Source organism: Streptomyces sp. SLBN-118 (assembly GCF_006715635.1).
Lineage (GTDB): Bacteria > Actinomycetota > Actinomycetes > Streptomycetales > Streptomycetaceae > Streptomyces.
In genome coordinates this window covers 2,524,810-2,980,791 of record NZ_VFNP01000001.1, presented here as the reverse complement: position 1 = coordinate 2,980,791, position 455,982 = coordinate 2,524,810, and the positions used below count along the sequence as shown (strand labels likewise).

The window sequence follows — 455,982 nt, the reverse complement described above, 5'->3', positions numbered from 1 at the left end:
AGTCGGCGGACTTGTAACGGGCGTCGTACCCGATGACGACGAGGCCGTCGCCCTGGCCCCTCGCCCTGAGATAGGCGGCCAGCCCGGCGGCCGCGCGGATCACGACGGCGCGGTTCATCCGCATGGGCCCGGCCCCGAGCTCGCCGCGCAGCCCGGCCGTCCCGAACTCCAGCGTGCCGCTGAAGCGGGCGGCGAGCTCGTCGAGATCGTTCGTCTCGATGAGCTTGCCGAGCTCGTCCCGGGTCTCACTGTCCGGGTCCTCCGCCAGCCACGCGCTGGCCCGCGCGATGAGGTCCTGCTGCACGGTTGGTCCGCCTCTCGTGTGGTTTGGTCGCCCGACCATTCTGGACGGGCGTACGCGTGAGCGGGGTGAGGTGGCGGGGGCGCATGGCTTGTTCCCCCACCCCGCCCCTTCCCCGGCTGTGCGGCGGCTGCGCGCCGCAGCCCGGTGCGTCAGCGGCTTCGCCGCAGAACATCCGGCGTACACCGGGGAGATGTGGGCCCCGCATCCCCCTGACACCGCGGAGCGTTCGCGTTCCTGTGCGTGGGGGGCGAACCGCCCCGCATCCGGCCCTCGACGTGCGCCGGGGTGCCCGTGAGCGGCGCGAGGCTGCCGCCGGCCGGGTGCTGAGGCGGTACGGACAGGGGGTACCTCCTGCGGCCTCGGGCCGCGCGTCCCCCCGCGGGTGGGGAGGGGCCGTGCAGGGTCGTCCCCACGTTTCCAGCGTCCGTGGTGAGCGTAGGCCAGGGGGCGTTGGTGGTTGATGCCCGGTGGGTGGTTTCGCGTTTCCAGGGTTCGTGGGTGCCGTGGGCCGGGGGGCGTTGGGGGTTGCTGTCCGGTGGGTGGTTTCGGGGGCGAACCCGGGCGTCCCGCTGCCTTGCCGTTCCGGTGGGGAGGGGCCGTGCAGGGTCGTCCCCGCAGGCGATCGGCGGCCAACACCGGGTGCCCTTGCGAACCCCTCATTGCCGCCGACGCCGAGGAGTCGAGCCCGGAGGGGACCCGGAACCCGAACGACACGGCACCGGGCGCCCCGAACCGCCCAGACCCGCACCCTGCGGCGGCCCGGCAGCCCGAACCGGCTACGCCCCGCCCGCACGCGCGTACGGTCGCCGCGCACCGGCCCCACGCGCCAGCTACCGCCGCCCGCACCGCGGGAACGTCAGATCCGGTCCAGCACCCGCGTCAGCAGCTCACCCATCCGCGCCGCCGAATCCCGCCCCGCCTGGAGCACTTCCTCGTGGTTCAGCGGCTCGCCCGAAAGCCCCGCCGCCAGGTTCGTGACCAGGGAGATGCCCAGGACCTCCGCGCCCGCCTCCCGCGCCGCGATCGCCTCGAGGACCGTGGACATGCCGACCAGGTCGCCGCCCATCACGCGGACCATGCCGATCTCCGCGGGCGTCTCGTAGTGCGGGCCGGGGAACTGGACGTACACGCCCTCCTCCAGCGACGCGTCGATCTCCTTGCACAGCGCCCGCAGCCGCGGCGAGTACAGGTCCGTCAGGTCCACGAAGTTCGCGCCGATGATCGGCGACGCCGCCGTCAGGTTGATGTGGTCGCTGATCAGCACCGGCTGTCCGGGGCGCATGCCCTCGCGCAGACCGCCGCAGCCGTTCGTCAGGACCACCGTCTTGCAGCCCGCGGCCACCGCCGTGCGCACCCCGTGAGAGACCGCGGCCACGCCGAGGCCCTCGTAGAAGTGCGTACGGCCCAGGAAGACCAGCGCCCGCTTCGCGCCGATGCGGTAGGAGCGGACCCTGCCGCCGTGGCCCTCGACCGCGGGCGGCGGGAAGCCGGGCAGCTCGGTGACCGGGAACTCGGCCTCTGGCATACCGAGCGCGTCGGCGGCCGGCGCCCAGCCGGAGCCCATGACCAGGGCTACGTCATGCGTCTCGGAGCCGGTCAGCTCGCGCAGGCGCGCGGCGGCGGCGTCGGCTGCGGCGTGGGGGTCGGCGCTAACGCCGTTGAGGTCCGGATTCACAGATGCGTTCACGCCGACGAGGGTAGCCGGTCATTTCCTACGCGCGTAGATGACGCAGCACACGGTCTTCGGATCGTTGCCTTGTCGTTTCCCACGAACGCGACGGTAAACGCATCAGCAAGGCCGCTTCCGCAGCTCCATCACATAGTCGTGGGGAGCGCCCGCCGAGTCCGCCGCGTCGGCCAGCTCGCCCAGATACCGCGCGGAGGGCAGCCCGCCCTCGTACCCGTTCAGCACATACACCCAGGCCGGCTCCTCGCCGTCCAGGGTGTCCACCCGGACCCGCATGCGCCGGTAGATGTCCAGGCCGACGCCCTCCCAGCGGTCCATCGAGTCCTCGTCCATCGGGGCGATGTCGTACAGCGCGACGAAGACCTGGGAGCGCGGCGCCTCCACGATCGTGGCCAGTGCCCCTTCCCAGCCCATCTGCTCGCCGCCGAAGGTCAGCCGCCAGCCGTTGAGCCAGCCGGTGCCGCGCAGCGGTGAGTGCGGGGCGCGGCGGGACATCAGCCGCGCGTCGAGGTTGCCGGCGTACGCGGCGTAGAGCGACATGGGATCGAGGGTACGGGAGGGGCACCCGTGGTTGCGGTGCACCGCTGGAGGGACCCGGGGCGAAGGCACGTGAACCGTGCGGGACAATGGAGGACGTACTGCAGTCCAAAGGGGCCGACCCCCGAACCCCGGCAGAACGAACGAGAGCGCGAGGCGTAACCCCAGTGACCCGGATCGTGATCATCGGCGGCGGACCCGGCGGATACGAGGCGGCCCTGGTGGGCGCCCAGCTCGGCGCGGAGGTGACCGTCGTCGACTGCGACGGCCTCGGCGGGGCGTCCGTGCTGACCGACTGCGTACCTTCCAAGACCCTGATCGCCACGGCCGAGGTGATGACCACCTTCGACTCCTCGCACGAGGAGCTGGGCATCATCGTGGCCGACGACACCCCGCCGATGGAGCAGGCCGCCCGGATCGTCGGCGTCGACCTCGGCAAGGTCAACCGACGGGTGAAGCGGCTCGCGCTCGCCCAGTCCCACGACATCACCGCCTCCGTCACCCGGGCCGGCGCCCGGGTGATGCGCGGCCGCGGCCGGCTAATGGGCCGGCAGGCGATGGACGGCTCACGCACGGTGGTCGTGACCGCCGCGGACGGCACCGAGGAGACGCTGACCGCGGACGCCGTGCTGATCGCGACCGGCGGCCACCCGCGCGAGATCCCGGACGCCCTCCCCGACGGAGAGCGGATCCTGAACTGGACCCAGGTGTACGACCTGAACGAGCTCCCCGAGGAGCTCATCGTGGTCGGCTCCGGCGTCACCGGCGCCGAGTTCGCCGGCGCTTACCAGGCTCTCGGCTCCCGGGTCACCCTCGTCTCCTCCCGCGACCGCGTGCTGCCGGGCGAGGACCCGGACGCCGCCGCGGTCCTGGAGGACGTCTTCCGCCGCCGCGGCATGAACGTCATGGCCCGCTCCCGCGCCGAGTCCGCCAAGCGCGTCGGCGACCGGGTCGAGGTCACGCTCTCCGACGGCCGCGTCATCTCCGGCTCGCACTGTCTGATGGCGGTCGGCGCGATCCCGAACTCCGCGGGCATGGGCCTGGAGGAGGCCGGCGTCCGCCTCAGGGACTCGGGCCACATCTGGACCGACAAGGTCTCGCGTACGAGCGCTCCCGGCGTGTACGCGGCCGGCGACGTCACCGGGGTCTTCGCGCTCGCCTCCGTCGCGGCCATGCAGGGCCGTATCGCGATGTACCACTTCCTGGGCGACGCGGTGCAGCCGCTGAACCTCAAGACCGTCTCGTCCAATGTCTTCACCGACCCGGAGATCGCCACCGTCGGATACAGCCAGGCGGACGTCGACGGCGGCATCATCGACGCCCGTGTCGTGAAGCTGCCGCTGCTGCGCAACCCGCGCGCGAAGATGCAGGGCATCCGGGACGGCTTCGTCAAGATCTTCTGCCGTCCGGGCACGGGCATCGTGGTCGGCGGCGTGGTCGTCTCGCCGCGCGCCAGCGAACTGATCCATCCCATCTCGATCGCGGTCGACAACAATCTGACGGTGGAACAGATCGCAAACGCCTTCACCGTGTACCCGTCTCTGTCGGGGTCGATCGCCGAGGTGGCACGGCAGTTGCACACTCGCAAGGCGGCCGGCGAAGCGTGATGCGGGAGTAAACCCGAAGAACCCCGGGCACTCCACGCGGCGAACGATCAACTTCCGGGCCGCCCATACCACTTGGCGACCCTGTCTGTGTGCAACTTCTGTTATTCGGCGCATAGTGCTGAAAAGTATCGGTCGGTCAGGTTACTGTCAGTTCCGTGTTCGCTGCAGAACGTCGCCAATTGATCCTTGAAATGGTGCGCGCCAACGGGGCCGTGTCGCTCCGTGAGCTCGCCCGCGTCGTCCAGACCTCCGAAGTGACCGTACGACGCGACGTGCGTGCGCTGGAGGCAGAAGGACTCCTCGACCGCCGTCACGGCGGTGCGGTACTGCCGGGCGGCTTTACGCGGGAGTCCGGCTTTCCGCAGAAATCCCTGTCCGCGACCGCGGAGAAGACGGCCATCGCCGATCTCGCCGCGGGCCTCGTCGAAGAAGGCGAGGCGATCGTGGTCGGAGCCGGGACGACGACGCAGGAGCTGGCCCGCCGGCTCGCGCGCGTCCCCGGACTGACCGTCGTCACCAACTCCCTGCTTGTTGCCCAGGCACTGGCCCACGCCAACCGGGTCGAGGTCGTCATGACCGGCGGGACGCTGCGTGGCTCCAACTATGCGCTGGTGGGCAGCGGGGCGGAGCAGTCCCTGCAGGGCCTGAGGGTGTCCCGTGCGTTCCTCTCGGGGAGCGGGCTGACGGCCGAGCGGGGCCTGTCCACGTCCAACATGCTCTCGGCGAGCGTCGACCGGGCCCTGGTCCAGGCCGCGGCGGAGGTCGTGGTCCTCGCGGACCACACCAAGCTCGGCACCGACACGATGTTCCAGACGGTGCCGACGGATGTGATCACGCGGCTGGTCACGGACGAGCCGACGACGCACGACGACCGGGCGGCGACGGAACTCCAGGCGCTGGCGGACCAGGGCGTCCAGATCACCGTGGCGGGCGCGGGCGCCCCGCCGGACACGGCCGCCCCGGGCGGCCGCCAGTCCCGCCGAGACGTCCCCCTCCCAACCCAACGCCGCACCCGCGGCGGCGCCGGGCCGGGCCCTCAGCTGCGCAGCGCCCTGACGTCGGAGCCGCCGGGGGAGAGAGCGGCGAGGGTGGCGGACCTCCGCCGCCGATAGCTGTAGGCACCGGGTTCGTGGGTGCCGTGGGCCGGGGGGCGTTGGTGGTTGCTGTCCGGTGGTTGTTTTCGCGGGCGAGCCGCTGTTGGGCACCGGGTTCGTGGGTGCCGTGGGCCGGGGGGCGTTGGTGCTTGATGCCCGGTGGGTGGTTCCCGGGGCGAACCCGGGCGTCCCGCTGCCTTGCCGTTCCGGTGGGGAGGGGCCGTGCAGGGTCGTCCCCGCAGGCGGGGGCGAACCCGGGCGTCCCGCTGCCTTGCCGTTCCGGTGGGGAGGGGCCGTGCAGGGTCGTCCCCGCAGGCGATTGGCGGCCAACACCGGGTGCCCTTGCGAACCCCTCATTGCCGCCGACGCCGAGGAGTCGAGCCCGGAGGGGACCCGGAACCCGAACAACACGGCACCGGGCGCCCCGAACCGCCCAGACCCGCACCCTGCGGCGGCCCGGCAGCCCGAACCGGCTACGCCCCGCCCTCCGCCTTCAGGCCCCGCAGTGTCAGCGTCAGTAGTCTGTCCGCCAACTCCGTGTCCCCCGGCTCCTCTTCCGCCGCCAGCGCGATCGCGTTCGTCAGTTGCATCAGGTCGCCGATCGAGACATCCGGCCGCACCGCACCGCTCTCCTGCGCCCGGAGCAGCAGCCGTTCGCCCGCCTCGCGGAGCGGCACGCTGCAGGCCGACAGTGCCGAAGTCTCGTCGTGCGAGGCCGACATGAGGGCTCGGGCCAGCCCGCGGTACTCACCCGCATGAGTGATGAGCGCGCGCAGCCAGTCCACCAGCGCCCCGCACGGCCGCTCCGCCGAGGCCAGTTCGCCCGAGCGCTGCACCAGTGAGGCCAGCGCCTCCTGGAAGACCGCGCTCATCATCGCGTGGCGGTTGGGGAAGTGCCGGTACAGCGTGCCGATGCCCACGCCCGACCGCCGGGCGATCTCTTCGAGCGAGGCGTCGGTGCCGTACTCGGCGAACACGGCGCGCGCTTCGGTCAGCAGCCGTTCGTAGTTGCGGCGCGCGTCGGCCCGCATCGGCCGCGCCGAGCCCACTGATGTACCGGTTGCCATCGCTCTCCTCCCTGCGCCCCCGGCGTTCAGTGTCCAGGATGCAGGCGTGGGGCCTGCCCCTCGTCGTACCGGGCAGGCCCCACGCTCGTACACACTCAGCCGGACGTCAGTCCTTGATCTCGCAGATCGTCGCACCGGACGAGACCGACGCGCCGACCTCGGCCGACAGGCCCTTGATCGTGCCGGAGCGGTGCGCGTTCAGCGGCTGCTCCATCTTCATCGCCTCCAGGACGACGACGAGGTCGCCCTCCTGGACCTCCTGGCCCTCCTCGACCGCGATCTTGACGATCGTGCCCTGCATCGGGGAGGCGAGGGTGTCACCGGACGCCGCCGACGCGGACTTCTTCGCGGCGCGGCGCTTGGGCTTGGCGCCCGCGGCCAGGCCGGTGCGGGCCAGCGTCATGCCCAGCGAGGAGGGCAGCGAGACCTCCAGGCGCTTGCCGCCGACCTCGACGATGACCGTCTCACGGCCCGGCTCGTCCTCGGTCTCCGAGTCGGCGGGCGCCGCGAAGGGCTTGATCTCGTTGACGAACTCCGTCTCGATCCACCGGGTGTGGACCCGGAAGGGGTCCGCGGTGAACGCCGGGTCAGCGACGACCGCGCGGTGGAAGGGGATGGCGGTGGCCATGCCTTCGACGTTGAACTCCGCCAGCGCACGCGCGGCACGTTGCAGCGCTTGCTGACGGGTCGCGCCGGTGACGATCAGCTTGGCCAGCAGGGAGTCCCAGGCCGGGCCGATCACCGAACCGGTCTCGACGCCCGCGTCGAGGCGCACACCCGGGCCGGACGGCGGCGCGAAGGCGGTCACCGTGCCGGGGGCCGGGAGGAAGCCTCGGCCCGGGTCCTCGCCGTTGATGCGGAACTCGAAGGAATGACCGCGCACCGCCGGGTCGCCGTAGCCGAGCTCCTCGCCGTCGGCGATACGGAACATCTCGCGGACCAGGTCGATGCCGGTGACCTCTTCGGTGACCGGGTGCTCCACCTGGAGACGGGTGTTGACCTCCAGGAAGGAGATCGTGCCGTCGACACCGACGAGGAACTCGACGGTGCCCGCGCCGACGTAACCGGCCTCCTTGAGGATGGCCTTGGACGCGGCGTACAGCTCGGCGTTCTGCGCCTCGGACAGGAAGGGGGCGGGCGCCTCCTCGACCAGCTTCTGGTGGCGGCGCTGCAGCGAGCAGTCACGCGTGGAGACGACGACGACATTGCCGTGGGTGTCGGCCAGGCACTGGGTCTCGACGTGCCGCGGCTTGTCCAGGTAGCGCTCGACGAAGCACTCGCCGCGCCCGAAGGCGGCGACGGCCTCGCGCACCGCGGAGTCGTACAGCTCCGGCACCTCTTCGAGGGTGCGGGCGACCTTCAGACCGCGGCCGCCACCGCCGAACGCCGCCTTGATCGCGATCGGCAGCCCGTGCTCCCGCGCGAAGGCGACGACCTCGTCGGCGCCGGAGACCGGGTCGGGCGTACCGGCGACCAGCGGCGCTCCGGCGCGCTGGGCGATATGACGGGCGGCGACCTTGTCACCGAGATCACGGATCGCCTGCGGCGGCGGGCCGATCCACGTCAGACCGGCGTCCAGCACGGCCTGCGCGAAGTCCGCGTTCTCCGAGAGGAAGCCGTATCCGGGGTGGATGGCGTCCGCTCCCGAGTCCTTCGCGGCCTGGAGCACCTTGGCCATGTCCAGATAGCTGGCGGCCGGGGTGTCACCGCCCAGAGCGAACGCCTCGTCGGCCGCGCGGACATGCAGAGCGTCCCGGTCCGGATCGGCGTAGACGGCTACGCTCGCGATCCCGGCGTCCCGGCAGGCACGGGCAACGCGGACAGCGATTTCGCCACGGTTGGCGATGAGCACCTTGCGCACGATGGCTCCCTCCTTGAAACAAGCTGAGTTTAGGGAAGCCGCACACCGTCCTTCGACCCGTCCCCAATGGTGAGCTTTCCCACACGGAGCGTGATTCGAGGCTCGCGCAAGTCGCGAAATCCCTTGTCGCACCAAGGTACGACGGGTTCCTTCCTCGCACAGTAACCCTGTGGTGTGGCACAGGTCTCTGTTCTGGGCGCCAGCGGCCGGGCGCGTTTCTTTGTGGAGTCCCTACGAATGGCCCAACGGTCCTTTGCTGTAAGACCGAGCGTGCCGCGCCTCTTGTCCCGCCCTTTACCCGTTAGTAGCGTTCGCGATGTCGTACGTACTTCCGGTAACAGAGGGTTGGGGGCGCCGTGGCGCGCAGACCGGTGGCCGTGGTGGCCGCGCTTGTTCTGCTGGTGGAGGCCATCGGCATCGTGGTGATCAACGGGATCCTCGCCACGTTCGTCGAGAAGCAGAGCATGTCGCTCGCCGACATGGACCCGGACGCGATGGTCACGGGCACATGGGTGATGGGCGGCGTCTTCGGCCTCTACCTCGCCGCATGCGGTGTGACCATGCTGCTGACCGGCCTGCGCGACCGGGCCCCGGGGCGGGTCGCCCGGATCCTGCTGATCTCGTGCGCGATCACGCACGGGGTGCTCGGCGCTCTCACGGTGGGTCTCGTCGGCTGGGAGGCGTTCGCGTTCATGATGGTGGTGCTCGGACTGATCGTCCTGGTGCTGGTCGCGTATGGAAATGGCGGGAAGCCACAGAAGGAAGAAGCCCACAAGGAGCCCGCTCCGACGCACGGCACCGCACCCGCCTAGTGGCATCCGAGCCGGTCGTGAGGCGGGCACGAGTCCGCCCTCGCCTGGCCCCGAGCCGGTGTCGAGTCTGACGTGATTCTGACGGTCGACTGACGTCCAGGGCGTGGGGCGGGGGTGCTTCAGTCCGTCCACAGATCCGTGATCGAGAAGCCGAGTTCCGCCAGCAGCGTGCGCAGCAGCGGCAACGAGAGCCCGATGACGTTGCCGTAGTCGCCGTCGATGGAGTCGATGAACGCCGCCGAGCGGCCGTCCAGCGTGAACGCGCCCGCCACGTGCAGCGGTTCACCGCTCGCGACGTACGCGGCGATCTCGGCGTCCGTCGGCTCGCCGAAGCGCACGGTCGTCGACGCGGTCGCCGACACGCTGCGGCCGGTCGCCGTGTCCGTCACGCAGTGGCCGGTCTGCAGGATGCCGGAGCGGCCCCGCATGCTCTTCCAGCGGGCGATGGCCTCCTCCTCGTCGGCCGGCTTGCCGAGGGCCTCGCCGTCGAGTTCGAGGACCGAGTCGCAGCCGACGACCAGCGCGCCGGAGGCCTCGGGACGCGCGGCCACGACGGCGGCCTTGGCCTCGGCGAGCACCAGGGCCAGCTCGGCCGCGGTCGGTGCGCTCAGCCCGTCCTCGTCGACGCCGCTGACGATCACTTCGGGGGCGAGTCCGGCCTGGCGCAGCAGATTGAGGCGCGCGGGGGAGGCGGAGCCGAGGACGAGGCGGGGGCGGTGAGCGGTCATGGGGTCATCGTAGGCGGCGGTTCGCAGCCCGACATCGATGGTCAGCGCAGCCCGACCACGAACATCAGCACCACCATGGCGAAGGCCAGCAGGAGGCCCGCGCGGCGCATCATCGCCTGCGTCTCGCGCAGCTCTTTCGGAGGCTCGTTCTCCGGGTCGGACCACAGCATGCCGTCGATCCTGCTGCGGGGAGCCGGGCCGCGCCTGAGTACGGGTACTCAACCGGCGGGGTGACAACGGGCCACATTCTCGGTGTGTCGAGGGCTACGAGGATCACAGGGGTCTGCTGTTCCTCGAGGAGTCCGGGTCCTCAGTCGTCGGTGGGGCTGACATGCCAGCCCCACCGACGGGGGTTTGGCCCCGGTTGCTCACACGGGCCAGCAGCTGCGGGCCCACGCCCGCGGGCCGGGCACCGGCCTTCGCGTGCGGGCGATCCGCGCCGGGTCCGACCACTGCTGCGGCGGGAGCGGCGCGCCGCCCTCCGCCGCCGCGGCCGTCGCCGCGGCGCGTGCCTGGACCACCGCGAGTGCGGCGGCCAGCTCCTCCGGGGTGGGATTTCCCCGTACGACCTTGATCATCGTCAGGTCCCTTCCTAGAGGGGGATGTTGCCGTGCTTCTTGGGCGGCAGGCTTTCCCGCTTCGTACGCAGCTGACGCAGGCCCTTGACGACCTGTGCCCGGGTGTCCGACGGCATGATCACCGCGTCCACGTAGCCGCGCTCCGCCGCGATGTACGGGTTGAGGAGCGTGTCCTCGTAGTCCTGGATCAGCTCCGCGCGGGTCGCCTCGACGTCCTCCGCGGCCGCGATGGTGCGGCGGTGCAGGATGTTCACCGCGCCCTGTGCGCCCATGACCGCGATCTGCGCGGTCGGCCAGGCCAGGTTGAGGTCGGCGCCCAGGTGCTTGGAGCCCATGACGTCGTACGCGCCGCCGAAGGCCTTGCGCGTGATCACCGTGATCAGCGGGACCGTCGCCTCCGCGTAGGCGTAGATCAGCTTCGCGCCGCGGCGGATGATGCCGCCGTACTCCTGGTCGACGCCCGGCAGGAAGCCGGGCACGTCGACGAAGGTGAGAACGGGGACGTTGAAGGCGTCGCAGGTGCGCACGAAGCGCGCGGCCTTCTCGGAGGCGTTGATGTCGAGACAGCCCGCGTACTGCATCGGCTGGTTGGCGACGATGCCGACCGGGTAACCCTCGACCCGGCCGAAGCCCGTGATGATGTTCGGCGCGAACAGCGACTGCGTCTCCAGGAATTCGCCGTCGTCCAGCACATGCTCGATGGCCGTGTGCATGTCGTAGGGCTGGTTCGCGGAGTCGGGGATGAGGGTGTCGAGCTCGCGGTCCTCGTCCGTGGTCTCCAGGTCGGCCTCCTCGGGGAAGGCCGGTGCCTCGGACAGGTTGTTGGACGGCAGGTACGACAGCAGCGACTTGACGTAGTCGACGGCGTCCTTCTCGTCGCCCGCCATGTGGTGCGCGACACCGGAGGTGGAGTTGTGCGTACGGGCTCCGCCCAGCTCCTCGAAGCCGACGTCCTCGCCGGTGACCGTCTTGATGACATCGGGTCCGGTGATGAACATGTGCGAGGTCTGGTCGACCATCACCGTGAAGTCGGTGATCGCGGGCGAGTAGACGGCGCCGCCCGCGCACGGTCCGACGATCAGTGAGATCTGCGGGATCACGCCGGAGGCATGGGTGTTGCGGCGGAAGATCTCGCCGTACATGCCGAGGGCCATGACGCCCTCCTGGATACGGGCGCCGCCGGAGTCGTTGATGCCGACGACGGGGCAGCCCGTCTTCAGCGCGAAGTCCATCACCTTCATGATCTTCTGGCCGAAGACCTCGCCCAGGGACCCGCCGAGGACCGTGAAGTCCTGGGAGAACACCGCCACCGGGCGGCCGTCGACCGTGCCGTAGCCGGTGACCACACCGTCGCCGTAGGGGCGGTTCTGCTCCATGCCGAAGTCCGTGGAGCGGTGCCGGGCGAACTCGTCCAGCTCTACGAACGAGCCCTCGTCCAACAGCAGATCGACGCGCTCACGGGCGGTCAACTTGCCCTTGGCGTGCTGCTTCTCCACCGCGCGCGCGGAACCGGCATGCGTCGCCTGGTCAACACGGCGCTGCAGATCCGCCAGCTTTCCTGCGGTGGTGTGAATGTCGATCTGTTCCGGCTCGGACATCGGGATGCGGCTCCCTGGCTGGTCACGGGGTCGGTGGCTACTGACTCGTAGCGTATCGGCGCGCCTACGGTTCGGCAGTGCGTCGTTTGCCACACCTAACCTGGCTTGCATGACGCCTGAGAATGCGCCCCGGAGCCGCTGGTCCGACCTCGACCGGCCGCCGCTGAACGAAGCCTCGCTGCGCCACTCGCTGCTGCAGCCGGGCGGGCTGTGGACCTCTCTCGACATCGTGCCCGAGACCGGGTCCACCAATTCCGATCTGGCGGCCCGGGCCGGGTCCCTCGAGGAGGGGGCGGTGCTCGTCGCCGAGGTGCAGACGGCCGGGCGCGGACGCCTGGACCGCACCTGGACGGCGCCACCGCGCTCCGGGCTGTTCTTCTCCGTACTGCTGAAGCCCGGAGCGGACATCCCGGTCGAGCGCTGGGGCTGGCTGCCGCTGCTCGCCGGTGTGGCCTCCGCGACGGGTCTCGCCCGTGCCGCCGGAGTGGACATGTACCTCAAATGGCCCAATGACCTGCTGGTAAAGATCGACGGCGAGGAGCGCAAGACCGGCGGAATCCTCGCCGAGCGGGCGGGCGACGACGCCGTGGTCGTCGGTATCGGCCTCAATGTCACGCTGCGTACCGAGGAACTGCCGGTGCCGGAGGCGGGCTCCCTCGCGCTCGCCGACGCGATCTCCACCGACCGTGACCCGCTGCTGCGGGCCGTGCTGCGCTCGCTGGAGCAGTGGTACGGCGACTGGCGCGCGGCGGGCGGGGACCCGGGACTCTCGGGGCTCCAGGAGGCGTACGCGGCGGGCTGCGCGACGCTGGGACGGAGCGTACGGGCCGAGCTGCCCGGCGAACGCTCGGTGATCGGCGAGGCGGTGGCGATCGACGGCGACGGGCGGCTGGTGCTGTCCACGGAGGGCGGGGGCCGGCAGGCGGTCAGCGCGGGCGACATCGTGCACCTGCGGCCGGCCGGATGAACTGTGCGGCCGGGACGTGAGCTAGGGCACACCTGCCGTATCGTTGAGGCGATCGAGCGACAGATCGGCAGGGCAGTGCGCAGGGAACGGGCAGGAGGCGGCTGGTGACCGTCGACGACACCACTTCCGGCGCGGGCGCGTTGCCGCCGGAGGGCTCCTCCTCCGGCGCGTCCTCCCCGTCGAATTCGTCATCGTCGCCGTCCGGCGCCTCCTCGCCCCCGGGTTCGTCCGCCGGGTCGGCCGCGGGCACGGCTTCCGGGTCGGTGGCGGGCCCGCCGGCCGGGGCGGCCGCGGTGCATCCGCCGCACCACGAGGTCGATCACACCGTGGAGCCGACCGACGACCCCCTTGCGATCCGGCTGGAGCAGCTGATCCTTGGCGCGGACCGGCGCTACACACCGTTTCAGGCCGCCCGCACGGCGGGAGTCTCCATGGAGCTCGCCTCCCGCTTCTGGCGGGCCATGGGCTTCGCCGACATCGGCCAGGCCAAGGCCCTGACCGAGGCGGACGTACTGGCCCTGCGACGGCTCGCCGGTCTGGTCGAGGCGGGCCTGCTCAGCGAGCCGATGGCGGTGCAGGTGGCGCGCTCGACCGGCCAGACCACCGCCCGGCTGGCGGAATGGCAGATCGACTCCTTCCTGGAGGGCCTGACCGAGCCGCCCGAGCCCGGAATGACGCGTACGGAAGTCACCTACCCCCTGGTCGAGCTGCTCCTGCCCGAGCTGGAGGAGTTCCTGGTCTACGTCTGGCGCCGCCAGCTCGCGGCGGCGACCGGGCGCGTGGTCCAGGCGGCGGACGACGAGGAGATGGTGGACCGCCGTCTGGCGGTCGGCTTCGCGGACCTGGTGGGCTTCACCCGCCTGACCCGGCGCCTCGAAGAGGAGGAACTCGGGGAACTCGTCGAGGCGTTCGAGACCACCTCCGCGGACCTGGTCGCCGCGCACGGCGGCCGGCTGATCAAGACGCTCGGCGACGAAGTCCTGTACGCGGCGGACGACGCGGGCACGGCGGCGGAGATCGCGCTGCGGTTGATAGAGACGATGACGAACGACGAGTCGATGCCCGCGCTGCGGGTCGGCATCGCCTTCGGGACGGTGACGACGCGGATGGGCGACGTCTTCGGCACGACGGTGAACCTGGCGAGCCGGCTGACATCGATAGCGCCGAGGAACGCGGTGCTGGTGGACGGTGCGTTCGCGGAAGAACTCTGCCGCACGGGGGACGCGCCGGCGTCCGAGGCGGAGGCGGCGGAGGAAGCTGCCGCGGCGGAGAAGGAGGGCGAGGAGCCCCCCTCGTACCGCTTCGCGCTGCAGCCGATGTGGCAGCGGCCGGTGCGTGGTCTTGGCGTGGTGGAGCCCTGGCTGATGTCGCGTCGCAGCGGCTGAAGCGCCCGGGGCGGGCCGCAGGAGCCCGCCCCGCCCTATGATCCGGTTAACCATCGTTCACCGGGAGGGTGCCCTCATGTCCGAGTCCGCCGAGCAGCGCTTCGGGGAATTCGTCGTCGTCCGCAGGCACGAGCACGTCGCCGAGCTCGTACTCGACCGGCCGGGGGCCATGAACGCCGTCTCCACCGAGATGGCCCGTTCCATTGCCGCCGCGTGCGACGCCCTCGGAGCCGACCGCGACGTACGGGTCACCGTGCTCAGCTCCACCCACGAGCGGGCCTTCTGCGTCGGAGCCGATCTGAAGGAGCGGAACTCCTTCTCCGACGCCGAGTTGGTCAGGCAGCGGCCGACCGCGCGGGCCGCCTACACCGGGGTGCTGGAGCTGCCCATGCCCACCGTCGCCGCCGTGCACGGGTTCGCGCTCGGAGGCGGGTTCGAGCTCGCGCTTGCCTGCGATCTGATCGTCGCCGACGAGACCGCCGTCGTGGGGCTGCCCGAGGTGTCCGTCGGTGTCATTCCCGGCGGCGGCGGGACGCAGCTGCTGCCGCGCCGTGTGGGGGCGGCGCGGGCCGCCGAGCTGGTCTACACGGCCCGCCGCGTGGAGGCCGCGGAGGCCCGGGCGTTGGGACTCGTCGACCAGCTCGTGGACGAGGCCAGGGCCGGCGCGCTGGAGCTCGCCGCGCGGATCGCCGCGAACTCCCCGGTCGGGCTGCGCGCGGCGAAGCGCGCGATGCGGCTCGGGCAGGGTCTCGATCTGCGGGCCGGTCTCGAGGTCGAGGACGCGGCCTGGCGCTCGGTGGCCTTCTCCGGGGACCGGGCCGAGGGGGTTGCCGCCTTCAACGAGAAGCGGAAGCCGCAGTGGCCCGGCGAGTGAACCGCGGCACGGCTCTGAAGGCCCCGGGTTACGTCAACTGATCAAATGGGCCAAACCTCCCTAAGCTGGGATGATGGCAGAGGATCGGCGGCTGCGAGCCGTAGTGGAGCTGGCGCAGGCAATGGCTGCCGCGCGCACCCCGCGTGAGTTCTGGCGGGCCGGCGCGCTCGGTGCGTGCGACGCGCTCTCCGGCTCGTTCGCGGCCCTGTCGATGTGGGAGCGGGAGCTCGGGCAGCTCAAGGTGCTCGTGAACGCCGGCGAACGTGCCGCCGGGGAGGAGGAGTTCCCCGAGTCCGAGACGTATCCGGTCAACCGCTTCCCGGAGATCACGGAGTTTCTGCACGAGCAGTGGGCCGGCGGCGGTGAGCCGGACGCCTGGGTGGAGACCGTCGACGGTCCGGCCTCCGGCAATGCGGGCTACTCCCATCAGCGCGTGGACGCACTGCGGCGGCGCGGGCGCGGCTGCTGCGTGGTCGCGCCCATCGTGCTGCACGGGCGGGCATGGGGGGAGCTGTATGTGGCACGCGCGGCCGGCCGGCCCGTCTTCGACCGGGACGACGCGGACTTCGCGGCCGTGCTCGCCTCGGTCGTCGCTTCGGGGATCGCCCAGTCCGAGCGGCTGGAAGAGGTCCGAAAGCTGGCGTTCACGGACCCCCTGACCGGCCTCGCCAACCGCCGGGCCGTCGACATAAGGCTCGACGAGGCGCTGGAGCGCCACCGGGTGGACGGTTCGGTCGTGAGCCTGGTGGTCTGCGACCTCAACGGCCTCAAGCAGGTGAACGACACCCACGGCCACGCCGTGGGCGACCGGCTGCTCGAACGTTTCGGCTCCGTTCTCTCCCTGTGCGGGGCCATGCTCCCGGGTGCCCTGTCGGCCCGTCTCGGCGGCGACGAGTTCTGTCTGCTCTCGGTCGGCCCGCCCGCGGACGAGGTGGTCCGCGTCGCCGACGAACTCTGCGTACGCGCGGGCGAGTTGGAGATGGGGGAGGGGGTGGCCTGCGGGGTCGCGTCCACCGGTGACCCGATCGGGCAGGTCCGTTCGGCCCGTCGGCTGTTCCGGCTCGCGGACGCGGCCCAGTACCGGGCGAAGGCGGCCCGCTCCCTGAAGCCCGTGGTCGCGGGGCGCGACGGCACGGTGCTGCGGCTCGCGGACTCCCCGCCCCGCTCCGCGCACGAGCGCCGGACGTTCCGGGCGGCCCGGCCGGAGGAGGCGCAGGAGCCCTGGAGCGAGCCCTGAGCCCGCTGCGCCGTGCCGCGGCTGCCCACCGGTGCGTTAGGGCCTGTCGTTCGGATCTTGCCGGGTTCGCGTGCCCTGGCACGCACGCTCGCCGCGTTGTCGTCAGTCGCCGACGCTCCGCGTCGGCTCTTTCCTCCGCCTTGCGATCGCACGCACCAGACCCCGCTCACTGATCCGGCCTGATCCAAACGACAGACCCTAAGGGCCGACCGGGCCACCACTAGTGACAGGTTGGGATTCAGTCCGTACGCTCCTGAATATGGATATGCACACAGTCGTGGTGGGGACGTCCGGTACCACCGCCGCAGACGTCATCGCCGTGGCCCGCGAGGGCGCCCGTATCGAACTCTCCGAGGAGGCCGTTGCCGCCCTCGCCGCCGCCCGCGGAATCGTGGACGCCCTCGCCGCCAAGCCCGAGCCCGTCTACGGGGTCTCCACCGGTTTCGGCGCGCTCGCCAGCCGGCACATCAGCCCCGAGCTCCGCGCCCAGCTCCAGCGCAACATCGTCCGCTCGCACGCCGCGGGCATGGGCCCGCGCGTCGAGCGCGAGGTCGTCCGCGCGCTGATGTTCCTGCGCCTGAAGACCGTGGCCTCCGGCCACACCGGTGTACGCCCCGAGGTCGCCCAGACCATGGCCGACGTACTGAACGCCGGGATCACGCCCGTCGTGCACGAGTACGGCTCCCTCGGATGCTCCGGCGACCTCGCGCCGCTGTCCCACTGCGCGCTGACCCTCATGGGCGAGGGCGACGCCGAGGGCCCCGACGGCACCGTCCGGCCCGCCGGCGAGCTGCTCGCCGAGCACGGCATCGCGCCCGTCGTACTTCGCGAGAAGGAGGGTCTCGCCCTCCTCAACGGCACCGACGGCATGCTCGGCATGCTGGTCATGGCCCTCGCCGACCTCCAGCGCCTCTACACCACGGCCGACATCACCGCCGCGCTGTCGCTGGAGGCGCTTCTCGGCACCGACAAGGTCCTCGCCCCCGAGCTGCACGCCATCCGCCCGCACCCGGGCCAGGGCGTCGCCGCGGCCAACATGAGCGCCGTACTCAAGGGCTCCGGGCTCGTCGGCCACTTCCAGGAGGAAGAGGCCCCCCGTGTCCAGGACGCGTACTCGGTGCGCTGCGCCCCGCAGGTCGCGGGCGCCGGACGCGACACGCTCGCCCACGCCCGGCTGGTCGCCGACCGCGAGCTCGCATCCGCCGTCGACAACCCGGTCGTCCTGCCCGACGGCCGTGTGGAGTCCAACGGCAACTTCCACGGCGCTCCCGTGGCGTACGTCCTGGACTTCCTGGCCATCGCCGCCGCGGATCTCGGATCGATCGCGGAGCGGCGTACGGACCGGCTGCTCGACAAGAACCGTTCGCACGGCCTGCCGCCGTTCCTCGCCGACGACGCGGGTGTCGACTCGGGCCTGATGATCGCCCAGTACACCCAGGCCGCCCTGGTCAGCGAGATGAAGCGGCTCGCCGTACCGGCCTCCGCCGACTCGATCCCGTCGTCGGCGATGCAGGAGGACCATGTCTCGATGGGCTGGTCCGCCGCGCGCAAGCTCCGTACGGCAGTTGGCAATCTGAACCGGATCCTCGCGGTGGAGCTCTACGCCGCGACCCGCGCCATCGAGCTGCGCCGCCATCTGACCCCCGCGCCCGCCTCGCAGGCCGCTATCGGGGCGCTGCGTGCCGCGGGCGTCGAGGGCCCGGGCCCGGACCGTTTCCTCGCGCCCGACCTGGATGCGGCGGACGCGTTCGTACGGGACGGAAAGCTCATCGCGGCCGTTGAGCCCGTGACCGGTCCGCTCGCCTGACCCGCAGGGACTCCGCCGGCCCGCCCGCATGCCGGGCCGGGCGGCGGAGTCCGGTCAGGGAAGTACCGTCCCGCCGCGGCGCACCGAGTACGTCACGAAGCCCGCGCCGATGCCCAGGAACGCCGTGCCGCCGATCAGATACGGCGTGGTGTCCACCGTGCCGGTGTCGGCGAGAGCCAGCCCCTGCGCCGACGCCTCCGCGCCGGTCCGCGCCTTGGGCACCGCTTCCGTCTCGGCCGTGGCATTCGCCGAGGGAACGAACCACAGCGCGCACAGCAGAGTCCCTGCGGCAGTGGCGGTAAGAAGCGGTCGACGTGCGACGGACACGGACTCGATCCCCCCTTGAGGCATCCAAGAATTGGCCGGGTGCGCTGATGCTAAATGAAAGCAGCGGGTCGCGGGAAAGCCGGGTGACCGGGCGCTCTACCCTCCGTCGTATGACCTCTTCTGAGACATCACGTTATGTGCGGCTGCGGGTGGAATTGGTGGTGGAGATCGCCGAGCCCGATGCGCTGACCGGCGCGGCCCTCGAGCGCATCGCGGCCGACGAGTTCATGCCTGACGAGGAGCGTGCGCACGCGGCCTCGGCGGTGCGCGAGGACGAGGCCGAGGCCATCGCGTATCTCGTGGATCCCTTCGACCTGGTCAGTGAGGTTCCGGGCGTGGACCTCGCACAGGCCTCCTGGAGCAGTGAGCAGATCGAGTACGACCCCGATGCACGGGAGTGGGACCTCGACGAGGAAGATGGGGACTACGACGAGGACGAGAGCGACGAGCATCCTGACGGCGCGCGGCCATAATCCCCGCTGCCGACGGATCACGGCCCGGATCGCCGGGTAGGTGAACCGGAGCCCGGGCGCTCTCGTGCCGTACTGCAACCGGTGGGGGTCACCGCTGCGTCGGTGAGTGTCGGTGAGTGGTGTATCCCACATCCCCGCGGGTTGTGGAACCGGGCGGCCCGGAATGAGTGTTTCAGCAGTTGGTCAGGGAACCGGCGACGATGGAGAAGCGTGTGATGACGGACAGCAAGCGGCGCAGGGCCCTCATGGCCGCGTCCGCGGTGCTCGGCGGCGTGCTGTTGATATCCGCCTGCAGCGGCGACGGGGACAAGGACGGCAGCGCCGACGGCTCGAAGAAATCGCAGGCTCAGGTCGACGAGGCCGCCGCGAAGGACGCTTCGAAGGCCCGAATAGCCATCTCGCCCAAGAACGGCGCGACCAACGCGAGCATCAACAACGCCGCCAAGGTCACCGTCAGCGAGGGCACCCTCACCCAGGTCACGATGACCACCGCCGACGGCAAGAGCGTCAAGGGCACGATGGCTCCCGACAGCAAGAGCTGGAAGCCGGACGAGCAGCTCGACCGCTCCACCACGTACAAGATCTCCGCCTCGGCCAAGGACGCAGCGGGGCTTGAGGCCCACGAGAACTCCTCCTTCACCACGGTCTCGCCCGCCAACAGCTTCATCGGCAACTTCACGCCCGAGGGCGGTTCCACCGTCGGCGTCGGTATGCCGGTGTCCATCACCTTCAACAAGGCGATCACCGACCGCAAGGCCGTCCAGTCCGGGATCAGCGTGACGTCGAGCAGCGGCCAGGAGGTCGTCGGCCACTGGTTCAACGGGCAGCGTCTCGACTTCCGCCCCGACCAGTACTGGCAGGAGGGCTCGACCGTCACCCTCAAGCTGAACCTGGACGGCGTCGAGGGCGCGGACGGCGTCTTCGGTGTTCAGCAGAAGACCGTCACCTTCAAGATCGGCCGCAACCAGGTCTCCACCGTCGACGCCTCGTCCAAGACGATGACGGTCACCCAGGACGGCAAGACGATCAAGACGATCCCGATCTCTGCCGGTGCCCCCGACAACCCGACCTACAACGGTCAGATGGTGATCTCCGAGAAGTTCAAGGAGACCCGGATGGACGGCTCGACGGTCGGCTTCAAGAAGAAGGACGGCAAGGGCGAGTACGACATCAAGGACGTCCCGCACGCGATGCGGCTGTCCACGTCGGGCACGTTCATCCACGGCAACTACTGGGGCGCCGACTCGATCTTCGGCAGCGCCAACACCAGCCACGGCTGTGTCGGCCTGAACGACGTCAAGGGCGCCGGTGACCCGAACCAGCCCGCCGCCTGGCTGTTCAACAACTCGATCGTCGGCGACGTCGTCATCGTGAAGAACTCCAAGGACAAGACCATCGCGCCCGACAACGGCCTCAACGGCTGGAACATGAGCTGGAGCGCGTGGAAGGCCGGCTCCGCCGTCTGACCCTTTACGCATACGAAGGCGGCGGTACCCCAAAGGGTGCCGCCGCCTTCGTATGCCGCGCAGGCCCTCGAAATTGGCCTGCGCGCGCTCGAATCTGCCCGTAGCGTCCCGGCCATGACGATCACCTCTCTCGCGGTCCCGCCGCCCGTGACCGCCGTCGACGCCTGGCACGGCGTGGTCACGGCGGCCCACGCCCACGATCTTCCGGCCGCGGTGCCCGCGCCCGGGCGGGTCGAGACCGAGGGGAAGCTGAACCGGTCCTCGGTCAGCGGGCGTACCGTCCGTCTCGCGGCGACCGCGCCGGACGGCTCGTACGACGGTGTGGCCTCGCTGCTGCTGTTCACCGACGAGGGCAACCGGCACACGGCCTTCCTCGACGTGCTCGCCGTCCACCCGCGGGCCAGGCGCCGCGGCACCGGCGCCGCGCTCTGGCGGGCCGTGCACGCCGAACTCACGGCAAACGGGCGGACCTCTCTCTCCACGATGCTCGAACTCGGGGGCACGGGCCAGGAGTTCGCGACCGGGCTCGGCTTCGAGAAGGTGCTGGACCTCGGGTGGTACGTACAGAATGTGCGCGAAGCTCTCGCAGCGCACCCGCAGCCGCCGGAGCTCCCCGAGGGGTATGCGTACGCCCAGTGGGCGGGCGTCGTGCCCGACGCCCACGCGGACGCGTTCGCCGAGGCGCACAACGCCATGGAGGACGCCCCGAGCGGCGACATGGACGAACAGGTGACCCCCTGGGACGCCGACAGGGTACGGGCCGCCGCTCAGGTGATCCTGGACCGGGGCGGGGTGATCCTGTCCTCGGCGGTGCTCCACGCGGCGAGCGGTGACCGCGTCGCCGCCTACACCGAACTGGTGCTGCGCGACCCCTCGGACGCGCGGGCCCTCCAGTACGACACGGTCGTCACCCCGGACCACCGCGGTCGCGGGCTCGGCCGGGCGGTCAAGCGGCACATGCTGGGGGCGGTGAGGCTCGCGCAGCCCGGCATACGCGAGATCGCGACCTCGGTCGCCGACGACAACGGTCCGATGCTGGCGGTCAACGAGCGGCTCGGCTACCGGCGCGAGCGGACCGCCGCTGTCTTCCAGCTCAGGCTCTGACCGTAAGCCCGTCAGCCCGGGCAGCGCGTCAAGCCGGCCCGTCAGCCTGCCTGGTCGACGTCCGTCAGCTCGTCGACCCCCCAGCCCGCCAGCAGCCGCAGGGAATCAGCCGACCGGCTGCCCGGCTCGGCGTGGTAGGTCACCACCGAGAGGTCGTGGTCGTCCGGCAGGCTCAGCGTCTCGTACGACAGGGTCATCTCGCCCACCAGCGGATGGTGCAGCCGCTTTGCGCCGTGCCCCTTCTCCTGCACGGTGTGGGCAGCCCACAGCCTGCGGAACTCCTCGCTCTTGACCGACAGTTCGCCGATCAGCCCGGGCAGCTGCGGGTCGTCGGCCGAGCAGCCCGCGTACATGCGCAGCACGCTGACCATCTCCACCGCCTTGCACTCCCAGTCGATGTACAGATCACGGGCGTTGGGGTCGAGGAAGACGAGCTTCGCCATGTTCCGCTCCGGCGCCTTGAGCGCGGCGAAGTCGCCGAGCAGCGCGCGGGCCATGCGGTTCCAGCCCAGGATGTCCAGACGCCGCCCGAAGATCAGGGCGGGCACCGTGTCCATCGCGTCGATCAGCTGCTGGACCGAAGGCCGCACCTGCTGCGGCCGCCCCATCCGCCGGTGCTTCTTCTGCTTCGGCTTGGCGAGATGGGTGAGATGGTCGCGCTCGACGTCCGAAAGCCGCAGCGCCCGCGCGATCGCGTCCAGAACCTCGGTGGACACATTGCGGCCGTTGCCCTGCTCGAGACGCGTGTAGTACGCGACGGAGACCCCGGCGAGCTGGGCCAGCTCCTCACGGCGCAGCCCCGGCACACGGCGGTGTCGGCCCAGGAGCGGCAGGCCCACGTCCTCCGGCTGGAGCCGCGCACGGCGTGAGCGGAGGAATTCGCTGAGTTCGGCGCGCTGGTCCATGCAGCCAGTATTCCGCCGGTCGAGGCTGCCCAGCCTGTCCCTGCCAGTAGTACGCACGCCGGACGTACACACAACAGAGGACTGGGTAGGTGCCGTGCGCTGTCCCAGGCTCGGAGTCATGACCACCTCCGTTTCCGCATACGCCGCATACGCCGCTCCCGCCGCCAACGCGCCGCTGGAGCGGACCATCGTTCCGCGCCGTCCGGTGGGCGAGCACGACGTCCTCATCGAGATCAAGTACTCGGGTATCTGCCACTCCGACATCCACCAGGCCCGGAACGGATGGGGCGAGGGCATCTTCCCGATGGTGCCCGGCCACGAGATCGCGGGCATCGTCACCGAGGCCGGTCCGGGCGTGACGAAGTTCGCCGTGGGCGACCGGGTGGGCGTCGGCTGCATGGTCGACTCCTGCCGTGTGTGCGACAACTGCAAGGCCGGCCTGGAGCAGTACTGCACGGGCGGCAACGTCGGCACGTACAACGCCCTGGACAAGAACGGCGAGCCGACCTACGGCGGCTACTCCACCCATATCGTCGTGGACGAGGCCTTCACGGTCCGCATCCCCGACTCCCTCCCGCTCGACGTCGCAGCCCCGCTGCTGTGCGCCGGGATCACCCTGTACTCGCCGCTCGCCCACTGGCAGGCGGGCCCCGGCAAGAAGGTCGCCATCGTCGGCCTGGGCGGCCTCGGCCACATGGGCGTCAAGATCGCCCACGCGCTGGGTGCCGAGGTGACCGTGCTGAGCCAGTCGCTCCGAAAGAAGGACGACGGACTGAAGCTGGGCGCCGACCACTACTACGCGACCAGTGACGAGGCGACCTTCGAGCAGCTCGCGGGCACCTTCGACCTGATCGTCTCCACGGTGTCGGCGCCGTTGCCGCTCGACGCGTATCTGCGGCTGCTGAGGACCGACGGCGTCATGGTGAACGTCGGCGCCCCCGAGGAATCGGTCTCGCTCAACGTCTTCTCCCTGCTGGGCGGGCGCAAGACCCTCGCGGGCTCGGGGATCGGCGGCATCCGCGAGACCCAGGAGATGCTCGACTTCTGCGCCGAGCACGGGCTGGGCGCCGAGATCGAGCTGATCGGCGCGGATCAGATCAACGACGCGTACGAGCGGGTGCTGACGAGCGATGTCCGCTACCGCTTCGTGATCGACACCGCGACCATCTGAACCATGCCCGCTCCGGCCGCACCGGATGCGGTGCGGCCGGAGCGGGCATTACCTCAGGCGTCATCGACGCTGTTCCTCTCCCCCGGCAGGATCGGGGACATCCGACATCAGCACCCACCCGGAGGACGTCATGAGCGCCTACGCCATCGGTCATCTGCTTCCCCCCGCCCGCCTCGACGACGAGATCTTCCTCTACATGGAGCGGATCCAGTCCACGCTCGACCCCTTCGGCGGCCGCTTCCTGGTCCACGGCGCAACCGTCGAAGTCCGTGAGGGGGAGTGGCCGGGCGCGCTCGTCATCATCGGCTTCCCGGGGTTGGAGGAGGCGCGCGACTGGTACGAATCCGAGGCGTATCAGGAGCTTGTGCCGCTGCGCACCCGGCACATGGCCGGCGATGTGGTCCTGGTCGAGGGGGTGGCTCCGGGGTACGACGCGTCGCTCACCGCGGACCGGCTGCGGCAGGAGCAGGAGCAGGACCAGGAGCAGGAGCAGGAGCAGGCCCCGGTGTCCTGACCACCGCGCTCAGCAGCCCGAGTTGCCCGATCCGGGCGAGCGCGACAGGCGGTAGGGCGAGTCCAGCCGGTACTCGCCGGCCCTTGGCACCGTCAGCCGCGTCCACTCGCCCTCCTGCTGCAGACACGCTCCCCGCGCCCGCAGCCAGGGCGAGTACGCCACCCGCACCGTCGCCGACCCGGCCGCAGGCATCCGTACCACCAGCTCCGCGTCGTCGCCGCGCACCACCGTCGCAGGCGAGGACACGAGCGGAACCGCGTCCCGCACCCGGTAGACCGTCCAGCCCTCGTCCTGCCACACCCGCTCCAGCCAGTTGGGCCCGCTCCTGACGATCGCCGCCTCGGCCTCCGCGGGACCGTCGGGACGCCCGTGGTGCAGCACCACCAGGCCGACCGCCCACCGGTCGAGCCACTGACGGTACGTCACCGGGGTCAGCGACCCGTCGTAGAACAGCCGCCCGCGCTCCACGTCGAGCTGGCGGTTCCAGCCGCGCGCCATATTGATGTGCGGGGCGAGGAGGGACGCCTCGCGGTGATTGCGGGCGGGGACGACCTCGACCCGGGTCCGGTCGGCGCCCAGTCTGTGAAGTTCACGTACGACACCATCGGTGTGCGAGGCCCACGTGGGCACGTCGTTGGAGACCACCAGGTCGTCGTTGGTCTTGTCGATCAGCCAGTACGTGTTGACGGCGAGGGCTGCCGCGAGGACGGCGCGCAGGAAACTGCCGAGCCCCGCGGTGAGCACGGCCGCCAGCAGCACCGGCGGGCCGACGAGACCGACGAGCCGCTCGACGTTGGTGCCGATCGGCGAGGCGATGAGATACGTCAGGACGACGCCGAGGCCGTACACGGCGGCTCCGTACCGCACCACCCGCCATTCACGCCCGCGCGGCGCGGCAACGGCGACCGCGGCCGACGCGGCCAGCGGCATCCACAGCTTGCCGGTCGCCATGGGCTGTTCGCCGTGGAAGGGGAAGAGCAGCGTCACCACCCCCACCACGACGAACGGCGGCAGCACGAGCGCGGCGGCCGGGCGCCACTGCCGATCCAGGAAGTACGCCGCCCCGGCCACCACCAGGAACAGCCCCGCGACCGGACTGGCCATCGCCGCCAGCGCCGTGCACAGCGTGGCGACGACGGTCCCGCGTACGTACAGCAGGGCGAGCATCCCGATCGCGACGCCCAGCGCGAAGGTCGTACGACCGGAGGCGACGTTGCACCAGAGCGCCACCGCCCCGAGAACGGCGGGCCAGACGGACCGCGGCACCCCGCTGCGTTCGAACAGCCGGGCCAGCACCCAGGTCCCGGCGAGCCCGGCGGCCACGGACACGGCGCGTACGCCGAAGACGGCCATCAACGGGGGAGCGAGGAGGCTGTAGTTGGCCGTGTGGGTGCCGCCGTACCAGGAGAGGTTGTACGCGGAGGCCGGATGGCGCTCCATGAAGCCGGCCCAAGCGAACTGTGCGGCCAGATCGCCACCGCCGGTGGCCAGCCAGAAGGCCCACAGGGCGTAGAGCGGAACGACGACGGCGACCGCGACGACCGGGACGCGCACAACGAGCGGGACGTGCCGCAGGAGTCGTACGTCCCGCTCGCCTGCGTCACTCAGGACGCTCTCTGCCTGTTCGCTGATCCCCACGGCGCAAACCCTAATGGCGCCGTCGCCCCCTGCACCGATCACCCCGCCGAGCCGTACCTCGGCACGGGCCGGTATCGCCGTCTGAGGACGTGTGTCCGGCCCGCCGACCGCAAACCGACCCGGAGGATGCCGCTGGGAGTGGCAGCTTGAACGCGGGGATCTCGGGGCCGCGACGCGCGGCGCAGCGAGCCGGTGCTCAGGCCGAACCGCTGACGCCGGGCGCCACGAAGCGCCGGTGGAGCGGCGTGAACCCGGTCTCGGGCTGCCCGGCGATGCCGGCCTTCTGGACACCTGGCGCGAGCCGCTCGGCGTAGAAGCGCTCGAAGGCCTCTTGGCTGTTCCAGATGTCGGTCACGTGCAGCCCGTCCCTCTCGAACCAGGCCACATGCAGCACGGCCCCGTCCGGCGCCTCCTCCTCCCAGCGAACCTCGTCCCGAACCGTGTTGTACTGCTCAGGCGTGACACCGGCCCAGCGCACGCACAGAACGCTGACATTCTGGCTGCGTCCTGCGTTCGCGTTACGAGTCGTCAACCGGTTCCAGAAGATTATTGGTTTCGACCGCTCGATGGCCCTGGCGTCCAGTGCCCTCACCGCACTGGTTCCGCTCGCGATCCTCGGCAGCGCCGTTCTCAGCGACCTCGTCCACTACGACGCCGCGGAGTGGATCATCAAGCGCTACAGCCTCACCGGAGCGGGCGCCGAGGCAGTCAACTCCCTCTTCTCTCCTGCCGAGCCACCAAGCGTGAGGATCCACCACAGGCGTTTCGTGTATTGCGCACGCTGAGGGGCTTGAGTTCCCATGTCTGTTCGAAGAGCCGCTGCCGGCGAGGCATCGGTAACCGCCGTGTTCCTTGTCTGGAGCGGCTGGATCCTGTCGGCGAAGCGGATCACCTGGGCCGACCTGATCCCTTTCGGAGTCACCGCAGGCACTCTGACAGCGGTCTATTCCGTGGGCGCAACGCTCTACCTGCCGCGCCTCTTCAACTCCTCCGTCTCACGCTACGGGGTGGTCGGCGCCGTGTTCGCGATGATCTCGGCCCTCTTCGCAGCCATGCTCGTCCTCGTCGCATCGGCTGCACTGGGACGAGAAGTGCGAGACGAGCTCAGTCGGATCCGACACGGCCGGCGCCCTTCGGACCGTGAGGTCCGCCAGCAGTGGGACAGGGTGGTCGAGCAGACACGGTCACGTTGGCGCACGGCACGGGGACAGGTTTCTCATCGCCGGACCAAGGGCGCCTAGCGCCGTCGGCGCGGTCAACCAGTGGGTTTCGCCACGGCCGTTGGGGCTTCCGACCGTTCGCCGGAACTCGACAGATCTTCGATCTGGACAACCGAAGGATCGCTGCTCGGGCCGACGAAACGGTGCCTTGGGAGACCCGGGCGTTCACCGTGGTGCAAGATCACGGCTCGTTCGAACTACCAGGACGACACAGATGTAATGGGGTCATTGCGGATCTTCGTAGGCGAGCGCGGAGACCGGCCGGGCGGAGCCTCCTCGGGTATGGGCAGACACACATCTCGAGTCCGTGCGAACGTCAGGCGGCCTCTTCGTTATCTGCGGCGCTCAGGCCGGCGCGTCGCATCGTTCTCACCCCCACACAAGCAGCCGCCCGTCCAGCCGGGTTCGACGAACACCGCTCCGTTCGTTAGGTTCTCGAAAGTAAATCGTCTGCTTGTCACGGGGGAGGGCGCATGGCGCTCAACGAGAAATGGGGAGCGCTGTTCGGCGACGACAGCTCCGGCTCCGGCGCTGCAATGAGACTGGCCTCGGCGGACGCGCACGGCGGTGGGGGCGACAGCGGCGCTCCCGATCTCAAGGCGAGTGGTGGCCCGTGGACCACCGCGTCCGGGGTCGCAAACGCCCTGCACACGTCCTCCGCCTCGGCGCTGACCGAGCTGGAGACCGCCGCCAAGGTGGAGGCGAAGAGCACCGCGGGCCTGGACTGCACAACGGCGATGGGCGAGGTCCTCGGTTCCTGGAAGGTGCGCCTCACCGCCGTACGCGACGAGTGCCAGCGCCTCGAGGGCTCCCTCAAGAGCGCGGGCAAGGAGTTCGGCGAACGCGAGGTCGTGACCCGGAAGAAGTTCGAGGGCAGGGCCGGGGGGCCGAAGTGATCACCTGGCAGCAGCTGGAGAAGCTCGATCTCAAGGAATATCAGGACGCGGCGGACGGCTGGGGCAAGGTCTCCAGCCGCGCCAATTCCGCCAAGGACCGTGTCGACAACGAGATGCTCGGCAAGCTCCGCGAGACCCAGAAAGGAAAGACCGCTGACGCCGCCATCGGCGATCTGACCCGGCTCAGCCGCAACTACCAGTACATCCACACCGAGTGCGGACTCATCCGCACCGCCCTCAACGGGCTCGCCTCCGAACTCGCCGCCCCACAGCGGAAGCTCAAGAACGCGCTGGCAGATGCGCCCAAGACCTTCACAGTGAAGCCGGACGGCTCCGTCGAGTACCCGGTTGCCCCGGCGCTGATCAAAACGCCCGACTCCGGCAGCGGAACCGCCGCCCCTGGAGCCCCCGTCCCCCTCCTCCCCGGCAAGGCCGAGGGCGGCGGTGACGCCAACAAGGCCCTGGCCGAGCAGATTGCCGAGGACATCGCTGCCGCGGTGCGGGAAGCCAACGAGATCGACGGCCGGTACGCGGGCGTCCTGCGCAAACTCAAGATCCCGGACGGGGTCAAGGGCCTCGACATCACCGACGAGATGTTCGCCGACGCCGCCAGCGACACCAGGGACCTGCAGAAGGCGTCCAAGTACCGCGAGGAATCGGAGATCCCGAAGGGCAAGTCCCCTGCCGACAACGCCAAGTGGTGGAACGACCTGCCACAGGAGAAGCGAGACGAGTACGCCACTATGTACCCGGCCTCCATAGGCGCCCTTGACGGCATTCCCTCCGCCGTCCGGGATGACGCCAACCGCATGGTCCTGGCCGAGACCCGCGCGCAGACCCAACTGGACCTCAATGCGATTGGCCCGGAACCGGAAAAGTACATCAAGCACCCCGGCCACGGTCGCACCTACAGAAACCCGGCCTGGACCGAATGGTCCGAAAAGCGCGCCCCGTACGTCGCAAAATTGGCGGGCATGGACGCGATCCAGAAGCGATTCGACGCGCCGCCCTCCGAGGGGCTCCCCCAGGCGTTCCTTCTCGGCTTCGACGACAAGGGAACTGGCCGTGCGATCATCGCCAACGGTAACCCGGACACGGCCACCAACACCGCCGTGTACGTACCGGGCACGACCTCCAGGCTGGAAGGCATCGGCGGGGACATCAACCGCATGACCGAAATGTGGAGGGAGGCAAACTCCCAGGCCCCCGGCGAGACCACGTCGACCATCACCTGGCTCGGGTACGACCCCCCGCAGAGCATCGTCCCCGAGGCCATGGAGAAGGACTGGGCGTACAACGGCTCACCGAAGCTCAACAACTTCATGGACGGCCTGGAGACAGCCCAGGGCGGCGCCGACAAGAGCCACACCACCGTCATCGGCCACAGCTACGGCTCCACCGTTGTCGGCGACGCCTCCAACAGTGGCGACCTCTCCGCCGACGACATCGTGGTAGCGGGCAGCCCCGGCATGATGGTCGGCGACGCGGACGACCTCGACGCGCCCAAGGGTCACGTATGGTCCGAGGCCGCCTGGAACGACCCGGTACCGGCAGGAGGCAAGCTTGCCGGGCTCGGCGGCTACAAGTGGGGCGTTGAGACCTGGAACGGCATACCTTTCAACGCGGGGTACGTCCAGACGGTGCCCTCCGACGAGGCGTTCGGCGCACACCGCATGGACGTCGATACCAGCGGGCACAGCGACTATTGGAAGCGCGATTCAATAAGCCTGAAGAACCAAGCTTTCGTTGTCGTCGGCAACTACGGCGACGTGGAAGAGGACTGATGACCCGCACCGCTGCCAGGCTCTTTGTCTCCGCCCTGGCTCTGACTTCCATCACGATGGGATGCTCGAAGGACATGGACGATCTCGGCTACACCCCCACCACGCTCGGTGTCGAGGAGGCCCGGGCGAGGACCAAGGATGTCTCCAGCCAGGTCTTCGACATGATCGGCATCAAGGCAGGCAAGACGACCGAACCCGGTCCCGGCATCTCCACCTGCGAGGAGGACCCAAAACACCTCTTCCTCTCCCGCCACCCCTGGTCACTCTACGGAGTCTCGCCCGACGAGCTGAAGCAAGGCTTCGCGCGCCTCAAGGAGAGCCTGCCGAAGAATGGCTGGAAGATCGTCGAGTACGGGCCTAACAAGAGTGCCAACAAGAACCTGGAACTCACCGCAGACGCCGAGGAGGAGCACTTCTCCATCAATGCAGAACTGCATGTCACCGGAGAGTCGGGCAAGAAGCAGCCCCTGATCCTGGTGAACGTGGTCTCCGGCTGCTACAAGGCACCCGAGGGAACGGATCTCAACGGGGTCTACTGAGTCAATCGCTGAACTTCAGCGCGCCGATGCGTCCGTGGAGCCGCCGTGTGGTGCCGCGCGTGCGGCGTTAGCGGCAACGCCGACAGGCCGCTGAAGCTGAACGTGTAGCCGGAGGGGGCAATCGGCCATTCGGCCACGAGGACGATGGGATCTCGATCCGAGCAAGCGTAGCCAGTGCCATCCGTGACGGCGTACGGCGCGTTCTCAGCCAACGAGAGCCTGGCGAGCACTGGCCGTGACTGGCAGAAAGTCGTAGGTGCGGAATCCTTTCGCTCCGATCCCGCAGGCGCGCCGCGAGAAGTCCCCCGGTCGCAGGTGTGATGCCAGGTTGTCCAACCGGGTCGGGGTGTCGGGGTTGGTGGTGATGCCCGCGGTGTTCACGTCGGTGGATTTCGGGACAGCCATGCAGTAGGCAATGCCCTCTGCTTCCAGGTACCTGCGCAGGATCCTGTTCTGGCCGAACTCCTCGTCCGCGACGAACCACGAAAACGGCACCCCGGCCGCCACCGCACGGTCGATCATGGCCTGGACCTGCTGCGGACGGGTGCGGAAGGCCACCTCGTCCGGGATCCCGGCCTCCCGACGGCGTTCGAAGTCGACAGCCCAGGAATCCTTGGGCAGGTAGAGCTCCCGATCGATCAGTACACGGTCGCCACGGCGGTTGGCGTAGGCCAGGAACGTCCCGATCTGACAATTATCGACACGCCCGAGGGTGCCGGAATACTGCCGCTGGACTCCGGCGGATTTGATGCCCTTCTTCTCGAACCCGGTGGGGTCGGCGATCAGCACGCCCCGGGGATCCGCGAAGCGTTCCATGGCGTAGTCGCGGACCAGGTCCCGCTCCGAGCGTGGCGGACCGGCGCATGCCTTCGTCGATCCATGACCTGAGCTAGGGAATCACCGAAGCTGCCGGGTCGGCTAGGGGAGCTGACCTGCCTGAATGACCACATGAACGGCGGTCGTGGGCGGTGGGAAGCGACCGCCATTTGACCGCAGTTCTCTCACTGTTCTGGCACGGGCACCGGTAGCGATGTGCTCTGGAACCATGGGCTTCGTGGATATCGAGACGGAGCTGCAGAGACTGGTGGGATCGCTGGCCGATGGCGAGAGCGTCTACGGGCGAGTTACCCCCGCAGGGGTCGGCGCCGTTGCTGAGGAGGTCCACAGCCTTGCCGTGGAGGCGCAGCAGGCATGGGCGCGCTATGCCGTGCACGGTGCCCAGGGACCGGACTCACCGGCGGAGATCGCTGACGCACTCACTGAGACGACCGGACAGCGCGCAGTGGAGCTCATGACCTACCTGTCGGTCGACGACCTGGTGTTCCCTGGGCAGCTTCGGCGCGACCGTGCCCATGCGCTTCGAGCCACTGAGCGCTTGGTGAAGCTCCTGGGCTATGAGTCGCGGTGGTGGACGAACATCGACGACCTCTCCACCGGCGTCCGAGCATGGACCCCCGTGACCCGACAGACCTTCGACGGTGTCGTTGCGGGTGCTGGGAATGGGCTTGTCGTCACGCTGCTGCAGGTGGGCGAGGACTGAAGGCAATGCACCAGGTGACCACCGCTTTAGGAGTTCGATCGGTTTCAGTCTCAGCCGAGGAGGCTCGCAGCGGTGTCGGTCGTGCGAGGGAGCTGAAGGCTGCCGAAGTCCGCCGCCGTTGATGTCAGACGTGGATGTCAGCCGCCGAACAGGTCGGGGTGCGGGCAGGGCTCCAGTCCTGTGCAGGCGTGAGGACGACGACAAGCGCACCTGCCGTTCTGTCTGGGGCTGTTCCAATCAGCACATCTGGTGGAAGTGGGCCGATCGTCAAACCCGCCGGCCCTCAAGTGAGGACAGGTGGGCGCAGGTTCGGTTGGCATCCTCGTCCTCAGTGGCGCCGGAAAGAAACACCCCATCTTGCCCGACGTCCACCCTCGGGTGGTAACCCATATGGTCGGGGGCTGTGAGCTGGGGGTTCGTGGCTGGCGGCGGTGGCTCGACTGTCACTGCCGGTCGTCGTTGGGTGACCTCGGGCGCCCTCGTACGGCCCAGGGACGGCCCAGGGAACGATCACTCGGCAGACGTCCGCCACGCCTGCAGCCGGACCCTCACCTGGTGGTTGTGCTCGGCGTGCCCGATGACATCACCGACAACGCGATCCCTGAGCACGGGCAGGTCCATCCCCTGTGGCATAGCCGTGATCTCGGCCAGCGCCACGGCGTCCGGAACGCCGTCGACACGAATGAAGACCCCGAAGCGCTGGCGTCCGATCATCTCTTCCGGCCATGGAGGCCCCCAGCGGCAGAGCCGCGACGGTCGCCGCCCAGACTTCCTGATACGACTCCGCCGGCACCTTGGGGCGCGTCGGCCACGTGTACTCATCCACCGATAGATCATGACGCAGCAAGCGACTGGTGGCTTAGAAGACGCTTTGCGGGTTGAACCCCATAATCCCCTTGACCTGCGTCTATTCCTCAACTGGGTGCTCAGGTAAGCGGTCGTCGACACGGATTCGACAGGCATGCGGTTCTGCACAGACGACCAGTCTTCTGCGATGCCTGAGCCGACAGATTTACAGACCGCGCAGGAGCCGCCTCGGACCTGCGGTTCGGTCAGCAACAGCGATCGCTGCCCCACGTCTGCCCCGGGCCAAAGTGCCCAGGGCCGGTGTGATCGTCTGTTCGCCCCAGGTCGGGAGCCGTTCCGACCTGGGCTGGGAGGGGAGCGGCGGTCGCGAGCGCTCGCGACCGAGAGTGGATGAGACCAGAACTGGGACCAACGGCAGCAACGATCGGCGCTCGCCACCGGGCGTACTACTCGGGGTGACCCCAGGCGCAGGGAGCACACAGCCGTGACCGCATAATGCGCGGGTGACGATGAGTTCAGTGCCGTACGCGGAGGTCCCCGCTTGCCCCTGGGTGTCCGCCGATGCCAGGCGGTGGGCGGACGCCCGGGTGCCCTTGTGGGCGCGGCCGGTGGGGCCGGCTGTGGTACTGCTGGTGGCCGTGGTCATGGCGGTGATGTTCTCGCCCGACCCGATGTGCACGGTGGCAGCGCCCTGTGGGGCGGACTGGCTCGATGCGGCCGGATCGATGCTCTTCCTGCCGCACCTGGTGTGGCTGTTTGTGCTACCGGAACTCGCGCTCGTGTCCGCTCCGTTGCTGCTGATCTGGATGAGCAATCCCGATACTTGGCTGGGTGGGCCGGCCGAGAAGATCGCGGATGCCGTCGTTGTGGCGGCGCTGTGCTGGGGCTGGGCGGCCGTCGTGGCGCGGCTGCGGGCGCGCGGCCGCCAACGCTTGCTCGTGCTCGACGCGGCCGGCGGCATCACGGCGCCTTCCCCTGCGACGGACGACGTCCGCCCTTGGCGCCGGGGCCTGGTCCGCGGCATTGCGGGGGCGATCCTGTGCGCGGTGGCCGGTGCCCTGATCGCGACCATCGTCGTGGACGACCGGACAGACGACCGCCTGGCCCGTACGGCCACGTCGGAGAAAGCCCGAGTCGTGGCCTACAACACTTACGACTACACCGTCACCGTCCGCCTCTCCGATAACACACGACACAAGTTCGACGCGCAGGGCAGCTATCGGGTCGGCAGTAGCGTGCCGGTGCTGATGCACGGCGATTGGACGCGGCTCGCCACTGAGCCCTACGGCGACCGCACCGGCCGCCAGGCGCTGGCACTCGTCCTCGCCGGGCTCGGCGTCACCGTGCTCGGCTCGGGCCTGCTCTCCCGCCGCCGGGCGGTGGCGCTGCACCGCGCCCCGGTCCCGGTGCTGCGCGTCCTGACCCGTCACCATCAGAAGCGTACGGAGATATTCGCCGCCGACGACACCGCCACCCTGCGCCCGGTGCTGAGCTACGAGCCCCACACCCGCACCCGCACGGCACTGCGCCAAGCCCTGCTCTACGGTGCACCTCACGAGGGCGGTGAGTTGATTCTGGCGAGTGCAACGGAGTCCGGGCAGTGGCTCGTCGAGGGGACCGCGTCCCCGATACGGCACGGTTCTCCCGACGGCACGGGCAAGCCCGGGGTACACCGTCCCGGCACAGCACGCACGGCCGCACACCGCCGGGCCGCTGAGGCCCGCGTCCAAGACGCCCTCGCCGCGATGACCCCGGCCACCGGACCGGTTCGGTGGCAGGCAGGTCCGGTGGCGCGCTCCGTCGGAGCGGCGCTCCTCGTCGTGGCCATCATGCTGCTGTGGACGTCCTTCACGGATTCCCCTACGTGGTGGCAGCTGCCCATCTGGTCGCTAGGTGGTTTGTACTGGGTGAGCGTCTGCCTCCGGATGATGATCTGGCGGATCACCGCCGACTCCAATGGACTGCACGTTCGCGGCCTGTGGCGTACTGCCCACCTCCCGTGGGCGGATGTCATCCGCGCTGTCTACACCCCCGAAGGTGAGCTGATCGTCCGTTGCCGCACCGATGTCGACGACGCCCCCGTCGGCAGTGTCGGCTTCCCGCCGCTGGAACGACGGCTGCGCCGCCCAGGCCGTGCTGAGCGTGCCGCCGCCGAGACCACCGCGATGGTCCGCGAGCCGGGTCTGCGGCCGAAAAACGACGCCAGATGCACATGAGCCACCTCCGCTCCGCCCCTGGCACGCTCAGCAGTCCGTCATATCGGCCGCTCGCGGGCTGACGCCAAGCAACTGAAGCTCGCGTGCCGTTGCGGTGGTTGCCGTACTTCGCTGCTGTGGCGCAACGGCTCCGGAGGGCCTTTCGGTCCCAGGCGTATGCGCAGGTCACGGGCTTCTGGCCGGTCGGCTAGCGATCACTTGTCCACGGATAGTCCACGGACTGCCATCTGATCCGTAGCTCTAGCCGGATCGGTCAACAACGGTCGTACCGGTCGCTTTACGACTCCGGATGAGCCCTACCAGACGAGGGTGGCTGCTGAGGTTGCGGTACGGAGCTGCTGTACCAGCTGACCCATAGCTAGCGCCCTGCCCAGCGCCTCAGCTGCGTGGTGGCGCGGTCCTTGTGGAGTCGGGCTGCCGAGATCTCGCCCGAACTCGTCATGAACGCCGTGATGGGGGTCCACCGCTTACCCCCGGTGTGAGCCGTCCATCTGACCGCCGGGAAGTCCGTGATCTCCGTGATGCGCTCTCGGCTGATCACGCGCGTGCGCAGGTAGCCGCGGATAACCATCCTCGAGTGCTCACACGTCACGCCGAGTCGATATCCACGCAGGGCAAGGACGGCGAACCCGATCACGGCGAAGCAAGCCGTGAGTCGTGCCGCGCTGGTAGCTGCTTGCGCCGCATAAGCAACGCCAACGATCGCCGGGACGACTCCGAGGCTGCTGTTAGCAAGTCGGTTCGAGGCCGATGGCGTTAGCTCCATGACGCTCCTCGTCTGAACCGGTGCCTGTTGGCGAGCGTACAGGCGACGGTCCCACCGCACGGCGAGAGAACCAGTTTGGAAGGTCCCGTATCCGGATGCCTACCGAACTGCGGCGGCGCTGACCTGCGGGGGGAGCGGCGGAACCGCCCCATTCCCCGTGGGTCCCCGCTCGTCTCCGACTGAACGGGCACGCAGGGGGCACACTGCGCGGGGGATCTAGACAGAGCGGCTCTGCTCCGACATGCTGCGTCGGCGATCATGCGCAGCGGCGGCTGCACGGTGCAGTGGGGTGGGGTTTGGTGAAGCGAGCACAGGCAGAGGCTTCGCCGCCGGAGCGCATCCGCTACCGGTTGACCCCTTTCCAGCGCGCGCTGCCCTTTCTGCCCGTTGCTGTCCTCGGTGTTGTCATCGAGATCACCGAGATCTTGGACTGGATGAGAGGGGATCCGTTGAGCCTTGGGGCTGCCAACCCGTTTTGGCTGTGGATCGCCATGCCGTTGTTGGGAGTGATCGTTTTCCCGGGCCACGGGATCACCCTCACGCCGTCGGCGGCCGTCGTGCACAATCTGCGCCGCCGGATCATCCCGTGGTCCGACGTGCAAGGCATCCACACCGAGTCTTCCCTGGGGCAGCGGACCGTCGTGATCTATGAGGCCACCGGTCGCCGCACCCGCCTGCGGGCGCCCATTACCGGGGTCCTCAGCTGGGATCGCAGGTTCGAGGAGAAATTCCACGCCATCGGACGATGGTGGCTGGCCCACCGCGGACCGGATTGGACTCCCGTCCCGCCACCGCGGACGTGGGGAGACGGTCAATCAACGTCCAACGGGAACCCTTTCGCGCCTCCCGCGTAGCCGGCGGCTGACGCCCACGCGGTCGGTGGAGTCTTCATGGTCGGGTCAAGGGCTTGGCGATCTTCAGAGCGGGGAGGGGCCCGACGCTACTGCTGACGCTCCTCAGCCCACCACTCACTCCAGCTGCCATCCCGTCCGCCTTCGGCCCACACACTGTGGAGCGGGCGTGGTTCAGGGCGTCAAGGTGGAGCGCGCCACTGTACGAACCACCTTGACGCCCTGGGCCGCGACTGCTCGGCTCTGCCTGGGGCGAAGGCGGACGGGATGGGAGCTCCACGACGCTCACCACGAATCCGCCGGCACTCGCGAACGACGCCCCGACCATCCCGGAGTCTGAGCGCCCCCGCCGGAGGCATGTCTTGGCCCTGCCGTATCCCCTCGGTCAGGATCTCTAGCTCTAGTTGCGCGACCGGCGTAGCCGGGGCCCGGAGCGGGGCGGAGGCAGGAGCGTCGGGCCCCGGCGGTGAGCCGGGGAGCGCGCGACGAGCGGAGCGAGGAGCCTTGAGTAAGAAGCCGTATCTCTACCGATCTTGGAACCTGCAAGTCGAACGGAGTTCCTGGTTGGGTGATCTTCCGCCCGTACGCGCATGAAGGCAGGGCCCCTTGGTAGCTCGGAGGTGCGAACCGAACCGAGCAGTACCAGGAGGCTCTGTTGTCGCAGTGGTACGCGCCCGAGCCCGTTCACTTCAACTCGCCCGCCGTGTCGTGCGATTGCCTCGCGCACGTGTACGGCAACGCGGCCGATCATCCCGATCGGGTGCGCCGGTATCCGTCGGACATGACGGACGCGGCACGCTTCGGCGGTCAGGTCGATGGCGATACCCCATGGGGCTCGCCGCAACCGATATGACGTCGTCCTCCTCTGTCGCATCAGTCCCCCGCTGTGTTCGCGACGCCGATCGGCACGAAACGCCTGTCCCGGCGAGCCCGTACTGCCGCGTGACCCGTTGGATCAGGCCCGCAGCCCCGTGAGCCCGTCGTAGGCGGCCATCACAAGCTCCAGTCCCCGGTTGTCGTCCGCGGGTTCGCGCATCTGATTGGTCACGTATGCCACCGTCATACGGTTCTCGGGATCGATCATGACGAGTGAGCCGCCCCAACCGCCCCACCCGAAGGTGTTGCCGAACAGCCCGTAGCCCAGCCCCCAGCGGACCGGCATGCCCAGTCTGCGGTCCTCGCCGCTGAACTGCTCCTGCCTCGCACGGTCGCAGCCCGCCTGCGACAGCAGTCACCCCACGCACTGCTCCTCCGCAGGCCAACACCGACTGTACGAGGGCGACCGAGCGGGCGTTGCCGAAGCCGCTCGCCGCGGGGATCTGCGCGCGACGCCAGGCCACGCTGTTCCCGTCACGGACCCGTACGGCGGTGCCGGGGGCGGGGAGCGCGCTGCTGCCGGGCGCGCTCGCGGCATAGTCCTCGTCCTGGGACGACGGTGGGACAGATGGCGTACCAGCACGTTCTCTTTGCCCGCCGCGGCGAACTCCGGCCAGTACTGGGCGACCGGCGCTGCCAGGTCGAGTTCGCCACGGTCGGCCAGGACCAGCGCGCACAGTGCCGTCATCGTCTTGGTGACGGACCAGACATTGATGATCGTGTCCCGCTGCCACGGGATCGTGCGGTCCGCGTCGGCGAACCCACCCCAGACGTCCACCACCGGCCAGCCGTCCACGAAGACGGCCACCGAGCCACCGGCGTCTCCCTCGTCCAGCAATCCGGCCAGCGCATTCGGCACTGCGGCGAACAGGTCATCGTATGAGCCCTGAAGATCGGCCATGCGCCGTATTAGCGCGCATCAGCACGTCAGGGGCCAGTTCAGCCAGACCTCCCTCGCGTACCGCGAGACCGGGAATCTGCTCACGGACCCGAACGCGCGGCGGTTCGCCACGATCTCTGAGGGTGTCCACACCGAGGCGTCCGCCATGACCGAAGTGGCCGCGCCCGAACGCTGGTTGGGCGTCGGGCTCATCTGGTTCCATAAGCTGGGCCGCAGCTTCGTCGCCGCCCTCACCTGGGTACTGACCGTCGCCGCCGGGCTCGGCCTTCTGCGCCTGTTCTTTCTGGTCCTGTTCGCCCGCGCGCACGTCAAACGCCTGGAGCGGTTCCGTCCTGGCGCGCCCTGGCTGCGCGAGATCCGCGACCCGGTGACCGTGCTCGTCCCCGCGTACAACGAGGAGGCCGGGATCGGAGGCACCCTGCGCTCGCTGCTCGCCTCTACCCACCAGCGGCTGCAGATCATCGTGATCGACGACGGATCGTCGGACCGCACCGTGGAGATCGCGAACGAGTACGCCCAGCGCGACCCGCGCGTGCAGGTGGTGTGCCAGTCCAACGCGGGCAAGGCCGCAGCCCTCAACCACGGCCTGAAGTGCACCCGTTGCCCGTACGTCGTGATGGTCGACTCGGACACCGTCTTCGAGGCAGACGCCATTCAGCGCCTCATCCAGCCGCTCGCCCATCCGGCAGTCGGCGCGGTCAGCGGCAACACCAAGGTGGGCAACCGCAAGCGCCTCCTGGGGCGTTGGCAGCACCTGGAGTACGTCTTCGGGTTCAACCTGGACCGCCGGATGTTCGAGGTCCTGGAGTGCATGACGACCGTGCCGGGTGCCATCGGCGCCTTCCGGCTCGACGCGCTCATGGGCGTGGGTGGCCTCAGCGAGGACACCCTCGCCGAGGACACAGACCTCACGATGGCGCTGTGGCGGGCCGGCTGGCGGGTCGTGTACGAGGAGACCGCCATCGCCTGGACCGAAGTCCCCACTTCCCTGCGGCAGTTGTGGCGCCAGCGCTACCGCTGGTGCTACGGCACCCTGCAGGCGATGTGGAAGCACCGCAGGGCCGTCCTGGAGGTCGGGCCCGCCGGACGGTTCGGGCGGCGCGGCCTGGCGTACCTCTTCCTCTTCCAGGTGGTGCTGCCGCTGCTCGCGCCGGTCATCGACGTCTTCATGCTCTACAGCGCCCTGTTCACCAGCTCGCCGGTGAAGTCGATGGCGACGTGGATCGGTTATCTGGCCGTGCAGATGGCCGTGGCGGCGTATGCTCTGCGACTTGACAGAGAGCGTCGGCGCACTCTGTGGGCACTGCCCTTCCAACTGCTGGTCTACCGGCAGTTGATGTATCTCGTGGTCATCCAGTCGGTGGTCGCCTTCGTGGGCGGCAGCCGGTTGAAGTGGCAGCGCATGCACCGTTCCGGTACCGCCGCCGCGGCGGCCCAGCACATCGGCAAGGCGGCCGACGGCCGCGGCCTGCCGGTTACGAGGTGACGACCCTGAATTCCAGCCCGCTTACCCCGATGCCCCTCGGTCGCGAGGACCCGTACGACGCGTACGCGCCGACGCCCTACAAGCGGTACGAGCCGACGTCGTACGACCCGTACGAGCCGACACCGGACGGGCCGCCGGCCGGCGGCGGATACAAGCGCAGCGATCGCCGGCCGAGGCTGCGCTCGCGCTTCCGTCGCGTTCTGCGCGTGCTGGTCCTGCTGGTCCTGCTGGGCGTGCTCGGCGGCGCGAGCACCTACGTGTGGGCGGACTCCCGCCTCGACAGCGATGTCGACCTGTCCGCGCTGCCGGACCGGCCCGCCCCCGGCAAGGGCACCAACTACCTGATCGTGGGCTCCGACAGCCGCGACGGTCTGAGCGAGCAGCAATCCAAGGACCTGCACACCGGCTCGTCGATCGGCTCCGAGGGCCGTCGCACCGACTCGATGATGGTGCTGCACACCGGCGCCCACGGCGCTACCCTGACCAGCCTGCCGCGCGACTCCTGGGTCACCCTCCCCGCCTACGTCGACCCGAATACCGGCATTCACCACAAACGGGAGAAGAACAAACTCAACGCGGCGTTCTCCCTCGGCGGCTCCGAACTCCTCGTCCGCACCGTCGAGTCGAACACCGGCCTGCGCATAGACCACTACACGGAGATCGGTTTCGCCGGCTTCGTCGGCATCGTGGACGCGGTCGGCGGCGTGCGCATGTGCGTGGACCGGCGCATCGTCGACGAGAAGTCCGGGCTCGACCTCACCAAGGGCTGTCACACCCTGGAGGGCCGCGATGCGCTGGCCTTCGTACGCCAGCGCCACCAGGAGAAGGAGGGCGACCTCGGCCGCTCCCGGAACCAGCGGAAGTTCCTGGCCGCCCTGGCCACGAAGGCCGCGTCCCGGGACGTCCTGTTCAGCCCGTCCGCCGTGTTCGGCACGGCCGACGCGGGCCTGGGCACCCTCATCGTGGACAAGTCCACCGGACTGCCCCAGCTGACCCATCTGTTCAAGGCGATGCGCACGGTGTCCGCGGGCAATGGGAAACAGCTCAACGTCCCCGTCGCAACCACCGGCCTGGCAACATCCAAGGGCAGCGCCATCGTCTGGGACAAGGAGAAGTCGGCCCGGCTCTTCGCCGAACTGCGCGCGGACCTTCCGGTGACGGTCCACGGCTGAAGGGGTGGGCGCCGCGTGGACGTCGATACCGGCGGCCACAGTGACTGTTGGAAGCGCGATGCGCCGCAGAGCCGGTCGTCGCCCGACGCGGTGCGCCGTGACGTGATCAATCGGCATGCCGTCGAGAGCCGACGTGACCGATGGCGGTGCTCTCGACAGCGCCGCCCGGCCGACCGTTGTCTGTCCGCCGGGCGGCGCCACATGCGGGTCCCGCGGCCGCCGGCCACCCACAGGCGCGTGTATCGGGCCCGTGCAGTCCGAGCAGAAACACGGCTGCTCTGACGTTGCCGCGCCGGTGGCAACCCGAGCGGATCCGGTCGTGGACCCTTACCCTTGACCTGGGGCACAGGCCAACCTCGCCGGGGTGATGGAGATGCTCGACCTTTCCTCCGCACTGTCCGACAACCCGCCCCTGCGGGGCCGGGCGCCATGGCCCGATCACGAATACGTCAAGGGCTGGGGTGTCTTCGGACTGCCCTTCGATTCCGGTCACGTCCTCGCTCTGCGCGTCTTTCCGGAGAACTGCTTCAGTCCCTACCGCACGTTGTGGCATCGCGACCCGAACGGCAGCTGGTCGATTCATGTCGACGGGTCCCGATTGGACACCGCATGCCCCAGGTACTACGGCGCTGCCTGCGACCACACCGGTTATGCCCGGATCGAGCTCACGTGGACGGGCCCTGCCACCTTGCGGGTGACGATGGATTCCCCGTCCCTGGACTGGACCCTCACCGCCTCCGCGACACGTCTCATCGATCTCCTCAATAGCATCAGTGGGGCGCTGCCGCTCGCCACCTGGCGCCCGCAACTCCTTGTGCGGGCTCGCGAGCGCCTGGCCCGTGCGCTGGGAATGGGGGATCTCCAGCTGTCCGGCACGATGCCAAGCGGTCACACCGGAACGCTCATGCCACAGCGGATGTACTTCGTCGACGACTCGCAGGCCACATTCGACGGCGTCGACCTCGGGCGCCCGGTCCAGCTGAGGGAGAACCCGCGCATCGGTGACGTGCCCCTGCCGGCCCGCGGGGTTCTGGCCATCGGCCAGGCCGCATGGGAGATTCTCGACCCGGCGGAATACGAACGCACTCGTACCGAGACTGCCCGGGATCGCGCCATCCCGGGAGAGGACGGTCCTTGAGATTGCGAGGGCTTCACCGCCACGGATTCCGTGGTGGCCCCCAGTTCGTCTCGAACGGGTACTGAGCTCGACTCCCGTCCTGGCGATCCCGCAGTGCCCGTTCGGGTTCTGGGTGTCCGAAAGGTACTGCTGGTGTCACAGCCCCGCTGTGTTGCCGGGGAGCCAGTCGGTGTGTCGGCCGCGCACCGGTCTCGCTCTGCGGTTGTCGTGAGGACGACGTCTGCGCCGCCGTCATACGGGTGGTGGATGAACTGCTGGTGCCTCGACCACCAGGTGTAGACCTATCGATTGGCGCGGTGATCGAACGCTGCTTCCACCGGGTAGGAAGTCAGGCCGAACTCCTTCTCGGTCCATTCAAATACCGCTGCGGCGAAGCCTTCCGGTTGAAAGTCCGCGAGGGGAAACTTGACTCGTTTCGACAGTGGAGTCGGATCGCGGCCACCATGTCAGTGAGTGGGCGGCGCGGGCTATGGGCGGTCCAGAAGGCGTCGCCGAGTCGGGCGACGCACACTTGAGGCAGCGCGTAATCCGCCTCCCCGAGGTGATGCCATGAGCCGTACTCTCTCCGCGGGATTCGCCTTTCTCCTGGCAGGGACAGTGGCGGTGGGAGGGGTCAGTGGCTGTGGTTCCTCGGGTGGGGAGGGTCCGGATAAACCGGGTCCGACGGTCACCAGCACCCGGACCGTCACTGTGCAGCCGCCCTCTCCCGCGTCGCCGAAGCCGACCGTAACTCTCTCGCCCACGTCGCGGAAGCGGACCGTAAGTCCCACTCGTGACGCCGCTTCCACCGTCGAGGACTACTTCGCGGCCATCAACGCGCGCGACTACCGACGTGCGTGGGACCTCGGGGGAAGGAGTCTCGGCGGCTCCTACTCGGCCTTTCGGTCAGGGTTTGCCGAGACCAGCTGGGACACCGTTCACATCGTCGGTGTCCGCGGCGGCACCGTGACGGTCACGCTCGATGCCCTGCAGACGGACGGGACCGTAAGGTCCTTCGCAGGCACTTATACGGTCAGAGACGGGGTCATTGTCGACGCAGACATAAGTCCGGTGGCCGGCCCGACGTCAGAGTCTTATCCCCCCGGACCTCCCGCAGGCATTCCGGACGTCGACTGCTCTGACCTTCCCGGACCCGTTTGGGTCGGCCCCGACGACCCCCACGACCTCGATCGCGACGGTGATGGCATTGGCTGCGATGCCAACTAAAAGGGCTTCAACTTCTACGCCTATCAGGCGCGGCGGAGATCGGAGACGCTGGGCGCGGCCACCCCCCGGTAACGTCAGCCTTAGGCCTTCGCGACACCGATCGGACACGAAACCCCCGTCCCGCCGATCCCGCAGTACCCCGCCGGGTTCTTGTCCAAGTACTGCTGGTGATATGCCTCAGCCGGGTAGAACGGGCGTCCCTCCGCCGGCAGCAGTTCCGTCGTGATCGTGCCGTATCCCGAGCCCGTCAGGACTCGCTGGTACGCCTCGCGCGACGACGCCGCAGCCTCTGCCTGGGCGGCCGAGTGGGTGTAGATCGCCGAGCGGTACTGCGTGCCCCGGTCATTGCCCTGGCGGAAGCCCTGCGTCGGGTCGTGGGACTCCCAGAACAGTTTCAGCAGCGACTCGTACGAGACGACCTTCGGGTCGAAGACGACCCGCACCGCTTCGGTGTGGCCCGTCAGGCCCGTGCAGGTCTCGTCGTAGGTGGGGTTCGGGGTGTGGCCGCCCTGGTAGCCGACCAGCGTCGTCCAGACGCCCTCCGTCTGCCAGAACTTGCGCTCCGCGCCCCAGAAACAGCCCATGCCGAAGTCCGCGACCTCAAGGCCCTCGGGGTACGGGCCCAGGAGCGGGTTGCCCAGGACCGTGTGGCGGGCGGGGACGGTGAATTCGGGCTCGGGGCGGCCGCGGAGGGCCTGGTCGGGGGTGGGGAGCTCGGGGGTGCGGCGGGACAGGAACATGCGGGCTCTCCTTGAGGCGGCGACACCAGTGAGAACGACCGGCGGGGCGCCGGAATTCCCAGCGCCGCGCGCCCAACGGGCACGCGCACACCCACCCGATCAGTGCGGCAGCGTCGCCGGACTCCCGCCGTTCGCCTCGTAACCCGCCACCGCCAGGTTCCGGTACACCGTGTAGTCCGCCGCCGGGTCCCCGCCGAGCGTCCACGGCAGCGCGCCGACGTGGCCGTCGACGTGCACCAGCTGGTTCATCGCCTCCGCCCACCTCTCCGACCGTACGAGGAAGAGGACCAGCAGATGCCGTACGTGCGCGAGCATCGGGTCGTCGGGACGGGCCGCGTGCACCGCGAACAGCGCGCCCTCGATCGCCTTGGTGACAACCTCGCTCCGGTAGAAGCTCTGCACGAGATTGACCTCGGGCAGGTGCTCGTACACCGCGAACAGCGGCAGTGCTGCCAGCAGCGAGCCCTGCGGGGCGCGGGCCGCTGCCGTCGTCGCGAAGTGGTCCGCCTCTTCGCGGGAGCCGTGCCACTTCTCGCACCAGTAGTGCAGCGCGGCCAGATGCGCTCCCATGTGCTCGGGCGCGCGGTCGATGACCTTCGCCCACACCTGGTCGAACTGCTCGTGGGAGTAGCCCAGTCCACGGCCTACGGCGAGTTCGACGATGCAGGGAATGGGGTCGCCGGGCGAGAGCAGGGCCGCCTCGCCGCAGACCGTGCGGGCCTCCTCCAGGATGATCCGGAACTCGTCGGTCCCCGCGGTCGACGTCCGCCACGCCTGCTGCACCAGGAACTCCGCGTGCACCTGTGCGCCGCCCGCGTCCTTGGGGGAGTCCAGCCGCCAGGCGCGCAGCCACGCGCCACCCACGCCCGGCTGCTGCTGAAGCTCCACCGACGCGGCTCCGGCGAAGGCCTGCACGCGCTGCCAGCGCACCTCGCCCTCCTTCGGGGTGCCGGCGAGCAGCTGGGAGGCGGCCCGCCAGTCCTGGGTGCGCTGGACGACGTCGAGTACGTCCAGGAGGTCCTGGTCCGGTCCCGGCAGGCGGATGTCCAGCTCCTCCTGGCGTACGAATCCGTACGTGTCGGGGTCGGCGGCGTCGGGCGAGCCGGGCGCGACCTGCCGGATGCCGGAGCGCCGGCGCAGCACGAAGGGGCCGATGACCGCGGTCAGCATGCACAGCGCGATCAGGAACCAGAGAATCTCCATGGGCCCATTGTCCCGGACGGCACCTCGGCGCCGTCGGGCCGGTCGGGCTGGTCCGGGCCCCGCTGACGGGTCCGTACCGGACAGCGTTCGGAGCCGGGCCGCGCCGTCGCTCCGGCGCTCCGGCGCGACTACGCTCGGGCCTCATGAGCGACCAGCACAGCTTGCACAGCTTCGAGACCCGCGCCATCCATGCGGGCAACACGGCAGACCCGCTGACGGGCGCGGTCGTCCCGCCCATCTACCAGGTGTCCACCTACAAGCAGGACGGTGTGGGCGGACTGCGCGGCGGCTACGAGTACAGCCGCAGCGCCAACCCGACGCGTACGGCGCTGGAGGAGAACCTCGCGGCGCTGGAGGGAGGCCGGCGCGGGCTCGCCTTCGCCTCAGGACTCGCGGCGGAGGACTGCCTGCTGCGTACGCTGCTGGAGCCGGGAGACCATGTGGTGATCCCGAACGACGCCTACGGCGGCACCTTCCGGCTCTTCGCCAAGGTCGTCTCCCGGTGGGGCGTCGAGTGGTCGGTGGCCAACACCTCCGACCCGGCGTCGGTACGGGCGGCACTCACCCCCAAGACCAAGGTGATCTGGGTCGAGACCCCGTCCAACCCGCTCCTCGGCATCACCGACATCGCTGCGGTCGCCGAGATCGCGCGGGGCGCGGGCGCTCGGCTCGTCGTGGACAACACATTCGCGAGCCCCTATCTCCAGCAGCCGATCGCGCTCGGCGCGGACATCGTCGTGCACTCGCTGACCAAGTACATGGGTGGGCACTCGGACGTCGTCGGCGGTGCGCTGATCGCGGCGGACGCGGCCGTCGGCGAGGAACTGGCGTACCACCAGAACGCGATGGGCGCCGTGGCGGGCCCGTTCGACGCGTGGCTGGTGCTGCGCGGCATCAAGACGCTGCCCGTCCGGATGGACCGGCACAGCGAGAACGCCGCCCAGGTCGCCGAGATGCTCACCCGCCACCCCAAGGTCACCCAGGTCCTCTACCCGGGCCTGGTGGACCACCCGGGGCACGAGATCGCAGCCAAGCAGATGAAGCACTTCGGCGGCATGGTCTCCTTCCGCGTCCAGGGCGGCGAGGAGGCGGCGGTGGAGGTCTGCAACCGGGCGAAGCTGTTCACGCTGGGCGAGTCGCTGGGCGGTGTCGAGTCGCTGATCGAGCACCCGGGGCGGATGACGCACGCCTCGGTGGCGGGTTCCGCGCTGGAGGTGCCGGCGGACCTGGTGCGCGTTTCGGTGGGAATCGAGTCGGCCGACGATCTGCTGGCGGATCTTCAGCAGGCGCTGGGCTGAATCGAGCGGTCGCCGGCCGGACCGACGGTAACCGGCCGGACCGACGGTAACCGGCCGGACCGACGGCCGCAATCGCCGGACGGGCTTCGTATCAGCCCGTCCGGCCAGGACATCATGCGTCAGGCGGCAGGCGTCACGCGGTGACCTTCTCGTCCTCGAGCGCTTCACGGATCTCCGCGCGCAGCTCCAGGCTGTCCACGTGCCCGTGGACGGAGACGGCGTGCTCGGCGGTGGTCCGTACGACTTCTTCTTCCTCACCCGAGATGGTGAGCGAGCAGTCCATGACGCTCGGGAACTTGCGGCAATCGGCGACTTTCCTGGTCATGGCGACCTCCTGGGATCGGTCTGTACGCCGCTTTTCCCAGGATAAGTCCGGCTGCTCTGGTCGGTCGGGCCGGTAAAGAGGCCAGCATTCAAGGCCGGCAAAGAAGCAGGCAAAGAGGGCGGCCTACCAGCCCTCCAGCGGGGGCGTCGTGTCCGAAGGCGCCACCACCCACGGCTGCGCCACCATTGCCCAGACCGCGAACGCGATCACCGCGGCCACCAGCATCAGCCACACCGCGCGGCGCAGCGCCTGATGGCGGCGCAGCAGCCGGGCGCCGTGCTCCGCGGCACGAGCGGCGAGATCGGTCGGGACCGGCGGATGGGGGGTCTCCAGCATCCTGCGGACCTCGGCCTCCTTGCGCTCCCGGCTGCTCATGACGCCGCCTGGACCTGGGTGCGGGGCGGCGGTGCGGGTGGAGGCGTACGCATCGTCCTCACCGCGCGCGTGCAGATCGCGCGGACGCGTTCCACGGGGAGCCCGATCAGCGCGGCCGTCTGTTCCTCCGCGACACCCTCGTACAGGCGCAGCACCAGAATCAGGCGCTCCTGCGGGGTGAGACGTTCCAGCACGCCGCCGCGCACCCGGTGGTGGCGCCAGGCGTTGCGGGCGAAGCGGGCGGCGAGTTCCTGGCGGGTGCGGTCGTACGGATCCTCGCCGCGCAGCCGGTCCCATTCCGCGTACGTATGGGCGAGCGCTGCGGTCAGCAGCTGCTCCGCGTGCGGATTGGCGTCCGGGGGCTCGGCGGTGAGCAGGGTCGCGGCATGCAGCAGCCGTGGAGCCGCGCCCGCGACGAACGCCTCGAACTCCCGGGCGCGGCGACGCCTTTGTGTCGTCTGCCGCTCGCTCACGTCCTCATATAGGAGCAGATCAGTGCTGGGGTCAAGAGGTCTGCGACGACTCCGTCTCCACGGGCGGCAGACCGGCCTGACGGGCGGAGAGGGCGGTGTTGAAACGGCTGAGCAGAGTGCAGAATGACTCGCGCTCCGTCTCCGTCCAGCCGTCCGTCACCTGTGCCATCAGCTCGCGCCGCGAGGAGCGGACCTCTTCGAGCCTGGCCTGGCCCCGCGGGGACAGCTGGAGTACGACGGCGCGGCCGTCCTCGGGGTGCGAGGTGCGCTTGACCAGCCCGGTGTCGACGAGCGGCGCGACCTGGCGCGTGACGGTCGAGGAGTCGATGCCCATGCCCGCCGCAAGCGCCTTGACGCCCATCGGGCCTTCCTTGTCGAGCCGGTTGAGCAGCAGATACGCGGCACGGTCCATGGAGTTGCGGACCTGGCCGACTCCGCCGAGCCGGGTCTGTTCCGCGCGGCGTGCGAAGACGGCGACCTGGTGCTGGAGGGCATCGAGGAGGCCGGGGTCGAGATGGGTCGTCATGTCCTGAGAAGTGGGCATGGCTCGAGGGGCTCTCTTGTGCGGTGGTCGGTTGGTGGGGGACAGAGTACGCGGCAAAAACCCGGTGTGTACCAGGGCTGCGCAAACCAGTGGGGAAGCGGGAATCCGGGCAGCCGTCGCGTCGGTGAGCTGCGAGACTTGACGTCATGAGCTTCAGTACGCCTGGCACCTTTCGCCCCGTCATTCTCGACGACATCCGGGGGGCGCAGAAGATGCTCTCGGGGGTCGCCCGGATGACCGCGATGGAGGGCAGCAGGCATCTGTCGCAGCTGGTGGGCGCGCCCGTTCACCTCAAGTGCGAGAACCTCCAGCGGACCGGGTCGTTCAAGCTGCGCGGCGCCTATGTACGGATCTCCGGGCTTTCGCCGGTGGAGCGGGCCGCGGGCGTCGTCGCGGCGTCCGCCGGCAACCACGCTCAGGGCGTGGCCCTGGCATCCTCGCTGCTCGGAGTGCGCTCCACCGTGTTCATGCCGATGGGAGCGCCGCTACCGAAGGTCGCGGCGACCACGGAGTACGGCGCCGACGTGCGGCTGCACGGCCAGGTGATCGACGAGACCCTGGCCGCCGCGCAGGAGTACGCGCACCAGACGGGTGCGGTCTTCATCCATCCCTTCGACCACCCCGACATCATCGCCGGGCAGGGCACGGTCGGCCTCGAAATCCTGGAGCAGTGCCCCGAGGTGCGGACGATCGTCGTCGCTGTCGGCGGCGGCGGGCTCGCGGCCGGTATCGCGGTCGCGGTGAAGGCGGTGCGGCCCGATGTGAGGCTGATCGGCGTGCAGGCGGAGGGCGCGGCGGCCTATCCGCCCTCGCTCAGCGCCGGGCACCCGGTCTCGATCGACGAGCCGACGACCATGGCCGACGGGATCAAGGTGGGCTGCCCCGGCGACGTTCCGTTCAAAATCATTGGCGATCTCGTGGACGAGGTCCGTACGGTCTCCGAGGACGAGCTCTCCAGCGCCGTGCTGCTCTGCCTGGAGCGGGCGAAGCTGGTGGTCGAGCCCGCCGGGGCGAGTCCGGTGGCGGCGCTGCTGAGCGATCCGCGGTCGTTCAAGGGTCCGGTCGTCGCCCTGCTGTCGGGCGGCAATGTGGACCCGTTGCTGCTGCAGCGCATCCTGCGGCACGGCATGGCGGCAGCGGGCCGCTACCTGTCGCTGAGGCTGCGGCTGACGGACCGGCCCGGTGCGCTCGCCGCGCTGCTGGGCTCATTGTCAGTGGTGGACGCTAACGTCCTTGATGTGAGTCACGTAAGGACCGATCCGCGGCTCGGGCTCACGGAGGCGGAGGTGGAGTTGCAGCTGGAGACGAAGGGCCCTGAGCACTGCGAACTGGTGGCGGCGACGCTGCGCGACGCGGGTTACACGGTCATGAGCTGAGTCCGTGAGCGCGCTCTCGTGGCCATCGGCGTCGGTGGCCGGTGCAAGCTGACACAGCCTGACGCGGCGCTGACAGGCCCTGTGCACTTTCTCGATAGGTCCACTCGCGACAGTCTTGAGTGTCGCGATGTATCGCGTTACGGTGAGGGCCTGCCATGCTCCCGCCGGCCGCGGGACGTCCCACACACGCCCCTCTCTTCGCATTTCTTCTTCACGAAGTGACCCACCCACCTGCCACCTTGGAGAACCCATATGCCAGGCGCCATCTACGCCGAAGGTCTGGTCAAGACCTTCGGCGATGTAAGGGCTCTGGACGGCGTCGACCTCGACGTCCCGGAGGGCACGGTTCTGGGTCTTCTCGGCCCCAACGGAGCCGGGAAGACCACCGCCGTGCGCGTACTGACCACCTTGCTGCAGCCCGACAGCGGCACGGCGGTCGTCGCCGGTACAGACGTCCTGAAACATCCGAACGAAGTCCGCCGCTGCATAGGCCTCTCCGGCCAGTTCGCCGCGGTCGACGAGTACTTGACCGGCCGCGAGAACCTGCAGATGGTGGGCCAGCTCTACCAGATGAGTTCGCGCGACGCGAAGGTCCGGGCGGGCGAACTGCTCGACCGCTTCAACCTCGCGGACGCCGCCGACCGTCCCGCCAAGACCTACTCCGGCGGTATGCGCCGACGCCTCGACCTCGCCGCCGCGCTGGTCGTCTCCCCGCCCGTGATGTTCATGGACGAGCCCACCACCGGACTCGACCCGCGCAACCGGATGCAGCTGTGGGAGGTCATCGAGGAGCTGGTCAGCGGCGGTACGACCCTGCTGCTCACCACCCAGTACCTCGAAGAGGCCGACCACCTCGCCCACGACATCTGCGTCATCGACCACGGCAAGGTCATCGCCCGCGGCACCGCCGACCAGCTCAAGGCCCAGACGGGCGGCGAACGCGTCGAGGTCGTCGTGCAGCACCCGGACCAGATCACCCCGGCCCGCGAGGTGCTGCTGGGCCTCGGCAGGGGCGAGGTCGCCATCGCCGAACACACCCGCAAGCTCACCGTCCCGGTCACCGGCGGCGCCAAGCTGCTCGCCGAGGTCATCCGCGAACTGGACACCCGGGGCGTCGAGATCGACGACATCGGTCTGCGCCGCCCGACCCTCGACGATGTCTTCATATCCCTGACCGGCCATGCCGCCGAGCTCCAGGACGAGGAGAGCGGGAAGCCGCAGGACGTCAGTGCCGCCAAGGACGCGAAGGCCGGCAAGTCCCGGAAGGAGTCCGTGAAGTGACCACCGCAACGGATGCCGTGAAGCTCGCGGCACCCAAGCCGCGCGGCGGCGTCGTCCAGTCGATCAACGACTCGCTCGTCGTCGCCAAGCGCAATCTGATCCGGATGACTCGGATCCCGGAGATGATCATCTTCGGGATGATCCAGCCCGTCATGTTCGTGGTGCTGTTCAGCTATGTCTTCGGCGGCTCCATGGACATCGGCGGCACCACGGACCCCGTCGTCTACCGCGAGTTCCTGATGGCGGGCATCTTCGCCCAGACCGTCACCTTCGCCACCGCGGGCGCAGGCGCGGGCATCGCCGACGACATGCACAAGGGACTGATCGACCGCTTCCGCTCCCTGCCCATGGCCCGGGGCGCGGTCCTCACCGGGCGTACGCTGGCGGACCTCGTCCAGACCACGCTGACCGTCGTCGTCCTGACGATCGTCGCGCTGCTGGTCGGCTGGCGTATCCACGAGGGCATCCCCAAGGCGCTCGGCGCGTTCGCGCTGCTGCTCCTGCTGGGGTACGCCTTCTCCTGGATCGGCGCGCTCATCGGCCTCTCGGTCAGCACGCCCGAGGCGGCCACGTCCGGGGGACTGATCTGGCTCTTCCCGGTCACGTTCATCTCGAACGCCTTCGTGCAGTCCAGCAATCTGCCGGGCTGGCTGCAGCCGATCGCCGAGTGGAACCCCTTCAGCGCCACGGTCCAGGCCTGCCGGGAGCTCTTCGGCAACCCCGGAGCATCGCCGTCGGACGCCTGGCCGATGGCGCACCCGGTGTGGGCCTCGCTGATCTGGTCGGTTCTGATCATCGTGGTCTTCCGGACGCTGGCGGTTCGCAAGTACCGCTCGGCGACCGCCTGAACGGCACAACGACCGCGTACGACAGAGGGGCCGGACCGCGTCATGCGTCATGCGCGATCCGGCCCCTCCGGCGTGTTGTGTCCGGTCAGGCGCTGTACGGCCTGGCTGCCAGGACCTTGACCGAGGCGGTCTTGCCGTTCGGCAGCTCGTACTCGGCGAACTCGCCGACCTTCTTGCCGTTCACGCCGCTGCCCAGCGGCGACTGCGGGGAGTACGTCGCGATGGCATCGGAGGCGTACTCGCGCGAAGCCAGCAGGAAGGTCTCGGTGTCATCCTCGTCGCCGTCGAAGGCGATCGTCACGACCATGCCGGGCGCGACGACGCCCTCGGCGGTCGGAGCCTCGCCGACCTTCGCGTTCTCCAGGAGCTGGGTCAGCTGGCGCACACGGAGTTCCTGCTTGCCCTGCTCCTCCTTGGCCGCGTGGTACCCGCCGTTCTCCCGCAGGTCGCCCTCCTCACGCGCAGCCGCGATCTTGGCGGCGATCTCCGTGCGCGCGGGACCAGACAGGTACTCCAGCTCGGCCCTGAGCTGGTTGTACGCCTCCTGGGTGAGCCAGGTGACGTTCTCGCTGGTCTGGGTCACAGGTGCTCCTCGTAGGTACTGGGAATACAAAGCATCGCCCTACCCAGAAGGATGTGCCTCCATGGATGGGCGAAACCACGAGCCTAACAATTCCGAGGCGGAAGGGGGAGGACGAAAGCCATCAGAATTACATCAACGCAGGTCAGCGCCCAGACCCGCCGTGTGATCCTCGATGAGATCCGCTGTCAGCGGGCGGTGCACTGCACCAGCTCGGCGCTGGTCCCGCGCGCCGTCGTGCGCACCGTGACGACCTCGTCGATGCGCGAGGTGCCCCGGCGGCCGACGGCGACGTCGAGCCGTCCCACTTCGGCGCCGTCCGCGGAGCGGGAGCGCAGCGTGCAGGTGCCGGTGGCGTCGGCGTCCTTGCGTACTTCCAGGTGTACCTGCACCTCGGTGTCGGAAGTGACACTGAACTTGATCACTTCGGCGCTGATCTGCTGCCCTGCGATGTAGTCGTAGCCGAACCAGCCGACCACGCCGAGGAGTGCGACGCCGAGGCCCGCGCCCACGATCTTGAGCCGGCGGTCGGCGCGTTCGTCCGCAGAGCGGCCGTAACGGCCTTCCGGGAGCTGATCGCGCACCGCGGCCATGACAATTCCTCTCGGGATGGGGCTGCCGGAATTTTCCGTCCCCCGATTCGGTCACTATAGAAGCTGGCCGACGTGACGAATCATTGAGGATCGAGTCTTGACTGAGCAGCTGCGACTGATGGCCGTTCACGCCCACCCCGACGACGAGTCGAGCAAGGGCGCGGCCACGATGGCCAAGTATGTGTCCGAGGGGGTGGACGTGCTGGTCGTGACCTGCACGGGAGGCGAGCGCGGCTCCATCCTCAATCCCAAGCTCCAGGGGGACCCGTACATCGAGGAGCACATCCACGAAGTGCGCAAGAAGGAGATGGACGAGGCGCGCGAGATCCTCGGGGTGAGCCAGGAGTGGCTCGGCTTCGTCGACTCCGGCCTGCCCGAGGGTGACCCGCTGCCGCCCCTTCCCGAGGGCTGCTTCGCCCTCGAGGACGTCGAGGTGGCCGCCGGGCGACTGGTGAAGTCCATCCGCTCCTTCCGTCCGCAGGTCGTCACGACCTACGACGAGAACGGCGGGTACCCGCACCCCGACCACATCATGACCCACAAGATCTCGATGGTCGCCTTCGACGGCGCGGGGGACGCGGAGAAGTTCCCCGAGTCCGAGTTCGGGCCCGTCTGGCAGCCGCAGAAGCTCTACTACAACCAGGGCTTCAACCGGCCGCGTACGGTCGCGCTGCACGAGGCGCTGCTGGAGCGCGGCATGGAGTCCCCGTACGGGGAGTGGCTCGAGCGCTGGAAGGAGTTCCAGCGCGCCGAACGCACGCTGACCACGTACGTACCGTGCGCGGACTTCTTCGAGATCCGCGACAAGGCGCTCATCGCGCACGCGACGCAGATCGACCCCGACGGCGGCTGGTTCCGCGTTCCGATGGACATCCAGAGGAAGGTCTGGCCGACCGAGGAGTACGAGCTGGCGAAGTCTCTGGTCGATACCTCCCTCCCCGAGGACGACCTCTTCGCGGGCATCGGCGAGAATGCCTGACATGAGCGCAAGCGCAAACGTCGCACTGACACACCTCGTCCCTCTCGCCAAAGGGGTCGACGACAACAAGGTCACGCCCGGTGTCCTGGGCTTTCTTGTCTTCGCGGCGCTGGCCGTGGGGGTGTGGCTGCTGATGAAGTCGATGAACCGGCACATGGGGAGGGTGAACTTCGAGGAGGCCCCGGATCCCAAGGCGGACGGGGCGTCCAAGGAGTCCCGGGGCACGTCGGGGCACGCCGCGGCATAGGCCGTTACGGGCGGGCCACAGGGCCTTCGGCCGTGTCCTCGGACGCCGGGAAGGCCGTACTGCCTTCGGCCGTGTCCTCGGACGCCGGGCGGGCCGAACTCGGCCCGCCCGGCGCCTCAGGACTACGTCGGCGCCGTGACAGGGACGCCCATCACCTCGCGTGCGTGGCGGTTCGGGACCATCCCCAGGTGCCAGGCCTGCCAGCCGTCCTCCAGGTGGACGCCGCGCTCCAGCATCACCGCCAGAGCCTCCGCGCAGTCCTCCAGCTTGCCGTCGCGCGCGGAGTGCGACGTACCGATCAGCTGTGCCAGCTCCTCCTGGGCCACCACCGTGCCGACCTCTATGCCGCCGGGCGACGCGAACGGCAGCAGCGTGCAGCGCAGGAAGCGTGCCCAGTCCGCGCCGCGGTCGTCCTGGTACGAAGCGAACAGGTCCGTCGCCTCGTCGCACAGCGCCAGCGCCTGCGCCGCGCGGTTGTTGCCCCCGTCGATCAGGGCCAGCTCCAGGCAGGTCCAGGCCTCGCCGTGAGCCACGCCGATGCGGTGGAAGTCGGCGCGGGCGTCCACCAGGAGCTGGCGGGCGAAGCCGGAGTTGCGGAGGTTGCCGGTCTGGGCGGCGCGCTGGTCGCGGGTGACGCGGCCCGAGTGGTGGCGGGCGCAGGCCAGACCGTAGACGTCGCGCATCCGCGAGAACATCGTCCGGGCCCGCTCCAGCTCCCGTACCGCCTGGTCGCGGTCGCCGCTCTCCTCCAGCGCCTGGCCGAGGTAGTACAGCGTCCACGCCTCGCCGCGCGCGTCCTCGTTGTCCCGGTGCCGGGACAGCGCCTGGCGCAGCTGGTCCACCGCGGGGGCCGGGTCGCCGTCCACCAGACGCGCCCTGGCCAGCTGGGTCAGCGCCCACGCCTCACCGCGGCCGTCACGGGTGCGGCCGTACAGATCCAGCGCCGTACGCAGCTCCGACTCGGCGCGCGGGACGTCGCCGATGCGCAGGCACACCTGCCCCAGCTGGAAATGCGTCCAGGCCTCGCCGTGGAGTGACTCGCCCTCCCGGTGCAGGGTCAGCGCCGTCGCCAGCAGGGTCAGCGCCTCCGCGAGATTGGCCCGGTCGCGTTCGACCGCGGCCAGCGCGTGCAGCGACCACGCCCGGTCCTCGGCCTGCTCGTCGGAGGACTGCAGCTCGATCGCCTCGTGCAGCTTCGCCGCGGCCTCGGTGAGATTGCCCTGGTGATGCAGGGTGATGCCCAGTGAGCAGAGCGCGAGGGCAGTGCCCGAGTCGTTCTGGGCCTCGCGGTAGAGGCCGACGACGGACGAGAGGGTCGTGCGGGCCTTGTCGAGCTCACCGAGCTGGCGGGCCGCGATGCCGGTGCGCCAGCGTACGGAGCGCTCCAGCAGCCCCTGGTCCACCGCCTGCGACAGCTCACTGATCTCGCCGAGGCGGTACAGGTCGCCGCGCAGCAGGCAGTAGTCGCACAGCGCGCCCAGCAGATTGAGCACCGCCTGCTGGTTCACGCCCTCCGCGTGCCGCAGCGCCGAGGTGATGAAGCTCGACTCGTCGTCCAGCCAGCGCAGCGCCGCATCAAGAGAGGAGAAGCCGTGCGCCCCGAACTGGCCCGCCCGCGTGGACATCTTGCCGTCGACCATGCGGATCACGGCTCCGGCCAGGTCCGCGTAGTTCTGGATCAGCCGCTCCTGCGCGGCCGCGCGCTCCTTGGGCTCCTCCTCGTCGACGAGCCTGGCCTCGGCGAAGGACCGTACGGCATCGTGCAGCCGGTAGCGGCTGGCCCGCACATGGTCGATCAGGCCCGCGGCCGCCAGGCCCGACAGCAGCCGCTGCGCCTCCTGCTCGTCCGTGGCCAGCAGCGCTGCCGCCGCTGCCGCGCCGAGCGAGGCCCGTCCCGCCAGCGCGAGCCGGCGCAGCAGCCGCCGTGCCTGCTCGGACTGGTCGGTGTAGCGCAGCCGCAGCGCCCGCTCCACCGGGTCCACGGGACCGTACGCGCCGAGGTCGGCCGCGAGCTGTTGCGCGGTCCGCTGCCCGAGCGAGGAACCCGCGATACGCAGCGCCAGCGGCAGCCCGCCGCACAACTCCCGGACCGCGTCAGCCGATTGAGCGTCGTACGGACCCGACGAGGGCTCCTCGGCCGATGCCCGCAGCAGCTCCTCCGCGCCCGCCGGATCCAGCGCCTCGACCGGCAGCTGGTGCACCCACGCCGGAATGCCGTCCGGCAGCTCGAGCGGCCTGCGCGCGGTCACCAGCACCAGGCTGTCCGAACGCTCCGGCACCAGCGTGCACACCTGCGCCGGATCGCTCGCGTCGTCCAGCACCACCGTCACCGGCAGGCCCGTCAGATGCTGGTGATACAGCTCGCTCAGCCGCCGCACCTGCTGCTCGGGCGAGGACCGCTCACGGAACAGCAGCTGCTCGCGCGGCGCGCCAAGACGGTTCAGCAGATGCAGCAGCGCATCCCGCGTGGACAGCGGATCGGCGCTGTCGCCCCGCAGATCGACGACACAGGCGCCCCGGAACTGGTCCTTGAGATGGTGCGAGGCCCGCACCGCCAGTGTCGTACGCCCCGAACCGGCATCGCCGTGGAGCACCACGACGGTCGGCTTCGTCTCCGTCGACGCGCGGGCCGCGTGCACCCACTGCGCGATCTGTGTCATCTCCTCCCGGCGGCCCGCGAACGGCAGCCCTGCCCCAGAGCCTCCGGCCCGGGAGGTACCCCCACCGAACTCCGGGAGGTGCCCGAAGGACTGCTCCAGTACGGACCGCGTGCGCGCCGCCGCGCTGCGGTCCGCGCCCCGCAGCTGGGGCGCCACAGCGGTTTTCTTCGTCGCCGTACGGGTGGAGGAGGCCAGCATCCGCTGCTGGTCCAGGAACGGGCGGATGCCGCGTACCTCCAGCGCCGTCAGCCACTGCAGCCGCATTTGCTCGGCCCCGCCCGGCTGCCCGAGCGCCCCGGCCCTGCGGTGCGCGGCCGGCCAGTGCGACGCGGTCACCTTGGCGACGGTCGTCGCGGCCCCCGCGACGGCGACGGCGGCGCCGGCCCCGAGCGCGGTACCCGTGGCCGTACCCAGCGCGACATCCGCGCCGATCGCCGCGATCGCGGCAACGGCCGTCACCAGCAAGGGAGTCGACACATTACGCCGGCTGAACTGCTCGGCCAGCGGCTGCTGCCCGGCCTCCGCCGCAGCGATTGCCTGCTCGTACGCGGCATACTCCTCGCCGGCGTTCGCCGCCATGCTGTCCAGGGCGGACCGCGCGCGTGCCAGCAGGACGGCGGAGTCCGCCCGCCCTCCCGAACGCCGTACCTCTTCCTCGACGGCGCGTACCAACAGCCGCTCGGCTTCCGCCCGATGGCTGTCCCGCATGTGCGTCCCCCTCCGAGAGCTCCGGTTCCGTTCCGGTTCCGGCCCCCTCTCGGGTTCCGGTTCCGTTCCGGCGACAAGTGTCCTGCGTGCGGCGCGTCAGCGCGAGAGACTCTGACGATCATCCTCACCTGAGAGAGGATGAGTACATGCCGAACCGCCTTGCCCATGAGACTTCCCCCTACCTCCTGCAGCACGCCGACAACCCGGTCGACTGGTGGCCGTGGTCGGGCGAAGCCTTCGAGGAGGCGCGCAAGCGCGGGGTGCCGGTGCTGCTGAGCGTCGGCTACTCGAGCTGCCACTGGTGTCATGTCATGGCTCACGAGTCCTTCGAGGACGACGCGACCGCGGCGTACATGAACGAGCATTTCGTCAACGTCAAGGTCGACCGCGAGGAGCGTCCCGACGTGGACGCCGTCTACATGGAGGCCGTGCAGGCCGCCACCGGGCAGGGCGGCTGGCCCATGACCGTCTTCCTCACCGCGGACGGCGAGCCCTTCTACTTCGGTACGTACTTCCCGCCCGAGCCCCGGCACGGCATGGCCTCCTTCCTGCAGATCCTCGAAGGGGTGGCCGGTGCCTGGGCCGAGCGGCGCGAGGAGGTCGGTGAGGTCGCGGGGAAGATTGTCCGGGATCTGGCGGGGCGTTCGCTCGCGTACGGCGGGGAGGGTGTGCCCGGTGAGGAGGAGCTGGCGCAGGCGCTGCTCGGGCTGACCCGCGAGTACGACGAGCGCAACGGCGGCTTCGGTGGCGCGCCCAAGTTTCCGCCGTCGATGGCCCTCGAGTTCCTGCTGCGGCACTACGCCCGGACGGGGTCCGACGGGGCCCTGCAGATGGCCGCGGAGACCTGCGCGTCGATGGCCCGTGGGGGGATCTACGACCAGCTCGGCGGCGGTTTCGCGCGGTATTCGGTGGACCGTGAGTGGGTGGTGCCGCACTTCGAGAAGATGCTCTACGACAACGCCCTGCTGTGCCGGGTGTACGCGCATCTGTGGCGGGCGACCGGTTCGGACCTGGCCCGGCGGGTGGCGCTGGAGACCGCGGACTTCATGGTGCGGGAGCTGCGTACGGCCGAAGGCGGGTTCGCCTCGGCGCTCGACGCGGACAGTGCCGTCGAAGACGGATGGGGGCACCCCCGGGCCGAAGGCTCTGGGGGAGGAAAGGGGAGGCATGTCGAGGGCGCGTTCTACGTGTGGACGCCCCGGCAACTGCGTGAGGTGCTGGGCGAGGAGGACGGGCAGCGGGCCGTCGAACTGTTCGGGGTGACCGAGGAGGGGACCTTCGAGGAGGGTGCCTCCGTGCTGCAGCTCCCGGACGGCGAGGTTGAACCGTCGGTCAAGGAGCGGCTCCTTGCCGCGCGGGCGCTGCGGGCGCGTCCCGGGCGGGACGACAAGGTGGTCGCCGCGTGGAACGGTCTGGCGATCGCGGCCCTCGCCGAGGTGGGCGCCTATTTCGAGCGTCCGGATCTCGTCGAGCGGGCCACCGAGGCCGCCGATCTGCTGGTGCGGCTGCACATGGACGAGGGCGCGCGGCTGGCCCGTACGTCCAAGGACGGCAGGCCCGGAGCGCATGCCGGGGTTCTTGAGGACTACGCGGATGTCGCGGAGGGCTTCCTGGCGCTGGCGGGTGTGACAGGCGAGGGAGTGTGGCTGGAGTTCGCGGGTTTTCTGCTGGACATCGTCATCGACCAGTTCGTGGCCGAGGGCGGTGCGCTGTACGACACGGCGCATGACGCCGAGCCGTTGATCCGCCGTCCGCAGGACCCGACGGACAGCGCGACCCCGTCGGGCTGGACGGCCGCGGCCGGTGCCTTGCTCTCGTATGCGGCGCACACCGGTTCTGAGGCCCATCGCACCGCCGCGGAAGGCGCGTTGGGTGTGGTGAGGGCGCTCGGCCCGCGGGCGCCACGCTTCACCGGCTGGGGGCTGGCGGTCGCGGAGGCGCTGCTCGACGGGCCGCGCGAGGTGGCCGTGGTCGGGCCCCAAGGCGAGGCGGCGACGCGGGAGTTGCACCGTGGGGCGCTCCTGGCGCAGGCTCCCGGCGCGGTGGTCGCGGTGGGCGAACCGGACAGCGAGGAGTTCCCGTTGCTGCGGGACCGCCATCTGGTGGAGGGCAGCCCGGCGGCGTACGTCTGCCGGAATTTCGTCTGCCGGGTGCCCACGACGGACCCGGCCGAGCTCGCCGGGCAGCTGGGCGGCAGCTAGGTCGTGTCGTCAGAGCCCCGTTTGCCCCGACCTTCGGGCGGACGACGCCACTTTGACGACACTCCCTGGGGGCGGAGCCCCCGGTCAGAGTCTCAGCCCGCCCTGGATCGTCGTCAGCGCCCGGTCCAGCAGCGCGATCAAGTCGTCCTTGTGGTCCCGTGCCGCCCAGTACAGCATCACCTCGCGCACCGCCCCCAGCACCGCCGCCGTGAAGACCCGTACCTCCAGGTCGTCTCGGGACCGGCCCGTGCGGTCCGCCACTGCGTGGACCAGGAGTTCCGACGTCGCCGCCATCGTCTCCGTCATCCGCGCTCGGATCGCCGGGACCTCCACCATCAGCCGGGTCCGCTGGATGACTTCGGCCCGCTCCTCCTCGACGAACGTCCCCAGGCCCTGCGTGATCACCGCTCGGATGGAGTCCAGCGGATCCTCGTCCGCCGGCCTGGCCCGCAGCTCCGCCACCATGATCGGGTCGTACTCGTCGGTGAGGACGATGTCTTCCTTGGTCGGGAAGTAACGGAACACCGTCGACGGCGACACCTCCGCCGCCTCGGCGATCTGCTCGATCGTGGTCGCCTCGTACCCCTGCTCGGCGATGAGCCGGTACGTCGCCCGGCGGATCGCGATCCGTGTCCTGAGCTTCTTGCGCTCGCGCAGGCCGAGCTGCGGCTGCGCTTCGGCGAGGGATGCACCGGAGGGCGTACGTGTGGTGGCGGCCATGTACGTCATTGTCCTGCATCGACCGGGGCGGGAGCCACGTCCGCCTCATCCTTCATGACCGGCCGCGCGTTCGGCAGGAGGGCGGCGACGAACAGCGCGGACACCAGCGCCGCCACCGCGCAGACGAGCAGGACGGTGGTCATGCCGTGCACATACGCGGCGTCGGCGGACCGGGCGAGGCGTCCGCCCGGGACGCCGCCGAGCTGCTGGGCGACCAGGTGCGCGGCGACGACGGAGTCCTGGGTCCGTTCGGCGGCCGCGGCAGGCAGTCCGGTGACGTCGAGGTCGTCGACGTACGAAGAGGCGAGCAGCGAGCCGAGGAGTGCGATCCCGATCGCGCTGCCGACCTGGCGGACGGTCATCAGCAGCCCCGACCCGCTGCCCGCGCGGTCTGTGGGCAGGGCGCCGAGTGCCGCGTCCATGGCGGGCACCATCGCGATGCCGAAGCCGAGGCCCATGACGGACAACCAGAGCGCTGTGAAGCCGTAGCCGTTGCCGACGGTGGTGCGGCTGCCCAGGAGCGCGGAGAAGGAGAGGACGACCAGTCCCGCGGTGATGACCCCGCGCGGGCCGAAGCGCTGGACGAGGCCGGCGCTGGATTTGGCGGCGATCATCAGGCCGCCCATCATCGGCAGCATCCGTACACCGGTCTCCAGCGCGTTGTAGCCGAGGACGGCCTGGAGATGGACGGGCAGGGTGAACAGCAGACCCGCCATCACGAACATCACCAGGGTCGCCGTGAGGGTGTTGAGCAGGAAGCCGCGGTCGCGCAGCAGTGACATGTCGAGCATGGGCCTGGTTGCCCGGCGTTCGCGCAGGACGAGCGCGCCGATGAGTACGACGCCGGCGGCGAGCGTACCGAGGACGTTGGGGTCTCCCCACCGAAGGTAGGGGAAGGGTCCCCCGTCGCGGTCCGGGGCCTCGATGATCGCGTAGATCAGGGCGCCGAGTCCGGTCGCGGTGAGGGCGGTGGAGACGGCGTCGACCTTGGGGGAGGCAGGGTCGCTTGTCTCGGGCAGGAGCAGGAGGCAGGCCGTGATTCCGATGGCGACCATCGGGATGTTGATCACGAAGATCGAGCCCCACCAGAAGTGTTCGAGGAGCCAGCCGCCGAGGATCGGGCCGAGCGGCAGGCCGAGCGCGGACGCGGCGGAGACGATGCCGACGGCCTTGGTGCGGTCCTGGGGCGCGCCGAAGAGCGAGGGCAGTACGGCGAGGGCGAGCGGCATGATCAGCGCGCCGCCGATGCCCATCACGGCGCGGGCGGCGATGACGGTGGTGACGTCACCGGCCAGCGCGCCGACGAGCGAGCCCGCGAGGAAGACACCGAGGCCGGTGACGAGCATCCGTCGGCGGCCGAAGCGGTCGCCGAGGAGGCCCGCGGGGAGCATCAGTGCGGCGAAGACGACGACGTAGGCGTCGGCCATCCACTGCTGTTCGCCGGTGGTGGCACCGAGCCGGGCGGCCATGGTCGGCAGGGCGACATTGAGGATCGTGAGGTCGAAACCGAGCACGAGCATGCTCGCGACCAGGGCGCCGAGCGCCCACCAGCGGCGGGACATGGACACCTCTTTCAAGAGTTGATGTCAAGTGACAGTAACTCTCAAAAGAGAGGGGGTGTCAATGGGTCGGGCGAGTGCGCAGGCGGTGGGTGTGAAGACGGCGGGTGCGAGAACGCCGAACGGCCCGTGGCGGGTGCCACGGGCCGTTCGGTCGGGGAGGGGGCCGAGCCCCCCGGGTGCCTCAGGAATGCTGGTAGGCCACCAGTGAGATGCCCACGTAGTGCACGACGAACGCCGCCAGCGTGAAGGCGTGGAAGACCTCGTGGAAGCCGAACCAGCGGGGGGAGGGGTTGGGCCGCTTCATTCCGTAGATCACGCCGCCGGCGCTGTAGAGCACTCCGCCGACGATCACCAGGACGAGCACGGCGATCCCGCCGGCGCGCATGAAGTCGGGCAGGAAGAAGATCGCCGCCCAGCCCATCGCGATGTAGCAGGGGGTGTAGAGCCAGCGCGGGGCGCCGACCCAGAAGACCCGGAAGGCGATGCCCGCCACGGCCGCCGCCCAGACCGCCCACAGCAGCGTCCGGCCGGTGGAAGCGGGAAGGAGAAGCGTGGTCAGCGGCGTGTACGTGCCCGCGATGATCAGGAAGATATTGGCGTGGTCGAGGCGGCGCAGTACGGCCTCGCTGCGCGGGCCCCAGTTTCCGCGGTGGTAGAGCGCGCTCACCCCGAAGAGCAGGCAGGCGGTGAAGACGTAGATCGCGCAGGCGATCCGGGCCTTGGTGGTGTCGGCCAGCGCTGTGAGGACGAGCCCGGCGACCAGGACGGCCGGAAACATCCCGGCGTGCAGCCAGCCACGGAGCCGCGGTTTGAGGCGTGTGGGCTCTATGTCGATCACTTCGGACGCGGCAGAGGTCATGACACGGCATGGTACCTACGCAACCGTAGGTAACGACCCTGTCTGTGGGCCTCGTTGCAAGCCTCACACTGCCTCGGCGTAACCGCCTCGCAGGGTTGGCGCGTTTCCGAGTGGTAATGCTCACGTGAGAGGTCCTCTGGACATATGCGCATAGGGCACCGATGATCAGATGAGTGCGGTCGGCACCGGATGAGCGCCAGATGAGCAAGGGACCGAAGCATCCGGGTCGCAGCCCCCACGGGGCACCAACCTTCATACCCTCACTTAGGAGCGAATCGTGGCGCGCGACATCGCGGCTCCCAGCACCGTCCCCAGCAACCACCAGGAGCTCGTCTCCTGGGTCGACGAGATCGCAGCAATCACGCAGCCGGACAGCGTCGTCTGGTGTGACGGATCCGAGGCCGAGTACGAGCGCCTGTGCGAGGAGCTCGTTGCCAAGGGCACCTTCAAGAAGCTGGACCCGATCAAGCGCCCGAACTCCTACTACGCCGCGTCCGACCCGACCGATGTCGCGCGGGTCGAGGACCGCACCTTCATATGCTCCGAGAAGGAGGAGGACGCGGGCCCGACGAACCACTGGAAGGCTCCCGCGGAGATGAAGGAGATCTTCGCCGGTGAAAAGGGCATCTTCCGCGGCTCGATGCGTGGCCGGACGATGTACGTCGTGCCGTTCTGCATGGGCCCGCTCGGCTCCGAGCTCTCCGCGATCGGCGTCGAGATCACCGACTCCGCGTATGTCGCCGTCTCCATGCGCACGATGACCCGTATGGGACAGCCCGTCCTCGACGAGCTCGGCTCCGACGGCTTCTTCGTCAAGGCCGTGCACACGCTGGGCGCGCCCCTCGCCGAGGGCGAGCAGGACGTCCCGTGGCCCTGCAACTCCACCAAGTACATCTCGCACTTCCCCGAGACCCGCGAGATCTGGTCGTACGGCTCGGGCTACGGCGGCAACGCCCTGCTCGGCAAGAAGTGCTACGCGCTGCGCATCGCCTCCGTCATGGCGCGCGACGAGGGCTGGCTCGCCGAGCACATGCTGGTCCTCAAGCTCACCCCGCCGCACGGCGAGCCCAAGTACGTCACCGCGGCCTTCCCGAGCGCCTGCGGCAAGACCAACCTCGCCATGCTGGAGCCGACGATCTCCGGCTGGACCGTGGAGACCATAGGCGACGACATCGCCTGGATGCGCTTCGGCGAGGACGGCCGGCTGTACGCGATCAACCCCGAGGCGGGCTTCTTCGGTGTCGCGCCCGGCACCGGTGAGCACACCAACGCCAACGCCATGAAGACCATGTGGGGCAACTCCGTCTTCACCAACGTCGCCCTGACCGACGACGGCGACGTGTGGTGGGAGGGCATGACCGAAGAGCTGCCCGCGCACCTCACCGACTGGAAGGGCAACGACTGGACGCCCGAGTCCGGGACTCCGGCCGCCCACCCCAACGCCCGCTTCACCGTCCCGGCCGGGCAGTGCCCGATCATCGCGCCCGAGTGGGAGGACCCGAAGGGTGTGCCGATCTCGGCGATCCTCTTCGGCGGTCGTCGCGCCAGCGCCGTCCCGCTGGTGACCGAGTCCTTCGACTGGCAGCACGGTGTCTTCCTCGGTGCGAACGTCGCCTCCGAGAAGACCGCCGCCGCCGAGGGCAAGGTCGGCGAGCTGCGCCGCGACCCGTTCGCGATGCTGCCGTTCTGCGGCTACAACATGGGCGACTACATGGGCCACTGGCTCAAGGTCGGCAAGAACGCCGACGCGTCCAAGCTGCCGAAGATCTACTACGTGAACTGGTTCCGCAAGAACGACGCGGGCAAGTTCGTCTGGCCCGGCTTCGGCGAGAACGGCCGTGTCCTGAAGTGGATCGTGGAGCGCCTCGAGGGCAAGGCCGAGGGCGTCGAGACGCCGATCGGCATCCTGCCGACGCGTGAGGCGCTCGACACGGACGGCCTCGAACTGCCCGAGGCGGACCTGGACTTCCTGCTCAAGGTCGACAAGGACGTCTGGCGCGAGGAGGCGGCGCTGATCCCCGACCACCTCAACACCTTCGGTGACCACGCGCCGAAGGAGCTGTGGGACGAGTACCGCGCACTGGTCGCGCGTCTCGGCTGAACGCTCGCCTTCGCACCGAATTGAAGAAACGTCGCGGCGGGCCTCCCGACTTCCGCCCTGACCTGGGGGTCAACCCAGGTCCGCCGCGCCCCCGGCCCCCGGAGCCCCCTCACGGCTCCGGGGGCCGGACCGTTGTGTGCCGAGGACACAGACCCCGTGCGGGAGGGGTGGCGCAACTGGTTCTCGTGCGTGTCTGGTTCTCGTACGCGTCGGGCTGCCCGGTCCGCCGATCAGGTGGCACCCGGTCCGCGCGCCTCCTCGGCACGCGGACCGGGGCCGTCAGTGGGCGCCGGCCGGTGCGAGGGCGGCGGAGTGCACGTCCATCCGCTCGGCCGCGAGAATCGCGGCGGCGGTGTCGGCGCGGGATGCCGCGACGACGAGGGCGCGGCCCGCGATGTCGTGGGCGCGGCGGTGCAGGACTCCGCTGTCGGCCGCGCTGAGGCCGGCGTGCCGGGCGGGCGGCGCGCCGCGCAGCCGGGCGACCTCCCCGGCGATGCGCTCGGCGGCCTCGTCGAGGCCCAGTTCGTCGGTGACGGCGAGAAGCGCGGACAGGTGGCCGGCGAGCTGGATGTCCAGCTCTTCCTCGCGGCTGCGGTGCGGGTAGTCGGCCTGCGCGTCGGCCGGCATGCGTCGGGCCGACTTGGTGCGGATCGGCTCGTACATGAGATGGCCTCCTGCGTGGGTCGTCAGGAGACCATCCTAGCTTGGATTCCGTCTAAAGTTGAGCTGAATCCGGTAATCCGGCGAGATGAGTCACGGCTGGCTGTAGCCGTCGAGGAACGTCCCGATCCGCGTCACCGCGTCCGCCAGCTCCTTCGCCGCGGGCAGCGTCACGATCCGGAAGTGATCGGGCTCCGGCCAGTTGAAGCCCGTACCGTGCACGACCATGATCTTCTCGGCGCGCAGCAGGTCGAGCACCATCTGCCGGTCGTCCTTGACCTTGTAGACCTTGGGGTCGAGCCGGGGGAACAGATACAGCGCGCCCTTCGGCTTGACGCAGGTCACGCCCGGGATCTGGGTGAGCAGGTCGTACGCGACGTCCCGCTGCTCCAGGATCCGGCCGCCCGGCAGGACGAGGTCCTCGATCGACTGCCGGCCGCCGAGCGCGGTGGCGACCGCGTGCTGCGAGGGCATGTTCGCGCACAGGCGCATATTGGCGAGGATGGTCAGGCCCTCGATGTACGAGGCCGCATGCGCCTTCGGGCCGCAGACGGCCATCCAGCCGGAGCGGTACCCGGCCACCCGGTAGTTCTTCGACAGCCCGTTGAAGGTCAGGACCATCAGGTCCGGCGCGACCGCGGCGGTCGGCGTGTGCGTGGCGCCGTCGTAGAGGATCTTGTCGTAGATCTCGTCGGAGCAGACGATCAGATTGTGCCGGCGGGCGATCTCGGTGAGGCCGCGCAGCATCTCCTCGCTGTACACCGCACCCGTGGGGTTGTTCGGGTTGATGATCACGATCGCCTTGGTGCGGTCGGTGATCTTCCGCTCAATGTCCGCGAGGTCGGGCATCCAGTCGGCCTGCTCGTCGCAGCGGTAGTGCACGGCGGTGCCGCCCGCGAGCGACACACACGCGGTCCACAGCGGATAGTCCGGGGCCGGTACGAGCACCTCGTCGCCGTCGTCGAGCAGCGCCTGCATCGACATCTGGATCAGTTCGGAGGCGCCGTTGCCGAGGTAGATGTCCTCGACGTCCAGGTCGATGCCCTTGGTCTGGTAGTGCTGCATCACCGCGCGGCGCGCGGACAGCAGGCCCTTCGCGTCGCCGTAGCCGTGCGCGTCGCCGAGGTTGCGGAGCATGTCCTCCAGGATCTCGGGCGGGCACTCGAAGCCGAAGGCGGCGGGGTTGCCGGTGTTGAGCTTGAGGATGCGATGACCTGCTGCCTCAAGCCGCATTGCCTCCTCGAGGACCGGACCCCGGATTTCGTAACAGACGTTGGCGAGCTTCGTCGACTGGATCACCTGCATGCCCGTGAGCTTACGGGCGCGTAAAGCTGATCGCTTGCTGTTTTCGGCCACCGGGACGTGGCGCGAATGTCCGGTTTGTTGCATCGGGCCGGTGAGCGTGCCCGCTTCCCTTCGAAACGGCCACCGGTACGGTCCCTGCGCCTGCGGTTTGCGCTACGAGAGCCGAAAGCGGACGGGCCGATGTTGTCCTCGTCACCTTGCCCGTGGAGAGTCCTCAATGCCTGCCTCAACATCGCCACCGCCCTGGCCGAGGCCGGCGGCTCCTTCGACGCGTGGCGAAGCTGACCGTCTGCGTCGTCGACCGGACCACCGACAAGATGCCCCTGCTCTTCGAGGGGATCACCCGGGCGACCGGGAAACTGGGGGTCACCCCGGTACCGTCGGCCTCGCTGCTGGGCGTCGCGGCACTGGACGTACCGGAGCACCTGATTGAGATCGATGCCGTCGCGGTCCTCGACTGAACGGAAGAGTCCGGGTCCGCAGCAACGGGACGGTCGACAGCGCCCCGGCCACCGCAAAGGGGCGGCCGGGGCAGTGGGACGTCTCAGGACTCCTCGCATTCCTTCCATGCGAGCCGGTAGATGGTGTTGATGGAGCCGTCCGTCGAGTCCATCGTCATGAAACTCGTCGTTTTCTTGGGGTCCGATGTCCCTGCGTTCACACGCACTTCGGTGTTGATGTTGAAGTTACGCTTCACTCCGCACGGTGCCCATACCAACTGGCCCCATTCCGTGGAGTCCGACGCCTGCCAGTTGTCGTCGAGTGGGCCCTTGAAGGGGTGATTTCTGGCCGCCGTATCCGGCGATCCCTGGAAGTAGTACGAGGCTTTCTGTATCGCCGTGGCGCCGGACTGGAGGCTCGCGAAGCCGCGGTAGTCGGCCCGGGCTATCGCGTACGTGAAGCCCTGCGGAACATGGACGATCAGGTTGAGCTGGCAGTTCTTGCGGAAGTCGGTCGGGCCCGCGCCCACGCCCACTTTGGCGAGGTACTCGCTGTACGTCACGGTGAAGGCTGTGTTGTCCTCGGACACGGCCACCGCGGCGGTTCCCGGGCGACAGCCCGATCCATTGACCGTTGCGATGTCGATCGTGATTTTGTCAGGGGGTGTGGCGCTGACCGCGGATGCGTCCTGAGCGGCCAGCAGCGAAGCGAGAATTGCCGCTGTCGCGCCGCCTGCGAAAAGTGCACGGGACATGATTCTCCCATCGGGGGAATGTGAGGGGTTCATCCGGAACAAGCCATGTGGCCATGGACATGTCAACTCTTCAAACACTTCCTGGCACTTCTCGAAGAGCCGGATCGACCTGAATGGTAGGTACCAACAGAACGGCTGACTAGGGTCGTTATTGGCCAGCCGCCCTCCATGGCCGGATGCACGCAAAGGCGGCCCCGAGGCGAGCTCTCGCGCTCCTCGGGGCCGCTCGGTGCTGAAAGTCAGTCGGTGGCGCAGGCGTTGCCGAAGGTCGGGTTCAGCATGGCGATCAGGTTGAGCGAGTTGCCGCAGGCGATCAGCGGAAGGTCGAGCGGAACCTGAATGACGTTGCCGGACAGGACGCCGGGAGAACCGACGGCGGCGCCCTCGGCGCCCGCGTCCGCCATGGCGGGGGCGGCGCCGCCCACGGCCATGATGACGCCCGCTACGACGGCAGCAGCCTTCTTGTACTTCATCTTTGTGATCCTTTCAGCAGTGGTGCCCGTACGCAGGCGCGACCGTCGCGGGCTGCGCTGCCAGTTTCCTGTTCATGGACACCGCTGTATGGACTAGTAACGACTGGATTCCCGCAAAGAAACCTCAATATGGCCGCCCGTTCGAGAAGTCACTCGGATGCCCCGCGAGCATTTTTATTTAACTGCCGAGTAGTTTCTTGGCGATAACGCCCTTCTTGCTTCGCGGGGCGTCATTTTCTCATTCGCCGGAACAGTTGGCGCCCTGAAAAGAGTGCACCCCCGAACGCTCGGCGCTCGGGGGTGCACGCTGCCGCTGTATGTGTCAGCTGTCGGCGGAGCCGTTGCCGGACAGGGCCGAGATGTAGTCGAGGATGTGGGACAGCGCCTCGTCGCCCTTGGCCTGGGTCGAGTTCTCGGTGCACTGCTGGGTCTGCGGGCTCGACAGGACCGGGATGTCCTGAGCGGAGACGGGGACGACGCCGAGGAGCGAGCCGACATCGGCCTTGGCCGGCAGGCCGACGCAGGGCTTGTTGAGCGAGCCCTGGGCGATGCCCATCTGCGGGCTCATGTCGCCGTGGGTGGCGGAGGTGCCGTACTCCTGCGAGGCGCCCTCGCCGCTGGTCGACATGGTGCCCCCGTCGTTGCCGATAGCCAGGGCCTGAGGGGCCATCGAAGCACCGACGCCCACCATCGAAGCAGTGACGGCCGCAGTCGCCAGAATCTTCTTGATCACTTTGTGTCCCTTTTCGCTTTGATCGATCGATCGTGGAGCAGACTGATCAACTGGATCCCGCGGGTTTGGTTCCGCGTATTCACCCGAATGCCGCAACGATTTGATATAAGGCCCGGAATGAAATATCGGCGGAGGGCTGTCAGAAGGCCCTCCGCCGACGGGAGCAGATCGTCGCGGGTACCCGGATGCGCCATGCCAACAGGAAGCACGACTGCCCCACGACGCAATGCGCCGCCGGCTGGAGGCCTGCAACCGGAGCAGATCCCATGCACGGTCTGCATGGCCATTCCATCACCTCCGCAGGGCCGTCCGGCTCCGTATTCACCCGTTTGCCGAATGAATTCGCGGCGATCGGAGCAATCCTGAATTGGGGCACAATGAGGGTGTCCAGCACGCAATCGAAGCGGTGAAAACTACATGACAATGACAGCAGAGGGACCGGTGTCCGTCGGGCAGCGGAGAAGCCGAAGGGCTCGGGGGGAAGGCATCGGCGGCAGTCGTGCTTTCTCGTGGCTTCTGGTGATCACGGGTGCGGCGGGTCTGCTGGCGTCGTGGGTGATCACGATCGACAAGTTCAAACTGCTGGAGGACCCGGGGTTCACGCCGGGGTGCAGTCTGAATCCGGTGGTGTCGTGCGGGAACATCATGAAGAGCGGGCAGGCGTCGGCGTTCGGGTTCCCGAATCCGATGCTGGGGCTGGTGGCCTACTCGGTGGTGATCGCGATCGGTGCGGCGCTGCTGGCGGGGGCGCGGTTCAGGCGCTGGTACTGGCTGGGGCTCAATGCCGGGTGCCTGTTCGGGGTGGGCTTCTGCAGCTGGCTGCAGTACCAGTCGCTGTACGAGATCAACGCGCTGTGCCTGTGGTGCTCGCTGGCCTGGATCGCCACCATCGTGATGTTCTGCTACGTCACGCTGCACAACATCGAGTACCGGATCATCAAGGTGCCCCAGGGGCTGCGCAAGGGGCTGCTGGAGTTCCACTGGATGCCGCCGGTGCTGTGGATCGGCATCATCGGGATGCTCGTCCTCACCCGCTGGTGGGACTTCTGGACCGGCTGAGCGGTACCCGTACTGACAGCGAAGCACGGACCAGCGAAGCACGGACAGCGAAGACCCCGGCGGCCTGCGAGAGGCGCCGGGGTCTTGCTGGCTCACGCCCCGAGGGGCGGGGTTCAGATGCCGGACGAGCCGTTGCCGGACAGGGCCGAGATGTCGTCGAGGATGTGGGACAGCGCCTCGTCGCCCTTGGCCTGGGTCGAGTTCTCGGTGCACTGCTGGGTCTGCGGGCTCGACAGGACCGGGATGTCCTGCACGGAGACGGGGACGACGCCGAGGAGCGAGCCGACATCGGCCTTGGCCGGCAGGCCGACGCAGGGCTTGTTGAGCGAGCCCTGGACGAGGCCCATCTGCGGGCTCATGTCGCCCCAGGTCTCGGCGTTGCCGTAAACCTGCGAGGAGTTGGTGCCGCTTTCCGAGGTCGTGCCGGTGTCGTTCCCGATGGCCATAGCCTGCGGAGCCATCGCCGCGCCCGCGGCCGCCACGGAGAGGGTGACCGCCGCAGTCGCCATAACCTTCTTGAGCATGTTCCGTCCTTAGGTTTCGTGGATGCCCGCCGATGGAGCTCCCTGGACAACTGGAACCCCTGAGCATTGGTTCTCCCGGTTCACTCAATCGGCCCCAAATTGCCGTGCTCGTAGGGATATTGGGCCGAACAGGGGGCATCGGTGGTGTCGGCCGTGTCATCTCTATGGGTAATCCGTTTCGATCTGTGTGAGCCCTAATGTTGGGCAGAACATCGAACAGAAGGTGCTATTTCCCATGAAGACTGCCAAGAAGGCCGCCCTGGTCCTGGCCACCGCAGGTCTCGCCGCTGGTTCCGCGGCGGGCGCCGCGTTCGCCGACTCCGGTGCGCAGGGTGCAGCCACGGGCTCGCCGGGCGTGCTGTCGGGCAATGCCGCCCAGGTCCCGGTGCACGTGCCGGTCGCCCTCTGCGGGAACACGGTCGACGCGATCGCCCTGCTGAACCCGACCTTCGGCAACATCTGCGCGGCCGACTGATCTCGTTCCACGCAAGGGTGGCGCCACCGGTACGGACCGGTTGCGCCACCCTTGTGCGGTTCCGAGCCGGCGGAACGGCGAGTACGGAGGAAGGGGGTGCGGCCACGGAGGTCGCACCCTCTCCTGAACACATAGCCGCAGACGGGCGGTTCAGCCGCCGAGTTCGACGCCGCCCAGCATCGGAGTGAGTGCGCCGGCCGACTTCTGGACCTGCTGCGGGGCGTCGCCCTCGAAGGTGTTCACCCCGCTCGCGGTGTCGGCGACATCGCTCACCACGGACCCCTGGCCGTCCAGGAGCGGTGCCTGGCTGATGGCCTGGGCGAGACCGCCATTGAGGCTCATGGGCGGCATGGACGTCGTGGTGGCGGCCATTGCGGGAGACGCAGCCCCCATCGCCGCTACGGAGCCCGCAATAATCGCAGCAACCCTCGAGTACTTCATCTCTTCGAATCCCTTTCTCCGGCGGCGATTCTCGCCGTCGTCGACATGGGTAACGAGACCCGGCCGGGCGAGAAACCCTGGCTCCGGCGCCTGGCTCGATGCCGTACCCACGCGACGCGGGCAGCGATTCTCGTATCAGCTGCTATTGGGCCGAACCGCCTTTTGCCGAAAAGCTGTTGGAAACCGGGGGCAGGTCGTGGAGCCAGCCCCTGCGCGGCGGCGGGGGGCCAGGGAGAATGTCGGCTTCTCCCGTCGGTTGCGGCGGGTAACGGGTAAGGCGGGTCCACTCCGCGTCGGGCCTGCCCGGCACCGTGCGGCCGGCCGCTGCCCACTCCCGGGCGAGCTGTTCGTAGAGGGGACTGGACCCGGCGGGCGGACTCGCCGGGTTCGGGGCTGAGAGCGTCTGGACGCGCTGCCATCGGGCAGTGGCGTTGGTCCTTCCCATAAGATCGCCAACGCGCGCCCGCGGGCGAAGTCACTGCCGGGGCAGGGCATCGGGGGACGGGAGGAACGGCTTTTCGACCCCGTCGCACGTATCGGTGACATCCCCTTCCGCCACTCGATGCAGCACCTGCCATTTCTGACTCCGCCATCCAGGTGAACGGTTGACTTCACCTGGTCAGCAGGGCATTAGGGTGCCGAGCCATGACCACTGCTTCCCCTTCCCAGAACACCGTCCAGCGCAGCCATTTGGGCACCCTTTCGGTGCTCGCGTGGACCGGGGACCCCGAAGAGGGCCATGACATGCCCTATCTGATCGCCTACTCCCTCGGCGACGGCGCAGCAGGCGCCGAGGCGGGCGAGGCGGCACTCCTCGCTGTGATCGACGAGCTGGGGCTCACGCCGGGCGGTGGCCTGTACGACGCCACCGTCGCAAACAACTCCCCGATCCGGCTGCTCGTCGAGGGCGGGCACGCCGTCCTCAACATGCCGTACCTGAGCGTGCAGTGCCGTGCCCCGCAGGAGTGGCTCACTGCCGCCGAACAGCGCGGCCACGCGCACTTCATGGTGGCCAGCCGCCCGTGGCCGGAGGCGGTCCCGGGCCGGCCCGTCACCGAGGAGATGCTCCAGGCCTTCCTCGGCGACCAGGACACCCTCACCAGCGCGGCGCACATCCTGCTGCCGGTGAGCCGGCTGCGCCGCTGACCGGACCGTCCGGCGGCGACATACGACTGCGGCCTGACACGACTGCGGCCTCCCCCTTTCGACAAGGGGGAGGCCGCAGTGCTCGGGGAAGGAGTCAGCCGCCGAGCACGCACTGGCCGCCGAAGGCCGGGTTGAGCAGCCCGACGACGTCCGCGGTGTTGCCGCAGACGGCGAGCGGGACGTGGACGGGCGCCTGGACGGCGTTGCCCGAGAGGACACCGGGGGAGTCGGTGGCGGCGCCGAGCGCGCCGGCGTCGGCGGCGGCCATACCGGCACCGCCGGCCAGGATCGCACCCGTGCCGACGACAACAGCGGCTGCCTTCGTGATACGCGACATCAGTTCTCCTTGCAAGATCAAGAGCTCGGCCGCAAGACCTGCGGCCGTCACGTTTTCAACGCCGCAACGCATGCCCGGTAACGGATGAATATCCAAAGTCGTCGCTATGGACGGCACCTGACTGGAATCCATCCCTTGTCGGCCGACCCGGATCCCCTAACAATGCGCATGACAAACCGAAGACCCCTTCGGTCACATCAGTCGCAAGAGGGGACCCCCACATGAACAAGCCTCTCGCCGGCACGTTCCTCGCCCTGGCGCTTCTCGGGGCGGGCGCGGCGCCCGCGATCGCGGTCACCGCCGCGGACGCGGCGCCTGCCGGCACGACCACCGCGGCAGCCCGGCCTACGGCCCAAGTCACCGCCAAGGCAGTCGACTTCGCCGGGACGGTGGCGCTCAGCAACTGCTCCGGATCGGTGGTGCGGATGCCGGGATCGGAGCCCGACGACCCCGCCCTCGTGCTCTCCAACGGGCACTGCATAGAGAGCGGCTTCCCGGCCGCGGGTGAGGTCATCGTCGACCAGCCCTCCAGCCGCAGCTTCTCACTGCTCAACTCCGCGGGCAGCAGAGTCGCCACGCTGCGGGCGAGCAAGATCGCGTACGCGACGATGACGGACACCGACATCTCGCTGTACCAACTCACCAGCACCTACCAGCAGATACAGAGCCGCTACGGCATCAGGGCGCTCGAACTGAACGCCGCGCACCCGGTGCAGGGCACGGCCATCAAGGTCGTCTCCGGGTACTGGAAGCGGATCTACAGCTGCGCGGTCGACGGCTTCGCCTACCGCCTGAAAGAGGGTGAGTGGACCTGGAAGGACTCGGTCCGCTACACCTCCAGCTGCAATACGATCGGCGGTACCTCGGGCTCGCCGGTCGTCGACAACGCCACCGGCAAGGTCGTCGCCGTCAACAACACCGGCAACGAGGACGGCCGGCGCTGCACCGACAACAACCCCTGCGAGGTCGACGAGAACGGCCAGGTCACGGTGCGCAAGGGGATCAACTACGCCCAGGAGACGTACGGGATAGTCCCCTGCGTCGGGCTCGACAGCAAGATCGACCTCGGCCGGGCGGGCTGCGTGCTGCCCAAGCCGTAGGCCGCGGGACGCCGTCCGCGGCCGTCGTCCGTGCCGTCGTGGTGGTGCCTGCCGTGGGCAGTGCACTTCGCGGTGGCCGACGGCGGCCGCGGACGGTCCGGCGAGATCGGCACGAACCTCATAGGCTCGTTCGTGTGTTCGAATGAGGAGGTACTCTGGAGGCATGGCAGCGCATCTCCAGGGTTCGCTCTTCGACCAGACCGACGAGATACGTCTCGGTCCACTGAAAGACGTCCGGCGGACCGTGCTCGGTGACGGGGCATGGATCGATCTGCTGCCCGGCTGGCTCGGCGGGGCGGACGCACTCTTCGAGGAGCTGGTCTCCTCGGTGCCGTGGCGGGCCGAGCGGCGGCAGATGTACGAGCACGTGGTGGCCGTGCCGCGGCTGCTCGCCCACTACGGCGACCGGCTCCCGCACCCCGTGCTGGACGAGGCCCGCGCCGCGCTCTCCGCGTACTACGGACCGGAGCTCGGCGAACCGTTCACCACCGCCGGGCTCTGCTACTACCGCGACGGCCGCGACAGCGTCGCCTGGCACGGTGACACCCACGGGCGCGGCTCCCGCGAGGACACCATGGTCGCCATCCTGTCCGTCGGCGCCCCGCGTGATCTGGTGCTGCGACCGCGCAGCGGTGACCGGCTCCCCCTGCGCAGGCCGCTCGGGCACGGCGACCTGATCGTGATGGGCGGGTCCTGCCAGCGGACCTGGGAGCATGCCGTGCCGAAGACGGCGCGCTCGGTGGGGCCGCGCATCAGCATCCAGTTCCGCCCGCACGGGGTGAGCTGACGCTCAGGCGGGCGTCCTGCGCACCGACCGGCCCGCCAGTACGTCCGTACGCGAACCGTCCTCGATCACGAACCGGCCGTCGATCAGCACATAGGGGATGCCGGCCGGCAGCGTACGAGGTGCTTCGAAGGTCGAGCCCGCGGCGACCGTCTCCGGGTCGAACAGCACCAGGTCGGCCCGGTAGCCCTCGCGGACAAGGCCACGGTCCGGCAGGCGCAGCCGGGCGGCCGGACGGGAAGTGAGGTGGGCGACGGCCTCCTCCAGGGAGAGGATGCCCAACTCCCGTGCGTACCGGCCGAGATACTGCGGGAAGGTTCCGTACGCCCGCGGGTGCGGCTTGTGGCCCTGCAGGATGCCGTCGCTGCCGCCGGTGTGGACGCGGTGGCGCATGATCTGCCGGACGTTCTCCTCGTGGCCGACGTGCTGGAGGATCATCGATCCGAGCCGGTCGTCGATCAGGAGGCGGCGGGCGGTCGCCCAGGGGGCCTCGCCGCGGGCCTCGGCCAACTCCTGGACCGTCGTGCCGACACAGCTCCCGAGCCCGCGGTCGCTCACACCGGAGACCTCGACGGTGTCCCACTCGATGGGAACACCGTGGCAGCCGTCCGAGCCGATCTCCTCCAGGTGGTGGCGGATCTTTTCGGCGCACTCCTCGTCCTGGAGGCGGGCCAGGACCGCCTCGGGTCCGCCCTCGCTCGCCCAGCTCGGCAGCATCGCCACGAGCGTGGTGCAGCCGGGGGTGTAGGGGTAGGTGTCGAGGCTGATGTCGGCTCCGGCGTCCAGAGCCGTGTCGAGCAGGGCAAGCAGATCGGGGGCCTTGCCCTTGTTCACGCCGAAGTTCATGGTGGCGTGCGCGAGATGGAGGGCGCAGCCGGCCTCGCGCGCGAGGCCGACCATCTCCTCGTAGGCCTTCAGCGCCCCGGCGCCGTACGAGCGGTGATGGGGGCAGTAGTAGCCGCCGTAGCGCGCCACCACCCGGCACAGCTCGGTCAGTTCGGCGTCGCCCGCGTACATGCCGGGCGTGTAGGTCAGGCCGGAGGACATGCCGACCGCGCCCTGTTCGAGGCCCTCGGCGACGAGCTGCCGCATACGGGCCAGCTCGGCGGGGGTCGCCGGGCGGTCGTCCCAGCCCACCGCGTACATGCGGACGGTGCCCTGCGGGACGAGATACGCGGCGTTGACCGCGATGCCCCGGTCCAGGCGGTCGAGATACTCGCCGACCGTACGCCAGTCGAAGTCGACGGAGGTGTCCCCGGGCTCACCGCCGTTCCAGCCGGTGATGGCCTGGCGGACCTCGGTGAGCGTCGCATCGTCGACGGGGGCGTACGACAGTCCGTCCTGGCCGAGGACTTCGAGCGTGACGCCCTGAGCGGCCTTCGCCTCGTGCGCCGGGTCGCGCAGCAGGGCGAGGTCGCTGTGCGCGTGCATGTCGATGAAGCCGGGGGACAGGGCCAGTCCCTGCGCGTCGACGGTGCGCGCGGCGGACAGGGCGGGTTCGCCCTCGCGGCGGATGGCACTGATACGGCCGCCGTCCAGGCCGACGTCGGCGCGGTACGAGGGGCCGCCGGAGCCGTCGATGACGCGCACGCCGCGGATGGCGAGGTCCATGGCCCGGCCTCTCAGAAGAAGGTGCGGATGAAGTCGGTGACCGTGCCGTCCGCCTCGACCAGCGGGATCAGCTGCCACTTGTCGAAGCTCGTGCACGGGTGGGACAGGCCCATGCCGACCCAGTCGCCGACCTCCAGGTCTGCCTCCGGGGTGGTGCGCAGCCAGCCGTGCTGGTCGGACAGGCCGCTGACGCTGATACCGGCGGCCGGGCGGATCTCGCCGGTGCGGGCGTCGCGGACGACCTGGGCCTCGGGCAGGTCGAGGTCGTGCGCGGCGTCCCGCTTGCCCCCGTTGACGAAGGCCTGCTCGGGCGACGGGCGGGAGACGACCTGGGCCCAGAGACGGAAGGCGGGCTGGAGGGCGCCCTCCTCGGGGACCCGGTTGAAGGGGGTGAGGTGGCGGTAGTGGCCGTCGTCGTGCGAGACGTACGCGCCCGAGCGGAGCAACTTCAGTACGGGACGCGAGAGTTCGGGGATCTGGCCGAAGACGTCGGCGACCGCGTCGAACCAGGCGCTGCCGCCCGCGCTGACGACGATCTCGTCGGCTCCCTCGTAGCGGCCGTCCTTGTCGAAGTCGGCGGCGAGCGCGGTGAGGCGGCGCAGCCAGGCGTGGACGCGGTCGTCATCGGCCTGGGGGACCTCGGCCTCGTAGCCCGCGACCCCGACGAGACGCAGGGTGGGCGCGGCGGCGACGGCATCGGCGACGGCGGCGCAGTCGGCCTCCGTACGCGCTCCGGTGCGGGCGCCCTCGCCGGCGCCGAGTTCGACGACGACGTCAAGGGGGCGGGAGGCTCCCTTGAGCGCTTCGTCCATCAGCTCCACGCCGCGTACGGAGTCCACGTAACAAATGCAGCGGAAGCCGGAGTCGGCGTCCAGCTCTTGCGCGAGCCAGCGCAGGGCGGCCGGGTCGACGATCTCGTTGGCCAGGAAGATCCGCTGGATGCCGTAGGCGCGGTAGACGCGGGCCTGGTGGGGGACGGCGGCGGTGATGCCCCAGGCGCCGTGCGCGAGCTGGCGGTCGAAGATCTGGGGGGACATGGACGTCTTGCCGTGCGGGGCGAAGGCGAGGCCGTGGCGCTTGGAGTAGGTCTCCAGGAGGGCGAGGTTGTGCTCGACGGACTCGGCGGAGAGTGCGAGGACGGGGGTGGTGAAGCCGCCGGTGAAGAGGTTGCGGCGCTGGGCGGCGAGAGCGCCGACGGTGAGACGGGCGGTCTCGGCGTCCGGGGGGAGTGCCTTGAAACGGTGGTCGACGGGTTCGTCGGCGAGTTGTCCGACGGTGGTGTCGCCTGCCATGGGTCCTCCTCGGTCAGGGCGTTGCATTATATGCAACGACCATTGCGCATCTCGCTGACGGCTGTCTAACATCCGAGCCAACGCCCGGTCAATGATGTGCCCGGCGTCCGACGCATGAGGAGGCCTGAGGGATCGTGACCCCCGACGTGCCCGGACCCGACCCCGGCCCCGTGGACATCGTCTGCCTCGGCGAGTCCATGGTCACGTTTGTGCCCACGGCGCCGGGCCGCCTCGCCGATGTGCCGTCCTTCGTACGCGGTATCGGCGGAGCCGAGTCCAACGTGGCCTGCTCTCTCGCGGCTTCCGGCCACAGCGCGAGGTGGATCGGCCGGGTGGGCGCGGACGGCTTCGGCGAGCACCTGGTCGCGGCGATGGCGTCGTTCGGCGTCGACACGTCGGCGGTGCAGCGCGATCCGCTGCGGCCGACGGGGATCTACTTCCGTACGGCGGGCGACCGCGCGTCGGACGCGCACGAGGTCCGCTACTACCGGGCGGGGTCCGCGGCATCCGCGATGTCGCCGTCGACGGTGCGGTACGAGGATGTGTGGGCGGGGCGAATTCTGCATCTGTCGGGGATCACGGCGGCGCTGTCGGCGGACTGCCTGGCCCTGATGCGCGAACTCACGGCGCGGCGTCCGGGGCGTCCGCCGGTCTCCTTCGACGTCAACCACCGTCCTGGCCTGTGGGACACCGACGCCGGCGCGCACGTACTGCTCGACCTGGCCCGCGGCGCGGACATCGTCTTCGTCGGGGAGGACGAGGCGGGGGAGGCGTGGGGGCTGCGGGGCGCTGCGGCGATCCGCGAGGCGCTGGCGGAGCCGGAGGTGGTTGTGGTGAAGCGGGGAGCAGAGGGGGCGGTGGCGTACGCCAGTAACGGCGGCGGCCCCGACACCGTCACCCACGCGCCCGCGCCCCGCGTCGACGTGGTCGCGCACGTCGGCGCCGGGGACGCCTTCGCCGCCGGTTTCCTCTCCGCCACCCTCCGGGGGCTCCCCGTTCACCACCGGCTGCGGCACGGGCATCTCATGGCCGCCGCCACCCTCACCGTCGCCGGCGACCTGGCCACTCCGCCTCCGCGGGCGTGTGCCGACCGGCTTGTCGCACTCGACAACCGTGACTGGGGGAGACTGCGACTCGGCCCCGGCTGGACCGCGGCCCCGGAGCACGGCTCGCAGGACCCGCAGGAGGTACGTATCCCATGAGCCAGACCGTCGACCGTGCGCTGAGCATCCTTCCCCTGCTCGCCCAGGGACCCGCCGACCTCGGGCAGGTCGCCGAACGCCTCGGCGTGCACAAGTCCACCGCGCTGCGGCTGCTGCGTACGCTCCACGAGCACGGACTCGTCTACCGCCAGCAGGACCAGCGCTACCGCCTCGGCGCCCGCCTCTTCGCCCTCGCCCAGGAAGCCGTCGAGAACCTCGACGTACGCGAGATCGCCCACCCCCATCTCGTCGCCCTCAACGAGCAGATCGGTCACACCGTCCACCTCGCCGTGTACGAGGAGAGCGAGGTTCTCTACATCGACAAGGTCGAGAGCCGCTATCCCGTCCGGATGTACTCGCGGATCGGCAAGCCCGTCGCGATCACCGTCGCCGCGGTGGCGAAACTGCTCCTCGCCGACCTGCCCGAGCCCGAGCGCCGCGCCCTCGCGGAGAAGCTCGACTACCCCATGTACACATCCCGTTCGATCCCGGACTCCGCCGCGTTCCTCAAGGAACTCGCCGGCGTACGCGACCAGGGTTGGGCCACCGACCTCGGCGGCCACGAGGAGTCCATCAACTGCATCGCGGCCGCCGTCCGCGGCGCCGACGGCCGCGTCGTCGCCGCCATGTCGGTCTCGGCGCCGAATGTCGTCGTCACCGCCGAGGAACTCCTCACCCTCCTTCCGCTGGTGCGCCGCACCGCCGACGCCATCAGCCGCGAGTACTCAGGAAGCAACGGCAACCTCCCTGCGAAGGAAGCTCCATGAGCGAGAAGATCGCGATCACCCCCGCCACCCACACCGCACCGCCCGCGAAGTTCTCCCACGGCGTCAAGAAGGGCAACATCCTCCAGGTCGCCGGCCAGGTCGGCTTCCTGCCGGCCGTCGAGGGGCAGGCCCCCACCCCCGCGGGTCCCACCCTGCGTGAGCAGACTCTCCAGACCCTGGCCAACGTCAAGGCGGTCCTCGAAGAGGGCGGCGCGAGCTGGGACGACGTGATGATGATGCGCGTCTACCTCACGGACACGGCCCACTTCGCCGAGATGAACGCGATCTACAACTCCTACTTCGACGAGCAGGGCCTGGGGGCCCCCGCCTCCGCCCGTACGACCGTGTACGTCGGCCTCCCCGCGGGCCTCCTCATCGAGATCGACGCTCTGGCAGTCCTCGGCTGACCTTCGTCTGACCTTGTTCGGTCCCCCGTCGCACGGGGCGGCGCTCTTTCACGAAGCGCCGTCCCGCGGTCCCCCGTGCCCCCCTTGTCGCATCGCGGCTTCACGTGGTCGTCCGGCTTTCCCGGGCTCGCCCTGCGACTTACGTTCCCCGCAATGTCGCATCGCGGCTTCACGTGGTCGTCCGGCTTTCCCGGGCTCGCCCTGCGACTTACGTTCCCCGCAATGTCGCATCGCGGCTTCACGTGGTCGTCCGGCTTTCCCGGGCGGCCGCCAAGCGCTCCGGCCGGTCCGTCCTGCTGTACGCGATGCCCCTGCTGGCGGGCCTGTCGATGACCCACGCCTTCCTGCCGCCGCACCCCGGCCCGGTCGCCGCCGCCGGTCTGCTCCATGTCTCGCTCGGCTGGGTCGTCCTCATGGGTGTCCTCGTCGGCCTCCCGGCGGTCCTCGCCGCCTGGGGGTACGCCGCCTGGATCGGCAACCGCCTCTTCGTCGCGGTCCCGCAGGACATGGTGGAGGCCGCGGCGGACGCGAAGGCCGCCGTCCTTGCCGAGCGGAGCGCCGCGGGCCGAACTGCGCAGGAGCGCCCGGTCTCCCTCGGCACCGTCCTCACCATCATCGGTACGCCGCTGGTCCTGATCCTCGCCGCCACGTTCTCGTCCATCGCACTGGACCCCTCGACCCCGCGCTCGGTCATCGAGTTCTTCGGCAGCCCCTTCGTCGCCCTGACGATCGCACTCCTGATGGCGTACTACCTGCTGGGCCTGCGCGCCGCGGCTGGTCCCGCAAGTCCCTGGACACCGTGTCGACATCCTCGCTGAAGCCGGTCGGCAACATCCTGCTCGTGGTCGGCGCGGGCGGCATCTTCGGTGCCGTGCTGAAGGCAAGTGGCGTCGCCCAGGCGCTGTCCGACGCCTTCAACGGCATCGGCCTGCCCGTCATCGTGCTCGCCTCTCTCATCGCGCTGGTGCTGCGTGTCGCGCTGGGGTCGGCGACGGTCGCGATCGTCACCACGGCAGGCATCGTGCTGCCGCTTGTCGAGAACGGCGACCACTCCCAGGCCTTCCTTGCACTGGTCATCATGGCGATCTCGGCCGGCTCGATCTTCGCCTCGCACGTCAACGACGGGGGCTTCTGGATCGTGGCGAAGTACTTCGGGATCTCGGAGCGGGACACGCTGAAGTCCTGGACGGTCGTGGAGCCGGTCCTGTCGGTCTCGGGCTTCGCGGTGGCGGCGGCGCTCAGTCTGGCGCTCCAGTGGGCACGGACACGAAAAGGCGCCCCGGGCTCCCCGGGGCGCCCCCTTCCGTATCAACTCGTGCAGTACTGCTGCTCCTTGCCGATCGAGCGGTACATGCAGTCGGAGTTCTCCAGAAGCTGGAGCACAGCGTCCCGGTTGCGGCTCGTCTCGCGTTCGATTACCTCGTCGGGCGGGTAGAAGCCGCCGCCGCCCGAGGACGGGTACATCTCGAACGTGTAGCTGAAGATCTTCTGGTTGCCCCACAGCCAGTCGTCGATCGTGCCGTCCGTGATGTACAGATCGCTGGACTGCTCGGGCGTGTAGCCGTTGCTAGCGGCCATCTTCTTGCCGACGGCGGCGTACGCGTCCCGGTCGTCCTTGGTGAGCCCGGGCCCGGTGTCGCTGTAGGTGTAGCCGTACGGCCAGAGCACCAGCTCGCTGTACGTGTGGAAGTCGATGCCGGTCTTGATCTGCTGCTTGCCGCCGACGACGCGGCTGCGTACGAAGTCGGCGACGACCTTCACCTCGGGCGCCGACTCGCCGGCCGAACCTCGGTAGATGTCGGACGACTTGCTGCCTGAGGAGCCGCCGCAGCATCCCCACTTGTAGGCCCAGTTGCGGTTGAGGTCGGTACCGACGTACGAGGAACCGGAGTTGGGCTGGCGGTTCTTGCGCCAGCTGCGGTACGAGCCGGTGGCGATGTCGTACTCGCCGCCGTCGGGGTTGAGGTCGGGCACGATCCAGATCTCGCGGCCGTTGACGGCGTTGGTGATCCGCGAGTCGCTGCCGTAGCCCGCGCCGAGCTCGCGCACCAGATAGAGCGCCATCTCGACGGTGAGGTGCTCGCGGGCGTGCTGATGGTGCGTGAAGAGCACTTCGGGCTCGGCCTCGTCGGTGCCCACATGGTCGCTGACCTTGATGGCGACGATGTCCCTGCCCTGGTACGACTTGCCGATGACGCGCTTGCTCATGATCGACGGATACTGCGCGACGCGATGGTTGAGTTCGGCGGTCATCTCGGCGTAGTTGTGGTACTTGGAGTCGGCCGAGGGGAAGTCCATCGGCCGCACGGCCGTCCCGTCACGGCGGTCGGGGACCTTGCCCACCGCCCGCAGCTTGTAGCCGAGTGACCTGAGCCTGGCGGCCTCCGTCGGGTCGGCGGAGACGATGACCACATGGCCGTCGGAGTCGTCGATGGTCACGCCCGTCCTGGCGAGCGCCGTGCGGGTGACCTTGTCGGCGTGGATGTCGATTTCGTACTGGCGGATGTCTTCGTCCGTCGAGACGGGGGGCGGCGCCGATGCGGTGGCGGTGCCGTTCGCGGTGATTGGCGCGGCCAGTGCCATGGCCAGCAGTGCCGCGAGGGCAGCGGCCCTTCTGCCGCGGATGCGAAGTCGCATGCTGTCTCCTGGGTGTGGAGTGTGGGGGGTTGATCAGTTGCGGCGCATGTCGTGCGGGTGTGTGCGCACATGGTGAGTCCCTGGCATGACCCGGTCAAGAGGTCAACTTCGGCCATACGAGTGGGGTGGCGGGCCGGCCGGGGCAGCGTGGGCACCGTTCATCTTGCACGCCGCCGCCGCTGGTTCGCGGTAGCGGCACGGGGCACCAGAGGGACGTCGGTTGTACGCGCGGCAGGACCAAGGCCGTACAGCAGCGCCACCGGGGAAGAGGCGGCGCTGCTGTCTCAGCGGGTGGGGCAGGGCTACGGGAGGCCGTGCACGTGCGGGCCGACCGCGTTCGACCAGGCGTTGCCGGACTTGGCGTCCCAGTTGGTGGACCAGGTCATCGCACCGCGCAGCGACGGGTAGGTCTTCGACGGCTTGAACGATCCGCAGTTCGTGCCCCGGGCGAGGCAGTCCAGCGCGTTGTTCACGATCGTCGGCGACACATAGCCGCTGCCCGCGCCGCTGGTCGATGCGGGCAGACCGAGCCCGACCTGGGCCGGGGAGAGGCCGCCCTCCAACTGGATGCAGGCGAGCGCGGTGAGGAAGTCGACCGAGCCCTGTGAGTAGACCTTGCCGTCGCAGCCGAGCATCGAACCGCTGTTGTAGTACTGCATGTTGACGACGGTCAGGATGTCCTTGATGTTGAGCGCCGTCCTGAAGTACTCGTTCGACGTCGACTGCATGTCGATGGTCTGCGGCGCCATCGTGATGACGAGCCCCGCCCCCGCCTTCGACGAGAGCGACCTGAGGGCCTGGGTCATGTACGTGGAGTTGAGGCCGTTCTCCAGGTCGATGTCGACGCCGTCGAAGCCGTACGTCTGCATCATCGAGTAGACGGAGTTGGCGAAGTTCGTCGCCGAGGCCGAGTCATTGATGCCGACGGTACCGTTCTGGCCGCCGATCGAGATGATCACGGACTTGCCCGCCGCCTGCTTGGCCTTGATGTCCGCCTTGAACTGGTCGACGGTGTAGCCGCCGAGCCCTGCCGAGTCGAGGTTGAAGGTGACGCCGCCGGGTGTGCCGGTCGCGTCGGCGAAGGAGACGGCGATGATGTCGTAGGCGCTGGGCACGTCGCTGATCTTCTGGACGGTGGCGCCGTTGTTGAAGTTCTGCCAGTAGCCGGTCACCGCGTGCTTGGGCACGGTGCCCCCGCCCCCGCTGCCGCCCGATGCGGAGGTGGTGCCGGTCACCGCGGCGGACTTCGCAGACTCACCGGCCGCGTTGGTCGCGGTCACCTGGAACTGGTACGCAGTGGAGGCGGCAAGCCCCGTCGCGGTCGCCGAGGCGCCGCTGACCGACTGCACCTTGGTCCCGTTCTGGTAGAGGTTGTAACCCGTGGCGCCGCTCACCGCGTTCCAGGAAAGCGCCACGGAGGACGAGGTCACCGAGCCCGCCGCGAGCCCGGCCGGGGTGGCCGGCACGGTCGGCGAGGGGTCGCCGCCACCTCCGCCGTCCGGGCCGAAGACGTTGACATCGTCGGCGTAGTAGGGGGCCTGCCCGTACCAGCCGTGGGTGTAGACCGTCACCGAGGTCGTGCTCGCGCCGGTCGTGAAGGTGGTGGACAGCTGTTTCCAGCCGGCCGAGTCCGGCGTCCAGGTGGACACGTCCGTGGTCCCGGTCCCGCTCGCACCGAGATAGGTGTAGCCGCCCTGCACCCACGCGCTGAGGGTGTACGTCGAGTTGGGCTTCACCGCCACGGTCTGGGTGCACTTGGCGTTGTCCTGCCCGGCTGGAGTTCCCTTGAGCGCGGAGGCGCCGCCGTGGACGGGCGAGGAGACATTGCTCCCGCTGCCCGCGGAGCAGGTCCAGTTGGCGAGCCCGGACTCGAAGCCGGCGTTCTTGGTGACATTGACGTCGGCGGCCTGCGCGGTCCCCGTGATGCCCATGAGGGTGAGACCGGTCCCGACAGCGAGTGCGAGCACGCCGCCGAGCCATGTTCGGGAGGGGCGTCTCCGTGAGGGTGAGGTGCGGTCCACTTGCTGCCTCCGGTGGGGGAGTTGGGGGGTGTGGAGGGGTTACGGAACGGTGGCCACCGCTGGGCGTACAAGCTGGTCCAGACCAATCGGGTTGTCAAGACCTCTGGCACCGATTCGTATACACACGCCGGACGCCGGACGGCCGTGCGCTCAGGCCTCGTCCTGCAGCCGGTCCGCGGCGTACCCCGCAACACACCCCACCACCAGCACCGCGTTGGACAGCAGTACTCCCTCCGCCGCCAACTCCTGTCGGCGAACAGCCATGTTGAGCGCCAGTGCCACGACCGGCACGGCGAACGCCGCCGTCAGATGCCCCGGCACCGAATCCCGGAACGGCTCCCGGTGAATCCGCGCCGCCGCCCAGACGGCCGTCGCGATGCACACCGCGTTCGGTACATGGGCCAGCAGCAGCCGGCCGCCGAAGGTCTCCATGCGCGGCCCCGTCGCCGGAACGTCACGGACGAGCGTGGCCCACAGATACTCGCTGAAGACGAGGACGACGACACCGGCCGCCCAGGCCCGTACGAGCGCGAGCAGCGCCGCACCCCGCCGCTCCTCGTGCGCCCCCTGGTGGCCGTACCGCGTCATCGCTCCGCCCTCCCCTCGGTCGACGTGCCTCTCGTACAAGGAACCGGAAGTGGAGCGTACAAAGGGGGGCACCGGACTGGCGTGGGTCCGGAGGCCCAACGCGGGCCCCAAAGGCGGACGCGGGCCCAGGTGAACTCACTCCCCTGAAATGGGAGTTGACTTGTGACCCCTTCGCCCGTTTTCGCATGTGCGGAGCGTGTGCGAGTTGTGGCCCAGAGATCCGAAAGTGTTCTCTGCCTCGTACGGCGCCGATAAAGTGCGGGGCAGAAGCACGGAGCAGTAGGTATCTGCGGTCGCCGGGCCCCCGGCGTCCGGGGCTGAACGGGGAAACAGCGTGCCCACCGCGATAGCTGTCACCAGCGCCGATCTGGTGCTGCCGCCCACCGACCACCAGACGCCCACCGCGGCACTGCTCCACTCGCCCGACGCCCAGCCCCTGGACGCCGCGCTCGCCGACATGAGCGTCCTTCTGGAGCAGCACGGCTATGTGATCGCGATGTATCCCGCGACCATCGCGAGGGCCCACGAGCGCCGGCTGCACACGGTCCGGTCGGTCCTGGAGAGCGACCGGATCGCCTTTCTGAAGCTGGACCTGCCACCCCTGGGCGTGGCTGTGCTCGTGCGCCAGTTACGGCAGTTGTCGATCTGCGACTTCAGTGCCGGCGTGGTGGCCTCCGCCGCCCGGCTGCTGTCCCACTACATCTATGCGGGGGCTCTGCTCAACTCCGTGACCAGGCTGGACCGCGTACCGGTGAGCCTGAAGTCCCACGCAAAGTCCTGGGTCCCCGGCTCCCAGTTCGGTGTGCTGGCGAACCCGAATCCCCAACTGGTCAAGATTGGCTCCGGAGAGATCTCCGGCCCCGATTTCGGCACGCAACTGCTGGTTGCAAGGGGACAGTTGCAAAGCGAGTGGGTGAACTCGACTCTCGCTCCCGCCTGGCAGGTGCAGGGCATGACGGAAACGGCGCTTCCCGCTGATTCCCCCCGCTGGTGGGGGACGTCCAGACTGATCGAATTCGCTGCCTGTCTGCCTGATATCTCCGTGCTCTACCAACTGGTTTCGTCCGTACGGCGAGAGGTGTGCACCTGGTGCGGAAGAGAACTCATCGGTGATCGCTGCGGTTTCTGCTCCGCACCGATCGCCCCGGCCGAGAACCGAACGCCCACAACGGGTGTCCTGAACCAAGGGGCTCCGATGCCTCAGGGTTCGTAACCGGTTCGGCCGCTCCCCGGAGGTTCCACCTCGCCGGCTCGGCCGCAGCAGCTCAGGCACGTGCACAGTTCCGACTCTGTCCGCTCCTCAACGCTCCTGAACGAGGTTCTCCCGCCCATGAATTCACGTCAGCGCCGTGGCGTCATACTTCTGCTCCTGTCGGTTCTCTGCGCCTTCGGTGTGTTCGCCGGTGTCCTGTCCGTCATCAGTGACGTGAATTCCAAGGTGGGGCCCGAGGTCGCGGCATACCGGATCAAGACCGATGTGGCGCCCTACACGTCTTTGGAACCGGGGCAGTTCGAGAAGATCTCGATGCCCAAGCGCTGGCTGTCGCAGAATGCTGTTACTGATCTGTCCGTGGTCAAGGGAAAGATCGCCGTCACGCAGCTCAAGAAAGGCTCGCTGCTCCAGGACGACATGATGGTGAGGAAGCCCGCGGTCGGCAATGGCGAGCAGGAGATCGCCATCATGATCGACGCGGCCACCGGTGTGGCAGGAAAGATCACGCCGGGTTCTCTGGTCAATATCTTCGCCACGTTCGCCGGCAAGAAGGAAGGCGAGGCGGACCAGTCGCGCATCATCGTGCCCAACGCCAAGGTCATCGACGTCGGCCGTATCACCGCACTCCAGCCGGACAAGAACGACCGGGGCAGCGGACTCACCCAGGCCGTGCCCATCACCTTCGCCCTCAACACCACGGACGCACAGCGGCTTGCCTACGCGGAGTCCTTCGCCGAGCACGTCCGGCTGGCCCTCCTCGGTAACTCCAGCCCGGCCACGCTGCGCCCGGGGGACAGCACCTACACCCTCGACGAAGACAAGAACAAGTGAGGGCTGTATGACCACGCGAATCATCCCGGCAGTCGGCGACGCCGACGCCGCCCGGTCCATCACCACCCTGCTCAGCCAGCTCCCCGACGCGGAGCCGGCCGGTCCGGTGGGCGACTCGACCACGCTCCTGGACACCCTGGCCCGGCTGGCCGGAGAGTCGATCGACGAGCTGCCCGAAGTCGTCCTGGTGCACGAGCGGATCGGGCCGGTTCCGGCGCTGGAGCTGATCCGGGAAGTGGCCCTGCGTTTCCCGGCGGTCGGGGTCGTGCTCATTACGTCCGACGCCAGCCCCGGGCTCTTCTCGGCCGCCATGGACTCGGGTGCGCGGGGTCTGATCGGGTTGCCGCTGAGTTACGAGGAGCTGGTCACCCGGGTCCAGGCGGCGGCCGGCTGGTCCGTGGGAGTGCGCCGTCACCTCGGCCAGGGCACCGAGGTCTTCTCCGGTCCCGGCGGCACGGTCGTGGCCGTCGCGGGCGGCAAGGGTGGCGTGGGCACCACGCTGACCGCGGTCCAACTGGCCCTCGCCGCACAGGCCTCCGGCCGGACCACGGCGCTGGTGGACATGGATCTGCAGGCCGGCGACATCGCCTCGTACCTGGATGTGCAGTTCCGACGCTCGATCGTCGATCTCGCGGGTATCCAGGACATCTCGCCCCGGGTGCTCCAGGACGTGGTCTTCCACCACGAGAGCGGCCTCGGCCTGCTGCTCGCCCCGGGCGAGGGAGAGCGCGGCGAGGAGGTCACCGACCGGGTGGCGCGGCAGGTCGTCAGCGCACTGCGCCAGCGCTACCAGGTCGTGGTCGTCGACTGCGGTTCGCAGATGAGCAGCGCCAACGCCACCGCCGTCGAAATGGCGGAGAAGGCGGTCCTGGTGACCACCCCGGACGTGGTCGCGGTGCGCGGGGCCAAACGCATGGTCCGGCTCTGGGACCGGCTGCAGATCCGCAAGGCGGAAGAGACGGTCATGGTGGTCAACCGCCATATGCGCAATACGGAAATCCAGCCGCCGCTGATCGAGCGGATCACCGGCACCCGGGTGGCGAGGATCGCCGTCCCGTCGAACTTCAAGGAGCTCCAAGGCGCTGTCGACGCCGGGCGGATGCAGGACCTGGACGCCAGGAGCACCGTCAAGCAGGCGCTGTGGGGCCTGGCCGGAGAGCTCGGCCTGGTGACAACGGCGCAGAACGAGGGCAGGACAAGGACCAAGGGCGGACGCGCCGCCAACGACCGGGGGTCGTTCGCCTTCGGACGCCGCGCACGTGGCGAAGCATCGAGGGACGGGAACCGGGGGGCAGGGGGATGAGACACAGGTGGACCGTCCGGTGCCGTCCGGACGGGCAACGCGACAGGGGCCAGATAGCGGTCGAGTTCGTCGGCATGCTGCCGGTCATTCTCCTCACGTGTGTGCTGCTCTGGCAGGCCGTGCTGTTCGGTTACGCCTACACCCTGGCGGGCAATGGCGCCGACCGGGCCGCGCACGACGCGGCCGTGAGCTATCTGCGGCCGGAGCAGGACGCGCGCTGCCAGGAGGGCGCCCGCCTGGGAGTGGCCGATCCGGACTTCGACTTCGGCGCGGACTGCATTCCCGACCTCGGGCACAACTCGATGCGGGCGAGCGTCGGAGTGAAGGTGCCCGTCCTCATACCCGGCCTGACCGACTACTCGTTCGGCACGGTGACCGGCAAAGCCAGTTCGCCTCTGGAGGAGGACTGAACCGATGACCAGGCGCAGAGACGACAGGGGCGCGACCGCGGTCGAGTACATCGGATTCCTGCCGATCCTGATTCTCATCGGGATCTGCCTGGTCCAGTTCGGCCTGGCCGCGTACGCCATGCAGCAGGCGGGGACGGCCGCCCGTACCGCGGCACGCATCGGTTCGCAGAGCAACGACGATGCCGCTGCCAAGGCGGCGGGTGAGGCGGCCGTCAGTGAACTCATCAAGCCCGGCACCCGGATTGACATGAGTGGTTCGGCCGATGACGCCAGGGCGACGGCCACCGTCGACATCCCCTCGGTCATCCCCGGGTTCAGCTTCGACCCGGTGCGGCGTACGTCCACCATGCCGCGTACCGACGAATAGACCGGCCGGAGAGGAGAGGTGGAGAAACCGATGAGCCTTCTGGAGCGCCGAGGCGCCCCCGAGGAGAACGGCGGGAACCGTGAAGACGGTCGTCTCGTCGCGGTCTACCGGGCGAAGCTGCTTCAGGAGATCGACCTCGCGGAGATGTCGGCGCTGGCCGCGGTGGAGCGCCGCGTCCGCCTGGAGCGGGTACTGGGCCACATCATCAGCCGGGAAGGTCCGGTCCTCTCCACTGTGGAGCGTGCCCAGCTGATCCGGCGCGTGGTCGACGAAGCCCTGGGGCTCGGCATCCTCGAACCTCTGCTCGAGGACGCTTCCGTCTCCGAGATCATGGTCAACGGCCCGGACCAGATCTTCGTGGAGCGCGGTGGCCGGGTCGAGCAACTGTCGATGCGCTTTGCCTCCAACGACCAGCTGATGCAGACGATCGAGCGCATCGTCTCCACGGTCAACCGCCGGGTGGACGAGTCGAATCCGATGGTCGACGCGCGGCTCCCCAGCGGCGAGCGCGTCAACGTGATCATTCCTCCGCTGTCGCTGACCGGCGCCATCCTCACCATCCGCCGCTTCCCCAGGGCCTTCACGCTGCACGAGCTGATCGGCCTGGAATCGCTCGACGAGCCCATGCTCTACCTGCTCTCGGCGCTGGTGCGGTCCAAGACGAACATCATCGTGTCCGGCGCCACCGGCACGGGGAAGACCACCCTGCTCAACGCCCTGTCCGGACTGATCCCGGAAGGCGAGCGCGTGATCACCATCGAGGACTCTGCCGAGCTGCAGCTCCAGCAGTCGCACGTGATCCGGCTGGAGTCCCGCCCTCCGAACGTCGAGGGCAAGGGACGTATCACCATTCGCGACCTGGTACGCAACTCCCTGCGCATGCGCCCGGACCGCATCATCGTCGGTGAGGTCCGTGGTGGCGAAACGCTTGACATGCTCCAGGCAATGTCAACCGGTCACGACGGGTCACTCGCCACCGTCCACGCCAACAGCGCCGAGGACGCGCTGATGCGCCTGCAGACCCTGGCCTCGATGTCCGAGGTGGAGGTCCCCTTCGCGGCCCTGCAGGACCAGATCAACTCCGCCGTCGATGTCATCGTCCAGCTGACCCGCCATGCCGACGGCTCCCGGAAGATCACCGAGATCGCCGTCCTCGACTCGCACGGGCGCGAGCCATTCAAGATCGTCTCTGTCTGCCGCTTCCTGTCACGCCCGATGGGAGCCGACGGCAAGATCTACGGGCACTTCGAGTACTACCCGCTGCCCCGCCGCGTGGCCGACCGCTTCCACATGACCGGCCAGCCCCTCCCACAAGCCTTCGGTATCGCACAGTCCGACGAACAACTCGCCTCCAGAGAAGCCAAGTAGCGAGCAGGTGCCAGGAAATGAATCGACTGGATCAGCTGACGATCGGCGCCACCCTGCTCTTCAGCGCGCTCCTGATCGCGGGCGCCCATACGTACGCCTCCGGCAGGGCCCAGCGCGCGGCGCTCGAACATCGCCTGTCATCGACGCAGCAGATCACCACTCCCGGGCGGCGACGGCGCTTCAGGGGCATCGACCGAAGACTCAAACAGACCTCCTTCGGCAAGAAGATCGAGCGTCGTCTCGCTGCCACCGGTCTCGATCTCACCCCCGGTGAGTTCTTCGTCTACATGGTCGCCGCCGTGGCCGGCTTCTGGCTCCTCGCCAGCTCGTTACTCGCCTCCTTCTTCGGCCCGATCGCGGGACTGATCGCGCTCTGGTCCGCCTTCGCCTTCCTCAACTGGCAGCGTCAGAAGCGCATCGAGAAGTTCATCAACCAGCTGCCCGAACTCTCCCGCATCATCGCCAATGCCACCCAGGCCGGACTCGCCCTGCGGATGGCGATCAGCCTGGCCGCCGAGGAACTGGACGAGCCGGCGGGAGACGAACTGGCCAAGGTCGCGAGCGCCCTGGCCCTCGGGCATTCCATCGACGACGCTCTCGGTGAGCTGGCGGACCGGCTGCCCTCCCGCGAACTGGTCGTCCTGGTCACCACTCTCGTCCTGTCGAACCGCTCGGGCGGCGCCATCGTCAGCTCCCTGCGCAACCTCACGGAGACGCTGGAAGAGCGCAAGGAGACCCGCCGCGAGGTCCGAACCCAGCTGTCGCAGGTGACGCTGACCGCGTACATCGTCCCCGGGATGGGCCTCGCGATGCTGATGCTCATGGACAGCGTGTGGGACGGCGCACTGGACAAGATCACCGGAAACACCCTGGGGCAGGCGGTTGTCCTGATCGCCCTCGGGCTCTACCTCGTCGGCTTCTTCCTCGTCCGCCGACTTGCCAAGATCGAAGTCTGAGGGGGCGTCATGGAACTGCTGCTCGCACTCGCCGCCGGACTGTCCGTCACCGGCATGCTCTACGGGATCAGGCTCTACCGCGCCGAGGCCAGACTGCCCTCGGATCTGGCACTCGCCCTCGAAGTGGGCTCCACCCGCACCAGCGCCGTGGGCAGCGGAATCGACCGCCTCGGCATGCGCTACGCGCCCGCGGTGCTGCGCATGATGGGCCCCAAACGAGTCAACAAGCTGCGCATACGGCTCGACATGGCGGGCAACCCCGGCGGCCTGACCGTGGACCGTTACGCCGCCCGCCGCGCCGTCTATGGATTCATCGGCGCGCTCGGAGCGTTCGCCCTGCTCATCAACGCGCACCCCTTCCTCGCCCTGCTGTTCGTGGCGTTCGGCGTCTGGTGGGCCGAGGTGGGGATCTGGGCGGCCACCCGCGCACGCAAGGCCGCCATCGAACGAACGCTGCCGGACTTCCTCGACGTACTCGCGGTCGTCGTCTCCGCGGGCCTCGGATTCCGCCAGGCCCTCGACCGGGTCGCGGAGCGCTACCGGGGCCCCTGGGCCGACGAGCTTAAGATCACGCTCCGTCAGATGGACATGGGGATGAGCCGCCGCGACGCCTTCGAGCAGCTCCGCAAGCGCAACGCGTCCGAGCAGGTGGCCCAGTTCGTCACCGCGCTCCAGCAGGGTGAGGAACTCGGTGCGCCCATCGTCGACACCCTGATCGCCATCGCCAACGACATGCGTCGTACGGACGCCCAGAACGCCCGTCGCCGGGCGTCCAAAGCGGTGCCACAGGCGACGGGCATCGTCACCATGCTCATGGTCCCGGCCACCATCCTGCTCATCGGGGCAGGCATGTTCCTCGGCTCGGGCATGAGCATCGGCGGATGAGCGGGGGATCCCGAGGAAGGGGGAAAGCTCCATGGCACTGCACCACGTGCCGACCGGACCGGCCGGCACTCTGAGGGCGGACGGCCTGCTCGGCGTCGCCTCCGAGGTTGCCGTTCCCGCCGAGCCCGCGCTCAAGATTCAACTGAGCGCGCTCCAGGCCATGTGCCGCCAGGTCTTCGGATTCCGGCTGGCGATGATCGCACTGGCCACCCCCTTCGCCGTCGTGGGCGCGGCATCCGGCTGGCCCACCCTCCTCGTCGGCATCGCGATCCTGGCCACCTTCATGGGCTCGTACGTACTCTTCCGCGACTGGGAGCGCTTCGGCCCGCTGCTGCTGCGGCATCCCTGGCTGCTCGGCATCGACGCCTTCTTCGGCGCGCTGCTGCTGATCACCGCCACCCCGGCCAGCCCCCTGAGCTATGTCACCATCTGTACGCCACTGCTGGCCGGCCTGGTCTACGGATGGCGAGGCGCCGGCGTCTTCGCCGCACTGACCATCCTGATCATCTTCGCCGCATACGCCGCCAACAGCGAACTCCACGTCTCGATCGCCGGCTCCACGCTTCTGCCCGGCCTGTGCGCCGTACTGGGTGCCGTCGGAGTCAGCCTGCGCCAGTTGATGCTCGGCTTCGGCACAGCGACGCAGGCCCTCAGCGACGTACGCTCGCGGCTCGCGGTGACCGAAGCCGTCCAAGGCGAACGTGCCCGTCTGGCACGCGAGATGCACGACTCCGTCGCCAAGACCCTGCACGGTGTGGCGATGGCCGCAGACGGTCTGGCATCCTCGGCCGACCGCATGGACCCACTCACCGTCAAACACCAGTCGGAAGTGGTCGCCAGATCCGCCCGCCGTGCAGCCGCCGAATCCCGTGAACTGCTCTCCGACCTGCGCCGCCAGAGCGACATCGAAGCGGCAGGCGTCGACGTGGCCGCCGAACTCTCCGCCCGTACCGACGACTTCGCCCGGCGGACCGGGATGCGCACCACCTGGCGCACGCTGGGCGACCTGCCCGTACCCGAAGTCCCGCACGCCGTCGCGCGGCACTTATTGACCATCGCCTCCGAGGCGATGGAGAACGCCCACCGTCATGCCCGCCCCACCTGCATCGATGTGTCCGTGGGTGTCGTCGACAGAGCGCTGCGCATCAGCATCTACGACGACGGGTGCGGCCTGCCGCCGGGCACATCGCTCGACGACCTCAGAAAGGCGAGCCACTTCGGACTCGTCGGCATGGTCGAGCGCGCAGCCGGAATCGGCGCCCGTATCCGCATCGGACGCGGGCGGGCGACGAAGGGAACCGAAGTCCGCCTCGAAATCCCGGTCAACGCACTGTCGCCCAGTGGCCTACCCGCGGCCGTACACCCGCCGCTCACGCACCAGCCAGTCCCCACCGACCTCAGTCCCTCCACGCACTGAAAGGAGGCCGCACCATGCCGGACGACTCGGCGTACACATCAGGACAGCAACTGCCGTCGTCGCACGTGTCCCAGCACACGTCCTCGCACAGCACACCCATCCGCTCCGAGCACACACCCGCACAGGTACCACTTCCCCCGCCGGCCGCGGCATCCGGAGGGCTCCCCGCCCTCCCCCCACCGGTGACCCCGACACCGCTGAGGGTCGTGGTCGCCGATGACAACCCCGTCGTACGGGCCGGGCTCCACGTGCTGCTCTCCGGCCGCGAGGACATCGCGGTGGTCGCCGAGGCAGCCGACGGGCGCGAGGCCTGTGAGGCCGCGCAGCGACACCGTCCCGACGTCGTTCTGCTGGACGTGAGGATGCCGGGCGTCGACGGCATCTCGGCGTTGCCGCATCTGGTGCGGATCGCCCCGGTGATGATGCTCACGTACAGCCGCGAGAGTGAGATCGTGCGGGAGGCGCTGCGCCTGGGGGCGGGCGGCTACCTGGTCCACGGAGAGTTCACCGCGGAGCAACTCGTCGACGCGGTACGGGGCATCAGGCAGGGCAGGGCCCCCTTCACGGCCACCGCGGCCAACGCACTGCTCGCCCATGTGCGGGGCGGGCCCGCGCCGGCCGGGCACCGACCGCTTCCGGACGGGCTGGGACAGGTGTTCACCAACGGCGCGGCCCCTCAAGGTGCGACTGCACATGGTCCCGTGCCGCAAACCGATCCACGCCAGACGTCCAACTTCGGGCATCAGGACGACTCTTATGTATCGAACTCGTTGCAGCCGCAGCACGACACTTCGCGTATGCAACCGAATGTGGGACAGTCGTCCAAGACGGAGTTCGGGCTGAGTTCGAGGGAGGTGGAGGTGATGGATCTGATCGCGTCCGGCATGACCAATCAGCAGATCGCCGCCACCTGCTTCATCAGTGAGAAGACGGTCAAGAACCACATCAACCGCATCTTCGCCAAACTGCACAGCACCAGCCGCAGTGAGGCCATCGCGATATGGCTCGGCACCGCGCATGGCCACGCCGGGGGCCGTACGCCGAGGGGGGCGGCGGGTCATGGCTGACGGTACGGCGATGCGCGCTGCGGACTGCTCGGCCCATCTTCCGAACGGGCAGGCCCATCACTCCCTTTGGGCCTCGGATTGGGCCCTGGGACCCTCTGCGGAGACCACCGGAACGTCGTACGTTCTTCGTGTCGAAAGCGGCACCGGCCAGGAGGAAGCCGGTTGCGCGGAAGGCACACAGGCGACTTGCGAACCGGCCGGTGTGCGGCCGGCCGGACCGGGAGGGGAACACCATGTCGAAGGACATCGCGCTCAAGGCGGCGGTTGCGACGCAGCTTCGTGTGAGCGGCTGGAGGAACACCGCGATCGAGCGGATGAGCCGCAGGGCCGACAGGGGTCAGACCTCGGTCGAGTACATCGGCATGCTGGTGGCGGTCATCGCGATCATCGCGATCGTGGTGACCATGAAGGGGGACATCGGCAAGGAGATCGGCAACAAGATCAAGGACGTGATCGGCACCTCCGGCAAGGCGGGCTGATCGTCCGATCGCACAGCGGGCAACGCGAGGCAGGGCAGGCTTTCCCCATCTACATCACGGTGGTGGCGGGCCTGCTCTTCCTCGCATTCGCGTATTTCGTGGTCGGCGAGTACGACGACCAGCGAAATGGCGCCCAGGGTGCTGCCGACGCCGCCGCGCTGGCCGCAGCCCGGGATGCGCGGAATCAGATCGTCGACGAACTGCTCGGACCGAAGCTGCCGGACAACTGGGCGGACCTCATTCTCGGAAGAGGGTTCGATTCCGTCACGGCATGCCAGGCCGCTGGTGAATACGCGCAGAAGAATGACTCGGACAGGTCCAGTTGCCGTACCTACTACGGGGAGTACTGGGGTTTCACGGTCAGAGTCGAAACCAAGAAAACTATCGGTGATTCGGTGATCCCGGGTACTGCGGACAAGAAGGGCGAGGCAGAGGCCAGGGGTGTCGTCGTGCCGAAATGTTCGCTCATCGGAGCGAAGCTGGATTGCGACGGCCTGGGCTCGTTGATCGACCCGGACGACCTCGGTAGCGTGCCCGACCTGGCTGATCTCTTCACCGTCCGTCTGATCGACGCGAACTGACCGAGTGACAACTAGCAGAGGAATCGCAGTGATGAGCATGCGGCAGATCTCAGGGGCGCGCAGGGCGGCGGCGGCCGTCAGCGCGGCGGTTGCGCTGACCTTCACGCTCACCGCGTGCGGCAGCGACGGCGATAAACCCGACAAGCCTTCCAACGCCGATCAGTCGTCCGCTCCTGACAACGGGGGCGCTGTCGATCAGGGGAACAAGGGGAATCCCGGAAGCGCGAATCCAGGACCGGGCAAGGTCCTGACGACGCTCAAGGGGGAAGACGGGATGGAGCTGGACATCACCGCTGCCGTCCGGGACTCCGGCGGGTTTGTGACGGTCCAGGGGAACATGCGGAACACCACGGACAACGACTTCAACCACACATCCGACTGGTCCGGTTCCGAGCTTGAGGTCAATTCGGCGGTCGGCGGTGGCTCATTGGCCGGAGCTACCCTGGTGGATGCCAAGGAGAAGAAGCGCTACTACGTCCTGCGTGACACCGAGAACCGGCCGCTGGTCACCACAGTCAGCAGCGTCAAGGCAAAGTCGTCGACTCCGATCTTCATGCAGTTCCCGGCGCCCCCTGAGACCGTGAACCAGATGACGTTCTCGCTGCCGACCTTCCAGTCCGTGACGCTTCGGCTCGGAAGCGAGTGACGCATGCGAGTCAGTACAGGATTCGTGCGCGGCCGGGCCGTGTTCATCGGCTCCATTGCCCTCGCTCTCACCGTTGTTGCCGTTCCGTCGGCAGGAGCTGACGACGGACCGCGTCCCAAAGCGAAGTCCGTGTACGAGGGGAAGATCGACGTCAGCGACCCCGACCTCAAGATGGTCGACGGTGCGACGCTCGCCGCTGCGAAGGTTCTGGAAATCAAGCAGGTCGTCGGCGACGAGGCGGGCAGTGAGCAGCGCGAGGACTCGAATTCCGAGGTCAGGTTCAGCCTGCAGGCCGAGGTCCTGTTCGGCAAGGACAGCGCAACGCTGAGCAGCGAAGCCAATTCCCGTATCAAGGCGATTGCCGAGGAGATCAAGAAGCAGAGCGCCAAGAAAGTGCGGGTGTTCGGCTTCACGGACGACCTGGGTTCGGCCGAGCACGGTGATGTGCTGTCCAAGCAGCGCGCCGCCGCGGTGCACGGCGTGCTCTCTCAGGAACTCGCCGCCCTGGGCATCAGCTACGAGATCCGGGGATACGGCGAACAGTTCCCGATCGCCGAGAACAACTCCGAGGAGAACCGACGGAAGAACCGGCGTGTGGAGGTCTCCTTCCCGCGGGGCACTGCGTCCTAGGCCGGCCAGGAAAAACCTTAAGTCCGGGGGCGATCCCCCGTATCAAGCCCAGTGGGCTCTGCCGCAATCACCGTGCAGCAGGGCCCACTTCGCGCCCCGGGCCGAGCTGAGCCCGACATTGGGTCCCGGGGCCCACGACTGCGCGGGCATGGCGCATTAGCGTCGTGTGCATGTCGCGTATGGGGGTAGTGCGTCAGCTTCGCCGGCGGATGCGTGCGCTGTTGCCGCGCACCGATGCCAGGGCGCTCGGGCTGAGGAAGTCGCAGTCGGGGCAGACCGCGGTGGAGTACATCGGTCTGGTCGTGGTGGTGATCGCCATCATCGGCGCGCTGGTGGCTACGGGTGGTGTGCCCGAGGTGGGCAAGGCCATCGGGAACAGGATCTGCCAGGCGGTCGGCGGCAGTTGTGGCGTTGATGGCGGGGGAGACCCGCAGGCCGCCGACGACGGAACCGGCGACCCCGACGACGGAACCGGCGACCCCGACACCCCCGGCACCGGCCAGAAGACCCAGACCCAGATCGACTACGAGAAGGCCCTCAAAGAGCTCCAGGACGCCCAGACCGCCGAGAATTCCGATCAGGACAAGGCCATCGAGGCCGCCAAGGAGCTCGCGAAGATCCTCGCCGACGAACTCGGTATCACCGATGCGCTCGACTGCATCACCGAGGGCGACATGGGCGCCTGCACCGAGACCCTGGTCAATGTGCTGCTCAGCCTGATCGGCGGGGCGGTCGGGAAGCTTGCCGCGAAGTACGGCGCGCCCTGGAAGTGGAAGAAGGCCGTCGAGCTCGTCAGAAGGCTCAAGAAGCACGGCGGGGATCTGTACGACGCGCTCAAGGGGCTCATCAAGAACCGCAAGCGGGTGAAGGAGGCGGAGAAGGAGCTCGCCGACGCCAGGAAGAAGCTCGACGCGGAGAAGAAGGGCAAACCGAAGGACAAGGACAAGCCGCCCTCGTGTCCCGTCCACAGTTTCCCGCCCGGCACTCCCGTCCTGTTGGCCGACGGGCGGCGGATTCCGATCGAGACCGTGTCCGTCGGCACGAAGGTCACCGTCACCGACCCCGTCAGCGGGCTGACCACGGTACGCCGGGTGACGGGCACCATCACGACGTACGACGACAAGGACTTCACCCGCCTCAAGGTGCGGACGAGCGGCGGTCCCGCCGTGCTGACGGCGACGGACACCCATCCCTTCTGGCTGACCGGCCATGGCCGCTGGGCGGACGCCGGAGAGATCGTTCCGGGCGACGGGCTGAGAATGCCGTCCGGCCGGACTCTGAAGGTGGCCGCGGTCTCCCGCTACACCCAGCGTCAGACCACGCACGACCTGACGATCGAGGGCATCCACACCTACTACGTCGGCGTCGGCGCCGAGAGTGCCCTCGTGCACAACAACGACGGCGACTGCCTGTCGGCGGACGAGATCACCGCCGCCCGCAATCCCACGGTGGGCGAAGGCGATCCGAGCAAGTTCAGGAGCCACTTCCAGCGCCACAAGAAGCTCATCGAGGACGCCCTGGGCACCACGTACAAGAAGCTGAAGGAGGACGGTCCGCGGTTCCGCCAGGACATCCAGAACGCCATCAAGGACGGCACCTTCGAACTGGTCGGAAAGGGCACGTTGAAGAAGGGCGAGCCCGAGGGAATGATCTACCGTGGCAAGGGTGTGACCATCATCCTCAGGGAGAACGGCGACTTCTGGACGGCGCTCGAGAGCGGAACCGGGCTCGACACGGCGATCCAGATCACCAAGAAGGTGCCGCCGAAGGCAGGTTAGGGCGGTCCTGGGCGGTCGGGACGTGGGCGACCTGTGCGAACTGGGGCGAGCGGGCTTCACCGGAGCGAAAGGCGTGTGGGCAATGGGCGGCTGGGGCACGGTCGAGGAAGCGCTCAGGGACCGCCAGGTGTATGACGTCCTCGTCCCGGGCTGGATCGACCGGGACGGTGACGTCCCCGAGTTCCGGCCGCAGCCCCTGGTCGTCTGGCTGAGGCTCGACAGCGGACTGCTGAGGTTCCGGTCGGCTGGGCAGTACGACCGGCTGGCCGTCGCGCGCGTGCCTCAGGTCGGTTGGGACGATGTCGAGTTGCTGGCGGTGGCCGAGGACGAGATCGTCGTGGCCTCGTACGGCGAACAGCTCTTCGGCGACGGCAGAGACACTCTGCGCTGCGTGGAGCTGCGGGCGTATCAGGCCGCGGAGAACCTGAAATGTCTCGCCCTCGACTTCGAGGGACGTCACACGCTTTTCCTGGACCCGACCTGGACGTTCGGCATCAGGATTGGCAATGTGGCCGACGAGCAGCGCTGGCGGGAGCTGTACGCGGGCGAAGAGGCGGGCATCGAGACCGTGGAAGTGTCCCTCGGAGGAAGCAGCCGTGGTGAATGATCCGTTGCGGCGGCGATGACTCGGAAGCCGCGGTTCGCGAACAGTCCAGGGGCCGTGGGGAAAGCCAGGAAAATCTACGACGGGACGGGCGCGGAGAAGGAAGCCGCAACGGGGGAGCAGACGTGAGAGTGCCTTTCGGCGCCAGGCTTCGTGACGAACTGGGCGTGCCGCGGAGCGCCCGGCTGCTGGAGAGCAGCCCGCGGTCCGCGGTGTGGCGCGTCACGCTCGACGGGCGCACGGCCGTCGTCAAGCAGCTCGTCGCCGGCCCGGGCGCCGATGAGTGCTATGCGCGCGAGGTGGCCGCGCTTCGGCTCGCCGCACCGGCTCAACCGTCCGTTGTGCCCGGGCTGTTGGGCACGGACGCCGACGAGCGCGTACTGGTGCTGGAGTACGTGGAGCACAGCAAGCCACGCGCAGGATGGGAGGTCCGGTACGCGACAGCGCTCGCCCGGCTGCATGCGGCGGGCGTCGACGCGGGCGGCGCGGAGCTCCCGCCGTGGGCCGGGCCCGACGCGAAGGACACCGTGTCGTTTCTGGGATTCGCCGACACGCTCGGGGTCCCGGCCCCGGACGGGGTCGAGGACGAGCTGAGCCGACTCCTGGACAGGCTGGCCGTATTGGACGGGCCGCGTGCCCTGCTGCACGGCGACCCGTGCCCTGGCAACGACCTGCACACCGAGGACGGCATTCGCTTCGTCGACTTCGAGCAGGCATGCCTCGGAAATGCGCTGATGGAACTGGCGTATCTGCGGATCGGCTTCCCCACCTGCTGGTGCGTGACCGCCGCCCCAGAACCACTGCTCGCGCAGGCCGAGGCGGCATATCGCACGACCTGGCGGGAGGCGACGGGCACGGATGTCGAGGGTGATCTCGCCGACGCCTGTGCGGGCTGGCTGATCCGGGGCGACGCGCTGGTTCAGCGCGCGGAGCGCGGGACCGTCGACCAGTTGGCCCGGGTCATGGACGAGGACTGGAAGTGGGGGACGGTGAGCGCTCGGGAGCGGCTGGTGCACCGGCTGGGGGTGGTGGCCCGGATGAGCGGCGGCAGCGAAGCGCTCGGCGGCCTCGGGAGGCTCGGCGCGGGCATGCGGCGGGCCATGCTCGACCGCTGGCCCGGACTCCGGGCTGCGCCGAGCCGCAGGCCTTAGCCGGGCGGCCATTTGGGTCCGCGGGCCCATGCGGGGGCGTGAACACCGCTGTTAGCGTGCGGCGACCGGACCCTGACAGCGGACGGGACAACGGACGGGACAGCGGACGGGGTGGGCACGAATGAGGCAGCGGCGCACGGCAGTGGCGGCAGCAGCGCTTGCGCTTGCCGTGGGGCTCACGGCCGGCTGCGGCGGCGAGGACGACACTGCGGCACAGCAGCAGCCGAAGAAGGAGAACGCGCCCGCAACGCCCACCACCCGGGCACCGACTCCGCACGCACCCGCCCCGCCGTCCGCCACCACTTCCCAAAAGGACCTCTCCGGGGCCGAGTTGGAACAGGCCATCCTCGCCAGGGGCGACGCTCCCGGCTTCAACGTCGGCCCGTTGGGCACCCCACCGTCCCCGGGCGAGAGTGCCGACAAGCCCGAGTGCGCCCCGCTCACCGCCGTCATCAACGGCAAGCCCGAGCCGCTCGCCCATGCCTCCGCCTACCGCCTGCTCACCGGGGCCAAGGACGGCCGGCCCTCCGTCTCCGAGTTCCTCACCGCCCACGGGGCACAGGGCGCGGCGACCGTGCTCAGCCGGTTGCGTACCGCGGTCGAGGCGTGCAAGGGCGGCTTCGCTGCGAGCGGCGGGGAGGGTCCTTCGACGTACAGGAGCGTGAAGGCGCTGCCCGTCGCCAAGGTCGGCGACGACGCGTTCGCCTATCAGGTCACCGGTGACTTCGAGGGCGATCCCGTGCCTCTGGTCTTCGCGGTCGTACGCTCCGGCGGCACGCTCGCGACGTACTACACCGCGAACTTGGAGGGTCCCACGACCCCGCGGATCCCGCCCGTCCTGCTCACCGCCCAGCTGGCGAAGCTCAGGTGATCGTCACCACTGCGCCCGGGACCAGTCCCCATCCCGCCATCGCCCCGGCCTCCGCCTCCAGCACATGCCGGGCCCGAAGCCGCGGGAGGCCGAGCCGTCCCCGCTTCATGGTGTGGACGCCGACGACTCTCAACTCCTTGTCCAGGTACGCCACGTCGATCGTGAAGCGCATTCGGAAGGTGTGCACGCTGTTGCACGGTGTCAGCAGGATCGCGCCGTCGATACCGTCCCGCCCCAGCAGCCCGCGCCGCCGCGGTCCGTAGGTGGCCGCGATTTCCACCGGGACACCGCTTTCGTGCCCGCTCACGGTCAACGTCCCTGTGCCGTTGTGCCATTGACGCCGTCCACTCATGGTCGTAGACCGTAGCGCCGGGCGCGCCCACTGGGCCCCGAACCGGCAGCAGTGGGCCCCTGGGCCCATGACCGGCCCGCCCATCCCGGCCTACGCTCGCTGCTGTGTACGCCACGCTGATCGCTGTCGCCGCCCTGTGGGGCGCGGGCGCCGGGCTGTTCCTGCCGCGCGCCGCGTACCGGCTCTCCGTCGAGCCGGAGGAGGCGTGGCGCGTCGCCTGCGCCGCGGGGCACCCGTTCACCGGGCCCGGGCGGGGTTGGATCGGCCGGTCGCGATGCGGGGCCTGTGCCACGGCCGTGCCGGCCCGCACGGCACCGGGCACAGCGGAAGCCGAGGGCGCGCCCGCCTCCCGCCCGCAGCCGCTGGTCCCGCTCACCACCGCCCTCGTGTGCGCCGCCCTCGCCGCCGCCACCGGGGCCCGCCCCGAGCTGGCCGTCTGGCTCCTGCTCACGCCCTTCGCCGTACTGCTGGCCCTCGTCGACCGAGCCGTCCACCGCCTGCCCGACCAGCTGACCCTGCCGCTCGCCGCGGCGGCCGGGGCGCTTCTCGGACTCGCAGAGCTGCTCCCGGGCGAGGGCGGCTCCTGGCCCGGCGCGCTGCTCGGCGGGCTCGTCCTCGGCGCCGCCTACTTCGTGCTGTTCCTGATCCACCCGAACGGCATGGGCTTCGGCGACGTCAAGCTCGCCCTCTCGCTCGGCGTCGTTCTGGGCTGGTACGGCTGGGCGGTCCTCTTCGCGGGAGCTTTCGCGGGCTTTGTGCTGGGTTCCCTGTACGGGCTGGTCCTCATGGCCGTGCGCCGCGCGAGCCGCAAGACCGCGATCCCCTTCGGGCCGTTCATGATTGTGGGCGCGCTGGCGGGAGTACTGCTCGGAGCCCTGGCGGCAATGCCGTAGAACCGGCCCCGCACATGGCGCAGTATCGACCGTATGGACTTCAAGCCGGTCAACCTCACCGAAGCTCTCGCCTCATTCGACGAGGTCTACAGCCCCCGCGTCGTCGCCCGTATGAACGACTACGACGTACGGATCGCCCACACTGCCGGAGAGCACGTCTGGCACGTCCACGAGGACACCGACGAGTTCTTCCTCGTACTCGACGGGCGTTTCGACATCGCCCTGCGTGCCGCCGACGGTACCGAGTCCACCGTCGAGCTCCACAAGGGCGACACCTTCGTCGTCCCGAAGGGGACCGAGCACAAGCCCTCGTCGCCCGGCGGCTCGATCCTGATGTTCGAGCCGTCCGGTACGAGGACGACGGGCGACCGGCACGAGGGCGAGATCCCCGAGCATGTCGACAGCACCACGGGACACGCCCTGTCATGACGGCCGCCCTCCTGGGCCTCAGGCATGAGGGCCGACCGTGACCCGGCCCACTGCGACACCTTTATGGGCGAGATCCTCGCCAACAAAGCCAAGGAACACGCTGTCTGACGGGCCGTAGGGCCGATGGCGTCAACGCCGCGCCCGTCACAGGGTCCCCATTGGGGGGTACAGCCGCGGGCGGCCCGGAGCCTGCCGGCGGCCGTGTTCCGGGCCCTGGCCGCGGGCGCCCCACCGTGCCCGCGAAATCAGCGGCGTGGCGAGGGCATGGCGTGGCACTCGGCACCGCTCACGAAGGGTTATGGTGGAAACCCCCCCTCGGGCCGGTCCGTATCCCCCCCACGGACCGGCCCGTTTTATGTTCCTCCGCCTCCCGGGCGTTCCCTCAGCTCCGTCCGGCCCAGATATTGGTGCCCGCGGTGTCCACGGCGAAGGTGTCGATCTCCTTCAACTCCTCGGCGCTCAGCGGCTGTCCGGCCAGCGCCGCGATGTTCTCCTCCAGCTGCCGCACGCTGGAGGCGCCGATCAGGGCCGACGTCATCCGCGGGTCCCGCAGGACCCAGGACAGCGCCAGCTGGGCGAGCGTCTGACCGCGCGAGGCGGCGATGTCGTTCAGGCCGCGCAGCCGCCGGGTGACCTCGTCGGAGAGCAGGTTCGGGTCCAGGGACTTGCCCTGCGTGGCCCGCGAGCCCTCCGGGATTCCTTTCAGGTACTTGCCGGTGAGCAGCCCCTGCGCGAGAGGCGCGAAGGAGATGCAGCCCATGCCCGCGTCCTCCAGCGTGTCGAGCAGGCCGTCGTCCTCGGTCCAGCGGTTGATCATGGAGTACGAGGGCTGGTGGATGAGGGCCGGGATGCCCATGTCCTTCAGCAGTCCGGCCGCCTCGGCGGTCTGTTCCGCGTTGTACGAGGACACGCCCGCGTACAGCGCCTTGCCCTGCCGCACGGCGGAGGCCAGCGCGCCCATCGTCTCCTCGAGCGGAGTGTCCGGGTCGAAGCGGTGGGAGTAGAAGATGTCGACGTAGTCCAGACCCATCCGCTTCAGGGAGGCGTCGAGGGAGGACAGCAGATACTTGCGCGAACCCCACTCGCCATAGGGTCCCGGGTGCATCAGATAGCCAGCTTTGGTCGAGATGACCAATTCATCGCGGTATGCGGCGAAGTCCTGTGCGAAGATCTTGCCGAAGTTCAGCTCGGCCGAACCGGGCGGCGGCCCGTAATTGTTCGCCAGGTCGACATGTGTCACACCCAGATCGAAGGCGCGGCGCAGAATCGCGCGCTGAGAGTCAAGGGAGCGGTCGTCGCCGAAGTTGTGCCAGAGACCGAGGGAGATCGCGGGCAGTTTGAGCCCGGAGCGGCCACTGCGCCGGTACTCCATCGACTCGTAGCGGTCCGCCGAGGCGCGGTAGGAAGGGGAATCAGTCACGCATCCCTCCTTATCACGGACTTGTGACAGACCGGGTTGGGCCGCCGTGGCCCGTGCGCAGTACTGTGGCGGCTCCGGGGCTGCCGCACACGGGGGTCAGGGACTGTGCAGCATCTCCCGGGGACTGAGACTTCCGCGGCCGGCGCCGCGAAGCCCCCGGACCCCGCAAAGGGCTGGTGCGCCCGACAGAACCGAGAGGTGAACTCAGTGAACTTGCGCGACCTGGTGTACGGGCTCTACGCACGCCGGGTGGAAGGCCGCCTCGACCACGCCCAGGTGCCCAAGCACATCGGCGTCATCCTCGACGGCAACCGCCGCTGGGCCAAGGCGTCGGGCGGCACCGCCGCGCAGGGCCACAAGGCCGGGGCCGACAAGATCTCCGAGTTCCTCGGCTGGTGCCACGAGACCGATGTCGAGGTCGTCACGCTGTGGATGCTGTCCACGGACAACTTCGACCGGCCCGAGGACGAGTTGATCCCGCTGCTCGGCATCATCGAGGACACAGTCCGCGACCTGGCCGCCGACGGCCGCTGGCGCGTCCACCACGTGGGCACGCTCGATCTGTTGCCCGCCCGCACCCAGTCCGTACTGAAGGAAGCCGAGCAGGCGACCACGGGCATCGACGGCATACTGGTGAACGTCGCCGTCGGCTACGGCGGCCGCCAGGAGATCGCGGACGCCGTCCGCTCCCTGCTGCTGGAGCACGCCGACAAGGGCACGAGCTTCGAGGAACTCGCCGAGATCGTCGACGTCGAGCACATCTCCGAGCACCTCTACACCCGTGGCCAGCCCGATCCCGACCTGGTCATCCGCACCAGCGGCGAGCAGCGTCTGTCCGGATTCATGCTCTGGCAGAGCGCCCATTCGGAGTACTACTTCTGCGAGGTCTTCTGGCCGGCCTTCCGTAAGGTCGACTTCCTGCGCGCGTTGCGCGACTACGCGGCGCGTCACCGCCGCTACGGCTCCTGACGGGGTTCCCACGGCTCCCGTACACCCGGGTGGGTGCTGTTTTACCCCCTGTTCATCCATGCGCCGTCATATGCCATGGCATGGCTGCGCGTGTTCGAGGGAATATCCCTTCCAGAGTGAGTGGCATGGAGTCCGCTCACCCGGGAGGCCCTTTGCACCAGGACGACCGTGCAGCACCTGTACGGACGACGGCGAGGGCCGGTGTTCGGCCCGCGCATTGGCGCCCGAGCCCGGCCCCATCCCCCCGCGACGCCGTCGCAGTCGCACCCCGACCTGATCCGAGGGGGTACGTCCTTCCGTGGTGACCAGCACAAAGCGCCGCATGCCCGACAGGCGCACCTACGTTCTCGACACCAGCGTTCTGCTGGCCGACCCGAAAGCTCTGACCCGCTTCGACGAGCATGAAGTCGTGCTCCCGATCGTGGTCATCGCAGAGCTGGAGGCCAAGAGACACCATCCGGAACTCGGATACTTCGCCCGCCAGGCGCTGCGCCTGCTGGACGACGTGCGAATCCGATACGGACGTCTCGACGCCCCCATTCCCTTGGGCGACCTCGGTGGCACGCTCCGTGTCGAGCTCAACCACTCCGATCCCGGCGTCCTTCCGGCCGGCTTCCGATTGGGGGACAACGACTCACGGATCCTGGCGGTGGCGCGCAACCTCCAGGCCGAGGGGTACGACGTCACGGTCGTCTCCAAGGATCTGCCCCTGCGTATCAAGGCCTCGTCCGTCGGCCTGCTGGCCGAGGAGTACCGCGCCGAACTGGCCATCACCGACTCCGGCTGGACCGGTATGGAGGAACTGCCGCTCTCCGCCGAACAGGTGGACCTGCTGTACGGAGAGGAGACGCTGTACGTCCCCGAGGCGGCCGAACTGCCCGTCCACACGGGCCTCGTCCTGCAGTCCGAGCGGGGCAAGGCGCTGGGCCGGGTATCGGCCGAGGGCAGTGTGCGGCTGGTGCGCGGTGACCGGGAGGCCTTCGGCATCCACGGCCGCAGCGCCGAGCAGCGCATCGCGCTCGATCTGCTCCTCGACCCGGACGTCGGCATCGTCTCGCTGGGCGGCCGGGCCGGCACCGGAAAGTCGGCGCTCGCGCTGTGCGCAGGTCTCGAGGCGGTCCTGGAGCGCAGGCAGCATCAGAAGGTGATGGTCTTCCGGCCGTTGTACGCCGTGGGCGGGCAGGAGCTCGGCTATCTGCCCGGCACCGAGGCCGAGAAGATGAGCCCCTGGGCGCAGGCCGTCTTTGACACGCTCTCGGCAGTGGCGGGCCGTGAAGTGATCGAGGAGGTGCTGGGGCGCGGCATGCTCGAGGTCCTGCCGCTCACCCATATCCGGGGCCGCTCGCTGCACGACGCGTTCGTCATCGTCGACGAGGCGCAGTCCCTGGAACGGAACGTCCTGCTGACTGTTCTGTCCCGTATCGGGGCCAATTCCCGGGTTGTTCTCACGCATGACGTGGCGCAACGGGACAATCTGCGCGTAGGCCGATATGACGGAGTAGTCGCCGTCGTCGAGAAGTTGAAGGGCCATCCGCTCTTTGCGCATGTCACCCTCACCCGCTCCGAGCGCAGCCAGATTGCGGCGCTTGTGACCGAAATGCTGGAGGACGGTCACATTTAGTACCGAATGCAAGTGGTTGGGCCAGTACGGCAGTTGACGCCGCCCGGCAAAGCGCATGAGCTTAGCCGGGCGGCGTCGTGCTGTCCGCCGGTTTCTGCAAAGCCCCTGGCCCAAACGGCATGTGACCTTTCACACGTAACGAAGAATTGCCTTGCGGCGTCGGCTTCCGGCAGAGTCTTGCTTCCGTCAGGCCCCGCATACGGCACACCAGCACCACCAGGTGCACCGCACCACACAACTCAAGATCTGTCGTCGTATGCCGCCCGCGAGCATCATGGGCTTCTCCCGCAAGGGAGTTGCCCACCGGGCCCGCGCCTCCCGTGACCCAAGCAAGGGGAGGCCAGCGCCAGGGGCACGATTGCGCTCGCGAGGTCACCTATGCGGGCGATGCTGGAAGGACACCGTGTGAGCCGGATCTCGGTCCGGGGATTCGCCGTGGCATCCGCCACTGCGGTCACCACCGTCGGCGCCGTCGTGGGCGTTGCATCGGGCAATGCCCAGCCCTCGAGCGACAACCTCGAGGCAACGGCAGCCGATGCGACTCTCCTCGCAGACATACCCGTGGGCCAGCAGGCCCAGATTCAGGTCTCGTCCCTGACGCAGCAGGCCGACGCACAGGCCGCTGCCGCCGACGCGGCCGCGAAGAGGTCTGCCGAGGAAGCCGCCCGCATCCAGGCCGCCAAGACCGCCAAGGCGAAGAAGGAAGCCGCCGAGGAGCAGGCTGAGCGCGAGGCCGAGGAGAAGGCCGCACGAGCCAGCCGCAGCGCCGTGCGCGACGCGTCGAGCTTCTCCGCGAAGAGCTCCTACTCGGTCTCCGAGGTCCAGGCGATCGCACGACAGATGGTCCCCGGTGACCAGTTCCAGTGCTTCAGCAACATCGTGGACCACGAGTCCAGCTGGAACTACCAGGCGCAGAACGCCTCTTCCGGCGCCTACGGTCTCGTCCAGGCACTGCCCGGCTCGAAGATGTCCTCGGCCGGCGCCGACTGGCAGACCAACCCGGCCACCCAGATCAAGTGGGGCCTGAACTACATGAACGACCGTTACGGCAGCCCCTGCGGCGCCTGGTCGTTCTGGCAGGCCAACAACTGGTACTAGTACCGGCCGCCGCTCAACTTCGCGGAGCCCCTCACCGTCATACGGTGGGGGGCTTCGTGCGTGTACCGTCGGTCGGAACAGCTCCGGGGGGAGTGGTGGGGGGAAGAGAGAAGATCATGTCACGACTGCCAGGATGGCTTGCCGGTATGGGCGCCTCTCTGACCCGGATCGGCGAGCACCTGGAGGAGCGGCGCACCGAGGCGGCCATGGACGGCATGCCCGACCTCGTCGTGCCTGATGTCGTCGTGCCCGAGGCAGTGCCGTCCGCTCGGGGAAACGTCCCGCCACCGCCCTCGTACGCCCCCGCCATAGCCGCGAGGCCCGATCCCGTCGCGGCCATTCCGTGGGGCATCCGTGTCGCCGCCGAGGCCGGCTGGCGGCTGCTCGTACTGGCAGGCACGCTCTGGGTGCTGATCCGCGTCATCAGCGCCGTGCAACTGGTCGTCCTCGCCTTCGTCGCCGCGCTGCTCGTCACTGCGCTGCTCCAGCCCACCGTGGCCAGGCTGAAGAGACTGGGGCTGCCGCGCGGACTGGCCACCGCCGTCACCGCGGTCGCCGGCTTCGTCGTCATGGGCCTGGTCGGCTGGTTCGTGGTCTGGCAGGTCATGGACAACCTCGACGATCTCTCCGACCGGGTCAGGGACGGTATCGAGGAGCTCAAGCGCTGGCTGCTCGACAGCCCCTTCCATGTCACCGAGCAGCAGATCAACGACATAGCCAAGAACCTCAGCGACACCATCGGGACCAACACCGAGGAGATCACCTCGGCCGGTCTGCAGGGTGTGACCGTGATGGTCGAGATCCTCACCGGAATGCTGCTGGCGATGTTCTCCACGCTCTTCCTGCTGTACGACGGCAAGCGCATCTGGCAATGGGTGCTCAAGCTGGTCCCGGCCCAGGCCCGCGAGGGTGTCGCCGGAGCCGGCCCGCGGGCCTGGCGCACGCTGACCGCCTATGTGCGCGGCACGGTGATAGTGGCGCTGATCGACGCGATCTTCATCGGCCTCGGCATCTACTTCCTCGATGTCCCGATGGCCGTCCCGCTGGCCGTGTTCATCTTCCTTTTCGCCTTCATCCCGCTCGTCGGCGCGGTCGTCTCGGGAGCACTGGCAGTCGTCGTCGCACTGGTCACCCAGGGCGTGTTCACCGCGCTGATGGTGCTGATCGTCGTGCTGGCCGTGCAGCAGATCGAGGGCCATGTACTGCAGCCGTTCATCCTGGGCCGGGCGGTGCGGGTCCATCCCCTCGCCGTCGTCCTCGCGGTCGCGGCGGGCGGCATGACCGCGGGCATCGGCGGCGCGGTGGTGGCGGTGCCGCTGGTGGCGGTGACCAACACGGTCGTCGGCTACCTGCGCGCGTACAGCAAGGAGCAGACGCTGCGGGCCGCGCAGCCGCAGCACAGTGTCGTGGCGACCGAACTCGCCCCTGCTCCGGTGCCGGTGACTCCTGGGGCGCAGGAGGAGTAGCGCACGGGCACAGCCATCACTTCCCCGACGCCCCTTCGCTGCTCACCTGGCGAGGTCTGGTCCTCCTCGGCGCCGGCGGCGGGCCAACTCCTCACTCCACAAGGCCCGAACGACAGACGCCCCTGCCGACTCCAAGCCGGCAGGGGCGCCCCTCGTACACGGTCCTACTCGGCCATGACGGCTTCCGCGTCAAGCGTCGTACCGACCGCCTGGATCACCGAGGCGATCTTGAAGGCCTCCTGGATCGTCTCGCGGTCCACACCGGCCTTACGGAGCACCTGCTCGTGCGAGTCGAGGCACTGGCCGCAGCCGTTGATCGCGGAGACGGCGAGCGACCAGAGCTCGAAGTCGATCTTCTCCACACCCGGGTTGCCGATGACATTCATCCGCAGCCCGGCGCGCAGCGTGCCGTACTCCGGGTCCGACAGCAGGTGCCGGGTCCGGTAGAAGACGTTGTTCATCGCCATGACGGCAGCGGCCGACTTGGCGGCGGTGTATGCCTCTGGGGAGAGGCTTGCCTTGGCCTCCGGCTCCAGTTCGCGCAGCACCTTCGGCGAGCGCGAGGCGATCGCGCAGGCCAGGACGGTGCCCCAGAGCTGCTGCTGAGGGAGCGCACTGTTGCCGATGACCGAACCGAGGTTCAGCTTCAGGTCCTTGGCGTAGTCCGGCAGCGCGGACTTGAGGTCGTCGAGGGACATCCCGGTCACTCGCCCGACAGGAGCGCGACCGGGTCGAGGGTGTTCTCGCCCTTGGTCCAGTTGCACGGGCACAGCTCGTCGGTCTGCAGGGCGTCCAGCACCCGCAGGACCTCCTTGGGGTTACGGCCGACGGAACCGGCGGTGACCATCGTGAACTGGATCTCGTTGTTCGGGTCGACGATGAAGACGGCGCGCTGCGCGAAGCCGTCCTCGCCCTCGATGCCGAGGTCGCGCATCAGCTCGTGCTTGGAGTCGGCCATCATCGGGAAGGGCAGGTCACGCAGGTCGGCGTGGTCCTTGCGCCAGGCGTGGTGGACGAACTCGGAGTCGCCGGAGAAGCCGAGGATCTGGGCGTCGCGGTCGGCGAACTCCTCGTTAAGCTTGCCGAAGGCGGCGATCTCGGTGGGGCAGACGAAGGTGAAGTCCTTGGGCCACGCGAACACGACCTTCCACTTGCCCTCGTAGGACTTGTGGTTGATCTCCTCGAACTCCTTGCCGCTCTCCAGCGAGACGCAGGCGGTCAGTTCGAACGTGGGGAACTGGTCACCGACAGTGAGCACGCGCTCTCCTTGCGAAGGTGGATTTCCCTTGTGGGGTCTTCCAGGGGTTGGACGGAGCTCGATCCTGGCACAGGGTGCATTGATCATAAAAATAGCTAGACTCGGTCGCCGCGATCGGAGACAGCTATCAGTGGGCGGAGCAAACGGGATGAAACAACCGAGCCTCGCGCAACTGCGTGCCTTCGCGGCCGTGGCCGAGCATCTGCACTTCCGGGACGCAGCGGCAGCAATCGGGATGAGTCAGCCCGCGCTCTCCGGAGCGGTGTCCGCACTTGAGGTGGCACTGGGTGTCCAGCTGCTGGAGCGTACGACCCGTAAGGTGCTGCTCTCCCCGGCCGGGGAGAGGCTCGCGGCCCGGGCCCGGGCGGTGCTGGACGCGGTCGGTGAGCTGATGGAGGAGGCCGAGGCGGTACGCGCCCCCTTCACCGGAGTCCTCAGGCTCGGAGTGATCCCGACCGTCGCTCCCTATCTGCTGCCGAACGTGCTGCGGCTCGTCCACGACCGTTATCCCGACCTCGATCTCCAGGTCCACGAGGAGCAGACCTCCTCACTGCTGGACGGCCTCGGGGCCGGGCGGCTCGATCTGCTGCTGCTCGCCGTGCCCCTGGGGGTGCCGGGGGTGATGGAACTTCCGCTGTTCGACGAGGACTTTGTTCTTGTGACGCCCGAGGACCACTGGCTGGGCGGCCGGCAGGACATCCCGCGCGAGGCACTGCGCGAGCTGCATCTGCTGCTGCTCGACGAAGGTCACTGCCTGCGCGACCAGGCCCTCGACATCTGCCGCGAGGCGGGACGCACCGAGGGTGCCCCGGTGACCACCACGGCCGCGGGTCTGTCGACGCTTGTGCAACTGGTCGCGGGCGGGCTCGGCGTGACGCTGTTGCCGCGTACGGCGATCGACGTCGAGACCGGCCGCGGCGGGCGGCTGCAGACGGGGTACTTCGCGGAGCCGGCTCCCGCGCGCCGGATCGCCCTGGCGATGCGTGCGGGCGCGGCACGCCAGGGCGAGTTCGTCGAGTTCGCGCAGGCGCTGCGGAAGGCGATGGCCGTGCTCCCGGTCCGGGTGCTGTCCGCCGGAGCTGACTCTTAAGTAGCCGGTCGGTTTTCTGATCGTCGACGGTCTCCGACCGGCGGGACATTGCAGCTTCGGTCATATTGCATGACTGGCGGAAGAGTCGGCTCCGCGGCTGATACACATACCCCCTCGGTGTCAGATGTCAGGCACCAGTGCGAAATTCATGCGCCCCGACATTCGTGTGCGCTGCAATTCATGTGCCCCGAATCGAAGGGCGCGGCTGCCAAGGGGGAAGTGATGCCGGACATCCGCGAATCCCTTCACCGTGCCGGACACGGAGTGCTCTCACTGGCGTTGGCCCAGTGCCGCGCGGCCGGATCCACCATGGTCCTGCGGGTGTGCGGCAGACCCGGCGGAGTGTTCCATCTCCGGCAGGGCAGCGTGGTGGCGGTCGAGAGCCCGGGCGCCCCCGGAATCCAGACGCTGCTGCTGCGCTCCGGCCGGATCAGCGAGGCGGACTGGGCCGATCTGGTCCCGGCGGGCATGGACGCGCGCAGGCCCGGCGCCGAACTGGTCGCGCGCGGGCAGATCGGCGCCGCCGAACTTCAGGTCGTATCCGCGATGGCCCTGCAGGACGCGGTCTTCGCCGTCATCGCGGGAGACATGGGCGAGTGCATCGCCGATCCCGAGAGCGGTCCGCTCGTCCCGGTCGGCCCAGGCGAGGACCCGCTGCGGCTGCTCGACAACGCGGTCCGGAAACTCGCCGCTCTTGCCGCGCTGCCCCACCCCGTCCTGCCCGACCGCGAGCGGGTCGTCGCCGGCCGCGGCGTCGACGGACCGGCCGAGGACCTGGCGCCCCACCGGAAGGAGATCCTCTTTCTCGCCGACGGCAGGCGCACCCCACGGGACATCGCCTTCATGATCGGCCGGGGCGTCTACCACGTGACCGTCGAGATCTCACGGATGCTCGGCGAGGGGCTGCTGGAGCGAGCCACGCGCAGCGCGCCGACCGGCGTCCCTCGCGTGCTCGCGGCGCAGGCTCCGGTTCCGAGGCGTCCGGCCACCGCCCCGGACGGAGCGGACGCGACCGGCGATCTGCCCCGCCGTACTCCCGGGGCCAGCGGGATTACGGAGAAGACTCTCGCCGCGGACGTTTCCGCGACGAGCTGGAAAGGGCTCTTCCGATTTCGAAGCCGTACCCGGGCAGCGAATTCCGGGGTCACGGACTCCTGAAGGGGCCGGGAAAAACATGCACATGTGCGAGGGGGTTCAGTGAATGGATCATAAGGCTCTGGCCGGGGAAATGAAGGGACTTCGCGACCAGATACCAGGAATTACCGATACGGCGGTGGTGGCCGTCGACGGGCTGCTCATCGCCGCCGACACCGAGGACGCCATCGAACCGAACGGGCTCGCCGCGCTCGCCGCGGCCGGCCTCGGCCTTGCCCGGCGTACGACAACGGCCACGGGCCGCGGATCGCTGCGGCGCACGGTCGTCTACGGAAACCAGGGCTGTGCGGCCGTGTACGCGGTGGGCGACACGGCACTGATGGTGGTGCTCGGTGACGAGGGCCTCGACGTCGAACGACTCCACCTGGATTCCCAGCCGATGCTGAAGCGCATCGGAGCCATCCTGTCCGAAGGGAAGTAACGCGCATGGCGACGAAACGCATGACACAGGGGTTCTCGGAACACGTCATGGCTTTGGTGAAGGCCATGAGAGCCGAGACACCGGACTGTCTCGCGGCCGGTGTCGTCGACATGGCGACCGGCATGCTCCTGTCCTACGAGACCGTCGACAGCCACCCGCCGGAGGTCCTGGACCTGCTCGCGGGAGCGACGCTGGACCTGTTCCAGGGGCGCACGGTGGTGATGATCGAGGACGTCTTCAAGGAGCGCAGGGGTGTCACCAGCGATCAGCACTACTTCCAGGAAATCCTGGTGAACAGCGACAACTTGACGCATCTGTTCATCCGGATGAACGAGAGCCAGGACGTCGTCGTGGTCGCGGTCTGCCGCAAGTCGGTGAACGTGGGCATGCTCTTCGCCCAGGCCAGGCGGGTGATGAAGGAGTACGGAGGGATCTGATCGGGCGGAAGCGGAGCGGACCCGCGCCGACAAGGCGCGGGTCCGTCCCCGGCGGGCCCGGCTACTCCTTCTCGTCCCGCGGCGCGGGCGTCGGCGGGCGGCCACGCCGCGGGAGCGGGCCGACGCCCCCCGGCAGACGGCCCGCGTCCGACAAGGCGCGGCGCAGCACGAACTCGATCTGCGCGTTCGCGCTGCGCAGCTCGTCCGACGCCCACCGCGCCAGCGCCTCGTACACCGCCGGGTCGAGCCGCAGCAGCACCTGCTTACGCTCGGGCGGCGGCGTCACTGGTAGAGCGTGCCCGTGTTGAGGACCGGCTGGGCCGCGCGGTCGCCGCACAGCACCACCATCAGATTCGACACCATCGCCGCCTTCCGTTCCGCGTCGAGCTCCACGATGTCCTGTTCCTGGATCCTGGCCAGCGCCGCCTCGACCATGCCGACCGCGCCGTCCACGATCTGCCGCCGTGCCGCGACCACCGCTCCGGCCTGCTGGCGCTGCAGCATCGCGGACGCGATCTCCGGTGCGTACGCGAGGTGCGTGAAGCGGGACTCGATGATGTGGACGCCCGCCGCCTCTACGCGCGCGTGCAGCTCCACCGCCAGCTTCTCCGTGATCTCTTCCGCGTTGCCGCGCAGCGACAGGCCGTCCTCGTCGTGCGCGTCGTAGGGGTACTCGATCGCGATGTGCCGCACAGCCGCTTCGGTCTGCGTCGAGACGAACTCCAGGAAGTCGTCGACCTCGAACAGCGCCTGCGCGGTGTCCTCGACCTTCCACACCACGACGGCGGCGAGTTCGATCGGGTTGCCGTACGCGTCGTTGACCTTCAGTACCGCGGTCTCGTGGTTCCGTACCCGCGTCGAGATCTTGGTCCGCGAGGTGAGCGGGTTGACCCAGCGCAGTCCGTCCGTACGGATCGTGCCCCGGTAGCGCCCGAAGAGCTGGACCACCCGCGCCTCGCCGGGCGCGACCGTGTTCAGCCCGCACATCGCGAAGAAGGCCGTGACCGCGATCACGATGCCGAGGACTATCAGTGCCGCCTTCGTGCCGGCCGCGCCGGCGGACGCACCGGTCACGACGAGTGCCACTCCGCCTCCGAGGCCGAGCAGCCCCAGCAGCAGCGCGAGTCCCCCGCCGATGCTGTGTGCCGGAATCTCACGGACCTGTGGCGTCGGCATCTGAGGCAGGTCGTCCACGGTCGACGTACTGGTGACAGGCATGTTTGCTCCCCGTTCGTGCCGTCGGCGACCCCCGCCGACGTTCTAGCATAGTGATATCACTTTAATCGTCTTCGCAACCCTGCGCACCTCTCATGAGTCGGTTCCATGAGACGGGGTGCTGATTCTCACGTCAGGAAAAGACCGGATCGGTTGCCCTTTGTCTGGACGGGCGGTGTTAGCTTTCTGAGCTGATTCCGGGCCGATTCCGGCCAAGCGACCACAGAAGACGACGAGCGGAGCAACGAAGCGATGGGCCGAGCGGACGAGCGGCAGGCCCGGCAGCGCGGCGCGCGCCGGGCGAAGAAAGCCAAGCCAACCGGCATACGGCGCTTCTTCACCTGGAGGAAGCTGCTGGGCACCTTCTTCGGCCTCTGCCTGCTGGCGATGGGCGCGTTCTTCGTGATCTATCTGATCGTGCCCGTGCCCACGGCCAACGCCCAGGCCGAGATGCAGAGCAACGTCTACAAGTACAGCAACGGCAAGATCCTCGCCCGCTCCGGCAAAATCAACCGCGAGATCGTCGGGCTCGAGAAAATCCCCAGGGACGTGCAGTTCACCTTCGTCGCGGCCGAGAACAAGACCTTCTTCAAGGACTCCGGAGTCGACTTCAAGGGCACCGCCCGCGGCCTGATGAACACCCTCACGGGCAAGGGCAAGCAGGGCGGCTCCACCATCACCCAGCAGTACGTCAAGAACTACTACCTGAACCAAGACCAGACGGTCACCCGCAAGCTCAAGGAGCTGGTGATCTCGCTCAAGGTGGACCAGAAGAAGGAGAAGAGCGAGATCCTGGCCGGGTACATCAACACGGCCTACTACGGGCGCAGTGCGTACGGAATCCAGGCCGCGGCCCAGGCGTACTACCGCAAGGACGCCAAGGACCTGGACGTCGCCCAGGGCGCCTATCTCGCCGCCCTGCTCCAGGCCCCCAGCCAGTACGACTGGGCCGTCGCCTCGGGCGCCGGCAAGAAGCTGGTCAAGGAGCGTTGGAACTACGTACTCGACAACATGGTCGAGGAGAACTGGCTCGACCCCGGCACGCGCGCGGGTCTGAAGTTCCCCGTGCCGAAGGAGCCCAAGGCCGCCCCGGGCATGGAGGGTCAGACCGGCTACCTCGTCGACGCGGCCAACGCCGAGCTGGAGCGCGCAGGCATCAGCGAGGAGAAGATCAAGGCCGGCGGCTGGACGATCACCCTCAACATCGACGAGAAGCGCCAGAAGCAACTGGTCAAGTCGGTGAACAAGCAGCTCGAGGAGAGGCTCGACCGCAAGAAGGACAAGGCCGACGCGACCGTCCAGGCGGGCGCGACGTCCGTCGACCCGAAGACGGGGCATGTCGTCGCCCTCTACGGCGGCATCGGTGCCACCGAGCACTGGCTGTCCAACGCGACCCGCCGCGACTACCAGCCCGCGTCGACCTTCAAGCCCATCGTCCTCGCCTCGGCCCTGGAGAACGGCGCCGAGACCCAGGACGGACTCAGGATCGGCCTGAACACGAAGTACGACGGCACCAGCAAGCGGCCGGTCGTGGGCAGCGACACCCCCTTCGCGCCGGAGAACGAGGACGACCAGGATTACGGGCCGGTCAGCGTCCAGCGGGCGACGAACAGCTCCATCAACTCCGTCTTCGCACAGATGATCGTGGACGTCACCCCGCAGAAGGCGAAGAAGACCGCGCTCGACCTCGGCATGAAGGACGGCAAGGACTTTCCGGAGCGGCCGGCGATGTCGCTCGGCACGATGGGCGCCTCCACCTGGGACATGGCCGGGGTGTACGCGACCTTCGACAACCATGGCAAGAAGGTCACGCCGACGATTCTGAAGTCCGCCGAGCACAAGTCGTTCAAGCCCGATCTGCCCGAGCCGGTGGGCGACCAGGCCATCAGCCGCGAGGCGGCGGACACCACGACCGCAGCCATGACGGGCGTCGTGAAGTCCGGCTCGGGCACCAACGCGGCCGGTGACTACCAGGCGGCGGGCAAGACCGGTACCTCGGAGAACAACCGCTCGGCCTGGTTCGTGGGCTACACCCCCGAACTGGTCACCGCTGTCGCCCTGTTCGGCGAGGACCCCAAGGGCGGACAGGTCACGCTGACCAATACAGTCAACGAGGGCCGCGCCAACGGTGGTGGTGTCCCGGCGAAGATCTGGAAGCAGTACACGACGGGCGCGCTCAGCGACGAGGCCGCCGCGGCCGAGTTCGACCTGGAGGTCGAGGAGGGCGCGACCGCGGACCCGGACCCGACGCCGACCCAGTCCCCGTCCGAGACGCCTTCGCAGACCCCGTCCAAGGGACCGAAGAACACTCCGACGAAGAAGCCCACCAAGACGCCGACGGGCAAGCCCACCAAGACGCCGACGGGCGAACCGACCCAGTCGCCCACTCAGTCGCCGACGATCGCGCCGTCAACCGATCCCGCCGACGGCACTTCCGGCGGGCCGGACGGCAATCCCGTCATCAAGCCGTAGCCCGCCCGGCAGCCGTACGACAGTGCCCGCAGATCGTTCGATCTGCGGGCACTGTCGTACACATGGACAAGGTCCGGATGTGGGTCAGCTACGGGTGGGAAGCTCGAACCAGACAACCTTGCCGGTCGACAGGCGTGTGGCCCCCCACCGCCTGGCCAGCCGGTTCACCAGGAAGAGTCCGCGTCCGCCCTCGTCGGTGTCCCGTGCCCGCCGCTGTCTGGGCAGCTGCGGGGAGTCGTCGCCGACCTCGCAGCGCAGTACGTCCGTACGCAGCAGCCGCAGCGTCACAGGCCGCTCCGCATACCTCACGGCATTGGTCACCACCTCGCTGACCAGCAGCTCCACCGAATCGCTCAGCTCCTCCAAACCCCAGCGGGCCAGGGCCCTGCGGGCGAGGCGGCGGGCACGGCTCGGGGCGGAATCCTCCGGGTCCAGGAACCAGTACGCGACATCGCTCGGCGCGATCCCGTCGAAGCGGGCCGCGAGCAGCGCGATGTCGTCGTCCCGGTCGCCCGGGCCGAGCATGTCGAGCACGTCGTCGCACAGGGCCTCCAGCGGCGGCGAGTGGTCGGGCCCGGTCAGCTGGGCGGTGGCGGCAAGGCGCTCCCGAAGCTGCTCGATCCCCGTCCACACGTCGCGCAGCCGGGACTCGACCAAGCCGTCGGTGTACAGCAGCAGGGTCGCGCCGGCCGGGGCGTCCAGCTCCACGGCCTCGAAGTCCACCCCGCCCACGCCGATGGGCGCTCCCGGCGGTACGCGCAGCACCTCGGCCCGCCCTCCCAGGTGCAGCAGGATCGGCGGCGGGTGGCCGGCGTTGGCGATGGTGATGCGGTGGGCGACCGGGTCGTAGACGGCGTACAGGCATGTCGCCATCCGGTCGGTGCCCAGCCGCTGGGCCTGCTCGTCGAGGTGGTGCAGGACCTCCTGCGGCGGCAGGTCGAGCCCGGCGAGCGTCTGAGCGGTGGTCCGTAGCTGGCCCATGATCGCGGCCGATGTCATGGAGTGGCCCATGACATCGCCGACGACCAGCGCCACCCGGCTGCCGGGCAGCGGGATCGCGTCGTACCAGTCGCCGCCGACGCGGGCCGTCTCGGCCGCCGGCAGATAGCGCGAGGCGAGCCGGACACCGGTCGGCTGGGGCAGCGAGTCCGGCAGCATCGTGCGCTGGAGTTCGTCGGCGATGTACGCCTCGCGTCCGTACAGCACGGCCTTGTCGATGCCGAGCGCGGTGTGGGTCGCCAACTGGGCCGCGACCAGAAGGTCGTTGGGCTCGAAGGCGGGCCGGTCGGGTCGGCGCAGGAAGACGGCGGCGCCGATCACCCGGCGCCTGCCGCGGAGCGGGGCGAGTATCGCGCGGTGGCCGCTGGGCACCGTACGGCCGTCGCCCAGCAGCTCGGGCAGCGCGGCCCGGGCGGCCGCGGAGTCGCCGAAGACCGGCCGCACCCCGCGCAGCACTTCGGAGAGCGCACCTCCGGACCGCACCTCGCACAGCTCTGCCGTCGGTGAGAGGTCGGTCTGCGGGTCCAGGACCGGGATGGGGACAGCGGGGCCGAGCTCGGCGTCCTCACCGGCTAAACGCAGCCTGTCGGTACGGCGCAGGCGCAGGACGAACGGCGAAACGGGCCGTTCGTCGCCCACCGGCAGCGGGTCGCGGAGATAGACGAGGATCGCGTCGGAGAAGGTCGGCACGGTCGCCCTGCACAGCCCGAGCACGATCTCGTCCAGATCTATCCCGCGTGCGATGCGCCGCGTCGCCGCCCCCACGAAACGCAGCCGGTCGCCTTCGCGGCGCGCCGTCCCCGCCAGGTCCTGCGGGGGACCGGCGGGCGAGGGCACGGCAGAGGGGCCGGGTACCTCCGAGCGAGGCCGGGTGCGTTCGTGCGGCCGCGCAGCCAGGGGCTGCCGGCCTTCGTGGGAGGTGGGCTGCTCCGTCACTCGTGGGATTCCGTCCGTCCGGGCCGGTTGTGCGATGCGATCACCTCGTGGAGCGGTGCGGTACTACCTCGGGGGATAACCCCCGAGCCCCCGGGCGAAACAACCGTTCTGCGGGCGGCGTCGACAGGATGGCGGGCATTCGGCACAGCTCCACCCCCTCTGCATTGCCTCGTGATGACTTACGGTCAGGTCGTGTGCTGCGCTCAATGGTTGCCGAAGCGGCGCAGCCTTGCGGACGACGATCCTACGTTTGCCCCTGGGGGGCGCATCAAGAGTCTCACGAGGTCGTATGTGCAGGAGCGAGTTCCCGTACCGGAACCAGCCACATCGCTCATCGTCCCTGTCGCGGACTCAGGACATGAGCTGCGAGGGCTGTCTGTCCCAGTCCACGGGCAGCTCGGGAACCGGCCAAGAAGGGTCGGGCCGCCAGTGCTCCCAGCCGTCCGAGAACGGTGCTCCCCAGGCCTTGATGACCTTCACGGCCGCCTCGCCCGCCTCCCGTACCCGCGCCGCCTTCTCCTCGTCCATCAGGCCGACGAGCCGGGCCTGGTCGAACTCGTCCTCGTCGTGCCAGCGCCAGCTGCGGTCCGGATGGACCGACACGTCCAGGAAGTGGTCCTCGGAGTCGACACCGCCCGCCCAACGGGTGTGTGGCTCCTCGAGGTTGACGTACCAATTGCGAAAGCGCCAGCCGCGCTCCCAGAACAGCCACACCGACCACGGTTCCCCGGGCCGCGCCAGCTTCAGCACACCCGCGCCGGACCAGCGGGCGCGGGCGACGGTGCGCGGAGCGGTGTAGCGGGTGGCGAGAGGTTCCTGGTGGACGGGTGTGCCGTCGGCGAGCACCGGCTTCACGCACTGGGTGCCCGGCGCCATCCACACGGCGAGACGCTCCTCGCTGTCCTCCACGACGGTCACGGGGCGGCAGATGGGGAAGCCGGCTCCCGACAGGTCCGGGGCATGGCCGCGATAGCGCCAGAGGATGTGGTCCCCGGGCGTCCAGCGTGCGATGCGTTCGATGCCTGTCATGAGCAGATCTTAGGAGGACGGCCGGGGCCCCGCTGCGACTCAGGTCACGGCACCGGCGGGCGGATACGTCAGGATGGGTCCGGGACGTCAGGGATGCGTGTCAGGAAGGGTCCGGGACGTCAGGAACGCGTCAGGGGCGTGTCATACGCAGTACGTCGAGGGCCGCGTCGAGCTGTTCGACGGTCAGGGCTCCACGCTCCACATAGCCGGACTCCAGGACGACCTCGCGGATCGTCTTGCGCTCGGCCAGCGACTTCTTGGCGACCTTGGCCGCCTCCTCGTAGCCGAGGTACTTGTTCAGCGGCGTGACGACCGACGGCGAGGACTCGGCGTACTCCCGGGCCCGCTCGACATTGGCCGTGATGCCGTCGACGGTACGGTCCGCCAGCAGCCGCGAGGCGTTGGTGAGCAGCCTGACCGACTCCAGCAGATTCTTGGCGATCACCGGGAGCATCACGTTCAGCTCGAAGTTCCCGGCGGCGCCGGCCGTGGCGACGGTCGTGTCATTGCCGGTCACCTGCGCCGCGACCATCAGCACGGCCTCCGGGATCACCGGGTTGACCTTGCCGGGCATGATCGAGGAGCCGGGCTGCAGGTCGGGGAGGTTGATCTCGGCGAGTCCGGTGCGCGGGCCGCTCGACATCCACCGCAGATCGTTGGAGATCTTGGTGAGCGAGACGGCGACGGTACGCAGCTGGCCCGAGGTCTCGACGAGAGCGTCACGCGCGCCCTGTGCCTCGAAATGGTCGCGGGCCTCGGTCAGCGGCAGCCCGGTGGCGCGGGCGACCTCGGCGATCACCTCGGCCGGGAAGCCGGGCGGGGTGTTGATGCCGGTGCCCACCGCCGTACCGCCCAGGGGGAGTTCGGCGAGGCGGGGCAGCGACGACTCCAGTCGTTCCACGCCGTGGCGGATCTGCGCGGCATAGCCGCCGAACTCCTGGCCCAGCGTGACCGGGGTGGCGTCCATCAGGTGCGTACGGCCCGACTTGACGACGTCCGAGAACTCGGCGGACTTGCGCTCCAGACAGGCCGCCAGATGATCCAGCGCGGGGATCAGATCCCGCGTCACGGCCGCCGTGGCGGCGATGTGGATGGAGGAGGGGAAGACGTCGTTGGACGACTGGGACGCGTTCACATGGTCATTCGGGTGGACCTCGCGGCCGAGGCGCTCGGTGGCCAGTGTCGCGATGACCTCGTTGGCGTTCATGTTCGAGGACGTGCCGGATCCGGTCTGGAAAACGTCCACCGGGAAGTGTTCGTCCCAGCGGCCGGCAGCGACCTCGGCGGCAGCTTCCGCGATCGCGCCCGCGATGTCCTTGTCCAACACGCCCAGTTCGGCGTTGACCAGGGCGGCGGCCGCCTTGATCCGCGCCAGGGCCTCGATATGGGCCCGCTCAAGACGCTGGCCGGAGATGGGGAAGTTCTCCACGGCCCGCTGGGTCTGGGCCCGCCACTTGGCGTGTGCGGGGACGCGCACCTCACCCATGGAGTCGTGCTCGATCCGGTACTGGTTCGCGTCAGTCATCTCTGTCGTACCTCCCGAAAAGATGAGCACGTGTCGTGTTCCGTCTATTCCCATCTGCGCTACCGGCCAGTAAATACCCCAGTCAACGACAAACCGGGGAGGCGCAATGAGGCGCACGGGACGAAGACTTCGCTGCACGGTCGCGGTCGCGGTCGCCATGGCGGCCGGACTTGGCGCAATGACCACAGCCGCCACCACCGCCCGGGCCGAGGAGACCCGGACCGCCGCCACCGCGGCCTTACCGCTCCCGCCGGAGCTGGAGTCCATCCGCGCCGCCGAGGCCGTCACGCTCTACGGCAGCCCCGCGGAACGCCCGCTCGCCGAGCGCAAGACCGGCCTGATCTCGCTCGGCGACAGTGAGATCTCCGGCGAGGGCGTCGGCACATACGAACCCGGCACCAATGGCCCGGACAACTGGTGCCACCGTTCCCCCGACGCCGCCATCCACCGCACGGGTATCGCGGCCGACGTCACGTACAACGTCTCCTGCTCCGGTGCGTACACCGGGAACATCAGGATCGGCGGCTCGAAGCAGTACGCCGACGAGCTGGTCCAGAGCGACAACCTCGCCATCAAGGCGCGCAACACCCGTATCAAGATGGTGCTGTTGGTGGCCGGAGCCAACGACGACCTCCAGTTCGGCCCGGTGATGACCGACTGTGTGACGCGCTATGTGCTGATCCAGGGCCCCTGCGAGCCGAAGTACGCCCCCGGCTGGCAGTCCCGCGTCGACGGCCTCGTCCCCAAGGTCGAGCAGACGGTACGCGACCTGCGCACCGTGATGCACGACGCCGGCTACGCCGACATCGACTACAAACTGGTTGTCATGGGCTACCCGAGCCCCATCGGCCCGGACTTCCGCGACAACCCCCACTTCCCCGGCAAGCTGATCTGCGGCGGCATGGGCTACGACTCCGACACGGTCTGGGGGCGCAACACGGCCGTCCCCGCCTTCGAACGCGGCATGCGCAGGGTGGCGCAGTCCACCGGGGCGGTCTATCTGGACAACTCCCGGCTCTTCCACGGCCACGAGGTCTGCATGGAGGACACCTGGGCGCGCGGTCTGTACATCGACCTGTCCAACCCCTTCCCGCCGGACTCCAATTCGGTCCGCCAGTCCTTCCACCCCAATGTGCGCGGGCACGCGGCCTTCGCCTCCTGCCTGACCCAGCTCTACAACTCGGGGCTGAGCGAGGCGAGTTGCGCGGACGTCGCATCCGGCGGAAAGCCCGCGCTGTACGCGGGGGCGTGGGACGAGGCATACAAGCCGCTGAGGAACGAGGCGACGGGGTCGTGCATGGACGTCGCGGGCGCGGTGAGCCGCAACGGGACGGGCGTTGTGGGCTGGGACTGCCACGGCGGGCGTAACCAGGGCTGGTGGTACGACGAGGGGCGCAGATCGCTGCATACGGAGCTGACGCAGGACCGGTGCCTGGACGTGCCGGGCGGCAGATATACGGCCGGTACGGCGCTGATCCTGTGGAACTGCCACGGCGGTGCGAACCAGCAGTTCGTCCGCACGGGCGGGACGGTACGGCCGGCGTCGGCGACGGGGCTGTGCCTGACGCTGTCGGCCGCGCGGGACGCGGTGCGGTTGCACCCGTGCACGGGCGGGCCGGACCAGCGCTTCGGCTAGTTCTGCAGCCGGGTTCCCACGCCGGACGGGCTGAATGTCAGCCCGTCCGGCGTTCAGGCCCTCCCCAGGTGCTACGCCAGGCCCGGCCCCCGCACGGGGATCGACGTGAACGTCGGAGCCGGGGCCGGCTCGGTGAAGAAGTCGTTCCCCTTGTCGTCGACCACGATGAACGCCGGGAAGTCCTCCACCTCGATCCGCCAGACCGCCTCCATCCCCAGCTCCTCGTACTCCACGACCTCGACCTTCTTGATGCAGTCCTGTGCCAGCCGCGCCGCGGGCCCCCCGATCGAGCCGAGGTAGAAGCCGCCGTGCGCCCCGCACGCGTCCGTGACCTGCTTCGAGCGGTTTCCCTTGGCGAGCATGACCTTGGAGCCGCCCGCAGCCTGGAACTGCTCGACGTAGGAGTCCATACGGCCCGCCGTCGTCGGCCCGAAGGAGCCGGAGGCGTAGCCCTCGGGCGTCTTCGCGGGACCGGCGTAGTAGACGGGGTGGTCCTTGAGGTACTGCGGCATCTCCTCGCCCGCGTCGAGCCGTTCCTTGATCTTGGCGTGCGCGATGTCGCGCGCCACGACCAGCGGGCCGGTCAGCGAGAGCCGGGTCTTGACCGGGTACTTGGTGAGCTCGGCGAGCACCTCGTCCATCGGCCGGTTGAGGTCGATGCGTACGACGTCCCCCGCCTCGTCCAGGCCCGCGGCGGAGCCGCCATTGAGCTCAGTGTCCGTCGTGTCCGGCAGGAAGCGCGCCGGGTCGGTCTCCAGCTGCTCCAGGAACACGCCCTCCGCGGTGATCTTCGCGGTGGCCTGGCGGTCGGCCGAACAGGAGACGGCGATCGCGACGGGCAGCGAGGCGCCGTGCCGCGGAAGCCGGACCACGCGCACGTCGTGGCAGAAGTACTTGCCGCCGAACTGCGCGCCGATGCCGATCTTCTGGGTGAGCTCGAAGACCTTCTCCTCCAGCTCCTTGTCGCGGAAGCCGTGGCCGGTGGGGGAGCCCTCGGCGGGCAGCTCGTCGAGGTAGTGCGCGGAGGCGTACTTCGCGGTCTTCAGGGCGAATTCGGCGCTCGTGCCGCCGACGACGATGGCCAGGTGGTACGGCGGGCACGCGGCGGTGCCCAGCGAGCGGATCTTCTCCTCCAGGAACTTCATCATGGAGGCCTCGTTCAGGACCGCCTTGGTCTCCTGGTAGAGGAAGGACTTGTTGGCGGAGCCGCCGCCCTTCGCCATGAAGAGGAACTTGTACGCGCCGCCGTCGGTGGCGTACAGCTCGATCTGGGCGGGGAGGTTGGAGCCGGTGTTCTTCTCCTCCCACATGGTGAGCGGAGCCATCTGGGAGTAGCGCAGGTTGAGCTTGGTGTACGCGTCGTAGATGCCGCGGGAGAGGGCTTCCTCGTCGCCGCCCTGCGTCAGCACGTTCTGCCCGCGCTTGCCCATCACGATCGCCGTGCCGGTGTCCTGGCACATCGGGAGGACGCCCGCGGCGGCGATGTTCGCGTTCTTGAGCAGGTCGAGTGCGACGAACTTGTCGTTGGAGGAGGCCTCCGGGTCGTCGATGATGCGCCGCAGCTGCGCGAGGTGGGCGGGCCGAAGATAGTGCGAGATGTCGTGCATGGCCTCGGCGGCGAGCTTGCGCAGCGCCTCCGGCTCGACCTTGAGGAACGTACGGCCGTCGGCCTCGAAGGTGGAGACTCCCTCGGCGGTCACCAGCCGGAAGGGCGTGGTGTCCTCTCCCAGAGGGAGCAGATCGGAGTACGCAAACTCTGGCATTACGCCCATTCCTCACTCGGCAGACAGCGACGCGGCCTCCATTGGCAGCGCGCCCTCAAGCGTAGAACGCGGTTCGCTGCCGCGGTCTGTGAGGTAGGGCTCACCCGGCGCCTGCCACGCGCCGGACGCGCGGGCCTGTCCTCGGCGGAGCCCCGGCGGTCCGGCGGCGCGCGCCCGATCCCGGACAGGACTCGGAGGTCCTGCCCGGCCGATCTTGCCGGGCTCGCGTGCCCTGGCGCGCTCCCCCACAGCCTTCGGCGTGGGAGGGGCCCCCACCCCCGCAGCCCTTCGGGCACGGGCGGTGCCCCCACGCTGCGTTGTCGTCAGTCGCCTACGCTCCGCGTGGGCTCTCCCCCTGCCTTCGGCGGGGGGACCCCCATCCTCCGCCTTGCAGCTGCACGCACCGCGGTGACATCAGCCGCTCCGCGGCGGGCCGCTCACTGATCCGGCCTGATCGACCGGACAGGACCTAGTCGCGATCTATCGCGTTTCGCTACGCTGAATCCGTGGACCTCGACAAGCACTCCCAGAAGCCCGTCGCCCCCGCCGAGCCCGGCGACGCCATCCGTGCCTCCGATGCCGACCGTGATCGGGTCGCGGACATCCTCAGGGATGCCCTGGCCGAGGGCCGGCTGGACGCCGAGGAGCACTCCGAGCGGATCGACGCCGTCTACCGGGCCAAGACTCTCGGCGAACTGGAGCCGATCGTCCGGGACTTGCCCGCGACCCGCAAGCGCCCCGATTCGCCCGCGTACGCCTACGGGCCCGACGAGCCCGCCGGACCGGCCGAGAATCTGGTCGCCGTCTTCTCCAGCTCCACCCGCAAGGGCCGTTGGCGCGTGAGCCGCCGCACCAACGCCTTCTCGCTCTTCGGCAATATCGAGATCGACCTCACCGAGGCGCTGTTCGGGCAGCGGCTGACCGTGATCAACGCGACCTCCATTTTCGGCAATGTCGAGATCCGCGTACCCGAGAACATCTCGCTGCGCGGAAGCGGCACCGGCTTCTTCGGCAACTTCGACGTCCTCACACTGGAGGCCGCCGATCCCGAGGCCCCGGTCGTCGTCGTCAACGGGTATTCGGTTTTCGGCAATGTCGAAGCCAAGCCGAAGCGGGGCCGGTTCATCGCCGATCTCCATGACCGCCTGCGCAAACGCCTCGGCTGACGGCTCCGCCCCGGAGTGCTTTCCGGCCGCGAGCGCCCATCCCGCAATTCCGTACCCCGCAACTCAGTGCCACTCAGTGAATAGGAGTGCGCACAGCGGGTAGGGAGTGCTGCATCGTCTCTCGCTCGCGAAGCCGTCGTCAGGAGTAGACCGTGCTGCAACTGCCGCATCAGTCCTTGCAGGTGGCCGCCGTTCCGCCCCAGCGAATTCCTGCTCGGGAAGATCAGGCCGGACCCTGGCACGCGGAGGCGGTGTGCCGCCGGGACGAGGCCGTACTGTTCTTCGCCCCGTCGAAGGAGCCGACGGCCGCCCGGCTGTCGCGCGAGGAGGCTGCGAAGCGGGTCTGCGCCCGCTGTCCGGTGATGGTCGAGTGCCGGGAGCACGCGCTGCTCCAGCCCGAGCCGTACGGAGTGTGGGGCGGGCTGACGGCCGCCGAGCGGCGCGTGGTGCTGGCCCGGCGCAGGCGGCGCGAGGTCGAGCTCAAGAAGCCGGCGTCGGCGGCCTGATCCAGGCGAGACCCCGGAGACGCGCACCTACGGGAAGGGGCGCCCCACCGCACATGGGGCGCCCCTTCCCGTGTCTGCCGCTCTGCGCGTACTACTTCGCGCGGTCGAAGTCGATCGCGCTGTACGCACGCAGCTTGGACAGCCGGTGCGTCGAGTCGATCTTCCGGATCGTGCCGGACTTGGAGCGCATCACGAGCGAGGACGTCGTGGCGGTCTCCGCGCGGTAGTGCACGCCGCGCAGCAGCTCGCCGTCCGTGATGCCGGTGGCGACGAAGAACACGTTCTCGCCGCTGACCAGGTCGTTCGTGTGCAGGACGCGGTCCAGGTCGTGCCCGGCGTCGAGCGCGCGCTGCCGCTCGGCCTCGTCCTTGGGCCAGAGCTTGCCCTGGATCGTGCCGCCGAGACACTTGATGGCGCAGGCGGAGATGATGCCCTCGGGCGTGCCGCCGATGCCCATCAGCATGTCGACGCCCGTGCCTTCACGTACGGCCATGATCGAGCCGGCGACATCACCGTCCGAGATGAACTTGATGCGTGCGCCGGTCTCGCGGATCTCCTTGACGATGCCCTCGTGGCGGGGGCGGTCCAGGATGACGACGGTGACGTCCTCGGGGGACATGCCCTTGGCCTTGGCGACCCGGCGGATGTTGACCGACGGCGGGGCGGTGATGTCGACGAAGTCGGCCGCTTCCGGGCCGACGACGAGCTTGTCCATGTAGAAGACCGCGGACGGGTCGAACATGGTGCCGCGGTCGGCGGCGGCCAGGACGGCGATGGCGTTGGGCATGCCCTTGGCATTCAGGGTGGTGCCGTCGATCGGGTCCACGGCGATGTCGACCTCGGCGCCGGTGCCGTCGCCGATCCGCTCGCCGTTGAAGAGCATCGGGGCTTCGTCCTTCTCGCCCTCGCCGATGACGACGACGCCGTTCATCGAAACGGTGGAGACCAGGGTCCGCATGGCCCTGACGGCCGCGCCGTCCGCGCCGTTCTTGTCCCCACGCCCGACCCAGCGCCCGGCGGCCATGGCGGCGGCCTCGGTGACGCGGACGAGCTCCAGGGCGAGGTTGCGGTCGGGGGCTTCGGGCGAGACCTCGAGTTGGGGCGGCAGATTGTGCTCGGTCATCGGAGCGCACCTTTCTGTACGACGACGGCCGGAGATGAGAGTGATGCGACTCTATCGGCACGTCGACAAATTGAGCAGAGGGGGCCACGTTTGAGCAGGCATCCTTGATGCGACGATGGGGGCGTGGCAGGTATGCGAGGCAGACAGACGGTGCGCGACATGGTGCTGTCGATGGCGGTGATCGGCGCCGTCGTCGCAGTGATCTATGTATTCATTCCGCACGACGAGAAGGCGGACCCGGTCAAGGCGGTCGACTACCGCGTCGAGCTGCTGACGGCACGGCGCGCGGCGCCGTATCCGGTGGCAGCTCCGGAGGGCCTGGCCAAGGAGTGGAAGCCGACCTCGGTCTCGTACAAGGGGGCCGACGGCGACGCCTGGCACCTCGGCTTCCTGGACCCGGACGGCGAGTACGTCGCCGTGGAGCAGTCCACGACCCCCGCCGGGAAGTACATCCCGCAGGTCAGCCAGCAGGCCACGAAGACGGGCCGCACCCAGCAGATCGCGGGCGTGACGTGGCAGCGCTGGGAGGGCCCGAAGTACGACGCGCTGGTTCGCGAGGACAAGGGCTCGACGACGGTCGTGACGGGCACGGCGTCCTATGAGCGGCTGGCGCAGCTCGCCGGCGCGCTGGAGTCCAAGAAGTCCTGACAGTACAGGCCTGTTTGGCAGACGACAGGGCCGCCGCACCCGGAGCGGGTGCGGCGGGCCTTGTCCGTGAGGCGTCCGTGACGGCTCAGGCGGTGGCGACGGCTCAGACGGTGGTGACGACCTCGTCGTACGCGAGGCGCGGGGAGCGCGGGGACCAGGCGTCGTCGCCCGGCTTGCCGATGTTGACGATCATCAGCGGGGTGTGGTCACCGTCCAGGAACTCCTTCTGGACGCCCGCGAAGTCGAAGCCGGTCATCGGGCCCCCTGCCAGACCCGCGGCACGGACGCCGACGATGAAGTACGCGGCCTGCAGCGCGGCGTTGAAGCCGGCGGCCTGCTCACGGACCGGGCGCTCGGCGAAGAACACGTCCTTGGCCTGCGGGAAGCGCGGGAACAGGTCCGGGAGCTCCTCGTGGAACTCGTTGTCGGCGGCCAGGATCGCGACCAGCGGGGCGGACGCGGTCTTCGCCCGGTTGCCCTCGGACATGTGCTGGACGAGACGCTCGCGGGCGTCCTCGGAGCGGACGAGGACCACGCGCAGCGGGGTCTGGTTGAACGCGGTCGGGCCGTACTTGACGAGGTCGTAGATCGCCTGGACCTGCTCCTCGGTCACCGGCTCGTCGGTGAACGTGTTGGCGGTGCGTGCCTCCCGGAACAGGAGGTCCTGGGCGGCGGAGTCAAGGGCGAGCGTCATTTCTGGCGTACCTTCCGGGGCGAGCAGATGCTTACGGCGGGTGTAACCGCCGCCCGGTAGATTAAATTTCAACTACTGCCCCACGGTGACCCGACTCACAGCCAGGACCCGCCCGGGCGGCCTGCGACCCTGTTCAGCCCTCTGCGTCACCGGCAGCCGGGCCCTGGCCCTCACCCTCGGACAATGCCGCGTCGAGCCGCGCACGGGCGCCCTCCAGCCAGTGGCGGCAGACCTTCGCCAGCTCCTCGCCGCGCTCCCACAGCGCCAGCGACTCCTCCAGCGTCGTGCCGCCCGCCTCCAGGCGCCGTACGACCTCGATCAGCTCGTCCCTCGCCTGCTCGTAGCCGAGCGTGCTCTCTTCCGTCCTGGCTGCCATGCCGCCCACCCTATTCGCCCCGTTCGTACTCACTCGGACACCCGTACCGCGAACTCGCCCTCGGCGACCCGCGCCCTCAGCTCGTCTCCCGCCGAGACCTCCTCCGGCGAACGGACCACTACGCCGTCCGCGCGCTGCAGCACCGCGTACCCCCGCTCCAGCGTCGCCGCCGGGGACAGCGAGACCACCCGCGCGCGGGTGTGTGCCAGCTCCGAGTCCGCGCGGTCCAGGAGATGCCCCAGCACCCGCCGGCTACGGGCCACCAGCGCGTCGACCTCCGCCTCGCGCTCGTCCACCATCCGGTGCGGATGCTCCATCGACGGGCGGGCCAGCGCATGGGCCAGACCGCGCTCCTCGCGGTCGATCAGCCCCTGAACGGTGCGCAGTGCACGGTCCCGCAGCTGCCGCACCCGGTCCATCTCCTCGCCCACGTCCGGGACGACCTTCTTCGCCGCGTCGGTCGGTGTCGAGGCCCGCAGGTCCGCCACCAGATCGAGCAGCGGCGAGTCCGGCTCGTGCCCGATCGCCGACACCACCGGCGTGCCGCACTCGGACACCGCCCGCACCAACTGCTCGTCGGAGAACGGCAGCAGATCCTCCACACTGCCGCCGCCCCGCGCCACGATGATCACGTCCACGTCCCGGAGCTCGTCCAGCTCCTTGACGGCCTGCACGACCTGCGCGACCGCGTGCACCCCCTGCACCGCGACGTTGCGTACCTCGAAGCGGACAGCGGGCCATCGGCGCCGCGCCACCTCCAGCACGTCGCGCTCGGCCGCGGACGCCCGCCCGCACACAAGCCCCACCCGGTGCGGCAGGAACGGCAGCGCCTTCTTGCGATCGAGGGCGAACAGCCCCTCGGCGCCCAGAGTCCGCTTCAACTGCTCCAGGCGCGCCAGCAGCTCTCCGATCCCGACCGGCCTTATCTCCACGGCCTTCAGCGACAGCTGCCCCCGCGGCGCGTACCACTCCGGCTTGGCGTACACCACGACGCGGGCACCCTCCGACACCACGTCGGCAACCGCGTCGAAGACCTGCCGGAAGCAGGTGACGCCCACCGAGATGTCGTACGAGGGATCGCGCAGCGTCATGAAGACGACGCCGGCCCCCGGCCGCCGCGACAGCTGGGTGATCTGCCCCTCCACCCAGACCGCGCCGAGCCGGTCGATCCACCCGCCGATGAGCCGTGACACCTCGCCGACCGGCAGAGGAGCTTCCGCGGACGTGTTGAGAGCCATACGGGCGAGCGTATCGGCCGCATACGACAACGCCGCCGCCACAGGCTCGGTGTTCCGCCGGTGGGTGATCTCTCCGCTCCGAGGAGCGGCCTTACGATGGTGGGCATGACTGCTACGACTCCCGCCCGACGCGTCCTGCTCGCCGCTCCCCGTGGCTACTGCGCGGGCGTGGACCGTGCCGTGATCGCCGTCGAGAAGGCCCTTGAGCAGTACGGGGCGCCGATCTACGTCCGCCACGAGATCGTCCACAACAAGTACGTCGTACAGACCCTGGAGAAGAAGGGCGCGATCTTCGTCGACGAGACGGCGGAGGTCCCCGAGGGGTCGATCGTCATGTTCTCCGCCCACGGCGTGGCGCCGGTCGTCCACGAGGAGGCGGCGCAGCGCAGGCTCGCGACCATCGACGCGACCTGCCCGCTGGTGACCAAGGTCCACAAGGAAGCCGTCCGCTTCGCCAACGAGGACTACGACATCCTCCTGATCGGCCACGACGGCCACGAGGAAGTCATCGGCACGTCCGGCGAGGCGCCCGAACACATCACGCTCGTGGACGGCCCCGAGGACGTCGCGAACGTCTCCGTACGGGACGAGTCGAAGGTCGTCTGGCTCTCCCAGACCACGCTCTCGGTCGACGAGACGATGGAGACGGTCGATGCCCTCAAGACGAAGTTCCCCCAGCTGATCTCGCCGCCGAGCGACGACATCTGCTACGCCACGCAGAACCGCCAGATCGCCGTCAAGCAGATGGGCGCCGAGGCGGACCTGGTCATCGTGGTGGGCTCCAAGAACTCCTCGAACTCCGTCCGGCTGGTCGAGGTGGCGCTGGGCGCGGGCGCGCAGGCCGCCCATCTGGTGGACTTCGCCGAGGAGATCGACGAGGCCTGGCTTCAGGGCGTCTCCACGGTCGGCCTCACCTCCGGTGCCTCGGTGCCCGAGGTGCTGGTCGAGGGAGTCCTGGAGTGGCTGTCGCAGCGCGGCTTCGAGGATGTCGAGATCGTCAAGGCGGCGGAGGAGTCGATCACGTTCTCGCTGCCGAAGGAGCTGCGCCGGGACCTGCGCGCGGAGGCGGCGGAGCTGTCGGGCAAGCCGGGGGAGTGACTGTCAGCGGCTGCCCGTAACGTTGTGTCCATGAACGTGTTCGGAGTGGACATCGGCGGTTCCGGCATCAAGGGCGCACCCGTGGACCTTGAGCGCGGCGACCTGGCGCATGAGCGCCACAAAGTTCTGACTCCACGCCCGGCGACACCCGACGCCGTGGCGGACGGCGTCGCCGAGGTCGTTGGCCATTTCGGCTGGTCGGGCCCCGTCGGCATCACCTTCCCGGGTGTCGTCACGAGCGGCATCACCCGCACCGCGGCCAACGTCGACAAGGGCTGGATCGATGTGGACGCCTCCAGGCTGCTGGGCGACCGCCTCGGCGGCCTGTCGGTGACGATCCTGAACGACGCGGACGCGGCGGGCGTTGCGGAGATGGCCTTCGGCGCGGGCCGCGGCCGCAAGGGCACGGTGATGCTGCTGACGTTCGGCACCGGAATCGGCAGCGCGGTCTTCATCGACGGCCGCCTGGTCCCCAACACCGAGCTGGGCCATCTGGAACTGCACGGCCATGACGCGGAGAAGAACGCGTCGACGAAGGTCAAGGACGACGAGGGGTTGAGCTGGCACCACTGGGCGCACCGGGTGCAGAAGTATCTGCAGCATGTGGAGATGCTGTTCTCGCCCGAGCTGTTCATCATCGGCGGCGGGGTGAGCCGCAAGGCGGACAAGTTCGTGCCGCTGATCAAGGGGATCAGGGCGCAGATCGTCCCGGCGGAACTGAAGAACAACGCGGGCATCGTGGGCGCGGCGATGGCGGCGGCGGGAGGGTAGCGGGGCTGCCCGGCGCCGCCCGGCCCGCGGTCCTGCGCCAGGGACGCTGGAAATGGCGGGAGTCCGCGGGGCCTGCCCAGCGGAAACTCAACGGCGGCGGGGCGTGCCCCCCGAGCGGCGACGTCGGCGGGTCATACTCCGCACCTTCCGCACGCACGTGATGACGCCGGCGATCAGCGTGCCGCCGTACAGCCACCCGGCGTGCACCGCGAGCGACGTGACCACGGCCATCGTCTGCCCCCCGAAGCCGCCGGTCCCGCCGGAGATCGGCACGATCCCTACCGCGAAGGCGATCGGGACGCTGATCGGCGCCGTGACCACGTCGGCCTCCCGCACCCACAGCGCGGTCAGCGCGCTGACGGGCAGGAACAGCAGCCCGTACACCACCGGGGCACCGTCGAGGAGCAGCCAGTCCAGACAGCCGAGTACAAGCATCGCCGCGGCCCCGAAGAGCCCGCCGCCGATGCCCGTCAGCCGGGGATTGGGCAGTCTGCGCAGGGCAAGCACGACGGGGGGCGCGGTGCGCGCAGGCCGCGTGGCGACCCGGTACACGGCGGCGCCCTCGGCGAGCGCGCCCTGCGGGGCGAGGGGGGGCTGCGCGGAAAGAGGGGGCTGCGGCCGCTGTCGGCGCCGAGGTTGACTTGTCCTGTGCTGCTCCACCCGAACAACGTAGGTCGCAACCAGGGAGGAACAAGGCCTCAGACACGCCCTTTGGTTGACCTTGGCGTTGAGTTCGACTCCCGGCCACCGTCACTGCCCGGCTTGACCCGCCCGTAAACTGAGGGATCGGCCCACCTCCGGGCCGTAGGCCAACAGCCAGTCCTCACTTCAGGAAGTCGCCAACGTGTCGCTCTCGATCGGAATCGTCGGCCTGCCGAATGTCGGCAAGTCGACCCTGTTCAACGCCCTGACCAAGAACGACGTGCTGGCGGCCAACTACCCGTTCGCCACGATCGAGCCGAACGTCGGCGTCGTCGGCGTCCCGGACGCCCGCCTCGCCACGCTGGCCGGGATTTTCGGCTCGCAGCGGATCCTCCCGGCGACGGTCGACTTCGTCGACATCGCGGGCATCGTGCGGGGTGCGAGCGAGGGAGAGGGCCTGGGCAACAAGTTCCTCGCGAACATCCGTGAGTCCGACGCGATCTGCCAGGTCATCCGCGCCTTCAGGGACGAGAACGTCGTCCATGTCGACGGCAAGGTCTCGCCCAAGAACGACATCGAGACGATCAATACCGAGCTGATCCTCGCGGACCTCCAGTCGGTCGAGAAGGCGGTGCCGCGCCTGACGAAGGAGTCCCGCCTCCAGAAGGACAAGGTCGCGGTCCTGGCCGCGGTCGAGGAGGCGCAGAAGATCCTCGAGTCGGGCACGACGCTCTTCGCCGCGGGCATCGCCGCAGGCACGGAGAAGGGCCGTCTGCTGCACGAACTGCACCTGCTGACCACGAAGCCCTTCCTCTACGTCTTCAACGTCGACGAGGACGAGCTGGTCGACGAGGACTTCAAGAACGAGCAGCGCGCGTTGGTCGCCCCCGCCGAGGCGATCTTCCTGAACGCCAAGATCGAGTCGGAGCTGATCGAGCTCGAGGACGACGAGGCGCTGGAACTGCTCCAGTCGATGGGCCAGGAAGAGCCGGGCCTGGCGACGCTTGGCCGTGTCGGCTTCGACACCCTCGGCCTCCAGACGTATCTGACGGCCGGCCCGAAGGAGACCCGCGCCTGGACGATCAAGAAGGGCGCGACGGCTCCCGAGGCGGCCGGTGTGATCCACACCGACTTCCAGAAGGGGTTCATCAAGGCCGAGGTGATCTCCTTCGCCGACCTGGTGGAGACGGGCTCGGTGGCGGAGGCTCGCGCGAAGGGCAAGGCGCGGATGGAAGGCAAGGACTACGTGATGCAGGACGGCGACGTGGTGGAGTTCCGCTTCAACGTCTGATCGCACCCCCAGGGCTGGCCTGACCTGCGAAGACGCGGGTCGGGCCGTCCTGCTGTCCGCAACAGTCCGCAGAATGGTTCCCCCTTGAGGGGAAACGCCACCCCGCGCCAGTCCCAGCGGCCAGCAACCATCAGGATGGAATCAGCTCAGTGGTCGGCGCTGCCCGGGGGTACCACCCATTGGGTCGACTGCCCGGTAATGGAGGCGATCATGTCGAAGTCGCCGTCGTAGTGGAGGACGGTCAGCCGGTGTAGTTCTGCGGTGGCGGCGATGAGCAGATCGGGGAGGGACAGAGCGCGGTGGAAGCCGGCGTTGAGGGCGTGGCGCTGGGTCTCCAGGGCGCGGGCGAAGGTGTCGTCGTCACAGGTGAGGTAGTCGAATGCATGGAGCCAGGTGCTGATGCGCAGCGCTTCTGCGGTGGTGCGGGCGGAGTGCGCCATTTCGTACTCGGTGGGCTGGCACACGGCTAGCAGGTAGCGCTCGTGCAGCGGCTGGAGTGCGTCCTTAACCGGGGGTTTCGACCATCGAGCGAGGGCGGACTTGTCGATGAGGTAGCGGTCTTGCATCAGGCGGCCTGGCCGCCGGTGCGCTTGAGGGAGCCGTCGGCGTTGCGGGGGCCGGTGTTCTCGATGATCTCGCTGAAGTCGAGCTCGCCTGAGTCCATGGCGTCGAAGAACTCTTGGCGCAGGTGGCGCTTGACGGCGTCCTCCATGGCCAGTCGCACGGCCTTCGCCTTGGTCTTGGTGCCGAAGATGCGCATAGCCTCGGCGACCAGGTCCTCGTCGAGATCGATGACTGTCCGAGCCATGGTTTGACTCCCCTCTCCCGGAAGCGCACTAGGCAAAACGATACCATCTTGATGGTGATAGCGATGTCGTTTTGTGGTTCGGTTGCACCAGGCAGCCCCTGGGCCCGGGATCGTCCGGCACCCTGGACGGTTGCTGGATCCACGCTGGATCGGTCCTGTGCGTGCGCTGTTCCCGCAGGTCATCGCGGAGTCGTCGATGTTCCGCTGCTAGGCGGCGGCTCCGTCGGCCTGCCGGTGGTCATGGCGCAACAGTGCGCGGCGGCCGCGGTCTCCTCGCGAGTGAGCTCAATATTGTCGGTCTCGAAGTAAGGTGCGGCGCCGCCGGCGCAGAGGGAACTCGCTCCACGGGTGTTGATTCCGTGCCGACGTGAACCCTTCAGAACCGCGTCACCGCAGCTGGCATCCTCGTGAGGCACTCCGCGTCGTGTGCCGCGGCGCGAAGGGGGCGGGTCCTCGGGGCCCGCCCCCTCCGTCATGTCCGTGGGTCCGTGGAGGCCCCGAGGGCCCTACGCGGCGCCGCTTTCGAGCAGGCCCTTGAGCTTCTGCTCGTTCCTGGGCAATTCCTTCCGTACCTGCGGACGCACGACGAGCGGCAGTAGCAGCTTGCCCATCCCGTGGCCCTCGAGGTCGAGGTCGAGAGTCAGGCGGGACCGGTCGCCGTCACCGATGGGCTCGATCGTGCCGCGGACATCGCCCCTGACGGGACCGTCGACACCGTGCATGTGCCAGGTGCGGGGAGGGTCGAACTCGGTCACCTCCATGGTCATCGGGAACGTCCGGCGCCCCATGCGCCGGGTCACGACCACGCGGGACCCCACGCCCATCGGGGCGTCGCCGAGCGGCTGTACGGATACGGCGCTTTCCTGCCACTCGGTGAGGTGGGAGGGGTCGGTCACGTAGGAGTAGACATCTTCGGGCGGGCGGGCGATGTCTACGCTCTCCTTGATGGTGGACATTTCGCCTCCTGTGTGAGGTTCTGCCACAAATATCCCACCCTGGTGACCTCCGCACCAGAACGCGAACCGAGCCCCCCCGCTGCGTCGGCGTCAGCGGCCGTCGCCCGGCTCTGTCGCGTCGGCCAGTTCCGCCAGCACCTCGGCATGGCAGCGTTCCGGGACGCACCAGCAGCCCAGGCGGTGGCCGCGCAGGGACGGGAGCATGGCCAGGAGATCGGGGCGCGAGAGCAGATACGCGCGGTACTTCTCGACGACCTCTTCGCGTGTGCCGTCCGGACCCGGGCGGAAGGGGCTGGCCAGCGCAGAGGCGTCGAGGTGCCAGCCGCCGCGGTGCATGGCGCGGCCCACGTAGACCACGTCCGCGTACTCGGGGTCGTCCCGGTGGCCCTTGAGGTTGACGACTGTTGTCCGCTTCATGGGGTGGATCCTCCGGCCTCAGGCGCTGCCCGGCAACGCGAAGACCGCGCAGGTCGTCGTGCCGTGGGCGTACAGCTTGCCGTCCTTCGCGCCCCTCACGCGCGCCTCCGCGGTCGCGGTCGTGCGACCGGAGTGGATGACGGTGCCTTCGCAGCGCAGCGGCTGGGTGTCCGCGTAGACCGGACGGACCAGATTCACCCCCAGTTGGATGGTGGTGTAGCCGCGGCCCGCCGGGAGGGTGGTCATCACCGCGCTGCCCAGGGCCGAGTCGAGCAGCGTGGCCAGGAAACCGCCGTGGCCGGCGCCCATCGGGTTCAGCAGATGTTCTCCGGGCTCGCCCTCGAAGACCGCGCTGCCCTCGGTGGCCTCCACGAGCCGGAATCCCAGCGTGCTGCCGAACGGGGGCTGCGGGATCTCGCCGTCCAGGATGAGCCGGAGCTGCTCCAGGCCGGGGCGGCTGCCGGCGTCCGCGAGGCTCCTCGGCGGCTCCCAGGTGTGCGTGCGCGAGCGTGTCTCGCCGGGTTCGCCCGTGACGGGCCTGCTCGTGAGCCGCGTCATGATGACGTCTCCTCGGGTGGTGGTGATGAGCTCGCGTGGTGCCGGGCATGTCTCGCCCCGGGCCCGGCGGATCGCGGTCCGCGATCCGCCGGGCCGGGTGTACGGGCGGTTCAGGGAAGCTTGACCGCCAGCAGGTCCACGGGACGGATGTCGGGCGCGGAACTCAGCATCGTCTGCGCCGCCTCCATCAGCGCCGCGGCGATCCGGCCCTGCAGATGCGCGGCCCGTCCCTCCTCGTTCTCGAAGGTGTCGAAGACGCCGAAGGTGGTGGCACTCTCACGGAAGGCGAACCAGGTGACCGTGTTGTCCTCCTCGCGAGCGAGCTGGAGCGCGTCCCGCAGCAGTGCCTCCACCTTGTCGGCGTCCTCGGGCTTGGCCTCGATGCGGGCCAGCAGTCCGATGTTCATCGTGCGTCACTCCGTAGGTTGGCGTCGGTGTCCTCGTCGTCGGGGACACCATCAAACGTAGGCCGGTGACCCGGACCGTCCCAGTGTCGTAAACGACGTGTCGGATACCGTTTCCGTCATGGATGTAGCGGTGATGGTCTACGACGGTGTCTTCGATTCGGGGCTCTCGGCGATCCTCGACGTGCTCGACGCGGCGAACGCCATGCGCGCTGAGCTTCCCCAGGCGCCACCCGCGTGGCAGGTCACGACCGTAGGTTTCCGCCGCCGGGTGCGCACCGGCGCGGGGCACATCGTCACCGCCGAACCCGCCGCCGAGGCCAAGCGTGCCGACCTCCTCCTGGTGCCCGCGCTCGCCGAGCGGCGGCCGGACCTGCTGCTCGCCCATGTCTCCGGCCCCGCGTCGGCGGCGGTGCGGGACCTGGTCGTCGAGACCCGTCAGCGTGGCGCCCCCGTCGCCTCGGCCTGTACGGGAACCTTCCTGCTGGCCGAGTCGGGCGTGCTGGACGGCCGGAAGGCGACGACGAGCTGGTGGCTGGCACCGCACTTCCGCCGGCGCTATCCGGCCGTGACGATAGACGAGACCACGATGGTCACCACCTCGGACGGGGTGACCACGGCGGGAGCGGCCTTCGGCCACGTCGACCTGGCGCTGGCGATCGTACGGATGAGCAGCCCCGCCCTGGCCGACCTCGTCGCCCGCTACCTGGTTGTCGACGAGCGCCCCTCGCAGTCGGCGTACAGCATTCCGAGCGCGCTGGCCCAGAGCGATCCGCTTGTCGCCGCCTTCGAGCGCTGGGCCCGGCTGCATCTTGAGGAGCCGGTCAGCGTCGTCGGCGCGGCCCGCTCGCTCGGCGTCAGCGAGCGCACCCTTCAGCGGACCGTGCGCCGGGTGCTGGGCACCTCTCCCGTGCGATTCGTCCAGGACCTGCGCGTGGAGCAGGCCTCGCACCTGCTGCGGACCACCGACCTCTCCCTGGAGTCCATCGCCCGTAAGGTCGGCTACGAGCACCCCAACACGCTGCGGATCCTGCTGCGCGAGCGCACGGGCAGTACGGCGGGCGCCCTGCGCGGCCGCTGATGCCCGCACCGGACCTGGTTGGGGAATGCCGACGCGACCATCATCGAACGCCTTTGACGGGGGTTCTCCTCAGGGCTGCCGCGGGTATCCGATCGAGGCGAGGTCCTCGTCGAGTTCGGCGAGCGTGAGGTGGGGATTGAGCGCCGCGACCACCTCGGCGGTCAGCGGGCGCAGCGCGTACACATGGCGTACGGCCGCCAGGTCGACCGGGACCTCGTAGTAGTCCTCGGCGAACTCCTGGTAGGCCGCGGGGGTCCCGGCTGTCAGTATCGCGAACAACTCCCCAGCGCCGTCGGCGTCTTCGTCGTCCTCCGGGAAGTCGATCGTCCCCGTCCGCCAGCCGTCGTCGGCGGGCTCGCGCCACAGGCAGGCCGTCGCGACGGGCATGCCGTCCTCGTCCGTGAAGGCGGGTTCCTGGACGCAGGGGCGGAAGACCTCGGGGACCTCGTCGAGCACGCCCGGCCACGGTCCGTCGGAGGCGTACGGGCTCATCGGGGACTCATGGGCGAAGCCCCTGACGAACGCGCCGGCGGACGAGAACACGATGGCGTACTCGTCGCCCGAGCCGGTCCGCATCGAGGCCATCTCCTCCGACGACGACCAGTGCGCGTCGAAGGAGTAGAGGCGGTCCTCCCATTCCGGGCTGAGGATCGCCTCCAGCATCGCGATCGATCGGCACAGGTCACGCAGGACGGGGACGGCGGGCAGCTGCCGGGCCACATCGAGAACGCTCACGCCCCCATCCAACCCCATGGCTCCCTCAGCTGATCCGGTCTCCGGGCGGCGGCACGAGAAGAGGAGTCCCCCGCGTCGATGCTGCTGCTCTTCACGCCGGGCGCTCCGCGCGAAGAGTACTTCGAGAAGGTCGCCGAGGTCGCGACCGAGTGGTCGCCCGAGCAACAGGCGGAGTTCTTCGTCAAGCACGACACCTACTGGACCGACTGAGGCGCGAGTCCCGTCTTCAGGCCCGCGCCGCAGAGCGGGACGACGGCCGTGCCCTCGCTCCAGGTGCCCGCGGCCGCCCAGCACGCGACGCCTGTCGACTCGACGAACAGTCCGCGGGAGGCGAGGTCCAGCTGCGCGGCCCGGATCTGGTCCTCCGTCACGGTGAGGAAGGTGCCGCCGGACGCGCGTACGGCCCGCAGGATCTGCTTCGCGCGCGGCGGGCGGGGGATCGCGATGCCCTCGGCGAGCGTCGGTGCGGGCGGCGGGGCAGGTGCGGGCTCCTCGGGCAGCGCGTCGGCTCCGGAGTGGAAGGCGGCGGCCAGGGGGGAGACGGCCTCGGCCTGGACCGCGATGAGGGCGGGCCGCTCGGAGATCAGGCCGCAGGCGTGGAGTTCGCCGATGGCCAGGTCGGCGCCGAGCAGCAGTGTGCCGTTGCCGACGGGGACGACGATCGCGTCCGGGAGCGTGCCGCCGAGGTCCTCCCAGAGCTCGTAGACGTACGTCTTCGTGCCGTGCAGGAAGTAGGGGTTGTAGACGTGGCTCGCGTAGAACGTGCCGGTCCGGTCCGCTGCCGCGCGGGCGGCCTGTGCGGTGGACTCGCGGTCACCGGGAACGAGTTCGAGGTGCGCGCCGTGCGCTCTGATCTGCTCGACCTTCTTGGCGGACGTCTCCTCGGGGACGTACACGGTGCAGTCCAGACCGGCGCGTGCGCAGTACGCGGCGATCGCGGTGCCCGCGTTGCCGCTGCTGTCGGCGATCACCCGGCGCGGCGCGAGACGGCGGGCCAGCTCCGCCAGCAGCACCGCGCCCCGGTCCTTGAAGGAGAGCGTCGGCATCAGGAAGTCGAGCTTGGCGAAGACGGTTTCGGTGAGTGCGACCAGGGGGGTGCGGCCCTCCCCGAGCGAGACGGCCGGTTGGGCGAGCGGCAGGGCCTCTTCGTAACGCCACAGGGAATTGACCCTGGCAGGAAGGGACTTGAGGCTGACCGCCGTTGCGGCGAAGTCCAGGTCCCAGGGGCTGCGGCAGTTCGGGCAGCACCAGTTGGCCGTCTCGACGGGGGCGCGGGTGCCGCATTCGGGGCAGTTGTACGACGTCATGGGCCGTCAGCATGGCAGTTGTGCGGCGCAGTGCGTGCGCACGTCGCCCGGGCGGTGAGGTCCGGCGTTCGCGGTGCCCTCGGAGCCCACGGTTCGGGGGCCGGGCAGGGAACCCCCTCCGCCCCACCCTGGCGTCCGTCGCATAGGATCCCCGCCCGTTCGCCCCACTCCGCGATACCCGGATCAGGAGCCCAGCCCCGTGGCCATGTACCCGCCGTCCCCGTACGCCCCCGCCAGACCCCCGAATCCCCCCGTGAACGGGCTCGCCATCACATCCCTGGTCGTAGGGATCGTGTGCTGCATACCCCCGCTCGGCCTCGTCCTCGGCCTGATCGCCCTCTCGCAGATCAAGCGGAACGGCAACCGCGGCAAGGGCATGGCCATCGCGGGCAGCATCCTCTCCGGGCTCAGTACCGCGCTCGTGCTGACAGCCCTCCTCACCGGGGGGATCGGCGACGCCGTGGACGGTTTCAGGAAGGGCGTCAAGGAGGCGGCCCGGTCCCGCAGCACGCTCGATCTGCGCAAGGAGGACTGCTTCGACGTCCCCGGCACCGAGCTGGAGCAGGAGACCGCGAACGTCAGGGTCGTCGACTGTGCAAAGCCGCACGACGGCGAGGTGACCGGCTCGTTCGAGCTGGAGGAGTCCGGGGCCTGGCCCGGGGAGGCAGCGGTCGAGCCGATCGCCGAGAGGCGCTGTGCCGAGCTGAACGACGCCTACGTGTCAGACCCTTCCGCCGTGCCCGGCAACGCGTCGACGTACTACTACATGCCGAGCAGGCGGAGTTGGCGCCTGGGCGACCACAAGGTGACCTGTTCCTACGCCGCGGTCGACGGCAAGCTCACCGGCTCGCTGCGGGCCGGGTCCGAGAGCGCACCCTCGGCGGGCGCGTCCGGCGTCTGAGCTGCCGACCTGCGGTAAGCGGCTGCCTAAACCCAACTCATCACTTCGAGTGAACCTTTGGCTCATGCTTGCGACCTTAACCGACGGTTGCCACCCTGTTGCTGTCTGTCAACCTGTTGGGAGTGGCCCGTGACATTCGGTGAGCAGCCCGCCTATCTGCGCGTTGCGAGCGACCTTCGCCAGAAGATCGTCAACGGCTCGCTGCCGCCGCACACCCGGCTTCCCTCGCAGGCCCGTATCCGCGAGGAGTACGGAGTCTCGGACACCGTCGCCCTGGAGGCGCGCAAGGTCCTGATGGCGGAAGGCCTGGTCGAGGGCCGCTCGGGTTCCGGCACGTATGTCCGCGAGCGGCCGGTCCCGCGCCGGATCGCCCGCTCCGGCTACCGTCCGCCGTCCGGAGCCAACCCCTTTCGTCAGGAACAGGCCGAGGAGGCGGCGCGGGGGACCTGGGAGTCCAGCAGCGAACAGGAGGAGGCGAGCCCGGAGATCGCCGCCCGTCTCGGCGTCCCGCTCGGCGACCGTGTGATGCGTACGCGCTATGTGCTCCGCGACGCGGGCGAGGCGATGATGCTCTCCACCTCCTGGGAGCCCCTCGAAGTCACCGGCCGCACACCGGTGATGCTGCCCGAGGAGGGACCGCTCGGCGGCTGTGGAGTCGTCGAGCGCATGGCCGCCATCGACGTCGTCGTGGACAACGTGGCGGAGGAGGTCGGCGCCCGCCCGGGCCTTGCGGAGGAGCTCCTGGCGCTCGGCGGTGTACCGGGCCATGTGGTGATGGTCGTCGAGCGGACGTATTACGCGTCGGGGCGCGCGGTCGAGACGGCGGACCTCGTCGTACCGGCGGACCGCTACCGCATCGCGTACCACCTTCCGGTGAAGTGAGCATCCGGACACCAGGAGCTCAGCGCGGCCCGGAATCGGCCAGCAGGGGGCGTATCCAGCCGGGTACGCCCCCGCTGTCATATCTCTTTGTGAAAACCCGTATCCGCTGAGTAAAGGTCAGGCGTAGGCTCGGGCATATGCGTAGTGCGGTTTCCTGGCGATCCTTACAGACCTGCAGGCCGGCCCGGGGAGGGGCGCGATGAACGACAGCCCCGCTCTGCTCCCCTGGCTCGTCATTCGGCAGGACGACAACGGCAATCGCTACCGCGTCGGACGGTACGCGACCCGGGACGAGGCCCAGCAGATCGCGGACACCCTCGATGGCCGCGGACACAAGCAGCTCTACTGGGTCGAGCGCATAGGCCAGACGACGCATTAGAGGGGTGCCCGGCCGGACGGTTACGCTCCGGCGCATGGACGATCGTGTGGTGGTGGCAGGCGCCGTGTGCGACCAGGGGCTGCTGCTGGCCGCACGCCGCAGCGCGCCCGAGGAGCTCGCGGGCCGCTGGGAACTGCCCGGCGGCAAGCTGGAGCCCGGAGAGAGCCCCGAGCAGGCACTCGTGCGTGAGCTGCGTGAGGAGCTGGGTGTCGAGGCCGAACCGCTGGAGCGGATCCCCGGCGAGTGGCCGCTCAAGCCCGGCTATGTCCTCCAGGTGTGGACCGCCCGGCTGCTCTCCGGGGAGCCCCGGCCGCTGGAAGACCATGACGAGCTGCGGTGGCTCGCCCCCCATGAGACCAATGCCGTCGACTGGCTGGAGGCGGACAGGCCTGCCGTGGCCGAGGCTGCCCGGCGCCTGCGCGCGGGCGCCCTGCGTGAAAGCGAGCAGGACAGTGCGCGCGACTGACGCCTACGCCGTTCGTACGACGGTGCGCCCATTGGCGAGGGACCGGGATACCTCCCACCCAATTCCGGGTATGTGCTGATTAACCCCCCGAAATAGGACGTGGGTCTGTTGAGCTGCTGCCGGTCTGGGGAAGTGAGCGGCGTGATCGACACCGAGGGTGAATGCGTCGAGTGGTCCTTCCCTGCGGAACCCGACGCCGTGCGCGCCGCCCGCCACGCCGTGCGTGACACCCTGCGAGCCTGGGAACTTGATTCGGTGATCGGCGATGTGACGGTGCTGCTGGTCAGTGAGCTGGTGACCAATTCCCTGCGGTACGCATCGGGCCCCATCGGAGTCCGCCTGGTCCGGCCCGAACCCGGTGACACCTCCCCGTCGCTGCTGGTCGAAGTCTCCGATCCCCTTCCGGATCCGCCGACCGAGCGCAGCGCGCTGCCCGACGACGAAGGCGGGCGCGGGCTTCAGCTGGTGGCTGGTTCTGCTCGCAGGTGGGGCACCAGGCGCGGGAGAACGGGCAAGACGGTGTGGTTCGAGCTCGCTCTGACTGGTTAGAAGTGTGGGGGGACGACGATCACGCCACGTACGGTTCCGACCTGGCCGGGAGCAGGCCGAAAATGAACGAGACCGTGCTGTGATCGTGAACGCCGTGCCGGTCTGGCCCGTAGTGCTGAATACTGCGGTCATGGCCGGTCCGGTGCGGTGAGCTGGAGGGGACGGTCGCGTGAGCGAAATACCTGAGACGGCGAGCACTGTCGTGTGGCAGAGCAGCCCGCCTGGCTCGATCTATGACTACATCAAGGTGGCGTCTTTCTCGATCGGCCCCGACGGGCTGGTCGACCAGTGGAGTTGGCGCGCAGTAGATCTCTTCGGCATCACCGCCGAAGAGGTCAGGGGCAAGGACCCGGTCGAAGTCTTCATGCCCGCCGAGCTGCGCCCGCGCGGCCACCGGCACGTGGCGGAGATCCTCGACGGCAAGGAGTGGACCGGCCTGGTCCCCTTCCGGATGCCGGGGACGGGCGGCGCGCACGGCCTCGCCGAGGTCTATGTGATGCCGAGTGAGACGGAGAGCGGCGACAGGGCTGCGCTCTGTATCGTCGTCGACGTCCGCGCACTGCGCCGGATCGAGTCCGATCTTGCCGCTTCGCAGGCGATTTTCGGCCAATCTCCTTTTGGGTTCCTCCTGTTCGGTACGGATCTCACCGTGCAGCGCACCAACCAGCGCTTCGCGGCCGTCTTCGGAGGCACCGCCGACGAGCATCGCGGACGCACCGTCCACGACTATCTCTCCCGCGCCGAGGCCGACCGGATGACCGCCTCGCTGCGCCGGGTGCTGGAGACCGGCGAATCCGCCATCGACCTCCAGATCGTCGGCGCGGCACCTGGCAGTTCGGACCGCAGGCACTGGTCGATCAACCTCTACCGCGTGCACAGCGGATCCGGGCGCCCGATCGGAGTCGCCGGGATCGGCACCGATGTCACGCGCCGTCATATCGCCGCCCGCGAGGCCGCCAGCGCCCGCCGCAATCTCGCCCTCCTCAACGAGGCGAGCGCCCGAATCGGAAACTCCCTCGACCTGGAGACCACGGCCCGCGAACTGCTTGACGTCGCCGTCCCCGGCTTCTGCGACCTTGCCTCCGTCGACCTGTGCCAAGGACTCTTGAGCGGCGACGAGGCACCTCCCGGCAGATGGAGTTCCCCGCACGCCGAGGGCTACGGCGGCGGGAGCGCCGAGCTGCGCCGGGTCGCCTTTGCCAGCGCCGTGTCCGACGCACCGCTCGTGGCCACCCCTGCCTGCAGCCCCGAGGGCAGCGCCCCCACCGCCGTCGGTGCGGTCCACCGCTATGCCTTCAACTCGCCCTGCGCCAGGGCCCTGCGCACCGCCCGCGTCCAGTCGATCCCGGGCGAGGACGGCAGCCTCGTGCAGTCCACACTCGCCGTCCCGATGGTCGCCCACGACACCGTCGTCGGTCTGGTGCAGTTCTCCCGTACCAAGGGGAGCGAGCCCTTCGGGGAACGGGACGTGGCGCTCGCTGTCGAACTCGCCGCACGGGCCGCCGTCTGTATGGACAATGCACGGCTCTATCGCAGGGAACACGAGCGGGCACTGATCCTGCAGCGCAGCCTCCTGCCGCCCGGCGACCCCGAGGCGGCCGGCCTGGACATCGCCTGCCGCTATCTCCCGGGCAACACGGCGACCGAGGTCGGCGGCGACTGGTTCGACGTCATCGAACTGCCCGGCCACCGCACCGCCCTTGTGGTGGGCGATGTGATGGGCCGTGGACTGCGGGCCGCGGTCGCCATGGGTGAACTCCGCACCGCCGTAAGGACCTTGGCGCTGCTCGATCTGGAGCCCGCCGAAGTGCTCTCCGCACTCGACGAGATCGCCCGCGGGCTCGGCACCCCCAGCGGCGCCCAGCAGGCCTCGCGCGTCGCCCACAAGTCCCGCGACGCCGACCTCTCCGAGGTCTATCTCGCGACCTGTGTCTACGCCGTCTACGACCCGGTCACACGGCGCTGTACGTTCGCCAACGCAGGCCATCTGCCGCCCGTCCTCGTCGAACCGGGCGAGGAGGCGCTGCTGCTCGACGTGCCGCCCGGGATGCCGCTCGGCGTGGGCGGCGAGCCCTTCGAGGAGGTCGAGGTCGAACTCGCGGAGAACGCGCTCCTCGCGCTCTACACCGACGGCCTCGTCGAATCCCGCGACCACCCGCTCGACGAGGGGCTGCGCGCCTTCCGCACCGCGCTCACCAATCCGGTACGCCCCCTCGAAGACGTCTGTGACCATGTGCTGAACACCCTCGACACCCGGCACGGCGAGGACGACATCGCGCTGCTGATGGCCCGGATCCAGGGGCTGCCCGTCGAGGCCGTCGGCGACTGGCGGCTGCCCCGCGAACCCCGCTCCGTCGGCCGGGCTCGCGAGCTGGCCCGCGCCCAGCTGATCACCTGGGACCTCGAAGCGCTCGTGGACACGGTCGAGCTGCTGGTGAGCGAGCTGGTCACCAACGCACTGCGGTACGGGGAGGGCGAGATCCGGCTTCGGCTGCTGCGTGATCGCACCCTCGTCTGCGAGGTGTGGGACGCGGGCCTCGTCCAGCCGAGACGGCGACGGGCACGTGACACCGACGAGGGCGGCCGCGGACTGCAGCTGGTCGGGCTGCTGAGCGCGGCGTGGGGCTCGCGCCGGACCCCGCGCGGCAAGACGGTCTGGTTCGAACTCGCCCTGCCCGACGGGGACTCGACGGCTGAGCCCACGGTCGAACAGCTGCTGAGCATGTTCTGACAGGGCCTCCACCGTCATCGGGTTCCGCGCCTGTCCTTGCGCCTGCGCCGGCCTTGCCCGGGCCACCGGCTCGTCCGCCTCGTCGGGTCGGTGCCCCGTCCGGCCTGCGGCTCCTCGTGCGCCTGCCGCGGCGGGCCCCACCCCTCCTGTCCGCCCTGAGGTGTGGTGCGCGTCGCGGTCCGCCTTCTGCGCTTGGCGTAGCCGTACGCGGCGATCGCCCCGGCCGCGGCGGCGATCGCGATGGGCAGCACCAGATCCGCGGCGGCCGCCCCGGCCCCGGTGATCCGTCCCTGGCCGGACCCGCCGACCGGATCGTCGGCGAGCGCGCATCGGGCGGCGGGCACGACCAGCCACCACGCCGCCACCAGCGCGGCCAGGAGGATCCCGGTGGTTCGTCGCGTCACATTTGGGAGGCTATGTCCCCCGGTGGACCCCCGCGACCGGGCTCACGCCGCCCAGGGCCGTCCGGCTAGTCGACCGCCCCGCGCCGCGTGATCTTGTTGCCCAGCCACACCAGTGGGTCGTACTTGCGGTCCACCGCCCGCTCCTTCAGCGGGATCAGCGCATTGTCGGTGATCTTGATGCCCTCGGGGCACACCTCCGTACAGCACTTCGTGATGTTGCAGTAGCCCAGCCCGTGCTCGTCCTGGGCCGTCTTCTTGCGGTCCAGGCCCGTTTCGGCGGCGGCGTCCAGCGGGTGCATGTCCAGTTCCGCCACCCGCATCAGAAAGCGCGGACCGGAGAACGCCGTCTTGTTCTCCTCGTGGTCGCGCACCACATGGCAGGTGTCCTGGCACAGGAAGCACTCGATGCACTTGCGGAACTCCTGCGAGCGGTCCACATCCATCTGCTGCATGCGGTACTCACCCGCCTTCACCCCCGGCGGCGGCACAAAGGAAGGGATCTCCCGTGCCTTCCCGTAGTTGAAGGACACATCCGTCACCAGGTCCCGCATCACCGGGAACGCCCGCAGCGGCGTCACCGTGATCGTCTCCTCACGCGAGAAGACCGACATCCGGGTCATGCACATCAGCCGCGGCCGACCGTTGATCTCCGCGCTGCACGAACCGCACTTGCCCGCCTTGCAGTTCCAGCGGACCGCGAGATCGGAGGCCTGGGTGGCCTGGAGGCGGTGGATGATGTCGAGGACGACCTCGCCGTCGTTCACCTCGACGGCGAAGTCCACAAGACCCCCGCCGTCCTGGTCGCCCCGCCAGACCTTGAAGGCCGCTGTGTAGCTGCTCACTCGTAGAGCTCCTCTTCGGCGAGGTACTTGACCAGCTCCTCCTTCTCGAAGAGGGCGAGCAGGTCGGTTCGGATGGGCTCGGTCGTCCTGCGTACGAGCGCGATCTGGCCGCTCACCGGATCGGTGGCCGCGAGCCCGCCGTTGGGGTCGACGAGCCGGCACAGCAGATTGATCCGCCGCCACTCGCGCTCCATGGCGGGGCAGTCCTCGCGGGTGTGCCCGCCGCGGCTCTCGGTTCTCTCCAGTGCCGCCCGCGCGATGCACTCGCTGACCAGCAGCATGTTCCGCAGGTCCAGTGAGAGGTGCCAGCCGGGGTTGAACTGCCGGTGGCCCTCGACCCCGGCGCGCCGTGCCCGTACGCGCAGATCCGCCAGCTTGTCCAGCGCCTGCGCCATCTCCGCCTCGCGCCGGATGATGCCGACCAGGTCGTTCATCGTCTGCTGGAGCTCTTGGTGGAGGGTGTACGGATTCTCCGGCTGAGCGCCCTCGTCGGGGCCTTCGGCGCTGAACGGACGCAGCGCCTCAGCCGCGGCGGCGTCGATCTGGCCTTCCTCGACGGCCGGGCGGGCGCTGAGCCCGCCGGCGTACTCGGCGGCGTGCAGACCGGCCCGCCGGCCGAAGACCAGCAGGTCGGACAGGGAATTGCCGCCGAGCCGGTTGGAGCCGTGCATTCCGCCTGCGACCTCGCCCGCCGCGAACAGGCCGGGAACCCCGACCGCCGCCGCGGTGTCGGACTCGACGGCGATGCCGCCCATCACGTAGTGGCAGGTCGGTCCGACCTCCATGGCCTCCGCCGTGATGTCGACGTCCGCCAGCTCCTTGAACTGGTGGTACATCGACGGCAGCCGGCGCCTGATGACCTCGGCCGGCATCCGGGTGGAGACATCCAGGAACACACCGCCGTGCGGGGAGCCCCGGCCCTCCTTCACCTCGGAGTTGATCGCACGGGCCACCTCGTCCCGCGGCAGCAGCTCAGGAGGACGACGGTTGTTGTCCGGGTCCTCGTACCAGCGGTCGCCCTCCTCCTCCGACTGCGCATACTTCTCCTTGAAGACGTCGGGCACGTAGTCGAACATGAACCGCTTGCCCTCGGAGTTGCGCAGCACCCCTCCGTCGCCGCGCACGGACTCGGTGACGAGGATGCCCTTCACCGACGGCGGCCAGACCATCCCGGTCGGATGGAACTGCACGAACTCCATGTTGAGCAGGGGAGCGCCCGCGAGCAGTGCCAGCGCGTGTCCGTCGCCTGTGTACTCCCAGGAGTTAGACGTCACCTTGAAGGACTTGCCGATCCCGCCCGTGGCGAGCACCACCGAGGGGGCCTCGAGGACGAAGAAGCGCCCGGACTCCCGCTCGTAGCAGAAGGTGCCGCTCACACGGTCGCCGTCCTTGAGGACGCGGGTGACCGTGCACTCCTGGAAGACCTTCAACCGGGCTTCGTAGTCCCCGAATTCGGCCTTGTCCTCCTGCTGCAGCGAGACGATCTTCTGCTGGAGAGTACGGATCAGTTCAAGGCCCGTCCGGTCGCCGACGTGCGCGAGACGCGGGTACTCGTGCCCGCCGAAGTTGCGCTGGGAGATCTTTCCGTCGGCCGTGCGGTCGAAGAGCGCGCCCCAGGTCTCCAGCTCCCACACCCGGTCGGGTGCCTCGCGCGCGTGCAGCTCCGCCATCCGCCACTGGTTGAGGAACTTTCCGCCGCGCATGGTGTCGCGGAAGTGCACCTGCCAGTTGTCCCCGGCGTTCACATTGCCCATGGAGGCGGCGATACCGCCCTCGGCCATCACGGTGTGGGCCTTGCCGAAGAGGGACTTGCAGATCACCGCCGTACGGGCGCCCCGCTCGCGTGCCTCGATGGCGGCCCGCAGGCCCGCGCCGCCCGCGCCCACCACCACGACGTCCCACTGCTGCCGTTCGAGTTGCGTCATGTCAGAACGCCCCACCCATCAGAAGAACCTCGGATCGTCGAAGGCACCGGACGCGACGAGATAGACGTAGAAGTCGGCGAGCGCGACGCTGACCAGCGATGCCCATGCGAGGACCATGTGCCGTTCGTTCAGCTTGCCGACCCAGCCCCACAGGCGATAGCGCACCGGGTGTTTGGAGAAGTGCTTCAGCCGGCCGCCGATGATGTGCCGGCAGGAGTGGCACGAGACGGTGTATGCCCAGATCAGCACGATGTTGATCAGAAGGACGACCGTGCCCAGACCCATGTGACCCCACGCGTAGTGCTCGTCGCGGAAGGCGAGCACGGTGTCGTACGTGAGGATCGAGGCGACCGGCACTGCCAGGTAGAAGAAGTACCGGTGGATGTTCTGCAGGATGAGCGGGAAGCGGGTCTCGCCGGTGTACTTCTTGTGCGGTTCGGCGACCGCGCAGGCCGGTGGTGAGGCCCAGAAACCCCGGTAGTAGGCCTTGCGGTAGTAGTAGCAGGTCAGCCGGAAGCCCAGCGGGAAGATCAGGATCAGCAGCGCGGGGGACAGACCCCACCAGCTGCCGAAGATCTCCCAGTTGGGGCCGCCCCGCATGGTCGCGCAGTTCTCCGCCAGACATGGGGAGTAGAACGGCGAGACATAGGGCGCCGCGTAGTAGTCGGCGTTGGCGAACGCGCGCCAGGTCGAGTAGACGATGAAGGCGAGCAGCCCGCCGGCGGTCAGCGCGGGCGCCAGCCACCAGCGGTCGGTCCGCAGATGTCGCGGGCTGATGGCGGCGCGCGTCGCGCCGTGCACGCCTGTATTGATTTGTGGTGGTTCAGTGCCTGTGGCCAACGAGATCTCCTAGGGGGCGTGCCGGTCCTGTACGCCCAGGCCCTCGTCGTCCGAGTCCGTCCACAGGGCGTGGTTGTAGGGCACGTCGGGGATGGTGACCAGCTCGGGGCGCTCCGGTGTCTTCGACTCGGCGGAGGCGGCCGGGCCGGCACCACGCAGCTGATCGACGGTCCGTTCAAGATCGCCGACACGCTGGACGAGCTCGTCGAGGCGCTGCTGGATCGCCGTCAGATCTTCCTGCTGGGACATGACTCGCCCTCACTTCCGCAGGGTGCGGTGGCTTCGTTCATGCGCCTGCGAGTGTCGCGCGTCACATCCCCGCTTGTGAAGGGGACGTACGGGGATTCCCGGCGCATGCGCTGTCAGCGCGCCCCTTGTGGTTCGAACCTCACTGCCCTCATTTTGTCCCTTTTGCCAGCGCTGCGCCCAGTTCTCCATTGGGCCGCACGGGTGACCTTGAGCCGGGCGCACGCCGTGTCGCCGCCGACTGCCCGGTCTCGTCCACTTCAGTGGACGCATCGGTGTGATCATCCCTAAATTCCGCAAAACAGGACGATGAGGTACAAGCCATGCCCGAGGTCGACGCGCCACGCGGGAGGACATGCTCCCGGACGCTCCGTTCCGTCGCGCTTCTCACCAGTGGGGTGCTCGCTCTGCCCGTCCTGTCGGGCTGCGGTTCGGGCGACACCGACAGCGACGCCAGGGCCGCAGCCCAGGACATCGCGCCCGCCGGGCGTGACCTGATCGCCGACGGAGGCACACTGCGCTGGGCCATCGACGCGATGCCCACCACGCTCAACACCTTCCAGGCCGACGCGGACGCCGCCACCAGCCGTATCGCCGGTGCGGTGCTTCCCGCCCTCTTCACCCTCGACCGGAGCGGACGGCCCCAGCGCAACCCCGACTTCGTCGAGTCCGCCAAGATCGTCAAGCTCGAGCCCAAGCAGGTCGTCCTCTACAAGCTCAACCAGCAGGCGGTGTGGAGCGATGGCCGGGAGATCGGCGCGCCCGACTTCGTCTCGCAGTGGCGCGCGCTGAGCGGCAAGAACTCGGCGTTCTGGACGGCCCGTAACGCGGGCTACGAGCGGATCGAGAAGATCGAACGCGGCGCCAACGACCTCGAAGTCAAGATCACGTTCAAGAAGCCGTACGCAGACTGGCAGTCCCTCTTCACGCCGCTCTACCCCAAGGAAGTGACCGGGTCCCCGGCCTCCTTCAACGACGGCGCACGCACCGCGCTGAGGACGACGGCCGGCCCCTTCCTGCTGAAGGGCCTCGACCCCGCGGCCGGCAAGGCCACCCTCGTACGCAACCCCCGCTGGTGGGGATCTCGGGCCAAACTGAAGCAGCTGGTCCTGACCGCCGTACCGCGTGACAAGCGCGCCGCCGCCCTGGCCGCCGGAAGCATCGATCTCGCCGAGATCGACCGGGCCACGGCGGACCGCATCACCCTCGCCCGGAAGAACGGCGCGGCGGGCCAGCAGCTCGGCCGGGAGGCCGGCGCCGCCGTCAGTGAGTACGCCACCGAACAGAAGGCTCTGCGCGGCTATGTCGTACGCAAGTCGCTGGAGCCCGCCTACACCCAGCTCGCGCTGAACGGCGAGTCCGGACCCCTCGCCGACGACCGGGTACGCCGGGCCGTGGCCCGCGCCCTGGACCGCAAGGAGCTCGCGGAGGCCGTGCTGTCCCCGCTCGGCCTGCCTGCCGCCCCGCTCGGGAGCCATCTGGCGCTGGCCGGGCAGCGGGCATACAAAGACAACAGCCGCGCGCTCGGCGACCAGGACACCGAGGAGGCGCGGGCGCTGCTGGCCGACGCCGGCTGGACGCCCGCGGGGGCGCGGATGAAGCCCGCCCCGGCCAAGGCGGGCGGCGAGGACGGAACCGACACGAAGAAGCCCCCCGCCACGGCGTCTCCCGGCAAGGCCTCGCCCAAGGCCGGGCCCAACCGGGCGTCCGACCAAGCGCCCAAGGAAGCCGTCAAGGAAGCTGCCAGGGAGAAGGCGGAAGAGGACGTCGCGTCGAACGAGGGACTGTACATCGTCGGCGACGACAAGCCCGCCAGCGCAGGTCAAGGACCCGAGAGCGGCTCGGCCGGCACACGCGTCCTTGCCCCGGCACCCGCCGCAGCCGAGGGTCTGGCTGTGCAGCGCCGGGCCGAGTCGCGGGACGACGACGCCGCCGGCCAGAAGACGGACGCCCAGGAGCGGAAGGGCACGGTCGCCGGGGCGTACGCCCCGCGCGGCAGTGCTGCCCCCGTCCGCGCAGGCACCACGGTCGGCAAGAACGGCAAGCCGCTCAACCTGCGCTTCGTCCTCCCCTCGGGCCCCGGCTCCGAGGCACTGCGCACCGTCGGCGACAAGATCGCGCAGATGCTGGACCGCATCGGTGTGCACGCCGAGATCACCAAGGTCCCCGATGACAGCTACTTCAAGGACCACATCGCCTCGGGCGACTACGACCTTGCGCTGTACTCGTGGCCCGCCACCGCCTACCCGGCGACCGACGCCCGGCCGATCTACGCCAAGCCCGAGCCCGCCACCGACGGCTCGCTGCTGGTGGAGCAGAACTACACCCGGGTCGGCTCCGACTACATCAACCAGCTCTTCGACCAGGCGGCCTCCGAGCTGGACGAGGACGCGGCCCGCGACCTGGTGCGCAAGGCGGACGCCCGGATCTGGGCGGCGGCCGGATCCATTCCGCTCTATCAGCGCCCCGAGCTGGTCGCGGCCAGGCGGCTGGTGGCCAATGCCGGGGCCTTCGGCTTCGCCGCTCCCCGTTACCAGGACATCGGATTCAAGAAGCCGACGGCCGGAGCCCCGAAGAACAAAAAGAAGTAGCGGGAGGCAGCGGAAGCAGCGGGTCACAACCTCAGAACTGGCTCAATTTCCTTGCCCGCCGGCTTCGCCGGCGGGCAGGATCGTCTCACCCTTTGACCCAGGCTTTCAGATCCCGGTTTCACCGCTCCCCACAGAGCTCACGACTGACGCAGGAACCCACTCCCGATCGGCCCGGAAAGCACCGGGCGCGGCGGCCCCGTACCATGGGACCAGCCGAGGCGTGTCCGCCCGGCGGGCGGACGAGGCTACGACCATCAAACGCCTGATCCCACGATCGAGAGAAGCCCCAGCCAGCATGCCCACGCGCCACGACATCCGTAACGTTGCCATCGTCGCCCACGTCGACCACGGCAAGACCACCCTGGTCGACGCCATGCTGAAGCAGGCCGGCGCCTTCGCCGCGCACGCCGCCGAGCACCTCGACGACCGCATGATGGACTCGAACGACCTGGAGCGTGAGAAGGGCATCACGATCCTGGCGAAGAACACCGCCGTCAAGTACCACCCCAAGGACGGCGGGGACCCGATCACGATCAACATCATCGACACCCCCGGCCACGCCGACTTCGGTGGCGAGGTGGAGCGCGGTCTGTCGATGGTGGACGCGGTCGTCCTGCTGGTCGACGCCTCCGAGGGTCCGCTCCCGCAGACCCGTTTCGTGCTCCGCAAGGCCCTTCAGGCCCGGATGCCCGTCATCCTCTGCATCAACAAGACGGACCGCCCCGACTCCCGGATCGCCGAGGTCGTCGACGAGACGTACGACCTGTTCCTGGACCTGGACGCGGACGAGGACCAGATCGAGTTCCCGATCGTCTACGCCTGCGCCCGTGACGGCGTGGCCTCGCTGACCAAGCCGGAGGACGGCACCGTCCCGGCCGACAGCGACAGCCTGGAGCCGTTCTTCACCACCATCCTGGAGCACGTCCCGGCCCCCGAGTACGACGAGTCCGCGCCGCTCCAGGCCCATGTCACCAACCTCGACGCCGACAACTTCCTCGGCCGTATCGCACTGCTCCGTGTCGAGCAGGGCGAGCTGAAGAAGGGGCAGACCGTCGCCTGGATCAAGCGCGACGGCACCATGTCCAACGTTCGCATCACCGAGCTGATGATGACCGAGGCGCTCACCCGCAAGCCGGCCGAGAAGGCAGGCCCGGGCGACATCTGCGCGGTCGCCGGTATCCCCGAGATCATGATCGGCGAGACCCTGGCCGACCCGGAGAACCCGATCGCGCTGCCGCTGATCACGGTCGACGAGCCCGCCATCTCCATGACCATCGGTACGAACACCTCGCCGCTGGTCGGCAAGGGCGGCAAGGGCCACAAGGTCACCGCCCGCCTGGTGAAGGACCGCCTGGACCGTGAGCTGGTCGGTAACGTCTCGCTGCGTGTCCTGCCGACCGAGCGTCCCGACGCCTGGGAGGTCCAGGGCCGTGGGGAGCTCGCGCTCGCCATCCTCGTCGAGACCATGCGCCGGGAAGGCTTCGAGCTGACCGTCGGCAAGCCCGAGGTGGTCACCAAGGAGATCAACGGCAAGGTGCACGAGCCGATCGAGCGCATGACGATCGACTCTCCCGAGGAGCACCTCGGCGCCATCACGCAGCTGATGGCGACCCGCAAGGGCCGTATGGAGACGATGACCAACCACGGCTCGGGCTGGATCCGCATGGAGTGGATCGTCCCGTCGCGCGGCCTCATCGGCTTCCGTACGGAGTTCCTGACGCAGACCCGTGGCACGGGCATCGCACACTCCATCTTCGAGGGCCACGAGCCGTGGTTCGGCGAGCTGCGTACCCGTAACAACGGCTCGCTGGTCGCCGACCGCGCCGGTACCGTGACGCCGTTCGCGATGATCAACCTCCAGGAGCGTGGTGTCATCTTCACCGACGCCGGCACCGAGGTCTACGAGGGCATGATCATTGGTGAGAACTCGCGTTCCGACGACATGGACGTGAACATCACCAAGGAGAAGAAGCTCACCAACATGCGCGCCGCGTCCGCGGACACCACCGAGAACGTGGTGCCGCCGCGCAAGCTCTCGCTGGAGCAGTCGCTGGAGTTCTGCCGCGACGACGAGTGCATCGAGGTCACCCCGGAGACCGTTCGCATCCGCAAGGTGGTCCTGGACCAGAAGGAGCGCGGCCGCACGGCCTCCCGCGCCAAGCGCAACTGACGTACCGTACGGCGCCCGTCGCGCCGCACGTCTGAACCGGGAACGGCCCGGACGACCCCACAGGGGTTGTCCGGGCCGTTTCGTGTGTCCAACGTCATGGGAAACCGGGCGAACGGTGCCGGAGTCCGGGCTGTCCGTCAACAGGTTTTCCTACCCCACTTGTTCGTCTATCGGACGTTGCGCACCGGAAACCTGTATTAACAGTCCGTTTCGCGGGTGTCTGTCTGCGATCCCTTTGTCCGAATTTTGGGCCTCTGAGGTGGGGTGATGTTGCCAAAACGAGATGCTTTAAGTGTGGTTTACAGCCCGAACTTACCCAATAGTTGGCTTCACTGAGCTCGGGTCAACGGGTCATGCGCTGTGGGGAGCGCCGACTCACGAGCACACGGGGTACTGCTCTTCGTCGTCAGGGGTGTCGGCGGGTGTCCAGTGCCCAACCTTGCAGTGAACACGTGGACTCATGAGGAGGAACCCATGCGCGGTGCCACGAGCGCCAGTGGGGTCGGGTCGTCACAGATGGCTCGTACGGCCGGACTTTTCCAGCGCAATTCATCCGGTCAGGTCGCTGGCAGCGGCCGGCGAATCTGAGACCCGGTCAACCGCTCGGCTCGCGCTCCTGGGGATGGAATCCATCCCTCCTGATGCTCCTTCCAGCCTCCTTGCCCATGGGTACGTCCTCGGGCAGTAGGTAACGTCACCGCACCCGTCGAGGGTGGCGGACGGCGGTGGGGGGATCGTCACACAGCAGCCGTGACTGTTCGAGAGCAAACCGCTCGGCCGGCACAGCGCGCAGGATCGCGGGTCACCCGACACCCGTGAATGGACACATCATGACCAGTCCAATTGAGACCGAGGGCACGGACGCCGCCTCTGTCACCTTGGACAAAGACACCGCGAGCAAGACCGACGCCGCGGACAGCGCCAAGGCACTCACCGGCCGTTCACCCGGCCAGCTCATGTGGACGCGCTTCAAGCGCGACCGCACGGGTGTGATCTCCGCGATCGTGGTGCTGTTCTTCTTCGTCGTCGCCGCGCTGGCCCCGGTGATCTCGGCCTTGTACGGCAAGGATCCCTACACGCTCTACGCCCAGGAAGCGGACTATCCGTTCCTGCTCGACGACTTCGCCATGCCCTCCGGCAGCTTCGGCGGCATCTCCGGAGACTTCTGGTTCGGCGTCGAACCCAACCTGGGCCGCGACGTGTTCACCATGCTGCTGTACGGCATGCGAACGTCGCTCTTCATGGCGCTCGTCCTCACGCTCTTCAGCGTGATCACGGGCGTGGTCATCGGCATGGTGGGCGGCTACTTCGGTGGCAAGGTCGACTACTGGCTGGGCCGGACGACCGACTTCTTCCTGGCCTTCCCGAGCCAGCTGTTCTTCATCGCCTTCATGCCCGTCGTGACCGCGCTGTTCGTCTCTCCGGCGGACGAGACCCCCACCTACCTGCGCGCCGTCGCGATCCTGCTGGTGATGTGGTTCCTCGGCTGGATGGGCATGGCCCGTCTGGTGCGAAGCTCCGTACTCTCCCTGCGCGAGCGGGAGTTCGTGGAGGCGGCCAAGGTTTCGGGCGCCTCGCGGTGGCGGATCGTGCGCAAGGAGATCCTGCCGAACATCGTCACGCCGATCCTTGTGCAGGGCACCTACACGCTGCCCAGCTCCATCCTGAGCATCGCGTTCCTCTCGTTCGTCGGTGTCGGCTTCGTCGAACCCACTCCCGACTGGGGGCGGATGTTCGCGATCGGCGCCGGCATCTACGAGCAGGACCCGTCGTTCATGTTCTTCCCGGGCATCGCCATGGTGGTTTTCGTTCTTGCGTTCAACCTCCTTGGTGACTCCGTCCGGGACGCGTTCGACCCCAAGACCGGACGGTGACGTCCATGGGCGGGAGTAACTGCCGCTCCCGCACCGGGCAACCGGACGGTCAGGCAGCTCTTCTGGATTACAACCGACAGGTAGGTGCAACGAGCATCATGAAGCCCATTCACTCGCGCTCCGCACGCGCCATAGTCGTCGCAGTCGCGGCGGGCTCGCTGGCGCTCACCGGCTGCTCCAAGGACAGCGGTAAGAACGCCAAGGACGAGTCGAAGTCGAAGCAGGACGCTGCCGCGCAGTCGAAGCCTGTCGCCTACGCCGACGCGGCCCACTCCACGGGCCCCGCGGCTGAGGTCCCGGGCGCCAAGCCCGGTGGCAGCATCAATGTCTACACGCAGTCCGACCTCACCCACATGGACCCGGGCCAGATCTACGTCAGTGACGCCGGCCAGTTCGCCAACCTGCTGCACCGCAAGCTGACGAACTACCAGGAGGACGACAAGGGCAACCTGACCGTCGTCGGTGACATCGCCACCGACGCCGGTAAGACCACCGACGGCGGCAAGACCTGGACGTACACGCTCAAGGACGGCATCAAGGACGAGGACGGCAACGTCATCACCTCGGCCGATGTCCGTCACACCATCGAGCGCCAGTACTCGAAGGTCATCTTCGACGGTCCTTCGTTCGTCCAGAGCTGGCTCTCCGGCTCCGACTACCGCAAGGCGCTGCCGGACGGTCCGTACAAGGGCAGCCACCTGCCCGACTCGGTCCTGTCCACCCCGGACGCGAAGACGGTCGTCTTCCACTTCGGCCAGGCGCGCCCGGACCTGCCGCAGGCGCTGGCCATGGCCGGTTACGGCATCGTCCCGGCGAAGTCGGACACCAAGGAGAAGTACGACAAGGCCCCGAAGTCCCTGGGCCCGTACAAGATCGCCGAGTACAAGGCCGGCAAGTCCCTCAAGCTGGTCAAGAACACCAACTGGGACCCGAAGTCGGACGCGGTGCGTCACCAGTACGTCGACGGCTACAACTTCACCACCACGATCGACCCGGCCAGCCAGACCAAGCGTCTGATCGCCGACCAGGGCGACGCCAAGAACGCCATCCAGTTCACGGACTCGGTGGACACCGCCCAGATGCAGGCCGTGATCGGCAACGCGGCGGTCAACAAGCGCACGATCAAGGGCTACCAGCCCTACGTTTGGCAGCTGACCTTCAACCTGGACCGCATCAAGGACAAGAAGATCCGGGACGCGATCACGTACGCGATCCCGAACCAGTCCATGATCCAGGCTGACGGTGGCAAGTACGGCGGCGAGATGGCCGGTGGCCTGTTCGCGCCGACCCTGCCGGGCTTCGACCCCTCCTACGACCCGTTCGGCAAGCTGAAGAAGCCCAACGGTGACCCGGAGAAGGCCAAGAAGCTCCTCGAGGAGGCGGGCTTCAAGAAGGGCACGAAGCTCACCTACGCCTACTCGAACACTCCGCGTGGCCAGAAGCAGATGGTCCTCATCAAGGACGCGCTGAACAAGATCGGCTTCGACGTCCAGGCGAAGGAGATCGAGCGCAAGAGCTTCTACGAGCAGATCGGCAAGCTCAAGAACCCGTTCGACCTGTACATGACCGGCTGGGGTCAGGACTGGTCCTCCCCGTCGACGGTCGTCACCCCGGTCTACGACGGCAAGCTGGTCTCCGACGGCGGCTCGAACTACTCCCACATCAACGATGAGAAGGTCAACTCCCTCATCCAGGAGGCGCTGCTCCTGCAGCCCGAGGCCGCGGCCAAGAAGTGGGAAGAGGCTCACCACCGCATCGTCGAGGAGATCAACCCGGCTGCTCCGGTCTACTACTCGAAGCAGATCCAGCTCTTCGGCTCCAACATCGGTGGCGCCCGGTACAGCACGAACTCGAGCTACATCGACATCAACCGTCTGTACCTGATCCAGCCGTAACACCGAAACACGGCTGATCCGTGGGGGTGTGCGCCAGGCGGAGCGCACCCCCACGGACTTCAACCCCTCACTACCCCGCCGATTCCGAAGAGAGCAGCCTCCCGCGATGCTTCAGTTCCTCATCCGCAGGTTGACCGGCGCCGTCGTCATCATGTTCCTGATCGGCGCGTTCACGTTCTTCCTGTTCTACACAATCCCTCAGGACTTCGCCGAGCTCTCCTGCGGCAAGAACTGCTCGCCGGAGAACATCGCGGTGATCCGCGAGAACCTCGGCCTCGACAAGCCGATCAGCGCCCAGTTCTGGGACTTCATGATCGGTATCGTCTCCGGCCGGGACTTCCCTGTCGGCCACTGCTCCGCACCGTGCCTCGGGGTCTCCTTCGACTCCGGCGACTTCGTGTGGGACTCCATCATGGACCGCTTCCCGCTGACGCTGTCGCTGACGGTCGGCGGTCTGGTCATCTTCCTGGTCCTGGGACTCGCATCGGGACTCATCGCAGCGTGGAAGCGCGGCACTGTGGTCGACAAGATCGTCAGTGGCGCCTCCATGGTGCTCAGCTCGTTCCAGATCTACTTCCTGGGTCCGATCGTTCTTGGCATCTTCGTCTACAGCACCGGCTGGATGGACAACCCCAAGTACATTCCGTTCACGGACGATCCGGTCGGCTGGGGCGTCGGGATGCTGATCCCCTGGGCCGTCATGGCGACGATCTTCACAGCCCAGTACACGCGTATGGCTCGCTCCACCATGATCGAGCAGCTCCAGGAAGAGCATGTCCGCACCGCGCGGGCCAAGGGCATGCGGCAGCGGTACGTATTCTTCCGCTACGCCTGGCGCGGCTCTCTCGCTCCCATCGTCACCATCCTCGGCATGGACCTCTCCGGCCTCCTCGCGGGTGCCGTGGTCACCGAGTTCACCTTCGACCTCGCGGGCATCGGCCGCCTCGCGGTGGAGTCGTCGCTGAACAAGGACCTGCCGCTGACGATGGGCGTGATGCTGTTCGGGGCCTTCTTCATCCTGATCCTGAACATCATCGTGGACCTCGCCTACGCCTACATCGACCCGCGCGTGCGCCTCGCCTAGGAGAACGACCGTGACCACACTGACCAAGACCGAAGACACACCGGCCCCGACCGGGCCGGAGGCCTTCCTCTCGGTCCGCGACCTGCGGGTGCGGTTCTCCACCGAGGACGGCATCGTCAACGCGGTCGACGGCCTCTCCTTCGACGTCGAGCGCGGCAAGACGCTGGGCATCGTGGGTGAGTCGGGCTCCGGCAAGTCCGTCACCAACCTGACCATCCTCGGTCTGCACAGCCCCAAGACCACGACCGTCGACGGAGAGATCCGTCTCGACGGCCAGGAGCTGACCGACGCGCCCGAGAAGGAACTGGAGAAGCTCCGCGGCAACAAGGTCGCGATGATCTTCCAGGACCCGCTGACTGCGCTCTCGCCGTACTACACGGTGGGCCGGCAGATCGCCGAGCCGTTCATGAAGCACACCGGCGCCTCCAAGAAGGAGGCGAAGGCGCGCGCCATCGAGATGCTCGACAAGGTCGGCATCCCGCAGCCCGCGATGCGCTTCAACGACTACCCCCACCAGTTCTCGGGCGGTATGCGCCAGCGCGCGATGATCGCCATGGCGCTGATCTGCAACCCCGACCTCCTGATCGCCGACGAGCCGACCACCGCGCTCGACGTGACGGTGCAGGCGCAGATCCTCGACCTCCTCAAGGACCTCCAGCAGGAGTTCGGATCGGCGATCATCTTCATCACCCACGACCTGGGCGTCATCGCCAACATGGCCGACGACCTGCTGGTGATGTACGCGGGCCGGGCGGTGGAGCGCGGCAGCGTCCGAGAGGTGCTGACGGCGCCTCAGCACCCGTACACCTGGGGCCTGCTGAGTTCGATGCCGCGCCTCGGCGGTGACATCGACGAACCGCTGATGCCGATCCCCGGCTCCCCGCCGAGCCTGCTCAACCCGCCGTCCGGCTGTCCTTTCCACCCGCGCTGCGCCTTCACCGACAAGGTGAGCGGCTCGCGGTGCTCGGGTGAGCGGCCGCCGCTGGCAGCGGGACGTGCCGCTGCCTGCCACCTCACGGCGGACCAGAAGCAGACCATCTTCATCGATCAGATCAAGCCCCGGCTGGGCTAGGGAGACGCAGAGACATGAGCGAGAACGTCACTCTGCCTAAGCAGCAGGGAACACCGGACGGGGCCAGTGACCGGGGCGAGGCACTGCTCCACGTCGAAGGCCTGGCCAAGCATTTCCCCATCTACGGAGGCTTCCCCTTCAAGCGCCAGGTCGGCGCGGTCAAGGCGGTCGACGGGATCGACCTGACCGTGCACGCCGGTGAGAGCCTCGGCCTCGTCGGCGAGTCCGGCTGTGGCAAGTCCACCACCGGACGGCTGATCACCCGTCTTCTGGAGCCCACCGGCGGCAAGATCACCTACGCGGGGCAGGACATCACCCACGCCAGCCGCAAGCAGCTGGCGCCGGTCAGGTCCGAGATCCAGATGATCTTCCAGGACCCGTACTCGTCGCTGAACCCGCGGCAGACCGTCGGCACCATCATCAAGAGCCCGATGGAGGTCAACGGCATCAACCCGCCCGGCGGGCGCGAGAAGCGGGTGCGCGAGCTCCTGGAGACCGTGGGTCTCAACCCGGAGCACTACAACCGCTTCCCGCACGAGTTCTCCGGCGGCCAGCGGCAGCGCATCGGTGTGGCACGGGCGCTCGCGCTCGAGCCGAAGCTGATCGTCGCCGACGAGCCGGTCTCCGCGCTGGACGTGTCGATCCAGGCGCAGGTCGTCAACCTGCTGCAGAAGGTCCAGGACGAACTGGGTATTGCCTTCCTGTTCATCGCCCACGACCTCGCGGTCGTACGGCACTTCTCGCAGCGTGTGGCCGTGATGTACCTCGGCAAGGTCATGGAGGTCGCCGACCGCGACTCCCTGTACAACAGGCCCCGCCACCCGTACACGCACGCCCTGCTCTCGGCCGTGCCCGAGGCGGATGTCGACTCCGACAAGAAGGACCGGATCCGCCTCTCCGGCGACGTCCCTTCCCCGATCATGCCGCCGTCCGGCTGCCGCTTCCGCACCCGCTGCTGGAAGGCGCAGGACAAGTGCGCGACGGAGGAGCCGCCGCTGGTGCAGATCTCGGGGAACCGTGACGGGCACCTGACGGCCTGCCACTTCCCGGAGGAGCCGACGATGGAGGGACGCGTCGAGGACGTGGTCCTCGACCCGGCGCTCGCCGCGCTCGAGGACGAGAGCGGCTCCGAGGACTGATCTCCGAGGACGCCCGACCCGCGTAAACGCGACGAAAGCCCCGGCCGCCTTTGAAGGCGGCCGGGGCATTCTCATTCTCCGGCTCCCGCCCCCGTGGGTGCCCCCGTGAATTCACTCCGAGGAGCCGGCGTCAGTGGCAATTCATCAGGTGTGCCGACTGTCCCAACCGTTCTGACTTGACCGGTCGCCGACAACTGTGGCTCAAGAGCTCGTGAGTTGGAATCCATTTGAGGAAAAGCTGAGCTATAACCTCCCCGCGTACAAAGGAAGTTGACGATCCAACAGAACGTGCGAAGTCGCGCCGAAAACCGTTTGCGCATCGGCGTCGTGGCCCGAAGAGTGGGGACATGTCCTTCACCGTCCGGCCGGCCACCCCCGAGGATGCCCCCGCCGTCTGCGCGTTGCTGAATGCCGTCGACGTCCTTGAAATCGGACGCGCCGAGACCGGCCTCGGTTCGGTCGAGACCGATCTGAACCACCCCCAGGCCGACCTCGCGCACAACTCCTGGTTGGCGTTCCGCGGCGGGGAGCTGGTCGCGTACGGGCTGCTCCGGGACGACTCCGGAGCCGAGCGCATCGACATCGACCACTACGTCCTGCCCGGACACCAGGACGCGGGGGAGCGGCTGCTCGATCTCCTGCAGACGCGTGCCGTGCAGCGGGCCGAGGCCAACGGGGCGGAGCGGGCCGTCGTCCATCTCCATCTCAATGTCCGGCCCACCCTGGACACCTCGCTGCTCACCGGCCGGGGCTGGAAGGCCGTGCGCCGCTACAACGTCCTCGCCCGGCCGCTGTCACCCTCCGCCGACCCCGTCCCGGCCCCGCCGCCCGGGCTCACCCTGCGCGACTGCCGCGAGGAGGCGGACCGCAGGCGCGCCCACGAGCTGATCGAGGAGACGTTCGCCGAGCACTACGACCACCTGCCGCGCAGCTACGAGCAGTGGCTCGACGACCGCGGCAAGGGGATCGACTGGTCCCTGGTCTGGATCGCCTCCCTCGCGGGCTCGGGCGACGTCGCCGTCGTGGTGACCCGGGACGACCGCGAGGCACACGGCTGGATCCAGTACCTCGGCGTACGCAAGCCGCACCGGGGCGGCGGGATGGCGAGTCATCTGCTGCGCCATGCCTTCGGCGTCTACGCGCAGCGCGGCCGCGACAGCATTGCCCTCGGAGTGGACACCGAGAACGCCACGGGCGCACTGCGGCTGTACGAGGCCCATGGCATGAGCCGCCACTTCGCCGTGGACACCTGGGAGGTGACGCTGCGGGCTCCGGCTAGTCCGGACGGCCGAGGCTGACGTGCGGAGCATCCAGGTATGGGGTGATATTCGGTCCTAAGTGAGGCTGAGGACTCGGGAGGAACTCCATGCGTGGAGTCACGCACGCCAGATGTGCCGTGTGCGCGGTGGCCGTCGCCCTCGTGGCGACGGCCTGCGGCGGCGGCAGCGACAGCGGTACAAGTGGCGCCGACGGGATCGTGAAGTCCTCCTGGGGTGATCCGCAGAACCCGCTGGAGCCTGCCAACACCAACGAGGTGCAGGGCGGCAAAGTCCTCGACATGCTCTTCCGCGGACTCAAGCGGTACAACGCGAAGACCGGCGCGGCCGAGGACATGCTCGCCGAGAAGATCGTGACGCCGGACTCGGTGAACTTCACCATCACCGTCAAGGACGGCTGGACCTTCAGCAACGGCGAGAAGGTCACCGCCAAGTCCTTCGTGGACGCCTGGAACTACGGCGCCAACCTCAAGAACAACCAGAAGAACGCCTACTTCTTCGGCTACATCGACGGCTACGCACAGGTCCACCCCGACAAGGGGCGGCCCACCGCCCAGACCCTTTCCGGGCTCAAGGTCGTCAACGGCAAGACCTTCACGGTCAAGCTCAGCCAGAAGTTCTCCACGTTCCCCGACACCCTCGGCTACTCGGCCTTCTCACCGCTGCCCACGGCCTTCTTCAACGACCACGACGCCTGGCTGTCCAAGCCGATCGGCAACGGCCCGTACACCGTCAGCTCGTACACCAAGGGCGCGACGATGGAGATGCGCCGCTGGGACGCCTATCCGGGCCCGGACAAGGCGCAGAACGGCGGCATCGACCTGAATGTGTACACGGACAGCAACACCGCGTACACCGATCTGACCGCCGGCAACCTCGATCTCGTCGACGACGTCCCCGCCTCGCAGCTCAAGAACGTGCAGGCCGACCTCGGCGACCGCTACATCAACACCTCCGCCGGCATCATCCAGACCCTCGCCTTTCCCCACTACACCCCGGCCTGGAACACACCGGACGCCGCCAAAGTGCGCAAGGGCCTGTCCATGGCGATCAACCGCCGGCAGATCACCGACACGATCTTCCAGAAGACGCGTACGCCCGCGAAGGACTGGACCTCGCCCGTGCTCGGCGCGGACGGCGGCTTCGACGGCACTCTGTGCGGTTTGGAGTGCGAGTACAACCCCGCCGAGGCGAAGAAGCTGATCACCGAGGGCGGCGGCATCCCCGGTGGCCAGCTGAAGATCTCGTACAACGCGGACACCGGCTCGCACAAGGAATGGGTCGACGCCGTCTGCAACAACATCAACGACGCCCTCGGCAACGACAAAGCGTGCGTCGGCAACCCCGTCGGCACCTTCGCGGACTTCCGCAACCAGATCGGGCAGCACAAGATGCCCGGTCCGTTCCGGGCCGGCTGGCAGATGGACTACCCGCTGATCCAGAACTTCCAGCAGCCGCTCTACTACACCAACGCCTCCTCCAACGACGGGCTGTACAGCAACCCCGAGTACGACAAGCTCGTCGACCAGGCCAACGCCGAGACCGACACCGCGAAGGCCGTCGACCTGTTCAAGAAGGCCGAACAAGTGCTGCGGGACGACATGGGCGCCATCCCGCTCTGGTACCAGAACGGCAGCGCCGGCTACTCGGAGCGCCTCTCCAATGTCGCCCTGAACCCCTTCAGCCTCCCGGTCTACAACGAGATCAAAGTCAGCTGACGGCGGAGGCGACCGGCCCGGCGTTTCCCGCGCTCCGGGTCGCTCCGCTTCCCACGACCCCCGGAGCCCTTGATGGGACGTTATGTGATCCGGCGTCTGCTGCAGATGATCCCGGTCTTCTTCGGCGCGACGCTGCTGATCTTCCTCATGGTGAACGTGATGGGTGACCCCGTCGCCGGCCTGTGCGGGGACCGGCAGTGCGACCCGGCGACGGCCGCACAGCTGCGCACGGAGTTCGGCCTCGACAAGCCGCTGTGGCAGCAATACCTCACCTACATGGGCAACGTCTTCACCGGCGACTTCGGCACCGCGTTCAACGGCCAGGAGGTCACCGAGCTGATGGGCGAGGCCTTCCCCGTCACCATCCGGCTCACCCTCGTCGCGATCTTCTTCGAGATCCTCATCGGCATCACCCTCGGGGTGCTCACCGGTCTCAAGCGCGGCCGTCCCGTCGACACCGGCGCGCTGCTTCTCACCCTGGTGGTCATCTCGATTCCGACCTTTGTCATGGGTCTCCTCCTCCAGCTGCTGCTGGGCGTCGAGTGGGGGGTCATCAAGCCCGCCGTGTCCACGGAGGCGCCGCTCAACGAGCTGATCATCCCCGGCCTGGTGCTCGCCTCGGTCTCGCTCGCCTATGTCACGCGGCTGACCCGGACGTCCATCGCCGAGAACGCCCGGTCCGACTACGTTCGGACGGCGAAGGCGAAGGGGCTCCCCAGGCGCCGGGTCGTCAGCCGCCATCTGCTGCGGAATTCACTGATCCCCGTGGTCACCTTCATCGGCACCGACGTGGGTGCCCTGATGGGCGGCGCGATCGTCACCGAGCGCATCTTCAACATCCACGGCGTCGGCTACCAGCTCTACCAGGGCATCCTGCGCCAGAACACCCAGACCGTCGTCGGCTTTGTGACCGTGCTCGTCATTGTCTTCCTGCTGGCGAATCTGCTCGTCGACCTCCTGTACGCCGTACTCGACCCGAGGATCCGCTATGCCTGAGCGGCAGACCGACGACGGGGGAGCCATCGCCTCGACCGGCGCGGGCGGTGCACTGGACCTCGCCACCAGCGAGGGGGTGACGCTGGAGCCGCAACCGTCAGCCGCCCCCGGGGGACGCGCCCCCGGCGGCCCCGAGGGCACCGGGCCCGCCGAGAAGACCCGCAGCCTCTGGTCCGACGCCTGGCACGATCTGCGAACCAACCCGGTCTTCATCATCTCCGGCCTGGTCATCATCTTCCTGTTGATCATCTCCATCTGGCCTTCGCTGATCGCGACGCAAAGCCCGCTCCACTGCGATCTCGCCAAGGCCCAGCAGGGTTCCCAGCCCGGTCACCCCTTCGGCTTCAACGGGCAGGGCTGCGACGTGTACACCCGTACGGTCTACGGTGCCCGTGCCTCGGTCACGGTCGGCGTCTGTGCCACGCTCGGTGTCGCGCTGATCGGTTCCGCGCTGGGCGGATTCGCCGGCTTCTACGGCGGGGGACGGGACGGGGTCGTGTCCCGGCTCACCGACATCTTCTTCGGCATCCCGGTGGTCCTCGGCGGTCTGGTCTTCCTGTCCGTCGTCTCCAGCTCCACCATCTGGCCGGTCGTCGGCTTCATGGTGCTGCTGGGCTGGCCCCAGGTCTCCCGTATCGCGCGGGGCTCGGTCATCGCCGCAAAACAGAACGACTACGTCCAGGCGGCGCGTGCGCTCGGCGCGTCCAACTCCCGGATGCTGCTGCGGCACATCGCCCCCAACGCCGTGGCCCCGGTGATCGTCGTGGCGACCATCGCGCTCGGCACCTACATCTCCCTGGAGGCGACCCTGTCGTTCCTCGGTGTCGGCCTCAAACCGCCGACCGTGTCCTGGGGCATCGACATCTCCTCCGCATCGCCGTACATCCGCAACGCCCCGCACATGCTGCTCTGGCCGGCCGGAGCGCTGGCGGTCACCGTGCTCGCGTTCATCATGCTCGGCGACGCGGTGCGCGACGCCCTCGACCCCAAGCTGCGCTGAGGAGCCCGCCAATGTTGCTCGAAGTGCGCAATCTGCACGTGGAGTTCCGTACCCGGGACGGAGTGGCCAAGGCCGTCAACGGCGTCAACTACACCGTGGACGAGGGGGAGACCCTCGCCGTGCTGGGCGAGTCGGGCTCCGGGAAATCCGTCACCGCGCAGGCGGTCATGGGCATCCTGGACATGCCCCCGGGGAAGATCACCGGCGGCGAGGTCCTCTTCCAGGAAAGGGATCTGCTGAAGCTCAAGGAGGAGGAGCGGCGCAAGATCCGCGGGGCCGGGATGGCCATGATCTTCCAGGACGCGCTCTCGTCCCTGAACCCGGTGCTGAGCGTGGGTGAACAGCTCGGCGAGATGTTCACCGTCCATCGCGGGATGACGAAGAAGGACGCGCGCGCCAAGGCGGTCGAGCTGATGGAGCGGGTGGGCATCCCCGCGGCCAAGGAGCGCGTGGGGCAGTATCCGCACCAGTTCAGCGGCGGCATGCGCCAGCGCATCATGATCGCCATGGCGCTCGCGCTGGAGCCTTCGCTGATCATCGCGGACGAGCCGACGACCGCGCTGGACGTCACCGTCCAGGCACAGGTCATGGACCTGCTGGCCACGCTCCGACGCGAGTTGAACATGGGGCTCATCCTGATCACCCACGACCTCGGTGTCGTCGCGGACGTCGCGGACAAGATCGCGGTGATGTACGCGGGACGGATCGTCGAGACCGCGCCGGTCCACGACATCTACAAGGCCCCGGCCCATCCGTACACCAGGGGGCTGCTCGACTCGATCCCGCGCCTGGACCAGAAGGGCGAGGAGCTGTACGCGATCAAGGGCCTGCCGCCGAACCTGATGAGGATCCCGCCGGGCTGTGCCTTCAACCCGCGCTGTCCGCTGGCCCGCGACGTGTGCCAGACCGACGAGCCGCCGCTGTACGAGGTGTCCGCCGGCCGCAGGAGCGCCTGCCACTTCTGGCAGGAGCAGCTCCATGGCTGAGGCGATCCTTCAGGTCCGCGACCTGGTCAAGCACTATCCGCTCACCCGGGGCATCCTCTTCAAGAAGCAGGTGGGCGCGGTCAGGGCGGTGGACGGCGTCGACCTCGACCTGGTGGCGGGCGAAACGCTCGGCATCGTCGGCGAGTCGGGCTGCGGGAAGTCCACGCTCGCCAAGATGCTGGTCCATCTGGAGGAGCCGACGGCAGGGACGATCCGGTACAAGGGCGAGGACGTCACCCGGCTGTCCGGACGCGCGCTGAAGGCGGTGCGGCGGAACATCCAGATGATCTTCCAGGATCCGTACACCTCGCTCAATCCGCGGATGACGGTCGGGGACATCATCGGTGAGCCCTACGAGATCCATCCCGAGGTGGCGCCGAAGGGCGACCGGCGGCGCAAGGTCCAGGATCTGCTGGATGTCGTCGGGCTCAACCCCGAGTACATCAACCGCTATCCGCACCAGTTCAGCGGCGGTCAGCGCCAGCGCATCGGCATCGCACGCGGCCTCGCGCTCCAGCCGGAGATCATCGTGGCCGACGAGCCCGTCTCGGCGCTCGACGTGTCCGTCCAGGCGCAGGTGATCAACCTGCTGGACAGCCTTCAGAGCGAGTTCAGCCTGAGCTATGTCTTCATCGCGCACGACCTGTCGATCGTGAGGCACATCTCGGACCGGATCGGCGTGATGTATCTGGGACGGGTGGTGGAGATCGGCAGGGACGAGGAGATCTACGACCATCCGACCCACCCCTACACGCAGGCACTGCTGTCCGCGGTCCCGGTGCCGGACCCGGAGGCGCGCGAGCACCGCGAGCGGATCATTCTGTACGGCGACGTCCCGTCACCGGCGAAGATCCCCTCCGGCTGCCGATTCCGCACGCGCTGCTGGAAGGCGCAGGAGAGGTGCGAGCTCGAGGTGCCGCTGCTGGAGGTGCCCGCGGTGTTCCGGCTCCAGGAGGGGCCGGCGAAGCATGCGTCGGCGTGCCACCTCGCGGAGGAGAATCTCGTCGTGTCGGGGGTGGACTCCGGCGACAAAGGCCACTGAACCTGGATCAAATCCATTAACACGCAGGCAACTTGGTCGTCGCGGTACCGATATACGAACGCGGCACGCTGAGCGGCGTACGGCCGTGCGGGTGCCGTGGACCGGTCGGGGCATGCCATATGACCCGGCCGGTCGCCCCCGCACCGTGGGGGCCCTTGTTCAACGCTGAGTACGGATGCACCATCGCAGCTGTGACTCTTACGCGGGGGGCCAGAATCACCGGAGCGGTGCTGTGCGCCGCGCTCGCTCTGACCGTCGGCGGCTGGATCGGCCGGGATCTCACCACCGTGGACGACCCGCTGGACCTGTGGCGGTTCTGGACCGGCAACGTCAGCGCCGGGGCAGCCGCGCCGCTGACCACCGCGCTCGAGGACCTGTTGCTGTTCGCCGTGTACGCAGCGGTGGCCATCGCCGCCCTGCGATCGTCCGTCGCCGCCACGGCGCTCGTCGCCGCTGGAGTCGTCACCCTGGCCGTCCGGCTGCCCGGGCTGTGGGTCCTCAGCTCCTCCTGGATGGGCCTGCGCACCACCGACGAACTGCGCACCCGGGCGCTGTACTCCACCTTCGCCGCGCTCGGGCTGGGCGTCGGCCTGATCATCACAGCCGCGGCGGGGCGGCGGGCTCCCGCGGCTCAGGACCCGTACAGCGTGCGTGGCCCCTTGGCCGCCCACGAACGGACGCCGACCAGGCCCGCGCAGGGGGTGTCCGTGATCGCCTTTCTGCTCCTCGGCACGGCGGCGGCGGTCCTGGCGGCCTGGGAGGCCTACACGGCGACGGAGATCGGCCGCTCGCGCTCTCTCGACCGCTTCACCGGCAGCGACACGGTCCTGATGCCACTGCTCGGGACACCACCGGGGTGGCTGACGGCGGTGACCGTGGCGCTCGCGCTGGCCGCGGCGTTCGGAGCGCTCTCCCGTGCGGTCCACTCGCGGCCGCTGGGCCTGGTGGCGGGGGTGCTCGTGCTCGGCACCGGCGGGCGGGGTGTCGGCATCGCCGTACGGAACGACCTCGTCGACCGGCTCGGCGATCTGCCGACGCGGGACCAACTGCTGGTGCTGTCCTGGCTGTTCGAGGTGGCGGCGGGGCTGACGCTGCTGGTGGCGCTGGGGCGGCGGGGGGAGGCAGACGGGGTGCCGGGTGCGCAGCCGGTGGGGGCGGCAGGCGGGTTCGGGCCGCCGCCGCCGAGCTCGCCGCCGCCGGGTTGGTAGAAGGAAGGCACGCCGCGGGCGCTACCCCCGAGCCAGCGACCGCTTCAGGAAGTCCACCTGGAGCAGCAGCACGTTCTCCGCGATCTGCTCCTGCGGAGTCATATGCGTCACCCCGCTCAACGGAAGCACCTCATGCGGCCTCCCTTCCGCCAGCAACGCCGACGACAACCGCAACGTATGCGCCATCACCACATTGTCGTCCGCCAGGCCATGGATGATCATCAGCGGCCTGGCCGGGTTCTTCGGCGTCGTCAACCCGCCCTCCGTGACAAGGGAGTTCGCCGCGTACACTTCCGGCCGCTTCGCCGGATCGCCGAGATAGCGCTCGGTGTAGTGCGTGTCGTACAGCCGGAAGTCCGTCACCGGCGCCCCCGCCACCGCCGCGTGGAAGACATCGGGGCGGCGCAGTACCGCGAGGGCCGCCAGGTAGCCGCCGTAGGACCAGCCGCGGATCGAGACGCGGTCCAGGTCGAGCGGGAACGTTCCGGCGAGCGCGTGCAGGGCCTCGATCTGGTCGTCGAGGGTCAGCGGGAAATTGTCCTTGATCGCCTTCTCCCAGCCGGGGGAGCGCCCGGGAGCCCCCCGCCCGTCCGCGACGATCACCGCGAAGCCCTGGTCGGCGAACCACTGCGAAGTGAGATACGGATTGTGCGCCGCGTACACGCGCTGGCCGTGGGGTCCCCCGTACGGATCCATCAGTACGGGCAGCAGTCCGTCCGCCTCCCGGTAACCCGTCGGCAGCAGCACGGCGCAGGGAATCCGCCGCCGCCCGCCCTCCACCAGCCGCGCCCGCGCGGTCAGTACGGGCTGCTCGGCGTACGAGGCCACCGTCGCGACCGGCTTGCCGTCCCGCAGCACCTGGACGGATGTCCCGCTCACGTCCGTGCGTGAGGAGGCCAGTACGGTCACCCCGCCGGAGCGAACGGCCGAGTGGACCCCGGGCCCTTCCGAGACGCGCTCGATGCCCAGCTCGTTGACCCGGTACACATGGATCTCACCGATCTCAGGATCCGCGGCCTCCTCGCCCGCGGCCGCGGACACCAGAACATCGTTCTCGCCGATGTCGAGCACCGCCCGCAGCTGCAACTGTGCCCCGGTCAGCATCCGGTCACCGACCGCCAGCACCCGCGCGCCGCCCTCGTCCTCGATCCGCACAAGACGCCCGTCCGGCGCCCACGCCGGAACCCCGGGGAACAGATCCAGCCATACCGCGTCCTCGTCGACATGGACCGTGCGCGTGGTGCCCGTCTCCGGGTCCACCGCCAGATACAGCTGGGTCCGCTGGTCGCGCGCCTGGACGAGCAGCAGCGGGGCGCCCGCCGCCGACCAGTGCACCCGGGCCAGATACGGGTAGCGGGACCGTTCCCAGCTCACCTCCGTACGCCCCCCGTCCAGCGTGAGCAGGAACAGCCTCACCTCGGCATTGGGCGTGCCCGCCGCCGGGTAGGCCACCTGCTCCGGCTCCCGGTCCGGATGGGCCGGGTCGGAGATCCACCAGCGTCGTACGTGCCGTTCGTCCACGCGCGCCACCAGCAGCCGGTCCGACTCGGGCGCCCACCAGAAGCCCCGCGAGCGGTCCATCTCCTCGGCCGCGACGAACTCCGCCAGGCCGTACGTCGTGTGCTCGTCCTCCGGCTCGGCCAGCGCCCTGTCCCCCTCGCCCTCCGCGCCGGTCAGACGCAGCGCGCCCTGAGCCACATAGGCGATGTGCCGGCCGTCGGGGGAGGGCCGGGGGTCGATCACCGGTCCGGGCGCGGGCAGTTCGCGCGCGGTACCGGCGCGCAGCTCCGCCGCGTACAGCCGCCCGGAAAGGGCGAACGCGGCCAACTCGACCGCCTGGTCCACCGCGTAGCCGACGATGCCTGCCGAGCCCTCGCGGCTGCGCTCCCGCCGGGCCCGCTCCTCGGCCGAGAGCGTCTCCCGCGCCCCGCCGAGCAGCGCCTCCGGATCGGCGGCGAGGCGCTCCTGCGGCCTGCGTGCCCCGCCGTCGAGATCCAGAACCCAGAGCCGGCCCGCCCGGTCGGTCCCGGAAGCCGACCGGAGGAACACCACCCGGGAGCCGTCCGGCGACACCGTGAAGGCGCGCGGGGCGCCGAGCGTGAAGCGCTGGGTCCTGGCGTACTGACGCGGGAAGGAGAGCTGCAGCCTCGTGGTCATGTGACCGAACCTAGCGTTCGTGCGCCCCCATGTGCTGCCGTGCACCGATCGATGCGTGGGGACGGATAGTTATGATCCGTAGCGCAAGGTGGGTATGAACCCCCTGGCACATGCAACCTGCCCGTCCCGACCGAATATCTGTGGAGGTGAACCGCCGTGGCACTCTCGATTTCGGCGGTGGTGCTGCTGGCGATCGTCGTCTTCCTGCTGGTCCGGAAGTCCGGGCTGAAGGGTGGGCATGCGGCGGTCTGCGTGTTGCTCGGGTTTTATCTCGCAAGCTCGTCCATCGCCCCCACCATCAACGAACTCACCACGAATGTCGCGGGGATGATCGGGGGCATCAAGTTCTAGGGGGAGTTCTTTGGATCAGGCCGGGCCCCGGCACGATCCGAAAGACACCCCCTGAGCGCGCCGGGCCCGCCCGCGCGGGTCTGTCCGCCCTCGTAGGCTGTCCCGTATGAAGGACCTTCCCGCCCGTCGTCTGCTGCTGGTGCACGCGCACCCGGACGACGAGTCGATCAACAACGGCGCCACGATGGCCAGGTATGCGGCCGACGGCGCCCAGGTCACGCTGGTGACGTGCACGCTCGGGGAGGAGGGCGAGGTCATTCCGCCGGGCCTCGCCCACCTCGCGCCCGACCGGGACGACCGTCTCGGGCCCCATCGCGTGGGCGAACTGGCCGCCGCGATGAAGGAGCTGGGCGTCACCGACCACCGCTTCCTCGGCGGGCCCGGCCGCTTCCGGGACTCCGGGATGATGGGCGTCCCGCAGAACCACCGCGCGGGAGCGTTCTGGAACACCGCAGTGGACGAGGCCGCCGCGTATCTCGTGGAGATCATCCGCTCGGTGCGGCCGCAGGTCCTGGTGACGTACGACCCCCGCGGGGGCTACGGACATCCCGACCACATCCAGGCCCACCGCGTCGCGATGCGCGCCGCCGAGCTGGCCGCCGATCACGCCTACGGGCCCGGCCTCGGCGACGCGCACTCCATCGCCAAGATCTACTGGAACCGGGTACCCCGATCGGTGGCCGAGGAGGGCTTCTCGCGGCTGCGTGCCGCCGGAGCGGACTTCCCGGGCATCGCGGTGATCGACGACATTCCGGGTGTGGTGGACGACTCCGAGATCACCACCGAGATCGACGGCACACCGTACGCGGAAAAAAAGGCGGCGGCCATGCGCGCCCATGCCACCCAAATCGCCGTGGACGGCCCCTTCTTCGCACTCTCCAACGATCTGGGGCAACCGATCTTCGCCACGGAGTACTACCAGTTGGTGCGGGGCGAGCCGGGCGCGCCGCCCGGAGAGCGTGAGCACGACCTCTTCGCGGGAGTGGCGGCATGAGCGTCAGTGGCGGCCGGATCGCCGGTTATCTCGGTCTCGCGGTGTTCGGCGCGCTCGTCGGCATCGCGGGCTCACTGGTCCAAGGAGCGTGGTTCCCGGCCGGGTTGGTGCTCGCGCTGTTCGCCACTGCCGGGCTGTTCTACGGCGCGCTGCTGCTGACCGGCACCCAGCTCGGCGTGCTGGCCCCCGCCGTGGGCTGGCTGCTGGCCATCGTGGTGCTCAGCGTCGGCCGCCCTGAGGGCGACGGCATGTTCTCCGCCGGTGTGGGACCGCTCGTCTTCATGCTCGGCGGAATGGCGATTGCTGTGATGTGTGCCACCTTGCCGCGCCTGGCGCAACCCGGCGGCGGCCCCAGTCGACTTGGCAAGTGACGGCAGGACGAGGTACCTCTTCCACGGTTGTGTGCAGGTCCGCGGCGAATGTGCCGCACACCGCTGTCACCTCGGGCGGGACCCCCGACGCACCCGCCACGGAGCGGGCCCCTATGGTGGGTCGCCCCCAGGGGGTGGGAAGCGACTGAACTGACCATGCCCGTACGGTCGGCGGAATGTCGCTTTTCACAGTCCCGGGGCGTCTGTCGGCGGCGGCCAGTATGGTGGTGCGCGCCGCCGAGCCGCCCGTAGCAGAGCACGGCCTTGTAAGAACGGGCGGCGGAGCCAACCGGGAGAACCTGCTTTGAGTCGTGAAACTGACAGTTCGTCCTCCGGCCCCCAGGGGCGCGGTGGAGCCGCGTACCCCTCGGGAACACCGCCGTACGGATCCCGCCAGTATCCGTCGCTGCATCCCACGCAGGACGCTCCGGACGAGACCGCCGCCGCGCCCGCCGAGCCGCCGCCGGACGAGCCCAGGACCGAGACCACGCTGACCACCCGCATCCGGATCAACATCCCGGGTTCGCGGCCGATCCCGCCGGTCGTCATGCGTACGCCGATGAGCGAGGCGGATGCGGACGCCCACGCGGCCGCGTCCGGTGGCCAGGACAACGAGCGCACGGGCAGCACCCGGCGGCCGGAGGTGGCGCAGGACGCCGCCGCGGCCGCGCCCCAGGCCGAGGAGAAGGCCCCGGCGAGCGACTGGTTCGCGCCGCGGAAGTCCTCGTCGACCAGTACGAACGGGGCGGGGCTTTCGGTACCAGGTGCCCAGTCGTCCGCCTCCGCCGCGCCCGCGGGTCCCGGCGGGGCGTCCGGCGCACCCGGCGCCTCCGCGAACGGCGGCGGTCCCGGGGCGGGACTTCCGTACTTCTCCGAGGAACAGCCGTCCGGCGCCCGCCCGCCCGGCCAGGCACAGGCCGGTCCCGAGTCCGCGCCGCGCCCCCAGGGCTCGCTCAGCGACCTGGCGGCGAACGCAGACGCCCCGCCTCCGGCTGCCAACGGCTTCGCTCCCGGGAGCAGCACACCTCCGCCGGGTGTACGGCCGCCGAGCGGCCCGACCGGGGGACCGGTCAAGGGCAGCATGCCGATCCGTCCGCGTACGGGCGGCCAGGGCGCGCCTGCGGGCCCCGGCCCCGGCGTTCCCGGGCAGGGCCCTGGCGTGCCCGGCGGCTCCGGCCCCGGCGGACCCATGATGTCCGACGACACCGCCGTGCTGACCCCGCAGAAGCCCGCCGGACCGGCCGCCGAGCCCCCCGGTGGTCATGTCTCCGGCGACACGCTCACCAGCGGGATCCCCGTGGTCCCCCCGGAGCACCGCTCGCCCTTCGGGCCCTTCGGCAGCCCCGGCGCCCCACCCGCGACCGGACCCGGCACCGGGCCGAACCCGCTCGTGCCCCCGATCATCGGCGGCCCGGGCCCGCAGGACCCCGACGCCGGTTTCTCCGCGCCCGAGTTCCCGGCCGGTACGGGCGGCAGCCCGGTCGGCCCCGTGGTGTCACCTCCCGCGCCCGCCGCAGCCGGGCCCGCCCCGGCCCCCCGTTCCGCGCCCGCCAAGAAGGGCCGCTCCAAGCTGGTGCTGGCCGGCGCCGCGGTGGTCGGCCTGCTCGGCATCGCGTACGGCGCGGGCCTGCTGATGAACCACTCCGAGGTACCGAAGAGCACCACGGTCCTCGGCGTCGACATCGGCGGCGGGACCAAGGAGGACGCCGTCAGCAAGCTCGACGCCGCTCTCGGCAGGCGCGCGGCCACCCCGCTTCAGCTCTCGGTGGGCGGCAAGAAGGAGCAGCTCGCCCCGGACAAGGCCGGGCTCTCGCTGGACAGCCAGGCCACCGTGCGCAACGCCGCCGGCAGCGACTACAACCCGGTCTCGGTGATCGGCTCCCTGTTCGGCGGCGAGCGCGTCGCCGAGCCGGTGATCCTGGTCGACGAGGAAAAGCTGAGCGTCGCGCTCAGCGACATCGCGGGCGTCTCGGGCTCGGCCACGGAGAGCACGATCAGGTTCGAGCCGGGCAGGGCCGTGGCGGTACCGGGCAAGTCGGGCCAGGCGCTGGACGTCGGGCGTTCCATGATCTCCGTCAAGGACGCCTACCGCGCCCAGGTCGAGACGGGCAGGCCCAACCTGGTGGAGCTGCCGGTCGCCGGCCGTCGGCCGACCATCAGCCAGACGGAACTCGACCGGGCGATGAAGGCCTTCGCGGAACCCGCGATGTCCGGCCTGATCACGATAAAGGCGGGCGGCAAACAGATTCAGTTCGGCCCGGCCAGGTCGCTGCCGAAGATCCTTTCCATGAAGGCGATCGACGGCAAGCTCGTCGAGGTCTATGACAAGAAGGCGATCGACGAGCTCCTGGACGGCGTCTTCGACGGCGTCATGATCACCAAGGGTGACGGCAAGAAGCACCAGGTCTCCGCCGACGATGTCGCGCAGGCCATGGGAACGGCGCTGCGCGGCAAGACCCCCGAGGAGCGCACCACGGTGATCGAGCTCAACCCGAGCTAGGTCTGCCCCCTGGCGTTGTCCAGAGCCCCTGCCCGGATGCGGGCAGGGGCTCTTGTCGCTGCCCCCAAGGTGCACGTGGCGCTGCTCGACATCGACCAGAAGGTCGCGGTCGGAAACCGGGCTGAGGCGGTGCGGAAGGCGCGGGAGAAGGACCGGCTCTGAGAGCAGCCGGTTTCGGGGTGCCGCAGGTGGCACCGGCGGCACCCCGAAATATGAGGAGCGTTGCTGCCTCAGGTGTTGCCTGTGTTTCGCGTCAGGAGTCTGCTCCGCCGAGCGCGCCCCTGTCGATGCCGGGTGCGCTCGTGGCGAGGCGGGCCTTGGCAGCCGGGGCAGGCAGGGTCCAGTTGGCCGCGAGCTGCTTGAGACCAGGTGTCTCGATCGACGTGAACTTGCCGCCGTCGTCTGCCGAGGTGTAGCCGCCGTTGGGCGAGCACATCAAGGGCCGGTACTTCTTCGGGGTCAGTGGGCACTCGAAATCGGCGACCTTGCCGTCATGGTTGAGGTCCTTGTTCGGGTGGTCCAGGCCGACCAAGTGGCCGATCTCGTGGTTGATGGCGTTCTTCAGCCTGGCCGCGTTGGTCGCCTTGTTGCTGCTGAACCAGTCGGGCCGCGACCAGTACTCCGTGTCGATCCACGACCATCCGCCCCACACACTGTGGTCACCGGTGTTGTAGCAGTGCCACGCGCGCGACATGCCGACCTTGCCGTTGAACGGGCGGTACTTGGTGCCCAGCGTCAGGACGTGGCGTGGCTGTGCCGCACACGCTTCGGGGGAGGCTTTGAGGGTCGTCGAGACGGTGAACTTGATGCCGGTCACCGAGGTGAGCTGGGCCGCGGCCTGTTTGGCGGCGGGCCCCAGCTTGGTCCGGGCGTCGGCGGTGGCGAACTGGATGGTGTAACCGGTGCCGTCCCCCGACAGGGACCGGATGCCGGGCAGTGCCTTCCAGGCGCCACCCGAATAGACCTGCGTGCCGCCGGTGCCGGCGGCGTCGGCAGCCGTGGCGGGAAGGAGGAGCAGGACGGTTGCGCCGGCGGCTATGGCGCAGAGCTTGCGCCTCAGGCCGGTGTGCTTCATGAATCAGCCCCCATGGTCTTCGTTGTGTCCGATGTGCGCGACTGATGGGGGCACTCTCAGGCTCGGCTCATCTCACCCGGCCCCCCACCGAGTTGCTTCGCGAGACACTACAGGCCAGAGCTTTACATACCGTCAGCGGCTGTCCAGGCGATGGCACGATGGCGGCCAACAAATGTGTGCGGGGCTCTACTTCGACCGCCGACGCGTACTGCCGGTGCCGGGGCATGGTGACCTCGGGACTCAGTTCAGCATCGCCCGCGCCGCCCGCGCCCGCCCCTTGATCGAGTCCGCCGCGGCGCGGTCCACCGCCGCCACCAGGTCCGCGTACGCGTCCAGTTCCGCCGCGCCCGTCAGGAACTCCCCGCGCTGTACGAGCAGTTGCGCCCGCTCGTAGCGCAGCCGTGCCGGATGGGACGGCAGCAGCAGCGACAGGTCGACCGCCCACAGGGCGACGTCCGAGCGTTCCGGTCGGGTCGCCGCCCATGCCCGGATGTTGTTGAGGATGCGCAGCACCACGTCCAGCGGATCCGCCGCGGTCAGCATCGACGGGTCGAGCGGCCCGCCCGTTGCCCCTGCGACCAGCAGTTCAGCGTCCGGTCCGGTCAGCAGTCGGCCGCCCGCGAAGGGGTCCACGAGGACGTGCTCGTCCGTCGCGGCCGGGTCGCCGAAGCCGACCACGAAGTGGCCGGGCAGGGCGACCCCGTACACCGGCGCCCCAGCCCGGCGGGCGACCTCGATCCATACCACCGAGAGCAGGATGGGCAGGCCCCGGCGGCGCCGCAGGACCGCGTGCAGCAGGGACGACTCCAGGCGCTGGTAGTCACCGGGCGAGCCCCTGAAGCCGAGGCGTCCGCCGAGGAGGTCGGCCAGTGCCGCGGCCCACGCGCGGGGTGCGGTGAGACCGAAGGGGAGCAGTCCGGCCAGCCGGTCCAGTTCGATCTGGGCCGCGTCCAGGGCGGCGTCGTCCACGGCCGGGTCCGCCACCGCGCCCACCAGCAGGCACAGCGCCGCGAGGTCGGGCCGCTCGGAGCGGGCCTCCTCGGCGAACTGCAGTCGCCGGTCGGCGGACCGGTCGGCGGGGACGTCGGGGGATTCGTCGTGCATACGCGTTTCGTACCCGCCTAAGCGGGCCGGAAGTGGTGATAGCGGTGATGGGTCGCGAAACCCATCTCCTCGTACAGCGCGCGCGCCCCGTCGTTGTCGGTTTCCACCTGAAGCCAGGCGGCCGACGCGCCCTCCTCCAGCGCGCGCCCCGCCAGCGCGGTCATCACCGTGGTGGCCAGGCCCTGACGCCGGTGGGCCGGGTCCACCTCCACAGCCATGAAGCCCGCCCAGCGTCCGTCGACCACACACCGCCCGATGGCCGCGGGTACCTCACCCTCTCCGGGCACGGCCGCGAACCACACCGAAGGGCCGCTTCCCAGGACGTGAAGCACATGTGGCCCGGGCACACCGGACCGCTGGTAGCGCCGCAGCCATGCCTCGTCGACGGTGCGCGCGAGCCGCACCCGCTCCACATCCGCGTCCAGGTCGCCGACGGGCGCCAGGCTCCCGATCCGTACCTCCGCCGACACCTCGCGCAGCCATCCTCGCGCCTCCAGCTGCGCGCACAGCTCCTCCTGGGTGCCCGCCGCGCCGGTCGCTGTCTGTATGTACGCGGGCAGTCCCCGGTGCTCGTACCAGGCGCGCACACGCGTCAGCGCCTCGTCGAGCGGCAGCCCCGCCTCGCCCAGCGGCAGCACCGAATTGGCCCGCCGGGTGAACCCCGACGACGCCCGCAGCTCCCACTCGCCCAGCCGCTCGCTCTCCACCGGCTGCCAGGCGCGTGCCATGACCCGCGCGAGCTCCTCGAAGTCCGCCGCGGGACCCCGCCGCCGCGCCGGCGCGGCGGGGACGACCTTGCCCGCGACCAGGGACGATTCCGGGATACGGACGGTCTCTCCGGTCCGTCGTGTGATCAGCAGCACACCCTCGTTCCAGGATGTGAGAACGCCAACCGCGTCGGTGAACTTCGTCAGCCCGCTGTCAGCGTCGGTCAGGCGTCTCACTGATACACGTTTGCCCACGTCAGCAGGTGTAATACGGACCTCGAGCCGTCCGCCGCCGGTGAATTCCACAGGTCTGCGCGCCCCTCCTGTTCGGATCGTCCCCAGGAACGGAGATACTAGGGGCGGGCATCGACGACGCCGCGCTCCCGCGCAATGCCAGCCCTACCGAGGAGGAACGACAGCGTGACCTACGTCATCGCGCAGCCTTGTGTCGACGTCAAGGACAAGGCGTGCATCGAGGAGTGCCCCGTCGACTGCATCTACGAGGGCTCCCGGTCCTTGTACATCCACCCGGACGAATGCGTCGACTGTGGTGCTTGTGAGCCGGTCTGCCCGGTCGAGGCGATCTTCTACGAGGACGACACCCCGGAGGAGTGGAAGGACTACTACAAGGCGAACGTCGAGTTCTTCGACGAGCTCGGTTCGCCCGGTGGTGCTTCCAAGCTCGGCCTGATCGAGCGCGACCACCCCTTCATCGCCGCACTTCCGCCGCAGAACCAGTAGGCCCCGCGGCAGGTGCTCCCCCGGTCCCGTACGGCTCGTCGTCCGTACGGGACCGAAGCGTTCAACCCGGAAAGACAGAAAGAGAAGCCAGTGTCCGCAGTCTCTTCGCGCCTTCCTGTTTTCCCCTGGGACAAGCTCGAGCCCTACAAGGCGACGGCCGCGGCCCACCCGGACGGCATCGTGGATCTGTCCGTCGGCACTCCGGTCGACTCCGTCCCGGACCTGATCCAGAAGGCCCTGGTCGCGGCCGCCGACTCGCCCGGCTATCCCACGGTGTGGGGCACGGCCGAGCTGCGTGACGCGCTCACCGGCTGGGTCGAGCGGCGCCTCGGTGCGGTCGACGTCGCGCACACGAACGTCCTGCCCGTCGTCGGCTCGAAGGAGCTGGTGGCCTGGCTGCCGACCCAGCTGGGTCTCGGCCCGGGCGACAAGGTCGCCCACCCGCGGCTCGCGTATCCGACGTACGAGGTCGGCGCGCGGCTCGCCCGCGCGGAGTCGGTTGTCTATGACGACCCCACCGAGCTCGACCCGGCCGGACTCAAGCTGCTCTGGCTGAACTCTCCCTCCAACCCGACCGGCCGTGTGCTGCCCAAGGACGAGCTGATCCGTGTCGTCGCGTGGGCACGAGCGCACGGCGTGCTGGTCTTCAGCGACGAGTGCTACCTGGAGCTGGGCTGGGAGGCGGAGCCGGTCTCGGTTCTGCACCCGGATGTCTGCGGTGGCTCGTACGAGGGAGTCGTCGCGGTCCACTCGCTCTCCAAGCGCTCCAACCTGGCGGGCTATCGGGCGGCCTTCGTCGCGGGCGACGAGAAGGTGCTGGGCGAGCTGCTGCGGATCCGCAAGCACGGCGGCATGATGACGCCCGCTCCGGTGCAGGCCGCCACGGTCGTGGCGCTCGGTGACGACGTGCATGTGACGGAGCAGCGGGCGCGGTACGCAGCCCGGCGCACGGCTCTGCGCACCGCGCTGGAAGGGCACGGCTTCCGGATCGAGCACAGTGAGGCCAGCCTCTATCTGTGGGCGACGCGAGACGAGCCGTGCTGGGACACGGTGGCGCACCTGGCGGAACTCGGCATCCTGGTGGCGCCGGGCGACTTCTACGGGACGGCCGGTGAGCACTTCGTGCGGGTGGCCTTCACGGCGACCGACGAGCGCGTCGAGGCCGCGGTCAAGCGCCTGGGCTGAGCCTGCTGAGAACGTGCGAAGGGCCCGGGGAGCACAGCGCTCCCCGGGCCCTTCGCCGTACGCGTCCTAGCCGAGCGGGGAATCCACGGGCAGCTGCCCGGTGGGCAGGTCGCCGCCGACGGGGAGGCCGCCGAGCGACTGCGTCGCGGTGCCGGCGGTGCCACCCACGACGTCGCCCGCGCTGCCGGCGGTCTCACCGGCCACCTCCTGGGCGGTGCCGGGCGCCGACGTGCCGGTCTTGCCGAGGGTCTTGCCGGTCCTGTCGACGGTCTTGCCGGCGGCCGGAACGGCCTTCTTGACCGCGCTGCCGCCGGTGTCGCCCGCCAGGCCGGAGGCCTTCTGCGACGCGCCGTCGACCGTGTCGCCGAGGCCGTCCGTGTCGAGCGCGGTCAGGCCGCCCACCGGGGCCTGCGGAAGGTCGACGGCGCTTGCGGAGCCGGCCGCACCGACCACGGGGGCTGCTCCCGCCGCGATGAGCAGCGCGGCACGGGCGATCCGACGGGTCAGGGGGAGGGACATGATGCTCCTAGAGACGAGAAGGACGTTGGTTCGGACGCACTGACAACCGCCCGGAGGGCGGGATAAGTTGCGGTGCCCCAAGGTAAAGAGTTTGCAATGCGTCGCATTATCGGTTTCGGATAAAGACGGGCAAACATTCCATTGCGAAACCGCCTGGCGAACCGTCACTCCCCTTTGTTTTCAAGGGAATTGAGGGATCGGTGGGGGCGCGGGCCGAACCGTCACGAATGTTCTCGTCCGGAGATGAGTGGAGTGCCTCGTTCGAGGGGGTGCTCGGATCAGCGTGCGAGGCGAATTCGTACGTCGGAGACAGCGGAATCCGCCGCGGAACCCGTCGGCGGCGTTTTCTTGCCGGCCGAACGCCAGCCCATCTCGGGCTTCTGCGCGCTCCACACCCGGCCCCGGTAGGAGACCTCTTCGATCCGCAGACCGTCCGCGCGCGCGACCGCCCAGTGCGCCAGCTCCCAGCCCCGCTGGGTGGTCCCGCCGCCGAGCGTCCTGACGGTCGACGGCACCGGTACGGACACCTCGCGCGGGCCGGGCGCCGCCGTCCGGCCGGAGGTCCCTGCCTTCGGCAGCACCTGGGGGCCGAAGGCCCGGACCAGCTCCGCCCGGACCTTCCCCGGGTCGCCTGCCTTGTCGGCCTCGCGCAACTCGCAGGTCAGAGCCCCGCCCGCGCGACCCGTGAGGGCCGCGGCCAGAAGCGTCGCATCGGGCTCGTGCTTCGCGTACGCCTGCGGGAAACCACTGCGCTGCACGCGCTGCGCGGCGACCGTCAGCGGGAGACGCGAATAGCCGGGGACCTCGGCGAGATGCTCGTAGAACTTCCCGGCGGAGTAGACCGGGTCGAGGATCTGGGTGGTCGTGCCCCATCCCTTCGACGGACGCTGCTGGAAGAGGCCGAGCGAGTCCCGGTCGCCGTGCCCCAGGTTGCGCAGACCCGACTCCTGGAGGGCCGTCGCGAGCGCGATGGTCACCGCGCGCTCCGGCAGGCCGCGGGTGGTGCCGACAGCGGAGATCGTCGCGGCGTTCGCGGCCTGCTCCGGGCTGAGTTCGTACGTGGGGCCGCCGTCCTCGCCCTGGCCCGTCCGGACCGTGCAGCGCGGCGCGGCGCCGCCGGTGACGTGCTGCACGACGACGTAACCGATCAGTGCCAGCAGCACGGCGAGCGCGGCCGCCATACGCAGAAGGCGGCCGCGCCGGACGGGGGAGGCGGTCTCGGGCACGCTGCCCACCGTACTGGAGCCCGCGTTAAGGTCGGAGCCATGCCCGACACCGTGCTTGACCTCACTCTTGATGCCCCGGCGCTCACCGCCGCACTCGTCGACTTCCCGTCGGTCAGCGGCACCGAAAAGCCCCTGGCCGACGCGATCGAGGAGGCCTTGCGCGAACTGCCGCACCTCACCGTCGACCGGCACGGCAACAACATCGTCGCCCGCACCTACCTCGGCCGCAGCGAGCGGGTCATCCTCGCCGGGCACATCGACACCGTCCCGATCGCGGACAACGTGCCCTCCCGGCTGGACGAGAACGGCGTGCTGTGGGGCTGCGGCACCAGCGACATGAAGTCGGGCGTCGCGCTCCAGCTGCGGATCGCCGCGACCGTCCCCGAGCCCAACCGCGATCTCACCTTCGTCTTCTACGACAACGAAGAGGTCGCCGCACACCTCAACGGGCTGGGTCATGTGGCCGAAACCCACCCAGACTGGCTGAAGGGTGACTTCGCGGTCCTCCTGGAGCCGTCCAACGCCCAGGTCGAGGGCGGCTGCCAGGGCACGCTGCGGGTCTTCCTCCGTACGACAGGGGAGCGGGCGCACTCCGCGCGCAGCTGGATGGGGTCCAACGCCATTCACGCCGCGGCCCCGATCCTGGCCCGCCTCGCGGCGTACGAGCCGAGGCGCCCGGTGATCGACGGCCTCGAATACCGGGAGGGGCTCAACGCCGTGGGGATTGAGGGCGGCGTCGCCACCAACGTCATCCCCGACCAGTGCACCGTCGCCGTCAACTACCGCTACGCGCCCGATCTCACCCAGGAGCAGGCCCTGGCGCACGTCCACGAGGTCTTCGCGGACTGCGGCGTCGAGGAGTTCGTGGTGGACGACCACGCGGGCGGAGCGCTGCCGGGGCTCTCGCACCCGGCTGCGGCCGCCTTCATGGAGGCCGTCGGAGGCAGCGCGCAGCCCAAGTTCGGCTGGACGGACGTGTCACGCTTCAGCGCGCAGGGGGTGCCTGCGGTCAACTACGGACCGGGCGACCCGCTCTTCGCCCACAAGCGGGACGAGCATGTCGCCGTGGAGAAGATCACGCACTGCGAGGTCCGGCTCCGTGACTGGCTCACTGCCTGACAGCCTCGATTTCACATGTCGTAACGTTCGCCGACCTACTCTGAGCCAAAGCGATGATGTTCGGCGGAGGGAGCAGGTCATGGGCAACCCCGAGCGACCCGAGGGTTTGCGGTCGCTGGCGGAACAGCGACTGGGACCGGTGCTGCGCCGCAGGCAGCAGGTCCAGCCCGGAACCACCGACCAGCGGCTGCTGGACACAGAAGGCGATTCCGAGTGGGTGCACACCGACCCCTGGAGGGTCATGCGCATCCAGTCGGAATTCGTCGAGGGCTTCGGCGCGCTCGCCGAACTGCCCAGCGCGATCAGTGTGTTCGGCTCGGCCCGCACGGCGCCGGGAAGCCCCGAGTACGAGACGGGTGTCCGCATCGGCAAGGCCCTGGTCGACGCCGGCTTCGCGGTGATCACCGGCGGCGGACCCGGCGCGATGGAGGCGGCGAACAAGGGCGCGAGGGAAGCCGAGGGCATCTCGGTCGGCCTGGGCATCGAGCTCCCCTTCGAGCAGGGGCTCAACCAGCACGTCGACATCGGCGTGAACTTCCGCTACTTCTTCGTCCGCAAGACGATGTTCGTGAAGTACGCGCAGGGCTTCGTGGTCCTGCCGGGCGGCCTCGGCACGCTGGACGAACTGTTCGAGGCACTCACCCTGGTCCAGACGCGGAAGGTCACACGCTTCCCGATCGTGCTGTTCGGCACGGAGTACTGGAGCGGGCTGGTGGACTGGCTGCGGAACACCGTGGTGGCGCAGGGGAAGGCGTCGGCGCACGATCTGCTGCTGTTCCATGTCACGGACGACGTGGACGAGGCGGTCTCGATGGTCACGAAGGAGACGGGCCGGTAGGTCCGGCGCGACTCAATCGCCGGAGGGGCTGGGGCGGGGCGGGGGACCGGCGACGCGGGCAACCCGCCCCGCCCCTTACGCCAGCCCTCGCCTCGCCACCGCCGGCGCCCGGTGCCCCGCGATCGTCGACACCATGTCCAGCACCTGCCGCGTCTCCGCCACCTCGTGCACGCGGTACACCCGCGCCCCCAGCCACGCCGACACCGCCGTCGTCGCCAGCGTCCCGATCACGCGTTCCTTCACCGGCCTGTCGAGCGTCTCCCCGACGAAGTCCTTGTTCGAGAGGGAGACCAGTACCGGCCACCCCGTCTCGACGAGCTCCCCGAGCCGCCGCGTCGCCTCCAGCGAATGACGCGTGTTCTTCCCGAAGTCGTGGCCCGGATCGATCATGATCCCGTCCCGCCGCACCCCCAGCTCCACCGCCCGCTCGGCCAGCGACAACGTCACCCGCAGAATGTCCGCGACCACGTCGTCGTACGCGACCCGGTGCGGCCGGGTCCGCGGTTCCGCGCCGCCCGCGTGGGTGCACACCAGGCCGGCTCCGTAGCGCGCGGCCACCTCCGCCAGTTTCGGGTCGACGCCGCCCCACGCGTCGTTGAGCACATCCGCACCTGCTTCGCAGACTGCCTCGGCCACCTCGTGCCGCCAGGTGTCGACGCTGATGACGACGTCCGGGTGCCGTCTGCGGACCTCGGCCACGAAGCCGACCGTCCGCCGCGCCTCCTCTTCGGCGGTGACCTCTTCGCCGGGACCGGCCTTCACGCCACCGATGTCGATGATGGCGGCGCCCTCCGCCACCGCCTGCTCGACCCGGGCGAGCGCGGGCTCGTCGCGAAACGTCGCGCCCTGGTCGTAGAAGGAGTCGGGCGTACGGTTCACGATCGCCATGATCACCGGCTCGTGCGCGTCGAATTCGCGCCGTCCCAGCCGCAGCATCAGCGGTTTCCTCCTCAGGTCGTCCGCCTGCGACCCTAACTGTCAGAGGGTCGTGGCACGATCAGCACCGGACAGTATCCGCTCCGGGGAGAGGGTCGCTCGTGTTCTTGTTCTTGCTGATCGCGATGGTCGTGGTCGTCGCCGCGGTCACGCTCGCCGTGGTCGGCGGCGGCGACAGGGCGGCTCTGCCGGAGGCGGCGCCCGAGCAACTGGTGGATCCGCTGCCGGTCTCCCGTCCCGTCGGCCGGGCCGACGTCGACGCGCTGCGGCTGCCGGTCGCCCCCCGCGGCTACCGGATGGCCGACGTGGACGATGTGCTGGGCCGCCTCGGCGCGGAGCTCGCCGAGCGGGACGCGCGCATCGCGGAACTGGAGTCCGCGCTGGCCGGTGCGCAGGCCACCGCGGGGGGCAGGCGTGACCTGTTCACCAAGCCCGGCGAGGAGCCCGAGCAGTGACCGGCGGCACCGTCCCCGGGCCCGACGGGAGGCTGCGCTGCCCCTGGGGCCTGTCCGCCGACGAGTACGTCACGTACCACGACGAGGAGTGGGGCCGCCCGGTCCACGGCGACGACGCGCTGTTCGAACGACTCTGCCTGGAGGCGTTCCAGTCCGGTCTGTCCTGGATCACCATTCTGCGCCGCCGTGACAGCTTTCGTACCGCCTTCGACGACTTCAAGATCGCATCCGTGGCGGAGTTCACCGACGCCGACAAGGAGCGGCTGCTCGCCGACCCCGGGATCATCCGCAACCGCGCCAAGGTCGAGGCGACCCTCGCCAACGCGCGCGTGCTCGCCGACTGGCCGGCTGGCGAGCTGGACACGCTGATCTGGTCGTACGCCCCGAATACGGCGAAGCGGCCGGCTCCGCTCACGATCGCCGACGTGCCCGCCGTCACCGACGAGTCCACGGCGATGGCGAAGGCTCTGAAGAAACGCGGTCTGCGTTTCATCGGGCCGACCACCGCGTACGCCCTGATGCAGGCGTGCGGCCTCGTCGATGACCACCTGAGCGACTGCGTCGCCCGCGGAGCCGCTTCCGCGGCCTCGTAGCCTCTGGCTCCGCTAGCGGCCGAGGTACTTCGGCTTTTCCTTGCCGACGAACGCCTGGACCGCGATCGAGTGGTCCTCCGAGGCGCCGGCCCGCGACTGGAGCTCGTCCTCCTTCTCCAGGGTCTCGCCGAGCGTGTGGCCCGCGCCGAAGGCCAGGGACTCCTTGAGCGCCGCGTATGCCACGGTCGGCCCCTCCGCGAGAGCACGGGCCACGGCGGCCGCCTCGGCGGCCAGGTCGTCGGCGGGGACCAGCTTGTTCGCGATGCCCCACTCGTACGCCTCCTGCGCGGAGAACGACCGCGGGAAGAGCAGCAGGTCGGCGGCGCGGCTCTGGCCGATCAGCCGGGGGAGCGTCCAGGACACCCCGGAGTCCGCGGTCAGCGCGACCCCCGCGAACGAGGTCGTGAACTTGGCGGTGTCGGCGACCACCCGGTAGTCCGCGGCGAGGGCGAAGCCGAGACCCGCGCCGGCGGCGACGCCGTTGACCCCGGCCACGACCGGCTTCGGCATCTCGGTCAGAGCCCGCACGATGGGGTTGTAGTGGTCCCGCACGGTGTTCATGACGTCGCCGCTGCCCGATTCCCGGGCGGCGACGAGGGTCCCGATGTGCTCCTTGAGGTCCTGGCCCACACAGAAGGCGCGCCCGGACGCGGTGAGCAGTACCGCCCGTACGGCGGGGTCCGCGGCGGCTGCCCGGGCTGCGTCCCGGAGAGCGACCTTGGCCTCGGTGTTCATCGCGTTCATGGCCTCGGGCCGGTTGATCGTGATCGTCGCGAGTCCGTCGCTCACCTCGTACAGCACGGAGTCGGCCATGGCTGGTCCCCTTTGCAGCTCTGACGGCGTTGTTCAGGCATCTTCGGCGAGTGTGCAGCCCCAGCATGTCGGAGATCTCCAGGGCCGACCATGTGACCTGCGTCTAAGAATCTTCGGGCCCGGCCCCGTGCGCGGTGGCGAAGTATCGCAGGCGGATCGCCGAATTGAGTGGTTTTGAGAGAGCGCGTTGCTCAAGCGATGCCGACTGATGTTGGTCATCGGGTCCCGCCATGCGGGATAATGACCTGGAAGCAATGTGTTCGATGCCGGTGACACCTGGGTTGTCGGCTGCGATGAGCTGGTTTCAGGAAGGGGAACGAGCATGGCGGCCATGAAGCCGCGGACGGGCGACGGCCCGCTCGAGGTGACCAAGGAGGGGCGGGGCATCGTCATGCGCGTTCCGCTCGAAGGCGGCGGTCGGCTTGTCGTCGAGCTGACTCCGGACGAAGCCGATGCCCTCGGCGACGCCCTGAAGAAGGTCGTCGGCTGACGCGGAAGCGCCCACACTTTCATTGCCCCGGTACTGACGTGCCGGGGCAATGCGTTTTCCGGGGCAATGCGGTTTCGGAGTGCAGCTCCGGGCCGGGGGTCAGCCGCGCCGGACCGCGCAGAGGAGGCCGTCGCCCACCGGAAGGAGGGACGGCAGCAGCTCCTGGCTCTCACGGACCGCCCGCAGCAGCTCCCGTACGCGCAGCACCTCCGCCGGTTGGGCCGCCGAGTCGACCGTGCGGCCCTCCGAGAAGACGCCCTCGAAGCAGACCAGACCGCCAGGTCGCAGCAGGCGCAACGATTCAGCGAGATACTCCAGCGACTCCAGCCGGTCGCCGTCGCAGAACACGAGGTCGTACCCGCCGTCCGCCAGGCGCGGAAGGACGTCCAGCGCCCGCCCCGGGATGAACCGGGCCCGGTTCCCCGCGAAGCCCGCCGCGCGGAACGCCTGCTTGGCGAACTGCTGACGGTCCGGCTCGGGATCCACCGTGGTCAGTACGCCGTCGGGCCGCATGCCCTGCAGCAGATAGATCCCGGAGACTCCCGTCCCCGTACCGATTTCGGCCACCGCTTTCGCGTCAGCCGTGGCAGCCAGCAGTCGCAGCGCGGCACCCGTGCCTGGCGACACCGAGGGGAGCCCTGACTCCCGGGACCGGTCACGGGCCCAGCGCAGCGCATCGTCCTCGGCGACAAAGGCGTCGGCGAACGCCCAGCTCGTCTGCCGGTTGGCGGTAATGACCCTCTCCTGTCCCCGTAGTTGGCGCGACGCTGACTGTATCCGCTGCGCCCGGGAACCCGCAGATGGGACCAGGCGTTGTGAAGGACGGGGGTAAGCGCATGAATCAGGACACGAAGCAGCACCCAAATTCGCGTAAAGATTCTTATCCGGAGCTAACGGGCGAGGTGGCTATGGTAGGGGCTCCGCTGGACACCACCAGAGCCGACAGGGGAGGTGCGGCTGCACCCGCGGATCGGAGAGGAGTGCTGAGGCGCTTCCTCAGGTCGTCGGGTGAGCCGAGATCCGTGACCGACATTGCTGACCAGTCCCGCACCCACGACTCCGCAGCAACCGCGACATTCGCATCGGATGCGGAATCGCAGGCGTGGACCCCTCCCTCCTGGGAGGAGATCGTCAGCACGCACAGCGGCCGGGTCTACCGCCTCGCTTACCGACTGACGGGCAACCAGCACGACGCCGAGGACCTCACTCAGGAAGTCTTCGTCCGCGTGTTCCGCTCCTTGTCCACGTACACTCCCGGCACCTTCGAGGGCTGGCTGCACCGGATCACCACGAACCTGTTCCTGGACATGGTCCGCCGCAAGCAGCGCATCCGCTTCGACGCGCTCGGCGACGACGCGGCCGAGCGGCTGCCCAGCCGGGAGCCGTCCCCGCAGCAGGTCTTCAACGACACCCACTTCGACGCCGATGTGCAGCAGGCGCTGGACACCCTCGCCCCGGAGTTCCGTGCGGCCGTGGTCCTCTGTGACATCGAGGGACTGTCGTACGAGGAGATCGCCGCCACCCTCGGCGTCAAGCTGGGCACCGTCCGCAGCCGCATCCACCGCGGGCGGTCGCATCTGCGCAAGGCCCTGCAGCACCGTTCCCCGGAGGCCCGTGCGGAGCAGCAGCGCACGCTGATGGCTGCGGTCGGCCTGGCAGGGGAGGGCGGACCGGCGTGACTGGCTCAAGTCCCACCCCCGCGGAGCAGCACCTGGGGGACCGGCTTGCCGCGCTTGTCGACGGCGAGCTGAAACACGACGTACGGGACCGGGTGCTGGCCCATCTGGCGACCTGTCCCAAGTGCAAGGCCGAGGCCGATGCCCAGCGCCGCCTGAAGAACGTCTTCGCGCACACCGCGCCGCCGCCGCCCTCCGAGGGACTGCTGGCGCGGCTTCAAGGGCTGCCCGCGGGACCCGGAGGTGACGACGACCCGGGGGGTCCTTTCGACGGGGGGCGGATCGCCGAGTCGGTTTTCGGAGCGCTGAATCCTTCGCCGGAAGCAGACCGCGACTCCCGCACCTCCCGAACCCAGCCCTTCGGGTACGTACCCACGGGCGCGCACGCGACCGTGCTTCCCGGCAGGTCCGGCGGTTTCCGCATCCATGACGTGGGGCGTCCGGAAGCGGAGCGCTCACCCTGGCGCGGGCGCAGGTTCGCTTTCGCGGCCGCAAGCGCCGTCTCGTTCGCTGCGATCGCCCTCGGCGGTGCCATGCCCCTGAACGCTTCGCTCCAGGCAGACCCGCGAGGCGAGGGCTCGGGGAACAACGTCACGCCCTTGCGTACGGCCACCGGTTCGGGTTCCGGGGTGAACGGCATCAGGAGTACGGAGGCCGAGCGCCGCCGCAGCGGCGGCAGTGGCCCTGGAAAACAGGACACGCGGCCGCTCGTCGCCGGGGCGCCCAGCCTGCTGGCCCCCGCCGCGCCGCACAACCATGCCCTCGCCGCACCGCTGTTGACGGACACCTCGCTCTCCCGGCCCCCGCTGATACGTCCTACGGTCCCGGCGTTCCAACTCGCCACCGCTCCCGGCGTCACCCCCACGGCGAGCCCCGTCCCCACGGATCCCGCTGCTGCGACGCAGCCTGCTCCGCCCCGCTCACCCCGCCGCTGACGGGCACCCTGCGCGGAGATTCGCAAACCTGGTTGAATCCTCTGAGGGGTGCCCCACGGGGGTGCGCAGGCCGGCAGTTTGCGGGGAGAGCATGGACGACGGGAAGCCCACCGGACCCAAGGCGAAGTGGTGGAGCCGGCCCAGCGCGGGACGTGCGAACCACCCCGAAGCGCAGATGCAGGAGCCGGTGACGGCGCCGGAACCTGCGCTGGTGACCGCGCCCGAGGAAGTGGCGGACACGGAGGTCACGGCGGAGCTTTCGCCGACTCCTGCTGCCGCTTCCGTTCCTGCTCCCGCTCCCGCTCCCGCTTCGGCTCCGGCTCCCGTTCCTGCGCCGCCCAGGCCGAAGCCGCTGCACGAACCCGACGAGTACAGCACCCCGCCGTACGGCGGTCCGGGCCCGTGGGCGCCCGCGCCGCCTGTACAGCGGCCCGTGCCGACCCCGGCACAGGGCACGCCCATCCCGCCGCAGTACAGCGCCGCATCGAACGGCGCGGCGCCGGCGGCGGGCAGCGGGTACGCCCCGCCGCCCCAGCCCCAGCCCCAGCCCCAGCCCCAGCCCCAGGTCCCGGCTCAGCCTGGGCACTCGCTCTGGCTGCAGTACGACCCGTGGAGCACCCCCGGCGGACCCCTGACCCACGCCGGCGAGCCCCCCAAGAAGAAGCGCCGTGGATCGCTGCTGGTCGGCGCCCTCCTGCTGGCGCTGGTTTCCGGCGGGGTCGGCGGCGGCATCGGCGCGTACATCGAACGCAACGGCGGCATCACCGACATCGAACTCCCGCAGGCGCCCAAGGACAACGGCCACCGTGCGCCGGACAGCGTCGCGGGCATCGCCGCCAGCGCGCTGCCGAGCGTCGTCACCCTCCATGTCAGCGGCAGCGGCCAACAGGGCACCGGGACCGGCTTCGTACTCGACCAGCAGGGCCACATCCTGACCAACAACCATGTCGTGGACCCGGCAGGCTCCGCCGGGGAGATCTCCGTCACGTTCAGCGGAGGCGAGACCGCCAAGGCGACGCTGGTCGGCAAGGACAGCGGCTACGACCTCGCCGTCGTCAAGGTCACCGGTGTCTCCCGCCTCAAGCCGCTGCCCCTCGGCAACTCCGACAGCGTTCAGGTCGGCGACCCGGTCGTGGCCATCGGCGCGCCCTTCGACCTCCAGAACACCGTCACCTCCGGCATCATCAGCGCCAAGGAGCGCCCCATCACGGCGGGCGGCGAGAAGGGCGACGGCAGTGATGTCAGCTATGTCGACGCGCTCCAGACCGACGCCCCGATAAACCCCGGCAATTCGGGCGGACCGCTGGTGGATGCCAAGGCCCACGTCATCGGCATCAACAGCGCCATCCGCGCCGCCGACACAGGCGCCGGCCCCGAGGGCGGCCAGGCGGGCTCCATCGGGCTCGGCTTCGCCATCCCCATCAATCAGGGCAAGCGCGTCGCCGAGGAGCTGATCAACACCGGCAGGGCGACCCATCCGGTGATCGGTGTCAGCCTCGACATGAAGTACACCGGCGACGGCGCCCGGGTCGGCGAGAAGGGCAAGGACGGCACGCCGTCCGTCTCACCCAAGGGCCCCGGCGCCAAGGCCGGTATCAAGCCGGGCGACGTCATCACCAAGGTCGACGGTCAGCGCGTCCACAGTGGCGAGGAACTGATAGTGAAGATCCGCTCCCACCGCCCCGGCGACCGGCTCGAGCTGACCCTGGTCCGCGGCGGGCGTGAACGGAAGATGACCCTCACGCTCGGCTCGGCGTCCGGCACATGACATGCAGCGAAACGCCCGCGGCACGGGTGCTGCCGCGGACCGCGGGAAGGTACCGCGCCGACAGTTCCGGCGGGTACCGTGGATCGGGCCCGGACCCCATCCGACCTGCGGGCCGCACAGAACACAAGGAGCAGCAGGGTGTTCAATGACATAGGCGCACTGGAGCTGGCGGCGCTCGTGGTGCTCGCCGTGCTCATCTTCGGCCCGGACAAGCTGCCGAAGGTCATCCAGGACGTCACCCGCTTCATCCGGAAGATCCGCGAGTTCTCCGAGAGTGCGAAGCAGGACATCCGCAGCGAACTGGGGCCGGAGTTCAAGGATTTCGAGTTCGAGGACCTCAACCCGAAGGCGTTCATCCGCAAGCAGCTGAACGAGAACGACGACCTCAAGGAACTCAAGGAGCTCCGCAGCAGCTTCGACCTCAAGAAGGAGATCAACGAGGTCGCGGACGCGGTGAACAGCACGGAATCCGCCGCCTCGGTCCCGGCCGCCGTCAACGGCTCGCCCGGCAGCCCCGACCTGCTCAAGAAGCGCGAAAAGCTCGATCAGGACGAGCGCCCGCCCTTCGACGCAGACGCCACCTGAGTACCGTCAATCCCTGCGAGCCGGGACAGGGTGGCTATTCTCCATCTGTCCGGCAGTGAGGACGCCCGAGGGGGGCGGGTCCGCTCCGGGCCTCGGACACAGAGGAGGCGGCCGGGTAGATGGAGACGACAAGTCGGCTGGCGGCGCAAGGCACGGTCAGCGATTCCCCTGCCCCCGACGGGCAGCGCCCGCTCGCGGCGGCACAGGCGGGGACGCCGCCCCGGCGCGCGGTCGACGGGTACCTGCGGGCGACCTTCCCCTGGTACGGCCTCGACGAGGCCTTCACCGGCCCGCGCTGGCTGATGCAGGTGGGCATCGCGGCGGACGGCACGGTCCAGCACGGTGCGACCGGCCACGGCGACGAGCCGTCGATACGGTCCGAGGCGGGCTGCGCGGAGAGGGAGCGCTTCGCGGCCGTCATCACCGTCGCGGCGAGCCCGGTGCGCGGCAGCGGTGACGGCACAGGGGTCCTGGACGCCACCACGGTCTCCTCGGCGGCCTGGCTGGCCGGCTCGGGGCTGCTGGCCCACACCTGGCCCGGCCAGTTGGACCACTCGCTGCGCGACGACTGGCTGGACCAGCAGACGGAGACCGCGTTCGAGCTGGCCGACGATCTGCACGGACCGGCCTGGTCGGTGCTCTCGCTGCCGGTGGACGGTGTGCCGACGTCCTTCCACTACCGCGAGTCGGATTTCGGCTGGGTGCTGGCGGGATCGACGCGGGCGGGCGTGCACATCGGTGCGTACGGGCGGGGGATGAGCGCGTACGGGCTGGGCTTCTCGGCGGTCCAGGACCTGGGCGCGTACGCCTCCTAGGGCATGCTGGAACACGCCCCGGCCACAGCTGGGGGTCCGGGGACGCTGTCCCCGGACCCGGCGGGCCGCCTCAGAACTTATTGCGCGGCGTGATGCCCAGCGACATGCCCGAAAGACCGCGCGCCCGGCCACCCAGCTTGCCCGCGATCGCCCGCAGCGCGGCGCCCGCCGGCGAGTCCGGGTCGGTCAGGACGACCGGCTTGCCCTCGTCGCTGCCCTCGCGCAGGCGGACGTCGATCGGGATCGAGCCCAGTACCGGCACATTCGCTCCGGTCGTCTTCGTGAGCCCCTCGGCGACGCGCAGGCCGCCGCCGGAGCCGAAGACGTCGACCATCTCGTCGCAGTGCGGGCACGGCATGCCCGACATGTTCTCGACGACGCCCACGATCTTCTGGTGCGTCTGTACGGCGATCGAACCGGCCCGCTCGGCCACCTCGGCCGCAGCCTGCTGCGGGGTTGTGACCACCAGGATCTCGGCGTTCGGCACCAGCTGCGCCACGGAGATCGCGATGTCGCCGGTGCCCGGCGGCAGGTCGAGGAGCAGCACGTCCAGGTCGCCCCAGTACACGTCCGCCAAGAACTGCTGGAGTGCGCGGTGCAGCATCGGGCCGCGCCACACCACCGGGGCGTTGCCCGGGGTGAACATGCCGATCGAGATGACCTTCACGCCGTTCGCGGACGGCGGCATGATCATGTTCTCCACCTGGGTGGGACGGCCGTCCGCACCGAGCATGCGCGGCACGCTGTGCCCGTAGATGTCGGCGTCGACGACGCCGACCTTCAGCCCGTCGGCCGCCATGGCCGCCGCCAGGTTCACGGTCACGGAGGACTTGCCGACGCCGCCCTTGCCCGAGGCCACCGCGTACACCCTGGTCAGCGAGCCCGGCTTGGCGAACGGCACCTCGCGCTCGGCTGTGCCGCCGCGCAGCGAGGCCGCCAGCTCGCGCCGCTGCTCGTCGCCCATCACGTCCAGTGTGACGTCGACGCGCGAAACGCCCTCGACGCGTGCGACCGCGTCGGTCACGTTCTTGGTGATCGTCTCGCGCATCGGGCACCCGGAGACGGTGAGATAAACCGTGACGGCAACCGCCCCGTCCGCCCCGATCTCGACTGATTTGACCATGCCGAGGTCTGTGATCGGGCGGTTGATCTCGGGGTCGTTCACCGTCGCCAGTGCCTCAAGCACCGCGTCTTCCGTAGCCATACGGACGATGGTACGGCGCGCAGTGCCACCACCGGTAAGCCCTGTCAGCGGTCGCCTTCGTCACTTCCGTCCCGGCGCTCGGACGGGAATATCCGCCGCTCGTCCATCTCCTTCATCAGATCCTCGAACTCGGATCGGATCCAGTCCCGGGTCGCGACCTCGCCGAGGCCCATCCGGAGCGCGGCGATCTCCCGGGTCAGATACTCCGTGTCCGCGATGGAGCGCTCGTTCTGCTTGCGGTCCTGCTCGTAGGTGACCCGGTCCCGGTCGTCCTGCCGGTTCTGCGCCAGCAGGATCAGCGGAGCCGCGTAGGACGCCTGAAGCGAGAGCATCAGCGTCAGAAAGATGAACGGAAATCCGTCGAAACGCAGGTCCTCGGGCGCGAAGACGTTCCAGAGGAGCCACATGATGATGATCACCGTCATCCAGACGATGAACCGCCCCGTCCCCAGGAAGCGGGCGAACCGCTCGGAGAACCTGCCGAAGGCCTCGGGGTCGTACTGCGGCAGCAGCCTGCGCCGCGGCGCGCGCGGCTGGTCGAGCCGCGTGCGGTGACGTGGCAGGGCGCTCGCCCCGGCGGGCGTCCGCTCCTTGTGCTCGCCGCGCTCGCCCGCCGCGTGCTCGCTGCCGCTACCCACGCGCCGACTCTTCGCCGGCGGGCTGTTCGTCGGCGGGCTCTTCGAGGGCGACCTCTTCGCGGGCGGCCTGCTCATGGGCGGACTCCTCGAAATCCGTCTCCCGCCAGTCCTCCGGCAGCAGATGGTCGAGTACGTCGTCGACGGTCACCGCCCCCAGCAGCGATCCGCCCTCGTCGACGACGGGCACCGCCACCATGTTGTACGCCGCGAGATAGCTGGTCACCTCGGGCAGCGGGGTGTCCGGCGCGAGCGGTGACAGATCGCTGTCCACGATCGAACTCACCAGTGTGAAGGGCGGGTCCCGCAGCAGCCGCTGGAAGTGCACCGTGCCCAGGTACTTGCCGGTCGGCGTCTCGTCGGGCGGCCGGCATACGTACACCTGCGCTGCGAGCGCGGGGGAGAGGTCCTGCTGGCGTACGCGCGCCAGGGCATCCGCGACCGTCGCGTCCGGGCGCAGCACGATCGGCTCGGTGGTCATCAGACCGCCCGCCGTCCGCTCCTCGTACGACAGCAGGCGCCGCACATCGGCGGCATCGTCCGGCCGCATCAGTGTGAGCAGCCGCTCCTTGTCCTCCTCGGGGAGCTCCGAGAGCAGGTCGGCCGCGTCGTCCGGGTCCATTGCCTCAAGGACGTCCGCCGCGCGCTCCTCCTTGAGCTTGCCGAGAATCTCCACCTGGTCGTCGTCGGGCAGCTCCTCCAGGACATCCGCGAGCCGGTCGTCGTCGAGCGCGGCCGCGACCTCGGCTCGGCGCTTCGGTGACAGGTGGTGCAGCACATTGGCGAGGTCGGCGGGGCGCAGCTGCTCGAAGGTCGCCAGCAGGCTTTCGGCGCCCTGCCCGTGCTCCTCCAGCGAGAAGCCGGTCACGGCCGACCACTCGACCGTCAGCGTCTCGCCTTTGCGGCGCAGCGCCCCGGGCTTTCCCTTGCGTACGAAGACCTTGTCGATCTCCCAGTCGCGGCGGGCGGGCAGCTGCTGGATGGAGACGTCGAGGACGGTCACCTCCTCGCCCGTGTCGGCGAGGCTCACGCGCCGGTCCAACAGCTCGCCGAGCACCAGCCGTTCGGTGGGGCGCTGCTCGAAACGGCGCATGTTCAGCACGCCGGTGGTGATGACCTGGCCCGACTCCATGCCGGTGACCCGGGTCATCGGGAGGAAGATCCGGCGGCGGCTCAGCACTTCGACGACCATGCCGAGCAGGCGCGGCGGACGGCGGCCCACGCGCAGCATCGCGACCAGGTCGCGCACGCGTCCGACCTGGTCACCGTGGGGGTCGAACACAGGCACACCGGCGAGGTGGGAGACAAAGATCCGAGGGGCGCCCGCCACCATGCTCCACACCTCCTCTTTGCCCGCGAATGCCGCTGTTTGAGGGCTTCAGGCTAGCCCGTACCGTTCCGGGCCGCCCTGGCTGGGCGTCCGGACGTGACCCTTCCGATCGATGCCCTGAGCACGGGTACGCTGCGGTCTGCCACCACGACAAGCAGATGAGAGGCAGTGCGCTTGTGACTCCCCTCCCTCCGGCTTCCCGGGTTCGCCGGGCCGCGCTCTCCGTGGCGCTGTGCGCCGGGCTGACCGCGGTACTCACGGCGTGCAGCGAGGACCCGGACGCGGGGACCAACGGCATCGGCAGGCTCTCCGCGGCCGAGATCGAGACGAAGGCGCGCGCGACGGCGGACGCGGCCACGTCGGTGCGGCTCTCCGGGACGCTGGTCAGCAAGGGCGGCACGTACAAGCTCAACATGCGCCTCAAGCACGACGGCGGCACCGGCTCGGTCACCTCGAAGGACAACACCTTCGAGCTGCTGCGGATCGGGGACGCGCTCTACCTCAAGGCCGACGTGGGCTTTTGGAGTCACGTGGACGGCGAAGGCGACGAGAAGCCGGGTACGACGGACTCGGAGGCGGCAGGCAAGCTCAACGACAAGTACGTGAAGGTTCCGAAGGGGGACCCGGCGTACAAACAGTTCCGCGGCTTCACGGACATGGATGTGCTGCTGGAGGGCCTGCTCGGTATGCAGGGCGAACTCAGCAAGGGCAACCGTACGCAGGTGGGCGGCGTACGCACGATCAAGGTCATGGCGGGCGAGGGCGCGGGCGGCACGCTCGACGTCTCGCTGGAGGGCAAGCCGTATCCACTGCAGTTCGCTCGGGCGGGCGGGGCGGGTGTGCTGACGCTGGGGGAATGGGACAAGGACTTCGCGCTGGCGGCGCCGTCGAAGGACGAGACGGTGGACTACGGCCAGAAGCTTCCGAAGACGAGCGACTAGCAGCGCTCGCGCGGCTCCGCCGCCGGGGTCACGGCCAACCGGGCCAGGCGGGGGCCCTGCATGTTTCGGCCCCGCCTGCGAAGACACCCGGTGCCCGCTGCAGCGGCCGGGGCTGAATCCGCGCGGCCAGACGTCCTAGCCGCGCTTCCGCCTGCCCTTCATGAGCAGCCGCGGCAGTCCCGCAGGCACAGGGCGGCGCGTCGTCGCCGTCGTCGGCAGCGGCGCCGCCGCTCCCGAGTCGGGCGGGAAGTCGCTGCTGGAGTCCTGCGGCTCAAGGCGCAGCACCCGGCACTCACGCGCCCAGCGTTCCGTCATCTGCTCCGCGTCCGGCGCGTTCAGCCGCTTGCCCTTCAGTTCGGCGACAGCCGACTCCCAGGCCTCGGAGTGCGGCTCCAGTTCGCTCACCGTCGCCGTCCAGGCGATCAGCCGGCCACCCTTGTCCTTGCTGCGGACCGTCACCTCGGCCCTCGCGCCGTTCGCCAGCTGCGGCAGCGGCTGCTCGTCCGGCCCGTCACCCACGACATGCGCGGCGCCTTCGTGCCAGACGTGCCACAGGGCGCGCGCGGGACCCCCGCCGCGCACCCAGATGAGGCCGGACTTCTTCGTGGCCTCCTCGACAAGCGCCTGGCCGAGCAGCTGTTGTGTCATGCGGGCAGCCTATCTACAGCCAGCCGTTGCGCTTGAGGGTGCGGTGGATGGCGAGGCAGAGCCCGATGATGCCGGTGAGCACCATGGGATAGCCGTACTTCCAGTGCAGCTCGGGCATGTGGTCGAAGTTCATGCCGTACACCCCGCAGACCGCCGTGGGCACGGCGATGATCGCCGCCCAGGAGGTGATCTTGCGCATGTCCTCGTTCTGCGCGACGGTCGCCTGCGCCAGATTGGCCTGGAGGATGGAGTTGAGCAGCTCGTCGAAGCCGATGACCTCTTCCTGCACCCGGGCGAGGTGGTCGGCGACATCGCGGAAGTACTTCTGGATGTCCGGGTCGACCAGCCGCATCGGCCGCTCGCTCAGCAGCTGCATCGGCCGCAGCAGCGGGGAAACGGCCCGCTTGAACTCCAGCACCTCGCGCTTGAGCTGGTAGATCCGCCCCGCGTCGCTGCCCCGCGGGCTGCCTTTCGCGGGCGCCGAGAAGACATCGATCTCGACCTCGTCGATGTCGTCCTGCACCGCCGCGGCCACCGCGATGTAGCCGTCGACGACATGGTCCGCGATGGCGTGCAGTACCGCCGACGGTCCTTTGGCGAGCAGCTCGGCGTCCTTCTGCAGCCCGTGCCGCAGCGCCCGCAGCGAGCCCTTGCCGCCGTGGCGCACCGTGATGACGAAGTCCCGGCCGGTGAAGCACATCACCTCACCGGTCTCTACGACCTCGCTCGTCGCCGTGAGCTCGGCGTGCTCGACGTAGTGGATCGTCTTGAAGACGGTGAACAGGGTGTCGTCGTACCGCTCCAGCTTGGGCCTCTGGTGGGCGTGGACCGCGTCCTCGACAGCCAGCGGGTGCAGCCCGAACTCCGCCGCGATCCCCGCGAATTCCGCTTCCGTCGGCTCATGCAGCCCGATCCACGCGAAGCCGCCGCCCTCACGCACCCGCAGCATCGCCTCGTGCGGCGTCTGGCAGTGGTCGGTGTCCAGCCGCTTCCCGTCGCGGTAGACCGCGCAGTCGACGACGGCACTGGAGGCGGACGGGTCGCGGGTGGTGTCGTACGTGTTGTACGGGGCGCTGCTCTTGCGCAGGGCCGGGCGCACTGCTGCGCGCAGGTCACGGATCATCGACATGGCGGGCTCCTTCACGGAGAGGCCGTCGGCGAGTGGCGTGGCACAGCCCGGAATGGGGACGTGATGCATACGTCCGCAAAGCGGGCGGCACCGCGGGATTCGCGGTGACGGCGTTCGCTACAGACAGGCAAAAACGAAGTGCTCTTCCGTCGTGCGAAAGCCGCGGGCCCCGTGCGGGAAGGCCTCAGATCACCAAGGAGAGGTGTCGTGCGGAAGAGCGGTTGGTACTGCACGGTCGACTTCGATCCACCGCAGACCCCACCTCCTCCTGCCGGTCCCCCGTAAGGGATGACGTGTCGCCGGGACCGGGAGCAGTTCCCCGGAACTCCGCCTGGGGTGCCCCCACCGGCGTGCTGTCCCGACCAGCGGCCAAGACTATCAGCCGACAGAGGGCCAATCCCTTCGTTTGCCCGTTCTATACGCGCTTTATGCTCGCGACATGGAAGAAGTTCTTGCTCTGGTCGAGGCCAGGCTGCGCACGGCACTTGGTGAGCCGGACGCGCGCGCCGCGGTGACCTTCCTCGGGACGGAACGCATCGAGGTGCTCCGCTTCATGGATCGCGACGGCGACGGGGACATCGTGCGCTACGCCACCCTGGGCATGTCCGCGCACCCCATGACGGACCCCACGGCGGCGCTCGCCGACCCGGTGAAGGGGCCGCGCGCGGAGCTGGTCCTTTCCGTACGGGGCGGGCTCGCGGACACCGACAAGGTGCTGCGCCCGCTCGCCGTGCTCGCCGCGTCGCCGCAGGTCGAGGGCGTGGTCGTGGCGCCCGGCGCCTCGCTGGACGTCGGAGGTCCGCTGTGGCCGTCCGCCCCGTTCAGCTCTGTGCTCGTCGCGGAGCCGGGCGGTCTTGTCGAAGATCTGGAACTGGATGCGCCGCTGGACCCGGTGCGCTTTCTGCCGCTGCTGCCGATGACGTCGAACGAGGCGGCCTGGAAGCGGGTGCACGGCGCGCAGGAGCTCCAGGAGCGCTGGCTGACGCACGGAACCGACCTGCGCGATCCGCTGCGCAGGTCGGTGGCCCTGGACTGAGCTCGCACTGACTCCGCACTGAACTCAGTACTGACGAGGGTCAGTTGGCGAAGGCCGGTGTGCGACAACGGTCACGCCGTCCCCCCTCTGCGTCGGCCGAAGGCCGTCCGCACACGCCGGACGGGTGATCGTCCTTGACGCGACGACGGCCGGGGAGGACCGTGGGGCGCTATGAGGGGCGAACCCAGTTGCCCGAAGTGCGGTGGCCGGGTCAGGGCGCCCGGTCTCTTTGCCGACTCCTGGCAGTGCGACGTGCACGGCGCCGTGCACCCGCTGCAGCCGGTGATCCCGCCCAGCGTCGAGGCCCTCGGTGTCGTGGTGCACCGCGCGAAAGTCCCCGTCTGGATGCCCTGGCCGCTGCCCGTCGGCTGGCTCTTCACCGGAGTCGCCTACGCGGGCGACGACCGCAGCGGAGGCCGCGCGACCGCGGTGGCCTGCTCGGGCCCCGGCCCGCTCGGCGGCATAGGTGAACTACTGCTGGTCGCCGAGGAACTGGGCGTCGGTCTCGGGGCGCGCTACGCGGGGATGGACGGCCCGGACCCCGGCCCGCACATCTGCGTCGACAAGCCGTCGCAGGCCAAGGTCCTCGCCGCCGGCCGCCCCACACCGCTGTGGCATGTCGCCGACGCGCCCGACGACCGCGCGGTGTTCGCCGGCGAGGCGCGGGGGCTGTGGCTGTGGGCGATCGTCTGGCCCGAACAGACCGGGCTGCTCCTCTACGACGAGCTGGTGCTGACGGATCTGCGGGACGCGGGCGCGGAAGTGGAGCTGCTGCCCTGCGGGGCGCTGTCGCCCCGCCTGCTCTCGTGAACCGGGCTGACGGGGGCTGACCGGGGTTGTTCGAATCCCCGATACACTGGACCGTCCCCCGTCCGTCCGCCCCCAGAGCTACGCCTGGGAAGTGCCCACCCTGGAGTCACGCGTCGTGCGCATCGATCTGCACACCCACTCCACGGCATCGGACGGTACGGACACCCCGGCCGAGCTGGTACGTAACGCCGCGGCGGCCGGACTGGACGTCGTCGCGCTCACCGACCACGACACCACCCGCGGCCACGCCGAGGCGATCGCCGCGCTCCCCGAGGGCATGACCCTGGTCACCGGTGCCGAACTCTCCTGCCGTATCGACGGGGTGAGCCTGCATCTGCTGGCGTATCTCTTCGACGCCGACGAGCCGGACCTGCTGCGGGAGCGTGAGCTCGTACGGGACGACCGGGTGCCGCGCGCCCAGGCCATGGTGGCCAAGCTCCAGGAGTTGGGTGTCCCCGTCGAGTGGTCGCAGGTCGCCCGTATCGCCGGAGAGGGTTCGGTCGGCCGCCCGCACATCGCCTCCGCGCTGGTCGAACTCGGCGTCGTGCCCACCGTCTCCGACGCGTTCACCACGGAGTGGATCGCCGACGGCGGCCGTGCGCACATCACCAAGCACGAGCTGGACCCCTTCACGGCGATCCGACTGGTCAAGGCCGCCGGCGGTGTCACCGTCTTCGCGCACCCCCTCGCAGTCAAGCGCGGCCGCACGGTGCCCGAGAGCGCGATCGCGGAACTTGCCGCGGCAGGTCTCGACGGCATCGAGATCGACCACATCGACCACGACGAGGCGGCGCGCGCCCGGCTGCGCCCACTGGCCGCCGACCTCGGCCTGCTGGGCACCGGATCCAGTGACTACCACGGCAGCCGCAAGGCATGCCGGCTCGGGGAGTTCACCACCGACCCTGAGATCTACGGCGAGATCACCCGCCGGGCGACGGGCGCGTTCCCGGTGCCGGGCACGGGCGGACGCCCGGCCTAGGTCGCGCAGCGTCCCGTCTGCCCCGCGACGCACTCCCGCTTAGCCCTTCGGCACGGGAGGTGTCCCCACGCTGCGTCGTCGTCCGTCGCCGCCGCTCCGCGTTCTTTCTCCGCCTTGCGACGGCACGTACCAGACTCCGACGGGCCGCCCTTCGAGCGGTCGACGCTACTTTGACGACACTCCCCAGGGCCTGCCCGGCCCCCCGCCCCGCCCTTCCCTGTCCGCCCCTCTTCCCGCTAGGGCCCTCACCGTGTTCGACGCTGCCATATTCGGCTCTCTCTTCCTGACCCTCTTTGTCATCATGGATCCCCCCGGGATCACTCCGATCTTCCTCGCGCTGACCTCCGGCCGGCCCGCCAAGGTGCAGCGCCGCATGGCCTGGCAGGCCGTCGCCGTCGCCTTCGGCGTGATCACCGTCTTCGGCATCCTCGGCCAGCAGATCCTGGACTATCTCCATGTCTCCGTTCCCGCGCTGATGATCGCGGGCGGTCTGCTCCTGCTGCTCATCGCGCTCGACCTGCTGACCGGCAAGACGGACGAGCCCCAGCAGACGAAGGACGTCAATGTCGCGCTCGTACCGCTGGGCATGCCGCTGCTCGCCGGGCCCGGCGCGATCGTGTCGGTGATTCTGGCCGTGCAGCACGCCGACGGCCCGAGCCAGCAGGTGGCCGTGTGGGCCGCGATCGTCGCGATGCATGTGGTGCTCTGGCTGACCATGCGCTACTCGCTGCTGATCATCCGGCTGATCAAGGACGGCGGCGTGGTGCTCGTGACCCGGCTAGCGGGAATGATGCTCTCGGCGATCGCCGTGCAGCAGATCATCAACGGCGTCACCCAGGTGATCCAGAGCTCCTGAACTGCCGCTGCCACACAGAGCGCCCCCGTACGGATATCCGTACGGGGGCGCGGTGCGTCACATCACAACGTCATGAAGCGTTACGAGGCCGTCGTTTCGGCGGGTCGGATGTAGATGCGCTGGCCGATCGAGGCGGCCTGCTGCACGATCCGGTTGACGGAGGCGGCGTCTACAACGGTGCTGTCCACGGCGGTGCCGTCGACGTCGTTGAGTCGCATGATCTCGAAGCGCAAGGCTTCTCCCTTCGTCTGATCCTCCTGCTGGAGAACTGATGGGGACGGTTGTCCGTGTGTGTTCTGTTGTGGTTCAACGGTATGCACCCTACAAACATTCCCTACGCTAAGGAAATTTTTCGGATGCCTAACTACTGGCAGGTGAAGGCGGGGCCACGGAGAATGAACCTCGTATGAACGATGCAGAGATCAACGAGATCAGTGCCCGCCTGGAGCGCACCAACGAGCTGCTCCATCGCATGCTCGCCGAGGTCGCCAAGACCCCTTCTACCCATGCCATCTTCGTCGATGCCGGTTACGTCTATGCTGCGGCCGGGTTGCTTGTTGCGGGCACCGAGGACCGGCGTTCCTTCGACCTGGATGCCGAGGGGCTGATCGAGGCCTTCATCGACAAGGCCCGCACGATCTTCGCGGACAGCAGGCTGCTGCGGGTGTACTGGTACGACGGCGCCCGCCGCCGTATCCACACCAGCGAGCAGCAGTCCATCGCCGAGCTGCCGGACGTCAAGGTGCGCCTGGGCAATCTCAACGCGAACAACCAGCAGAAGGGCGTCGACTCACTCATCCGTACGGACCTGGAGTCACTCGCCCGCCACCGCGCGATCAGCGACGCGGCCCTCGTCGGCGGCGACGAGGACCTGGTCTCGGCGGTCGAGGCAGCGCAGGGGTACGGGGCACGGGTCCATCTGTGGGGCATCGAGGCGGGGGAGGGGCGCAACCAGGCCGAACCTCTGCTGTGGGAGGTCGACAGTCAGCGGACGTTCGACCTCGACTTCTGCCGTCCCTACATCACCCGCCGCCCGGTCACGACGTACGAGAACGAGGGCGCGCCGCCCCCGTCACGTGACGAGGTGCGCTTTGTGGGCGCGCAGATCGCCGCGACCTGGCTGGCGGAGCGGGGGCGCGAGCAGATGGCGGAGCTGTTGCCCGGCCATCCCTACCTGCCCGGGCCCGTGGATCAGGACCTGCTCATCGAGGCGGAGAAGTTGCTGCAGCGCTCACTGCGGGGGCACGCCGTGCTGAGGCGGGCGCTGCGGGACGGGTTCTGGCAGCACCTGCAGGCTCAGTACTGATCCCAGAACGACACCAGTGCTGCCGCCGTCTCGGCGGGGCGGTCGGTGTTCGGCGAGTGCTCGGCACCCGCGATGACCGTCCGGCGGGCGTCCAGACGTTGTGCCATCGCGTCCAGCAGCGGTACCGGCCAGGTGTCGTCGCGCTCGCCCGACAGCACAAGCTTCGGCAGCGGCTGTACGGCGGCGAGCGCGTCGACCCGGTCGGGCTCCACGGTCAGGGCGCGGCCGGTGGCGATCAACTGGGACGGGTTGTGGCGCAGCCAGCGCCGGCGCAGGTCCTCGCCGTTGGTGGGGTCGGTGTCCGCGTCCTCGGGCGGGTCGAGCGCCTTCATCGCCTGCCACACCTCGTCCATGCTCATCACCGCGAGTGCGTCGCTGAGCATCCTCACCTTCTGCTGCTGGGCGGGCGAGATCTGCGCGGGCCCGGAGGACACGAGGGTCAGGGTGCGGAAGGGGACGGGGTCGACGAGGACGGCGGCGCGGGCGATCTGTCCGCCGAGCGAGTGCCCGAGGAGGTGGACCGGGCCGTCCTGGACCGCCTGGGCCTGCGCCAGCACATCGCGGGCCAACTCGGCCTGGGCGTAAGACTGTTGGTCCTCGGGGCCACCGGTCTCGTACTGCCCGCGCCCGTCGACGGCGACAACGCGGTAACCGGCCTCGGTGAGGGGCTCGAGCAGTGCGATGAAGTCCTCCTTGCTCCCGGTGTACCCGGGCAGGAGGAGGGCGGTGCCTTTGTGGGGCTGACCGCTGGGCTGCGCATCGAGGACGGCGAACGTGCCGCGCGCGGTGGCGAGATCGCGGGGGAGCGCGCAGGAGGGCGGGGCGAAGAAGGGCGGCCGGCTCATGCGACGAGGCTAACGGGGTCCCGGCCTCGACCGGCGCTCCGCCCCGACCCGCGTCCCACACGCCGATGGCCCGGCCCCCTCGCGGGGAAACCGGGCCATCGGCGTTGGTGCGTCAGCTCTCGGGCTGGGCTGCCTTCACCGTGCGGGTGCGGCGGCGGGGCTTGGCGACCGCGTCGGCCTCGGCCTCGGGTGTGACCTCGACCTCGACCGGCTTGGTGGCGCGGGTGCGGCGGCGGGGCTTGGCGACCGCGTCGGCCTCGGCCTCGGGTGTGACCTCGACCTCGACCGGCTTGGTGGCGCGGGTGCGGCGGCGGGGCTTGGCGACCGCGTCGGCCTCGGCCCCGGGTGTGACCTCGACCTCGACCGGCTTGGTGGCGCGGGTGCGGCGGCGGGGCTTGGCCTCGACCTCGGCCTCAACCTCGACCACCGTGTCGGTCGCCTCGACCGTGTCCACGACCGTCGTCGCCGCTCCCACCCGGGTGCGGCGCCGGCGCCGCGGGGCGCGGGGCTCCGCGGGCGCTTCCGTGGTCTCCGGCGTCGCCTCGGCCATCGGCTCCGCCGCCTGGGGCGTCGAGCCGCCGCGCGTACGGCGCCGCTGCCGCGGAGTGCGCGGTGCGCGAGGCGCCCGCTCCTCCGTGGCCTGCGCGGATTTGCGGCCGCGGCCGCCCGTCTCGCCCAGGTCCTCGACTTCCTCCGCCGCAAGACCCGCGCGGGTGCGCTCGGCGCGGGGCAGGACGCCCTTGGTGTCCGCCGGGATGCTCAGTTCCTCGAACAGGTGCGGCGACGTGGAGTACGTCTCGACCGGGTCGCCGAAGCCCAGGTCCAGCGCCTTGTTGATCAGCTGCCAGCGCGGAATGTCGTCCCAGTCGACCAGTGTGATCGCGATGCCCTTGGCCCCCGCGCGGCCGGTGCGGCCGATGCGGTGGAGGTAGGTCTTCTCGTCCTCGGGCGACTGGTAATTGATGACATGGGTCACACCCTCGACATCGATGCCGCGCGCGGCGACATCGGTGCAGACGAGGACGTCCACCTTGCCGTTGCGGAAGGCACGAAGCGCCTGCTCGCGCGCGCCCTGGCCGAGGTCGCCGTGGACCGCGCCGGAGGCGAAGCCGCGGCTCTGGAGCTGCTCGGCGATGTCCGCCGCCGTGCGCTTGGTGCGGCAGAAGATCATCGCAAGGCCGCGGCCGTCGGCCTGCAGTATGCGGGAGACCAGCTCCGGCTTGTCCATGGAGTGCGCGCGGTACACGTACTGCGCGGTGTTCGCGACGGTCGCGCCCTCGTCGTCCGGCGAGGTCGCGCGGATGTGTGTCGGCTGCGACATGTAGCGGCGGGCGAGGCCGATGACCGCACCCGGCATGGTCGCCGAGAACAGCATCGTCTGGCGCTTCGCCGGAAGCCGCTGGATGATCTTCTCGACGTCGGGCAGGAAGCCCAGGTCCAGCATCTCGTCGGCCTCGTCGAGGACGAGCGCGCGCACATGCGAGAGGTCGAGCTTCTTCTGGCCGGCCAGGTCGAGCAGTCGGCCGGGGGTGCCGACGATCACGTCGACGCCCTTTTTGAGCGCCTCGACCTGGGGTTCGTACGCACGGCCGCCGTAGATGGCGAGCACGCGGACGTTACGCACCTTGCCGGCGGTCAGCAGGTCGTTGGTGACCTGCGTGCACAGCTCGCGGGTGGGGACGACCACAAGAGCCTGCGGGGCGTCGGTCAGCTGCTCGGGCTTCGCCCGGCCCGCCTCGACGTCCGCGGGGACGGTGACACGCTCCAGCAGCGGCAGGCCGAAACCGAGGGTCTTGCCCGTGCCGGTCTTGGCCTGTCCGATGACGTCGGTGCCGGTGAGCGCGACGGGGAGTGTCATCTCCTGGATGGGGAACGGGGTCATGATGCCGACGGCCTCAAGGGCCTCGGCGGTCTCGGGGAGGATCCCAAGATCCCGGAAAGTAGTAGTCAGGGTGCTGCCTCTTCTGTGAGACGCGGCACGAGGCGAACGATGGGGGGTCGTACCGCACCTGGGTACTGGGCCGGCCGTGGGTTGGCCGGATGGCGCGGGACCACTGCCGTCGCTCGAGCGTCGTGCCGCTGAGGGGCCCCTCATCTGCGGTCGTACGCAACTGTGCGCACGGTCCGCGTGGAGGGCGGTCGGTTCGGAGCCGATCGTGCCACCGACCGGGCATCCTCAAGGGGACTCTGGGGAACGAGTCCCCCAGTCATACATGCGATCGCCCGCCGAGTAGCAAAGACGCTCGACAGGCGCATTACCACTGTACCCCGGAATCGCGCATGTGTGTTGGGCGAATTCGTAGGAACCTCACTGCGGGCGAGGCTGACCAGGCCCTTCCGCCCCGCGATGAGCGGGCTATTGTGCGCTTCATGGAGACGCCTGACAACGCCACTGAACCCACCGGAATCGCCGCCCAGGACTGGGCCACGGCGTCCGCCGACCCCCAGTACCGCGCCGCCGTCGTGGACCTGCTGGGCGCGCTCGCGTACGGCGAGCTGGCGGCCTTCGAGCGGCTCGCCGAGGACGCCAAGCTCGCGCCGACGCTCGGCGACAAGGCGGAGCTGGCGAAGATGGCCTCCGCGGAGTTCCACCACTTCGAGCAGCTCCGCGACCGGCTCACCGCCATCGATGCCGAGCCGACCGCCGCCATGGAGCCCTTTGCCCAGGCCCTGGACGACTTCCACCGCCAGACCGCGCCGTCTGACTGGCTCGAGGGCCTGGTCAAGGCCTACGTCGGCGACTCGATCGCCAGCGACTTCTACCGCGAGGTCGCGGCGCGCCTGGACACCGACACCCGCGCGCTGGTGCTCGCCGTGCTCGACGACACGGGCCACGGCAACTTCGCGGTCGAGAAGGTGCGCGCCGCGATCGAGGCCGAGCCGCGTGTCGGCGGTCGCCTCGCGCTGTGGGCGCGCAGGCTGATGGGCGAGGCGCTCTCGCAGGCGCAGCGGGTGGTGGCGGACCGCGATGCGCTCTCCACGATGCTCGTGGGCGGCGTGGCCGGCGGCTTCGACCTCGCGGAGGTGGGCCGGATGTTCTCCCGGATCACCGAGGCGCACACCAAGCGCATGGCTGCCCTGGGGCTTGCGGCCTAGGTGTGACTCAGCCGTCGGGCGGCCTTGGGGGTTTGGGTGGCTCGTTCGGCTCGTCGGACTCCGATGATTCGGGCGACTCGGACGAATCAGGAGCTTTCGGCGGCTTCCGCGGCTCCTCGGGCTTCGCGGAAGCCGCTGAGTGCGGCCTCAGAAAGGGAACGCCCGGCGCAGTCGGCGCGTCGACGGCCTGATCAGCAGCGAGAGCAGTACGGCTCCGATCGCCGCCGCGCCCACCAGCACCGCCAGGGTGTACCCAGGGCCGAGCGCAGCATGCGTCACATACGCGCCGAACAGAGCCCCGAGTGAACCTGCGGTGAGCACCACGCGGCGCGGCGGGAGGCGGTCCGGCAGCTGCCTGACAGCGATCCAGGCGAGGGCGAGTCCGAGCAGGACTGAACCGAGCGCTTCCAGCAGCACTGCTGATCACCTCACGGATGCCGGTGCGGGCAAATCGGTCGTAGCCCGTACTACCCGGCCTCTGTGCGGTACAACCCTTCCTGAGCAGCGGAAGAGGGCCCGGCCGGGAATCCCGCCGAGCCCTCTTCACGGTGCCTCGGTCGTACTGCTTCAGCGACGTCGCGGCGCCCTACAGCGCGCCGAAGCCAACGCGCCGTACAGCCGGCTCGCCGATCTCGACGTACGCGATCCGGTCGGCCGGCACCAGGACCTTGCGGCCCTTGTCGTCCGAGAGGCTGAGCAGCTGCGCCTTGCCGGCCAGAGCGTCGCCCACCGCGCGCTCGACCTCCTCGGCGGACTGCCCGCTCTCCAGAACGATCTCCCGGGGCGCGTGCTGCACGCCGATCTTGACCTCCACGGCTATGTCCCTCCGAACGGTCAGTGCGTTGCGCGGTCAGCCGCGCCGTACGCAGCACACACTAGCCCGGCCGACGGACACGTCAGGCGTCCGAGGTGAACGCCAGGAGCGAACACCGGTCGGTCAGTCTTCCTGCTGGTCGGTTGCGTGCTGGTCTGTGCCGTGCAGCGGGAAGCCCGCGATGCCGCGCCAGGCGAGAGAGGTCAGCAGCTGCACGGCCGTGTCGCGCGGAATGGCGGAATCACTGGAGAGCCAGTACCTGGCCACCACCTGCGACACCCCGCCGAGGCCGACGGCCAGCAGCATCGACTCCTCTTTGGACAGGCCCGTGTCCTCGGCGATCACGTCCGAGATCGCCTCGGCGCACTGGAGGGAGACGCGGTCCACGCGCTCGCGTACGGCGGGCTCGTTGGTCAGGTCGGACTCGAAGACCAGCCGGAAGGCACCGCCCTCGTCCTCGACGTATGCGAAATAGGCGTCCATGGTGGCGGCGACGCGCAGCTTGTTGTCGGTCGTCGAGGCGAGCGCCGTACGGACGGCGAGCAGCAGCGACTCGCAGTGCTGGTCGAGCAGCGCGAGATAGAGCTCGAGCTTGCCCGGGAAGTGCTGGTAGAGCACCGGCTTGCTGACGCCCGCCCGTTCGGCGATGTCGTCCATGGCGGCCGAGTGGTAGCCCTGGGCCACGAAAACTTCCTGGGCGGCGCCCAGAAGCTGGTTCCTGCGGGCTCGGCGTGGCAGGCGTGTGCCCCGCGGGCGCGCTGCCTCTGTCTGCTCGATGGCTGTCACGCCGCCTCCCAAAAATCGTTCCGTGCGCGCTGTGCGCAGCGCCGCCATCGTACTTTTGGGTAACCCGGCTGTGCGTGCTGCGAGCGCAGAATTTCACGGACCGGACAGTCGCGGTAGCTCCCTACTCGGGGGCAGTCAGGGGCAGGTCACCGGTAGTCGTCCTCGTCGAGCGCCACCACCCGGGCCTGTTCCACGGCGTCGGCCACGTTTGCCGAGTCCAGGTCATTGGGGCTGACCTGGTCGTCCTGCTCGGATTGCACGTCCTTGAGCTGCTCGGCCGCATCGGCCTCCGGGACCTCCTCGTCGAGTGCGGCGGCCTGGTCGTCTTCTTCGAAAGTTTCCGGGTCGGTGGGATCGACAGCCATGCGGCACCGCTTTCCATGGAGAGCGCCTTTCCTATGAGCGTAGGAGCTACCCATTCCCGGCGCTACGTGATGTGTGATGCCGAACACACGAACCACGGCGTGATCGTCTCGTAACATTGCCGCATGTCTTCGACCGAGCTGCCGGGAGTACGCGCCGTAACCGCCGCCGCGGCCCCCAAGGTGGCGGCCGTACGGGTCGCCGAGGGGGAGGAGCTTCGCTCCGTCACGCTGCCCGGCCTGACGCTCAACGTCAGATCGCGTCCCCCGGCGCGCTCCGGGCTGCCACACGCGCTGTACGTGCACGGCCTCGGCGGTTCCTCGCTCAACTGGTCGGCGCTGATGCCACTGCTCGCGGACGTCGTGGGCGGAGAGGCGCTGGATCTGCCCGGCTTCGGGGACTCCCCGCCGCCCGACGACGGCAACTACTCGCTCACGGGACACGCCCGGGCCGTGATCCGGTTTCTGGACGCGGCAGGGCACGGACCGGTGCACCTGATCGGCAACTCGCTGGGCGGCGCGGTCTCGACCAGGGTCGCTGCCGTCAGGCCCGATCTGGTGCGCACACTCACCCTGATCTCGCCTGCCCTGCCCGAGTTGCGCGTCCAGCGCTCGGCCGTGCCCACGGCGCTGCTGGCGCTGCCCGGTGTGGCCTCGCTCTTCACCAGACTCACCAAGGACTGGTCGGCCGAGCAGCGCACCAAGGGTGTGCTGGAACTCTGTTACGGGGACCCCACGCGGGTCACCGACGAGGCGCTGCGCAATGCTGTGGAGGAGATGGAGCGGCGCATACAGCTCCCGTACTTCTGGGACGCCATGGCCCGCTCGGCACGCGGAATCGTCGACGCGTACACCCTGGGCGGTCAGCACGGACTGTGGCGGCAGGCGGAGCGGGTGCTTGCGCCGACGCTCCTGGTGTACGGAGGACGCGACCAGCTCGTCGCGTACCGTATGGCGCGCAAAGCGGCGGCGGCCTTCCGGGATTCCCGGCTGCTGACACTCCCGGACGCGGGACACGTCGCCATGATGGAGTACCCGGATACGGTCGCCCTGGCCATCCGGGAGCTGCTCGACAACTGCGGTGGGAGCTGATCCGGGGCGTGGGACGACATAGCCGCAAGGGCCCCGCACCCAAGGGCTCCGATTCGGGCAGTACATCCGGTATAGAGAGCTATCCGGCCGGTGGGCGGCGCAGACGCCCCGCCTCGCCGGGTGCCGAGCAGCACACCCCTTCCGGCTACGGCATGCCCCCGGCCAGGGGCGGACACCCCGAGCAGCATGAGCCGGGTGGTGGCTGGGGCGTACCGCAGCAGTACCGGGGCGGCCCGGGCGGGCAGCGGGTTCAGGCGCCGGCCGCGCCGCCTCGGACGGTGGCGGGCGGGGCACGTATACCGGGCCCGCGGCGGGAGTTCGTCGAGGCCTTCGACCAGCCGCAGCCCGGGCGGCAGCAGGGCAGAGGGCCGCAGGACGATCCGTACGCCTCCACCACATCCTGGGCCGACGAGCCCGACGCAGCCCTCGGCTCGGACGAGGACGGCGCGCCCGGGAAGCGGGATGCCAAGGGCGGCAAGGGGCGCACCTTCACCGGGATCGCCGCCGCCGCGGTGACCACCGTGCTCGCGGTCGTGGTCGCCGGCCAGGTGGCCGCCGACAATCACAGCCACTCAAGCGCCCAGTCCGCAGACGAGGAACGCAGCGGCGCCGAGAGTCCGGCCTCCCGTTCGGACAGCCGGAAGGTCCCGCCGCAGAAGGCCAAGCCCGCGGCCCCCGCCTCGTACCAGCAACTGATGGCCACACAGTTCCCGCTCGCCGCCAAGCTGAAGGGGAGCGGAAAGTTCGAGGCCGTCCCCGGCTTCGACAAGGCGCCGGGCAAGGGCCGCAAGATCCGCTACCGGGTGGATGTCGAACAGGGTCTCGGACTCGACGGCGCGCTCTTTGCCAAAGCGGTCCAGGCAACACTGAACGACGACCGCAGCTGGGCGCACGACGGGGCGATGACCTTCGAGCGGATTTCCTCCGGCGATCCTGAATTCATCATTACGCTCGCCAGCCCCGGCACCACGGCCGACTGGTGCGCCAAATCCGATCTGGATACGGCCGAAGGCAATGTCAGCTGCGATTCCGCGAAGACCGACCGGGTGATGATCAACGCGTACCGCTGGGCCCAGGGCTCCGAGACATACGGCGCCCAGGCGATGCTCACGTACCGTCAGATGCTCATCAACCACGAGGTCGGGCACCGGCTCGGACACGGGCATGAGAACTGCAGTGCGCCGGGAGCGCTCGCGCCGGTGATGCAGCAGCAGACCAAGTCCCTCAACATCGACGGCATCAAGTGCAAGCCCAACCCCTGGGTGTACCCCGGCAGTTGAGGTCCGGCATGCGGGACCACTGTCTTACGCCGCGTGGCCGGTGTATCGACAGAGGCGGCAGGATCATTACCGAAACAGCACCGTAGCGCGACAGAACGCAACCGGCACGCGAAAGTTACGTGGGTTCACCCCTTCCAGTGGCGCGATGGACAACCGTCCGTCGCGCCACCGTCGTACCGGCTTAACGTCGTCACGCTGCGAGTCGCCGGACCAACGGCGGCCGCCGACAAGGAGATCGGGGGTGCGCTCGTGCGGATCGGACTGCTTACGGACGGTGGTTATCCGTATGCGACAGGTGAATCCAGGCAGTGGTGCGACAGGCTTGTGCACGGGCTCGCGCAGCACGAGTTCGACATCTACGCGCTGAGCCGCAGCGCACAGCAGGAGGACCACGGCTGGATCCGGCTCCCGGCGCAGGTGCAGCGCGTGCGCACCGCCCCGCTCTGGGCGCCCGAGGACGACGGGCACACCTACGGCAGACACGAACGACGGCGCTTCGTCGGCCACTTCACGGAACTCGCCGCCGCCGTCTGCGGACCGGGCGAAGGCTTCGCGGACGGACTCTACGGTCTCTCCGAACTCGCCCGCGAACGCGGCGGCCTCTACGCCGCGCTCCGCTCCGAACTGGCCGTGCGCACCCTCGAATCCGCCTGCCGCGCCCCCCGCGCGCACCGCACCCTGCACGCCGCCACCGTCCCCGACTACCTGGCCTTCGCCGACCAGTTGGAGCGCGCCCTGCGCCCCCTCTCCGTCGACTGGTACGGCGCCGACGGGCTCGGAGCCGTCGATCTCTGCCATGCCGCGTCCGGCGGATCCGCGGCGCTCCCCGGCCTGTTGGCCAAACGCTTCTTCGGGGTTCCGCTGCTGGTCACGGAGTACGGCGTTCAGCTGCGCGCGCACTACCTGGCCGCGAGCGAGGGCGAGCTGACCGCACCCGTACGCGCCCTCCTCGCCGCCTTCCAGGGCCGTCTCGCAGCCGAGGTGTACGCCCAGGCATCCGTCATCACGCCCGGCAACACGCACGCCCGGCGCTGGCAGGAGAAGTGCGGCGCCGACCGCGCCAAGCTGCGGACCGTGTACCCGGGCATGGACGCGGAACGGTTCGCCGCGGTCGGCGAGGGCGACGACGGCGGTGACGAGCACACCCTGGTGTGGGTCGGCAGATACGAGCCCGCCAAGGACCTCATCGCGTTGCTCCACGCCTTCGCCGAGGTGCGCAAGGAGGAGCCGCAGGCGCGGCTGCGGCTGTTCGGGGCACCGGTGCACGGGCCCGAGGCCGCGACGTATCTCGCCCACTGCCAGGCCCTGGCCGCCCAGCTCTTCCCCGACGAGGCCGCCGACGCGCACGCCGTGGGCGACAACCCCGTCTCGTTCGAGGAGATCGGCGGGCCCGAGGCCCCCGAGCTCGCCGACGCCTATGCGTCCGGTGGCGTGGTCGTCCTGTCCAGCGTCGTCGAGGGCTTCCCGATCAGCCTTGTCGAGGCGATGTTCTGCGCACGCGCCACGGTGTCGACCGACGTCGGCGCGGTCGTGGAAGTCATCGGCGGTACGGGCCTGGTCGTGCCACCGCGCAATCCGCGGGCGCTCGCGGACGCCTGCCTCGCGCTGCTGCGCGACCCGGAGCGCCGGGAACGACTGGGCGCCGCCGCACGCGCCCGCGCACTCGAACTGTTCACGATCGAGCAGAACCTGACGGCATTTCGCGGCATTTACCTGGAGCTGATCTCGCACTCCCCGGTGAAACGTGAAGCCGTCGACGACGACGGCGAGCCGCTGCCGTTCGCCCACCCCGCCGAGGCGCATGTTCCCGGCCACTGGACAGGCGGCGGCACTGCCTCGCCCAGCGGCACCCCGCGCTGGGCGGACGGACCGGAACGGATGCACGGCCTCATCGGCGTGGCCGCGACCCCGAAGGAGGCGCGCGCATGAGCACATCGCGGATCACCGAGAGCGCGGGCGGCGCGTCGGGCGCCCAGGGGGCGGGCGAGCACATGAGCACCCGTGGCGCCGTGACCGCCTGGGGCACGTCCGGCGGCAGCCCTCCGGGCGCCACCGGAGGCACCGGCAGCGGCCCCCTGGACGGCCCTTCCGACGGAGCCTCCGCCCTCGGCCGGCCAGGACCGACCGCCGGTGCCGGCCTGTGGGACAGCCATGGCGACGCCCTCCCCGCCGACCGGGACGACGAGCCGGCGAAGCCCCGCAAGGCCCCCGCTCCCCGACGCGGCCCCGCAGACCCCGTCAAGGCCCTGATGCACCGCCACCGGGACCTGTGCGAGCGGGCCGTCGACCCCCTGGAGATCGCCGCGGGGCTCGAAGCCCACGGCCTCACCGACCGGACCGCCGCCCGCTTCCGTCACCGGGACGTCTTCTCGCTCGCCGAGGAGCTCTACGCCCGCGTGCCGCGGGGAGCGGAGCCGGAGCGGGCCGACGACCGTCCGGCGCGCGCGGCCCGGGCGCGCGCCGGACGCCGCCCCCTGGGCGCCGGGCGCGCACTCCTCACCCTGCTGCCCGGCGCCGTCTGCGCGCTCACCGTCGCCGCGACCCGGGCGATGGACGGCGGCGCCCGGATCGCCGTCACGGCCGCGGGTGTGATCGGCGTCACCGTCGCGCTCGCGCTGTGTCTGCGGCGCGGACCCCTGCGCGCCGAGGGGCGCACGGTCCCCGCCGTACGCCTGTGGACGCTCTGGCTGCTGGCGTACGCGGCGTACGGAGAAGGCCTCCTCGACGAGATCGTCGCAGGGGGCCCGCACGGCCCGCCGCCCCTGAGTACCGCCCCGCTCGTCGGGCTCGCCCTCGCCGTCGCCCCCGCGGCCGGGTGCGCCCGCCTCTTCTCCGTACAGGCACGACGCAGGCTCGACGGCAGCCGGGGCCTGGAGGAGTTCGCGTCCGGGACGCGCCCCCTGCTGCTGGGAGTCGTCGCCCTGTACGTCGGTGCCCTCGGCGTGCTCCTCGTCCTGGCCGGCCTGGTATTCCCCCCTCAGGCCCTCCTCCCCGCCGTCCCCCTCGGCACCCTGCTCTTCCTGGCCAGGCTGCTGATCGTCCACGGCTACCCGGCGTCCGCGGCCGCAGGACTCGCCGTCGCCTGCGGTGCCGAGGCACTCGCCCCCGCGCTCCTGCTGGCCGGACGCCTGCCCGGCTGCGACGTCCTGACCCGCCCCGCCGAGGCGGCCGTAGGTGCCTGGGGCAGCGGAGCCCTACCGGCCATCGCCTGCTCGGCCGCGGCGCTCGGCCTGCTGGCCCACGCCACCGCTGCCCTGTCCCGGGCCTCGGCGCACACCGTCTGACCACCCGCGGAGCCGACACCGCGGACGCATCCGGCACCCCTCACCACGGGTTCCGGCATCCCATCCGCACCGACAGCAACAGCCTTAAGGAGAAATCGACATGACCCCCCAACCCCCAACAGAGGCCCGTCGGCACCGAGGGGCCGCGCGATGAGGGTGCTCCTGCTCGGTGCCAATGGATTCCTCGGCCGCTTCGTCGCCGACCGGTTGCTCGCCGACCCCGCCGTGCACCTGACCGCCCTCGGGCGCGGTGACGACGCCGACGTACGTTTCGACCTCGCCGGAGGCAGCCCGGGCGCGCTGACCCGCTTCCTGGGCGCCGTCCACCCCGGCGTCGTCATCAACTGCGCGGGCGCCACGCGCGGCGGTGCCCGCGAGCTCACCCGGCACAACACCGTCGCCGTCGCCACCGTCTGCGAGGCTCTGCGCCGCAGCGGCTGCGGCGCCCGGCTCGTCCAGCTCGGCTGTGCCTCCGAGTACGGTCCGTCCCAGCAGGGTTCCTCGACAGCGGAGGATGCGATTCCGCGCCCGGGGGGCCCGTACGGCGTCAGCAAGCTCGCCGCCACCGAACTGGTACTCGGCGCGGGCCTGGACGCTGTCGTGCTGCGAGTCTTCTCGCCCGTCGGCCCCGGCACCCCGGCCGGCTCACCGCTCGGCCGCCTCGCCGAGGCGATGCGCCGCGCCATGCAGTCCGGCGACGGCGAGCTGAAGCTCAGCGGCCTCGGCGTGCAGCGCGACTTCGTCGACGTGCGGGACGTGGCGCGCGCCGTGCACGCCGCCTCGCTCTCCGCCGCGCAGGGCGTCGTCAACATCGGTACGGGACGTGCCGTACGACTGCGCGACGCGGCCGCTGTCCTGGCCAGGGTCGCGGGCTACGCGGGAGCGCTGCACGAACTCGACACGCCCCCCGGCCGTCCCTCCATCGGCGCCCCCCGCTCCGAATCCGTGCTGGAGCAGCTCACCGCGGGCCCGGCCCCCTATCCCGACGGCTGCGGCAGCTGGCAGCAGGCGGATGTGCGCACCGCCCGCGACCGACTCGGCTGGCGCCCCCGTATCAACCTCGAAGAGTCCCTCGCCGACATCTGGATGGAGGCGGCATGCCGCATCTGACCACCACGGGCACCACGCTCTCCGCGACCGGCGCGGTGGGGGTCTCCCCGGACGAAGTCTGGGGGAGGCTCGGCTTCGGCATCCCCGGCTGTGCCCACCCGCTGCTCGCCCCGGTCGAATGGGCCGAACTGACCCGTCCAGGGACGCCCCTGCACTGGGTCGTCCTCAATGTCGACGGCGGTCCCGGAGACCGCCCCGACCCACACTGCCTGGAGGCCGCGGGCAAGCTGCGCAACGCGGGCGTGCGCGTCCTGGGTCATCTCGACATGGCCCACGGCTCGCGCTCCTTCGGCGATCTCGTCTCCGACGCGCACCACTACCTCGAGTGGTACCGGACCGACGGCTTCCTGCTGGACCGCTGCCCCACGGACCGCGCCGATCTGCCGGAGGTGCGGCGTACGACGGCGACGCTGGAGGCCGTTCTCGACGGCGGCCATCTCGTTCTCGGGCACGGCTCGCATCCGTACCCGGATTACGCGGAGGCCGCCGACCAACTGGTCACCTTCTCCGGTCCCTGGACGGATTACCGCTGGTCACAGGTGGCTGAGTGGACGGCGGACTACCCGCCGGAGCGCTTTGTGCACTTCGTCCACGGGGTGCCGCGCACCCACCTGGAGGAGGCCACCCGTATCGCCCGCTGGCAGGGCGCGGGGACGATCTTCTTCACCGATCGCACGGACCGGCAGGGACAAACCAGTCCATTCGAGGCTCTGCCCGGCTACTGGGACGAAATCGTCTCGCAGATCGGACCGGGTGTCTCGGAATGAGGAGGGCCGTGGCAGTGTTACGGGGAGAACAACCGTACTGACTTATCGACGCAACGGAGTCCCCGTGTCGCTGCCACCCCTGGTCGAGCCAGCTGCTGAGCTCACCGTCGACGAGGTCCGCAGGTACTCCCGCCACCTGATCATCCCCGATGTCGGGATGGACGGGCAGAAGCGGCTGAAGAACGCCAAGGTGCTCTGTGTGGGCGCCGGCGGCCTCGGTTCGCCGGCCCTGATGTACCTCGCCGCGGCCGGTGTCGGCACGCTCGGCATCGTGGAGTTCGACGAGGTAGACGAGTCGAACCTGCAGCGCCAGATCATCCACAGTCAGGCCGACATCGGCCGGTCCAAGGCCGAGTCCGCCAAGGACTCGGTGCTCGGCATCAACCCGTACGTGAACGTGGTCCTGCACGAAGAGCGGCTCGAGGCCGAGAACGTGATGGACATCTTCAGCCAGTACGACCTGATCGTCGACGGCACGGACAACTTCGCGACGCGCTACCTGGTCAACGACGCGTGCGTGCTGCTGAACAAGCCGTACGTCTGGGGCTCCATCTACCGCTTCGACGGCCAGGCCTCGGTCTTCTGGTCCGAGCACGGCCCCTGCTACCGCTGCCTCTACCCCGAGCCCCCGCCGCCGGGCATGGTCCCCAGCTGCGCCGAAGGCGGCGTGCTCGGTGTGCTCTGCGCGTCCATCGGATCCATCCAGGTCAACGAGGCCATCAAGCTGCTCGCGGGCATCGGCGAGCCGCTGGTCGGCCGACTGATGATCTACGACGCACTGGAGATGCAGTACCGCCAGGTCAAGGTCCGCAAGGACCCGGACTGCGCGGTCTGCGGCGAGAACCCCACCGTCACCGAGCTCATCGACTACGAGGCCTTCTGCGGCGTCGTGTCGGAGGAGGCCCAGGAGGCGGCGGCCGGTTCGACGATCACTCCCAAGCAGCTCAAGGAGTGGATCGAAGACGGCGAAAGCATCGACATCATCGATGTCCGTGAGATCAACGAGTACGAGATCGTCTCGATCCCGGGCGCCAGGCTGATCCCGAAGAACGAGTTCCTGATGGGCACCGCTCTCCAGGACATGCCTCAGGACAAGCGCATCGTCCTGCACTGCAAGACGGGTGTCCGCAGTGCGGAAGTCCTTGCTGTGCTCAAGTCCGCGGGCTTCGCGGACGCGGTGCACGTCGGCGGCGGTGTGATCGGCTGGGTCAACCAGATCGAGCCGGACAAGCCGATCTACTAATCAGCCCTTGGGCTGACCAGCAAGGCTGAAGAAGCCCACGGCTCTGACCAGGTCAGATGCCGTGGGCTTCTGTCGTTGTTGGTCGGCGTCGGGCGCCCTCGCACGGCCCAGAGACGGCCCCGACTTCCCGCAGGGCCGTCGTCCGTTTCCCCAGTGCCGGGGCAGCCACAGGTCAACACGGGTCTCGCCAGGTCGGTGATGCGGGTGGTACTGCACCGCAGCTTGCGAATCAGGCGCCAGGTCTTGAGGGTGGCCATGGCCTGTTCACCGAGCGCGCGGATTCTGTGGCTCGTGCGGCAGCAACCCGTCGAAAATCTCGCGGGTCCGCGCGGCCCGTGGCCCGGGAACGACGTCAGTAGCGGAACCGGACATAGCAATCGGCATGGCGGTCGACGGAGTCAGGGTCGTCATTTCGGAAGATGAAGTACGGATCCTTGCCTGGTGTCGCGAACGCCTTGAGGTCGTCGCCTGAGACGGTCAGACAGAATTCTTCGGTGAGCGGCTCCCGCCTGCTCGCCCGATACAGCGTCAGTGTTCCCAGGTACCGGCCCGCGGTGAGATTCGAGTCCTTGGCGACGAAACTCATGATGGGCTGCTGAGGATTGTCCTGGTTGATCACCAAGGGAGCCGGATCCTCGGCGTGCACATAGTCGAGGCCACCGGTCTTCCGATTCAACTCCCAAGTGATCGAATCGTCCCAGAAGAAGCGGGGCCGCTCGGCGGGAGCAGCCTGTCCATCGGGCCGCAGATCCAATCGCACGGACGTGACAACGTCCACGTCCTGGGTCTTGTGTCGGACGGAGATGGTCGGTTGCAGAAAGAGATAGACATTTTCCCCCTGCCCGATGCGCAAGAGGTGCGGGAGGGTTGCGTCGATTTGTGGCGATTCGCGGAGCGTCGAAAGGTTGTAGAGCGAGATTCCAAGGGCGACCACGCCGGCGAGGGTCGAGCTCCATAGATGCAGCATGCCGAAGCGTCCGTGCCGCGGACTCCTCTGTTCATCCTCATCCGTTTCGCTCACTCTTTCAGCCTGCGCGGAGGAGTGGCGGCCAGCGACGGGGGATGCTCCGTACGGGCGACCGGTCGCAGTCCCCACCAGTACTTGCGGATTCTCTGGGGGACGAGCTGTTGCGCTCCCAGTACGGTGACGCGCACACGGCTCCGGAGGCCCCGTGTATCTCTGGCATATCAGCAGGTCAGAGCGTCCAGGGGGTGAGTACAGCAAGCCTCCGTCCACGAATAGGCCGCGAGCTCAAGGTGCGCGGCGGCACCGAAGGACGGCGCGCGCCGTCACTGCTAGAGACTCCACGTGAACCGCGGCTGACCGCTCGACCTGGCACGGATCTGGTACGCGTGCCGTCGTCGACACCTGCCTTGTGCACTGCAGTCAGCCGGCCGACAACGACGTCCTCGCCGGTCACGCTGTTCGCCGCGGCGCCGAGTCTGTCGGCGGGCTCCTGCGCCGCTACAGGCTCCGAGTGACCGTGGTTGACCTCGATCTGGCACGTGGCCGTCGGCGATACCTCTCGCCTGCGGACGGCGTCCGTGCCTCCTACGCGAGTTAGGAGGTGATCAGCCTGGCGGAGCTGTCCGAAACTACGACCCGAACGGCCGCCTCCCGGATGTCCAGCGTAGGACCTCGACCTGCCGCTTCTCGGCCCTAAAGGGTGAGCGAGGTGGCACGTACGCCGTGATTGGGTTTTGCTTACCGACATGGGGTCGAAGTGGTCGCGGCTGCCGCTGCTGGTGCGGTGGGGCTTCTTGGGACTCACCGCAGCGGGTGTGCTCGTCCTCGTCACGGTGGCACTGTGGCGAATCCCGTGGTGGCTCGATGATCACTACCTCGACGAGGACCTCACGCCTGCCCAGGGGACCACGGTCTCGGGACTGCGCACGGCTCTGGTAGCCCTCGGCGCGGGCCTGCTGGTGGCGGCAGGTCTGATTTACACCCACCACACTCTGCACCTGAGTCGGGAGGGGCAAGTAACTGACCGGTTCAAGAACGCCATCGATCAGATCGCCTCGACACGGCCATTGGAGCAGCTCGGCGGCATCTACTCCTTGGAACGGATCATGCGCGACTCCGCCAAGGATCGTCCCCCCATTGTTGAGGTGCTCGCCTCTTTCATCCGGGAGCACGCGCCCTTTGCCGGCGACGCGAAGCAGACCGAACACCACCCCACTGACGCGGACGGTCGCCGCGTACCCCCACGTCCTTGCCAACCGGTGCAGGCTGCACTCACCGTGCTCGGCCGACGGCCCCGAGATCGGGACGAGTCCTTCTTCATCGACCTGCGGAAGACCGACCTGCGGGGCGCTGACCTGTCGGGCGCTCACTTGGAGCGTGCATGCCTGGACGGGGCAGACATGCGGGGCACAAACCTCATGGGGACCCACCTTGAAGAGGCGTGGATGCACGACACCCTCTTGACGGAGGCGAGGCTGCTCGGAACCAATCTGAACGGCGCCTCTCTGCGAAACGCAAACCTAGATGCTGCGCTTCTATCCGATGTGAAAATGAAGGGAACGTGGTTGTCCGAGGCGCACCTCAAAAACGCATGGGGGTTGACTCTCACGGACTTGATGGCAGCCTTGCCCACTAGCTCCACCGAGTTGCCGGCGGGTCTTTCCGCCGACGACCGAGTCAAGGCCCGGATTGCTCAGGGGGACATGGAGGAGGAGGTCAGACTGCCCTTTTCGCACCCCGGTTGGGCGTTGCATTGAGGGTAAGCGTCTGTGGCGCCCCACCGTATACGTTCATCCGGACGGCAGAAAGAACTTTTCCCGCCTGCCGGACGAGGCCTGGTCGGGGCAACACGTGAGATGGGCCGCTCCAGTTCGCAACGACTTGCGGCAGCGCCAGGCCAGCGGCTTCGTCCTCCAGCGCGTTGGCTAAGCCCTGGCGGTCGTGGCGGTGCCCAGCCGCGGTGGAGTGGCTCGCCTGACAGCCCACTCCAGTTGCTACTGCTGCGCTGCCGATGGTGTCGCCCTCTCGTACTCGCTCGGGTCTGTGGCCTTGGGCTCAGCGGACCAGGCGGACGGATGGTGGGCCTGGTGGCTTCGAGTGGAAGCTCTGAGCTTGGGAAGCTGCGGTGATCCAGGGCTTGTTCTGCGGCTGACCACGGCGTTTGGCCGGTGCGCGGGCCCAGCGGGAACCATTGCTGGGACCGTGGTTCCCCGCTGTTCCAAGCTCGATCTGGTGCGGTTGTGGTGCGTGCGCTCGCACCCACGGCCTCTTCGTCCCGAACTACCGGCAGTGCGGTTGCTGAGGTTTGCCGGGCTGGTCAGTCGTGGCGCTGGGGGCTGGTGGCGGCCAACTACGGTCAAGGCGGTTGCTGTACTTCGCTGCTGTACCGCAGGATCCCGAGTGGAGATGACCGTGGAACGCGGGGCGCTCATTCAACTGCTCGCTGACGGCGCTGAGGTTACGCCGCGGCTCATGCCGCACTGCTGGACGGTGGTGCCTTCGTGGTCTGGGACGGGTCGCCCTCTGCTGAATCGCTCGCCGTTGAGTGGAGCAACTTCCAGTGTCTTGCCTGTAGTACGGAAGTCTGGCGAGCCCATCACTCCATCGAAGGAAGCGCTCTGACCTGCAAAGTCTCGCGGGCACCGCTGTTCGTCGCCAACACGAGAGGCCCACGGCTGATTGCCGGGGGCCTCTCGCGCACTCGGCAGGATTTCGAGCCTGCGACCTTCTGATCCGTGGGCGGGTGCACCGTGCGAGCGCTCCTCTCTCATGGCGAGCACAGGGCGCCTCGGACGCACGGCCAACCCAGCGTGAAGTGCGCCCTCGTACGCAGTTGTACGCCCCTGTTGATGTCAGCTACTGATGTCAGGCAACGGAGCCACTGACAGTAGAGAAGGCGCCTGACCGTGGGCTTTGAGGCTGTCCCTGCGGGTTTGGGGCTTGATCATGCGTTGGGTGAGCCATGATCTTGCGGGTGCTTGACCATAACGACTTGCCCCAACGCCCCTCGGCCCCAATAGCATCGCGGGGTGACGAACCCACAAGTCTTTGTCGAGCCAGAAAATCCGAGCGACGGCCCATTCCGCGGATGGACTGAATGGTGTCGTTCTTCAAGCACATCGGAGGCTCGCGCAGCGCGAAACGTTGTCAACACCTGGTACGCCAAATTCCCAGACCGTGATGGCATGCTTCTAAGTCGTCTCCGACTCGATGAAGATGCCGAGGTTGCTCAGGCGTGGGACGAACTGTACATTCACCACCTTCTTTCACAATCGTGCGAAGCTCGATATGAAGAAGACGAAAACAGCCCAGATTTTCGATTGTACCGATCATCCGATTACGTCGCCGGCGTCGAAGTTCTGACGCTCTTCTCTGAGGAAAGATTCGACTCGGTGGATGTTCGGAACAGGCGCTTGATAGACGAGATCAACCGCAGAGTCCGACCCGCTCAATGGCATCTCTCCTTCAACGTTCGCAGGTGGAGTCGCCAGCCACGGGCAACGCAAATAGCGAAGTGGCTCGAAAGTACGATATCCAGTCTTGGGGCACCGGCACCCAACCTGACCAGTGAAATGTTTCCGAAAGCCACCTACTCAACACCCGAAGTGGAGCTTACTTTCACCTTCTTTCCGCGCCTCCGGACAACGGCACCAACGCCCACCGAGCAGATCGTGCTGGCTGGCCCCGTGATCGGTGGGTTCGTTCAGTCCGACCGGCGAATTCGCAGCAGGGTAAGCAAGAAGGTAGGCGGAAAGTACGACCACCGCAATCAACCCTTCGCGATTTTTATCAGCGTAAGGGACTTGTTCTGCGATACCGAAGAAGTCGTAAACGCTCTCTACGGCGACGATGTTGTTACGTTTCAAGAAAACAACCCTGGTTCCGCTCGGGCAAGCCGGAAGGGGAACGGCACCTTTGGGATATCCAAGGCTTATCCTGAAGGCCGGAACCGGCGTTTGAGTTGTGCCTTCGTTTTCACGTGGGGGTGGACGCCAAAATCGCAGGAGCCGCCGACGGTTCTCCGTTTCGACAACCCATGGGCTGAACATCCGTTCCCCGATGACCTTTTGGTGACTGACCGGCGATTCGCTGCCCGACAGCACGACTCGGGGGTCTTTATGGAGTGGGAACCTCCGCTCGGCATGTGATCGCCGATTCGATCGCGCGGAGCACTAAGTGGATTGCTGACGGACCCAAAGAGTTAAGGTAAGAAAATGCAGGCGGTCCATACCGGTCACTTCGAGGCCCTTAAAGGAGGCTACCGACGTGGTCGGTTGTTGCAGTTGCGGTACTTCGCTGCTGAACGCTTCTGCAGCGGTCAGGGCTGGCGACCGGCGTCACGGCAGGATCCCCAGGGGTTCGTACTGGTGGGCTTCTCTGCCGCCTACCCACTCGATCCATGTGGGGTCATCGAGCAGGGCGCCAGCCGGTCACTTTGGGAGTTCTGGGGTCTCGCTCTGAAGCACCTTCTTCATGGCTTCCCTACATGCCAAGTGCGCTTCGCCGACAACATCCACAGGGGGATTAGCCTGAGTGAGAATGTGGCTGGACGCGGTAGGCGACGGTCTGACCTGCTCGCAGACGCTGCGTAGCACCGTTGCCAGCTCGCCAACGGCCTCTACGAGAACCGCCGATGCCCTCTCCACCTCATCCGGTCCGACAACGTCAATTCGAGCACGTGCCTGCACCACTCGATATTCAGCCGTGTTAAGGGCCTGTAGTGCCGCCTCCGATGTGTCTACCGATCCGCTGAATGGGACAGTCAGAGGGCTCGCTGCCGATGTGAAGACGTCATAGGCAGCCAGAAGTGCGGCGTATGCGTCACTACGCTGTTGCCGAATCCAGCGCTGATGCTCGCTCTTGACGTCTTCTTGTGCCTTGAGCCTCTGCTGCTTCGCTGCGATGTATGCGCCGAGAGTTCCAGCTAGGACGCCTGCCCCAGCAGCAATCGATGACGCCGCGACCGCCGCTGTGCCTGCATCCATGTCCAATACCTTGTCGCTTGTGACATGCGGCAGGGGTCCCGACACGCTTCTGTGTACGGCCGATGGGCGAAGGATGACATGGCACTCGGTTCTGCTTCGTGCGGCCAGCCCAAAGGATGCCTATGCGGTGGCGGCTCAGCACGGTCTGTGGAGTTCCCGAGGCAGCCAGTGGCGTACTACGCCCGAGGTCGGCGGAACGGCTTTGGTCGGTGTCCTGCCCGGTTTGGGGTCGTGCATGATCAGGGGGCCGTACGCTTTCCGGCTACTCGGGCAGGCTCCTCCCCTGCCCGCAATGTGTCCGAGTGGCCCCCTGGTCTTGCTCGACGCGGGACCCGAATCGGGGAGGTGGGTAAAGCCGTGGAGCCGACCGTCCCACCCCCGGCCTGGTATTTCGCCCCCCTTGTGGGCGCGGGCGGGCGACGACGTGCGGGCCCGGTGGCGTAGACATTGAGGGACAAGCGCGGCGGCGTCCGGCCGGCGCCGCCGCGTTATGCGCGGCAACTCTGACCTCGGATCAGACTGCTACGCAGTTCAGGAGGCCGGGAAGACAGACGCCCTATGCGTCAACTGTGGTGTTCTCCCGAGCTTCCACCGCGGTATCCCGGTGCTGGTGGCCTGGTGTTGCTGCTGCCTTCTGGGGGCCACTCGGGCGCATGGCAGGCATGGGACAGGGCCGTACGCGTGTGGCTGGACCGCAGTGCGGAGACTGAATTGGCAACGCCCTCGCTCGGCGACCGGACGCCGCTCGGGAAGCGAGCGCAGCGAGCCTTGATAGACGTAGGGAAACTCTGTCCGCGCCGCCTTGCGGCTCACTACCGCAGCGATCACCCCACCAGATCGCGCAGCGCGTTCCGGGCGAGGGCCGCGATCTGCTCGTCGCCCAGTTCCAGCGCACGGCTGTAGGACAGCTCCGCCGCGGCGACGTCTTCGCGTTTCAAGGAGACCTCCCCGATCACAAAGTGGGCTGCGGCGGTGAACTCATTGCGGTCCACGTTCAGGACCCAGGTGGCGGCCTCCTGCGCGCCGGCGAGGTCGCCGTTACCGAGTAGAAGCACGCTGAGATGATAAGCCGCGCGGATCGACTCGACCGGGTGCTCGGTGGCCACGACCTGGCGGAAGGTGCGTTCCGCGACATCCGGCAGACCTTCCTCAAGGGCTATCTGCGCGGTATTGACCGCAGCCCTCGGTGCATGGTCGGGATGCTCTGTCGCGGCGACCAGACGCAGGCAGTTCAGTGCGCCCTCGATGTCGCCCAGGCCCCTGAGCACCTCGCTGAGGTTGAGCCCGCACATCCCCGCCACCTCGGGATGTCCGGACTCCAGGCCTCGCCGATAGGCGTCTTGAGCTTCTGTCAGCTCCCCCCGCTTGTCCAGCAGGAGCCCCAGATTGAAGGCACCGATGGGCGCGGAGTCGGGGTCCCCCGAGTTCATGACCTGACGGAAGTTGTCCTCGGCCAGCTCGGGCTTGCCGTCCTTGACCGCTATGGCGCCGAGCCCGAGGATGAGTTCCCAGACGCTGTTGACGGTGTGGTCGACCTCGTACTCCGGACGCCTGGGCGGCTGCTCGTCGCGGTTTCGCCGTCTCTTCCACAGTGCCACTAGGGGCCTCCCGCCGGTGTCGATCCCCCACGGTCTCGGAGGAATGACCCATCGTCAACTTGGCGTGCTCTGAGCCAGCACTATTCAACGCGAAGTACCTGAGCTGTGCGGATCAAACTCCGAAGGTCAGCAGCGGAACGTTGTAGAGGTCCGGATTCTGAGGACGGGTCATGACCGGTGAGGTGACCTCGACGACGAGCATCTCGACGAGGAATTGCACCTGGGCGCTGAGCAGGTGGCTCGTATGCCCGTTGGCTGAGCGCGCCTTCTCTCCGAGTGAGGTATGGATGTGCGGCAGCACGGTGTCCGTCTCGGCGTCGTACGCGAGAGTTCCGCATCCCATCGCCTCGACCCCGGCCAAGTGGACCTTGCTCCACACCGGGGCCTCTGGGTCTTCCAATTTCTCGCAAGCGCCGACGATCTCGGCTTCGGCGAAGCCCGCGATGAACATGGGGATGTATCCGTGCCGAACGCCGTTGGTGCGGCAGAACTCGGCGAGCGTGGGAAAGAAGTCGTCGCCATGGTCGAAGGCCACCCCGAAGGTTCGGCCGGTGGTCAACTCGTAGCTGCGCAAGACAGTCCTCTCGGGATGTGGGCCTCGGTCAGTGGATGAGGCTGAGATGCTCTGCGATCTCGTTGTGATCGGCACCCTGCATCAACAGGAGCTGGAGAAGAATCCGCGCCTTGATCGGGCCGAGAGTGTTGGCCGCGAGGAGCCCACGGGCAAGCAGGTCGGCTTCCGATCCGGGGAATCCGTAAGTGTCGGTCAGGACAGGTCCGGCCCCGGTGCGCGTCGCCAGGATCACCGGCATCTCCTTGGCAAGGTTTGCCAGCGCATCGACGCACCCAATGGGAACGTGCCCGGCGCCGAACGCGGCAACAACCAAGCCATCGACCTGTGCTCCGATGGCACGCAATACGACCCCATCATCTCCGAGTCCGATCAGCGCCACCGCGGTCCGGGCATGGTTGCTGAGTTGCTGGCGCGGGATCTTCGGCTCTTCGGTCGGCTGGCTCCAGATCCGTACTCGGTCCTCGGCAACGTAGCCAATCGGTCCTGGGTAGGACGTGAACGCCGTAGGGCTTGTGGCGTGAGCCTTGCGTACCCAACGAGCGGCGTGGATCTCCTCGCCGAACACGACGACGGCCCCGGTTCCCCGGGCCTCGAAGCTGGCAGCGACACGGACGGCAGCAAGCACATTGGCCGGCCCATCGGCGCCCGCCATGCTCGCGTTGCGCATCGCTCCTGTGACGACGATTGGAATCTCGGCTGAGTACACGAGGTCGATCAGGTACGAGGTCTCTTCGATGGTGTCCGTGCCCTGCGTGATCACCACGCCGTCTACATCGAGCGCTTCGATTTCCGCGACGAGATCGAGTAGGTCGTGGAAGGCCAGTGATGCACCGGGCAGTCGTCGGAAGTCGCGGACCTCGATCGCGACGCCTGTCTCGGCGAGACCTGGTACGGCTGCTACGAGATCACCGGCTGAGAGCGTCGGGGTCGCACCGCCCGCATCTTGGGAGGTCATCGCGATGGTGCCACCGAGTGAGAACACTGCAACGCGTCGACGCGTGTCCGTCATCTGAGCTTTCTCCTTTGGTCGCGGCTTGCAGGCTAGCTGTCGATCGGCAATGCACCGACGTACGAACAGGCCGCATCAAGGCCGGCTGCTGATACGAGTCGGCTTCGGGACTGGATTAGGCCCGATGTCCCGTACTTACCGAGCTGGGCGCATCGATGGATCAGCCAGGTCCAAGGAAGGTCGAGGTAGTGCGCCAGGGCACGTAGGCGTTCTGCTGCCGTTGGCGCCTCGATGATCGAATCTGCTGCAACATCGCCTGCGGCATTGGTGAATGCACGGACGATCGATGTCCGTCCGGTCACGTCGACATGCCACATGCCGTCGCCTCGAACCCAGTTGGCAATGATCGCCTCTTTGTTGGGCGAGACGACGAACCCTTCGACGGCTTCGTATGACGCGTCCGTGGTGAACTGCGCATGGATGCCGAGAGACTCCATGAGCGCCACAGCCAGGAAGAGCAAGATCCGCTCATGTCGGGGTGAAGCTTGAACGATGGCCTCGGGCACGCAGAACGCTCGTGTGCTCGGCGCACCAAGTGCCTGGGTCGTCGCTTGAAGGTACGGGTACTTGTGATCGAAGATCAGCCACGCACTGGCTTCTTCGCCACGCTGCTCTCGGGTCCAGAACGCCGGTACCTCCGGCAGGTCGGGCAACGCCTTGAGGATGTGGCGCGCGCAGAAGTCCGATCCGAGCCACATGTGAGCAACGGAGTTGAGCCCCGGCGCGGCCTCCCGGCTGACGGCTGAGGAGGACAGACGGTCGTACCGTTCGAGATCGGTCCGCGTCTCAGCCAAGTCCTGATCGTCTGCCTGCAATGCATCGTCGTAGTTGGAGACAGCCCAGAGGATGCCGTAGGTCAGATCGTCGAGCTCGTAGGCAAGGGGTGCAGTGACCTCTTGAACGCTTGCGGTGCGGCTCACGCGCCCTCGGGCGTTCCGGCCGTCGAGCAGATAGAACTGGGGCGAATCGTCGTTGCCCGCAGCTCCAATGAGCAGGCCACGTCCGGGGCGGTCCAAGAAGCTGCTGGCGCGACGTGGGTCGGGGATGGAGACGAGTGCCCGGCTGCCGTCGATCCGAGCCGGGTGCAGTTGCAGCGGGATGTTGGCACCGAGCATCGAGCGTCCCCCCGGCATGAGGGCAGTCCAGTCAACTCCGAAGTCGGGCACTGGGCGGGAGAGTCGTAGATCGGGCCAGTTCGAGGTCGCCATTCTGGCGAACCCGAAGGGATCATCCGCTGCGCCCACTTCGGGAGAGAGGCCGTTGAGACCGGCGGCCCCGCCGGCAGTGCTATGGCTGAGTAATGAGGCAGCACTGCCCACGAGAAACGATCGTCGATTGACCTCGGCCCACACGTTGCCCTCCTCATCCATCCGGAGCTTCATCGTGCCTGCGGAGAGGGCGCCCTGGAGAGCGAGAGAGGAAGTGTCCACATAGTTTGACTGCCTGGCTGACCGTGTGCGCCCGTCAAGACGCTGGGCGTCTGCAAGATCCCATAGCCGAGCCAAGATCCCGCCAGTGCCAAGGACTTCGTCGCAGCCCTCAACCACTTCCCGTGATGGAAAGCGCTTTGCGCCCTCTACCTTGCTTAACGTGTCGCCGCTGGTGAAGACTCGCGCGCCAACCTCGTCCTGCGAGAGTCCGCGAACCTTGCGCCAGTGCCGAAGTTCCGCGCCGAGAAGATCCTGAGCGGACTTGGTAGGAGTGAGCTTTCGGGGCTCCTGGGCCAAGATTCATCCCTCCCATGTGGACAGTTACCCGGCCGATCTCGTGTCCACATCCGGTCCATGGCGATGTTGCGACTACTGAGCGTCAATGGATGCAAGCCCGCTAGCCAGGGGCGGAGCCTCCAGAGACGGAGTGGTTAGCAATGACACGGACTCAAGATCAGAGAAAGGCCCTACTGCGCCGGATGAGTGCCATCCGAGCAGAATTGGATGAACTTACTTGTCGGATCGGTCAGTTCGAGAGCTCTGTGGGAACACTGCGGCTTCGATCGCAGCCATGCGACCTGAAAGATCCTGGATCGCGCTCTGGATCTCCCCGAGTTGGGCGGCAAGCGCATCGTCGTCGACGCCTTCCGGCTGCTGATCCTGGCCGGCGGGGCGGACGAACACCCCCTTCCCTTGTTGCCCAATGACGAGACCCTCGGTGCGAAGAACGCTGATCGCAGCCTTGACGACGCTCGCTGACACTCCGTACTGCCGACCGAGTTCCGCGGTCGACGGAAGCGGCTCCTCGGGTGTCAACAGGCCCTGCTGAATCTGCTCGCGCAGGTTCCCGGCGATCTGGAGATAAGCGGGTACGCCGGACTTCTCGATCATGTCCACTCTCTTCGCGGTCGTCACAGAACCCAGCTTCGCGGCAACTCGCTCAACTAGGCAAGCCAAGAACGCCTTGACAACTAGGCATGCCAAGCCGACTATGTACGTACCGCTCACCCATCGATTGCTTCAGGAGGCAAGCCATGCGGAAGATCCCCGTGAAAACCGAGGCCATGACGGTGATGCTCATCCAGGTTCCGGAGAAGAAGGTCAAGAACCGGGAGACCGGTGAGATCGCGATCGACAAGCAGTCGGGCAAGGTTCTCTACAACGTGAACGTCGCGGTGATCGTGGACGGCCGTCCCGACGCTGAGACCGTCGTGGTCGCCGAGGACGGGATTCAGCCGGACCTGTTCCCCGGAATGCCGGTGGCTCTGCCCGGTCTGGTGGCCACTCCGTGGGAGAACGAGTACGGGCACGGCATCAGCTACAGGGCAACCGCGGTGATGGCCGCGGAGGTTGCGGCCGCATCGAACGGCCAGGGCTGATCGCCGTGACCGACCTGCTCTTAGTCTCCGCTGCGATAGCGGTGCTCGCGCTGGTCACACGCGCTAAGGCCCCGGCTCTGTACTGGAGCCTGTTCGGCCTTCCGGCCGCCCTGTACCGGGTGCTCTCCTCCTACCGCCAGACGATGGAAGCCTGCGAACTGACTGTGGCTCCGCCGTGGTGGCGGGTCTTCGCCCACAAGCTGTCCGCCGGCGACAAGGTGAGCCGCCCGGGAATCCCGAAGATCCGAGGGATACGCCCCACCAGTACCGGTCTCCGTCTTCGCCTGCGGCTGGCTGCGGGTCTGGCCCCGGAGGACGTGGTCAAGTCGGCCGAGCGGCTGCGGCACGCCTGGGGCGTCTATTCGGTGCATGTCGCCGAGATCAAGCCGGGTGTGGTCGAGCTGCGGATGACCGGCTTCGACATCCTCGACCGCGTGCGCATGCCGCGCCGCCTGCCCTCCGGACCGCTGTCCGTCGCGGTCGCCCTGCGGGAGGACGGCCGGCCGTTCGTCCGCGACTACCAGGACATCCCGCACTCCCTCACGCTCGGTGCGAACAAGTCCGGCAAGTCGATGTACCAGCGCTGCCTGATCAAAGCCCTCGCGCCCCTCGATGTCGCCCTGGTGGGCATCGACTGCAAACGCGGCGTGGAACAGAGCGCCTTCTCGCCCCGCCTGTCGGCCCTGGCCATCACGCCGGACCAGGCCGACGCGCTGCTCGATGCGCTCGTGGAGGAGATGGAAGACCGGTTCGACCTGCTGTGCCTGCACCAGGGCATCTCCCCGGGCACACCCTTGGAGGACATCACCTCCGACATCTGGGGCCTGCCGAAGAAGCTCCGCCCCATTCCGATCGTGGTGCTGATCGACGAGATCGCCGAACTGTTCCTGATCACCACCAAGGCCGACACGGCACGGCGGGACCGCATGGTCACCCAGCTGGTCCGGCTCGCGCAGCTGGCCCGCGCGGTCGGCATCTACCTGGAGGTGTGCGGGCAGCGCTTCGGCTCCGAACTCGGCAAGGGCGCAACCGCGTTGCGTGCCCAGCTCACCGGCCGCGTGGTGCACCGCTGCAACGACAAGCAGACCGCCGACATGGGCCTGGGCGACGTCAGCGAACTGGCCGTGTTCGCCGCGACCAGCATCGCCCCGGAGCGGGCCGGTACCGCCATCGCGGGCGACTCCTCCGGCGGCTGGTCCCGCATCCGCACCCCGAAGACGTCGCTGGGTCAAGTCGCGGCGGTGTGCCACAAGTTCGGGCACCTCACACCGCAGATCCCGGGACTGGCCCCGTTCCGCCCGCGCACCGAGGCTCCCGTGCCGGTGACCGTGCCGATGGGTGCACCCAGCACCTCGTAGCTCCTTACCTCCACTCCGGTCGGCGTGACCGTCTCGCGCCAGGTCCCTACCCCCGCCATGCCCGAAAGGAGAAGCCCCGTGACGGCACCCAAGCGCACCGCCCGCCGCCCGGCCAAGAGCAAGCCCAAGCCGTGTCCGGACTGCACCACCGGTCAGGTCTCCGAGTCCTTCAAGGTCGGCGCCCGCAGCAAGCGTGAAAGCAGCGACCGGCAAGAGGCCCTGTGCCTGACCTGCTTCGGCACCGGCCAAGCCCCGACCGACTGATCCCGCTGGGAACCGGGCGGAAGGACATGTGAGCCCCCGCCCGGCCCCGGCTCCAGAGATCTGGACAACCGATGCGCACCGAGATTGAGAACGCCATCCGCGAGGTCCGACAGGCCGTGGAAGCAGGCCACTTCTCCAGCGCACTCGTCGCGCGCGCCGCCTACCGGATGGCCGCTGACGACGAAGAGCGGGCGGAACTGCTTCTCCACATCGGCCCCCGAGCCTGCTCCGAACCGACCGACTAGCAACCGCCAAGAAGGAGGACACTGATGGCTCGCTCCGTACCCCGCCCGGATGCCGTGCTGGTGCAAGCCGTGATCGCCGGGGCCCTGTCCTTCGCCCACCTGCACGACATCGCTGCCGCCGCGGGACAAGACGGCTGGAAGGCCTGGGCCTACCCGGTCTCCGTGGATCTGCTGCTGGTCGCTGCCTGGCGACGCCTGCGGATCCTGCGCGCCGACGGCGGCCCGACCCGCGCCGCATGGACCTGGTTCGCCGTCGCGCTCGCCGCCTCACTCGGCGCGAATGTTGCCACCGCGGGACTCCTCGACCTCAACAACGTCCCTGCCTGGCTGCGCATCTTGGTGGCCGGCTGGCCCGCGCTCGCGTTCCTCGGCGGCACCCTCCTCGTCCACACTCCCACCCACCGCGGCCAAAAGGGGGCGTCTGCCCCGGTTGCCGAACCGGCCGCAGACGTGGCGCTCACCCGTGAGGCACCCCCTGCGGTCCCAGCACCTGAGCCCGAACCCGAGCCGGTTGCGGCCCTGCCGCCAGCCGCCCCGGTCCCGACCGCGCTCCTCGCGCATGCCCGGAAGGTCGCCGACGCGCACCGCACTGCCACCGGCGCTCCGATCGACCCGGACATTCTGCGCGCCCGTCTCGGCGTGCCCGGCCCGATGGCCGATGCCCTCGCTCTCCAGCTCACCGGGAAGGACTGACCGGCTGTGAACGTCGAACTGCCGCTGATCGCCGTGATCGCCATCTTCGGCTACTTCGGAATCAAGATCATGCGCCCGCCGACCTGGCTGATCGTCGTGCTCCTCCTGGGCGGCTTCCTGCTCGCCGACACGTTCCTGGCCCCGGCGATCGAGTCCGGCACCAAAGCCGGTGTTGACGTCGTCAACGGCACCACCAAATAGCAAGCCCCGGAAGGAGAACAGCCGTGATACGCCCCGATGCACAGCTGCGCGCCGGACACGTCCCGGCCGACTTGATCCCCCCGGGGACCGACCCCCGGTCCGTGGTCATCGTCCACACCACGCCGCGCTCCTGGACCGGACCCGTGCTCCTGGTCCTGGTGGCCATGGTCGGGCTGTGCGGTCTCGTCTACATCACCACCGTGGCCGTGCTGTCCCTGGTCCAGGTCGCCGCGACCACCGCTGCCGCGATCAAGGCGGCGGTTCCGACCCTCGTCGGCGGTGGCGGGCTCGTCACCCTCGCCATCAAGACGCCCAAGTCGGACCGCAAGTCCACCAAGCGCTGACCGGCCCCGGAGCGGTCTTCAACCGCCAAGTTTCCGCCCGCTCCGAGAGCCGTGCCCCTACCCGATCACTGAAACCGGAAGGAATCTCCATGATGCCCGACCCCGCTGCTCGTGCTGCGCGGATCTGCCCCGACTGTGACGGCTTCCCCGTCGTCGCCATCACCACCGGCACCCGCAACAGCGACGGCACCCGCACCACCCTGCCCGTCGCCTGCCCGGCCTGCCACGGCACCGGCCACGCTCCCCTCTGGCTGGTCACCAGCCGCCGTCCCGCCGCTGCCTCGCTCGGACAGGAGGCAGGCCGGTGATGCGCCGATCCGCTACCTCCCGCGCCACCTCGATCCATCTGTTCTGCGGCGCTGGCGGGGACTCCGACGGGTTCCGCCGGGCCGGCTTCGACGTGGTGCTCGGCGCCAATCACTGGGCCCGCGCGGTCGAGACGCACGCGGCGAACTTCCCCGAGGCCGAACACCTCTGCGTGGATCTCGACCACTACGACATGCGGTGTCTGCCCAGGGCCCGGGTCCTGGTCGGTTCCCCGATCTGCACCGAGGGCAGCCCCGCCGACGGCATCAGCCGCCCCAAGCCCCCGCCCACCCCGGGACAGTTGGACCTGCTGGAGGAGGGACCGATCCAGGACGCGGCGTGGGAGCGGACCCGGGCCACCGCCTACGACATCCTGCGCGCGGCAGAGGTGCACCACTTCGACGCGGTGGTGTGCGAGAACGTCCCCCGGTTCGCCACCGCCTGGCCGCTGTTCTCCTGGTGGCTGCACGCCTGGGAGATCCTGGGCTTCCGTCACCAGATCGTCTCGGTCACTGCCGCCCACATCGGCGCGGACGACAATCCGCACGCCCCGCAGTGGCGGGACCGGATCTTCATCGTCTTCACCCGACGGGAGCTGCGGGCACCGAATCTCGATGTCCGCCCGCCCGCCTGGTGCTCCGGCTGCGGTGAGGATGTGCTGGCGGTCCAGTCCTGGCGCAACGGCCGGAAGATCGGCAAGTACCGGCAGCAGTACGACTTCCGCTGCCCCAACGCCACTTGTCGCCACCGGATCGTCGAACCCTATGTACGGCCCGCAGCGAGCGCGATCAACTGGTCAGACCCCGGTATCCGGATCGGCGACCGGCCCACCAAGGGCATGAAGCGCCTGGCCGCCTCCACCCTCCGCAAGATCCGGCTCGGGCTGGACAAGCACCGGGTGCCGTCCGTGGTCACGGTCAACCACAGCGATCAGGGCGACGGCCGCGCCTTTCCCGCCCTCGCCGCCCCCTTGCCCACCCGCACGGTCCGGATCGGCGACGGGATCGCCATCCCGCCCCTGCTCGTCCCCACAGGCGGGAGCTGGAACACCGATGCCGCTGCGGTCAGCGTCCCGATGCGGACCCGCACCACCCGGGAGAGCGAAGCCCTGCTGTGGCCCGCCCCGTTCATCACCGAGCACCGCGGCGGCGGCTCCACCACCCGGGGAGTCGGTGACCCGCTGGCCGCGATCACCGCCGGAGGCAACCACCACGGTCTGGTCATCCCCTACCGCAAGGGTGACCCGACCACGACCGGCACCCCGCTGCACACCATCGCCACCCGCGAGTCAGCCGGCCTGGTCCTCGGCGTCGACCACACCCCGGAGCTGATCGAGGTGGAGGACTGCTACTTCCGGATGCTGTCCGCACGCGAGCACCTGCGTGCCCAGCGGTTCACCGACGACTACACCGTGCTGGGCCACGGGGGAGAGCAGACCAAGCAGGCCGGAAACGCCGTGCCCGCCAACGTCGCCCAGTGGATCGCCTCCGCCCTGCTGGAGGTGCTGTGATGCACGAGCCTCACGCCCGCGAACTCGATGCGGCTCCGGTTCTGGCGCTGACTGTGTGGCAGCCCTGGGCCAGTGCGATTGCCTACGGCACGAAGCGGATCGAGAACCGGTCCTGGCCGACCGATCACCGGGGCCTCGTCCTGATCCATGCCGGACGTTCCCTCGACCCGAACGCGCACGACGCGCCGCTGGCCCGGCCGTTCCTGCGCCGCCCCTTCCCGCGGGGCGCGGTTGTCGCCGTCGCGCTGCTGGATGGCTGCCACCCGGATGACGGCTACTGCACGCTCTGGTCCGCCCGTGAGCGCTGGCACTGGCACCTGACCGCCGTGACCGCGCTGGCCCGGCCGCTGTTCTGGCCCGGCGCTCGTGGCCTGTGGATCCCGCCCTCGGGTCTGCTCGCTTCCCCGCTCGTCGCCGACGCGCTGGAGGCGGCCCGTGTCTGACGTGCTGGACCCGACCACCCTGGGCGACCTGCTCAGGGTGGCTTCGGCCCCCGACTTCGACCGCTGGCAAGACCAGGTCCGCAAGACCGGAGGTTGCGCCCAGCCCATCCACCTGACCGGCTGGTCCCTGATCCGCGACAAGAGCACCGGGCAGGTCCTGCACACGTACTCGACCCAGGACGAGCCCGGTGGTCGGCTGCGCATCGCTTGTGGCAACCGTCGCGCCTCCCGCTGCCAGCCCTGCGCCTACCTCTATGCCGGAGACGCCTACCGGCTGGTGCGCGCGGGCCTGTCCGGCGACACCGCCATGAACATCCCCACTCAGGTACGCGAACGCCCCCGGGTCTTCGCCACCTTGACCGCGCCGTCGTTCGGGCGCGTGCACAACATCCCCGACACCGGCCGCTGCCGCTGCGGCACCCGCCACCAGGACGATGATCCCGCGCTCGGCGCCGCGCTGGACCCGGACACGTACGACTACGCGGGCGCGGTGCTGTTCAACAATCACGCGGGCGAGCTGTGGCACCGGTTCGTCAACCGGCTGCGTCGCGAGCTCGCCGCTGCCGCAGGACTCACGCAGAAGGCGTTCAAGGAATCCGCCCGGCTGTCGTTCAACAAGGTCGCGGAGTTCCAAAAGCGCGGCGCGATCCACTTCCACGCCGTGATCCGCATCGACGGACCCGACGGGCCTAGCAGCCTGCCGCCCAGGTGGGCCACCACCGACCTCCTCACCGACTGCATCGAGGCGGCAGCCGAGCACCCCTACGTCACGGCCGACGTGCCCGCGGCAGGTGATGAGCCGGCCCGGACGCTGCGCTGGGGCAAGAAGCTCGACGTCCGGCCCATCCAGGCCTTCGACGACGGCGACGACATCAGCGAGCAGAAGGTGGCTGCCTACGTCGCCAAGTACGCCACCAAAGCAGCCGAGACCACCGGCGCTCTCGACAAGCGCGTCGGAGAACTCGCCGAACTCGACCAGCACCACGTACCCGAGCACGCCCGCCGACTCATCCGCGCCTGCTGGAACCTCAACCCGCTCTACCCCGACCGCAAGCTCTGGGCCTGGGCCCACATGCTCGGCTTCCGCGGCCACTTCCTGACCAAGAGCCGCCGCTACTCCTCCACCTTCACCGAACGCCGCCAAATCCGCGCTGACTACCGCGCCACCGAGCAACGCCAAACACTCGGCCTCCCGGACCCCGACACGACGCTCGTCCTCGCGGACTGGCGCTACGCCGGACACGGCCACACCCCCGGCGAATCCGCCCTCGCCGCCTCCATCGCCGAAGACATCCGCATCAACCGAGAAACCGCGAGAGAAGCCCTCGCGTCGCTGCCCGACGAGAGGGAGTGGTGATCATGAAGTCGCTTCCCGACCGCTACTTGACGCCGGATGACCTGGTGGAGCTGTTCGAGCTGCCCAGTGTTGAGACGGTCTACCAGTGGCGGCGCAAGCGCACCGGTCCCGTGGGATTCCGCGCGGGTCGGCACCTGCGCTACGACCCCGACGACGTGCGTGCGTGGGTTGCCTCTCGGAAGGGGGCTGCCGCCTGATGGCCGGGCACATTCAGGACCGCTGGTACCGGACAGAGACCGGTCCCGAGGGCAAGGACCGCAAGGTCAAGACCGACCGATACGGCACGGGCATGCGCTACCGCGCCCGATACGTCGGCCCGGACGGCACTGAGAAGTCCAAGAGCTTCCCCGACCGTCAGAAGCGGCTCGCTGATCAGTGGCTCTCGCAGATCGAGTCGGACATGTCGCGTGGCCAGTACATCGACCCGCAAGCCGGTCGCCTCACCGTTCGACAACACGCCGAACGATGGTTGGCGTCTCTCACGATGGATCCCGGCACCTTCGTGGGCACCGAGCAGCGCATCCGCTTGCACGTCCTGCCGTACCTGGGCAATCGCACGCTGGGCTCGCTCCGGCCGACGCACATCCGTGAGTGGCTGCGGAAGCTGCAGGACGCGGGAGTGGCGCCCGCCTACCAGCGGGTAATTTTCGCGAATCTCGGCACCATGCTCACGGCCGCCGTCGATGACCGCCTGATCCCGGACAACCCCTGCCGTTCGTCGTCCGTGCGTGCGCCAAAGCTCGACCCGCGCCGGATCGTTCCGTGGCCGCGTGAGCGCGTGCTCTCCGTGCGCTCGGCACTGCCGAAGGAGTACCGGCTTGTGGTGGACTTGGCCGGCGGCTGTGGCATGCGGCAGGGTGAGGTGCTCGGCCTTTCAGTCGACGACGTGGACTTCGTCGAGGGCGTGGTTCACGTGCTACGTCAGGTCAAGCTCATACGGAACCGCCCGGTGTTCGCGCTCCCCAAGGGAGGCAAGACCCGCACGGTCCCGCTGCCGGAGAGCGTCGCTCGATCGCTTGACGAGCACATCACGCAGCAACCGCCCTGCGCCGTGACGCTGCCGTGGAGGGCGGTCGACGGCTCGCCGGTCACGGCAACCATGCTCTTCTACCGCGACGGAGGGCGCCCGGTGAACCGCAACGACTTCAACCGCCACGCGTGGCGCTCTGCTCTCGATGCGGCGGGCGTCCCTCGCGGTCGGGAGAACGGGATGCACGCACTGAGGCACTTCTACGCGTCCGTTCTGCTGGACGCGGGGGAGAGCGTCAAGGCAGTCTCCGAGTACCTGGGACACCACGACCCGGGCTTCACGCTGAGGACGTACACGCACCTGATGCCCAGCAGCGAGAAGCGGACGCGAGAGGCGGTCGACCGCGCCTTTGAGGGCGGCCCAGACACCGATGACGGCCCCACGACGGCCCGATAACCCTGAGAACCTAGGGAAGGGCCAGGTCAGGCCGTATGTCCCCTGAATTGCCGATCTACTGATTCATCATGTGGGCCCCCTGCCTGCGAATTCCGCGGGCAGGGGGCCCTTGCTCGTCGGTCGGGTGTCAGTTCTGTCCCGGCGGGGCTTTGGCCTGCGGGGTTCTGGTTCTCGGTGTCCTGCGTCAGACCGCCACCGATGCAGCTGGGCTGCTGACCGCCTGGCTGCTGGCCACCGTTGTTGGTGCGGGAAACATCGGCAGGTGCGATCTTCGCCTGGGCCACTCGGGCTCCGCCGACCCCGAGTGCGAATGCTGCGGCCGCGGACCTGAGCTGCGGCGGGCTACTGACACACCGTGCCCGCGGCAGGCACCTTGCCCTCCAGGAGGTAGGCGTTGACCGCCTTCTGCACGCATTTGCTGCCGCCGTTGTACGCACCGTGTCCCTGGCCCCGGTAGGTGAGCTCCACGCCGACCCCCTTGCCGAGGGCGTCGGCCATCGCCTTTGCCCCCTCGTACGGGGTCGCCGGGTCGCCGGTGTTGCCGATGACGAGGAGGGGCGGTGCGCCGGGGGCCGACACATCGGGTGTGGCCCAGGTGCCGGGCACCGGCCACTCGGTGCAGCCCATCAGGCTCCAGCCCAGGTAGTCGCCGAAGACGGGGGACACCTGGCGGAACTCGGGGAGCTTCGCCTTCGTCTGCTCCAGGGTCCAGCGGTCCTTGAAGTCGACGCAGTTCACGGCCGCGTTCGCAGCCTGGATATTGCTGTAGTGGCCGTTTTCGCCTCGCCCGTTCAGCGAGTCGGCGAGTGCGAGCAGCAGCCCGCCGTTGCCGCCGTCGGCCTCGTTGAGGCCCTGCTCCAGGTACTGCCAGTACTCCTTGGAGTACAGGGCCTGGGCGATACCGCTGACCGCCTGGCTCTGGGTCAGCATGCGGTCGCCGCTGGCGGGAATCGGCTTCTTCTCGAGCTCGCTCAGGAGCGCCATGATCCAGGCCTCGACCTCCTTGGCGGTGGAGCCGGGCAGCAGGCACTTGTCGCCGCGGTTCACACAGTCCTGGGCGAAGTTGTCGAGGGCCAGCTGGAAGCCCTTCGCCTGGCCCAGCGAACCCTCCTCGGAGTTCTTGCTCGGGTCCACGACGGCGTCGAAGACCGCACGGCCGACCTTGGTGGGATACAAGTGGGCGTAGACGCCGCCCAGTTCGGTGCCGTACGAAATTCCGAAGTAGTAGAGCTTGTCGTCGCCGAGGACTTGTCGCATCAGGTCCATGTCGCGGGCGGCGTTGAGGGTGCCGACGTAGGGCAGTTGGTCCCCGGAGTTCTTGTCGCAGGCCGCTGCGAAGGACTGCAGGCCCTCGGTGAAGGTCTTCTCCTCGGCGGCGTCGTCGGGCGTCGAATCCTGTTGGAAGTACGCGTCGAGCTGTTCGTCGTCCTTGCACTGAACCGCGGCGCTGCGGCCGACTCCTCGCGGGTCGAAGCTCACCAGGTCGTAACGGGTGTGCAGGGCCGCGTAGTCCGCAGCGGCGGCCGGCAGACCGGCGACCCCGGAGCCTCCGGGTCCGCCGAAGTTGAATATGAGGGAACCGATCCGCTTGGACGGGTCGGCGGCCTTCGCGCGGATGAGGGCGATCTCGATGGTGTCGCCGCCCGGCTTTGCGTAGTCGAGCGGGGCATCCATGAAGGCGCACTCCCAGACCGTGCCGCCGGGCAGCGGCGAAGGCGGGGTGCCGCCGCCCTGCGCCTCCGAGGGGGCCGGGCATGGCTGCCAGTCCAGCTTCTGGGAGGCGAGCTCCTTCGCACGGTCCTGGTCCGTCTCCTTGCCCTTGCCTCCGTCGTCGGAACAGCCGGCGACGGCCAGCAGCACGGCGACACAGGTGGTGAGGGCGGCGGCGCGGACGGCGGTCGAAGGGGGCATGCGGCCATGGTGCGCCGCGGGTGCGGGCTGCGCCCGCGCCGACGGTCCATGCGGGTGGTCGCTCGCCCCCCGGCCGGGCCGAAGCCCAAGCCCAAGCCTGGGGCCCTCCTAGAGCGCGCCCTTGCGCGTCAGGTGGTTGAACGCGAACCACCCCGGCAGCACCGGCAGCCACAGCGTCATCAGCCGGTACAGCAGCACCGCCGGCGCCGCCACCTCCTTCGGCACCCCCGCCACGATCAGACCGAAGGTCAGCGCACCCTCCACCGCGCCCACACCGCCCGGCGTCGGCGCGGCCGACCCCAGCGCGTTGCCCGCGAGGAAGACCACGGCGATGCTGGCGTAGCTCAGCGGCTGGTGGCCGTTGTCGAAGGCACGGATCGACGCGTCCAGACACATCACGAACACACCGGTCAGCAGCAGCATCCCGCCGATGCCCGTGAGCAGCTTCATCGGCCGCTGCAGTACGTCGAGCATGCGCGGCACGACCCCGGCGAACAGCGAACGCAGCCGCGTCGAGACGAACTTCCGCAGGAACGGGATCGCGGTCACCACCAGCACGAGCACCGCGACCGTCAGCAGGCCCGCGATCACCGTCCTGGACGGGGTGAACGACGCCGTCCGCTCCGTACCGGTCAGATAGCCGAAGGCGAGCAGCAGCATGACGTGCGCGCCGAGCCCGAAGAGCTGGGAGGCGCCGACACTGGCCACAGCGAGCCCGGGGCGTACGCCCGAGCGCTGCAGGAAGCGGGTGTTCAGCGCGACGCCGCCGACCGCGGCCGGGGCGACGATCTTGACGAAGGATCCGGCGACCTGGGCGACGACGGTCCTCAGGAAGCCCACCCGCTCCGGGACGAAGCCCAGCAGGCTCATCGCCGCGGCGAAGTAGCTGAGCGCCGAGAAGGCGACCGCGGCCGCCACCCAGCCCCAGTGGGCCTGGCCGAAGACCGTGCCGAAGTCGATGCCCGCAAGCTGCGAGAGCAGGAAGTACGCGGCGACGGCGCCCGCGATGAAGCTGACGAGCGTGCGCGGCCTGATCCGTTCCAGACGGACCGGTTCGACCGGCGCCTGAGGCCTGATCAGCAGCATCTGGGCGCGGATCTGGGAGAGCAGATCCTCCTCGCGCGCCTCGTCCATGGCCACGTCCATGGCCCTCTTGTCGGCCTGCTTCTCGGCGCGTTCCGTCTTGCGTACGGCCTTGGGGTCGGCGTGCGCCTCTGCCGTACGGGCCCGCTTGGCGGCGGCCGACGCCTCGAGGACGGCCTCCCGCTCCCGCTGGGACCGCTCACGGGCGAGCTTGCGCAGCGTCGCCCGGGTCGAGCGGCTGAGCGCGATGGGCTGGAGCAGCGGCAGACAGTCGGCGACCTGGTCCGGGCCGAGTACGTCGACCGCGGTGGCCACCGCACGCTCGGCACCGACGCGCAGGCCGATGGTGGTGAGCAGTTGCGCGATGTCCATCCGCAGCACCAACTCGCCCGCCGCGATCTCGCCGCCGCGCAGATCCGTCAGGATCACCTTGCCGGAACGATCCACCAAAATGGCGTCACCGGTCAGCCGTCGGTGCGCGATGCGCCTCGACTGGAGCGCCTTCACCTGCTGCCAGGCCCCGCGCACCACGTCGTCGGCGACCTCGTCGTCGTCGAGGGAGTCCAGGGAATGGCCGCCCAGGTGCTCGTAGACGAGCATCACGGCGTCCGGGCCGAGCTCGGATGTGGCGATCAGCTTCGGGGCGTTGGCGCCGGCCGCGATCGCCGCGTACGCGAGCAGCGCCTCCTGCTCCAGTGCCTGGCGCAGCGACTGGATCGAGCGCCGGGTGGTGATGGAGCGCAGCGTGAGGCGCCGCCACACCCGGTAGAAGAAGCCCTGCGCCTGCTGCTCACGGTCGACGACGGTGACATCGAGCGGCGAGCCCTCTTCCAGCGTGACCAGGTAGCGGCGGCCGCGCTCGCCCTGGTCGGCGGTGTCGGGGATGTCCTCGGCCCGCATGGCGGTGACCGGACGGAAACCGACATGGCGCAGACCGGCCAGCAGGGTCTGGCCGGTGGGGCGTACGTTCGGCGAGCCGACGGCGTACAGCGTTCCGTACGCCACGGTCCAGCCGAGCAGCACGGTGAGGATGATCGAGAAGGGGGTGGTGTACCCGGCGACGAGCATCGCGAAGGCGTCGAGCAGCAGCACCACCCACAGGACCACCCGCCATCGTGGTCTTCGGGACATTCCGACGGCCGTCATATAGGCGATGACGGGCGCTAGATATCCGTGGACGGGATCGGTGAGCCCGCCGCCGGTCTGTGCCTGCGTCAGAGCTTCCTGGAGGGTGCCGGGCGCGCCCCTGGCGACCCAGAGATCGGTGGCGAGAGTGGCTCCGTGCGCGAGCACGGCGGCGAGTACGCCGTCCGCGATCCGCAGACCGTCGCGTTTGATCAGCCGTTCGATGGCGAAGGCGACCGGGACGAGCAGGACGGCGATGCTGGACACCAGACCGGCGATCTTGACGAACAGGTCGGGGGCCTGGTCGGTGCCCTTGTCGATGTCCTGTGCGAGGCCGGTCGTGGTGCCCTGGGCGAAGGCGGCCACGGCGAGGACGATCGCGATCAAGAGGATGCCGGTGAGCAGGCGCATCAGATCGGATGGCCGGTGAACGCGGGCGGCCAGCAGTGGCTCGTCCCCGGAGACGCGGTCGACGCCGGCGACGTCGGTCACCTCGGCCTCGTCCGCCGACTTGCGCCCGGCCGCTGTCGCCGACCGGCCGGCGGGCTTGTCGGCTGCCTTTCCGGCAGCTGCCTTGTCCTCGGCTGTCTCGTCGGCTGCTGCCTTGTCCGCTGTCGCCTTGTCTGCGGCTGCCTTGTCGGCGGTGGAGTCGGCCGTTTTCCGGGACCCGGCCCCGGTCGCGGCCCCCGCCTCGTCGGTCGCGTCCGGCTGCGGAGCGGGCGCGTCCGGGTACGACTCGGCCTCAGGGGTGCTTGCCACCTTCGGAGGCTGCACGCCCTGCTCCCTCGCCGTCTCGGTCTCTTCTTGATCTCGTATCACCAGTCACCGCCCGCATGATGGTGGCACGAGAGGACGACAGCGGGGGGCATCAGGGGGCGTCGCGGAGACGAGAGGTGCCTGAGATGCGCCCCTTTGCCCGCCGGAGCCGCCTGCCCGCGCAGTCCCCGCTGCCCGGGGCGTTGTCGGTGGCGTGCGGCAGGATGGACCGGATGGAAGAGCTGCCGGAGTACGCGGAGCGGGTGCTCGAGGTCGCCGAGCTGATCCCGCCGGGCCGCGTGATGACCTACGGCGACATTGCCGAATGGCTGGAAGAGGGCGGCCCGAGGCAGGTCGGCCGGGCCATGGCGCTGTACGGGGGCGGGGTGCCCTGGTGGCGCGTCGTGCGCGCCGACGGCACACTGCTGCCCGGCCATGAGCTGAGCGCTCTGGCGCACTACCGCAGCGAGGGGACGCCCCTGCGCGACGCCGCACGAAGCGCGGACAGTCATGTGCCGCGCCTCGACATGAAGCGCGCGCGATGGGACGGCGACGAGGGTGCCGGCGACAGCGCTCACATATGACAGCTTCCGCCAAACGGGGGCTGCGCGGGCAATCGGAGGACCGTACGGAGTACCCGGACTACACGCGGTACGCGACGGACTCCCTGCCTCGCCTCGCGCTGGCGTAGCGTCGTCAGCTCGCGGCACGAACCGCTCCATCACCAGCACACCCACCAGGACCGGCGATCCACGTGAGCTCCTCCTCCACCACCGGGCGTACGCCGCACCAGCGACAGGTGCGGCGTGGGGCCCCCGGCGCGTACCGACTGGTGCGTACCCCGCCGGGCCCGGTGGATCCCCCCCACCTGGACGCAGCGCAACGCGCCGTGGTTGACCACGATCACGGTCCGTTGCTCGTTCTGGCAGGTCCCGGCACCGGCAAGACCACCACACTGGTCGAGGCGGTCGCCGCGCGCCTGGCCAAGGGGGCGGATCCGGAGCGGATCCTGGTGCTCACCTTCAGCCGCAAGGCGGCGGTGGAACTGCGCGACAGGACGGCGCTGCGGCTCGGCGGTACGAAGGGGCCGCAGGCGACGACCTTCCACTCCTTCTGCTACGCACTGGTGCGCGCCCACCAGGACGCCGATCTGTTCTCCGAGCCGCTGCGGCTGCTGTCCGGTCCCGAGCAGGACGTCGCCGTCCGTGAACTCCTGGCGGGCCAGATCGGCCTGGAGGCGGACGGGCTGGCGCGCAACGAGTGGCCTGACGAGCTGCGCGCCTGCCTGACCACACGCGGCTTCGCCGACGAGGTACGCGCAGTGCTCGCCCGGAGCCGTGAACTGGGCCTGGGGCCCGGTTCCCTGGCCCGCTTCGCGGCCCGCACCGGCCGCCCCGACTGGGGGGCGGCCGCGTCGTTCCTCGCCGAATATCTGGACGTTCTGGACATGCAGGGGGTGCTCGACTACGCGGAACTGGTGCACCGTACGGTCCTGCTGGCGGAGCGTCTGCCGTACGCGTTCCCCTACGACGCGGTGTTCGTGGACGAGTACCAGGACACCGACCCGGCCCAGGTCCGGCTGCTCCAGGCGCTGGCCGGGAGCGGCCGCACGCTGGTCGCCTTCGGCGACCCGGACCAGTCGATCTACGCCTTCCGCGGTGCCGACGTGAACGGCATCCTCGACTTCCCGGACGCCTTCCCGCACGCGGACGGCAGTCCGGCGGGGGTCGCGGTGCTGACGGCATCCCGCCGCAGCGGATCGAAACTGCTGGACGCGACCCGCCTGCTGACGCGCAGGATGCCGCTGCCCCGCCTTGCGTCGGAGAAGGTCCGGGCGCACCGGGAACTGGGTGCGGTCCGTGAGGGCGGCCGGATCGAGACGTACACCTACCCCACGGCCTCCACGGAACTCGACAACATCGCGGACATCCTGCGCCGGGCCCACCTGGAGGAGGGCGTCCCCTGGGGTGACATGGCGGTCTTGGTCCGAGCAGGCGGCCGCACCATCCCATCGGTCCGCCGGGCCCTGACTTCGGCGGGCGTCCCCCTGGACATAGACGGCGACGATCTCCCCCTGCGCCACGAACCGGCGGTCGCGCCACTGCTGACGGCGTTGCGCGCTGTGGCGGAGGCGGCGACGCCGGGCGGCTCGGGCTCGGGCTCGGGGCCGAGCCCGGACGCGTCGGCGGTGGCGGCCGCGCATGCGGGCGGGTCGACCGAGGCCGGTGCCGGCGTGCCGAGGGAAGGCGTGGCTGCCGACGGTCACGAACCCCCGCCCGGGGCGCGCCGCGAGGCCGACGGGGAGCCGGAGGAGTCCGGGGGGCCCCAGGAGGCCACCACCGCATCCCCCTGGCTCGACACCGAGACCGCCCTCGACCTTCTCGCCTCCCCCCTCGGCGGCATGGACACCGCCGACCTCCGCCGTCTCGGCCGTGCCCTGCGCGACGAAGAGCGCGCCGGCGGCAACAAAATCCCCCCGCCCTCCGACGAGCTCCTCGCCCGCGCACTGGCCGAGCCGGAGCGCCTCATCGCCCACGACCCCGCGTACGCCCGCGGCGCGCAGCGGCTCGGCGCGCTCCTGCGCACGGCGCGCAAGCTCCTCGAAGGCGGCGGCACCGCCGAGGAGGCTCTGTGGGAGCTCTGGGCCGGCACCCCCTGGCCGCAGCGCCTGGAGCGTGCCGCCCTCCGCGGCGGCGCGGCAAGCCGCAATGCCGACCGCGACCTCGACGCCGTCTGCGCGCTCTTCGACACCGCCGCCCGGGCCGAAGAGCGCACCGGCGGCCGCGGCGCGCTCAACTTCCTCGAAGAAATCGAGGCCCAGGACATCGCCGCCGACACGCTCTCCAAGAGAGAGGTGCGTTCCGACGCCGTGCGGCTGATGACCGCCCACCGTTCCAAGGGCCTCGAATGGAGCCTCGTCGTCGTGGCGGGCGTACAGGAGGGTCTGTGGCCCGACCTCCGCCGCCGCGGCTCACTCCTGGAGGCCGACCGAATCGGCCGCGACGGTCTCGCCGAACCGCTCACCCCCGGCGCCCTCCTCGCCGAGGAAAGACGGCTCTTTTACGTCGCGGCCACCCGCGCCCGCGACCGCCTCGTCGTCACCGCCGTCAAGGCACCCGCCGACGACGGCGACCAGCCCTCCCGATTCCTCACCGAACTCGGCGTCGAGCCCAAGGACATCACCGGCCGCCCCCGCCGCCCCCTAGCCGTCGCCGCGCTCGTGGCCGAGCTGCGCGCCACCACAGTGGACCCGCAGGCGAGCCCCGCGCTGCGCGAGGCCGCCGCCCGCCGCCTCGCCCGCCTCGCCGCGCTCACCGACGACGAGGGGCAGCCGCTGGTGCCCGCAGCCCACCCCTACCGCTGGTGGGGCCTGTACGAGCCGACCCACAGCCGGCTGCCCCTGCGCGACCGGAACGAGCCCGTCACCCTCTCCGGCAGCGCGCTGGACCAGCTCGCCAACACCTGCGCCCTCCAGTGGTTCCTGGGCCGAGAGGTGAAGGCGGACGCCCCGGCCACCGCGGCACAGGGTTTCGGCAATGTGGTGCACGTACTGGCCGACGAGGTCGCCTCCGGACAGACGCCCGCCGACCTCGCCGTCCTCATGGAGCGCCTCGACTCGGTCTGGAACGCGCTCGTTTTCGATGCCCCCTGGAAGTCGGAGCAGGAGAAGGCGCACGCGCGCGTGGCGCTCGAACGCTTCCTGCGCTGGCATGTCATGGACCGTGGCGGCCGCGCTCCCGCCGCCACCGAGCACGGCTTCGACGTCACCCTGGAGGCGGGCGAGTACGAGGTTCGCATCCGGGGCTCCATGGACCGCGTCGAGCAGGACGCCGAAGGACGCGCGTACGTCGTCGACTTCAAGACCGGCAAGCAGGCCCCGACCCGCGAAGAGGTGGCCCGCCACCCCCAACTCGCCGTCTACCAGCTCGCCGTGCGTGAGGGCGCGCTCGACGAAGCCTTCGGCGGCCGCCGCCCCGAGCCGGGCGGCGCCGAGCTCGTCCAGCTGCGCCAGGCCGCCGCCAAGAAGGAGGGCGGTGAGGACCTGCCCAAGGTTCAGGCGCAGGAGCCGCTGGCGGGGGAGTGGGTCGGCGAGCTGCTCGCCACCGCCGCGGGCCGCGTCCTCGACGAGCGCTTCACACCGACCGCCGGGCAGCACTGCACCCACTGCGCCTTCCGCGCCTCATGCAGCGCACAGCCGGAGGGCCGCCAGATAGTGGAGTGAGCGGCGCTGTGACGTGGGTCACGAGGGCCGTGCGAGGGACCACGTGATCTGCGGAGGAGAGGGACATGGCGGCCAAGCGGAAGTTCCTGGTCATGGCGGTGGTCGGCGCCGCCGCGATCGCCGGATTGGCCGGCTGTTCCACCGGTGGCGAGTACGAGGCGCCGAGCGGCACCGGGAAGATCGAGAAGAACGAGGCCGTGGAGGCAGCGGCCACGAAGGCTTCGGACGACCCGTTCGGCGGACTCAGTGCCGACCAGATCGCCGACAAGGCCGTCGCGGCCACCAAGTCCGCGCGGTCCATCCGGATCGCGGGCAAGGTCACGAGTGGGGCCGAATTGCTGACAGTCGACTTCGCGGTGGACAGCAAGGGATCCTGCACCGGCAAGATCGGGATGAGGGGTGGCAACGCCGAGCTTCGCAAGGTCGGCAAGGTCCTGTACATCAAGGGCGACGACACATTCTGGAAGGCCTCGGTCGGCGCGCAGGCCCATGGCATCACCGACCTGCTGAAGGGCCGCTGGATGAAGGTGCCGCAGGGCAGCTCGTCCGCCATGGAAGGGGTCTGCGACCTCAAGGCCATGCTCGCCGACACGAACAAGGACGCGTTGGAGCGCCAGGGCATGACCAGGGGGCCCGACGCGGCCGTCGGCGGCAAGCCGGTGGTGACCCTGGTGAAGAAGAAGCCGGGCGGCGAAACGCTCACCATGTACGTCGCCAAGGAGGGCGCGCCGTATCTGCTCAGGGTCGTCAAGAAAGGCGGAACCGAGCCCGGCACGCTGACGTTCTCGGACTTCAACAAGCCGGTGAAGGCCGTGGCACCGCCGCCGGACCAGGTGGTGGACCTGGGCAGCCTGGGCTCGTCCGTCGCGGGTGGCGCCCTCTCCCGTACCGGCGCGGGAGCCTGACGCGGTTGTCCCCGCGGGAGCCTGACGCGGTTGTCCCGCACCGGCGCGGGAGCCTGACGCGGTTGAGGCCGACGGGAGCCGGCGCTGTCAGTGGTCCCCACTAGCCTCACTGAGGTGACCGCACGCATCAGCGACCCCGAGCAGCTCAAGGAGCTCCTCGGCATCCCCTTCACCCCGGAGCAGACCGCCTGCATCACCGCGCCGCCCGCCCCTCAGGTCATCGTGGCCGGGGCCGGGTCGGGGAAGACGACGGTCATGGCCGCGCGGGTGGTGTGGCTCGTGGGCACCGGCCAGGTCGCCCCCGAGCAGGTGCTCGGTCTCACCTTCACCAACAAGGCGGCGGGCGAACTCGCCGAGCGCGTCCGCACCGCGCTCGTGCGCGCCGGAGTGACGGACCCCGACGTCATCGACCCGGACAACCCACCGGGCGAGCCGCGCATCTCCACGTACCACGCCTTCGCCGGGCAGCTCCTGGCCGACCACGGGCTGCGGATGGGCCTGGAGCCGACCGCCCGCCTGCTCGCCGACGCGACCCGCTATCAGCTCGCCGCGCGCGTGCTGCGCGAGGCGCCCGGGCCCTACCCCTCGCTGACCAAGTCCTTTCCCTCTCTGGTCAGTGATCTGCTGGCGCTCGACGCGGAGCTCGCGGAGCATCTCGTACGTCCGCAGCAGCTCGCCGCCTACGAGGGAGAACTGCTGCGCACGCTTGAGAGCGTCCGGCTCAGCAACGCCGAGCTGCGCAAGGTCCCACAGGCCGCGGCGGCCCGCCGTGAGCTGCTCGAACTGACCGTCCGCTACCGCGAGGCCAAACGCGCGCGGGACCTCCTCGACTTCGGCGACCAGATCGCCCTGTCCGCCGAGCTCGCGCTGACCAGGCCAGAGGTCGGGACGATCCTGCGGGACGAGTTCCGGGTTGTTCTGCTCGACGAGTACCAGGACACGTCAGTGGCCCAACGGCTGCTGCTGTCCGGCCTGTTCGGCCAGGGCACCGGTCATGCCGTGACTGCCGTCGGCGACCCCTGTCAGGCGATCTACGGCTGGCGCGGAGCCTCCGTCGCCAACCTCGACGACTTCCCCGCGCACTTCGCCCACGCCGACGGCAGCCCGGCCACGCGGTTCTCGCTCAGCGAGAACCGCCGCAGCGGGGGCCGGCTGCTGCACCTCGCCAACGGCCTGGCGGAACCCCTGCGCGCCATGCACGCGGGCGTGGAGGCGCTGCGCCCCGCGCCCGGCGCCGAGCGCGACGGATCCGTGCGCATCGCCCTCCTCGACACCCACGCGCAGGAGATCGAATGGCTCGCCGACTCGATCTCCCATCTGGTGCGTACGGGCAAGGAGCCCGGCGAGATCGCGGTCCTGTGCCGTACGGCCGGTGACTTTCCCCAGATCCAGGGCGCGCTGGTCGCCAGGGACGTCCCGGTGGAGGTGGTCGGCCTGTCCGGGCTGCTGCACCTCCCCGAGGTCGCCGACCTGGTCGCGGTGTGCGAAGTCCTCCAGGACCCGGGGGCCAATGCCTCGCTCGTACGACTGCTCACCGGTCCCCGCTGGCGGATCGGCCCGCGCGACCTGGCCCTGCTCGGCCGCCGTGCCCGGCTACTCGTCCACCGCACCCCGGCCGACGGCACGGACCCGGACGAACGGCTGGCCGCAGCCGTCGAGGGCACCGATCCGGCCGAGGTCATCTCGCTCGCCGACGCGCTGGACACCTTCATGGAGTCGGCGGGCGGGGAGGACGACGACCTTCCCTTCTCGGCCGAGGCCCGGGTCCGTTTCGCCCGCCTCGCCGCGGAACTGCGCGACCTGCGCCGCGCTCTGGCCGACCCGCTGATGGACGTCCTGCACCGCGTCCTGTCCACCACCGGCCTCGAGGTCGAACTCTCGGCATCCCCGCACGCCCTGGCCGCCCGCCGCCGCGAGACCCTCGCCAACTTCCTGGACACGGCCGCCGGTTTCGCGGCGCTCGACGGCGAGGCTTCGCTGCTGGCATTCCTCGCCTTCCTGCGTACGGCCGCGCAGTACGAGAAGGGCCTCGACAACGCCCTGCCGGGTGGCGAGAACACCGTCAAGGTCCTGACGGCCCACAAGTCCAAGGGCCTGGAGTGGGACGTCGTTGCGGTCCCCGGCCTGGTCGCCGGACACTTCCCGAACGACCAGGCACGCGAGGCCTGGACCTCCCAGTCCAAGGTCCTTCCGCATGCTCTGCGCGGCGACGCGGGCACGCTTCCCGACGTGCCGTCCTGGGACGCGAGAGGCCTCAAGGCATTCAAGGACGCCATGAAGGACCATCAGCGCACGGAGGAACTACGCCTGGGCTATGTCACCTTCACCCGCCCCCGCTCCCTGCTCCTCGGCTCGGGCCACTGGTGGGGGCCGACACAGAAACGCCGACGGGGCCCGTCGGCGTTCCTGCAGGCGCTGTACGACCACGGCGTGGAGGGCTTCGGCGAGATCGAGATCTGGGCGGACGAACCGGAGGAGGACGCGGGGAACCCGTCCCTGAGGGAGTCGTCGCAGGACCATGCCTGGCCGCTTCCTCTGGACCCGGATTCGCTGTCCCGCCGCCGTGCGGCGGCGGACACGGTGCTGTCGCACCTGGACGCGCTGACGCTGCTCCCGGAGGATCCGGACGGGCCGGGGGACCCCGAGGGCCCGGGGGACCCGGAAGACCCATGGGACGACGAGCCGCCGTGGGACGAGGACGCCGCCCCTGAGCCGGAATGGGAACAGGCAGCCCCGTCGGCGGACCTTCCGCACCAGCGCCGCGAGCCGTTCTCGCGTCATGAAGCCGGCGCTCCCGGGGGTGTGGGGGCAACCCCAGAGGACAGCCGCACCATCGCCTCGTGGGACCGCGACCTCACCGCCCTCACCGGCGAGCTCCGCCGCAGCCGCGCCACCGTCCGCGACGTACCCCTGCCGCCCTCCCTGTCCGCCTCCCAGCTGATGCGCCTGGCCGCCGACCCCGACGGCTTCGCCAAGGAGCTGGCCCGCCCCATGCCCCGACCTCCGCAGCCCGCCGCCCGCCGGGGCACCCGGTTCCACGCGTGGGTGGAGTCCCGGTTCGAGGAGCTGCCCCTGCCGATGCTGGGACCGGACGAGCTCCCCGGGGGCGACGCCGACGACCCCGGGATCGTGGACGAGCGCGACCTGGCCGCACTGAAGGAGGCGTTCGAGCGGACCCCGTACGCACGCCGTACCCCCTACCGCGTGGAGTCGCCGTTCCAGCTCACCCTCGCGGGCCGCGTGATCCGGGGCCGTATCGATGCCGTCTACCGCGACGACGCGGACGGCTCGTACGAGATCGTCGACTGGAAGACCAGCCGTACACGCACGGCGGATCCGCTGCAGCTGGCCATCTACCGCCTCGCCTGGGCCGAGCAGCACGACCTCCCCCCGGAAGCCGTCAAAGCCGCATTCGTCTACGTGCGCACCGGCGAGATCGCGCGACCCACCGCCCTCCCCGGCCGGGCCGATCTTGAGCGCATCCTGCTGGGCGAGACGGCCGACGAGACAGCAGCAGAGGCCCGTTAGGCTCACCTGCATGAGCGACACCCCGGACAGCGCTGTCCGTACGTACATAGAGCAGCACCGCGCCGCCTTCCTCGACGACCTCGCCGACTGGCTGCGCATTCCGTCCGTGTCGGCCCAGCCCGATCACGCCGCGGACGTACGACGCAGCGCCGACTGGCTCGCAGCCAAGCTCAAGGACACCGGCTTCCCCGTCACCGAGGTCTGGACGACGCCCGGCGCACCCGCCGTCTTCGCCGAGTGGCCCTCCGGCGAACCGGACGCGCCCACGGTGCTCGTCTACGGCCACCACGACGTCCAGCCGGCCGCCCGCGAGGACGGCTGGCACAGCGACCCCTTCGAGCCCCTGATCGCCGACGGCCGGATGTACGGGCGGGGCGCGGCCGACGACAAGGGCCAGGTCTTCTTCCACACCCTGGGTGTACGGGCCCATCTCGCCGCCACCGGCCGCACCGCCCCCGCGGTCAACCTCAAGCTGCTGATCGAGGGCGAGGAGGAGTCGGGTTCGCCGAACTTCCGCGCACTCGTCGAGGCCAACGCCGCCCGGCTCGCCTCCGACGCCGTGATCGTCTCGGACACCGGCATGTGGTCCGAGACGACGCCCACCGTCTGCACCGGCATGCGCGGCCTCGTGGAGTGCGAGATCGATCTGCATGGCCCGGACCAGGACATCCACTCCGGCTCCTTCGGAGGCGCGGTACCCAACCCGGCCACCGTCGCCGCCCGCCTCGTCGCGGCGCTGCACGACGCCGACGAGCAGGTGACGATCCCCGGCTTCTACGACGGCGTCCCGCCGCTCACCGGCGCGGAGCGCGAGCTGCTTGCCGAGCTGCCCTTCGACGAGGCGTCCTGGCTGAAAACCGCCAAGTCGCACGGCACCCTGGGCGAGGCCGGATACACCACTCTGGAGCGCATCTGGGCCCGCCCGACCGCCGAGCTCAACGGCATCGGCGGTGGCTATCAAGGCCCAGGCGGTAAGACGATCATTCCGTCGTCGGCGCAGCTGAAGCTCACGTTCCGGCTGGTCGCGGGACAGGATCCGGACACGATCGAGAAGGCCGTCGGCGCATGGGTCGCGGATCGCGTCCCGGCGGGAGTCCGCCACGAGATCCGCTTCAGCGCCTCGACCCGCCCCTGTCTGACCCCACTGGACCACCCCGCGCTGCAGTCGGTCGTACGGGCCATGAGCCGCGCCTTCGACGGGCAGAAGATCCGCTTCACGCGCGAGGGCGGCTCGGGACCCGCCGCGGACCTGAGGGACGTCCTCGCGGCACCAGTGCTGTTCCTCGGCATCTCCGTACCGTCCGACGGCTGGCACGCCCCGAACGAGAAGGTCGAACTGGACCTGCTCGTCAAGGGCGTCGAGACCACCGCCCACCTGTGGGGCGACCTCGCCCAAGCCCTGCGCTGAACTCCGCTGACACGACACCCAATCCACCCGGGGGAGTTGGAAATACCGTGAGCACCAACAGCTACGCCACCGCGGACCGCCCGATCGTTCTCACTGCGCCGACCGGCATCGACCGCGAGGCGCACCACCGCCTCGACGAGGCATGGCTCGCGGCGGCCTGGAGTCACCCCACGACCCGGGTCTTCGTCGTCTGTGGCGGCCAGGCGCTGATCGACGACACCCCCGACGGCCGTACCGAACTGGTGATGACCCCGGCCTTCGAGGCGCCGGTCACCGAGACCCACCGCTACTTTCTGGGCACGGACGAAGAGGGCGTGCGCTACTTCGCGCTCCAGAAGGACGCGCTTCCCGGGCGTATGGACCAGTCGGCCCGTCCGGCGGGGCTGCGCGAGGCCGGACTGCTGCTGTCTCCGCGCGACGCCGGGCTGATGGTGCACGCCGTCGCGCTGGAGAACTGGCAGCGGCTGCACCGCTTCTGCTCACGCTGTGGCGAGCGCACGGTCATCGCTGCCGCGGGCCACATCCGCCGCTGCCCCGCCTGCGGCGCCGAGCACTACCCCCGTACCGACCCTGCTGTGATCATGCTCGTCACAGACGAGCAGGACCGCGCGCTGCTGGGCCGCCAGGTCCACTGGCCGGAGGGACGCTTCTCCACGCTCGCGGGCTTCGTCGAGCCGGGCGAGTCGATCGAGCAGTCGGTGCGCCGGGAGGTCTTCGAGGAGGCGGGTGTCACGGTCGGCGATGTCGAGTACGTCGCCAGCCAGCCCTGGCCCTTTCCCTCCAGCCTCATGCTCGGCTTCGTCGCGCGGGCGACGTCCGCGGAGATCAACGTGGACGGCGAGGAGATCCACGAGGCGCGCTGGTTCTCCCGGGACGACCTGCGGGCCGCCTTCGAGTCCGGGGAGGTGCTGCCTCCCTACGGGATCTCGATTGCGGCCCGCCTGATCGAGCTCTGGTACGGAAAGCCGTTGCCCAAGCCCGGTGATGTCGGCTGAGAGGCCCTGCGGCTCAGACGCCGATCTTCTGCTTGACCTGCGCCAGCGAGGGGTTGGTCAGCGTCGAACCGTCCGAGAAGAGCACGGTCGGGACGGTCTGATTGCCCCCGTTGGCCTTCTCGACAAAGGCCGCGGACTGCGGGTCCTGCTCGATGTTGATCTCGGTGTACGCGATGCCCTCGCGGTCCATCTGGCTCTTCAGCCGACGGCAGTAGCCGCACCACGTCGTGCTGTACATCGTCACAGTGCCCTGCATCGTCTTTCGCGCTCCTTTGTCTCGCCGTGCGGTCGCTCTTGCCGGGTGCGTGTTCGCACCGGGTACAAAAACGTACGCGACCTGTCCACCATTCCCGCATTAGTACGACTGCGTGGGGCCCCTGTGGACAAGGGCCACGGCAGTCTCTGCCGACCTGGCAGCATGGCGGTGTGACAGCAGCAACGCACTCCTCTCTTTTCCCGCAGGTCCCCGAGTCGGCGGACGCGGTGCTCGACGGGCTCGACCCCGAGCAGCGCGAAGTGGCGACGGCCCTGCACGGTCCGGTGTGCGTGCTGGCAGGCGCCGGCACGGGCAAGACACGCGCCATCACCCACCGCATCGCGTATGGCGTGCGCGCCGGCATACTCCAGCCCGCCAGCGTGCTGGCCGTCACCTTCACCAACCGCGCCGCAGGCGAGATGCGCGGGCGCCTGCGCCAGCTCGGCGCGGGCGGTGTGCAGGCACGCACCTTCCACTCCGCCGCGCTGCGCCAGCTCCAGTACTTCTGGCCGAAGGCGGTCGGCGGCGAGCTGCCCCGGCTGCTCGAGCGCAAGATCCAGCTGGTCGCCGAGTCCGCGGCACGCTGCCGTATCCGGCTCGACCGCAACGAGCTGCGGGATGTGACGAGCGAGATCGAGTGGGCCAAGGTCACCCAGACCGTCCCCGCCGACTACCCGGCTAAGGTCGCCAGATCTCATCGCGACGCCCCGCGCGATTCGACCGAGATCAGCCAGATCTACGGGATGTACGAGCAGCTCAAGCGCGACCGATCGGTGATCGACTTCGAGGACGTCCTGCTGCTCACGGTCGGCATCCTCCAGGACCGGCACGACATCGCCGAGCAGATCCGCAGCCAGTACCAGCACTTCGTGGTGGACGAGTACCAGGACGTCAGCCCGCTCCAGCAGCGCCTGCTCGACCTGTGGCTGGGCGACCGGGACAGCCTCTGCGTCGTCGGCGACGCCAGTCAGACGATCTACTCCTTCACCGGAGCGACGCCCGACCATCTGCTGAACTTCCGCACCCGCCACCCCGGCGCGACCGTCGTCAAGCTCGTCCGCGACTACCGCTCCACACCGCAGGTCGTCCATCTCGCCAATGGCCTGCTGAGCCAGGCCCACGGCCGCGCCGCCGAGCACCGCCTCGAACTGATCGCGCAGCGCGAGGCCGGCCCCGAGCCCGCCTTCACCGAGTACGCCGACGAGCCGACCGAGGCCGAGGGCACCGCCCGCCGTATCCGCGACCTGATCGCCGCGGGCGTCCCGGCCGGCGAGATCGCCGTGCTCTACCGCATCAACGCCCAGTCGGAGGTCTACGAACAGGCGCTGGCAGATGCCGGGGTCCCCTACCAGCTGCGTGGCGCCGAGCGCTTCTTCGAACGTCAGGAGGTCAGGGAGGCGGGCATCGCCCTGCGCGGCGCCGCCCGTGCAGGAGGCAATGACTCCCTGCTCGACGACGCCGGGGACCTGCCGTCCCAGGTCCGGGCCGTGCTGTCCACCAAGGGCTGGACCACCGAGCCGCCCGCCGGATCGGGCGCGGTGCGCGACCGCTGGGAGTCCCTGGCCTCATTGGTCCGCCTCGCCGAGGACTATGCCCGGGTCAAGCCGGAGGCGACCCTCTCAGATCTGGTGGCCGAACTCGACGAGCGCGCCGCCGCCCAGCACGCCCCCACCGTCCAGGGCGTCACCCTCGCCTCGCTCCACTCGGCCAAGGGCCTGGAGTGGGACGCCGTCTTCCTGGTCGGCCTCACCGAGGGCATGATGCCGATCACCTACGCCAAGACCGACGAACAGGTCGAGGAGGAGCGCCGACTGCTCTATGTCGGCGTCACCCGGGCGCGGCTCCATCTCTCGCTGTCCTGGGCGCTGTCGCGTTCCCCCGGTGGCCGCGCCTCGCGCCGGCCCACGCGCTTCCTCAACGGGATGCGCCCGGGATCGGTCGCCCCGGGCGCCCGCGGCGCGGGCGGTGGAGGCGGCATCGAGCGCGGCGCCGGCCGTCGCAAGCGGCGCGGACCCGTGCTGTGCCGTGTCTGCGGCAAGACGCTGACGGACGCGGGCGAGATGAAGCTGATGCGCTGTGAGGACTGCCCCTCCGACATGGACGAGGCGCTGTACGAGCGTCTTCGGGAGTGGCGCTCGGACCAGGCGAAGGAGCTGGGCCAGCCCGCCTACTGCGTCTTCACCGACAAGACGCTGATGGCGATCGCCGAGGCCGTGCCGGGCAGCGAGGGCGAGTTGGCCCGGATCTCTGGCGTCGGCGGACGCAAGCTTGAGCGTTTTGGAGCCGATGTGCTGGTCATCTGCGCAGGTCAGGAAGTTGGAGGGAGCGACGAGGAGGACTGATACAAACTCGTCGAGAAAATAGTTTGCGCGCGCCCCAGCCAGCCCCATAGGTTCTTAACCACGGGAACAGCGACTTCTCTGAAGCCCTGTCCTCGTGCTGTACTTATCCGAATACGCGCGATCGGCCCCGGCCGGTCCTCTAGACGCCGAGAGGAGGCGATTCCAGTGATCAGCACCAAGACCTGCTTCACCAGCACGAAAATGACCGATCGCTCGGTCGTCTCCGCCTGCACGCTCGGCGCCACCGCGGCGTTCAACGGCACCGGTCTGTCCGGCTTCTCCGCCGTGCTTCCCGTGTCCGGCCTGGGCGGCCTCCCCGTCCTGGAGCGCAATGAGCGACCGACCAAGGCACTGGAAGCAGGAGTAGCAGCGGCAGAGGCTCGGGCCTATGCCATTGCGGCGGCCGGTGCCGAAACCCAGAAGCAGACGACGCAGCACCACAAGATGTGGGCCTTCCGTGGGCTCGAATCCTGGAGTGATCCAGCCTGATCCAGATCAGGCCGGCGCCTTCAGGGCCGCGGAACCCCACCCGGGATCCGCGGCCCTTCTGTTTTCCCCGAACGGGGACGACAGAGCGAAGGGGCCTCGGGACAAGCAGCACCCGGTACCAGCCGACACCCGGCCAACAGGCCGGAAACGACCAGACGAGGAAGACACCACCGTGCAACTCGAAGCGCACGCCCCGTCCGTACCGCCTTCCGAGACGATCCCCCCGCCCGCCCTCACGGAGGACTCCACCTTGACTCCGCTCACCGCGCTCTCCGCGCTCGACGACGCCATCGAGAACCTCGGCGTACCCGTCCCCTGCCGTGCTTACGACCCGGAGGTCTTCTTCGCCGAGTCCCCGGCCGACGTCGAGTACGCCAAGTCCCTCTGCCGCACCTGCCCGCTGATGGAGGCTTGCCTCGCGGGCGCCAAGGAGCGGCGTGAGCCGTGGGGCGTCTGGGGCGGAGAGCTTTTCGTCCAGGGCGTGGTCGTCGCCCGCAAGCGGCCGCGTGGCCGCCCGCGCAAGAACCCGGTCGCGGCATGACCGTCATCGGAACCATCGACCGCCCCATCACGCACGATCCCCAGAAGCTGGCCCCCATGACCTCTTCCACCAGCGAGCCGTCCGGCTCCGCCACCCCAGACGTCACCACCACCGGCGCGAACGCCTCGCGTCAGAACAGGACCCGTGAGATGCAACTCATCCCAGAAGCCCTGGCCCGTGCGCATATGCACGAGCGCCTGCGCGAAGCCGAGGTCGAAAGCCAGGCCGTGCGCCTGGTCGCCGCCCGGCGGATGCAGCGCCGCGCCGAGCGCGCTTCGCTGCGTGCCCGCCGCGCGCTGGCCATGGCCGTCATGCACTGATCGCGCAAGCGCTCCGCCACATACACAGTGAACCCGCGGGGGCCGGTCCGAACGGACCGGCCCCCGCGGTGCGTTGTCCCTGCGGCAGGTCCCTGACGGAGTTATCGTCACGAGGTGGACCAGCAGCAGACTCCTCACCCTGCGCAGGCGGGTGCCGAGAGCATCGTGTGTTCCCACTGCGGCGCCGTCGCCGAGGGACCACCGCCGACCTGGACCTGTTCCGTGGAAAACGGCGCCCGTCACTACTTCTGCGACGACTGCGCGCGGGCCAACATCAGAGCTATCGAGGGCAGACTCGACTCCGACTGGTGGTGATCGCCGGCTGACGCGGAGTGGCCGGTTTAGAGGCCCCCGGGTGGCGGTGCGCCCGGCGGCGATCGCTCACGCCTGCGCCTCGACCGCCCTGCCCTCCTCCTCGTCCTCCGGCAGGAAGCCGGGCAGCCACGACTCGAGTTCGTCCCGCAGGCGCACGGCCGCGTTCAGCTGGCACAGCACCCCGATCGTGCTCAGCGTCACCCGGTGTATCAGCAGATACGAGGGCGGCAGGTTGAGCTGCTTGCCCAGCTGATGCGCGGGGGAGCGGATATCGGCGATCCGGGCCGCCTGGTTGCGCATCCAGCTGCGGGTGAACGTGAACTCCCCGACCTCCGCGGGCTCGATGATCGGCAGTAGATACTCGAGCACCGCCTCCGGGTCCAGCTCTATCGACTCCTTGACGAAGCCCGCCTCGCACAGCAGCTCATAGACTGCCTCGGCCTCGCCCTCCAGCGTCATCCGCAGACAGTCGCCGATGGTCTGCGGCAGCCCGCCTGGCAACCGGTCCACGGTGCCGAAGTCCATCACGCCGAGCCGCCAGCCTTCGCCGTCTTCCTCCGGAAGCAGCCGGAAGTTCCCCGGGTGCGGATCGGCGTGCAGCAGTCCCGTGCGCGCCGGGCCGGAGAAGAGGAAGCGGGCCAGCAGCTGCCCTGCCCGGTTCCGCTGCTCCTCGGTGCCGTCCGTGATCACCTCGGCCAGCGGGATTCCGTCTATCCACTCGGTCACCAGCACCTGATCGCTCTGGTACACCACATCCGGCACCAGCACATCGGGATCGTCGGCGAACTCGGCGGCGTGCTCCCGCTGTGCCTGCGCCTCCAGCTCGTAGTCCAGTTCCTCCGAGACCCGGTCGCGAAGTTCTGAGATCAGCGGTTTGATGTCCATGCCCGGGATCAGCGGCCCGAGCAGCCGGGCGAAACGGCTGAGCTGGGTGAGGTCGGACAGCAGCGCGTCCCCCGCCCCCGGGTACTGCACCTTCACCGCGACCTCACGCCCGTCGTGCCACACCGCCCGGTGCACCTGGCCGATGGACGCGGCGGCCGACGGCTTGTCCTCGAAGTTCAGGAACAGCTCCCGCCAGTCCTCGCCCAGCCGCTCGGCGAGGATCGCGTGGACCGTACGCGTCGGCATCGGGGGCGCGGCGTCCTGGAGCTTGGTGAGCGCCGCCCGGTAGGGGCCCGCGACCTCCTCGGGAAGCGCCGACTCGAAGACGGACATCGCCTGCCCGAACTTCATCGCACCGCCTTTGAGCTCGCCGAGCACCTTGAACAGCTGCTCCGCCGTGCGCTGTTGCAGTTCCCTGGCCACGATTTCCGCGGACTTCCCGCCGATCCTCTTTCCCAGGCCCCAAGTGGCCCGCCCGGCGAAGCCCAGTGGCAGTGCGGCCAGCTTGGCGGTCCGGGTGACCGCCTTCCGGGGAAGATCAGACATGTGCCCCTCCAAATCCCAGACAGCCGTGCCGCGTGTGCCTTACGGCATTGCTCCGTTGACGGCCGTTACCCGGCCATTGTCTCGTGCGGTGACCCGAACTCCGCCGTGTGTCTCGCCTCACTCTTCCCTCTCGCCCCGCAGGCACAGTGGAGATGTGGCGTGAACGTCTCCGAGCGCCATTCCAGCAGCGGCAGCGAAACCTCCCATCGCGCTCCCGTGCTCGCGGGCAGTTCCCCGTCGAGAAAAGACAGTGCGTGCGCCGCCGTCATCCCTGCAACCGCCGTGGCCAGGGCGACATCGCAGGCCGGCAAGGCGCGGGGTCCCGACCGCCACTGCGCGAGCAGCCTTGCCCTGCCCGGATCCCGCTCCACGCCGTCCAGCTCCAGACAGCTTGCGCATGCCGTCCCGCCGGGCAGCACCAAGGGGCCGACCACACCGGTCGCTTCGACAACTCCCGCATAGATATGGGGCGTTCCGCCGGCGATCCAATCCGTGGCGCCGGCCGGGTCGGGTGCGTAGGCCGCGAGGCCGTCCCGTGGGGTCACCACAACCAGAGACAGACCTGGCTCACCAGTGCCCGGTGCCGTCCTGGACTCGGTCGCGCGCGGCGGGCGGTCGGGTGAGGTCCGCCGCACCAGCTGCCGGGCCGCCGCCTCCCGCCGGTGGCCGATCGCTTCCGCCGGCAGTCCGCCGGGGGCCACGTCCCACGGCTCCGCGCACCCGCCGTCGAGCACTTCGACCCGGCCCACCCCTGAGGCCGACAGCAGCGACGCGACCGTCGCACCCACTCGGCCCGCCCCCCGGACATGGACATGCATCGCTCGCCGGGCCGCCAGGCGCCGTATCCCGCCGCCCGGTTCGGGATCGATCACGGACAGCGATGCCAGATCGGGGCGCAGCCGGTCGAACGCGCCTGTCCGTTTCCGTAACGCTTCGGCCGCGGGCCCCCCGCCCGTCGGATCGTCGAGCAGTCCGGCCGCTGTCAACCGCTTCACAAGTGCGTCCACTTGTCCCTCCGGAAGCCCTATCGCCCGTGCTTCCTGGCGCAGCAGCGGCAGTCCCCGCGTCCCGTCGAACAACTCGAGCAGGGTTCCCGTCGCCGTATCCACCGGGCCGACCGTCACCGCATGCGCGGGCGTCACCCCGAACTGCACCGACTGCCGCTCCCGCCATGCCCGCTTCAGGGCAGGCTTCACCATCGGATGCATTTACACGTCCCCCGTCCCAACGTCCCCGTTGAAGTCTTGTCGGATCTCTCCGCTGATCTGTTGTCAGAATGCACGGCAGCGCCGAGGGATGTGAAAAGTTATCCACAGGCATGGGGTATTAGTCGTTCAAATGGTGCAGCCATGGAGTGGATCAAGCTCGAACCGTTCCGGAGGCGGGACTTCCCCCACTGGCAGCGGGTAACGTCGGGGCGTGTCCGTCGACCCGTCCCCTCGCTTCGCTGGGGAGACCCCACAGCGCAGCACGAAAAGCCGACCGCCCCGCGGATCGGGGACGAGCGCGGTCGAGGTCCGAAGGAGCACCCGGCGCAGCCGAACGGTCTCCGCCTACCGCGAGGGTGACCGCACCATCGTCCTGATCCCCGCCCGGATGTCCGAGGCGGAGGAGCGGCGCTGGGTCACGGTGATGCTCGACAAGCTCGCCGCCCAGGAGAGCAAGCGCATCCTCGGCGACAGTGAACTGGCCGAGCGCGCCGAGCGTTTGTCCGCCCAGTATCTGGACGGACGCGCAAGACCGACATCCGTGCGATGGGTGACGAACCAGAACACCCGCTGGGGCTCCTGCACCCCGGCGGAGGGCAGCATCCGCCTGTCGCACCGCCTGCAGGGGATGCCCGAGTACGTCGTCGACTATGTGCTCGTCCATGAACTGGCCCATCTCCTGGTGCCGGGCCACGGACCGCGCTTCTGGCGACTCCTCGAGGCGTATCCGCGCACCGAGCGTGCGCGGGGCTATCTCGAGGGCGTCGTCGCGGCCGACCGGCTGCCGCACCTGCCCGCCGCACGCGGAGAGTGACCGGCGACCGTCCTGTACCGAATCTGTACCGGCTTGGCTCAATGTCTGACTGAGCCGTTAGCCTGGCGCGACGGATTCACCTTTCGGGATGGGGGACGGTCGTTACGCATGGCCAGGGAATTCCAACGCGGCCACAAGGCCAAGATCAGTGATCTGACGCCGGGAACGGATCTGTACGTAGGTGTGCAGATCGCCGCTCCTGGGCTGACCTTCGACATCAGCTGCTTCGGACTCGACGCCAACGAGCAGCTTTCGGACGACCGGTACTTCATCTTCTTCAACCAGCCGAAATCACCCGAGGAGTCCATCCAGCTGCTCGGCGCGCAGTCCGGTGACACCGAGTCCTTCCGCGTCACGCTGGACCGCATTCCGGCGAACATCCACCGGCTCTCCTTCACTGCGACGATCGACGGCGCCGGACAGATGTCGCAGGTCGGCCCCGGTTACATCCGTATCGTCGCGGGAGGCGAGGAGGTCGTCAGGTACGCCTTCACAGGCTCGGAGTTCACCACCGAGCGTGCGGTGATGCTGGGCGACTTCTACCTGAAGGACGTCTGGCGCTTCGCCGCCGTCGGCCAGGGCTTCGACGGCGGGCTCGACGCGCTGCTCAAGAACTTCGGCGGTGAGGTCGCCGAGGAGCAGCCGGCCGCGCAGCAGCCCCAGGGCGCCGCGCCGTCGTTCGCGCCGCCCCCGCAGGCCGCCGCGCCTCCGGCGTTCGGGGCACCGGCCGCACCGCAGGCGCCTCAGGCCCCGCAGCCTCCGCCCTCGTTCGGCGCACCCGCCGCTCCTGCACCTGCTCCGCAGCCGAACCCGCAGCTCCACGCCGCGCCCACCATCGCGGCTCCGATGAGCCCGCCCGCGGGCGTTGTGCCGCCGCCTGCCCCGGCCCCGCACGGACAGCCGCCCCTGCAGCCGCAGTACGGCCAGGTCCCGGGACAGATGCCGGGTCAGGTCCCCGGCCAGGTCCCACCGGGCGCGCCTTCGCCGTACGGACAGCAGGCACCCTCCCCGTACGGACAGCAGCCTCCCGGCATGCCGCACGGGGTTCCGCAGGGTGTCCCGCAAACGGGCGCCGGTCTTCAGGCGGCCCTCCAGCCGTATCGCGAGAGCGCCACAGGCCAGCGCTGGACTCCCCAGAACCAGCAGCTCATGCGGGTCGATCTCACCATGGGCGGCATGCCCGTGCTGGCCCGTCAGGGCAGCATGGTGATGTACCAGGGCAAGGTCGACTTCAGCTACAAGGGCGCCGGTTTCGCCGGACGCATCGTGGGCAACACCACCGGCCAGGAGATGCAGCTGATGCGCTGCTCCGGCCGCGGACAGGTCTTCCTCGCCGAGAACGGCGCTCATCTGCACTCCATCGAGCTGCAGGGCGACGGCATTTGCGTCTCCGCCGAGAACGTCCTTGCCTTCGACGAGTCCCTGCAGCACGAAGTCCGCAGGATCGAGGGCCACGGCATTCCCGGCGGCGCGCTGTTCACCATGATGTTCCAGGGCACGGGCACGGTCGTCGTGAAGACCCATGGCGTTCCCGTGGTCCTCCCGGTCACGCCGACGACCTTCGCCGACTGCAACGCGGTCGTCGCCTGGTCGGCAGCGTCCCAGGTGATCCTCTCCAGCCAGGTCCGGCTTCGCCGCAACGCGTACCCGGGACACAGCGGAGAGACCGTCAACCTCCAGTTCCGGGGTGCCCCCGGCAACTTCATCGTCGTCCAGCCGTACGAGGTCTGAGGGAGCCCGAAGAAATGAACCAGCAACTCGCGGGCTTCGCCCCGACCCCGATCGCGGCCCGGATGGAGAACCACGGCCGCGCCATGCTCAAGGTCGCCATGTCCAGTGGCCAGGACCTGTACGCGCGCACCGGCTCGATGGTGGCCTACGAAGGCTTCGTCCAGTACGAGCCGAATCCGCCCGCCGTCCGCCAGATCGCCTCCCAGTGGGTGACCGGTGAGGGCACTCCCGTCATGAAGTGCTCCGGCGACGGACTGCTCTACCTCGCCGACTACGGCGCGGATGTCGTCGTCATCAACCTCAACAACGACTCGCTCTCGGTCAACGGCACCAATCTGCTGGCCTTCGACGCACACCTCCAGTGGGGCGTCGAGCGGGTCAAGGGCCTGGCCAAGTTCGCCGGCCAGGGCCTGTGGAACGTCGAGATCGCGGGCACCGGCTGGGTGGCCCTCACTTCGCGCGGCACGCCGATCGTCGTCGACTGCGGCCGCGGCGAGGACGAGACCTATGTCGACCCGGACGCCCTTGTCGCCTGGTCCCCGAACCTCAAGGTGAAGGGCAAGCGCAGCTTCAAGGCCTCCTCGCTGATCGGGCGGGGCAGCGGCGAGGCTTACCAGATGGCCTTCTCGGGCCAGGGCATCGTCGTCGTCCAGCCGAGCGAGGACAGTACGGACCGCCTGCGGATCCGGAACTGAGGGGAGCGAGAACACGCCATGCAGAGTCCGCTTTTCAGCCACACGGAACAGCAGTCCCAGGACCGGTACGTGGTGCAGAACCCGCAGCTCCTGCGGGTCTCGCTCGCCGGCCACGACGATGTCCTCGCCCGCAAGGGCGCCATGGTCGCGTACCAGGGGCTTGTCGATTTCGACGGCGAGTACCAGACGAGCAATCAGCGCCGTGCCCGCGCCAACACCGGCGAGGGCCTGGACCTGATGCGCTGCTCGGGCCAGGGGACCGTCTACTTCGCCAACCTCGCTCAGTACATCCATGTCGTGGACGTCGACCAGGAGGGCATGACCGTCGACAGTGCCTATGTCCTGGCACTCGACTCCGCGCTGCACACCGAAGTCATCGCGGTGGACAGCCAGTACGGAATCTCCGGTTCCGGGAAGTACCAGCTCAATATCTCCGGTCGGGGGAAGGTCGCGCTGATGACCTCGGGCCAGCCGCTGATGATGCAGGTGACGCCCGACAAGTACGTCAACGCCGACGCCGATGCGATCGTCGCATGGTCGTCCGGGCTGCGGGTGCAGATGCAGGCGCAGACGCATTCCTCCGGTGTACGGCGAAGGCGCGGCAGCACCGGCGAGGGCTGGGAACTGAGCTTCCTGGGCCAGGGCTTCGCGCTGGTGCAGCCCAGTGAGGTCATGCCGCCCCAGAGCGCCGAGATCGGGCAGGGGCTGCGTGCGCAGTACGGGGTGGGCCAGCACGGCGCCCATGCCCAGAACCAGAACAACGCCTGGAACTGACGCGCCATAGGACACGCGTAAGGGGGCGGCCTCCTCGGAGGCCGCCCCCTTACGTACCTATTGCTCGCTACAGAGCCGCGCGCGTCAGCTCAAGCAGTCGTACGACCGACTTGTCGGCCACATCGGCCACCTCGTCGTAGGCGAACCAGCGCAGATCCAGCGACTCCTCGCTGATCTCCTCGACGGCTCCGGACGGAGCCAGCGCCGCGTACTGCACATCGAGATGCCAGTGGCAGGGCGCCGGAATCGGGTGCCGGTCGAGCCGTACGGGGCCACCGGGCAGCAGCGTCAGGCCGCTGATCCCCGACTCCTCCGTGGCCTCGCGCAGCGCGGCGGCGGCAAGTGTCGTGTCGTCCGGCTCGCAGTGGCCTCCCATCTGCAGCCACATGCCCAGCTTCTTGTGCAGGGTCAGCAGCACCCGCCCGCGCCCGGGGTCGACGACCAGCGCACTGGCCGTGACGTGCCCCGCCTCGCAGGCCTTCCACATTCCGTCTGGATGCGCCGCCAGATGGTCCAGATAGAGCCGGCGCAGCTCTTCCTGGTCCTCGTAGCTCTTCAGTGTGAGGACCGCGTCGTCGTGCAGGCTCACTGGTCCTTGTCGCCCTCGTCGTCCGTGCCGAGATCCTTGTCGAGATTCGGCTTGTTCCCGCCCGCGGCCTCGCCGAGCATCTTGTCCAGCTCGGAGAAGTCGAGCTGCTCACGGTGGACGAAGCCGTCCGGGTCGTCGAGATCGTCGGCTGTCGGCAGCATGTCCGGGTGCGCCCACAGGCTGTCGCGCCCGTCCACGCCCCGGGCGTCGGTGAGTGATGCCCACAGCCGGGAGGCGTCCCGCAGCCGTCGCGGACGCAGCTGAAGGCCGATCAGCGTCGCGAACGTCTGCTCGGCCGGGCCGCCGGATGCCCGCCGCCTGCGCAGCGTCTCGCGCAGGGCGGCCGCGGAGGTCAGCCGGGTCGACGCCGCCTCGTGGACCACCGCGTCCACCCAGCCCTCGACGAGCGCCAGCGCGGTCTCCAGACGGGCCAACGACGCCTTCTGCTCGGGGGTGTCCTCCGGCTGGAACATGCCCTGCTGGAGGGCTTCTTGAAGCTGCTCGGGGTTCTGCGGGTCGAACTGGCCGACCACGTCCTCCAGCTTGCTCGTGTCGACCTTGATCCCGCGTGCGTACGCCTCGACCGCGCCGAACAGATGCGAGCGCAGCCACGGCACGTGCGCGAAGAGCCGCTGGTGGGCGGCCTCGCGCAGGGCGAGATACAGCCGCACCTCCTCCCTGGGCACACCGAGGTCCTTGCCGAGCGCATCGATGTTCAGTGGAAGGAGCGCGGCCTTGCCGGCCGGGCCGAGCGGCAGACCGATGTCGGTCGAGCCGACCACCTCTCCGGCCAGCACGCCCACGGCCTGGCCGATCTGCTGGCCGAACATCGCGCCGCCCATGGAGCGCATCATGCCGATCAGCGGGCCCGCCATGGCCTGCATCTCCTCGGGCAGCACATCGCCCATGGCCAGACCGACGCGCTCGGCGACCGGATCGACGAGCTGCTGCCACGCCGGAAGGGTCGCCTCGACCCACTCGGCCCGGCTCCACGCCACGGCTGTACCGGCGCCGGAAGGAAGCGAGGTCGCTCCGTCCAGCCACAGGTCGGCGAGGCGCACGGCCTCCTCGACTGCGGTGCGCTCGGCCGGGCCGACGCTCTGGTCCTTGGTGCCGTCCGGCGTGCCCTGGGAGACCGTCTGGCGCGCGATCTGCTTGGCCATGTCCCAGTTCACGGGACCGCCCTCGTAGCTCAGCATCTGGCCGAGCTGCTGGAAGGCCGCCCCCAGGTCGTTCGGGTTCAGGGAGCCGAACATCGCGGCGAACGGATTGTCCGCACCGCCAGCGGAGCCGAAACCGAAGGGATTGGCAGGCGAAGGCCCGCCGGAGCCCTGGCCACCTCCGGCGGGTTCCTTCTTCTTGCCCTCGTCGCCGTTCTCCGGCTCCTCCGGCGGAAGGCCGAATCCGAATGGGGTGTCACTCACGGGTTTCCTCGGCTCGTAGGGCCGCCGGCTTCCTGCCGGCGGCGGCTGCCCGACATCACCACCCAGCGTAGACATGCGGGCCGCATATGGGCTCAGTGCTCCGCCGACCTTTGGCCTGCGGCAGGATGGACGCACCTGGTGCGTACGCGTTCATACGCTCACGTACTGAAGACAACCGCTGGAGACGCCTGGTGAGTTCCCCAGATCCGCAGGTTCGCGCAGCGCGAAACCGCTCAACCCAGACCTCGGCCACGGGCCGCGGGTCCACCGGACATGGCCCCGTCGTCGCGATCACCGGTGCCGCCACGGGCGTCGGTGACCTGCTCACCCGGCGCCTTGCCGGGTCCGACGAGGTCAAGCAGGTCATCGCGATCGACGAGCGCCGGGGCGAGACCTCCGAGGCGCAGTGGCACATTCTCGACGTACGCGACCCGGCCATCGCCGAGAAGCTGCGGGGCGCGGACGTGGTGGTGCACCTGGCGCTCGACCTCGACCTGGAGACCGACCCGGCCGCCCGTACGGCATACAACGTGCGCGGCACACAGACCGTCCTGACCGCCGCCGCGGCGGCAGGCGTCCACCGGGTCGTCCTGTGCACCTCGGCCATGGTCTACGGGGCGCTCGCCGAGAACGACATCCCCCTCTCGGAGGACGCGGAGCTGCGCGCAACCGCCGAGGCCACGGGCGTCGGTGACCTGCTGGAGATCGAACGCCTGGGCCGCCGTGCGCCGCGCGCCCACCCCGGGCTGAACGTCACGGTGGTAAGGCCCGCCGTCCTGGTGGGCGGTACCGACACCGCACTGACCCGCTACTTCGAGTCGCCGCGCCTCCTTGTGGTCGCCGGATCCCGTCCCACCTGGCAGTTCTGCCATGTCGAGGACCTGGTGAGCGCCCTGGAGTATGCCGCGCTGGAGAAGGTCGACGGCGAGCTTGCGGTCGGCTGCGACGGCTGGCTCGAACAGGAGGAGGTCGAGGAGCTCAGCGGCATCCGCCGGATGGAGCTGCCGTCGGCGGTCGCCCTGGGCGCGGCGGCTCGGCTCCACCGGATCGGCCTCACCCCGTCCCCCGCAGGGGACCTGGCGTACACGATGCACCCCTGGGTGGTCAGTGTGAGCCGGCTCCACGACGCGGGCTGGCGTCCCCAGTGGACCAATGAGGAGGTTCTGGCAGCGCTGCTGGAGGAGGTGGAGGGCCGCCACACGGTCGCGGGCCGCCGCCTCGGCCGCAAGGACGCGACCGCCGCCGGCGCCGCGGGTGCGACGGTGGCCCTGCTCGGTACGGCCGCTCTGGTGCGGCGTGCGCGCAAGGCGAGGCGCCGTATGTAGGAGCCTCCAAGGTGGTGCCGCCCCGGCCGGTCGAATGGGCTATTCCGCGATGTCAGTGGCGTACGGCACGATGGACGGCATGGCAAGCACCTACGACCACCCCGGTGAGCAGGCGGCCCAGGACCCCATCCGTCTGCTCGCGATCCGCGACACCCCGCTCTCCGTCGACGAGGTCTTCGCGGCCGTCGGCGACGATGCGGCCGGCGGCATCGCGCTCTTCGTCGGCACCGTGCGCAATCACGACGGCGGCGCGGACGTGGACACGCTGGGGTACTCCTGCCATCCCACGGCGGAGGCCGAGATGCGCCGTATCGCCGAGAAGGTGGCGGCGGATTTTCCTGTGCGGGCGCTTGCAGCGGTCCATCGTGTGGGTGATCTGGCGGTCGGCGATCTGGCGGTCGTCGTCGCCGTTTCGTGCCCGCACCGGGGCGAGGCCTTCGAGGCCTGCCGGAAGCTGATCGACGACCTCAAGCACGAAGTGCCGATCTGGAAGCACCAGAAGTTCTCCGACGGCACGGAGGAGTGGGTCGGCGCCTGCTGAGGCGAGATCGGCTGAAACCCGGAGCGTCACCAAGCCCCTGATTTGCGTAACCGCCACCCTGCCATGAGTGTTGAACTCGCAGACACTAATCTGTTGATCACTCAGTTGCGTATGTTCATGGGGTAAGGGGGTCGCGATGGCGGCACTCGCTTGGCTGCTGATTCCGCTTTTCGCCGCCGTCGGTGCTGCGATATGGGGGAGCTGGGCTTCACGTAACCGGACGTCCGGGGATGTTGCCGAGCTTGCCGGTTATGCGCGCTTTCGCGACGCGATGGAGAGGGCGGGCTCCGGTACCGACGCCGCCTGACGCCGCCCACGCCGCATGAACCGGGGGGACCCTGCCGCTGACCGTACGCAGTTGCCAAGATGCCACGTACGGACCGGCCCCGGCGGTGCACTGACAGACCCGTCCCGTACTGTCGTTCCATGCCACGCCGCACCGCGACGATGCTCGCCTCCACCCTGATTTTTATCGCGCTGCTCTGCGCCGGGGTGTTCATCAAAGTGCCGTATTCGGAGATGTCGCCCGGGCCGACGGTCAACACGCTCGGCGCGGCCGGTGGCGAGCCGGTCCTGCAGATCTCGGGCCGCAAGACGTACCCGACGAGCGGCCATCTCAACATGACGACGGTCAGGGTCACCGGTGCGGACTACAACATGAACCTCGTCGAGGCGGTGTACGGATGGCTGGCCCACGACAACGTGGTGGTGCCGCACGACACGCTCTATCCGGACGGGAAGACCGAAGAACAGTCGACACAGGAGAACGCCGAGGAGTTCACCCAGTCGCAGGAGAGCGCCAAGGTCGCGGCACTTCAGCAGCTGAAGATCCCGGTGAAGTCGAGGGTCGTGGTGTCCACGGTCCTCAAGGGCACGCCGTCGGAGAACCGCCTTCACGCGGGCGATGTGATCCGCGCGGTGGACGGTACGGCGGTGAAGGAGCCGGGCGACGTCGCGAAGCTGGTCGTGAAGCACAAGCCCGGCCAGGACGTGGTCTTCACGATCGTGCCCGCGAAGGAGGCGGCAGCGGCGGAGAAGGCGGGCAAGGAGCCGGACACCACCGAGAAGGTCACCATCACCACGGTGAAGGCGGACAAGGACGACCGGGCGATCGTCGGCATCCAGGCAGGGACCGACCACACGTTCCCGTTCGGCATCGACATCAACCTGGCGGACGTCGGGGGGCCGAGTGCGGGGCTGATGTTCGCCCTCGGGATCGTCGACAAGCTGACGCCGGCGGACCTGACCGGCGGGAAGTTCGTGGCGGGGACCGGGACGATCGACGACAAGGGGAAGGTCGGTCCGATCGGGGGGATCGAGATGAAGCTGGTGGGGGCGCGGAACGCGGGGGCGGAGTACTTCCTGACGCCGAGCGAGAACTGCGCGGCGGCGGCGTCGGACATTCCGGAGGGGCTGACGCTGGTGAAGGTCAACACGATCGCCGATGCGACGAAGTCGTTGGAGAAGATCCGGTCGGGGGACACGGCGGGCTTGGTGGGCTGCGCGGCAGGCTGATCCGGGACTGGGCCCGGCCTCTGGATCGGGCGTAAGCGCCTGTGTTCGACCTGCGCTCGCTTCGCTTCGCGCCGCGCCTGGGCTTGGTGGCCGGTTCCGGGCTGTTCCGGGCCGACGCCGCCGTACCGGACCCCGGGCCCGGTACGGCGGCGTCAGCGGAAGTGGTTACGCCTCGAACGTCGCCGCGAGCGCCTCCGCCAGGCCCGGAATGAGGGCGGAGCCCGTCAGGACCTCGTTCGGGGAGTCCTTTTCGCGCAGGCGCAGCGCCGATTCGCGGGTGCCGTCACGAAGGACCGCGACCGTCATACGGACCTCCTGGCGGTCGGGGTGGGACGAGACCCACTTGGTGAGGGCCTTGTCGTCGAGGCCGGCCGGGACGGAGGACTCCGCCGAGGGCGGGAGCATCTGGCGCTCCACCGTCAGCGCGCAGCCAGCCACCGCGTCCGGCCAGGCGATCGTTGCGAGGAACTCGTCCAGCGGGGTGCCGACCGGAATCTCGTCCTGCTCGATCGGGGTCAGTGGCGCGGCCGCTTCGTCGGCGTTGAGGCCGAGCTGGGCCGCGAGGCCCGGCTCCTGGGAACGCAGTTGTGCGGTGTCGACGAGCGCGAAGAGCCTCGCCGGCTGGTCCCAGCCGAGGCCGGACGCGTACTCGTCGATTTCGAGCACGGCGCGGGTCAGCGGGCTGGCGGCCATCGGGGGGCCGGAAGGAGAAACGTTGGGCATGGCCAATATCCTGCCTCCTTCCGGCCCCGAGACGGGAACTAGGTAAAGCATCAGTAAGTTGCACTAGTGGGCTCTACGATCGCGGGGCCCGTTTCACACGACCGCGAACTTCGAGGTGCGCACGTTGGCTTTCCAGATGCCGGACCGTGGCGGAGGCCCGACCGGGCCACGGATCAGAGTGGGCCGGCCGTCCCGGCGTGTCCGCACCCTGCTCATGACGCTGGGCGTCCTGGCTGTTCTGGCCATGGCTTTCGTCATGTTCGCCGGGTTCTGGACCGACTGGCTCTGGTACCGGTCCGTGCACTACTCCTCCGTCTTCACCACCACCCTGTGGACCAAGGTCGGACTGTTCGCCGTCTTCGGGCTGCTGATGGCCGCAGCGGTCGGCATCAACATCTGGCTCGCTCACCGGCTGCGCCCCCCGCTGAGCGCGATGTCAATGGAGCAGCAGAGCCTCGACCGGTACCGGATGGGCATCGCGCCGTACAAGAAGTGGGTGCTCCTCGGGATCACCACTCTCGTCGGGCTGATCGCCGGAGCCTCCGCCACCGGTCAGTGGCGCACCTGGCTGATGTGGGTCAATGGCGTGTCCTTCGGTCAGAAGGACCCGCAGTTCCAGATGGACGTGTCGTTCTACGCGTTCGATCTGCCCTGGTACCGCTTCCTGCTCGGCTTCGGCTTCGCGGCCGCCGTGCTCTCGCTGATCGGCGCCGCCCTGACGCACTACCTGTACGGCGGGCTGCGCATCACCAGCCCCGGTGCGCGCGCGACCGGCGCTGCCACCGGGCATCTCTCGGTGCTGCTCGGCGTCTTCGTCTCGCTCAAGGCCGTGGCGTACTGGCTCGACCGGTACGGCCTCGCGGTGAAGTCCAGCGACTTCAAGGCCACCGGCAACTGGACGGGACTGCGGTACGTCGACGCCAACGCCTACCTCCCGGCGAAGACCATCCTGTTCTGCATCGCCGTCATCTGCGCTCTCCTGTTCTTCGCGACGCTGTGGCGCCGTACCTGGCAGCTCCCGGTGATCGGCTTCGGGCTGATGGTGCTGTCCGCGATCCTCATCGGCGGCCTCTACCCGGCGATCGTGCAGAAGTTCCAGGTCCAGCCGAACGAACAGGCCAAGGAAAGCCCGTACATCAAGAAGAACATCGAGGCCACGCGGCACGCGTACGGCATCGACAAGGCCGACCCCGAGGACTACGCCGGCAAGGGTGACACCAGGCGGAAGGCCCAGCAGCGCGCCGCCGCTCCTTCGGCCGCGAGTTACCGACTTGTCGACTCGAACGTCGTCTCGCCCGCCTTCCAGCAGCTCCAGCAGGAGCGCAAGTACTACCAGTTCCCCGCGACTCTGGACGTCGACCGGTATCCCGGAACGGACGGCAAGCCGCAGGACACGGTCATCGGGCTGCGCGAGCTCAACATCAAGGGCATCCAGAAGCGCAACTGGATCAACGACCACTTCACCTACACCCATGGCTATGGCGCGATCGCGGCCAAGGGCACGAACACCATCACGGATCCGGACAAGGGCACGGTCGGCTCGCCCGACTTCACCGAGTCCGGAATGCCGACCGGCGGGCAGCTCGGCACCTACGAGCAGCGGATCTACTACGGCGAGAAGACCGAGCAGTACTCCATCGTCGGTGGCCCGCAGAAGGAGCTCGACTACGAGGCGAGTGTCGGGCCCACCAAGTACACGAGTTACAAGGGCAAGAGCGGAGTCAACCTCTCCAACCCGCTCAACCGCGCCGCGTACGCCGTCGCCTTCAGCGAGCCGCAGATCCTGTACTCGGGAGCCGTCGGCGAGGGCTCGCGGATTCTGTACAACCGCACGCCCAAGGAGCGCGTCGAAGCGGTCGCTCCCTGGCTGACCATCGACGGCGACGCCTACCCGGCGGTCGTCGACGGCCGGATCCAGTGGATCGTCGATGCGTACACCACGACCAACGGCTATCCCTACGCCTCGCGTACGACGCTGGGGGACACCACGGCGGACTCACTGACGACCAATCAGCGCGCGGTGGTCGCCCAGCAGAACCAGGTCAACTACATCCGCAACTCGGTGAAGGCCACCGTCGACGCGTACGACGGCACGGTCAACCTGTACCAGTGGGACACCGAGGATCCGGTGCTCAAGACCTGGATGAAGGCGTTCCCGGGCACGGTGAAGGCGAAGGACGAGATCTCGCACTCGCTCAAGGCCCATCTCCGGTACCCGCAGGACATGTTCAAGGTGCAGCGCGAGCTGCTCACCCGGTACCACGTCACCGAGCCCGAGCAGTTCTACAGTGGCTCGGACGCCTGGCAGGTGCCGGACGACCCGACGAACAAGGACACCAGCGCCGTCCCGCCGTACTACCTGAGCCTGAAGATGCCCGGGGACCAGGCGCAGAAGTTCTCGCTGACGACGACGTTCACGCCGGCCGGGCGCCCCAATCTGGGCGCGTTCATGGCGGTCGACGCGGATGCCAACAGCGAAAAGTACGGCACGATAAGACTGTTGAGAGTCACCGAGACCGTACAAGGTCCACAACAGGTCCAGAGTGAGCTCAACGGTGTGCCGGAGGTCGCGACCTTCGTCCGGGACCTCAGAGGCACCGACTCGGACATCGAGTACGGCAACCTGCTCACGGTGCCGCTCGACGGCGGCTTCCTCTACATCGAGCCGGTGTACGCACGCGGCGGCAGCGCGAACTACCCGCTGCTGAAGAAGGTCGCGGTCGCCTACGGCGGAGGCAAGCCGGTCTTCAAGGACAGCCTCCCAGAAGCGCTCGATGCGGCCTTCGCACAGCCAGGCACGGAGCAGCCACCGACGACGACACCGCCGCCGGGCACCAAGCCGCCGGCGACCGGTGACGCGGCGACGAAGGCTGCCATCGCGGACGCCCTGAAGGCGCATCAGGACGCCGAGGCGGCGCTCGCGAAGGACCCGAAGGACTGGGAGGCGTACGGCAGGGCCCAGGAGGCTCTTGACGATGCGCTGCGCAGGCTCTCCGAGGCGCAGTCCAAGCCCAGCCCGACGGCCACCCCGTCCAAGGGCGGCTGACCGAGGCTGAGGGCAGCTGAGCAGGCACCATCCCGCACCGTGGTACGGTTGCAACACAACGACGCGGGGTGGAGCAGCTCGGTAGCTCGCTGGGCTCATAACCCAGAGGTCGCAGGTTCAAATCCTGTCCCCGCTACTGACATGAAAGAGGGCCCGGATCCATTGAGGATCCGGGCCCTCTTCGTGCGTATGTGCTTCTGGTGAGAACTGTGTGCCGCGTGGCGCGAGTTGGGGTTCGGCGTGTTTGACTTATCTCTCTGTGGGCATGTCGACAAAACGCTGAAGTGACCTCACTGGCTGCGGTATACCAGGTGTACGCGGGTTGCGGGTGGTGCGACGATGGATTTTATGGGGGACAGGGCAACTCTGTTGGAGACAGGGCGGTTTGTGCAGCGGCTTACCGCAGACGTGGCGGATGCGATCAGTTCTGCCGAAGCCGCTGACAACGTTGACGGTGCCGGCGGTGGTGGAAGTGCCGACTCGGTGGAGACCGCCGGGGCCGAGGCGCGGCACCGGCGCGCCGCCGAAAGCGGCGACACCGCGTCGATGAGTGTGCTCGGCGCGCTGATGCTGCGCCGCGGCGACCTCGCCGGCGCCGAGCCGTACCTGCGTGCCGCGACCGCCGAGGGCGACCGCGCGGCTGCGAACAACCTGGGTGTCCTGCTCCACCAGCGGGGGTACGCCGACGAGGCGGCCGGATGGTGGCGTATCGCCGCCGTCGCCGGTTCCGCGGCCGCGGCGCATGCGCTGGGGCGCCACTTCCGTGAGCGCGGCGACGAGCCCGCCGCGGAGTACTGGCTGCGCCAGTCCGCCGAGCAGGGGCACGCGCTGGGGGCGTACGCCCTCGCCGACCTGCTGGAGCATCGCAGCGACGTGGGCGCGGAGCGCTGGCTGCGCGCTGCGGCCGAGCAGGGACACCGTGAGGCGGCCTACCGGCTGGCGCGCGCCCTGGAGCGCCGGGCGGCGGAGGAGGCACGCGCGGGCGGGGACGTGGGCCTGGTTCTGGGGCGTACGCAGGACGCTGTGCAGGTGCGGACGCCCCACCTGCGGGCTGGACAAAGCGGTGCGGGCGGCGGGGACGCGGTCCCGGCTGCCGTTTCGGGTGCGCCCGGTGCGCCCGCTGCGTCGGGTGCCGGTGACGGCGCAGGCGGTCCCGCTGCAGGTGCCCGGGCATCCGGTGTCCTCGCGCTCGAAGACGGCGGCGACGGCGGCGAGCTCTCCGCACTCGACGAGGCAGCCCAGTGGTACCGGCAGGCCGCCGCGCGTGGGCACCGGCGGGCCGCGCTGCACCTCGGCGCGATCCTTGAGAAGCGCGGCGAGCTCAAGGAGGCCGGTCGCTGGTACCTCACGTCCGCCAAGGACGGAGAGGCCCGCGCCGCTTGCGCGCTCGGGTTCCTGCTGCGCGACGCCGGTGACGAGGAGAGCGCAGCCGTCTGGTGGCTGCGCGCCGCGCAGGACGGTGACGGCAATGCCGCCAACGCCCTCGGCGCGCTGCACGCCGCCCGCGGTGAGCAGCAGACCGCCGAGCGCTGGTACCGCGCTGCCATGGACGCGGGCGACGTCAACGGCGCCTACAACCTGGGGCTGCTCTGCGCCGCCCAGGACCGCACGCCGCAGGCCGAGCAGTGGTACCGACGCGCCGCCTACGCGGGCCACCGCGAGGCCGCCAACGCGCTCGCCGTACTGCTGCTGCAGGCCGGGGACGCGACCGGCGCCGAGCCCTGGTTCTCCAAGGCCGCGGAGGCGGGAAGCGTCGACGCCGCCTTCAACCTGGGGATCCTCCACGCCGGCCGGGACGACGACCCTACGGCTCTGACCTGGTACGAGCGGGCAGCGGCAGCCGGGCACACCGAGGCCGCCCTCCAGGTCGGTATCGCGCTGCTCAGGGACGGCGACGAGCAGGCCGCGGAGCGTCATCTGCGCTGCGCGGCGGGCGGCGGCAGCGCCGAGGCCGCGTTCCGGCTCGCCACCGTGCTCGACTCCCGTCAGCCGCCGCCGGGCCCGCCCGCTCTCGGCGAGCCGATGGCGGAGAAGAGCGAGTGCGAGGAGTGGTACGAGCGTGCCGCCGAGCAGGGGCACCGGCGTGCCCAGGTGCGGGTCGGGATGCTTGCCGCCGCTCGCGGAGACACGGCCGATGCCGCACGCTGGTATCGGGAGGCCGCCGAGGCGGGCAGCCGCAACGGCGCCTTCAACCTCGGGCTTCTCCTGGCCCGCGAGGGCAATGAGCGCGAGGCGGCCCTGTGGTGGGCCCGTGCGGCCCGCGCGGGGCACGGCCGGGCGGCACTGCGCCTGGCGCTGCTCGCGGCCCGCAGGGGCGAGCTGACCGAGGGACAGCGGTGGTGCGCACGCGCCGTCGAGCTGGGACCCGCCGAGGTGGCGGAGCGTGCGGCGCGGCTACGCGATGTGCTCCACCAGGAGCTCACGGCGTAGCAGCCGATGCGGGCGAATGAAGAGCTGATGCAGAGCGGATGCAGAGACGAATATCGATTTGCGCTGGTCGGCGGGGTGACGTAGTGTTGTGTTCACCGACGCGGGGTGGAGCAGCTCGGTAGCTCGCTGGGCTCATAACCCAGAGGTCGCAGGTTCAAATCCTGTCCCCGCTACTGAAGACGAAGGCCCGGATCCATCAGGATCCGGGCCTTCGTCATGTGCGGAACCGTCGTCATCTGCGGAACTGGTACGCGAAAGGCCCGGCACCGTGCGGTGCCGGGCCTTTCGGCAGGCTCTAGGCCGACGCACAGTTCGGGCACGTGCCCCGGTAGGTCACCTCGACGTCCGAGATCGTGAAGCCGAAGCGCTCCGAGTCCGGGAGGTCCGCCAGCGGATTGCCCGCGGGGTGGACGTCGCGGATCGCTCCGCACTGGGCACAGACCAGGTGCTGGTGCGGGCGGTGCGCGTTCGGGTCGTACCGCTTGGCGCGGCGGTCCGTCGAAACCTCGAGGACCTCTCCGAGGCTGACCAGCTCGCCCAGTGTGTTGTAGACCGTCGCCCGGGAGATCTCGGGCAGCCTCGTCACGGCGCGCGCGTGCACCTCGTCAGCCGTGAGGTGGACATGGTCGCCGTCGAGGACCTCAGCCACGACACGCCGCTGCGCCGTCATGCGCCAGCCGCGTCCGCGAAGTCGTTCCAACAGGTCACTCATAAGGGTCAGCCTAACAGTGGTGCGACCCAGATCCCGAACAGGTGTGACTTTGGATGCTTCCTCGATTTGGACAAAGTCCATCGTGGTACGAGCCCGGTGGGCGAGGGCCGGATTCAGTCGGTCAGTCGTGGGTCCGGCCCTCCGGCCTATCCGGCGAGCGTTGCCGGGTGGCGCCGTGCCGGGGTCCAGCAGCGGATGATGTCGCGTACGGAGACGATGCCGACGGGTCCGTCGTTGTCGAGCACGATCAGATGCCGGAAGCCGCCGTGTGTCATGGCCTCCGCGGCCTCCTCCAGGGTCCATGACGGCGCGGCGAAGACGACGTCGGTGGTGGTGTGGGTGCCGGCGAGCTCCAGATCGGGGTTCTGCCCCGTACCCACCGAGTTCAGGATGTCGCGCTCGGTCAGAATGCCGAGGCCGCCCGCGTCGCCGTCGAGTACGACGGCGGCGCCGACGCGGCGCGCGGCCATCAGGCGGGCTGCCTGGCGGAGTGTGTGTGCGGGTCCGATGGTGAGGACCACCGTGCTCATGGCGTCACGGACGAGCATGGATGGAGCCACCTCCTTGGTGGATCGGTCGTTTCGGGAACCGATTCACAAATTCACAAGTGGGGGGACTCTTAGAGTCGCAGTCCTGGGGCGGGGCAGCAAGGGGGCGTGCAGGGACGGAAAAGGGTGTACATACCCGCCAGTTGAATATCTGGTGACTGTCAGTAGCGCTGGTTGAGATAGCCCAGCAGCTCTTCGTGGAGCACGCCGTTGGACGCGGCGGCGTTGCCACTGTGCGGACCAGGGCGTCCGTCGAGACCGGTGAAGGATCCGCCCGCCTCCTGGACGACGATCGCTGTGGCCGCCATGTCCCAGAGTGACAGTTCCGGCTCGGCGCAGATGTCCACAGAACCCTCGGCGACCATCATGTAGGGCCAGAAGTCGCCATAGCCGCGTGTGCGCCAGCAGGCCCGGGTCAGATCGAGGAAGCCGTCGAGCCGCCCCTGCTCCTCCCAGCCGCTCAGCGAGGAGTACGCGAATGAGGCGTCCTGGATCCGGCCGACCTTGGAGACCCGCAGCCGGGTCGCCGAGCTCAGACTGCGCCCGGTGTACGCGCCACCGCCCTGAGCAGCCCACCAGCGGCGGCCGAGCGCCGGGGCCGACACCACGCCCACGACGGGCTGATAGCCGCCCTCGCCCTGCACCATCAGCGAGATCAGCGTCGCCCAGACCGGCACTCCGCGCACATAGTTCTTGGTGCCGTCGATCGGATCGATCACCCAGCGCCGCGGGCCCGTGCCCTCGATGCCGTACTCCTCGCCGAGGATCGCGTCACGCGGCCGCGCCCGCTGGAGCTGTCCTCGGATCAGCTCCTCCGCCGCCTTGTCGGCCTCGCTCACCGGCGTCATGTCCGGCTTGGTCTCGACCTTCAGGTCCAGAGCCTTGAACCGGTCCATCGTGGCGGCGTCGGCGGCGTCCGCGAGGACATGGGCGAGACGCAGATCGTCGTGGTAATCGGGCATGGTCATCACTCTATCGGGGCTCAAGCGGGCCGTCCGGGGCCCAGTCCCGCCCGGCTTCCGGGCCTGTCCGGCATGGCTATTGACAGCGGATGGCCGCGCGTCAACTCTGAGCGCAGTGCCGCACGGCTGACAGGCGCACGGGCGCAGAGCCGCACGGCCGGGGAGGCGACGATGCCTACAGCGCGCGAGTCCTTGCTGAGCGCCGCCCTCGCGGCGCTCGCCGATCTGCCCTGGTCGGGTGTGCGGATGGTCGATGTCGCCTCCGCCGCCGGAGTCTCGCGGCAGACCCTCTACAACGAGTTCGGCAGCAAGGACGGTCTCGCCCGCGCGCTGGTGCGGCGGGAGGCCGATGCGTATCTCCATGGTGTGGAGCGGCTGCTTGCCGAGCGGACCGGGGCCGCGGACCGGCTGGTCGCCGTCGCCGAGTGGACCGTCGCCGAGGCGCGCGCGAAGCCGCTGCTGCGGGCCCTGCTCACCGCCTGCTGGGGCGAGCGAATGCCCGCGCCGAGGCCGGCCCGCCGGGGTGCCGTGCTGTCCGGGGTGCCCGCCCAGCGGCGCGCCGACGCGGGGCCGCCGTCCCCGGCGGATCTGGTTGCGGCCGTACGGGACCGCTCGGTGGCGGCGCTGGAACAAGGGCTGCCCGACGGGCGGACGAAGGAGGAGCCGGCGGACGTGGCACGCCGCTGCGAGCTCGCCGCACGGCTCGCGCTCTCCTATGTGGTCGCACCCATCGGCGAAGCCGTCGGACAGTTGGTGCGGACGGCTGTCGGCGGACCAGAGGGTGATTCGGGCGGTAATTCGGGCGGTGATTCAGCCGGTGGGTCGGTCGCCGGGCCCGTCAGTGCGTCGAACCCGACAGCTGGAGACCGATGACGCCGACGATCACCAGCGTGATCGAGACGATCTTGAGAGTGGACACCAGGTCGCCAAGGAAGATCATTCCGTAGATCGCGGTGCCCGCCGCGCCGATGCCCGTCCACACCGCGTACGCGGGACCCACGTCGAGCTTCCTCAGGGCGAGTGTCAGCAGACCGAAGCTGCCCAGGGCGAAGGCGGCGAACGCGATGGTCGGCCACAGCCTGGTGAACCCGTGCGAGAGCTTGAGGCAGACCGCGAACCCCGTCTCCAGGATTCCGGCTACCACCACCAGCAGCCACGCCATGCTGTGCCTCCCGCATCAGTCGGTGACTGCTTCGTCGGACTTGGTGCGATTATGCACTTACCAACTGCAGTGGACCGCAAACGTGCGCGAGTCAGTCCCCCTCGCGTCGTTCCCTCGTGGCCAGCAGGCGCCGCAGCGAATAGAGCCGCGCGGGATCCGCGTGACCCTCGGCCACCCACTCGTCGAGGGCGCAGTCCGGCTCGTCGTGACTGCATGCCCGCGGACAGCCCTCCGTACCCGGCACGAGATCGGGAAACGCGAGGATCACGCGGGACGGATCGACATGGTGCAGACCGAATGAGCGCACGCCCGGGGTGTCGATCACCCAGCCGCCCTCCTTGCCCGAGAGCGGAAGGGCCAGCGCCGATGTGGTGGTGTGCCGGCCGCGGCCGGTGACCGCGTTGACAACGCCCGTGCTGCGTCGACGGTCCTTCGGGACAAGGGCGTTGACCAGAGTCGTCTTGCCGACGCCGGAGTGCCCGACGAACACCGTGGTCCTTCCCCGGAGGTGCTCGTAGACCCGGTCGGCCGCGGCGCCGTCCACGAACTCGTCGCGCGTGGTGACGATATGGGGGACGCCCAGCGCTCCGTACTTCTCCAGCAGTTCGTCGGGCGAGGCCAGATCCGACTTGGTCAGTACGAGAAGCGGGGTGAGCCCGCCGTCGTACGCCGCGACGATGCAGCGGTCGATCAGCCGCGGGCGCGGTTCCGGATCGGCCAGCGCCGTCACGATCGCCAACTGGTCGGCGTTGGCGACCACCACGCGCTCGTACGGATCGTCGTCGTCGGCGGTCCTGCGCAGCACCGACTTGCGCTCCTCGATGCGCACGATGCGCGCGAGGGTGTCCTTCTCGCCGGACAGATCGCCGACGATGCCGACACGGTCGCCCACCACGGCGGCCTTGCGGCCCAGTTCGCGGGCCTTCATGGCGATCACCACGCGGTCCTCGACGAGGCAGGTGAGCCGACCCCGGTCGACCGTCAGGATCATGCCCTCGACGGCGTCCTCGTGCTTGGGGCGGATATTGGAACGGGGCCGGTTGCCCTTGCGGTTGGGGCGCGACCGGATGTCGTCCTCGTCGGTGTGCTTGCCGTAGCGGCGCATCGGTCGTCAGGCCCCGAGCATTCCGGCCCACATCCGCGGGAAGTCGGGCAGGGTCTTGCCGGTCGTCGCCACGTTCTCGATCTGTACGCCCTCGACGGCGAGGCCGATGACGGAGCCCGCCGTGGCCATGCGGTGGTCGTCGTACGTGTGGAAGACGCCGCCGTGCAGCGGACGCGGGCGGATGTGCAGCCCGTCCTCGGTCTCGGTGACATCGCCGCCGAGTTCGTTGATCTCCTTGGTCAGGGCCGCGAGGCGGTCCGTCTCGTGGAGGCGCAGATGTGCCACGCCGCGCAGTGTGGAGGGGGAGTCGGCGAGCGCCGCGACCGCCGCGATGCCCGGGGTCAGTTCGCCGACCTCGCCGAGATCGACGTCGATGCCGTGGATACGGCCCGTGCCGGTGAACGTCAGACCCGACTCGGTCAGCTCGCAGGAACCGCCCATCTCGGTGAAGATCCCGCGCAGCGCGTCACCGGGCTGTGTGGTGCGCTCGGGCCAGTCGGGGATGGTGACCCGGCCGCCGGTGATCAGCGCGGCGGCGAGGAACGGCTGGGCGTTGGACAGATCCGGCTCGACCGTCAGATCGCGGCCGAGCAGGGCGGAGGGCGAGACCCGCCAGACATTGGGCTCGCCGCCGGTCTCGGGCTCGTCGACCTGGGCGCCGACCGCGCGGAGCATGTCGACGGTCATCCGGATGTGCGGCATGGACGGGAGGGTGCCGCCGATGTGGCGTACCTCCACGCCCTGGTTGAAGCGCGGTGCGGACAGCAGAAGGGCACTGACGAACTGCGAGGACGAGGAGGCGTCGATCTCCACCGGACCGCCGTCCAGCGCGCCGCTGCCGAACACGGTCATCGGGAGCGAGCCGCGGCCGTCGTCGTCGATACGGGCACCGAGGACGCGCAGCGCGTCGATCACGCCGTGCAGCGGGCGTTCGTAGGAACGGGGGTCACCGTCGAAGCGGACCACGCCGTCGGCCAGCGCGGCGACGGGGGGAAGGAAGCGCATCACCGTACCGGCGTTGCCGACGTCGACCGTGGCAGGGCCGTGCAGACCGGCGGGGATCACCCGCCATGTCTCGCCCTCGCCGTCGGGGCCGACGCCTTCCTCGATGCCGACACCCAGCGCGCGCAAGGCCTCGGCCATCAGAAAACTGTCCCGGGAGCGCAGCGGGCGGCGCAGCCAGCCGGGTTCGGCGGCCAGGGCCGCCAGCACCAGGGCCCGGTTGGTGACCGATTTGGACCCGGGCACGGTCACCGTCGCTTCGACGGCTCCGGTCGCGTAGGGGGCGGGCCAGAGGGCGGGGTGCACGGAGCTTTCGGTCATGGCCATCACTTTAGTGGTTCCGCGAAGACCAGGATCTTGATCAAAAGTGGCGAAATCGGGGCGTAACCGGGGAGTGATAGTGGGCTTGGCCGGTCAGGTTTCCGGGTCCGTCCGCACGCCGGCGGGTGTTCACAGGCCCAGCAGCCAGCGGCCGCCGCCGATCAGAGAGCACAGGGACACGGCATGGAACAGAAACAGCCACATCGCAGCCGGTACATGGGTCAGCCGGGACAACTGGTCGGCGTCCGAGTCCGGGGCCCCGCCGTGACGGCGCTTGGACTGGAGCTCGAAGGCCGGCCGTACGCCGCCGAGCAGCAGGAACCAGACGGCCGCGTAGGCGAAGGCGGACTGTACTTCGGGTTCTGTCAGCCACGACACGAGGAGAAAGGCGGCCCCGGTGAGGATCACGGTGAGGGCGCCGTACGCATTGCGGATCATCACCAGCATCGCGATGAGCAGGGCGGTGGCCAGCCACAGAAGCAGCGTGACGTGGTGCGCTGCGAGCAGCCAGGCGCCGCCCAGTCCGAGGAGCGGCGGCGCGGTGTAGCCCGCGGCCGCCGTAAGGATCATGCCGATGCCCGTGGGCTTGCCACGGCTGACCGTGAGGCCGCTGGTGTCGGAGTGCAGCCGGATGCCGTCGAGCCGGCGGCCGGTGAGCAGCGCGACAAGGCCGTGGCCGCCCTCGTGGGCGATCGTGATGGTGTTGCGCGAGATCCGCCATATCGGGTGGGGTGCGACGGCGCCGAGAGCGATCACCCCGGCGATGACGACAAGCCATTCGTCGGGGGCGGGCTGAGTACCGATGACGCGGTCCCAGAGATCGGTGGCGGACTGTGTGATGGCCATTTCTCGGGCGGCTCCTCGGGCGGCGGGCAGGAGTGGCAGTCTGGCACTCATGTGCGGACGGTATGCAGCGAGTCGTAGGCCCGAGGATCTCGCAGGACTCTTCGAGGTCGAGAAGTGGGATCCGGAGGAGACGCTGGCGCCCGACTGGAACGTGGCTCCCACCAAGGACGTCTACGGGATTCTCGAGCGTCCTGTGAAAGACGCCCCGGATCCGCGTCCGGTTCGCCAAATGCGGGCGCTGAAATGGGGTCTCGTGCCGTCGTGGGCCAAGTCGCCCGAGGGCGGGGCGCGGATGATCAACGCGCGGGCCGAGACGATTCACGAGAAGCCGTCCTTCCGCAAGCCGTTCGTCTCGCGGCGCTGCATCCTGCCGGCGGACGGCTATTACGAGTGGGTGACCGGGGCGGGGGAGCGCGAACTCGAGGTCGAGGGCAGGAAGAAGCGCCCGCGGAAGCAGCCGTATTTTGTGACGCCTGCAGACGGATCGGTGTTCGCGATGGCGGGGCTGTACGAGTTCTGGCGGGACCGGACGCTGCCGGACGACCATCCGCGGGCGTGGTGGGTGACCTGCTCGGTGATCACGACGGAGGCGGAGAAGGGACCGCTGGGGGTGTCCCCGGAGGAGGGCCCGCGCTCGCTCTCGGACATCCACCCGCGGATGCCGCTGATGCTGACTCCGGACCGCTGGGACACATGGCTGGACCCGTCGAAGACGGACCTGGACGAACTGCGGACGATGCTGGAGCCGCCGCCGGAGGGGCTGATGCGGGCGTACGCGGTGACGACCGCGGTCAGCAATGTGCGGAACAACGGGCCGGAGCTGGTGGAGGAACTGGCGGCCCCGGAGGAGGGGACGCTGTTCTGACACCACCCCGTCGCGGCGCGGCCGTGTCGCACGCCTCGCGGGGGCAGGATGGAAGCGTGAGTCGGATCGAGATCGTGGAGACAGACGCCGGCGAGGCCCGCGTCACCTGGCATGCCGCCCGGAGTGCCCGGCTGGTGCTGGGGCTCGGGCATGGGGCCGGGGGTGGGATCGAGGCGCGGGATCTGCAGGCCGTCGCCCACACACTGACCGCGGAGGGGGTCACGGTCGCATTGGTGGAGCAGCCCTGGCGGGTGGCCGGGAAGAAGGTCGCCCCCGCGCCCAGGACGCTTGACGCCGGATGGCGCGGCGTCTGGCCGGTACTGGCGAAGCCCGGGCTGCCGGTCGTCGCCGGTGGGCGCAGTGCGGGGGCCCGCGTCGCCTGCCGGACCGCGGCCGAGCTAGGAGCCGCCGGGGCGCTCGCGCTGAGTTTTCCGTTGCATCCGCCGGGCCGTCCCGAGAAGTCCCGCGCCGACGAACTGCTCGGCGCGGGGGTGCCGGTCCTTGTCGTGCAGGGCGGCAATGATCCTTTCGGGAAGCCCCCGGAGTTCCCCGAGGGGGCCTACGAGCTCGTGGAAGTCCCGTACGGGGATCACGGGTTCGCTGTCCCCAAGCGCGCCGGGGTCAGCGAGAGCGAGACGCTGCGGGTGATCACGGACGCGGTGTGGGACTGGGCCCGCGGGCTGCGGGAATGATGCGCACGCACACGCGGTTGTAGCGGACATCGGGACGTCAGTCACGGAGAGACGTCAGTCACAGAGCATGGAGTAGGGAGTCCGCCGCATGGGTTCGACCATCTGCCCGAGCCGCTCGCACGCCGCTGACCTGGAGTGGACGGTGCTTTCTGCGGCCAAGGCCGCCCCGGTTCGGGCGGCGGGCGGAGTGGATCGTCGTCTATCCTCCGATTCGAGCGGGTCCGCATTCGGTCTCGCCACAGCGTTGGAGGAGGTGGGTCCGGTCACTGGGACCGACGCAGGGACCGACGACGGCCAGGCGGGGCAGCCCGAGGAGACCGCTGCCGAGCGCAACGCCCGTTTCGAGCGGGACGCTCTCGGCTTCCTCGACCAAATGTACTCGGCCGCGCTGCGTATGACGCGTAATCCGGCTGACGCCGAGGATCTCGTGCAGGAGACGTATGCCAAGGCGTACGGATCCTTCCACCAGTTCCGTGAGGGCACGAACCTCAAGGCGTGGATGTACCGGATTCTCACGAACACCTTTATCAACTCGTACCGCAAGAAGCAGCGCGAGCCCCAGCGCAGTGCCGCCGAGGAGATCGAGGACTGGCAGCTCGCGCGCGCCGAGTCGCACATGTCGACCGGGCTGCGCTCCGCGGAGTCGCAGGCCCTCGATCATCTGCCGGACTCGGACGTCAAGGCGGCGCTGCAGGCCATTCCCGAGGAGTTCCGTATTGCGGTCTATCTCGCCGACGTAGAGGGCTTTGCGTACAAGGAGATCGCGGACATCATGGGAACACCCATTGGGACGGTGATGTCCCGCCTGCACCGGGGCCGTCGTCAACTGCGGGGCATGCTTGAGGATTACGCGCGCGAGCGCGGACTCGTACCCGCCGGTGCGGGGGAGTCGAACGAAGCGAAAGGCTCGGGCTCATGAGCTGCGGAGAGCCGCACGAGACGGACTGCTCTGAGGTCCTGGACCATCTCTATGAGTTTCTCGACCGTGAGATGCCCGAGGGCGACTGCGTGAAGTTCGAGGTGCACTTCGAGGAGTGCTCGCCGTGCCTGGAGAAGTACGGTCTCGAGAAGGCCGTGAAGAAGCTGGTCAAGCGGTGCTGCGGACATGACGACGTACCCAGCGATCTGCGGGCCAAGGTCCTGGGGCGCATCGATCTCATCCGCTCGGGGCAGGCCGTGCCCGACCAGGATGTGACGATCACGGGCGCGGAGCTGCCGGGCCTCGCCCAGGAGTAGCCGACGAGCACGAGCTCGTACACGTGTGCAGGGTGTGCCGCGATTCTCGCGGCACACCCTGCTCGTATGTTCACCCACGTGTCACCCGTGCGTGCGAACGAAGCGCATCCGCCCGCCGTTCACCCCTCAACTCGCTAGCCTGGCGCTCGATTTGAGGAGGGGGCTGGGCGGTGACTGTCATACCGGCGGCGGCACGTGCGTACATTCTCGGTGCCGTGCTCTGCGCCGTCGCATGCGCGCTGCCGCTGCTGCCCGCCGTGCGCCCCGGCACCTCGGTGCCCTGGAGCGCGCTGCTGCTGCTCGCGGGTCTGTACGCGGTGTGCGAGCTGCCCGCCCGCTGCCGCTGCCCCGGTGACCGGGTGCCGGTCGGCGCCGGGTCCTTCTTCCCCGTACTGCTCGCCGCGGCCTTTCTGCTGCCGCCCCCCGCGGCCGCGCTCGTCGCCGTGCCCGGCGCGCTGCTGGGCCGGGTGGACCAGCGCCCCGCGGGCGTACGGCGGATCTGGCGCACTGCCCGGCTCTCCCTCGCGACCTGGGGCGCGGCGCAGGCGTATCTGGCGCTCGGTGGTGGGCAGACGCTGCGCGCACCGGACTTTCCCTATGTGCTGCTGCCCACCGCGGCCGGAGCACTCGCGTTCTGTCTGGTGCTGACCGCCCTCGACGGCGGCATCCTCGCCACCGCGGAACAGCTGCCCGTACGCGGTGCCTGGCGCGGGCTGCTGCTGCGCTCACTGGCGCCACACCTCGTGCACGGGCTGGCAGGGCTGATGATGGCGGTGCTGTGGCGCAGTCCCTACGGGCCGCTGTCGGCGCTGCTCGTCCTGCTGCCGATGTACATCTCCTGCTGGATCTTCGCGCAGTACCACCGTGAGCGGGCCGCGCATCAGGCGACGATACGGGCGCTGGTGCAGGCCGTCGACATCAAGGACAAGTACACCCGCGGTCACAGCGAGCGGGTCGGGCGCGCGTCCGTGCTCATCGCGCGCGAACTGAGCATGGACGAGGGGCGCCTGGAGGTGCTCAGGTTCGCCGGGATCCTGCACGACGTGGGGAAGCTCGGGGTGCCGACGCGGGTGCTGCGCAAGGACGGTCCGCTGACGCCGCAGGAGCGGCGGATGATCGAGCTGCACCCGGAGTACGGGCACGAGATGGTGCGCGGGATCGGATTTCTGGGCGAGGCGCGGGCGGCGATCCTGCATCACCACGAGCGGCTGGACGGCAGCGGATATCCGTACGGTCTCGTGGGGCCGCAGATCCCCGAGTTCGCGCGGGTCGTCGCGGTGGCGGACGCGTTCGACGCGATGACCTCGACGCGTTCGTACCGCCGGGCGCGGCCGGTGGCCGCGGCGCTGGAGGAGCTGAAGCGGTGCGCGGGGACGCAGTTCGACCCGCAGATGGTGTGGGCGCTGGCGCAGGCGCTCGCGCGGCACGGCTGGGAGACCTCGGTGACGTCGGACGAGCCGGTCGCCGGAGCGGCGCGCGGAAACGTCTCGCCACAGCCGGAGCGGGAGCCGGGGCCGGAGCCGGAGCCGCCGGTCCGGGTCCCGGTCCGTGCGCAGGTCCGTGCGCCCCTGCCGGAGCGCGACAACCCCGCGGGCGGGCCGGGGTGAGCCTGATGGCCGGGGGCGCCGTTCGCGGCGTGTACGCCGCCGCCGCTCTGCTCACCGGCGGGGCCTTCGCCCTGACCTTGTGGCAGGGACTCGAGCAGCCCGCAATCGCCCTGGCCTTCGGGGCGTTCATCGCCGTCGGGGAGATCGCCCGCTGGGGTGCCCTGCCGGGGGAGCGCGAACCCGCGCCCCTCGGCGCCGCGGGAGCTCTCGCGTACGCGCTGCTCGGAGAATGCGCCGGGCGGCCCACGACGCACGGCGTGCTGCAAGTCGTCCCTGTCGTCGTCGCGGCCGCGCTCGTCGGTGCCGTGCCCCATGTGGCGCGGGGCAGTGGGCCCGCGCTCGATCATGTGGCGCGGCGGGTGCTGACCGTCGGCTTCGCCGCCGCGTGCTTCCAGCCGCTGTACAACTCCGGCGAGTTGGGGCGCTGGATCGGGCACGGGGCGTACTACGCGCTGTTCCTCGTCGTCCTGCTCCTGCTGACCGCCGTGTGCGACGCCGTACTCGCCGCCGCGATGCTGCATGCCCGCACCCTCTCCCGCGGCGCCGGGCGCAGGGGAGGCAGCCCCGTCCCGTACACACCACTGCTGCGCGACGAGCTCAGAGCTCTCCTCGGCATAGGGTCGGCCGTCTGCGCGACCGGAGCCGTGATGGCGCTCGCCGTCGCCGTGGCCGGACTCTGGGCGCTGCCCGTGTTCTGCGTGCCGCTGCTGCTGACACAGCTGTCCTTCCGCCGGTACGCGGCCGTGCGGACCACCTACCGGCAGACCATCGCGTCCCTTGCGCGGTCCACCGAGATCGCGGGATACACACAGCCCGGCCATGCGCGCCGGGTCGCGGCGCTCTGCACGGCCGTAGGGCGCGAGCTGGGGCTCTCGGGTGCTGATCTGACCGTTCTGGAGTACGCGGCCCTGATGCACGACATCGGGCAGCTCTCGCTGCTGGACCCCGTTCCGGACGGGGCCACCGCCCTGCTGCCCGTCGCCGAGCAGCGGCGGATAGCCCTGCTGGGGGGCGCGGTTGTACGCCAGACCGGCGTCCCGGCCGCCGTCGCGGTCGTTGTCGAGCTGCAGGCCGACCCGTATCGCGAACAGCCACTGCCCGCCCGGATCGTCCGCGCCGTCAACGCATACGACGATCTCACCGGGGGAAGCGGAGGAACAGCGGGCGGAGCGCTCGGCGCACTCGAACAGCTGCGTCTGGGCACTGGGCGGGACTACGAGCCACAGGTCGTCGAATCGCTGGCGAGAGTCCTCGCCCGAGGCGGTCTGGCCCCAGTGCCGCCTGGGTAACCCATGGGTAATGAGCGAGTCTCCAGCTCGGCATGGTTGGATGCGAAGGAAGGCACAAAGCACGTGTCCGGGGGCAGTGACCCGAGCGACCGGCAGGCGGGAATCGTGAGGATCTTCGGGAAGGTACGGCATCGGCCCTCCGCCTCGTGGCGGCAGGCCACAGACCGCGCGTTCACGCTGATCGGCGACGGCCGGTACGAGGACGCGGGCGCGCTGTTGACAAGGGCGGCGGACCTGGAGCCCTGGCTCTCGGAGTCCTGGTTCAACCTGGCACTTCTGCACAAGTTCCGGCACGACTGGGAGCAGGCCCGCGCCGCCGGCCTGCGGGCCGTCGCGCTGCTGGACAAGGAGACCGGCGCCCCCGACTGGTGGAACGTCGGGATCGCCGCCACCGCCCTTCAGGACTGGCCGCTGGCCCGCCGCGCCTGGCAGGCCTACGGACTCAAGGTGCCCGGCGCTGCCGCCGCGAACGGCGAGCCGGTCGGCATGGAGCTCGGCAGCGCCGCCGTACGGCTGTCGCCCGAGGGCGAGGCCGAGGTGGTGTGGGGCCGCAGGCTCGATCCGGCACGGATAGAAGTGCTCTCGATCCCGCTGCCGTCCTCCGGGCGGCGCTGGGGCGAGGTCGTCCTCCACGACGGTGTGCCCCACGGAGAGCGGACCACCACCGCGGGGCCTTCTTACCCTGTTTTCGACGAGATCGAGCTCTGGGCGCCCTCTCCCGTACCCACCTGGGTGGTTCTGCTGGAGGCCGCGACCGAGGCCGACCGGGACGCCCTGGAGCGGCTCGCCTCCGACGCCGGCTTCGCCGCCGAGGACTGGTCCTCCTCCGTGCGGCTGCTGTGCCGGGCCTGTTCCGAGAGCCGGATGCCCAGCGCCGAGGGCGAGGGTGAGCATCTGGACCCGCACGACCACAGCGAGCCGGGCCACCCGGGACCGCTGGGCCACCGCACCGCGGGCGATCTGTGGTCGCCGGAGCGCGAGTGCGGGATCGCCGCCCCCGCCGGACTGGTCCGGGGCCTGCTGGACGGCTGGGTCGCCGACAGCCCGGGCAGCCGTGAGTGGCGGGATCTCGAAGAAGTCTGCTGACCGCTGGCCGTAGGCTGTACGGGATCGATTCGGGTTCCCAGGAAGGCGCAGAAGCGGCCATGGCGCAGCAGCAGACGGACGAGCAGGTGAACGACGGCTTCGTCGTCGACACGGAGAACTGCGAGGAGCGCGAGCTGGCGTACCGCGAGCGCGGCACGGCCCGCCCGATCACGGTCGTCGGCAACCCGGTGCTCCACAAGGAATGCAAGGACGTCACCGCGTTCGACGACAAGCTCGCGGCGCTGATCGACGACATGTTCGCCAGCCAGAAGGCGGCGGAGGGCGTGGGCCTGGCCGCCAACCAGATCGGCGTGGACCTGAAGGTCTTCGTGTACGACTGCCCCGACGACGACGGTGTACGTCACACGGGTGTCGTCTGCAACCCGGTGCTCGAAGAGCTGCCGCCGGAGCTGCGCATTCTCGACGACTCCAACGAGGGCTGCCTCTCCGTCCCGACCGCCTACGCCTCGCTGGCCCGCCCCGACTATGCGATGGTGCGCGGCCAGGACGCCGAAGGCAATCCGATCAAGGTGCGCGGCACGGGCTACTTCGCCCGCTGCCTCCAGCACGAGACGGACCATCTGTACGGCTACCTGTACATCGACCGGCTCTCCAAGCGGGACCGCAAGGACGCGCTGCGCCAGATGGAAGAGGGCACGCCGCGCTACGAGACCGTCCCCAACGACTGATACGGGGCGGTGCGTCACGCGACGTGCAGCGGGTCGCCCCGGAATGTACGGCGGTAGGCGTGCGGAGTGGTGCCGAGCGTCCGAAGGAAGTGGTGGCGCAGGGCGGCTGCATTGCCGAATCCGGCGCGCCCCGCGATCGCGTCCACCGTCTCGTCCGTCGTCTCCAGCAACTCCTGTGACAGCAGCACCCGTTGGCGCAGCAGCCAGCGGTAGGGAGTGGTGCCCGTCTCCTGCTGGAAGCGGCGGGCGAAGGTACGCGGGGACATGTGGGCCCGGGCGGCGAGCTGCTCGACGGTCAGCTCGACGTCCAGATGCTCCTCCATCCACGACAGCACCCCACCGACCGTGTCGCACGAGGTGCGCGGCAGCGGGCGGTCGATGTACTGCGCCTGGCCGCCGTCGCGGTGCGGCGGCACCACCATGCGGCGCGCGATGGCATTGGCGACCTCGGGGCCGTGCTCTTGGCGTACGACATGGAGGCAGGCGTCGATCGCCGCCGCGGTGCCCGCGGAGGTGATCACCGGCCCCTCGTCGACGTACAGCACATCGGGGTCGACGAGGGCCCGCGGATGGCGCTCGGCCAGGGCACGGGCGTGCCGCCAGTGGGTGGTGCAGCGCCGGCCGTCGAGAAGGCCGGCGGCACCGAGGACGAAAGCGCCGGTGCAGACGCTCAGCACACGCGCACCGCGGTCGACGGCGCGTCGCAGCGCGTCGAGCAGCTCCTGCGGATAGGCGCGTGTCGGGTACGAGCCGCCGGTGGGCACGGCGATGAGATCCGCGTCCTCCAGCCGTTCGAGGCCGTACGGAGTGCTGATGGTGAACCCGGCATGCGTGCGCAGGACGGGACCCTCGGCGGAGACCGCCGCGAAATCGTACACGGGCAGTCCGTCGTCGCTGCGGTCGAGGCCGAAGATCTCGCTGACGACCCCGAGCTCGAAGGGATGCACGTCCTCCATGAGGACGGCGGCCACGTTGTTCAGCATGGAACCATTGTGGCAGCAATTCGATGTTTCATGACAGTCCTGCCACTGACTTTCTTTGCGCGCGAGGACGACAGTGGACGGCATGAACACATTCCTCGACTACCTCTTCGTAATCGCCCTCTTCGGGCTCATCCTTCTTCCCGCGCTGGTGGGACAGGCCAGGGAGCGGATCGTCGACCGCCAGCTGCGCGAGGCCGAGCTGGGCCGGGCGGATGTGCGCCGGGCCAGGCTGCTGCAGGCCGAGCTGCGTGAGGCCCGGCGTCGTTCCGCGGCCAGTGAGCCGGTCGGTCCGCCAGTCAGCGAGCCGGTCAGTCCGCTCGCCAGCGCGCCGGCCCGCTCGCGGGTCCGTACAGCGGTCCCGTCGCGGACGCTCGTGCGCCACGGCCGGGCGGATGCACCCCTGCAGCCGCCCGGCCGCATCTCCCGTCCCCCCGTGACGGGAGAGACCTGTGAGGCCCAGAACTGAGGCCTGGGGTCTGTCGTTCGGATCTTGCCGGGTTCGCTCACTGATCCGGGCTGTTCCAAACGACAGACCCTAAAAGTCGTCGTCGAAGCCGACCGAACCCTCAACCGCCACCTGGTAGGCGGACGGACGGCGCTCGAAGAAGTTCGTGAGCTCCTGGACGCCCTGCAGCTCCATGAAGGAGAACGGGTTCTCCGAGCCGTAGACCGGGGCGAAGCCGAGCCTGGTGAGCCGCTGGTCGGCGACGCACTGCAGGTATTCGCGCATCGACTCGGTGTTCATGCCGGGCAGACCGTCGCCGCACAGGTCGCGGCCGAACTGCAGCTCCGCCTCTACCGCCTCCTTCAGCATGTCGGTGACCTGCTGCTGGAGTTGGTCGTCGAAGAGCCCGGGCTCCTCCTTGCGAACCGTGTCCACGACCTCGAAGGCGAAGTTCATGTGCATGGTCTCGTCGCGGAAGACCCAGTTGGTGCCGGTGGCCAGGCCGTGCAGCAGGCCGCGGGAGCGGAACCAGTAGACGTACGCGAACGCGCCGTAGAAGAACAGCCCCTCGATGCAGGCCGCGAAGCAGATCAGGTTCAGCAGGAATCGCCGCCGGTCGGCCTGCGTCTCCAGCCGTTCGATCTTCTCGACCGAGTCCATCCACTTGAAGCAGAACTGGGCCTTCTCGCGGATGGAGGGGATCTCCTCCACCGCGTCGAACGCGGCCGCACGGTCATCCGGATCGGGGAGGTAGGTGTCGAGCAGCGTCAGATAGAACTGGACGTGCACGGCCTCCTCGAAGAGCTGGCGGCTCAAGTACAGCCGCGCCTCCGGGGAGTTGATGTGCTTGTAGAGCGTCAGCACCAGGTTGTTGGAGACGATCGAGTCGCCGGTCGCGAAGAATGCCACCAGCCGGCCGATCATGTGCTGCTCGCCCGGCGTGAGCTTGCCGAGGTCGGCGACGTCGGAGTGGAGGTCGACCTCCTCGACGGTCCAGGTGTTCTTGATCGCGTCGCGGTAGCGCTCGTAGAAGTCCGGGTAGCGCATCGGACGCAGGGTCAGTTCGAAGCCCGGGTCCAGCAGGTTCTTGTCAGGCACAGTCGTGTTCTCGGTGGTGCTCATTACTGGCAGGCCTCGCAGGACTCGGGGTTTTCGAGGGAGCAGGCGATCGCGTCGGCGTCGGGCGCGGATGCCTGCTGCACGGGGATGGCCGCCTGCGACTGGGCGGCGCGGGCGATCCGGGTCGCCGGGCGGGATCGCAGGTAGTACGTCGTCTTCAGGCCCTGCTTCCAGGCGTACGCGTACATCGAGCTGAGCTTCCCGATGGTCGGCGTCTCCAGGAACAGGTTCAGCGACTGCGACTGGTCCAGGAACGGAGTGCGGGCGGCGGCCATGTCGATCAGGCCACGCTGGGGGATCTCCCACGCCGTGCGGTACAGCGCGCGGACGTCTTCGGGGATCCAGTTGAAGCCCTGCACCGAGCCGCTGGACTCGCGCAGCGCCTCGCGGGTCTGCGCGTCCCATACGCCCAGCTGCTTCAGCTCCTCCACGAGGTAGGCGTTGACCTGGAGGAACTCACCGCTGAGCGTCTCGCGCTTGAACAGGTTGGAGACCTGGGGCTCGATGCACTCGTACACGCCCGCGATCGAGGCGATCGTCGCGGTCGGTGCGATGGCAAGCAGGAGCGAGTTGCGCATGCCGCTCTTCGTCACCCGCGCGCGCAGGGCGTCCCAGCGCTCGGGCCAGTTGAGCTCGACGTCGTAGTGGTCGGGGTGCAGGACGCCACGGGCCGCGCGGGTCTCGGACCAGGCGGGCAGCGGGCCGTTGCGCTCGGCGAGCGCGCAGGACGCCTCGTACGCGGCGAGCATGATCCGCTCGGCGATCCTTGTGGAGAGCGCCTTCGCCTCGGGGGAGTCGAAGGGCAGGCGCAGCTTGAAGAAGACGTCCTGCAGACCCATCGCGCCGAGGCCGACCGGACGCCACCTGGCGTTGGAACGGCCCGCCTGCTCGGTCGGGTAGAAGTTGATGTCGACGACCCGGTCGAGGAAGGTCACGGCGGTACGGACGGTCTCGTCGAGGCGCTCCCAGTCGATGCCGTCGCCCGTGACGAACGAACCCAGGTTGACCGAGCCGAGGTTGCAGACCGCCGTCTCGCCGTCGTCGGTGACTTCGAGGATCTCGGTGCACAGGTTCGAGCTGTGCACGACCCGGCCCGGCTCGGCGGTCTGGTTGGCGGTGCGGTTGGAGGCGTCCTTGAAGGTCATCCAGCCGTTGCCGGTCTGGGCGAGCGTACGCATCATCCGGCCGTAGAGCTCGCGGGCGGGGATGGCCTTGCGGGCCAGGCCGTCGGCCTCCGCCCTTCGGTACGCGGCGTCGAACGCGTCGCCCCACAGGTCGACCAGCTCGGGCACATCGGCGGGCGAGAACAGCGACCAGACGGCGTCGGCCTCGACGCGGCGCATGAACTCGTCCGGGATCCAGTGCGCGAGGTTGAGGTTGTGCGTACGCCGCGCGTCCTCACCGGTGTTGTCGCGCAGCTCCAGGAACTCCTCGATGTCCGCGTGCCAGGTCTCCAGGTAGATCGCGGCGGCCCCCTTGCGCCGGCCTCCCTGGTTCACCGCGGCGACCGAGGCGTCGAGGGTCTTCAGGAACGGCACGATGCCGTTGGAGTGCCCGTTGGTGCCGCGGATCAGCGAACCGCGGGCACGGATACGGGAGTACGACAGGCCGATGCCGCCCGCGTGCTTGGACAGGCGAGCGACCTGGTGGTAGCGGTCGTAGATCGAGTCCAGCTCGTCCAGCGGAGAGTCCAGCAGGTAGCAGGACGACATCTGAGGGTGACGGGTCCCGGAGTTGAAGAGGGTGGGCGAGGAGGGGAGGTAGTCGAGCCTGCTCATCAGCCGGTAGAGCGCGGCAACTTCCTCCAGGGCGTGCACGGAGTTGTCCGCGGCCAGGCCGGAGGCGACGCGCAGCATGAAGTACTGCGGCGTCTCGATCACCTGACGGGTGATCGGATGCCGCAGGAGGTAGCGGCTGTAGAGGGTGCGCAGCCCGAAATAGCCGAAGCGGTCGTCCGCGTCCGGGTCGATCAGCGTGTCCAGCCGGGCGGCGTGCAGCGCCACGAACTCGGCCGTGCGGTCGGCGATCAGACCCTCGCGGTGGCCGACCGCGACCGAGGCCGAGAAGGAGACCGCGCCCTGTCCGGCTGCCTCGTCGGCGATATGACGGGTCAGCAGACGGGCCGCCAGCCGGGAGTAGGCCGGGTCCTCGGAGATCAGCCCCGCCGCCGCGTCGGTGGCCAGGCTCCGCAGCTCTGCCGCGTCCGAACCGGCGTGCCGGCCGCGCAGCGCGGCGGCGGCGACACGGCCCGGGTCGGTGTCCGGCAGATCGGCGGTGAGCCCGGTCAGGGTCCGCAGAAGCGCGGTCCCGGGGCCGTCGGCCACCTGCTCGCAGATGCCTGAAGCCGGATCGGCTGGCGCGATGGTCACGTGGTGCTCTCCCTCGCTCGGCTCTGGGCCGGCGGGGGAAGGCGGCACGGGCGCGCGTCACAGGGAACGGCTCACCGCGTCCACCGGCCCAACCGCGAGGCCCGGACGTCTCGGCACCCGGTTCGGTCGAGCCGGATGCACCGTCGGCAGGTCTTCGGACTGGTGGGGCGCGACAAAGCGCACCGCATCACACCGTTGCGGGACAGTTCCGGATTCACACCGGATTCCCCTGCGGCGACAGCGAGGACGAGCATACATGTGGGGGCGGGGAGTTGCCGCACCCACCACATGTTGTGTCGGGGCGGCTACGGCGCGCGGGGTGCGGGGTACGCGGTGTGCCTGCGGCGGGCTGCTGCCCACCCCGCCGGATGCGACCTTCGGCCGCATGTCCTCAAACGCCGGACGGGCTGAACTGGGCAGGGGAGAGACCCGGACGCCCGTCACGTGGGTACCAGGCGGCGAAGTCCTCGTCACACCACAGTCCGTCCAGCCGGTCGCGCACCCATATCGCCGTCGTACCACCCGGGTTGCTCGCCCGCGCGATCTGCGCAGTCAGAGGCGGGACTTGCTCACCGGAACGAGGACGGAGCGACAACGGGCACCTCGACAGCTGCATCGGTCATCGGAACCACCCGAGCATGCCCGTTGATCATGCTGCCGCACCGCGAAACTCCAAGATCCCCGACAGAGTCAAGCTGAATGTGAGCGGGGCTGGGACGGAGCCCCAGTTGAGGGAAGGGGCGGGGTGGGGAAACAACCCCCGCACAGCCAAAGGGCCGCAGTGGTTATCTAGGTTTGTCAAGTGAAGTTACAGGTGAATGGGCTAAGAAGCGGTTCTGGCAAGTTAGGCAAGTCTCCGCAGCGGCCGTCTACTCCAGACGGGGCCTGGGCGGTGACTCTCGTCTGCGGTGCGCGTTGGGTGTGTCGTGCCACTGCTGTATGCAGCTCCAGCAAGGCCAGCGCTGCCCCGGTCGGCAAGCCTCAGTAGTTGCCCTTCCTCTTGACCTCCGATCAAGGTGAAGCGGGGCGCACCCTGCTGAGTTTCGTGGTCTCACTGGCCTTGCCGGGACTCGACGCGCAAGCACTTGCCCGGCCCGCACCACGGCCTGTCCGCGCCGACCGGAACTCGCCGTTCACCGGCGTCATGTGGGTCTCCTCTGCCGTACGCGGGCGTGGAACCGGTGTACGGGCCGGTCGCCGGCTGCGCAGGAAGTGAGGACTCATGGCAAGCCACCCGTCCAGTCGGGCAGTTGCGCCGGGAGGGACACGCCTCTCGGCGCGCGCCGGGGCGGCTGCGGGGGAGGCGGAGGCTGGGGAGGCGGTGGTGGGGAAGGTGCGGGGCGGATCCCGAACAGCGAACCGGCGGCGGCCGCCAGTTCAGCAGCGCATGCCACCGACGCTTCGGGTGGGACGGCCATTCCGCGCAGTGCTCCTGCGAACGTGTCCTCCACCAGGTTCAGCCGGCTCGGCAACTCCCCTGGTCGGGCGGGGCCGGCGCGAGAGGGGCCGGCCAGGACGGTGAGTACCTCGTGGGCCTTGGCCTGCACGAGGGCCCAGCCGCTCGGCGGCGGGACGGGGCCGTCGCCGGGACTGTCAGCCCCGGTGGCGGGTAGCCCGAGGGCTCTGCGGACCCGGTGGCCGACGCCGGCGTGCCATTCGCTCAGCGTGCCCGTGAGGTCGGCGTGGAGCCCGTCGAGGAAGGCCAACAGTACTGCCGCGCCCGCTGACCGCCCGGCGGGGTCGTCCGCTGCTCGTGTGTGCGGGGGGCCGTCCTGGAGGAAGGCCCGCAGCCGTCCGAGGCTCTGTGCCGCGCGTTCGGTTGCGGCATGGCAGGCGTAGTCGGTGGGCATCGGCTTCCTCAGGACTTCCCGGTCTCGGCCTCGTCGGCGGGCTTGGGTTCGCGCGCCATGGCGAGGAACTCGGCGAGGTGCACGGCCCGGACGCGGGAGCGTCGGCGGCGCAGTCCTTGCTGGAGCTGGCGCAGGCAGCCGGGATTGACGGCGATGATGTAGTCCACGTCCATGCGGTCCAGGGCGTCGAGTTTCGGGTCCAGTAGGGCGCGGCTGTCGGACGGCCGCAGCATCGCGTAGGTGCCGGCGGCTCCGCAGCACTCGCCTGCGCCGGGCAGCTCGACGTAGTCGGCGACAGCGGCGATGAGGTCCCGGGGCGGACGGGTCACTCCGAGTCCGTTGCGCAGGTGGCAGGAGTCCTGGAGGGTGGCCCTGGCCCTGCGCCCGTCGACCGCGACCTGGCCGGTGGGCCGGTGTCCGGCTCTGTCGAGGTATTCACTCAGCTCCCGGACCCGGTCCCGGCCCAGGTGGTGGGCGAGGTGGGCGGCGCATCCGCCGGCGGTGGTCACGATGGTGCCGGGGAGTTGCTCGCCGAGGGCGTGGGCCAGTGCCTCGCCGGTGCGGGAATCGCCGTTGTGGGCGTGCAGTGCGCCGCAGCAGCCCTGCCGGGAGGGAACGGTGATCTCGGGGCACAGCTTCTGGACGGCGCGGGAGACCTTGGGGTACAGGCCTCGTTCGACGCAGCCGAGCATCAGGGATGTGGGTTCTGTCGCGGTCTGGGAGGACTGCTCGGCGGGGTTGCCGCCGTCGCGGGCGTGGCGTACGAGGGCCTGGAGCCGCAGCAGCCCGGGGTGCGAGACCAGCGCCATCAGGATGCGTGCGATCCAGGGCCGGTTGCGGCCGCGCCACTGGTGGTCACGCCACTGTTCCAGCATCTGCCCGTATTCCACTCCGGCGGGACAGACGGTCTCGCAGGCACGGCAGCCCAGGCAGAAGGACGATTCCTCGGTCAGGGTCGGGTCGTCCTCGTCGAGGCGGCCTGTTTCCAACGCTCTCATCAGGGTGATACGGCCGCGAGGAGAGGAGGTCTCCTCGCCGGTGAGGGCGTAGGTGGGGCAGGCCGGCAGGCAGAATCCGCAGGAGATGCACCGGTCCAGCAAGTTCTTGTCGAAGATGCCGCGGCCCTGTTCCGGCTCCGGCCCGGCGGCCGGACCGGTCGCAGAGGTGCCGCCGCCGGTGTGGCCGTGCCCGGTCCGGCTGGCGTCGTTGACGTTGGTGGGGTCGGTCATGATCCGAGCTTTCCGGGGTTGAGGATCCCTGCCGGGTCGAAGGCTTTCTTGATGCGGCGCAGCAGTGCGATCTGGTCGGCGCCGATCCTGTCAGCCAGGTAGGGCAGCTTGGCAGCGCCCACGCCGTGTTCGCCGGTGATGGTGCCGTCCAGGGCGATGGCGGTGGCGAAGATCTCCGCGAACGCCTGGTGCGCGCGGTCGATGGCCGCGTGGTCGTCGGGGTCGAGGACGCAGGTGGGGTGGAGGTTGCCGTCGCCGGCGTGCCCGAAGGTGGCGATCGTCAAGTCGTGGCGGGCGGCGATCTCGTCGATGCGGTCGACCATCTCGGCGAGCCGGTGGCGGGGCACGGTGGCGTCTTCGAGGATGGTCAGTGAGCCCAGGCGGGAGAGGGCCGGCAGCGAGCAGCGGCGGGCGGCCAGCAGGGCGTCGGCGCGGGCCACGTCCTCGGCGAGGGTGACCTCCAGCGCGCCGGCTTGTGTGCATACCTCCTGGATGCGGGCGAGGTTGGCGGCCACGGCCTGGGCTGTGCCGTCGTCGCCGAACAGCAGCAGCGCCCCGGCGTCCCGTCGCAGGCCGAGCCCGGCGAACTCCTCGACCGCCGCGATGCACTTGCGGTCGAGGAACTCCAGCGTGGCCGGGACGATGCCGGAGGCGATGACGGCCGCCACGGCCCGGGAGGCGTCGGCGAGGGAGGCGAAGTAGGCGACGCCGGTGCCGGTTTCCGCGGGGGCGGGCAGCAGCGCCACGGTGACCTCGGTGATCACTGCCAGGGTGCCCTCGGAGCCGGTCAGCAGCCGGGTCAGGTCGTAGCCGGCCACGTCCTTCCACAGCCGCCCTCCGGTGCGGATGACCTCGCCGGTGGGCAGGACGGCCTCCAGGCCGAGTACGTAGTTGCGGGTGACTCCGTATTTCAGCCCGCGCAGGCCGCCGGCGCAGGTGGCCACATTGCCGCCGACGGTGGAGACGGTGCGGCTTCCGGGGTCCGGCGCGTAAAGCAGCCGGGCCCGGGCCGCGGCGTCGGCGAGGCGGGCTGTGGTCACCCCGGTCTGGACGCGGGCCAGTAGTTCTGCGGCGCTGACCTCCAGGATGCGGTCCAGCCGGGTCAGGACGAGGACGATGCCGCCGGTCAGGGGCACGGTGCCGGCGCACAGGTTGGAGCCGGCTCCGCGTGGCACGACCGGGATGTCGTGCTCGGTGGCGTAGCGGAGGACGGCCGCGACCTCGTCGGTGCTGCCGGGGAGCACCACCGCCTGCGGCAGGGCGTGGAAGAGCGGTGTGGCGTCGCGGGCGTAGGCGGCCAGAGCGCCGAGGTCCACCCGTACGTGTTCCGGCCCGACGAGAGCGGCTAGGTCTCGGGCCAGGTCCGTGCGGGTCATCAGCGCACCACCATCCAGTCCAGCACCGGTGTCGACTGCAGATAGACCAGCAGGCAGACCGCTCCGAGCAGTCCGAGGCCCCATCCGACCACACGTCGGAAGAGTTCGCCCTCGCGGCCCTCCAGCCCCACCACCGCGGCAGCGATGGCCAGGTTCTGCGGGGAGATCATCTTGCCCAGCACACCACCGGTGGTGTTGGCCGCGCCGAGCAGGTAGGGGGACATGCCGGTCTTCTGGGCCGCGGTGAGCTGCAGAAGACCGAACAGGGAGTTGGAGGAGGTGTCGGAGCCGGTGACGGCGACCCCCAGCCAGCCGACGATGGGAGAGAGCAGGGCGAACGCCGCGCCGGTCTGGGCCAGGAAGAGACCGAGCGTGACGGTCTGCCCGGACATGTTCATCACATAGGCCAGGGCGAGGACCGCCATGACCGTGACGACGGTCCAGCGGAACTGCCGCACGGTGCCCCCGTACGCGCGGGCGCCCCGCGTGATCCCGATGCCGTAGATCGCGGCGGTGATCAGACCGGCCAGCAGCAGGATCGTGCCACCGGAGTTGAGCAGGTTGAAGTTGAAGGTCGCGGAGGCGAGCGGCTTGCCGGAGGCGTTGACCACGTCCAGGCCGGGCCAGGCGAACTTCCACCCCGAGTGGGCCTCAAGCCAGGTCTTCACCGGTCCGAACGTGGCCACTGCGAAGAGCACCACCACCGTCAGGTAGGGAGCGAACGCCATCAGAGCGGATCCCTCACCCGTGCGTCTGCGCCGGTCCACGGTCTCGGAGACCACCGCGTCGGCGGACGCGTCCCCGACGAGGACCGGCGCCTGGCCCTGCGCCGCCAGCGTCTCCTTGGGCTGCCAGACGCGCAGCGTTACGACGACGGCCAGGGCGCCCGCGAAGGCCGCCACGATGTCGGCGATCTCGTAGGAGAGGAAGTTGGCGCTGATGAACTGGGCGGCCGCGAATCCGAAACCGCCCGCGAGGGCCACCGGCCACGTCTGCCGCACACCGCGCCTGCCGTCCACCATGAACACCAGCAGCAGCGGCACGAACAGAGCCAGCAGCGGCGTCTGTCGCCCCACCATCGCGCCCAGGTCCGCGGCGTCCAGGCCGGTGATCTTCGCCAGGGTGGTGATCGGCACCGCGATGGCACCGAACGCCACGGGTGCCGTGTTGGCCACCAGGGAGACCGTGGCGGCCTTCATCGGCCGCAGCCCGACCGCCATCAGCATCACCGAGGAGACCGCCACCGGGGTACCGAAGCCGGCGAGCGCCTCCAGCAGCGCGCCGAAGCAGAAAGCGATGATCACCGCCTGCACGCGCTGATCGGCCGACAGCGACCCGAACGCCCGCCGGAGCACTGCGTCCCACCCTGTGAGCTCTGTGAGCTTGTAGATCCACAGGGCGTTCAGCACGATCCAGATGATCGGGAACAGGCCGAAGGCGGCTCCCTCCCCCGCTGCCAGAGCCGCCTGGCCCACAGGCATCTCATAGGCGAAGACCGCCACGCCGAGGGCCGCGGCGAGAGCCATCAGCGATGCCTTCCACGCCTTCCAGCGCAGACCACCCAGCAGCACGAACAGCATGACCAGGGGAAGCGCGGCGCACAGCGCGCTCCACCCCAGTGACCCTGCGAGGGGGTCGAAAACCTGTTGGTAACCGTTCATGTCGAGCTCCTTGCCTCTTGCGATGGCCTACTTGTGGCCCCCGTCACCCCTGAAGGTGCCGCCGATTGTTTGACAATCGCTCTTGTCTGTCAATGGTTCCGGCGTGACATCTGCAGGCGTACTTCTCGGCCGTAGCCGCGACCGCCTGCCGGGGACCCAGACCTTCACTGCGACGACGCTGCCGTCCGCGTCGCGGGGTCGGCTCACGCCACGCGGAGATCCGCCCATCGAGTGACCCCGCCCGGATGGACACGGGCGCCGCACCGGAAAGACAGTGCGGCAACGATCGCGATCCCGCGGCCGTGCTCTTCCGGCAGGGTGTCGCGGACCCCTCGCCGGCGCTGTGCCGCCGGACCGGCGTCGGTGACCTCGACGCGCAGAGTGCAGCCGCCGTGACCCGTGACGCGGGACAGTCGCAGGGTGGCCGGCGGGAGAGCGTGCATGACCGCGTTCGTGATCATCTCCGAGACCACGAGGAGGGCGTCGTCCGCGACCTCGGGCGCAAGGTCCCAGTCGGTCAGGACGGCGCGGACGCGGCGGCGTACGGCGGCGAGTGCCTCAAGGATGCGCGGCAACGGCAGGACCTCTTCGGCGGCCTCGGGCCGCATCCATCCGGAGCGGGCAGTCGCGCCTTCGTTCGACTTGTTCATGACGTGCCCCTGGCTAGTCCACCGGCGCGACCAGGGCAGGCGCGGCGTCTGGCGCACGGTTTCCGGCCGACCCGACGGCAGGGTCGACAGCGCGCGGGGAGTCGGCCATGACGAGCTCCTTGCCTTTACAGATGCTCTTCGAGGCCCCCGTTCACCCGATGAGAGCGATTGTCAGACAATAATTTGTTGTCTGTCAATAGGCCTGACTTGACATCTGCGACAATGGATCTGTTCCCTCACGGAGGTGCTCATGGCCCAGGACGCCGCTCTCAGGCTGTCCACCGTCTCGGTCGTCGAGGCGCTCGCCGCATCGCTGCACGACCGCGTGCTCGACGGGCAGATTCCCCCTGGTACAACCCTCGCCGAGACCGAGATCGCGAACGAGTACGGCGTCTCCCGGCCCACGGCCCGAAGCGCCATCACCGCCCTGGTGTACGAGGGACTCCTGCACCGCGAGGCCAACAAGGCCGCCTACGTCCCCCGCTTGACCCGCGCGGACGTGGAGGACCTCTTCCTGATCCGCACCCCCTTGGAAACAGAGGCGGTACGGGTCCTGGTGGAGCGCGGCACCGTCCCGGTGACCGCCGCCGAGCGCGCGATCACGGATCTGGAGCGGCTGGGGGACGACGCGCCCCACAGCGCCTTCGTCGAACCGGACCTGCGTTTCCACCAGTCCCTGATCGACGCCGTAGGCAGCCCCCGGCTCAGCAGGCTGTACCGGGGTATCAAGGGGGAAGTGCATTTGTGCATGGCCCAGACGCAGCACACCCTGGGACGCGAACGCATCGTCGCCGAACACGGCCGGACACTGGAGGCGCTACAGGCCGCAGACGTCGACGAGGCGGTCGGCCGCATGCGAGCACATCTCGACGGCGCCTGCCGCTCACTGCGGCGGGTCTTCGAAACAGAGGACGCCAGCGGCAGGCGATAGCGACGGGGGAATCCTAAGCCTTGACCAGGCGTTCCAGCAGGCACCGCTCCGCCGGCCGGCCTGCGCCTGAGCGCCTCGGTCGCCAGCTGCCGCATGCGGGCCGGCCCGCTGGACCCGAGCGCGTCGGCGCGGTCCTCGCTTGCCGTCGGCGAGTGGCTGGCCGACCAGCCGCTCGGCCAGCCGATCCCGATTGGGTTGTGCGAATCCCGCGGGCCTCCAGATGGGCCTCGGCCACCCGTCGCGCACATCCTGCGGCATCCGCGTACTCGGCGTAGCCGTCCGTGGCTCCGAGGACCGCTTAGAGGGCGTTTGAAGTAGGCAGATTGCCTAGGAAGTGATCGCCTACAGCGGAGACCTCGACGCACTCATGACGTCGCTCCGCGACGTCCGCCAGGGCTGAGACTCCCCGCCGTCACCCACACGGGTGCAGCTTGCCCCTGACTGATGCGGCAATCTGGCTGTTCATCGCCGCTGAGCGTCAACTCTGCTGACCTGGCGACACGTTGAAGATCAAACGATGTGTGTTCATTCGATTACTCTGTGCGCTGCCCGGCCATGTTCTGGGCCACGTCCCTGGGCACCCCGGAGCGGACCCATCGCGTGATCGCGGAGCGCCGGAGCATGTGCGGCCGGGCCGCGAACCCCGCCCCCCGCCAGGGGACCGCCGCGGCCCTCGTGCCAAGCCCGACCGTCGGACCGTCAGTGACCCGCGCCCGCCGTCGCCGACGGCAGTTCCGCCTTCACGCCCGGATCCCCCGCGTCCGCCGTGTAGTCCGACGGCGACGTCTCGTCGACACCCTCCGGCGCCTTCACCGCCCGCAGTACGAACGTCAGCACCACCGTCACCACCACGTTCAGCACGAACGCCGTCAGACCGATGTACCCGATCTCGCCGAAGCCGGGGATCTCCGCGGACGAGCCGCCGAAGTGCTTCTGCGTCGGGCTGGCCACTCCGTACGCCGCCGCAGTGCCGTAGATCATGCCCGTCGCCCAGCCGGCCAGCAGCGCCCAGCGGTGGAACCAGCGGGTGAACAGGCCGCCCACCAGCGAGGGGAAGGTCTGGAGGATCCAGATACCGCCCAGGAGCTGGAAGTTGATGGCCACCGTCTTGTCCATTGTCAGGACGAAGACCAGGGAGCCGACCTTCACCAGGAGCGACACGAGCTTGGAGACCTTGGTCTCCTGCGCGGGCGTCGCGTCCGGCTTGATGAAGTCCTTGTAGATGTTGCGCGTGAACAGATTCGCCGCCGCGATCGACATGATCGCCGCCGGCACGAGCGCCCCGATACCGATCGCCGCGAAGGCGACACCGGCGAACCAGTCGGGGAACATGTTCTCGAACAGCTGCGGGATGGCCAGCTGACCGTTCTTCACCTTCACGCCCGCCGCGATCGCCATGAAGCCGAGCAGCGCCAGCAGGCCCAGCATCAGCGAATACAGCGGCAGAATCGTGGTGTTGCGCCGGATCACGTCACGGCTGCGCGAGGAGAGTGTCGCCGTGATCGAGTGCGGATACATGAACAGCGCCAGGGCGGACCCGAGTGCCAGTGTGGCGTAACCCCACTGGCCGGCCTCGGCCGGTGCCAGTGCGCCCCGTGGCTTGTCGGTCGCCGGGTTGATCTGCGCGAACGCGTCGCCCGCCTTCGCGAAGATGTCGTCGAAGCCGCCGAGCTTGACCGGGATGTAGATGATCGCCACCGCGATGACGATGTAGATCAGCGTGTCCTTGACGAAGGCGATCAGCGCCGGGGCACGCAGTCCGGAGGAGTACGTGTACGCCGCGAGCACACCGAAGGCGATCAGCAGCGGCAGGTCCTTGACGAACCAGTTCGTGGCCTCGCCGCCACCGACCCCCATCACGTCGAGTACGGCCTGGATGCCCACCAGTTGGAGCGCGATGTACGGCATCGTCGCCAGGATGCCGGTGACGGCGACCGCCAGCGACAGGCCCTTCGAGCCCCAGCGTCCGCGGACGAAGTCCGAGGTGGTGACGTAGCCGTGCTTGTGCGAGACCGACCACAGCCGTGGCAGGAAGGTGAAGATCAGCGGGTAGACGAGGATCGTGTACGGCACGGCGAAGAAGCCCGCCGCGCCCGCCGCGTAGATCGCCGCGGGGACGGCGACGAAGGTGTAGGCCGTGTAGAGGTCGCCGCCGAGCAGGAACCAGGTGACCCAGGTGCCGAACGACCGGCCGCCCAGCCCCCATTCGTCGAGGCTGTCGCTGTCGGCCCTGCGCCAGCGCGCGGCGAGGAAGCCCATGACGGTGACGGCCAGGAAGAAGAAGATGAAGACGCCGAGTGCGACGCCGTTCACGCCGTCGTTCACTTCGACGCACCCCCCTTGCGGGCACGCTGGTCGCGCTGCCACAGCTTGTAAGCGATCATGGTCAGCGCGGTGGAGATGAGCACCCAGAGCATCTGGTACCAGTAGAAGAACGGCATGCCGACGAACGTCGGCTCGGTCTTCGCGTACGAGCCCACCCAGAGCATCGCGACGAACGGCGCGACGAGGCAGAGGGCGACGATCACGCGCACCGGCGTGATCACTGGTTGTTTCTCGTCCGTCACTTCCGTCACTTCTGACATACGGCGGGCTCCGTCCCCTCGCGCAACACCAGGTGTATTGCGCAGGAAATCTAGGGGAGGGTTCGACCGGCGTCACCCGCGTCCGCATATCGGTACGGCAACGACTCGGCGTAACGCCTCGTCAGCAGCAGAACATCCCCGTTGCGGGGTCCGGCTTCTGGCGGTCCGTCCGAGATGAACGCACGTGGTCGTCCTCCCGTCGCTTGCGATGACGGGAGGACCGTAGAGCAGGAAGGCGACCCGTGCTAGACCACGTGCCCTACTCGGCCTGCGGGCGCTGAAGCCGCGCGACGAACTTGTACCGGTCCCCGCGGTACACCGAACGCACCCACTCCACCGGCTCGCCCTGCGCGTCCAGCGAGTGGCGCGAGAGCATCAGCATCGGCAGGCCCACGTCCGTGCCGAGAAGCCCGGCCTCGCGCGGGGTGGCGAGCGAGGTCTCGATCGTCTCCTCGGCCTCGGCCAGATGGACGTCGTACACCTCCGCCAGCGCGGTGTAGAGCGAGGTGTACTTCACCAGGCTGCGGCGCAGCGCCGGGAAGCGCTTGGCCGAAAGGTGTGTCGTCTCGATCGCCATCGGCTCGCCGCTCGCGAGCCTCAGCCGCTCGATCCGCAGCACCCGACCGCCGGTCGAGATGTCCAGCAGTCCGGCCAGCGTGTCATCGGCCGTGACATAGCCGATGTCCAGCAGCTGCGAGGTGGGCTCAAGGCCCTGGGCCCGCATGTCCTCGGTGTACGAGGTGAGCTGGAGGGCCTGCGAGACCTTGGGCTTGGCCACGAAGGTGCCCTTGCCCTGGATGCGCTCCAGGCGGCCCTCGACGACCAGTTCCTGAAGCGCCTGGCGCACCGTGGTGCGCGAGGTGTCGAACTCGGCCGCGAGCGTGCGTTCCGGCGGCACGGGCGTGCCGGGCGGAAGCGTTTCGGTCATGTCGAGCAAGTGGCGCTTGAGCCGGTAGTACTTGGGCACGCGCGCGGTGCGGGCCACTGCCCCGCCCTCGGCTTCGGTGCCGCCCCCGTCCGTCGTCATGGCCCGCCTTCCCGACTCCTGTGCTGCTGCCGTCACCGGCTCCTCCGTCTGTCGCGGCTCACATGGTGGCACGGCACGGTCACGGGATCCTCGCCTGCCCTCAGGTGTCGGTCCGATAACGGACCCGACTGCCCTTCTTATACACCCTTGACACCCCTAAAGGTCTAGGCCAAGCTCCGGGTACTGGTCTAAACCATTAAAGACCAGGTCCCAGCCCCACGAGCAGTACTCGTCGTATGTCTTCGCGGTGGGCGGGGGGTTGCAGGCATCCCTGAGGAGGGTGGCGTGAAGCGCAAGCTCATCGCGGCGGTAGGCGTCGCGGGCATGATGATCGGCCTGGCGGCCTGTGGCGATTCGGACAAGGGCGGGGACAAGGCTGCCGGCAGCGACGCCAAGGAACTGACCGTCTGGCTCACGGTCGACGCGCAGAACAACTGGCCGGATCTGGTGAAGGCCGCCGACGCGGCGGTCGTCAAGAAGCACCCGGGCATCAAGATCAAGCACGAGTACTACGGCTGGCCGGACAAGAACGCCAAGCTCGACGCCGTCCTCGCCACGGACAAGGCCCCGGACGTGGTCGAGATGGGCAACACCGAGATGCTCGGCTACATGACCAAGGGCGCGTTCGCCGAGGTCGACCCGAAGAAGTTCGAGCAGTCGGACGCGTGGCTGGACGGTCTCAAGGAGTCCGTCACGTACGAGGGCAAGACCTTCGGTGTCCCGTACTACGCCGGTGGTCGTGTCGGCACCTGGCGCAAGGACATCGCCACCGAGGTCGGCGTGAAGACGGCCCCGAAGACGTACGCGGAGCTCACCGCCGCGCTGGACAAGATCCAGGAGAAGAAGGGCGACAAGTTCAGCGCCTGGTACCAGCCTTCGCCCGACTGGTACGCCGCGATGTCCTTCGTGTACGACGCGGGTGGCTCCATCGCCAAGAAGGACGGCGACCAGTGGAAGGCCAACCTCTCCTCGCCCGAGTCCCTCAAGGGCCTCAACACGTACAAGTCGATCCTCGACAAGTACATGCACGGCGACAAGACGAAGGACGAGTCCGACCGTCCGGTCGTCTTCGGCCAGGGCAAGTCCGCGACCATCTTCAGCGCGGCCTGGGAGGGCGGCACCGCCGCCGCCCCGGAGAACGACAAGGTCGGCAAGCTCGCCGACAAGCTCGAGAACTTCGTGATGCCCGGCCCGAACGGCAAGGCCCTCCCGGTCTTCCTCGGCGGCTCCGACCTGGCCGTCCCGGTCAAGTCCAAGGCACAGGACGTCGCGGCCGAGTGGATCAACGCCTTCACCGGCGCCCAGGGCCAGAAGGGTCTGCTCGCCAAGGGCAACCTGCCCAACAACAAGACCGACCTGGCGACCCTGAAGAACGACCCCAAGACGGTCGTCCCGGCCACCGCCGCCGAGTCCAACTGGTTCGTGCCCATGGCGCCCGGCTGGGGCCAGGTCGAGAAGGCCCAGACCCTCAAGACCATGCTGCAGGAGATCGGCACCGGCAAGAAGTCGGTCGCGGACGCCGCGAAGGCAGCGGACGCCGCGATCGACAAGGTCATCAACACCAAGTGACCTGTGGGCAGGGCCCCGTCACCGCGACGGGGCCCTGCCGTTCGTACCGGGAGAGGGACTGCTGAGGAGCACGGGATGAGTGCCGCAGAGACAACCACCGCCACGGTGCCGCCGACGCGGCAATCGCCACCACCGGGGACCGGCGCAGCCGCCCCCGCAAAGCCCGGCAGGCAGCCGGCCAGAGGCGGGTCGGGACTGCCCTGGCTGCTGCTCGCGCCGTGCCTGCTCGTCCTTCTGCTCGTCCTCGGTTATCCGCTGGTACGGCTGGTCACGCTCTCCTTCCAGAAGTTCGGCCAGCCTCAGCTGTGGGGCTTCAAGGACCCGGAGTCGGTCGGCTTCGGAAACTTCTCCAAGATCCTCGGTGACAGCGAGTTCTGGACCGTCGTCGTGCGGACCGCCGTTTTCGCCTTCAGTGCCGTGGTGCTGACCATGGTCATCGGCATGCTGGTCGCCCTGCTGCTGCAGCGCGTCTCCGGCTGGGTGAAGACCCTGGTCAACATCGCGCTGGTGGCGAGTTGGGGCATGCCCATCATCGTCGCCACCGCGATCTTCAAGTGGCTCTTCGACGCCGACTACGGCGTACTGAACTGGCTGCTCTCCCGGCTGCCCGGGGTCGACATGATCGGCCACAACTGGTTCGCCAGCGGCCCCCAGGGCCTCGCCGTGATCATCCTGCTGGTCGTCTGGGGAGCCGTGCCTTTCGTCGTGATCACGCTCAGCGCCGGCCTCACGCAGGTGCCCAAGGAGCTCGAAGAAGCCGCCCGGCTCGACGGCGCCGGCGCCTGGGGCGTCTTCCGTTTCGTCACCCTGCCGATCCTCAAGCCCATCATCGTGATGCTGACGACGCTCTCGGTGATCTGGGACATGGGCGTGTTCCCGCAGGTCTTCGTGATGCGCAACGGACATCCCGAGGCCGAGTTCCAACTGCTCACCACGTACTCGTACGACAAGGCCTTCGTCGTCAACGACTACGGAACCGGCTCGGCGATCGCGCTCGTCACGGTGATCCTGCTGCTCGGTGTGGTCGCGGTCTACATGCGCCAGATGCTCAAGATCGGAGAGGTGGAGTGACTTCGACCGCCGCGGCTCCCGCCGCCACCCGCCGTCCCAGGAAGAGCCGGCTCGGCTGGAACCTGCTCGGCCTCCTCGTCTTCGTCACCGCGGGCTTCCCGGTCTACTGGATGCTGAACACGGCGTTCAAGCCCGCCAAGGACGCCATCGACCCCGACCCGCACTTCTTCCCCAACGTGTTCACGACGGACAACTTCCGCCGTGCCCTGGACATCGCCGACTTCTGGGGGCCGGTCGGGCGCAGCCTGACCGTCTCGCTCGTCGTGGTCGTCATCGGCATCGCGGTCGGCATGCTCGCCGCGCTCGCGATATCCCGCTTCGCCTTCCGCGGCCGCAAGATCGTGATCGTCGGCATCCTCGCGGTCCAGATGATCCCGCTCGTCGCCATGATCATCCCGGTCTTCCTCCTGCTGAACGACCTCGGCCAGTACGACAGGCTCACGGGCCTGATCATCACCTACCTGACCTTCATCCTGCCCTTCACCGTCTGGACGCTGCGCGGATTCATCGTCAACATCCCCAAGGAGCTGGAGGAGGCGGCGATGGTCGACGGCTGCACCCGGACCGGCGCCTTCGTCCGCGTGGTCTTCCCGCTGCTCGCCCCGGGCATGGTCGCCACCTCGGTCTACGGCTTCATCCAGGCGTGGAACGAGTACCTGTACGCATTGATGCTGATGAGCCAGCAGAACCAGACCGCCACCGTGTGGCTGGGCAACTTCACCACCAAGAACGGCACCGAGTACGCCCCGATGATGGCGGGCGCCACGATGATGGCCATCCCCATCGTGATCCTCTTCCTCCTCGTCCAGCGCAAGATGGCCGCGGGTCTGACGGCCGGCGCAGTGAAGGGATGACGCCGTTTCCATGACAACTCTCGTACGCACAGACACCCTGACGCGCGACGCCCTCGCCGTCCTCCAGCCGGGTTTCGTCGGAACCACAGCCCCTGACTGGCTCCTGCGCCGCATCGGCGAAGGACTCTCCGCCGTCGGTCTGTTCGGCCGCAACATCCTCTCGTCGGAACAACTGGCGGCACTTACCGTACAGTTGAGGGCCGAGCGGGACGACGTGCTCGTCGCGATCGACGAGGAGGGCGGAGACGTCACCCGCCTGGAGGTACGCACGGGCTCCTCCTTCCCCGGCAACTACGCGCTGGGCACGGTGGACGACACGGACCTCACCCGGGCAGTCGCGCGTGAACTGGGCCGCCGGCTGGCCCAATGCGGCGTGGACCTCAACTGGGCGCCGTCCGCGGACATCAACTCGAACCCGGACAACCCGGTTATCGGTGTACGGTCCTTCGGCGCCGACACCGCGCTGACAGCCCGCCACACCGTCGCGTACATCGAAGGCCTCCAGGCCGCCGGAGTCGCCGCCTGCACCAAGCACTTCCCCGGACACGGTGACACCAACGTGGACTCGCACCACGCGCTGCCCCGGATCGACGTGGGCCTCGACACATTGCACTCCCGTGAGCTGGTTCCTTTCCGCGCGGCGATCGCGGCGGGTTCCAAAGCGGTGATGAGCGCGCATATCCTGCTTCCTGCGCTCGACCCGAACCGCCCGGCGACGCTGAGCCCGCAGATCCTCACCGGTCTGCTGCGCGAAGAGCTGGGCTACCAGGGCCTGATCGTCACCGACGGGATGGAGATGCAGGCCATCTCCGCGATGTACGGGATCGAGCGCGGCTCCGTCCTCGCGATCGCTGCGGGTGCTGACGCGATCTGCGTCGGCGGCGGCCTGGCCGACGAGGAGACCGTACTGCGGCTGCGCGACGCGCTGGTCGCGGCTGTACGGGACGGCGAACTGTCCGAGGAGCGGCTGGCCGACGCGGCCGCGCGGGTGCGCGCGCTCGCCGACTGGACGCGACGGGCCAGGGGGGCAGGAGGGGGGCCGGGCGCGGCTTCAGAGGTGGGGGTCTCCCCGGCGAAGCCGGGGGGAGCGACCGCGCCCGGCACAGACGTCGGTCTTCACGCCGCACGGCGCGCCGTACGCGTGACAGCGGCGGAGCCCTTCGTTCCGCTCACCGGCGCCCCGTATGTCGCGGCCCTCACCCCCGTCGCGAACATCGCCGTGGGGGACGAGACTCCCTGGGGCGTGGCGGCCGAACTGGCCGCCGTCCTCCCGGGTACGACGACCGACACCTATGCCGCCGCGACCGATGTCTCGCCCCTGGTGGCACAGGTGCTGGCCGCTGCGGGCGACCGTAGGATCGTCGCTGTAGCGCGCGACGTCCACCGCCACCCCTGGATGGCGGACGCCCTGGACGCCCTGATCGCGGCCCGTCCCGACACGGTCGTGGTCGAGATGGGCGTCGACCGGGCCGAGCCGAGGGGGGCCCTGTACATCGCGACCCATGGCGCCGCCCGCGTCTGCGGACGGGCCGCCGCGGAGGTCATCACCGGCAAGGGCGCCGGGGCCTGACCGACGCGGATCGTGCGGTGTCCGGGCCGGCCTGTCCGTCCCGGCCCGGAAAATGCCACAGGGAGGCACCTCGTATGTCCACAAAGCCGGGCGAGATCATGGCCGGCGAGATGGCGGAGCAGCCCGTGGTGCTGCGGCGCATCCTGGAACAGGGCGCGCCGGCGATCCGCGAGGTGGCGGCTGCCGTCGCGGCGCGCAGCCCGCGCTTCGTACTGCTCACCGCGCGCGGTACGTCCGACAACGCCGCGCTGTACGCGAAGTACCTGCTCGAGATCCGGCTCGGTCTGCCGTGCGGGCTGACCTCCATGTCCACGACCACGGCGTACGGCGCGCGGCCCGACCTGACGGACGTTCTGGTCATCACGGTCAGCCAGTCCGGAGGTTCGCCGGACCTGGTCGCCTCGACGAAGGCGGCCCGCGAGGCGGGCGCGATCACGTTGGCGGTCACGAACAACCCGGGCTCTCCGCCGGCGGCGGTCTCCGAGTTCCACATCGACATCCTGGCCGGTCCGGAGAAGGCGCTTCCGGCGACCAAGTCGTACACGGCGTCGCTGCTCGCGCTCTACCTGTTCGTGGAGGGCCTGAGGGGCGGTGACGGCGTGGCGGCGAAGGTCCTTCCCGACCTGGCATCGCAGGTCCTCTCCCGCCAGGACGAGGTACGGCACCTGGCCTCCCGCTACCGCTTCGCCGAGCGGATGGTGATCACGTCGCGGGGCTACGGCTACCCGACGGCGAAGGAGGCCGCGCTGAAGCTGATGGAGACGAGCTACATCCCGGCGCTCTCGTACTCCGGCGCGGACCTGCTGCACGGTCCGCTGGCGATGGTGGACAACATCTCCCCGGTCATCGCGGTGGTCACCGACGGCAGGGGCGGCGAGGCGCTCCAGCCGGTCCTGGACCGCCTGCGCGACCGCGGCGCGGACCTCGTGGTGGTGGGCCCGGCAGCTCAGGCCGAGGCGGCCTCGGCGGGCTTCGTCCTGCCGACGGAGGGCGTCCCGGAGGAGCTTCAGCCGATTCTGGAGATCCTGCCGCTGCAACGGCTGGCGTACGAGGTGACGATCGCCCGGGGCCAGGACCCCGATGCGCCGAGGGCCCTGGCAAAGGTGACGGAGACACACTGAAAACCCGCGGGCCGCGGCGCCTGACGGGACCCTCAGCCCGTCCGGCACCGCAGCCCGGAGTTGCTCCGGCCGGCAGGTGTGCGGTCCCGCGCGGCCGGTTGGAGGCCTCGACGCAGTCAGGGCAGAGAGCGCCGGAGGCCTCGGTCCACCCTCCTGTGCGGGGAGGGCGGAGGTATCAGGGTCCGGGGGTCGCCCCCCGGCATGATGCACGTTGATTCATTCTGGACTAGACCATTCTCCGCTGTCCATCCATCTGCAGAGCATAGTTCTCGTCCGATCCTCCGGCACGGGCGGGCAACTCGACCGGTTCATACCGCAGGTACGCTCACAGATGTGCCCTCCATGAACGACCTCGTACGCCAGCACACAGCCCTGAGTGAATCCGACCTCGAGTGGCTCCATCTGCTGGTCTCGGAGTGGCAGCTGCTCTCCGACCTCTCCTTCGCCGACCTCGTTCTGTGGGTCCCCACCCGCGACGGCACCCGCTATGTCTCCGTGGCCCAGATGCGGCCGAACACCGGCCCCACCTCCTATCAGGACGACATGGTCGGACATCTCGTTCCCCGCGGCCGGCGCCCATTGCTCGACGCCGCGCTCGACGAGGGGCGGATCGTGCGCGAGGGCGACCCGGAGTGGCGCGAGGAGGTGCCGGTACGGGTCGAGTCCATCCCCGTACGCCGTGACGGCCGCGTGCTCGGAGTCATCGCACGCAATACGAATCTGCTGACCGTACGGACCCCGTCCCGGCTGGAGCTCACCTACCTCCAGTCCGCATCCGACCTTGCCCAGATGATCGCAGCGGGCTCCTTCCCCTTCCCCGGCCAGCAGGTCGACATGGACGCGTCCCCGCGTGTCGGCGACGGGCTGATCAGGCTCGACGCCGACGGCGTCGTCCAGTACGCGAGCCCCAACGGCCTCTCCGCGTACCACCGCCTCGGCCTCGCCTCCGACCTCGTCGGACACCACCTCGGCCAGACCACGGCCGAACTCGCCCCCTCCCGCGGTCCGGTCGACGAGGCCCTGGTCAAACTCGCCAGCGGCTACGCGCCCCGCGAGACCGAGGTCGAGGGCAACGACGGCGTCATCCAGCTGCGCACCATCCCGCTCAAGCCCAAAGGCGCCCATATCGGCTCCCTCGTCCTGCTGCGCGATGTCACCGAACTGCGCCGCCGCGAGCGCGAGTTGATCACCAAGGACGCCACCATCCGGGAAATCCACCACCGGGTGAAGAACAACCTCCAGACGGTGGCCGCGCTGCTGCGGCTCCAGGCCCGGCGGATGGATTCCGTACGCGGCCGTGAGGCGCTCAACGAGGCGGTGCGACGTGTCGGTTCGATTGCGATCGTGCACGAGACGCTCTCCCAGAATCTGGATGAGCGCGTCCAGTTCGACGAGATCGCCGACCGGGTCATCGCGATGGTCGCCGAGATCTCCCCGGGCAAGGTCGACTGCCGTCGTACGGGCCGTTTCGGCATTCTCGACGCCGAGGTCGCGACCCCGCTGTCGATGGTCCTGACCGAAGTGCTCCAAAACGCCCTGGAACACGCCTTCGCGCAGGGGGAACACGGCTCGGTCGAGGTCGCGGCGGTACGCAGTGACCAGCGCACCGACGGCCGGCTGCTGATCACCGTGCAGGACGACGGCTGCGGACTGCCCGAGGGCTTCGACGCGCAGCGGGCCGGGAATCTGGGCCTTCAGATCGTACGGACCCTCGTGGAAGGGGAGTTGGGCGGCGGCTTCGACATGGTGCAGGTGCCGGAGCCGGGGCGGGGCACGAGGGTGGTGCTCGACATCCCCGTCCAGGGCGACAAATAAGCGATGAGCCCCGGACCGTGGCGGTCCGGGGCTCGAAGCTTGTTTGCTCACGCTGCGATTGCGCATCGGGGGCACTGCGCGCTGCGGCTCGGGGGCGGTGAGTGCGTACTCTCTGTACGCGCCGCCAGAGCCCAGGCTCGTATCAGGGGCTTCAGGCGCTGGCGTTACGCGCCCGGTTGCGAGCGGCACGGCGCTTCATTGCGCGGCGCTCGTCCTCGCTGAGGCCACCCCAGACGCCGGAGTCCTGGCCGGACTCGAGCGCCCACTGCAGGCACTGCTCCATGACGGGGCAGCGACGGCAGACGGCCTTGGCTTCCTCGATCTGCAGCAGCGCAGGACCAGTGTTGCCGATGGGGAAGAAGAGCTCGGGGTCTTCCTCGCGGCAAACGGCGTTGTGACGCCAGTCCATGGCTGCTACCTCTCCTTGGTATTACATGCACGTTGCTTGTGAATGTGAACGCTTTCACGAATCCCCCCGCAAGGGAAGGGCCGACTGCCAGTCGCACTGGCGTGGTCCTGAAGTTCTGAGGAGGGGTTCTGGCGGTCTGTGGGGCCGATGTTGCGGGCCGTCCCGATCGCCATGTAGAGATTCGCAAACCTCGGCGGCGGATACAACCCCTTCCGGAAAGTTTTTTTTGATTCCTCGGTGTCGACTAGGTCACAGCCGTACTTCTATGGGGTGGAGCCCAGTCCGTACGTTCGAGATAAAGGACTTCCGGCCCTTCCGCTCACACAATCACACGCAGTGCACGGCGTACGCCTGTGAACGTCACGCTGGTGCGCAGTCCCAGGTGGTCGCCGTCCATCTGGAACGGGAGCGGAACCTTTGAATTCAAGGTGAAGTCCGTCAGGTCATGGAGAGTCACCGCGTGCTTGCCACGTGGGCCGCGCTCGGGGGTCGAGGTGAGCAGCTGGGTCGCGTAACGGGTCACGGCCGCGGTCGACAGCTTGGACAGCGCAACGACGTCCAGGGCCGTGTCGAAGGAAGCCTCCGGGGAGGCGTACACCGGCCGATTGCCCAGGTAGGTCCAGGGGGTGGTGTTGCAGATTATGGACAGCACGAGATTGCTGACCGGGTCCTCGCCGGGGCGCTCGATCGTGATCGGGCCGTGCCGGCGGTGGGGCTCGTCCAGAAACTGGCGTACCACCTGGCGCATATAGAGGGCGTGCGTCGACCGCTTGCCGCGCTCCCGCTGCTGTTCGACCCGGCCGATGACGCTCGCGTCGAAACCGAGTCCGGCGCAGAAGGTGAACCAGCGGGCCGGGACACCCTCGTCCTCCGTGCCCGGGGTGCCGGCCGCGAGGCCGAGGCCGACGGTGCGCTCCGTCCGGTCACGGAGGGCGTCCAGGATCGCGCCGGTCGCCTCCACGGCGTCGTTCGGCAGCCCGAGGGCGCGGGCGAAGACATTCGTCGAGCCGCCGGGGACGACGGCGAGGCGGGGGAGGCGGTCGGGGTCGGGGCCGTCGTGCAGCAGACCGTTGACGACCTCGTTGACGGTGCCGTCTCCGCCGAGGGCAACGACTAGCTCGATGTCGTCCGAGTCGGCGGCCCGGCGGCCGAGATCGCGGGCGTGTCCGCGGTACTCCGTGGTGACGGCTTCCAGCTTCATCTCGCTGGCCAGAGCGTGGATCAGTACGTCACGGGTGCGGGCACTGGTGGTGGTTGCTGCCGGATTGACCACGAGAAGTGCGCGCATGCGCAGCAGCGTACCCAGTGGTGTGTACCTGGCCCAGCCCAGGGCTGGCACGACGGCTACCCTGCTGGAATGAGCACTGACCAGACCCCCCGCCCCGCCCGCCTGACCGCCGCGGCCGCGGTGTCCGGCCTGGAAGGGCTGGCACTGGTCGCCGGCGGCGCCTACATGCTCGTACTGGGTCTCCTCGGCCGGCCGGACAGTCCCTCGCAGGCGGAGATGGGCGGGGTGACGCTTGTCGCACTCGGCGCGATTCCGCTGATCGCTGCGAGGGGTCTGCTGCGCGCCCGCAGCTGGAGCCGGGGTCCGGCGATCATCACGCACCTGATGGCACTGATCCCGGCGTGGACGCTGCTGCGCTCCTCGGGCGCGCTGATCCCGGTGGGCATGGTGCTTGGGGCAGTGGCGGTCACAGGCCTGGTGCTGCTGGTGAACCCGGCGGCGGCGCAGGCACTGGGAATCCGCGGCGCGGGGGACGCGCGGCGGTAGCGGGCCCGGGTGCGGGCCGCGCCACCGCGGGGCAGCCTCAATCCTCCACGCGCAACTCCTCCACGTCCTACTCCTCCACCAGGAGCTTCTCCCGGAGCTGTGCCAGTGTTCTGGCGAGGAGGCGGGAGACGTGCATCTGTGAGATGCCCACCTCCTGCGCGATCTGCGACTGCGTCATGTTGCCGAAGAACCTGAGCAGCAGGATCCGCTTTTCCCGCGGCGGGAGGTCTTCCAGCAGCGGCTTCAGTGACTCCCGGTACTCCACGCCCTCCAGCGCCTCGTCCTCCGCACCCAGCGTGTCCGCCACCGCCGGCGACTCGTCGTCCGTGTCGGGGACGTCCAGGGACAGCGTGGAGTAGGCGTTCGCGGACTCCAGGCCCTCCAGGACCTCCTCCTCCGAGATGCCCAGGCGTTCGGCCAGTTCGTGGACCGTCGGGGAGCGGCCGTGCTGCTGGGACAGTTCCGCTGTCGCCGTCGTCAGGGCGAGCCGCAGTTCCTGGAGGCGCCGCGGTACCCGCACCGCCCATCCCTTGTCACGGAAGTGGCGCTTGATCTCGCCGACCACCGTCGGGGTCGCGTATGTCGAGAACTCGACACCGCGCTCCGGGTCGAACCGGTCCACCGACTTGATCAGGCCGATCGTCGCGACCTGTGTCAGATCGTCCAGCGGCTCGCCGCGATTGCGGAAGCGCCGGGCCAGGTGCTCGACCAGCGGCAGATGCATCCTCACCAGCCGGTTGCGCAGCTCCGCCCGCTCCGGCGAGCCGTCGGGCAGCTTGCGCAGCTCGATGAACATCGCCCGCGCCCCGCTGCGGTCATGTGGATCGTGGTGCTGCTGCTCGTTCACGTGCTCGCTCATACGGTCCGCCTGCCCTGCCTGCGCCTGCGCCTGCTCCGCCGCGGCCGTCTGGCCGTCCAGCCCGTCCTCCGGGTGCGGCCGCGCCTGCTGCTCCGGGAAGCCCGTCACCGCGGGTGGCTCCTTCCGCACCGGACCGTCCCCGTCCCTCACGCCGGACCGGGTCCCGCGCCGCGCTGTTTGTACAGGCTGATGGAGACCGTACGGTCGTCGGCGACCGATGAGTCGACCTTGCCCGCCAGCGCGGAGAGCACCGTCCAGGCGAAAGTGTCACGCTCCGGCGCGCGCCCATCGGTCGTCGGTGCCGAGACCGTGACCTCGAGCGAGTCGTCGACGAGCCGGAAGACACAGCTGAGAACGGAACCGGGAACGGCCTGCTGAAGCAGGATCGCGCACGCCTCGTCGACCGCGATCCGAAGATCCTCGATCTCGTCGAGGGTGAAGTCCAAGCGCGCCGCGAGACCGGCCGTGGCCGTACGCAGCACGGACAGGTAGGCACCCGCAGCGGGCAGCCGGACTTCCACGAAGTCCTGAGTCCCGGGCTCGCCTGCGATCTGGGACACCCTCACCTCCAAGGTGGCACAAGCTCAACGGGGCTACGGGAGGGGAGATCCCGGAGCCGTAGCTACGTTCTCGTACGTAGCCGGTACTGGCCCGGCGACGCTATCGCGATCCATAGTGCCCTGTCGCCGGGACCCCCAGTCGGTGGCTGTCACTCATGGTAAGCATATGAGTACGCACAGTGGCTAGAGGTCTGCAAGGCCTAATTATGAGGAACCGGCGGAGGGTTGACGTACCCACGCGTCAGACGGTCGAACCGTCGGCGGAGCACCGTCGCCAGGGAGCGCCCGGCTCCCCGCCCTCCACGCACGTCTGGCTCTGCGGCACCGGCTGAGGGCTGAGGGCGGGGCGGTTCTGCTACGGGCGGACACTCGCTCATGACTGCCAGATTACGACGCGGGTTACGTGCCCGACCGCACGCTCGACCCGCACATGGTGCTCCAGCCGGTCATGCCGGCGCTGCTGCAGCCGTGGTCCGCGGAGTTCGCGCCGGCCTCAGTCGCCGGAGGCGGCGGCCTGTCGCGAGGGATCCTGACCGGTGATGACCGCGGCGATCGTGGTGCCGGGAGCGAAGGCGCCCTCGGCGGCCAGTGCAGTGAGCCCGTAGAGCATCTTGGCGACGTAGACGCGCTCCACAGGAAGATCGTGACGGGCTTCGAAGTCGTCCGCGAAGGCGGTGAGTTCGGGGGTGGTGCGGGCGTATCCGCCGAAGGTGAAGCGCTCGTCGAGCCACCAGTCGCCCAAGCGGTCGCCGAGGGCTTCGTGCTGGAGGCGGGATATCGCCTCCGTGAGGAAGCCGCCTTCGAGGACGGGAAAGCCTATGGCGCGCCGGCCGGGCGCGAGACCGGCGGCGAGCCCCGCCAGGGTCCCGCCGGTGCCGCAGGCGACGGTGACGACGTCCGCGGCGCCGCTCAGCTCCTGACCGAGGTCGGCGCAGCCATGGACCGCCAGTGCGTTGCTCCCGCCTTCGGGGACGACGTAGACGTCGGCCGGTGTCCCGGCCACGTCGGCGCTCGAAGCGCGGGCCATGTCCATGATCTCTGCCAGCCCGTCCGGCTCGGATTTGCGGCGGTACAGCGAGCGGGAGACGAACACGAGCCGCATGCCGTCCGCCGCGCACCTGGCCAGGGACGGGTTCAGGGGGCGTGAGGCCAGTTCGTCGCCGCGGACGACGCCGGTCGTCCCGAAGCCCAGGAGGCGGCCCGCGGCGGCGGTCGCGCGCAGATGGTTTGAGTAGGCACCCCCGAAGGTCAGGAGCGGGCGCCCCGCTGCCGCCTGAAGGTTGCGGGAGAGTTTGCGCCACTTGTTGCCGGGGAGGTCCGGATGGATCAGATCGTCCCGTTTGATCAGCAGACGTATCCCTCTTCGGGTGAAGCGCTCGTCCTCGACCGCCAGCAGCGGCGACGGCAGTCGCGGCCGCAGGGTGGTGGTGAGGTTGAGCGCTTCCCTGGTCACGCACTCATTGTCACTTCAGCCGGTCATGGATGCGTGCGCGCATGGCGTCCATCGTGAAGCCCCGGGGGTCGATCTTCCCCGGCTGCCATTCGAGATGGCCGATCACCGAGCGGGCGGTCCAGCCGTGGTGGCGGCAGACCGCCGCGGCCGCCCGAGCGATCGCATCCACCTGGACCTCCGGCCAGGGGTCCTGGCCGTCGCCGAGGTTCTCGCACTCGAATCCGTAGAAATGGCGGTTTCCGTCCGTGTTCGCCTCGTTGTCGGGAGGCAGCGCCTTCTCCGCGATGACGGCGTTCAGGACATCGTCGTCACCGAGCCCCGCGTGATTGGCGCGGCCGTAGCCGACGAGATGGACCGTGCCGTCCTTGGCCACGACTCCGTGGCACAGCGGGCCCGGCAGCTCCGCGAAGCCGTCTTTGCACAAACGGACCGTGTTCGCGGTGCCCCTGGTGACGGTGTGGTGGATCATCACGCCGTGCACCGGGCCCCATGGGCCCTTGTGATTGCGGTTGTGCGTGCGCCATTCGCCGACTTCGACGACTGTCAGCCCCTCGTCGCGCAGCGCGTCGAGGAAGCTGTCCGCGGGCATGGGTTCGGACACGACTGTCTCCTTGGGCGTGTGAGTGGAAGCGCATTAAATGTGCCGTACTGCGCTTTTACTCCCAACTCCCGTGGAATGACCATATGTTGACACGAGCGTGCGAACGGATCCGGACAGCGGGCGGCTGGCCGCACCTGCCCCGGCCGATGCCCACCTAGTCCCATCCATTTGTGTAATGGCGCGGCGACTCTCCGTGCTGGAAGGCTTGCGGGCGCAGGTCAGACCCGTGATCGAGAGGGAGTCCCATGTCGGTTGGTTCGGTTGGTTCTGTCGGTGACGAAGTCCGCGAACAGCAGACGCCGAAGCAGCAGAGTCTTGGTACGGCCGCGGCGCGGAACCTTGCGACAACGACGAAGTCCGCCCCGCAGATGCAGGAGATCACCTCCCGGTGGCTGCTGCGCATGCTGCCGTGGGTGCAGGTACAGGGCGGTACCTATCGTGTGAACCGCCGCCTGAGCTACTCGGTCGGCGACGGGCGCGTGACCTTCGTGCAGACCGGCGACCGGGTGGCGGTCATCCCTGCCGAGCTGGCCGAGCTGCCCGCCCTGCGGGAGTTCGACGACGAAGCGGTCTTCACCGAACTGGCGAACCGCTGCGAGCAGCGGGAGTTCGCGGCCGGCGAGGTGCTCGCCACCTCCGGTGCGGCGGCCGACCGGATCTTCCTGCTGGCCCACGGCCGCGTGGAGCAGATCGGCACCGGACCGTACGGCGACGAGACGGTGCTCGGAGTTCTCGCCGACGGCGCGTACTTCGGCGATCACGCGCTCCTCGACGGGGAGGCCCCCTGGGAGTACACCGCGCGCGCCGCGACCGCGTGCACGGCGCTCGTGCTGACCCGGGCCGATGTGCTGAACCTCGCGGAGCGCGCGCAGCCGCTGCGTGCGCATCTGGACGGGCTGGCATCCCTTCCGCACCAGCGCACCAACAAGTACGGCGAGGCGGCGATCGACCTGTCCGCGGGCCATGTCGGCGAAGCCGTCGTCCCGCACACCTATGTCGACTACGACGCGGCGCCGCGCGAGTACGAACTGAGCGTCGCCCAGACCGTGCTGAAGGTCCACAGCCGTGTCGCCGACCTCTACAACCAGCCGATGAACCAGACCGAGCAGCAGCTGCGGCTCACGGTCGAGGCGCTGCGTGAGCGCCAGGAGCACGAACTGGTCAACAACCGCGAGTTCGGCCTGCTGAACAACTGCGACTACGGCCAGCGGCTCCAGCCGCACGACGGTGTGCCCAGCCCAGACGACATGGATGAACTGCTCTCGCGGCGGCGCGGTTCGAAGCTGTTCCTCGCTCATCCGCGTGCCATCGCCGCCTTCGGGCGGGAGTGCAGCAAGCGCGGACTGGTGCCCGACAGCGTGGAGGTGGCGGGGCAGCATGTGCCCGCCTGGCGCGGTGTTCCGATCTTCCCCTGCAACAAGATCCCGATCACCGAGGCCCGGACCACCTCGATCATCTGCATGCGCACGGGCGAGGCCGACCAGGGTGTCATCGGCCTCCAGCAGAGCGGGATCCCCGACGAGATCGAGCCCAGCCTCTCCGTCCGCTTCATGGGCATCGACGAGCAGGCGATCATCTCGTACCTCGTCACGGCCTACTACTCGGCGGCCGTGCTGGTGCCGGACGCGCTCGGTGTCCTGGAGAACGTCGAGGTGAGCCGCTGGCGGTGACCCGGCCCGCCGGGGGCCGCCGAACCGCACCCGCGCCCCCTGCCCCCATTCTCGGAGCACCAGGTCCAACGCCTGGAAAGGACTGCCCGGTTGACCATGCCCGACACCATCGCGGCCGGCGAGGCCGTCGCCCTCCTCGAGCGCACCCGTACCACCGTCCATCCCCATCTGCGCACCACCGTGGAGTCGCTGCCCGGATCCATACGCCGTGTCGCGATGTACCACTTCGGCTGGCAGCATGCGGACGGCACCCCGGCCGCGGACTCGGCGGGCATGGCCATCAGGCCCGCTCTTGTGCTCGCCGCGGCCCGGGCACTGGGCGGGGACGGGCAGCACGCGGTGCGGGCGGCGACCGCCGTCGAGCTGGCGCACAACTTCACGCAGCTCCACGACGACGTCATCGACGAGGACCCCACCCGCGGGCACCGCCCCACCGCATGGACGGTCTTCGGTATTCCGGACGCGATCATCGCGGGCGACGCCATACTCGCCCTCGCGCTGCGTCTGCTCGCCAAAGACCCCCACCCGGCCGCGGGCGCTGCCTCGGAGCGGCTCGCGGCCTGTGTGATCGAGCTGTGCGCGGGGCAGCAGGCGGCCTGCGCCTTCGAGGAGTGTGCGCCGCACGAGGTCTCGCTCGACGACTGTCTCGCCATGGCGACGGCCAGGACCGGAGCGCTGCTGGGCTGTGCCTGTGCGCTCGGCGCGCTCTACGCGGGAGCGGGTGAGGAGGAGGCCGCTGCCATGGACGCCTTCGGCCGGGAGGCAGGGCTCGCCTTCCAGCTCATCGACGATCTGATCGGGATCTGGGGCGACCCGGAGCGCACGGGCAGACCGGGCGGCGCCGATCTGGCCGCCCACAAGAAGTCCCTGCCCGTGGTCGCCGCCCTGACCTCCGGCACCCCGGCCGGGGCGGAACTGGCAGATCTCTACCGCGGCCCCATGAACGCCGCGGCGGTGCGCCGTGCCGCGGAGGCCGTGGACAGGGCGGGCGGCCGCGACTGGGCGCAGCTGCAGGCGGCCGACCGGATGGCCCGTGCAGTCCACGAGCTCGCCCGCGCGGTTCCCGATCCGGCGGCGGCGGGCGATCTGCTGTCCCTGGCGGAATTCGTCACCCGGCGCACGCGCTGAGCTGTCCGGGCTGCCCGTACCGCCATATCCTGAAGGTATGGGCAGCCAAGGACGTGAGATCCTTCACGACCCGCAGGCCGAGCATGTGTGCCCGGCGTGCGGACAGTCTGTCGCCACGGTCGTGAAGCGGCACAAGACTCTCGGGACATTCGTCCCCCTCTGGGGTCCGGGCCCCTGCCACAATCCCGAATGCCCTGCGTATGCCGACACCCAGGGTGAGCACCCGGGCGGGCAGCGGGATGAGCAGCGAGCCCGGCAGGAGGAGGGCCACCCGGACACGCAGCACACCGAGGGGTCCGGGGGTGGGGCGGGCGACGAGCCCGGCGCCCCGGTCGGGACCACTTGAGGGATCCCGCCTGTTCAGCGGAGGGCTGCGTAGCGCTACAGTCCGCGCCATGTCATCGGAGTCGACGGAAGTGTGGGCGGGCTGGTACCGCGACCGCACGGGCGCGGAAGCGGTCACGATCGCCGCAAGCGGGCGCCAACTGCGCACGTGTATCAAAGGTGTTGAGTATGAAGGGGAGACCTTCGCCGCTCTGGCGCCGGTGGGCGCACACGGGGTGCTGTCCTCCTGCGTACTGGAGTGGGACATGCCGCTGCCCGTGCAGTGGGACGGAAGGGTCGAACACGCCACGCTCAGCTGTCTGTTGACGCTCGGCGAGCCATCGCAGGACGGCGGGTCGATCGAGCGTGCGGACCTCAATCTGACCCTGCACTACGGGGGAGCGGCATACGAATCCGGTGTCGCCGGCGGCGACTTCGGCGATGCGCTCGGCCGGATACGTGGGCAGCTGCCGGCGGGCGCGGAATTGGTGGTGCGGACACCGGTGGGTGCCTGACGCCACACGGGACGGCCGCAAGGTGACAGCCGTACGGTGACGGCCTCAGCGCAGGCCCTTCCAGCCCCAGCGCGGGGTCGGGCCGGGATCGCCGAGATCCGTGCCCACCGGGTCGGCCGAGACCGACCGGGCGATCTTCGTACCCCAGTCGAAGTACTCCACCACCCGGCGGCGCAGCAGCTTGTCGTCCGGGAGCTCCTTCTCCACCGCCGCGGTCATCAGCTCCATCCAGCGCAGTCGCTGCTCCTCGGTGATCGAGAGCCCGAGGTGGGCGCGGAGCAGAGTCTGGTGGCCTCCCAGCTCGGCGGTGAAACGGGCCGGGCCGTCGAAGATCTCGGCGAGCCAGACGGCGACATGCTCGATATGCGTGGGCGTGAAGTCGGCGAAGACGGGGGCGAGCAGCGGATCGGCGAGGACCGCGTCGTAGAAGGTGTTGCTCAGCCGCCGGAGGGCGTCCATGCCGCCCACGGCCTCGTACAGCGTCTCGGGACGCTCACTCGGGCTCGTCGTCATGGGGCAAGCCTAAGCGCGAAGCGGCGGAGGGGCGCCCCTCACTTTCGTGGAGGGACGCCCCGGCGTGCGTGGAGATCCGGTCAGGAGACGCGGGCGATCGCCGCCGCCAGGCCGTTCGCCCACAGCCGGTTCACACGGGAGCTCTCCTGCGCGTTCGGGTAGGCGTTCTGGCAGGACGGGCCCGGGCCGCCGCCCGACATCAGCTCGCTGCACGGGCCCGAGTAGTGGTCCGGCAGGCCCAGCACGTGCCCGGTCTCATGGGCCGTGACGCGGGTGGAGTTGTACTGCTGGTTCTGCCGGTAGTCGAGGAAGATGTAGCCGCGGCCGTGCCCGTCGGTGCTCGCGTACGAGCCGCGGGAGTCGTTGCCTTCGTAGTACCGGAAGTCGGGGCTGCTGCCCTCCTGGAGCTTCACATTGCTGACCGAGCTGTTCCAGATCTGGGTGCTGCGGGATATCTGGCTGCGGAAGCTCGGGGCGTTGTTCGTGCTGTAAATGACGGTCACGGCCTGCGCGCCGGGTTTCGCGGCGCGCTTCTCCGCGACCGACTTCACGACGGCGTCGAAGAATGCCTTGGTCGCGTTGGCGTCCTCGGCGGACCCTTCGTAGGCGGCGTACGACTGGGTGGCGGCCTCAGGGGAGTTGGCCGGCGTGCCGGTGTTCGTGGCGGCGGTGGCGGGAACCGCGCTCAGCGCAGCGGCGAGACCGAGGCCGAGTGCGGCGGAGAGTAACGTTCTCTGGTGACGCATGTGGGGGGCTCCTGCGTGTCCGGTGAACTCCTACGAGTGGGGTTCGGTACGGCAGAGTTTCGGGGAGCCGGCCCCTCTCGGGGATGATGTCAATGGCCGATAACACGAGCGCATCGCCGTGTCCCGGTCAGTCCTCTGCGCCCCAACCGCAGTGTCTGGTGTGACTGTTGGGGCTGGCTTTACCCTCTGGTCATGGAGCTCGAGGTGAGGCACCTCCGTGCGCTGTGCGCCATAGCGGACACCGGCAGCCTGCACAAAGCCGCCCGGCAACTGGGCGTCAGCCAGCCGTCCTTGACCACCCAGCTGCGGCGGATCGAGAACTCCCTGGGAGCGCAGCTCTTCTCGCGTGAACGCACCGGCTGTCGGCCGACCCCGCTCGGCCGATCCGTCCTGAGCCGTGCCCGCCCGCTGCTGGCCGACATGGCCGCCCTGGTCGTCGAGGCCAAGGCGTCCGCCGCCCGGGCGGGCGGCCCCAGGCTGCGCATCGGCTCCACAGCCAGCCGGGCGCTTGCCGGCTGGCTGCGCCGATTACGCCAGCGGCTGCCCGGCACCGATATCTCGCTGCATGTGGATGTCTCCGCAAACGCCCTGCTCAGGATGGTCGCGGCGGGCCAGCTCGACGTGGCCTTCGTGCACGAGGTGGAGGGATGCCCCCTCCTGGTCCCGGACGCACTGTCGTCACGCGTGCTGGTCGAGCGCGAGCCGCAGTTCATCTCCATGGCCCATGACCATCCGGCCGCCGCCATGCCCGTCGTGGAACTCGCCGACCTGGCCGAGGACCGCTGGATGGTCGATCCGACGGTGGACGGCGAGTGGGACGGCCTGCGCCGCGTTTTCAGCGCCGCAGGCCTCAACCCGCGGATTTTGCACGGCGATTACCACACCGCGGCCTCTCTGATCGCGATCGGTGAGGCGGTGGCACCCTGCCAGCCGACCTCGGGCCCGCGCGAGGACATGGCGATCCGGCCGCTGCGGGGCGACCCGCTCGCCGTACGACTGCTGCTGTTCCGAAGACCCGCAGCCTGCGAGGAACTGCACGAGGCGGTGTACGCGGAACTGGCGGCGGCCTACCGGGAGGTGGCGCTGCGCGCGGCCGCCTACCGGCAGTGGCTGCGGCGGCACAAGAGTCCACTGCTGCCCGCACCCGCGGCCTGACCTGTGTTCGCCGGTGGCCGCAAACAGGGCTGCGTATCGGGCCCGCCGAGGTTTTCCACAGGCCCGAACGCTTGTCGGTGGCGGCCTGCATCATGGCCTCATGACCGATCTTGAGTCGCTGCACGATTCACTGCTCGTACGGCGTGCGCTCGCAGGTGTCTGGCTCGCCTCGATGGCCTTGTGGCTGACCGGCTGCGGGCTCGGCTCCGGGGACGATGCCGAGGCTCCGTTCGCGGCCACTGCCGCGGACGTCCCCGAACTGCCCCTGGACCGCTATGAGCTGAGCGCAAAGGAGTACACACGCTTCGACCAGGCACAGGACCGTCTGGCGCAGCGCTGCATGGTGGGCTTCGGATACGCGGACTTCCCGCTCGACCCGAAGCTCCCGCAGGGCGGGGCGGCGCCGATCCTGTCGGTGCTGGTGTCCTCGAGCCCCTTCGGGACGCTCGACCTCGACCGTGCCGGCCGCTGGGGATACGGCTGGGATCCAAAGACGAGCGTCGTACCCGAGCACACGGGCCGCGCGATGACCGAGGAGGAGCACGGAATCCTCTACGGCAGCCGCCTCGGGGGCGCGATGACGGTCCACGGGCGCAAGGTCCCTGCGAGCGGCTGCTCAGGCGAGGCGAACAAGCAACTGACCAGCGGAGTCAAGGACTCCAAGCGCATGTGGTCCTACGTCTCCGGGCGCGAACAGAACCTGATCAGGACCGAGCCCAGGAACGAACGGATACGCAGGGCGTGGGCCACCTGGTCCCAGTGCGTCGTGGACAAGGGGCTCAGCCGGTACGAGAGCCCGGACAAGGCGTTCGCGGACAAGGCCTGGCACCGGGGCAGCGGCGGCAATACGACCCGCAGTGAGCGGGAGTTGGCGACGGCGAGGGCTGATGTCGAATGCAAGCGGAAGCACGACACGGTGCGGGAGTGGTGGGAGGCCCGCGCGCAGATCCAGCGCGCTGACATCGAGCGGAACAAGGCGGCGTACGAGGCGGTGCGGCGGGACCTGGATGTGGTGAGGGCCAACATACGCAGGGCACTTGACGAGTGATGAACGGTTGCGGATCCCTCGTCGTCGGTATCGTTCCGCGCGGAATCAGCCGACCCAGTCATGGGCGCCGGAGGGGGAGAGGCCGTGCCACCAGGTAGAGAGCGTTCCCGGATGATCGCCACGGAGGGCGGTCACCGTGTGACGCCTGCCGAACTGTTCTTCGACTTGGTGTTCGTGTACGCGATCACGCAGGTCACGGCGCTGATGGCGGCGGACCCATCCCTGCTTCGGCTGCTCGGCGGGGGAGTCGTGCTCGCCCTGCTGTGGTGGTGCTGGTGCTGCTTCGCCTGGCTGGGCAATGTCGTACGGGCCGACTCCGGGGCGATGTTCGCCGTGCTGGTCGCCGTGATGGCGGTGGTGCTGGTCGTCACGGTGACGGTGCCGGAGGTCTACGACGACCTGCCCGGCGGCCTGTACGCACCCTTGGTGTTCGTCCTGTGCTACGGCGCTGTCCGCGTCCTGCACCTGGTCACGTACTGGATCTCCAGCCCCGGCGACGAGGCGCTCCATGTCACCCTGCGCCGCACCGCGCTGCTGTCGGTGGCACCGCCGTTCGTCGTGCTCCTGGTCGGCTGCGCCTTCACCGGCCTGACGCAGGTGCTCATCTGGCTCGGTGCGGTCGTCATCGACTACAGCGGCATCTACATCACCGGCTCATCGGGCTGGCGGGTCGCCTCGCCGGCCCACTTCGCCGAACGGCACGGACTGATCGTCATCATCGCGCTGGGCGAGTCGATCGTCGCGATCGGGGTGGGAGTGTCCGGCCTCCCCGTCTCCACCCCGGTGCTGGCCGGGGCCGCCGCGGGACTGTTGGTTGTCGCGGGGATGTGGCGCCTGTACTTCCGCCAGATCAGCGAGCCGGCCGAAGAGCGCCTGACTGCCTTGGAGGGCGACGATCGAACCCGCCTGGCACGCGATGCGTACACCTTCCTGCACCTGCCGCTCGTCGGGGGCATCGTGCTCACGGCGCTCGGCATGAAGAAGGTGCTTCACCAAGTCGCGGACAGCGAGCACTACGGCCTGTCCGAGCCCCTGCACGGCGTGGTGGCGTGGGCACTCGCCGGCGGGGTGGGCATCTTCCTGCTCGCGGCGGCGGCGATCCTCCTGCGCACCAGCGGCCGGGTGTCCCTCGTCTTCATCATCGGCGGCCTCGCCTGCCTGGCCGCGGGCGTGCTCGTCGTCCTGGTGCCGGCTCTGCTCGCCCTGGCGTTGCTGGCAGCGGCGGTGCTCGGCCTGGTGGTCCTGCACAGCCGGCGGACCGGGTCCGCCAGGCAGGTGCGGCATAACGCAGACAGACAGACAGACAGACACGACCGCACCCGGCCTCCCGAGACGGGGACCGGGTGCGGTCAAGTCTGCGATGCGGATCAAGCCTTCTTGGTCTCCCAGAAGATCTTGTCGATCTGGGCGATGTAGTCCAGCGCCTTTTGGCCGGTCGCCGGGTCCGTCGATGCCTTAGCGGCCGACAGCGCCTTGAGGGCGTCGTTGACCAGCTGGTGCAGCTCGGGGTACTTCTCGAAGTGCGGCGGCTTGAAGTAGTCGCTCCACAGCACCGAGATGTGGTGCTTGGCGAGCTCCGCGCGCTGCTCCTTGATGACCGTGGCGCGGGCCCGGAAGTGCGGGTCCTCATTGGCCTGGAACTTCTCCTGGACGGCCTTGACCGACTCGGCCTCGATACGGGCCTGGGCCGGGTCGTAGACACCGCAGGGCAGGTCGCAGTGGGCGCTGACCTTGACCTTCGGGGCAAACAGGCGGGAGAGCATTGAGCTGTCCTTCCTCGTGATCGTCTTCTCAGGTGGGACATTACTCCGTGAGAGCGGCGTTTTCGCGAGTGCCCCCTAGGGCTTAGGACAAAAGTCCAGGGTCAGTATGGGACTGGTGGGCGAACATACCGTGGGACTCGGAGGTGGCGGATGACCGATCAGGGGCGGGAGCCGAAAGTGCCTTTCGGAGTCGCCGAGGTGACAGGTCCTTCCATGTACCCGACGCTCAAGCACGGGGACCAACTGCTGGTGCACTACGGCGCGGACGTGCGCCCCGGTGATGTCGCCGTGCTGCGTCATCCGCTCCAGCAGGACCTGCTCATCGTCAAGCGGCTGGTCGAGCGGCGCGAGGACGGCTGGTGGGTGCTCGGTGACAATCCGGGGGCGGAGGGGGACAGCCGGCTGTTCGGCACGGTGCCCCATGACCTCCTCCTGGGGCGGGTTCGCGGCAGATACCGGCCGCTCGCACGGGATCAGCGATCGGTGCGCGGGGTCGCCTCCTGGGCGTTCTCGGCGGTGAGGCCCGTACTGTCCGACCGGTCCGTCTCGAGGCGTTTGCGGGCACGGTAGGCGGCCACATTGGCGCGTGTCGCGCAGCGGTCCGAGCAGTAGCGGCGGGAGCGGTTGGTCGAGGTGTCGAGATAGGCGTTGCGGCACGGCGCTGCCTGGCACAGGCCGAGCCGGTCGACTCCGTACTCGGTCAGATGGAACGCGAGCCCCATCGCGGCGATCGCGGCATACCCCGCCGTCGCGTTGGTCGGATGGTCGGCCAGGTGCATGTGCCACTTGGGGCGGCCGTCCTCGTGCCGGTAGTCGTGACCCGAGATCTGCGGGTTGACCGGAAACTCGAGCAGCAGGGAGTTGAGCAGGTCGACCGCGTGGGTCTCGTCGCCCGCGTCGGCCGCGGTGAAGACCGCGCGCAGCCTGGCGCGTACGGACCGGAGACGGGTGACGTCCGCGTCGGTGGCGCGCCGCGCGGCCTGGGCGGAGACGCCGAAGAGTTCCCGGACGGCGTCGACCGAGGTGAGGGAGTCCTTGTTGCGGGTCGGCTCCTCGGTGTTGACCAGGCGCACGGCGTAGTCCGAGTAATGGGCCAGTTCCACTTGTAGTCCTTACCGCGGAGGTCTGGTGTCGACGTAACAGCTGTTATTGCTTCGAGGGTATTACGGAGGGGAGGGTTCCGGTGTCGGAGGCGATGACGGGAGCGGACTGGCGGGCCTGGCAGCAGAGCTGGGACCGACAGCAGGAGTGGTACATGCCCGATCGCGAGGAGCGGTTCCGGGTGATGCTCGACATGGTCGAGGCGCTGGTGCACTGGCTGCGCAGACCGCTGGCCGCGCTGTACGGACAGATCGCCGGGCTAGTGCGCGAGGGCGGAGCCTTCATCAACGCGGACCACATGATCCATGCCGAGACGCTGCGGAACGCAGGATTCGGTGAGGCCCGGGCTGTATGGGCCCCACCCTCCGACACGCTGCTGTTGGCCGTGAAGTAGACGGCGGTCACGGACACAGAAAACGGCCACGGACACGGAAAAGCACGGAAAAGGGCGGTACGGACACCAGGTCCGTACCGCCCTTTCCGTGTCGCTTAAAGGACCTTCGAGAGGAAGGCCTTGGTGCGGTCGTGCTGCGGGTTGTTCAGGACCTCGCGGGGGTGGCCGGACTCGACCACGACGCCGTCGTCCATGAACACCAGCGCGTCGCCGACCTCACGCGCGAAGCCCATCTCGTGCGTCACGACGATCATCGTCATGCCGTCCTCGGCGAGGCCGCGCATCACGTCGAGTACCTCGCCCACCAGCTCCGGGTCGAGCGCCGATGTGGGCTCGTCGAAGAGCATCAGCTTCGGCTCCATCGCCAGCGCACGGGCGATGGCGACGCGCTGCTGCTGACCGCCGGAGAGCTGGGTGGGGTAGTGCTTGCCCTTGTCACCGAGGCCCACTCGGTCGAGCAGCCGCTCGGCACGCGCACGGGCCACGGCCTTGGACTCGCCCTTGACCTGTATGGGCGCTTCCATGACGTTGGCGAGCGCGGTCATGTGCGGGAAGAGGTTGAAGCGCTGGAAGACCATGCCGATGTCCCGGCGCTGGGCCGCGACCTCGCTGTCCTTCAGCTCGTAGAGCTTCTCGCCCTTCTGCTTGTAACCCACCAGCTGACCGTCGACCGACAGGCGGCCGGCATTGATCTGCTCCAGGTGGTTGATGCACCGCAGGAACGTGGACTTGCCGGAGCCGGAGGGGCCGACCAGGCAGAACACCTCACGGGGCGCGACCTCCAGGTCGATGCCCTTGAGGACGTGGGCCAGTCCGTACGACTTGTGTACGCTCTCGGCCTTCACCATGGCGGTCATGTCACACCCCCCTGGGGCTCTTGACGAACGAAAGGTTCTTCCGGACCTTCTGCCACGGGGTGAGCGGCAGCTGGCGCAGCGAACCACGTGCGTAATACCGCTCCACATAGTACTGGCCGACGCTGAACACGCTGGTCAGAGCCAGGTACCAGACCGAAGCCACCAGCAGCATCTCCATGACCGCGAAGGACGTGGAGCCGATGTTCTGCGCCGCGCGCAGAAGCTCGGTGTACTGCACCGCGGACACCAGTGAGGAGGTCTTGAGCAGGTTGATGAACTCGTTGCCCGTCGGCGGCACGATCACTCGCATCGCCTGCGGAAGAACGATCCGGCGCATGGTCTTGTTGCTGGACATGCCCAGCGCGTGCGAGGCCTCGGTCTGGCCCTCGTCGACCGACTGGATGCCGGCCCGGACGATCTCGGCCATGTAGGCGCCCTCGTTCAGGCCCAGGCCCAGCAGGGCCACCACGAACGGGGTCATCACGTCGACCATCTCGTCCTTGTAGAACCCGAGGTTCAGGACGGGGAAGATCAGCGCCAGGTTGAACCACAGCAGCAGCTGCACGAACACCGGAGTGCCGCGGAAGAACCAGATGTACAGCCAGGCCACCGCGCCGGTGACCGGGTTCTTCGAGAGCCGCATGACGGCGAAGACGATGCCCAGCACCAGGCCGATGAGCATCGACAGCACGCTGATCAGCAGCGTGTGCCACATGCCGGTGACGATCCGGTCGTCGAAGATGAAGTCCCCGACGGTGTCCCAGTTGACGTCACCCTGCGAGAACGAATAGATCAGCAGAGCCAGCAGCGCCAGGACGACGACGCCGCTGATCCAGCGGCCCCAGTGCCGTACCGGGATGGCCTTGATCTGCTCAGGGTGGGATGCCACCTTGACGACCGCCGAGTCCTTGGGGGGCTCCTCGGCGGGCGTCTTGTCGAACTTGTCAGTCACAGTGACTGCCCTTCAGTGGAACGCTTGAGACGGACGCCGGGATCACTTGCCGGCGTTGACGGTCGCCTCGGTGACGGCGCTGTTCTTGACGTCCCACTTTTCCAGGACCTTGGCGTACTCGCCGTTCTTGATGATCGTGTTCAGTGCTTCCTTGAGCGCGTCGCGCAGCTGGGCGTTGTCCTTGTCGACGGCGATGCCGAACGGACCGGCGTCGGTCTGGTTGCCCGCGACCTCGAAGTCGTTGCCGCCGCCCGCGGTCTTCGCGATGTACGCGGCGACCGGGTAGTCGTTGAGGTCGGCGACGGCGCCACCGGACTTCACGCGGGTCTGGGCCTCGGCGTCGGTGTCGAACGCCTCGATGGTGAGCTTGCCCTTGCCGTCCTTGGTGCACTTGGCGGCCTGGGTCTTGAAGGTCTCTTCGTAGATCGTGCCGCGCTGGACGGCCACCTTCTTGCCGCACAGGTCGTCGAGCGACTGGATCTTCTCCGGGTTGCCCTTCTTGACCAGGAGCGAGACGCCGGAGGTGAAGTAGTCGACGAAGTCGACGCCCTCGCCGACCTTCTTGCCCTTGTCGTCCAGGCCCTGCTGACGGGCCTTGGTGTCGCTCATGGCGGACATGACGAGGTCCTGGCGGCCGGTGTTCAGCGACGAGATCAGGCCGTCGAAGGTGCCGTTGGTGAACTGGAACGTGACGCCCAGCTCCTTGCCGAGAGCGGCGGCGATGTCGGGGTCGATGCCGACGATCTTGCCGCCCTCCTCGAACTCCATCGGCGCGTAGGCGGCGTCGGTGCCGACCTTGATCACCTTGGAGTCCTGGTACTTCTGGGGCAGCTTGCCGAAGAGCGCCGCGCTGCTCGCGGATGTGCCCTTGGTCTCCTTCGAGCCCCCGGCCGTCTGGTCACCACAGGCGGTGAGCATCAGTGACCCGGCGACCGCGATCGCGCCGACCGCGGCGATCCGGGCCCTGGTTGCGGTCGTACGAGAGGTGTTGCTTGCGGTCATGGTCGTGATCCTCCGGCGGATGAGGTGCTGCCATTCAGGACATTTCGAGTCGTTCCACTCATCTTCGAGTGTCGCGACCTTGGGTGTTTTCGGCATCTTGCCATTCGGACTAGCCCAATCAGGGGGCCGAGCATGTCAAAATCGGGTAACGGGACACCCCCGAAGCTCACGAGGCCGGTACATCAAGGCCGGACCTTTCACTGGGTTGCCTTCTCCCGGCCGGAAAATCTGCGGCCCGACCGGTGCTTCGCACCGGTTTCGGGGTGCGTAGCTGACGTGTCCTGACACGTCGCAATGAGTCCTGTCAGCAAGCTGATATCGACTCGTCGCCGGGGCCGTCGGTCCGGTAAGAAGGACACTTACACCCCTCATCCGGGGCTCAGGGCGCGTGTGCGGCGCGCCCGCGCGTACGTACCTCCCTCGCCAGGCGGGCCAACCGCCGCGGCGGGGCACTTACGCGGTGCCCGCCCACCCCTCCTCAACCAGGAGTGGCCACCCTCAACTGATGAAGACTTAAGGGGTCAACAAATGGCAGCGGAGATCGTCAATCCTCGCAGCGACAGCGAAGACGGTGCGCAGGGTGCTCCCGAGGAGCCCTTCGATCCGGCCTTCGCGCTGCACCGCGGCGGCAAGATGGCCATCCAGGCCACGGTGCCGGTGCGAGACAGGGACGACCTGTCCCTCGCATACACGCCCGGTGTCGCCAAGGTGTGCAACGCGATTGCCGAGCAGCCGGAGCTCGTCCACGACTACACCTGGAAGTCGCAGGTCGTCGCAGTTGTGACAGACGGCACAGCGGTGCTCGGTCTCGGCGACATCGGGCCGGAGGCGTCGCTTCCGGTGATGGAGGGGAAGGCCATCCTCTTCAAGCAGTTCGGCGGGGTCGACGCGGTGCCGATCGCGCTGGCCACGACCGACACGGACGAGATCATCGAGACCGTGGTCCGGCTCGCGCCCTCGTTCGGTGGCGTGAACCTCGAGGACATCTCGGCGCCGCGCTGCTTCGAGATCGAGCGCAGGCTGCAGGAGCAGGTCGACATCCCGGTCTTCCACGACGACCAGCACGGCACGGCCGTGGTGACCCTCGCCGCGCTGCGCAACGCCGCGAAGCTGACCGGCCGCGGTCTGGGCGACCTGCGCGCGGTCATCTCCGGCGCCGGCGCCGCGGGTGTGGCCATCGCGAAGTTCCTGCTGGAGGCGGGCATCGGCGACGTGGCCGTGGCCGACCGCAAGGGCATCGTGAGCCGGGACCGCGAAGACCTGACGTCCGTGAAGCGCGAGCTCGCGGAGATCACGAACAAGGCCGGTCTCTCGGGCTCCCTGGAGACCGCGCTGGCCGGTGCGGACGTCTTCATCGGCGTCTCCGGCGGTACGGTCCCGGAGGAGGCGGTCGCGTCGATGGCGCCGGGCGCCTTTGTCTTCGCGATGGCCAACCCGAACCCCGAGGTCCACCCCGACATCGCGCACAAGTACGCGGCCGTGGTGGCGACGGGCCGCAGCGACTACCCGAACCAGATCAACAATGTCCTGGCCTTCCCCGGGATCTTCGCGGGCGCGCTCCAGGTCCGGGCCTCCCGGATCACCGAGGGCATGAAGATCGCCGCGGCGAACGCGCTGGCAGACGTGGTGGGCGACGCACTGGCGGCCGACTATGTGATCCCGTCGCCCTTCGACGAGCGGGTGGCCCCGGCGGTCACCGCGGCGGTGGCGGCGGCTGCGCGCGCGGAGGGCGTCGCGAGGCGCTGACGCGGGGGCACTGATCCGGCGCGCGACAGCGTGCCGCCGATCATCCGGACGGGCCGTGCGGCACCCCTGAGCGGGTGCGGCACGGCCCGTCGGGCTCGGGGCCAGAAATTTCCGGGCAGGTTTGCGCCAAACAGGCGGATCGGCTGTCGCGAGCCTGCGGGACGCGGTGCGTGTCACACCCTTGTGTGGTTCCGTCGCGCCCGGCCGCCGCCCTATCGTCATGGTCATGTTCGCCGCCTACGCAGCCCGCATCGACCGTGACGCCCCGCTCAATGGCCTGGAGCTGGGTGACCGCCCGGCTCCCGAGGCCCGGCCCGGCTGGAGCACCGTCACCGTCAAGGCCGCCTCGCTCAACCACCACGACATCTGGTCGCTGCGTGGAGTGGGTCTCGCCGAGGACAAGCTCCCGATGATCCTCGGCTGCGACGCCGCGGGCATCGACGAGAACGGCAACGAGGTGGTCCTCCACTCCGTGATCGGCCAGAGCGGCCACGGCGTCGGGCCCGACGAGCCGCGCTCGATCCTCACCGAGCGATACCAGGGCACTTTCGCCGAACAGGTCTCCGTCCCCACCTGGAATCTGCTGCCCAAGCCCAAGGAGCTCAGCTTCGAGCAGGCCGCCTGCCTGCCGACCGCCTGGCTCACCGCGTACCGCATGCTTTTCACCAACGCCGGGGTGCGCCCCGGCGATTCGGTCCTCGTCCAGGGCGCGGGCGGCGGCGTCGCCACCGCCGCGATCGTCCTCGGCAAGGCCGCCGGACTGCGGGTGTACGCGACCAGCCGCGACGAGGCCAAGCGCAAGCGGGCGGTCGAACTCGGCGCGGAGGAGGCCTACGAACCCGGCGCACGGCTGCCGCGGCGTGTGGACGCCGTCATCGAGACCGTCGGCGCCGCGACCTGGTCGCATTCGGTCAAGTCGCTGCGCCCCGGCGGCACGCTGGTGATCTCCGGCGCGACAAGCGGCGACCGCCCCTCGCACGCCGAACTGACTCGGATCTTCTTCCTGGAGCTCAAGGTCGTCGGCTCGACGATGGGCACCAAGGACGAGCTGGAGGATCTCCTCTCCTTCTGCGTGGCAACAGGAGTACGCCCGGTGATCGACGAGGTCCTGCCGTTGGACCGGGCCCGGGAGGGCTTCGGGAGGATGGCCGCCGGAGACCTCTTCGGAAAGATCGTGCTGACGCCCTCTTGATGGGCCGTCAGGTGCGCTGATGGGATCCGTCCCATGCCTACGCGCCGAACGATCCCGGTACTGATCGGCTGCTGCCTCCTTCTGGTTCTGGCGGCAGTGGCCCCGGCCTGTGCCGCCACCTCCTCGGACCCGGTCGGTATTCCCCGTCTGACCGACGACCGCGGCCGGACGCTCACCCTGCATGGCTGGAACGTCGAGGACAAGACGAACCGCGGCGACCTGGCGCTGTCCGCCATCACCGAGAAGCACTTCCGCGACCTGCATGCCCAGGGCTTCAACTTCGCCCGCCTGCTGATCTTCTGGGACGACCTGGAGCCCAGGCGCGGCCAGTACAGTGCGCGGTATCTCCGCACCATCGAGCGGGTTCTGGACTGGGCCGATACATACGGCATCCAGGTGCTGATCGATTCCCACCAGGACGTGTTCGGCCCGGCCTTCGGGCATCGCGGAATCCCCGAATGGGCCACCCGGACCGACGGCCTGCCCTTCACCCCGCATCCGGGCGACTGGTTCTCGGAGTACTTCGAACCGGCCGTGCAGCGCGCCTTCACCCACCTCTACGAGGACGAGGACCTGCGGCAGGCCCAAGCACGGATGTGGCGGGTCGTCGCAGCACGCTTCGAGCACCACCCGGCCGTACTCGGCTACGACCTGATCAATGAGCCGATGGGCGAGATGCGTGCGGGCGAGGACCTTCCCACCGCGGCCCGCCGCATCGAGCGCGATCAGCTCACGCCGATGTACAACCGCCTTGCCGACGCCGTGCGGTCGGCCGACGAGGGCAACTGGATCTTCGCCGAACCCACCCCGATCGTGGGCGAGGGTCTCCCGACCGGTCTCGGAAGGATCAAGGACCCCAAGGTCGTCTTCGCGCCGCACTTCTACAACACGGCAATGGAGGCGGGCGGGGACTACGACCCCTCGGCGGGCTGGATCGAGTCGTACGAGGCGGCCGTGACCGCGTACCCGAAGGAGCAGCGGATCCCGGTCGTGGTGGGTGAGTGGGGGCCCCTCAACAACTCCCTTCCGAACATGGGCCGTTTCTACCGTGAGGCGCTGGCATCCCTGAGCCGCTACAGCTCCGGCTGGGCGGGCTATGTCTGGTGCTACGGCGGCGGCTACTGCGCGCTCGACGAGCACGGTCTGTTCCGCACGAACAAGGAGCAGACCGCGGCGCCGTACGCGCCGGCCGTAGCGGGGCGGGTCGTGGCCGATACGTACGACCCGGCCTCCGGGACGTACCGCCTGGTGTACCGGGCGCGCGGGCGGTTGGGCGTGACGGAGATCTCGCTGCCGCCGAGCGCGTCCGGCCGGCGTATCGCCCTGGACGGCCCGGCGTGGACGGACACCCCGACGGTGCCCGCGGGCCGGACCCGCACGGTGCGCGTGCTGGCACTGCCCGGCGCGCGGATCACGGTCACTGTCAGTCCCGGTACACCACGATGAAGTCCCCGCTGTGGGTCCTGCGTTCTGCGAGGGCGTCGCGCAGCCCCCGCAGATGCGCGGTCGTCAGCTGGAGCGGAGGCTCGTCCGGCTGATGCGTCGTGCCACGGGGGTAGTCCTTGTCCGGCGTCCTCGTCATCTCTATGTGGCAGCCCAGGACATGGGTGACCGGATGGGTCTCGCAGAAGGCGAGCAGCCGGTCGACGGTGGCGGTGAAGGCCTCCGCGTCCTGGACGTACAGCCGGCCGGGGTAGAGCGAGTCGCCGGTCAGCAGCAGGCCGGTGTGGCGGTCGTGGAAGACGACGGCGGCTTCCTGGTGCCCGGGCCCGGGCACCAGGTCGAGCAGCCGCCCGCCGAGGTCCAGTTCGGCGCGGCCTTCGGGCCAGTCCGTCAGCCCGAAGAACTCCCGCACCTCGGCGAGCGACGGCCCGACGACCTCGGTGTGCGGCCGGTCCGCGAACTGTGGGTCGCCCGCGATGTGGTCGCTGTGGCCGTGCGTGTGCGCGACCACCAGTCCGTACCCCGGGCGGGGACGGCGGGTGAGCCACTGCTCGATCAGCGCGTCGACGGTGGCGCGCAGGGGGAAGTACGCCGGGTCCGCAGTCGCGCCGGTGTCCAGCAGCAGCGCCCGTTCGTTCCCGAACAGCAGGAAGAGGAATGGGGCTTCGAAGTGCACGGACTTGTTCTGCCGCAGGACCAGGGTGTGTTCGGAGTAGGCATGCACCTGTATCTCCGGAGCGGGGTCGTGCTTGGGAGAGGGCCAGCCGGCGTGCCACTGGACATCGAGGCTGCCGGTCACGGGTGCGGACGTACGGAAATCGATCACAGAACCACGGTACGGCGAGGCCTTGTCAACGTGGGTTGACTGTGGACAACTGTCAATGTAGGTTGACAGGTATGACCGAAGCAACCGATCTCGCCGAGAGGGCGGGCGACCGCGACCCGCGGGTCGGGCTGCGGGCCGTCGCCGCGCTGCGGCGGCTCCTTGAGCAGCTTGAAGCCGTACAAGTACGCAGTGCCCGCAATCAGGGCTGGTCGTGGCAGGAGATCGCGGCCGAACTGGGCGTCAGCCGGCAGGCCGTACACAAGAAGTACGGGAGGCAGTGATGTTCGAGCGCTTCACCAAGGACGCCCGGGAAGTCGTCACGGGCTCGGTAGACCACTCGGAACGGGCAGGCGCGGACTCCGTCACCGAGGAGCATCTGCTCCTGGCGATGCTCGACCAGGAGGGCACGCGTACGGCGTTCGCCTTCGCGTGCCTCGGGATCGCCGACCGCCGCGGCTCGGTGGAGAACGCGCTCGCGGACGCACGGCGGCGCGGGGGCCTGTCCAGGGCGGACGAAACAGCGCTGGCCGGGCTCGGCATCGACGTCGACGAGATCATCTCGAAGATCGAGGAGACGCATGGGGCGGGCGCGCTGCAGGTGGCCCGGAGGCCGAAGCGGCGGTGGTCGGGGCACCGGGCCTTCAGCCCTTCGGCGAAGGACCTGCTGGTGAAGTCGCTCCGTATCGCGGTGGGCCGGGGCGACCGGCACGTCGGGGGCGAGCACTTGCTCCTGGCGCTGACGGCGCGGCCGGGGGTGGTGGCGGATGTGCTGGCGGAGCACGGTGCGACGTATGAGGCGGTGGAGCGGGCGGTGTTCGGGGGTGGGGCGACGCGGGCGGGGTGAGGCGGTTTGGTTCCCCCACCCCGCCCCTTCCCGAAACTGGGGGCTTCGCCCCCAGGCCCCCGGGGGGTGGTGACGGTGGGGGCCGGCGCCCCCGCACCCCAGGGCGGCAGCTTCGCGCCGCCGGGTCCATCGGGCTCGTCCCTACACAGGGGGCACGGGCAAGCTCCCGCATCCGCACCCCGAATCCCCGCGGCCCGGCCCGGGGCGCGAGCCCCGATGTGGCCGCACCGGGATTGCCTGGACCCCTGCTCGGCAGGGGCCGGCCGCGGGCTACGCCTCCGGCTTCCGCAGCAGCGCGCCGATATGGGCCGCCGCCGTTGACAAGTGGCGGCGGGCCTCCGCGAGTTGGGCGGCCGTGACTCCGTGGTCCCTCGCCGCGTCGCGGATGTCGTCGCGGAAGCGGTCCAGAAGGCGGTCCAGGTCCCGGGCCGGGTCGTCCGACGCCGCAGCGTCCTTCGCCCATTCCGGGGGCACGCCCGCCGGGTCCGGCTTGACGTAGGGGGGCCATGCCGTGCCACGTGCCAGGCCACCCAGCTGCGTGCTCAGCTCGGACAGGCCCTCCCGTACGCCCGTCGGCCAGTCACCCCGTGCGAAGTGGTCCTGCACCTGGTCCTGGACCTGCTTGGCGATGCGCTGCATCTCCCTGCGGGCCGTCTCCTGCGCCTCCTTCGCCTGGCGGCGTGCTTGCTGTGCGTCCTCGCGGGCCCGGCGCGACTCGTCCTTCGCCCGCCGTGCCTGCTCCTTCCACTCCTGCTTCGCCTTCCGCAGCTCTTCCTTCGCCGCGCGCCACGACTCCTTGTCGCTCCAGTCCGCCTCCGCACCGACGGATGTCGTCCGTGTCTCCGACGCCGCCGCGCGCATCTCGCTGCGCAGCTTGCCCGCCGCGCCGCGCACGTCGTCGCGGATCTCCGCGGCCAGCTCGGAGACCGACTCGCGGATCTCCAGTTCGAGATCCGCCAACTCGCCGCTGCGCCCGGCCAGTTCCTCCCGGCCTGCGTCGGTGATCGAGTAGACCTTGCGGCCTCCCTCGGTGGCATGGGTGACCAGGCCCTCGGCCTCCAGCTTGGCCAGGCGCGGGTACACCGTGCCTGCCGACGGCGCGTACAGGCCCTGGAAGCGCTCCTCCAGCAGCCGGATGACCTCGTAGCCGTGGCGCGGGGCCTCGTCCAGGAGCTTCAGCAGATACAGGCGCAGACGGCCATGAGCGAAGACGGGCGCCATGTCAGAGCACCTTTCCGGTGGGGGCTGCGTCGTGCGGTTCGTCCTCCGCGGGTGGCCGGCGCAGCAGCGCGATCGAGCCGGACACGGTGGTCGCCTTGAGCGTCCCCGTGCCCGCGCCCAGCCTTCCAGTGATCTTCTTCGCGCCCCACTGGCCGCTGACCCGCAGGTCCTCGAAGGCGTTGGAGACCGCTCCGCTCGCGGTGTTCGCCTCGACGCGCGCGTCCGCGGGGTGCGGAAGCCGGATCGCGACCTCGCCGGAGACGGTGGTCAGCCGGATGTCGGTGGGCTTGCCCGCCCCCTCCTCGTCGAGCACGGTGAGGTCGATGACCATGTCGCCGCTCACCGATTCGGCCCGTACGGAGGTTGCGGCGCCCTCGATCACGGTCAGATCGCCGGAGACGGAGTTGTAGCGCAGATCGCCGGTGACGGACTGAGCCTCCAGATTTCCGGAGACGGTGTCCGCGCGGACGGCGCCCGAGACGCCGACGAGTGTGGTGTCGCCACTGACCCCGCGTATCGCCGTCGTGCCCTGTATTCCGGATACGAAGGCTGCCGCGCCGACGACGCCGACCTCGACCGCCGAACCGGTCGGGACGGCGAGGGAGACGACCGCGCTGCGGTGCCAGCCCTTGCGGTCGAGCCACTTGAGGAAGCCCTTCCAGGGCAGGTCCTCGTACGCCACGGTGAGCGTGGAGCCCTGCTGGGTCACGATCAGCGGGGGGCCCTCGATCTCGGAGACCTCCAGGCGGGCGGAACCTTCGTCCGTGCCCACGACGTTGACCGTTCCGTTGACCAGGCGCACGTTGAGTGCCGTCACGGGGGCGTCGAAGGTGAGCTTCTTGGGGGCGGCGACTTCCCACGTCGACTCTGCCATGGTGCTGACCTCCCGGGGCGGGTGTGACGCAACATATCGCGTCTCTTGATAGATACGATATATCGCGACCAGGGGATGTCAAGCGGGGTGGTGAGCGAGCGCGTCAGGGTCTAACGGCCATAAGGGGGCAAATCGACCTGATGGGCCCGATGGAAGGGCCATTAGCGCGATATCCGCGGGCGGGCTGATGCTGTGCGGGGCCCGTTCGATCGTGGCGTGGGTGTACGGCCGCGGAGCGGAGGCGGGCCGATGGCGCGCGGGGGCCGGGCCGAGGCAGTTCCGCGCCGAGCTGCGCCTGGGGCGCCCAGCGGCTCTTGCGCGCCACGCCCCCGATCCGCCCAGCTCGGCGCAGGCACTCGAGACGCCGACGAAGTGTCCCGAACCTGTCGGTCCAGGCCCCTACTCGTCCTCGTCCTCGTCGTCCAGCCGCGCCAGCCATGTGGCCAGGCGTTCCACCGGGACCTCGAAGTCCGGGTTGAGGTCGACGAACGTGCGCAGCTGCTCGGCGAGCCACTCGAAAGTGATCTCCTCCTCGCCGCGCCGCTTCTCCAGCTCCTCGATGCCGCGATCGGTGAAGTACAAGACATGCTCCTGGTACGGACGGGGTCTACCTCCTCAGGTTACGGCGACTTCCTCCCCTCCCCTGCAACCGTCCGGGCCAGTAACGTCGTCGCCATTCGCACAGCGCCCAAGTGCGGTGACACTGGGGTGAGTTGGCCGTGCTACGACGGGGGGAACCGTGACAGGACGCGTCCAGCGGATCGAGCTGCCCGGGGGAGCCGTCGTGCTCGCCCGGCTGTCCACCGACGGCGGCGGATACGGCGAGGACGACGAGGACGTCGGTTTCGTCGAGAACGCCACCGCGAAGGTCCAGCAGCTCCAGCAGCTGATCACCGAGGTCGGCGCCTCCGTCCTTGATGCGGCGGCCGCCGCCAAGCCGGACGAGGCGAGCGTCAGCTTCGGAGTCGAGCTCACGGCCAAGTCCGGTGTGGCCCTCGCCGTCCTGGCGGCGGGGGAGGCCAAGGCGTCCGTCCAGGTCACCCTCACCTGGCAGCTCAAGGACCAGCCGACCGACCAGCCGACCGCCCGGCCGAGCCGTCAGCAGCCCGGCCAGCCGCCCGCCCGGCCGGCAGGCCGGCCCACGCCTCAGTCGCCCGCAGACCCGGCATGAACGATCCCGACTCCGACTCCGTCATCGATGCCCTGACCCGCGCGGCCACCGTCCACTTCTCGCACCGGCAGGACGACTCGCCCATGTGGGGCAGCGGCTTCTTCGTCGCCCCCGGCTGGGTCCTGACCTGCGCCCACGTACTCGCCCCCCACCTCAAGGGCGACCCGGCCAGGACCTTCCGCCTCTGTGGCAGCGAGGTCAACGACGGCGAACCGCTCGATGCCCGGCTCGCCTGCTGGCTGCTCGACGGCGAACCGCGCGCCGAGCAGCGCGTGCCCCTCGAGCAGGACCTCGCCCTCGTGCGTCTCGTCGACGACGGCGTCGAGCACGAGTGCGTCTGGCTCACCGACCGCACCGACTACCCCGGCGGCCGCGGGATCGTCCAGGGCTACCGGCCCGAGGACGACCCCGTGCGACAGGTCCGACGGGCCGTGCGCTGGAAGGCCGGTGCCAGGATCAACGGCTTCGACGACGACTACGGGATGCGCTTTCGGCCGGAGGCCGAATTCCCCAAGGGCGGTTCGGGATCACCGGTGCTCGACGCCCACACCGGCGCCGTCGTCGGCATCCTGAAGTCCCGGCGGACCGGCCGGGACGGCGGCATGGCCATCGCAGCCACCGCGCTGCGCCGCTTCGGCCCCGCGTACCAGACCCTCATGGCCGCGCACGACAGCTGGCACGGCCAGTCCCCGAAGGTCACGGGCCACAACTGGATAGAGCGCCAGCACCAGCTCCCGGGCGCCGGTGTGCACACCGGCGGCGACCACTGGAGCCCCCGCGACCGGCGTGAGGCGCTGTCTCTGCTCTCGGGCGTGCGCCCCCCGGCCGCCATCCGGCCGGTCGTCGAACTCGCCAAGAAGGCCCGCGGCGGCGTCGCAGCGCCGCCGGGCCAGCTGCTGCCGCGCATCTGGCGCGACGGGCACGGCCTGCTGTACGAGGCGGGGCAGCCCGTCGCCGCCATCGCCGCGCTCCACTATCTCCAGCTCGTCGTCGAGTACGAGCGCAGCCGCGGCGGCGACCCCGTCCCGCTCGCCGACTGGGTGGCCCGGCGGCTCCAGGACGTGCCCCGCATCGTGCACACCGTGGTCACCCAGGCGACGCTGCCGCCCGGACTCGTCCATCAGCCCACGGCCGACGGGCAGGACCGGATCGTCGTCCACTACCCGCGGCCCGGCGACGGGTCGGCGGTCGTGATCGTCGAGATGGAGCCGGTCTGCGACGCCCGCCCGACCCGCTTCTACTGGCGGATCCGCGTCGACGACGGCCAGGACGTGAACGAGCCGCTGCACGAGGAGCAGACCGGCGACGGTGTGCCGCCCGAGCGGATCGTGCAGCGGCTGCGCGGCCCGCTGGAGGAGGTTTTCGCCTCCGTGGACTCGCCCGGTGCCCCGGCGCCCCTCGAAGTCGCCCTGCCCGTCGATCACTTCGACACGGCCGTGCACCGCTGGCAGCTCACCGAGATGGCCCGGCTGCACCATCCGGCGTATGTGGGCGTGCGGCGGATGGTGGTGCTGCGTGATCTCGCGAGACGAGGGAAACCGGACGCCGTCTGGCAGCGTCGCTGGGAGGCGGCGCTTGCCGCCGAAGCGCTGACCGCGGCCCGTACGCCGCCGCAGCGGCAGGTCCCGCGCCCCCGGCACTTCGAGGAGATGCCGCCGTCCGCCGTGCCCGTCCTGTGCCGCCCCGCAGGCAGCGGCGTCGGACGGCGGGCCATCGGGATGGCGCTGCAGGCGGGACACGGCATCGCCCTGTGGCACACGGACGGCCATCCCGACCACGGCTGTTCGGAGTTCTGCGAGGAGATGCAGCGGGGCGCTGCCCAGTTGCTGGCCCAGAGCGCGGGGGCCCTTGAGCTTCCCGACCGGCTGCGCCGTATCAGGGACGACATCAGCGGATCGAGGAACAGCAGGCACTGGGCGGAAGGGGTGGCCATGCTCTACGACGATCCGAGCCGCCCTCTGCCCGCCGACGACTCCGGACCGGTGGACTCGCCATGAGGAGCCGCGTCCGAGCAATGGAAGGCCGGGGCGGTGGGTACAAGTCCCCCGTGGTCCGCCACCCCACCGACCGCCTATGAGGAGCGAGCGATGGACGACTGGCTGATCTACCGAGGCGTCGGCGCACCGGATCCCGGCCGGATCCGCCACCTGCCACCGCCCCCACCTTGGCGTGCCTTCTCCGGGGTGCCGCTGCCCGACCCGGCGCCGCCAATCGACAGTTCGTCCACGCGGCGGCTCGGCTCGCGCGTTGGAGCCCCGCCCGCCCAGGACGCCGAAGCGCTCGAACTCATCAATGCCGCCCTGTACTTGAGGCGTCCTTTGCTGGTCACGGGCGAGCCCGGTTCCGGCAAGTCCACACTCGCGCACTCGGTCGCGTACGAACTGGGGCTGGGCCGGGTCCTCCAGTGGCCCATCGTCAGCCGCACCGAGCTGAAGGACGGCCTGTACACCTACGACGCCATCGGCCGGCTCCAGGACGCCCAGCTGGCCGAGCGCGGCGCCGAGCGGGGGTCCGACGACATCGGCCGGTACATCAGGCTCGGGCCGCTGGGCACCGCGCTGCTGCCCGCCGAGCGGCCCCGGGTGCTGCTCATCGACGAGCTCGACAAGAGCGACATCGATCTGCCGAACGACCTGCTGAATGTGGTGGAGGAAGGGGAGTTCGCCCTTCCGGAGCTGGAGCGGATGGCCGACCGGCCGGGGCACGACGAGGTGCGGGTACTCACCGACGACGGCCGCCGGGTGCCCGTCAGGGACGGCAGGGTGCGCTGTCACGCCTTCCCCTTCGTCGTGATGACCAGCAACGGCGAGCGCGACTTCCCCGCACCGCTGCTGCGCCGCTGTATCCATCTGCACCTGGACCCGCCGCGCGACGAGCGGCTCGCCGCGATGGTGCAGGCCCACTTCGGGGCCGGGGCGGACGAGCGGAATCTCGATCTGATCGGGCAGTTCACGCGCGAGGACGGCGACGGCGAGCTGCGGCCCACCGACCAGCTGCTCAACGCCATCTATCTCACGCAGCAGGCGGTAAGGGCGGATTCGGGGCGGCGTGAGGAGATCGCCGAGCTGTTGATACGTCCCCTCGACACCCCGCAGCGGTGACCACATGAACCCGGCCGTTCCGCCTCCCGCGGCGCTGACCGCCTTGGTCGCCCGGCTGCGCGAGGCCGAACTGAAGCCCACGGCGGAGGAGCTGGCGGACGCTCTGTGGCTGTCCCGGCATGTGCCGTCCGCGCCGTCCAGGCAGCCGGACGCGGCACCCGGAGGGAAGGCCGGAACAGATCCCGCGGACCGCGCGCCGGTGGAGGAGGCGCAGCCGCCCGCACCGTCCTCGTTCCGTGCGGGACCGTCCCCGGGACCCCGCGTCGACCTGTACGGCCCCGCTCAGACGGCGGGCGCACCGGCAGGCGTATCGCCCGCCGGCATGCGCAGGGTTCCCGTGCCGGCCGCTGCCGCGCTGCCCGACGCCCCGGCGCTGCAGCGCGCGCTGCGGCCCCTGCAGCGCTACCGCCCGCCCATGCGCCCGGTACGCCGCGAGCTCGACGAGGTCGCGACGGCCGACCGCGCCGCCGACACCGGCCTCGTGGTGCCGGTGCTGCGCACGGCCCGGCGGCGCGAGGCACGCCTCGCCCTCGTGATGGACGTCTCCTCCTCGAACGTAGTATGGGACAGGGCACTCGAGGAGCTGCGGCAAGTCTGCGAACGCGCCGGGGCGTTCCGCGAGGTGGCCGTTCACCGCCTTCGTGAGGACGCTCCCACACCCGCCCAGCTCGGCGACCCCACCGGACGCCAGCTGACCCTGGTCCTCAGCGACTGCGCCGGCCCCATGTGGCGCAGCGGCCGGATGCAGCGGCTCCTGCACACCTGGGCGTCGACCGCGCCCGTCGCTGTGGTGCAGCCGCTGCCGCAGCGGATGTGGGAGCGGACGCACCTTCCTGCCCGGCCCGGACTGCTGCGACGGCGCGAAGGGCCGGCGGGACGGCTGGAGTTCACCCCGAAACAGCCAGGTCCGGCGGACCTCCACCGGGGCATTCCGGTGCCCGTGCTCGCCCTGCGCCGCTCCTCGTTCGACGCCTGGACACGGCTGGTGGCGGGCGCGACCGGGCAGTCGCTCGATGCCGCCGCCGCGCTGGTGCGGGCCCGCCACGCACCCGCCGCGCCCCGGTCCCGTACGGCCCGGCACATCGAACCCGCCCAGCGCGTCCGGACCTTCCGCAGGACCGCATCGCCCGCGGCCGCCCAGCTCGCCGTCTATTTGTCGGCGGTCCCGCTGGTACTGCCCGTGATGCAGCTCGTACAGCGCGCCATGCTGGTCCGCGGCGGCCCCGACGTGCTGGCGGAAGTACTGCTCAGCGGGCTGCTGCGGCGGGACGACGACGGGCCGGCCGAGCAGGAGGGCGGCCCCGCGTATGTCTTCCTGGACGGGGTCCGCGAGGAGCTGCTCGGCCAACTGGGCGCAAGCAGCGCGGCGTTGGTGCTCAAGCACTGCTCCGAGTACGTGGAGAGCCGTTATGGGCGTACGGTCCGCAACTTCCCGGCCATGGCCGCCGCCTTCCTCGCCGGATCGGTGGACCCGCGCCCGTCCGCGCCCGGCGGCCCCGGCAGCCGCAGCCAGTGGGCCTTCGCCCAGGTGTCGGCGCAGGTGCTGAGGCGGCTCGGGGTCCCCGAACCCGCGTCGCCGCCCGGCGGTCTGCCCAAGGACGGCGCGGCGGGTCTGCGGGCACAGGCCCGCGCCTGTCTCGCGCACTTCGGCGCGTACGGCACCGTACGCGACCTCGACGAGGCGATCCGACTGCTGGGCTCGGCCACCCAGGCCGAACGGCGCACCACCGAGCGGGCCGTGCTCTACGGAGAGCTGGCCGAAGCCCTGCTGCGGCGCTGGCTGGTGCGGCCGCTGCCCGAGGATCTGCGTGAAGCCCTGGACGCCGCCCAGAACGCGCTCACCGGCAAGCCACAGGCCTATCTGACGCTGGCGCAGGTGCTCGAAGCGATGGCCGACGAGGTGGAGTCGGGCCGCCTGAGCACCCTGCTGATGCCGGAGTGGGTACGGCTGCAGGCGGCGGCCGGAGCCGACGATGTGCGACTGGTCGCGGCGATCCTGCTGTCGACCGCGGATGCCGGACTCGCCGAACTGACCGACAGCCGACCCCGGTTCGACGACATTCCCGGGCTCAGGGAGGCAGCGGCGGCCACCCGGATCCGGGTGCTGCGGCGCCTCGCGGTGACCGGCGCCCCCTACGGGCTGCGCGGCCCGGTCCGGCCCGAGGACTGGTTCACCGAGACCACACAGACCGCCCTGGACGTCGTACAACTGCTGCTGGACGACGAGCGCCCCGAGTCCGCGCTGCTCGTCGAGGGCGGGCTGCTGCTGGAGCTGGCCCGCCACTACCGCGGCGAGGGACCGGTCGCCAGGGCCGCCGACGAGAGGGACCTGATCGCCTCCCGCGCCTACGCCGAGCGCGCCGACGAGGACCTGCACGCGGGCATCGACGGACTCGACTGGGAGTCGGTACCCGAGACGCAGCTCTGCCGCGCCTGGCTGGACTACGCCGATGCCATCGAATTCGCCCACGAGACCCCGGACGACGACGACAGGCTGCGCATCCTCCAGGCCCTGGACCAGGCGCGCCAGCACGTCGGCAAGGACGAGGACGCCCTGGCCGACATCCTGCTGCGGATGGCCCGCGTCCTGGAGCAGCGCTACCTCTCGACGGGAGGCTGGGCCCACCGCGACTCGGCGATCGCGGCCTGGACCGAGGCGGTGCCGCTGCTGCCGTGGAACGACCCGGGCCGGGCCGTTGTCCTGACCTCGCTCGGCAGGCAGCTGACCGAGCGCGGTGTGGACAAGGACTCCTCGGCCGACATCCACGCGGCCGTACGGGCACTGCGCGGCGCGATCGAGCAGACACCGGCGGCCGACCATGAACTCCCGCGTCGCCGTGCCCTGTTGGGCCACGCCTACATCGAATGCTTCCGGGCGGAGGAGACCGTCGCCGACCTGCACGAGGCGGACTGGGCGCTGGGAGCCACCGCACGGGCGGCGTCCGACCCCGAACTGGCCGCGTACGCATGGTGGTACCGCGCCCTCGCCTCGGCCCTGCTCGCGCAGCGCACCGCGTCGCATCCCAAGCTCCAGGACGCCGCCGCCCACTACCGCCGCGCCGCGGCCCAGCCCGGCACGGGCGACCTGCTGGAGCGGGCGACGGCCGCCCAGTGGATGCGGGCCACCCGCCTGGAACGCACGGCGGGCCCCGGGCGGGCCCTGGAGGAACACCGGGCTGTGCTGTCCCTGCTGACGGCCGCCGGGGCTTCGCGCTCGCAGTCCGCGCAGCTCATCCGGCAGGAGGTCGACCGGCTCGAACACACCCGCTGACAGCCCGGAGGGCCCTGCCCTGCGCGGTGTGCGCCGGGCAGGGCCCTTAAGGTTCGTACGGTCAGGCCTCGAAGACCTCGTTGAGCAGCTGCTGCTGCTCGGCCTGGTGACGCTTGGCCGAACCGACCGCCGGGGACGAACCGTGCGGACGAGAGATACGGCGCAGGCGCTCGCCGTGCGGAATGTCCGCGCCGACCGCCAGGTCGAGGTGGTCGATCAGGTTCAGCGCGATGAACGGCCACGCACCCTGGTTCGCCGGCTCCTCCTGGGCCCACAGGTACTTCTCGGCGTTCGGGAACTTGGCGATCTGCGCCTGGAGCTCGGCACCCGGCAGCGGGTACAGCCGCTCGAGGCGGATGATCGCGGTGTCCGTGACGCCGCGCTTGACCCGCTCGGCCTCCAGGTCGTAGTAGACCTTGCCGGTGCAGAAGACGACCTTGTGGACCGCGTTCGGGTCCACGGAGTCGTCGCCGATCACCGGGCGGAAGCCGCCGGTGGTGAACTCCTCCGCCTTCGACGCCGCGGCCTTCAGACGCAGCATCGACTTCGGGGTGAAGACGATCAGCGGCTTGTGGTGCGGGTTGTGGACCTGCCAGCGCAGCAGGTGGAAGTAGTTCGACGGCAGGGTCGGCATGGCGACCGTCATGTTGTTCTGCGCGCACAGCTGGAGGAAGCGCTCCGGGCGGGCGGACGAGTGGTCCGGGCCCTGGCCCTCGTAGCCGTGGGGCAGCAGCAGCGTGACGCCGGAGGTCTGGCCCCACTTCTGCTCGGCCGAGGAGATGAACTCGTCGACGACGGTCTGTGCGCCGTTGACGAAGTCACCGAACTGCGCCTCCCACATGACCAGCGCGTCCGGGCGGGCCAGCGAGTAGCCGTACTCGAAGCCCATCGCCGCGTACTCGCTCAGCAGCGAGTCGTAGACGTTGTAGCGGGCCTGGTCCTCGGAGAGGTACAGCAGCGGGGTGTAGTCCTCGCCGGTCTCCTGGTCCACCAGCACCGCGTGGCGCTGGCCGAACGTGCCGCGGCGGGTGTCCTGGCCGGAAAGCCGGACCGTGGTGCCCTCCATCAGCAGCGAGCCGATGGCGAGCGTCTCGCCCATGCCCCAGTCGATCGTGCCGTCCTCGACCGAGGCCGCACGGCGCTGCATCTGCGGCATCAGACGCGGGTGGACCGTGATCCGGTCCGGGATGTTGACCTGGGACTCGGCGATCCGCTTCACGATCTCCTGGGAGACCGCCGTGGTGACGGCCACCGGGAACTCGGCCTGCACGTCCGGGACATGGGCCGGGGCCGGGTGGCTGGTCGCCTCGCGGACCTCCGCGAAGACCTTCTCCAGCTGGCCCTGGAAGTCCTGGAGCGCCTGCTCCGCCTCTTCCAGCGTGATGTCGCCGCGACCGATGAGCGACTCGGTGTAGAGCTTGCGCACCGAGCGCTTCTTGTCGATCAGGTTGTACATCTGCGGGTTGGTGAACTGCGGGTTGTCGCCCTCGTTGTGACCGCGGCGGCGGTAGCAGATGAGGTCGATCACGACGTCCTTGTTGAACGTCTGGCGGAACTCGAAGGCGAGCCGCGCCACGCGGACCACGGCCTCCGGGTCGTCGCCGTTCACATGGAAGATCGGCGCCTCGATCATGCGGGCCACGTCGGTCGCGTACATGGACGAACGCGAGGACTCCGGGGCGGCGGTGAAACCGACCTGGTTGTTGATGACGATGTGGACCGTGCCGCCGGTGCGGTAGCCGCGCAGTTGCGACATGTTCAGCGTCTCGGCGACGACACCCTGGCCGGCGAAGGCCGCGTCACCGTGCAGGGCGACCGGCAGGACCGTGAAGTCCGTACCGCCCTTGTTGATGACGTCCTGCTTGGCGCGGGCCACACCCTCGAGAACCGGGTCGACCGCCTCCAGGTGCGAGGGATTGGCGACCAGCGAGACCTTGATCTGCTCGCCGTCGAGACCGGTGAAGGTGCCCTCGGCACCCAGGTGGTACTTCACGTCGCCGGAGCCGTGCATCGACTTCGGGTCGAGGTTGCCCTCGAACTCCCGGAAGATCTGCGCGTACGACTTGCCGACGATGTTCGCCAGGACGTTCAGGCGGCCGCGGTGGGCCATGCCGATGACGACCTCGTCCAGGCGCGACTCGGCGGCCGAGTCGATGACGGCGTCGAGCAGCGGAATGACGGACTCGCCGCCCTCCAGGGAGAACCGCTTCTGACCGACGTACTTGGTCTGAAGGAAGGTCTCGAAGGCCTCGGCGGCGTTCAGCCGGCGCAGGATCCGCAGCTGCTCCTCGCGCTCGGGCTTGGTGTGCCCGCGCTCGATGCGGTCCTGGATCCACTTGCGCTGCTTCGGGTCCTGGATGTGCATGAACTCGACGCCGGTGGTGCGGCAGTACGAGTCGCGCAGTACGCCGAGGATGTCGCGCAGCTTCATCATCGACTTGCCGGAGAACCCGCCGACCGCGAACTCGCGCTCCAGGTCCCACAGGGTGAGGCCGTGCTCGATGATGTCCAGGTCGGGGTGCTTGCGCTGCTTGTACTCAAGCGGATCGGTGTCGGCCATGACATGGCCGCGGACCCGGTAGGAGTGGATCAGCTCGAAGACGCGCGCGGCCTTGGTGACGTCGTCGTCGTGGGAGACGTCGATGTCCTTGAGCCAGCGGACCGGCTCGTAGGGGATGCGCAGGGACTCGAAGACCTCGTCGTAGAAGCCGTCCTCGCCCAGGAGGAGGCCCGCGACGATCCGCAGGAACTCGCCGGAGGCGGCGCCCTGGATGACCCGGTGGTCGTATGTGCTGGTGAGGGTCATCACCTTGGAGATGCCCAGCTTGTTCAGGGTGTCCTGGGAGGTGCCCTGGAACTCGGCCGGGTAGTCCATGGAGCCGACGCCCATGATGACCGACTGCCCGGGCATCAGACGCGGCACGGAGTGGACCGTGCCGAGGCCGCCGGGGTTGGTCAGCGAGACGGTGACGCCTGTGAAGTCGTCCATCGTCAGCTTGTTGTTGCGGGCGCGCCGGACGATGTCCTCGTAGGCCTGCCAGAACTCGAAGAAGTTCAGCGTCTCGGCCTTCTTGATGCCCGCGACGACCAGCTGGCGGTCACCGTTGGGCTTCACCAGGTCGATGGCCAGGCCGAAGTTGACGTGCTCCGGCTTGACGAGGACGGGCTTGCCGTCCTTCTCCACGTACGACCAGTTCATCGACGGCATGGCCTTGATGGCCTGCACCATCGCGAACCCGATCAGGTGCGTGAAGGAGACCTTCCCACCGCGGGCGCGCTTGAGGTGGTTGTTGATGACGATGCGGTTGTCGAAGAGCAGCTTCACCGGCACGGCGCGCACGGACGTGGCCGTGGGCATCTCCAGCGAGGCGTTCATGTTCTTCGCAACCGCGGCGGCGGGGCCGCGCAGGGTCACGTACTCGGGGCCGTCGGCCGCCTCTGTGGCGGGCTGCGCCTTGGCGGGCGCGGCGGGCTTGGCAGCGGCCGGGGCGGCTGCCGGAGCCGGAGCGGCGGCAGCGGGCTTCGCCGCGGCGGGAGCCGCGGGCTGCGCAGGCGGTACGGCGGCGGCCGCGGGCTTCGCCGGAGCGGCGGGCGCGGCAGCAGGGGCGGCCTGGGCGGGAGCCGCCGGGGAGGCGGTCACCGCAGCCCCCGCGGCTGCGGCACCGTCCGCGGACGGGGCTTCGCTCACCGGCTTCGCCCCTGCGGCGGCAGTACCCGCGCCGCCCGGTTTGTAGTCGGCGAAGAAGTCCCACCAGGCACGGTCGACCGAATTCGGGTCCTGGAGGTACTGCTGGTAGATCTCGTCGACGAGCCACTCATTGGGGCCGAAGGCGGCGGCAGGGTTCTTACCCTGCCCGCCTTGGTCGGTCGAGATGCTCGAGTTACTGGGGGACTGAGACGACACGGCGGCAACCGCCCTCTTCCGCTTCACAAGGTGATGGACAGCGGAAATAAAGGCTACGCCTCCCTGGCCGAGAGGTGCAGGCCGGGCGGGCCATCGTCGCGCAAGTCACACCGATCGGCGGGTTTCGGGGCAAGGAATGGCGGGAAACAAGCCCGGTTCCGCTTTCCGCGGGTAGGACTCACCGCGGCTGCGACCCACTGCCTCGCACCCGGGACGGCGCAGCGGCCGAATTTCCGGCCGAGCCCTCACCGCGTACACGCAGAATGCGCGCTTCCGGTTCGAACCCTACGTCAACCGTGCGCCGAGGGGATCCCCGGAAGGGTCACGAGAATGCGGCAGCCGCGGGACGATTCGGCCACCCCGATGCGTCCGCCGTGCAGATCGACGGCCCAGCGTGCGATCGCGAGGCCGAGTCCCGTACCTCCGTCGCTGCCCTTGCCGTGCGGGGCCGTCACGCTGCCCCGGTTGAACCGCTCGAAGACCCGGTGGCGCTCCTGCTCGGGGATGCCGGGACCCTCGTCGACCACTTCCAGGTCGAGGGACTCGGGCAGCGGGCCGCGCCGGGCCCGTACCGTCACGCGGCCGTGCGGAGGCGAGTGCTTGACCGCGTTGTCGATCAGATTGGCCACCACCTGGTGGAGCCGCTCCGCGTCCGCGTGCGCGGTCAGCTCCGGCGGGGACACATCCAGATGCAGATGCACGTCCGTACGGGTGTGGTTTCCGGACCCCGAGGCCAGACCGCGCTGGGCGGCGGCCAGATTGGCCTCCTTCAGCACCCCGGACAGGTAGGGCCACACCTCGAAACGGCGGGCGCGCAGCGGCACGACGCCGTTGTCGAGCCGGGACAGATCCAGCAGCGTCTCGACCAGGCGGCCCAGGCGCTCCGTCTGCTTCAGCGCCGTACGCATCGTCTCGGGGTCGGCGGCCGAGACCCCGTCGACCACGTTCTCCAGCACGGCGCGCAGCGCGGCGATCGGGGTGCGCAGCTCGTGCGAGACGTTGGCCACCAGCTCCTTGCGGTGCTGGTCCACGGCCTCCAGATCGTCCGCCATGCGATTGATCGTGGACGCGAGATCGCCGAGCTCGTCCCGGCGGTCCGCGCCGCGCACCCGGCGGGTGTAGTCGCCGTGCGATATGCCTTTGGCGACGGTGTTCATCTCGTCCAGCGGCGCGGTCAGGCCATGAGCGACGAACTGGGTGATCAGCAGGGTGGCGATCACCGAGAAGACGGTGATGAAGCGCAGCTCGGTCTCGGTGCGCAGGGCGACCAGCAGCAGGCCGGTGGTGATGAAGACCGAGACGACGACGAGTGTGCCCAGCTTGGTCTTGATCGAGATCGAGATGGAGACCGAACGCAGCCAGTTCCGCCAGCCCTGGCGAGCGGGCGGCCCGTCCCCGGACCGCTGCCGTCTCATGGCGCTCATGGCGCCGGCGTCTCCAGGGCGTAGCCGACGCCGTGGACGGTACGGATGCGCTCGGCGCCGATCTTGCGGCGCAGGGCCTTGATGTGGCTGTCGACGGTCCGGGTGCCGGACGCGTCGGCCCAGTCCCACACCTCCGCGAGCAGCTGCTCGCGGGAGAGCACGGCGCGGGGGGTGTTCGCCAGGCAGACGAGCAGGTCGAACTCGGTCGGGGTGAGATGCACGTCCTCGCTGCGCACCCGGACCCGGCGCTGGGCGTGGTCGATCTCCAGCTCGCCGAGGCGCAGGATGCCGCTGCGCGGTGTCACGGCGGCGAGTGCGGCGCGCTCGACGCGGCGCAGCAGCACATGCACACGTGCCGCGAGCTCCCGCATCGAGAACGGTTTGGTCATGTAGTCGTCGGCGCCGACACCGAGTCCGACGAGCATGTCCGTCTCGTCGTCGCGGGCCGTGAGCATCAGCACGGGGACGGGGCGCTGGGCCTGGACCCGGCGGCAGACCTCCAGGCCGTCGAAGCCCGGCAGCATCACGTCGAGCACCATCAGATCGGGTTGCCAGGCCTCGGCCGCGTCGACGGCGGCAGGTCCGTCCAAGGCCGTCTGGACGAGAAAGCCCTCGGCCCGCAGCCGGGCAGCGATGGCATCGACGATCGTCGAATCGTCCTCGACGACCAGCACCCGGCGCTGGGCGCCGGGTGTGGCCGCGACGCCGTTGTGCGTGGTGTGTGTCTGCTCCATGGCCCCGCCCCTGTACGCGTTCTCGCGAGCTGCATGCCGGTGTAGATCCCGTGTGTAGGTGAGCAGCGTAAGGGCATTGGCAGCGTCCCGGCTACGCAGGGCGAACAGCGAGATGGACCACGTCGGGTACTCCTCGGGCAACCCGGATCTCTTCGGTTCTTACCCCGGTGAATCCGGCATTCCGCAACGCATCCTCAAAAGCGGGGGAGGGCCGGGCCGACCAGACAGCGAGCACGCCTCCGGGCTCCAACCGCCCCTGACAGGCTGCGAGTCCGGCCGGTGAGTAGAGATTTGCGTTGTCGTCGGTGACGGTCCAGTCGGGCCCGTTGTCGATGTCCAGGCACAGCGCGTCGTAGCGGTCCGTGGTCGTGCCCAGATGAGTGACGAGGTCCGTGTGCAGGATCACGCTGCGGGGGTCGGCGAGCGCGCCGCCGGAGATCCGTGCGAGCGGCCCCGAACGGTGCCAGTCGATGATCGCCTGCTCGCGTTCGACGACGATGATGTGACGCCAGTGGGGGTTGGCGGCGGCGCGCGCGAGAGAGAAGCCGACGCCGAGACCGCCGATGAGGAGGGCGGGGGCGGCTGTGCGCGCCTCGAGCGCGTCGTAGGCGGCGTCGACGAGGAGGCGTTCGGAGCGGCCGTCGGAGGTGTCCATCAGGAAGCACCCGTTGGCGATGATCTCGTGGTGCTCGCCGCGCTTTCGCAGGACGACCTCTCCGTGGTGGCCCTCACGGCGCTCGAGGGTGAGAGGTGCGTCGGCATGAAGCGGCATGGTGGTTACCTCTCGGCGACGGGACGGACAGGTGTGGATGGCCATGGTGTCGGGATGGGGCGAGAGGGACAAATGGTTTCGGCCCACTCGGCGGGTTGCCCCTGTGGCCCTCGCCAAACAGCGGTCCCGCCCGGTTCACAGTGGACTCACAGCCGACTCACAGCTGGTTGGTGCGGTGTGGCAGGCGCGGGACGTTCGAGGTGGCGCGAAGGTTGCCTCGTGTGGCGCAGGTCATAGACGGGGGTCATGGTGATCGCGTTGGGTGGGGGTTCGTTCGGGGTTGGACGAGAGGGGCCTCACGCGTGGACCAGCTTTCGACGCGCGATCCGGCCACCGGCCGGGAACTGCTGGGCGGCATACCGACCCAGCGCACCGCGACGCGGAGGGCGACGCCGGCAGTCGCGTTCCCACCGGCCCCGACACCTGCGCCGGCCCGCTGTGTACGACGGCCCCTGTGGCGCCGGGCACTGCGGCTCCTGCCGACACCGACGGGCACACCGTTCACCTTCGGCTACGCCCTCGTCCTGATCGCCACCTCGCTCTTCGTGGAGTACGGCGATCCGGCCACCGTCTCCACGATGCTCCGCGGCTCCAGCACCGATGTCACCCATTTGGCCCACACTCCGCTCCTTGTTCTCGGAGCCAGCGCCCTGTGGGTCGCGGGCGGCCTGGCGTCCTCGTACGCCGTCGCCTTCCTCTTCACTCTCACCGCGCTGGAGCGCCGGATCGGCGGCACTCGCACAGCGGGCGTGTTCCTGCTGGGCCATGTCGGGGCGACCCTGGCCACCGAGATACCCGTGGCGGTCTCCGTCATGACCGGGCATCTGCCGGTCACGTCGCTGCACCGCCTCGACTACGGCATCAGCTTCGGCCTGATGGCGTGCATCGGCGCCCTCGCCGGACTGCTCGGCCCCGTCCAGCGCGGGACGCTGCTCGGCTTCGTCTTCCTGATGCAGTTCCAGGACCTGCTGGCCTTCGAGGACCCGCTCACCAACTGGGGCCATCCGCTGGCCCTGCTGGCCGGTGTCGCCTGCTGGCCCGCCGTGCGCCGCTGGTCGCTCAGGCCCGAAGGCGTACGCCGGTCAGTCCCCCGGCAGCGCGGCGAATACGTCCCGCAGGGCGGGTAGCCGGTTCGTCTCGTCCGTGGTGACGGTGTGGCCCGCGTAGGTGATCCGGTAGATGAACCCGTCCGCGACGGGACTGCCGGTGGCCTTACGGGGGAGCCGCGCGAAGTCCGCCTTCTCCAGAGCCCGCCGCAGCTCGGCCAGTTCGGCCGGCGTCATCCGGCCGGAGCCCTTGTGGCCGTTCTTCGTCGACGTGGTGTAGGTGCCGTCGTCCCGGACGAGTAGATCGTTGCGCACGCCGGCGATGCCACCGGTGACGGTCACCTGGACCAGGGGAAGCGCGGCGGCGGGCGTCGTCGCGGCAGAGGACCCCGAGCGGGTCGGATTCCCGCCGTCGTCTCCGCCCTCGCCGGACGCGCACCCCGCCACCAGCAGGACACCCAGCAGCACTCCCGCCGCCCCGCACCGCCCCTGCCTCATCCCTCGCACGCGCCCACCTGCCCTCCGTATCGCACGAGCACCGGTCCCTCGCAGCAGTGTGGCCGACCCGTCGGCGGGCCCGCGGGCACTTTGGGGTGAGCGGTCCTGGGGCTGCCGGCCCGGCGAGCCGCACGGCCCCATGCCTGATCGCTCAGAGCGAACGCTTCCCGGGGAACAACTCCCCGGCGTCATGCATTGAGTCCATGCATTGAGTCCTTACAGCTCAACTTGACTGCCTAAGGGGAGATCATGGCTTCGACGTCCACACCGCTCACCTTGCCCGTGCTGCCGCTCGACGACGAGGTCGTGCTGCCCGGAATGGTGGTGCCGCTCGACCTGTCCGACAACGACGTACGAGCCGCGGTGGAGGCCGCCCAGGCCGCCGCGCGTTCCAGTGGTGCAAGCAAGCCGACCGTGCTGCTTGTTCCGCGCGTCGACGGAACGTACGCAGCGACGGGCGTGCTCGGGACCGTCGAGCAGGTCGGCCGGCTCTCGGACGGCGACCCCGGCGCTCTCATCCGCGGCCGCGGCCGGGTGAAGATCGGCGCGGGGACCACGGGCCCGGGCGCCGCGCTCTGGGTCGAGGGCTCGCGTGTCGAGGAGACCGTGCCCGACCCGCTGCCCGGCTCGGTCACCGAACTGGTCACGGAGTACAAGGCACTCGCCACCGACTGGCTGAAGAAGCGCGGCGCCTGGCAGGTCGTCGACCGCGTCCAGCAGATCGACGACGTCTCGCAGCTCGCCGACAACTCCGGCTACTCACCCTTCCTGACCACCGCCCAGAAGATCGAACTCCTCGAGACCGCCGAGCCGGTGGCCCGCCTGAAGCTGGCCACCCAGCAGCTGCGCGAGCACCTCGCCGAGCAGGATGTCGCCGAATCCATCGCCAAGGACGTCCAGGAAGGCGTCGACAAGCAGCAGCGCGAGTTCCTGCTGCGCCGCCAGCTCGAAGCCGTACGCAAGGAGCTGCGTGACCTCAACGGCGAGGACGGCGAGGACGAGTCCGACGACTACCGGGCCCGTGTCGAGGCAGCCGACCTCCCCGAGAAGGTGCGCGAAGCCGCCCTCAAGGAGGTCGAGAAGCTGGAGCGTTCCAGTGACCAGGGCCCCGAGGGTTCCTGGATCCGCACCTGGCTCGACACCGTCCTCGAACTGCCCTGGAACGAAAGGACCGAGGACGAGTACGACATCCAGGGCGCGAAGGCGATCCTGGACGCCGAGCACTCGGGTCTGCAGGACGTGAAGGAACGGATCACCGAATACCTGGCGGTGCGCAAGCGGCGCGCCGACCGGGGGCTGGGCGTGGTCGGAGGGCGTCGCGGGGGCGCGGTTCTCGCGCTCGTCGGCCCGCCCGGCGTGGGAAAGACATCTCTCGGCGAGTCCGTGGCGCACGCCATGGGGCGCACATTCGTACGGGTCGCGCTCGGTGGTGTCCGGGACGAGGCGGAGATCCGCGGACACCGGCGCACCTACGTCGGGGCCCTGCCCGGCCGGATCGTGCGGGCGATCAAGGAGGCCGGTTCGATGAACCCGGTCGTCCTGCTCGACGAGATCGACAAGGTCGGCTCCGACTTCCGCGGCGACCCCGCGGCCGCTCTGCTCGAAGTCCTCGACCCGGCGCAGAACCACACCTTCCGCGACCACTACCTGGAGGTCGAACTCGACCTGAGCGATGTCGTCTTCCTGGCCACAGCCAATGTGCTGGAGGCCATCCCGGAAGCCCTGCTCGACCGGATGGAGCTCGTCAGGCTCGACGGCTACACCGAGGACGAGAAGGTCGTCATCGCCCGGGACCATCTGCTGCCGCGTCAGCTGGAGCGGGCGGGCCTGGAGCACGGCGAGGTGGTCATCGAGGAGTCGGCGCTGCGCAAGCTCGCGGGCGAGTACACCCGTGAGGCGGGCGTGCGGAACCTGGAGCGTTCGGTTGCCCGGCTGCTGCGCAAGGTCGCGGCCCAGCACGAACTGGGCGACCAGGAGCTGCCGTTCACGATCGGCGCCGAGCAGCTGCGCGGCTTGATCGGGCGGCCGCACCATGTGCCCGAGTCCGCGCAGGACCCGGCCGAGCGCCGTACGGCCGTGCCGGGTGTGGCCACCGGCCTCGCGGTCACCGGCGCGGGCGGCGACGTCCTGTTCGTCGAGGCCTCTCTCGCCGACCCGGAGACGGGCGCGGCGGGACTGACTCTGACAGGGCAGCTCGGCGACGTGATGAAGGAGTCCGCGCAGATCGCGCTGAGCTTCCTGCGCTCGCACGGCGCGGAGCTGGAGCTTCCGGTCGCCGACCTCAAGGACCGGGGCGTGCACATCCACTTCCCTGCGGGCGCGGTCCCCAAGGACGGCCCGAGCGCGGGCATCACGATGACGACGGCGCTCGCGTCCCTGCTGTCCGGACGCCTGGTGCGAACGGATGTGGCGATGACCGGCGAGGTCTCGCTGACCGGGCGGGTGCTGCCGATCGGCGGTCTGAAGCAGAAGCTGCTCGCCGCGCACCGTGCGGGCATCACGACGGTCGTGATCCCCAAGCGGAACGAGGCGGATCTGGACGACGTCCCGGCGGAGGTCCTTCAGAAGCTGGACGTGCACCCGGTCACGGATGTGCTCCAGGTGCTGGAGATCGCGCTCTCACCGGCGGATGTGCCGGTTCAGGCCGCGGCCTGAACACATTTTGGACCAGGGCTGCCCTGGCCCCGGGAGGAAGGCCGACGCCCTTCCTCCCGGGGCTCCGTCATGCCTTCGTGGCCTTGTCGTACAGCGTGCGCGCGTTGGCATTGAAGCGGACCGCCGTCGACACACTGTCCGTGTCGCCGCCGCTGGTCACCCCGATGAGGCGGCCCGGATGCTTCGGGTCCCGGTAGCCCGCGAGCCACGGGCCGCCGCTCGTGCCGTCCCAGAAACCGGAGCAGTCCATCCGTACGGATCCGGCCATTTCGGGATCCGGCTCGGTGTCGGTGGTGCAGGCGATGGGGCGGTTGTCGGGATTGTGGTCGGGATTGGGGTAGCCGACGACTGTGACCCGGCGGGCCGGCACCCCGGTCCAGTCGACGGGCGTTCCGCCCACGACGTCCTGGACGTTGCGGCCCTTGGCGTCCGGCGCCAGCGTCAGGAATGCGTAGTCCACGGTGTCGGAGTCCGCGGTGTCCGCGCGCCAGCGGGCGTCCACCTGGATCGCGCGGACCTTCCACCGTCCGTAGGGTGCCTTGCCCGTACCCGCGCCGCTGAAGCTGGGGGCGAAGGTGATGTTCTCCATGTAGCTGCCGTACTCGAAGACACAATGCGCGGCGGTGGCGATGACATTGCCCTGGGGGCTGTTGACGACGCTCGCGGAACAGAAGTGCTCGCCGTCCTTGTCGAGCAGTACCCCGGCCGACGACAGGCCGGCGAAAGCAGTCGCCGAGGACTGCGGCTCGGGCAGTGGCGGCAAGGGGGACGCGTCCCCCGCGTCCGGCGCGGCCGAAACCGGACCCCCGCACGCCGTTGTGGCGGCGAGCACAGCTACGGCCAGCCACCTTTGCAGCCTCTTCGGGCCGGTGGGTGTCTTCCGGACCTTGCCGGATTCGCGTGCCCCGGCGGGGCAGCTGCCTGCGTTGTCTTCAGTCGCCGACGCTCCGCGCGGGCTCCGTCCGCCGCCGTGCGATGCACCACCCCAGACCCCGCTCACTGATCCGGCCCGATCCAAAAGACACCCCCGAACGATCCACTTCATCCGGCCATCTTGCCTGTTTACGGCCGTCAGTCCAGCCATCCTCGCAAGGTCGCCTGCGCCCCGGCCTGGAAGCGGGTCTCTGCGCCCAGTGTCTCCAGCAGACGGCTGATCCTTCTGCGGGCGGTGTGCACATGGACGCCCAGGCGGCGGGCGATCGCCTCGTCCTTGAGGCCCGCGGCGAGCAGGCCCAGTAACTCCTTCTGAGCCTTCACGAGCGTCGCGTCGCGCGCCCCGCCCGAACCGCCGAGCGGTGTGGCCCGGTCCCAGACCGTCTCGAACAGCGGCATGAGCGCGTTGCGCAGCAAGGTGTCGCCTATCACCAGCGCGGAGGCCCTCGGGTCGCCCGGATCGGCCGGCGGAAGCAGGGTGATCCGCCGGTCCACGGTGATCAGTTCGGTGGGCACCGCCGTCGCGACCCGTGCCCGCAGGCCCTGCTCGACGAGGCCGGTCACCGAGCGCATCCGGCCCGGACAGCAGAGCCCGTCCCGGTCCATGACGGTCCGCACCTCCACGCCGCGGTCCAAAAGTCCCTCGATGTCCAGTGGCGGTGTGCCTGAACCGCCGTCCCCGCGTGGCCTCTTCCCGTACGGCGAGCGGTCCAGGATGGCGACCTCCCGCTCCGCGGTCGCCAGCAGGTACCCCGCCCGTTCGCCGATCGCCCGCGGACCGGTCACCACCTCGATGTCGCGCTCAGGTGCACTGGGCGCCCCCGACATCAGGCGGCCGGCCAGCTGGTCCGCGGTCATCCGTAATCGTTCCAACTCGGCGGACCGTAAGTGCAGTTCGGCCTGACGACGGTGGATCAGCGTACGGATCGCGGCGTCCGGCGCCGCTGGATGCGGCAGCGCGTCCCCGTCCGCCGGGAGCGCGAGGCCGTGCTCGACCAGATGGCCGAGCGCCCGGTCGAGGCGGTCGCGTGGCAGACCCAGCAGGCGTGCCAACTCCTCGGCCCCGGTGGCCTGTTCCTTGAGCAGTGCCTCGTAGGTGCGTTCCTCGGCCTCCCCCAGGCCGAGGGTGTGCAGTTCCCCCTCGCTCATGCGTCGGATTCTCACTCCCTCTTCACGGGCCACACAAGTGTGCGTGTCCACTTGTCAACGCGCCGGCCACATTGATCGGTTGGCGCCCCGCGGGTTGCATGGTCATGACCACCTTTACGGCTTGACCAGCACGTGGGAGGGGTACGAACTGTGCGCAAGGCCAGAACAAGCACACAGAGATCGGGTATTTCCAGGGGGACCGGTCTCGCGGCACTGCTCAGCACGGCCGGGCTGCTGCTGACGGCGGTACCGGCTCAGGCGGCGACCCCGCCGGCCACCGCACCGCCCGCCGATGTCCTTCCGGGGGCAGAGACGGCAACCCCGTCGCTCGTCGACGGAATCAGGGAGGCGGCGGACGCCAAGGCAAGCCCGGCGGACGCGGCCCGCGGCCATCTCGCCGCCAAGGAGAGCCGCTACAAGATCGCCGACGCGCGGCGCGACCTCGCGCCGATGGGGACCGTCAGAAATGGCGCGGAAGAGACCGTGCGGCTGCAGCAGAAGCACCACGGCATACCGGTGTTCGGCGGCCAGTACGTCGTACGAATGGAGTCCAAGGGCGGCAAGCGCGTCGTCACCGGCACCTCCGGCAAGTACTTCACGGGCCTGAAGACCGGCACCACGGCAAGCGTTACGAAGGACACCGCGGTACGCCGCGCGGTCGCGGCCACCGCCGCACGCCTCGGCGGCAAGACGCTCAGCAAGGCCGACGCGATACGCGGCAAGGGCGCCAAGTCCGCGAAGGCGGCGGCCCTCACCGGCAGCGCAAGCGGCCTTGTGGTGATCCCGCGCGGCGAGGGCATCCTCGCCCACCACGTGACCGTACGTGGCACGAATCCCGCCACCGGCGAACCGGTGCTCCAGCAGGTCTACATCGACGCCCGCGCCGGCTACCCGGTGCTGCAGTTCAGCGGCATCAAGACGCTGACCGCGAAGGGGACCGCCGCGTCCGGCGCCACCGCGAAGGCTGCCCCGGCGGGTGCCCGCGCGGCCGAGGACGACCCGGCCGCCGGGGTCAAGGGCACCGGCGTCAAGCTCGACACGGCCAAGGTCGACCTCGACCTCCGGCTCGACACCGCCGCGACCAGGTACATGATGATCGACGCCACGCGGATGGCGGGCTCCACCAAGAACACCCTCACCACCTGGGACGCCCGCAAGCTCGATGTCAGCGAGGTGTCCGGAACCTGGCCCGGCGGGCTGAAGGAATTCAGCAGCCCGGACAAGGACTTCGGCAAGGACGCCACCGAGTCCGGCGCGGTCGACGCGCACTGGGCGGCCGGGAAGGTCTACGACTACTACAAGCAGAACCTGGGCCGCGACAGCCTCGACGGCCGCGGCATGACCATCAACTCCCTGGTCGGTGTGACCGAGTTCGGCTCGCCGTACGTCAACGCCTTCTGGGACGGCCAGAAGATGGTCTACGGCAGTGGCGACGAGGACTACAAGCCGCTCTCCGCCGACCTCGACGTGGTGGGCCACGAGATGACGCACGGCGTCGTCGAGAACACCGCCAACCTCGTCTACGCCGGACAGTCCGGTGCACTGAACGAAGCGCTCGCCGACTACTTCGGCAACGCGATCGACACCGCCGCGTCCGGAGTCTCGATGGACAACCCGGACGCCGGTCTCATCGGCGAGGACCTGTGCCGCACGACGAAGCCGCGGGCCTGTGCCTTCCGCGACCTCAACGACGGCGCGACCACCTCGAAGAACTTCCTCGGGGTCACCTTCGGCACCGACAACGGCGGGGTACACCTCAACTCCACCATCTTCTCCGGTGCGTTGTGGGACCTGCGCCAGGACGTGGGCGGACAGCTCGCCGACAGCATCGTGTACAAGGCGCTGTCCGAGTACATGACGCCGCTCGACGGCTTCACCGACGGCCGCAACGCGGTACTCGCCGCCGCCAAGGACCTCGGCGTCTCCGCGAAGGAGCTCACCGCGGTCAAGCGCTCCTTCAACGCCCACGGCATCGTCCCGGGCTGGGAGGACGCGCTCGGCGTCGACTCCGACCAGTTGCTCGGCAAGGTCAACACCGGGGGCACCGGAGCCCAGGCGGGCGGCGGCTGGTGGACGGCCTCGCAGTCCAACGACGACGGCTCGGAGCCGTACTCCGTCTACGCGGGCCGTACGGACGGCAAGGGCGCCCCGAAGCTGATCAGCCCCAACGACGGCCGCTACCACGTCTATCCGGCGACTGACGGCAAGACGGTCGTCTGGGCGGCGTACGGGGCTACCAGCCTCGACATCCTCTCCCGCCCCCTCGCGGGCGGACCGATCAAGAAGCTGTACACCTCGTCCACCGACATCGGTGGCCTGCGCGTCGAGAACGGCGTCGTCGTCTTCGAGAGCTTCGGCATCTTCGGCGACCGGCACGTCCGCTATCTGCGCCCCGGCGACCGTGAGCCCGCCTTCGTCGACGGCGGCGGCTTCGAGACCCTGACCGCCCTCCCGGCGATCAAGAACGGCAGGCTCGCCTACGCCAAGCTGTATCCGACCCCCGAGGACTACAAGCTGGGCGTCGAGGTCTTCGACCTCAAGACCGGCAAGGGCGCCCTCGCGGAGCAGCTCGGCGAACCGCAGATCCTCGGCCAGACCGGAATCAACGCCACGCACGCCTTCTGGCTGGTGGACGAGAATCTCAGCGACCAGGGCCAGATGGGGATCCGCCGCTCGGACCTGGACGGCAAGGGCACGGTGGACATCAGCTCCGAGTACAAGCCCGCCGCGCTGATGCCGTTCGACCTCACGGTCTCGGACACCGCGGTCACCGTGAACAGCGCACTGCCCGACGCGGCGCTCCGCAACGACTCGCTGCCGAAACTGTGGCAGCTGACCACCGACGGATCGCGCAAGGAGCGGGTCTCCTGCAACCGCGGCGAACAGATCTCCCCGGCCGCGGTCTCCGGCCGCCAGGTGATCTGGATCGACGGCACGACGGGCTGGACCGACCTGGTCACCCGCGAACGCCCTGCGGGCGTGTGCGGCTAGGGGCACCCCTGCCCCGATGAAAGGGGGACCCCCGGCGCCCGGGCGCCGGGGGTCCCTTCGCGGTCGTTCAAAATGGACCCATGGAAAACCCCTTGCAGGCCGACTGCGGGAGCTGCTTCGGGCTGTGCTGTGCCGCCCTGCCGTTCGCCAAGTCGGCGGACTTCGCGATCAACAAGCCCGCCGGAAAGCCCTGCCCCAATCTGCGGACGGACTTCCGCTGCGGCATCCACACGCGGCTGCGGCAGAGCGGCTTTCCCGGCTGCACGGTCTACGACTGTTTCGGCGCCGGACAGTACGTCTCCCAGGTCACCTTCGGCGGCACGGACTGGCGGCAGGCGCCGGACACGGCGCGGCAGATGTTCGCGGTGTTCCCCGTCGTACGGCAGCTGCACGAACTGCTCTGGTACCTGACCGAGGCGCTGAAGCTGCGGCCGGCCCGCTCGCTGCACGGCGAGATCCGGCTGCTGCTGGAAGAGACCGAGCGCCTGACCGGTCTTGAACCGAAGGCGCTGGAAAGGCTCGATGTGGCCGCGCACCGGCAGGACGTGAACGTGCTGCTGCTCCGTACGAGCGAACTGGTGCGCGCCGAAGCGGGGCACAAGAAGAAGGACCGCCGGGGGGCCGACCTGATCGGGGCGAGGCTCCGTGGCGCGGACCTCAGGGGCGCCAGCCTGCGGGGCGCGTATCTCATAGCGGCCGACCTCACGGGCGCGGACCTGCGTCTCGCGGACCTCATCGGGGCGGACCTGAGGGACGCTGACCTCGCGGGCGCCGATCTGACGGGGAGCTTCTTCCTCACACAGCCGCAGCTCAACGCGGCGAAGGGCGACGGGGCGACCAGGCTGCCGCCCGCGCTGACCCGTCCTGCGCACTGGTCGTGACCCACGGTCGCGAGAGTGCGCAGGGCGGGTCGTAAGGCTGCTCAGCCGTTGGCGAGAGCCGCGACGCGGTCCAGGGCGCCGTTGAACTTATTGTGGTCGCCGACGATCGGTCCTGACGAGGTGTACTGCCACATCGTCTGGTAGGCCCAGCCCGCCGGGAGCGTGCCGGGTGTGGTGTTGTAGCGGGCGATCCACAGCGGGTTGCTCGCGCCGAAGCCGCTGTAGTTGCCGGTGCACTGGGTCCACCAGCTGGTCGCCGTGTAGATCACCGCGTCGCGTCCGGTCCGGGCCCTGTAGCGGCTCAGGAAGTCACGGATCCAGGTGACCATCCCGGACTGCGTCTTGCCGAAGCAGGCGGCGCCGTACGGGTTCCATTCGATGTCGAGCACGCCCGGCAGGGTCTGGCCGTCGCGGGACCAGCCGCCGCCGTGGTTCACGAAGTAGTCGGCCTGCGCGGCGCCGGTGGCGGTGTCGGGAGTGGCGAAGTGGTACGCGCCGCGGATCATCCCGGTGCTGTACGAGCCGGTGTACTGCTGTCCGAAGTACGGGTTGGTGTAGTAGGTGCCCTCGGTGGCCTTGACGTAGGCCCATTTCACACCGCTGTTCCACAGGCGGGACCAGTCGACGTTGCCCTGGTGACTGGAGACGTCGACGCCTTCCGTCTGAACCACCCGGCTGTCATGGGGGAGTCCTCCCCGGCCGTCATGGGCGATGACGCCCATGCCGAGGTGGGCGGAGCCACGCGGGGGTATCTCATCGGCGCCGGCGGCGCCGGGTGTCGTGAGGAGGAGGGAGAGGACTGCGAGGAGGGTGCCGGCTGCCGCGAGACGCGGCCGGCCGGTCGTTCGGGATCTGTGCACGGGCATGGCGTGCCTCCGAAGACCTCGGTGGGGGATCTGGCGATCTGTCGACATGTCGTGGCGGAAACCCATGGTTGGGGAGCCATATGGTGTGGACATGTCAGCAATGAAGCTAGGCGCGTAGAACCCCCTGTGGAAGGGGGGCAGGAGGCTGCCGTTGGTCTACGCCTGCGAAATACTGGCCGAGCTGCGGCGATGGGAAGCGCCGGAAGAAACTTTCAGAATCCGGAAAGCGCGCGAGGGGTGCTGACGTGCACGAAAGCGGTACGGGGAGTGAAGCGAACTCCAAGGGCGAAAATGGTGTGGACCGCGAATTCCTCGCTTTGGAAAGGGAGTTGGCGGTCTTTCTGCGCCGGGCGCGGGCGTCCTCCGGCGAGATGGCCCGTGAGGTACACCCCGAGCTGGAGCCCGCCGCGTACGGGCTGCTCGTCCGGCTGGAAGAAGCCGGGCAGCAGAGGGCGACCGAACTGGCCGCGTACTTCGGCGTCGGCAAGGCGACGATGAGCCGCCAGCTGCGGGCGCTGGACGAACTGGGCCTGGTGACCCGCGAACCGGATCCTGCGGACGGCCGGGCCTCGCTCGTCCGGCTCACGGACGAAGGTCTGCGCCGCTTTCGCCGGGTGAGGGACGCAAGGCGGGACCGGTATGTGAGCAAGCTTGCGGGCTGGGACCGGGCGGAGATCGCGGAGCTGGCGCGGCTGCTGCACCAGCTGAACGCGCGCGCGGGGAGCTGACCGGGTCAGAGCTCGGCGAAGACCGCCGTCGCGTCGTCGCGGAGCTTCCAGCGGATCACCTCGCCCCGCTCCTGAGCCGACGTCTCCACGGACCTGACCCGGTCGATCAGTACCTGCGGGCCCTCCTTGCGCAGCAGGGCCATGCAGTCGGCCCAGTCGCCCTCGCCGAACATGTCGACCCAGCGCGACGCCCCGTCGGTGAGAGCGGCCACGGCGCGGACATCGGAACGGGGGGTCACGCCGGTCACCGCGCGCACCGACACCGCCGGGTCCGCGGCCGCCGTGAAGAAGCCGCCCTCCGCGTTGCGAAGCGCGTCCGCCGTGGCGTGTGTACGCAGCAGTTCGCGGGGCAGGCGGTCGATGCGGTCGTCCAGCACCGGGCGGACCTCCCCGTGCGGGGACTCCAGCAGCAGCGTCGAGTCGGAGAGCACCAGATGCTCGACGGCGTCCGCCGGGCCGCCCCAGCGCACCAGGACCACCGTCGCCTGCGGTGTGCGCACGTGAGAAAGATCACAGGTTTCGCGGTGCGAGTCCGCGGTGCGGCGGATCGCCTCGGAGAGGATCTCGGCCAGGGGCATATCCTGCCGTGAACCGGACAGTTCGATCAGCGCGCCACCGAGCCTGGCGGTGAACCACGGCACGCCGTGCACACATCCGTCGTCGCCCTGTGGAGGCGTCACACCGTCCAGTACCACGATCGTTCCGCCCTGGCCCGAGGCAGGCAGGGCCACGGATGCCCAGTCTTCGTTGAGGCGCTCGGGGGTGCCGGGGGCGGTAGCCAGTTCGAAACGCATGACCCCAGTCTGCATGACTCCTTCACGATGCCCCCACGACCTCGCAATTGGCTCGTTTCAGCAGGTCAGCAGGCCCCGGCCGCGCGGTTGGGAGGAGCGGGGGAAGCTGCGGGCGCGCATCTTGCCAAAGCCCGGCCGGAAGATCCAGCCGGTGCCCCGCGCGCCGCCGTATCCGCGGCCTGGGCGAGTTGTTTGTCAACTCCTCGGTGATGTTCACTCCTTCGGGTGGCGGAGCGGCCGATGCGCGCCTCCTTCCCAAACACGCTGGAATGGTCGTAAGCCGTACCAGGGGTGGGGCTCTCGCGTGTGACCGGTCGTCATCTCTGCTTCATGGGTGGACGAGTCAAGCAAGATTGCGAGCACCGGTGCAGAACAAGCGGCCGTCCCGGACGCAGGACCCCTCGCCCGAGCCCGCCGAGCGCGGTCGCTCCAGGCGCGTGCGCAACCGGCTCGTCGCCGGCGTCGCCGCCGTCAGCATCGTGGTGGTCGCCGCGGGCGCCCCCGGCATCCTCGCCACCTCCGCCGAACTGACCGAGTCCCAGCACCTGGTCACCCTGGCCGGACTCAACCGCCAGGCCGTCACCCTCGCCCACTCGCTCGCCGACGAGCGCGACGAGGTCACCGCGTATATCGCCGCGGGCCGCGAGGACCAGAAGGGCGACAAGGCCGCCCGGCGCGCGGTCTCCGCCGTTCTCAGCGCCCGCGTCGACCGGCAGATCGACGAGATCCGCGGCAGCATCCCCGACGGCCACGCCGATCTCGGCCGCGATCTGTCCGTCGTCCCCTCCGTCCGCCGCACCGCGCTTACCGGCAAGGGCACGGCGATGGAGGCCCACCGCGCGTACACGGTCGTCATCGCCAGCCTGCACGCCCTGGCCGACGAACTGGCCGAGAAGACGCCGCCGCGCGCGGCCTCCGGCACCCGGGCGCCGGCCCAGCTCGGTCTCGCCGTCGAGCAGGCCTCCGCGACGCGCGGGCTGCTGCTGGCCGCGCTCGCCGTGCCCGGCAAGCAGAGCAGCCCGAACCTCGACCCGGTCACCGGCCTGCCCGTACAGGACGAGGGCGAGGGCGACGACGCCGCGAACCCTGTGCGCAACGCGCTGAGCGCCGCCGCCCAGCAGTCCCGGGTGCGTGAACTCGCCGCGCTCGCCGACTTCGACCAGGCCGCTGACAAGGACGCCCGCGACTCGCTGGCCGCCACCGTCACCGGGGCCGAGGTCAAGTCCGCCGAGATCTATCTCGCCCGCCTGACCGACCAGCCCGAGCTCTCCAAGGCCGACCGCAAGTCCAACCGCGAAAAGCTCCAGTCCTCGCTCACCGCCCGTATCGAGCAGATGCGCGGTGTCGAGTCGACGCTCGCCGCCGAGCGGATCGAGCGCCTCGAGCAGCTGCGCGACGACGATGTCACCGCACTCGAGATCCGGATCGCGCTCCTCGGCGGCCTGGTGATCGCCGCCATCGGCGTCTCCGCCGCCGTCGCCCGTACGCTCACCCGCCCGCTCGCCGTCCTGCGGATCGGCGCCGCCCGCCTCGCCGCGGCCCCCGAGGTCGAGGAGCCGGTCCGTTTCACGGGGCGCAACGACGAGTTCGCGCAGGTCGTACGCTCCCTGAACACCCTGCACGGCAAGGTGCGTGACCTCGGAGTACGCGCAGAACGCCTCGACAGCGACCGCGGCGACCTCGCCGGTGCCCGCGACACCCTCGCCGCCGAACTGGCCACGGGCCGCGCCGAGCTCAAGGAGCAGACCGACCTGCTCACCGCCGAGCTCGAACGCCTGCGGCACACCGTCCAGCACACCTTCGTCAACCTCTCGCTGCGCACCCTCGGCCTCGTCGAGCGCCAGCTCGGCGTCATCGAGAAGCTGGAGGAGCGCGAGCAGGACCCCGAGCGGCTCGCCACGCTGTTCAAGCTCGACCACATGGCGACCGTCATGCGCCGCCACAGCGAGAACCTGCTGGTCCTTGCGGGCGCCGAGCACAGCCACGGGCATCCCGGCCCTGTCCCGCTGGTCGACGTACTGCGCGCGGCCGTCAGCGAGATCGAGCGGTACGAGCGGGTCGTGATCCAGCAGCTGCCGCCGCACGCGCAGGTCGCCGGATTCGCCGCCGACGACCTCAGCCATCTGGTCGCCGAACTCCTGGAGAACGCGACCTCCTTCTCGCCGCCGGACGCCCAGGTCGAGCTGTCGGGCTGGCTGCTGGAGAGCGGCGAGGTGATGCTCTCCGTGCAGGACAGCGGAATAGGGATGACCGCGGGGCGGATCGCCGAGCTCAACGCGTGCCTGGAGGACCCGCAGGCGTACGAGACGCCGACGGGCCCGGAGGGCGAGGGCCTCGGGCTGCGGGTGGCCGCGCTTCTGGCGGCGCGTCATGGCGTACGGGTCCAGCTGCGCGAGCAGAAGGGCGGCGGGATCACCGCGGTCGTCGTGCTGTCGCAGGCGCTGCTGCCGGCGGGTCCGCCGGCGGCCTCACCGCCCACCGTGACCATGGCGGGATCCGCGCCGGCGCTGCATCTGCCCGGATCGGCGGCGGAGGCCAACTCCAATGCGCTGCCGGGCAGTTCGCGGCGAATCGACCCCCTGGTGGCGGCCGCCGAGCAGGCGATCCGTGAGACGGAGCCGGACGCGCACGAGCGGACGGTGGACGGCGGCCCGGACGGCGAACCGGAGGCGGAGAAGGCCGACGGCGTCGATGAAGCGACCTTCACGATGCGCCTGCCGGACCGGAACCTGGAGCTGGAGCCGCAGCGGGACCCGGACCCGGAGCCGGAGCTGGATCCGCACCCGGAGCCCCAAGCCGCCCCGCAGGCGGAGGGCGCACCCGAGGCCGCTGAATCCGAGGCCGCGCAGCCCGCCCGGGAACGCGTCACCGACAAGGGCCTGCCCAAGCGCACCCCCAAGATCGTCAAGCCCGCCACCGTGCCCCACGGGCGCACCGGCGGCATCGACGCCGACGCCCTGCGCCGCCGCCTCGGCGGCTTCCAGCAGGGTGCCAACGAAGGCCGTCGCGATGCCGAGGCGGAGATCACACAGAAGCCAGAAGCCACACCTGCAACTGACGCACGTACTACAACAGAAGAAGCGGGGGACACAGTCGAGGAGGCACGCAGTTGACTGCGACCGGGACATTCGGCCTGAGCAGTGAAGCCCGCAATCTGCACTGGTTGCTGAGCAATCTCGTGGAGGAGGTGCCAGGCGTGCGCTCGGTCGCCGTCGTCTCGTCCGACGGGCTGCTGCTGCTCTCCTCCGACCCCGCGCGCAACGCCGCGGCGGCGGCCACCACCGCGCCCCCGGAAGGGCCCAGGGGCTCCAGCGCCGACCTCGCCACCATCGTCTCCGGCATCGGCAGCCTCACCATCGGCGCCGCCCGGCTGATGGACGGCGGTGGCGTCAAGCAGACGATGGTCGCGATGGAAGAGGGCAGCGTCTTCGTCATGTCGATCAGTGACGGCTCACTGCTCGGCGTGCATGCCACCCCCGACTGCGACATGTCCGTCGTCGCGTACCACATGGCGCTCTTCGTGGGCCGGGCCGGACACGTCCTCACCCCCGAACTCCGCAGCGAGCTGCGCACATCGATGGAGGGGGGCACCCAGTGACGTCAGCCGCCGAACCGGCCCGCAGGCTCCCGTCGCGCGGTGACGGTCGCCGCCCGGCCCGGGTCCGCCCCTACTCGCTCACCGGCGGCCGCACCCGTTTCGGCCATGTGCTGCTCGTCGAGACCTTCGTGGCCGCGCTCGAAGCACCGGCCGAGCGCAGGGAGCTCCCCAAGGGCTCCCCGCGCGTCATGCCCGAGCTGCGGGCCATCGTCGAGCTGTGCCGCCGTATGCGTACCGTCGCCGAGATATCGGCGCTGCTGAAGATGCCGCTGGGTGTCGTCCGGGTACTGCTCAGCGACCTGGCCGACCAGGGAAGGATCCGCGTGTTCGGGACCGGGCACGGCTCCGGCCAGCCCGACCGCGCGCTGCTCGAAAGGGTGCTGAGTGGACTCCGCCGCCTCTGACACGCTCGCCTCCGGCACACTCGCCCCCGACTCGCTCGCTTCGGGAACCCTGTCCGAACCGTCCCACCTGCCCCACCCGCAGCCCGAAGAGGAGCTGCAGGCCTGGCAGTTGGATCCCAACCGTGCCCCCACCGCGACCAAGATCGTGGTCGCGGGCGGCTTCGGTGTGGGCAAGACGACCTTCGTCGGATCGGTCTCCGAGATCACGCCGCTCAAGACCGAGGCTCTGATGACCGGGGCGAGCGAGGAGAGCGACGATCTCACCGCGACGCCCGACAAGCTCACCACCACCGTCGCCATGGACTTCGGCCGGATCACGCTCGACGACGATCTGGTGCTCTACGTCTTCGGCACACCGGGACAGCAGCGCTTCTGGTTCATGTGGGACGACCTGGTGCGCGGCGCGATCGGCGCGGTCGTGCTGGCCGACACCCGCAGGCTGCCGGACTGCTTCCCGGCGCTCGACTACTTCGAGAGCAGCGGGCTGCCGTACATCGTCGCCGTCAACCACTTCGAGGGCACCGAGCTGTTCGAGGCCGAGGACGTGCGCGAGGCCCTGACCGTGCCGCACCACGTACCCGTAGTGATCATGGACGCGCGCAGCCGGATCACAGTGGTGGAGTCGCTGCTCACGCTGGTCGCCCACGCCCTCGAAGCCGCCCCCCAGTAACCACACAACGGAGAACCCCCGCCATGCGGAAGATACTCATCGTCGGAGCCGGACAGTCCGGCCTCCAGCTCGCGCTCGGCCTCCAGTCCGAGGGCTACGACGTCACCGTGATGTCCAACCGCACGGCGGACGAGATCCGCTCCGGCCGGGTCATGTCCACGCAGTGCATGTTCGACACCGCGCTCCAGCACGAGCGGGATCTCGGTATCAACTTCTGGGAGTCCCAGGCCCCGCGCATCGAGGGACTCGGCGTCTCCGTCGCCGCCCCCGACTCCTCGCGCGCCGTCGACTGGGTCGGCAAGCTCGACGGCTACGCCCAGTCCGTCGACCAGCGCATCAAGATGGCCGGCTGGATGGAGACCTTCGCCCAGCGTGGCGGCCAGCTCGTCATCCACGGCGCCGCCGTCTCCGACCTGGACTACTTCTCCCGTACGTACGACCTGGTGCTGGTCTCGGCGGGCAAGGGCGAACTGGTCTCGATGTTCGGCCGGGACGCCTCGCGCTCCCCGTACGACACCCCGCAGCGCGCGCTCGCCGTCTCCTACGTGCATGGTCTCGGCCCGCGCCCCGAGCACCCCGAATACGACGCGGTCCGGTGCAACCTCGTCCCCGGCGTCGGCGAGCTCTTCGTGATGCCGACCTTCACCACCACGGGACGCGCCGACATCCTCTTCTGGGAAGGCGTCCCGGGCGGCCCGCTCGATGTGTTCCAGCACGTCAAGGACCCCGCCGAGCACCTCTCCCAGACGCTTGAGCTGATGGAGAAGTTCACGCCCTGGGAGTACGCGCGTGCCACCAAGGTCGAGCTGACCGACCCGGGCGCCACCCTCGCCGGGCGCTACGCTCCCACGGTCCGCCTGCCGATCGGACGGCTCCCCGGCGGCGGCCTGGTCCTGGGTGTCGCGGACGTTGTCGTCGCCAACGACCCGATCACCGGGCAGGGGTCCAATTCCGCGTCCAAGTGCGCCGCTTCGTATCTCGCCTCGATCACCGGACACGGAGACAGGCCGTTCGACGAGGAGTGGATGCAGTCCACCTTCGACCGCTACTGGGACACGGCGCAGCACGTCACCAAGTGGACGAACGCGATGCTCGGCGTACCGCCGGAGCATGTCCTCAACCTGATCGGCGCGGGCGGTCAGCTGCAGCCGGTCGCCAACCGGTTCGCGAACGGCTTCAACGACCCGGCCGACTTCGAGAACTTCTTCTACGAGCCCGAGAAGGCAGCTGCGTATGTGGCCTCGGTTGCCGGAGCCTGACGGGTTCTGACCACTTACATCCCGTGGCGTAACGGGTCAATCCTGTTGTCGGGCAGCTCGATGAGGGCTTGTCCTGCGTGGTCGAGCCGTGGTGGGTGAGGTGTCCGCGGCGAAGCCGTTGGCGGATGGTGCCCGGACTTGATGCCGGTCTCCACTTCCGCAGCGTAGGCGCCGACGAGGAGAAGGATCGGTCATTGGCCACATGGTGCGGGAGCCGGCCGTCCGGAAGGTGCCGTACTGCTGAATGCAGCGGCGCAGCATCTGCACGAAGTGCGGGGGAATGGCATTGGGCGGGAGTTGTTCACTAAGCCGCGGTAGTCACCCCAGACCCGCTCCCTCTTGTCCCGCTCCCTCTTGTCCCATGAGCTGCCCCAGCACGATGCTGTCCAGACGGTCTCGCTCTGGGCGTTGTCAGCCGGCGGCGAGGAGATCCATTCCGCTCGCCAAGGACGTCCTTGGCGCAGGGCGTCGAAGCTTGCCGGTTCTGCCGCCCGGATACTGCGCCGGGGCTGCTGTGATGGCGAGTCGGGACCGCCGCTTCCGGGCGCCACGCACGGTCCGCCACGTCCGGGTCGTCCACGCACGAACCAACGGGCGCCCTTCGCCGTGGTCGCGGTCAGCCAAAAGCCGAACGCCTACCGGCCGACGTCTCCGCGGCGTCGTCCGGCGGCTCCGCCCCCGAGTAGCCCGTGTCCGGTCCCGCCGTGGCTCCGTCCGGGAGCGGCGGCGGGGTGTAGGAGCTCACGGGGCTGCCGTCCGGGTCCGGGCGCACCGCACCGAGCAGTGGATTCGCCGCGATGGGGGAGACTTTGACGGTGGCTCCCGGGCGGGGCGCGTGGACCACCATGCCGCTGCCGAGGTAGATCGCGACATGGGTGGCCTCGGGGAAGTAGACCACCAGGTCGCCGGGCCGCAGTGAGCGCAGCGGGACCTTGGGAAGCTCCTCCCACTGCTCCTGGCTCGTCCGCGGGATCTCGCGGCCCGCCGTCGCCCAGGCCCGGGAGGTCAGGCCGGAGCAGTCGTACGACTGAGGTCCCTCGGCGCCCCAGAGATACGGCTTGCCGATCTGCCGGACCGCGTAGCGCAGGGCCTCTTCGCCCTCCTCGGTGGGCGTCCGGTCGCCCGCGAGTGCGCCCGAAGCGATCAGTTCCTCCTGCGCCGTGTCGGTGCCGGACTGTTCGAGTGCGGCCAGCGAGGCGATCTGCTCGGGCGAGAGCGAGGCGAGCATCGCCTCGACGGCCCGCAGCTTCGCCGTCGCAGCCTCGCTCGCCTTCTTCCGCCGCGCCGCGAGGGTCTGCTCGTTGTGGAGCGCCTTGCGGGACGCCGCCTCAAGTCCCGCCGCCCGCCGTGTCCCGGTCTCCAGCCTGGCGGTTGTGGCCAGCCGCTCAACGGCCGCGCGCTCGATGAGATGGTCTTGATCGAGAGCCTGTCGCGGGTTCCGGGCGAGGAGGAGCTGGAGATATGCGGAGAGCTCGGACTGGCCCTGGTACTGCAGCCGTGCCAGTCGTCCCGCCTCCCCCCGGCTCATGGTGAGGGCCTTGCGGGCCTTGGCGAGCTCGCGGCCGAGCCGCGCCGTCTCGGCCCGCTGACGGGTGAGCTCCTCCTCCATCGCGTTGTACGTCTCCCCGGCCTGCTCCGCCTGCCGGTACAGGGTCTGAAGCTGTGTCAGCATCCCCGCGAGGTTCGCGGGCGGATCGGTGGCGGGTTCGGCCGCCGCGGGCACCGCGGCGAGCGCGGTGGCGGCTGCCAGCGCCGCGGTACAGACGGATCGGAGCAGGCTGCCTGACATCTCGTCACCTCCGGCTGTGGGGTGGGCCGTGCGCCCCATCGTGCGAGCGCGCAACCGGGAGTGCCCGGCGGGTGGTCGAGTCGGCGCAACGCGGTCACTCGTCGAGGGCGAGTGCGGCCCGCCTCCGGCGTGTCAGTCCACCGGCAACGCGTAGAAGGTCCGCTCCCGCTGGACGACGAGCATCCGGCCGCCGCCCTGCAGCGGCACATAGCGCGGGCCGCCCGGAGCGTCGTTCACGCCCGCCTCCTGGAACTTCCACAGCCGCCTGCCGTCACGCGCGGCGAACGCGGTGAGTTGCGCGCCGTCGCCCGCGAGCACTGTGCCGCCGCTCGCGCTGAGCGCGGTCGCCGGGACGTTGCCCCAGACGGGCGCCTCGGTCGAGCGCCGCCACAGGGCGCGGCCCGTAGCGGTGTCGACGGCGCACACCTCCTGATGGCGGTTGGCGACATAGAGCGTCGAACCCCGCAGGACCCCCTTGCCGAAGGGGAAGATCCCTGTCTCTCCGGGCGCTTGGGCGGCCGCGGCCAGCCGCCACAGCCGTCTGCCGCCGCGGCTGGAGTACGCGTGCAGCTCGCCCGCCGACGCGGCGAAGACGTTCTGGGCCGTATCGCCGGTCATGGCCGCAGTGGGCGCGATGGCCGGGAGTGCCAGCGTCTGCCGCTGCCTGCCCGTCTTCCGGTCGAACGCGAGCAGCACGGAGGAGCCCTTGGACGCCTTGCGCTGTACCGGGGTCAGCGACGCCGCGTCCTGCCGTACGAGGATGTCCGCGCCGCGTACGGCGATCAGCTCGTACCGGGGGATCGCGGGCGGCAGCCCCTTGGTGATCTGGGTGCGCCACTGCCAGGTGCGTGAGACCAGGTCGTACGCGAGGAAGTGTGCGGTGGTGGCGGCGCCCTTGGTGATGTGTCCGGTCAGCCAGAGCGTGCCGCCGTCCCAGCCGGTGACGGTCCCCACGGTCAGCGTCTCGCTGGCGCCCAGGAGGGCGGTCTTGGCGACCCGGTGCCTGATCCGGCCGTCCCGTGCGGAGATCCAGAGGAACTCGGACCGGCCGTCGACGAAGCAGAGCTCGGCGTCCACGGGTACGGCACGGGACGGCGAGGCTGCCTCCGCGATCTGCCAGAGCCGGCGTCCGGTGCGCACATCCACGCCGGTCGCCCGGTCGCCGCCGGTCAGGACCAGCACCCGGTCGCCCCAGACGGTCGCGTTCGGCGCTGGGTCGTCCTTGGTGCCGGGGTGTTCGTAACGCCACGCGGGCTCGGGCGGCACTCCGGCGATACGGGCCCGCGGGGGAGTGGGGGCCGGTGCGGGGGCGGATTTTGACGCATCGTCACCGAGGGCCTGGACGGCGCCGCCGCCGAGCGCGATCCCGGCGATCCCGGCGGCGATCCCGATGAGCAGCGCCCGCCGGTCGGGCGCTGCGGGCGAGGGCGGGGGAACCGGTGCCGGCGCGGGCGCCGGCCGCGGTACGGCGGGCAGGGCAGGGGCGGCCGGCGCCACGACCGGTGCGCTCGCCGCGCTCGCCGTGATCGGTGCGCTCGCCGCGCCCGGTGCGGTCCGGGCGTTGGGCACCCCCAGGGCAGCCGTCGCCCTGTCGGCGCTCCGCCCACGGACGACGAGGGTGTCGGCGCCGGTGCTGCCGCCGGGATGCTGCGCGGGGATCGCATCCGTGAGCCCGTCGCCCGCCTGCTCGACCGCCGCCTGCTCGACCGCCGCCTGCTCGACCGCCGCCCGCTCGACCCCCGCCAGTTCGACTCCCGACCGCAGCGACTGAACCGCCGCCGCCTGCGACTCCACCGCTTGGACCAGGGCCGGCGGAAGCCAGCCGTCGCGGGCCAGCGCCGCCGCGCCCTCCAGGGCCAGTTCCGCCGCCACCGTGCCCGCCGACGGGCGGTCCTCCGGGAGCTTCGCGAGGCAGCTCGCGACCAGCGGCCGCAGCTCGCCGGGCACGCCGTCCAGCTCCGGCTCGGCGTGAGCGATCCGGTCCACGTCGCCCAGTGGGGTGGTGCCCGTCGCCGCATACGCCAGGAGCAGACCCAGTACGAAGATGTCCGAGGCCGGCCCGGGCTTGGAGCCTGCTGCCTGTTCCGGGGTCAGATAGCTGAGCCGGACGGTCAGTTGTCCGTCCGGATGCGCCTCGGCGCCGGCCGCGGCGCCCAGCGCACCGAAGGCCGTGAGCCGCGGCCCGTCCGCCGCGAGCAGCACGGTGTCGGGCGCGAGACCGTGCAGCACCGCCCCGCCCGCGTGCACCCGCGACAGGGTTTCCGCGAGCCCCGCGCCCAGGGTCCGCAGCGCCCGCTCCGGCAGCGGACCGGCGAGGGCGATCGCCTCGCGCAGGCTCAGCGCCGGGACGTAGGGGCTCGCCGTCCACATCGGATCGCCGTCCGTGCCGGATTCGACGGGCGCCACCCAGCCGCCGGCCAGCCGTTCCGTCCTGCGCGTCTCCGACTGAAAGCGGCTGCGGAAGGCGGCGAGCGCGGCGAGCTCGGGCCTGGCCACGGAGACGACCGAGACACCGCCGTCCTGCGCGCACGCGAGATAGCGGACACAGACCGCCGACTCCCCAAAGCGCGCCAGTGCGGTGTAGGGGCCGATCCGGCGCGGATCGTCCTGCTGCAGCGGCTCCATGGCGAGCATCCCCCCTGACGGCACAATCCAGTGATCTTATGGGGCGCTGTTCGGCTTCGACCAGGGCCACTTGAGTGTGCGTCGCTCGACGCCGCCCGGTGCGTACTCGTACTTCCAGCCGCGCAGCAGACCGAGCCGCTTGGTGTAGCCGGAGGGGACGCGCCGGTAGGCATACACGGTGGGCGGCGTGCCGTCGTCGTTCGGGACAGGGACCTTGTACCACTTCGGGGGATGGCCGGTCGGCCCGACCAGCACCGGCAGGACGCGCCCGTCCAGTGGCCCGCCCTCGAAGGGGGTGTTCTCGCTTCTCACACGGGCCAGTCTCACGCAGGGCCCGCCCGCCGCCGTCACCGGGCGCGCCGCGGCGTGGCATGCACCCGTTGGAGTGCAGCGCGGGGCCTGCCCGGTCAGGCACCGTTGACGCCTCAGGAGCAGTGGCGTATCACTTTCGGCTACTGCCATAACCCCCCCTTTGGGCCGGAGGTGTTACTCCTGTGAGACCGCGCCGGCCCGGGAGACGCTGATGCGTGAACCCGAACCGCTGGGTGTACCGCTCGCCGACGTCCTGCTCCTGGGCGGCACGGTCGCACCGGGACCCGGCGGCAGACCGGCCCTGTGGACTGTGTCCACGGGCAGGCCCGCCCGTCTCACCGCCGTCGATCCTGCCACCGGCGAACAGCTGGTCAGCGCGCCGCTCGCGGACGCGGACGGGGCCTGGGCCCTCACCGCCGCGCCCGACGGCGTCTACGCGGGGACGTACAGCACCGCGCGTCTGTACCGCTGGCGGCCCGGCGCGGGCGACGAGGCGGAGGATCTCGGGCGGCCGCTCGACGGGGAGTCCTTCATCTGGTCGCTGGCCTGCGACGAGGACGGTGCGATCTGGGGTGGCACCTTCCCCGGTGGAAGGGTGTTCCGCTTCGACCCGGCGGCCAAGGAGTACACGGACTTCGGGCAGGTCGTCGCCGATCAGACGTACGTACGGAGCATCGCCTGCGCCAGCGGCAGGGTCTACGCCGGTTCGTACGCCGCCGCCCACATCGCCGAACTGGACCCGGCGACCGGGTCCGTCACCGAACTCCCGATGCCCGAGAGCCTGGACTCCGTCGAAGGCAGGGCCGTCTACGACCTGGACGCCCACGACGGACGGCTGTACGCCCGCATCGGCTCCGACCTGCCGGGCCCGCTCTTCGTCTACGACCTTCAGGCACGCTCCTGGACCGACGAGATCTCCGGCGCACACGGCCTGACCGTCGCCCCGCCCGACGCCGGCGGCGGCATCCACCTCGTCCAGCACGGCGAACTGCACCGCTACGACCCGGCGTCCCGTCAGCTGAGCAGCACCGGTCTCACCCTGACCGGCAAGATGCGATGCGTCCGCTCCCTCGGCTGGGCCGAGCTGCTGCTCGACGACTGGCCGGGCAGCAGCGTCGTCGGCACGCTCTCACGCGGCGAGATGTTCCGCTACAACCCGGCCACCGGCGCGTACGCCATCACGGACACCGGGATCACCAAGAGCCCGGTCGAGATCCTTGCGCTCGCCCCGGGCGAAGGGGAGACCCTCTATGCGGGCGGCTTCCTCAACGGCGGTCTGGCCTCGGTGAACACCGCCACCGGCGCGACGGAATTCCACCGCTTCGGACAGACCGAGTGCATCTTGTCCGCCTCCGACGGCTCCGTATGGCTCGGCCTCTATCCCGAGGCCAGGCTCTACCGCTACCGGCCCGACCGGCCCTGGAACAGCCCCGAGTACTCACCGGGCGGCCCGCCCGGCACCCCCGTCAACCCCGAGCCGGTCCTCAACCTCTCTCCGCATCTCCAGATGCGTGCCAAATGCCTGGCGGAGGCCGACGGGAAGATCGTCGTGGGCACGGTCCCCGAGGGCGACCGGCTCGGCGGCGGGCTCGCGATCCACGATCCGGCGTCCGGGACCTACCGGTTCGTCCGGCATGTGGTCGAGGACCAGTCCGTGTTCTGTCTGACGGCCCACCAGGGTGTGGTCTACGGAGGGACGTCGATCACCGGAGGGCTCAGTACCACCGAGTACACCCGCGAGTCGGGTGCGGTGTTCGCCTGGGACATGCAAGCGGGCGAAAAGCTCTGGGAGTTGGAGCCCGTCCCCCTGGAGCGGAGCGTCAGCGCCGTGGCGATCGGCCCCGACGAACGGCTGTGGGGCCTTGCCGGTCACACGCTCTTCGCGGTCGATCTCGCGAGTCAACAGGTGGTGCGTCACTACAGGTTGGGCAGCAGAAGCGCGGCGGGGTCCATCGTGACCTCCCGGGAAAGGCTGTATGTGAGCGTGGACAACGCATTGATCTACCGGGTCGATCCCTATGTGGAGAACGACGAACCGGCGCTCGTCGTGGGCTTCGTGCACAGGCGGTTGTGTGTCCACAGTGACGGCAGTCTCTCTTTGAATCGTGGCCCCGAGCTGTTCCGGGTGGTTCCCCTTTGCTGACTCATTGACAGGTCAAAACCCCGCGACTACTTTCGGCCCAGGCCGAAACAGCCGCGCTCCGTGCTCCCTTCTCGTCAGGCCTTCCGGAGGCCCCCATGAAGACAGGCTTCAAGCGCGCCACCGCACCTCTCGCACTGTTCATGCTCGCCGCCTCGCTCTCTGCCTGCGGTGACGGCGACAGCGGCTCGGACTCGAAGAAGGTCACCGTCTGGATGTATCCGGTGATCGCCGACCCCAAGGCCAGTGCGGCCTACTGGGACGGCATCGAGAAGGCCTTCGAGAAGGCGGCACCCGGCACCTCTCTCACCATCGAGCAGCAGCCGTGGGACAACCGCGACCAGAAGATCGCCACCGCGTTCGGCGGCGGAAAGGGCCCGGACGTCGTTTTGCTGACGCCGGACCAGATTCCCCAGTTCTCCGCCAACGGCGCCATCAAGCCGGTGGACGGGGCGCTCAAGGAGAGCGCCGGAAAGTTTCTGCCCGCGACGATGGACGCGATGAAGCAGGACGGCAAGATCTACGGCGCGCCGATCTACCAGACCATCACGACCACCATCTACAACAAGAAGCTGCTGACCCAGGCCGGCATCGGCACACCGCCCGCCACCTGGGACGAGATCAAGGCCGCAGCCCCCAAGCTCAAGCAGAAGGGCGTGGCCCTCCTCGACTACTCCGCCAGCAACGAGGCCTCGCTGAACCTCAACTTCTATCCGCTGCTGTGGCAGGCCGGCGGCACCGTCTTCGCCAAGGACGGCAAGAAGGTCGCCTTCAACAGCCCCGAGGGCGTCGAGGCGCTCACCTTCCTCACCGACCTCTACAAGGCGGGCTCGGTCCCCAAGTCGTCGATGACGAACACCAACCTGCTCGCCGACCAGGCACTGGGCAAGCAGCAGGCAGCCATGGGCTTCTCCACCGTCCTCGCCGACGCCGAACTGGCCGCCAAGACCTGGGGCCCCGAGAACGTCGTCATCGGCGCGCCGCTCAAGGGCCCCGCCCGGGAGGTCGCCTTCGGCATCCCCGGCGCGCTCAGCGTCAACGCCAAGTCCAAGAACACGGCGGGCGCGGAGAAGTTCCTGGCCTTCATGACCGCCCCGGAGCAGATCAAGTCCCTCGGCAAGGCGAGCGGTTACTTCTCGCCTCGTACGGACGTCAGTGTGCCGAACGCGTCTCCGTACGCGAAGCAGTACCAGGCCGCCCTGGCCGACGTCAGTCCCGGTGAGCCCAATCCCGCCGCACGCCAGCTGATGGGCCTGCTCGCACCGGAGATCCAGGCGGCGCTGCTGGGCAAGAAGAGTCCCAAGGAAGCGCTGGACGACGCGGCCAAGGCGGCCGACGACCTGCTGGCGCGACAGCGTTGAGCGACGCCGCAATGAGCGAGGCGGCCACCGAGGCTCTGACCGACGGGGCCGCCACGCGCAAGCCGGCGACGCACGAGACTACCGGGCGCCGGCCGGGCGGCCGCCAGGGGCGGCGGCGCGAGGCCCTGGTGGGCCTCGCGTTCGTTGCCCCGATGCTGGTGCTGTTCATCGTCTTCCGCTTCGGACCGACGCTGGGCGCGGCCTTCCTCTCGGCCACCGACTACCGGCTGAGTGGCGAGTGGCAGTTCATCGGGGCCCAGAACTACACACGGCTGTTCGGCGACGACCTGTTCTGGGAGAGCCTGGGCGTCACCGCCTTCTACACCGCGCTCTACGTCCCGATGACGGTGCTGCTCGCTCTCGGTACTGCCGTGCTGCTGCATCGCACCATCTGGCTGAAGGGCTTCTTCCGCGGTGTCTTCTTCCTGCCGTACGTCACCAGCATCGTGCTGGCTGCCGTCATCTGGAAGTGGATCTACGAGGTCGACGACGGGCTGCTGAACGCCGCACTCGGCGCACTCTCCCTCGGCCCGGTCGACTTCCTCGGCGATGAGTCGCTGGTCCTGCCCTCCATCGCGGCCACCTCCGCCTGGAAGGGCTTCGGCTACACCATGCTGATCCTTCTCGCGGGACTGCAGTCCATCCCGCGCGAGGTCAACGAGGCGGCCACCGTCGACGGCGCGAGCGCCTGGCAGCGCTTCCGTCATGTGACCCTGCCGATGCTGAGGCCCGTGCTCTTCTTCGTCCTCGTCATCGAGGCCATCCAGGCCTTCCAGGTCTTCGACGCGATGTATGTGATGACGGCCGGCGGACCCGTCAGGGCCAGCTATTCGCTCGTCTACTTCCTCTACGACTCCGGCTTCAAGTACTTCGACTTCGGCTACGCCAGCGCGGTCGGCCTGATGCTCTTCCTCGTCGTCCTGGTCTTCTCGCTCATCCAGCGCCGGCTCATCGGCAGAGAGGTGGACTGATGGGAGGCCGGCTGAGACTGCCCGTCCTGCTGATCCTCGTCGCTTTCGTGACCGTCACACCCTTCGTGGTCATGGTGCTGGTCGCCTTCGCACCGCCCGGTGGCCAGACGCTGCCCGGGGCCTTCGACATCACCCGGGCGACCTGGCAGAACTTCTCCGACGTCCTTCAGAGCGCGGACATCACGCGCTGGGCGCTCAACTCGCTGATCTACTCGCTCGTGTCGGTCGTGCTCATCCTGCTGTTCTCGTCGATGGCCGGTTACGCCTTCGCCAAGAAGCGGTTTCCCGGGCGCGAGGTGCTCTTCTGGGCCTTCCTGGCGACCTTGATGGTGCCCTTCCAGGCGACCCTGATCCCGTACTACATCCTGGTTTCGAAAATGGGCGGCGTCGACACCTACTGGGGCCTGATCGTGCCCACCCTGGCGAACTCCCAGGCCGTGTTCCTGATGCGGCAGTTCATGTACCAGCTGCCCGACGAGCTCTTCGAGGCCGCGAAGATCGACGGTGCCTCCGAGTGGCGTATCTACACCACCATTGTCATCCCGCTGATCCGGCCGGTCCTCGCCACCTTGGGTGTCTTCGTCTTTCTCTGGCACTGGAACGACTTCCTGTGGCCGCTCGTCATCGGCCAGTCCTCGCAGATGCGCACGCTCACCGTCGGCCTCGCCACCCTCGCGGGCGAGGACGTGGCGATCAACCAGATCATGGCCGGGGCGACCATCACCGTGGTGCCCTGTCTGCTCGTCTTCGGGCTGCTGCAGCGCTACCTGACCGACTCGATCGCCACCAGCGGCCTCAAGTCCTGAGCCGGGGCAGCACATCGGTGCCGAATGTCTCGATGGCGCTCAGGGCGTCCGCCTGCGGCATGCCCGGCGGCTGGATGCGCAGCACCACGCCGTCGGCGCCCATCTCGCCGTATGCCGCCAGCCGCTCGGCGCACCCGTCGACCGAGCCGATCACCGAGCGGGCCTCGATGTCGTCCCACTGCTGGGCGTAGCGGGCCGCGTCGGCCGAGGTGCGCTTCCAGTCGCCGTAGGCGTCGTACAGACCGCGCAGCGGGGCCTCCAGAGCGGCCCGGGCACGCTGCGAGGTGGCGGCGGCGTAGCCCTCGCGGCAGACGACGACCTCGGTGCCCAGACTCGCCGCGCCGCGTGGGAAGGAGCGGTACTCCTCGATCTTTCCGGGCAGTTCGGAGTCGAGCTCGTTGAAGGACGTGGTCCAGCCGTCGCACATCCGGGCCGTACGCTCCAGGGCCGCGGAGACCCGGCCGCCGTTCCAGATCCGCGGCCGCGGGGACTGCACCGGGCGTGGCGAGACGAACGCGTCCTCCACCGAGGTCCAGCGGCCGTCGTGGGTGACCTTGTCCTCGGTCCACAGCCGGGTGACCAGCTCCAGACACTCCTCGAAACGGGACACGCGCTCGCGCGGCAGGGTGCCGAACAGCGTGAACTCCTCCGGCCGGTAGCCCAGTACGAAACCGGCCGTGAGCCGCCCGCCCGACAGCACATCGATGTGCGCGAGCGTCTCGGCCAGCCACACCGGCTGGTAGACCGGCGCGATCAGCCCGGCCGTCGCGAGGCCGATCCGCTCGGTGTGCGCGGCGAGATACGCCAATGAGGTGAGCGCCTCGTGATAGCCGGGCCGGTGCAGATGCCGCTCGCCCAGCACCACCCAGTCGAATCCGGCCTGCTCGGCCAGCCGCACCTGCTCCACGGTGTCGGCCAGCCGCGGCCGGTCTGCCGCGTCCGCGTAGAGATTGACGTACAGGCCGAGACGCATGGGAGGCTCCTTTACGGTCCGGGCCGTAAAGGCTAGCGTGTCGCCAACGACCGCGACAGACGGGAGAGATCGCCCATGTCCGCGACGCCCACCTCCGCGACGGAGGACCTGGTGCGGCGGCTGCGCGGCACCGTACTGCCCGCGGTGGCCACACCGTGCGACTCCCGCGGGGTGGTGGACTTCGGCGCACTGCGCGGGTACGCGGAGCGGATCGCGGCAGAGCCGATCGGCGGCGTGGCCGTCTGGGCGCACACCGGCCGCGGGCTCCATCTCACCGAGGCCGACCGCCTCCAGGTGCTGCGCATCTGGCGGGAGGCGGTCCCAGGGCCGATCGTGGCAGGTGCGGGAGTGCCACGATCGACCCGCGCGGTCAACCTGCGGGAAGCCTGGAGCGCCACCGTCGCCATGGCGGTCCAGGCGGCCGACCTGGGTGCGGACGCGGTCATGGTCTATCCGCTGGCGCAGTTCGCCTCCCGGCCGGCCGGGCAGTCCGAGGCGGTACGGCTCCACGAGCGGGTCGCCGACGAGAGCGGGCTGCCGGTGCTCGGCTTCTTCCTCCACGGCGAGGCGGGCGGTTACCCCTACCCGCCCGACCTCATCCGCCGGCTGCTCGCCCTGCCGTCGGCCGCCGGGGTCAAACTCGCCACGCTGGACCGCGCGATGGCCTGCCAGGACGCGATCCGCGCGGCGCAGCCGAGCGGGAAGCTCGCCGTCTCCGGCGAGGACCGGATGTTCGGCCCGTCCCTGATGTGGGGAGCGGATTCGGCGCTGGTGGGCATCGCGGCGGCGAGGGTGTCGTTGACGAGCGCGGTGCTCGACGCCTGGAGGTCGGGTGACCACGCCGGGTTTCTGCGGGCGTCGGGCCGGCTGGACCGGTTCGCGGAGGTGACGTTCCGCGAGCCGATCGAGGGGTATGTGCAGCGGATGCTGTGGGCGGCGGTGTGGGAGGGGCTGATCCCACAAGACGCGGCGCATGATCCGTACGGACCGCAACTGCCGGTGCGGGAGCGGGAGGCGGTTGTGGCGTGTCTCGAGGAGTTGGCCAAGGAGAACGACTAGGTCCTGTCCGGTCGATCAGGCCGGATCAGTGAGCGGCCCGCCGCGGAGCGGCTGATGTCACCGCGGTGCGTGCAGATGCAAGGCGGAGGATGGGGGCCCCGCCGAAGGCAGGGGGAGAGCCCACGCGGAGCGTAGGCGACTGACGCAACGCAGCGTGGGCGCACCGCCCGTGCCCGAAGGGCTGCGGGGGTGGGGGCCCCTCCCACGCCGAAGGCTGTGGGGGAGCGCGCCAGGGCACGCGAGCCCGGCAAGATCGGCCGGACAGGGCCTGGGTCGTCGGCGGTCCTCGAACGCCGGGACGGGGAATTCAGAGGCGCGGAAGGTCGGGGGAAGGCGCCGCAGGCAACCCGAACAGCCCCACCGCGTTCCCCCACAGCACCGCTTCCAACTCCTCCGCTGAGAACCCCGCGTCCCGCACCACCCCCAGCGCGACACAAGGGTCGATCAGCGTCGCGTCCGTGCCGAAGAGCAGGCGTTCCACCGGGACCCCCGCCTCCCTCGCGTACGCGATGCGGCCCGCGTCCGTCGCCGTGCGGCAGTGCTCCAGGTACAGGCGGTCGCAGGACGCCGCCGCGTGTGCCGCCTCGCGCCACGCGTCGCCGCCCGCGTGGCCCATGATGACGCGCAGGCCCGGGCGGGACGCCAGGAGCTCCGGGAGGAGGGTGACCTCCTCGCCCCAGGTGTGCAGCAGCAGCGGCACGCCCGCCTCCGCGACCACGTCGAACGCCTCCGCCATCGCCCGCGTCCCGGGCAGCTGCCCCGGATAGTGCGTGTGGATCTTCGCTCCGACGAACCGCCCCGTGTCCAGGCACCGCCGCAGATCCGCCGCGCTCTCCTCGGGCCGGTTGGGGTTCACCACGGCGTATCCGTACAGCCGTGGCTGCTGCGCGAGCACCTTGCCCAGTGCCGCGTTGCCGCCGACCGCGTCGTACACGACCGCCTCCGACGCGGAGACGAACTGCAGGTCGATGCCGTAGCGGTCCATCTGCCGCAGGTTGCTCTCCGCGTCGCCGGCGGTGAGGTGGAACTGCCAGCGGCCCACATGGGCGTGCACATCGATGATCGGCATCAGGCCAGCAGCTCCTCGACGTTCTTCGTGGCGATCGCCGCGCGGTCGTCGTCCGTGATGTCCGCGTACCGCAGCCGCAGTGTCTGCGGCGAGATGTCCATGAACGGGGTGCGCGAGCCGAACACGAGATGGCGTGGGCCGACCGTCTCCACCACGCGCTCGATGGAGTCGGGTCCCGACAGCATCCGGGTGGTGGCCCGGAATCCGGGTTCCTCGCGGGCCATCAGCAGGAAGTCGGCCAGCAGATAGGCGTGCAGGTCGAGGAAGAGCACATCGGCGCCGAGGCCCATGAGGGGCGGACCGAAGCGGCGTGGGTCGCCGTCGTGCAGGAGTGTCAGGCCGCGTTCCAGGGCGAGCGAGACGACCCGGCGGTAGCCGGGAAAGCCGGGCTCGGCCATCTGCTCGGTCGTGAAAAGCCGCAGGAACCGCACTTTGGCCACGGCCAGTTCGTCCAGCCGGTCCTGCGCGGTCAGCGCGTCCCGTACGTCGATGGTGCCGACCGGAAGCAGCTCCGGGCAGTCGGCGAGGTCGCGCACCGTCTCGGCGTTGCCCTCGCCGTCGTCGTAGAGAGGGCCGCGGGTCGACAGGGCCAGCGCCGAGGCGACGGGCGAACGGCCCAGGCGCGCGCGGACCTCCGCAAGCCCGATGTCGCGGTGGTGGCGCGGCCACGGCCCGTACAGAACATCCACGTCCCAGCCGATGAACTCCTTGGCGGACGGACGCAGCCACTCGTACGCGCTCATCGAGTTTCCCCGTCGGCCAGGGCACGGGCGATCCGGTCCACGTCGTCCTCCGAGTACCCCTCGTTCCACTGGAGCACCAGCAGCGTACGGTCGATCAGCCGCTCCGCGCGGGGACACAGGCCGGGTGGATATCCGGGCAGTGCCGGGTTGGCGTACAGCGGGCGCTCCAGATAGCCGGGCAGGGCCGGAATCCCGGCGGCCCGGAGCTTCTTGGCCCAGCGGGCGTTGTCGTCGACCAGGAGCGGCACCACCCACCAGGCGTGCCCCTTGCGATGCGCGGGCATCTCGACGCCCGGGATCCCGGCGATCGCCGCGGCCAGCTGCTCCGCCCGCTCCCGCCGCAGGCGTACGACCTCGGCGACCTTGGTGAGCTGGGCGCGGGCGACCGCCGCGACGAGCTCGGGCATCCGGTAGTTGAGGCCGGGCTCCCGGTGGATGCGGCCCTCGGTGCGGTCCCAGCCCTTGTCCATGAACAGCCGCATACGGCGGGCGAGTGCCGGGTCGTCGGTGAGCGCGAGGCCGCCGTCACCGGCGGTGATGTGCTTGTACTGCTGAAGGCTGAAGCAGGCGATGTCGCCCACCGTGCCGAGCAGCCGGCCCCCGGAGTCCTCGCCTAGCCAGGCCTGCGCGCAGTCCTCGATCAGTAAGAGTCCGTGCCGGTCGCACACCGCGCGCAGGGCGTCGATGTCCGCCGCGCCGCCGAAGAGATGCACGGCGATGACGGCCTTGGTGCGCGGCGTGACGGCGGCCTCGACCGCGTCGGGGTCGAGATTGCCGTCCTCGGCGCGTACGTCGGCGAACACCACACGTGCCCCCTGCGCCAGTACGGGCGCGACCGTGCCGAAGTCCGAGATCGGTGTGGTGACGACCTCGTCGCCCGGGCCGACCCCGGCCGCAGCGACCGCCAGATGCAGCGCGGCCGTCCCCGAACTGCAGGCGACCGTCTGCGCCCGGGAGTACATCCCGCTCATCTCGGCTTCGAGGGAGCGTGCCTCACTGCCGAAAGCGCTGCACAGGACGGTCGAGTCCAGCACGCGCAGAACCGCTGCCCGTTCCTCCTCGCCGAAGGTGCGGCCGCAGGCGTCCAGAACTGTGGGCAGCGGCATTTCCCGTTCGGGCATCGGGGCACTATCCTCTCCGCAAGCATGCGGTTATGGCCTGGGCCGAAATTAGAACCGCGGTTGCCGGGCGTCAACCCCGTCCAGAAGTACCGCAGAACCACTCCAGAAGAACGGAGACCGGCCGATGGCACTCACGGTCGGCGTGATCGGTCCCGAGGACCTTGTGCCCAAAGTCGTCGCGGTCGGCGGCTCGTCCGGGGCCGACCGTCTTGTGCCGCTCCCGTACCGCCACGAGGACGAGACCCTCGACGTGGTCGCGCGGGCGCAGGCCGACATGGACGCGCTGCTGTTCACCGGCGTCGTGCCGCACACCCTCGCGACGGCCGCCGGTCTGCTGGACCGGCCGGCCATGTACGTCCCGTACAACGGCGCGACCCTGCTGCGCGCGCTCGTCGAACTGCTCCGGCTGGGCCACGACGTCTCCCGGATCTCCATCGACACACTGCGCCGCAGCGAAGTCATGGAGACGCTCACCGAGGCCAAGCTGCCCACCGAGCATGTGCATGTACTGCCCTACCGGGCCGGGCTGACCTCGCAGGACCTGGCGGAGTTCCACCTCACCGCCCGCGACAAGAAACAGACCAGGGTCGCCCTGACCTGTCTCGGCTCGGCCTTCCACCTGCTCGACCACGAGATGCACGCCGTACGTCTGGCACCCTCCCGGCATTCCATACGGTCCACGCTGCAGGCTCTTGTCCTCGCCACCGCGGGCGCGCACAGCGGAGACGCCCAGGTCGCCCTCGGCATCGTCGACCTCCCGGCCGCCGACCGCGAACTGGCCTCCGATCTGCGGGTGCTGGGCGGCAGCCTTGCCGACCTGCCCCGCGGGGAGCGGCTGGTCGTCACCACCCGCGGAGTCCTGGAGGAGGTCAGCGAGCAGTTCACCCGGCTGCCCTTCCTGGACGACCTCGCCGCCCGGCACGGCGCCGCACACGTCGGCTTCGGACTCGGCCGCACCGCAGCGGAGGCGGAATCGCTCGCCAGGCGCGCCGTCAACCGGGCCCGCTCGGTGGGACCGGTCGCCGGGGTCGTCTCGATGACCGGCGACGTCGACATCGTTATCGATGCGGAACGGTCCTCCGGGGCGACGGTCCCGAGCCCGGAGAGCACGGTCACGCTCGCCCGCCGCGTCGGACTGAACGCCACCACACTCGACCGGCTGCGCGAACTGGCCGCGCAGGAGGCGGACGAGGGCATCACCGCGCACCGCGTCGCCGAACACCTCGACGTCCAGCAGCGCACGGCCCGCCGGATCCTCAAGCGCCTGGAGCGGGCGGGGGTGGCCGTGCCGACGGGCAGCCGGCAGGAGGGCCGGACCGGCCGCCCGCCCATCGTCTACCGCGTACGCCTCTGAGCCCGCCCTTACGGTCCGGGCCGTAACTTGAAGGAGCCGTGCTTGAAGATCGCCTCGGTCCACACGCGCGTCGTCAGGGCGCCCTACCGGCGCCCCTTCGTCATCAGCAGCGGAACCAGCCCCGAACTGATCAGCCTGGTCGTCGAAGTACGCACCGCGGAGGGCGAGTCCGGCTTCGGCGAGGCGTCCCCCATGACCGCCTACACCGGAGAGACCCTGGCCGGTCTCCAGGCCGCCCTCACCGAACACGCGGCCCCCGCGCTCGTCGGCCGCGACCCCCGCGATCTGGCCGGAGCGCACGCCGCGATGGACGCCGCAATCCGCGGCCAGCATCTCGCCAAGGCGGCGCTGGACATCGCCCTGCACGACCTCGCGGCGCGGGCGGCGGGCTGGCCCGTCCACCTGCTGCTCGGCGGCTGCGTCCGCCCGCGCGTCCCCACCACCTGGGTCGTCGGTCTGGGCACCGTCGAGGAGATGGCGCAGGAGGCGACCGCGTACGCGGCGAAGGGCTTCACCCACATCAAGGTCAAGGGCGGCGAGGACCCGGATCTGGATGTGGGGCTGGTCCGGTCCGTACGCGAGTCCGTGCCCGACTCCGTGGAACTCTGCCTCGACGCCAACGAGGGCTACGACCCCGGTACGGCTGCCAGGACCGTGGCACGGCTCGCCGACGCCGGCCTCGATCTGGTCGAACAACCGCTGCCGCGCTGGGACTTGACCGGTATGGCGGCGCTGCGCGGCGGGGGAGGGGTGCGGGTGATGGCCGACGAGAGCATGCAGTCGCCGCACGACGCGCTGGAGATCGTCCGCCGTGGCGCCGCGGATGTCCTCAACATCAAGATCCTCAAGGTCGGCGGGCTCCACCGGGCCCGGCAGGTCGCCGCGGTCGCGGAGTCCGCGGGCCTCGCGGTGAAGATCGGCACGATGCCGGAACTGGGCGTCGCGTCCCTGGCCGCGGCGCATCTGGCGGCGGCACTTCCGCATGCGACGGTGCCGGCGGATCTGGTGGGCCCGCTGCTGGTGGAGTCGGAGCCGTTGGCGCGGAGCGCGTTTGCGGGGGCGGTGGACACGGGGTGGGTGGAGGTTCCGGTGGGGCCGGGGCTGGGGCACGACCTGTGACGTCGGGGTGTGCGGAGCCGGCTGCGGCAGGGGCTGTTCCTCGGCCCACCCTTCCCCTACGGTCCGGCGGCGGCTGAAATGTGCGGCCTGGCCGCACATTTGTCCGCCGCGGGCGCACCCGCCCGCTACCGCGAACCTCCCGCTTCGCCCACAACCACCCCGACCCGCCTCGCGAGCCTCGCCACCGCCCCCGACTCCGTCTCCAGCGCCACCAGGTCCGCGAGCGCCTGTGCCGTCTGCGGATCCGTCGCCGCCGTCGCCGCGAGCAGCGCGATGAGGTGGTCCAGCAGCCAGTCGCGCAGCTCGTCCGCAGGAGGCTGCTTCCCTTCGTCGAGCCAGATCAGCGACGCCGCCTCGACCGCCGCGATCCACGTGCGCACCATCATCCGCAGCCGTGGTCCCGGCCCGTCCGCGCCGATGTGGACGAGGATCTGTTCGGCCGCGGCCCGCCGCACCTCGTCGACGATCGCGGTCGTACGGGACGTCTCCGCCACGCTTCCGCCCCGCAGCAGCGCGCTGAACCCGGCGTCGTGCTCGTCGACGAAGACGAGATAGCGGTCCAGCACCCGGGCGACCCGCTCGGTCGGCGGCCCCGTGGGCGGCTCGGTGAAGCACAGTTCCAGCTGGTCGGCGGCGGACCGCAGGGCCGTTTCGTACAACTGCTGCTTGCCGCCTGGGAAGTAGCGGTAGACGAGGGGCCGGGAGACACCCGCCGCCTCGGCCACGTCGTCGAGGGATATCTCGTCCGGCGGCTGGTGCGCGAAGAGCGTGAGCGCTGCCGCGAGAAGCTGTCTGCGGCGTTCCTCGACGCTGAGCCGCCGGTAGGCGCGGGTCGCTGGAGCGGGACTGGTCATGCTCGCAGCGTAGGCCCTGTGCGGGATCAGGCGAGGAGTCCTGAGCTCTTCCACAGCCGTCGCCCCGGTCCCCGAAGGACGCCGATGTCGTCCAGGAAGTCCGTCAGCCGCTTCGCGCCCGACTGCATCACCTCCCGCCGGTGTCCGCTCGCCCTGACCTGGGCGACCGCCTCGCGCCGGTCGAGGCCGACGTTCGTGTACACCTGCGGATTCACGAAGCAGATGGAGAAGACCCGTGCCGCCTCCCCGCAGCTGAGCCGGGTGAGCTCCTGCTCCCAGCGCGGCGCGGTCACCATCTGGCGGCGCAGCTCCTCGCGGGCGTACCGGACATGGCGCGCCTCCTCCACCACATGGATTCGGGTCACCCCGCGCACCAGGGGCTGGACGCGCTCGTCGGGGAAGGTCAGCCGCTGCATCCAGTCGAGGATCTCCTCGCCGAGCAGCGTCGCCGCGAAGGAACCGGGCGTGGTTGAGATCGTCTTCAGGACGCGCCCCAGATTGTGGTAGATCCGCGGTGGGGGATACGCGGGAGTCGCACCCTTCTGGATCATCCTGGCGAACATCATCGAGTGCCGGCACTCGTCGGCGATCTCGGTGAGCGCGTACCGCACGTGATTGCTGGTCACGGGCTTGTCGTAGATGTGCCGCACCAGCAGTTGCATCAGGATGATCTCGAACCAGATGCCGAGCGAGGCGAGCGCCGCGGACTCGTGCCGTGCCAGGTCGAAGCGCTGCTTCTCGGACATCGAGTGCCACAGCGGGGTGTCGTAGAGGGAGAGCAGCTCCGGCGGCCAGAACCACTTGCCCTCCTCGGCCGGGGCGTCCCAGTCGAGTTCCTTGTCGGGGTCGAAGGAGTGCTTCGCGGAGGACTCGAGCAGGCGCGCGGCGACCTGCTCGCGGTCGCGAAGCGGGCCGAGGGCGTCGCGGAGCAGCCGGATGTCCTGTTGGGGCACTGTCGTCATGAGTCTTATAAGACTCCCCGTCAGTAAGCCCGTCAATCCCTTGCGTACGACTTGTTGACTCTTCGTCTACCAACGTGTGAGCCTGCCAAGTGCCCCTCGGCATGCGGGATATGAGGCGAAGGAGTCGCCGGTGTCGACGTACGACCGCTACACGAACGCCCCCGAAACCCTCCACTGGCAGGTTCCGGCCTCCGGCGCCGCCCGTTTCAGCTGGGAGTACGAGGACGGCCGCGACAGGCTCCTCGCCCTCTATCAGAAGGGCAAGGACAAGCAGTGGGACGGTGCCAAGCGCATCGACTGGGACCTGGAGGTCGATCCGTACAACCCTCTCGGCACCCCCGACGAGGCGCTCACCCTCTACGGCTCCCGCCACTGGGCCAAGATGACCGAGAAGGACAAGGGTGAGCTGCGCAAGCACTACACCTCCTGGCAGTTCAGCCAGTTCCTGCACGGCGAGCAGGGCGCGATGGTGTGCGCCGCGCGGATCGTCGAGTCGGTCCCCGATCTCGACGCGAAGTTCTACTCCGCGACCCAGACCATGGACGAGGCCCGGCACGCCGAGATCTACGGTCGGTTCCTGCACGAGAAGATCGGGATGCTCTACCCGGTCAACGACAACCTGCGGGGACTGCTCGGCGACACCCTGCGCGACTCGCGCTGGGACATGCCGTATCTGGGCATGCAGGTGCTCATCGAAGGACTCGCGCTGGCGGCGTTCGGCCTGCTGCGGGACACCACCGACAAGCCGCTGCCGAAGCAGATCCTGGCGTACGTCATGCAGGACGAGGCCCGCCATGTCGCGTTCGGGCGGATGGCGCTGCGCGACTACTACAAGGAGCTCGGTGACGCGGAGCTGCGCGAGCGCGAGGAGTTCGTGATCGAGGGCTGCTATCTGATGCGCGACCGGCTCAGCGGGGTGGAGGTGCTGGAGAACTTCGGCATCCCCAAGCAGGAGGCGGCCGAGCTCTCCGAGCAGTCGGAATACCTGCAGCTGTTCCGGAAGCTGCTGTTCAGCCGGATCGTTCCCTGCGTCAAGGACATCGGGCTGTGGGGCGAGCGCCTGCAGCAGGCCTATGTGGACATGGGCGTCTTCGAGCTGGGTGACGCCAGCCTCGACCTCCTGATGTCGCAGGACGAGGAGATCGCGGAACAGCTCGACCGCGAACGCTTCGCCGCGGAGGAGCAGGCCCGGGTCGCGGAGGTCGAGGAGGCGATGGCGCAGGGCGCGCAGGACTAGAAGCGTGCTGAAGATCTTGAAATCGCGCCCGGCTTGCACCAGTTCATGTCGATTGACATTTACCGGCAATCCGAGGCAAGTCGGGCGGCCAGGGCAAGATCTTCAGTAGCCTCCTACGCTGGGCGTGTCGTCAGAGTCCCGTCTGCCGGGTGACGTCTGGCACGCCCGCTCGCTGCGTTGTCGTCAGTCGCCGACACTCCGGGTGGGCTCTCCCCCTGCCTTCGGCGGGGGGACCCCCAACCTCCAATTCAGAACTGCATCCTGCTCGCTTGGGGCGACGGACAAGAGCATGTCGCCGATCGCGAGCCGGTTGTCCCGTCCGTTCGCCATGAGACCACGGCCCTCCCGTACATCGTGATCTGTGCGCGAGTCCAACAATCTGCGGACCCCGGTGTCCCCGTTCACGCGTCGCCCAGGAGAACGGCCGCCCGGCCGTCCAGCTCGCTGACCCCTGGGGCCTTGCTGTGGCGGGACAGCCGGACGCGCATATCGGTCAGGGCGTCGCTGATCTTCACGGATTGGACGCCCTCGGCACAGTCGATGAACTCGCCCCACGTGGCCAGAGACCCGTCCAGATCACCTTGGCGAAGGTGCACGTTTCCGAGATCGCCCAAGACGATTGCGCGAGACCGCCGCCGGTCGAGACCGTGGATGTCGAGGGCATGGTGGAGGTGCTCGCGGGCGCTCTCGAGGTTTCCGAGGCGGGCGAGGATCATGCCGGTGTGGTGGGCCCACCGACCGGTGGAGAAGTGGGAGGCCCAGGACTCGCCGGGAGCGGCCGTGGCCTTTTCGATGGCGCTCTGCGACCGTGCCAGCGCTTCTCTGGCTAGCCCACGGTCGCCATCCTGGGCTGCCGCGTCGGCCAGAGTCGTCTGGTAGTAGGCCACCGCCTTGGGCTCGTCCAGGCCGTCCGCGTACTCAACGCACTTCTCCGACAGCCGCAGCGCGACCGCCCGGCCTCGCCGTCCGAGGTCGATCGCCTGCATTGCCATGCCCCGCAGGGCGGTCGCGGCCAGCTCGGCGTCTTCGGCTTCTTCCGCGAGGGCGAAGGCGTGGGCGTAGTACCGCTGGGCGAGTCCTTGAAGTTGCTCGTCGTTTCCTTCGTCCTGCACCATCCAACCGCACAGATGAACTAGTTGAGACGTGGCGGCGAAGAGTTCCCGGCCGGTTGCTTCGGTGTACCTGCCTTCGAGCCAAGGTCCGACGTTGCCCGTCAGGTACTGAACTGCCAGCTGGCGGGCGTGGGCTCCGCCGAACTCGGCGGCGGTGTCTCCGAGCGTGCGGGTCATCTGGCGGATGGCCGCGACCTCACCTTTCCCCACGCGGATGGCGCTGGATGGCGCGGAGGTCACCCGGCGGGTAATGGCGTCCGCATCCGGGAGGTTCAGCGCCGACAGGGCGAGCCCGGCGGTCGCGCTCTTCGCACGCTGCCCGGATCAGGTCCGTGATAGTCGCCGTCTGCACCGCTTCCCCCTTGACCTACGCGGGCCTACAGAGACCTACAGCATGGCCCCTCCTCCCCGGCGGTTACAGCCCGTTGACTGATCCTCACCCGCCCGGGGACGCGCTTCGACAGCGTCCATGGACCCGGGCCGAGTTCCACCGAACCAGCTTCTGGAGGCGTCGTGCACCACCCCTCAGACCTAACCGCCCTGGCCGGCAGCACCGTGCTGGTGACCGGGGGCGCGGGGCTCATCGGCTCCCGGATCATCACCCAGCTCCGGGAACTGGGGGCCCGTCCTGTCGCCCTGTGCACCATGAGCGCCTACCCGGATCACGTGTACACCGACCTGTTCGGAGTCCACGCGTCGGGCCCGGATGTGGTCCTGGGAGACATCCGGGACGCGACGCTGGTCCGTAAGCTCGTATCCGACTCGGACTATGTGATCCACGCCGCCGCCCTCGCGGACGTCGCCGCATGCACCCGCGAACCGCTGGCCGCGATCGACACCAACATCGTCGGTACTCAGACCGTCCTGGACGCTGTTGCCGCCACGGACCACATTCGGCGCATGGTCTTCGTTTCCTCCGCGAGCGTCTACGGCGACGGCAACCCGGAGGAGACCGACAGCCCAGAACTGCTGACCATGCGGCAGTTGCTGGAGTCCGTCCACGGCCACATCCCACCGCAGTTCCACGAGTTCACCCGTAAGCGGCCGGTGTCGGTCTACGGGAACACCAAAGCGTGGGGCGAGGAGCAGACCGCTCTCATCCTCAGCCAGGTCGGCACCTCGCACGCGATCGTTCGGTACTTCTCCGTCTACGGCGAGCCGCAGACGATCAAGCCGAACTCGCACTCCTGGGTCGTCGCCTGGTTCGCCGCCCGCGCTCACCTGGGCCTTCCCCTGCACCTCAACGGGGGCGGCCGGCAGGTGCGGGACATGGTGCACGTGGACGACATCGCGGAGGGCACCCTGCGCGCACTGGTCAGCCCGCGGGCCCACACCGAGACCGTGAACATCGGGACCGGCGTCCCGACCAGCGTGCGGCAGGTCGCGGAACTGATCCGCGAGCACTACCCGAACACCGCCCTCCTCGACACCCCGCTTCCGGCCGGTGACCCCCTCGGCGGATACGCGGCCACCCGCCGGATGGAAAACGTCCTGGGCTGGAAGCCGAAAGTCACTGTCGCCAAAGGGGTTGCCCGCTACGTCAAGTGGCTCAGGAACACCCCGGCCGCCGCTCCCGGCTGGCTGAGAGAGACCACGGCTGTCTAGACGACCGGCGGCCGACCCAGCCGGGACATCCGCCACACCGTCCGCCACCTGATGGGACGCCGAGGGCCTCCGCTGGTCCGGATGCCCTCAGCGAGGCCACCGAACCAGGCTCGCAGCCCCGCCAGGGATCTCGTACGGGCCACTGTCAGCACCACCCACACACCCAGGTAGACGGGCAGGAGAAGGGCGGGCAGATGCCGCTTGGCAAGCCACACCCGATTCCGGGCCGTCATCCGGTAGTAGACCGCGTGCCGGGCCGGCGAGGTCTTCGGGTGCTGGAGAACGAGCTGCGGCTCGTACAGCACGTCCCAGCAACGGTCGATCGCCCGCCAGGCAAGATCGGTCTCCTCGTGCGTGAAGAAAAAAGCGTCCGGCCAGCCGCCGATCTGCTCCAGCATCGGCATCGACAGTGCGTGACCGCCGCCCAGGAACGTCGTCACCAGGCCCCGCCGCATAGGATCCTTGGCCCGCAGGCGGGGCACGTGACGCCGCTGGGTGGCACCAGTCTCGTCCGCGATCCGGAAGCTCACGATGCCAAGCCGCGCCTCCGCCTGGTAAAGGTCGGCGATTCGCCGGAACACGTCCGTCGCGATAAGCAACCCGTCGTCGTCCAAGTCCACAAGGACGTCCACGTCCCCGCACTCGCGCAGCCATCGCCATGCGACGTTGCGGCCACCGGAAACCCCCAGGTTCTCCTCCAGTTCCAACCCGGTTACGCCATCCGGCAGCCCAGCAAGGGCTGTCCCGTTGCCGACCACGACAACCCGGACCGCGGCCTCGTCCTGCTTGGTCACCGACTCCAACAGAGCCAGCAGCTCTGGCATCCGGTCGCCCATGGTCAGCACGGCAATCCCCATACGCGGCCGGGTCACGACCATCACCACTTCCCTCCAGCCAGCATCAGGTGAACGGCGAGCGTACCCCGCCCAAAACCTGCCGCCGCACCCATCAGAAGGGCCCACACACATGGACCTCACTCTCGGCGACTACGTCACCGCCCCTGCTTTGGGAGCCATCGCCACAACCGTGTACGGAGGCCTGGAGAAGTTCGGCCTGGCCGACTTCCTGGCACAGTGGCTGGGTCTCCAGCGCGAGGCCCTGACCTTGCTCGGGGAAGATCAGCGCATCCACCCGAGCGCATACATCCACCCCACGGCGATCATCGGAGACGACGTGATCATCGGCCCGGACGTCAAGGTCCACGAGTTCACCACCGTCCGCAAGGGCAGCGTCCTGTGCGGTGGCGCCCAAGTCGGTTTCAACTGCGAGGTCACCGCAGCATTCGTGGGAGAGGGCGCCGTCCTGGGGCACCGGATCGGCGTGAACCGGACGATCATCGGGGCCCGAGCCCACCTCTCGGCGAGCGTCACCGTGGCCGCCATCAACATGACCACCGACATGCGCAAGCCCGACCGCGAGGTCATCATCCGCACCGGCCTCGGCCTCTACCGCTGCGGAACGCCCCAGTTCGGGGCCGCCATTGGCGACGACACCCAGACCGGCAACAACATCAGCATCGGCCCCGGCGTCGCTATCGGCCGCCGCTGCCAGATCACCAGCGGCGTCGCCCTCGCCATCCGCGCCATCCCCAAGGACTGCACCGTTACTGCCCCCCACACCATGGAAGCCAGCGTCCGCCGCCGTCGCGCCTTCCCACCAGGCCAGCCCACTGATTAAACGGGTGTGCCACAGAACATGACTCATGTGACCAGCTGTCCTACCGCGAGATTGCCGCCATCTTGGACGCCGAGGGCATCCGGCCGAAACGCGGGGAGCGCTGGCACCCGGAGGACTTTTGTCCTTCGCTGAGTTCCGCGTCAGGAGGGAAGTCGCCGTCGAAGCCGTGCTTCTCAGCGACTTGGCCCGTTTCCGCTCGGCTGCGAACAGCGGCCTCAATGCCGCCTCAATGCCTTGAGGCTGCCCTTCGTACCGTCAGGCAGAGAGGGCGTAAGGGTGTGCTGGCGTCATGCGGAACATCGTGCCGGGACCCTTTGGCATCGCCACACCACCAGCAAAGCTAGGCCGGCGGCGGGAAGCTCGTCCGCAGGGTGAACGCCTCCGGTGTCGGGCCGTGTTCGCGGAGATGGAGCAGGCGCTTCTCCGCCTCTTCGACCGTCGGGCGGTGGCCCGAGTCCACCCACCACAGGGTGGTCATCGCCTCCTGCACCCGCTCGAACCACTCGTAGCGGCGGCTCAGCAGCTCCCGGTGCTGCCCCTGGTACATGAACGCGGTCAGCGCATCGGTGTCCCGCCACACGGACATGTTGACGATCAGCCACTCGTCGCCGAAGACGGGGACGTCGGTCGCGTTGCCGCTCTCGCTCTTGAGCCGCCAGACGAAGCCGTCCGCGGCGTCCGCGACCGCGTTCACCGGGCCGAGGCCGTCGGCGAAGTCCTTCAGCTCGGGGGAGTCCAGCGGGAATTTGAGTCGGGCTATGTTCACCTGGGCGAGTTCGTAGGGCTTCGGTTCGTTGGTCATGGGCGCACCATAAGCGCGTGCCGCTCGGCCGCCACCGCCATTTCGAGGAGCGAGACGTCCGTGCCGTGGGCCGTCACCAATTGCAGGCCGACCGGGCAGCCGTCGCTCGTGAAGCCCGCCGGGATGCTGGCCGCCGGATGGCCGCTCAGGTTGAACGCCCAGGTCAGGGCCGTGGAGTAGAGCTCGCCCGGGCCGTCGTGGCCATGCGGGCGGTTCGGGGTCGCGGGGGTGAGGAGCAGGTCGGTGTCCGCGAAGAGTCCGGCCAGGCGCCGGTCGTTCTCCGCCCGCACCTCCGCGGCGGCCGCGGGCCGTCCGCGCCGGGTCGACTGCCAGGCGTCCTTCGGGTCGAGCAGGGTGAAAGGCCGTCCCTCGATGCGTACGACACCTGCCGCCACCAGCCGGTCCACCGCAGACCGGGCGACCGACTCCACCTCCGGGTCGGTCTCGGCGTACCCCAGGTCCGGTGACCAGCGAGCCCTGAGCGGCAGGGGCACCCGGACCGTCTCGTAGCCGTCCAGGACGCACCCCAGATATGCCCGCGCGCCCGCCGCCGAGCGGGTCAGCACACCCGCCGACGCCAGGCCGGTCCGGTCCGGGGACGGCAGCAGTCCGTTCGTCGTCTTCAGGCCGAACACCCCGCACCATGCCGCCGGGATCCGTATCGAACCCGCCCCGTCGCTTCCCGTGGCCAGCGGCACCATCCCCGCAGCGACCGCCACCGCCGAGCCCGCCGACGAACCGCCCGGTGTACGGTCCGCGCGCCACGGGTTGAGTGTGCGGCCATGGGCGCCGAGACCCCAGGTCTGCCAGTACGTGCCGGGGCCGGGCACCGCCGTCGAGCCGACCGCGACCGCGCCCGCCGCGATCAGCCGCCGGGCCGCGTACGAGCGGATACCCAAGGGCCCCTTCACCGCGAACGCCACACCGGCCAGGGGGAGTTGAGGATCCACGCGGTGAGCGAGCGCCCGCTCGGGCCAGACCTCGACGAACGCGCTCAGCCCGGGATCGAGCCGCCCGATCCGCTCCAGCGCCAGTTCCACCACCATCCGGTCAGTCTCGCAGCGCTGCCTCCATCACCACCCGCGCGATCGGCGCCGCGCTGCCCCCACCGCTGATCTCACCTCGTACGATAGACGCGTCCTCGACCACCACCGCCACCGCGACCGCCGGCCGGATCGCGTCCTCGGCCTGGGCCCAGGAGATGAACCAGGCATACGGCGTGGCGGAGTTGTCGAGACCGTGCTGTGCCGTGCCGGTCTTGCCGCCCACCCTCGCCCCCTCGATCGCGGCGTTCTCGCCGGTGCCCTCCTCGACGGCCCTGATCATCAGCTCCTGGAGTTGCTGGGCAGTCGCGGGGCTCATCGCCTGGTGGTACGAGACCGGGGTGTTCTGCGCGAGCGTGTGGCCGTTCGAGCGGGTCACCCGGTCCACCAGATAGGGGCGTTTGAGATCCCCGCCGTTGGCGACCGCTGCCGAGACCATCGCCATCTGGAGCGGAGTCGCCGTGGTGTCGAACTGCCCGATCGAGGAGAGCGCCACCTGGTCGACGCTCATCCGGCGGTCGAAATTGGACAGGGCGACGCCCGAGGGGATCCTCAGCGAAGGGTCGTTGAAGCCGAACCTGCCCGCCGTGTCCAGCATTCCGGCCAGCCCGACCTGGACCCCGATATGCGCCATCACGGTGTTGCAGGACCACTGGATGGCGTACGCGAGCGAGGCGTCGTCGCAGCCCTCCGTCGCGTTGGGGAGCGTGGTGCGGGTCCCGGGCAGGACATACGGATCGGGTGCCCCGCTCGGCGCGTCGACATCGCTGACCACGCCCGAGTCCAGCGCCGCCGCAGCCGTCACGATCTTGAAGGCGGAGCCGGGCGGATAGGTCTGCCGGATGGCCCGGTTGAGCATGGGCTGATGTCCCGACGCATTGAGTCTCGCCCATGCGGTCTTGACCTGGGGCCCGGTGCCGGAGAGCTCTCCGGGGTCGTACGAAGGGCTGCTGACCAGCGCCAGGATCTTCCCGGTCGACGGCTCGATCGCGGCGACCGCACCCCGCCGTCCGGCCAGGCCGTCGAACGCCGCACGCTGCATGGAGGGCTTGATGGTGGTGACGACCTCGCCGCCTGGCGGCTCGTCGCGGCTGATGTCGTTCCAGAAGGGCAGCGGCGCGAGCATCGGGGCCGAGCCGGAGAGGACGCCGTCCTCGGCGTGCTCCAGCAGGCTGGTGCCGTAGGTCTGCGAGGAGTAGCCCGTCACCGGCGCGTACAGCGGACCGTCGGTGTAGGTGCGCTCGAAGCGCAGCTGCTGGCCGGAGTCCCTGGAACCGGTGACGGCCCGGCCGCCGGCCAGGATGTCCCCGCGCGGATCGTCGTAACGGGCAATCGCCACCCGCCGGTTGGCCGGGTTCTCGTCCAGCGAGGGGGCTTCGAAGATCTGCACCCGGGCGGCGTTGACGAGCAGCGCGCCCAGGAGCAGCAGACACAGGGTGGCGGCGCGCCGGATGTAGCGGATCACCGTTCGTCCTCCCGGTCCAGGGCCGGTTCCAGGTCCGGGAGCGGGACGAGTGCCCCCGGCTCGGGCGCTTCGGGGTGTGGCGCACGGGCCGAGTCGCTGACCGTGATGAGCAGCGCCACGATGATCCAGTTGGTGACGACGGACGAACCGCCCTGTGCCAGAAAGGGCATCGCCATACCGGTGAGCGGGATCAGGCCCATCACTCCGCCCGCGATCACGAAGACCTGGAGGGCGATGATCGAGGCGAGGCCGACGGAGAGCAGCCGCCCGAACGGGTCGCGCAGGGCGAGCCCGGCGCGGTAGCCGCGGGCCACCAGAAGCCCGTACAGCAGGAAGACCGCGGTCAGGCCGACCAGTCCGAGTTCCTCGCCCGCGGTGGCCAGGATGAAGTCCGACTTGGCCGCGAAGCCGATGAGGACGGAGTGCCCGAGTCCGAGGCCTTCTCCGAGCATTCCGCCCGCGGCGAAGGCGAAGAGCGACTGGGCGAGCTGGCCGGGGCCGTGGCCCGCCTGAATGGAGGCGAAGGGGTCGAGCCAGTCCGTGACGCGGCTGTTGACGTGCGGTTCGAGCGAGCCGACGGCGAACGCGCCCGCCCCGGCGAGCAGCAGGCCGACCGCGATCCAGCCGGTCCGTCCCGTCGCCACGTACAGCATGATCACAAAGAGTCCGAAGAAGAGCAGTGAGGTGCCGAGGTCCCGTTCGAGGACCAGTACGACGACGCTGAGCAGCCAGATCGCGACGATCGGGCCGAGCACCCGGCCGGTGGGGAGCTGGAGCCGCCAGATCCGGCGGCCGGTGTAGGCCAGGGCGTTGCGGTTGGCGGCGAGATATGCGGCGAAGAAGACGGCGAGGAGGATCTTGGCGAACTCGCCCGGCTGGAAGGACAGTCCTCCGATCCGGATCCAGATCTTGGCACCGTTCACGGCGGGGAAGAGGATCGGCACGATCATCAGGACCAGGGCCGCGGCGACCGAGAGATACGCGTACCGCTGAAGCAGCCGGTGGTCGCGCAGGAGGACCACGGCGGCGATGAACAGCCCGACTCCGATGGTGGACCAGATCAGCTGCGTGGGCGCGGCCACGTCGCCCGGGGTGTCCAGATCGAGGCGGAAGATGAGCACCAGGCCGATGCCGTTGAGCAGGACCGCGATGGGCAGCAGCAGCGGATCGGCGTACGGGGCGCGCAGGCGTACGGCGAGATGGGCGAGCAGGGCCAGGACGCCGAGGCCCGCTCCGTAGCCCGCGGCATCTGGCGGGACGGCGTCGTTCTTCGTCAGGCCCACGTCGACGTAGCCGTAGACGGAGATGAGGACGGCACAGACGAGGAGCGAGAGTTCGACGCCCCGCCGCTTGGGGAGCCGGAGATCGGGCGGGGGAGCGTCCGCCGGCCTCGTCGTCGTTGCGGTCATGCCTCGCAACGTAACCGGGGCCCGGCCCCGGACCCGGGTGCCCAGGGGTCGGACGGGTCGAAGTCAGCCCGTCCGGCCGTGCTCCGTCGCGTTGCCGGCCTCGTCCGTGCGGCCCGGGTCGGGGGACGCGCCTCAGTGCTGGTACGGCTGCTGACCGGGCTGCTGCTGCGGCTGCCCGTACATCTGGCCCTGCGCGTGGGCGCCCGCGGCCTGCGCCTGCAGCTGCTCCGCCTGCTCCTTGGTGATCCGCTGCTCCATGCCGCAGAAGGTGCACTGCGTCGCGAACTTCGTCGAGAAGGGGAACAGCGGGACGAAGAACAGCGTGAACTTGGTGACGTACTTCCTCAGCGTGTGGGCGGACGGATTGCCGCAGTGCCCGCACACCAGCGTGAGTATCGCCAGCTGGTAGACGTAGCCCCTGCTGCCAAAGATGATCATTCTTTTGGTCTCTCCCTCGTCAACGCCCGCCGGCACAGGGCCAGCAGCTTCTCGTCGGTAAAGATGTCATGACTGCCGTAGCCGCCGTCCATCGCATTGTGACGTCGTACGGAGGTGAGCTCCTCGCGCAGAATCCGCCCCGCCCCCTCGACCCACAGGTCGGTCAGGCACTCGGCGATCGCGGCCCGGGCGCCGGGCAGTTGCTCCCAGGACTTCACCAGTACCGGCCATGCCCGCCCGGGATCGTCCGTCACCCGCCAGAGCGCGATCGCCGCGTCCACCCGCAGCCACGGCTCGGACGCCTGCAGCAGTTCACGCAGGGCAGGCGCGGCCCGCTCGGCCGCCGGGCCCAGTGCGCCGAGCGCCGTGGCCGCCGAGCGCCGTCCGCCGAAGTCCGCTTCGGACAGCGCGGCACACAGCACGGGCAGTACGGCCCCGGCATCACCCTCGACCGCCCACAACGCGCCCGCGGTCCTCGCCGCGAGCGACGCCGAGAATCCCGAGCCGACACCGACCGAGCGCAGCAGCGCCCGCAGGTCCGGTATCGCGTCCGCCGCCGCGGGCCCGAAAGCGGTCAGCGCCCCCAGCGCCGATTCGACGATCCACTCCCTGCGGTGATCGGGCGCCCCCCGCAGCAGCCGCAGCACCTCGGGCGCCGCCTCGGCAGCTCGCAGGGCAGTCAGCCCGTACAGCAGCGGTCCGGCCCGGTCGATGAGCCGCTCGTCCAGCTCGGTCTCGCCGAGCCGGCGGCGGAGTGCCGGTGCCAGCGGCGCGGCCGCCTCGCCCAGATGGGCCAGCGCATGGCCCAGGTCGTGCGGCGGCTCGGGAAGCTCCAGCGTCCGCGCCAGCACCGGCACGGCTCGCCGGTCGCCCGCCCGCGCCAGTGCCGTGAGCGCGCTGCCGAGGGACGGTGGCCCGCTCTGCCAGTGACGCACCCAGCCCTGGGGGTCGGCTCTCACCCGGTCGGCCAGCGCGTCGGCGGCGGGCGCGGCCAGCGCGAACAGCCCCCCGAGGGTGTCGGCGGCTGCGTCGGCCAGCCGTTTCTCCGGGTCGGCGAGCTGCTCACCGATCAATCCGACCAGCTCTCCGTAGGCGCCGCGCCAGGTCCCGAGCAGCCCGCTGCTCAGCCGTACGGCATCGATCCGCTGCCCCCAGTCGGGGCTGCACAACTGGTCGACGAGCAGGGCGATCCGGTCGTCCACACGATCGCCGAGACCGGAGTGCAGCGTCCGCAGCAGATCCGTGGTCCAGGGCGCGCCACGGCCCGCCGTGCCCGCCTCGTGCGCCTCACGCAGTCGCCCCAGCAGGGTCGGTGCGGGCGGCCGTTCGGGAACGGGCTCCGCGACCGGGGACGCGGCCACCGGCTCGGCGCGCAGTTCGCGCAGCAGCCCCGTCACCCCCGGCACCACATCGGCCGGCAGAGCGTCCGGCGCGCAGCGGGCGAGCTGCGCGAGCGCGGCAAGCCGCAGCCCCGGGCCGGACGGCACCCGGGTCAGCCCCAGGAGCCACTGCACCACTTCGGGCGCGAGCCGCTGGTGCCGCAGCGCTATCCGGCCGCCTGCCTCGACACAGGCGAAGCGCACCTCCTCGTCCGGCTCCGCGCCGAGCCGCTCCCGCAGCAGGGTGAGCGCCAGCTCGGGATCGCTGTGCAGGGTCGCGAGGGCGAGGGGGGCGGCGAGCCGCAGTCCGCGGTCATCGGCGTCGAGCAGCGCCAGGAACACCTCGGCGCCGGCGGTCACGGCGGACGCGGCCATCGCGTAGTTGGCGGCGTACTCGAACTCCTCGTCCTCCGGGTCCAGCTCGTCGTCGCCCAGATCGATCCCGCCGATGCTGGTCAGCAACTCGACGATGCCGCCGCGGTCCTGGACCGCCGGATTCGCCACGAGTTCGAGGAGGAAGGGAATGCAGGCGAGTGTCGAGTCGTACACATCGCCCTGGTGATGCACCGCTCCGTACATGCCGTCGAGCGCCGTCTCGCGGTCGTCCGGGTCCGCCGAGGCCAGTCCGTACAGCATCTCCGGCACATCGTCCGCCGGACCGTAGGCGTGCCCCAGTGCTGCCCAGTCGACCTCGTGGATCCCCCCGAACACGCGTGCCTCCTCCCGACAACCTTGCGCTTGGGGAGAGTGTGCACCACCGCTCCCGCCTCGCGTGGATATTGCCCCGAAGGCCCCCGGGCTGTTCCCATGGTCGGGGGGTGGTGGCATGACGAGACTTCGCGTGACACCCGCACGCAGGCAGGGCCGGGACCGGCTGTATGTCAGCCTCCCGGACGGCCGCAACGTCGCCTGGTACGACAGGGACAGCGGCCGGGTCAGCCTGGTTTCCGAGCGTCACCGCGCCGATGTGCTCTCCGCCCTCGCCCCCTACCTGACCGGCGACGTCAGCATCGGACCGCCGCCCGTCCCCACCTCCGCCGACCTCGCCCGGCTGTCCCTTCACCCCGACGACGACCTGGCCCCCAACCGGCCCGGCGAAGGGCTCCTGGTGGAGCTCGACTCGCTGCCCGCGGGCGCCGCCCGCCGCTTCCGGCAGGACCCGCGCCGCGTCCAGCTCGCCGCCCAGCAGCTGCTCGGCGAAGCGCTCGACCGGCTGGAGGGCGCGGGCTGGCGGATCCTGCACTCGGTGCCGCTTCCGGGCGCCGACCGCATCGACCATCTGGCCGTCGGCCCGGGCGGGCTGCTCGCCGTGCACACCCTGGCGGCCCGCCGGCTGAAGGTGCGTATCGCCGACCCGATGGTGCGGGCCGGGCGCGGCGGGCCGGAGCCGGTGCTGCGGCTGACCCGCCGCCGGGCCGAGCGCGCCACTCTCGCGCTGGCGGCGGCGGTGCGCCCGGTGCTGGCCGTGGTCGGGTCGGCACGGCTCGACGCGCTGCCCGCGCCGCCCGACATACGGATCATCCGTGACGACGAAGTGCCCGCGCTGGCCGGACTCGGCGGCGTCCTCAAGCCGGCGGACATCGAGGCGCTGTACGCGACGGCACGGGACCGCCGCACCTGGCTGCGGGTCTGACTGGCGGGGCGCTGTCAGCGGAGGTTGTCGCCCCAGCCGCTCTGGAGCATGGTCTGGAACGCCCACTGTCCGTCGCGCCTGATCAGAACGTCGGCGTAGCGCAACTGCTGTGTGTGGCCGTCCACGGTCATCGTCGAATCGGTGAAGACGACGGCGATCGCGGGGGAGAGGAAGACGGGCGTTCGCGTCGACTCGAAGGCGATGTCGTCGCTGCCGTCGCCCATCACCTGGGTCATCGTCTCGATGAACTGCCGTCGGTCCCACTGGGCAGAGGCGCCGTTGCCCGCCGAGTGGTCGCTGACCAGGTTGAGCGGGAAGACGGCGAGGTCCGCCATGCTCTCGACCTCGCGCCTGGCGCTGTGCGCGTCGTAGGCCGCGAACCAGTCCTGGATGCTCGCGAGCTCCTCGGCGGTGGGGGTGTATCCGGTGTCGGGCAGAAGGGCCACGGGGTCTCCTCAAGCGTGACGGCGTGAGGGAAGGTATCCCCTGGCACATGGCTAGTCAAACTTGATTAATTCTTATCCGTGGGCAGCCGCAGGCGCAGCACCGTGGTGACCGCGTGCCGCGTCGTGCCCTGCTCCACCTCCGCCGTCAGCCCCGTCTCCACCCTCCGGTATTCGACCTCGCCCACCCCGACCGCCGTCGCGGTGCCAGTGTGTGCGCCGGCCGGCGTGGTGAACGCGGCCGTGGCCTGCGCCCGCAGTGCCGGGCTCAGCGGACTGGACACGACGGGGGTGTCGTCGTCCGGCAGTACGAGGACCAGCGCGGTGGGCCGCGTCCGGGGCCCTGTGAAGCCGACGACCGCCGCATCGCGCGCCGAGGTGTGCCGAAGTTTGCGCCACGCGCGCGTGCCGCCCCTGTACGTCTGGTCCAGCCGCTTGACCACCAGACCCTCGACGCCGATCGCGGGCAGCGTCTCGAACCAGGTCGCCGCCTCGTCGGCATCCAGCGTCATCGGTACGGGCTGGAGCGGCGGCCCGAGCGGGCCGAGCAGCGCGACCAGCCGCGCGCGCCTCTTCTCGTACGCCGACGGCCGCAGGTCCTCGCCCCCCTCGGCCAGCAGATCGAAGGCCGCGTACGACGCGGGCAACCGGTGTGCGAGCGCGGGCGCGCGCCCCGCCGTGGCGGCTGCGCGCTTCTGTACGGAGGCGAAGTCGGTACGGCCCTCCTTCCACACCACCACCTCGCCGTCCAGCACCGTGCCCTCGGGCAACCGCCGTGCCGCGTCCGCGAGATCGGGGAACGAGGCCGTGACGATCCGCCCCGAACGGGCCTGCAGCAGCACCGTGCCACCGACCTTGAAGATCACCATCCGGTGGCCGTCGAACTTCGGCTCGTACGCCAGGCCGTGCCCGCGCGGCAGCACGCTCACCGATTGGGCGAGCGCGACCTTCAGCGGCGGGCGCGGCACGCTCATGGCAGGGGCCTGGCGCGGTTGAGATTGATGAGCGGGCCGAGCAGATCCCCGTACCGCTCCAGCCGTGGCCCGATGTCGCCGATCCGGAAGACGAGGTTCTGGTGTGCCTCGACCTCCTCCCAGGTGACGGGCGCCGACACGGTCGGCTCGGAGCGGGCGCGGAGCGTGTAGGGGGTCGCGGTGGTCTTCTTGGCGGAGTTCTGGCTGTGGTCCACGAAGACCTTGCCGGGCCGCAGGGAGCGCGTCATCCGGTGCAGGATCAGCCCGGGCAACTCGGCCTCGCCCTCGACCGCCAGGCTCTTCGCGTACGCCGAGACCTTTTCCGAGGGGGTCGGCTCCAGCGGTACGAGGACATGCAGCCCCTTGGAGCCCGAGGTCTTGGCGTACGCGAGCAGACCGTCGGCCGCCAGCCGCTCCCGCAGCCAGAGCGCCACGGCGCAGCACTCGACGATCGTCGCCGGGGCGCCCGGGTCCAGATCGAAGACCATGCGGTCGGCGATCCCCGGCTCGTCCGCCTGCCACTGGGGCGTATGGAACTCCACCACCAGGTTCGCCGCCCAGATCAGCGACGCCAGATCGTCGACGACGACCTGGTGCGCGTGCTTGTCCTCGGAGCGCGGCACCTCGACCGTCCGTACCCAGGACGGCGTACCGGGCGGCGGATTCTTGGTGAAGAAGAGCTGGCCGTCCGGGCCGTCCGGATACCGGAGGAAGGACAGCGGCCGGTTGTGGAGATGGGCGAGGATCGCACCGGCCGTGGTGGCGTAGTAGTGGACGATCTCGCCCTTGGTGGTCCCGGTGGCAGGGTGGAGGACCTTCTCCAGGTTGGTGAGCGCGAGGCGCCGCCCCTCCACCTCGGTGATCGGCGTCATACGATGAGAATCCCACGATTCCTGAAATTTCGGATGAAAGGGATTAAACGTGCGATCCATCTGGAACGGTGCGATCTCCTTCGGCCTGGTCAGCATCCCGGTCAAGCTCATGAACGCGACCGAGAACCACTCCATCTCCTTCCGCCAGATCCACACCGAAGACGGCGGCCGGATCCGCTACCGCAAGGTCTGCGAGCTGGAGGAGAAGGAAGTGCCCGCCTCGGAGATCGGCAAGGGATTCGAGGACGCGGACGGATCGCTCATCCCGATCACGGACGAGGACCTGGCGGTCCTCCCGCTGCCCACGGCGAAGACGATCGAGATCGTCGCGTTCGTGCCCGCGTCCTCGATCGACCCGCTTCAGATGGACGCCGCGTACTACCTGTCGGCGAACGGTGTCCCCGCCACGAAGCCGTACACGCTGCTGCGGGAGGCGCTCAAGCGCAGCCAGAAGGTCGCCCTCGCGAAATTCGCCCTGCGCGGGCGTGAGCGGCTTGGCATGCTGCGCGTCGTCGACGAAGTGATCGCCATGCACGGACTGCTCTGGCCGGACGAGATCCGCGGGCCGGAGGGCGTGGCCCCGCAGACCGAGGTGACGGTCCGGGAGGCCGAACTCGACCTGGCCGACGCCCTGATGAACACGCTCGGCGAGGTCGAACTGTCGTCGCTGCACGACGACTACCGCGCGGCGATGGAACAGCTGATCGCCGCGAAGGTGGAGGGCGGGGTGCTGCCCGAGGCGGCCCCGGACGAGGGCGAAGGGAAGGTCATCGACCTGATGGCGGCGCTGGAGGGCAGCGTACGGGCGGCGCAGGAGGCGCGCGGGGAGGCCGGCGGGGCCGGCGAGAAGGTCGCGGGGGTGACGCCGATCAAGGGCCGCAACCGGGCGGCGAGCGCGCCCAAGGCGGCGGGTGCGAAGAAGTCGACGTCGGCAGCGGCGAAGAAAACGGCCGCAAAGAAGGCGACGAGCGCGAAGTCGGCGAAGTCCGCGGCGACGAAGAAGTCCGCGACGAAGAAGACGGCGGCGGCGCAGAAGACGGCAGCGGCGCAGAAGACGGCAGCGGCGAAGAAGTCCGCGCCGAAGAAGGCGACCCCGAGGAAGCGCACCTCGGCCTGACGGGTACGCCTGCGGCGGGCTCGCACGCATGTGGCCGGTGCTCCGGCCGGGAGATCTCCGTGTCATCCCTCGTAGCGGGTGGCCAAGGTCCGTACCGTCTCGGCGATGCGGTCGCGGAGTTCGGCCGGTTCAATGACCTCGACGTCGGTGCCCAGCCGCAGGAACTCTCCGTGGGCGTGGTCGATCGATTCGATGGGCACCCGGGTCTGCGTCCATCCGTGACCCTTGGGCGTCACGCCGAGGCGGCGGGCGCCCTCCGGGGTGAGCCGTACCAGGGCCTCCCCGGTGTGGAGCCGGACTCGGAAGTCGGCCAGATAACTGTTCCAGTGCGCGGCCAGGCCGAACCCGTCCGGTACGGCGAACTCTTCTTCCAGAGACCGGAGTTCGCCGATCTGGTCGACCCGGTAGGTGCGGGTCCCGGACGGCCCGCCGGCGACCAGGTACCAGCGGCCGGCCTTGAGTACGAGGCCGTACGGCTCCACCCGCCGCTCGATCTCCTCCGGCGCCCGCCAGCGCCGGTACCGCAGGACCACCGCCCGCCGCGCCCACACCGCGGCGGCCACCGCGGCCAGGTGAGGCGTACGGTCGGCGTCGCCGTACCAGCCGGGGGCGTCGAGCAGGAAGCGTTCCTGGATCCGCCCGGCGTGCTCACGCAGCTCCGCCGGAAGGGCGGCCCGCAGCTTGAGTTGGGCGGTGGCGAGCGCCTCGCCGAGGCCGAGCTCGGCGTCGGCGCCGGGGAGCGCGGCGAGGAACGCGGCCTGCGCCTCATCGGCGGCCAGCCCGGTGAGGCGGGTCCGGTAGCCGTCGATCAGCCGGTAGCCGCCCGCGTGTCCCGCGTGGCCGTACAGCGGGATACCGGCGGCGCCGAGCGCCTCGACGTCCCGGTAGACCGTACGGACGGAGACCTCCAGTTCCTCGGCCAGCTGCTGGGCTGTCATCCGGCCCCGGTTCTGGAGCAGCAGCAGCAGGGTGACCAGTCGGCTCGCGCGCATTCCGCTCAGTATCCACTGACAGCGGATGTCAGGGGAGTGTCCCTAGTCTGCGGGGTATGGACGACTTCGACTTCCTGCACGGCTCCTGGGACGTGGCCAATCGCCGTCTCACCGCACCGCTCACCCGCACCGGGGCGGCCACCGCATGAGCATCGTCGAACTCCGGCAGTACACGCTGCATCCCGGCACCCGGGAGACGCTGATCGAGCTGTTCGAGCGCGAGTTCGTGACCGGCCAGCAGGCGGTCGGCATCACCGTCGGCGGCCGGTTCCGTGACCTTGACGACCCCGACCGCTTCGTCTGGCTACGCGCGTTCCCCGACATGACGCACCGCCGGCGCTCGCTGGAGGCGTTCTACACCGGCCCGGTCTGGCGGGAGCACCGCGACGCGGCCAACGCCACCATGATCGACAGCGACGACGTCCTGCTGCTGCGCGGCCCGGGCTTCGCATCGGAGCCGGGCACCCGCGGGGTGGTCGCGTCCGTCTGCCGGCCGTCCGGCGCGGCTGCCTTCGACGCGTACGCCGCCCGGCACCTGGTACCGGGTCATGCGCTGCACCGCACCGAGCACGCCGAAAACGACTACCCCCAACTGCCCGTCCGCACGGGGGAGGACCTCCGGGTCTGGTTCGGCCCGGCCGAGCCACCACCCTGGCCGCCCCGGCTGCTACGGCTGGAACCCGTGACGACGTAGCCCCGCACGGTCGCGTCTGCCCCATTGCGGACACGCCGGAATGCGGCTGTGCGTCAGGTCACGAACTATGGCCTGCCGGGGCCTGTGGTGGCGGCGCAGCGCTGCCACCCGTGCCCCCGTCCGGCGGCGCAGGCACTGACACCGCGCCCCTCGACTGCCTTCCTCCGCAGACAGTTGGGGGACTCCGTCCGTTTCGCAGGTGAGGCGGTATCCGCCACTAGGAAAGCGAAACGGGCGCAACCCCGGTTCGGGATGGGCGCCTCCCACGGCCGCCAGACGGCAGAGGGAGGGCGGGGCCGGGGCGAACCCCCCTCACGCCACGGGTGCCCCCGGTACCGGCGCGCACGGCTCGTGCCTCTCACGGTCACGCGAGTACAAATGGCTGTCGCGGAACTGCGACGCCCCCAGCGTCCGTCCCACCATGATCACCGCCGTGCGCAGGACCCCCGCCGACTTCACCTGGTCCGCGATGTCCGCGAGCGTTCCGCGCAGGATCAGTTCGTCGGGGCGGCTCGCCATCGCGACCACCGCCGCGGGGCAGTCGGAGCCGTAGTGCGGCTCCAGCTCCTCGACCACGCGGTCCACGTACCGCGCGGCCAGGTGCAGCACGATCAGCGCGCCGCTGCGGCCGAGCGTCGCCAGGTCCTCGCCCTCGGGCATGGCCGTCGCGCGGTTGGCGATCCGGGTGAGGATGACGGTCTGGCCGACGGTCGGGACGGTCAGCTCCCGCTTCAGAGCGGCCGCGGCCGCGGCGAAGGCCGGAACGCCCGGCACGACCTCGTACGGCACGCCCGCGGCGTCCAGGCGCCGCATCTGTTCGGCGACGGCGCTGAAGACGGACGGGTCGCCGGAGTGCAGCCGGGCCACGTCGTGACCCGCCTCGTGGGAGCGGATCAACTGGGCCGTGATCTCGTCCAGGTTGAGCTGTGCCGTGTCCACCAGGCGCGCGTCCGGCGGGCATTCGGCGAGGAGTTCACGCGGAACGAGGCTGCCCGCGTACAGGCAGACCTGGCAGGAGGCGAGCGTACGGGCGCCGCGCACCGTGATCAGGTCGGCGGCACCGGGGCCGGCGCCGATGAAGTACACGGTCATCGTTGATCTCCTGTTTTGGTGACGGACCACTGGGTGACCGGCATCGCCTGCCGCCAGCCGGTGAAGCCGCCCACGGGGACGGCATGCGCCACCGCGAGGCGTACCAGCTCGCCGCCGTGGCGGCGGTACCGGTCGGCGAGCAGCGCCTCGGACTCCAGGGTGACGGTGTTGGCGACGAGGCGGCCGCCCGCGGGCAGCGCCTCCCAGCACGCGTCGAGCAGGCCGGGCACGGTCAGCCCGCCGCCGACGAACACGGCGTCCGGTGCGGGGAGTTGAGCGAGCGCCTCGGGTGCGGCGCCGGTGACCACGCGCAGGCCGGGCACACCGAGCCGCTCGGCGTTGAGGGCGATGCGGACGGCGCGCGCCGCGTCGCGTTCGACGGTGACGGCCCGGCACGACCGGTGCGTACGCATCCACTCCACCGCGATGGAGCCGGAGCCGCCGCCGACGTCCCACAGCAGCTCGCCGGGCGCTGGCGCGAGCGCGCCGAGGGTCGCGGCGCGCACATGGCGTTTGGTGAGCTGGCCGTCGTGTTCGTACGCGTCGTCCGGAAGGCCCGGTACGGCGCCGAGGCGCAGACTGCCGGGCGCGCGGCGGCACTCGACGGCGATGACGTTCAGCGGGTCGCCGGGCGGGCGGTCCCATGTCCCGGCCGTGCCCTCGGCCTGGTCTTCGCGCTCCCCGCCGAGCTGTTCGAGGACCCGCATCCGGCTCGGCCCGAAACCCTGCTCGCGCAGGAAGGCGGCGACCTCGCCCGGGGTCGCTGCTCCCGCGCTGAGGACGAGCAGCCGCCGCCCGTCGTGCAGGGCCGCGCCGAGCTGAGCGGTGGGCCTTCCCACCAGCGTGACGACCTCGGTGTCCTCCAGCGGCCAGCCGAGGCGGGCGCAGGCGTACGACACCGACGAGGGGTGCGGCAGGACATGCGGGACGCCGGGGCCGAGTACGTCGGTGAGTGCCCGGCCGATGCCGTAGTACATGGGATCGCCGCTCGCGAGCACCGCGACGCGGCGCCCGGTGTGGGCCGCGAGCAGCCCGGGCACGGCGGGCCGCAGCGGCGACGGCCAGGCCACCCGCTCGCCCGTGCAGGCGGGGGGCAGGAGTTCCAGATGCCGCGGTCCGCCGATCACGACGTCGGCGTCCAGCAGGGCGCGCTGCGAGGTGGCGGGGAGTCCGTCCCAGCCGTCGGCTCCGATCCCGACGACGGTGACGGCCGGTGCGGTGGGGGAAGCGGGACTCACGGAGGGACACCTCGGGTACGGGGAGAGCTCGAAGGCGCACTCTACTGGGCGGGCGTTTGCGCACGTAGCGGGGCCACAGGCGCCGCGAAGACAAGGCGGCGGTAGGCGCGGCGGAGCATCCGGCGGGCGATGGGCGGGTGGAAGCGGCGGATCACCGCGAAGTAGAGCCTGCCGCGCCAGTTGTGGGTCCTGACGACGGTGGTGAGTGTGACCGTGTCGTCGGCTATCAGGACCGAGGCGCGGAAGTCGAGGTGGCCGGCGTCCTCGCCGAGCAGCAGCTCGTTGGGGGCAGTCGCCTGGATCTCGAACGGGAGGACATCGCGCCAGGCGTGCGGGTCGCGCGGCATTCCCGGCGCCAGGGGGATCGCGCACGCGTCCGCGAAGTCCGGTGTGGCGAAGGCCCGGTTGGCCAGTTCGGCTCCGGCCGGAACTGCTGTCGCCTTCGGCCGGGCCGTGACGAGGCGGTGCATGAGGCGGGCCCGGCGGGACCAGCGGTAGGGCCGGGTGAGGGTGCCGGGGGTGGCGGCGCGCTCGATGTTGTCGAAGAGCTCTTCGATCATGGTGTCGTGCAGGGGGCGGATCACCAGTGTCCACAGCAGCCAGGACTTGAGGCCCTGTTGCTGTTCGAGGACATGGCTGACCCGGCAGCCGCCCGAGTCCAGCGGCTGAGTCGAGAGGGTGTGGAAGCCGTTGGAGGGCGGGGCGAAGTCGAAGCGGATGCTGCGGCCGGGGTCGTACGCGCCGACCGAGTAGCGGACGAAGCCGTGGCCGCCGTCGGCGCCGACGCCCAGGGGACGATCGAAACGGATGGGCGGCCAGACGGGGCTGGGGCTGAGCGGGTCGTCCGGGGACGAGACGCGGTCGAGCAGAGCGCCGACCACTTCCGCCGGCGCCGCGATGTGTCGTTCGTGAACGTTCCGCACTGTGCGCATCACGCACCTCCATACGGTGGCGTATGTTTTTCCGTACGGTAGCGTATGGACATGGCGCGGGCACGCAAGAGACTCACGGCACACGACTGGGCCGACGCGGCACTTGCCGCCATCGGGGAAGGCGGGCTCGCCGCCGTCGCCGTGGAGCCGCTCGCCGCGCGGCTCGGCACGACGAAGGGCAGCTTCTACTGGCACTTCACGAACCGTGACGCGCTGATCGAAGCCGCGCTCGGGCGGTGGGAGGAGATCCACACCGAGCAGATCATCACCGAGATGGAGACCGAGCCGGACCCGGAGCGGCGGCTGCGCACGCTCTTGACGAAAGCGATCGCGACGGCGGCCGAGGATCCCCTGGAGATGTCGCTGCTCGCCACGGCCGACCATCCCCAGGTGGCCCGCGTGCTCGAACGGGTGACGAAGCGGCGTGTGGGCTATGTGGCGCAGCTCTTCGAGGAGTTGGGCTTCGGAGCGCCGGAGGCGCAGCGGCGGGGGCTGCTCGCGTACACGAGCTATCTGGGTCACACCCAGCTGAGCCACGCGGTGCCGCAGGCGCTGCCGGTGGGGGTTGAGCGGGGGGCGTATGTGGAGTCGATGATGGACACGCTGCTGCGACGGGGGTAGCCGTTGCGCGGGGCGCTTTCCCCACCCCGCGGATGGGGGGGCGGCATTTCAGCCCGTCCGGCGTTTGAGGACGGACACACCTGACCACCGTGCCGTCGGCGGCAACACCCAAGCCCGACCGGCGTTTCCGGACAGACGGGCCCGGGCCAACTACCGCGGACCGCTGCGGCCCACCACCACCCCCGCGCGGTCGATGCAGATCACGTCCACCACCACCGGCGCACCCCGCAGCACCTCCCGCGCCTCGTCCCGGGCCGCGACCGCCACCAGGTCGCCCAGCGGGACGCCCGCCGCCGCGCACAACTGGAGCGCCGCCAGGCCCGTGTTCGCCGTGGAGACGGCCGCCGCGAGGGACTCGTCCGCGCCGCCCGCCCGGGCCAGGTTTGCCAGGAAGCCCTTGTCGACCTGAGAGCGTGCCGAGTGCAGATCCAGATGCCCCGCCGCCAGCTTCGACAGTTTGGCGAACCCGCCACAGATGGTCAGCCGGTCCACCGGGTGCCGCCGCACGTACTTCAGTACCGCTCCCGCGAAGTCCCCCATGTCCAGCAGCGCGTCCTCCGGGAGGCCGTACTCCGTGACGACCGTCTTCTCGGACGTCGACCCCGTACAGCCCGCGACATGTGTGCGCCCCGCCGCCCGGGCGACATCCACCCCGCGCCGGATCGAGTCGATCCAGGCTGAGCAGGAGTACGGCACGACGATGCCGGTCGTTCCCAGGATGGACAGACCGCCCAGAATCCCGAGCCGGGGGTTCCAGGTCGAGCGCGCGATCTCCTCGCCGTGGTCGACGCAGACCGTGATCTCCACGTCGCCCGTCCCGCCGTACCGTCCGGCGACGAGCGCGACATGCTCGCGCATCATCTGCCGCGGCACGGGGTTGATCGCGGGCTCGCCGACGTCGAGCGGCAGCCCGGGCCGGGTGATCGTCCCGACGCCCGGCCCGGCCGCGAAGACCACGCCCGAACCGCTCGGAAGCACCCGTACCGTCGCTCGGACCATCGCGCCGTGCGTGACGTCCGGGTCGTCGCCCGCGTCCTTGACGATGCCCGCCATGGCCCTTCCGTCCGCCAGCGACTCCGCCGCGAGCGCGAACGACGGCGTCTGCCCCTTGGGCAGCGTGATCGTCACAGGATCGGGAAAGTCGCCGGTCAGTAGCGCCGTGTACGCGGCGGTCGTGGCCGCGGTCGCACATGCGCCGGTGGTCCAGCCGGGCCGCAGCCCGGTGTGCTTGAGTTGGGCGTTGCGCCCGCCCTTTGCCTCACCCATGAACGGACCGGGACCCGATGCACGTACTGATTCTCGGCGGGACCACCGAGGCACGGCAGCTTGCGGAACAGCTCCACAGCACCGTACGGACCACCACCTCGCTGGCCGGCCGCGTCGCCGCCCCGAGGCTGCCCGTGGGCGACGTCCGCATCGGCGGGTTCGGCGGAGCCGCGGGCCTGGCCCACTGGCTGCGCGAGCACGACGTGGACGCGCTCATCGACGCCACCCACCCTTTCGCCGGGACGATCAGTTTCAACGCGGCGTCCGCCGCCGCGGAAGCCCATGTTCCCCTGCTGGCCCTGCGCAGGCCCGGCTGGGTCGCGGCCGAGGGCGACGACTGGCACCGGGCCGGCTCCCTGGACGAGGCCGCGACGGCGCTCCCGGCGCTCGGCCGCAGGGTGTTCCTGACGACCGGCCGGATGGGTCTCGCCGCCTTCGCCCACCTGGACAACCTGTGGTTCCTCATGCGTTCCGTGGACGCCCCTGAGCCTCCGTGCCCGCCGAGTATGGAGGTACTGCTCGACCGCGGCCCCTTCACCCTCGCCGGTGAGCGTGAGCTGCTGCGCCGTCACCGCATCGACGTCCTGGTCACCAAGGACAGCGGAGGGGCCGCCACCGCACCCAAGCTCGCCGCCGCCCGCGAGGCCGGGCTGCCGGTCGTGGTGGTCCGGCGGCCCCCGGTCCCCGAGGGCGTCCGGGTGGCGGCCTCACCGGACGAGGCCGCCGCCTGGCTGGCTCAGCTCTCCGCCCGGGGGCTCTCGGGATAGCGGCGCGGCGTCCAGACGATCTCCTCGCCGTCTCCTCGCCGTACGACCCGCGTCTGCGAGGAGCCGACGATCAGGATCGTCCGCATGTCCACCTCGGCCGGATCGAGTTCGCCAAGACGCACGATCCGCACGCTCTCCTGCGCCCCGCCGACATCGCGGCCGAGCACCACCGGAGTGTCCGCGGACCGGTGTTCGAGCAGCAGGTCACGGGCCTTGCCGACCTGCCAGGTCCGGCTGCGTGACCCGGGGTTGTAGAGCGCGAGCACCAGATCGGCGGCCGCGGCGGCACGCAGCCGTTCCGCGATGACCTCCCACGGCTTGAGCCGGTCGGAGAGGGAGAGTGTCGCGTAGTCGTGGCCGAGCGGGGCGCCCACGCGGGCCGCGGCCGCGTTCGCGGCGGTCAGTCCGGGCAGCACCCGCACCGGCACGTCCTTGTACGTGTCCTGCGACGCCGCCTCCAGCACGGCGGTGGCCATCGCGAAGACACCCGGGTCGCCGCCGGAGACGACGGCCACCCGCCTGCCGCGCCGGGCCAGATCGAGGGCGAACTCGGCGCGCTCGGCCTCCACCTTGTTGTCGGAGCCGTGCCGCAGCTGGCCCGGACGTACCGGCACCCGGTCCAGATAGGTGGTGTAGCCGACGAGATCGTCCGCGGCGGCCAGAGCGCCACGTGTCTCGGGCGTGAGCCAGAGCGGCCCGGCGGGACCGGTGCCCACGACGACCACCTCGCCCCGCTCCCGTACCGCCGCCGGCGCGTCGACACGGCTCGGCAGGACCGCGACCGAGAAGTACGGCACCGACTCCGCCTCCACGTCCGCCAGGTGACCCGTGCGCTCCCCGGCCATCGTGGCGCGCTCGACATAGCGGGCCTCGTCCAGCCGCCCGGAGCGCTCGATCGCCCGCCGAACGGTGGGGAAGGTGCGGCCCAGCTTCATCACCACCGCACAGTCCGTCGAGGCGAGACGCGCGGTCAGCTCCTCCTCGGGCAGCGTGCCGGGCAGGATCGTCAGCACCTCCTCGCCCTCGGCCAGCGGTGTGCCGAGCCGCGCGGCCGCGGCGCTCACCGAGGTCACCCCGGGGATCACCTCGGTCGGATACCGGTCCGCGAGGCGCTTGTGCATGTGCATGTACGAGCCGTAGAAGAGCGGATCGCCCTCCGCGAGCACGGCGACCGTGCGCCCCGCGTCGAGGTGCGCCGCAAGCCGCGCGGCGGCCTCGGTGTAGAACTCCTCCATCGCGCCCCGGTAGCCGCCGGGATGGTCGGTCGTCTCCGTGGTGACGGGATAGACCAGCGCCTCCTCGATGTGGTCGGCGCGCAGATGCTTGGCCGCGATGGAACGCGCGATGGACCGGCCGTGCCGGGCGCTGTGGTACGCGACCACATCGGCCTCGGCGATGACTTCGACGGCACGCACGGTCATCAGGGACGGATCGCCGGGCCCGAGCCCGACTCCGTACAGGCGACCCGTGGAGTTGTTGGTGTTCACTCTTCCTCGCTCGCGATCGCGTTGAGCGCGGCCGCGGCCATGGCGCTGCCGCCGCGGCGTCCGCGTACCACCAAGTGGTCAAGCCCCGAGGGGTGTTCGGCGAGCGCGTCCTTGGACTCGGCCGCGCCGATGAAACCGACCGGGACCCCGATGACGGCGGCCGGGCGCGGGGCACCCTCCTCGATCATCTCCAGCAGCCGGAAGAGCGCGGTCGGCGCATTGCCGACGGCCACCACAGCGCCCTCCAGCCGGTCGCGCCACAACTCAAGTGCCGCGGCGCTGCGGGTGGTTCGAAGCTTCGCCGCCAGATCCGGGACCGACGGGTCGGACAGCGTGCACACCACGTCGTTGCCGGCGGGCAGCCGCTTACGGGTCACCCCGCTGGCGACCATGGCGACATCGCACAGAATCGGCGCCCCGCCGCGCAGGGCCTCGCGGGCACGCGCCACCACGTCCGCGGTGAACGAGAGATCGCGTACCAGGTCGACCATGCCGCAGGCGTGGATCATCCGGACCGCGACCTGGCTGACGTCGGCGGGCAGCCCCGCGAGATCCGCTTCCGCGCGGATGGTGGCAAAGGACTGGCGGTAGATCGCCGCGCCGTCCTTCTCGTAGTCGAACACTGTGCTCTCGCTCATTTCGTCAACGCGTCACGGCGCTCGTGCGCGCAGCCGCCACGATGGCGGCGAGTTCGGAAGGGGGCATGCCGGTGCAGGGCCTCTCCCCGTGTACGGAGATGTCGTAGCCGTCGGCGGTCGCGACGAGGTCCACCCAGTCGCCGTGCGGATGGCCGCAACGGCGTTCGCAGCCGGACCAGTACACCGGCAGGCTCGCAGGACCGGCACCGAGGGCCTTGGCCGCGTCCGCCCGCACGTCGGCGAGGGACTTGGCACAGCCGGGGCGGCCGATGCACGCGCCGACGCCGAGCCAGGGGGAGGCGGGGGAGGTGATGAGCCCGGCCGATGCGAGGGCGGTGGCGTCCTCGACCCCGGGGAGGATCACACCGCGCCAGGGGGTCAGCCGCAGCTCGCCGTTGCCGTCGTGCTCGGCCACGGCGGCCAGTTCGCGCCACTGAGCTCCGGTGAGCACACCGAGCGGCGCGACGACGGACAGTGCGGTGGTGCGCCCGCCGGGACCCACGACGGCGCCCGGCGGGGGCGGGTCGCCGACCGTTGTGGGAGGTGTTGAAACCAGCGTGCCGCGGATCCCGTCCGCAGCCATGCGAGAGGCCACTTCGATCGTCAACTCGGCCGTGCTGCCGGGCAGTTCACTCACCCGCCAGCAGCGGGTGCCGCTGTCCCGCGCGGCATCCAGGAATGCCTCGGCGGCCAGCAGGACGGCACGCGCAGCGTCGTCACCGCGGACCGACACACCCGTGTCGTCCGCACCCAGCCGCAGCACCGCAGCCGCGCCACCGGCCGCCTGCACGGTCACATCCGCACCCAGCGCCGCCACGTCCCCGCGACCGTCGTCGAACGCGAACAGGAAACGCCCCGACAGCCCGGTCGCCCCCTCGCTCGCGCACAGCAGCCGGTCCAACTCCCGTGCCCAGGGCTGCACATCGGCCCCGCAGCGCCCGTCGAGCCCGGAGAGCGGGGAGGCGACAACATTGCGCACCCGCTCGTGCCGGGGCGAGGGCAGCAGACCCGCCGCGCCGAGGACATCGGCCAGCTCCCGGCCGCAGCCCTCGCCGAGGCCGCGCAGCTGCACATTGCCGCGCGAGGTGAGGTGCAGCGAACCGTCGCCGAGCCGCTGTGCCGCATCCCACAGAGCCAGCGCCTGGCCGGTGGTCAGTGCGCCCGCCGGAATCCGCACCCGGGCCAGCGCGCCGTCGTCCGCCGCGTGGAGGCGCAGCGTGCCGGGGCATGCGTCACCGCGCTCCCGGCTCGGTGCTATCGCCCCGGTGTCGCGGGGGCCTGGGGCGGTCGCCATGGCGGCGAGCATACCCATCGTCCATTCGACAGCACTCCCGTCCACCTGCGCCGATCATCACACCCGCCGCAGGCCCACCGCCCGTCCCCCGAGCCCTACTATGCTCAGGCGACGGGCCGGCCGGCCCGTCATCGCCTGCGACGGCGACATGGAGGAAGCCCGGTGCGAATCCGGCGCGGTCCCGCCACTGTGAGCCCGGTCCACACCGGGTGAGCCAGGAACTCCTGCCGTCCACACCGCCCGGGGCGCGGACACCCCGAGGAAGGCCTGCGCTCGCATGCTTCTGCTGCTGTCGACCTCCGACACCGACCTGCTCAGCGCCCGCTCGGCCACAGGGCCGGTCGCCTACCGGTTCGCCAACCCGGCGCGGCTCGACCTCAGTGAGCTGCCCGCCCTGCTCGACGGCGTGGACCTGGTCGTCGTACGGCTTCTTGGCGGCGTACGGGCCTGGCAGGACGGGCTCGACCTGCTGCACGGGGCCGGGCTCCCGGTCGTCGTCCTCACCGGTGAACAGGCCCCCGACGCCCAGCTGATGGAGGCGTCCACCGTCCCCGTCGGCATCGCGGCCGAGGCCCACGCCTACCTGGCCCACGGCGGTCCCGCCAACCTGGAGCAGCTGGCCCGCTTCCTCAGCGACACGGTGCTCCTCACCGGCCACGGCTTCGAGTCACCGGCCCCCGCACCGACCTGGGGCCCGCTGGAGCGCACCGCACGGGAGACCGACGGCCCGACCGTGGCCGTGCTCTACTACCGCGCCCACCACATGAGCGGCAACACCGCCTTCGTCGACGCCCTGTGCACGGCGATCGAGGACGCCGGCGGCCGCCCCCTCCCGCTGTACGTCGCCTCCCTGCGCGCCCCGGAACCCGAGCTGATCGACGCGCTCGGCGCCGCCGACGCCGTCGTCACCACCGTCCTCGCGGCGGGCGGCACCCGGCCCGCCGAGGCATCGGCGGGCGGCGACGACGAGTCGTGGGATGCGGGCGCCCTGACCGGCCTGGACGTACCGATCCTCCAGGCGCTCTGCCTGACCGGTTCGCGCAGCGCATGGGAGGAGAGCGACGAGGGCGTCTCACCCCTGGACGCGGCCAGCCAGATCGCGGTCCCGGAGTTCGACGGCCGGCTCATCACCGTGCCCTTCTCCTTCAAGGAGATCGACGAGGACGGCCTTCCGGCCTACGAGGCCGACCCCGAGCGGGCCGCACGGGTCGCCGGAATCGCCGTACGCCATGCGCGCCTGAGGCACATCCCCGCCGCCGACAAGCGCCTCGCGCTGGTGCTCTCCGCCTACCCCACGAAGCATTCGCGGATCGGCAACGCGGTCGGCCTGGACACCCCCGCGTCCGCGGTGGCCCTCCTGCGCCGACTCCGGGCCGAGGGCTACGACTTCGGTACGGAGCCGGTACCGGGCCTCGCCTCCGGCGACGGCGACGAGCTGATCCGTGCCCTGATCGAGGCGGGCGGCCACGACCAGGACTGGCTGACCGAGGGGCAGTTGGCGCGCAATCCGGTCCGTATCCCGGCGGCAGACTACAAGCGCTGGTACGCGACGCTGCCGCAGGAACTGCGCTCGGCCGTCGAGGAGCACTGGGGCCCGCCGCCCGGCGAGATGTTCCTCGACCGCAGCCGCAATCCGGAGGGCGACATAGTCCTCGCGGCCCTGCGCCACCAGAACCTCCTGATCCTCATCCAGCCCCCGCGGGGCTTCGGCGAGAACCCGATCGCGATCTACCACGACCCCGATCTGCCGCCCTCGCACCACTACCTGGCCGCCTACCGCTGGATCGCCGCATCCGCGGACGACGGCGGCTTCGGTGCCGACGCGATGATCCACCTCGGCAAGCACGGCAACCTGGAGTGGCTGCCCGGCAAGAACGCCGGTCTGTCCGCGGCCTGCGGCCCCGACGCCGCGCTCGGCGACCTCCCGCTGATCTATCCCTTCCTGGTCAACGACCCGGGCGAGGGTACCCAGGCCAAACGCCGCGTCCACGCCACGCTCGTCGACCACCTGGTCCCGCCGATGGCCCGCGCCGACTCCTACGGCGACATCGCGCGTCTGGAACAGCTCCTCGACGAGTACGCCGCGATCTCCTCCATGGACCCGGCCAAACTCCCCGCCATCCGCGCCCAGATCTGGACCCTCATCCAGGCGGCCAGGCTCGACCACGACCTGGGCCTCGAAGGCCGCCCGGACGACGACGGCTTCGACGACTTCCTGCTCCATGTCGACGGCTGGCTGTGCGAGGTCAAGGACGCCCAGATCCGCGACGGCCTCCATGTCCTCGGCTCGCCGCCCCTCGGCGCGGACCGCGTCAACCTGGTCCTCGCCATCCTCCGGGCGCGCCAGATCTGGGGCGGGACGTCGTCGCTGCCGGGCCTGCGCGAGGCGCTGGGCCTGGACGAGTCGGCGGCCACACGCACGACGGCGGACGCGGCCGAGGAGAAGGCGCGCGAGCTGGTCCAGGCGATGGAGGACGCCGGGTGGAACCCCGATGCCGTCCCCGCCGGGCACGGCCCCGAGGTCGCGGCCATCCTGGACTTCGCCTCCCGAGAGGTCGTCCCCCGCCTCGCCGCCACCACCGCCGAAGTCGACCATGCCGTCCACGCGTTGAACGGCGGCTTCGTCCCTGCGGGCCCCTCCGGCTCCCCGCTGCGCGGCCTGGTCAACGTCCTGCCGACGGGCCGCAACTTCTACTCGGTGGACCCGAAGGCGGTCCCCTCCCGCCTCGCCTGGGAGACGGGTCAGGCCCTCGCGGACTCGCTCCTTGAGCGCTACCGCACCGACAACGGCGACTGGCCGCCGTCGGTCGGCCTGTCCCTGTGGGGCACGAGCGCGATGCGCACCAGCGGCGACGATGTCGCGGAGGCGCTCGCCCTGCTCGGCATCCGCCCGGTCTGGGACGACGCCTCTCGCCGCGTCACCGGCCTGGAGCCCATCCCGCTCGCCGAACTGGGCCGCCCCCGCATCGATGTCACGCTGCGCATCTCCGGCTTCTTCCGCGACGCCTTCCCGCACACGATCGGTCTGCTGGACGACGCGGTCCGCCTGGCCGCATCCCTCGACGAGCCCGACGACATGAACTTCGTCCGCGCCCACACCAGGGCGGACCTGGCCGCCCACGGCGACGAACGCCGCGCCACGACCCGTATCTTCGGCTCCCGCCCGGGCACCTACGGCGCGGGCCTCCTCCAGCTCATCGACTCCCGCGACTGGCGCACCGACGCGGACCTCGCCGAGGTCTACACGGTCTGGGGCGGCTACGCCTACGGCCGCGAACTCGACGGCCGCCCGGCCCGCGCCGAGATGGAGACCGCGTACAAGCGCATCACGGTCGCGGCGAAGAACACGGACACCCGCGAGCACGACATCGCGGACTCCGACGACTACTTCCAGTACCACGGCGGCATGGTGGCCACCGTGCGCGCCCTGCGGGGCACGGCGCCCGAGGCGTACATCGGGGACTCCACGCGCCCCGAGACGGTCCGCACCCGCACCCTGGTCGAGGAGACCTCCCGCGTCTTCCGCGCCCGCGTCGTCAACCCCAAGTGGATCGAGGCGATGCGCCGCCACGGCTACAAGGGCGCCTTCGAACTCGCCGCGACCGTGGACTACCTGTTCGGCTACGACGCGACGACGGGCGTGGTCGCCGACTGGATGTACGACAAGCTCACGCAGACGTACGTGCTGGATCCCACGAACCGGGAATTCCTCCAGCAGGCCAACCCTTGGGCCCTGCACGGCATCGCCGAACGCCTCCTGGAGGCCGAGTCACGCGGCATGTGGGCCAAGCCCGATCCGTCGGTGCTGGCCGCCCTGCGCCAGGTCTTCCTGGAGACGGAGGGCGACCTGGAGGGCGAGGACTGACCGAAACCGGACGGCGGCCCCTGGACATGTCGGGCCGGACCTGGCGCTCAACCCGCCGACCTCGACCGTGGCCGGCACTTATACCGCCCCCCTCACTCTGACGGCCGTCTGATCCGCCGGGACGGTCACGGGCGGCACTGCCCCCAGTTGGCCGCCCCGGGCCAGGCATCTGCGCGACGGGCCAGCGGCTGACCGAGGCGCGCCGCCGGGTCACGGCCCGGGGCACTCATACGACGACCAGCTCGACGGATGCCACAGGGTTGCAGCCGTAGCCCTGGGCATTCCACGGCGCCAGGGACGGCTGGACGTGGCCGAACTCGTCGGTCGCCCGGGACTGCAGCCGGTACCGGCCGGGCCGCCGGGGCGTCCACAGGGAGGACCATCCCCTCCAGGCGTACGCCCCGGCCGGCGCCCCGAGCAGGGCGTCCTGCCAGCCGCCGTCGACAGATCCCTCGTCGTCCTCGTACACGGCTCGCACCTGGACCCGCCGCACCGGCACCCCGCCGCCGGACCAGGCAAGGCCCCGCACGGGGGTCTCATGGCCCCGGCGTACGGCCGAGTCGGGCTCGGGCGAGGTGATCAGCGATTTGACCCGCAGGTTCGTCACGGGTCCCTCGGGGATGCCTCTGGACGCCACGTAGCGGTACTCCTCGGCCTGGAAGAACCCGGTGAAAGGCTCCGTGACGGCTTGCGCTCCGACCAGCCACTTCACATCGGCGACCGCGAACCGGCCGGGGACCACCAGCCGCACGGGCGCCCCGTGCTCGGGCGCCAGCGGCTCGCCGTTCATGTGCGTGGCGAGGAGCGTGTCCGGGTGCAGGGCCGCAGCGAGCGGAAGGCTGCGCTCGAAGGCCACCCGCCGGCCGTGCACGGTTCCGGAGTCGGCTCCGGCGAAGACGACTTCCACGGCCGCCCGCCCGATACCCGCCCTGGTGGCGAGCGACAGGAACGGCACGCCCGCGAAATGTGCGCAGCCGACGGCCCGTTGGCCCCACGGCAGACCGGGCGGGCGCGGTGTCATCAGGCTGCGGCCATTGCCCGCGCATTCCAGTACGACGTCGAGCTCGCGGCGCGGCATCGCGAGGAGCTCGTCATAGCCGACGTCGAAGGGGGCGGCCACGGCGCCGCCCAGCCGCAGCCGCCACTGCCCGGGAGCCGTGCGCGGCACGCCGAAGTGATCACGTACGAAGAAGGCACCCACAGGTGTGACCGGCTCGGCCAGCGCGGCCGAGGGCGTCTGCGCGTTGTACGGGTCGGCCGTCACCGTCTCGGGTGCCCAGGCCGTGGCACCCGGCCCTTGGGGAATCGCCGATGCGGTCATTGGCAGCACCTTCCGTCGGGCTCATGGGATGCGCGACGAGGTTGTTCCAGTATTACGTCCGGGTGGGGCCCCGCTCGTGCGCTCACCTCCACACGTGCGGGGCCATGAGGCCGGGTGTGCGTCGCGTGGCTCGTCGTAGTACCCCGAAATATGCTGGCGAAGGTATGGAAAGTACTGGATGAGGGAGATGTGCGCCATGGCCAAACGAGGCAATAAGCGACGCGCCCGCAAGAAGAAGAAGGCCAACCACGGCAAGCGCCCCAACGCCTGAACGGACAGTCGGCGGCCCGGGACACCGGGCATGGCGCCCGGGCAGCCGGAAGTGACCTGGGACCACTCCCGGCACGGCGGTCACGCGGTCGGAACGTCGTCCATTCGCTCGCCCTCGGCCTGCGACGGCTCGGTCCTGGGCACGTCCGGGTGGATCTCCATGGCGCTGCGCTCGCCCGGTTCGTCGCGCTCGCCCTCGGCCTGCGACGGGGTGTGCGAATACAGCCAGTTGTCGTAATCCGAGGCTCCGGATTTCATGACGGGCCTCCTTCATGGTTCACCCCCATCCTCCTCCTTTGCCGGGCATTGCGGCGAGGCCAGGGGTGACGGTGACAGGCAATGAAGAAGAGCCTGGCCCAAGGACTGGGTCAGGCTCCTGACGTCTGGCCTGTTCCGGCCGCGGGGTGTCAGACCTTGAGGACGGTGACGCGCGCTCCGCACAGTGCGACGAGGTCCTCCGGGTCGGAGGTGAGCACCGTGGCCGGTTCGGGGGCGGCGAGGGCGGTGGCGCTGAGCATGGCGTCGATGGCGTGTTTGTGGCCGTGCAGTCCGGCGTCGGCGAGGAGGGCGGCGGCGGCCACGTATGCGGACAGTCCGGAGGGACCGCTGCGTGCGCGGGCGGCTTCGGCAATGTCCCGCGGCATGGTGATCGAGTCCGGTCGCTCATCGCTCGTATCACTCGTCCGGCGCGCCTCCAAATGCGCATGACACGCATGGTGCTCAGAATTGACCGACGATGTGTTGTGTCTCCTTCAGAGGAGTAAAAGACCATGCCGACATATGTCTCATTGCTGAACTGGACTGATCAGGGGGTCCGGGGCTACAAGGACACCCAGCAGCGCTCCGAGGCCTTCTCCGCAGCGGCACAGAAGCTGGGGATGAAGGTCCTGAACCTCTACTGGACCGTAGGTCCGTACGACATCGTGGCGGTCGTAGAGGCCCCCGACGACGAGACCGCCACCGCGGTGCTCCTGCAGGTCTCCGGCCTGGGCAACGTCCGCAGCACCACCATGCGGGCCTTCGGCCAGGAGGAGATGGGCCGCATCATCGCCAAGGCCTCGGGCTGAGGCCCTCCAGTCCTGCGGAACGGCTCAGCGGGCCGACTCCCCGGCCCGCTCCTACACTCCGACCATGGCTCTAGTAGTGCTTCGTTAGGTTGGTTTGATCGGGTGGCGTGTGGTGGTGCATGCTGCTGGTCGTGGATCTTGGGGAGATCGAGGAACTGCGGGAGAACCTTGGCGAGTTCGTTGCCGAGGCGTTCGCGTCGTTGAAGCGAAAGGATCAGCGCGGGTGGGGGGACTGTTACTTGCGTGGGCTGATGCTGGACGGGCGGCGCAAGTCGATCCAGCCGATGGCCGAGCGGCTGCCGGACGGCAACATGCAGGCGTTGCAGCAGTTCGTCAGCCAGTCGACGTGGGACCACGTTCCGGTGCTGCGGTCCGTTGCGACGAAGGTGGCCTCGGAGATCTCTCCGGAGGCGTGGGTGATCGACGACACCTCCTTCCCCAAGGCGGGAGACCAGTCGGCGGGGGCGGCCCGCCAGTGGTGCGGGGCTTTGGGCAAGAAGTCGCTGTGCCAGGTGGGAGTGAGCCTGCACGCGGTCACCGACGCCGCCTCCGTGCCGCTGAACTGGCGGCTGTTCCTGCCCGCCGAGTGGGCTGATCCGGCCGATGGGCGTCGCGCGAAGGCAGGGGTGCCCGCGGAGGTTGGGCACCGGGAGAAGTGGCGTCTGGCCCTGGACGCGATTGATGAGGCGCTCGGGTGGGGGCTGCCCGGCCGGGTCGTGGTGGCTGATGCCGGATACGGCCAGATGCATGCCTTCCGTGCCGGGCTGGCCGATCGCGGCCTGGACTACGCCGTGGCGGTTCGCGGTGACATCAGCGCTCACCCCGGGCAGGCCGTGCCCATCGCGCCGGAACGAGAAGGGCGGATGGGCGCCCCACGGCTGCCCCGTTACCGCGAGCCGGCCCGCTCCCTGAAAGACCTGGTCACGACCGCCGGGCGGCGTCGGCTGCGGCGTTGCACCTGGCGCCAGGGCAGCAGAGGCGCGATGACCAGCCGGTTCATCGTGCTGGAGGTCCGCCCGGCCGGTGTCGCGGCGACGAAGGCAGCGCGGGAGGAAGCCGGTGGCCGTGCCGGGTGGGACGGCGTTCTGCCCGCCGAGACCCTGATCGCCGAATGGCCGCCGCACCAGGATGAGCCCACTGACTACTGGCTGACCAGCCTCCCCGCCGACACCGCGCTGCGACACCTGGTCCGCATGGCGAAGATCCGCTGGCGGATCGAACACGACTACCGCGAACTCAAGCACGGGCTGGGCCTGGACCACTTCGAAGGCCGCACCTGGCGCGGCTGGCACCACCACGTCACCCTCGTCACCGCCGCCCACGCCTTCCTCACCCTCCGGCGCCTGGACCCAAAAGCCCAAGCGCCGGCCTGACCTTCTACCAAGTCCTCCAGACCCTGCAGGACCTCCTGCTGCGCTGGACCGGCGCATGCCCCACCTGCCACCGAGACTTACCGACCCCGGCCCAGACAGACGGTCACCCACCAGGCGCAACCTAACGAAGCACTACTAGGGATGTCCTGGGAAGTCTCACCGATCGCCTCGGCGGGCCAGGAAGTGGAAGGCGTCGAAGGCGCCGTGAGGGCACTCGACGATTCGGTGCAGCGGATTCAGGAACGAGCAACGACCCCCACGCAGGCCGCTGCCTTGGGCAAATCAGCCCGAGTCATCCGCGAGCAGATCCTCAGTGACGGTCGCGCGGCAGTAGAACGGGGAGAGCGCGATCGGCGCCCAGCAACGACAAAGAGCCGGACCCAGTGGGACTGGGTCCGGCTCTTGAAGTCTGGCACTTCCGCAGGTCAGCGGGATGATCACGCTGGTCCGGATGAAGTGCCCCCGGCAGGATTCGAACCTGCGCACACGGCTCCGGAGGCCGTTGCTCTATCCCCTGAGCTACGGGGGCGTTCCGCCGTGTTTCGGCGGCGACGGGTAGAACCCTACCAGCTCCCACACGGTCCCCGTGAACAGGTATTTCCACCCTCCCCGAGCCGTCCCGCGCGGCGAGCTGCGACCCGCGTCGCGCCGCGCGCACGGGGTGGAAGTGGGCAAAACCCGGACGCAGCCCTGCCCATCGACCTACTCTCGAGTTGTGTCAGGCGCGTCCGGCCGCGTGCTCGTTGTCGACGACAACCGGGTCATCCGGCAGTTGATCAGGGTCAATCTCGAGCTGGAGGGCTTCGAGGTCGTGACCGCGGCCGATGGTGCCGAGTGCCTGGAGGTCGTTCATCGCGTCTGTCCCGATGTCGTGACCCTCGATGTGGTCATGCCCCGTCTCGACGGGCTGCGGACCGCCGCGCGGCTGCGGGATGATCCGCGGACCAGGCATCTGCCCGTCGCGATCATCAGCGCGTGCACGCAGTACGAGGTGGAGAGCGGCCTGCGCCCGGGTGTCGATGCCTTTCTCGCCAAGCCCTTCGAGCCTTCCGAGCTGGTCCGGCTCGTACGGCAGTTGATGCACCAGGAGGGCCCGCCGTCCGTCGACGGCAGGCATGGTGCCGGGCGGGCGGGGAGCGCACGGGGCTGACCGCATCGCGAAACCGGTTCGCAAAGGGCCCCCCTCCCTCCCATACGCTTGTCCCGTGACCCCCGCCGAGCTCTCTCGTACCGTGCTGCACGCCGTGCGCCGCGCGGTGGAGGACGGTGTGCTGCATGCGCCCGTGCCCGAGAGCGTCAGCGTCGAGCGGCCCCGGCCCGGGGGATGCGGGGACTACGCCACCAATGTCGCCCTGCGGCTCGCCGGCCCGGCCCGGCAGCAACCACGCGCCATTGCCGAGGAGCTTCGGCGGCGGATCGCCCACAGCCCCGGGATCGCCCGCATCGAGATCACCGGGCCGGGGTTCCTGAACTTCACCCTCGACGCAGGCGTCCAGCAAGCCCTCGTGCGTCAGGTGCTGGAGCAGGGTCTCACCTACGGGCACGGGGACTGGGCCGTCGGCCTCTCCGTACGGTTCCAGCCCGCCGACGAGCTCCGCGCCCGTATATGGGCCGAGACCGTTCTGGAGCTCCTGCGCACCCAAGGCGCCGACAGCGCTCAGGGCGCCGACGTCACACACGGCGACCCCGAAGCCCTGCATGTCGTGCCCGCGCCCGCCCAGGACCTCGCCCTGCGGCTCGGTCCCGATGCCGCCCGTTGGGGTCTGCTCTCGGCCGCCGCTCACGACCGGCCGCAGACGGGTCCCGACCTCCTCGTACAGCACGAGCGCAATCCGCTCTTCCGGGTCCGCTACGCCCACTCCCGTACGAAGGCCCTCACCAGGAATGCCGAAGAGCTCGGGTTCGACAGCCATCCGCAGCAGCACGTCGACGCCCCCGCCCTCACCACCGCCATCGGCGACTACCCCGCCGTCCTCGCCTCCGCCGCCCGGCTGCGCGCGCCCGATCGGCTCGCCCGGCATCTGGAGTGCACCGCCGACGCCTTCCTCGCCTTCCAGCACACTGTCCTGCCCCTCGGTGACGAGATCGACGAGATCGACGAGATCGACGACGAGAAACCCATGGCCGCCCACCGTTCCCGGCTCGCGCTCGCCGAAGCCGCCGGGACGGTGCTTGCCGGTGGCCTGTCCCTGCTCGGCATCAGCGCCCCTGACTACCTGTGAGAGAAGAATGAGCCGTTCCGCACATCCCGCCGGGCCTCGCCACGCAGACGTCCTGCCCGAAGGGCACTACACCGCCCCGCCCACCGACCTCAATGTCCTCGACGAGAAGGTCTGGGCCCGCACGGTCGGCCGGAACGCCGACGGCGTCGTCACCGTCGGCGGCATCGAAGTCACGCGGCTCGCCGAGGAGTTCGGCACTCCCGCCTATATCCTCGACGAGGCCGACTTCCGCGCCCGCTGCCGTGCCTGGGCCGACGCCTTCGGCAAGGACGCCGACGTGTTCTACGCGGGCAAGGCCTTCCTGTCACGCGCCGTCGTGCGGTGGCTGAAGGAGGAGGGGCTCAACCTGGACGTGTGTTCCGGGGGCGAGCTCACCACCGCCCTCGACGCCGGCATGCCTGCCGACCGCATCGCCTTCCACGGCAACAACAAGTCCCAGGAAGAGATCGAGCGAGCCGTCGAGGCGGGCGTCGGGCGCATCGTCGTCGACTCCTTCCAGGAGATCGTCCGCGTCGCCCACACCGCCCAGCGGCTCGGTACGCGCCAGCGCGTCCAGATCCGGGTGACCGTGGGAGTGGAGGCGCACACGCACGAATTCATCGCCACCGCGCACGAGGACCAGAAGTTCGGCATCCCGCTCGCGGGCGGGCAGGCCGCCGAGGCCGTACGCCGCGCCCTTAGGCTCGACGGCATCGACCTCATCGGCATCCACTCCCACATCGGCTCGCAGATCTTCGACACCTCCGGTTTCGAGGTGGCCGCCCACCGCGTCGTCGGTCTCCTCGCCGAGATCCGCGACGAGCACGGCGTCGAGCTGCCCGAGATCGACCTCGGCGGCGGTCTCGGTATCGCGTACACCTCTGACGACGACCCCCGCGAGCCGCACGACATCGCCAAGGCGCTCAACGAGATCGTCACTCGTGAGTGTGAGGCCGCCCGGCTGCGTACGCCGCGGATCTCCGTCGAGCCGGGCCGCGCGATCGTCGGGCCGACCGCCTTCACCCTGTACGAGGTCGGCACCATCAAGCCGCTCGAGGGCCTGCGTACCTACGTCAGCGTCGACGGCGGTATGTCCGACAACATCCGCACCGCGCTGTACGACGCCGAGTACAGCGTCGCCCTGGTCTCGCGGACGTCCACCGCCGGGCCGATGCTCGCCCGTGTCGTCGGCAAGCACTGCGAGAGCGGCGACATCGTGGTCAAGGACGCGTTCCTGCCCGCCGACCTGGCGCCGGGCGATCTGATCGCCGTGCCCGCGACCGGTGCGTACTGCCGCTCCATGGCCAGCAACTACAACCACGCGCTGCGCCCGCCCGTCGTCGCCGTCAAGGACGGCGAGGCGCGGGTGGTCGTCCGCCGTGAGACGGAGGAAGATCTCCTGCGTCTTGACGTCGGATAGCTGAGATAGATGTCTCGCATGCCGGACGGAGGATAGAAACTTCCGTCCGGTGAGTGAGACTGGTCCACACCGTAGAAGTATTGAGAAGCGAGGTCGGATGATGCGTACGCGTCCGCTGAAGGTGGCGCTGCTGGGCTGTGGAGTGGTCGGCTCAGAGGTGGCGCGCATCATGACGACGCACGCCGAAGACCTCGCGGCCCGCATCGGCGCCCCGGTCGAGCTCGCCGGTGTCGCTGTCCGCCGCCCCTCCAAGGTGCGGGAAGGCATCGACCCGGATCTCATCACCACGGACGCGACCGCACTCGTCAAACGCGGCGACATCGACGTCGTCATCGAGGTCATCGGCGGCATCGAGCCCGCCCGCACCCTCATCACCAGCGCCTTCGAGCACGGCGCTTCCGTCGTCTCCGCCAACAAGGCGCTGCTGGCCGAGGACGGCGCGACGCTCTACGCCGCCGCCGAGGAGCACGCCAAGGATCTCTACTTCGAGGCCGCGGTCGCCGGGGCGATTCCGCTGATCAGGCCGCTGCGCGAGTCCTTGGCCGGAGACAAGGTCAACCGTGTGCTCGGCATCGTCAACGGCACGACGAACTTCATCCTGGACAAGATGGACACCTCCGGGGCGGGGTACTCCGAGGCCCTGGACGAGGCCACCGCGCTCGGATACGCCGAAGCCGACCCGACCGCCGACGTCGAGGGCTTCGACGCCGCCGCCAAGGCGGCCATCCTCGCCGGGATCGCCTTCCACACGCGCGTACGCCTCGACGACGTCTACCGCGAGGGCCTGACCGAGGTCACGGCCGCCGACATCGCCTCCGCCAAGCGCATGGGCTGCACGGTCAAGCTCCTCGCCATCTGCGAGCGCGCCGCCGACGGCCAGTCCGTCACAGCCCGCGTGCACCCCGCGATGATCCCGCTCAGCCACCCGCTCGCCTCGGTCCGCGAGGCGTACAACGCCGTCTTCGTCGAGGCCGAGGCCGCCGGGCAGCTGATGTTCTACGGTCCCGGCGCGGGCGGCTCGCCCACCGCGTCCGCGGTACTCGGCGACCTGGTCGCCGTATGCCGCAACAGGCTCGCCGAATCCACCGGACCGGGCGAGTCCGCGTACACCCAGCTGCCCGTGAGCCCCATGGGCGACGTGGTGACGCGGTACCACATCAGTCTCGACGTGGCCGACAAGCCGGGCGTGCTCGCCCAGGTCGCTACGGTCTTCGCCGAGCACGGCGTGTCCATCGACACGGTCCGCCAGCAGGGCAAGGACGGCGAGGCCTCTCTCGTCGTCGTCACCCACCGCGCGCCCGACGCCGCCCTTTCCGGGACCGTCGAGGCGCTGCGCAAGCTCGACACCGTGCGCGGTGTCGCCAGCATCATGCGTGTTGAAGGGGAGTAAGGGACCCATGACGACCAACGGCACCCACCAGTGGCGCGGCATCATCCAGGAGTACCGGGACCGCCTCCCGGTGACGGACACGACGCCGGTCGTCACGCTCGGCGAGGGTGGTACGCCGCTCGTCCCGGCGCAGGTCCTCTCCGAGCGCACGGGCTGCGAGGTGCACCTCAAGGTCGAGGGCGCCAACCCCACCGGGTCCTTCAAGGACCGCGGCATGACCATGGCCATCACCAAGGCCAAGGAGGAGGGCGCGCAGGCGGTCATCTGCGCCTCCACCGGCAACACGTCCGCATCGGCGGCCGCCTATGCCGTACGGGCGGGAATGGTCTGTGCGGTCCTCGTGCCGCAGGGCAAGATCGCGCTGGGCAAGATGGGCCAGGCGCTGGTGTACGGCTCGCGCATCCTCCAGGTCGACGGAAACTTCGACGACTGCCTGAACCTCGCCCGCGGTCTGTCCGACAACTACCCGGTGGCGCTGGTCAATTCGGTCAATCCGTTCCGTATCGAGGGCCAGAAGACCGCCTCGTTCGAAATCGTCGACGCGCTCGGTGACGCCCCCGACATCCATGTGCTGCCCGTCGGCAACGCCGGCAACATCACGGCGTACTGGAAGGGGTACAAGGAGTACGCCGCGGACAGGATGTCCACGCACACTCCCCGGATGTGGGGCTTCCAGGCCTCCGGCTCGGCCCCGATCGTGCGTGGCGAAGTGGTCAAGGACCCCTCGACGATCGCTACGGCGATCCGGATCGGCAACCCCGCCTCGTGGCAGCAGGCGCTCGCCGCGCGCGAGGAGTCGGGCGGCTTCATCGACGAGGTGACGGATCGTGAGATCCTGCGTGCCTACCGGCTGTTGGCCTCGCAGGAGGGTGTCTTCGTCGAGCCCGCCTCCGCCGCGTCCGTCGCCGGTCTGCTGAAGGCCGCCGAGCAGGGCAAGGTCGACCCTGGCCAGAAAATCGTCTGCACCGTCACCGGCAACGGTCTCAAGGACCCCGACTGGGCCGTCGCCGGAGCGCCCCAGCCGGTCACCGTGCCGGTCGACGCGGCCGCGGCCGCCGAGCGGCTCGGGCTGGCGTAAACCCGCACATCGTGGGGATGGCGTAAACCCGCCGTCCCCGAACGTGCCGAAAGCCCAGGGAAAAGCAAGGCAAGCCGGACATCGGCGTACGTAGGGGCACAGGAGGGCGGCGACACGCATCGTGCGCCTCCTGTGCGCCCTATGTCGCCACTGAACCTTCCTTCGATACGCTGTATCGAACCCGCCCCGCCGCATATGCCGCGGTGTTGTTGCCATTGAGGCCCACGGGTGTTCGTATCTCTTGTTCGCAGGTCTCGAAAAAATCTCGTAGTCAGAACCAAGGAGTGTCATCGAGCGATGGCCGGTCCAGCGTTCCGCGCCGCCGCCGTCCGAGTGCGCGTGCCCGCCACCAGCGCCAATCTCGGCCCGGGCTTCGATGCCCTCGGCCTGTCCCTGGGGCTTTACGACGACGTCGTCGTCCGGGTCGCGGACTTTGGTCTGCACATCGACATCGCGGGCGAGGGCGCATCGACGCTGCCCCGCGATGAGAGTCATCTGCTCGTACGGTCCCTGCGTACGGCCTTCGACCTGCTCGGCGGGCAGCCGCGCGGCCTCGAGGTCGTCTGCGCCAACCGCATCCCGCACGGGCGCGGACTGGGCTCGTCCTCGGCGGCCATCTGCGCCGGCATCGTCGCCGCCCGCGCGGTGACCATAGGGGGCGACGCCAAGCTCGACGACGCGGCACTGCTCGAACTGGCCACCGAGATCGAGGGTCACCCCGACAATGTCGCCGCGTGTCTGCTCGGCGGATTCACGCTCGCCTGGACCGAGGGGGGAGCGGCGCGCGCCATCAGGATGGACCCGTCCGATTCCGTCGTTCCGGTGGTTTTCGTGCCCGGAAAGCCGGTGCTGACCGAGACGGCACGCGGGCTGCTCCCGCGCTCCGTCCCCCATGTGGACGCCGCCGCCAACGCGGGCCGGGCCGCCCTGCTCGTAGAGGCGCTGACCAGGCGTCCCGAGCTGCTGCTGCCCGCCACGGAGGACCGGCTCCACCAGGAATACCGGGCACCGGCGATGCCGCAGAGCATCGACCTTGTCAACCGACTGCGGGCCGACGGCGTCCCAGCAGTCATCTCCGGCGCGGGCCCCACGGTGCTCGCGCTGACCGAGGACGGTGTGGCCGACAAGGTCGCACGGCTGGCGGGCGAGGGATGGGCGGCCAATCGGCTCACCTTCGACGTCGCGGGAGCGAGTGTGCTGCCGCTTGCCCCGCAGTGACACGAGATTGCCCGTGAGGGAGAGGGGGAATGTTTGTTGGAGCCGGTAGTGTTAACCTCAAGTCTGCACCCGACGTCTTTGTGGCGCGGAGCTTAGTGTCCTCATTAAAGGGACCAACATTCTTCCGGGAGCCTCCCCAACTGCCTGAGCAGCCTGCCTGAGCAGTTTCGAGCACGCTCCGGAACCGGCACGACCACCCCTCGCTTTTCCAGGAGTGGGCCGAGCAGGGGGACCTCGGGCCGGGCCTTGCACCGAATCTCTTTCCGCCGTTCCATCCGGCGGGACCACCGCCCCGGCATCGGTCAGCGATACGCAACCGCTGTCGGACAGCACAACCGGTCGCCGAGCCAGAAGGCCGACGTCCGCTCCAGGGAAGGACCCTTCGTGAGCGACACCACCGATCTGATGGGCGTGACTGCCGACAACAACGTCGACACCACCGCGCCCGCCGCAGGTGCTGCCTCTGGCACCACCTCACGGCGCCGCCGCTCCGGCACCGGCCTTGAGGGCATGGTCCTGGCCGAGCTGCAGCAGGTCGCGTCCGGCCTCGGCATCAGGGGCACCGCGCGGATGCGCAAGAGCCAGCTGATCGAGGTCATCAAGGAGGCGCAGGCCGGCTCCTCCGCGCCGAAGAGCGCCGAGGCGGCCACCGGCGACGCCGAGACCAAGCCGAAGCGCCGTGCCACCTCCAAGGCGCGCACGGGCGACGCCGCCGCCGCGGAGAAGGCCGAGAAGGCCGTCTCCCAGCAGCAGATCGACATTCCGGGCCAGCCGGCCAGCGACGACCAGCCGGCCGGGGAGCGCCGCCGTCGTCGGGCCACCGCGCAGGCGGGCAGCCCGGAGACCAAGGTCGAGGCCAAGGCCGAGACGGCTGTCGACGTCAAGGATGTACGGACCGAGGCGGAGCCCGAGGCCAAGGCCGAGGCAGCCACCGCCGTGTCCGCGCAGGAAGGCGCCGAGGGCCGCCGCGACCGCCAGCGCGGCGAGCGTGGTGAGCGCGGGGGCGAGCGCGGCCGTGACCGTCAGCGCGACCGCCGCGGCGGCAAGGGCGGCGACGAGCAGCAGGGCGGCCAGCGCCAGCAGCGCCCGGGCGGCCAGCAGGGCGGCCAGGGCGCAGGCCCGCGTGCCGAGGAGGACGACGACTTCGAGGGCGGCCGGCGCGGACGCCGTGGCCGCTACCGCGACCGTCGTGGCCGTCGTGGCCGTGACGACTTCGCGAGCGAGGTGCAGGTCAGCGAGGACGACGTCCTGATCCCCGTCGCGGGCATCCTGGACATCCTCGACAACTACGCGTTCATTCGTACGTCGGGCTACCTGCCCGGACCGAACGACGTGTACGTCTCGCTCGCCCAGGTCCGCAAGAACGGTCTGCGCAAGGGTGACCACGTCACCGGTGCGGTCCGTCAGCCCAAGGAAGGCGAGCGCCGCGAGAAGTTCAACGCGCTCGTCCGCCTCGACTCCGTCAACGGCATGGCGCCCGAATCCGGCCGTGGCCGCCCGGAGTTCCAGAAGCTGACGCCGCTCTACCCGCAGGACCGGCTGCGCCTGGAGTCCGACCCGGGCGTGCTCACGACCCGGATCATCGACCTCGTCGCACCGATCGGAAAGGGCCAGCGTGGCCTGATCGTGGCCCCGCCGAAGACCGGCAAGACCATGATCCTGCAGGCGATCGCCAACGCGATCACCGTCAACAGCCCCGAGTGCCACCTGATGGTCGTCCTGGTCGACGAGCGTCCGGAAGAGGTCACCGACATGCAGCGGTCGGTGAAGGGCGAGGTCATCTCCTCGACCTTCGACCGGCCGGCCGAGGACCACACCACCGTCGCCGAGCTGGCCATCGAGCGCGCCAAGCGCCTCGTCGAGCTGGGCCACGACGTGGTCGTCCTGCTGGACTCGATCACCCGCCTGGGCCGTGCGTACAACCTCGCGGCCCCCGCCTCCGGACGCATCCTGTCCGGTGGTGTCGACTCGACCGCGCTCTACCCGCCGAAGCGCTTCTTCGGTGCCGCGCGCAACATCGAGGACGGCGGATCTTTGACCATCCTCGCGACCGCTTTGGTGGACACAGGTTCACGCATGGACGAGGTGATCTTCGAGGAGTTCAAGGGCACCGGCAACATGGAGCTCAAGCTCGACCGGAAGCTCTCGGACAAGCGCATCTTCCCGGCGGTGGACGTGGACGCGTCCAGCACCCGTAAGGAAGAGATCCTGCTCGGCAGCGACGAGCTCGCCATCACCTGGAAGCTGCGCCGCGTGCTGCACGCGCTCGACCAGCAGCAGGCGATCGAGCTGCTGCTCGACAAGATGAAGCAGACGAAGTCGAACGGCGAGTTCCTGCTGCAGATCCAGAAGACGACCCCGTCCGCCGGAAACGGCAGCGACTGACGTCGTCGTCCTTCGGTCACCAGGCCGCCCCGTCACCCAGGTGTCGGGGCGGTCTCGTTTTCTCCCTGGCCCCATCAGCTGCTGGTCAACGCTTAGTTGACGTGCGTATCATGCGCTGGTTACCCGGTGGGGGGGAATTTGCCGCAGCACCGAGAGAGGCCGGGGGGCCTCGGGACCGGGCTGCCCTGTTGTTCGTAAGCCCCACCACACCCGTTTGTCCTCCGGTGGGGCCGTGTGCGCTCTGCCGGTTCAACCCGAGGGGTTACCGCGTGCAGATACGCACCCGTGGTGGTCGACACAAGCGCCGTATGAGAATCGCGGTACCGGCCGCCGCCGCAGTCGTGGCGGCACTGGTCGGTACGGGCCTGGCCATGTCGGGCTCGCAGGCCGCCGAGACCGAGGGTCCCCAGCTGGGCTCCCGGCAGCAGGTCCACCAGCTGTCGCAGCAGGAACTGCGCAGCCGCACGATCGAGGCGATGAAGGCCGACAAGGCCAGCAAGCGCACTCTCGTGCAGGAGCCCTCCTCCTCGTCGACGTCCGAGACGACGTCGGCGCCGAGCGCCCGCATCATCGGTGGTCAGACGACGACCATCTCGGCGGCGCCGTGGATGGCTCAGCTCCACTTCGCGGACAGCATGGGCAACGGCTACTTCTGCGGCGGCGTCGTCGTCGCCCCGACGAAGGTCGCCACCGCCGCGCACTGCGTCAAGGGCATCAAGTGGTACGAGACCGGCACGGTCATCACCGGCACCGACCAGCTGCCCACCCAGCTGTCCGACGGCAGCTGGGACTTCCACGGCGGTGTCCTGCGGGGCGCCTACCGCCAGTGGAACCACCCGGCGTACAGCGCGGCCACCATCGACAACGACGTGGCCGTGCTCACGCTGACCGCGCCGGTCTCCGTGAAGCCGCTGCCGATCATGCAGAACACGGACACCGCGCTGTACACGCCGGGCACGGACGCCAAGGTGTACGGCTGGGGCCGCACCAGCTCCACCGAGCCCAACAGCGCCTCGCAGACGCTGAAGGTCGCCGACGCGGACATCAACTCCAACTCCGCCTGCCAGACCGCCTACGGCTCGTCCTACATCGTCGGCCACATGATCTGCGCCGGAGCCGCGCCGACCGGAGACGACAGCACCACCGAGACCACCTGCAACGGTGACTCCGGCGGCCCGCTGGTGGCCGGCGGCAAGCTCGTCGGCCTGGTCTCCTGGGGTGACCAGAACTGCTCGGCCACCGGCAAGTACGGCGTCTACGCCAAGGTCAGCACGTACTCGGCCCCGATCCGGGCCCGCGTCAACGATGCCAACTGGAGCAACGACCACACCGCCGACCTGCTGGCCCGTCGCGCATCCGACAGCACGCTGTTCGGCTGGAGCTCGAGGGTGACCTACCTCACCCGCCAGTACAACCACGGCTATTTCGGTGGCGTGACCCTGATGGTCCAGGCCGACCTCAACCGCGACGACTACCAGGACCTGCTCTACCGGGTATCGAACGGTGACGTGTACTGGGCTTACGACCCGGACCTGGCGCCGAAGCTCGTCGCCAAGGGCTGGGGCGCCCACAAGCAGATCCTGGTCCCCGGCGACCTGACCGGCGACGACCTGCCGGACATGATGGCCGTCAACTCCTCCGGCAACGCCTACCTCTACCCGGGCAAGGGCAACGGCGCCTTCGCCGCGCCGGTCCTGATCGGCTCCGGCTGGGGGCAGTACAACATGGTCCGCGGACACGGTGACTTCACCGGCGACGGCAGGGCCGACATCCTGGCCCGCGGCTCCGGGGGCTACACCTACCTCTACGCGGGCACCGGCAAGGCCACCGGCGCGTTCGCGGCCCGCCGTCTCGTCGGCACCTTCGGCAGCACCTACAACGCGCTGGTCACGACCGGCGACGTGAACAGCGACGGAAACGCCGACCTGTTCGTGCGTGACACCGCCGGCAAGCTGTGGCTCTACCCGGGCAACGGCAGGCCCACCGGTGGGATCTTCGCCACGCGCAAGGACTTCAGGACTGGCTGGCAGGCGTACAACCTCTTCGGCTAGAGCCCAGCGCACACGCCGATCGGTGCCCACCGCGCAGTGCGCGGTGGGCACCAGGCGTTTCTCAGGGCCTTCTCAGACCCCCGTGCAACCCTTCGTGGTGCTTCACCGTCTGAAACAGTGCCGACACCGCGCCTGAAACACCACGGCAGGGGGTAGCGGGATCAACGAGAGCCGAGGAGAGCATGGCCGACGAGAGCAGTAGTGGCAGCCGAATACGCAGCCGCGGCACACGCCGCAAACAGCCCACCGCGCGCCACCGGGCACTGACCGTCGCCGGGTGGTCCGTCGCCGGACTGGTGCTCGTCGGCGGGTCCGGCCTCGGCTACGTCTACTTCAAGCTCAACGGCAATCTCCAGGGCGTCGACATCAACTCCGCACTCGGCACCGACCGCCCCAAGAACATCGACAACGGCTCCATGGACATCCTGGTCCTGGGCTCCGACTCCCGCTCGGGTGCCAACGCCGAGTACGGCCGGGACGAAGGCGTAGCACGCTCCGACACCGCGATGGTCGTGCACGTCTACCAGGGCCACAAGAAGGCCGGCGTCGTGTCCGTCCCGCGGGACACGCTCGTCGACCGTCCCGCGTGCACGGACGGGAACGGCAAGCCCGCCGCCGGTGAGAAGCGGGCGATGTTCAACACCGCGTACGAGGTCGGTGGCCCTGCGTGTGCGGTCAAGACCGTCGAGAAGATGTCCGGCATCCGCATGGACCACTACATCGAGGTCGACTTCACCGGTTTCAAGAAGCTCATCGACAAGCTGGGCGGTGTGGAGATCACCACCACCAAGGCGATCGACGACTCCAAGAGCCATCTCGACCTCGAGCCCGGCACGCACAAGCTCAACGGGGAGCAGTCGCTCGGTCTCGTACGGACCCGCAAGAGCGTCGGCGACGGCAGCGACCTCGGCCGAATACAGCTGCAGCAGGCCTTCATGAAGGCGTTCATCGACCAGGTCAAGCATGTCGGCGTCTTCAGCAACCCGAAGAAGCTCTTCGACGTCGCCGACACCGCCACCAAGGCGATCACGCCCGACTCCGAGCTCGACTCGGTCAATGAGCTGATGGACCTGGCCCGGGGGCTCGGCGGCCTCGGAGCCAAGGACGTCCACATGATCACGATGCCGGTGGAGTACGACCCCGCCGACCCCAACCGTGTGGTGCCGATCAAGGCCGCGGCCCAGCAGGTGTGGACGGCGATCAAGCAGGACAAGCCGATTCCTGCCTCCGCGGTCAAGGACTCGGCGGGCGACAAGGGCGACGCGGGCACCCTCGTCAGGAACCGGTAGCCCGGCCGCTCCCGGGGGTCACCTCCTGGCGGAATAGCGGCGGCCGCACCCCGGTTTTGGGAGATACGGCCGGTCCTGGCAGACTGGTACGTCGGCCCCGGTTCACGTACGAGCAATCCGCGCGTGCGACCCGGTGCCCTCCCGAAACTAGGAGACACCTTGAAGCGCGACATCCACCCCGAGTACGTCGAGACCCAGGTCAGCTGTACCTGTGGCGCGTCGTTCACCACTCGCAGCACCATCGGCAGCGGCAACATCCGTGCCGAGGTCTGCTCCGAGTGCCACCCGTTCTACACGGGCAAGCAGAAGATCCTCGACACCGGTGGCCGTGTGGCCCGCTTCGAGGCCCGCTTCGGCAAGGCTGCCGGCTCCGCCAAGAAGTAGCGAGCCACTGCGCCGGCCCTCGGCCGCCCCTGACCGGGGTGGCCGAGGCCGGCGCTTTGTCCGTTCTGAGCAGCCCCCTTCGCGTACGAAAGACCAGGAGCCACCGATGTTCGAGGCGGTCGAGGAACTGATCGGCGAGCACGCCGATCTTGAGAAGAAGCTCGCCGATCCCTCGGTCCACGCGGACCAGGCGAACGCGCGCAAGCTGGGCAAGCGCTACGCCGAGCTGACCCCCATCGTGGGCACGTACCGCTCCTGGAAGCAGACCGGGGACGACATCGACACGGCGCGTGAACTCGCCGCCGACGACCCGGACTTCGCCGCCGAGGTCAAGGTGCTCGAGAAGCAGCGCGAGGAACTCACCGAGAAGCTGCGGCTGCTGCTCGTACCGCGCGACCCCAGCGACGACAAGGACGTCATCCTCGAGGTCAAGGCGGGCGCGGGCGGCGACGAGTCGGCCCTGTTCGCCGGTGATCTGCTGCGGATGTATCTGCGCTACGCCGAGCGCGTCGGCTGGAAGACCGAGATCATCGACGCGACCGAGTCCGAGCTGGGCGGCTACAAGGACGTCCAGGTCGCGGTGAAGACCAAGGGCGGCAACGGCGCGACCGAGCCCGGGCAGGGCGTCTGGGCCCGGCTGAAGTACGAGGGCGGGGTGCACCGCGTGCAGCGAGTGCCCTCGACCGAGTCCCAGGGCCGTATCCACACCTCGGCGGCCGGTGTGCTCGTCACGCCGGAGGCGGAGGAGATCGACGTCGAGATCCACGCCAATGATCTCCGTATCGATGTGTACCGCTCCTCCGGGCCGGGCGGCCAGTCCGTCAACACCACCGACTCCGCGGTGCGCATCACGCACCTGCCCACCGGTGTCGTCGCTTCCTGCCAGAACGAGAAGAGCCAGCTCCAGAACAAGGAGCAGGCCATGCGTATCCTGCGTTCGCGGCTCCTTGCCGCGGCCCAGGAGGCGGCCGAGCAGGAGGCGTCGGACGTCCGACGCAGCCAGGTCCGCACAGTTGACCGCTCCGAGAAGATCCGTACGTACAACTTCCCGGAAAACCGCATCTCGGACCACCGGGTCGGCTTCAAGGCGTACAACTTGGACCAGGTGCTCGACGGGGATCTCGACGCGGTGATCCAGGCATGCGTCGACGCCGACTCCGCCGCCAAGCTCGCCGCCGCCCAGTAAGCCCAGCATCCAGCAGACAGCACCAGCCCGGAGGACCAGCGTGCAGCAACATTTTGGGGGGCGACCCCCAAGCCCCCGAAGTCTGCTGCTTGCCGAGGTGGCCCAGGCCACCCAGCGACTGGCCGACGCCGGCGTGCCCTCACCGCGCTTTGACGCGGAGGAGCTCGCCGCCTTTGTGCACGGCGTCAAGCGGGGAGAACTGCACAACGTCGCGGACGGTGACTTCGACGCCCGCTACTGGGAGGCCGTCGCCCGCCGCGAGGCCCGCGAGCCGCTCCAGCACATCACCGGCCGCGCCTTCTTCCGCTACCTGGAACTGCAGGTCGGCCCCGGCGTCTTCGTGCCGCGCCCGGAGACCGAGTCGGTCGTCGGCTGGGCCATAGACGCCGTACGGGCCATGGACGTCGTCGAGCCGCTCATCGTCGATCTGTGTACGGGCTCGGGCGCCATCGCGCTGGCGATGGCGCAGGAAGTGCCGCGCTCGCGGGTGCACGGAGTGGAACTCTCCGAGGACGCGCTGAGGTGGACCCGCAAGAACGCCGAGGGCACGCGCGTCACCATCCACCAGGGCGACGCGCGAAGTGCCCTGCCGGAGCTGGACGGGCAGGTCGACCTGGTCATCTCCAATCCGCCGTACATCCCGCTCACGGAGTGGGAGTATGTCGCCCCCGAGGCGCGCGACCACGACCCGGACATGGCCCTGTTCTCCGGCGAGGACGGCCTCGACACGATTCGCGGCATCGAGCGCACCGCGCACCGGCTGCTGCGTCCCGGCGGCCTCGTCGTCGTCGAGCACGCGGACACGCAGGGCGGCCAAGTGCCGTGGATCTTCAGTGAAGAGGCCGGCTGGGCGGACGCCGCCGACCACCCTGATCTGAACAAGCGGCCGCGCTTCGCGACCGCGCGCAAGGCAACGCCATGACGAAGCACGTGACCACGCATGTGTACGAGGAGGCCCGCTGATGGCTCGGCGATACGACTGCAATGACGCGACCGATCGCATCACCGGTCTGCGTGAAGCCGCATCCGCCGTCCGCCGCGGTGAGCTGGTCGTGCTGCCCACCGACACCGTCTACGGGATCGGTGCGGACGCCTTCAGCTCCGAGGCCGTCGCCGACCTGCTGGGGGCCAAGGGGCGCGGCCGCAACATGCCCACCCCTGTCCTCATCGGCTCGCCGAACACCCTGCACGGCCTCGTCACCGACTTCTCCGAGCAGGCCTGGGAGCTCGTCGACGCGTTCTGGCCGGGCGCGCTGACCCTCGTCGCCAAGCACCAGCCCTCGCTCCAGTGGGACCTCGGCGACACCCGCGGCACCGTCGCGATCCGTATGCCGCTGCATCCCGTCGCCATCGAACTGCTCACCGAGGTCGGCCCGATGGCCGTCTCCAGCGCCAACCTGACGGGGCACCCGGCGCCGGAGGACTGCGACGCCGCGCAGGACATGCTCGGCGACTCGGTCTCGGTGTACCTGGACGGCGGCCCGACCCCCGGCATCGTTCCGTCCTCCATCGTCGATGTCACGGGCAAGTACCCCGTGCTGCTGCGTGAGGGGGCGCTCTCGCCGGACGAGCTGCGCAAAGTCGTACCCGACCTCGAGGTGGCCAGTTGACCGCCCCTGAGGGGCGTGGCATAGCGGAATCGTTCAGCACCAACTCCACTTTCCGCATCCTCCACGTCAGCACCGGCAACGTCTGCCGCTCGCCGATCACCGAGCGGCTGACCCGCCATGCCCTGAGCGACCGCCTCGGCGACCCGCTCACGGGCGGCCTGATCGTGGAGAGCGCGGGCACCTGGGGCCACGAGGGCGCCCCGATGGAGGCCAACGCCGAGATCGTCCTCGCCGACTTCGGCGCGGACGCGACGGGGTTCGTGGGCCGTGAGCTGCTCGACGAGCATGTGATCCGCGCGGACCTGGTGCTCACGGCCACCAGGGACCACCGGGCGCAGGTGATCTCGATGGGCCACTCGGCGGGCCTTCGCACCTTCACGCTCAAGGAGTTCACGCGCCTTGTGCGCGCGATAGACCCGACAACGCTGCCGGACCCGCGCGAGGGTGTCGTGGAGCGCGCCCGTGCCCTGGTCAGGGCGGCGGCGGCGCTGCGCGGCTGGCTGCTGGCGCCCAGCCCGGACGCGGACGAGGTGTACGACCCCTACGGTGCGCCGATCACCTTCTTCCGGTCGATCGGGGACGAGATCCAGCAGGCACTGGATCCGGTGGTGACGGCGCTGACGGGGGTACAGGCGCGCCGCTGAGTCCGCGCCGGCGTCATGCCGGGCGCGGCGGCGGGGCCCGGCCTACATTGGAGGGGCCGCCACACCACGCGAGGCCCGGAGCCCAAGATGTCGGTCACCGCTGCACCAGACGCCGCCCACATCACCCACTACGGCGCGGACTTCGAAGCCCTGCGCCGCCAGGATCCCCAGATCGCCGAGGTGATCCTCGGGGAACTGGGCCGGCAAAGCGACAGCCTTCAGCTCATCGCCGCGGAGAACTTCACCTCGCCCGCGGTGCTCGCCGCCCTCGGCTCCCCGCTCGCCAACAAGTACGCCGAGGGCTATCCCGGCGCCCGCCACCACGGCGGCTGTGAACTCGTCGACGCCGCCGAACGGATCGCCGTCGAGCGCGCCATGACCCTGTTCGGCGCCCAGCACGCCAATGTGCAGTCGCACTCCGGCTCGTCCGCCGTCCTCGCCGCATACGCGGCGCTGCTCAAGCCCGGCGACACGGTCCTGGCCATGGGCCTCTCGTACGGCGGCCATCTCACGCACGGCTCGCCCGCCAACTTCTCCGGACGCTGGTTCGACTTCGTCGGATACGGCATCGACGCCGACACCGGGCTCATCGACTACGGGCAGGTCCTCACCCTGGCCCGGCAGCACAAGCCCAAGGCCCTCGTCTGCGGTTCGATCTCGTATCCCCGGCACCCCGACTACGCCGTCTTCCGCGAGATCGCCGACGAGGTGGGTGCGTATCTGATCGCCGACGCCGCCCATCCCATGGGCCTCATCGCGGGCGGCGTGGCCCCCAGCCCCGTCCCCTACGCCGATGTGGTGTGCGCCACCACCCACAAGGTGCTGCGCGGGCCGCGCGGCGGAATGATCCTGTGCGGGGCCGAGCTGGCCGAGCGCATCGACCGGGCGGTGTTCCCCTTCACCCAGGGCGGCGCCCAGATGCACACGATCGCCGCCAAGGCCGTCGCCTTCGGCGAGGCGTCGACTCCCGCGTTCAGCGCGTACACCCGTCAGGTGGTGGCCAACGCGCGGGTGCTCGCCGACGGGCTCGCAGCAGAGGGCCTCGCGGTACTGACCGGAGGCACCGACACCCATCTGATCAGCGCGGATCCGGCCCCGCTGGGGGTCGACGGCAGGACGGCCCGCGGCCGTCTGGGCGCGGCCGGACTGGTGCTGGACACCTGCGCACTGCCGTACGGCGACGGACGCGGCATCCGCCTGGGCACCGCCGCCGTCACCACGCAGGGCATGGGCGAGTCAGAGATGGCCCGTATCGCCGCACTGTTCACCGCAGCGCTGCGTGAAGAGGGAGAAGGGGCGAGAGAGGTCCGCGCGGAAGTACGCGAACTGGCCGGTAGATTTCCGCCTTATCAGGGGTAGTCGCGAGCCGTGCAACCGTCGCCGCCGCCCGTATGTCCTCAAGCATGTGGATACCAGAGCTAGGGTGTGGGGCTGAGATGGCCAGCGATTCCTGTGGGGCAGCCCGTGCGTGATTACCTGCTGACGCTCTGTGTCACGGCTGCGGTGACGTATCTGCTGACCGGTCCGGTGCGGAAGTTCGCCATCGCGTCCGGCGCGATGCCGCAGATCCGTGCCCGTGACGTACACCGGGAGCCGACACCGCGACTCGGCGGTATCGCCATGTTCTTCGGTCTGTGCGCCGGTCTGCTGGTCGCCGACCATCTGCAGAACCTGAACAGCGTCTTCGAGCTGTCCAACGAACCGCGTGCGCTGCTCTCCGGTGCGGCGCTGATCTGGATCATCGGCGTTCTGGACGACAAGTTCGAGATCGACGCCCTGATCAAGCTCGGCAGCCAGATGATCGCCGCGGGTGTGATGGTGATCCAGGGTCTGACGATCCTGTGGATCCCCGTGCCCGGCGTCGGTGTCGTCGCGCTGACCTCCTGGCAGGGCACACTGCTCACCGTCGCCCTCGTCGTGATCACCATCAACGCGGTGAACTTCGTGGACGGCCTCGACGGTCTCGCCGCGGGCATGGTCTGCCTCGCCGCCGCGGCCTTCTTCCTGTATGCGTACCGGATCTGGTTCAGCTACGGCATCGAGGCCGCCGCCCCCGCGACCCTGTTCACCGCGATCCTGATGGGCATGTGCCTGGGCTTCCTGCCGCACAACATGCACCCCGCGCGGATCTTCATGGGCGACTCGGGCTCGATGCTGATCGGCCTGGTGCTCGCCGCGGCCGCGATCTCGGTGACCGGGCAGGTGGACCCCGACGCCTTGAAGATCTTCGAGGGCAGCACCCGCCAGGCCACACACGCGGCACTGCCGGTCTTCATCCCGCTGCTGCTGCCGCTGACCATCATCGCGATCCCGGTCGCCGACCTGCTGCTCGCGATCGTGCGGCGTACATGGAACGGGCAGTCGCCCTTCACCGCGGACCGTGGCCATCTTCACCACCGGCTCCTGGAGATCGGACATTCGCACAGCCGCGCAGTCCTGATCATGTACTTCTGGTCGGCGCTGATCGCCTTCGGCGTGGTCGCGTACTCCGTGCACTCGGCGTCGATGTGGATCGTGCTGCTCATCGTCGCGCTCAGCGCGGTGGGGCTGGTGCTCCTCCTGCTGCCGCGCTTCACCCCGCGCGCACCCCGCTGGGCGGAGGCCTTTGTGCCGCCGCGCTACCGGCGTCGCCCGGTGCGGCCCGAGCCGGTCACGGTGCCCGGGCTCGCGGACGAGGGGGAGGCTCCTCCGGCGGAGCCCGAGGAGATCAAGCCCGCCGCGGTGGGCGTCAACGGTGTCAACGGAGCGACTGCCATCGGCCCCCGTTCGCGCCTTCCGGACCGGAGGAGGGCCGGGACGCGCGGCTGACGAGTCACTACATGGGCGCCCAATACCAGACATAACGGTGCCCTGTCTTGCACACACGCGCGGGGTCACTCTCATGTGTGATGGTCGGCACACCCCTAGGTAAAGACCTCATCAAATAGTTTGTGATACCGTTCACGAAACCCGGCGACAGAGCCGAAGGGCCGTAGTGCGACGGCCTCTTGGCGCGAGGTTCACTCTCGCTCCGGGCCTACGCTCGTCCATGACGACACTCATGCCCCCACCACCAGCGGAGCTGCCGCCATGCGGTCCAATGACGCCCGAACACTCCTTCAAGCTGCCCTGCCCACCGCCGGCGCCGGCGTTCTCGCCGCCGTGATCAGCGGTGTGGTGGCGGGCGGCAAGGGAGCGGTGGGCGCCGTTGTCGCGACGGTGATTGTGATCCTCTTCATGGGGATCGGACTTGTGGTCCTCGAACGGACAGCCAAGTCTCTTCCGCACCTGTTCCAGGCCATGGGTCTGATGCTCTATGCGGCGCAGATTCTGCTGATGTTCATCTTTGTCGCCGCATTCAAGAACACCACGCTGTTCAATCCCAAGGCCTTCGCGATCACGTTGGTCGCGACGACTCTCGTATGGATCGCCGCGCAGACCCGTGCGCACATGAAGGCCAAGCTGCTTTACGTCGAACCCGAGTCCTCGAGGAGCGATAAGCCCGAGAACAAGGGGTCGTCGTCGTGAGGGGTAGGGCCGGTATAAGTGCGCGTTCGCGATCCTGCTATCGTCCGGTGCCAACTGCGGCACTGCGGGCGCGGGCATCTGAGCTGACGCCTGCTCATTCGCGAGGCTCGATGCCTGCCAGCCGCCCCCACATCCGTAACACCAGTCCAGTGCCGATCAGCGGCTGTGCGCCGCGCCGACACAACGAGGTTGCCGTACATATGCGCCACGCTGAAGGAGCCCGCGGTGAGTGCTGACCCGACGACGGTGCTCGCCTTCGAGACCGACTGCCACCTTTTTGACGGGTGTGGCTTCCCGGCTCCGGGCCTGCATTCATTCCTCTTCGAGCCGCTCTTGGGCGACGCCGACGGCAACGGCTTTTACTTCAACAAGCCGATGCTGCTCGCCCTGCTCGGTTCCATCATCGTCGTGGGCTTCTTCTGGGCCGCTTTCCGTAAGCCGAAAATGGTTCCGGACAAGCTGCAGATGGTCGCCGAGGCCGGTTACGACTTCGTGCGGCGCGGCATCGTCTACGAGACGATCGGCAAGAAGGACGGCGAGAAGTATGTCCCGCTGGCCGTCTCGCTGTTCTTCTTCATCTGGATGATGAACGTCTGGTCGATCGTCCCGGTCGCCGCCTTCCCGGTGACGGCGATCATCGCCTACCCGATGGTCCTGGCGGGCATCGTCTACATCACCTGGGTCTCGCTGACGTTCAAGCGGCACGGCTTTGTCGGCTTCTTCAAGAACGTGACGGGCTACGACAAGTCGCTCGGCCCGGTGCTGCCGCTCTCCATGACCATCGAGTTCTTCTCGAACCTGCTGGTCCGCCCGTTCACGCACGCCGTACGACTCTTCGCGAACATGTTCGCCGGTCACACACTGCTGCTGCTCTTCACGATCGCCAGCTGGTACATGCTGAACGGCATCGGCATCGCGTACTCCGGTGTCTCGTTCGCGATGGTCATCATCATGACGGCCTTCGAGCTCTTCATCCAGGCCGTCCAGGCCTATGTGTTCGTGCTCCTGACCTGCAGCTACATCCAGGGCGCGCTCGCAGAGCACCACTGAGTCCCGCTCCTCGACCCCATATTCGTCCGGTGGCCAACCCCCACCGGTCCGTAAAGAGAAGGAAGAACTGGCATGTCCCAGACCCTCGCTGCTGTTACTGGTGACCTCGGCTCCGTCGGTTACGGTCTTGCGGCCATCGGCCCCGGCGTCGGTATCGGCATCATCTTCGGTAACGGCACCCAGGCCCTGGCCCGTCAGCCTGAGGCGGCCGGCCTGATCCGTGCCAACCAGATCCTCGGCTTCGCCTTCTGTGAGGCGCTGGCCCTGATCGGCCTCGTCATGCCGTTCGTCTACTAAGACGAACGACAAGACGACCGTCCCTTTCGACGAAAGGCACTGATGTGAACACCGCTCTGGTTTTCCTGGCGGCTGAGGGTGAGAAGGAGAATCCCCTCATTCCGCCGTGGCCCGAGCTCGTCATCGGCCTGATCGCCTTCGTCATCGTCTTCGGCTTCCTCGCCAAGAAGCTCCTCCCGAACATCAACAAGGTTCTGGAGCAGCGCCGAGAGGCCATCGAAGGTGGCATCGAGCAGGCCGCTGCGGCCAAGGTCGAAGCCGACAGCGTGCTCGAGCAGTACAAGGCTCAGCTCGCCGAGGCCCGCCACGAGGCAGCCCGGATGCGCCAGGAGGCGACCGAGC

The 455,982-nt window shown here is 69.6% G+C and carries 427 protein-coding genes, 3 tRNA genes, 6 pseudogenes and 2 riboswitches (2 of these 438 cut by a window edge); of the genes and pseudogenes, 254 read left to right on the top strand and 182 right to left on the bottom strand.

All coding sequences use genetic code 11. The features are described from left to right. The 3 genes from FBY35_RS13405 to FBY35_RS13395 all read right to left on the bottom strand — a co-directional run. Positions 1–304: the 5' end (the start) of a phospho-sugar mutase gene (locus FBY35_RS13405; protein ID WP_186356929.1), read on the bottom strand. 1,337 nt of this gene lie to the left of the window's left edge; only the first 304 of its 1,641 coding nucleotides appear in the window; the start codon lies at positions 302–304; its stop codon lies off the left edge, out of view. An 856-nt stretch (positions 305–1,160) separates the two neighbouring features. Next, positions 1,161–1,991 carry a purine-nucleoside phosphorylase gene (locus tag FBY35_RS13400; RefSeq protein WP_142214026.1) on the bottom strand — a complete coding sequence of 277 codons (831 nt, stop codon included), beginning with the start codon at positions 1,989–1,991 and terminating at the stop codon, positions 1,161–1,163. A 102-nt stretch (positions 1,992–2,093) separates the two neighbouring features. Next, a complete protein-coding gene (locus FBY35_RS13395; RefSeq protein WP_142214025.1) occupies positions 2,094–2,531 on the bottom strand; it encodes a gamma-glutamylcyclotransferase in 438 nt (145 codons plus the stop codon). Positions 2,532–2,695: 164 nt separating this feature from the next. Here FBY35_RS13395 and FBY35_RS13390 point away from each other — a divergent pair, with 164 nt between their 5' ends. Together FBY35_RS13390 and FBY35_RS13385 are read left to right on the top strand one after the other, a co-directional pair. Continuing rightward, complete coding sequence (locus FBY35_RS13390; protein WP_142214024.1) at positions 2,696–4,135, top strand: NAD(P)H-quinone dehydrogenase; 1,440 nt, start codon at positions 2,696–2,698, stop codon at positions 4,133–4,135. 155 nt (positions 4,136–4,290) lie between these two features. Beyond that, positions 4,291–5,247 (top strand): DeoR/GlpR family DNA-binding transcription regulator, encoded by a 957-nt coding sequence (locus tag FBY35_RS13385; protein ID WP_142214023.1) that lies wholly within the window; start codon positions 4,291–4,293, stop codon positions 5,245–5,247. A 455-nt stretch (positions 5,248–5,702) separates the two neighbouring features. Here FBY35_RS13385 and FBY35_RS13380 read toward each other — a convergent pair whose 3' ends face one another. After that, complete coding sequence (locus tag FBY35_RS13380) at positions 5,703–6,296, bottom strand: TetR/AcrR family transcriptional regulator (protein ID WP_142214022.1); 594 nt, start codon at positions 6,294–6,296, stop codon at positions 5,703–5,705. A 106-nt stretch (positions 6,297–6,402) separates the two neighbouring features. Further along, positions 6,403–8,157 (bottom strand): biotin carboxylase N-terminal domain-containing protein, encoded by a 1,755-nt coding sequence (locus tag FBY35_RS13375; protein ID WP_142214021.1) that lies wholly within the window; start codon positions 8,155–8,157, stop codon positions 6,403–6,405. 356 nt (positions 8,158–8,513) lie between these two features. Between FBY35_RS13375 and FBY35_RS13370 the strand changes: the two genes are divergently transcribed. Further along, the gene (locus tag FBY35_RS13370; protein WP_142214020.1) at positions 8,514–8,969 is read left to right on the top strand and encodes a hypothetical protein; all 456 of its coding nucleotides are present in this window, start codon (positions 8,514–8,516) and stop codon (positions 8,967–8,969) included. 119 nt (positions 8,970–9,088) lie between these two features. On the opposite strand, the gene FBY35_RS13365 is transcribed toward FBY35_RS13370, so the two are convergent. From FBY35_RS13365 to FBY35_RS13355, 4 genes are all read right to left on the bottom strand, one after another. Further along, positions 9,089–9,697, bottom strand: coding sequence for a nucleoside triphosphate pyrophosphatase (locus FBY35_RS13365; RefSeq protein WP_142214019.1), 609 nt, complete (start codon positions 9,695–9,697; stop codon positions 9,089–9,091). A gap of 41 nt (positions 9,698–9,738) precedes the next feature. Beyond that, positions 9,739–9,867: a morphogenic membrane protein MmpB gene (mmpB, locus tag FBY35_RS37080; protein ID WP_260848603.1), complete on the bottom strand. Its 129-nt coding sequence runs from the start codon at positions 9,865–9,867 to the stop codon at positions 9,739–9,741. A gap of 198 nt (positions 9,868–10,065) precedes the next feature. Then, positions 10,066–10,275, bottom strand: a complete 210-nt coding sequence (locus tag FBY35_RS13360; RefSeq protein WP_142214018.1) for an acyl-CoA carboxylase epsilon subunit — start codon at positions 10,273–10,275, stop codon at positions 10,066–10,068. A gap of 14 nt (positions 10,276–10,289) precedes the next feature. Next, entirely contained in the window at positions 10,290–11,873 is a 1,584-nt protein-coding gene (locus FBY35_RS13355; protein ID WP_142214017.1) for an acyl-CoA carboxylase subunit beta, read from the bottom strand. Positions 11,874–11,982: 109 nt separating this feature from the next. Between FBY35_RS13355 and FBY35_RS13350 the strand changes: the two genes are divergently transcribed. The 5 genes from FBY35_RS13350 to hutH all read left to right on the top strand — a co-directional run bounded on the left by FBY35_RS13350 (position 11,983) and on the right by hutH (position 18,143). Next, the gene (locus FBY35_RS13350) at positions 11,983–12,840 is read left to right on the top strand and encodes a biotin--[acetyl-CoA-carboxylase] ligase (RefSeq protein WP_142214016.1); all 858 of its coding nucleotides are present in this window, start codon (positions 11,983–11,985) and stop codon (positions 12,838–12,840) included. Positions 12,841–13,133: 293 nt separating this feature from the next. Beyond that, positions 13,134–14,225, top strand: a complete 1,092-nt coding sequence (locus tag FBY35_RS13345; RefSeq protein WP_399208385.1) for an adenylate/guanylate cyclase domain-containing protein — start codon at positions 13,134–13,136, stop codon at positions 14,223–14,225. Positions 14,226–14,301: 76 nt separating this feature from the next. Continuing rightward, a complete protein-coding gene (locus tag FBY35_RS13340) occupies positions 14,302–15,099 on the top strand; it encodes an enoyl-CoA hydratase/isomerase family protein (protein ID WP_142214015.1) in 798 nt (265 codons plus the stop codon). A 70-nt stretch (positions 15,100–15,169) separates the two neighbouring features. Beyond that, complete coding sequence (locus tag FBY35_RS13335) at positions 15,170–16,336, top strand: sensor domain-containing diguanylate cyclase (RefSeq protein ID WP_142214014.1); 1,167 nt, start codon at positions 15,170–15,172, stop codon at positions 16,334–16,336. Positions 16,337–16,601: 265 nt separating this feature from the next. Then, entirely contained in the window at positions 16,602–18,143 is a 1,542-nt protein-coding gene (gene hutH / locus FBY35_RS13330; RefSeq protein WP_142215047.1) for a histidine ammonia-lyase, read from the top strand. A gap of 54 nt (positions 18,144–18,197) precedes the next feature. On the opposite strand, the gene FBY35_RS13325 is transcribed toward hutH, so the two are convergent. Beyond that, positions 18,198–18,470 carry a hypothetical protein gene (locus tag FBY35_RS13325; protein WP_186356927.1) on the bottom strand — a complete coding sequence of 91 codons (273 nt, stop codon included), beginning with the start codon at positions 18,468–18,470 and terminating at the stop codon, positions 18,198–18,200. A gap of 110 nt (positions 18,471–18,580) precedes the next feature. Here FBY35_RS13325 and FBY35_RS13320 point away from each other — a divergent pair, with 110 nt between their 5' ends. The 3 genes from FBY35_RS13320 to FBY35_RS13310 all read left to right on the top strand — a co-directional run bounded on the left by FBY35_RS13320 (position 18,581) and on the right by FBY35_RS13310 (position 21,513). After that, complete coding sequence (locus FBY35_RS13320) at positions 18,581–18,943, top strand: hypothetical protein (protein WP_142214012.1); 363 nt, start codon at positions 18,581–18,583, stop codon at positions 18,941–18,943. Positions 18,944–19,143: 200 nt separating this feature from the next. Further along, on the top strand, positions 19,144–20,409 hold the full coding sequence (locus FBY35_RS13315) for an Ig-like domain-containing protein (protein WP_142214011.1): 1,266 nt from the start codon (positions 19,144–19,146) through the stop codon (positions 20,407–20,409). Between the two features lie 114 nt (positions 20,410–20,523). After that, positions 20,524–21,513 carry a GNAT family N-acetyltransferase gene (locus FBY35_RS13310; RefSeq protein WP_142214010.1) on the top strand — a complete coding sequence of 330 codons (990 nt, stop codon included), beginning with the start codon at positions 20,524–20,526 and terminating at the stop codon, positions 21,511–21,513. A gap of 41 nt (positions 21,514–21,554) precedes the next feature. Here the strand turns inward: FBY35_RS13310 and FBY35_RS13305 are convergent, their stop codons facing one another. Continuing rightward, positions 21,555–22,418, bottom strand: a complete 864-nt coding sequence (locus FBY35_RS13305; RefSeq protein ID WP_142214009.1) for a helix-turn-helix transcriptional regulator — start codon at positions 22,416–22,418, stop codon at positions 21,555–21,557. Positions 22,419–22,536: 118 nt separating this feature from the next. Here FBY35_RS13305 and FBY35_RS13300 point away from each other — a divergent pair, with 118 nt between their 5' ends. Both FBY35_RS13300 and FBY35_RS13295 read left to right on the top strand, forming a co-directional pair. Next, the gene (locus FBY35_RS13300; protein ID WP_142214008.1) at positions 22,537–23,589 is read left to right on the top strand and encodes an NAD(P)-dependent alcohol dehydrogenase; all 1,053 of its coding nucleotides are present in this window, start codon (positions 22,537–22,539) and stop codon (positions 23,587–23,589) included. Between the two features lie 130 nt (positions 23,590–23,719). After that, positions 23,720–24,103, top strand: coding sequence for a DUF1330 domain-containing protein (locus FBY35_RS13295; RefSeq protein ID WP_142214007.1), 384 nt, complete (start codon positions 23,720–23,722; stop codon positions 24,101–24,103). 9 nt (positions 24,104–24,112) lie between these two features. Here FBY35_RS13295 and FBY35_RS13290 read toward each other — a convergent pair whose 3' ends face one another. Together FBY35_RS13290 and FBY35_RS13285 are read right to left on the bottom strand one after the other, a co-directional pair. After that, complete coding sequence (locus tag FBY35_RS13290) at positions 24,113–25,657, bottom strand: glycosyltransferase family 87 protein (RefSeq protein WP_260848686.1); 1,545 nt, start codon at positions 25,655–25,657, stop codon at positions 24,113–24,115. A gap of 280 nt (positions 25,658–25,937) precedes the next feature. Next, a complete protein-coding gene (locus FBY35_RS13285) occupies positions 25,938–26,219 on the bottom strand; it encodes a hypothetical protein (RefSeq protein WP_313904651.1) in 282 nt (93 codons plus the stop codon). On the opposite strand from FBY35_RS13285, the gene FBY35_RS36090 reads away from it, so the two are divergent. The 5 genes from FBY35_RS36090 (at position 26,200) to FBY35_RS13265 (ending at position 30,180) form a co-directional block, all read left to right on the top strand. Then, positions 26,200–26,526 carry a hypothetical protein gene (locus FBY35_RS36090; RefSeq protein ID WP_186357011.1) on the top strand — a complete coding sequence of 109 codons (327 nt, stop codon included), beginning with the start codon at positions 26,200–26,202 and terminating at the stop codon, positions 26,524–26,526. The genes FBY35_RS13285 and FBY35_RS36090 overlap by 20 nt on opposite strands. A 15-nt stretch (positions 26,527–26,541) precedes the next feature. After that, a complete protein-coding gene (locus tag FBY35_RS13280; RefSeq protein ID WP_160159262.1) occupies positions 26,542–26,982 on the top strand; it encodes a hypothetical protein in 441 nt (146 codons plus the stop codon). 452 nt (positions 26,983–27,434) lie between these two features. Continuing rightward, positions 27,435–27,857, top strand: a complete 423-nt coding sequence (locus FBY35_RS13275; RefSeq protein ID WP_142214005.1) for a hypothetical protein — start codon at positions 27,435–27,437, stop codon at positions 27,855–27,857. Continuing rightward, on the top strand, positions 27,854–29,641 hold the full coding sequence (locus FBY35_RS13270; protein ID WP_142214004.1) for an alpha/beta hydrolase: 1,788 nt from the start codon (positions 27,854–27,856) through the stop codon (positions 29,639–29,641). Before FBY35_RS13275 ends, FBY35_RS13270 begins: the two co-directional genes overlap by 4 nt. Beyond that, a complete protein-coding gene (locus tag FBY35_RS13265) occupies positions 29,641–30,180 on the top strand; it encodes a hypothetical protein (RefSeq protein ID WP_142214003.1) in 540 nt (179 codons plus the stop codon). The genes FBY35_RS13270 and FBY35_RS13265 overlap by 1 nt, the downstream gene beginning before the upstream one ends. A gap of 204 nt (positions 30,181–30,384) precedes the next feature. Here FBY35_RS13265 and FBY35_RS13260 read toward each other — a convergent pair whose 3' ends face one another. Continuing rightward, positions 30,385–31,014 carry an IS701 family transposase gene (locus FBY35_RS13260; RefSeq protein ID WP_399208382.1) on the bottom strand — a complete coding sequence of 210 codons (630 nt, stop codon included), beginning with the start codon at positions 31,012–31,014 and terminating at the stop codon, positions 30,385–30,387. Between the two features lie 220 nt (positions 31,015–31,234). Here FBY35_RS13260 and FBY35_RS13255 point away from each other — a divergent pair, with 220 nt between their 5' ends. Continuing rightward, on the top strand, positions 31,235–31,720 hold the full coding sequence (locus FBY35_RS13255) for a hypothetical protein (protein WP_142214002.1): 486 nt from the start codon (positions 31,235–31,237) through the stop codon (positions 31,718–31,720). Positions 31,721–32,230: 510 nt separating this feature from the next. Here the strand turns inward: FBY35_RS13255 and FBY35_RS13245 are convergent. Continuing rightward, positions 32,231–32,434 (bottom strand): hypothetical protein, encoded by a 204-nt coding sequence (locus tag FBY35_RS13245; protein ID WP_142214000.1) that lies wholly within the window; start codon positions 32,432–32,434, stop codon positions 32,231–32,233. Between the two features lie 596 nt (positions 32,435–33,030). On the opposite strand from FBY35_RS13245, the gene FBY35_RS13240 reads away from it, so the two are divergent. From FBY35_RS13240 to FBY35_RS13220, 3 genes are all read left to right on the top strand, one after another. Then, on the top strand, positions 33,031–34,743 hold the full coding sequence (locus FBY35_RS13240) for a hypothetical protein (protein ID WP_142213999.1): 1,713 nt from the start codon (positions 33,031–33,033) through the stop codon (positions 34,741–34,743). Between the two features lie 1,065 nt (positions 34,744–35,808). After that, positions 35,809–36,363: a hypothetical protein gene (locus FBY35_RS13230; protein WP_260848602.1), complete on the top strand. Its 555-nt coding sequence runs from the start codon at positions 35,809–35,811 to the stop codon at positions 36,361–36,363. Positions 36,364–37,015: 652 nt separating this feature from the next. Further along, complete coding sequence (locus tag FBY35_RS13220; protein ID WP_142213995.1) at positions 37,016–37,213, top strand: hypothetical protein; 198 nt, start codon at positions 37,016–37,018, stop codon at positions 37,211–37,213. A 102-nt stretch (positions 37,214–37,315) separates the two neighbouring features. Here FBY35_RS13220 and FBY35_RS13215 read toward each other — a convergent pair. Next, positions 37,316–38,137: pseudogene (locus FBY35_RS13215) on the bottom strand (serine hydrolase domain-containing protein). Positions 38,138–38,156: 19 nt separating this feature from the next. Between FBY35_RS13215 and FBY35_RS13210 the strand changes: the two are divergent. From FBY35_RS13210 to FBY35_RS13200, 3 genes and pseudogenes are all read left to right on the top strand, one after another. Beyond that, positions 38,157–39,623 (top strand): annotated as a pseudogene (locus FBY35_RS13210) (glycosyltransferase); the annotation flags it as partial. 29 nt (positions 39,624–39,652) lie between these two features. After that, positions 39,653–40,795, top strand: a complete 1,143-nt coding sequence (locus tag FBY35_RS13205) for an LCP family protein (RefSeq protein ID WP_142213993.1) — start codon at positions 39,653–39,655, stop codon at positions 40,793–40,795. A 364-nt stretch (positions 40,796–41,159) separates the two neighbouring features. Then, positions 41,160–41,933 (top strand): hypothetical protein, encoded by a 774-nt coding sequence (locus FBY35_RS13200; RefSeq protein ID WP_222123127.1) that lies wholly within the window; start codon positions 41,160–41,162, stop codon positions 41,931–41,933. Between the two features lie 1,286 nt (positions 41,934–43,219). Here the strand turns inward: FBY35_RS13200 and msrA are convergent. Beyond that, positions 43,220–43,879, bottom strand: coding sequence for a peptide-methionine (S)-S-oxide reductase MsrA (gene msrA, locus FBY35_RS13190; protein WP_142213992.1), 660 nt, complete (start codon positions 43,877–43,879; stop codon positions 43,220–43,222). A 99-nt stretch (positions 43,880–43,978) separates the two neighbouring features. Further along, the gene (locus FBY35_RS13185; protein ID WP_142213991.1) at positions 43,979–45,082 is read right to left on the bottom strand and encodes a hypothetical protein; all 1,104 of its coding nucleotides are present in this window, start codon (positions 45,080–45,082) and stop codon (positions 43,979–43,981) included. A gap of 143 nt (positions 45,083–45,225) precedes the next feature. Here FBY35_RS13185 and FBY35_RS13180 point away from each other — a divergent pair, with 143 nt between their 5' ends. Then, on the top strand, positions 45,226–46,380 hold the full coding sequence (locus tag FBY35_RS13180; protein WP_142213990.1) for a cystathionine gamma-synthase: 1,155 nt from the start codon (positions 45,226–45,228) through the stop codon (positions 46,378–46,380). A 133-nt stretch (positions 46,381–46,513) separates the two neighbouring features. On the opposite strand, the gene FBY35_RS13175 is transcribed toward FBY35_RS13180, so the two are convergent. From FBY35_RS13175 to FBY35_RS13160, 4 genes are all read right to left on the bottom strand, one after another. Continuing rightward, a complete protein-coding gene (locus FBY35_RS13175; protein WP_142213989.1) occupies positions 46,514–46,705 on the bottom strand; it encodes a DUF1059 domain-containing protein in 192 nt (63 codons plus the stop codon). A 123-nt stretch (positions 46,706–46,828) separates the two neighbouring features. Then, a complete protein-coding gene (locus tag FBY35_RS13170) occupies positions 46,829–47,080 on the bottom strand; it encodes a hypothetical protein (protein WP_142213988.1) in 252 nt (83 codons plus the stop codon). Continuing rightward, entirely contained in the window at positions 47,077–47,553 is a 477-nt protein-coding gene (locus FBY35_RS13165; protein WP_142213987.1) for a sigma factor-like helix-turn-helix DNA-binding protein, read from the bottom strand. Before FBY35_RS13165 ends, FBY35_RS13170 begins: the two co-directional genes overlap by 4 nt. A gap of 31 nt (positions 47,554–47,584) precedes the next feature. Beyond that, complete coding sequence (locus FBY35_RS13160; protein WP_186356926.1) at positions 47,585–48,097, bottom strand: MarR family winged helix-turn-helix transcriptional regulator; 513 nt, start codon at positions 48,095–48,097, stop codon at positions 47,585–47,587. 146 nt (positions 48,098–48,243) lie between these two features. Between FBY35_RS13160 and ilvA the strand changes: the two genes are divergently transcribed. The 3 genes from ilvA (at position 48,244) to FBY35_RS13145 (ending at position 51,602) form a co-directional block, all read left to right on the top strand. Then, complete coding sequence (gene ilvA, locus FBY35_RS13155; protein WP_142213986.1) at positions 48,244–49,473, top strand: threonine ammonia-lyase; 1,230 nt, start codon at positions 48,244–48,246, stop codon at positions 49,471–49,473. A 252-nt stretch (positions 49,474–49,725) separates the two neighbouring features. Continuing rightward, the gene (locus FBY35_RS13150; RefSeq protein WP_142213985.1) at positions 49,726–50,754 is read left to right on the top strand and encodes an ATP-binding cassette domain-containing protein; all 1,029 of its coding nucleotides are present in this window, start codon (positions 49,726–49,728) and stop codon (positions 50,752–50,754) included. Beyond that, complete coding sequence (locus FBY35_RS13145; protein ID WP_142213984.1) at positions 50,751–51,602, top strand: ABC transporter permease; 852 nt, start codon at positions 50,751–50,753, stop codon at positions 51,600–51,602. The genes FBY35_RS13150 and FBY35_RS13145 overlap by 4 nt, the downstream gene beginning before the upstream one ends. Positions 51,603–51,687: 85 nt before the next feature. Here FBY35_RS13145 and greA read toward each other — a convergent pair whose 3' ends face one another. Both greA and FBY35_RS13135 read right to left on the bottom strand, forming a co-directional pair. Next, positions 51,688–52,185, bottom strand: coding sequence for a transcription elongation factor GreA (greA, locus tag FBY35_RS13140; RefSeq protein WP_142213983.1), 498 nt, complete (start codon positions 52,183–52,185; stop codon positions 51,688–51,690). Between the two features lie 185 nt (positions 52,186–52,370). Then, the gene (locus FBY35_RS13135) at positions 52,371–52,775 is read right to left on the bottom strand and encodes a DUF4307 domain-containing protein (protein WP_142213982.1); all 405 of its coding nucleotides are present in this window, start codon (positions 52,773–52,775) and stop codon (positions 52,371–52,373) included. Between the two features lie 97 nt (positions 52,776–52,872). Here FBY35_RS13135 and mca point away from each other — a divergent pair, with 97 nt between their 5' ends. Together mca and FBY35_RS13125 are read left to right on the top strand one after the other, a co-directional pair. Further along, positions 52,873–53,754, top strand: a complete 882-nt coding sequence (mca, locus tag FBY35_RS13130; protein WP_142213981.1) for a mycothiol conjugate amidase Mca — start codon at positions 52,873–52,875, stop codon at positions 53,752–53,754. After that, positions 53,747–54,001: a hypothetical protein gene (locus FBY35_RS13125; RefSeq protein WP_142213980.1), complete on the top strand. Its 255-nt coding sequence runs from the start codon at positions 53,747–53,749 to the stop codon at positions 53,999–54,001. Before mca ends, FBY35_RS13125 begins: the two co-directional genes overlap by 8 nt. Before the next feature lie 122 nt (positions 54,002–54,123). On the opposite strand, the gene FBY35_RS13120 is transcribed toward FBY35_RS13125, so the two are convergent. Continuing rightward, entirely contained in the window at positions 54,124–57,369 is a 3,246-nt protein-coding gene (locus tag FBY35_RS13120) for a tetratricopeptide repeat protein (protein ID WP_142213979.1), read from the bottom strand. Between the two features lie 146 nt (positions 57,370–57,515). Between FBY35_RS13120 and FBY35_RS13115 the strand changes: the two genes are divergently transcribed. Further along, positions 57,516–59,570, top strand: coding sequence for a thioredoxin domain-containing protein (locus FBY35_RS13115; protein ID WP_142213978.1), 2,055 nt, complete (start codon positions 57,516–57,518; stop codon positions 59,568–59,570). Between the two features lie 84 nt (positions 59,571–59,654). Here the strand turns inward: FBY35_RS13115 and FBY35_RS13110 are convergent, their stop codons facing one another. From FBY35_RS13110 to FBY35_RS13100, 3 genes are all read right to left on the bottom strand, one after another. Next, complete coding sequence (locus tag FBY35_RS13110) at positions 59,655–60,290, bottom strand: TetR/AcrR family transcriptional regulator (protein ID WP_142213977.1); 636 nt, start codon at positions 60,288–60,290, stop codon at positions 59,655–59,657. A gap of 5 nt (positions 60,291–60,295) precedes the next feature. Further along, positions 60,296–61,852 carry an MFS transporter gene (locus tag FBY35_RS13105; protein WP_142213976.1) on the bottom strand — a complete coding sequence of 519 codons (1,557 nt, stop codon included), beginning with the start codon at positions 61,850–61,852 and terminating at the stop codon, positions 60,296–60,298. A 181-nt stretch (positions 61,853–62,033) separates the two neighbouring features. Next, a complete protein-coding gene (locus tag FBY35_RS13100; RefSeq protein WP_142213975.1) occupies positions 62,034–62,711 on the bottom strand; it encodes a hemolysin III family protein in 678 nt (225 codons plus the stop codon). 277 nt (positions 62,712–62,988) lie between these two features. Here FBY35_RS13100 and FBY35_RS13095 point away from each other — a divergent pair, with 277 nt between their 5' ends. Beyond that, positions 62,989–64,812: a phosphoenolpyruvate carboxykinase (GTP) gene (locus FBY35_RS13095; RefSeq protein ID WP_142213974.1), complete on the top strand. Its 1,824-nt coding sequence runs from the start codon at positions 62,989–62,991 to the stop codon at positions 64,810–64,812. Between the two features lie 279 nt (positions 64,813–65,091). Here the strand turns inward: FBY35_RS13095 and FBY35_RS13090 are convergent, their stop codons facing one another. Both FBY35_RS13090 and FBY35_RS13085 read right to left on the bottom strand, forming a co-directional pair. Continuing rightward, positions 65,092–65,475, bottom strand: coding sequence for a hypothetical protein (locus tag FBY35_RS13090; protein WP_142213973.1), 384 nt, complete (start codon positions 65,473–65,475; stop codon positions 65,092–65,094). 90 nt (positions 65,476–65,565) lie between these two features. After that, on the bottom strand, positions 65,566–66,777 hold the full coding sequence (locus FBY35_RS13085; protein WP_142213972.1) for a pyridoxal phosphate-dependent aminotransferase: 1,212 nt from the start codon (positions 66,775–66,777) through the stop codon (positions 65,566–65,568). Between the two features lie 225 nt (positions 66,778–67,002). Between FBY35_RS13085 and FBY35_RS13080 the strand changes: the two are divergent. Then, positions 67,003–67,238: pseudogene (locus FBY35_RS13080) on the top strand (RidA family protein); the annotation flags it as partial. An 83-nt stretch (positions 67,239–67,321) separates the two neighbouring features. Here the strand turns inward: FBY35_RS13080 and FBY35_RS13075 are convergent. From FBY35_RS13075 to FBY35_RS13065, 3 genes are all read right to left on the bottom strand, one after another. After that, positions 67,322–67,972: a DUF4360 domain-containing protein gene (locus FBY35_RS13075; protein ID WP_142213971.1), complete on the bottom strand. Its 651-nt coding sequence runs from the start codon at positions 67,970–67,972 to the stop codon at positions 67,322–67,324. Positions 67,973–68,211: 239 nt separating this feature from the next. Continuing rightward, a complete protein-coding gene (locus FBY35_RS13070) occupies positions 68,212–68,445 on the bottom strand; it encodes a chaplin (RefSeq protein WP_142213970.1) in 234 nt (77 codons plus the stop codon). Positions 68,446–68,767: 322 nt separating this feature from the next. Next, entirely contained in the window at positions 68,768–69,178 is a 411-nt protein-coding gene (locus FBY35_RS13065; RefSeq protein WP_142213969.1) for a rodlin, read from the bottom strand. A gap of 417 nt (positions 69,179–69,595) precedes the next feature. Here FBY35_RS13065 and FBY35_RS13060 point away from each other — a divergent pair, with 417 nt between their 5' ends. Next, positions 69,596–70,237, top strand: a complete 642-nt coding sequence (locus FBY35_RS13060) for a vitamin K epoxide reductase family protein (protein ID WP_186356925.1) — start codon at positions 69,596–69,598, stop codon at positions 70,235–70,237. 113 nt (positions 70,238–70,350) lie between these two features. Here FBY35_RS13060 and FBY35_RS13055 read toward each other — a convergent pair whose 3' ends face one another. Next, a complete protein-coding gene (locus tag FBY35_RS13055; RefSeq protein WP_142213968.1) occupies positions 70,351–70,761 on the bottom strand; it encodes a rodlin in 411 nt (136 codons plus the stop codon). Between the two features lie 235 nt (positions 70,762–70,996). Here FBY35_RS13055 and FBY35_RS13050 point away from each other — a divergent pair, with 235 nt between their 5' ends. After that, positions 70,997–71,236 (top strand): chaplin, encoded by a 240-nt coding sequence (locus FBY35_RS13050; RefSeq protein WP_142213967.1) that lies wholly within the window; start codon positions 70,997–70,999, stop codon positions 71,234–71,236. 150 nt (positions 71,237–71,386) lie between these two features. Here FBY35_RS13050 and FBY35_RS13045 read toward each other — a convergent pair whose 3' ends face one another. Then, positions 71,387–71,587 carry a hypothetical protein gene (locus tag FBY35_RS13045; RefSeq protein WP_260848601.1) on the bottom strand — a complete coding sequence of 67 codons (201 nt, stop codon included), beginning with the start codon at positions 71,585–71,587 and terminating at the stop codon, positions 71,387–71,389. Positions 71,588–72,322: 735 nt separating this feature from the next. Here FBY35_RS13045 and FBY35_RS13040 point away from each other — a divergent pair. After that, positions 72,323–72,823 (top strand): DUF5949 family protein, encoded by a 501-nt coding sequence (locus FBY35_RS13040; RefSeq protein ID WP_142213965.1) that lies wholly within the window; start codon positions 72,323–72,325, stop codon positions 72,821–72,823. Positions 72,824–72,917: 94 nt separating this feature from the next. Here the strand turns inward: FBY35_RS13040 and FBY35_RS13035 are convergent, their stop codons facing one another. Next, complete coding sequence (locus FBY35_RS13035) at positions 72,918–73,160, bottom strand: chaplin (RefSeq protein ID WP_142213964.1); 243 nt, start codon at positions 73,158–73,160, stop codon at positions 72,918–72,920. Positions 73,161–73,381: 221 nt separating this feature from the next. Here FBY35_RS13035 and FBY35_RS13030 point away from each other — a divergent pair, with 221 nt between their 5' ends. Together FBY35_RS13030 and FBY35_RS13025 are read left to right on the top strand one after the other, a co-directional pair. Next, a complete protein-coding gene (locus tag FBY35_RS13030) occupies positions 73,382–74,260 on the top strand; it encodes a serine protease (protein ID WP_142213963.1) in 879 nt (292 codons plus the stop codon). 163 nt (positions 74,261–74,423) lie between these two features. After that, positions 74,424–75,047, top strand: a complete 624-nt coding sequence (locus FBY35_RS13025; protein ID WP_142213962.1) for an alpha-ketoglutarate-dependent dioxygenase AlkB — start codon at positions 74,424–74,426, stop codon at positions 75,045–75,047. A gap of 3 nt (positions 75,048–75,050) precedes the next feature. Here FBY35_RS13025 and FBY35_RS13020 read toward each other — a convergent pair whose 3' ends face one another. Together FBY35_RS13020 and FBY35_RS13015 are read right to left on the bottom strand one after the other, a co-directional pair. Continuing rightward, entirely contained in the window at positions 75,051–76,655 is a 1,605-nt protein-coding gene (locus tag FBY35_RS13020; RefSeq protein WP_142213961.1) for an amidohydrolase family protein, read from the bottom strand. An 11-nt stretch (positions 76,656–76,666) separates the two neighbouring features. Further along, a complete protein-coding gene (locus FBY35_RS13015) occupies positions 76,667–77,947 on the bottom strand; it encodes an amino acid deaminase (protein WP_142213960.1) in 1,281 nt (426 codons plus the stop codon). 146 nt (positions 77,948–78,093) lie between these two features. Between FBY35_RS13015 and FBY35_RS13010 the strand changes: the two genes are divergently transcribed. The 4 genes and pseudogenes from FBY35_RS13010 to FBY35_RS12995 all read left to right on the top strand — a co-directional run. Further along, positions 78,094–79,149: a sugar kinase gene (locus tag FBY35_RS13010; protein WP_399208380.1), complete on the top strand. Its 1,056-nt coding sequence runs from the start codon at positions 78,094–78,096 to the stop codon at positions 79,147–79,149. Beyond that, on the top strand, positions 79,146–79,916 hold the full coding sequence (locus FBY35_RS13005; protein WP_142213959.1) for an IclR family transcriptional regulator: 771 nt from the start codon (positions 79,146–79,148) through the stop codon (positions 79,914–79,916). The genes FBY35_RS13010 and FBY35_RS13005 overlap by 4 nt, the downstream gene beginning before the upstream one ends. Continuing rightward, positions 79,913–80,323 (top strand): RidA family protein, encoded by a 411-nt coding sequence (locus FBY35_RS13000; protein WP_142213958.1) that lies wholly within the window; start codon positions 79,913–79,915, stop codon positions 80,321–80,323. The genes FBY35_RS13005 and FBY35_RS13000 overlap by 4 nt, the downstream gene beginning before the upstream one ends. A gap of 260 nt (positions 80,324–80,583) precedes the next feature. Continuing rightward, positions 80,584–81,575: pseudogene (locus FBY35_RS12995) on the top strand (GntP family permease); the annotation flags it as partial. Positions 81,576–81,631: 56 nt separating this feature from the next. Here FBY35_RS12995 and FBY35_RS12990 read toward each other — a convergent pair. The 3 genes from FBY35_RS12990 to FBY35_RS12980 all read right to left on the bottom strand — a co-directional run bounded on the left by FBY35_RS12990 (position 81,632) and on the right by FBY35_RS12980 (position 85,569). After that, positions 81,632–82,960 carry a M14 family metallopeptidase gene (locus tag FBY35_RS12990; protein WP_142213957.1) on the bottom strand — a complete coding sequence of 443 codons (1,329 nt, stop codon included), beginning with the start codon at positions 82,958–82,960 and terminating at the stop codon, positions 81,632–81,634. Between the two features lie 302 nt (positions 82,961–83,262). Beyond that, the gene (locus FBY35_RS12985; RefSeq protein ID WP_142215040.1) at positions 83,263–84,891 is read right to left on the bottom strand and encodes a chitinase; all 1,629 of its coding nucleotides are present in this window, start codon (positions 84,889–84,891) and stop codon (positions 83,263–83,265) included. A gap of 240 nt (positions 84,892–85,131) precedes the next feature. Then, positions 85,132–85,569 (bottom strand): hypothetical protein, encoded by a 438-nt coding sequence (locus FBY35_RS12980; protein ID WP_142213956.1) that lies wholly within the window; start codon positions 85,567–85,569, stop codon positions 85,132–85,134. A gap of 334 nt (positions 85,570–85,903) precedes the next feature. On the opposite strand from FBY35_RS12980, the gene FBY35_RS12975 reads away from it, so the two are divergent. The 18 genes from FBY35_RS12975 (at position 85,904) to FBY35_RS12890 (ending at position 102,126) form a co-directional block, all read left to right on the top strand. Beyond that, complete coding sequence (locus FBY35_RS12975) at positions 85,904–86,782, top strand: hypothetical protein (RefSeq protein ID WP_142213955.1); 879 nt, start codon at positions 85,904–85,906, stop codon at positions 86,780–86,782. A 117-nt stretch (positions 86,783–86,899) separates the two neighbouring features. Then, positions 86,900–87,613, top strand: coding sequence for a Flp pilus assembly protein CpaB (gene cpaB / locus FBY35_RS12970; RefSeq protein ID WP_142213954.1), 714 nt, complete (start codon positions 86,900–86,902; stop codon positions 87,611–87,613). A gap of 7 nt (positions 87,614–87,620) precedes the next feature. Beyond that, positions 87,621–88,916 carry a P-loop NTPase gene (locus tag FBY35_RS12965; RefSeq protein ID WP_142213953.1) on the top strand — a complete coding sequence of 432 codons (1,296 nt, stop codon included), beginning with the start codon at positions 87,621–87,623 and terminating at the stop codon, positions 88,914–88,916. Next, entirely contained in the window at positions 88,913–89,326 is a 414-nt protein-coding gene (locus FBY35_RS12960; RefSeq protein ID WP_142213952.1) for a TadE/TadG family type IV pilus assembly protein, read from the top strand. Before FBY35_RS12965 ends, FBY35_RS12960 begins: the two co-directional genes overlap by 4 nt. 4 nt (positions 89,327–89,330) lie before the next feature. Further along, the gene (locus tag FBY35_RS12955; RefSeq protein WP_142213951.1) at positions 89,331–89,693 is read left to right on the top strand and encodes a TadE/TadG family type IV pilus assembly protein; all 363 of its coding nucleotides are present in this window, start codon (positions 89,331–89,333) and stop codon (positions 89,691–89,693) included. 30 nt (positions 89,694–89,723) lie between these two features. Further along, entirely contained in the window at positions 89,724–91,061 is a 1,338-nt protein-coding gene (locus tag FBY35_RS12950) for a CpaF family protein (RefSeq protein WP_142213950.1), read from the top strand. Positions 91,062–91,078: 17 nt separating this feature from the next. After that, entirely contained in the window at positions 91,079–92,017 is a 939-nt protein-coding gene (locus FBY35_RS12945; RefSeq protein ID WP_142213949.1) for a type II secretion system F family protein, read from the top strand. Positions 92,018–92,026: 9 nt separating this feature from the next. Next, entirely contained in the window at positions 92,027–92,902 is an 876-nt protein-coding gene (locus FBY35_RS12940; RefSeq protein WP_142213948.1) for a DUF5936 domain-containing protein, read from the top strand. A 31-nt stretch (positions 92,903–92,933) separates the two neighbouring features. Beyond that, positions 92,934–94,319, top strand: a complete 1,386-nt coding sequence (locus tag FBY35_RS12935; protein ID WP_142213947.1) for a sensor histidine kinase — start codon at positions 92,934–92,936, stop codon at positions 94,317–94,319. A 14-nt stretch (positions 94,320–94,333) separates the two neighbouring features. Continuing rightward, positions 94,334–95,386, top strand: a complete 1,053-nt coding sequence (locus tag FBY35_RS12930; RefSeq protein WP_142213946.1) for a response regulator transcription factor — start codon at positions 94,334–94,336, stop codon at positions 95,384–95,386. A gap of 233 nt (positions 95,387–95,619) precedes the next feature. Then, positions 95,620–95,865, top strand: a complete 246-nt coding sequence (locus FBY35_RS12925; protein ID WP_142213945.1) for a hypothetical protein — start codon at positions 95,620–95,622, stop codon at positions 95,863–95,865. A gap of 62 nt (positions 95,866–95,927) precedes the next feature. Beyond that, positions 95,928–96,446 (top strand): pilus assembly protein TadG-related protein, encoded by a 519-nt coding sequence (locus tag FBY35_RS12920; protein WP_399208251.1) that lies wholly within the window; start codon positions 95,928–95,930, stop codon positions 96,444–96,446. Between the two features lie 31 nt (positions 96,447–96,477). After that, positions 96,478–97,092 (top strand): hypothetical protein, encoded by a 615-nt coding sequence (locus FBY35_RS12915; RefSeq protein WP_142213944.1) that lies wholly within the window; start codon positions 96,478–96,480, stop codon positions 97,090–97,092. 3 nt (positions 97,093–97,095) lie between these two features. Next, entirely contained in the window at positions 97,096–97,722 is a 627-nt protein-coding gene (locus tag FBY35_RS12910) for an OmpA family protein (RefSeq protein ID WP_142213943.1), read from the top strand. Positions 97,723–97,892: 170 nt separating this feature from the next. Continuing rightward, positions 97,893–99,500, top strand: a complete 1,608-nt coding sequence (locus tag FBY35_RS12905; RefSeq protein ID WP_142213942.1) for a Hint domain-containing protein — start codon at positions 97,893–97,895, stop codon at positions 99,498–99,500. A 22-nt stretch (positions 99,501–99,522) separates the two neighbouring features. Beyond that, positions 99,523–100,107: a hypothetical protein gene (locus tag FBY35_RS12900; protein ID WP_142213941.1), complete on the top strand. Its 585-nt coding sequence runs from the start codon at positions 99,523–99,525 to the stop codon at positions 100,105–100,107. A 122-nt stretch (positions 100,108–100,229) separates the two neighbouring features. Continuing rightward, positions 100,230–101,255: an aminoglycoside phosphotransferase family protein gene (locus FBY35_RS12895; RefSeq protein WP_260848600.1), complete on the top strand. Its 1,026-nt coding sequence runs from the start codon at positions 100,230–100,232 to the stop codon at positions 101,253–101,255. Positions 101,256–101,376: 121 nt separating this feature from the next. Beyond that, a complete protein-coding gene (locus tag FBY35_RS12890) occupies positions 101,377–102,126 on the top strand; it encodes a hypothetical protein (protein ID WP_142213939.1) in 750 nt (249 codons plus the stop codon). Here the strand turns inward: FBY35_RS12890 and FBY35_RS12885 are convergent. Further along, the gene (locus tag FBY35_RS12885) at positions 102,119–102,478 is read right to left on the bottom strand and encodes a DUF192 domain-containing protein (RefSeq protein WP_142213938.1); all 360 of its coding nucleotides are present in this window, start codon (positions 102,476–102,478) and stop codon (positions 102,119–102,121) included. The two genes, FBY35_RS12890 and FBY35_RS12885, sit on opposite strands and share 8 nt — an antisense overlap. 104 nt (positions 102,479–102,582) lie before the next feature. Between FBY35_RS12885 and FBY35_RS12880 the strand changes: the two genes are divergently transcribed. Both FBY35_RS12880 and FBY35_RS12875 read left to right on the top strand, forming a co-directional pair. After that, positions 102,583–103,371: an A24 family peptidase gene (locus FBY35_RS12880; protein ID WP_142213937.1), complete on the top strand. Its 789-nt coding sequence runs from the start codon at positions 102,583–102,585 to the stop codon at positions 103,369–103,371. A 33-nt stretch (positions 103,372–103,404) separates the two neighbouring features. Beyond that, on the top strand, positions 103,405–103,800 hold the full coding sequence (locus FBY35_RS12875; RefSeq protein WP_142213936.1) for a cupin domain-containing protein: 396 nt from the start codon (positions 103,405–103,407) through the stop codon (positions 103,798–103,800). Between the two features lie 382 nt (positions 103,801–104,182). On the opposite strand, the gene mgrA is transcribed toward FBY35_RS12875, so the two are convergent. Beyond that, the gene (gene mgrA / locus FBY35_RS12870) at positions 104,183–105,220 is read right to left on the bottom strand and encodes an L-glyceraldehyde 3-phosphate reductase (RefSeq protein ID WP_142213935.1); all 1,038 of its coding nucleotides are present in this window, start codon (positions 105,218–105,220) and stop codon (positions 104,183–104,185) included. A gap of 207 nt (positions 105,221–105,427) precedes the next feature. On the opposite strand from mgrA, the gene FBY35_RS12865 reads away from it, so the two are divergent. From FBY35_RS12865 to FBY35_RS12850, 4 genes are all read left to right on the top strand, one after another. After that, entirely contained in the window at positions 105,428–106,189 is a 762-nt protein-coding gene (locus tag FBY35_RS12865; RefSeq protein WP_142213934.1) for an isoprenyl transferase, read from the top strand. 298 nt (positions 106,190–106,487) lie between these two features. Then, a complete protein-coding gene (locus FBY35_RS12860; protein WP_142213933.1) occupies positions 106,488–107,810 on the top strand; it encodes a PhoH family protein in 1,323 nt (440 codons plus the stop codon). 405 nt (positions 107,811–108,215) lie between these two features. Beyond that, complete coding sequence (locus FBY35_RS12855; protein ID WP_142213932.1) at positions 108,216–108,908, top strand: transglycosylase SLT domain-containing protein; 693 nt, start codon at positions 108,216–108,218, stop codon at positions 108,906–108,908. A 116-nt stretch (positions 108,909–109,024) separates the two neighbouring features. Further along, complete coding sequence (locus FBY35_RS12850) at positions 109,025–110,374, top strand: AI-2E family transporter (protein WP_142213931.1); 1,350 nt, start codon at positions 109,025–109,027, stop codon at positions 110,372–110,374. A 164-nt stretch (positions 110,375–110,538) separates the two neighbouring features. Here the strand turns inward: FBY35_RS12850 and FBY35_RS12845 are convergent, their stop codons facing one another. Both FBY35_RS12845 and FBY35_RS12840 read right to left on the bottom strand, forming a co-directional pair. Continuing rightward, the gene (locus tag FBY35_RS12845; protein ID WP_142215038.1) at positions 110,539–111,072 is read right to left on the bottom strand and encodes an alkyl hydroperoxide reductase; all 534 of its coding nucleotides are present in this window, start codon (positions 111,070–111,072) and stop codon (positions 110,539–110,541) included. A gap of 5 nt (positions 111,073–111,077) precedes the next feature. Beyond that, positions 111,078–111,632, bottom strand: a complete 555-nt coding sequence (locus FBY35_RS12840) for a peroxiredoxin (RefSeq protein WP_142213930.1) — start codon at positions 111,630–111,632, stop codon at positions 111,078–111,080. A gap of 148 nt (positions 111,633–111,780) precedes the next feature. Here FBY35_RS12840 and FBY35_RS12835 point away from each other — a divergent pair, with 148 nt between their 5' ends. From FBY35_RS12835 to FBY35_RS12820, 4 genes are all read left to right on the top strand, one after another. After that, entirely contained in the window at positions 111,781–112,722 is a 942-nt protein-coding gene (locus tag FBY35_RS12835) for a hydrogen peroxide-inducible genes activator (RefSeq protein ID WP_142213929.1), read from the top strand. A gap of 180 nt (positions 112,723–112,902) precedes the next feature. Further along, a complete protein-coding gene (locus FBY35_RS12830) occupies positions 112,903–113,880 on the top strand; it encodes a MarR family transcriptional regulator (RefSeq protein ID WP_260848599.1) in 978 nt (325 codons plus the stop codon). Positions 113,881–113,950: 70 nt separating this feature from the next. Further along, complete coding sequence (locus FBY35_RS12825; protein WP_260848598.1) at positions 113,951–114,298, top strand: roadblock/LC7 domain-containing protein; 348 nt, start codon at positions 113,951–113,953, stop codon at positions 114,296–114,298. Positions 114,299–114,303: 5 nt separating this feature from the next. Beyond that, positions 114,304–114,735 carry a hypothetical protein gene (locus tag FBY35_RS12820; protein WP_142213927.1) on the top strand — a complete coding sequence of 144 codons (432 nt, stop codon included), beginning with the start codon at positions 114,304–114,306 and terminating at the stop codon, positions 114,733–114,735. A 61-nt stretch (positions 114,736–114,796) separates the two neighbouring features. On the opposite strand, the gene FBY35_RS12815 is transcribed toward FBY35_RS12820, so the two are convergent. Next, positions 114,797–115,072 carry a hypothetical protein gene (locus FBY35_RS12815; protein WP_142213926.1) on the bottom strand — a complete coding sequence of 92 codons (276 nt, stop codon included), beginning with the start codon at positions 115,070–115,072 and terminating at the stop codon, positions 114,797–114,799. Then, positions 115,018–115,953, bottom strand: a complete 936-nt coding sequence (locus FBY35_RS12810) for an SPFH domain-containing protein (protein WP_142213925.1) — start codon at positions 115,951–115,953, stop codon at positions 115,018–115,020. Before FBY35_RS12810 ends, FBY35_RS12815 begins: the two co-directional genes overlap by 55 nt. Positions 115,954–116,202: 249 nt before the next feature. Here FBY35_RS12810 and FBY35_RS12805 point away from each other — a divergent pair, with 249 nt between their 5' ends. Then, complete coding sequence (locus FBY35_RS12805) at positions 116,203–118,422, top strand: transglycosylase domain-containing protein (RefSeq protein ID WP_142213924.1); 2,220 nt, start codon at positions 116,203–116,205, stop codon at positions 118,420–118,422. 84 nt (positions 118,423–118,506) lie between these two features. Here FBY35_RS12805 and FBY35_RS12800 read toward each other — a convergent pair whose 3' ends face one another. The 3 genes from FBY35_RS12800 to FBY35_RS12790 all read right to left on the bottom strand — a co-directional run bounded on the left by FBY35_RS12800 (position 118,507) and on the right by FBY35_RS12790 (position 122,911). Then, entirely contained in the window at positions 118,507–120,357 is a 1,851-nt protein-coding gene (locus FBY35_RS12800; protein ID WP_142213923.1) for a SpoIIE family protein phosphatase, read from the bottom strand. 351 nt (positions 120,358–120,708) lie between these two features. Next, on the bottom strand, positions 120,709–121,386 hold the full coding sequence (locus FBY35_RS12795) for a DUF402 domain-containing protein (RefSeq protein ID WP_142213922.1): 678 nt from the start codon (positions 121,384–121,386) through the stop codon (positions 120,709–120,711). A gap of 130 nt (positions 121,387–121,516) precedes the next feature. After that, entirely contained in the window at positions 121,517–122,911 is a 1,395-nt protein-coding gene (locus tag FBY35_RS12790; protein WP_142213921.1) for an aspartate ammonia-lyase, read from the bottom strand. Between the two features lie 106 nt (positions 122,912–123,017). Here FBY35_RS12790 and FBY35_RS12785 point away from each other — a divergent pair, with 106 nt between their 5' ends. Beyond that, complete coding sequence (locus tag FBY35_RS12785; RefSeq protein ID WP_142213920.1) at positions 123,018–124,547, top strand: ricin-type beta-trefoil lectin domain protein; 1,530 nt, start codon at positions 123,018–123,020, stop codon at positions 124,545–124,547. 71 nt (positions 124,548–124,618) lie between these two features. Here the strand turns inward: FBY35_RS12785 and FBY35_RS12780 are convergent, their stop codons facing one another. Next, positions 124,619–126,319: a fumarate hydratase gene (locus FBY35_RS12780; protein ID WP_142213919.1), complete on the bottom strand. Its 1,701-nt coding sequence runs from the start codon at positions 126,317–126,319 to the stop codon at positions 124,619–124,621. A gap of 497 nt (positions 126,320–126,816) precedes the next feature. On the opposite strand from FBY35_RS12780, the gene FBY35_RS12775 reads away from it, so the two are divergent. Further along, positions 126,817–127,476 carry a DUF1707 domain-containing protein gene (locus FBY35_RS12775; RefSeq protein WP_142213918.1) on the top strand — a complete coding sequence of 220 codons (660 nt, stop codon included), beginning with the start codon at positions 126,817–126,819 and terminating at the stop codon, positions 127,474–127,476. A gap of 152 nt (positions 127,477–127,628) precedes the next feature. After that, positions 127,629–127,982, top strand: a complete 354-nt coding sequence (locus FBY35_RS12770) for a WhiB family transcriptional regulator (RefSeq protein WP_142213917.1) — start codon at positions 127,629–127,631, stop codon at positions 127,980–127,982. A gap of 91 nt (positions 127,983–128,073) precedes the next feature. Here FBY35_RS12770 and glpX read toward each other — a convergent pair whose 3' ends face one another. Beyond that, entirely contained in the window at positions 128,074–129,105 is a 1,032-nt protein-coding gene (glpX, locus tag FBY35_RS12765) for a class II fructose-bisphosphatase (RefSeq protein WP_142213916.1), read from the bottom strand. A gap of 132 nt (positions 129,106–129,237) precedes the next feature. Here glpX and FBY35_RS12760 point away from each other — a divergent pair, with 132 nt between their 5' ends. Continuing rightward, positions 129,238–129,753 (top strand): DUF4245 domain-containing protein, encoded by a 516-nt coding sequence (locus FBY35_RS12760; RefSeq protein WP_186356989.1) that lies wholly within the window; start codon positions 129,238–129,240, stop codon positions 129,751–129,753. A gap of 103 nt (positions 129,754–129,856) precedes the next feature. On the opposite strand, the gene FBY35_RS12755 is transcribed toward FBY35_RS12760, so the two are convergent. The 3 genes from FBY35_RS12755 to xseA all read right to left on the bottom strand — a co-directional run bounded on the left by FBY35_RS12755 (position 129,857) and on the right by xseA (position 132,061). Then, complete coding sequence (locus FBY35_RS12755; RefSeq protein ID WP_142213914.1) at positions 129,857–130,447, bottom strand: malonic semialdehyde reductase; 591 nt, start codon at positions 130,445–130,447, stop codon at positions 129,857–129,859. 133 nt (positions 130,448–130,580) lie between these two features. Beyond that, positions 130,581–130,823: an exodeoxyribonuclease VII small subunit gene (locus tag FBY35_RS12750; protein WP_142213913.1), complete on the bottom strand. Its 243-nt coding sequence runs from the start codon at positions 130,821–130,823 to the stop codon at positions 130,581–130,583. Positions 130,824–130,852: 29 nt separating this feature from the next. Next, entirely contained in the window at positions 130,853–132,061 is a 1,209-nt protein-coding gene (gene xseA / locus FBY35_RS12745) for an exodeoxyribonuclease VII large subunit (RefSeq protein ID WP_142213912.1), read from the bottom strand. A gap of 105 nt (positions 132,062–132,166) precedes the next feature. Here xseA and FBY35_RS12740 point away from each other — a divergent pair, with 105 nt between their 5' ends. Then, positions 132,167–133,159, top strand: a complete 993-nt coding sequence (locus FBY35_RS12740) for a 4-hydroxy-3-methylbut-2-enyl diphosphate reductase (RefSeq protein WP_142213911.1) — start codon at positions 132,167–132,169, stop codon at positions 133,157–133,159. 30 nt (positions 133,160–133,189) lie between these two features. After that, a complete protein-coding gene (ppgK, locus tag FBY35_RS12735; RefSeq protein WP_142213910.1) occupies positions 133,190–133,930 on the top strand; it encodes a polyphosphate--glucose phosphotransferase in 741 nt (246 codons plus the stop codon). An 87-nt stretch (positions 133,931–134,017) separates the two neighbouring features. Here ppgK and FBY35_RS12730 read toward each other — a convergent pair whose 3' ends face one another. Continuing rightward, complete coding sequence (locus tag FBY35_RS12730) at positions 134,018–134,590, bottom strand: DUF6542 domain-containing protein (RefSeq protein WP_186356923.1); 573 nt, start codon at positions 134,588–134,590, stop codon at positions 134,018–134,020. A gap of 184 nt (positions 134,591–134,774) precedes the next feature. Between FBY35_RS12730 and ychF the strand changes: the two genes are divergently transcribed. Further along, positions 134,775–135,863, top strand: a complete 1,089-nt coding sequence (gene ychF, locus FBY35_RS12725; RefSeq protein ID WP_142213909.1) for a redox-regulated ATPase YchF — start codon at positions 134,775–134,777, stop codon at positions 135,861–135,863. Between the two features lie 146 nt (positions 135,864–136,009). On the opposite strand, the gene FBY35_RS12720 is transcribed toward ychF, so the two are convergent. From FBY35_RS12720 to FBY35_RS12695, 6 genes are all read right to left on the bottom strand, one after another. After that, positions 136,010–136,429 carry a PIN domain nuclease gene (locus FBY35_RS12720; protein WP_142213908.1) on the bottom strand — a complete coding sequence of 140 codons (420 nt, stop codon included), beginning with the start codon at positions 136,427–136,429 and terminating at the stop codon, positions 136,010–136,012. Further along, positions 136,429–136,671: a type II toxin-antitoxin system VapB family antitoxin gene (locus FBY35_RS12715; protein WP_142213907.1), complete on the bottom strand. Its 243-nt coding sequence runs from the start codon at positions 136,669–136,671 to the stop codon at positions 136,429–136,431. The genes FBY35_RS12720 and FBY35_RS12715 overlap by 1 nt, the downstream gene beginning before the upstream one ends. A gap of 506 nt (positions 136,672–137,177) precedes the next feature. Further along, on the bottom strand, positions 137,178–137,627 hold the full coding sequence (locus FBY35_RS12710) for an SRPBCC family protein (RefSeq protein WP_142213906.1): 450 nt from the start codon (positions 137,625–137,627) through the stop codon (positions 137,178–137,180). 90 nt (positions 137,628–137,717) lie between these two features. After that, positions 137,718–138,044, bottom strand: coding sequence for a DUF4326 domain-containing protein (locus FBY35_RS12705; RefSeq protein WP_142213905.1), 327 nt, complete (start codon positions 138,042–138,044; stop codon positions 137,718–137,720). Between the two features lie 18 nt (positions 138,045–138,062). Next, positions 138,063–138,602, bottom strand: coding sequence for a PaaI family thioesterase (locus FBY35_RS12700; RefSeq protein WP_142213904.1), 540 nt, complete (start codon positions 138,600–138,602; stop codon positions 138,063–138,065). 110 nt (positions 138,603–138,712) lie between these two features. Beyond that, the gene (locus FBY35_RS12695; RefSeq protein ID WP_142213903.1) at positions 138,713–139,009 is read right to left on the bottom strand and encodes a putative quinol monooxygenase; all 297 of its coding nucleotides are present in this window, start codon (positions 139,007–139,009) and stop codon (positions 138,713–138,715) included. 118 nt (positions 139,010–139,127) lie between these two features. Between FBY35_RS12695 and FBY35_RS12690 the strand changes: the two genes are divergently transcribed. After that, on the top strand, positions 139,128–140,087 hold the full coding sequence (locus tag FBY35_RS12690; protein ID WP_142213902.1) for a GlxA family transcriptional regulator: 960 nt from the start codon (positions 139,128–139,130) through the stop codon (positions 140,085–140,087). Between the two features lie 69 nt (positions 140,088–140,156). Here the strand turns inward: FBY35_RS12690 and FBY35_RS12685 are convergent, their stop codons facing one another. Further along, positions 140,157–140,840, bottom strand: a complete 684-nt coding sequence (locus FBY35_RS12685) for a hypothetical protein (protein ID WP_142213901.1) — start codon at positions 140,838–140,840, stop codon at positions 140,157–140,159. 60 nt (positions 140,841–140,900) lie between these two features. On the opposite strand from FBY35_RS12685, the gene FBY35_RS12680 reads away from it, so the two are divergent. Beyond that, the gene (locus tag FBY35_RS12680) at positions 140,901–141,032 is read left to right on the top strand and encodes a hypothetical protein (RefSeq protein WP_260848596.1); all 132 of its coding nucleotides are present in this window, start codon (positions 140,901–140,903) and stop codon (positions 141,030–141,032) included. Here the strand turns inward: FBY35_RS12680 and FBY35_RS12675 are convergent. Beyond that, positions 141,017–142,129 carry a pyridoxal-phosphate dependent enzyme gene (locus FBY35_RS12675; RefSeq protein WP_142213900.1) on the bottom strand — a complete coding sequence of 371 codons (1,113 nt, stop codon included), beginning with the start codon at positions 142,127–142,129 and terminating at the stop codon, positions 141,017–141,019. The genes FBY35_RS12680 and FBY35_RS12675 overlap by 16 nt on opposite strands. Positions 142,130–142,382: 253 nt before the next feature. Between FBY35_RS12675 and FBY35_RS12670 the strand changes: the two genes are divergently transcribed. The 6 genes from FBY35_RS12670 (at position 142,383) to FBY35_RS12645 (ending at position 148,037) form a co-directional block, all read left to right on the top strand. Next, positions 142,383–143,030: a DUF4190 domain-containing protein gene (locus FBY35_RS12670; RefSeq protein ID WP_160159261.1), complete on the top strand. Its 648-nt coding sequence runs from the start codon at positions 142,383–142,385 to the stop codon at positions 143,028–143,030. Positions 143,031–143,159: 129 nt separating this feature from the next. Then, complete coding sequence (locus tag FBY35_RS12665; RefSeq protein WP_142213898.1) at positions 143,160–143,912, top strand: GntR family transcriptional regulator; 753 nt, start codon at positions 143,160–143,162, stop codon at positions 143,910–143,912. A gap of 199 nt (positions 143,913–144,111) precedes the next feature. After that, positions 144,112–144,291, top strand: a complete 180-nt coding sequence (locus FBY35_RS12660; RefSeq protein WP_142213897.1) for an SPOR domain-containing protein — start codon at positions 144,112–144,114, stop codon at positions 144,289–144,291. 34 nt (positions 144,292–144,325) lie between these two features. Next, positions 144,326–144,757, top strand: coding sequence for a (deoxy)nucleoside triphosphate pyrophosphohydrolase (locus FBY35_RS12655; protein WP_142213896.1), 432 nt, complete (start codon positions 144,326–144,328; stop codon positions 144,755–144,757). Between the two features lie 132 nt (positions 144,758–144,889). Next, positions 144,890–145,306 carry an ATP-binding protein gene (locus tag FBY35_RS12650; RefSeq protein ID WP_142213895.1) on the top strand — a complete coding sequence of 139 codons (417 nt, stop codon included), beginning with the start codon at positions 144,890–144,892 and terminating at the stop codon, positions 145,304–145,306. 169 nt (positions 145,307–145,475) lie between these two features. Continuing rightward, positions 145,476–148,037, top strand: coding sequence for a SpoIIE family protein phosphatase (locus tag FBY35_RS12645; RefSeq protein WP_142213894.1), 2,562 nt, complete (start codon positions 145,476–145,478; stop codon positions 148,035–148,037). A gap of 14 nt (positions 148,038–148,051) precedes the next feature. On the opposite strand, the gene FBY35_RS12640 is transcribed toward FBY35_RS12645, so the two are convergent. The 5 genes from FBY35_RS12640 to FBY35_RS12620 form a co-directional block, all read right to left on the bottom strand. Then, the gene (locus FBY35_RS12640) at positions 148,052–148,441 is read right to left on the bottom strand and encodes a hypothetical protein (RefSeq protein ID WP_142213893.1); all 390 of its coding nucleotides are present in this window, start codon (positions 148,439–148,441) and stop codon (positions 148,052–148,054) included. Between the two features lie 65 nt (positions 148,442–148,506). Continuing rightward, a complete protein-coding gene (locus FBY35_RS12635) occupies positions 148,507–149,283 on the bottom strand; it encodes a succinate dehydrogenase/fumarate reductase iron-sulfur subunit (protein WP_142213892.1) in 777 nt (258 codons plus the stop codon). Next, on the bottom strand, positions 149,280–151,208 hold the full coding sequence (locus tag FBY35_RS12630) for a fumarate reductase/succinate dehydrogenase flavoprotein subunit (RefSeq protein ID WP_142213891.1): 1,929 nt from the start codon (positions 151,206–151,208) through the stop codon (positions 149,280–149,282). The genes FBY35_RS12635 and FBY35_RS12630 overlap by 4 nt, the downstream gene beginning before the upstream one ends. A gap of 18 nt (positions 151,209–151,226) precedes the next feature. Next, positions 151,227–152,048: a hypothetical protein gene (locus tag FBY35_RS12625; protein WP_142213890.1), complete on the bottom strand. Its 822-nt coding sequence runs from the start codon at positions 152,046–152,048 to the stop codon at positions 151,227–151,229. Between the two features lie 9 nt (positions 152,049–152,057). Next, a complete protein-coding gene (locus tag FBY35_RS12620) occupies positions 152,058–152,297 on the bottom strand; it encodes a hypothetical protein (protein WP_142213889.1) in 240 nt (79 codons plus the stop codon). A gap of 320 nt (positions 152,298–152,617) precedes the next feature. Between FBY35_RS12620 and FBY35_RS12615 the strand changes: the two genes are divergently transcribed. The 14 genes from FBY35_RS12615 (at position 152,618) to FBY35_RS12550 (ending at position 172,346) form a co-directional block, all read left to right on the top strand. Beyond that, positions 152,618–154,885, top strand: coding sequence for an ABC transporter family substrate-binding protein (locus tag FBY35_RS12615; RefSeq protein WP_142213888.1), 2,268 nt, complete (start codon positions 152,618–152,620; stop codon positions 154,883–154,885). Positions 154,886–155,180: 295 nt separating this feature from the next. After that, positions 155,181–157,055, top strand: a complete 1,875-nt coding sequence (gene typA, locus FBY35_RS12610) for a translational GTPase TypA (RefSeq protein ID WP_142213887.1) — start codon at positions 155,181–155,183, stop codon at positions 157,053–157,055. Between the two features lie 830 nt (positions 157,056–157,885). Further along, positions 157,886–158,929, top strand: coding sequence for an ABC transporter permease (locus tag FBY35_RS12605; RefSeq protein ID WP_142213886.1), 1,044 nt, complete (start codon positions 157,886–157,888; stop codon positions 158,927–158,929). A 98-nt stretch (positions 158,930–159,027) separates the two neighbouring features. Continuing rightward, positions 159,028–160,824: an ABC transporter substrate-binding protein gene (locus tag FBY35_RS12600; protein ID WP_142213885.1), complete on the top strand. Its 1,797-nt coding sequence runs from the start codon at positions 159,028–159,030 to the stop codon at positions 160,822–160,824. Positions 160,825–160,930: 106 nt separating this feature from the next. Continuing rightward, positions 160,931–161,908, top strand: a complete 978-nt coding sequence (locus tag FBY35_RS12595) for an ABC transporter permease (RefSeq protein ID WP_142213884.1) — start codon at positions 160,931–160,933, stop codon at positions 161,906–161,908. Positions 161,909–161,918: 10 nt separating this feature from the next. Continuing rightward, a complete protein-coding gene (locus FBY35_RS12590) occupies positions 161,919–162,980 on the top strand; it encodes an ABC transporter ATP-binding protein (RefSeq protein WP_142213883.1) in 1,062 nt (353 codons plus the stop codon). Positions 162,981–162,994: 14 nt separating this feature from the next. After that, positions 162,995–164,119: an ABC transporter ATP-binding protein gene (locus tag FBY35_RS12585; protein WP_142213882.1), complete on the top strand. Its 1,125-nt coding sequence runs from the start codon at positions 162,995–162,997 to the stop codon at positions 164,117–164,119. 347 nt (positions 164,120–164,466) lie between these two features. After that, entirely contained in the window at positions 164,467–165,417 is a 951-nt protein-coding gene (locus FBY35_RS12580; protein WP_142213881.1) for a GNAT family N-acetyltransferase, read from the top strand. 68 nt (positions 165,418–165,485) lie between these two features. Next, the gene (locus FBY35_RS12575) at positions 165,486–167,114 is read left to right on the top strand and encodes an ABC transporter substrate-binding protein (RefSeq protein ID WP_142213880.1); all 1,629 of its coding nucleotides are present in this window, start codon (positions 165,486–165,488) and stop codon (positions 167,112–167,114) included. Positions 167,115–167,186: 72 nt separating this feature from the next. Further along, on the top strand, positions 167,187–168,110 hold the full coding sequence (locus FBY35_RS12570; protein WP_142213879.1) for an ABC transporter permease: 924 nt from the start codon (positions 167,187–167,189) through the stop codon (positions 168,108–168,110). Further along, complete coding sequence (locus FBY35_RS12565) at positions 168,103–169,110, top strand: ABC transporter permease (protein ID WP_142213878.1); 1,008 nt, start codon at positions 168,103–168,105, stop codon at positions 169,108–169,110. Before FBY35_RS12570 ends, FBY35_RS12565 begins: the two co-directional genes overlap by 8 nt. An 11-nt stretch (positions 169,111–169,121) precedes the next feature. Continuing rightward, on the top strand, positions 169,122–170,096 hold the full coding sequence (locus FBY35_RS12560) for an ABC transporter ATP-binding protein (protein ID WP_142213877.1): 975 nt from the start codon (positions 169,122–169,124) through the stop codon (positions 170,094–170,096). Then, complete coding sequence (locus tag FBY35_RS12555; protein WP_142213876.1) at positions 170,089–171,138, top strand: ABC transporter ATP-binding protein; 1,050 nt, start codon at positions 170,089–170,091, stop codon at positions 171,136–171,138. Before FBY35_RS12560 ends, FBY35_RS12555 begins: the two co-directional genes overlap by 8 nt. Positions 171,139–171,329: 191 nt before the next feature. Further along, positions 171,330–172,346: a hypothetical protein gene (locus tag FBY35_RS12550; RefSeq protein ID WP_142213875.1), complete on the top strand. Its 1,017-nt coding sequence runs from the start codon at positions 171,330–171,332 to the stop codon at positions 172,344–172,346. Positions 172,347–172,367: 21 nt separating this feature from the next. On the opposite strand, the gene FBY35_RS12545 is transcribed toward FBY35_RS12550, so the two are convergent. After that, on the bottom strand, positions 172,368–174,503 hold the full coding sequence (locus tag FBY35_RS12545) for a prolyl oligopeptidase family serine peptidase (protein ID WP_142213874.1): 2,136 nt from the start codon (positions 174,501–174,503) through the stop codon (positions 172,368–172,370). 156 nt (positions 174,504–174,659) lie between these two features. Between FBY35_RS12545 and FBY35_RS12540 the strand changes: the two genes are divergently transcribed. The 5 genes from FBY35_RS12540 (at position 174,660) to FBY35_RS36615 (ending at position 178,881) form a co-directional block, all read left to right on the top strand. Then, positions 174,660–174,854 (top strand): hypothetical protein, encoded by a 195-nt coding sequence (locus FBY35_RS12540; protein WP_142213873.1) that lies wholly within the window; start codon positions 174,660–174,662, stop codon positions 174,852–174,854. Between the two features lie 106 nt (positions 174,855–174,960). Next, positions 174,961–175,848, top strand: a complete 888-nt coding sequence (gene mshB / locus FBY35_RS12535) for an N-acetyl-1-D-myo-inositol-2-amino-2-deoxy-alpha-D-glucopyranoside deacetylase (protein WP_142213872.1) — start codon at positions 174,961–174,963, stop codon at positions 175,846–175,848. After that, complete coding sequence (locus FBY35_RS12530; RefSeq protein WP_142213871.1) at positions 175,845–176,219, top strand: DUF6113 family protein; 375 nt, start codon at positions 175,845–175,847, stop codon at positions 176,217–176,219. The genes mshB and FBY35_RS12530 overlap by 4 nt, the downstream gene beginning before the upstream one ends. 304 nt (positions 176,220–176,523) lie before the next feature. Beyond that, complete coding sequence (locus tag FBY35_RS12520) at positions 176,524–178,719, top strand: hypothetical protein (RefSeq protein WP_186356922.1); 2,196 nt, start codon at positions 176,524–176,526, stop codon at positions 178,717–178,719. 15 nt (positions 178,720–178,734) lie between these two features. Further along, complete coding sequence (locus FBY35_RS36615; protein WP_222123126.1) at positions 178,735–178,881, top strand: hypothetical protein; 147 nt, start codon at positions 178,735–178,737, stop codon at positions 178,879–178,881. Between the two features lie 91 nt (positions 178,882–178,972). On the opposite strand, the gene FBY35_RS12515 is transcribed toward FBY35_RS36615, so the two are convergent. The 3 genes from FBY35_RS12515 to FBY35_RS12505 all read right to left on the bottom strand — a co-directional run bounded on the left by FBY35_RS12515 (position 178,973) and on the right by FBY35_RS12505 (position 181,911). Then, positions 178,973–179,794 (bottom strand): hypothetical protein, encoded by an 822-nt coding sequence (locus FBY35_RS12515; RefSeq protein WP_142213870.1) that lies wholly within the window; start codon positions 179,792–179,794, stop codon positions 178,973–178,975. A 240-nt stretch (positions 179,795–180,034) separates the two neighbouring features. Continuing rightward, a complete protein-coding gene (locus tag FBY35_RS12510; protein ID WP_142213869.1) occupies positions 180,035–180,898 on the bottom strand; it encodes a transglutaminase-like domain-containing protein in 864 nt (287 codons plus the stop codon). Positions 180,899–180,915: 17 nt separating this feature from the next. Continuing rightward, the gene (locus FBY35_RS12505) at positions 180,916–181,911 is read right to left on the bottom strand and encodes a GNAT family N-acetyltransferase (protein ID WP_142213868.1); all 996 of its coding nucleotides are present in this window, start codon (positions 181,909–181,911) and stop codon (positions 180,916–180,918) included. A gap of 114 nt (positions 181,912–182,025) precedes the next feature. Between FBY35_RS12505 and fdxA the strand changes: the two genes are divergently transcribed. Both fdxA and FBY35_RS12495 read left to right on the top strand, forming a co-directional pair. Next, positions 182,026–182,346 carry a ferredoxin gene (fdxA, locus tag FBY35_RS12500; protein WP_018089397.1) on the top strand — a complete coding sequence of 107 codons (321 nt, stop codon included), beginning with the start codon at positions 182,026–182,028 and terminating at the stop codon, positions 182,344–182,346. A gap of 90 nt (positions 182,347–182,436) precedes the next feature. After that, the gene (locus tag FBY35_RS12495) at positions 182,437–183,531 is read left to right on the top strand and encodes a bifunctional succinyldiaminopimelate transaminase/glutamate-prephenate aminotransferase (protein ID WP_142213867.1); all 1,095 of its coding nucleotides are present in this window, start codon (positions 182,437–182,439) and stop codon (positions 183,529–183,531) included. A gap of 66 nt (positions 183,532–183,597) precedes the next feature. Here the strand turns inward: FBY35_RS12495 and FBY35_RS12490 are convergent, their stop codons facing one another. Together FBY35_RS12490 and FBY35_RS12485 are read right to left on the bottom strand one after the other, a co-directional pair. Beyond that, entirely contained in the window at positions 183,598–184,050 is a 453-nt protein-coding gene (locus FBY35_RS12490; protein ID WP_142213866.1) for an ATP-binding protein, read from the bottom strand. A gap of 278 nt (positions 184,051–184,328) precedes the next feature. Continuing rightward, positions 184,329–185,276, bottom strand: a complete 948-nt coding sequence (locus tag FBY35_RS12485; RefSeq protein ID WP_260848595.1) for a hypothetical protein — start codon at positions 185,274–185,276, stop codon at positions 184,329–184,331. A 39-nt stretch (positions 185,277–185,315) separates the two neighbouring features. Here FBY35_RS12485 and dapE point away from each other — a divergent pair, with 39 nt between their 5' ends. Together dapE and FBY35_RS12475 are read left to right on the top strand one after the other, a co-directional pair. Next, positions 185,316–186,395 carry a succinyl-diaminopimelate desuccinylase gene (gene dapE / locus FBY35_RS12480; RefSeq protein WP_142213865.1) on the top strand — a complete coding sequence of 360 codons (1,080 nt, stop codon included), beginning with the start codon at positions 185,316–185,318 and terminating at the stop codon, positions 186,393–186,395. A gap of 79 nt (positions 186,396–186,474) precedes the next feature. Further along, complete coding sequence (locus tag FBY35_RS12475) at positions 186,475–187,233, top strand: TIGR00730 family Rossman fold protein (RefSeq protein WP_142213864.1); 759 nt, start codon at positions 186,475–186,477, stop codon at positions 187,231–187,233. Between the two features lie 75 nt (positions 187,234–187,308). Here FBY35_RS12475 and folP read toward each other — a convergent pair whose 3' ends face one another. Further along, the gene (gene folP, locus FBY35_RS12470; protein WP_142213863.1) at positions 187,309–188,169 is read right to left on the bottom strand and encodes a dihydropteroate synthase; all 861 of its coding nucleotides are present in this window, start codon (positions 188,167–188,169) and stop codon (positions 187,309–187,311) included. A gap of 101 nt (positions 188,170–188,270) precedes the next feature. Between folP and FBY35_RS12465 the strand changes: the two genes are divergently transcribed. Further along, a complete protein-coding gene (locus tag FBY35_RS12465) occupies positions 188,271–188,624 on the top strand; it encodes a DivIVA domain-containing protein (RefSeq protein WP_142213862.1) in 354 nt (117 codons plus the stop codon). After that, positions 188,621–189,217, top strand: coding sequence for a DNA-3-methyladenine glycosylase I (locus FBY35_RS12460; RefSeq protein WP_142213861.1), 597 nt, complete (start codon positions 188,621–188,623; stop codon positions 189,215–189,217). The genes FBY35_RS12465 and FBY35_RS12460 overlap by 4 nt, the downstream gene beginning before the upstream one ends. Before the next feature lie 12 nt (positions 189,218–189,229). On the opposite strand, the gene FBY35_RS12455 is transcribed toward FBY35_RS12460, so the two are convergent. After that, on the bottom strand, positions 189,230–190,030 hold the full coding sequence (locus FBY35_RS12455; RefSeq protein WP_142213860.1) for an enoyl-CoA hydratase/isomerase family protein: 801 nt from the start codon (positions 190,028–190,030) through the stop codon (positions 189,230–189,232). A 322-nt stretch (positions 190,031–190,352) separates the two neighbouring features. Here FBY35_RS12455 and FBY35_RS12450 point away from each other — a divergent pair, with 322 nt between their 5' ends. Next, positions 190,353–190,520, top strand: a complete 168-nt coding sequence (locus FBY35_RS12450) for a DUF3117 domain-containing protein (protein ID WP_003966491.1) — start codon at positions 190,353–190,355, stop codon at positions 190,518–190,520. A gap of 99 nt (positions 190,521–190,619) precedes the next feature. Here the strand turns inward: FBY35_RS12450 and FBY35_RS12445 are convergent, their stop codons facing one another. After that, positions 190,620–191,297: an O-methyltransferase gene (locus tag FBY35_RS12445; RefSeq protein WP_142215034.1), complete on the bottom strand. Its 678-nt coding sequence runs from the start codon at positions 191,295–191,297 to the stop codon at positions 190,620–190,622. 131 nt (positions 191,298–191,428) lie between these two features. On the opposite strand from FBY35_RS12445, the gene sigE reads away from it, so the two are divergent. The 5 genes from sigE (at position 191,429) to FBY35_RS12420 (ending at position 196,299) form a co-directional block, all read left to right on the top strand. Next, a complete protein-coding gene (gene sigE, locus FBY35_RS12440; RefSeq protein WP_186356921.1) occupies positions 191,429–192,199 on the top strand; it encodes an RNA polymerase sigma factor SigE in 771 nt (256 codons plus the stop codon). Further along, positions 192,196–193,131: an anti-sigma factor gene (locus FBY35_RS12435; protein WP_142213858.1), complete on the top strand. Its 936-nt coding sequence runs from the start codon at positions 192,196–192,198 to the stop codon at positions 193,129–193,131. The genes sigE and FBY35_RS12435 overlap by 4 nt, the downstream gene beginning before the upstream one ends. A 91-nt stretch (positions 193,132–193,222) precedes the next feature. Continuing rightward, positions 193,223–194,899, top strand: coding sequence for a S1C family serine protease (locus FBY35_RS12430; RefSeq protein WP_142213857.1), 1,677 nt, complete (start codon positions 193,223–193,225; stop codon positions 194,897–194,899). A gap of 138 nt (positions 194,900–195,037) precedes the next feature. After that, positions 195,038–195,484: a sec-independent translocase gene (locus FBY35_RS12425; protein WP_142213856.1), complete on the top strand. Its 447-nt coding sequence runs from the start codon at positions 195,038–195,040 to the stop codon at positions 195,482–195,484. Between the two features lie 119 nt (positions 195,485–195,603). Next, positions 195,604–196,299 (top strand): hypothetical protein, encoded by a 696-nt coding sequence (locus FBY35_RS12420; RefSeq protein WP_142213855.1) that lies wholly within the window; start codon positions 195,604–195,606, stop codon positions 196,297–196,299. Positions 196,300–196,369: 70 nt separating this feature from the next. On the opposite strand, the gene FBY35_RS12415 is transcribed toward FBY35_RS12420, so the two are convergent. The 3 genes from FBY35_RS12415 to FBY35_RS12405 all read right to left on the bottom strand — a co-directional run bounded on the left by FBY35_RS12415 (position 196,370) and on the right by FBY35_RS12405 (position 199,471). Then, complete coding sequence (locus tag FBY35_RS12415) at positions 196,370–197,503, bottom strand: Mrp/NBP35 family ATP-binding protein (protein WP_142213854.1); 1,134 nt, start codon at positions 197,501–197,503, stop codon at positions 196,370–196,372. Positions 197,504–197,547: 44 nt separating this feature from the next. Next, complete coding sequence (locus FBY35_RS12410; RefSeq protein ID WP_260848683.1) at positions 197,548–198,066, bottom strand: DUF1003 domain-containing protein; 519 nt, start codon at positions 198,064–198,066, stop codon at positions 197,548–197,550. Positions 198,067–198,133: 67 nt separating this feature from the next. Beyond that, a complete protein-coding gene (locus FBY35_RS12405) occupies positions 198,134–199,471 on the bottom strand; it encodes a magnesium transporter MgtE N-terminal domain-containing protein (RefSeq protein WP_260848594.1) in 1,338 nt (445 codons plus the stop codon). 173 nt (positions 199,472–199,644) lie between these two features. Between FBY35_RS12405 and FBY35_RS12400 the strand changes: the two genes are divergently transcribed. Next, a complete protein-coding gene (locus FBY35_RS12400) occupies positions 199,645–200,409 on the top strand; it encodes a hypothetical protein (protein ID WP_142213852.1) in 765 nt (254 codons plus the stop codon). A gap of 135 nt (positions 200,410–200,544) precedes the next feature. Here FBY35_RS12400 and FBY35_RS12395 read toward each other — a convergent pair whose 3' ends face one another. Next, on the bottom strand, positions 200,545–201,057 hold the full coding sequence (locus FBY35_RS12395) for a hypothetical protein (protein ID WP_142213851.1): 513 nt from the start codon (positions 201,055–201,057) through the stop codon (positions 200,545–200,547). A gap of 13 nt (positions 201,058–201,070) precedes the next feature. Then, on the bottom strand, positions 201,071–202,186 hold the full coding sequence (locus tag FBY35_RS12390; RefSeq protein ID WP_142213850.1) for a magnesium and cobalt transport protein CorA: 1,116 nt from the start codon (positions 202,184–202,186) through the stop codon (positions 201,071–201,073). A gap of 439 nt (positions 202,187–202,625) precedes the next feature. Here FBY35_RS12390 and FBY35_RS12380 point away from each other — a divergent pair, with 439 nt between their 5' ends. The 4 genes from FBY35_RS12380 to FBY35_RS12365 all read left to right on the top strand — a co-directional run bounded on the left by FBY35_RS12380 (position 202,626) and on the right by FBY35_RS12365 (position 205,867). Continuing rightward, positions 202,626–203,222 (top strand): suppressor of fused domain protein, encoded by a 597-nt coding sequence (locus FBY35_RS12380; RefSeq protein WP_142213849.1) that lies wholly within the window; start codon positions 202,626–202,628, stop codon positions 203,220–203,222. A gap of 171 nt (positions 203,223–203,393) precedes the next feature. Next, the gene (locus FBY35_RS12375) at positions 203,394–204,032 is read left to right on the top strand and encodes a DUF6758 family protein (protein WP_142213848.1); all 639 of its coding nucleotides are present in this window, start codon (positions 203,394–203,396) and stop codon (positions 204,030–204,032) included. Positions 204,033–204,147: 115 nt separating this feature from the next. Further along, positions 204,148–205,011 carry a PHP domain-containing protein gene (locus tag FBY35_RS12370; RefSeq protein ID WP_142215033.1) on the top strand — a complete coding sequence of 288 codons (864 nt, stop codon included), beginning with the start codon at positions 204,148–204,150 and terminating at the stop codon, positions 205,009–205,011. Positions 205,012–205,261: 250 nt separating this feature from the next. Then, positions 205,262–205,867, top strand: a complete 606-nt coding sequence (locus FBY35_RS12365; RefSeq protein WP_142213847.1) for a MarC family protein — start codon at positions 205,262–205,264, stop codon at positions 205,865–205,867. Between the two features lie 80 nt (positions 205,868–205,947). On the opposite strand, the gene FBY35_RS36420 is transcribed toward FBY35_RS12365, so the two are convergent. After that, complete coding sequence (locus tag FBY35_RS36420; protein WP_186356920.1) at positions 205,948–206,100, bottom strand: hypothetical protein; 153 nt, start codon at positions 206,098–206,100, stop codon at positions 205,948–205,950. Positions 206,101–206,273: 173 nt separating this feature from the next. Here FBY35_RS36420 and FBY35_RS12360 point away from each other — a divergent pair, with 173 nt between their 5' ends. Next, on the top strand, positions 206,274–207,173 hold the full coding sequence (locus tag FBY35_RS12360) for an NYN domain-containing protein (RefSeq protein WP_142213846.1): 900 nt from the start codon (positions 206,274–206,276) through the stop codon (positions 207,171–207,173). Here FBY35_RS12360 and FBY35_RS12355 read toward each other — a convergent pair. After that, positions 207,164–208,018, bottom strand: coding sequence for an alpha/beta fold hydrolase (locus FBY35_RS12355; protein ID WP_142213845.1), 855 nt, complete (start codon positions 208,016–208,018; stop codon positions 207,164–207,166). The two genes, FBY35_RS12360 and FBY35_RS12355, sit on opposite strands and share 10 nt — an antisense overlap. A 112-nt stretch (positions 208,019–208,130) precedes the next feature. Then, positions 208,131–209,900, bottom strand: a complete 1,770-nt coding sequence (locus FBY35_RS12350) for a DEAD/DEAH box helicase (protein WP_399208250.1) — start codon at positions 209,898–209,900, stop codon at positions 208,131–208,133. Positions 209,901–210,388: 488 nt separating this feature from the next. Here FBY35_RS12350 and FBY35_RS12345 point away from each other — a divergent pair, with 488 nt between their 5' ends. Continuing rightward, positions 210,389–211,114, top strand: a complete 726-nt coding sequence (locus tag FBY35_RS12345; RefSeq protein WP_142213844.1) for a ferritin-like fold-containing protein — start codon at positions 210,389–210,391, stop codon at positions 211,112–211,114. Positions 211,115–211,261: 147 nt separating this feature from the next. Here the strand turns inward: FBY35_RS12345 and FBY35_RS12340 are convergent, their stop codons facing one another. The 4 genes from FBY35_RS12340 to FBY35_RS12325 form a co-directional block, all read right to left on the bottom strand. Continuing rightward, the gene (locus tag FBY35_RS12340; RefSeq protein ID WP_142213843.1) at positions 211,262–211,531 is read right to left on the bottom strand and encodes a hypothetical protein; all 270 of its coding nucleotides are present in this window, start codon (positions 211,529–211,531) and stop codon (positions 211,262–211,264) included. 169 nt (positions 211,532–211,700) lie between these two features. Then, positions 211,701–211,928: a DUF3107 domain-containing protein gene (locus FBY35_RS12335; protein WP_142213842.1), complete on the bottom strand. Its 228-nt coding sequence runs from the start codon at positions 211,926–211,928 to the stop codon at positions 211,701–211,703. 123 nt (positions 211,929–212,051) lie between these two features. After that, positions 212,052–212,714 (bottom strand): TetR/AcrR family transcriptional regulator, encoded by a 663-nt coding sequence (locus FBY35_RS12330; RefSeq protein WP_142213841.1) that lies wholly within the window; start codon positions 212,712–212,714, stop codon positions 212,052–212,054. Positions 212,715–212,860: 146 nt separating this feature from the next. Continuing rightward, the gene (locus FBY35_RS12325; protein WP_142213840.1) at positions 212,861–213,079 is read right to left on the bottom strand and encodes a hypothetical protein; all 219 of its coding nucleotides are present in this window, start codon (positions 213,077–213,079) and stop codon (positions 212,861–212,863) included. A 123-nt stretch (positions 213,080–213,202) separates the two neighbouring features. Here FBY35_RS12325 and FBY35_RS12320 point away from each other — a divergent pair, with 123 nt between their 5' ends. The 7 genes from FBY35_RS12320 to moeZ all read left to right on the top strand — a co-directional run bounded on the left by FBY35_RS12320 (position 213,203) and on the right by moeZ (position 221,852). Further along, positions 213,203–214,168 (top strand): alpha/beta fold hydrolase, encoded by a 966-nt coding sequence (locus FBY35_RS12320; protein WP_142213839.1) that lies wholly within the window; start codon positions 213,203–213,205, stop codon positions 214,166–214,168. Positions 214,169–214,176: 8 nt separating this feature from the next. After that, a complete protein-coding gene (locus FBY35_RS12315; protein WP_142213838.1) occupies positions 214,177–215,448 on the top strand; it encodes a DUF3152 domain-containing protein in 1,272 nt (423 codons plus the stop codon). Between the two features lie 249 nt (positions 215,449–215,697). Further along, on the top strand, positions 215,698–217,377 hold the full coding sequence (locus FBY35_RS12310) for a DUF3492 domain-containing protein (RefSeq protein WP_142213837.1): 1,680 nt from the start codon (positions 215,698–215,700) through the stop codon (positions 217,375–217,377). Then, positions 217,374–218,732 carry a hypothetical protein gene (locus FBY35_RS12305; RefSeq protein WP_260848593.1) on the top strand — a complete coding sequence of 453 codons (1,359 nt, stop codon included), beginning with the start codon at positions 217,374–217,376 and terminating at the stop codon, positions 218,730–218,732. The genes FBY35_RS12310 and FBY35_RS12305 overlap by 4 nt, the downstream gene beginning before the upstream one ends. Positions 218,733–218,882: 150 nt before the next feature. After that, positions 218,883–219,842 (top strand): NAD(P)-dependent oxidoreductase, encoded by a 960-nt coding sequence (locus FBY35_RS12300; protein WP_142213836.1) that lies wholly within the window; start codon positions 218,883–218,885, stop codon positions 219,840–219,842. Beyond that, positions 219,830–220,609 carry a spherulation-specific family 4 protein gene (locus FBY35_RS12295; protein WP_142213835.1) on the top strand — a complete coding sequence of 260 codons (780 nt, stop codon included), beginning with the start codon at positions 219,830–219,832 and terminating at the stop codon, positions 220,607–220,609. Before FBY35_RS12300 ends, FBY35_RS12295 begins: the two co-directional genes overlap by 13 nt. A 64-nt stretch (positions 220,610–220,673) precedes the next feature. After that, a complete protein-coding gene (moeZ, locus tag FBY35_RS12290; RefSeq protein WP_142213834.1) occupies positions 220,674–221,852 on the top strand; it encodes an adenylyltransferase/sulfurtransferase MoeZ in 1,179 nt (392 codons plus the stop codon). A gap of 170 nt (positions 221,853–222,022) precedes the next feature. Here moeZ and FBY35_RS12285 read toward each other — a convergent pair. Further along, positions 222,023–222,145: pseudogene (locus FBY35_RS12285) on the bottom strand (IS5/IS1182 family transposase); the annotation flags it as partial. A 59-nt stretch (positions 222,146–222,204) separates the two neighbouring features. Further along, entirely contained in the window at positions 222,205–222,873 is a 669-nt protein-coding gene (locus FBY35_RS12280) for a hypothetical protein (protein WP_142213833.1), read from the bottom strand. 692 nt (positions 222,874–223,565) lie between these two features. Between FBY35_RS12280 and FBY35_RS12275 the strand changes: the two genes are divergently transcribed. Then, positions 223,566–224,576, top strand: a complete 1,011-nt coding sequence (locus FBY35_RS12275; protein ID WP_142213832.1) for a pentapeptide repeat-containing protein — start codon at positions 223,566–223,568, stop codon at positions 224,574–224,576. A gap of 1,272 nt (positions 224,577–225,848) precedes the next feature. Continuing rightward, entirely contained in the window at positions 225,849–226,967 is a 1,119-nt protein-coding gene (locus FBY35_RS12270) for a hypothetical protein (RefSeq protein WP_142213831.1), read from the top strand. Between the two features lie 282 nt (positions 226,968–227,249). On the opposite strand, the gene FBY35_RS12265 is transcribed toward FBY35_RS12270, so the two are convergent. The 6 genes from FBY35_RS12265 to FBY35_RS12240 form a co-directional block, all read right to left on the bottom strand. After that, on the bottom strand, positions 227,250–227,804 hold the full coding sequence (locus tag FBY35_RS12265; RefSeq protein WP_142213830.1) for a hypothetical protein: 555 nt from the start codon (positions 227,802–227,804) through the stop codon (positions 227,250–227,252). A gap of 824 nt (positions 227,805–228,628) precedes the next feature. Continuing rightward, the gene (locus tag FBY35_RS12260) at positions 228,629–229,402 is read right to left on the bottom strand and encodes a tetratricopeptide repeat protein (protein WP_142213829.1); all 774 of its coding nucleotides are present in this window, start codon (positions 229,400–229,402) and stop codon (positions 228,629–228,631) included. A gap of 112 nt (positions 229,403–229,514) precedes the next feature. After that, entirely contained in the window at positions 229,515–229,976 is a 462-nt protein-coding gene (locus tag FBY35_RS12255; RefSeq protein ID WP_142213828.1) for a PPC domain-containing DNA-binding protein, read from the bottom strand. A gap of 28 nt (positions 229,977–230,004) precedes the next feature. After that, positions 230,005–230,985: an asparaginase gene (locus FBY35_RS12250; RefSeq protein ID WP_142213827.1), complete on the bottom strand. Its 981-nt coding sequence runs from the start codon at positions 230,983–230,985 to the stop codon at positions 230,005–230,007. Between the two features lie 32 nt (positions 230,986–231,017). Continuing rightward, positions 231,018–232,712: a helix-turn-helix transcriptional regulator gene (locus FBY35_RS12245; RefSeq protein WP_160159260.1), complete on the bottom strand. Its 1,695-nt coding sequence runs from the start codon at positions 232,710–232,712 to the stop codon at positions 231,018–231,020. A 213-nt stretch (positions 232,713–232,925) separates the two neighbouring features. Beyond that, on the bottom strand, positions 232,926–233,306 hold the full coding sequence (locus FBY35_RS12240; protein ID WP_142213825.1) for a winged helix-turn-helix domain-containing protein: 381 nt from the start codon (positions 233,304–233,306) through the stop codon (positions 232,926–232,928). Positions 233,307–233,449: 143 nt separating this feature from the next. On the opposite strand from FBY35_RS12240, the gene FBY35_RS12235 reads away from it, so the two are divergent. The 13 genes from FBY35_RS12235 to FBY35_RS12180 all read left to right on the top strand — a co-directional run bounded on the left by FBY35_RS12235 (position 233,450) and on the right by FBY35_RS12180 (position 241,941). Beyond that, positions 233,450–233,794 (top strand): hypothetical protein, encoded by a 345-nt coding sequence (locus FBY35_RS12235; RefSeq protein WP_142213824.1) that lies wholly within the window; start codon positions 233,450–233,452, stop codon positions 233,792–233,794. A 5-nt stretch (positions 233,795–233,799) separates the two neighbouring features. Next, complete coding sequence (locus FBY35_RS12230) at positions 233,800–235,152, top strand: FtsK/SpoIIIE domain-containing protein (RefSeq protein ID WP_260848592.1); 1,353 nt, start codon at positions 233,800–233,802, stop codon at positions 235,150–235,152. A 78-nt stretch (positions 235,153–235,230) separates the two neighbouring features. Next, complete coding sequence (locus FBY35_RS12225; RefSeq protein ID WP_142213823.1) at positions 235,231–235,416, top strand: hypothetical protein; 186 nt, start codon at positions 235,231–235,233, stop codon at positions 235,414–235,416. A 71-nt stretch (positions 235,417–235,487) separates the two neighbouring features. After that, positions 235,488–235,661: a hypothetical protein gene (locus FBY35_RS36085; protein ID WP_160159259.1), complete on the top strand. Its 174-nt coding sequence runs from the start codon at positions 235,488–235,490 to the stop codon at positions 235,659–235,661. Positions 235,662–235,685: 24 nt separating this feature from the next. After that, positions 235,686–236,354, top strand: a complete 669-nt coding sequence (locus FBY35_RS12220) for a DUF2637 domain-containing protein (RefSeq protein ID WP_142213822.1) — start codon at positions 235,686–235,688, stop codon at positions 236,352–236,354. Between the two features lie 6 nt (positions 236,355–236,360). Next, a complete protein-coding gene (locus FBY35_RS12215) occupies positions 236,361–236,555 on the top strand; it encodes a hypothetical protein (protein ID WP_142213821.1) in 195 nt (64 codons plus the stop codon). A gap of 23 nt (positions 236,556–236,578) precedes the next feature. Then, positions 236,579–236,899, top strand: coding sequence for a hypothetical protein (locus tag FBY35_RS12210; protein ID WP_142213820.1), 321 nt, complete (start codon positions 236,579–236,581; stop codon positions 236,897–236,899). Between the two features lie 89 nt (positions 236,900–236,988). Beyond that, entirely contained in the window at positions 236,989–237,207 is a 219-nt protein-coding gene (locus tag FBY35_RS12205; protein ID WP_260848591.1) for a hypothetical protein, read from the top strand. Beyond that, on the top strand, positions 237,207–238,715 hold the full coding sequence (locus tag FBY35_RS12200; protein ID WP_142213819.1) for a DNA cytosine methyltransferase: 1,509 nt from the start codon (positions 237,207–237,209) through the stop codon (positions 238,713–238,715). Before FBY35_RS12205 ends, FBY35_RS12200 begins: the two co-directional genes overlap by 1 nt. Beyond that, on the top strand, positions 238,715–239,158 hold the full coding sequence (locus FBY35_RS12195; RefSeq protein WP_142213818.1) for an ASCH domain-containing protein: 444 nt from the start codon (positions 238,715–238,717) through the stop codon (positions 239,156–239,158). The genes FBY35_RS12200 and FBY35_RS12195 overlap by 1 nt, the downstream gene beginning before the upstream one ends. Continuing rightward, positions 239,151–240,515, top strand: a complete 1,365-nt coding sequence (repSA, locus tag FBY35_RS12190; RefSeq protein WP_142213817.1) for a replication initiator protein RepSA — start codon at positions 239,151–239,153, stop codon at positions 240,513–240,515. The genes FBY35_RS12195 and repSA overlap by 8 nt, the downstream gene beginning before the upstream one ends. Positions 240,516–240,517: 2 nt before the next feature. Continuing rightward, positions 240,518–240,712, top strand: coding sequence for an AlpA family transcriptional regulator (locus FBY35_RS12185; protein WP_142213816.1), 195 nt, complete (start codon positions 240,518–240,520; stop codon positions 240,710–240,712). Continuing rightward, a complete protein-coding gene (locus FBY35_RS12180; protein ID WP_142213815.1) occupies positions 240,712–241,941 on the top strand; it encodes a site-specific integrase in 1,230 nt (409 codons plus the stop codon). Before FBY35_RS12185 ends, FBY35_RS12180 begins: the two co-directional genes overlap by 1 nt. Before the next feature lie 342 nt (positions 241,942–242,283). On the opposite strand, the gene FBY35_RS12170 is transcribed toward FBY35_RS12180, so the two are convergent. Further along, positions 242,284–243,852 carry an alpha/beta hydrolase gene (locus FBY35_RS12170; RefSeq protein WP_142213814.1) on the bottom strand — a complete coding sequence of 523 codons (1,569 nt, stop codon included), beginning with the start codon at positions 243,850–243,852 and terminating at the stop codon, positions 242,284–242,286. A gap of 108 nt (positions 243,853–243,960) precedes the next feature. Continuing rightward, positions 243,961–246,834: a lysylphosphatidylglycerol synthase domain-containing protein gene (locus tag FBY35_RS12165; RefSeq protein ID WP_142213813.1), complete on the bottom strand. Its 2,874-nt coding sequence runs from the start codon at positions 246,832–246,834 to the stop codon at positions 243,961–243,963. 206 nt (positions 246,835–247,040) lie between these two features. Between FBY35_RS12165 and FBY35_RS12160 the strand changes: the two genes are divergently transcribed. From FBY35_RS12160 to nudC, 6 genes are all read left to right on the top strand, one after another. After that, positions 247,041–247,400: an MGMT family protein gene (locus tag FBY35_RS12160; RefSeq protein ID WP_313904673.1), complete on the top strand. Its 360-nt coding sequence runs from the start codon at positions 247,041–247,043 to the stop codon at positions 247,398–247,400. Positions 247,401–247,570: 170 nt separating this feature from the next. Continuing rightward, a complete protein-coding gene (locus FBY35_RS12155; protein ID WP_142213811.1) occupies positions 247,571–251,038 on the top strand; it encodes an ATP-dependent DNA helicase in 3,468 nt (1,155 codons plus the stop codon). A gap of 65 nt (positions 251,039–251,103) precedes the next feature. Beyond that, positions 251,104–251,943: a hypothetical protein gene (locus tag FBY35_RS12150; protein ID WP_142213810.1), complete on the top strand. Its 840-nt coding sequence runs from the start codon at positions 251,104–251,106 to the stop codon at positions 251,941–251,943. A gap of 114 nt (positions 251,944–252,057) precedes the next feature. Next, positions 252,058–255,471, top strand: a complete 3,414-nt coding sequence (locus FBY35_RS12145) for an ATP-dependent DNA helicase (protein ID WP_142213809.1) — start codon at positions 252,058–252,060, stop codon at positions 255,469–255,471. 10 nt (positions 255,472–255,481) lie between these two features. After that, complete coding sequence (locus tag FBY35_RS12140) at positions 255,482–256,879, top strand: dipeptidase (RefSeq protein WP_142213808.1); 1,398 nt, start codon at positions 255,482–255,484, stop codon at positions 256,877–256,879. 47 nt (positions 256,880–256,926) lie between these two features. Further along, the gene (gene nudC / locus FBY35_RS12135) at positions 256,927–257,874 is read left to right on the top strand and encodes an NAD(+) diphosphatase (RefSeq protein WP_142213807.1); all 948 of its coding nucleotides are present in this window, start codon (positions 256,927–256,929) and stop codon (positions 257,872–257,874) included. Positions 257,875–257,887: 13 nt separating this feature from the next. Here nudC and FBY35_RS12130 read toward each other — a convergent pair whose 3' ends face one another. Continuing rightward, entirely contained in the window at positions 257,888–258,130 is a 243-nt protein-coding gene (locus tag FBY35_RS12130) for a mycoredoxin (protein WP_142213806.1), read from the bottom strand. Positions 258,131–258,300: 170 nt separating this feature from the next. Between FBY35_RS12130 and FBY35_RS12125 the strand changes: the two genes are divergently transcribed. The 5 genes from FBY35_RS12125 to FBY35_RS12105 all read left to right on the top strand — a co-directional run bounded on the left by FBY35_RS12125 (position 258,301) and on the right by FBY35_RS12105 (position 262,137). Then, positions 258,301–260,472, top strand: a complete 2,172-nt coding sequence (locus FBY35_RS12125; RefSeq protein WP_186356919.1) for an ATP-dependent DNA helicase UvrD2 — start codon at positions 258,301–258,303, stop codon at positions 260,470–260,472. Between the two features lie 159 nt (positions 260,473–260,631). Next, complete coding sequence (locus FBY35_RS12120; protein ID WP_186356987.1) at positions 260,632–260,961, top strand: hypothetical protein; 330 nt, start codon at positions 260,632–260,634, stop codon at positions 260,959–260,961. A 172-nt stretch (positions 260,962–261,133) separates the two neighbouring features. After that, positions 261,134–261,502 carry a WhiB family transcriptional regulator gene (locus tag FBY35_RS12115; RefSeq protein WP_142213804.1) on the top strand — a complete coding sequence of 123 codons (369 nt, stop codon included), beginning with the start codon at positions 261,134–261,136 and terminating at the stop codon, positions 261,500–261,502. Beyond that, positions 261,499–261,822 (top strand): hypothetical protein, encoded by a 324-nt coding sequence (locus tag FBY35_RS12110; RefSeq protein WP_142213803.1) that lies wholly within the window; start codon positions 261,499–261,501, stop codon positions 261,820–261,822. Before FBY35_RS12115 ends, FBY35_RS12110 begins: the two co-directional genes overlap by 4 nt. Positions 261,823–261,936: 114 nt before the next feature. Then, positions 261,937–262,137, top strand: a complete 201-nt coding sequence (locus FBY35_RS12105; RefSeq protein ID WP_142213802.1) for a hypothetical protein — start codon at positions 261,937–261,939, stop codon at positions 262,135–262,137. Positions 262,138–262,203: 66 nt separating this feature from the next. On the opposite strand, the gene FBY35_RS12100 is transcribed toward FBY35_RS12105, so the two are convergent. Then, positions 262,204–263,568: an AarF/ABC1/UbiB kinase family protein gene (locus tag FBY35_RS12100; RefSeq protein WP_142213801.1), complete on the bottom strand. Its 1,365-nt coding sequence runs from the start codon at positions 263,566–263,568 to the stop codon at positions 262,204–262,206. 65 nt (positions 263,569–263,633) lie between these two features. Next, positions 263,634–264,776, bottom strand: coding sequence for a TOMM precursor leader peptide-binding protein (locus tag FBY35_RS12095; protein WP_142213800.1), 1,143 nt, complete (start codon positions 264,774–264,776; stop codon positions 263,634–263,636). A gap of 211 nt (positions 264,777–264,987) precedes the next feature. On the opposite strand from FBY35_RS12095, the gene FBY35_RS12090 reads away from it, so the two are divergent. The 4 genes from FBY35_RS12090 (at position 264,988) to FBY35_RS12075 (ending at position 268,790) form a co-directional block, all read left to right on the top strand. Then, the gene (locus tag FBY35_RS12090) at positions 264,988–265,590 is read left to right on the top strand and encodes a M48 family metallopeptidase (protein WP_142213799.1); all 603 of its coding nucleotides are present in this window, start codon (positions 264,988–264,990) and stop codon (positions 265,588–265,590) included. Positions 265,591–265,698: 108 nt separating this feature from the next. Beyond that, positions 265,699–267,321 carry a TerD family protein gene (locus FBY35_RS12085; RefSeq protein ID WP_142213798.1) on the top strand — a complete coding sequence of 541 codons (1,623 nt, stop codon included), beginning with the start codon at positions 265,699–265,701 and terminating at the stop codon, positions 267,319–267,321. Positions 267,322–267,335: 14 nt separating this feature from the next. Continuing rightward, positions 267,336–268,016: an AIM24 family protein gene (locus FBY35_RS12080; RefSeq protein ID WP_142213797.1), complete on the top strand. Its 681-nt coding sequence runs from the start codon at positions 267,336–267,338 to the stop codon at positions 268,014–268,016. A gap of 18 nt (positions 268,017–268,034) precedes the next feature. After that, a complete protein-coding gene (locus FBY35_RS12075; RefSeq protein WP_142213796.1) occupies positions 268,035–268,790 on the top strand; it encodes an AIM24 family protein in 756 nt (251 codons plus the stop codon). A gap of 67 nt (positions 268,791–268,857) precedes the next feature. On the opposite strand, the gene FBY35_RS12070 is transcribed toward FBY35_RS12075, so the two are convergent. Together FBY35_RS12070 and FBY35_RS12065 are read right to left on the bottom strand one after the other, a co-directional pair. Next, entirely contained in the window at positions 268,858–269,379 is a 522-nt protein-coding gene (locus FBY35_RS12070) for an NUDIX hydrolase (RefSeq protein ID WP_142213795.1), read from the bottom strand. Further along, positions 269,376–270,803: a zinc-dependent metalloprotease gene (locus tag FBY35_RS12065; protein WP_142213794.1), complete on the bottom strand. Its 1,428-nt coding sequence runs from the start codon at positions 270,801–270,803 to the stop codon at positions 269,376–269,378. The genes FBY35_RS12070 and FBY35_RS12065 overlap by 4 nt, the downstream gene beginning before the upstream one ends. Before the next feature lie 191 nt (positions 270,804–270,994). Between FBY35_RS12065 and FBY35_RS12060 the strand changes: the two genes are divergently transcribed. The 3 genes from FBY35_RS12060 (at position 270,995) to FBY35_RS12050 (ending at position 274,184) form a co-directional block, all read left to right on the top strand. Next, positions 270,995–272,128, top strand: coding sequence for an SDR family oxidoreductase (locus FBY35_RS12060; RefSeq protein WP_142213793.1), 1,134 nt, complete (start codon positions 270,995–270,997; stop codon positions 272,126–272,128). Positions 272,129–272,207: 79 nt separating this feature from the next. Further along, complete coding sequence (locus FBY35_RS12055) at positions 272,208–272,669, top strand: molybdenum cofactor biosynthesis protein MoaE (protein ID WP_142213792.1); 462 nt, start codon at positions 272,208–272,210, stop codon at positions 272,667–272,669. 426 nt (positions 272,670–273,095) lie between these two features. Further along, positions 273,096–274,184, top strand: a complete 1,089-nt coding sequence (locus FBY35_RS12050) for a PDZ domain-containing protein (RefSeq protein ID WP_142213791.1) — start codon at positions 273,096–273,098, stop codon at positions 274,182–274,184. Positions 274,185–274,349: 165 nt separating this feature from the next. Here FBY35_RS12050 and FBY35_RS12045 read toward each other — a convergent pair whose 3' ends face one another. Beyond that, complete coding sequence (locus FBY35_RS12045; protein WP_142213790.1) at positions 274,350–274,907, bottom strand: PPA1309 family protein; 558 nt, start codon at positions 274,905–274,907, stop codon at positions 274,350–274,352. 136 nt (positions 274,908–275,043) lie between these two features. Between FBY35_RS12045 and FBY35_RS12040 the strand changes: the two genes are divergently transcribed. From FBY35_RS12040 to FBY35_RS12025, 4 genes are all read left to right on the top strand, one after another. Next, positions 275,044–277,953, top strand: a complete 2,910-nt coding sequence (locus FBY35_RS12040; RefSeq protein ID WP_186356986.1) for a UPF0182 family protein — start codon at positions 275,044–275,046, stop codon at positions 277,951–277,953. Between the two features lie 62 nt (positions 277,954–278,015). After that, positions 278,016–278,089, top strand: a tRNA-Met gene (locus tag FBY35_RS12035). Between the two features lie 203 nt (positions 278,090–278,292). Then, positions 278,293–280,383 (top strand): SEL1-like repeat protein, encoded by a 2,091-nt coding sequence (locus FBY35_RS12030; RefSeq protein ID WP_142213789.1) that lies wholly within the window; start codon positions 278,293–278,295, stop codon positions 280,381–280,383. 99 nt (positions 280,384–280,482) lie between these two features. After that, positions 280,483–280,556 (top strand) — tRNA-Met (locus tag FBY35_RS12025). A 122-nt stretch (positions 280,557–280,678) separates the two neighbouring features. On the opposite strand, the gene FBY35_RS12020 is transcribed toward FBY35_RS12025, so the two are convergent. From FBY35_RS12020 to hisN, 3 genes are all read right to left on the bottom strand, one after another. After that, positions 280,679–281,095 carry a Fur family transcriptional regulator gene (locus tag FBY35_RS12020; protein ID WP_142213788.1) on the bottom strand — a complete coding sequence of 139 codons (417 nt, stop codon included), beginning with the start codon at positions 281,093–281,095 and terminating at the stop codon, positions 280,679–280,681. 146 nt (positions 281,096–281,241) lie between these two features. Then, a complete protein-coding gene (locus FBY35_RS12015; RefSeq protein WP_142213787.1) occupies positions 281,242–281,643 on the bottom strand; it encodes a cyclic nucleotide-binding/CBS domain-containing protein in 402 nt (133 codons plus the stop codon). Positions 281,644–281,804: 161 nt separating this feature from the next. Continuing rightward, positions 281,805–282,605, bottom strand: a complete 801-nt coding sequence (hisN, locus tag FBY35_RS12010; RefSeq protein ID WP_142213786.1) for a histidinol-phosphatase — start codon at positions 282,603–282,605, stop codon at positions 281,805–281,807. A 171-nt stretch (positions 282,606–282,776) separates the two neighbouring features. On the opposite strand from hisN, the gene FBY35_RS12005 reads away from it, so the two are divergent. Further along, positions 282,777–283,478, top strand: coding sequence for a TetR/AcrR family transcriptional regulator (locus tag FBY35_RS12005; protein ID WP_142213785.1), 702 nt, complete (start codon positions 282,777–282,779; stop codon positions 283,476–283,478). Here FBY35_RS12005 and FBY35_RS12000 read toward each other — a convergent pair. The 4 genes from FBY35_RS12000 to FBY35_RS11985 form a co-directional block, all read right to left on the bottom strand. Continuing rightward, on the bottom strand, positions 283,444–283,767 hold the full coding sequence (locus FBY35_RS12000) for a multidrug efflux SMR transporter (protein WP_142213784.1): 324 nt from the start codon (positions 283,765–283,767) through the stop codon (positions 283,444–283,446). The genes FBY35_RS12005 and FBY35_RS12000 overlap by 35 nt on opposite strands. A gap of 91 nt (positions 283,768–283,858) precedes the next feature. After that, positions 283,859–284,872, bottom strand: a complete 1,014-nt coding sequence (rsgA, locus tag FBY35_RS11995) for a ribosome small subunit-dependent GTPase A (RefSeq protein ID WP_142213783.1) — start codon at positions 284,870–284,872, stop codon at positions 283,859–283,861. 6 nt (positions 284,873–284,878) lie between these two features. Then, positions 284,879–286,195 (bottom strand): 3-phosphoshikimate 1-carboxyvinyltransferase, encoded by a 1,317-nt coding sequence (aroA, locus tag FBY35_RS11990; RefSeq protein WP_142213782.1) that lies wholly within the window; start codon positions 286,193–286,195, stop codon positions 284,879–284,881. 129 nt (positions 286,196–286,324) lie between these two features. Then, positions 286,325–287,041 carry a M50 family metallopeptidase gene (locus FBY35_RS11985; protein WP_142213781.1) on the bottom strand — a complete coding sequence of 239 codons (717 nt, stop codon included), beginning with the start codon at positions 287,039–287,041 and terminating at the stop codon, positions 286,325–286,327. A 49-nt stretch (positions 287,042–287,090) separates the two neighbouring features. Here FBY35_RS11985 and FBY35_RS11980 point away from each other — a divergent pair, with 49 nt between their 5' ends. The 8 genes from FBY35_RS11980 to def all read left to right on the top strand — a co-directional run bounded on the left by FBY35_RS11980 (position 287,091) and on the right by def (position 294,505). Beyond that, a complete protein-coding gene (locus FBY35_RS11980) occupies positions 287,091–287,906 on the top strand; it encodes an SOS response-associated peptidase (RefSeq protein ID WP_142213780.1) in 816 nt (271 codons plus the stop codon). 56 nt (positions 287,907–287,962) lie between these two features. After that, complete coding sequence (locus tag FBY35_RS11975; protein WP_142213779.1) at positions 287,963–288,598, top strand: alpha/beta family hydrolase; 636 nt, start codon at positions 287,963–287,965, stop codon at positions 288,596–288,598. 253 nt (positions 288,599–288,851) lie between these two features. Then, entirely contained in the window at positions 288,852–289,517 is a 666-nt protein-coding gene (locus FBY35_RS11970; protein WP_222123125.1) for a sigma-70 family RNA polymerase sigma factor, read from the top strand. Continuing rightward, positions 289,514–289,834, top strand: coding sequence for a mycothiol system anti-sigma-R factor (gene rsrA / locus FBY35_RS11965; protein WP_142213777.1), 321 nt, complete (start codon positions 289,514–289,516; stop codon positions 289,832–289,834). The genes FBY35_RS11970 and rsrA overlap by 4 nt, the downstream gene beginning before the upstream one ends. Positions 289,835–290,004: 170 nt before the next feature. Then, entirely contained in the window at positions 290,005–291,441 is a 1,437-nt protein-coding gene (locus FBY35_RS11960) for an HD-GYP domain-containing protein (protein ID WP_142213776.1), read from the top strand. 5 nt (positions 291,442–291,446) lie between these two features. Further along, positions 291,447–292,730: an HD domain-containing protein gene (locus tag FBY35_RS11955; protein ID WP_142213775.1), complete on the top strand. Its 1,284-nt coding sequence runs from the start codon at positions 291,447–291,449 to the stop codon at positions 292,728–292,730. A 105-nt stretch (positions 292,731–292,835) separates the two neighbouring features. Continuing rightward, complete coding sequence (locus FBY35_RS11950; protein ID WP_142215027.1) at positions 292,836–293,816, top strand: hypothetical protein; 981 nt, start codon at positions 292,836–292,838, stop codon at positions 293,814–293,816. Positions 293,817–293,875: 59 nt separating this feature from the next. Then, positions 293,876–294,505, top strand: coding sequence for a peptide deformylase (gene def, locus FBY35_RS11945; RefSeq protein ID WP_142213774.1), 630 nt, complete (start codon positions 293,876–293,878; stop codon positions 294,503–294,505). A 14-nt stretch (positions 294,506–294,519) separates the two neighbouring features. Here def and FBY35_RS11940 read toward each other — a convergent pair whose 3' ends face one another. Next, positions 294,520–295,488: a helix-turn-helix domain-containing protein gene (locus tag FBY35_RS11940; protein ID WP_142213773.1), complete on the bottom strand. Its 969-nt coding sequence runs from the start codon at positions 295,486–295,488 to the stop codon at positions 294,520–294,522. A gap of 82 nt (positions 295,489–295,570) precedes the next feature. On the opposite strand from FBY35_RS11940, the gene FBY35_RS11935 reads away from it, so the two are divergent. Beyond that, positions 295,571–295,954: a hypothetical protein gene (locus FBY35_RS11935; protein ID WP_142213772.1), complete on the top strand. Its 384-nt coding sequence runs from the start codon at positions 295,571–295,573 to the stop codon at positions 295,952–295,954. Between the two features lie 69 nt (positions 295,955–296,023). Here the strand turns inward: FBY35_RS11935 and FBY35_RS11930 are convergent, their stop codons facing one another. The 7 genes from FBY35_RS11930 to FBY35_RS11895 all read right to left on the bottom strand — a co-directional run bounded on the left by FBY35_RS11930 (position 296,024) and on the right by FBY35_RS11895 (position 306,187). Next, entirely contained in the window at positions 296,024–297,055 is a 1,032-nt protein-coding gene (locus tag FBY35_RS11930) for a ribonucleotide-diphosphate reductase subunit beta (RefSeq protein WP_142213771.1), read from the bottom strand. After that, positions 297,055–299,421, bottom strand: a complete 2,367-nt coding sequence (locus FBY35_RS11925; protein WP_142213770.1) for a ribonucleoside-diphosphate reductase subunit alpha — start codon at positions 299,419–299,421, stop codon at positions 297,055–297,057. The genes FBY35_RS11930 and FBY35_RS11925 overlap by 1 nt, the downstream gene beginning before the upstream one ends. A gap of 127 nt (positions 299,422–299,548) precedes the next feature. Continuing rightward, a riboswitch (cobalamin riboswitch) is annotated at positions 299,549–299,692 on the bottom strand. A 949-nt stretch (positions 299,693–300,641) separates the two neighbouring features. Next, the gene (locus FBY35_RS11915; protein ID WP_142213769.1) at positions 300,642–301,271 is read right to left on the bottom strand and encodes a hypothetical protein; all 630 of its coding nucleotides are present in this window, start codon (positions 301,269–301,271) and stop codon (positions 300,642–300,644) included. A gap of 8 nt (positions 301,272–301,279) precedes the next feature. Beyond that, the gene (locus FBY35_RS11910) at positions 301,280–302,500 is read right to left on the bottom strand and encodes a (Fe-S)-binding protein (RefSeq protein ID WP_142213768.1); all 1,221 of its coding nucleotides are present in this window, start codon (positions 302,498–302,500) and stop codon (positions 301,280–301,282) included. Continuing rightward, entirely contained in the window at positions 302,497–303,876 is a 1,380-nt protein-coding gene (locus FBY35_RS11905) for an FAD-binding oxidoreductase (RefSeq protein ID WP_142213767.1), read from the bottom strand. Before FBY35_RS11905 ends, FBY35_RS11910 begins: the two co-directional genes overlap by 4 nt. Continuing rightward, entirely contained in the window at positions 303,876–305,537 is a 1,662-nt protein-coding gene (locus FBY35_RS11900) for an L-lactate permease (protein WP_142213766.1), read from the bottom strand. Before FBY35_RS11900 ends, FBY35_RS11905 begins: the two co-directional genes overlap by 1 nt. 203 nt (positions 305,538–305,740) lie before the next feature. After that, positions 305,741–306,187: an ATP-binding protein gene (locus FBY35_RS11895; RefSeq protein WP_260848590.1), complete on the bottom strand. Its 447-nt coding sequence runs from the start codon at positions 306,185–306,187 to the stop codon at positions 305,741–305,743. A gap of 250 nt (positions 306,188–306,437) precedes the next feature. On the opposite strand from FBY35_RS11895, the gene FBY35_RS11890 reads away from it, so the two are divergent. After that, a complete protein-coding gene (locus FBY35_RS11890) occupies positions 306,438–307,118 on the top strand; it encodes a GntR family transcriptional regulator (RefSeq protein WP_142213765.1) in 681 nt (226 codons plus the stop codon). Between the two features lie 699 nt (positions 307,119–307,817). Here the strand turns inward: FBY35_RS11890 and mctP are convergent. The 3 genes from mctP to FBY35_RS11870 all read right to left on the bottom strand — a co-directional run bounded on the left by mctP (position 307,818) and on the right by FBY35_RS11870 (position 310,730). Beyond that, complete coding sequence (gene mctP / locus FBY35_RS11880) at positions 307,818–309,443, bottom strand: monocarboxylate uptake permease MctP (protein ID WP_142213764.1); 1,626 nt, start codon at positions 309,441–309,443, stop codon at positions 307,818–307,820. Then, a complete protein-coding gene (locus tag FBY35_RS11875; protein ID WP_142213763.1) occupies positions 309,440–309,703 on the bottom strand; it encodes a DUF3311 domain-containing protein in 264 nt (87 codons plus the stop codon). Before FBY35_RS11875 ends, mctP begins: the two co-directional genes overlap by 4 nt. A 259-nt stretch (positions 309,704–309,962) precedes the next feature. After that, on the bottom strand, positions 309,963–310,730 hold the full coding sequence (locus tag FBY35_RS11870) for a GntR family transcriptional regulator (RefSeq protein ID WP_142215025.1): 768 nt from the start codon (positions 310,728–310,730) through the stop codon (positions 309,963–309,965). Positions 310,731–311,015: 285 nt separating this feature from the next. On the opposite strand from FBY35_RS11870, the gene FBY35_RS11865 reads away from it, so the two are divergent. The 6 genes from FBY35_RS11865 (at position 311,016) to FBY35_RS11840 (ending at position 318,730) form a co-directional block, all read left to right on the top strand. Then, on the top strand, positions 311,016–312,299 hold the full coding sequence (locus FBY35_RS11865; RefSeq protein WP_142213762.1) for an extracellular solute-binding protein: 1,284 nt from the start codon (positions 311,016–311,018) through the stop codon (positions 312,297–312,299). A 75-nt stretch (positions 312,300–312,374) separates the two neighbouring features. Then, entirely contained in the window at positions 312,375–313,370 is a 996-nt protein-coding gene (locus FBY35_RS11860; RefSeq protein WP_142213761.1) for a carbohydrate ABC transporter permease, read from the top strand. Further along, positions 313,367–314,224: a carbohydrate ABC transporter permease gene (locus tag FBY35_RS11855; protein WP_142213760.1), complete on the top strand. Its 858-nt coding sequence runs from the start codon at positions 313,367–313,369 to the stop codon at positions 314,222–314,224. Before FBY35_RS11860 ends, FBY35_RS11855 begins: the two co-directional genes overlap by 4 nt. Positions 314,225–314,234: 10 nt before the next feature. Beyond that, positions 314,235–315,794 (top strand): glycoside hydrolase family 3 protein, encoded by a 1,560-nt coding sequence (locus FBY35_RS11850; protein ID WP_142213759.1) that lies wholly within the window; start codon positions 314,235–314,237, stop codon positions 315,792–315,794. A 74-nt stretch (positions 315,795–315,868) separates the two neighbouring features. Then, positions 315,869–316,915 (top strand): SIS domain-containing protein, encoded by a 1,047-nt coding sequence (locus FBY35_RS11845; RefSeq protein ID WP_142213758.1) that lies wholly within the window; start codon positions 315,869–315,871, stop codon positions 316,913–316,915. A 342-nt stretch (positions 316,916–317,257) separates the two neighbouring features. Continuing rightward, a complete protein-coding gene (locus FBY35_RS11840) occupies positions 317,258–318,730 on the top strand; it encodes a PAS domain-containing sensor histidine kinase (protein WP_142215024.1) in 1,473 nt (490 codons plus the stop codon). Positions 318,731–318,881: 151 nt separating this feature from the next. Here the strand turns inward: FBY35_RS11840 and FBY35_RS11835 are convergent, their stop codons facing one another. Together FBY35_RS11835 and FBY35_RS11830 are read right to left on the bottom strand one after the other, a co-directional pair. Continuing rightward, complete coding sequence (locus FBY35_RS11835; protein ID WP_003953983.1) at positions 318,882–319,139, bottom strand: WhiB family transcriptional regulator; 258 nt, start codon at positions 319,137–319,139, stop codon at positions 318,882–318,884. Between the two features lie 319 nt (positions 319,140–319,458). Next, a complete protein-coding gene (locus FBY35_RS11830) occupies positions 319,459–320,427 on the bottom strand; it encodes a diacylglycerol kinase family protein (protein WP_142213757.1) in 969 nt (322 codons plus the stop codon). Between the two features lie 69 nt (positions 320,428–320,496). Here FBY35_RS11830 and FBY35_RS11825 point away from each other — a divergent pair, with 69 nt between their 5' ends. Continuing rightward, entirely contained in the window at positions 320,497–320,913 is a 417-nt protein-coding gene (locus tag FBY35_RS11825; protein ID WP_142213756.1) for a hypothetical protein, read from the top strand. 67 nt (positions 320,914–320,980) lie between these two features. Here the strand turns inward: FBY35_RS11825 and FBY35_RS11820 are convergent, their stop codons facing one another. From FBY35_RS11820 to FBY35_RS11805, 4 genes are all read right to left on the bottom strand, one after another. After that, the gene (locus FBY35_RS11820; RefSeq protein ID WP_399208249.1) at positions 320,981–321,922 is read right to left on the bottom strand and encodes an RNA polymerase sigma factor SigF; all 942 of its coding nucleotides are present in this window, start codon (positions 321,920–321,922) and stop codon (positions 320,981–320,983) included. Further along, the gene (locus FBY35_RS11815; RefSeq protein WP_018845530.1) at positions 321,919–322,332 is read right to left on the bottom strand and encodes an anti-sigma regulatory factor; all 414 of its coding nucleotides are present in this window, start codon (positions 322,330–322,332) and stop codon (positions 321,919–321,921) included. The genes FBY35_RS11820 and FBY35_RS11815 overlap by 4 nt, the downstream gene beginning before the upstream one ends. 493 nt (positions 322,333–322,825) lie before the next feature. Continuing rightward, a complete protein-coding gene (locus FBY35_RS11810) occupies positions 322,826–323,785 on the bottom strand; it encodes a 1-aminocyclopropane-1-carboxylate deaminase/D-cysteine desulfhydrase (RefSeq protein WP_142213754.1) in 960 nt (319 codons plus the stop codon). Positions 323,786–323,795: 10 nt separating this feature from the next. Then, positions 323,796–324,386 (bottom strand): N-acetylmuramoyl-L-alanine amidase, encoded by a 591-nt coding sequence (locus FBY35_RS11805; RefSeq protein WP_186356918.1) that lies wholly within the window; start codon positions 324,384–324,386, stop codon positions 323,796–323,798. 245 nt (positions 324,387–324,631) lie between these two features. Between FBY35_RS11805 and FBY35_RS11800 the strand changes: the two genes are divergently transcribed. From FBY35_RS11800 to FBY35_RS11785, 4 genes are all read left to right on the top strand, one after another. Continuing rightward, a complete protein-coding gene (locus FBY35_RS11800; protein WP_142213753.1) occupies positions 324,632–326,056 on the top strand; it encodes a family 2B encapsulin nanocompartment shell protein in 1,425 nt (474 codons plus the stop codon). A gap of 96 nt (positions 326,057–326,152) precedes the next feature. Beyond that, a complete protein-coding gene (locus tag FBY35_RS11795) occupies positions 326,153–327,184 on the top strand; it encodes a family 2 encapsulin nanocompartment cargo protein polyprenyl transferase (RefSeq protein ID WP_142213752.1) in 1,032 nt (343 codons plus the stop codon). A gap of 37 nt (positions 327,185–327,221) precedes the next feature. Then, positions 327,222–327,530: a hypothetical protein gene (locus FBY35_RS11790; protein WP_142213751.1), complete on the top strand. Its 309-nt coding sequence runs from the start codon at positions 327,222–327,224 to the stop codon at positions 327,528–327,530. 49 nt (positions 327,531–327,579) lie between these two features. Continuing rightward, positions 327,580–328,023, top strand: coding sequence for a DUF6304 family protein (locus FBY35_RS11785; RefSeq protein ID WP_186356917.1), 444 nt, complete (start codon positions 327,580–327,582; stop codon positions 328,021–328,023). Positions 328,024–328,068: 45 nt separating this feature from the next. Here FBY35_RS11785 and FBY35_RS11780 read toward each other — a convergent pair whose 3' ends face one another. Both FBY35_RS11780 and snpA read right to left on the bottom strand, forming a co-directional pair. Next, complete coding sequence (locus tag FBY35_RS11780; RefSeq protein WP_142213750.1) at positions 328,069–328,536, bottom strand: group II truncated hemoglobin; 468 nt, start codon at positions 328,534–328,536, stop codon at positions 328,069–328,071. Positions 328,537–328,616: 80 nt separating this feature from the next. Next, positions 328,617–329,282, bottom strand: coding sequence for a snapalysin (gene snpA / locus FBY35_RS11775; protein WP_142213749.1), 666 nt, complete (start codon positions 329,280–329,282; stop codon positions 328,617–328,619). A 192-nt stretch (positions 329,283–329,474) separates the two neighbouring features. Between snpA and FBY35_RS11770 the strand changes: the two genes are divergently transcribed. The 3 genes from FBY35_RS11770 (at position 329,475) to FBY35_RS11760 (ending at position 332,901) form a co-directional block, all read left to right on the top strand. After that, complete coding sequence (locus FBY35_RS11770; RefSeq protein ID WP_142213748.1) at positions 329,475–330,437, top strand: LysR family transcriptional regulator; 963 nt, start codon at positions 329,475–329,477, stop codon at positions 330,435–330,437. A gap of 100 nt (positions 330,438–330,537) precedes the next feature. After that, complete coding sequence (locus FBY35_RS11765) at positions 330,538–331,485, top strand: hypothetical protein (RefSeq protein WP_186356916.1); 948 nt, start codon at positions 330,538–330,540, stop codon at positions 331,483–331,485. Between the two features lie 111 nt (positions 331,486–331,596). Continuing rightward, entirely contained in the window at positions 331,597–332,901 is a 1,305-nt protein-coding gene (locus FBY35_RS11760; protein WP_260848589.1) for a low temperature requirement protein A, read from the top strand. Here the strand turns inward: FBY35_RS11760 and sodN are convergent. Next, the gene (sodN, locus tag FBY35_RS11755) at positions 332,853–333,248 is read right to left on the bottom strand and encodes a superoxide dismutase, Ni (RefSeq protein WP_142213746.1); all 396 of its coding nucleotides are present in this window, start codon (positions 333,246–333,248) and stop codon (positions 332,853–332,855) included. The genes FBY35_RS11760 and sodN overlap by 49 nt on opposite strands. A 150-nt stretch (positions 333,249–333,398) precedes the next feature. Between sodN and sodX the strand changes: the two genes are divergently transcribed. After that, positions 333,399–333,818 carry a nickel-type superoxide dismutase maturation protease gene (gene sodX / locus FBY35_RS11750; RefSeq protein ID WP_142213745.1) on the top strand — a complete coding sequence of 140 codons (420 nt, stop codon included), beginning with the start codon at positions 333,399–333,401 and terminating at the stop codon, positions 333,816–333,818. On the opposite strand, the gene FBY35_RS11745 is transcribed toward sodX, so the two are convergent. After that, entirely contained in the window at positions 333,722–334,351 is a 630-nt protein-coding gene (locus FBY35_RS11745; protein WP_142213744.1) for an ABATE domain-containing protein, read from the bottom strand. The two genes, sodX and FBY35_RS11745, sit on opposite strands and share 97 nt — an antisense overlap. 92 nt (positions 334,352–334,443) lie before the next feature. Here FBY35_RS11745 and FBY35_RS11740 point away from each other — a divergent pair, with 92 nt between their 5' ends. Then, on the top strand, positions 334,444–334,743 hold the full coding sequence (locus tag FBY35_RS11740; protein ID WP_142215020.1) for a hypothetical protein: 300 nt from the start codon (positions 334,444–334,446) through the stop codon (positions 334,741–334,743). Positions 334,744–334,838: 95 nt separating this feature from the next. Here the strand turns inward: FBY35_RS11740 and FBY35_RS11735 are convergent, their stop codons facing one another. Genes FBY35_RS11735 through FBY35_RS11725 form a run of 3 tightly spaced genes read right to left on the bottom strand, consistent with a single transcriptional unit; the run spans position 334,839 to position 337,554 of the window. Further along, positions 334,839–335,600 carry an amino acid ABC transporter ATP-binding protein gene (locus tag FBY35_RS11735; RefSeq protein ID WP_142213743.1) on the bottom strand — a complete coding sequence of 254 codons (762 nt, stop codon included), beginning with the start codon at positions 335,598–335,600 and terminating at the stop codon, positions 334,839–334,841. Position 335,601: 1 nt separating this feature from the next. Further along, positions 335,602–336,552, bottom strand: a complete 951-nt coding sequence (locus tag FBY35_RS11730) for an amino acid ABC transporter permease (RefSeq protein WP_142213742.1) — start codon at positions 336,550–336,552, stop codon at positions 335,602–335,604. Positions 336,553–336,594: 42 nt separating this feature from the next. Continuing rightward, positions 336,595–337,554: an ABC transporter substrate-binding protein gene (locus tag FBY35_RS11725; RefSeq protein WP_142213741.1), complete on the bottom strand. Its 960-nt coding sequence runs from the start codon at positions 337,552–337,554 to the stop codon at positions 336,595–336,597. 528 nt (positions 337,555–338,082) lie between these two features. Between FBY35_RS11725 and FBY35_RS11720 the strand changes: the two genes are divergently transcribed. The 3 genes from FBY35_RS11720 to FBY35_RS11710 all read left to right on the top strand — a co-directional run bounded on the left by FBY35_RS11720 (position 338,083) and on the right by FBY35_RS11710 (position 341,938). Then, on the top strand, positions 338,083–339,300 hold the full coding sequence (locus FBY35_RS11720) for an NADP-dependent malic enzyme (protein ID WP_142213740.1): 1,218 nt from the start codon (positions 338,083–338,085) through the stop codon (positions 339,298–339,300). A gap of 226 nt (positions 339,301–339,526) precedes the next feature. Then, on the top strand, positions 339,527–340,492 hold the full coding sequence (locus FBY35_RS11715) for a zinc-binding dehydrogenase (RefSeq protein ID WP_142213739.1): 966 nt from the start codon (positions 339,527–339,529) through the stop codon (positions 340,490–340,492). A gap of 33 nt (positions 340,493–340,525) precedes the next feature. Next, the gene (locus FBY35_RS11710; RefSeq protein ID WP_142213738.1) at positions 340,526–341,938 is read left to right on the top strand and encodes a cellulase family glycosylhydrolase; all 1,413 of its coding nucleotides are present in this window, start codon (positions 340,526–340,528) and stop codon (positions 341,936–341,938) included. Here FBY35_RS11710 and FBY35_RS11705 read toward each other — a convergent pair. Continuing rightward, positions 341,916–342,761 (bottom strand): MBL fold metallo-hydrolase, encoded by an 846-nt coding sequence (locus FBY35_RS11705; protein ID WP_142213737.1) that lies wholly within the window; start codon positions 342,759–342,761, stop codon positions 341,916–341,918. The two genes, FBY35_RS11710 and FBY35_RS11705, sit on opposite strands and share 23 nt — an antisense overlap. A 71-nt stretch (positions 342,762–342,832) precedes the next feature. On the opposite strand from FBY35_RS11705, the gene FBY35_RS11700 reads away from it, so the two are divergent. Both FBY35_RS11700 and FBY35_RS11695 read left to right on the top strand, forming a co-directional pair. Next, complete coding sequence (locus FBY35_RS11700; protein WP_018571396.1) at positions 342,833–343,042, top strand: helix-turn-helix domain-containing protein; 210 nt, start codon at positions 342,833–342,835, stop codon at positions 343,040–343,042. After that, on the top strand, positions 343,042–343,605 hold the full coding sequence (locus FBY35_RS11695) for a Clp protease N-terminal domain-containing protein (RefSeq protein WP_142213736.1): 564 nt from the start codon (positions 343,042–343,044) through the stop codon (positions 343,603–343,605). The genes FBY35_RS11700 and FBY35_RS11695 overlap by 1 nt, the downstream gene beginning before the upstream one ends. A gap of 270 nt (positions 343,606–343,875) precedes the next feature. Here the strand turns inward: FBY35_RS11695 and FBY35_RS11690 are convergent, their stop codons facing one another. The 3 genes from FBY35_RS11690 to FBY35_RS11680 form a co-directional block, all read right to left on the bottom strand. After that, positions 343,876–344,826 carry a PadR family transcriptional regulator gene (locus FBY35_RS11690; RefSeq protein ID WP_142213735.1) on the bottom strand — a complete coding sequence of 317 codons (951 nt, stop codon included), beginning with the start codon at positions 344,824–344,826 and terminating at the stop codon, positions 343,876–343,878. Between the two features lies 1 nt (position 344,827). Continuing rightward, on the bottom strand, positions 344,828–345,700 hold the full coding sequence (locus FBY35_RS11685) for a DUF4097 family beta strand repeat-containing protein (RefSeq protein ID WP_142213734.1): 873 nt from the start codon (positions 345,698–345,700) through the stop codon (positions 344,828–344,830). 399 nt (positions 345,701–346,099) lie between these two features. Continuing rightward, positions 346,100–346,282 carry a DUF6104 family protein gene (locus tag FBY35_RS11680; RefSeq protein WP_014176503.1) on the bottom strand — a complete coding sequence of 61 codons (183 nt, stop codon included), beginning with the start codon at positions 346,280–346,282 and terminating at the stop codon, positions 346,100–346,102. A gap of 157 nt (positions 346,283–346,439) precedes the next feature. Between FBY35_RS11680 and FBY35_RS11675 the strand changes: the two genes are divergently transcribed. The 4 genes from FBY35_RS11675 (at position 346,440) to FBY35_RS11660 (ending at position 353,243) form a co-directional block, all read left to right on the top strand. Further along, positions 346,440–346,871 carry a PT domain-containing protein gene (locus FBY35_RS11675; protein ID WP_222123124.1) on the top strand — a complete coding sequence of 144 codons (432 nt, stop codon included), beginning with the start codon at positions 346,440–346,442 and terminating at the stop codon, positions 346,869–346,871. Beyond that, the gene (locus FBY35_RS11670) at positions 346,868–348,868 is read left to right on the top strand and encodes a trypsin-like peptidase domain-containing protein (RefSeq protein WP_142213733.1); all 2,001 of its coding nucleotides are present in this window, start codon (positions 346,868–346,870) and stop codon (positions 348,866–348,868) included. Before FBY35_RS11675 ends, FBY35_RS11670 begins: the two co-directional genes overlap by 4 nt. Before the next feature lie 90 nt (positions 348,869–348,958). Continuing rightward, a complete protein-coding gene (locus tag FBY35_RS11665) occupies positions 348,959–349,972 on the top strand; it encodes a MoxR family ATPase (protein WP_142213732.1) in 1,014 nt (337 codons plus the stop codon). A gap of 4 nt (positions 349,973–349,976) precedes the next feature. Continuing rightward, positions 349,977–353,243 (top strand): SAV_2336 N-terminal domain-related protein, encoded by a 3,267-nt coding sequence (locus FBY35_RS11660; RefSeq protein ID WP_260848588.1) that lies wholly within the window; start codon positions 349,977–349,979, stop codon positions 353,241–353,243. Between the two features lie 61 nt (positions 353,244–353,304). Here FBY35_RS11660 and FBY35_RS11655 read toward each other — a convergent pair whose 3' ends face one another. The 4 genes from FBY35_RS11655 to FBY35_RS11640 all read right to left on the bottom strand — a co-directional run bounded on the left by FBY35_RS11655 (position 353,305) and on the right by FBY35_RS11640 (position 360,077). Next, on the bottom strand, positions 353,305–357,147 hold the full coding sequence (locus tag FBY35_RS11655; protein ID WP_142213731.1) for a multifunctional oxoglutarate decarboxylase/oxoglutarate dehydrogenase thiamine pyrophosphate-binding subunit/dihydrolipoyllysine-residue succinyltransferase subunit: 3,843 nt from the start codon (positions 357,145–357,147) through the stop codon (positions 353,305–353,307). A gap of 290 nt (positions 357,148–357,437) precedes the next feature. Next, a complete protein-coding gene (locus FBY35_RS11650) occupies positions 357,438–358,562 on the bottom strand; it encodes a HAMP domain-containing sensor histidine kinase (RefSeq protein WP_260848682.1) in 1,125 nt (374 codons plus the stop codon). A 5-nt stretch (positions 358,563–358,567) separates the two neighbouring features. After that, a complete protein-coding gene (locus FBY35_RS11645; protein ID WP_142213730.1) occupies positions 358,568–359,305 on the bottom strand; it encodes a response regulator transcription factor in 738 nt (245 codons plus the stop codon). 91 nt (positions 359,306–359,396) lie between these two features. Continuing rightward, the gene (locus FBY35_RS11640; RefSeq protein ID WP_142213729.1) at positions 359,397–360,077 is read right to left on the bottom strand and encodes a spermidine synthase; all 681 of its coding nucleotides are present in this window, start codon (positions 360,075–360,077) and stop codon (positions 359,397–359,399) included. Positions 360,078–360,379: 302 nt separating this feature from the next. Here FBY35_RS11640 and FBY35_RS11635 point away from each other — a divergent pair, with 302 nt between their 5' ends. Further along, on the top strand, positions 360,380–361,204 hold the full coding sequence (locus tag FBY35_RS11635; protein WP_142213728.1) for a rhomboid-like protein: 825 nt from the start codon (positions 360,380–360,382) through the stop codon (positions 361,202–361,204). On the opposite strand, the gene FBY35_RS11630 is transcribed toward FBY35_RS11635, so the two are convergent. Continuing rightward, positions 361,160–361,630: a protealysin inhibitor emfourin gene (locus tag FBY35_RS11630; protein WP_142213727.1), complete on the bottom strand. Its 471-nt coding sequence runs from the start codon at positions 361,628–361,630 to the stop codon at positions 361,160–361,162. The two genes, FBY35_RS11635 and FBY35_RS11630, sit on opposite strands and share 45 nt — an antisense overlap. A 240-nt stretch (positions 361,631–361,870) precedes the next feature. Here FBY35_RS11630 and lon point away from each other — a divergent pair, with 240 nt between their 5' ends. Next, a complete protein-coding gene (gene lon, locus FBY35_RS11625; RefSeq protein ID WP_142213726.1) occupies positions 361,871–364,276 on the top strand; it encodes an endopeptidase La in 2,406 nt (801 codons plus the stop codon). 67 nt (positions 364,277–364,343) lie between these two features. Here lon and FBY35_RS11620 read toward each other — a convergent pair whose 3' ends face one another. Beyond that, complete coding sequence (locus FBY35_RS11620) at positions 364,344–365,108, bottom strand: serine protease (protein ID WP_260848587.1); 765 nt, start codon at positions 365,106–365,108, stop codon at positions 364,344–364,346. Between the two features lie 239 nt (positions 365,109–365,347). Beyond that, positions 365,348–366,358 carry a helix-turn-helix domain-containing protein gene (locus FBY35_RS11615; RefSeq protein WP_142213725.1) on the bottom strand — a complete coding sequence of 337 codons (1,011 nt, stop codon included), beginning with the start codon at positions 366,356–366,358 and terminating at the stop codon, positions 365,348–365,350. Between the two features lie 150 nt (positions 366,359–366,508). Between FBY35_RS11615 and FBY35_RS11610 the strand changes: the two genes are divergently transcribed. Next, a complete protein-coding gene (locus tag FBY35_RS11610) occupies positions 366,509–369,349 on the top strand; it encodes a M4 family metallopeptidase (protein WP_142213724.1) in 2,841 nt (946 codons plus the stop codon). An 80-nt stretch (positions 369,350–369,429) separates the two neighbouring features. Next, on the top strand, positions 369,430–370,230 hold the full coding sequence (locus tag FBY35_RS11605; protein ID WP_142213723.1) for a pentapeptide repeat-containing protein: 801 nt from the start codon (positions 369,430–369,432) through the stop codon (positions 370,228–370,230). A gap of 41 nt (positions 370,231–370,271) precedes the next feature. Here FBY35_RS11605 and FBY35_RS11600 read toward each other — a convergent pair whose 3' ends face one another. Continuing rightward, positions 370,272–371,096, bottom strand: a complete 825-nt coding sequence (locus FBY35_RS11600) for a lysozyme (RefSeq protein ID WP_142213722.1) — start codon at positions 371,094–371,096, stop codon at positions 370,272–370,274. A 245-nt stretch (positions 371,097–371,341) separates the two neighbouring features. On the opposite strand from FBY35_RS11600, the gene FBY35_RS11595 reads away from it, so the two are divergent. Beyond that, the gene (locus FBY35_RS11595; RefSeq protein ID WP_142213721.1) at positions 371,342–371,824 is read left to right on the top strand and encodes a MarR family winged helix-turn-helix transcriptional regulator; all 483 of its coding nucleotides are present in this window, start codon (positions 371,342–371,344) and stop codon (positions 371,822–371,824) included. A 5-nt stretch (positions 371,825–371,829) separates the two neighbouring features. Here the strand turns inward: FBY35_RS11595 and FBY35_RS11590 are convergent, their stop codons facing one another. Continuing rightward, positions 371,830–372,618 carry a hypothetical protein gene (locus FBY35_RS11590; RefSeq protein ID WP_142215017.1) on the bottom strand — a complete coding sequence of 263 codons (789 nt, stop codon included), beginning with the start codon at positions 372,616–372,618 and terminating at the stop codon, positions 371,830–371,832. Between the two features lie 365 nt (positions 372,619–372,983). On the opposite strand from FBY35_RS11590, the gene FBY35_RS11585 reads away from it, so the two are divergent. The 5 genes from FBY35_RS11585 to FBY35_RS11565 are packed head-to-tail and all read left to right on the top strand — an operon-like array spanning position 372,984 to position 378,549. Next, positions 372,984–375,731, top strand: coding sequence for a nitrate- and nitrite sensing domain-containing protein (locus tag FBY35_RS11585; protein ID WP_260848586.1), 2,748 nt, complete (start codon positions 372,984–372,986; stop codon positions 375,729–375,731). Then, complete coding sequence (locus FBY35_RS11580) at positions 375,728–376,216, top strand: roadblock/LC7 domain-containing protein (RefSeq protein ID WP_142213719.1); 489 nt, start codon at positions 375,728–375,730, stop codon at positions 376,214–376,216. The genes FBY35_RS11585 and FBY35_RS11580 overlap by 4 nt, the downstream gene beginning before the upstream one ends. Beyond that, positions 376,213–376,620 (top strand): DUF742 domain-containing protein, encoded by a 408-nt coding sequence (locus FBY35_RS11575; protein WP_142213718.1) that lies wholly within the window; start codon positions 376,213–376,215, stop codon positions 376,618–376,620. The genes FBY35_RS11580 and FBY35_RS11575 overlap by 4 nt, the downstream gene beginning before the upstream one ends. A 49-nt stretch (positions 376,621–376,669) precedes the next feature. Further along, a complete protein-coding gene (locus FBY35_RS11570; protein WP_260848681.1) occupies positions 376,670–377,290 on the top strand; it encodes an ATP/GTP-binding protein in 621 nt (206 codons plus the stop codon). A gap of 23 nt (positions 377,291–377,313) precedes the next feature. Further along, on the top strand, positions 377,314–378,549 hold the full coding sequence (locus FBY35_RS11565) for a styrene monooxygenase/indole monooxygenase family protein (protein WP_142213716.1): 1,236 nt from the start codon (positions 377,314–377,316) through the stop codon (positions 378,547–378,549). 616 nt (positions 378,550–379,165) lie between these two features. Here the strand turns inward: FBY35_RS11565 and FBY35_RS11560 are convergent. The 3 genes from FBY35_RS11560 to FBY35_RS11550 form a co-directional block, all read right to left on the bottom strand. Then, positions 379,166–380,338, bottom strand: a complete 1,173-nt coding sequence (locus FBY35_RS11560) for a C40 family peptidase (protein WP_142213715.1) — start codon at positions 380,336–380,338, stop codon at positions 379,166–379,168. 132 nt (positions 380,339–380,470) lie between these two features. Then, positions 380,471–382,963, bottom strand: a complete 2,493-nt coding sequence (locus FBY35_RS11555; protein WP_142213714.1) for a PQQ-binding-like beta-propeller repeat protein — start codon at positions 382,961–382,963, stop codon at positions 380,471–380,473. 36 nt (positions 382,964–382,999) lie between these two features. Further along, positions 383,000–383,275 (bottom strand): hypothetical protein, encoded by a 276-nt coding sequence (locus FBY35_RS11550; RefSeq protein ID WP_142213713.1) that lies wholly within the window; start codon positions 383,273–383,275, stop codon positions 383,000–383,002. Positions 383,276–383,486: 211 nt separating this feature from the next. On the opposite strand from FBY35_RS11550, the gene FBY35_RS11545 reads away from it, so the two are divergent. From FBY35_RS11545 to FBY35_RS11530, 4 genes are all read left to right on the top strand, one after another. Then, a complete protein-coding gene (locus tag FBY35_RS11545) occupies positions 383,487–385,418 on the top strand; it encodes a PQQ-binding-like beta-propeller repeat protein (protein ID WP_142213712.1) in 1,932 nt (643 codons plus the stop codon). A 95-nt stretch (positions 385,419–385,513) separates the two neighbouring features. After that, a complete protein-coding gene (locus FBY35_RS11540; protein ID WP_142213711.1) occupies positions 385,514–386,776 on the top strand; it encodes an ABC transporter substrate-binding protein in 1,263 nt (420 codons plus the stop codon). Then, a complete protein-coding gene (locus FBY35_RS11535) occupies positions 386,773–387,747 on the top strand; it encodes a carbohydrate ABC transporter permease (protein ID WP_260848585.1) in 975 nt (324 codons plus the stop codon). The genes FBY35_RS11540 and FBY35_RS11535 overlap by 4 nt, the downstream gene beginning before the upstream one ends. After that, positions 387,747–388,553: a carbohydrate ABC transporter permease gene (locus FBY35_RS11530; RefSeq protein ID WP_142213710.1), complete on the top strand. Its 807-nt coding sequence runs from the start codon at positions 387,747–387,749 to the stop codon at positions 388,551–388,553. The genes FBY35_RS11535 and FBY35_RS11530 overlap by 1 nt, the downstream gene beginning before the upstream one ends. Here the strand turns inward: FBY35_RS11530 and FBY35_RS11525 are convergent. Then, complete coding sequence (locus FBY35_RS11525) at positions 388,543–389,526, bottom strand: LLM class flavin-dependent oxidoreductase (RefSeq protein WP_142213709.1); 984 nt, start codon at positions 389,524–389,526, stop codon at positions 388,543–388,545. The two genes, FBY35_RS11530 and FBY35_RS11525, sit on opposite strands and share 11 nt — an antisense overlap. 75 nt (positions 389,527–389,601) lie before the next feature. Between FBY35_RS11525 and FBY35_RS11520 the strand changes: the two genes are divergently transcribed. After that, the gene (locus FBY35_RS11520) at positions 389,602–390,585 is read left to right on the top strand and encodes a dihydrodipicolinate synthase family protein (protein ID WP_142213708.1); all 984 of its coding nucleotides are present in this window, start codon (positions 389,602–389,604) and stop codon (positions 390,583–390,585) included. Positions 390,586–390,892: 307 nt separating this feature from the next. On the opposite strand, the gene FBY35_RS11515 is transcribed toward FBY35_RS11520, so the two are convergent. The 3 genes from FBY35_RS11515 to FBY35_RS11505 are packed head-to-tail and all read right to left on the bottom strand — an operon-like array spanning position 390,893 to position 393,518. After that, a complete protein-coding gene (locus FBY35_RS11515) occupies positions 390,893–391,654 on the bottom strand; it encodes an amidohydrolase family protein (RefSeq protein ID WP_142213707.1) in 762 nt (253 codons plus the stop codon). After that, on the bottom strand, positions 391,654–392,397 hold the full coding sequence (locus FBY35_RS11510) for a hypothetical protein (RefSeq protein WP_142213706.1): 744 nt from the start codon (positions 392,395–392,397) through the stop codon (positions 391,654–391,656). Before FBY35_RS11510 ends, FBY35_RS11515 begins: the two co-directional genes overlap by 1 nt. Next, complete coding sequence (locus FBY35_RS11505) at positions 392,394–393,518, bottom strand: DegT/DnrJ/EryC1/StrS aminotransferase family protein (RefSeq protein ID WP_260848584.1); 1,125 nt, start codon at positions 393,516–393,518, stop codon at positions 392,394–392,396. The genes FBY35_RS11510 and FBY35_RS11505 overlap by 4 nt, the downstream gene beginning before the upstream one ends. 124 nt (positions 393,519–393,642) lie before the next feature. Between FBY35_RS11505 and FBY35_RS11500 the strand changes: the two genes are divergently transcribed. Both FBY35_RS11500 and FBY35_RS11495 read left to right on the top strand, forming a co-directional pair. After that, positions 393,643–394,872: a helix-turn-helix domain-containing protein gene (locus FBY35_RS11500; protein ID WP_142213705.1), complete on the top strand. Its 1,230-nt coding sequence runs from the start codon at positions 393,643–393,645 to the stop codon at positions 394,870–394,872. A gap of 42 nt (positions 394,873–394,914) precedes the next feature. After that, positions 394,915–395,991, top strand: a complete 1,077-nt coding sequence (locus FBY35_RS11495) for a mandelate racemase/muconate lactonizing enzyme family protein (RefSeq protein ID WP_142213704.1) — start codon at positions 394,915–394,917, stop codon at positions 395,989–395,991. A 125-nt stretch (positions 395,992–396,116) separates the two neighbouring features. Here FBY35_RS11495 and FBY35_RS11490 read toward each other — a convergent pair whose 3' ends face one another. Next, the gene (locus FBY35_RS11490) at positions 396,117–396,845 is read right to left on the bottom strand and encodes a TetR/AcrR family transcriptional regulator (protein ID WP_142213703.1); all 729 of its coding nucleotides are present in this window, start codon (positions 396,843–396,845) and stop codon (positions 396,117–396,119) included. 26 nt (positions 396,846–396,871) lie between these two features. Beyond that, positions 396,872–397,807 (bottom strand): diiron oxygenase, encoded by a 936-nt coding sequence (locus tag FBY35_RS11485; RefSeq protein WP_142213702.1) that lies wholly within the window; start codon positions 397,805–397,807, stop codon positions 396,872–396,874. Positions 397,808–397,937: 130 nt separating this feature from the next. Here FBY35_RS11485 and FBY35_RS11480 point away from each other — a divergent pair, with 130 nt between their 5' ends. Beyond that, entirely contained in the window at positions 397,938–399,044 is a 1,107-nt protein-coding gene (locus FBY35_RS11480) for a ferritin-like domain-containing protein (RefSeq protein WP_142213701.1), read from the top strand. Between the two features lie 401 nt (positions 399,045–399,445). On the opposite strand, the gene FBY35_RS11470 is transcribed toward FBY35_RS11480, so the two are convergent. Beyond that, positions 399,446–400,366: a tetratricopeptide repeat protein gene (locus tag FBY35_RS11470; protein WP_313904649.1), complete on the bottom strand. Its 921-nt coding sequence runs from the start codon at positions 400,364–400,366 to the stop codon at positions 399,446–399,448. 303 nt (positions 400,367–400,669) lie between these two features. Here FBY35_RS11470 and FBY35_RS11465 point away from each other — a divergent pair, with 303 nt between their 5' ends. Next, entirely contained in the window at positions 400,670–401,761 is a 1,092-nt protein-coding gene (locus FBY35_RS11465; RefSeq protein ID WP_142213699.1) for an NAD(P)-dependent oxidoreductase, read from the top strand. Here the strand turns inward: FBY35_RS11465 and FBY35_RS11460 are convergent. Further along, entirely contained in the window at positions 401,758–402,639 is an 882-nt protein-coding gene (locus FBY35_RS11460; protein ID WP_186356915.1) for a glycosyltransferase family 2 protein, read from the bottom strand. The genes FBY35_RS11465 and FBY35_RS11460 overlap by 4 nt on opposite strands. A gap of 88 nt (positions 402,640–402,727) precedes the next feature. Here FBY35_RS11460 and FBY35_RS11455 point away from each other — a divergent pair, with 88 nt between their 5' ends. Beyond that, on the top strand, positions 402,728–403,438 hold the full coding sequence (locus FBY35_RS11455; RefSeq protein WP_142213698.1) for a transferase: 711 nt from the start codon (positions 402,728–402,730) through the stop codon (positions 403,436–403,438). Positions 403,439–403,778: 340 nt separating this feature from the next. Here FBY35_RS11455 and FBY35_RS11450 read toward each other — a convergent pair whose 3' ends face one another. The 6 genes from FBY35_RS11450 to FBY35_RS11425 form a co-directional block, all read right to left on the bottom strand. After that, positions 403,779–404,240 carry a DUF3291 domain-containing protein gene (locus FBY35_RS11450; RefSeq protein WP_142213697.1) on the bottom strand — a complete coding sequence of 154 codons (462 nt, stop codon included), beginning with the start codon at positions 404,238–404,240 and terminating at the stop codon, positions 403,779–403,781. After that, on the bottom strand, positions 404,237–405,286 hold the full coding sequence (locus tag FBY35_RS11445; RefSeq protein WP_142213696.1) for an amidase: 1,050 nt from the start codon (positions 405,284–405,286) through the stop codon (positions 404,237–404,239). The genes FBY35_RS11450 and FBY35_RS11445 overlap by 4 nt, the downstream gene beginning before the upstream one ends. A gap of 4 nt (positions 405,287–405,290) precedes the next feature. Next, complete coding sequence (locus tag FBY35_RS11440; RefSeq protein WP_142213695.1) at positions 405,291–406,748, bottom strand: penicillin-binding transpeptidase domain-containing protein; 1,458 nt, start codon at positions 406,746–406,748, stop codon at positions 405,291–405,293. After that, positions 406,745–408,157 (bottom strand): FtsW/RodA/SpoVE family cell cycle protein, encoded by a 1,413-nt coding sequence (locus tag FBY35_RS11435; protein ID WP_142213694.1) that lies wholly within the window; start codon positions 408,155–408,157, stop codon positions 406,745–406,747. Before FBY35_RS11435 ends, FBY35_RS11440 begins: the two co-directional genes overlap by 4 nt. 132 nt (positions 408,158–408,289) lie before the next feature. Further along, on the bottom strand, positions 408,290–408,595 hold the full coding sequence (locus FBY35_RS11430) for a zinc-ribbon domain-containing protein (protein ID WP_142213693.1): 306 nt from the start codon (positions 408,593–408,595) through the stop codon (positions 408,290–408,292). Then, a complete protein-coding gene (locus FBY35_RS11425) occupies positions 408,592–410,685 on the bottom strand; it encodes a HEAT repeat domain-containing protein (RefSeq protein ID WP_142213692.1) in 2,094 nt (697 codons plus the stop codon). Before FBY35_RS11425 ends, FBY35_RS11430 begins: the two co-directional genes overlap by 4 nt. Before the next feature lie 115 nt (positions 410,686–410,800). Here FBY35_RS11425 and FBY35_RS11420 point away from each other — a divergent pair, with 115 nt between their 5' ends. Next, positions 410,801–411,607 carry a nuclease-related domain-containing protein gene (locus tag FBY35_RS11420; protein ID WP_142213691.1) on the top strand — a complete coding sequence of 269 codons (807 nt, stop codon included), beginning with the start codon at positions 410,801–410,803 and terminating at the stop codon, positions 411,605–411,607. A 14-nt stretch (positions 411,608–411,621) separates the two neighbouring features. On the opposite strand, the gene FBY35_RS11415 is transcribed toward FBY35_RS11420, so the two are convergent. The 3 genes from FBY35_RS11415 to ligD all read right to left on the bottom strand — a co-directional run bounded on the left by FBY35_RS11415 (position 411,622) and on the right by ligD (position 413,896). Next, on the bottom strand, positions 411,622–412,053 hold the full coding sequence (locus FBY35_RS11415; RefSeq protein ID WP_142213690.1) for a DUF4440 domain-containing protein: 432 nt from the start codon (positions 412,051–412,053) through the stop codon (positions 411,622–411,624). Between the two features lie 65 nt (positions 412,054–412,118). Further along, positions 412,119–413,024 (bottom strand): ATP-dependent DNA ligase, encoded by a 906-nt coding sequence (locus tag FBY35_RS11410; RefSeq protein WP_186356914.1) that lies wholly within the window; start codon positions 413,022–413,024, stop codon positions 412,119–412,121. Then, on the bottom strand, positions 413,021–413,896 hold the full coding sequence (gene ligD / locus FBY35_RS11405) for a non-homologous end-joining DNA ligase (RefSeq protein ID WP_142213689.1): 876 nt from the start codon (positions 413,894–413,896) through the stop codon (positions 413,021–413,023). Before ligD ends, FBY35_RS11410 begins: the two co-directional genes overlap by 4 nt. A gap of 49 nt (positions 413,897–413,945) precedes the next feature. Between ligD and FBY35_RS11400 the strand changes: the two genes are divergently transcribed. After that, a complete protein-coding gene (locus FBY35_RS11400; protein WP_142213688.1) occupies positions 413,946–415,013 on the top strand; it encodes a Ku protein in 1,068 nt (355 codons plus the stop codon). Between the two features lie 62 nt (positions 415,014–415,075). Here FBY35_RS11400 and FBY35_RS11395 read toward each other — a convergent pair whose 3' ends face one another. Beyond that, positions 415,076–416,005 (bottom strand): YafY family protein, encoded by a 930-nt coding sequence (locus FBY35_RS11395; RefSeq protein WP_142213687.1) that lies wholly within the window; start codon positions 416,003–416,005, stop codon positions 415,076–415,078. Positions 416,006–416,150: 145 nt separating this feature from the next. Here FBY35_RS11395 and FBY35_RS11390 point away from each other — a divergent pair, with 145 nt between their 5' ends. Next, positions 416,151–416,699, top strand: coding sequence for an NIPSNAP family protein (locus tag FBY35_RS11390; RefSeq protein ID WP_142213686.1), 549 nt, complete (start codon positions 416,151–416,153; stop codon positions 416,697–416,699). Between the two features lie 312 nt (positions 416,700–417,011). Here FBY35_RS11390 and cobM read toward each other — a convergent pair whose 3' ends face one another. From cobM to FBY35_RS11375, 3 genes are read right to left on the bottom strand one after another with little or no spacing between them, the layout of a single operon-like run. Beyond that, positions 417,012–417,791, bottom strand: coding sequence for a precorrin-4 C(11)-methyltransferase (cobM, locus tag FBY35_RS11385; RefSeq protein WP_142213685.1), 780 nt, complete (start codon positions 417,789–417,791; stop codon positions 417,012–417,014). Further along, positions 417,788–419,029 carry a precorrin-6y C5,15-methyltransferase (decarboxylating) subunit CbiE gene (gene cbiE, locus FBY35_RS11380; RefSeq protein WP_142213684.1) on the bottom strand — a complete coding sequence of 414 codons (1,242 nt, stop codon included), beginning with the start codon at positions 419,027–419,029 and terminating at the stop codon, positions 417,788–417,790. The genes cobM and cbiE overlap by 4 nt, the downstream gene beginning before the upstream one ends. Positions 419,030–419,070: 41 nt before the next feature. Next, on the bottom strand, positions 419,071–419,961 hold the full coding sequence (locus FBY35_RS11375; protein WP_142213683.1) for a DUF2867 domain-containing protein: 891 nt from the start codon (positions 419,959–419,961) through the stop codon (positions 419,071–419,073). A gap of 51 nt (positions 419,962–420,012) precedes the next feature. Here FBY35_RS11375 and FBY35_RS11370 point away from each other — a divergent pair, with 51 nt between their 5' ends. Beyond that, on the top strand, positions 420,013–420,582 hold the full coding sequence (locus FBY35_RS11370) for a TetR/AcrR family transcriptional regulator (RefSeq protein ID WP_260848583.1): 570 nt from the start codon (positions 420,013–420,015) through the stop codon (positions 420,580–420,582). A 150-nt stretch (positions 420,583–420,732) separates the two neighbouring features. Here the strand turns inward: FBY35_RS11370 and FBY35_RS11365 are convergent, their stop codons facing one another. After that, a complete protein-coding gene (locus tag FBY35_RS11365) occupies positions 420,733–421,848 on the bottom strand; it encodes a cobalt-precorrin-5B (C(1))-methyltransferase (protein ID WP_142213681.1) in 1,116 nt (371 codons plus the stop codon). Positions 421,849–421,865: 17 nt separating this feature from the next. Here FBY35_RS11365 and FBY35_RS11360 point away from each other — a divergent pair, with 17 nt between their 5' ends. Continuing rightward, positions 421,866–422,615, top strand: coding sequence for a cobalt-precorrin-6A reductase (locus FBY35_RS11360; protein ID WP_142213680.1), 750 nt, complete (start codon positions 421,866–421,868; stop codon positions 422,613–422,615). Here FBY35_RS11360 and FBY35_RS11355 read toward each other — a convergent pair. Genes FBY35_RS11355 through cobG form a run of 3 tightly spaced genes read right to left on the bottom strand, consistent with a single transcriptional unit; the run spans position 422,585 to position 426,034 of the window. Then, the gene (locus FBY35_RS11355; RefSeq protein WP_142213679.1) at positions 422,585–424,102 is read right to left on the bottom strand and encodes a precorrin-2 C(20)-methyltransferase; all 1,518 of its coding nucleotides are present in this window, start codon (positions 424,100–424,102) and stop codon (positions 422,585–422,587) included. The two genes, FBY35_RS11360 and FBY35_RS11355, sit on opposite strands and share 31 nt — an antisense overlap. Then, on the bottom strand, positions 424,099–424,740 hold the full coding sequence (locus tag FBY35_RS11350; protein WP_142213678.1) for a precorrin-8X methylmutase: 642 nt from the start codon (positions 424,738–424,740) through the stop codon (positions 424,099–424,101). Before FBY35_RS11350 ends, FBY35_RS11355 begins: the two co-directional genes overlap by 4 nt. Before the next feature lie 4 nt (positions 424,741–424,744). Further along, positions 424,745–426,034, bottom strand: coding sequence for a precorrin-3B synthase (gene cobG, locus FBY35_RS11345; protein ID WP_260848582.1), 1,290 nt, complete (start codon positions 426,032–426,034; stop codon positions 424,745–424,747). A gap of 131 nt (positions 426,035–426,165) precedes the next feature. Next, positions 426,166–426,258, top strand: a riboswitch (cobalamin riboswitch). A gap of 53 nt (positions 426,259–426,311) precedes the next feature. Between cobG and cobN the strand changes: the two genes are divergently transcribed. Then, a complete protein-coding gene (cobN, locus tag FBY35_RS11340) occupies positions 426,312–429,899 on the top strand; it encodes a cobaltochelatase subunit CobN (protein ID WP_142213677.1) in 3,588 nt (1,195 codons plus the stop codon). A gap of 226 nt (positions 429,900–430,125) precedes the next feature. Here cobN and FBY35_RS11335 read toward each other — a convergent pair whose 3' ends face one another. After that, positions 430,126–431,220, bottom strand: coding sequence for a sulfite oxidase (locus FBY35_RS11335; protein ID WP_142213676.1), 1,095 nt, complete (start codon positions 431,218–431,220; stop codon positions 430,126–430,128). 196 nt (positions 431,221–431,416) lie between these two features. On the opposite strand from FBY35_RS11335, the gene FBY35_RS38010 reads away from it, so the two are divergent. Further along, positions 431,417–431,491: a 50S ribosomal protein bL37 gene (locus FBY35_RS38010; protein WP_100661309.1), complete on the top strand. Its 75-nt coding sequence runs from the start codon at positions 431,417–431,419 to the stop codon at positions 431,489–431,491. Positions 431,492–431,571: 80 nt separating this feature from the next. On the opposite strand, the gene FBY35_RS36415 is transcribed toward FBY35_RS38010, so the two are convergent. Both FBY35_RS36415 and FBY35_RS11325 read right to left on the bottom strand, forming a co-directional pair. Continuing rightward, positions 431,572–431,748, bottom strand: coding sequence for a hypothetical protein (locus FBY35_RS36415; protein ID WP_186356913.1), 177 nt, complete (start codon positions 431,746–431,748; stop codon positions 431,572–431,574). Between the two features lie 149 nt (positions 431,749–431,897). Continuing rightward, a pseudogene (locus FBY35_RS11325) lies at positions 431,898–432,065 on the bottom strand (DNA-binding protein); the annotation flags it as partial. Between the two features lie 195 nt (positions 432,066–432,260). Between FBY35_RS11325 and FBY35_RS11320 the strand changes: the two are divergent. Together FBY35_RS11320 and FBY35_RS11315 are read left to right on the top strand one after the other, a co-directional pair. Next, positions 432,261–432,557 (top strand): GYD domain-containing protein, encoded by a 297-nt coding sequence (locus FBY35_RS11320; protein ID WP_142213675.1) that lies wholly within the window; start codon positions 432,261–432,263, stop codon positions 432,555–432,557. A gap of 131 nt (positions 432,558–432,688) precedes the next feature. Further along, positions 432,689–433,930: an IS701 family transposase gene (locus FBY35_RS11315; protein ID WP_399208371.1), complete on the top strand. Its 1,242-nt coding sequence runs from the start codon at positions 432,689–432,691 to the stop codon at positions 433,928–433,930. Between the two features lie 457 nt (positions 433,931–434,387). Here the strand turns inward: FBY35_RS11315 and FBY35_RS11305 are convergent. Further along, positions 434,388–434,459, bottom strand: a tRNA-Arg gene (locus FBY35_RS11305). Positions 434,460–434,645: 186 nt separating this feature from the next. Here FBY35_RS11305 and FBY35_RS11300 point away from each other — a divergent pair. The 20 genes from FBY35_RS11300 to FBY35_RS11205 form a co-directional block, all read left to right on the top strand. Next, complete coding sequence (locus FBY35_RS11300) at positions 434,646–435,080, top strand: response regulator (RefSeq protein WP_260848581.1); 435 nt, start codon at positions 434,646–434,648, stop codon at positions 435,078–435,080. Positions 435,081–435,135: 55 nt separating this feature from the next. Then, on the top strand, positions 435,136–436,152 hold the full coding sequence (gene nrtL / locus FBY35_RS11295) for an ArgS-related anticodon-binding protein NrtL (RefSeq protein ID WP_142213673.1): 1,017 nt from the start codon (positions 435,136–435,138) through the stop codon (positions 436,150–436,152). Between the two features lie 7 nt (positions 436,153–436,159). Then, the gene (gene lysA / locus FBY35_RS11290; RefSeq protein WP_142213672.1) at positions 436,160–437,551 is read left to right on the top strand and encodes a diaminopimelate decarboxylase; all 1,392 of its coding nucleotides are present in this window, start codon (positions 436,160–436,162) and stop codon (positions 437,549–437,551) included. Between the two features lie 100 nt (positions 437,552–437,651). Beyond that, complete coding sequence (locus FBY35_RS11285; protein WP_142215009.1) at positions 437,652–438,941, top strand: homoserine dehydrogenase; 1,290 nt, start codon at positions 437,652–437,654, stop codon at positions 438,939–438,941. A gap of 7 nt (positions 438,942–438,948) precedes the next feature. Next, positions 438,949–440,019 carry a threonine synthase gene (gene thrC / locus FBY35_RS11280; protein WP_142213671.1) on the top strand — a complete coding sequence of 357 codons (1,071 nt, stop codon included), beginning with the start codon at positions 438,949–438,951 and terminating at the stop codon, positions 440,017–440,019. Positions 440,020–440,316: 297 nt separating this feature from the next. Beyond that, the gene (gene thrB / locus FBY35_RS11275) at positions 440,317–441,237 is read left to right on the top strand and encodes a homoserine kinase (protein ID WP_142213670.1); all 921 of its coding nucleotides are present in this window, start codon (positions 440,317–440,319) and stop codon (positions 441,235–441,237) included. Between the two features lie 384 nt (positions 441,238–441,621). Next, positions 441,622–443,622 (top strand): transcription termination factor Rho, encoded by a 2,001-nt coding sequence (gene rho, locus FBY35_RS11270; RefSeq protein WP_186356912.1) that lies wholly within the window; start codon positions 441,622–441,624, stop codon positions 443,620–443,622. Between the two features lie 308 nt (positions 443,623–443,930). Further along, the gene (locus tag FBY35_RS11265; protein WP_142213669.1) at positions 443,931–445,673 is read left to right on the top strand and encodes a trypsin-like serine protease; all 1,743 of its coding nucleotides are present in this window, start codon (positions 443,931–443,933) and stop codon (positions 445,671–445,673) included. Positions 445,674–445,855: 182 nt separating this feature from the next. Then, the gene (locus FBY35_RS11260; protein ID WP_142213668.1) at positions 445,856–446,962 is read left to right on the top strand and encodes an LCP family protein; all 1,107 of its coding nucleotides are present in this window, start codon (positions 445,856–445,858) and stop codon (positions 446,960–446,962) included. A gap of 159 nt (positions 446,963–447,121) precedes the next feature. Next, positions 447,122–447,346, top strand: coding sequence for a 50S ribosomal protein L31 (rpmE, locus tag FBY35_RS11255; protein ID WP_142213667.1), 225 nt, complete (start codon positions 447,122–447,124; stop codon positions 447,344–447,346). A gap of 106 nt (positions 447,347–447,452) precedes the next feature. Further along, complete coding sequence (prfA, locus tag FBY35_RS11250) at positions 447,453–448,532, top strand: peptide chain release factor 1 (RefSeq protein ID WP_142213666.1); 1,080 nt, start codon at positions 447,453–447,455, stop codon at positions 448,530–448,532. A 40-nt stretch (positions 448,533–448,572) separates the two neighbouring features. After that, positions 448,573–449,454, top strand: a complete 882-nt coding sequence (gene prmC / locus FBY35_RS11245; protein WP_186356911.1) for a peptide chain release factor N(5)-glutamine methyltransferase — start codon at positions 448,573–448,575, stop codon at positions 449,452–449,454. 40 nt (positions 449,455–449,494) lie between these two features. Next, positions 449,495–450,142, top strand: coding sequence for an L-threonylcarbamoyladenylate synthase (locus tag FBY35_RS11240; RefSeq protein ID WP_142213664.1), 648 nt, complete (start codon positions 449,495–449,497; stop codon positions 450,140–450,142). After that, on the top strand, positions 450,139–450,786 hold the full coding sequence (locus FBY35_RS11235; protein WP_142213663.1) for a protein-tyrosine-phosphatase: 648 nt from the start codon (positions 450,139–450,141) through the stop codon (positions 450,784–450,786). The genes FBY35_RS11240 and FBY35_RS11235 overlap by 4 nt, the downstream gene beginning before the upstream one ends. 87 nt (positions 450,787–450,873) lie before the next feature. Beyond that, positions 450,874–452,145, top strand: coding sequence for a serine hydroxymethyltransferase (gene glyA / locus FBY35_RS11230; RefSeq protein WP_142213662.1), 1,272 nt, complete (start codon positions 450,874–450,876; stop codon positions 452,143–452,145). Positions 452,146–452,250: 105 nt separating this feature from the next. Further along, on the top strand, positions 452,251–453,594 hold the full coding sequence (locus tag FBY35_RS11225) for an MraY family glycosyltransferase (protein ID WP_142213661.1): 1,344 nt from the start codon (positions 452,251–452,253) through the stop codon (positions 453,592–453,594). A 261-nt stretch (positions 453,595–453,855) separates the two neighbouring features. Continuing rightward, positions 453,856–454,293, top strand: coding sequence for a hypothetical protein (locus FBY35_RS11220; RefSeq protein WP_142213660.1), 438 nt, complete (start codon positions 453,856–453,858; stop codon positions 454,291–454,293). Positions 454,294–454,503: 210 nt separating this feature from the next. Next, on the top strand, positions 454,504–455,343 hold the full coding sequence (gene atpB / locus FBY35_RS11215; RefSeq protein ID WP_186356982.1) for a F0F1 ATP synthase subunit A: 840 nt from the start codon (positions 454,504–454,506) through the stop codon (positions 455,341–455,343). A 72-nt stretch (positions 455,344–455,415) separates the two neighbouring features. Beyond that, the gene (gene atpE / locus FBY35_RS11210; RefSeq protein WP_142213658.1) at positions 455,416–455,640 is read left to right on the top strand and encodes an ATP synthase F0 subunit C; all 225 of its coding nucleotides are present in this window, start codon (positions 455,416–455,418) and stop codon (positions 455,638–455,640) included. A 44-nt stretch (positions 455,641–455,684) separates the two neighbouring features. Then, on the top strand, positions 455,685–455,982 hold the 5' portion of the coding sequence (locus FBY35_RS11205) for a F0F1 ATP synthase subunit B (protein WP_186356910.1). It continues 263 nt past the right edge of the window; 298 of the gene's 561 nt are visible here — the first part of the coding sequence; its start codon is at positions 455,685–455,687; the stop codon falls past the right edge of the window.

Excerpts from the sequence above, each read along its gene's own strand:
- FBY35_RS12240 (WP_142213825.1), bottom strand. The coding sequence starts at position 233,306 with ATGATCGAGAAGTCCGGCGTACCCGCTTATCTCCAGATCGCCGGGAAC.
- FBY35_RS12755 (WP_142213914.1), bottom strand. The coding sequence starts at position 130,447 with ATGACGCTCGCCCTTGACTCCGCCGCCCAGGACCTCCTGTTCCGGGAG.
- FBY35_RS12890 (WP_142213939.1), top strand. The coding sequence starts at position 101,377 with ATGAGGCAGCGGCGCACGGCAGTGGCGGCAGCAGCGCTTGCGCTTGCC.
- FBY35_RS12810 (WP_142213925.1), bottom strand. The coding sequence starts at position 115,953 with ATGCCTGTCACCAGTACGTCGACCGTGGACGACCTGCCTCAGATGCCG.
- FBY35_RS11840 (WP_142215024.1), top strand. The coding sequence starts at position 317,258 with ATGAACGACCTCGTACGCCAGCACACAGCCCTGAGTGAATCCGACCTC.
- FBY35_RS12960 (WP_142213952.1), top strand. The coding sequence starts at position 88,913 with ATGAGACACAGGTGGACCGTCCGGTGCCGTCCGGACGGGCAACGCGAC.
- FBY35_RS12510 (WP_142213869.1), bottom strand. The coding sequence starts at position 180,898 with ATGCACGACGAATCCCCCGACGTCCCCGCCGACCGGTCCGCCGACCGG.
- FBY35_RS11260 (WP_142213668.1), top strand. The coding sequence starts at position 445,856 with ATGGCCGACGAGAGCAGTAGTGGCAGCCGAATACGCAGCCGCGGCACA.
- FBY35_RS12325 (WP_142213840.1), bottom strand. The coding sequence starts at position 213,079 with ATGGCTGTCGATCCCACCGACCCGGAAACTTTCGAAGAAGACGACCAG.
- FBY35_RS12160 (WP_313904673.1), top strand. The coding sequence starts at position 247,041 with ATGGACCGGATGGAAGAGCTGCCGGAGTACGCGGAGCGGGTGCTCGAG.
- FBY35_RS11430 (WP_142213693.1), bottom strand. The coding sequence starts at position 408,595 with ATGATCATCTTTGGCAGCAGGGGCTACGTCTACCAGCTGGCGATACTC.
- FBY35_RS13045 (WP_260848601.1), bottom strand. The coding sequence starts at position 71,587 with ATGCCGCCCATGAGCCTCAATGGCGGTCTCGCCCAGGCCATCAGCCAG.
- FBY35_RS12825 (WP_260848598.1), top strand. The coding sequence starts at position 113,951 with ATGAAGGGACTTCGCGACCAGATACCAGGAATTACCGATACGGCGGTG.
- cobG (WP_260848582.1), bottom strand. The coding sequence starts at position 426,034 with ATGGCGACCGCCCCAGGCCCCCGCGACACCGGGGCGATAGCACCGAGC.
- FBY35_RS12475 (WP_142213864.1), top strand. The coding sequence starts at position 186,475 with ATGGGCAACCCCGAGCGACCCGAGGGTTTGCGGTCGCTGGCGGAACAG.
- FBY35_RS12110 (WP_142213803.1), top strand. The coding sequence starts at position 261,499 with ATGACCGTCATCGGAACCATCGACCGCCCCATCACGCACGATCCCCAG.
- FBY35_RS11740 (WP_142215020.1), top strand. The coding sequence starts at position 334,444 with ATGACGGGAGCGGACTGGCGGGCCTGGCAGCAGAGCTGGGACCGACAG.
- FBY35_RS11370 (WP_260848583.1), top strand. The coding sequence starts at position 420,013 with ATGGCGCGGGCACGCAAGAGACTCACGGCACACGACTGGGCCGACGCG.
- FBY35_RS13175 (WP_142213989.1), bottom strand. The coding sequence starts at position 46,705 with ATGACCAGGAAAGTCGCCGATTGCCGCAAGTTCCCGAGCGTCATGGAC.
- FBY35_RS12320 (WP_142213839.1), top strand. The coding sequence starts at position 213,203 with ATGTCTTCGACCGAGCTGCCGGGAGTACGCGCCGTAACCGCCGCCGCG.
- FBY35_RS12915 (WP_142213944.1), top strand. The coding sequence starts at position 96,478 with ATGAGCATGCGGCAGATCTCAGGGGCGCGCAGGGCGGCGGCGGCCGTC.
- snpA (WP_142213749.1), bottom strand. The coding sequence starts at position 329,282 with ATGCGTCACCAGAGAACGTTACTCTCCGCCGCACTCGGCCTCGGTCTC.
- FBY35_RS11735 (WP_142213743.1), bottom strand. The coding sequence starts at position 335,600 with ATGACCGCCATGGTGAAGGCCGAGAGCGTACACAAGTCGTACGGACTG.
- FBY35_RS13025 (WP_142213962.1), top strand. The coding sequence starts at position 74,424 with ATGGCAGCGCATCTCCAGGGTTCGCTCTTCGACCAGACCGACGAGATA.
- FBY35_RS11695 (WP_142213736.1), top strand. The coding sequence starts at position 343,042 with ATGTTCGAGCGCTTCACCAAGGACGCCCGGGAAGTCGTCACGGGCTCG.
- FBY35_RS12205 (WP_260848591.1), top strand. The coding sequence starts at position 236,989 with ATGATGCCCGACCCCGCTGCTCGTGCTGCGCGGATCTGCCCCGACTGT.
- FBY35_RS12405 (WP_260848594.1), bottom strand. The coding sequence starts at position 199,471 with ATGGTGGCGGGCGCCCCTCGGATCTTTGTCTCCCACCTCGCCGGTGTG.
- FBY35_RS12100 (WP_142213801.1), bottom strand. The coding sequence starts at position 263,568 with ATGTCTGATCTTCCCCGGAAGGCGGTCACCCGGACCGCCAAGCTGGCC.
- FBY35_RS13300 (WP_142214008.1), top strand. The coding sequence starts at position 22,537 with ATGACCACCTCCGTTTCCGCATACGCCGCATACGCCGCTCCCGCCGCC.
- FBY35_RS11350 (WP_142213678.1), bottom strand. The coding sequence starts at position 424,740 with ATGAGCGAGAGCACAGTGTTCGACTACGAGAAGGACGGCGCGGCGATC.
- FBY35_RS11375 (WP_142213683.1), bottom strand. The coding sequence starts at position 419,961 with ATGCGCACAGTGCGGAACGTTCACGAACGACACATCGCGGCGCCGGCG.
- FBY35_RS11615 (WP_142213725.1), bottom strand. The coding sequence starts at position 366,358 with ATGAGCGAGGGGGAACTGCACACCCTCGGCCTGGGGGAGGCCGAGGAA.
- FBY35_RS11785 (WP_186356917.1), top strand. The coding sequence starts at position 327,580 with ATGTCATCGGAGTCGACGGAAGTGTGGGCGGGCTGGTACCGCGACCGC.
- FBY35_RS12955 (WP_142213951.1), top strand. The coding sequence starts at position 89,331 with ATGACCAGGCGCAGAGACGACAGGGGCGCGACCGCGGTCGAGTACATC.
- FBY35_RS11220 (WP_142213660.1), top strand. The coding sequence starts at position 453,856 with ATGCGGTCCAATGACGCCCGAACACTCCTTCAAGCTGCCCTGCCCACC.
- FBY35_RS13090 (WP_142213973.1), bottom strand. The coding sequence starts at position 65,475 with ATGTACGAGCCGATCCGCACCAAGTCGGCCCGACGCATGCCGGCCGAC.
- FBY35_RS13315 (WP_142214011.1), top strand. The coding sequence starts at position 19,144 with ATGGAGAAGCGTGTGATGACGGACAGCAAGCGGCGCAGGGCCCTCATG.
- FBY35_RS11850 (WP_142213759.1), top strand. The coding sequence starts at position 314,235 with ATGACAACTCTCGTACGCACAGACACCCTGACGCGCGACGCCCTCGCC.
- FBY35_RS12705 (WP_142213905.1), bottom strand. The coding sequence starts at position 138,044 with ATGAAGCGGACAACAGTCGTCAACCTCAAGGGCCACCGGGACGACCCC.
- FBY35_RS11935 (WP_142213772.1), top strand. The coding sequence starts at position 295,571 with ATGAACACATTCCTCGACTACCTCTTCGTAATCGCCCTCTTCGGGCTC.
- FBY35_RS13005 (WP_142213959.1), top strand. The coding sequence starts at position 79,146 with ATGAGCCAGACCGTCGACCGTGCGCTGAGCATCCTTCCCCTGCTCGCC.
- FBY35_RS12595 (WP_142213884.1), top strand. The coding sequence starts at position 160,931 with ATGCTTCAGTTCCTCATCCGCAGGTTGACCGGCGCCGTCGTCATCATG.
- prfA (WP_142213666.1), top strand. The coding sequence starts at position 447,453 with ATGTTCGAGGCGGTCGAGGAACTGATCGGCGAGCACGCCGATCTTGAG.
- msrA (WP_142213992.1), bottom strand. The coding sequence starts at position 43,879 with ATGTTCCTGTCCCGCCGCACCCCCGAGCTCCCCACCCCCGACCAGGCC.
- FBY35_RS12925 (WP_142213945.1), top strand. The coding sequence starts at position 95,620 with ATGTCGAAGGACATCGCGCTCAAGGCGGCGGTTGCGACGCAGCTTCGT.
- FBY35_RS12150 (WP_142213810.1), top strand. The coding sequence starts at position 251,104 with ATGGCGGCCAAGCGGAAGTTCCTGGTCATGGCGGTGGTCGGCGCCGCC.
- FBY35_RS11500 (WP_142213705.1), top strand. The coding sequence starts at position 393,643 with ATGGCACTCACGGTCGGCGTGATCGGTCCCGAGGACCTTGTGCCCAAA.
- FBY35_RS11910 (WP_142213768.1), bottom strand. The coding sequence starts at position 302,500 with ATGACCGACCCCACCAACGTCAACGACGCCAGCCGGACCGGGCACGGC.
- sodN (WP_142213746.1), bottom strand. The coding sequence starts at position 333,248 with ATGCTCTCCCGCCTGTTTGCCCCGAAGGTCAAGGTCAGCGCCCACTGC.
- FBY35_RS13265 (WP_142214003.1), top strand. The coding sequence starts at position 29,641 with ATGACCCGCACCGCTGCCAGGCTCTTTGTCTCCGCCCTGGCTCTGACT.
- FBY35_RS12695 (WP_142213903.1), bottom strand. The coding sequence starts at position 139,009 with ATGAACATCGGACTGCTGGCCCGCATCGAGGCCAAGCCCGAGGACGCC.
- mmpB (WP_260848603.1), bottom strand. The coding sequence starts at position 9,867 with ATGCTGTGGTCCGACCCGGAGAACGAGCCTCCGAAAGAGCTGCGCGAG.
- FBY35_RS11265 (WP_142213669.1), top strand. The coding sequence starts at position 443,931 with ATGAGAATCGCGGTACCGGCCGCCGCCGCAGTCGTGGCGGCACTGGTC.
- atpE (WP_142213658.1), top strand. The coding sequence starts at position 455,416 with ATGTCCCAGACCCTCGCTGCTGTTACTGGTGACCTCGGCTCCGTCGGT.
- FBY35_RS11240 (WP_142213664.1), top strand. The coding sequence starts at position 449,495 with ATGGCTCGGCGATACGACTGCAATGACGCGACCGATCGCATCACCGGT.
- FBY35_RS12170 (WP_142213814.1), bottom strand. The coding sequence starts at position 243,852 with ATGCCCCCTTCGACCGCCGTCCGCGCCGCCGCCCTCACCACCTGTGTC.
- FBY35_RS12450 (WP_003966491.1), top strand. The coding sequence starts at position 190,353 with ATGGCGGCCATGAAGCCGCGGACGGGCGACGGCCCGCTCGAGGTGACC.
- FBY35_RS12095 (WP_142213800.1), bottom strand. The coding sequence starts at position 264,776 with ATGCATCCGATGGTGAAGCCTGCCCTGAAGCGGGCATGGCGGGAGCGG.
- FBY35_RS13245 (WP_142214000.1), bottom strand. The coding sequence starts at position 32,434 with ATGATCGGACGCCAGCGCTTCGGGGTCTTCATTCGTGTCGACGGCGTT.
- FBY35_RS12680 (WP_260848596.1), top strand. The coding sequence starts at position 140,901 with ATGCTGCTGCTCTTCACGCCGGGCGCTCCGCGCGAAGAGTACTTCGAG.
- ilvA (WP_142213986.1), top strand. The coding sequence starts at position 48,244 with ATGAGCTTCAGTACGCCTGGCACCTTTCGCCCCGTCATTCTCGACGAC.
- FBY35_RS11905 (WP_142213767.1), bottom strand. The coding sequence starts at position 303,876 with ATGACCCGCACGGACCTGGCCCGAGACCTAGCCGCTCTCGTCGGGCCG.
- FBY35_RS11665 (WP_142213732.1), top strand. The coding sequence starts at position 348,959 with ATGGACGACTGGCTGATCTACCGAGGCGTCGGCGCACCGGATCCCGGC.
- FBY35_RS12375 (WP_142213848.1), top strand. The coding sequence starts at position 203,394 with ATGAGGGGCGAACCCAGTTGCCCGAAGTGCGGTGGCCGGGTCAGGGCG.
- FBY35_RS11875 (WP_142213763.1), bottom strand. The coding sequence starts at position 309,703 with ATGTCAGAAGTGACGGAAGTGACGGACGAGAAACAACCAGTGATCACG.
- FBY35_RS11710 (WP_142213738.1), top strand. The coding sequence starts at position 340,526 with ATGCCTACGCGCCGAACGATCCCGGTACTGATCGGCTGCTGCCTCCTT.
- FBY35_RS12685 (WP_142213901.1), bottom strand. The coding sequence starts at position 140,840 with ATGGGGTTGGATGGGGGCGTGAGCGTTCTCGATGTGGCCCGGCAGCTG.
- FBY35_RS12555 (WP_142213876.1), top strand. The coding sequence starts at position 170,089 with ATGGCTGAGGCGATCCTTCAGGTCCGCGACCTGGTCAAGCACTATCCG.
- FBY35_RS11540 (WP_142213711.1), top strand. The coding sequence starts at position 385,514 with ATGAAGACAGGCTTCAAGCGCGCCACCGCACCTCTCGCACTGTTCATG.
- FBY35_RS13340 (WP_142214015.1), top strand. The coding sequence starts at position 14,302 with ATGTCCGAGTCCGCCGAGCAGCGCTTCGGGGAATTCGTCGTCGTCCGC.
- FBY35_RS12130 (WP_142213806.1), bottom strand. The coding sequence starts at position 258,130 with ATGCAGGGCACTGTGACGATGTACAGCACGACGTGGTGCGGCTACTGC.
- cpaB (WP_142213954.1), top strand. The coding sequence starts at position 86,900 with ATGAATTCACGTCAGCGCCGTGGCGTCATACTTCTGCTCCTGTCGGTT.
- lysA (WP_142213672.1), top strand. The coding sequence starts at position 436,160 with ATGAGCCGTTCCGCACATCCCGCCGGGCCTCGCCACGCAGACGTCCTG.
- FBY35_RS13125 (WP_142213980.1), top strand. The coding sequence starts at position 53,747 with ATGCCTGACATGAGCGCAAGCGCAAACGTCGCACTGACACACCTCGTC.
- FBY35_RS11490 (WP_142213703.1), bottom strand. The coding sequence starts at position 396,845 with ATGACCAGTCCCGCTCCAGCGACCCGCGCCTACCGGCGGCTCAGCGTC.
- FBY35_RS12455 (WP_142213860.1), bottom strand. The coding sequence starts at position 190,030 with ATGGCCGACTCCGTGCTGTACGAGGTGAGCGACGGACTCGCGACGATC.
- FBY35_RS12575 (WP_142213880.1), top strand. The coding sequence starts at position 165,486 with ATGCGTGGAGTCACGCACGCCAGATGTGCCGTGTGCGCGGTGGCCGTC.
- glpX (WP_142213916.1), bottom strand. The coding sequence starts at position 129,105 with ATGACCGAGCACAATCTGCCGCCCCAACTCGAGGTCTCGCCCGAAGCC.
- FBY35_RS11900 (WP_142213766.1), bottom strand. The coding sequence starts at position 305,537 with ATGAACGGTTACCAACAGGTTTTCGACCCCCTCGCAGGGTCACTGGGG.
- FBY35_RS12075 (WP_142213796.1), top strand. The coding sequence starts at position 268,035 with ATGCAGAGTCCGCTTTTCAGCCACACGGAACAGCAGTCCCAGGACCGG.
- FBY35_RS12985 (WP_142215040.1), bottom strand. The coding sequence starts at position 84,891 with ATGGGCATCACGGGGACCGCGCAGGCCGCCGACGTCAATGTCACCAAG.
- FBY35_RS12780 (WP_142213919.1), bottom strand. The coding sequence starts at position 126,319 with ATGGGCGTAATGCCAGAGTTTGCGTACTCCGATCTGCTCCCTCTGGGA.
- FBY35_RS36415 (WP_186356913.1), bottom strand. The coding sequence starts at position 431,748 with ATGAAATCCGGAGCCTCGGATTACGACAACTGGCTGTATTCGCACACC.
- FBY35_RS11365 (WP_142213681.1), bottom strand. The coding sequence starts at position 421,848 with ATGGGTGAGGCAAAGGGCGGGCGCAACGCCCAACTCAAGCACACCGGG.
- FBY35_RS12380 (WP_142213849.1), top strand. The coding sequence starts at position 202,626 with ATGGAAGAAGTTCTTGCTCTGGTCGAGGCCAGGCTGCGCACGGCACTT.
- FBY35_RS11955 (WP_142213775.1), top strand. The coding sequence starts at position 291,447 with ATGGCCGGGGGCGCCGTTCGCGGCGTGTACGCCGCCGCCGCTCTGCTC.
- hisN (WP_142213786.1), bottom strand. The coding sequence starts at position 282,605 with ATGCCCGATTACCACGACGATCTGCGTCTCGCCCATGTCCTCGCGGAC.
- FBY35_RS11860 (WP_142213761.1), top strand. The coding sequence starts at position 312,375 with ATGAGTGCCGCAGAGACAACCACCGCCACGGTGCCGCCGACGCGGCAA.
- hutH (WP_142215047.1), top strand. The coding sequence starts at position 16,602 with ATGCACACAGTCGTGGTGGGGACGTCCGGTACCACCGCCGCAGACGTC.
- FBY35_RS13120 (WP_142213979.1), bottom strand. The coding sequence starts at position 57,369 with ATGCGGGACAGCCATCGGGCGGAAGCCGAGCGGCTGTTGGTACGCGCC.
- FBY35_RS12945 (WP_142213949.1), top strand. The coding sequence starts at position 91,079 with ATGAATCGACTGGATCAGCTGACGATCGGCGCCACCCTGCTCTTCAGC.
- FBY35_RS11835 (WP_003953983.1), bottom strand. The coding sequence starts at position 319,139 with ATGGACTGGCGTCACAACGCCGTTTGCCGCGAGGAAGACCCCGAGCTC.
- rsgA (WP_142213783.1), bottom strand. The coding sequence starts at position 284,872 with ATGCGCCGCTACGGCAAGCACACCGACGAGGACGACATCCGGTCGCGC.
- FBY35_RS12220 (WP_142213822.1), top strand. The coding sequence starts at position 235,686 with ATGGCTCGCTCCGTACCCCGCCCGGATGCCGTGCTGGTGCAAGCCGTG.
- FBY35_RS13380 (WP_142214022.1), bottom strand. The coding sequence starts at position 6,296 with ATGGCAACCGGTACATCAGTGGGCTCGGCGCGGCCGATGCGGGCCGAC.
- FBY35_RS13335 (WP_142214014.1), top strand. The coding sequence starts at position 15,170 with ATGATGGCAGAGGATCGGCGGCTGCGAGCCGTAGTGGAGCTGGCGCAG.
- FBY35_RS12850 (WP_142213931.1), top strand. The coding sequence starts at position 109,025 with ATGTCACGACTGCCAGGATGGCTTGCCGGTATGGGCGCCTCTCTGACC.
- FBY35_RS11830 (WP_142213757.1), bottom strand. The coding sequence starts at position 320,427 with ATGCGCGCACTTCTCGTGGTCAATCCGGCAGCAACCACCACCAGTGCC.
- FBY35_RS11530 (WP_142213710.1), top strand. The coding sequence starts at position 387,747 with ATGGGAGGCCGGCTGAGACTGCCCGTCCTGCTGATCCTCGTCGCTTTC.
- FBY35_RS11510 (WP_142213706.1), bottom strand. The coding sequence starts at position 392,397 with ATGAGCGCGTACGAGTGGCTGCGTCCGTCCGCCAAGGAGTTCATCGGC.
- FBY35_RS12615 (WP_142213888.1), top strand. The coding sequence starts at position 152,618 with ATGCCCGAGGTCGACGCGCCACGCGGGAGGACATGCTCCCGGACGCTC.
- FBY35_RS12020 (WP_142213788.1), bottom strand. The coding sequence starts at position 281,095 with ATGAGTGACCTGTTGGAACGACTTCGCGGACGCGGCTGGCGCATGACG.
- FBY35_RS12490 (WP_142213866.1), bottom strand. The coding sequence starts at position 184,050 with ATGTCCCTCCCCCTGACCCGTCGGATCGCCCGTGCCGCGCTGCTCATC.
- FBY35_RS11780 (WP_142213750.1), bottom strand. The coding sequence starts at position 328,536 with ATGACGACGAGCCCGAGTGAGCGTCCCGAGACGCTGTACGAGGCCGTG.
- FBY35_RS12600 (WP_142213885.1), top strand. The coding sequence starts at position 159,028 with ATGAAGCCCATTCACTCGCGCTCCGCACGCGCCATAGTCGTCGCAGTC.
- FBY35_RS12265 (WP_142213830.1), bottom strand. The coding sequence starts at position 227,804 with ATGGATGCAGGCACAGCGGCGGTCGCGGCGTCATCGATTGCTGCTGGG.
- FBY35_RS11690 (WP_142213735.1), bottom strand. The coding sequence starts at position 344,826 with ATGGCGCCCGTCTTCGCTCATGGCCGTCTGCGCCTGTATCTGCTGAAG.
- FBY35_RS12630 (WP_142213891.1), bottom strand. The coding sequence starts at position 151,208 with ATGACGCAACTCGAACGGCAGCAGTGGGACGTCGTGGTGGTGGGCGCG.
- FBY35_RS11600 (WP_142213722.1), bottom strand. The coding sequence starts at position 371,096 with ATGCCCGTGCACAGATCCCGAACGACCGGCCGGCCGCGTCTCGCGGCA.
- FBY35_RS11390 (WP_142213686.1), top strand. The coding sequence starts at position 416,151 with ATGAGCATCGTCGAACTCCGGCAGTACACGCTGCATCCCGGCACCCGG.
- FBY35_RS12835 (WP_142213929.1), top strand. The coding sequence starts at position 111,781 with ATGAAACAACCGAGCCTCGCGCAACTGCGTGCCTTCGCGGCCGTGGCC.
- FBY35_RS12000 (WP_142213784.1), bottom strand. The coding sequence starts at position 283,767 with ATGGCGTGGCTGCTGGTGGTGGTAGCCGGAATCCTGGAGACGGGGTTC.
- FBY35_RS13350 (WP_142214016.1), top strand. The coding sequence starts at position 11,983 with ATGACGCCTGAGAATGCGCCCCGGAGCCGCTGGTCCGACCTCGACCGG.
- FBY35_RS12700 (WP_142213904.1), bottom strand. The coding sequence starts at position 138,602 with ATGACGCGGCTCACGAGCAGGCCCGTCACGGGCGAACCCGGCGAGACA.
- thrB (WP_142213670.1), top strand. The coding sequence starts at position 440,317 with ATGGCCGGTCCAGCGTTCCGCGCCGCCGCCGTCCGAGTGCGCGTGCCC.
- FBY35_RS11335 (WP_142213676.1), bottom strand. The coding sequence starts at position 431,220 with ATGACCGCATCGGCGATTCCCCAAGGGCCGGGTGCCACGGCCTGGGCA.
- FBY35_RS12140 (WP_142213808.1), top strand. The coding sequence starts at position 255,482 with ATGAGCGACACCCCGGACAGCGCTGTCCGTACGTACATAGAGCAGCAC.
- FBY35_RS12805 (WP_142213924.1), top strand. The coding sequence starts at position 116,203 with ATGGGCCGAGCGGACGAGCGGCAGGCCCGGCAGCGCGGCGCGCGCCGG.
- FBY35_RS12710 (WP_142213906.1), bottom strand. The coding sequence starts at position 137,627 with ATGTCCACCATCAAGGAGAGCGTAGACATCGCCCGCCCGCCCGAAGAT.
- glyA (WP_142213662.1), top strand. The coding sequence starts at position 450,874 with ATGTCGGTCACCGCTGCACCAGACGCCGCCCACATCACCCACTACGGC.
- FBY35_RS12305 (WP_260848593.1), top strand. The coding sequence starts at position 217,374 with ATGAGCACATCGCGGATCACCGAGAGCGCGGGCGGCGCGTCGGGCGCC.
- FBY35_RS13035 (WP_142213964.1), bottom strand. The coding sequence starts at position 73,160 with ATGTCGCGTATCACGAAGGCAGCCGCTGTTGTCGTCGGCACGGGTGCG.
- FBY35_RS12940 (WP_142213948.1), top strand. The coding sequence starts at position 92,027 with ATGGAACTGCTGCTCGCACTCGCCGCCGGACTGTCCGTCACCGGCATG.
- def (WP_142213774.1), top strand. The coding sequence starts at position 293,876 with ATGGCGCAGCAGCAGACGGACGAGCAGGTGAACGACGGCTTCGTCGTC.
- ppgK (WP_142213910.1), top strand. The coding sequence starts at position 133,190 with ATGAACGTGTTCGGAGTGGACATCGGCGGTTCCGGCATCAAGGGCGCA.
- FBY35_RS11485 (WP_142213702.1), bottom strand. The coding sequence starts at position 397,807 with ATGACGACAGTGCCCCAACAGGACATCCGGCTGCTCCGCGACGCCCTC.
- FBY35_RS11915 (WP_142213769.1), bottom strand. The coding sequence starts at position 301,271 with ATGCCCACCGACTACGCCTGCCATGCCGCAACCGAACGCGCGGCACAG.
- FBY35_RS11505 (WP_260848584.1), bottom strand. The coding sequence starts at position 393,518 with ATGCCCGAACGGGAAATGCCGCTGCCCACAGTTCTGGACGCCTGCGGC.
- FBY35_RS11765 (WP_186356916.1), top strand. The coding sequence starts at position 330,538 with ATGACCGATCTTGAGTCGCTGCACGATTCACTGCTCGTACGGCGTGCG.
- FBY35_RS12530 (WP_142213871.1), top strand. The coding sequence starts at position 175,845 with ATGAGCGTCAGTGGCGGCCGGATCGCCGGTTATCTCGGTCTCGCGGTG.
- FBY35_RS11985 (WP_142213781.1), bottom strand. The coding sequence starts at position 287,041 with ATGGCCATCACACAGTCCGCCACCGATCTCTGGGACCGCGTCATCGGT.
- FBY35_RS13105 (WP_142213976.1), bottom strand. The coding sequence starts at position 61,852 with ATGTCCCGCCGCTGGTGGGCGCTCGGCGCCCTGGTCGCGAGCATGCTC.
- FBY35_RS12605 (WP_142213886.1), top strand. The coding sequence starts at position 157,886 with ATGACCAGTCCAATTGAGACCGAGGGCACGGACGCCGCCTCTGTCACC.
- FBY35_RS12080 (WP_142213797.1), top strand. The coding sequence starts at position 267,336 with ATGAACCAGCAACTCGCGGGCTTCGCCCCGACCCCGATCGCGGCCCGG.
- FBY35_RS13085 (WP_142213972.1), bottom strand. The coding sequence starts at position 66,777 with ATGCAGGTGATCCAGTCGACGAAGCTCGCCAACGTCTGTTACGAAATC.
- thrC (WP_142213671.1), top strand. The coding sequence starts at position 438,949 with ATGACGACCAACGGCACCCACCAGTGGCGCGGCATCATCCAGGAGTAC.
- FBY35_RS12795 (WP_142213922.1), bottom strand. The coding sequence starts at position 121,386 with ATGACAGGCATCGAACGCATCGCACGCTGGACGCCCGGGGACCACATC.
- FBY35_RS12720 (WP_142213908.1), bottom strand. The coding sequence starts at position 136,429 with ATGCAAGACCGCTACCTCATCGACAAGTCCGCCCTCGCTCGATGGTCG.
- FBY35_RS11645 (WP_142213730.1), bottom strand. The coding sequence starts at position 359,305 with ATGGAGCAGACACACACCACGCACAACGGCGTCGCGGCCACACCCGGC.
- mshB (WP_142213872.1), top strand. The coding sequence starts at position 174,961 with ATGAAGGACCTTCCCGCCCGTCGTCTGCTGCTGGTGCACGCGCACCCG.
- FBY35_RS11360 (WP_142213680.1), top strand. The coding sequence starts at position 421,866 with ATGCACGTACTGATTCTCGGCGGGACCACCGAGGCACGGCAGCTTGCG.
- FBY35_RS12085 (WP_142213798.1), top strand. The coding sequence starts at position 265,699 with ATGGCCAGGGAATTCCAACGCGGCCACAAGGCCAAGATCAGTGATCTG.
- FBY35_RS12050 (WP_142213791.1), top strand. The coding sequence starts at position 273,096 with ATGCCACGCCGCACCGCGACGATGCTCGCCTCCACCCTGATTTTTATC.
- FBY35_RS11760 (WP_260848589.1), top strand. The coding sequence starts at position 331,597 with ATGATCGCCACGGAGGGCGGTCACCGTGTGACGCCTGCCGAACTGTTC.
- FBY35_RS13205 (WP_142213993.1), top strand. The coding sequence starts at position 39,653 with ATGCCCCTCGGTCGCGAGGACCCGTACGACGCGTACGCGCCGACGCCC.
- FBY35_RS13015 (WP_142213960.1), bottom strand. The coding sequence starts at position 77,947 with ATGGCAGGCGACACCACCGTCGGACAACTCGCCGACGAACCCGTCGAC.
- FBY35_RS11420 (WP_142213691.1), top strand. The coding sequence starts at position 410,801 with ATGACGAGACTTCGCGTGACACCCGCACGCAGGCAGGGCCGGGACCGG.
- FBY35_RS11650 (WP_260848682.1), bottom strand. The coding sequence starts at position 358,562 with ATGAGACGGCAGCGGTCCGGGGACGGGCCGCCCGCTCGCCAGGGCTGG.
- cobN (WP_142213677.1), top strand. The coding sequence starts at position 426,312 with ATGCTTCTGCTGCTGTCGACCTCCGACACCGACCTGCTCAGCGCCCGC.
- FBY35_RS12620 (WP_142213889.1), bottom strand. The coding sequence starts at position 152,297 with ATGTCCCAGCAGGAAGATCTGACGGCGATCCAGCAGCGCCTCGACGAG.
- aroA (WP_142213782.1), bottom strand. The coding sequence starts at position 286,195 with ATGACCGAAAGCTCCGTGCACCCCGCCCTCTGGCCCGCCCCCTACGCG.
- FBY35_RS12180 (WP_142213815.1), top strand. The coding sequence starts at position 240,712 with ATGGCCGGGCACATTCAGGACCGCTGGTACCGGACAGAGACCGGTCCC.
- FBY35_RS12675 (WP_142213900.1), bottom strand. The coding sequence starts at position 142,129 with ATGACGTCGTACAACTGCCCCGAATGCGGCACCCGCGCCCCCGTCGAG.
- FBY35_RS12580 (WP_142213881.1), top strand. The coding sequence starts at position 164,467 with ATGTCCTTCACCGTCCGGCCGGCCACCCCCGAGGATGCCCCCGCCGTC.
- FBY35_RS11410 (WP_186356914.1), bottom strand. The coding sequence starts at position 413,024 with ATGAGCGTGCCGCGCCCGCCGCTGAAGGTCGCGCTCGCCCAATCGGTG.
- FBY35_RS12395 (WP_142213851.1), bottom strand. The coding sequence starts at position 201,057 with ATGACACAACAGCTGCTCGGCCAGGCGCTTGTCGAGGAGGCCACGAAG.
- FBY35_RS12430 (WP_142213857.1), top strand. The coding sequence starts at position 193,223 with ATGGACGACGGGAAGCCCACCGGACCCAAGGCGAAGTGGTGGAGCCGG.
- FBY35_RS13055 (WP_142213968.1), bottom strand. The coding sequence starts at position 70,761 with ATGCTCAAGAAGGTTATGGCGACTGCGGCGGTCACCCTCTCCGTGGCG.
- FBY35_RS13160 (WP_186356926.1), bottom strand. The coding sequence starts at position 48,097 with ATGCCCACTTCTCAGGACATGACGACCCATCTCGACCCCGGCCTCCTC.
- FBY35_RS12345 (WP_142213844.1), top strand. The coding sequence starts at position 210,389 with ATGGAGACGCCTGACAACGCCACTGAACCCACCGGAATCGCCGCCCAG.
- FBY35_RS12875 (WP_142213936.1), top strand. The coding sequence starts at position 103,405 with ATGGACTTCAAGCCGGTCAACCTCACCGAAGCTCTCGCCTCATTCGAC.
- FBY35_RS12390 (WP_142213850.1), bottom strand. The coding sequence starts at position 202,186 with ATGTCGATGATCCGTGACCTGCGCGCAGCAGTGCGCCCGGCCCTGCGC.
- FBY35_RS13295 (WP_142214007.1), top strand. The coding sequence starts at position 23,720 with ATGAGCGCCTACGCCATCGGTCATCTGCTTCCCCCCGCCCGCCTCGAC.
- FBY35_RS12905 (WP_142213942.1), top strand. The coding sequence starts at position 97,893 with ATGTCGCGTATGGGGGTAGTGCGTCAGCTTCGCCGGCGGATGCGTGCG.
- FBY35_RS13030 (WP_142213963.1), top strand. The coding sequence starts at position 73,382 with ATGAACAAGCCTCTCGCCGGCACGTTCCTCGCCCTGGCGCTTCTCGGG.
- FBY35_RS13185 (WP_142213991.1), bottom strand. The coding sequence starts at position 45,082 with ATGGAGATTCTCTGGTTCCTGATCGCGCTGTGCATGCTGACCGCGGTC.
- cobM (WP_142213685.1), bottom strand. The coding sequence starts at position 417,791 with ATGACCGTGTACTTCATCGGCGCCGGCCCCGGTGCCGCCGACCTGATC.
- FBY35_RS13320 (WP_142214012.1), top strand. The coding sequence starts at position 18,581 with ATGACCTCTTCTGAGACATCACGTTATGTGCGGCTGCGGGTGGAATTG.
- FBY35_RS13305 (WP_142214009.1), bottom strand. The coding sequence starts at position 22,418 with ATGGACCAGCGCGCCGAACTCAGCGAATTCCTCCGCTCACGCCGTGCG.
- FBY35_RS13180 (WP_142213990.1), top strand. The coding sequence starts at position 45,226 with ATGAGCGACCAGCACAGCTTGCACAGCTTCGAGACCCGCGCCATCCAT.
- FBY35_RS11870 (WP_142215025.1), bottom strand. The coding sequence starts at position 310,730 with ATGACGACGGACGGGGGCGGCACCGAAGCCGAGGGCGGGGCAGTGGCC.
- FBY35_RS12750 (WP_142213913.1), bottom strand. The coding sequence starts at position 130,823 with ATGGCAGCCAGGACGGAAGAGAGCACGCTCGGCTACGAGCAGGCGAGG.
- FBY35_RS11520 (WP_142213708.1), top strand. The coding sequence starts at position 389,602 with ATGTCCGCGACGCCCACCTCCGCGACGGAGGACCTGGTGCGGCGGCTG.
- FBY35_RS11320 (WP_142213675.1), top strand. The coding sequence starts at position 432,261 with ATGCCGACATATGTCTCATTGCTGAACTGGACTGATCAGGGGGTCCGG.
- lon (WP_142213726.1), top strand. The coding sequence starts at position 361,871 with ATGGCTTCGACGTCCACACCGCTCACCTTGCCCGTGCTGCCGCTCGAC.
- FBY35_RS11450 (WP_142213697.1), bottom strand. The coding sequence starts at position 404,240 with ATGACCAACGAACCGAAGCCCTACGAACTCGCCCAGGTGAACATAGCC.
- FBY35_RS11640 (WP_142213729.1), bottom strand. The coding sequence starts at position 360,077 with ATGCCGCTTCATGCCGACGCACCTCTCACCCTCGAGCGCCGTGAGGGC.
- FBY35_RS13050 (WP_142213967.1), top strand. The coding sequence starts at position 70,997 with ATGAAGACTGCCAAGAAGGCCGCCCTGGTCCTGGCCACCGCAGGTCTC.
- FBY35_RS13100 (WP_142213975.1), bottom strand. The coding sequence starts at position 62,711 with ATGACCTCTGCCGCGTCCGAAGTGATCGACATAGAGCCCACACGCCTC.
- FBY35_RS11895 (WP_260848590.1), bottom strand. The coding sequence starts at position 306,187 with ATGAACAAGTCGAACGAAGGCGCGACTGCCCGCTCCGGATGGATGCGG.
- FBY35_RS12415 (WP_142213854.1), bottom strand. The coding sequence starts at position 197,503 with ATGGCTACGGAAGACGCGGTGCTTGAGGCACTGGCGACGGTGAACGAC.
- FBY35_RS12045 (WP_142213790.1), bottom strand. The coding sequence starts at position 274,907 with ATGCCCAACGTTTCTCCTTCCGGCCCCCCGATGGCCGCCAGCCCGCTG.
- FBY35_RS12790 (WP_142213921.1), bottom strand. The coding sequence starts at position 122,911 with ATGACTGACGCGAACCAGTACCGGATCGAGCACGACTCCATGGGTGAG.
- FBY35_RS13020 (WP_142213961.1), bottom strand. The coding sequence starts at position 76,655 with ATGGACCTCGCCATCCGCGGCGTGCGCGTCATCGACGGCTCCGGCGGC.
- FBY35_RS11795 (WP_142213752.1), top strand. The coding sequence starts at position 326,153 with ATGCCCGACACCATCGCGGCCGGCGAGGCCGTCGCCCTCCTCGAGCGC.
- FBY35_RS11890 (WP_142213765.1), top strand. The coding sequence starts at position 306,438 with ATGGCCCAGGACGCCGCTCTCAGGCTGTCCACCGTCTCGGTCGTCGAG.
- FBY35_RS12040 (WP_186356986.1), top strand. The coding sequence starts at position 275,044 with ATGCCGGACCGTGGCGGAGGCCCGACCGGGCCACGGATCAGAGTGGGC.
- FBY35_RS12930 (WP_142213946.1), top strand. The coding sequence starts at position 94,334 with ATGCCGGACGACTCGGCGTACACATCAGGACAGCAACTGCCGTCGTCG.
- FBY35_RS12515 (WP_142213870.1), bottom strand. The coding sequence starts at position 179,794 with ATGAAGCACACCGGCCTGAGGCGCAAGCTCTGCGCCATAGCCGCCGGC.
- FBY35_RS12195 (WP_142213818.1), top strand. The coding sequence starts at position 238,715 with ATGCACGAGCCTCACGCCCGCGAACTCGATGCGGCTCCGGTTCTGGCG.
- FBY35_RS13310 (WP_142214010.1), top strand. The coding sequence starts at position 20,524 with ATGACGATCACCTCTCTCGCGGTCCCGCCGCCCGTGACCGCCGTCGAC.
- FBY35_RS11725 (WP_142213741.1), bottom strand. The coding sequence starts at position 337,554 with ATGACCGCAAGCAACACCTCTCGTACGACCGCAACCAGGGCCCGGATC.
- FBY35_RS11825 (WP_142213756.1), top strand. The coding sequence starts at position 320,497 with ATGAGCACTGACCAGACCCCCCGCCCCGCCCGCCTGACCGCCGCGGCC.
- rsrA (WP_142213777.1), top strand. The coding sequence starts at position 289,514 with ATGAGCTGCGGAGAGCCGCACGAGACGGACTGCTCTGAGGTCCTGGAC.
- FBY35_RS12350 (WP_399208250.1), bottom strand. The coding sequence starts at position 209,900 with ATGACCCCGTTCCCCATCCAGGAGATGACACTCCCCGTCGCGCTCACC.
- FBY35_RS11590 (WP_142215017.1), bottom strand. The coding sequence starts at position 372,618 with ATGCGTTTCGAACTGGCTACCGCCCCCGGCACCCCCGAGCGCCTCAAC.
- FBY35_RS11285 (WP_142215009.1), top strand. The coding sequence starts at position 437,652 with ATGCGTACGCGTCCGCTGAAGGTGGCGCTGCTGGGCTGTGGAGTGGTC.
- FBY35_RS11435 (WP_142213694.1), bottom strand. The coding sequence starts at position 408,157 with ATGACCGCAACGACGACGAGGCCGGCGGACGCTCCCCCGCCCGATCTC.
- FBY35_RS11685 (WP_142213734.1), bottom strand. The coding sequence starts at position 345,700 with ATGGCAGAGTCGACGTGGGAAGTCGCCGCCCCCAAGAAGCTCACCTTC.
- FBY35_RS13000 (WP_142213958.1), top strand. The coding sequence starts at position 79,913 with ATGAGCGAGAAGATCGCGATCACCCCCGCCACCCACACCGCACCGCCC.
- FBY35_RS12820 (WP_142213927.1), top strand. The coding sequence starts at position 114,304 with ATGGCGACGAAACGCATGACACAGGGGTTCTCGGAACACGTCATGGCT.
- FBY35_RS12235 (WP_142213824.1), top strand. The coding sequence starts at position 233,450 with ATGCGGAAGATCCCCGTGAAAACCGAGGCCATGACGGTGATGCTCATC.
- FBY35_RS12005 (WP_142213785.1), top strand. The coding sequence starts at position 282,777 with ATGCCTACAGCGCGCGAGTCCTTGCTGAGCGCCGCCCTCGCGGCGCTC.
- FBY35_RS12055 (WP_142213792.1), top strand. The coding sequence starts at position 272,208 with ATGGCAAGCACCTACGACCACCCCGGTGAGCAGGCGGCCCAGGACCCC.
- FBY35_RS12545 (WP_142213874.1), bottom strand. The coding sequence starts at position 174,503 with ATGACCACGAGGCTGCAGCTCTCCTTCCCGCGTCAGTACGCCAGGACC.
- FBY35_RS13280 (WP_160159262.1), top strand. The coding sequence starts at position 26,542 with ATGTCTGTTCGAAGAGCCGCTGCCGGCGAGGCATCGGTAACCGCCGTG.
- FBY35_RS12990 (WP_142213957.1), bottom strand. The coding sequence starts at position 82,960 with ATGCGACTTCGCATCCGCGGCAGAAGGGCCGCTGCCCTCGCGGCACTG.
- FBY35_RS12965 (WP_142213953.1), top strand. The coding sequence starts at position 87,621 with ATGACCACGCGAATCATCCCGGCAGTCGGCGACGCCGACGCCGCCCGG.
- FBY35_RS36085 (WP_160159259.1), top strand. The coding sequence starts at position 235,488 with ATGCGCACCGAGATTGAGAACGCCATCCGCGAGGTCCGACAGGCCGTG.
- FBY35_RS12950 (WP_142213950.1), top strand. The coding sequence starts at position 89,724 with ATGAGCCTTCTGGAGCGCCGAGGCGCCCCCGAGGAGAACGGCGGGAAC.
- FBY35_RS13110 (WP_142213977.1), bottom strand. The coding sequence starts at position 60,290 with ATGGCCGCCACCACACGTACGCCCTCCGGTGCATCCCTCGCCGAAGCG.
- FBY35_RS13395 (WP_142214025.1), bottom strand. The coding sequence starts at position 2,531 with ATGTCGCTCTACGCCGCGTACGCCGGCAACCTCGACGCGCGGCTGATG.
- FBY35_RS11560 (WP_142213715.1), bottom strand. The coding sequence starts at position 380,338 with ATGTCAGGCAGCCTGCTCCGATCCGTCTGTACCGCGGCGCTGGCAGCC.
- FBY35_RS11980 (WP_142213780.1), top strand. The coding sequence starts at position 287,091 with ATGTGCGGACGGTATGCAGCGAGTCGTAGGCCCGAGGATCTCGCAGGA.
- FBY35_RS11445 (WP_142213696.1), bottom strand. The coding sequence starts at position 405,286 with ATGGTGGTGGAACTGGCGCTGGAGCGGATCGGGCGGCTCGATCCCGGG.
- FBY35_RS13150 (WP_142213985.1), top strand. The coding sequence starts at position 49,726 with ATGCCAGGCGCCATCTACGCCGAAGGTCTGGTCAAGACCTTCGGCGAT.
- FBY35_RS12585 (WP_142213882.1), top strand. The coding sequence starts at position 162,995 with ATGAGCGAGAACGTCACTCTGCCTAAGCAGCAGGGAACACCGGACGGG.
- FBY35_RS12655 (WP_142213896.1), top strand. The coding sequence starts at position 144,326 with ATGGACGATCGTGTGGTGGTGGCAGGCGCCGTGTGCGACCAGGGGCTG.
- FBY35_RS11565 (WP_142213716.1), top strand. The coding sequence starts at position 377,314 with ATGCGGAAGATACTCATCGTCGGAGCCGGACAGTCCGGCCTCCAGCTC.
- FBY35_RS12295 (WP_142213835.1), top strand. The coding sequence starts at position 219,830 with ATGCCGCATCTGACCACCACGGGCACCACGCTCTCCGCGACCGGCGCG.
- FBY35_RS13070 (WP_142213970.1), bottom strand. The coding sequence starts at position 68,445 with ATGAAGTACAAGAAGGCTGCTGCCGTCGTAGCGGGCGTCATCATGGCC.
- FBY35_RS11605 (WP_142213723.1), top strand. The coding sequence starts at position 369,430 with ATGGAAAACCCCTTGCAGGCCGACTGCGGGAGCTGCTTCGGGCTGTGC.
- FBY35_RS11455 (WP_142213698.1), top strand. The coding sequence starts at position 402,728 with ATGGACCTCACTCTCGGCGACTACGTCACCGCCCCTGCTTTGGGAGCC.
- FBY35_RS12015 (WP_142213787.1), bottom strand. The coding sequence starts at position 281,643 with ATGCTCGTCCGTGACGCCATGAGCACGGTGGTCCTCACCATCGGACCC.
- FBY35_RS12200 (WP_142213819.1), top strand. The coding sequence starts at position 237,207 with ATGCGCCGATCCGCTACCTCCCGCGCCACCTCGATCCATCTGTTCTGC.
- FBY35_RS11515 (WP_142213707.1), bottom strand. The coding sequence starts at position 391,654 with ATGCCGATCATCGATGTGCACGCCCATGTGGGCCGCTGGCAGTTCCAC.
- FBY35_RS12935 (WP_142213947.1), top strand. The coding sequence starts at position 92,934 with ATGGCACTGCACCACGTGCCGACCGGACCGGCCGGCACTCTGAGGGCG.
- FBY35_RS12910 (WP_142213943.1), top strand. The coding sequence starts at position 97,096 with ATGCGAGTCAGTACAGGATTCGTGCGCGGCCGGGCCGTGTTCATCGGC.
- FBY35_RS12690 (WP_142213902.1), top strand. The coding sequence starts at position 139,128 with ATGGATGTAGCGGTGATGGTCTACGACGGTGTCTTCGATTCGGGGCTC.
- sigE (WP_186356921.1), top strand. The coding sequence starts at position 191,429 with ATGGTAGGGGCTCCGCTGGACACCACCAGAGCCGACAGGGGAGGTGCG.
- FBY35_RS12300 (WP_142213836.1), top strand. The coding sequence starts at position 218,883 with ATGAGGGTGCTCCTGCTCGGTGCCAATGGATTCCTCGGCCGCTTCGTC.
- folP (WP_142213863.1), bottom strand. The coding sequence starts at position 188,169 with ATGCTGCGGCTGGGACGGCGCGAATTCGACGCGCACGAGCCGGTGATC.
- FBY35_RS12250 (WP_142213827.1), bottom strand. The coding sequence starts at position 230,985 with ATGACGGACACGCGTCGACGCGTTGCAGTGTTCTCACTCGGTGGCACC.
- FBY35_RS12355 (WP_142213845.1), bottom strand. The coding sequence starts at position 208,018 with ATGAGCCGGCCGCCCTTCTTCGCCCCGCCCTCCTGCGCGCTCCCCCGC.
- FBY35_RS13360 (WP_142214018.1), bottom strand. The coding sequence starts at position 10,275 with ATGATCAAGGTCGTACGGGGAAATCCCACCCCGGAGGAGCTGGCCGCC.
- typA (WP_142213887.1), top strand. The coding sequence starts at position 155,181 with ATGCCCACGCGCCACGACATCCGTAACGTTGCCATCGTCGCCCACGTC.
- FBY35_RS11460 (WP_186356915.1), bottom strand. The coding sequence starts at position 402,639 with ATGGTCGTGACCCGGCCGCGTATGGGGATTGCCGTGCTGACCATGGGC.
- ligD (WP_142213689.1), bottom strand. The coding sequence starts at position 413,896 with ATGACGCCGATCACCGAGGTGGAGGGGCGGCGCCTCGCGCTCACCAAC.
- FBY35_RS12760 (WP_186356989.1), top strand. The coding sequence starts at position 129,238 with ATGCGAGGCAGACAGACGGTGCGCGACATGGTGCTGTCGATGGCGGTG.
- FBY35_RS11720 (WP_142213740.1), top strand. The coding sequence starts at position 338,083 with ATGGCAGCGGAGATCGTCAATCCTCGCAGCGACAGCGAAGACGGTGCG.
- FBY35_RS13040 (WP_142213965.1), top strand. The coding sequence starts at position 72,323 with ATGACCACTGCTTCCCCTTCCCAGAACACCGTCCAGCGCAGCCATTTG.
- FBY35_RS13355 (WP_142214017.1), bottom strand. The coding sequence starts at position 11,873 with ATGTCCGAGCCGGAACAGATCGACATTCACACCACCGCAGGAAAGCTG.
- FBY35_RS11715 (WP_142213739.1), top strand. The coding sequence starts at position 339,527 with ATGTTCGCCGCCTACGCAGCCCGCATCGACCGTGACGCCCCGCTCAAT.
- FBY35_RS13365 (WP_142214019.1), bottom strand. The coding sequence starts at position 9,697 with ATGACCGCTCACCGCCCCCGCCTCGTCCTCGGCTCCGCCTCCCCCGCG.
- FBY35_RS11790 (WP_142213751.1), top strand. The coding sequence starts at position 327,222 with ATGGGCAGCCAAGGACGTGAGATCCTTCACGACCCGCAGGCCGAGCAT.
- FBY35_RS11555 (WP_142213714.1), bottom strand. The coding sequence starts at position 382,963 with ATGGAGCCGCTGCAGCAGGACGATCCGCGCCGGATCGGCCCCTACACC.
- FBY35_RS13275 (WP_142214005.1), top strand. The coding sequence starts at position 27,435 with ATGGCGCTCAACGAGAAATGGGGAGCGCTGTTCGGCGACGACAGCTCC.
- FBY35_RS13075 (WP_142213971.1), bottom strand. The coding sequence starts at position 67,972 with ATGTCCCGTGCACTTTTCGCAGGCGGCGCGACAGCGGCAATTCTCGCT.
- FBY35_RS12030 (WP_142213789.1), top strand. The coding sequence starts at position 278,293 with ATGGATTTTATGGGGGACAGGGCAACTCTGTTGGAGACAGGGCGGTTT.
- FBY35_RS12565 (WP_142213878.1), top strand. The coding sequence starts at position 168,103 with ATGCCTGAGCGGCAGACCGACGACGGGGGAGCCATCGCCTCGACCGGC.
- FBY35_RS12740 (WP_142213911.1), top strand. The coding sequence starts at position 132,167 with ATGACTGCTACGACTCCCGCCCGACGCGTCCTGCTCGCCGCTCCCCGT.
- FBY35_RS12830 (WP_260848599.1), top strand. The coding sequence starts at position 112,903 with ATGTGCCCCGAATCGAAGGGCGCGGCTGCCAAGGGGGAAGTGATGCCG.
- FBY35_RS12660 (WP_142213897.1), top strand. The coding sequence starts at position 144,112 with ATGAACGACAGCCCCGCTCTGCTCCCCTGGCTCGTCATTCGGCAGGAC.
- FBY35_RS12885 (WP_142213938.1), bottom strand. The coding sequence starts at position 102,478 with ATGAGTGGACGGCGTCAATGGCACAACGGCACAGGGACGTTGACCGTG.
- FBY35_RS12560 (WP_142213877.1), top strand. The coding sequence starts at position 169,122 with ATGTTGCTCGAAGTGCGCAATCTGCACGTGGAGTTCCGTACCCGGGAC.
- FBY35_RS11660 (WP_260848588.1), top strand. The coding sequence starts at position 349,977 with ATGAACCCGGCCGTTCCGCCTCCCGCGGCGCTGACCGCCTTGGTCGCC.
- FBY35_RS11845 (WP_142213758.1), top strand. The coding sequence starts at position 315,869 with ATGTCCACAAAGCCGGGCGAGATCATGGCCGGCGAGATGGCGGAGCAG.
- FBY35_RS11670 (WP_142213733.1), top strand. The coding sequence starts at position 346,868 with ATGAACGATCCCGACTCCGACTCCGTCATCGATGCCCTGACCCGCGCG.
- FBY35_RS11525 (WP_142213709.1), bottom strand. The coding sequence starts at position 389,526 with ATGCGTCTCGGCCTGTACGTCAATCTCTACGCGGACGCGGCAGACCGG.
- FBY35_RS11940 (WP_142213773.1), bottom strand. The coding sequence starts at position 295,488 with ATGCTGAACAACGTGGCCGCCGTCCTCATGGAGGACGTGCATCCCTTC.
- FBY35_RS11800 (WP_142213753.1), top strand. The coding sequence starts at position 324,632 with ATGTCGGTTGGTTCGGTTGGTTCTGTCGGTGACGAAGTCCGCGAACAG.
- dapE (WP_142213865.1), top strand. The coding sequence starts at position 185,316 with ATGCCCGACACCGTGCTTGACCTCACTCTTGATGCCCCGGCGCTCACC.
- FBY35_RS12185 (WP_142213816.1), top strand. The coding sequence starts at position 240,518 with ATGAAGTCGCTTCCCGACCGCTACTTGACGCCGGATGACCTGGTGGAG.
- FBY35_RS12980 (WP_142213956.1), bottom strand. The coding sequence starts at position 85,569 with ATGACGCGGTACGGCCACCAGGGGGCGCACGAGGAGCGGCGGGGTGCG.
- FBY35_RS13115 (WP_142213978.1), top strand. The coding sequence starts at position 57,516 with ATGCCGAACCGCCTTGCCCATGAGACTTCCCCCTACCTCCTGCAGCAC.
- FBY35_RS12360 (WP_142213846.1), top strand. The coding sequence starts at position 206,274 with ATGAACGATGCAGAGATCAACGAGATCAGTGCCCGCCTGGAGCGCACC.
- FBY35_RS11930 (WP_142213771.1), bottom strand. The coding sequence starts at position 297,055 with ATGAGCACCACCGAGAACACGACTGTGCCTGACAAGAACCTGCTGGAC.
- FBY35_RS11700 (WP_018571396.1), top strand. The coding sequence starts at position 342,833 with ATGACCGAAGCAACCGATCTCGCCGAGAGGGCGGGCGACCGCGACCCG.
- FBY35_RS11395 (WP_142213687.1), bottom strand. The coding sequence starts at position 416,005 with ATGCGCGCGAGCCGACTGGTCACCCTGCTGCTGCTGCTCCAGAACCGG.
- FBY35_RS12420 (WP_142213855.1), top strand. The coding sequence starts at position 195,604 with ATGGAGACGACAAGTCGGCTGGCGGCGCAAGGCACGGTCAGCGATTCC.
- FBY35_RS13060 (WP_186356925.1), top strand. The coding sequence starts at position 69,596 with ATGACAATGACAGCAGAGGGACCGGTGTCCGTCGGGCAGCGGAGAAGC.
- FBY35_RS11545 (WP_142213712.1), top strand. The coding sequence starts at position 383,487 with ATGCGTGAACCCGAACCGCTGGGTGTACCGCTCGCCGACGTCCTGCTC.
- FBY35_RS12845 (WP_142215038.1), bottom strand. The coding sequence starts at position 111,072 with ATGTCCCTCGACGACCTCAAGTCCGCGCTGCCGGACTACGCCAAGGAC.
- sodX (WP_142213745.1), top strand. The coding sequence starts at position 333,399 with ATGACCGATCAGGGGCGGGAGCCGAAAGTGCCTTTCGGAGTCGCCGAG.
- FBY35_RS13135 (WP_142213982.1), bottom strand. The coding sequence starts at position 52,775 with ATGGCCGCGGTGCGCGATCAGCTCCCGGAAGGCCGTTACGGCCGCTCT.
- FBY35_RS12715 (WP_142213907.1), bottom strand. The coding sequence starts at position 136,671 with ATGGCTCGGACAGTCATCGATCTCGACGAGGACCTGGTCGCCGAGGCT.
- FBY35_RS13170 (WP_142213988.1), bottom strand. The coding sequence starts at position 47,080 with ATGAGCAGCCGGGAGCGCAAGGAGGCCGAGGTCCGCAGGATGCTGGAG.
- FBY35_RS12570 (WP_142213879.1), top strand. The coding sequence starts at position 167,187 with ATGGGACGTTATGTGATCCGGCGTCTGCTGCAGATGATCCCGGTCTTC.
- xseA (WP_142213912.1), bottom strand. The coding sequence starts at position 132,061 with ATGGCTCTCAACACGTCCGCGGAAGCTCCTCTGCCGGTCGGCGAGGTG.
- FBY35_RS11770 (WP_142213748.1), top strand. The coding sequence starts at position 329,475 with ATGGAGCTCGAGGTGAGGCACCTCCGTGCGCTGTGCGCCATAGCGGAC.
- FBY35_RS12275 (WP_142213832.1), top strand. The coding sequence starts at position 223,566 with ATGGGGTCGAAGTGGTCGCGGCTGCCGCTGCTGGTGCGGTGGGGCTTC.
- FBY35_RS12785 (WP_142213920.1), top strand. The coding sequence starts at position 123,018 with ATGAGGCGCACGGGACGAAGACTTCGCTGCACGGTCGCGGTCGCGGTC.